Source organism: Muriicola sp. SD30, assembly GCF_041205185.1.
Classification (GTDB): Bacteria; Bacteroidota; Bacteroidia; order Flavobacteriales; family Flavobacteriaceae; genus Muriicola.
In genome coordinates, this window is record NZ_JBGEWB010000004.1 from 121880 (window position 1) to 487732 (window position 365853).

At 42.3% G+C, this 365853-nt stretch carries 353 protein-coding genes and 1 other RNA gene (1 of these 354 running past the window's edge); 150 read left to right on the plus strand and 204 right to left on the minus strand.

Annotated elements, in window-relative coordinates:
• The 6 genes from AB8P51_RS13010 to AB8P51_RS13035 all read right to left on the minus strand — a co-directional run.
• A protein-coding gene (locus tag AB8P51_RS13010; RefSeq protein WP_369749282.1) for an aminotransferase class III-fold pyridoxal phosphate-dependent enzyme crosses the window boundary here: on the minus strand, window positions 1-179 show its start. Its footprint begins 2065 nt before the window's first position; the window shows 179 of its 2244 coding nt (coding positions 1-179); its start codon is at window positions 177-179; the stop codon falls past the left edge of the window.
• A gap of 62 nt (window positions 180-241) precedes the next feature.
• The gene (locus AB8P51_RS13015) at window positions 242-2653 is read right to left on the minus strand and encodes a thiamine pyrophosphate-dependent enzyme (protein WP_369749283.1); all 2412 of its coding nucleotides are present in this window, start codon (window positions 2651-2653) and stop codon (window positions 242-244) included.
• Between the two features lie 156 nt (window positions 2654-2809).
• Window positions 2810-5644 (minus strand): metalloprotease, encoded by a 2835-nt coding sequence (locus AB8P51_RS13020; protein WP_369749284.1) that lies wholly within the window; start codon window positions 5642-5644, stop codon window positions 2810-2812.
• 7 nt (window positions 5645-5651) lie between these two features.
• Window positions 5652-6338, minus strand: coding sequence for a TIGR00730 family Rossman fold protein (locus tag AB8P51_RS13025; protein WP_369749285.1), 687 nt, complete (start codon window positions 6336-6338; stop codon window positions 5652-5654).
• A 52-nt stretch (window positions 6339-6390) separates the two neighbouring features.
• Complete coding sequence (gene uvrA / locus AB8P51_RS13030; protein ID WP_369749286.1) at window positions 6391-9243, minus strand: excinuclease ABC subunit UvrA; 2853 nt, start codon at window positions 9241-9243, stop codon at window positions 6391-6393.
• A 165-nt stretch (window positions 9244-9408) separates the two neighbouring features.
• Window positions 9409-10095, minus strand: a complete 687-nt coding sequence (locus AB8P51_RS13035; RefSeq protein WP_369749287.1) for a DUF4130 domain-containing protein — start codon at window positions 10093-10095, stop codon at window positions 9409-9411.
• Window positions 10096-10262: 167 nt separating this feature from the next.
• Between AB8P51_RS13035 and AB8P51_RS13040 the strand changes: the two genes are divergently transcribed.
• On the plus strand, window positions 10263-11015 hold the full coding sequence (locus tag AB8P51_RS13040) for an XRE family transcriptional regulator (RefSeq protein WP_369749288.1): 753 nt from the start codon (window positions 10263-10265) through the stop codon (window positions 11013-11015).
• Here AB8P51_RS13040 and AB8P51_RS13045 read toward each other — a convergent pair.
• Genes AB8P51_RS13045 through AB8P51_RS13055 form a run of 3 tightly spaced genes read right to left on the minus strand, consistent with a single transcriptional unit; the run spans window position 11012 to window position 14075 of the window.
• Window positions 11012-11719 carry a hypothetical protein gene (locus AB8P51_RS13045; protein ID WP_369749289.1) on the minus strand — a complete coding sequence of 236 codons (708 nt, stop codon included), beginning with the start codon at window positions 11717-11719 and terminating at the stop codon, window positions 11012-11014. The two genes, AB8P51_RS13040 and AB8P51_RS13045, sit on opposite strands and share 4 nt — an antisense overlap.
• 29 nt (window positions 11720-11748) lie before the next feature.
• Window positions 11749-13476 carry a gamma-glutamyltransferase gene (gene ggt / locus AB8P51_RS13050; protein WP_369749290.1) on the minus strand — a complete coding sequence of 576 codons (1728 nt, stop codon included), beginning with the start codon at window positions 13474-13476 and terminating at the stop codon, window positions 11749-11751.
• Between the two features lie 5 nt (window positions 13477-13481).
• A complete protein-coding gene (locus AB8P51_RS13055) occupies window positions 13482-14075 on the minus strand; it encodes an ACP phosphodiesterase (protein ID WP_369749291.1) in 594 nt (197 codons plus the stop codon).
• A gap of 72 nt (window positions 14076-14147) precedes the next feature.
• Between AB8P51_RS13055 and glmM the strand changes: the two genes are divergently transcribed.
• Window positions 14148-15533: a phosphoglucosamine mutase gene (glmM, locus tag AB8P51_RS13060; RefSeq protein ID WP_369749292.1), complete on the plus strand. Its 1386-nt coding sequence runs from the start codon at window positions 14148-14150 to the stop codon at window positions 15531-15533.
• Window positions 15534-15540: 7 nt separating this feature from the next.
• On the opposite strand, the gene AB8P51_RS13065 is transcribed toward glmM, so the two are convergent.
• Window positions 15541-16422 (minus strand): lysophospholipid acyltransferase family protein, encoded by an 882-nt coding sequence (locus AB8P51_RS13065; protein WP_369749293.1) that lies wholly within the window; start codon window positions 16420-16422, stop codon window positions 15541-15543.
• A 59-nt stretch (window positions 16423-16481) separates the two neighbouring features.
• Between AB8P51_RS13065 and AB8P51_RS13070 the strand changes: the two genes are divergently transcribed.
• Window positions 16482-17129, plus strand: a complete 648-nt coding sequence (locus tag AB8P51_RS13070) for a rhomboid family intramembrane serine protease (RefSeq protein ID WP_369749294.1) — start codon at window positions 16482-16484, stop codon at window positions 17127-17129.
• Between the two features lie 143 nt (window positions 17130-17272).
• On the plus strand, window positions 17273-18919 hold the full coding sequence (locus AB8P51_RS13075) for a hypothetical protein (RefSeq protein ID WP_369749295.1): 1647 nt from the start codon (window positions 17273-17275) through the stop codon (window positions 18917-18919).
• Between the two features lie 69 nt (window positions 18920-18988).
• Here AB8P51_RS13075 and AB8P51_RS13080 read toward each other — a convergent pair whose 3' ends face one another.
• Window positions 18989-20098, minus strand: a complete 1110-nt coding sequence (locus tag AB8P51_RS13080) for a redoxin domain-containing protein (RefSeq protein ID WP_369749296.1) — start codon at window positions 20096-20098, stop codon at window positions 18989-18991.
• Window positions 20099-20197: 99 nt separating this feature from the next.
• Complete coding sequence (locus tag AB8P51_RS13085) at window positions 20198-20695, minus strand: hypothetical protein (protein ID WP_369749297.1); 498 nt, start codon at window positions 20693-20695, stop codon at window positions 20198-20200.
• Window positions 20696-20775: 80 nt separating this feature from the next.
• Here AB8P51_RS13085 and AB8P51_RS13090 point away from each other — a divergent pair, with 80 nt between their 5' ends.
• Window positions 20776-23700, plus strand: coding sequence for an FAD-binding and (Fe-S)-binding domain-containing protein (locus tag AB8P51_RS13090; protein WP_369749298.1), 2925 nt, complete (start codon window positions 20776-20778; stop codon window positions 23698-23700).
• Here the strand turns inward: AB8P51_RS13090 and AB8P51_RS13095 are convergent, their stop codons facing one another.
• Complete coding sequence (locus AB8P51_RS13095) at window positions 23701-24555, minus strand: UDP-2,3-diacylglucosamine diphosphatase (RefSeq protein WP_369749299.1); 855 nt, start codon at window positions 24553-24555, stop codon at window positions 23701-23703.
• Window positions 24556-24780: 225 nt separating this feature from the next.
• On the opposite strand from AB8P51_RS13095, the gene aroC reads away from it, so the two are divergent.
• Complete coding sequence (gene aroC, locus AB8P51_RS13100; protein ID WP_369749300.1) at window positions 24781-25845, plus strand: chorismate synthase; 1065 nt, start codon at window positions 24781-24783, stop codon at window positions 25843-25845.
• 59 nt (window positions 25846-25904) lie between these two features.
• Window positions 25905-27245 carry a dicarboxylate/amino acid:cation symporter gene (locus tag AB8P51_RS13105; protein ID WP_369749301.1) on the plus strand — a complete coding sequence of 447 codons (1341 nt, stop codon included), beginning with the start codon at window positions 25905-25907 and terminating at the stop codon, window positions 27243-27245.
• A 10-nt stretch (window positions 27246-27255) separates the two neighbouring features.
• On the opposite strand, the gene AB8P51_RS13110 is transcribed toward AB8P51_RS13105, so the two are convergent.
• Together AB8P51_RS13110 and AB8P51_RS13115 are read right to left on the minus strand one after the other, a co-directional pair.
• Window positions 27256-27684, minus strand: coding sequence for a thiol-disulfide oxidoreductase DCC family protein (locus AB8P51_RS13110; protein ID WP_369749302.1), 429 nt, complete (start codon window positions 27682-27684; stop codon window positions 27256-27258).
• Between the two features lie 6 nt (window positions 27685-27690).
• Window positions 27691-29862 carry a DNA mismatch repair protein MutS gene (locus AB8P51_RS13115; protein ID WP_369749303.1) on the minus strand — a complete coding sequence of 724 codons (2172 nt, stop codon included), beginning with the start codon at window positions 29860-29862 and terminating at the stop codon, window positions 27691-27693.
• Window positions 29863-30072: 210 nt separating this feature from the next.
• On the opposite strand from AB8P51_RS13115, the gene AB8P51_RS13120 reads away from it, so the two are divergent.
• Both AB8P51_RS13120 and AB8P51_RS13125 read left to right on the plus strand, forming a co-directional pair.
• A complete protein-coding gene (locus AB8P51_RS13120) occupies window positions 30073-31137 on the plus strand; it encodes a DUF6340 family protein (RefSeq protein WP_369749304.1) in 1065 nt (354 codons plus the stop codon).
• Between the two features lie 71 nt (window positions 31138-31208).
• Window positions 31209-31874, plus strand: coding sequence for a uracil-DNA glycosylase (locus tag AB8P51_RS13125; RefSeq protein WP_369749305.1), 666 nt, complete (start codon window positions 31209-31211; stop codon window positions 31872-31874).
• Here the strand turns inward: AB8P51_RS13125 and AB8P51_RS13130 are convergent.
• From AB8P51_RS13130 to AB8P51_RS13150, 5 genes are all read right to left on the minus strand, one after another.
• Window positions 31861-32712 (minus strand): substrate-binding domain-containing protein, encoded by an 852-nt coding sequence (locus AB8P51_RS13130; RefSeq protein WP_369749306.1) that lies wholly within the window; start codon window positions 32710-32712, stop codon window positions 31861-31863. The two genes, AB8P51_RS13125 and AB8P51_RS13130, sit on opposite strands and share 14 nt — an antisense overlap.
• A complete protein-coding gene (locus AB8P51_RS13135) occupies window positions 32709-33581 on the minus strand; it encodes a nucleoside phosphorylase (protein ID WP_369749307.1) in 873 nt (290 codons plus the stop codon). The genes AB8P51_RS13130 and AB8P51_RS13135 overlap by 4 nt, the downstream gene beginning before the upstream one ends.
• Before the next feature lie 7 nt (window positions 33582-33588).
• Entirely contained in the window at window positions 33589-34521 is a 933-nt protein-coding gene (locus tag AB8P51_RS13140; RefSeq protein WP_369749308.1) for a DUF1835 domain-containing protein, read from the minus strand.
• A gap of 133 nt (window positions 34522-34654) precedes the next feature.
• A complete protein-coding gene (locus AB8P51_RS13145; protein WP_369749309.1) occupies window positions 34655-34984 on the minus strand; it encodes a translation initiation factor in 330 nt (109 codons plus the stop codon).
• Between the two features lie 29 nt (window positions 34985-35013).
• Window positions 35014-35964 (minus strand): isopenicillin N synthase family dioxygenase, encoded by a 951-nt coding sequence (locus AB8P51_RS13150; RefSeq protein ID WP_369749310.1) that lies wholly within the window; start codon window positions 35962-35964, stop codon window positions 35014-35016.
• A gap of 132 nt (window positions 35965-36096) precedes the next feature.
• Here AB8P51_RS13150 and AB8P51_RS13155 point away from each other — a divergent pair, with 132 nt between their 5' ends.
• From AB8P51_RS13155 to AB8P51_RS13205, 11 genes are all read left to right on the plus strand, one after another.
• Window positions 36097-38073 carry a thiamine pyrophosphate-dependent enzyme gene (locus tag AB8P51_RS13155; protein ID WP_369749311.1) on the plus strand — a complete coding sequence of 659 codons (1977 nt, stop codon included), beginning with the start codon at window positions 36097-36099 and terminating at the stop codon, window positions 38071-38073.
• 117 nt (window positions 38074-38190) lie between these two features.
• On the plus strand, window positions 38191-38673 hold the full coding sequence (locus AB8P51_RS13160) for a lipocalin family protein (protein ID WP_369749312.1): 483 nt from the start codon (window positions 38191-38193) through the stop codon (window positions 38671-38673).
• 3 nt (window positions 38674-38676) lie between these two features.
• Window positions 38677-39369, plus strand: coding sequence for an OmpA family protein (locus tag AB8P51_RS13165; RefSeq protein ID WP_369749313.1), 693 nt, complete (start codon window positions 38677-38679; stop codon window positions 39367-39369).
• A gap of 80 nt (window positions 39370-39449) precedes the next feature.
• Window positions 39450-40565 (plus strand): NAD(P)/FAD-dependent oxidoreductase, encoded by a 1116-nt coding sequence (locus tag AB8P51_RS13170; RefSeq protein ID WP_369749314.1) that lies wholly within the window; start codon window positions 39450-39452, stop codon window positions 40563-40565.
• Window positions 40562-41269 carry a methyltransferase domain-containing protein gene (locus AB8P51_RS13175; protein WP_369749315.1) on the plus strand — a complete coding sequence of 236 codons (708 nt, stop codon included), beginning with the start codon at window positions 40562-40564 and terminating at the stop codon, window positions 41267-41269. Before AB8P51_RS13170 ends, AB8P51_RS13175 begins: the two co-directional genes overlap by 4 nt.
• Window positions 41270-41279: 10 nt before the next feature.
• A complete protein-coding gene (locus AB8P51_RS13180) occupies window positions 41280-42335 on the plus strand; it encodes a type III polyketide synthase (protein ID WP_369749316.1) in 1056 nt (351 codons plus the stop codon).
• 61 nt (window positions 42336-42396) lie between these two features.
• Window positions 42397-43188 (plus strand): SDR family oxidoreductase, encoded by a 792-nt coding sequence (locus AB8P51_RS13185; RefSeq protein ID WP_369749317.1) that lies wholly within the window; start codon window positions 42397-42399, stop codon window positions 43186-43188.
• Entirely contained in the window at window positions 43185-43640 is a 456-nt protein-coding gene (locus AB8P51_RS13190) for a 3-hydroxyacyl-ACP dehydratase FabZ family protein (protein WP_369749318.1), read from the plus strand. Before AB8P51_RS13185 ends, AB8P51_RS13190 begins: the two co-directional genes overlap by 4 nt.
• On the plus strand, window positions 43633-44907 hold the full coding sequence (locus tag AB8P51_RS13195) for a beta-ketoacyl synthase (protein ID WP_369749319.1): 1275 nt from the start codon (window positions 43633-43635) through the stop codon (window positions 44905-44907). The genes AB8P51_RS13190 and AB8P51_RS13195 overlap by 8 nt, the downstream gene beginning before the upstream one ends.
• Window positions 44908-44910: 3 nt before the next feature.
• Window positions 44911-45159 carry an acyl carrier protein gene (locus AB8P51_RS13200; RefSeq protein ID WP_369749320.1) on the plus strand — a complete coding sequence of 83 codons (249 nt, stop codon included), beginning with the start codon at window positions 44911-44913 and terminating at the stop codon, window positions 45157-45159.
• 146 nt (window positions 45160-45305) lie between these two features.
• A complete protein-coding gene (locus tag AB8P51_RS13205; RefSeq protein WP_369749321.1) occupies window positions 45306-45647 on the plus strand; it encodes a hypothetical protein in 342 nt (113 codons plus the stop codon).
• Here AB8P51_RS13205 and AB8P51_RS13210 read toward each other — a convergent pair.
• From AB8P51_RS13210 to AB8P51_RS13220, 3 genes are all read right to left on the minus strand, one after another.
• On the minus strand, window positions 45644-46606 hold the full coding sequence (locus AB8P51_RS13210; RefSeq protein WP_369749322.1) for a TerC family protein: 963 nt from the start codon (window positions 46604-46606) through the stop codon (window positions 45644-45646). The genes AB8P51_RS13205 and AB8P51_RS13210 overlap by 4 nt on opposite strands.
• An 84-nt stretch (window positions 46607-46690) precedes the next feature.
• Entirely contained in the window at window positions 46691-47893 is a 1203-nt protein-coding gene (locus AB8P51_RS13215) for a multidrug effflux MFS transporter (RefSeq protein ID WP_369749323.1), read from the minus strand.
• Window positions 47894-48072: 179 nt separating this feature from the next.
• Complete coding sequence (locus AB8P51_RS13220; RefSeq protein ID WP_369749324.1) at window positions 48073-49044, minus strand: DUF6268 family outer membrane beta-barrel protein; 972 nt, start codon at window positions 49042-49044, stop codon at window positions 48073-48075.
• A 94-nt stretch (window positions 49045-49138) separates the two neighbouring features.
• On the opposite strand from AB8P51_RS13220, the gene AB8P51_RS13225 reads away from it, so the two are divergent.
• The 3 genes from AB8P51_RS13225 to AB8P51_RS13235 all read left to right on the plus strand — a co-directional run bounded on the left by AB8P51_RS13225 (window position 49139) and on the right by AB8P51_RS13235 (window position 53592).
• Window positions 49139-49516 carry a hypothetical protein gene (locus tag AB8P51_RS13225; RefSeq protein ID WP_369749325.1) on the plus strand — a complete coding sequence of 126 codons (378 nt, stop codon included), beginning with the start codon at window positions 49139-49141 and terminating at the stop codon, window positions 49514-49516.
• A gap of 16 nt (window positions 49517-49532) precedes the next feature.
• A complete protein-coding gene (locus tag AB8P51_RS13230; protein WP_369749326.1) occupies window positions 49533-51851 on the plus strand; it encodes an FdhF/YdeP family oxidoreductase in 2319 nt (772 codons plus the stop codon).
• Between the two features lie 61 nt (window positions 51852-51912).
• Window positions 51913-53592: a tetratricopeptide repeat protein gene (locus AB8P51_RS13235; RefSeq protein ID WP_369749327.1), complete on the plus strand. Its 1680-nt coding sequence runs from the start codon at window positions 51913-51915 to the stop codon at window positions 53590-53592.
• Here AB8P51_RS13235 and AB8P51_RS13240 read toward each other — a convergent pair.
• Window positions 53589-54668, minus strand: coding sequence for a DUF6090 family protein (locus AB8P51_RS13240; RefSeq protein ID WP_369749328.1), 1080 nt, complete (start codon window positions 54666-54668; stop codon window positions 53589-53591). The genes AB8P51_RS13235 and AB8P51_RS13240 overlap by 4 nt on opposite strands.
• Window positions 54669-54810: 142 nt before the next feature.
• Here AB8P51_RS13240 and AB8P51_RS13245 point away from each other — a divergent pair, with 142 nt between their 5' ends.
• Complete coding sequence (locus tag AB8P51_RS13245; RefSeq protein ID WP_369749329.1) at window positions 54811-56166, plus strand: transglutaminase family protein; 1356 nt, start codon at window positions 54811-54813, stop codon at window positions 56164-56166.
• A 12-nt stretch (window positions 56167-56178) separates the two neighbouring features.
• Here the strand turns inward: AB8P51_RS13245 and AB8P51_RS13250 are convergent, their stop codons facing one another.
• Complete coding sequence (locus tag AB8P51_RS13250) at window positions 56179-56460, minus strand: hypothetical protein (protein ID WP_369749330.1); 282 nt, start codon at window positions 56458-56460, stop codon at window positions 56179-56181.
• Between the two features lie 209 nt (window positions 56461-56669).
• Window positions 56670-57923, minus strand: a complete 1254-nt coding sequence (locus AB8P51_RS13255; RefSeq protein ID WP_369749331.1) for a S8 family serine peptidase — start codon at window positions 57921-57923, stop codon at window positions 56670-56672.
• A 199-nt stretch (window positions 57924-58122) separates the two neighbouring features.
• On the opposite strand from AB8P51_RS13255, the gene AB8P51_RS13260 reads away from it, so the two are divergent.
• Window positions 58123-58746: a DinB family protein gene (locus AB8P51_RS13260; RefSeq protein ID WP_369749332.1), complete on the plus strand. Its 624-nt coding sequence runs from the start codon at window positions 58123-58125 to the stop codon at window positions 58744-58746.
• 107 nt (window positions 58747-58853) lie between these two features.
• Here AB8P51_RS13260 and AB8P51_RS13265 read toward each other — a convergent pair whose 3' ends face one another.
• The 12 genes from AB8P51_RS13265 to AB8P51_RS13320 all read right to left on the minus strand — a co-directional run bounded on the left by AB8P51_RS13265 (window position 58854) and on the right by AB8P51_RS13320 (window position 68544).
• Window positions 58854-59426: an outer membrane beta-barrel protein gene (locus AB8P51_RS13265; protein ID WP_369749333.1), complete on the minus strand. Its 573-nt coding sequence runs from the start codon at window positions 59424-59426 to the stop codon at window positions 58854-58856.
• Window positions 59427-60046: 620 nt separating this feature from the next.
• Complete coding sequence (locus tag AB8P51_RS13270; RefSeq protein WP_369749334.1) at window positions 60047-60658, minus strand: hypothetical protein; 612 nt, start codon at window positions 60656-60658, stop codon at window positions 60047-60049.
• A gap of 93 nt (window positions 60659-60751) precedes the next feature.
• Complete coding sequence (locus AB8P51_RS13275) at window positions 60752-61360, minus strand: hypothetical protein (protein ID WP_369749335.1); 609 nt, start codon at window positions 61358-61360, stop codon at window positions 60752-60754.
• Window positions 61361-61441: 81 nt separating this feature from the next.
• Window positions 61442-61891, minus strand: coding sequence for a toxin-antitoxin system YwqK family antitoxin (locus AB8P51_RS13280; RefSeq protein WP_369749336.1), 450 nt, complete (start codon window positions 61889-61891; stop codon window positions 61442-61444).
• A 24-nt stretch (window positions 61892-61915) separates the two neighbouring features.
• Entirely contained in the window at window positions 61916-63181 is a 1266-nt protein-coding gene (locus tag AB8P51_RS13285; RefSeq protein ID WP_369749337.1) for a sorbosone dehydrogenase family protein, read from the minus strand.
• Between the two features lie 91 nt (window positions 63182-63272).
• Window positions 63273-64010: a hypothetical protein gene (locus AB8P51_RS13290; RefSeq protein ID WP_369749338.1), complete on the minus strand. Its 738-nt coding sequence runs from the start codon at window positions 64008-64010 to the stop codon at window positions 63273-63275.
• 98 nt (window positions 64011-64108) lie between these two features.
• The gene (gene lpxD, locus AB8P51_RS13295) at window positions 64109-65095 is read right to left on the minus strand and encodes a UDP-3-O-(3-hydroxymyristoyl)glucosamine N-acyltransferase (RefSeq protein ID WP_369749339.1); all 987 of its coding nucleotides are present in this window, start codon (window positions 65093-65095) and stop codon (window positions 64109-64111) included.
• Between the two features lie 84 nt (window positions 65096-65179).
• Complete coding sequence (locus AB8P51_RS13300) at window positions 65180-66097, minus strand: EamA family transporter (protein ID WP_369749340.1); 918 nt, start codon at window positions 66095-66097, stop codon at window positions 65180-65182.
• A gap of 63 nt (window positions 66098-66160) precedes the next feature.
• Window positions 66161-66712 carry a DUF4251 domain-containing protein gene (locus AB8P51_RS13305; protein WP_369749341.1) on the minus strand — a complete coding sequence of 184 codons (552 nt, stop codon included), beginning with the start codon at window positions 66710-66712 and terminating at the stop codon, window positions 66161-66163.
• 19 nt (window positions 66713-66731) lie between these two features.
• Entirely contained in the window at window positions 66732-66929 is a 198-nt protein-coding gene (locus AB8P51_RS13310) for a lipopolysaccharide assembly protein LapA domain-containing protein (protein WP_369749342.1), read from the minus strand.
• 23 nt (window positions 66930-66952) lie between these two features.
• Window positions 66953-67777: a GIN domain-containing protein gene (locus tag AB8P51_RS13315; protein WP_369749343.1), complete on the minus strand. Its 825-nt coding sequence runs from the start codon at window positions 67775-67777 to the stop codon at window positions 66953-66955.
• A gap of 65 nt (window positions 67778-67842) precedes the next feature.
• Entirely contained in the window at window positions 67843-68544 is a 702-nt protein-coding gene (locus tag AB8P51_RS13320; protein ID WP_369749344.1) for a hypothetical protein, read from the minus strand.
• Window positions 68545-68752: 208 nt separating this feature from the next.
• Here AB8P51_RS13320 and AB8P51_RS13325 point away from each other — a divergent pair, with 208 nt between their 5' ends.
• On the plus strand, window positions 68753-70945 hold the full coding sequence (locus AB8P51_RS13325; RefSeq protein WP_369749345.1) for an amino acid permease: 2193 nt from the start codon (window positions 68753-68755) through the stop codon (window positions 70943-70945).
• A 36-nt stretch (window positions 70946-70981) separates the two neighbouring features.
• On the opposite strand, the gene AB8P51_RS13330 is transcribed toward AB8P51_RS13325, so the two are convergent.
• The 11 genes from AB8P51_RS13330 to AB8P51_RS13380 form a co-directional block, all read right to left on the minus strand.
• Window positions 70982-72385, minus strand: coding sequence for an FAD-binding oxidoreductase (locus AB8P51_RS13330; RefSeq protein ID WP_369749346.1), 1404 nt, complete (start codon window positions 72383-72385; stop codon window positions 70982-70984).
• 111 nt (window positions 72386-72496) lie between these two features.
• Complete coding sequence (locus AB8P51_RS13335) at window positions 72497-73597, minus strand: nickel-binding protein (protein WP_369749347.1); 1101 nt, start codon at window positions 73595-73597, stop codon at window positions 72497-72499.
• A gap of 62 nt (window positions 73598-73659) precedes the next feature.
• Window positions 73660-75531, minus strand: a complete 1872-nt coding sequence (locus AB8P51_RS13340; RefSeq protein ID WP_369749348.1) for an adenylate/guanylate cyclase domain-containing protein — start codon at window positions 75529-75531, stop codon at window positions 73660-73662.
• A 19-nt stretch (window positions 75532-75550) separates the two neighbouring features.
• Window positions 75551-75994: a hypothetical protein gene (locus tag AB8P51_RS13345; protein WP_369749349.1), complete on the minus strand. Its 444-nt coding sequence runs from the start codon at window positions 75992-75994 to the stop codon at window positions 75551-75553.
• 77 nt (window positions 75995-76071) lie between these two features.
• On the minus strand, window positions 76072-76545 hold the full coding sequence (locus AB8P51_RS13350; RefSeq protein WP_369749350.1) for a hypothetical protein: 474 nt from the start codon (window positions 76543-76545) through the stop codon (window positions 76072-76074).
• A gap of 263 nt (window positions 76546-76808) precedes the next feature.
• On the minus strand, window positions 76809-77264 hold the full coding sequence (locus AB8P51_RS13355) for a cold-shock protein (protein WP_369749351.1): 456 nt from the start codon (window positions 77262-77264) through the stop codon (window positions 76809-76811).
• Between the two features lie 373 nt (window positions 77265-77637).
• A complete protein-coding gene (locus AB8P51_RS13360) occupies window positions 77638-78393 on the minus strand; it encodes an SDR family NAD(P)-dependent oxidoreductase (protein WP_369749352.1) in 756 nt (251 codons plus the stop codon).
• A gap of 214 nt (window positions 78394-78607) precedes the next feature.
• Window positions 78608-79426 carry a DUF4382 domain-containing protein gene (locus tag AB8P51_RS13365; RefSeq protein ID WP_369749353.1) on the minus strand — a complete coding sequence of 273 codons (819 nt, stop codon included), beginning with the start codon at window positions 79424-79426 and terminating at the stop codon, window positions 78608-78610.
• A 250-nt stretch (window positions 79427-79676) separates the two neighbouring features.
• Window positions 79677-80093 carry an OsmC family protein gene (locus tag AB8P51_RS13370; protein ID WP_369749354.1) on the minus strand — a complete coding sequence of 139 codons (417 nt, stop codon included), beginning with the start codon at window positions 80091-80093 and terminating at the stop codon, window positions 79677-79679.
• 37 nt (window positions 80094-80130) lie between these two features.
• Complete coding sequence (locus AB8P51_RS13375) at window positions 80131-80964, minus strand: dienelactone hydrolase family protein (RefSeq protein WP_369749355.1); 834 nt, start codon at window positions 80962-80964, stop codon at window positions 80131-80133.
• 43 nt (window positions 80965-81007) lie between these two features.
• Window positions 81008-82126 (minus strand): alkene reductase, encoded by a 1119-nt coding sequence (locus tag AB8P51_RS13380; protein ID WP_369749356.1) that lies wholly within the window; start codon window positions 82124-82126, stop codon window positions 81008-81010.
• A gap of 187 nt (window positions 82127-82313) precedes the next feature.
• Between AB8P51_RS13380 and AB8P51_RS13385 the strand changes: the two genes are divergently transcribed.
• The gene (locus tag AB8P51_RS13385; RefSeq protein ID WP_369749357.1) at window positions 82314-82904 is read left to right on the plus strand and encodes a fasciclin domain-containing protein; all 591 of its coding nucleotides are present in this window, start codon (window positions 82314-82316) and stop codon (window positions 82902-82904) included.
• 43 nt (window positions 82905-82947) lie between these two features.
• On the opposite strand, the gene AB8P51_RS13390 is transcribed toward AB8P51_RS13385, so the two are convergent.
• Complete coding sequence (locus AB8P51_RS13390) at window positions 82948-84186, minus strand: NAD(P)/FAD-dependent oxidoreductase (RefSeq protein ID WP_369749358.1); 1239 nt, start codon at window positions 84184-84186, stop codon at window positions 82948-82950.
• Window positions 84187-84316: 130 nt separating this feature from the next.
• Here AB8P51_RS13390 and AB8P51_RS13395 point away from each other — a divergent pair, with 130 nt between their 5' ends.
• Window positions 84317-84664 (plus strand): DoxX family protein, encoded by a 348-nt coding sequence (locus tag AB8P51_RS13395; RefSeq protein WP_369749359.1) that lies wholly within the window; start codon window positions 84317-84319, stop codon window positions 84662-84664.
• 15 nt (window positions 84665-84679) lie between these two features.
• Here the strand turns inward: AB8P51_RS13395 and AB8P51_RS13400 are convergent, their stop codons facing one another.
• The 16 genes from AB8P51_RS13400 to AB8P51_RS13475 form a co-directional block, all read right to left on the minus strand.
• The gene (locus tag AB8P51_RS13400; protein WP_369749360.1) at window positions 84680-85045 is read right to left on the minus strand and encodes a DoxX family protein; all 366 of its coding nucleotides are present in this window, start codon (window positions 85043-85045) and stop codon (window positions 84680-84682) included.
• 88 nt (window positions 85046-85133) lie between these two features.
• Entirely contained in the window at window positions 85134-86585 is a 1452-nt protein-coding gene (locus AB8P51_RS13405) for a membrane dipeptidase (RefSeq protein ID WP_369749361.1), read from the minus strand.
• 76 nt (window positions 86586-86661) lie between these two features.
• Window positions 86662-88773 carry an elongation factor G gene (locus AB8P51_RS13410; RefSeq protein WP_369749362.1) on the minus strand — a complete coding sequence of 704 codons (2112 nt, stop codon included), beginning with the start codon at window positions 88771-88773 and terminating at the stop codon, window positions 86662-86664.
• 265 nt (window positions 88774-89038) lie between these two features.
• A complete protein-coding gene (locus AB8P51_RS13415; protein WP_369749363.1) occupies window positions 89039-89743 on the minus strand; it encodes a protein-L-isoaspartate(D-aspartate) O-methyltransferase in 705 nt (234 codons plus the stop codon).
• A gap of 48 nt (window positions 89744-89791) precedes the next feature.
• The gene (locus AB8P51_RS13420; protein ID WP_369749364.1) at window positions 89792-91672 is read right to left on the minus strand and encodes a CocE/NonD family hydrolase; all 1881 of its coding nucleotides are present in this window, start codon (window positions 91670-91672) and stop codon (window positions 89792-89794) included.
• A 47-nt stretch (window positions 91673-91719) separates the two neighbouring features.
• Entirely contained in the window at window positions 91720-93891 is a 2172-nt protein-coding gene (locus AB8P51_RS13425) for a DUF5916 domain-containing protein (RefSeq protein ID WP_369749365.1), read from the minus strand.
• A 143-nt stretch (window positions 93892-94034) separates the two neighbouring features.
• Window positions 94035-94625, minus strand: a complete 591-nt coding sequence (locus AB8P51_RS13430; protein WP_369749366.1) for a hypothetical protein — start codon at window positions 94623-94625, stop codon at window positions 94035-94037.
• Between the two features lie 10 nt (window positions 94626-94635).
• Window positions 94636-95124, minus strand: coding sequence for an RNA polymerase sigma factor (locus tag AB8P51_RS13435; protein ID WP_369749367.1), 489 nt, complete (start codon window positions 95122-95124; stop codon window positions 94636-94638).
• 153 nt (window positions 95125-95277) lie between these two features.
• Complete coding sequence (locus tag AB8P51_RS13440) at window positions 95278-96375, minus strand: amidohydrolase family protein (protein WP_369749368.1); 1098 nt, start codon at window positions 96373-96375, stop codon at window positions 95278-95280.
• Complete coding sequence (locus tag AB8P51_RS13445) at window positions 96372-96977, minus strand: NTP transferase domain-containing protein (RefSeq protein WP_369749369.1); 606 nt, start codon at window positions 96975-96977, stop codon at window positions 96372-96374. Before AB8P51_RS13445 ends, AB8P51_RS13440 begins: the two co-directional genes overlap by 4 nt.
• On the minus strand, window positions 96974-97993 hold the full coding sequence (locus tag AB8P51_RS13450) for an XdhC family protein (RefSeq protein WP_369749370.1): 1020 nt from the start codon (window positions 97991-97993) through the stop codon (window positions 96974-96976). Before AB8P51_RS13450 ends, AB8P51_RS13445 begins: the two co-directional genes overlap by 4 nt.
• On the minus strand, window positions 97990-99195 hold the full coding sequence (locus AB8P51_RS13455) for a molybdopterin molybdotransferase MoeA (protein ID WP_369749371.1): 1206 nt from the start codon (window positions 99193-99195) through the stop codon (window positions 97990-97992). Before AB8P51_RS13455 ends, AB8P51_RS13450 begins: the two co-directional genes overlap by 4 nt.
• Before the next feature lie 60 nt (window positions 99196-99255).
• On the minus strand, window positions 99256-100362 hold the full coding sequence (locus AB8P51_RS13460; RefSeq protein ID WP_369749372.1) for a ThiF family adenylyltransferase: 1107 nt from the start codon (window positions 100360-100362) through the stop codon (window positions 99256-99258).
• Window positions 100359-100979, minus strand: a complete 621-nt coding sequence (locus AB8P51_RS13465) for an NTP transferase domain-containing protein (protein ID WP_369749373.1) — start codon at window positions 100977-100979, stop codon at window positions 100359-100361. The genes AB8P51_RS13460 and AB8P51_RS13465 overlap by 4 nt, the downstream gene beginning before the upstream one ends.
• 20 nt (window positions 100980-100999) lie before the next feature.
• Window positions 101000-101983 (minus strand): GTP 3',8-cyclase MoaA, encoded by a 984-nt coding sequence (moaA, locus tag AB8P51_RS13470; protein WP_369749374.1) that lies wholly within the window; start codon window positions 101981-101983, stop codon window positions 101000-101002.
• 21 nt (window positions 101984-102004) lie between these two features.
• Window positions 102005-102250, minus strand: coding sequence for a MoaD/ThiS family protein (locus tag AB8P51_RS13475; RefSeq protein WP_369749375.1), 246 nt, complete (start codon window positions 102248-102250; stop codon window positions 102005-102007).
• 197 nt (window positions 102251-102447) lie between these two features.
• Here AB8P51_RS13475 and AB8P51_RS13480 point away from each other — a divergent pair, with 197 nt between their 5' ends.
• Both AB8P51_RS13480 and AB8P51_RS13485 read left to right on the plus strand, forming a co-directional pair.
• Window positions 102448-103539: a VWA domain-containing protein gene (locus AB8P51_RS13480; protein ID WP_369749376.1), complete on the plus strand. Its 1092-nt coding sequence runs from the start codon at window positions 102448-102450 to the stop codon at window positions 103537-103539.
• 180 nt (window positions 103540-103719) lie between these two features.
• Entirely contained in the window at window positions 103720-103887 is a 168-nt protein-coding gene (locus tag AB8P51_RS13485; protein ID WP_369749377.1) for a hypothetical protein, read from the plus strand.
• A gap of 25 nt (window positions 103888-103912) precedes the next feature.
• Here the strand turns inward: AB8P51_RS13485 and AB8P51_RS13490 are convergent, their stop codons facing one another.
• From AB8P51_RS13490 to AB8P51_RS13505, 4 genes are all read right to left on the minus strand, one after another.
• Entirely contained in the window at window positions 103913-105412 is a 1500-nt protein-coding gene (locus AB8P51_RS13490; RefSeq protein ID WP_369749378.1) for a M14 family zinc carboxypeptidase, read from the minus strand.
• Window position 105413: 1 nt separating this feature from the next.
• Window positions 105414-106043 carry a peptidoglycan recognition family protein gene (locus tag AB8P51_RS13495; RefSeq protein WP_369749645.1) on the minus strand — a complete coding sequence of 210 codons (630 nt, stop codon included), beginning with the start codon at window positions 106041-106043 and terminating at the stop codon, window positions 105414-105416.
• Between the two features lie 63 nt (window positions 106044-106106).
• On the minus strand, window positions 106107-106523 hold the full coding sequence (locus AB8P51_RS13500; protein WP_369749379.1) for a 3D domain-containing protein: 417 nt from the start codon (window positions 106521-106523) through the stop codon (window positions 106107-106109).
• A 7-nt stretch (window positions 106524-106530) separates the two neighbouring features.
• Window positions 106531-108051, minus strand: coding sequence for an FG-GAP repeat domain-containing protein (locus tag AB8P51_RS13505; protein ID WP_369749380.1), 1521 nt, complete (start codon window positions 108049-108051; stop codon window positions 106531-106533).
• A gap of 161 nt (window positions 108052-108212) precedes the next feature.
• On the opposite strand from AB8P51_RS13505, the gene AB8P51_RS13510 reads away from it, so the two are divergent.
• On the plus strand, window positions 108213-109544 hold the full coding sequence (locus AB8P51_RS13510; RefSeq protein WP_369749381.1) for a serine hydrolase domain-containing protein: 1332 nt from the start codon (window positions 108213-108215) through the stop codon (window positions 109542-109544).
• Window positions 109545-109749: 205 nt separating this feature from the next.
• On the opposite strand, the gene AB8P51_RS13515 is transcribed toward AB8P51_RS13510, so the two are convergent.
• The 5 genes from AB8P51_RS13515 to AB8P51_RS13535 form a co-directional block, all read right to left on the minus strand.
• Window positions 109750-110595 (minus strand): 1,4-dihydroxy-2-naphthoyl-CoA synthase, encoded by an 846-nt coding sequence (locus AB8P51_RS13515; RefSeq protein WP_369749382.1) that lies wholly within the window; start codon window positions 110593-110595, stop codon window positions 109750-109752.
• Window positions 110596-110648: 53 nt separating this feature from the next.
• Entirely contained in the window at window positions 110649-111926 is a 1278-nt protein-coding gene (locus tag AB8P51_RS13520; RefSeq protein ID WP_369749383.1) for a glycosyltransferase, read from the minus strand.
• A gap of 2 nt (window positions 111927-111928) precedes the next feature.
• Entirely contained in the window at window positions 111929-113440 is a 1512-nt protein-coding gene (locus AB8P51_RS13525; protein WP_369749384.1) for a DEAD/DEAH box helicase, read from the minus strand.
• Window positions 113441-113550: 110 nt separating this feature from the next.
• Window positions 113551-114480: a 2-hydroxyacid dehydrogenase gene (locus AB8P51_RS13530; protein ID WP_369749385.1), complete on the minus strand. Its 930-nt coding sequence runs from the start codon at window positions 114478-114480 to the stop codon at window positions 113551-113553.
• Window positions 114481-114489: 9 nt separating this feature from the next.
• A complete protein-coding gene (locus AB8P51_RS13535) occupies window positions 114490-115014 on the minus strand; it encodes a DUF6155 family protein (protein WP_369749386.1) in 525 nt (174 codons plus the stop codon).
• Between the two features lie 203 nt (window positions 115015-115217).
• On the opposite strand from AB8P51_RS13535, the gene AB8P51_RS13540 reads away from it, so the two are divergent.
• Entirely contained in the window at window positions 115218-116081 is an 864-nt protein-coding gene (locus AB8P51_RS13540) for an RNA polymerase sigma factor RpoD/SigA (protein WP_129603926.1), read from the plus strand.
• 447 nt (window positions 116082-116528) lie between these two features.
• On the opposite strand, the gene AB8P51_RS13545 is transcribed toward AB8P51_RS13540, so the two are convergent.
• From AB8P51_RS13545 to AB8P51_RS13570, 6 genes are read right to left on the minus strand one after another with little or no spacing between them, the layout of a single operon-like run.
• Complete coding sequence (locus AB8P51_RS13545; protein ID WP_369749387.1) at window positions 116529-117770, minus strand: YaiO family outer membrane beta-barrel protein; 1242 nt, start codon at window positions 117768-117770, stop codon at window positions 116529-116531.
• Window positions 117763-120135, minus strand: a complete 2373-nt coding sequence (locus tag AB8P51_RS13550; protein WP_369749388.1) for a sulfatase-like hydrolase/transferase — start codon at window positions 120133-120135, stop codon at window positions 117763-117765. The genes AB8P51_RS13545 and AB8P51_RS13550 overlap by 8 nt, the downstream gene beginning before the upstream one ends.
• Window positions 120136-120137: 2 nt before the next feature.
• The gene (locus AB8P51_RS13555) at window positions 120138-121565 is read right to left on the minus strand and encodes a glycosyltransferase (RefSeq protein WP_369749389.1); all 1428 of its coding nucleotides are present in this window, start codon (window positions 121563-121565) and stop codon (window positions 120138-120140) included.
• Between the two features lie 2 nt (window positions 121566-121567).
• Window positions 121568-123730, minus strand: coding sequence for a HEAT repeat domain-containing protein (locus tag AB8P51_RS13560; protein ID WP_369749390.1), 2163 nt, complete (start codon window positions 123728-123730; stop codon window positions 121568-121570).
• A 3-nt stretch (window positions 123731-123733) separates the two neighbouring features.
• On the minus strand, window positions 123734-124099 hold the full coding sequence (locus AB8P51_RS13565; RefSeq protein ID WP_369749391.1) for a response regulator transcription factor: 366 nt from the start codon (window positions 124097-124099) through the stop codon (window positions 123734-123736).
• A gap of 7 nt (window positions 124100-124106) precedes the next feature.
• A complete protein-coding gene (locus AB8P51_RS13570) occupies window positions 124107-125873 on the minus strand; it encodes an ATP-binding protein (protein ID WP_369749392.1) in 1767 nt (588 codons plus the stop codon).
• Window positions 125874-126000: 127 nt separating this feature from the next.
• On the opposite strand from AB8P51_RS13570, the gene AB8P51_RS13575 reads away from it, so the two are divergent.
• Window positions 126001-127284 carry a dipeptidase gene (locus AB8P51_RS13575; RefSeq protein ID WP_369749393.1) on the plus strand — a complete coding sequence of 428 codons (1284 nt, stop codon included), beginning with the start codon at window positions 126001-126003 and terminating at the stop codon, window positions 127282-127284.
• A gap of 1 nt (window position 127285) precedes the next feature.
• Here the strand turns inward: AB8P51_RS13575 and AB8P51_RS13580 are convergent, their stop codons facing one another.
• Entirely contained in the window at window positions 127286-127687 is a 402-nt protein-coding gene (locus tag AB8P51_RS13580) for an acyl-CoA thioesterase (protein ID WP_369749394.1), read from the minus strand.
• A gap of 214 nt (window positions 127688-127901) precedes the next feature.
• On the opposite strand from AB8P51_RS13580, the gene AB8P51_RS13585 reads away from it, so the two are divergent.
• Window positions 127902-128423: an HAD hydrolase-like protein gene (locus tag AB8P51_RS13585; protein ID WP_369749395.1), complete on the plus strand. Its 522-nt coding sequence runs from the start codon at window positions 127902-127904 to the stop codon at window positions 128421-128423.
• A gap of 94 nt (window positions 128424-128517) precedes the next feature.
• Window positions 128518-128928: a glyoxalase gene (locus tag AB8P51_RS13590; RefSeq protein WP_369749396.1), complete on the plus strand. Its 411-nt coding sequence runs from the start codon at window positions 128518-128520 to the stop codon at window positions 128926-128928.
• Here the strand turns inward: AB8P51_RS13590 and AB8P51_RS13595 are convergent.
• On the minus strand, window positions 128920-129597 hold the full coding sequence (locus AB8P51_RS13595; protein ID WP_369749397.1) for a DUF2461 domain-containing protein: 678 nt from the start codon (window positions 129595-129597) through the stop codon (window positions 128920-128922). The genes AB8P51_RS13590 and AB8P51_RS13595 overlap by 9 nt on opposite strands.
• Window positions 129598-129692: 95 nt before the next feature.
• Here AB8P51_RS13595 and epsC point away from each other — a divergent pair, with 95 nt between their 5' ends.
• Window positions 129693-130487 (plus strand): serine O-acetyltransferase EpsC, encoded by a 795-nt coding sequence (gene epsC, locus AB8P51_RS13600; RefSeq protein ID WP_369749398.1) that lies wholly within the window; start codon window positions 129693-129695, stop codon window positions 130485-130487.
• Window positions 130477-131361: a cysteine synthase CysM gene (gene cysM, locus AB8P51_RS13605; protein ID WP_369749399.1), complete on the plus strand. Its 885-nt coding sequence runs from the start codon at window positions 130477-130479 to the stop codon at window positions 131359-131361. Before epsC ends, cysM begins: the two co-directional genes overlap by 11 nt.
• Before the next feature lie 52 nt (window positions 131362-131413).
• Here the strand turns inward: cysM and AB8P51_RS13610 are convergent, their stop codons facing one another.
• From AB8P51_RS13610 to truA, 8 genes are all read right to left on the minus strand, one after another.
• A complete protein-coding gene (locus AB8P51_RS13610; RefSeq protein ID WP_369749400.1) occupies window positions 131414-131659 on the minus strand; it encodes a hypothetical protein in 246 nt (81 codons plus the stop codon).
• A gap of 43 nt (window positions 131660-131702) precedes the next feature.
• A complete protein-coding gene (locus AB8P51_RS13615) occupies window positions 131703-132251 on the minus strand; it encodes a hypothetical protein (protein WP_369749401.1) in 549 nt (182 codons plus the stop codon).
• Window positions 132252-132295: 44 nt separating this feature from the next.
• Window positions 132296-133198 (minus strand): mechanosensitive ion channel family protein, encoded by a 903-nt coding sequence (locus AB8P51_RS13620; RefSeq protein WP_369749402.1) that lies wholly within the window; start codon window positions 133196-133198, stop codon window positions 132296-132298.
• Window positions 133199-133247: 49 nt separating this feature from the next.
• Window positions 133248-133748 carry a Dps family protein gene (locus tag AB8P51_RS13625; protein ID WP_369749403.1) on the minus strand — a complete coding sequence of 167 codons (501 nt, stop codon included), beginning with the start codon at window positions 133746-133748 and terminating at the stop codon, window positions 133248-133250.
• 268 nt (window positions 133749-134016) lie between these two features.
• Window positions 134017-134826 (minus strand): alpha/beta hydrolase, encoded by an 810-nt coding sequence (locus AB8P51_RS13630; protein ID WP_369749404.1) that lies wholly within the window; start codon window positions 134824-134826, stop codon window positions 134017-134019.
• The gene (locus AB8P51_RS13635) at window positions 134819-135688 is read right to left on the minus strand and encodes an alpha/beta hydrolase (RefSeq protein WP_369749405.1); all 870 of its coding nucleotides are present in this window, start codon (window positions 135686-135688) and stop codon (window positions 134819-134821) included. The genes AB8P51_RS13630 and AB8P51_RS13635 overlap by 8 nt, the downstream gene beginning before the upstream one ends.
• Window positions 135689-135761: 73 nt before the next feature.
• Window positions 135762-136850, minus strand: coding sequence for a magnesium/cobalt transporter CorA (gene corA, locus AB8P51_RS13640; RefSeq protein WP_369749406.1), 1089 nt, complete (start codon window positions 136848-136850; stop codon window positions 135762-135764).
• A 37-nt stretch (window positions 136851-136887) separates the two neighbouring features.
• Entirely contained in the window at window positions 136888-137673 is a 786-nt protein-coding gene (truA, locus tag AB8P51_RS13645) for a tRNA pseudouridine(38-40) synthase TruA (protein WP_369749407.1), read from the minus strand.
• Between the two features lie 129 nt (window positions 137674-137802).
• Between truA and AB8P51_RS13650 the strand changes: the two genes are divergently transcribed.
• From AB8P51_RS13650 to AB8P51_RS13660, 3 genes are all read left to right on the plus strand, one after another.
• Complete coding sequence (locus AB8P51_RS13650) at window positions 137803-138243, plus strand: hypothetical protein (RefSeq protein ID WP_369749408.1); 441 nt, start codon at window positions 137803-137805, stop codon at window positions 138241-138243.
• Between the two features lie 88 nt (window positions 138244-138331).
• Window positions 138332-139552 carry a DUF418 domain-containing protein gene (locus tag AB8P51_RS13655; protein ID WP_369749409.1) on the plus strand — a complete coding sequence of 407 codons (1221 nt, stop codon included), beginning with the start codon at window positions 138332-138334 and terminating at the stop codon, window positions 139550-139552.
• A gap of 150 nt (window positions 139553-139702) precedes the next feature.
• On the plus strand, window positions 139703-140170 hold the full coding sequence (locus AB8P51_RS13660) for a hypothetical protein (protein ID WP_369749410.1): 468 nt from the start codon (window positions 139703-139705) through the stop codon (window positions 140168-140170).
• A 69-nt stretch (window positions 140171-140239) separates the two neighbouring features.
• On the opposite strand, the gene AB8P51_RS13665 is transcribed toward AB8P51_RS13660, so the two are convergent.
• Together AB8P51_RS13665 and AB8P51_RS13670 are read right to left on the minus strand one after the other, a co-directional pair.
• Window positions 140240-141709: a magnesium chelatase gene (locus AB8P51_RS13665; RefSeq protein ID WP_369749411.1), complete on the minus strand. Its 1470-nt coding sequence runs from the start codon at window positions 141707-141709 to the stop codon at window positions 140240-140242.
• Between the two features lie 26 nt (window positions 141710-141735).
• Window positions 141736-142881, minus strand: coding sequence for a VWA domain-containing protein (locus AB8P51_RS13670; RefSeq protein WP_369749412.1), 1146 nt, complete (start codon window positions 142879-142881; stop codon window positions 141736-141738).
• A gap of 78 nt (window positions 142882-142959) precedes the next feature.
• Here AB8P51_RS13670 and AB8P51_RS13675 point away from each other — a divergent pair, with 78 nt between their 5' ends.
• A complete protein-coding gene (locus AB8P51_RS13675) occupies window positions 142960-143775 on the plus strand; it encodes a DUF1853 family protein (protein WP_369749413.1) in 816 nt (271 codons plus the stop codon).
• Between the two features lie 34 nt (window positions 143776-143809).
• Here the strand turns inward: AB8P51_RS13675 and hisIE are convergent, their stop codons facing one another.
• The 19 genes from hisIE to AB8P51_RS13770 all read right to left on the minus strand — a co-directional run bounded on the left by hisIE (window position 143810) and on the right by AB8P51_RS13770 (window position 162337).
• Window positions 143810-144406 carry a bifunctional phosphoribosyl-AMP cyclohydrolase/phosphoribosyl-ATP diphosphatase HisIE gene (gene hisIE, locus AB8P51_RS13680; protein WP_369749414.1) on the minus strand — a complete coding sequence of 199 codons (597 nt, stop codon included), beginning with the start codon at window positions 144404-144406 and terminating at the stop codon, window positions 143810-143812.
• Window positions 144407-144418: 12 nt separating this feature from the next.
• Entirely contained in the window at window positions 144419-145192 is a 774-nt protein-coding gene (gene hisF, locus AB8P51_RS13685; RefSeq protein WP_369749415.1) for an imidazole glycerol phosphate synthase subunit HisF, read from the minus strand.
• Window positions 145193-145714, minus strand: coding sequence for a DinB family protein (locus AB8P51_RS13690; RefSeq protein ID WP_369749416.1), 522 nt, complete (start codon window positions 145712-145714; stop codon window positions 145193-145195).
• Complete coding sequence (locus AB8P51_RS13695; protein ID WP_369749417.1) at window positions 145711-146487, minus strand: HisA/HisF-related TIM barrel protein; 777 nt, start codon at window positions 146485-146487, stop codon at window positions 145711-145713. The genes AB8P51_RS13690 and AB8P51_RS13695 overlap by 4 nt, the downstream gene beginning before the upstream one ends.
• Window positions 146488-147069, minus strand: coding sequence for an imidazole glycerol phosphate synthase subunit HisH (hisH, locus tag AB8P51_RS13700; RefSeq protein WP_369749418.1), 582 nt, complete (start codon window positions 147067-147069; stop codon window positions 146488-146490).
• Between the two features lie 10 nt (window positions 147070-147079).
• Complete coding sequence (gene hisB / locus AB8P51_RS13705) at window positions 147080-148228, minus strand: bifunctional histidinol-phosphatase/imidazoleglycerol-phosphate dehydratase HisB (protein WP_369749419.1); 1149 nt, start codon at window positions 148226-148228, stop codon at window positions 147080-147082.
• Window positions 148225-149289 carry a histidinol-phosphate transaminase gene (gene hisC / locus AB8P51_RS13710; RefSeq protein ID WP_369749420.1) on the minus strand — a complete coding sequence of 355 codons (1065 nt, stop codon included), beginning with the start codon at window positions 149287-149289 and terminating at the stop codon, window positions 148225-148227. The genes hisB and hisC overlap by 4 nt, the downstream gene beginning before the upstream one ends.
• A 1-nt stretch (window position 149290) precedes the next feature.
• The gene (gene hisD / locus AB8P51_RS13715; protein ID WP_369749421.1) at window positions 149291-150595 is read right to left on the minus strand and encodes a histidinol dehydrogenase; all 1305 of its coding nucleotides are present in this window, start codon (window positions 150593-150595) and stop codon (window positions 149291-149293) included.
• A 5-nt stretch (window positions 150596-150600) separates the two neighbouring features.
• The gene (hisG, locus tag AB8P51_RS13720) at window positions 150601-151455 is read right to left on the minus strand and encodes an ATP phosphoribosyltransferase (RefSeq protein ID WP_369749422.1); all 855 of its coding nucleotides are present in this window, start codon (window positions 151453-151455) and stop codon (window positions 150601-150603) included.
• A gap of 190 nt (window positions 151456-151645) precedes the next feature.
• A complete protein-coding gene (locus tag AB8P51_RS13725; RefSeq protein WP_369749423.1) occupies window positions 151646-152461 on the minus strand; it encodes a prohibitin family protein in 816 nt (271 codons plus the stop codon).
• 10 nt (window positions 152462-152471) lie between these two features.
• Window positions 152472-154505 carry a VWA domain-containing protein gene (locus AB8P51_RS13730; protein WP_369749424.1) on the minus strand — a complete coding sequence of 678 codons (2034 nt, stop codon included), beginning with the start codon at window positions 154503-154505 and terminating at the stop codon, window positions 152472-152474.
• A gap of 39 nt (window positions 154506-154544) precedes the next feature.
• The gene (gene fabG / locus AB8P51_RS13735) at window positions 154545-155291 is read right to left on the minus strand and encodes a 3-oxoacyl-[acyl-carrier-protein] reductase (protein WP_369749425.1); all 747 of its coding nucleotides are present in this window, start codon (window positions 155289-155291) and stop codon (window positions 154545-154547) included.
• Between the two features lie 105 nt (window positions 155292-155396).
• Entirely contained in the window at window positions 155397-156269 is an 873-nt protein-coding gene (sucD, locus tag AB8P51_RS13740) for a succinate--CoA ligase subunit alpha (protein WP_369749426.1), read from the minus strand.
• Window positions 156270-156335: 66 nt separating this feature from the next.
• A complete protein-coding gene (locus tag AB8P51_RS13745) occupies window positions 156336-157271 on the minus strand; it encodes a UDP-3-O-(3-hydroxymyristoyl)glucosamine N-acyltransferase (protein WP_369749427.1) in 936 nt (311 codons plus the stop codon).
• Between the two features lie 9 nt (window positions 157272-157280).
• On the minus strand, window positions 157281-157847 hold the full coding sequence (gene efp, locus AB8P51_RS13750) for an elongation factor P (RefSeq protein ID WP_369749428.1): 567 nt from the start codon (window positions 157845-157847) through the stop codon (window positions 157281-157283).
• A gap of 5 nt (window positions 157848-157852) precedes the next feature.
• Entirely contained in the window at window positions 157853-158638 is a 786-nt protein-coding gene (gene lpxA / locus AB8P51_RS13755) for an acyl-ACP--UDP-N-acetylglucosamine O-acyltransferase (protein WP_369749429.1), read from the minus strand.
• Window position 158639: 1 nt separating this feature from the next.
• A complete protein-coding gene (locus AB8P51_RS13760) occupies window positions 158640-160028 on the minus strand; it encodes a bifunctional UDP-3-O-[3-hydroxymyristoyl] N-acetylglucosamine deacetylase/3-hydroxyacyl-ACP dehydratase (RefSeq protein WP_369749430.1) in 1389 nt (462 codons plus the stop codon).
• Window positions 160029-160033: 5 nt separating this feature from the next.
• Window positions 160034-161056 (minus strand): UDP-3-O-(3-hydroxymyristoyl)glucosamine N-acyltransferase, encoded by a 1023-nt coding sequence (lpxD, locus tag AB8P51_RS13765; RefSeq protein WP_369749431.1) that lies wholly within the window; start codon window positions 161054-161056, stop codon window positions 160034-160036.
• Between the two features lie 48 nt (window positions 161057-161104).
• Window positions 161105-162337, minus strand: coding sequence for an HD domain-containing protein (locus AB8P51_RS13770; RefSeq protein ID WP_369749432.1), 1233 nt, complete (start codon window positions 162335-162337; stop codon window positions 161105-161107).
• Window positions 162338-162372: 35 nt separating this feature from the next.
• Here AB8P51_RS13770 and AB8P51_RS13775 point away from each other — a divergent pair, with 35 nt between their 5' ends.
• From AB8P51_RS13775 to AB8P51_RS13810, 8 genes are all read left to right on the plus strand, one after another.
• Window positions 162373-163917, plus strand: a complete 1545-nt coding sequence (locus AB8P51_RS13775; RefSeq protein WP_369749433.1) for a response regulator — start codon at window positions 162373-162375, stop codon at window positions 163915-163917.
• 157 nt (window positions 163918-164074) lie between these two features.
• Window positions 164075-165238 carry a DUF262 domain-containing protein gene (locus AB8P51_RS13780; protein WP_369749434.1) on the plus strand — a complete coding sequence of 388 codons (1164 nt, stop codon included), beginning with the start codon at window positions 164075-164077 and terminating at the stop codon, window positions 165236-165238.
• Between the two features lie 4 nt (window positions 165239-165242).
• The gene (locus AB8P51_RS13785) at window positions 165243-165761 is read left to right on the plus strand and encodes a HEPN domain-containing protein (protein ID WP_369749435.1); all 519 of its coding nucleotides are present in this window, start codon (window positions 165243-165245) and stop codon (window positions 165759-165761) included.
• Between the two features lie 89 nt (window positions 165762-165850).
• Window positions 165851-166279 carry a tRNA (adenosine(37)-N6)-threonylcarbamoyltransferase complex ATPase subunit type 1 TsaE gene (tsaE, locus tag AB8P51_RS13790; protein ID WP_369749436.1) on the plus strand — a complete coding sequence of 143 codons (429 nt, stop codon included), beginning with the start codon at window positions 165851-165853 and terminating at the stop codon, window positions 166277-166279.
• 166 nt (window positions 166280-166445) lie between these two features.
• Complete coding sequence (locus AB8P51_RS13795; RefSeq protein WP_369749437.1) at window positions 166446-166583, plus strand: hypothetical protein; 138 nt, start codon at window positions 166446-166448, stop codon at window positions 166581-166583.
• A gap of 387 nt (window positions 166584-166970) precedes the next feature.
• Window positions 166971-167318: a hypothetical protein gene (locus AB8P51_RS13800; protein ID WP_369749438.1), complete on the plus strand. Its 348-nt coding sequence runs from the start codon at window positions 166971-166973 to the stop codon at window positions 167316-167318.
• A gap of 161 nt (window positions 167319-167479) precedes the next feature.
• On the plus strand, window positions 167480-168679 hold the full coding sequence (locus AB8P51_RS13805; protein ID WP_369749439.1) for an alanine dehydrogenase: 1200 nt from the start codon (window positions 167480-167482) through the stop codon (window positions 168677-168679).
• A 1-nt stretch (window position 168680) separates the two neighbouring features.
• Window positions 168681-169067 carry a DUF4258 domain-containing protein gene (locus AB8P51_RS13810; protein WP_369749440.1) on the plus strand — a complete coding sequence of 129 codons (387 nt, stop codon included), beginning with the start codon at window positions 168681-168683 and terminating at the stop codon, window positions 169065-169067.
• Here the strand turns inward: AB8P51_RS13810 and AB8P51_RS13815 are convergent.
• The 5 genes from AB8P51_RS13815 to AB8P51_RS13835 all read right to left on the minus strand — a co-directional run bounded on the left by AB8P51_RS13815 (window position 169057) and on the right by AB8P51_RS13835 (window position 175318).
• Window positions 169057-169815: a sterol desaturase family protein gene (locus AB8P51_RS13815; protein WP_369749441.1), complete on the minus strand. Its 759-nt coding sequence runs from the start codon at window positions 169813-169815 to the stop codon at window positions 169057-169059. The two genes, AB8P51_RS13810 and AB8P51_RS13815, sit on opposite strands and share 11 nt — an antisense overlap.
• Before the next feature lie 2 nt (window positions 169816-169817).
• Complete coding sequence (locus tag AB8P51_RS13820) at window positions 169818-171062, minus strand: radical SAM/SPASM domain-containing protein (protein WP_369749442.1); 1245 nt, start codon at window positions 171060-171062, stop codon at window positions 169818-169820.
• On the minus strand, window positions 171049-172746 hold the full coding sequence (locus AB8P51_RS13825) for a hypothetical protein (RefSeq protein ID WP_369749443.1): 1698 nt from the start codon (window positions 172744-172746) through the stop codon (window positions 171049-171051). Before AB8P51_RS13825 ends, AB8P51_RS13820 begins: the two co-directional genes overlap by 14 nt.
• Before the next feature lie 116 nt (window positions 172747-172862).
• The gene (locus AB8P51_RS13830) at window positions 172863-174011 is read right to left on the minus strand and encodes a helix-turn-helix domain-containing protein (protein WP_369749444.1); all 1149 of its coding nucleotides are present in this window, start codon (window positions 174009-174011) and stop codon (window positions 172863-172865) included.
• 140 nt (window positions 174012-174151) lie between these two features.
• A complete protein-coding gene (locus AB8P51_RS13835; RefSeq protein ID WP_369749445.1) occupies window positions 174152-175318 on the minus strand; it encodes a proline dehydrogenase family protein in 1167 nt (388 codons plus the stop codon).
• A 108-nt stretch (window positions 175319-175426) separates the two neighbouring features.
• Between AB8P51_RS13835 and aroB the strand changes: the two genes are divergently transcribed.
• Both aroB and AB8P51_RS13845 read left to right on the plus strand, forming a co-directional pair.
• Complete coding sequence (gene aroB, locus AB8P51_RS13840; protein WP_369749446.1) at window positions 175427-176488, plus strand: 3-dehydroquinate synthase; 1062 nt, start codon at window positions 175427-175429, stop codon at window positions 176486-176488.
• A gap of 114 nt (window positions 176489-176602) precedes the next feature.
• On the plus strand, window positions 176603-176920 hold the full coding sequence (locus AB8P51_RS13845; protein WP_369749447.1) for a hypothetical protein: 318 nt from the start codon (window positions 176603-176605) through the stop codon (window positions 176918-176920).
• Here AB8P51_RS13845 and AB8P51_RS13850 read toward each other — a convergent pair.
• From AB8P51_RS13850 to AB8P51_RS13860, 3 genes are all read right to left on the minus strand, one after another.
• A complete protein-coding gene (locus AB8P51_RS13850) occupies window positions 176917-177438 on the minus strand; it encodes a DinB family protein (protein WP_369749449.1) in 522 nt (173 codons plus the stop codon). The two genes, AB8P51_RS13845 and AB8P51_RS13850, sit on opposite strands and share 4 nt — an antisense overlap.
• 41 nt (window positions 177439-177479) lie before the next feature.
• On the minus strand, window positions 177480-177959 hold the full coding sequence (locus AB8P51_RS13855) for an Lrp/AsnC family transcriptional regulator (RefSeq protein WP_369749450.1): 480 nt from the start codon (window positions 177957-177959) through the stop codon (window positions 177480-177482).
• 100 nt (window positions 177960-178059) lie between these two features.
• Window positions 178060-179172: a M14 metallopeptidase family protein gene (locus AB8P51_RS13860; protein ID WP_369749451.1), complete on the minus strand. Its 1113-nt coding sequence runs from the start codon at window positions 179170-179172 to the stop codon at window positions 178060-178062.
• A 273-nt stretch (window positions 179173-179445) separates the two neighbouring features.
• Here AB8P51_RS13860 and AB8P51_RS13865 point away from each other — a divergent pair, with 273 nt between their 5' ends.
• Genes AB8P51_RS13865 through AB8P51_RS13875 form a run of 3 tightly spaced genes read left to right on the plus strand, consistent with a single transcriptional unit; the run spans window position 179446 to window position 181076 of the window.
• The gene (locus tag AB8P51_RS13865) at window positions 179446-179811 is read left to right on the plus strand and encodes a helix-turn-helix domain-containing protein (RefSeq protein ID WP_369749452.1); all 366 of its coding nucleotides are present in this window, start codon (window positions 179446-179448) and stop codon (window positions 179809-179811) included.
• 57 nt (window positions 179812-179868) lie between these two features.
• On the plus strand, window positions 179869-180246 hold the full coding sequence (locus AB8P51_RS13870) for a DNA topoisomerase IV (RefSeq protein ID WP_369749453.1): 378 nt from the start codon (window positions 179869-179871) through the stop codon (window positions 180244-180246).
• 2 nt (window positions 180247-180248) lie between these two features.
• Window positions 180249-181076, plus strand: a complete 828-nt coding sequence (locus AB8P51_RS13875) for a TerC family protein (RefSeq protein WP_369749454.1) — start codon at window positions 180249-180251, stop codon at window positions 181074-181076.
• 48 nt (window positions 181077-181124) lie between these two features.
• Here the strand turns inward: AB8P51_RS13875 and AB8P51_RS13880 are convergent, their stop codons facing one another.
• The 3 genes from AB8P51_RS13880 to ychF all read right to left on the minus strand — a co-directional run bounded on the left by AB8P51_RS13880 (window position 181125) and on the right by ychF (window position 186901).
• Window positions 181125-183776 carry a DNA gyrase/topoisomerase IV subunit A gene (locus AB8P51_RS13880; protein WP_369749455.1) on the minus strand — a complete coding sequence of 884 codons (2652 nt, stop codon included), beginning with the start codon at window positions 183774-183776 and terminating at the stop codon, window positions 181125-181127.
• A 31-nt stretch (window positions 183777-183807) separates the two neighbouring features.
• Window positions 183808-185661, minus strand: a complete 1854-nt coding sequence (locus AB8P51_RS13885) for a DNA topoisomerase IV subunit B (RefSeq protein ID WP_369749456.1) — start codon at window positions 185659-185661, stop codon at window positions 183808-183810.
• 145 nt (window positions 185662-185806) lie between these two features.
• A complete protein-coding gene (gene ychF, locus AB8P51_RS13890; protein ID WP_369749457.1) occupies window positions 185807-186901 on the minus strand; it encodes a redox-regulated ATPase YchF in 1095 nt (364 codons plus the stop codon).
• Window positions 186902-186980: 79 nt separating this feature from the next.
• Here ychF and speB point away from each other — a divergent pair, with 79 nt between their 5' ends.
• Together speB and AB8P51_RS13900 are read left to right on the plus strand one after the other, a co-directional pair.
• On the plus strand, window positions 186981-187769 hold the full coding sequence (speB, locus tag AB8P51_RS13895) for an agmatinase (protein WP_369749458.1): 789 nt from the start codon (window positions 186981-186983) through the stop codon (window positions 187767-187769).
• A 151-nt stretch (window positions 187770-187920) separates the two neighbouring features.
• Window positions 187921-189315 (plus strand): carboxypeptidase-like regulatory domain-containing protein, encoded by a 1395-nt coding sequence (locus AB8P51_RS13900; RefSeq protein ID WP_369749459.1) that lies wholly within the window; start codon window positions 187921-187923, stop codon window positions 189313-189315.
• 5 nt (window positions 189316-189320) lie between these two features.
• On the opposite strand, the gene AB8P51_RS13905 is transcribed toward AB8P51_RS13900, so the two are convergent.
• Window positions 189321-189674 carry a 4Fe-4S dicluster domain-containing protein gene (locus AB8P51_RS13905; RefSeq protein ID WP_369749460.1) on the minus strand — a complete coding sequence of 118 codons (354 nt, stop codon included), beginning with the start codon at window positions 189672-189674 and terminating at the stop codon, window positions 189321-189323.
• 123 nt (window positions 189675-189797) lie between these two features.
• Here AB8P51_RS13905 and AB8P51_RS13910 point away from each other — a divergent pair, with 123 nt between their 5' ends.
• From AB8P51_RS13910 to AB8P51_RS13935, 6 genes are all read left to right on the plus strand, one after another.
• Window positions 189798-190838, plus strand: coding sequence for an acyl-CoA reductase (locus AB8P51_RS13910; RefSeq protein ID WP_369749461.1), 1041 nt, complete (start codon window positions 189798-189800; stop codon window positions 190836-190838).
• 78 nt (window positions 190839-190916) lie between these two features.
• Window positions 190917-191981 (plus strand): 3-phosphoserine/phosphohydroxythreonine transaminase, encoded by a 1065-nt coding sequence (gene serC, locus AB8P51_RS13915; RefSeq protein ID WP_369749462.1) that lies wholly within the window; start codon window positions 190917-190919, stop codon window positions 191979-191981.
• Between the two features lie 36 nt (window positions 191982-192017).
• Window positions 192018-192974 carry a D-2-hydroxyacid dehydrogenase gene (locus tag AB8P51_RS13920; protein ID WP_369749463.1) on the plus strand — a complete coding sequence of 319 codons (957 nt, stop codon included), beginning with the start codon at window positions 192018-192020 and terminating at the stop codon, window positions 192972-192974.
• A 48-nt stretch (window positions 192975-193022) separates the two neighbouring features.
• A complete protein-coding gene (locus AB8P51_RS13925) occupies window positions 193023-193655 on the plus strand; it encodes a DUF937 domain-containing protein (protein ID WP_369749464.1) in 633 nt (210 codons plus the stop codon).
• 73 nt (window positions 193656-193728) lie between these two features.
• On the plus strand, window positions 193729-194202 hold the full coding sequence (locus AB8P51_RS13930) for a DUF6146 family protein (protein ID WP_369749465.1): 474 nt from the start codon (window positions 193729-193731) through the stop codon (window positions 194200-194202).
• A 31-nt stretch (window positions 194203-194233) separates the two neighbouring features.
• Window positions 194234-194554: a DUF6787 family protein gene (locus AB8P51_RS13935; protein ID WP_369749466.1), complete on the plus strand. Its 321-nt coding sequence runs from the start codon at window positions 194234-194236 to the stop codon at window positions 194552-194554.
• Window positions 194555-194593: 39 nt separating this feature from the next.
• On the opposite strand, the gene AB8P51_RS13940 is transcribed toward AB8P51_RS13935, so the two are convergent.
• Window positions 194594-194887, minus strand: coding sequence for a hypothetical protein (locus AB8P51_RS13940; RefSeq protein WP_369749467.1), 294 nt, complete (start codon window positions 194885-194887; stop codon window positions 194594-194596).
• A 78-nt stretch (window positions 194888-194965) separates the two neighbouring features.
• Window positions 194966-195565, minus strand: coding sequence for a GTP cyclohydrolase I FolE (gene folE, locus AB8P51_RS13945; RefSeq protein ID WP_369749468.1), 600 nt, complete (start codon window positions 195563-195565; stop codon window positions 194966-194968).
• 246 nt (window positions 195566-195811) lie between these two features.
• On the opposite strand from folE, the gene AB8P51_RS13950 reads away from it, so the two are divergent.
• From AB8P51_RS13950 to AB8P51_RS13965, 4 genes are all read left to right on the plus strand, one after another.
• Window positions 195812-196477 carry an ABC transporter ATP-binding protein gene (locus AB8P51_RS13950; protein WP_369749469.1) on the plus strand — a complete coding sequence of 222 codons (666 nt, stop codon included), beginning with the start codon at window positions 195812-195814 and terminating at the stop codon, window positions 196475-196477.
• Entirely contained in the window at window positions 196474-197019 is a 546-nt protein-coding gene (locus tag AB8P51_RS13955; protein ID WP_369749470.1) for a lysostaphin resistance A-like protein, read from the plus strand. The genes AB8P51_RS13950 and AB8P51_RS13955 overlap by 4 nt, the downstream gene beginning before the upstream one ends.
• 17 nt (window positions 197020-197036) lie before the next feature.
• Complete coding sequence (locus AB8P51_RS13960) at window positions 197037-197795, plus strand: TIGR02757 family protein (RefSeq protein WP_369749646.1); 759 nt, start codon at window positions 197037-197039, stop codon at window positions 197793-197795.
• A gap of 311 nt (window positions 197796-198106) precedes the next feature.
• Window positions 198107-198472 (plus strand): hypothetical protein, encoded by a 366-nt coding sequence (locus tag AB8P51_RS13965; RefSeq protein WP_369749471.1) that lies wholly within the window; start codon window positions 198107-198109, stop codon window positions 198470-198472.
• Window positions 198473-198484: 12 nt separating this feature from the next.
• Here AB8P51_RS13965 and AB8P51_RS13970 read toward each other — a convergent pair whose 3' ends face one another.
• Entirely contained in the window at window positions 198485-199618 is a 1134-nt protein-coding gene (locus tag AB8P51_RS13970; protein WP_369749473.1) for a Gfo/Idh/MocA family protein, read from the minus strand.
• A gap of 131 nt (window positions 199619-199749) precedes the next feature.
• Between AB8P51_RS13970 and AB8P51_RS13975 the strand changes: the two genes are divergently transcribed.
• The 8 genes from AB8P51_RS13975 (at window position 199750) to AB8P51_RS14010 (ending at window position 208436) form a co-directional block, all read left to right on the plus strand.
• A complete protein-coding gene (locus AB8P51_RS13975) occupies window positions 199750-201237 on the plus strand; it encodes a S10 family peptidase (protein WP_369749474.1) in 1488 nt (495 codons plus the stop codon).
• A 177-nt stretch (window positions 201238-201414) separates the two neighbouring features.
• Window positions 201415-202275 (plus strand): hypothetical protein, encoded by an 861-nt coding sequence (locus tag AB8P51_RS13980; RefSeq protein ID WP_369749475.1) that lies wholly within the window; start codon window positions 201415-201417, stop codon window positions 202273-202275.
• A 109-nt stretch (window positions 202276-202384) separates the two neighbouring features.
• Window positions 202385-203071: an SGNH/GDSL hydrolase family protein gene (locus AB8P51_RS13985; RefSeq protein ID WP_369749476.1), complete on the plus strand. Its 687-nt coding sequence runs from the start codon at window positions 202385-202387 to the stop codon at window positions 203069-203071.
• Between the two features lie 86 nt (window positions 203072-203157).
• On the plus strand, window positions 203158-204168 hold the full coding sequence (locus AB8P51_RS13990) for a glycosyltransferase family 2 protein (protein WP_369749477.1): 1011 nt from the start codon (window positions 203158-203160) through the stop codon (window positions 204166-204168).
• Window positions 204169-204257: 89 nt separating this feature from the next.
• Complete coding sequence (locus AB8P51_RS13995; RefSeq protein WP_369749478.1) at window positions 204258-206177, plus strand: BatA domain-containing protein; 1920 nt, start codon at window positions 204258-204260, stop codon at window positions 206175-206177.
• Window positions 206174-207436 carry a dihydroorotase family protein gene (locus tag AB8P51_RS14000; protein WP_369749479.1) on the plus strand — a complete coding sequence of 421 codons (1263 nt, stop codon included), beginning with the start codon at window positions 206174-206176 and terminating at the stop codon, window positions 207434-207436. The genes AB8P51_RS13995 and AB8P51_RS14000 overlap by 4 nt, the downstream gene beginning before the upstream one ends.
• Window positions 207437-207445: 9 nt before the next feature.
• Window positions 207446-207775 (plus strand): hypothetical protein, encoded by a 330-nt coding sequence (locus AB8P51_RS14005; protein WP_369749480.1) that lies wholly within the window; start codon window positions 207446-207448, stop codon window positions 207773-207775.
• 1 nt (window position 207776) lies between these two features.
• Complete coding sequence (locus AB8P51_RS14010) at window positions 207777-208436, plus strand: alpha/beta hydrolase (RefSeq protein WP_369749481.1); 660 nt, start codon at window positions 207777-207779, stop codon at window positions 208434-208436.
• On the opposite strand, the gene AB8P51_RS14015 is transcribed toward AB8P51_RS14010, so the two are convergent.
• Together AB8P51_RS14015 and AB8P51_RS14020 are read right to left on the minus strand one after the other, a co-directional pair.
• Window positions 208433-208927 carry a hydrolase gene (locus AB8P51_RS14015; protein WP_369749482.1) on the minus strand — a complete coding sequence of 165 codons (495 nt, stop codon included), beginning with the start codon at window positions 208925-208927 and terminating at the stop codon, window positions 208433-208435. The genes AB8P51_RS14010 and AB8P51_RS14015 overlap by 4 nt on opposite strands.
• Window positions 208927-209694, minus strand: a complete 768-nt coding sequence (locus AB8P51_RS14020; RefSeq protein ID WP_369749484.1) for an MBL fold metallo-hydrolase — start codon at window positions 209692-209694, stop codon at window positions 208927-208929. Before AB8P51_RS14020 ends, AB8P51_RS14015 begins: the two co-directional genes overlap by 1 nt.
• 87 nt (window positions 209695-209781) lie before the next feature.
• Between AB8P51_RS14020 and AB8P51_RS14025 the strand changes: the two genes are divergently transcribed.
• A complete protein-coding gene (locus AB8P51_RS14025) occupies window positions 209782-211239 on the plus strand; it encodes a TonB-dependent receptor (protein WP_369749485.1) in 1458 nt (485 codons plus the stop codon).
• Between the two features lie 45 nt (window positions 211240-211284).
• Here the strand turns inward: AB8P51_RS14025 and bcp are convergent, their stop codons facing one another.
• Window positions 211285-211734, minus strand: a complete 450-nt coding sequence (gene bcp / locus AB8P51_RS14030; protein ID WP_369749486.1) for a thioredoxin-dependent thiol peroxidase — start codon at window positions 211732-211734, stop codon at window positions 211285-211287.
• Between the two features lie 35 nt (window positions 211735-211769).
• On the opposite strand from bcp, the gene nth reads away from it, so the two are divergent.
• Window positions 211770-212432, plus strand: a complete 663-nt coding sequence (nth, locus tag AB8P51_RS14035; protein WP_369749487.1) for an endonuclease III — start codon at window positions 211770-211772, stop codon at window positions 212430-212432.
• Window positions 212433-212447: 15 nt separating this feature from the next.
• On the opposite strand, the gene AB8P51_RS14040 is transcribed toward nth, so the two are convergent.
• The 4 genes from AB8P51_RS14040 to AB8P51_RS14055 all read right to left on the minus strand — a co-directional run bounded on the left by AB8P51_RS14040 (window position 212448) and on the right by AB8P51_RS14055 (window position 214364).
• On the minus strand, window positions 212448-212591 hold the full coding sequence (locus AB8P51_RS14040; RefSeq protein ID WP_369749488.1) for a hypothetical protein: 144 nt from the start codon (window positions 212589-212591) through the stop codon (window positions 212448-212450).
• 67 nt (window positions 212592-212658) lie between these two features.
• Complete coding sequence (locus AB8P51_RS14045; RefSeq protein ID WP_369749489.1) at window positions 212659-213243, minus strand: RNA polymerase sigma factor; 585 nt, start codon at window positions 213241-213243, stop codon at window positions 212659-212661.
• Window positions 213244-213569: 326 nt separating this feature from the next.
• Window positions 213570-213713: a hypothetical protein gene (locus tag AB8P51_RS14050; protein WP_369749490.1), complete on the minus strand. Its 144-nt coding sequence runs from the start codon at window positions 213711-213713 to the stop codon at window positions 213570-213572.
• 69 nt (window positions 213714-213782) lie between these two features.
• On the minus strand, window positions 213783-214364 hold the full coding sequence (locus tag AB8P51_RS14055; protein ID WP_369749491.1) for an RNA polymerase sigma factor: 582 nt from the start codon (window positions 214362-214364) through the stop codon (window positions 213783-213785).
• Window positions 214365-214607: 243 nt separating this feature from the next.
• Here AB8P51_RS14055 and uvrA (AB8P51_RS14060) point away from each other — a divergent pair, with 243 nt between their 5' ends.
• Both uvrA (AB8P51_RS14060) and AB8P51_RS14065 read left to right on the plus strand, forming a co-directional pair.
• Complete coding sequence (gene uvrA, locus AB8P51_RS14060) at window positions 214608-217391, plus strand: excinuclease ABC subunit UvrA (RefSeq protein ID WP_369749492.1); 2784 nt, start codon at window positions 214608-214610, stop codon at window positions 217389-217391.
• 204 nt (window positions 217392-217595) lie between these two features.
• Window positions 217596-218843 (plus strand): hypothetical protein, encoded by a 1248-nt coding sequence (locus AB8P51_RS14065; RefSeq protein ID WP_369749493.1) that lies wholly within the window; start codon window positions 217596-217598, stop codon window positions 218841-218843.
• 104 nt (window positions 218844-218947) lie between these two features.
• On the opposite strand, the gene AB8P51_RS14070 is transcribed toward AB8P51_RS14065, so the two are convergent.
• The 4 genes from AB8P51_RS14070 to AB8P51_RS14085 are packed head-to-tail and all read right to left on the minus strand — an operon-like array spanning window position 218948 to window position 224397.
• On the minus strand, window positions 218948-220408 hold the full coding sequence (locus AB8P51_RS14070) for a polysaccharide biosynthesis C-terminal domain-containing protein (RefSeq protein WP_369749494.1): 1461 nt from the start codon (window positions 220406-220408) through the stop codon (window positions 218948-218950).
• A complete protein-coding gene (locus tag AB8P51_RS14075; protein WP_369749495.1) occupies window positions 220408-221679 on the minus strand; it encodes a glycosyltransferase family 4 protein in 1272 nt (423 codons plus the stop codon). The genes AB8P51_RS14070 and AB8P51_RS14075 overlap by 1 nt, the downstream gene beginning before the upstream one ends.
• The gene (locus tag AB8P51_RS14080; RefSeq protein WP_369749497.1) at window positions 221676-224114 is read right to left on the minus strand and encodes a YfhO family protein; all 2439 of its coding nucleotides are present in this window, start codon (window positions 224112-224114) and stop codon (window positions 221676-221678) included. The genes AB8P51_RS14075 and AB8P51_RS14080 overlap by 4 nt, the downstream gene beginning before the upstream one ends.
• A 19-nt stretch (window positions 224115-224133) precedes the next feature.
• Entirely contained in the window at window positions 224134-224397 is a 264-nt protein-coding gene (locus AB8P51_RS14085; protein WP_369749498.1) for a DUF4834 family protein, read from the minus strand.
• Window positions 224398-224484: 87 nt separating this feature from the next.
• Between AB8P51_RS14085 and AB8P51_RS14090 the strand changes: the two genes are divergently transcribed.
• Window positions 224485-225519: a transporter gene (locus tag AB8P51_RS14090; RefSeq protein ID WP_369749499.1), complete on the plus strand. Its 1035-nt coding sequence runs from the start codon at window positions 224485-224487 to the stop codon at window positions 225517-225519.
• A gap of 117 nt (window positions 225520-225636) precedes the next feature.
• Entirely contained in the window at window positions 225637-226755 is a 1119-nt protein-coding gene (locus AB8P51_RS14095; protein ID WP_369749500.1) for a GTP cyclohydrolase, read from the plus strand.
• Between the two features lie 29 nt (window positions 226756-226784).
• Here AB8P51_RS14095 and AB8P51_RS14100 read toward each other — a convergent pair whose 3' ends face one another.
• The 3 genes from AB8P51_RS14100 to AB8P51_RS14110 form a co-directional block, all read right to left on the minus strand.
• Complete coding sequence (locus AB8P51_RS14100; RefSeq protein ID WP_369749501.1) at window positions 226785-228044, minus strand: aminotransferase class I/II-fold pyridoxal phosphate-dependent enzyme; 1260 nt, start codon at window positions 228042-228044, stop codon at window positions 226785-226787.
• A 122-nt stretch (window positions 228045-228166) separates the two neighbouring features.
• Window positions 228167-229207 carry a PLP-dependent cysteine synthase family protein gene (locus AB8P51_RS14105; protein WP_369749502.1) on the minus strand — a complete coding sequence of 347 codons (1041 nt, stop codon included), beginning with the start codon at window positions 229205-229207 and terminating at the stop codon, window positions 228167-228169.
• Between the two features lie 67 nt (window positions 229208-229274).
• The gene (locus AB8P51_RS14110; protein WP_369749503.1) at window positions 229275-231332 is read right to left on the minus strand and encodes a S9 family peptidase; all 2058 of its coding nucleotides are present in this window, start codon (window positions 231330-231332) and stop codon (window positions 229275-229277) included.
• Window positions 231333-231474: 142 nt separating this feature from the next.
• On the opposite strand from AB8P51_RS14110, the gene AB8P51_RS14115 reads away from it, so the two are divergent.
• Window positions 231475-231801, plus strand: coding sequence for a YbaB/EbfC family nucleoid-associated protein (locus AB8P51_RS14115; protein WP_369749504.1), 327 nt, complete (start codon window positions 231475-231477; stop codon window positions 231799-231801).
• 41 nt (window positions 231802-231842) lie between these two features.
• Window positions 231843-232166, plus strand: a complete 324-nt coding sequence (locus AB8P51_RS14120) for a YegP family protein (RefSeq protein ID WP_369749505.1) — start codon at window positions 231843-231845, stop codon at window positions 232164-232166.
• On the opposite strand, the gene AB8P51_RS14125 is transcribed toward AB8P51_RS14120, so the two are convergent.
• Both AB8P51_RS14125 and AB8P51_RS14130 read right to left on the minus strand, forming a co-directional pair.
• Window positions 232152-233183 carry a low specificity L-threonine aldolase gene (locus AB8P51_RS14125; protein WP_369749506.1) on the minus strand — a complete coding sequence of 344 codons (1032 nt, stop codon included), beginning with the start codon at window positions 233181-233183 and terminating at the stop codon, window positions 232152-232154. The two genes, AB8P51_RS14120 and AB8P51_RS14125, sit on opposite strands and share 15 nt — an antisense overlap.
• 15 nt (window positions 233184-233198) lie before the next feature.
• Window positions 233199-235592: a zinc-dependent metalloprotease gene (locus AB8P51_RS14130; protein WP_369749507.1), complete on the minus strand. Its 2394-nt coding sequence runs from the start codon at window positions 235590-235592 to the stop codon at window positions 233199-233201.
• A gap of 196 nt (window positions 235593-235788) precedes the next feature.
• Here AB8P51_RS14130 and AB8P51_RS14135 point away from each other — a divergent pair, with 196 nt between their 5' ends.
• The 7 genes from AB8P51_RS14135 (at window position 235789) to AB8P51_RS14165 (ending at window position 243696) form a co-directional block, all read left to right on the plus strand.
• Window positions 235789-237252 (plus strand): circularly permuted type 2 ATP-grasp protein, encoded by a 1464-nt coding sequence (locus AB8P51_RS14135; RefSeq protein ID WP_369749508.1) that lies wholly within the window; start codon window positions 235789-235791, stop codon window positions 237250-237252.
• A gap of 4 nt (window positions 237253-237256) precedes the next feature.
• Complete coding sequence (locus AB8P51_RS14140; protein ID WP_369749509.1) at window positions 237257-238204, plus strand: alpha-E domain-containing protein; 948 nt, start codon at window positions 237257-237259, stop codon at window positions 238202-238204.
• A 31-nt stretch (window positions 238205-238235) separates the two neighbouring features.
• Window positions 238236-239096, plus strand: coding sequence for a transglutaminase family protein (locus AB8P51_RS14145; RefSeq protein WP_369749510.1), 861 nt, complete (start codon window positions 238236-238238; stop codon window positions 239094-239096).
• 63 nt (window positions 239097-239159) lie between these two features.
• Window positions 239160-240258 (plus strand): peptide chain release factor 2 gene (prfB, locus tag AB8P51_RS14150; RefSeq protein ID WP_369749511.1). Its coding sequence is split into 2 segments (ribosomal slippage): window positions 239160-239222 and window positions 239224-240258, totalling 1098 coding nucleotides; the frame shifts between segments, so codons are not numbered across the junction.
• A gap of 4 nt (window positions 240259-240262) precedes the next feature.
• Entirely contained in the window at window positions 240263-240610 is a 348-nt protein-coding gene (gene arsC, locus AB8P51_RS14155; protein ID WP_369749512.1) for an arsenate reductase (glutaredoxin), read from the plus strand.
• A 128-nt stretch (window positions 240611-240738) separates the two neighbouring features.
• On the plus strand, window positions 240739-241185 hold the full coding sequence (locus AB8P51_RS14160; protein ID WP_369749513.1) for a hypothetical protein: 447 nt from the start codon (window positions 240739-240741) through the stop codon (window positions 241183-241185).
• A complete protein-coding gene (locus AB8P51_RS14165) occupies window positions 241186-243696 on the plus strand; it encodes a TonB-dependent receptor domain-containing protein (protein ID WP_369749514.1) in 2511 nt (836 codons plus the stop codon).
• A gap of 52 nt (window positions 243697-243748) precedes the next feature.
• Here the strand turns inward: AB8P51_RS14165 and AB8P51_RS14170 are convergent, their stop codons facing one another.
• Complete coding sequence (locus tag AB8P51_RS14170; RefSeq protein ID WP_165200566.1) at window positions 243749-243922, minus strand: hypothetical protein; 174 nt, start codon at window positions 243920-243922, stop codon at window positions 243749-243751.
• Between the two features lie 132 nt (window positions 243923-244054).
• On the opposite strand from AB8P51_RS14170, the gene fumC reads away from it, so the two are divergent.
• A complete protein-coding gene (gene fumC, locus AB8P51_RS14175; RefSeq protein ID WP_369749515.1) occupies window positions 244055-245458 on the plus strand; it encodes a class II fumarate hydratase in 1404 nt (467 codons plus the stop codon).
• A gap of 54 nt (window positions 245459-245512) precedes the next feature.
• Here fumC and AB8P51_RS14180 read toward each other — a convergent pair whose 3' ends face one another.
• Window positions 245513-246400 carry a hypothetical protein gene (locus tag AB8P51_RS14180; RefSeq protein WP_369749516.1) on the minus strand — a complete coding sequence of 296 codons (888 nt, stop codon included), beginning with the start codon at window positions 246398-246400 and terminating at the stop codon, window positions 245513-245515.
• A 155-nt stretch (window positions 246401-246555) separates the two neighbouring features.
• On the opposite strand from AB8P51_RS14180, the gene AB8P51_RS14185 reads away from it, so the two are divergent.
• Together AB8P51_RS14185 and AB8P51_RS14190 are read left to right on the plus strand one after the other, a co-directional pair.
• Window positions 246556-247017 (plus strand): GNAT family N-acetyltransferase, encoded by a 462-nt coding sequence (locus AB8P51_RS14185; protein ID WP_369749517.1) that lies wholly within the window; start codon window positions 246556-246558, stop codon window positions 247015-247017.
• A gap of 60 nt (window positions 247018-247077) precedes the next feature.
• Window positions 247078-247881, plus strand: coding sequence for an MBL fold metallo-hydrolase (locus tag AB8P51_RS14190; protein WP_369749518.1), 804 nt, complete (start codon window positions 247078-247080; stop codon window positions 247879-247881).
• A 9-nt stretch (window positions 247882-247890) separates the two neighbouring features.
• On the opposite strand, the gene ettA is transcribed toward AB8P51_RS14190, so the two are convergent.
• The 3 genes from ettA to AB8P51_RS14205 form a co-directional block, all read right to left on the minus strand.
• Entirely contained in the window at window positions 247891-249582 is a 1692-nt protein-coding gene (gene ettA / locus AB8P51_RS14195; protein ID WP_369749519.1) for an energy-dependent translational throttle protein EttA, read from the minus strand.
• A 50-nt stretch (window positions 249583-249632) separates the two neighbouring features.
• Window positions 249633-249815 carry a CAL67264 family membrane protein gene (locus AB8P51_RS14200; RefSeq protein ID WP_369749520.1) on the minus strand — a complete coding sequence of 61 codons (183 nt, stop codon included), beginning with the start codon at window positions 249813-249815 and terminating at the stop codon, window positions 249633-249635.
• Between the two features lie 64 nt (window positions 249816-249879).
• On the minus strand, window positions 249880-250863 hold the full coding sequence (locus tag AB8P51_RS14205) for a Gfo/Idh/MocA family protein (RefSeq protein ID WP_369749521.1): 984 nt from the start codon (window positions 250861-250863) through the stop codon (window positions 249880-249882).
• 77 nt (window positions 250864-250940) lie between these two features.
• Between AB8P51_RS14205 and AB8P51_RS14210 the strand changes: the two genes are divergently transcribed.
• The gene (locus AB8P51_RS14210; protein ID WP_369749522.1) at window positions 250941-252569 is read left to right on the plus strand and encodes an acyl-CoA carboxylase subunit beta; all 1629 of its coding nucleotides are present in this window, start codon (window positions 250941-250943) and stop codon (window positions 252567-252569) included.
• Between the two features lie 12 nt (window positions 252570-252581).
• Here AB8P51_RS14210 and AB8P51_RS14215 read toward each other — a convergent pair whose 3' ends face one another.
• From AB8P51_RS14215 to AB8P51_RS14230, 4 genes are all read right to left on the minus strand, one after another.
• Window positions 252582-253631 (minus strand): carboxypeptidase-like regulatory domain-containing protein, encoded by a 1050-nt coding sequence (locus tag AB8P51_RS14215; RefSeq protein ID WP_369749524.1) that lies wholly within the window; start codon window positions 253629-253631, stop codon window positions 252582-252584.
• A 76-nt stretch (window positions 253632-253707) separates the two neighbouring features.
• Entirely contained in the window at window positions 253708-255462 is a 1755-nt protein-coding gene (locus tag AB8P51_RS14220) for a carboxypeptidase-like regulatory domain-containing protein (protein WP_369749525.1), read from the minus strand.
• A 77-nt stretch (window positions 255463-255539) separates the two neighbouring features.
• Window positions 255540-257753 (minus strand): TonB-dependent receptor plug domain-containing protein, encoded by a 2214-nt coding sequence (locus AB8P51_RS14225; RefSeq protein WP_369749526.1) that lies wholly within the window; start codon window positions 257751-257753, stop codon window positions 255540-255542.
• A 1-nt stretch (window position 257754) separates the two neighbouring features.
• On the minus strand, window positions 257755-259086 hold the full coding sequence (locus AB8P51_RS14230) for a M24 family metallopeptidase (RefSeq protein ID WP_369749647.1): 1332 nt from the start codon (window positions 259084-259086) through the stop codon (window positions 257755-257757).
• Window positions 259087-259212: 126 nt separating this feature from the next.
• On the opposite strand from AB8P51_RS14230, the gene AB8P51_RS14235 reads away from it, so the two are divergent.
• Window positions 259213-259968, plus strand: coding sequence for a DUF4886 domain-containing protein (locus AB8P51_RS14235; RefSeq protein WP_369749527.1), 756 nt, complete (start codon window positions 259213-259215; stop codon window positions 259966-259968).
• On the opposite strand, the gene AB8P51_RS14240 is transcribed toward AB8P51_RS14235, so the two are convergent.
• From AB8P51_RS14240 to AB8P51_RS14250, 3 genes are read right to left on the minus strand one after another with little or no spacing between them, the layout of a single operon-like run.
• Window positions 259965-261056 carry an AMP-binding protein gene (locus AB8P51_RS14240; protein ID WP_369749528.1) on the minus strand — a complete coding sequence of 364 codons (1092 nt, stop codon included), beginning with the start codon at window positions 261054-261056 and terminating at the stop codon, window positions 259965-259967. The genes AB8P51_RS14235 and AB8P51_RS14240 overlap by 4 nt on opposite strands.
• Window positions 261040-261975 carry a lysostaphin resistance A-like protein gene (locus AB8P51_RS14245; RefSeq protein WP_369749529.1) on the minus strand — a complete coding sequence of 312 codons (936 nt, stop codon included), beginning with the start codon at window positions 261973-261975 and terminating at the stop codon, window positions 261040-261042. The genes AB8P51_RS14240 and AB8P51_RS14245 overlap by 17 nt, the downstream gene beginning before the upstream one ends.
• Window positions 261966-263018, minus strand: a complete 1053-nt coding sequence (locus AB8P51_RS14250) for an o-succinylbenzoate synthase (protein WP_369749530.1) — start codon at window positions 263016-263018, stop codon at window positions 261966-261968. Before AB8P51_RS14250 ends, AB8P51_RS14245 begins: the two co-directional genes overlap by 10 nt.
• A 44-nt stretch (window positions 263019-263062) precedes the next feature.
• Here AB8P51_RS14250 and AB8P51_RS14255 point away from each other — a divergent pair, with 44 nt between their 5' ends.
• Window positions 263063-263860, plus strand: a complete 798-nt coding sequence (locus tag AB8P51_RS14255) for an SDR family oxidoreductase (protein ID WP_369749531.1) — start codon at window positions 263063-263065, stop codon at window positions 263858-263860.
• On the opposite strand, the gene AB8P51_RS14260 is transcribed toward AB8P51_RS14255, so the two are convergent.
• The 10 genes from AB8P51_RS14260 to AB8P51_RS14305 all read right to left on the minus strand — a co-directional run bounded on the left by AB8P51_RS14260 (window position 263861) and on the right by AB8P51_RS14305 (window position 274193).
• Window positions 263861-264541, minus strand: a complete 681-nt coding sequence (locus AB8P51_RS14260) for a metal-dependent hydrolase (RefSeq protein ID WP_369749532.1) — start codon at window positions 264539-264541, stop codon at window positions 263861-263863. It lies immediately after the preceding gene.
• A 23-nt stretch (window positions 264542-264564) separates the two neighbouring features.
• Complete coding sequence (locus AB8P51_RS14265; protein WP_369749533.1) at window positions 264565-266526, minus strand: sensor histidine kinase; 1962 nt, start codon at window positions 266524-266526, stop codon at window positions 264565-264567.
• A 670-nt stretch (window positions 266527-267196) separates the two neighbouring features.
• Window positions 267197-267952, minus strand: coding sequence for a LytR/AlgR family response regulator transcription factor (locus tag AB8P51_RS14270; protein ID WP_369749534.1), 756 nt, complete (start codon window positions 267950-267952; stop codon window positions 267197-267199).
• Between the two features lie 36 nt (window positions 267953-267988).
• A complete protein-coding gene (gene menA / locus AB8P51_RS14275; RefSeq protein ID WP_369749535.1) occupies window positions 267989-268891 on the minus strand; it encodes a 1,4-dihydroxy-2-naphthoate octaprenyltransferase in 903 nt (300 codons plus the stop codon).
• 5 nt (window positions 268892-268896) lie between these two features.
• Window positions 268897-269496, minus strand: a complete 600-nt coding sequence (locus tag AB8P51_RS14280; RefSeq protein ID WP_369749536.1) for an SPOR domain-containing protein — start codon at window positions 269494-269496, stop codon at window positions 268897-268899.
• Window positions 269497-269629: 133 nt separating this feature from the next.
• The gene (locus AB8P51_RS14285) at window positions 269630-270472 is read right to left on the minus strand and encodes a S1 RNA-binding domain-containing protein (RefSeq protein WP_369749537.1); all 843 of its coding nucleotides are present in this window, start codon (window positions 270470-270472) and stop codon (window positions 269630-269632) included.
• Between the two features lie 62 nt (window positions 270473-270534).
• Entirely contained in the window at window positions 270535-270879 is a 345-nt protein-coding gene (locus AB8P51_RS14290; protein ID WP_369749538.1) for a DUF2853 family protein, read from the minus strand.
• Window positions 270880-270910: 31 nt separating this feature from the next.
• Window positions 270911-272701 carry a 2-succinyl-5-enolpyruvyl-6-hydroxy-3-cyclohexene-1-carboxylate synthase gene (gene menD / locus AB8P51_RS14295; protein WP_369749540.1) on the minus strand — a complete coding sequence of 597 codons (1791 nt, stop codon included), beginning with the start codon at window positions 272699-272701 and terminating at the stop codon, window positions 270911-270913.
• 21 nt (window positions 272702-272722) lie between these two features.
• Window positions 272723-273754, minus strand: a complete 1032-nt coding sequence (locus AB8P51_RS14300; protein WP_369749542.1) for a chorismate-binding protein — start codon at window positions 273752-273754, stop codon at window positions 272723-272725.
• 16 nt (window positions 273755-273770) lie between these two features.
• Window positions 273771-274193 (minus strand): PaaI family thioesterase, encoded by a 423-nt coding sequence (locus AB8P51_RS14305; protein WP_369749544.1) that lies wholly within the window; start codon window positions 274191-274193, stop codon window positions 273771-273773.
• A gap of 347 nt (window positions 274194-274540) precedes the next feature.
• Between AB8P51_RS14305 and AB8P51_RS14310 the strand changes: the two genes are divergently transcribed.
• The 6 genes from AB8P51_RS14310 to AB8P51_RS14335 all read left to right on the plus strand — a co-directional run bounded on the left by AB8P51_RS14310 (window position 274541) and on the right by AB8P51_RS14335 (window position 278641).
• Window positions 274541-275152 carry a Crp/Fnr family transcriptional regulator gene (locus tag AB8P51_RS14310; RefSeq protein ID WP_369749545.1) on the plus strand — a complete coding sequence of 204 codons (612 nt, stop codon included), beginning with the start codon at window positions 274541-274543 and terminating at the stop codon, window positions 275150-275152.
• A gap of 134 nt (window positions 275153-275286) precedes the next feature.
• Window positions 275287-275790 carry a hypothetical protein gene (locus AB8P51_RS14315; protein ID WP_369749546.1) on the plus strand — a complete coding sequence of 168 codons (504 nt, stop codon included), beginning with the start codon at window positions 275287-275289 and terminating at the stop codon, window positions 275788-275790.
• Between the two features lie 140 nt (window positions 275791-275930).
• Window positions 275931-276452 carry a hypothetical protein gene (locus AB8P51_RS14320; RefSeq protein ID WP_369749547.1) on the plus strand — a complete coding sequence of 174 codons (522 nt, stop codon included), beginning with the start codon at window positions 275931-275933 and terminating at the stop codon, window positions 276450-276452.
• A gap of 132 nt (window positions 276453-276584) precedes the next feature.
• Window positions 276585-277226, plus strand: coding sequence for an alpha/beta hydrolase (locus tag AB8P51_RS14325; protein ID WP_369749548.1), 642 nt, complete (start codon window positions 276585-276587; stop codon window positions 277224-277226).
• The gene (locus AB8P51_RS14330) at window positions 277223-277807 is read left to right on the plus strand and encodes a GNAT family N-acetyltransferase (protein WP_369749549.1); all 585 of its coding nucleotides are present in this window, start codon (window positions 277223-277225) and stop codon (window positions 277805-277807) included. The genes AB8P51_RS14325 and AB8P51_RS14330 overlap by 4 nt, the downstream gene beginning before the upstream one ends.
• A gap of 126 nt (window positions 277808-277933) precedes the next feature.
• Window positions 277934-278641, plus strand: a complete 708-nt coding sequence (locus AB8P51_RS14335) for a hypothetical protein (RefSeq protein WP_369749550.1) — start codon at window positions 277934-277936, stop codon at window positions 278639-278641.
• Window positions 278642-278653: 12 nt separating this feature from the next.
• On the opposite strand, the gene AB8P51_RS14340 is transcribed toward AB8P51_RS14335, so the two are convergent.
• The 3 genes from AB8P51_RS14340 to AB8P51_RS14350 all read right to left on the minus strand — a co-directional run bounded on the left by AB8P51_RS14340 (window position 278654) and on the right by AB8P51_RS14350 (window position 282256).
• On the minus strand, window positions 278654-279604 hold the full coding sequence (locus AB8P51_RS14340) for a hypothetical protein (RefSeq protein WP_369749551.1): 951 nt from the start codon (window positions 279602-279604) through the stop codon (window positions 278654-278656).
• Between the two features lie 100 nt (window positions 279605-279704).
• On the minus strand, window positions 279705-281609 hold the full coding sequence (gene dnaK, locus AB8P51_RS14345) for a molecular chaperone DnaK (protein WP_369749552.1): 1905 nt from the start codon (window positions 281607-281609) through the stop codon (window positions 279705-279707).
• A 188-nt stretch (window positions 281610-281797) separates the two neighbouring features.
• The gene (locus tag AB8P51_RS14350; RefSeq protein ID WP_369749553.1) at window positions 281798-282256 is read right to left on the minus strand and encodes a nuclear transport factor 2 family protein; all 459 of its coding nucleotides are present in this window, start codon (window positions 282254-282256) and stop codon (window positions 281798-281800) included.
• Between the two features lie 116 nt (window positions 282257-282372).
• Between AB8P51_RS14350 and panB the strand changes: the two genes are divergently transcribed.
• A complete protein-coding gene (gene panB / locus AB8P51_RS14355) occupies window positions 282373-283191 on the plus strand; it encodes a 3-methyl-2-oxobutanoate hydroxymethyltransferase (protein ID WP_369749554.1) in 819 nt (272 codons plus the stop codon).
• Window positions 283192-283246: 55 nt separating this feature from the next.
• Complete coding sequence (locus tag AB8P51_RS14360; RefSeq protein WP_369749555.1) at window positions 283247-283948, plus strand: RluA family pseudouridine synthase; 702 nt, start codon at window positions 283247-283249, stop codon at window positions 283946-283948.
• An 11-nt stretch (window positions 283949-283959) separates the two neighbouring features.
• Here AB8P51_RS14360 and AB8P51_RS14365 read toward each other — a convergent pair whose 3' ends face one another.
• Window positions 283960-285504, minus strand: a complete 1545-nt coding sequence (locus tag AB8P51_RS14365; RefSeq protein WP_369749556.1) for a hypothetical protein — start codon at window positions 285502-285504, stop codon at window positions 283960-283962.
• A gap of 146 nt (window positions 285505-285650) precedes the next feature.
• Between AB8P51_RS14365 and AB8P51_RS14370 the strand changes: the two genes are divergently transcribed.
• Entirely contained in the window at window positions 285651-286823 is a 1173-nt protein-coding gene (locus tag AB8P51_RS14370) for a 2-isopropylmalate synthase (protein WP_369749557.1), read from the plus strand.
• 2 nt (window positions 286824-286825) lie between these two features.
• Window positions 286826-287944 (plus strand): 3-isopropylmalate dehydrogenase, encoded by a 1119-nt coding sequence (leuB, locus tag AB8P51_RS14375; protein WP_369749558.1) that lies wholly within the window; start codon window positions 286826-286828, stop codon window positions 287942-287944.
• A gap of 53 nt (window positions 287945-287997) precedes the next feature.
• Here leuB and AB8P51_RS14380 read toward each other — a convergent pair whose 3' ends face one another.
• Window positions 287998-289218: a peroxiredoxin family protein gene (locus AB8P51_RS14380; protein WP_369749560.1), complete on the minus strand. Its 1221-nt coding sequence runs from the start codon at window positions 289216-289218 to the stop codon at window positions 287998-288000.
• A 129-nt stretch (window positions 289219-289347) separates the two neighbouring features.
• On the opposite strand from AB8P51_RS14380, the gene pheT reads away from it, so the two are divergent.
• A complete protein-coding gene (gene pheT, locus AB8P51_RS14385) occupies window positions 289348-291771 on the plus strand; it encodes a phenylalanine--tRNA ligase subunit beta (protein ID WP_369749561.1) in 2424 nt (807 codons plus the stop codon).
• 5 nt (window positions 291772-291776) lie between these two features.
• Here pheT and AB8P51_RS14390 read toward each other — a convergent pair whose 3' ends face one another.
• Window positions 291777-292319, minus strand: coding sequence for a fasciclin domain-containing protein (locus AB8P51_RS14390; RefSeq protein WP_369749562.1), 543 nt, complete (start codon window positions 292317-292319; stop codon window positions 291777-291779).
• A gap of 199 nt (window positions 292320-292518) precedes the next feature.
• Between AB8P51_RS14390 and AB8P51_RS14395 the strand changes: the two genes are divergently transcribed.
• On the plus strand, window positions 292519-293238 hold the full coding sequence (locus tag AB8P51_RS14395) for a hypothetical protein (RefSeq protein WP_369749563.1): 720 nt from the start codon (window positions 292519-292521) through the stop codon (window positions 293236-293238).
• 60 nt (window positions 293239-293298) lie between these two features.
• On the opposite strand, the gene AB8P51_RS14400 is transcribed toward AB8P51_RS14395, so the two are convergent.
• Window positions 293299-294927, minus strand: a complete 1629-nt coding sequence (locus AB8P51_RS14400) for an ABC-F family ATP-binding cassette domain-containing protein (protein ID WP_369749564.1) — start codon at window positions 294925-294927, stop codon at window positions 293299-293301.
• A gap of 166 nt (window positions 294928-295093) precedes the next feature.
• Here AB8P51_RS14400 and AB8P51_RS14405 point away from each other — a divergent pair, with 166 nt between their 5' ends.
• The gene (locus AB8P51_RS14405; protein WP_369749566.1) at window positions 295094-296476 is read left to right on the plus strand and encodes a TlpA family protein disulfide reductase; all 1383 of its coding nucleotides are present in this window, start codon (window positions 295094-295096) and stop codon (window positions 296474-296476) included.
• A gap of 29 nt (window positions 296477-296505) precedes the next feature.
• Here the strand turns inward: AB8P51_RS14405 and fsa are convergent, their stop codons facing one another.
• The 3 genes from fsa to ffs form a co-directional block, all read right to left on the minus strand.
• On the minus strand, window positions 296506-297159 hold the full coding sequence (fsa, locus tag AB8P51_RS14410) for a fructose-6-phosphate aldolase (protein WP_369749567.1): 654 nt from the start codon (window positions 297157-297159) through the stop codon (window positions 296506-296508).
• Window positions 297160-297216: 57 nt separating this feature from the next.
• A complete protein-coding gene (locus AB8P51_RS14415) occupies window positions 297217-298026 on the minus strand; it encodes an SDR family oxidoreductase (RefSeq protein WP_369749568.1) in 810 nt (269 codons plus the stop codon).
• An 88-nt stretch (window positions 298027-298114) separates the two neighbouring features.
• Window positions 298115-298213: signal recognition particle sRNA small type (ffs, locus tag AB8P51_RS14420), an RNA gene on the minus strand.
• Between the two features lie 89 nt (window positions 298214-298302).
• On the opposite strand from ffs, the gene AB8P51_RS14425 reads away from it, so the two are divergent.
• From AB8P51_RS14425 to AB8P51_RS14460, 8 genes are all read left to right on the plus strand, one after another.
• The gene (locus AB8P51_RS14425) at window positions 298303-299352 is read left to right on the plus strand and encodes a glutaminyl-peptide cyclotransferase (protein WP_369749569.1); all 1050 of its coding nucleotides are present in this window, start codon (window positions 298303-298305) and stop codon (window positions 299350-299352) included.
• Complete coding sequence (locus tag AB8P51_RS14430; protein ID WP_369749570.1) at window positions 299353-299754, plus strand: acyl-CoA thioesterase; 402 nt, start codon at window positions 299353-299355, stop codon at window positions 299752-299754.
• Window positions 299755-299763: 9 nt separating this feature from the next.
• Window positions 299764-301296: a hypothetical protein gene (locus tag AB8P51_RS14435; protein ID WP_369749571.1), complete on the plus strand. Its 1533-nt coding sequence runs from the start codon at window positions 299764-299766 to the stop codon at window positions 301294-301296.
• A 158-nt stretch (window positions 301297-301454) separates the two neighbouring features.
• A complete protein-coding gene (locus AB8P51_RS14440; protein WP_369749572.1) occupies window positions 301455-302186 on the plus strand; it encodes a LytR/AlgR family response regulator transcription factor in 732 nt (243 codons plus the stop codon).
• A gap of 131 nt (window positions 302187-302317) precedes the next feature.
• Window positions 302318-302464 carry a hypothetical protein gene (locus AB8P51_RS14445; RefSeq protein ID WP_369749573.1) on the plus strand — a complete coding sequence of 49 codons (147 nt, stop codon included), beginning with the start codon at window positions 302318-302320 and terminating at the stop codon, window positions 302462-302464.
• Window positions 302465-302549: 85 nt separating this feature from the next.
• Window positions 302550-304640: a tetratricopeptide repeat protein gene (locus AB8P51_RS14450; protein WP_369749574.1), complete on the plus strand. Its 2091-nt coding sequence runs from the start codon at window positions 302550-302552 to the stop codon at window positions 304638-304640.
• Window positions 304641-304652: 12 nt separating this feature from the next.
• The gene (locus AB8P51_RS14455; RefSeq protein ID WP_369749575.1) at window positions 304653-305321 is read left to right on the plus strand and encodes a response regulator; all 669 of its coding nucleotides are present in this window, start codon (window positions 304653-304655) and stop codon (window positions 305319-305321) included.
• A gap of 149 nt (window positions 305322-305470) precedes the next feature.
• Window positions 305471-306136 (plus strand): hypothetical protein, encoded by a 666-nt coding sequence (locus AB8P51_RS14460; protein WP_369749576.1) that lies wholly within the window; start codon window positions 305471-305473, stop codon window positions 306134-306136.
• On the opposite strand, the gene glyA is transcribed toward AB8P51_RS14460, so the two are convergent.
• On the minus strand, window positions 306116-307408 hold the full coding sequence (gene glyA / locus AB8P51_RS14465; RefSeq protein WP_369749577.1) for a serine hydroxymethyltransferase: 1293 nt from the start codon (window positions 307406-307408) through the stop codon (window positions 306116-306118). The two genes, AB8P51_RS14460 and glyA, sit on opposite strands and share 21 nt — an antisense overlap.
• A 112-nt stretch (window positions 307409-307520) precedes the next feature.
• Here glyA and fahA point away from each other — a divergent pair, with 112 nt between their 5' ends.
• On the plus strand, window positions 307521-308801 hold the full coding sequence (gene fahA, locus AB8P51_RS14470; protein WP_369749578.1) for a fumarylacetoacetase: 1281 nt from the start codon (window positions 307521-307523) through the stop codon (window positions 308799-308801).
• A gap of 131 nt (window positions 308802-308932) precedes the next feature.
• Window positions 308933-310120 (plus strand): hypothetical protein, encoded by a 1188-nt coding sequence (locus tag AB8P51_RS14475; RefSeq protein ID WP_369749579.1) that lies wholly within the window; start codon window positions 308933-308935, stop codon window positions 310118-310120.
• A 32-nt stretch (window positions 310121-310152) separates the two neighbouring features.
• Here AB8P51_RS14475 and ytxJ read toward each other — a convergent pair whose 3' ends face one another.
• The gene (ytxJ, locus tag AB8P51_RS14480) at window positions 310153-310545 is read right to left on the minus strand and encodes a bacillithiol system redox-active protein YtxJ (RefSeq protein WP_369749580.1); all 393 of its coding nucleotides are present in this window, start codon (window positions 310543-310545) and stop codon (window positions 310153-310155) included.
• A 157-nt stretch (window positions 310546-310702) separates the two neighbouring features.
• On the opposite strand from ytxJ, the gene clpB reads away from it, so the two are divergent.
• The gene (gene clpB, locus AB8P51_RS14485; RefSeq protein WP_369749581.1) at window positions 310703-313303 is read left to right on the plus strand and encodes an ATP-dependent chaperone ClpB; all 2601 of its coding nucleotides are present in this window, start codon (window positions 310703-310705) and stop codon (window positions 313301-313303) included.
• Window positions 313304-313420: 117 nt separating this feature from the next.
• A complete protein-coding gene (locus AB8P51_RS14490) occupies window positions 313421-314017 on the plus strand; it encodes a TetR family transcriptional regulator (RefSeq protein WP_369749582.1) in 597 nt (198 codons plus the stop codon).
• A 2-nt stretch (window positions 314018-314019) separates the two neighbouring features.
• On the opposite strand, the gene AB8P51_RS14495 is transcribed toward AB8P51_RS14490, so the two are convergent.
• Window positions 314020-315513, minus strand: coding sequence for a PorP/SprF family type IX secretion system membrane protein (locus AB8P51_RS14495; RefSeq protein ID WP_369749583.1), 1494 nt, complete (start codon window positions 315511-315513; stop codon window positions 314020-314022).
• A 91-nt stretch (window positions 315514-315604) separates the two neighbouring features.
• Here AB8P51_RS14495 and AB8P51_RS14500 point away from each other — a divergent pair, with 91 nt between their 5' ends.
• Complete coding sequence (locus AB8P51_RS14500; protein WP_369749584.1) at window positions 315605-316150, plus strand: histidine phosphatase family protein; 546 nt, start codon at window positions 315605-315607, stop codon at window positions 316148-316150.
• On the opposite strand, the gene AB8P51_RS14505 is transcribed toward AB8P51_RS14500, so the two are convergent.
• On the minus strand, window positions 316128-316880 hold the full coding sequence (locus AB8P51_RS14505; protein ID WP_369749585.1) for a DUF6503 family protein: 753 nt from the start codon (window positions 316878-316880) through the stop codon (window positions 316128-316130). The genes AB8P51_RS14500 and AB8P51_RS14505 overlap by 23 nt on opposite strands.
• Before the next feature lie 88 nt (window positions 316881-316968).
• Between AB8P51_RS14505 and smpB the strand changes: the two genes are divergently transcribed.
• The gene (gene smpB, locus AB8P51_RS14510) at window positions 316969-317430 is read left to right on the plus strand and encodes an SsrA-binding protein SmpB (RefSeq protein ID WP_369749586.1); all 462 of its coding nucleotides are present in this window, start codon (window positions 316969-316971) and stop codon (window positions 317428-317430) included.
• Window positions 317431-317444: 14 nt separating this feature from the next.
• On the opposite strand, the gene AB8P51_RS14515 is transcribed toward smpB, so the two are convergent.
• Complete coding sequence (locus AB8P51_RS14515; RefSeq protein ID WP_369749587.1) at window positions 317445-318086, minus strand: protein-L-isoaspartate(D-aspartate) O-methyltransferase; 642 nt, start codon at window positions 318084-318086, stop codon at window positions 317445-317447.
• Window positions 318087-318199: 113 nt separating this feature from the next.
• On the opposite strand from AB8P51_RS14515, the gene AB8P51_RS14520 reads away from it, so the two are divergent.
• Genes AB8P51_RS14520 through AB8P51_RS14555 form a run of 8 tightly spaced genes read left to right on the plus strand, consistent with a single transcriptional unit; the run spans window position 318200 to window position 325386 of the window.
• The gene (locus AB8P51_RS14520) at window positions 318200-319159 is read left to right on the plus strand and encodes a Gfo/Idh/MocA family protein (protein ID WP_369749588.1); all 960 of its coding nucleotides are present in this window, start codon (window positions 318200-318202) and stop codon (window positions 319157-319159) included.
• 28 nt (window positions 319160-319187) lie between these two features.
• A complete protein-coding gene (locus AB8P51_RS14525) occupies window positions 319188-320081 on the plus strand; it encodes a 3-hydroxybutyryl-CoA dehydrogenase (protein WP_369749589.1) in 894 nt (297 codons plus the stop codon).
• Window positions 320081-321316 (plus strand): DUF1015 domain-containing protein, encoded by a 1236-nt coding sequence (locus AB8P51_RS14530; RefSeq protein WP_369749590.1) that lies wholly within the window; start codon window positions 320081-320083, stop codon window positions 321314-321316. Before AB8P51_RS14525 ends, AB8P51_RS14530 begins: the two co-directional genes overlap by 1 nt.
• Before the next feature lie 8 nt (window positions 321317-321324).
• Window positions 321325-321978 carry a YggS family pyridoxal phosphate-dependent enzyme gene (locus tag AB8P51_RS14535; protein WP_369749591.1) on the plus strand — a complete coding sequence of 218 codons (654 nt, stop codon included), beginning with the start codon at window positions 321325-321327 and terminating at the stop codon, window positions 321976-321978.
• A gap of 34 nt (window positions 321979-322012) precedes the next feature.
• On the plus strand, window positions 322013-323143 hold the full coding sequence (locus AB8P51_RS14540; RefSeq protein ID WP_369749592.1) for an exonuclease domain-containing protein: 1131 nt from the start codon (window positions 322013-322015) through the stop codon (window positions 323141-323143).
• Complete coding sequence (locus AB8P51_RS14545; RefSeq protein WP_369749593.1) at window positions 323143-323976, plus strand: ion transporter; 834 nt, start codon at window positions 323143-323145, stop codon at window positions 323974-323976. The genes AB8P51_RS14540 and AB8P51_RS14545 overlap by 1 nt, the downstream gene beginning before the upstream one ends.
• Window positions 323976-324902, plus strand: coding sequence for a tRNA (adenosine(37)-N6)-dimethylallyltransferase MiaA (miaA, locus tag AB8P51_RS14550; protein WP_369749594.1), 927 nt, complete (start codon window positions 323976-323978; stop codon window positions 324900-324902). Before AB8P51_RS14545 ends, miaA begins: the two co-directional genes overlap by 1 nt.
• The gene (locus AB8P51_RS14555) at window positions 324883-325386 is read left to right on the plus strand and encodes a gluconokinase (protein ID WP_369749595.1); all 504 of its coding nucleotides are present in this window, start codon (window positions 324883-324885) and stop codon (window positions 325384-325386) included. Before miaA ends, AB8P51_RS14555 begins: the two co-directional genes overlap by 20 nt.
• Before the next feature lie 46 nt (window positions 325387-325432).
• Here the strand turns inward: AB8P51_RS14555 and AB8P51_RS14560 are convergent, their stop codons facing one another.
• The 13 genes from AB8P51_RS14560 to AB8P51_RS14620 form a co-directional block, all read right to left on the minus strand.
• Window positions 325433-326152, minus strand: a complete 720-nt coding sequence (locus AB8P51_RS14560; RefSeq protein ID WP_369749596.1) for a response regulator transcription factor — start codon at window positions 326150-326152, stop codon at window positions 325433-325435.
• 6 nt (window positions 326153-326158) lie between these two features.
• The gene (locus AB8P51_RS14565) at window positions 326159-327736 is read right to left on the minus strand and encodes a sensor histidine kinase (protein WP_369749597.1); all 1578 of its coding nucleotides are present in this window, start codon (window positions 327734-327736) and stop codon (window positions 326159-326161) included.
• 72 nt (window positions 327737-327808) lie between these two features.
• Window positions 327809-328402 (minus strand): dephospho-CoA kinase, encoded by a 594-nt coding sequence (gene coaE, locus AB8P51_RS14570; protein WP_369749598.1) that lies wholly within the window; start codon window positions 328400-328402, stop codon window positions 327809-327811.
• Window positions 328399-329355 carry a YbbR-like domain-containing protein gene (locus AB8P51_RS14575; protein WP_369749599.1) on the minus strand — a complete coding sequence of 319 codons (957 nt, stop codon included), beginning with the start codon at window positions 329353-329355 and terminating at the stop codon, window positions 328399-328401. The genes coaE and AB8P51_RS14575 overlap by 4 nt, the downstream gene beginning before the upstream one ends.
• 2 nt (window positions 329356-329357) lie before the next feature.
• Complete coding sequence (locus tag AB8P51_RS14580; protein WP_369749600.1) at window positions 329358-330362, minus strand: glycosyltransferase family 2 protein; 1005 nt, start codon at window positions 330360-330362, stop codon at window positions 329358-329360.
• Window positions 330363-330427: 65 nt separating this feature from the next.
• Window positions 330428-331246: an enoyl-ACP reductase gene (locus tag AB8P51_RS14585; RefSeq protein WP_369749601.1), complete on the minus strand. Its 819-nt coding sequence runs from the start codon at window positions 331244-331246 to the stop codon at window positions 330428-330430.
• 45 nt (window positions 331247-331291) lie between these two features.
• Complete coding sequence (gene recN / locus AB8P51_RS14590) at window positions 331292-332944, minus strand: DNA repair protein RecN (RefSeq protein ID WP_369749602.1); 1653 nt, start codon at window positions 332942-332944, stop codon at window positions 331292-331294.
• 63 nt (window positions 332945-333007) lie between these two features.
• Entirely contained in the window at window positions 333008-333859 is an 852-nt protein-coding gene (locus AB8P51_RS14595; protein ID WP_369749603.1) for a DUF4835 family protein, read from the minus strand.
• A 34-nt stretch (window positions 333860-333893) separates the two neighbouring features.
• The gene (gene coaBC / locus AB8P51_RS14600) at window positions 333894-335099 is read right to left on the minus strand and encodes a bifunctional phosphopantothenoylcysteine decarboxylase/phosphopantothenate--cysteine ligase CoaBC (protein ID WP_369749604.1); all 1206 of its coding nucleotides are present in this window, start codon (window positions 335097-335099) and stop codon (window positions 333894-333896) included.
• Window positions 335100-335435: a DNA-directed RNA polymerase subunit omega gene (locus tag AB8P51_RS14605; protein ID WP_369749605.1), complete on the minus strand. Its 336-nt coding sequence runs from the start codon at window positions 335433-335435 to the stop codon at window positions 335100-335102.
• The gene (locus AB8P51_RS14610; RefSeq protein WP_369749606.1) at window positions 335432-336274 is read right to left on the minus strand and encodes an outer membrane protein assembly factor BamD; all 843 of its coding nucleotides are present in this window, start codon (window positions 336272-336274) and stop codon (window positions 335432-335434) included. Before AB8P51_RS14610 ends, AB8P51_RS14605 begins: the two co-directional genes overlap by 4 nt.
• 110 nt (window positions 336275-336384) lie before the next feature.
• On the minus strand, window positions 336385-337272 hold the full coding sequence (gene dapA / locus AB8P51_RS14615) for a 4-hydroxy-tetrahydrodipicolinate synthase (RefSeq protein ID WP_369749608.1): 888 nt from the start codon (window positions 337270-337272) through the stop codon (window positions 336385-336387).
• A 2-nt stretch (window positions 337273-337274) separates the two neighbouring features.
• Window positions 337275-337808: a hypothetical protein gene (locus AB8P51_RS14620; RefSeq protein WP_369749609.1), complete on the minus strand. Its 534-nt coding sequence runs from the start codon at window positions 337806-337808 to the stop codon at window positions 337275-337277.
• A gap of 79 nt (window positions 337809-337887) precedes the next feature.
• Between AB8P51_RS14620 and AB8P51_RS14625 the strand changes: the two genes are divergently transcribed.
• Both AB8P51_RS14625 and AB8P51_RS14630 read left to right on the plus strand, forming a co-directional pair.
• Window positions 337888-338646, plus strand: a complete 759-nt coding sequence (locus AB8P51_RS14625) for a 5'-nucleotidase C-terminal domain-containing protein (RefSeq protein ID WP_369749610.1) — start codon at window positions 337888-337890, stop codon at window positions 338644-338646.
• Window positions 338643-339554 (plus strand): bifunctional UDP-sugar hydrolase/5'-nucleotidase, encoded by a 912-nt coding sequence (locus AB8P51_RS14630; protein ID WP_369749611.1) that lies wholly within the window; start codon window positions 338643-338645, stop codon window positions 339552-339554. The genes AB8P51_RS14625 and AB8P51_RS14630 overlap by 4 nt, the downstream gene beginning before the upstream one ends.
• Before the next feature lie 44 nt (window positions 339555-339598).
• Here the strand turns inward: AB8P51_RS14630 and AB8P51_RS14635 are convergent, their stop codons facing one another.
• The 3 genes from AB8P51_RS14635 to prmC form a co-directional block, all read right to left on the minus strand.
• Window positions 339599-339904: a hypothetical protein gene (locus tag AB8P51_RS14635; protein ID WP_369749612.1), complete on the minus strand. Its 306-nt coding sequence runs from the start codon at window positions 339902-339904 to the stop codon at window positions 339599-339601.
• 357 nt (window positions 339905-340261) lie between these two features.
• Window positions 340262-342259 carry an NAD-dependent DNA ligase LigA gene (gene ligA, locus AB8P51_RS14640; RefSeq protein WP_369749613.1) on the minus strand — a complete coding sequence of 666 codons (1998 nt, stop codon included), beginning with the start codon at window positions 342257-342259 and terminating at the stop codon, window positions 340262-340264.
• 12 nt (window positions 342260-342271) lie between these two features.
• On the minus strand, window positions 342272-343129 hold the full coding sequence (gene prmC, locus AB8P51_RS14645; RefSeq protein ID WP_369749614.1) for a peptide chain release factor N(5)-glutamine methyltransferase: 858 nt from the start codon (window positions 343127-343129) through the stop codon (window positions 342272-342274).
• A 130-nt stretch (window positions 343130-343259) separates the two neighbouring features.
• Between prmC and ribD the strand changes: the two genes are divergently transcribed.
• Genes ribD through AB8P51_RS14665 form a run of 4 tightly spaced genes read left to right on the plus strand, consistent with a single transcriptional unit; the run spans window position 343260 to window position 346412 of the window.
• Window positions 343260-344312 carry a bifunctional diaminohydroxyphosphoribosylaminopyrimidine deaminase/5-amino-6-(5-phosphoribosylamino)uracil reductase RibD gene (ribD, locus tag AB8P51_RS14650; RefSeq protein WP_369749615.1) on the plus strand — a complete coding sequence of 351 codons (1053 nt, stop codon included), beginning with the start codon at window positions 343260-343262 and terminating at the stop codon, window positions 344310-344312.
• The gene (locus tag AB8P51_RS14655; RefSeq protein ID WP_369749616.1) at window positions 344305-344907 is read left to right on the plus strand and encodes an HAD family hydrolase; all 603 of its coding nucleotides are present in this window, start codon (window positions 344305-344307) and stop codon (window positions 344905-344907) included. The genes ribD and AB8P51_RS14655 overlap by 8 nt, the downstream gene beginning before the upstream one ends.
• A 1-nt stretch (window position 344908) precedes the next feature.
• Window positions 344909-345772 (plus strand): EamA family transporter, encoded by an 864-nt coding sequence (locus tag AB8P51_RS14660; RefSeq protein ID WP_369749617.1) that lies wholly within the window; start codon window positions 344909-344911, stop codon window positions 345770-345772.
• A 10-nt stretch (window positions 345773-345782) separates the two neighbouring features.
• Window positions 345783-346412, plus strand: a complete 630-nt coding sequence (locus tag AB8P51_RS14665; protein WP_369749618.1) for a YigZ family protein — start codon at window positions 345783-345785, stop codon at window positions 346410-346412.
• Here AB8P51_RS14665 and AB8P51_RS14670 read toward each other — a convergent pair.
• On the minus strand, window positions 346399-346803 hold the full coding sequence (locus tag AB8P51_RS14670; protein ID WP_369749619.1) for an acyl-CoA thioesterase: 405 nt from the start codon (window positions 346801-346803) through the stop codon (window positions 346399-346401). The two genes, AB8P51_RS14665 and AB8P51_RS14670, sit on opposite strands and share 14 nt — an antisense overlap.
• A 202-nt stretch (window positions 346804-347005) precedes the next feature.
• Between AB8P51_RS14670 and dnaA the strand changes: the two genes are divergently transcribed.
• Genes dnaA through AB8P51_RS14685 form a run of 3 tightly spaced genes read left to right on the plus strand, consistent with a single transcriptional unit; the run spans window position 347006 to window position 349618 of the window.
• Window positions 347006-348430, plus strand: a complete 1425-nt coding sequence (dnaA, locus tag AB8P51_RS14675) for a chromosomal replication initiator protein DnaA (protein ID WP_369749620.1) — start codon at window positions 347006-347008, stop codon at window positions 348428-348430.
• 6 nt (window positions 348431-348436) lie between these two features.
• Window positions 348437-348886 (plus strand): low molecular weight protein-tyrosine-phosphatase, encoded by a 450-nt coding sequence (locus tag AB8P51_RS14680; RefSeq protein WP_369749621.1) that lies wholly within the window; start codon window positions 348437-348439, stop codon window positions 348884-348886.
• 9 nt (window positions 348887-348895) lie between these two features.
• Window positions 348896-349618 carry an SAM-dependent methyltransferase gene (locus AB8P51_RS14685; RefSeq protein WP_369749622.1) on the plus strand — a complete coding sequence of 241 codons (723 nt, stop codon included), beginning with the start codon at window positions 348896-348898 and terminating at the stop codon, window positions 349616-349618.
• Window positions 349619-349656: 38 nt separating this feature from the next.
• Here the strand turns inward: AB8P51_RS14685 and AB8P51_RS14690 are convergent, their stop codons facing one another.
• The 4 genes from AB8P51_RS14690 to dapF all read right to left on the minus strand — a co-directional run bounded on the left by AB8P51_RS14690 (window position 349657) and on the right by dapF (window position 352770).
• Complete coding sequence (locus tag AB8P51_RS14690) at window positions 349657-350289, minus strand: hypothetical protein (protein ID WP_369749623.1); 633 nt, start codon at window positions 350287-350289, stop codon at window positions 349657-349659.
• A gap of 149 nt (window positions 350290-350438) precedes the next feature.
• Complete coding sequence (gene mltG, locus AB8P51_RS14695; protein ID WP_369749626.1) at window positions 350439-351476, minus strand: endolytic transglycosylase MltG; 1038 nt, start codon at window positions 351474-351476, stop codon at window positions 350439-350441.
• Window positions 351467-352000: a GNAT family N-acetyltransferase gene (locus AB8P51_RS14700; RefSeq protein ID WP_369749627.1), complete on the minus strand. Its 534-nt coding sequence runs from the start codon at window positions 351998-352000 to the stop codon at window positions 351467-351469. Before AB8P51_RS14700 ends, mltG begins: the two co-directional genes overlap by 10 nt.
• Entirely contained in the window at window positions 351994-352770 is a 777-nt protein-coding gene (dapF, locus tag AB8P51_RS14705) for a diaminopimelate epimerase (RefSeq protein ID WP_369749628.1), read from the minus strand. The genes AB8P51_RS14700 and dapF overlap by 7 nt, the downstream gene beginning before the upstream one ends.
• A 124-nt stretch (window positions 352771-352894) precedes the next feature.
• Between dapF and AB8P51_RS14710 the strand changes: the two genes are divergently transcribed.
• From AB8P51_RS14710 to rplS, 6 genes are all read left to right on the plus strand, one after another.
• The gene (locus tag AB8P51_RS14710) at window positions 352895-354292 is read left to right on the plus strand and encodes a trypsin-like peptidase domain-containing protein (RefSeq protein WP_369749629.1); all 1398 of its coding nucleotides are present in this window, start codon (window positions 352895-352897) and stop codon (window positions 354290-354292) included.
• Window positions 354293-354411: 119 nt separating this feature from the next.
• Window positions 354412-355863 (plus strand): glyceraldehyde-3-phosphate dehydrogenase, encoded by a 1452-nt coding sequence (locus tag AB8P51_RS14715; protein WP_369749630.1) that lies wholly within the window; start codon window positions 354412-354414, stop codon window positions 355861-355863.
• Window positions 355864-356002: 139 nt separating this feature from the next.
• Complete coding sequence (locus AB8P51_RS14720) at window positions 356003-356623, plus strand: tRNA (guanine-N1)-methyltransferase (protein ID WP_369749631.1); 621 nt, start codon at window positions 356003-356005, stop codon at window positions 356621-356623.
• A gap of 35 nt (window positions 356624-356658) precedes the next feature.
• A complete protein-coding gene (locus tag AB8P51_RS14725; protein WP_369749632.1) occupies window positions 356659-357105 on the plus strand; it encodes an N-acetyltransferase family protein in 447 nt (148 codons plus the stop codon).
• Window positions 357106-357134: 29 nt separating this feature from the next.
• Window positions 357135-357809, plus strand: coding sequence for a tRNA (guanosine(37)-N1)-methyltransferase TrmD (trmD, locus tag AB8P51_RS14730; protein ID WP_369749633.1), 675 nt, complete (start codon window positions 357135-357137; stop codon window positions 357807-357809).
• Between the two features lie 139 nt (window positions 357810-357948).
• Window positions 357949-358299, plus strand: coding sequence for a 50S ribosomal protein L19 (gene rplS / locus AB8P51_RS14735; RefSeq protein WP_369749634.1), 351 nt, complete (start codon window positions 357949-357951; stop codon window positions 358297-358299).
• Window positions 358300-358380: 81 nt separating this feature from the next.
• Here the strand turns inward: rplS and rocD are convergent, their stop codons facing one another.
• Window positions 358381-359667 carry an ornithine--oxo-acid transaminase gene (gene rocD, locus AB8P51_RS14740; protein WP_369749635.1) on the minus strand — a complete coding sequence of 429 codons (1287 nt, stop codon included), beginning with the start codon at window positions 359665-359667 and terminating at the stop codon, window positions 358381-358383.
• Between the two features lie 207 nt (window positions 359668-359874).
• Here rocD and rlmD point away from each other — a divergent pair, with 207 nt between their 5' ends.
• Genes rlmD through AB8P51_RS14755 form a run of 3 tightly spaced genes read left to right on the plus strand, consistent with a single transcriptional unit; the run spans window position 359875 to window position 362603 of the window.
• Window positions 359875-361290, plus strand: a complete 1416-nt coding sequence (gene rlmD / locus AB8P51_RS14745; RefSeq protein WP_369749637.1) for a 23S rRNA (uracil(1939)-C(5))-methyltransferase RlmD — start codon at window positions 359875-359877, stop codon at window positions 361288-361290.
• A gap of 1 nt (window position 361291) precedes the next feature.
• Window positions 361292-361840 carry a DUF6452 family protein gene (locus AB8P51_RS14750; RefSeq protein ID WP_369749638.1) on the plus strand — a complete coding sequence of 183 codons (549 nt, stop codon included), beginning with the start codon at window positions 361292-361294 and terminating at the stop codon, window positions 361838-361840.
• Entirely contained in the window at window positions 361821-362603 is a 783-nt protein-coding gene (locus AB8P51_RS14755; RefSeq protein WP_369749639.1) for a DUF6048 family protein, read from the plus strand. Before AB8P51_RS14750 ends, AB8P51_RS14755 begins: the two co-directional genes overlap by 20 nt.
• A 27-nt stretch (window positions 362604-362630) precedes the next feature.
• Here the strand turns inward: AB8P51_RS14755 and AB8P51_RS14760 are convergent, their stop codons facing one another.
• On the minus strand, window positions 362631-363809 hold the full coding sequence (locus tag AB8P51_RS14760) for a class I SAM-dependent RNA methyltransferase (RefSeq protein ID WP_369749640.1): 1179 nt from the start codon (window positions 363807-363809) through the stop codon (window positions 362631-362633).
• A gap of 80 nt (window positions 363810-363889) precedes the next feature.
• Here AB8P51_RS14760 and AB8P51_RS14765 point away from each other — a divergent pair, with 80 nt between their 5' ends.
• Both AB8P51_RS14765 and AB8P51_RS14770 read left to right on the plus strand, forming a co-directional pair.
• Window positions 363890-364561, plus strand: a complete 672-nt coding sequence (locus tag AB8P51_RS14765; protein WP_369749648.1) for a ZIP family metal transporter — start codon at window positions 363890-363892, stop codon at window positions 364559-364561.
• A gap of 1 nt (window position 364562) precedes the next feature.
• Window positions 364563-364991 carry a DUF4268 domain-containing protein gene (locus AB8P51_RS14770; protein WP_369749641.1) on the plus strand — a complete coding sequence of 143 codons (429 nt, stop codon included), beginning with the start codon at window positions 364563-364565 and terminating at the stop codon, window positions 364989-364991.
• Here the strand turns inward: AB8P51_RS14770 and AB8P51_RS14775 are convergent.
• Window positions 364988-365620: a hemolysin III family protein gene (locus AB8P51_RS14775; protein WP_369749642.1), complete on the minus strand. Its 633-nt coding sequence runs from the start codon at window positions 365618-365620 to the stop codon at window positions 364988-364990. The two genes, AB8P51_RS14770 and AB8P51_RS14775, sit on opposite strands and share 4 nt — an antisense overlap.
• Window positions 365621-365853: the final 233 nt, after the last annotated feature.

Consider the following 365853-nt stretch of genomic DNA (forward strand, 5'->3'; position numbering starts at 1 on the left):
AGTACGCGTTCCTCGGCATGTAGTTCCTTTTTTATACGGATGGAATTCTGGTATATTTTCAGAACAAAATCACCTTCTTTGGCCTCAACCTTATAATTCGTGCTTCCATAGCCTTCCAGCCTGGAAACTGAGTTCAGTTGTAGTTTGAAATGTTCTTTCAGGATGTTCTCTATCCCCATAGGAGTGTCTTATGCCCTCTAAACATATAATATTTATCAGAGACATAAAAAGAAACAGCAACTTAACGAAGGCGTGGATAGTCGGTAGGATTTACCTCGTGCATAATTTGGTAAATCTTTTCAAAGATATCTTCGGCATTGGGTTTTGAAAAATAATCCCCATCTGATGCATAGGCCGGGCGGTGTGCGTTGGCACTCAGGGTCTGCGGCGGACTGTCAAGGAATGAAAAAGCTCCCTGTTTCTCAATAATCTCCTGCATGAGATAGGCAGCACATCCTCCGGGTACATCCTCATCAACAATCAATAGTCGATTTGTTTTCTGTACACTCTTAAGGACGTCATTTTCAAGATCAAAAGGCAATAGGGTCTGGGCATCAATAATCTCTGCATCGATACCTACTTCCTTCAGCTCATTGGCTACCTCCATAACTATTCTCAGGGTAGACCCATAAGACAAAACTGTGATATCGCTTCCTTCTTTTACGGTTTCAACACGGCCTATGGGAGTACATAATTCTCCCAGATTAGAGGGTTTGGGTTCTTTTAGACGATATCCGTTAAGGCTTTCGATAACCAGGGCGGGTTCGTCACTTTTTAGAAGGGTGTTGTAAAAACCGGCAGCCTTTGTCATGTTGCGGGGCACAAGCACATACATCCCCCTTAGCAGATGTACAATTCCTCCCATTTGCGAGCCGGAGTGCCATATCCCTTCGAGTCTGTGCCCACGTGTGCGCACAATTAAAGGGGCTTTTTGTTTTCCAACTGTTCTGTAAAGCAGAGTTGCCAGATCATCACTCAGGGTTTGCAGACAATACATCAGATAATCGAGATACTGGATTTCCGCAATTGGCCTCAGCCCTCGGAGTGCCATTCCGATACCCTGTCCTATTATGGTAGTTTCGCGTATTCCGGTATCGGAAACCCTTAATTTTCCGTATTTCTTCTGCAGGCCTTCCAGTCCTTGATTCACATCTCCTATAGCCCCGCTATCTTCTCCAAAAATAAGGACCTCAGGGTATTTGGAAAACAAGGCGTCAAAATTATCCCTGAGGATAATCCGCCCATCAACAGATTCCGGACTATCCTCATATGTGGCTTTAATTTCCGCTATGTTAGTAGCTTTTGAGGGTAGTTCGCTGTACAGATGTGAACTGAAAAGGGGTTGATTTCTTTCGAGGAAATCAGAAATCCATTGCTGAAGCGACCTTTTCTGAACTGTTTCTTCTCCGAGCACATACCTCAATGCCTTTCGGGCATGGGAAGCCAGATCTTTTTTTAGAGGTTCTTCAATTGCAATTAGGTCGTTCTTAACCTTACTGATAAAAGCTTTATTTGGACTGCTTTGCTCTAACGTACTGAGGAGACCAACCAGTTGTTTCTTGTCATCTTTGTGGGGATTGAGAAATTCATTCCAGGCGTCTTTTCTGGCCATTCTGATTTCTGTCTTAATCCTTTTCTCCAGTGTCGCTAACTCTTCCTCTGTTGCTATTTTATTAGAAAGAATCCATTCTTTAAATCGTTTGTTGCAATCATGTTCCTTTTCCCAGGCCAGCCTTTCATCCGACTTGTATCTTTCGTGCGATCCCGACGTACTGTGACCCTGTGGTTGAGTAAGTTCAGTAACATGGATCAGGACGGGGACATGTTCTTCCCTGGCTATATCAGATGCATTTTCATAAGCGTGGATCAATGCCGTGTAATCCCAGCCTTTTACCCTGAGAATTTCATAGCCTGCTTCCTCTTCCGTTCTTTGAAACCCCTTGAGAATCTCAGAAATATTTTCTTTAGTAGTCTGATACTTTGCAGGAACAGATATACCATAGGCATCATCCCAGACACTTATTACCATGGGTACCTGAAGTACACCTGCAGCGTTGAAGGTCTCAAAAAAATGCCCTTCACTTGTACTGGCATTCCCTATGGTTCCCCAGGCGACTTCATTCCCATTATTTGAGAAATTATCCCCCTTAATTGATTTTTCATTGCGGTAGATCTTTGAAGCGAGTGCTAGTCCTAGTAACCGGGGCATTTGGCCGGCGGTCGGACTAATATCGGGGCTGCTGTTCTTTTGAGCAGTAAGGTTTTTCCAGCTTCCATCTTCCTGGAGGCTAAACGTACCAAAATGACCCCCCATTTGCCGACCGGCACTCATGGGCTCTTTCTGTAAATCCGTGGTTGCGTAAAGGCCATGGAAAAACTCTTTAGGAGAGAGCAGCCCAAGTGCCATCATAAAAGTTTGATCCCGGTAATATCCGCTGCGGAAATCACCATCCTTAAAGGACCGTGCCATTGCGAGTTGAGGCAACTCTTTCCCGTCTCCGAATATTCCGAATTTAGCCTTACCGGTAAGGACCTCCCGTCTTCCGAGAAGACTGCATTCCCGACTCATGACTGCGATTTCATAATCGTAGAAGATCTGCTTACGAAATTCATCAAAGGAAATATCCTCGCTGGTTTGAAGATCAGGGTTCATAGTCGGAAAATTTCTACGAAAATATCAAAAAATGAGGATTTTTACAATAGAAAAGAAGGGATATTCATTAACAATTTGTCAATAAAAAGTTATGAATAACCCAATTAATTAAAAGAAGAAAAGTTTTTGGCGAAAAAATTAAGAATAATTCAATATTTAAAACCACTTTCGCGTAAACAAACCAATGAGTGTTCTGGGACTGAGTGTCACTATAAAACGGATCTTTTCATCATAATCTGGTTGGGCAATTTCCCAACCGTTATTCGAATAAAGCGGGAAATAAAGCTCAAAATAATCCGTAACCAGATTTAAACGAACCCCGGAATCGTATACAAACCTTGGATCCATACCCCGGTTTCTTACATACCCAAGATCTCCGTATAATTCTATCCAACGCCAGAGGTTAAAACTGGCATTGGCAGTGGTTATCCAATCATTGGCAAAGGGATTTTCGAGTTGGGATTTAAAACCACCTTCGGCAATAATAATTTGCTGACTGGTGATTCCTGATTCTTCAGATCGTCCCAGGTAATTGTAATCAAACAAATAGTCTGTTGGCCTGTCAAGGGCAAAACTGAAGAAATCAGAATTGGTCTCATTCCTGAGAAACTTCCCAGCGAAAAATCTCAGGTTTAGTTGCCTATTATTATCAAACAGTTTCCTGTATTCAAAATTTAGTGCCACCTTGGCAAAATCGGTTGAATACTGGGCATCCATAAACCAGGAGAAGAAATTGATAATCCCATTGTTATAATGGTTGTATCGCACATTGAATACGCTGTAATCAGGATCGGTCTCTATGGTGAGGGAGGGGTCTATGTCCCGAAGAACATTCACGTATCGGAATACGAGTGACTTTCGTTCGTTGGAAATCAAATCATCAGGACGCCAGCCGAGTCCCACAGCAGGCGTGATCGTACTGTATCGCGAATTGGTCTGGAAGTGAAAACTAGAGGCGTTAAGACTAAAGTTCATTACATACAACCCGCTTTTCTTTAAATATTTGCGGTAATTCAGGCCTGCATTCCCAACAAGGGATCTTTCTTTGAGTGCAAAAGAAGGGGCCGCGGTAAAAATAAAAGGCCTCTCCAACAGTGTTTTATTTGAGAATCTCAGACCGGGCGAAATTCCGTCATAGACATTAAAGCCAGCTACTGGCATATAGAAGATCTGATTGTAGTAGGGATTTTCCGCATCTTTTAAGAACTGCAACTTAAATTTTTTATTACTTGAAAAGAATCCACTAAGGGACTTCCAGTTATCCCGTTGGTTAAATTCAGGTATTTTCTGGTCGTAATTCAAGACAAGTCGGTCTTCCTGTAAATTGGGGATGGATACTGTATCCAGTTCTGTGATATCAGAAAACCAATAATTTGAAACCACCGTATCGTTCCGTAAGCCGAAGAGGGAAATAGGAACATTGGTGCCGCTTTTGTTTTTCAGGAGTACTTCGAGGGTGTCGTCCGACTTATTTACTTTTTTAATTTTAAAATCGATTCGTTTATCGGTATTCACATAGGTATCAAAAAACCAATCCACATCCTTTTCGGTATTGGAAAGGATACTGCTTTTAAAATCTTCAGGGGTAACTGGCTGTAGTTTATGACTATTGTAAAATTCTTTAATGCTTTTGTTTATTTCCTCCCTGCTGGTATATGCTGCGAGATATGCCAATCCCAGTCCGGCCTTGTAATTATTTGCGATTTTCTGATTGAATTTGATCAGGGAATCATTTGGAGTAGTAAGGCGCTGATCGAGGTTTTTCCTGGCAGTGAGCATGTACAGGAAGGGATACTGATCATTAAAAGACATCTTTGCAAGATTGAAGGAACTAATAGGCCAGATTGTTGACAATTTCCCAAGGAGTTTTTGATCGGGATAATAAGTGTCTACAAAATTGATCATCAGATAATTGACAATGGCATCGGAAACCCATTGTTCTTTCCGCGGATTCATAAAAAGGGTCTCCCGCAAATAACTGAGTACAGCCGTCTTTAGAAATTTCATTTCAAATTGAAACTGTTCCTGGTAGGGCCTGATGAAGGAAGGTAGCTGGTTGAGGCCATAGAGCGGATTTTTATTGAAGTCGATTTCACTCACCAGCAGTTGTTCGTAGGGAAATTCCCCCAGATTTTCATGAATAAACCTTGTGATCCGATTTATAGAAATCCCCTGGGAAACTTCGTCGTATTTAGGTGATCTTATATCCGTTACCACAATGAGGTAGGGGGTAACGTGCTTGATAAACTTATTGGAGAAATTCAGAATAATATCACAGCTTTTACGATTTTCCCCCTTTAAACTGGCGACCTGTTTATTGGGGTAGGTGGTGATATTGACCTCATTAAAATTAGTTCCCAAAAAAAGTCCGGCCGGATAAGTGAAATTGATGTTCGTATTGGTAATTCCCGTATAAAGATCTTCGAGATTCTTATTGGAATACAACTGCCAGGAACCGTCGTATACTGCTGGGGTGAGATACCAGTCTTTCAGATAGAAACCGCCCCTGGAATTATAGCCATATGGGGTATAGCGATTAGGGGGGAGTTTTACCGTATATGTAAAATAAATTTTTAAGGATTGGTTAGGGGGAAGTGGACTGTTGAGGGTGATTTCAATCAGATCCTTTTGTTTTGTTCGCTTAAATGAAAGGTTCCTGAATTCGAAATCGGCCATACCTAAAATTTGCGTAGAGCCCCTTTCATCCTCCTTGGCCAGGTGTAAGCTTTTTTTAAAGTCTTCTGCAAATCTTTTTGCCAGTGCCGTATTCTTATCTGAATATGCATGCGCCCAATCATTGAAAAACAGCGTTCTTAGGGTGTCGGGAGAACTATTCAGGTAAGTGAATTCCTGCTGTATTTGTATTGTCTGGGTCTCCTGGTCTAGTTCTGCCTTGATAATATTGGTATGCTGTGCATAAACCAGAGAGGTCCCTGAAACTATGATCAGGCAAAGAATATTGAGTAATACAACATTGAGTTTAACCTCCATAGATTGTTTAAAAATTAGGACTCAGTGTATGTCCTTTGTAGAATGCGTCGATAATTTCGACAACTTCTTCAGGGGTATCGGCAATTTTGATCAGGTCAAGGTCTTCCGGACTAATATTTTTAGCTCCAAGCATTACATTTTTAATCCAGTCCATTAAGCCTGACCAGAAATCGGAGCCAACAAGGATGATAGGGAACCTGCCAATTTTGTTAGTTTGAATTAATGTAATGGCTTCAAATAACTCATCCAGTGTTCCAAATCCACCGGGCATTACAACAAACCCCTGGGAATATTTAACGAACATAACTTTACGGACAAAGAAATAGTCAAAATCCAGGCTTTTGTCCATGTCGATGTAAGGATTATCGTGTTGTTCAAAAGGCAGATCAATATTTAATCCCACTGAGGTTCCACCAGCCAGATGAGCACCTTTATTTCCTGCTTCCATGATGCCGGGGCCTCCTCCGGTTATAATCCCGTAACCTGCTTCGGAGACACTTTTGGCAATAGAAACTGCCATTTCGTAATAAGTATCCCCCGGCTTTGTCCGCGCCGATCCAAAAATAGTGACACAGGGACCTATAACACTCATTTTTTCAAAACCATTGACAAACTCGCCCATGATCTTAAAGATCGCCCACGAATCATTGGTTTTAATCTCATTCCAGCCTTTGTGATGTTGCTCTTTTCTCATAGTCTATTCCTTAAAACGCATAATTACTCAGCACATTATAAATGTCGTAAAACTATTGTGAATGACTTACGGCAAGGTCCAATTCTTTTTTTAAATACTGGGCCGTAAAACTTTTATTGTGGAGTGCCACTTCCTCGGGAGTACCTTCTGCAACAATAGATCCACCACCTCGCCCACCTTCATAACCGATGTCGATAATATGATCTACCATTTTTATAACGTCCATATTGTGTTCGATGATAAGAATGGTGTTCCCCTTGTCTACAAGACGATTGAGCACCTCCATTAAAACACGGATATCTTCAAAATGTAGTCCGGTCGTAGGTTCATCAAGGATATAGAAGGTATTGCCCGTATCGCGCTTGGAAAGCTCTGTTGCCAGTTTTACCCTTTGCGCTTCACCACCGGAAAGGGTGGTTGATTGTTGTCCGAGGGAAATATAGCCTAGTCCAACATCCTGTATTGTCTTTAACTTTCTGTGAATCTTAGGAATATTTTCAAAAAAACTGACCGCTTCGTCAATGGTCATCTCCAGTACATCAGCTATAGATTTCCCCTTGTAGCGAATTTCAAGGGTTTCCCTGTTAAATCGTTTTCCGTTACAGGTTTCACATTCCACATATACATCAGGCAGGAAATTCATTTCGATCACCCTAAGTCCGCCTCCCTGGCAGGTTTCACATCGTCCGCCTTTTACGTTGAAGCTAAATCGTCCTGGTTTATAGCCCCTTATCGCGGCTTCTGGTGTTTTGGTAAACAATGCTCTGATCTCACTAAAAACGCCCGTGTATGTAGCGGGATTCGACCTTGGAGTTCTTCCAATAGGAGACTGATTAATATCGATGACCTTGTCTATATGCTCCAGTCCACTGATCTTTTTATACGGCATCGGTTTTTTCACCCCATTGAAATAATGTGCATTCATGATAGGGTAGAGGGTTTCATTGACAAGGGTTGATTTTCCACTTCCCGATACGCCGGTTACGCCTATCATTTTACCCAGGGGAAACCGGGCGGTAATGTTTTTAAGGTTATTCCCTGTACATCCTTCGAGGATAATATCATTCCCATTTCCTTTCCTACGTTTTTGAGGAATGGGGATCTCCTTCTTCCCGGTGAGATAGTCTGCAGTCAGTGTCTGATGCTGTTTCAATTCTGCCGGGGTTCCTTCTGAGATGATTTCACCTCCGTGTTTTCCGGCCAGGGGGCCGATGTCGATTACGTGGTCTGCACTTTCAATCATATCCTTGTCATGTTCCACCACAATGATCGAATTTCCTATATCTCTTAGTGCTTCCAGAGATTTTATAAGGCGTCCGTTATCGCGCTGATGCAGTCCAATGCTGGGTTCATCAAGTATATACAATACGCCTACCAGTTGAGAGCCTATCTGGGTTGCCAATCTGATCCGCTGAGCTTCACCACCCGAAAGCGATTTAGAACTTCTGTTCAGCGAAAGGTAGTCAAGGCCAACATCGAGCAAGAATTGAACCCGGCTACTGATTTCTTTGATAATTTCTTCGGCAATAATCTTCTGATTTCCCTCCAGGGTTTTCTCTAGGCCTTTAAAAAATATCGCTAATTCAGCAATATCCAGTGCGGCAAGTTCAGCAATGTTTTTATCGCCTATTTTGAAATTGAGAGAAGCTTTTTTTAGTCGGGACCCCTTACATTCTGGACATTGGACTTTATCCATGTACTCTTTTGCCCACCGCTTAATCGATGTGGAATCGGCACTGCTGAACTGATTCCGGATAAAATTGGCGATCCCTTCATAGTCGATACTATATTCTCGTTTTACTCCAAGAGATTTAGAATCTAAGGTAAACCGTTCTTCTCCTCCGCGAAGAATAATTTCCATTGCTTCTTCGGGAATATTTTCGATAGGATCTGTGAGTTCAAAGTTGAAACGCCTGGCTATTGTTTCCAGTTGTTTAAAGGCCCATGATTTCTTGTATTCGCCAAGGGGCGCAATTCCCCCACCGGTAATGGAGAGTTTTCTATTGGGAAATATCTTTTTCTCGTTGATTTCATAGGTGTGTCCAAGGCCATTGCATTCATCACACATTCCCTTCGGGGAATTAAATGAAAAGGTGTTGGGCTCCGGAGTAGGGTAGGAGATTCCGGTTGTGGGGCACATCAGATCTCTACTGAAATATCGGGGTTCAGTTTCCCCCTCAGCCAGGACCATCATGGTGTCATTTCCACTGTACATGGCCGTATTTATCGATTCTGCCAGTCGTTTTTCCAGATCTGCATCTGCACTTATGGCAAGACGATCCACAACAATTTCAATATCATGGGTTTTATATCGATCGACCTTCATGCCTTTTTGCAAATCAAGGAGTTCTCCATCGACCCGTACCTTGATAAAACCCTGTTTGGCAATTTGCTCAAATAATTCCCGATAATGTCCCTTTCTTGATTTAACAACCGGTGCCAGGATGTTGATGCGCTGACCGGCAAAGGACGATAGGATAAGCTCCCTGATTTGCTCATCGGAATAGCTTACCATTTTCTCCCCGGTATTAAAACTATACGCATCAGCTGCTCTGGCGTAAAGCAATCTCAGGAAGTCATAAATCTCAGTAATAGTCCCCACAGTTGATCTTGGGGATTTGGAAGTCGTTTTTTGCTCAATGGCAATCACCGGGGATAAGCCATCTATTTTATCTACATCGGGCCGTTCTAGTCCGCCCAAAAATTGCCTTGCGTAGGCAGAAAAGGTTTCAATATATCGCCTTTGGCCTTCAGCATAAATGGTGTCAAATGCCAAGGAAGATTTACCACTCCCGGACAAGCCTGTTATTACAACAAGCTTTTCCCTGGGAATACGTACATCGATATCCTTGAGATTGTGAACTCGAGCCCCCTTAACTTCTATAAATTCTTCGAAATCGGTCATGCAAATAGGCAAAGTTGCAAAGGTACTCTTTTGAAGATTAAAAACGAAGTGGCCTATATCTCACCTTTGTTAAATCCATTTAATGAAATTTTATAATCTTGCTTATGCCCAAAGTATCTACAACAAGCGTCCAAAAGAATATCAGCAACGTTCAGGCTTTAAAAATCAGGCCAGTACTTCGAGGCTTCTTTTTCTCCTTTTCTTTTTATAAGCAGGGGAGGAGATAAGCGTTTTATCTTCGGTATTATTCTTAAGCTGTTCAGGTTTAATAGCCACAAAAGCGAGGCTCCCGCTTTGATGCTGCAAGCCGTAGTTTCGGTTTATATCACCGATCAGCCAGTCATCATTCCTGAATCTGGTTCTGAAATACCTGGAAATCAATGGAAGTATATTGTATTTCGGTTTAATGATTTTAACATAGGAAGTACCTGGAAAATCCTCCACCACAAGCAATCGTTCCACAGCTCTTTTTTCTTTTTCCACCAAACTTGCAAGTTGATAAATCCTGGCAGAAGCTGTTGCGATATCCGGTATTTGTTCGTCAATTCTCTGTTTTTGCCATGATAAATAGAAATAGTACAACTGCATTTCGATGTTTTCTTCCTCACTTAAAAAAGCAAAATACAAGGTCTTTAAAGCACTGTAATTCTGGGATCTTAATCCATTCCATATTTGTTTTGCATCTTCCAGTCGGGTTGCAACATAATTAGGTTGCGGGAACAGTGCCGCCTGTTGGTCTTTTAATTTCACAATTGCTGTTGGACGAATTCCCGTATATCTCACTTCAAACAAGAGGGTAAGAAAGCCGTTAAAACTTCCGTCGAAATAGTAAGTGCCCGTTTTTTGTTTCATTGCTGTAGCGTATTAAATTAGAACAACTTTGCATATTTGTATATAATCCAAATATATGGATATATTCCATATTATGGAAATATTCCTAAATTTATTTTGGATATATTCCAAATTCTGTATCTTTGAGAACATCAATATATTTTTTCAGCCTGTAAAACAATTGCGAAATGGAAAATGAACTTACAATTAAAAGGTTTACCGATTTAAGACGTGAATTAGGGTATACACAGGCAGAATTTGCCTCTTTACTCGGTGTGTCAAATACAACAGCCGACATTGAAAGGGGTCGCACAAAACTATCGGGAAAGGTAGTGGCAACCCTGTTGAAACAATTTAAAATAAATCCGCTGTGGCTCTACGGAGAGAGTGATCAACAATATATTGAGCCCTCCAATACCAGTGTTATTCCCAAGGTAGTTACCGTAGACAGCGCTGACAAGGAGAACATGGTTCTGGTCAATGCCAAGGCTGCAGCGGGCTACCCACAGAACATACACGACACCAGCTGGTATCGCCAATTACCTGCTTTTGACCTGCCTATTCCCGAGTTTCGAAATGCCACATACCGTGGCTTTCAGGTAGAAGGGGATAGTATGCTCCCCAACCTTAAACCCGGGGAATGGGTACTAGCCAAAGCCGTTGAGGACCTGAGCGACGTGAGCAGCAATAAAATTTATGTTGTTGTACTTCAGGATTCTGTGATGGTAAAAAAGATTGAACGCCCGCCCAATACCAACAAGGTCATCTTAATTTCCCTGAACGAAACCTATCCGCCGTACGAAATTGAACCCTATCAGATTCAGGAATTATGGCAGGTGAGTAGTAAAATCACCTTCGGAGTAGACGCCACCACTGAGAATGGACTCCTCCGTCAGCTTCAGCAATCCATGGAAGATTTAAAGAAGCAACTGAAAGCTTAGTCTCTTCTTCCCTTTACCGTACCCAAATCGAGTGTGATAGGTCCCACCTTGTGATACTGAGGAAGCAAAACACCGCTTTCAGTAATCTGCCAGCCTTCCCATGTGGCTTCCAGCCCCTTTAAGGGTAAAATCTGAACCCACATGCTAAACTTTTCAGGTATATAATCATCGTTGAGCTCCCAGACATAAGTGTCTCCGGGGGTGTCGCCTCCGCTGGTATAGGTCACCCGCAATCCGGTTCGCCCATCCTCCATATCAACAAGGGCGCGCTCGGTTCCCTTGTCAAATATCTTAAATGGGGCCACAAGCCAGAAAGAATCATTGTTGAAAAGTGTTATAGCTTCGCTTACCAAAGTTTGTTTTGTTTCTCCTTCAACAGCTTTCCCCTGGTTTTTGATGATACTGTTTTGTGGGTTCACCAGGTCGATCTTACCCCAATATTCATCCCAGGACATTTCTACTATCCCGTTTTTCTTATCCCAGAGGTATTTGTTGCTTCCTCCTCTGTATGACCATTCCAGGTATCGGGTATCGCGATAGGCTTCGTTATTGAGTGCCTGGAGCATTTTCATCGCGAGTTCATCTGCTTGTTTTGGGGACGACCCCACAGGCACCGCTTCGTTAAAGAAGGCCAAATAGATTCCCGTTAACAGAAGTAGCAATAAAAAAAGAATACCCAAAGTTCGTTTAATCCAGAGGGGCATATTCAATACTTTTATTTATTTAAACTTTATTAATATCCTACTGCAGTATCGTCTCCTCTGGGATCGGCACCTCCTTCCATCCTGCCATCAGGGAGTATCCTTATCGCATCTACTTTCCCGATGACGGGAGTGCGTTCTTCATTGATTTTGTAACCCTTTGATCTCAGGAATTCCTTAGTGCTTTCTGGGAAGCCGTCGGGTTCAAAAATGATATAATCGGGCAGCCACTGATGGTGAAATCTTGGTGCCTCAACAGCTTGTTGCATACTGAGGTTGAACTCATAAGTGTTTATAATAGTCTGCGCCACCGCAGTAATAATAGTTGACCCTCCGGGAGTTCCTACAACCATCCAAAGTGCTCCATCCTTTTCAACAATTGTAGGGGTCATACTACTCAGCATTCTTTTTTCGGCCTCAATGCTATTGGCTTCCGCCCCAATGAGTCCGAACATATTTGGCACTCCGGGCTTGGAACTAAAATCATCCATTTCGTTATTCAGAAAAAAGCCGAGTTCGTCACAATATAATTTAGAACCATAAGCGCCATTGAGCGTTGTGGTTACCGATACCGCGTTTCCCATTTCGTCAACGATGGAATAATGCGTGGTTTCATCACTCTCAAGGATTTCAACCGTCCCGTGTGAGACCGCCTCAGACTTGGTCGCTTTTTTAAAAGTAAAATCATCCATACGTTGTCGCAGATAATCTTCTTTCAATAGAAAGTCTAATGGAATTTCAACAAAGTCGGGATCCCCCAGATAGTAGTTCCGATCGGCATAAGCTCGCCTAAAAGCTTCGGTTAGTAATTGTATGGCTTCTCCTGAATTATGCCCTAAATCTCCGATGTCATAAGGTTCGATCATTTTAAATATCTGATTGATCGTGACGCCCCCGCTGCTGGGCGGACTCATACTGATAATGCGAAGGTCTTTATAATCAAAAATGATGGGTTGTCTCCAGACGGCCTCGTATTTTGCCAAATCCTCTTCGGTAATATACCCACCTCTCTCCTGAATAAATGCAGCGAGTTTTTTTGCAGTTTCCCCCTTATAAAATTCATCTCTGCCATTTGTCATTATCCTCCTCAGCGTATTCGCGAGACTTGGGTATTTCAAGGTGTCTCCAACCCGGCATTTGGTGTAGAAAAATGTTTCTTCTCCACTTATTTCAATAATCTGTTCCCTGTATCTCTCCAGGCGATTTTCCTGGTTTTCGGTTACAACAACTCCCTTTTCCGCCAGGGCTATCACGGGTTCGAGTATCTTTTCTAGAGGCAGACTGCCCATTTTTTCATGAACCTCAAAGACACCAGCTATAGTACCTGGTACTCCTACCGCTGTTGCCCCTTTTGTACTCTTCCCGGGGATCACATTTCCTAGTGAATCGAGGTACATATCCGCTGTAGCAGATAGCGGGGCCTTTTCCCTGTAATCAAGGGCTCCTACATCGCCATTCGACTTTCGATAAACCATAAATCCTCCGCCACCAAGGTTGCCGGCGTAGGGATAAGCCACAGCCAGAGCTAGTTCTGTGGCGACCATGGCGTCAAATGCATTGCCTCCTTCTCTTAATATTGATATTCCGATTTCAGAGGCCTCTTCTCGCGCAGAAACCACCATCGCCTTTTCTGTAACTAAGCCGGTTGGCGATGCCGGAGCTCGCCTGCATTGTACACCCGTGATTAGTAGTAAGAATAAAACAGCAATAAAAAGAGGCCTTCTCAAAAGGTTGTGGCCAGACAATGATGTATTTATCATATAGTTCAAGGATTATTGAGGGAATTAAATTTCTCCCGGGAAAAGATAATTAAATCTTCAAAGAAGAGGGAGAATTCTGCTTCAAAAAGATCATAGTGCAATTGAAGATCGAGAACAGCTTTGTTCATATTGCTCTTTTTCCCCGTCCTTCTGTACAGTCCGTTCAACACCTTGTCAATTCCATCCACTGTAGCATAATTATAAAGCCAGTTATCCCGAATCATGTATGGCATCAAATGTCTTGTAGGTTCAGGTAAAATAGGATATCGACTTTTTAGAAGGCTGTAGAACTCTGCCGCAAAATGTTCTAATTCCACTTCAGAGTACCTGTTCCAGTTTTTAGCGAGAAAATGATCGTAAAACACATCGACAACCACCCTGCTGTAATGACCCTGATTTGGGTGGAGTCGTTTACTGCTCTGTTTGTGGGTGGGGTGTGCATCGGTGAAGGTATCTATGGCCCTGTGCAGAACAATGCCCTGCTGAATACGTTCAGGAAAATGCCCATAGCGATTACCCCTAATACTGTCAGCGATGAAATTCCCAATACTGATCTCTTCATCGTTAAAGGACAAAAATATATGAGCGAGAAAGTTCATCAGTCGAATTTACAAAGAAGGAGGCTGGAAACTAACCTATACCTTTATATTTGCAAAAACTTTTCAAGAATTATGACACTAATCAAATCCATTTCTGGGATTCGCGGAACCATTGGGGGAGAACCCGGCACCAACTTAACACCCATTGATGCCGTAAAGTTTGCCGCGGCCTACGGGGCTTTTTTGAAGAAGCAAAACGACAACAAGCATCTTAAAATTGTTATTGGCCGAGATGCCCGTATTTCGGGTGAAATGATCCAGTCCCTCGTGGTATATACCCTGCTCGGAATGGGGATTGACGTTATTGATCTTGGACTTTCCACCACACCCACTGTTGAGATAGCAGTGCCTCTTGAAAAAGCAGACGGAGGCATCATACTTACAGCCAGCCATAATCCCAAACAATGGAATGCCCTTAAGTTGCTCAATGCGCGTGGAGAATTCCTCAATGCCGCAGAAGGGAAGCTCATTTTAACCCTGGCCGAAGCAGAAGATTTCAATTTTGCTGAAGTAGATAAATTGGGGAAGCTAACCGCTAATGATTCCTATCTGGATATCCATATCGATGAAGTACTCAACTTATCCCTGATAGATAGGGATACCATTGCCAAAGCCGGATTTAAAGTAGTAGTAGATGGGGTGAATTCTTCAGGAGGGATAGTGATGCCCAAATTATTAAAAGAGCTTGGGGTGGAAGTTGTAGAACTTTATTGCGACCCCACAGGTCATTTTCCTCATAATCCGGAGCCTTTGAAAGAACACCTGAAAGATATTTGTGATTTGGTTGTAAAGGAAAAAGCCGATTTCGGCCTTGTTGTCGATCCTGATGTAGACCGTCTGGCTTTTATTTCTGAGGATGGGGAAATGTTCGGTGAAGAATATACGCTGGTGGCTTGTGCAGATTACGTGCTCAGCAAAACACCAGGAAATACCGTTTCCAATCTTTCGTCCACACGTGCTCTCAGGGATATCACCGAAAAGCACGGTGGAAATTATACAGCAGCAGCCGTGGGGGAGGTCAATGTAGTTGCTCAGATGAAGTCGTCAAATGCCATTATTGGAGGAGAAGGAAACGGGGGGATTATCTACCCTGAGAGTCATTACGGTCGCGATGCCCTCGTAGGAACTGCTTTATTCTTAATGCTGATGGCTGAACGAGGGGGGAAGGTAAGTGAGTTAAAAGCGAGTTATCCCTCATATTTTATGAGTAAGAAAAAAATTGAACTCACTCCCGGGATTGATGTGGATAAGATCCTTGAGGTAATGGCAGACAAGTACAAAAAGGAAGACGTAAATACCATCGACGGAGTCAAGATCGATTTTAGTGATTCATGGGTACATCTGCGCAAATCGAATACGGAACCGATCATCAGGGTCTATACAGAGGCACCATCACAGAAAAGTGCAGATTCCCTGGCTAAACGAATCATGGACGAAATTGACTCAATTTCTCGTTAAGCTAGTCTTAAGCTTGCGGGGCTTTGTCTTTGTGCTTCCACCTCCTGTGCGTCCATAAATAATATTCGGGCTGCTCCCTTATCTGTTGTTCTGACAGGCGAAGAAATTTCTCAGTGATTTCATGTTCCCCGGCCGTACTACCCTTGTCATTGATCGGAATGAATTCTGCCTGATAATAGCCTCGTTTTACTTTGGTAACCTTGAGAAATACGGTAGCTAAATCTAATTTTTTTGCAAGGGATTCAGCTCCTACAAAAATAGGCACGGTAATCCCCATAAACGGACTCCAGTACTGAGCCCTGCTCATCATAGGCGACTGGTCATTGACTATACCGTAAACGCCTCTTATCCCTTTGCGCTCATTTTCATACATCCGCTTTACCGTATTTTTCTGTTCGATCGGATCGGTATTCCATTTAGCTCGGATTTTCTTGATCAGTCGGTCGAAATACTTATTCCCAATCTTCTGATAGATGGCAAAACCACTGGAAGTGACAACATTATTGATGCTGGTATTCCATTCCCAGTTAGCATAGTGGGTACACAATACCAGAACACTCCTTTCTTTCTCTAGATTTTGGATGAGCTCGGGATTTAGAATTTGGTATCTCTTAGCCACCTCTTTTTTAGATAGGTCCATTGTCTTTACCATTTCCAGTAGCAAGTCGCATAAATGACGGTAAAACTTCTTTTCAACCTGTCTTCTCTCTTCTGCTGAAAGTTCGGGCAGGGCAAGACGTAAATTTTCCTGAACTACCTTCCTCCGGTACCTGGCAAGATAAAAGATCAAAACAAAGGCAATGTCAGAAAAGCCGTAGAAAAGGGGTTTCGGGAGAATTGATATCAGCCTTAAAACAGGGTAGGCCAGGAGAAATACAACTAATTGCATGCATATAAACTATGTGCAAATATAGCTATATTTGGACCTCTTAAAACAGCCGCTTCTATATGAATCTACATTGGGCAACTTTAGCCATTATCGCAGCAAATGTTGTGGTTTCCCTCAGAGGATTTAAGGATATTAACTTTTTTGAACGTTATAAGTTCGGGATTGGGGCCATTCAGGCCGGGCAGAAAGACAGAATGGTTACATCGGGTTTTTTACATGTTGATCTTTCCCATCTCTTTCTCAATATGTTTACACTCTACTTCTTTGCAGACGTAGTAATTCGATGGTTCAACCCCGCAAAATTCCTGCTGATTTATTTTGTAAGTTTAATAGCCGGCAGCCTCCTTGCCTTATTTTTTCACAAGAAAGAACCCTACTACAGTGCTGTTGGTGCAAGTGGTGCCGTAACAGGCATTCTTTATGCCGCTATCCTGTTACAGCCCGATATGAAGCTTGCCCTTATGTTTATTCCAATTCCTTTGCCGGCTTATGTATTGGGGATACTCTATATGTTGTATTCCATTTATGGAATGAAAAAGAGGCTTGGAAATATAGGTCACACTGCCCATTTCGGAGGAGCTATTGGGGGCTATTTCACCACCCTTCTATTTATGCCTTCGCTTTTTGTAACTGACACCTTAATGGTTATTTTATTGGCCTTGCCCATACTCATGCTATTTGCCCTCGAAAAGTTGGGAAAAATCTGACTTTTCCGGCCTGCTCGAGCCCATGTTTAGTAGGACTTATCGCTAAAAACTGCGGCTTGTCTAATTTTTTAGATTCTACCACACTTTTTTCGTTATTTCGCCGTTAATGTAGTGCCCAAGCTACATACCTAAAATACCTACTTATGAGAAAAGAAATATGTCTGATATTTCTATCGACCGTTCTGGTTATGGTTTCCTGTAGTGATGAAACCACGATTTTTATTGACGAACAACAATCCAGTATCTTAGAGGAAAACGACGCTGTTGCACTGTCAGGAAGTGTCTCATTTGAAAACGCAGGAGTTCTAGATATTACTATTGATGAGAACTATTCTGGAAAACGCACCTCAAAAGCCGTTGAAGATCCGGCGGGTAATTATCCCATGGTTCTAATTGGCCAGGTGAATCCGCCTACTTATGGTTCAATAACCTCCCTTACAGCGGCGCATGTATTTGTTGAGGATGATTTTGCCTATGTGGCCTATAATACGGCAGGTGAAGATTATTCCGGAGCAATCGACATAGTCGATGTTACCGATCCGAACGACCCACAGCTCACATCAAGAGTGGTTTATACGAATGCCGATATCAATTCGCTTCAATTCAAGGATGGATTTATATATGCAGTGGGTGGCCTTGACGCAACTGCATCTTTTACGGCAGCATCTAATTCGTTTATAACTAAAATTCCCGTTTTTGGGGGTGTAATGGATGTCGATGCCGGGATTCTCTACGGATTCCAACCCGGAGACAATGCGACTGATATTGTGATTAATAAAAATGAGGCATTTGTAACCAGCGGTAAAGATGGAAGTGTAACCATATACGACACCAAAGATCTGGAAGTCAAAAAAGAAGAGAGTTATTTAGACCTCCGGTCACTGGCCTTCTTTGATAACAGGATTGCCTTACTTGATGCAAGCATGGGAATCCGCGTGCTGGATGATAATCTTAATTTGAAAGATGAAATAGCAATAGATTCTGATTTTGGTTTGAATACAAAGAGGACTATTGATTTTGTAGGTGACAAGATCATCGTTGCAGAAGGTGCCAGAGGTGCCGGAGTGTATTCCTATGATTCAGGAACACTGCTGCAATATATCCCTATTCTTATCGACCCATTGAATCCACCTACCGGAGATGTAGTCAATAATGCCGTGGCAATCAATAAGGAAATGGTCTTAATGGCTAATGGAGGGGCAGGTCTTTCTGTTTCAAATGATGAAGGAGATTTGACTCAACCTTACGGTGTGATTCAGTTAGATGGCTCCATTAATTTCGTGCAAACCAGTGGTGATTATGCTTTTGCTGCTTCTGGCCAGGAGGGTCTTCAGATTATTAAACTCAACCGTTTGTCTTTAAGTCTTGCAGCTCAGTGTTCATCACTTATAGAATACGAAGGGTCTGCCAAGTTGGTTATCAATGAAGGTGATGACATAGCTTTTAGCGGGACCAAGAGCTTTAATTCTATTAAGGTTGAAGGACAACTTCTGATGTGTGGAACGTGGACTGTAAGTAACGATGTTGATATTAAGGAAGGTGCATTGTTGGAAATGAGTGGTTCCCTTACTGTCGGGAAGAACCGAAGACGAAAGAAAATCCAGGTTGAACCCGGGGCAACGCTCAGGATTGAAGGCAACCTTACCATTTACGGAGATCTGGAACTTAAAGAAGGATCAACAATTGAATTCTTAGGAAATGATTCTGTTGTAAACATCTTTGGAGATGTCGATATTGAAGATGGCGTGACTATAGTCGGAGACTTTGTTGATGTACAGAGTAAATTTTAAATTGAAAATACCTCATAAAAAAACCCTGATGCATTAGAACATCAGGGTTTTTTCTTTTGTTTATTTTCTTTACTGCAGCAATTCTCCAATCTTTTGCCCCAGCGCAGGACCTCTTAAATTTTTAGCTACAATTACCCCATTCTCGTCGAGGATAAAGGATGCAGGTATAGCATCAACATTGTACAATTTAGCGATTTCATCAAAAAATTGCACGTTAGACACATGATGCCAGTCGAGCCCGTCAGCCTCAATAGCCTTTTTCCAGTCCTCGGCATTCCTGTCTAGAGAAACACCAAGAATACTAAGGCCTTTATCCTTATAGGTATTGTATACATTGACGATATTCGGATTTTCTGCTCTACAGGGCTTACACCAAGCCGCCCAAAAATCAACAATGGTTACTTTTCCAAGTACATCATTTAGGGCGAGCTCTTCTCCTTCCGGGGAGGGGGCTGAAAAATTAGGCGCTTTTGCTCCGATGGAGGTATTGGCCTCTTTTTCCAGGGCTTCCTTAATTTTCAGTCCGGCGTTACTTGCCTTTATCTCCGGGGTAAGCGCATCGTATAGCTCCTGAACCTCTGCATTGGTTTTAGCTTTGGTAGAAAGTATCCTGTATATGATCAGGGCTGAAACCACAGCATTTGGATTGTCCTTCACATAATCCAGTTCATATCCTTTCGCCTCGTCCATCAGTTCAAAATACTCTTCCCTTAGGGAATTCATGGTAACCGTATCCCTGTTACCCTGAGCAACTCTCATGTCCTGGTTCATGGAAGAAGCCTTCCTGCTCAGCACCCTTGACCCCTTTAGGAAATCATAGAATAACTCATTTTGCAAAGTCCCACCGATTTTGGCAAAACTAAGACTGTCCCTTTGGGCACTGACTTCAATCTTTCCATTTTCCACGATTACCGGAATGTTTTCCTGTCCACGCCCGAAGAATATACGATGGAGTTCCGGACTTTCAGCAGGACCTCCTTTAAACATAAATGTCCCTTCCTTTACTTCAGCACTATCTACGGTGATTAATTGGTTATTTTCCCCGTACTTTCTCAGCGTAAGCTCCGTTCCTTCTGTATTCTCTCCTTCAATAGAACCCTCAATGACATAACCATCGCTGACTGAATTGCAGGCCACAACAGCCAGGGAGAGACTTAAAAGAATTAATAATTTCTTCATGTTTACTAAATTTTTGGCAAAGGTAGAGATAAGCATTCCAATAAAAAAGCCCTTAACACATGCTTGTGATTAAGGGCTTCTTCAAATATTTAATTCTGCTTAGAACTGATATCTAAGTCCAAGCGCAATATCAAAATCAAAATTATCTGAGAAATCATCATAGCCCACCAACCCAATTTCAGGTCTGAAGTCGAGTGAAATCAACAATGGAATATCAAAATTGTATTCGATACCTATATCTCCGGCGCCGAAAAGGAACAGGCCTCCATCGGGAACCGATCCATTAGATCCTGCAGAAAAATCTACACTTCCCAATCCGCCACCAACACCGTAGTACCAGTTAAAATTTCCATCCAGGGGCTGTACCCATTGGTAAATACCCGTGAGTTTAAAGGCGTCAAAGTTTCTGCTATCACGCCATCCCAGATCAATCTCAACCCGGTTGGCCCTTGCGACCGACTTCTGATACGATATTTCAGCACCGAAACCGTCGCTGTCACCAAGACGGAGTCCAAGCGCATGATCAGAAATAGATTGGGCACTTAAAGCCAAGGTTGCTGTAAAAAATAAGAATAGAGTTAATTTGAAAATTTTCATAGTTAAGAAATTTAATTGTTAAAATTAGGGAATGCAGGCTGTTCTGGTGTTAATAATAACTTAATTTTAGAGCTTTAAACATGACTTCCTTGCCTGATATCCCCTTTCACGAAATAGAACACAAATTAGATGGCTCATTTCACACAGACATACTTACGAGGAGTTTGTATGCAACGGATGCTTCTGTCTATAGAAAAATTCCATCAGCTGTTGCTTTTCCAAAAAGTACAGAAGACATCAGGAAGCTAATCAGATTTGCCTCAAAGCAAAAACTTGGTATTATACCGAGGACAGCCGGTACTTCTCTGGCAGGTCAATGTGTGGGGGATGGTATTGTCATTGACGTTTCACGGCATTTTACAAAAATCCTCAACCTCGACCTTAAAAAAAAGCAGGTTACTGTTCAGCCGGGCGTCATCCGGGATGAACTCAATACATATTTGCAGCCGCACGGATTATTTTTCGGACCTAATACATCTACTTCTAACCGCTGTATGATAGGAGGGATGGTAGGTAATAATTCCAGTGGTACAACTTCTATTCAATACGGGGTAACTCGTGATAAGGTTATTTCCCTTAAAACAATACTCTCAGACAGCAGCGAAGCAGAATTCAGGGGCTTGACTACCGAAGAATACAAAGGTAAGACAAGGCAGAATACACTTGAAGGAAATATTTATAAAGAATTATATAAAACACTATCAGACAATACAGTACAGAAAAATATACAATCTGAATTTCCGAAAGAAAGTATCCATAGACGCAACACCGGATACGCGGTGGATGCATTACTTACCAGTGAGTTGTTTTCAGGGAATCAACCTGAAATCAATCTATGTCAGTTACTCAGTGGAAGTGAGGGTACGCTCGCCTTCTCTACAGAAATCACCCTGCAATTAGATCCGCTGCCTCCTTCAAAATCGGCTATGGTGGTCACGCACTATTCAACCCTGGAGGCCTGTCTTGCCGATGTCGCTCCTGTGATGACCCATCAGTTGCATACCTGCGAAATGATGGATAAAGTGATACTCGACTGTACAAAAAACAATAAGACGCATCAGGCAAATCGTTTTTTTGTAAATGGAGATCCTGCGGCTTTGCTAATGCTTGAAGTCCGGTCTGAAACTGAGGAAGAGCTCAAAAGTTTGCTAGCAGAATTACAGGCAACTATTAGGAGTACGGGGAACAGTTATGCAGATCCGGTTTTATACGGCGATCAGATTAGTAGTGCTCTGGAACTGCGCAAGGCTGGTTTGGGTTTGCTGGGGAACATGGTTGGCGACAGGAAGGCCGTTGCCTGCATTGAAGACACAGCCGTCGCTCTCGAAGATTTAAAAGACTTTATCGGGGAGTTTAGTGAGATCATGCGCCATTATAAGCAGGATGCAGTGTATTACGCCCATGCGGGGGCGGGGGAGTTGCACCTCAGGCCCATTCTAAACCTGAAAAAAAAGGAGGATGTTCAGCTATTTCGAAAAATAACTACAGAAGTAGCGCATCTGACAAAAAAATACAAAGGTTCATTTAGCGGGGAGCACGGGGATGGGATTGTAAGAGCAGAATTTATTCCTTTGATGATCGGTGAGCAGAATTATGAAGTACTGCGAAAAGTAAAGAGCGTTTTTGACCCCGGCAATATCTTTAATCCCGGGAAGATCGTAGATCCCTATCCAATGGATGCGTCGTTGCGTTATGAGGTAGACAGGGAAGAGCCGGATATAAAAACTTTATTCGACTTCAGTGACAGCGAAGGGATTCTGAAGGCTGCCGAGAAGTGCAATGGCAGTGGAGACTGTCGTAAAACGGCCATGGCCAGTGGAGGCATGTGCCCGAGTTATCATGCTACCAGGAAGGAGAAAGACACCACAAGGGGCAGGGCTAATGCACTCAGGGAGTTTCTAACCCACAACGAAAAGAAGAACAAATTTGATGCTGAAGAATTAAAGGAGGTGTTCGACCTGTGTCTGAGTTGTAAAGCTTGCGGGAGTGAATGCCCCAGCAATGTGGATGTAGCCACATTAAAATCTGAATTCCTCTACCAGTATCAGGAAACACACGGCTATTCCCTGCGGAATAGACTATTTGCACATAACACAAGGGCTAATAAGTTGGCTGCAAAATTACCACTCCTCAGTTCATCAGTTTTAAATAGTGATCTCTTTGGCCGACTTATAAAAAAAGTAACGGGAGTTGCAGAAAAGCGAAGTATTCCTACAGCAAAAAAATTCAATTTCACCTCATATCTTCAGGGGAAGGCCCCATCAAACAGGGTGCCTCAGGGAAAACTGGTATTGTATATTGATGAATTCACAAGGTACCTGGATGTTGAAGTTGGGAAAGATGCCATCGACCTCTTACACGCTCTTGGCTATGAAGTGATTTTATATTTTGGAGAAAGCGGCCGCACATATATTTCAAAAGGATTTTTGAGACAGGCCAGGAATCTGGCAAAAAAGAATCTGGAAGCCTTATCTGCATATACCGGGAAAAATATACCTATTGTGGGGCTTGAGCCTTCAGCTATTCTGAGTTTTCGGGATGAATACCATCGATTCCATCTTGATGAAATTGCTGTAAGGGCCTTATCCGATAACAGTATGTTGATCGAGGAGTTTATTTCCCGGGAAATAGAAAAGGGGAAAATTACCCAGGAAGATTTTACTTCCGATTCTCAAACAATCAAAATTCACGGGCATTGTCATCAGAAGTCGCTCTCTAATCAAAAAGTGACCTTTGATATGCTGAATCTTCCCGAAAATTACAAAGTAACCATCATCAACAGTGGCTGTTGTGGAATGGCAGGGTCGTTTGGGTATGAAAAAGAGCATTATGATATCAGTATGCAAATAGGTAGTTTAAAGCTTTTTCCTGCGGTGAAGAAGACCGATGCTGATACCCTTATTGCTGCCAACGGAACCAGCTGCAGGCATCAGATTTTGGATGGCACCAAACGCAGTTCATTCCACCCGGTAACCCTTTTGAACAGGGCACTGATACCCAAATAATCAGGAAGCTGTTCTTGGGTTTTCCGTATTCCCAATCTGGTCCCAGTAATTCTGTGCAACTTGAGATTGACTAAGTGACTTAAGGTCTTCATCCCCATAGAACGCAGTGAGCTTATCGAGTTTAAAGCTGTACAGCTTCCACCTTTTAAAAGAGTACTCCAGGGCAGTGAGGTGCTTTACCCAATCCCCGGAATTTAGATATTTGCATTGCCCTTTCCTGCTTTCGTGAATTGATTTAACAGGCTGGTGATTATGGCCACAGATGACTGTATCAACTCCCTTTTTAATTGCCTTATTCACGGCTTTTAGCTCCATCTGATCCATCAATTCACTGGCATCCTCATATTCTGAGGAAAGCTTATGAATTTGTGATACAACCATCCTGCTGTTGCCCTTCGCCCTTTGTTTTTCTGCAAATACCTTCGGATTCAGCAAATCAGATTTTTTATCCCTGAAAGGGTTAATCCATTTTGCCAGATTTAAGTTTGTATTGAATACGTCACCATGCAGAATCCAGGTTTTCTTCCCGTCGAGATCTAAAACCAATTCTTTGTCAATAGTGAAATCACCGAAGGTCCGGCTATTTGATCTCCTGAAGAGTTTATCCTTGTCCCCTTTGAGGTAGAAGATCTTTGTCCCATCTGAATACATGGACAGCAATTTTTTAATCACCTTTATATGGCTGCAGGGAAATTTTGTTGAAGTATTTTCGGCGTTCCCATAAATATCACCATTAAGAACGAGGATTTTAGGTTTTATACTGCTGAGATATACCAGAAGTTCCTCTGCCCGGCATTCAACGGTTCCTAAATTAATATCAGATATAACGACCACTTCAGGTTTACGTTTTTTCAAACCATATGCATTTACAACGCAAAATTATACCTAATGGAATAATTGAATGCAAAGAAATAGTGAAGCATTGTACCCCAACGGGTTAAATTAGAATTAAGATTGATTCACAAAGGTTAAGTGAAGATTAAGGGCGACTCTGTTTTGGCTACAAAACCGAATACTCCTATCTTTGAGCCCCAAGGGGTGGCTGTAGCCATCGAGTAGCAGGAATTTAAATGTCCTTTCATGGCCGGCAATTCATTTGGAACTCTTTTTAAGCTTACTACTTTCGGTGAATCCCATGGGGAAGCCATAGGCGGAATACTCGAAGGTTGTCCTCCCAATTTGCATCTCGATCTTAGCGCGATCCAATCCGAAATGGAAAGGAGAAAGCCGGGTCAGTCGGCTATTGTTACCCAGCGCAAGGAGGCTGATCAGGTAAAATTCCTTTCAGGTATTTTTGAGGGAAAGACAACGGGTACTCCCATCGGCTTTGTGATCTTTAACAGCAACCAGAAATCAGGAGATTACGATCATATCAAGGATTCGTACCGACCTTCCCATGCAGATTACGTCTACGATAAGAAATATGGCATTCGCGATTATCGCGGAGGAGGCCGAAGTTCTGCAAGGGAAACTGCCTGCCGAGTAGTAGCAGGCGCCATAGCAAAGCAATTTTTAAAAGAACTGAAATTCAATGCATTTGTTTCACAGGTTGGAAGTATTACTTTAAATAAACCTTATCAGGAACTCGATCTGAATCAAACCGATTCCAATCCCGTTCGCTGCCCGGATGCGGCAACTGCGGCTGAGATGGAAGCACATATCAGGGAGGTCCGAAAAGAAGGGGACACCATTGGTGGAATAATCACAGGAGTCATACAAAATGTACCTCTCGGTCTTGGCGAACCCGTCTTCGATAAATTACACGCCCAGCTTGGCAAGGCCATGCTTTCTATTAATGCGGTAAAGGGATTTGAATACGGCAGCGGATTTGAAGGTGTAAAGATGAAAGGGAGCGAACACAATGATGCCTATAAAACCGACGGTAGTACCAAAACAAATTTCAGCGGGGGAGTACAGGGGGGAATAAGTAACGGGATGGACATCTATTTTAATGTGGCCTTTAAACCTGTGGCTACCTTAATTCAGCCCTACGAGACCATCGATAAAAAAGGCGAACTGGTCCAGACTAAAGGCAAAGGCAGGCATGACCCTTGCGTAGTGCCAAGGGCGGTTCCCATTGTTGAGGCTATGGCTGCCCTTGTAATGGCAGATTTTGTATTGCTGAATCGCACGCTTAAAAGTTAGCAGACGAATTGAAGTCGTTTACACTTCAATGCCGTATATTACCCACTTAAACAATGACTATGAGAAAACTGGAATTGCACTGGCAGATCTTAATCGGGATGGTCCTGGGGATTATCTTCGGATTTGTGATGACATATCCTGATTGGGGCAGCAAATTTGTTCAGGACTGGATAAACCCATTTGGAACCATTTTCGTAAAGTTGTTAAAGCTGATTGCGATTCCTCTGATCCTGGCATCTTTAATCAAAGGGATATCAGACCTCAAGGATATTTCTCAGTTTAAAAATATCGGTGTAAGGACGATTATAATTTACATGTGTACTACGGTAGTGGCTATAACCATTGGTTTGGCATTGGTGAACGTATTACAGCCCGGGGACGGTATATCCGATGATACTATTGCCAAACTCACGGAAACCTATGCCTCCAATACAGAAGTGACTTCAAAAATAGAAGAAGCAACCAGGCAGAAAGAAGGGGGACCACTTCAATTTCTGGAAGATATGGTGCCAGACAACGCCTTCGGCGCCCTGAGTGATAACAGCCTGATGTTACAGGTGATTTTCTTTACCATCTTCTTAGGTATCTGTATGTTGCTGGTGGGCGAGGAAAAATCAAAACCTCTGAAGGACTTTTTCGATACGCTGAATGAAGTAGTTCTAAAAATGGTAGACCTTATTATGCTTACGGCCCCTGTCGCCGTTTTTGCTCTTCTGGCAAACGTTGTGGTTACTTCCGGAGACCCAGATCTGCTATTGGCCCTATTAAAATACGCCGGGGTAGTGGTGCTCGGACTTGTATTGATGATTGTATTTTACAGTCTGATAGTCAGTATGTTTACTAAGTACAACCCGCTGACATTTCTCAGTAAGATAAGTCCGGCTCAGCTCCTGGCATTTTCCACCAGTTCCAGTGCTGCAACCCTGCCGGTTACCATGGAGAGGGTAGAGGAACACATTGGGGTGAATAAGGATATTTCCAGTTTTGTACTTCCTGTAGGTGCCACTATCAACATGGATGGTACCAGTTTATATCAGGGGGTGGCAGCTGTTTTTATCTCTCAGGCCCTTGGGTTCGACTTAAGCCTGACAGATCAACTGGTGATCGTACTAACGGCGCTACTCGCTTCTATTGGCTCTGCTGCAGTACCGGGAGCGGGAATGGTAATGCTTGTGATAGTCCTGGAGGCGATTGAGTTTCCTGCCGATAAACTGGCAATTGGCCTTGCCCTGATTTTCGCTGTCGACCGGCCCCTGGATATGCTCAGGACAGTGGTCAATGTTACAGGCGACGCCACAGTTTCCATGATGGTATCCAAATCTCTTGGACGGGAATTGGTGCCCAAGGTAAAGGAATGGGATGACCATTTGGATGAAGTACTTCCGAAAAAGAAAAAATAACAGAACAGGCTTATTTATCGCTTTTGGTAGAAAAGGCAAGGAATTTATCCTTTAGTTCCGGACTTGGGATCATACATTCTTCCCGCTTACCAAACCATTGGTATCTGTTCTTTGCTACCCAGTCATATATGCAGTCGCGAAGACCGGAAGGCAGTCCCAGAAAAACAGACATCACAGGCCATAATCCGGAAAGCGATTTAGATATCCGGAGGGCTGCTTCTGATTTGGTATAATACGCAACCTCTGGTTCGATAAGTATTATGGAGTCGATCCTGGTTGTATCTATCCTTCTTTCCGCCACCAGCTTTTCACCAATCTCACTCTGTAGAGGCGCAAAGCGGAAGATGTCTTTTTTATCTCGTTTTATTATGAATTGAACCGAGTTGTTGCACAGGTTGCAAACCCCGTCAAAAAGAATAATCTTTTTCTCCTTTTCCATATAGATTTATTTCCTTGCTTCCACCAGCTCAAGTTGCTCCACACTTACGTTCGTAGTAAACATCCCATAATTGACCACAGCTTTGTCCTTCTCCAGGCTGTCAATACTACCAACGGCTTTCCCATCGAACAACCGCACCCTGTCACCAATTTTAAATACAGGTCTGGGTTTGGCTTTTTGAATGGCTTTCTCTTTCTTTTCCTTTTGCTTTTTCTTGTTTCTGATGGTTTTTACTTCCTGCTGCACTTCCTGCTTCACCGACTTCTTTTTATCTTCCTGTTGCTGTATCTCCTTTGCCGATTTCTTTTTTCGCTTACTGTTCTCGGTCTCTACAAGGCGAAGCAGCTCTGAGATTAGAGGGCGTTTCTTTTTATCCTGGAAATACTTTTCGGCTACCTTGTTTACTTTTTCTCCGAGATAAATCATCTTTTGATTAAAATCGTATAACTCCTGATAGTTCTCGAGTTTGGTCTTTATTTTGGCATTGAGTTTTTCAAGTTTTTCAGCTTCTTCCCGGGCTTTTATTTCCTCTTCCTGCAATTTGTTCCCCGTTTTTGCCATCTTGTGTCGCTCTTTCTGCAATTTGGCAATTGTGGCATCAAACCGAATTTTACCGCGTTCTACTTTCTTTTTGGCCTTGTTGATCAGGTTAAATGGGATCCCATTCTTCTGGGCCACTTCGAAGGTGAAAGAACTTCCAGGTTGCCCGAGCTCCAACTGGAACGTAGGTTGTAGGGTGCTGCCATCAAAAAGCATATTTGCATTGGTGGCAAAGGGCAGCTCATTAGCCAGAGCTTTCAGGTTGGCGTAATGCGTGGTGATCACTCCAAATGATCCTCTCTCGTAAAAAACCTCCAGAAAAGCTTCGGCCAGAGCCCCTCCTAATTCCGGATCACTTCCAGTCCCGAATTCATCAATGAGAAAAAGGGTGTCTTTGTCACACTTCTTCAGGAATTTCTTCATATTCTTCAGGCGGTAACTATAGGTACTGAGATGATTCTCAATAGACTGGTTATCGCCAATATCAGTAAGAATGGTCTTAAATAAACACACTGAACTTCGCTCGTGAACAGGGATCAGAAGTCCGCTTTGTAGCATAAGCTGTAACAGGCCTATTGTTTTCAGGGTAATACTCTTTCCACCGGCATTCGGACCTGAAATAACTATAATTCGGTTTTCGGGATGAAGTTCAATAGTTTGTGGAAATGTTGGAAGATTATCTCTTTTATTGGAAAGATATAGCAACGGATGATACGCATCGCGTAAAAATAATCTCTTCTCCTGATTGATTTCGGGTTTGATCGCATTGATCTCTGATGCGTATTTCGCTTTGGCGGCAGTGACATCCATATGTGACAGAAAGTCCTGGAATTGTCTTAATTCAGGCCTGTAAGGGCGTATTTCTCGTGTAAGCGTATTGAGAATCTTCTGAATTTCTTCTTTTTCATCGAATTCAAGATTGGTGAATTCCCTGCTATATCTCGAAACGGCATCTGGTTCAATGTAAACAATACTTCCGGTCTTGGAAGTTCCCATCACTGTACCCTTTACTTTCTTGCGATACATCGACTTTACGGCCAGGACTCTTCGGTTATCGACAATAGACTCTCTGATCTCATCTAAGAATTCTGAGGCCTGATAGGTGTTTAATGCGCTGCCGAAACTCTGATTGATCTTTCCCTTAACCACTGTCATCTCCTGTCTGATTCTCCTTAAGTCTGTAGAAGCAGAATCTCTTATGTGACCAAATTTATCGATAACACCATCAATCAAGTCGGGTATTTCACTGATTAGCGGCACTGTATCGGTAAGCTCCTTTAACAGCGGATAGTATTCGACAAACTTTTTGAAAAACTTTTTGTATTCTGATACTGTTACGCACAGGTGTTTGATCCTTCTGAATCCCGACAACTCCAGAGTGGTATTTTCAATTTCCAACAATTCGAGCTCTGGGCCGATGGCGTCAAAGCCATGATTGGGAATGCGGTTGTTATTGGTATAGGATGATAAATACTCGGAAGACTCTCCAAGTAATCTGAGAATTTCCTTTTCATCGGTAAGAGGCTGTAAAGACAAGGCTTGCTTCTTCCCGATCTCGGTATGACAACGAGCGTTTAGTTGTTTTCTTACCGTGGCAAATTCCAGGTCCTGTACACTTTTTTTCAGATAGGTGTCCATATTCAAGCTCAAGCTACAAAGGTAGCCAATAAGCCGCATTTTTAGAAGGTTTCACATGACCGCTTGCAAGCACATATTTAATCGGAAATTGAATTCACATCATAAAATAGTGTTTTCACCACTAGAAGTAATGTCGAAGGCAATAAATATGGGGATTAAGGTGTTCTTGTATGGAGAATTATTCAAATGAGAGTATCATTCCATAAATCTATGCGTTTCATCATTCCAATTGCGGTGGTATTATTACTCCTATCTGCCTGTAAAACAACTCATGCGGTAACGGTATATAACCTGGAACCTGCTCCTGTGACGCTTGCAAAAGATATCAAACGCATCGGAATTGTCAATGAGGTTGGCAAATCGGATGCAAAAGACCAGGTTTCTTCCCTGGAGGCATTGGTTAAAGCTACAGATCAGAAATTGGCTAATGAAGGGACAGAGGCCGCCATTGAAGGCCTGTTGGCTGAACTTCAGGCTGATAAAAGGTTCGATACCGTTATGATTCTTAAAAGTGCCAATTCAATTTGGGATTCCAAAAGAGGCGAACAGCAGGCGATTCCATGGCCTGAACTTGAAAGACTTTGTCTTGAAAACAAACTTGATGCTGTTTTTTCTCTGGCTTCCTATCAAACAGACACTCGAATTACTGAAAGGAAATCCTCCATGGAAGAATTAGACCTGTTGCGGATGGCTGTAGTGGTCCCGGCACGGGAACTCACCCTGGAGACCCTGATTGAAAATGGATGGCGTATCTATGACCCATTTGAGAAAAAAGTCCTGGATGAAATTAAAGTCAATGAAGAGATTGTTCTACAGGCAAAGGCAGAAAGTGCAGTTAGCGCACTGAGGTCTATGACCAACAGGGCAGACTCCCTGGTTTCCGTAAGTCGTGGGAGTGGAAGTTCCTATGGTATGAGGCTGAAGCCGGTTAATAAGGCAATTGAAAGGCAGGTCTATATAAAAGGTTCCGATCGAATCGAAAAGGCAAAAGAGGCAGTTCTGAACGAAGACTGGTTAGAAGCTGCCCGACTCTGGCAACTGGAACTCAATCATCAAAAACCGGCTATCAGGGCCATGGCATGTCATAATATGGCTGTGCTTTACGAGATAAAAAATGACCTGGAGAAGGCCATTGAATGGGCTGTTTTAGCGCAAACTCACGAAGATAATAAAGCGCATACAGGTTATTTGGAAACACTTAAAGAGTGTGCCAAACAAAAGCGTTTGGCAGAACAACAACTCAAAGCCCTAGCTGTTTTGAGCATTAAAAATTGATTTTCTCCTGTTAACCGCCTTGAGAAAGCGATAACTGTTTGTACTTTTATTCGAAAGTAACTACAGTTCGAATGAAGGTAAAAATCCACAGCAGCTGGGAACCACATTTAGAAACAGAATTTAATAAACCCTATTTTTCAGAGCTGGTCAGTTTTGTCAAATCCGAATATAGCAAATACAACTGCTATCCTCCGGGAAACAGGATTTTCTCCGCATTTGACCATAGTACTTTTGATGCTACCAAAGTCGTAATCATAGGACAAGACCCCTACCACGGAGCAGGGCAGGCAAACGGACTCTGTTTTTCGGTTAAGGATGATGTGCGGCATCCCCCATCCCTGATCAATATTTTAAAAGAAGTAGAAAAAGACAGAGGAATTCCGTATCCCAAAAGCGGAAACCTGGAGCGTTGGGCCGATCAGGGCATACTGCTGCTCAATGCGGTTTTAACCGTAAGGGCAGGGGAGGCAGGTAGCCATCAGAAAAAGGGGTGGGAACAGTTCACCGATGCCGTAATACGAGTTTTATCTGAAAAAAAATCAGGCCTTATATTTTTGTTATGGGGTGGCTATGCTAAAAAGAAAATCCCGCTAATCGACAATCAGAAACACTTTATTCTTACTTCAGGGCATCCTTCACCCCTTAGCGCCAACCGCGGCTTATGGTTTGGTAACGGTCATTTTGGGAAAGTGAATGAAATATTGCAAACTCAGGGCATTTCACCTATAGACTGGTAAGGATACGACCGGGTTCTATCTTATTGGATGTTAGGTTTAAATCAAGTAATGTATTCTGTACATTTTCAATAACTTGCGTACTTATATTTTCCTGAGACCATCTTGTCATACCCAGCCACTTTTGTACGTCTCCCAGTTCCAGTTGATACCTGTTGGCAAGGGTACGGTCAATACTGGGAATTCTCTTAAACTCCTCCGTATAAATATTGATAACATCGAGTATATGACGGATCAGGCCACTGTTCTTATCAATCATTTCCTGATGGGCCGTAATCGCAAAACAAGGCCAGGGAGTAGGGCAGTCGGCAAGTCGGCGAAACACCCCCTGAGTCACCAGGGGTTTCGTGGTAAAATGTTCCCACATAAAATAGTCGGCCTTTCCCTCACTTAATGATTCTATTGCACCTTCCAGGGTGTTTACCACCTCAAAGGATAGCTTTTTAGTATCCCAGCCCTCGTTTTTAGCCAGGACATAGGCCATTAAATGACTGCCGCTACCAAACCGACTAATAGCGGCCCGGGTGTTCTCCAGATCGGATAGCTTTTGATATTTGCTTTCTGCAGCGACATGAATTCCCCACTGCAAGGGAGAATCTACATATCCCTGCACTATCCTGAGGGGATTGCCATCAGAAATACTTTTAACAAGTCCATCAGTCAGCACCACTGCCAGGTCGACTTCCCTTTCCTGCATCATTTTGCACATTCTCCCGCTGCCTTCAGGTACATCGATCCATTCCACCTCAATTCCGCGATTTGAGAAAGCTCCTTCCTCAATGGCCATTAGCCATGGAAGATTAAAGTGTTCCGGAACGCCGGCTATTTTAATATGTTTCAATATTCTATCAGTTTATTCAGTGTCCATCTAATAAGGCGGTCGATCGTTCTCCGGGGTTCTTCGGAAAATGTCAGATTGGCCCGGTTAGCAATGATAGCATTAAAAGAGATTGCCTGATGCCCCATTAATGCCGACAAGCCATAAAGAGCTGAAGTTTCCATTTCGAAATTGGTTATCCTATGTCCGTCAAATGAAAATGAATTCAACTTCTCATGTAGCTCAGGATCTCTGGCCGGAAGTCGCAGGTGTCGACCCTGAGGTCCGTAAAAACCGACATTACTGCCGGTAAATCCAAGGATCATCTCCTGCTTGGAAAAGTGCTTGAGTAACTCCTTATTGCATTTTACAATGTAGGGAGCAGACATATAGGATTCCCAATTACTTTGTGCCAGAAATGCTTTTTCTATTTCAGGATATCGTACAGCTTCAGACTGGTAGTATTGCATTACATTATCGAAGCCTATGGCATACTCACTTAGCAGGAAGGAGTCGACAGGAATTTCTGGCTGTAAGGCTCCGGAGGTACCTATCCTTATTAACTTAAGGGTAGTTTTATCTTTCCTGATTTCCCGTTTTTTTAGATCGATGTTTACCAGGGCATCCAGTTCATTAAGGACAATATCAATATTGTCGGTGCCGATTCCTGTTGATAGTACAGTGATTCGTTTGCCCTTGTACATCCCTGTGTGAGTGATAAATTCTCTCTTTTCTTTTTCTATTTCGATGGAATCGAAATGGGAAGAAACCCGGGCTACCCTTTGAGGATCCCCTACCAAAATGATGGTATCGGCAATGTCCTCAGCTAACAGGTTTAAATGATAGATGCTTCCATCCTCGTTGAGGATGAGTTCTGAGGGGCCTAATTGCATATTGAAATTATAATTTTAGAATACGACCTGATTCGTCGTTAAAGAGGAAGTTGTACTTTAAAGCTCCTCCCAAATAGGATTCACTGTCCCTGATCTGGGAATAAAAGCTGGTTTTTCCTTCGTAGATCGCTTTGCCTTTTTTCGATAGCCTTACCGGATTGAACGAGGTAAACAAAGGTTTTATGTTGGTGATGATCCTTTCGAACTGAGTGTCGCCATAACCGTAAAAACCCTGATTGTTTAGTATCGTATTCATAAAGGCTTTTTTGGTCCTGGGTTTGTGTTCCACGCCAAGAGCCAGGATACGGTTCTCCAGTTCGTTGAGTCCGTTTTTGACAGAAGGAAATCGTTTAAGGTGAACTTTGATGGCATCAGAAAGATAATCAAAATGATAGTGTTCGAAATCAGACATATTTTCCAGCCTGATCGGGTTGTCACTACAGTACAATTGCCAGATATAATCGGCAAATTCTATATCATCCTGTGTAAGATGGATGCGTTTATTGTACAAGGTCTGGAGTTTTTCATCATCCACATCGCACAAGCCGTACATTTTTTTGGTACCATCTTCATCTCCGCTACAGACCAGGGAAATATCAGCATCCCGCCGGTGGGTTTTTAACCAGCTTAGCACAGCGATCATATTGATCTGACAGAACAAATCGTATTCAAACCACAGAATAATTTCATCCTGTTGCTTGTGATTACAAAGTGAACGGTATTCTTTTAGTGTTTTTTCTACAAACCAGGATTTACTTACATTGTAGTTTTTATGAAGATATTCAAATCGTGTTTTCCAAAAGGACTCGCTACCCACATTGGTCTCGGTTCTGCCTTCACATAGCATTTCCCTCCAGGTAATAATTGCGCCTTTGAATGGGAGAGATTTCAGGCGTTGAGTAAAACTATCTCCATTGGTAATATGTAGTTGCGTACTCATACTGAAGAAGTTGTTGATTAGGTTTCGGCTATTAAAAGTAACATTTAATCGATAAAGTTGGTAATAATTAACAAATTACTTAATAACAATATCTCGATAAAAGGTCTTAATAACTTCAAAAATTGGGTATGAATTATCCCCCGACTCGCTTTGTCTTAAATCCGTTTTCTTTGAGAAAGTCCATTATTTTATCCCGATAATCCCCCTGAATAATTATAAGGTCGTTTTTAGTTGTTCCTCCCACGCCTAATAAAGTCTTAAGTTCTTTTGCCATTGCCTTCAGGTCGCTGTCAGAACCCTGATATCCCTCAAGTATGGTTATGGGTTTTCCTTTACGCTTTTCATACTTGCAAAGAATAGGTTCATCCTGCAGCCAGAATTTGGGTTTTTCTTCCGGTACGTTTCCATCTTTTTCCGGTTGATGGTCAGGAAATAAATTGCGCAATTGATCTTGAAGGTCCATCTGCTATCTGTATGCTTCTAAAAGCCTGATTATTTTTTGATTAGCCCCAGGTCGACCAGTCTTTCGTGCAGGAATTCGCCTGCAGTAATATCTTCGTATAATTTGGGATGGTCCTCGTCTATACAATTCTCCAGACAATTCAGCGGCATTTCGCTAATGGGATGCATAAAGAACGGGATGGAGTACCGTGAACTTCCCCATAATTCCCTGGGTGGATTTACTACCTGATGAATTGTGGATTTTAATTTATTATTTGAAAGCCGAGACAACATATCCCCAACGTTGATCATTAATTGATCGGTACGCGCAATGGCATCAATCCATTCTCCCTGATGGTTTTTTACCTGTAGCCCTTTGCCATGTGCCCCCATCAGCAAGGTAATAAGGTTGATATCTCCATGGGCAGCTGCCCTGATTGCATTTTTAGGTTCTTGAGTGATAGGGGGGTAATGGATAGGTCGTAAGATAGAGTTCCCATTTTTTATGTATTCATCAAAATAGTTTTCCTCTAGTTTTAAATGTAAAGCAAGAGCCCGGAGGACATACTGGGCCGTCTTCTCAAGCATTTTGTATGTTTCTTTCCCTACTTTATTAAATTCGGGTAACTCAGTTACTATCACATTAGAAGGGTATTCCTTTAAGAGTTTGGGATCATCTTCAACGTACTGCCCGAAATGCCAGAACTCCTTCAGGTCTCCTTCTTTCCTGCCCTTGGCGTGTTCTTTCCCAAATGAAGTATAGCCACGCTGTCCGCCAATCCCTTCTATTTCGTACCTATCCTTAACCTCCTGAGGTAAGGCAAAAAACTTTTTAATTTCCGAGTAAAGAGATTCTATAAGTGACTCCGAGAGAAAATGCCCGCTTAAGGCGACAAAGCCAATTTCCTCAAATGCTCCGCCCAGATCATTTACAAACTGTTCTTTTTTAACTGGGTCGGATGAAAGGTAATCTCTTAGGTCTACACTGGGAATAGTATTCATAATTCTCATGTTTATCAACTACCCAAAGGTACTAAATTCTGACTCGAAATATGAGCTTCATAAGCAAGAGATCTTCAGATCAATTTTGTTACATTTACGCCAGTTAATTTACTTTTGGTAATATCAGATTCTATGCAGTTCCAGCATCATGGCCTTTCAAACGAAGAACTACTCGATCTCTACAAGGCCATGCTCAAGCCCCGTATGATCGAGGAAAAAATGCTCATCCTGCTTCGGCAGGGAAAGATTTCCAAATGGTTTAGTGGTATTGGCCAGGAAGCTATTGCGGCCGGAGTTACCCTCGCCCTGCAACCCGAAGAATATATTTTACCCATGCATAGAAACCTCGGCGTTTTTACCAACAGAAATGTTCCGTTAAACCGACTGTTTTCTCAGTGGCAGGGAAAGAAAAGTGGTTTTACAAAAGGGAGGGACCGCAGTTTTCACTTTGGTACTCAGGAATTCCGAATTGTTGGGATGATTTCACATCTTGGACCGCAATTAGGTGTGGCTGATGGCATTGCACTTGCAGATCGACTCCAGGGAAACAAAAGAGTCACCGCTGTTTTTACAGGAGAAGGCGCCACAAGCGAAGGGGATTTTCACGAAGCCCTGAATATTGCTGCTGTATGGGATTTGCCGGTAATATTCTGTGTAGAGAATAACGGTTACGGCCTTTCCACACCAACCAGTGAGCAGTTTCGCTGCAAACATATTGCGGATAAAGGAAAGGGCTATGGGATGGAATCATACATCATCGATGGAAACAATATCCTTGAAGTCTACTCCCGTTTAAAGGCATTGACCAAAAGTGTAAGACAAAGGCCCAGGCCCTTACTTCTCGAATTTAAGACTTTCAGAATGCGCGGGCATGAAGAGGCAAGCGGAACCAAATATGTCCCCCAGCACCTGCTCGATGAATGGGCTGCCAGAGATCCTATCGAAAACTATGTAGCCTATCTTAAGGAGGAAAAAGTACTTTCGGAAGAAGTAGAGGTTGAAATAAAAAAGGAATTTATCCACGAAATAGATGATAACCTGCAACTTGCCTTCGCAGAAGAGCCAATCCAGTCTACTGAAAGTATAGAATTAAGTGATGTATATAAAGATTTTGTATATCAGAATGTTAAGGAACAAGATGGTAAATCGAATATACGTTTGGTAGATGCCATCTCGGACGGCCTGAAGCAGTCCATGGAAAAACACGATAATCTGATAATTCTCGGGCAGGATATTGCTGATTACGGGGGTGTTTTTAAGGTGACAGAAGGGTTTACCGAAGCCTTTGGGAAAGATAGGGTGCGTAATACACCAATTTGCGAATCGGCTGTGGTATCAGCAGCTATGGGCTTGTCTATTAATGGGATGAAGACTGTTATGGAGATGCAGTTTGCCGACTTTGTCAGTAGTGGTTTTAATCCCATCGTGAATTACCTGGCGAAGGTTCACTATCGCTGGAATGAACCTGCGGATGTAGTCATCAGAATGCCCTGTGGGGCCGGAGTAGGAGCAGGGCCTTTTCATTCTCAGACCAACGAAGCCTGGTTTACTAAAACGCCCGGACTCAAAGTGGTTTATCCGGCTTTTCCCTATGATGCAAAAGGCCTACTGGCTACGGCTATCAATGATCCTAATCCCGTGCTTTTCTTTGAACACAAGGCCCTTTATCGAAGCATTTACCAGGATGTTCCCGATTCCTATTATACTTTACCTTTCGGAAAAGCCAGCCTTCTCAAAGAAGGAGAGGATATCACAGTAGTGACCTACGGCGCAGGAGTACACTGGATGCTTGAAATTCTTGATAACAATACTCATTTTAAGGTTGACCTTATTGACTTAAGGACCCTTCAGCCCTTAGATTGGGAGACGATATTCTCCTCCGTCAAAAAAACAGGAAAATGCCTGATTGTTCAGGAAGACACTTTGTTTGGAAGTATTGCCAGTGACATTTCTGCCACCCTGATGGAAAAATGTTTCGAATTTCTGGATGCTCCGGTAAAACGAATTGGAAGCATGGAGACGCCCGTTCCTTTCGCCAGAACCCTGGAAGATCTCTACCTCCCAAAGGGTCGAATAGTCGAAGCCCTGAGCGATTTACTCAATTACTAGTCTTCTTTTTGAGGTATTTAATTTATCGAATTACTAATTCTTCATAAAAAGAATCCTGCTTCACAACCAAGAAGTCGTTTTGAGCGTATATACTATCGAAATTTAAATCTTATAAATATGTTTAAAAGAAGTTTAATACTATTTGCTACTGCTATCTTTCTGATTTCCTGTGGTGTTTCTAAAGAAATTCGCGACCAGCGGAACCTTCTCAGTGGAACCTGGAATCTGGATGACGTTCGTTATGAAAACAATGAAGGGATGTTCAAAGCGGTTGTTTTTAATGATGCAGACGCAATATGTTTCGAGGGAAGTAATTGGTTTTTCAGAGACAATAACAGCACGGGGCGATATACAATTAAAGAGGGGAGCCTTTGCCAGGGCGGAGATCGATTTATTCGCTGGTCAGTGATTAAAAATCCTGCAGATTACAACTCCCAATTACAATTTAAATTTATCGATGAGAAACGTAAGGATGTTTCAGGCGGACTTGGGTATCGACTTACCATCGCCGAACTTACCGATACGGAAATGACCCTAAAATCTAATGTTACTGTAGATGCCAAACCGGTTACAGTTGTATATGAATTTTCAAAACAATAAAATATGAGAACCATGATAAAAAAGATTAGTGCATTAATATTAATTCTTAGCCTTGGGCTGGGATGCAATGCCGTTAAGAATGCGAATAATACCCAAAAAGGAGCCGTTATCGGGGCTTCAGGTGGAGCTGTTATTGGCGGGGTAATTGGAAATAATGTCGGTAAAGGCAACACAGTGTTGGGAGCGATCATCGGCGGTGTTGTAGGTGGAGCTGCCGGAGGTTATATAGGCAATCGCATGGACAGGCAGGCAGAACGTATTGAGGAAGAGATTCCCGGAGCTGAAGTGACACGGGTAGGAGAAGGGATCAATGTGACTTTTAATGAAGGAGCCGGAGTATATTTCGATACAAACAAGTCGAATATCAAAGGGACTTCTGTGGAAACACTCAATAAACTGGCAGGGATCTTAAAAGAATACCCCAAAACTGTAATACTTGTTGAAGGACATACCGACAGTGCCGGATCTGAGGAATACAATATGGGCCTTTCTAAGTTAAGGGCTGAATCCGTAACAAATTACCTGATCGGTCAAGGAATTGCTTCCGACAGATTCACCACCAAATGGTATGGTGAACTACAACCGGTAGCAGACAACTCAACAGCCGAGGGTAAATCGAAAAACAGAAGAGTGGAACTCGGTATTGTAGCAAGTGAAGAGCTGAAACAAGAGGCTATGGAAAAAACCAAAGGTTAAACTCAAATCACCTTAATTGTTAAACCCGACTCGATAGTCGGGTTTTTTATTGGTGGTTTCTGTATCTTTCCCTTGTTGCTATGTACGATGTTATCTGTATCGGGGGAGGATTAGCCGGTCTCACGGCTGCCATTCATTTAAAAAAGGAAGGGCATAGGGTGTTGGTTCTCGAAAAGGAAAAGTACCCTCATCATAAGGTTTGCGGGGAATACCTCTCAAAAGAGGTGCTGCCTTATCTATCATTTCTCGGGGTACAACTTCCGACAGATATTGAGATTCATACCCTGAGATTCAGCACCAGAAAAGGACGATCCTTGCAGACAGAACTTCCTCTGGGGGCTATAGGAATTAGTCGGTATGCTCTCGACTTCACCCTTTATCAGCACGCCGTTAAACTCGGGGTGGATTTTCATTTCTGTACGGTGACTGCTGTGAATTTCCGGGAGGATCAATTTACTGTTTACTCAAACACGGCCGGCGATTTTCAGGCAACTTATGTCATTGGTTCTTATGGGAAAAGATCTAATATAGATAAAGGTCTCAATCGGGAGTTTATCAAAAAAAAATCTCCCTGGCTGGGCATAAAAGCTCATTATCACTGGCCTGATTTCCCCGATGAACAGGTGGGATTACACAGTTTCAGTGGTGGTTATGCCGGACTTTCAAAAACAGAGACTGGGGCTGTTAATTTTTGCTACCTGGTTAGCTATAATAGTTTTCAGAAATATCAGGACATCGACCTTTTTAATAAAGAGGTTGTTGCTCAAAATCCTATCCTGGCTGAGTTTTTTCAAAGGTCAACGCCAATTTTTGACAAACCGATGAGCATAGCTCAAATCTCTTTTGAATCAAAACCCTCAGTAGATAACCATCTGTTGATGTGCGGGGATACGGCCGGACTAATTCACCCTTTGTGCGGGAACGGAATGGCTATGGCCATCCATAGTGCCAAGCTCGCCTCAGAACTAATTCATAAGGCATTAATTAAGGGCTCTTCAAAAAGAACACAGCTGGAGAAAGAATACAGCGATGTCTGGAAGAAAACCTTTGGAAATAGAATTCGGATGGGGCGTTTTCTGCAGCGATTGTTGTTGTCTGAAGGTGTTACAAATTTGCTCTTCTCCCTTGTTTCCCGTTCTCCACTTCTAGTGAAACGCATGGTGAGGCTAACCCATGGCAAACCCATCTCGCTATGATTATTTTTAAAGAACGTAGTAGGGAAGTGGAACTCATGGATGATCTCACCCTGGATCAAAGTCAGATTAAAGCTGTGTTAGCTGATATCAACAAGGCCAACAAGCTGCTGGGAGGAAACCGGATCACTTTGAAGGCCATTCAACGCCTAACAAAAAAATTTCCACGTACAAAATACCGGATTGTGGATATGGGATGTGGTGATGGATCTATGCTAAGGGAAGTAGCTGCGTTTTGCGACGGTTTGGGAATTAAGGTTGAATTGACAGGTATCGACCTGAATGAGAAATCCCTGCAAATTGCAAGGCATAAAAGCAAATCCTATAGTAACATTTCTTATTTTAAAGGTGATATACTCGACTTAAATGCGCAAGACCTGCACTGTGATATCCTTTTATGCACCCTTACCCTTCACCATTTCCACGAGAAAGAAATAGAAATATTTATCACCAAGTTTACTGAATTGGCGCGAATTGGAGTTATTGTCAATGATCTGGAACGAAACAAAATCGCATACCTATTATTCAAAATATTTGCTGCAGTATTTATGAAAACCGAAATTGCCAAAAAGGACGGACTCACTTCTATTCGAAGTGGGTTCTTAAAAAAAGAGCTGATTGCTTATTCTGAATTATTGCCCAATATGACACATCATATTAGCAGCCGGTGGGCCTTTCGTTACGAATGGTCCTTCTGGCACACCTAAAGTATAGAAAATGAAAGATGTTAAAATAGTAACTGTAACCAAGGAATTGCCGCCGTATCGCAGGGCCACAAAAGAAATATTGCCTTTTGTAGAACTCTGGCTATCTGGCCAGGAAGACCGGTTCAGAAGAAAGGTAATAAAGATTTTTGAGGCTGCAGGGGTTGATTATCGCTATGGGATCATGAATGTTGAAGAAGTATTTACCGCCACTTCTTTTGAACAGAAAAATAAAATTTACAGTCGCGAAGCAAAAAAGCTGGGCGTAGCTGTCCTTGATAAGGCCCTGAAGAAAAGTGGCTGGGACCCGGAAAGTCTGGATTATATCATTACCGTGAGTTGCACAGGAATTATGATCCCATCCCTGGATGCCTATATCATTAATGCTCTTGGCCTTAAGACTGATGTTATGCGATTGCCGGTAACAGAAATGGGATGTGCTGCAGGTGTTTCGGGCATGATCTATGCTGCCAATTTCCTCAAGGCTGCACCGGGGAAAAGAGCAGCTGTGGTGGCAGTTGAGAGTCCGACCGCCACCTTCCAGCTCAACGACTTTAGTATGGCTAATATGGTGAGTGCTGCTATTTTCGGGGATGGAGCCGCCTGTGTCCTGCTTTCTTCCGAGGAGGAGGCTCGCGGTCCGCAAGTGGTAGGTGAGGAAATGTACCACTTTAAAGATACAACCCATCTTATGGGATTTGATGTAGTGAATACCGGATTAAAAATGATACTTGATCCCGATGTACCTACGACTATCTCCGATCACTTTCCTGAGATCATACATCCCTTCCTGAAAAAACACAATAGTAACATTGAAAAGGTCGATCATCTTATTTTTCACCCAGGGGGCCGAAAAATTGTAGAAACTGTTGAATCGCTTTTTGGAAAACTTGGAAAAAATATAGATGATACGCGTGAGACCCTTAAACTGTATGGAAATATGAGTAGTGCAACAGTCCTCTATGTCCTGGAACGATTTATGGAAAAAGATATTCCTGCGGGAGAACAGGGGTTAATCCTGAGTTTTGGCCCTGGTTTTTCTGCCCAGAGGGTGTTACTGGAATGGTAGCATCATGCGATCAGAACAATTTGATGTATTTTTAATATAAATCCCTATCAAATCGAGTACTATGAGTGATTCTTCCGGAAATAAATGGGCCATTATCCTTGGTGGAAGCAGGGGGCTCGGACTTGCTACGGCAATAAAACTGGCAAAGCACGGCTATGCTATTTGTATAGTTCACCGTGACCGGAGAAGCGAAATGGAAGCCATTGAAGAACAGTTTTCGGAAATTAAAAAAGATGCGGTCGACTTCTGTGTATTTAATGCAGATGCAGTTAATAAGGAAAAACGGGCTGAGATTATCTCCCAATTGCGAAATTCCTTCCGTAAAAATGACACCGTCAAATTGTTAATTCACAGCATCGCCAAAGGGAGTTTAAAACCTATGGGGGCAGCCAGGGGCGAGTCGCTCAGCACAGAGGATTTTGAAATTACCTTCCGGGCGATGGCCCTGAGTTTATACGATTGGGTTCAAAGCCTGATTTCGGCAGAACTCACCGATCCCGACATGCGTATTATCTCCTTTACCAGTGAAGGGAATACAAGGGCCATGCCGTGCTATGCCGCAGTATCTGTTGCCAAGGTGGCCCTGGAAGCAATAACGAGGAGTATGGCGGTAGAATTTGCTCCTTTAGGAATTAAGGCGAATTGTATTCAGGCGGGCGTAACTGAAACCAGTTCTTTTGCCATGATTCCTAATAGCGATAAGATCAGAGATAATGCTATAAAACGCAATCCTTCAGGCCGAATCACCAGTCCGGAGGATGTGGCAAATACGGTTTTTATGCTTTCGCTGGATGAGGCAAAATGGATCACTGGCAGTATAATAAAAGCTGATGGAGGAGAAAGTTTAAGATGATTACAACGAAAGAAATTCTAGCTCTGCTTCCGTATTCCGACCCCTTTTTATTTGTGGATGAGATAAAGGAAGTCAATGAGCAGGGTTGTGAAGGAGTTTACCGTTTTCGGGAAAACCTTCCTTTTTACAGGGGACATTTTAAAGAGCAGCCTGTTACTCCGGGAGTCATTCTCACCGAGTGCTGTGCGCAGATAGGCCTTGTTTGCCTGGGAATCTTCCTTCTTTTAAGTGAAGAACAGACGTTTTCCGGTAAATTACAGATAGCGATGAGCAGTGTCGAAATGGAATTTCTAAATGCGACCTATCCCAATGAAGAAGTAAGGGTAGTATCTGAAAAAGTGTATTTCAGGTTCTCTAAATTAAAGTGCAAAGTAAAGATGTACAATTCCAATAACGAAATTGTTTGTAAAGGAACCATTGCCGGTATGATAAAACCAGGACAGCATGCGTAAGCGGGTAGTCATTACAGGAATGGGGGTTTGTGCGCCTAATGGAATCGACCTGCAAGCCTTTGCCGGTGCCTTAGAGTCGGGAAGGAGTGGAATTCAGTTTTATCCGGAACTGGAAAAACTAAATTTTAGATGTCAAGTTGCTGGAAAGCCTACTATTAAAGAAGACTATATAAATAAATACTTTACCTCTCTTGAACAACGCGGACTAATGGCAAGTGGCTTGATTTACGGAGTGATATCCGGGGTAGATGCCTGGAGGGATGCCGGACTGAAGCCTACAAAGGATGAGACAACCGATTGGGAAAGTGGGATTATTTTTGGAACCGGAATTCTCGGAATAGATAAATTGCGGGAGGCGATACACCTTGTTGATGAGGGGAAAGTCAAAAGGCTGGGGAGTACCACGGTAACCCAAACCATGGCCAGCGGAATAAGTGCATATTTAGGGGGAATTATCGGAGCAGGAAACCAGGTGACTACAAATTCATCAGCCTGTACGACTGGAACAGAAGGATTAATCATGGCCTATGAACGCATTTCTTCGGGAAAGGCAACACGAATGCTGGCAGGAAGTTGTAGCGATAGTGGCCCATACGTATGGGGAGGATTTGATGCTATGCGTATCCTCCCAAGGAATTTCAATGACAGACCCGAACAGGCTAGTCGACCCATGAGTGCTTCCGCATCCGGATTTGTGCCGGGTAGTGGGGCAGGAGCATTAGTCCTTGAATCCCTGGATAGTGCGATCTCAAGAAATGCAAAAATCTACGCAGAAGTACTGGGAGGCGCAGTCAATTGCGGAGGACAGCGCAGCGGAGGGAGCATGACAGCACCAAATAAAACAGCAGTACAGAAGTGTATCAGGGAAGCGCTTGTGGATAGTGAAATTGATGCTGAAGAGATTGACAGTATCAATGGTCATCTTACTGCAACAGCAAAAGATCCTGTTGAGATTGAAAACTGGGCTAAAGCCCTAGGAAGGGGCAAGGAAGATTTTCCTTTGATCAATTCCTTTAAGAGCATGGTAGGCCATTGTCTTGCTGCAGCAGGTTCTATTGAATCGGTTGGGGCGGTGCTACAGCTCAGCAACGGACTTGTTTACGGGAATGTAAATTGTGAAGATCCTCATCCTGAGATCCTCAAATGGATACACCCTTCCAGAATTCCGCAAGCCAGTGTGCGAAAAGCTCCGAAAATTGTCGCTAAAGCGAGTTTTGGCTTTGGGGATGTAAATGCATGTGTTATTTTTAAACAATATAATTCCTGATCCATGTCAAAAGAAGATCGATATCAAACGCTAATAGGTATCATCAAACCGTATTTACCAGATGATATTTCAGCGGATTCCATCAACAGGGATAGTCATCTTATCAATGAGTTGAATATTAATTCGGCTAATCTGGTAGATATCGTCCTCGATGTGGAAGATGCCTTCGACATTACCCTGGAGAATGAAGAAATGGATGATATGCAGACGGTTGAGGACGCCCTGAATATTATCGAATCAAAAGTAAATTGAAGAACGACTTTACTTCTTTTCAAATAAATACAGATACTTCGCATCTTATTTAACAGAAAAATCACACAGACTTAATTAAGGGAAAGGACAAAATTTCGTAATTTAAGGGTGGAATTGACTTCTGCGAATAGGTTAAATGTTTCACCATGAATACCCTGGATCCACAGAACAAGTCGAAAAGCAAGCAACCCACTACTCAGCCCTTCCATTTCCTGGAGCGGCAGCAGACATACCTTGTGAATCTTTCCAGGCAATTAAACTCCTACCATTGTGTACCCAAGACGGTTCAACTTCACGAACAAATGGACCGTTTAAAACGGAGTTTGAATACGCTTATGAGTGAAAATAAAGACCTGATCTTAGCCATAAGAAAATCGGGGAAGAGTGAATTACATTACTTTGATGAATGTGAAGCACAATTCTCAAAGATGATGCAGCTAGAACGGGATGTCCTTGCTTATATTGGAAAAGCAAAAATTCAGGGTTAATCCGGTAGAGGTGTTTCCGTTTTTTCTTTTTCAGGTATTAACAGGGAAGTAATGATCCCTGATGCCAGAGATACTGTAATTAGGGTCAGGGAAACCCATTCTGGAACATGGATAAATTCTGCAGTAAGCATTTTCAGTCCCACAAATCCCAGTATCACCACCAGGCTGTAATTGATAAACCTGAATTTTGCAAGCATCCTTGAAATAAGAAAATACATCGATCTCAGGCCTAGTATTGCCATAATATTAGAACTGAATACTATAAATGGATCTGCCGTGATGGCCAGTATGGCCGGGATGCTGTCCAGGGCAAAAAGGATGTCTGTTAACTCGATTACAATTAAAGCAACAAAAAGTGGAGTCGCTGCTTTTATTCCCATTCTCCTGAGAAAAAAATGCCTCCCGTTCATATGTTTTGTAAGCGGATAGATCTTTCTGAGGTATTTAAATACAAGAGAGCGTTTAGGATCGAACTTAATGGAATCTGATTTCAGCATCTTAAATGCCGTATAAAGGAGAAACACTCCGAATACATAGATCGCCCATTCAAACCTGGTGATCAGAGCTACCCCGAAAACAATCATAAGGGCGCGAAAAACAATCGCTCCAAGAATCCCCCAGAATAAGACCCTGTGCTGGTATTTCGGAGGTATGGCAAAGGCCGAGAAGATTACTGCGATAACAAATACGTTATCAATACTGAGTGAAAGTTCAATAAGATAGCCCGTAATATAATTTAATACGGCTGTATCGGGAGTCATCCCGGTAGGGTTTTCTACAAGTCCTTTGGAAAAAAGCCAGTAGATCACCGCACTAAAACTAAAGGCAACAGTTACCCAGAGAGCTGTCCAGAGACTGGCTTCCTTACTTTTTATAACATGATCCCTCTTATTGAATAAGCCCAGATCAAGAGCCAGAAAAACGATAATAAGGGAGATAAAAGAAACCCAGATCAGCATGGGATGAAAAAATTAAAGTTAAATATACACATCCTGTTGTACAATCTCATCAAATGGATTATTCGATTTTCCATATTCCCATTCTTATTGAGTAAACCTTCTGGATAAATAGAAATACGCCAGCAAAAAATAAGCTATAATCCCGCAAGTTAAAAACCCGAGAAAGATGGGAAAAATAGAATCGCGGACAAAACTACCAATAAAGGCACTGATAGGAACAGCCATCAATGTAGCTAGACAACCAGTGATTGCCGAGCCTATCCCTGCGATATGACCAACGGGTTCCATAGCCAGCGCCCGCAGGTTGCCGAAGACAAAACCTACAGCGAAGAATTGCATCCCAAAGAAACCAAGGGCTACCCAATAGGGAGGATTTACCTGCCCGTAAAACAAGATCACATATACCAGTGGAACCAGGATATAAAAAGCCAGGGCAACAGTGACAAGACGAAGCATCCCAAACCGCAGCACCAGGGTCCCGTTGAGCAAGGTGGCAGTACCAATGGTTATGGCCAGGCAGGCGAAGATATATGGAAAAGATTCCTTCATCAGATACTGGTCTTCAAAAACCTGCTGTGCTGTGCTGAGATAAACCAAAAAAGAACCGGTTATAAACCCCCAGATAAAGGTAAAGACCATAGTTTGCTTATAATTCAAAAGTTCTTTGTAGCCGTTGACAAATACATTGAGCCTGAAGGAGTTTCGTTTTTCAGGCACCAGGGTTTCGGGTTGTCTTTTCCAGAACCAAATGGCCACCAGGATTGCAAAAACGACTTGAAAATGAAAGATAGCTTCCCACCCCATAGCGTCGAGAATCCATTTCCCCAGGGTAGGCGCTACAATAGGAACAAGGATAAATACAACCACAACAAATGACAGTATTCTGGCCATCTGATCCCCACTGTACCGATCCCTGATCATAGCCACACTGATGGTTCTGGGTGCTGAAAGGGCTATACCCTGTAAAATCCTCCCGGCAATCATTGTTTCAAATTGAGGGGCGTACACACAGAGCAAGCTGGCCCCGATGAACAAGGCAAATCCAACGTATACCACAGGCTTCCTTCCAACACTGTCGGAAATTGGACCAAACAATAGGGGTCCAACCCCAAGGCCCAGGAAGAAAAGGGTAATCAGGAGTTGATTTTCAGCAAGACTGGTCGTCCCTACATCCTTTCCGATCAGATCGAGGGCAGGAAGAAGGGCATCGAGAGCAAGGGCAGCTATCGACATCAGTGCTGCCATAAGTCCAACAAATTCGAGTTGAGAACGCCGCTGAATTTTCATCCGGCAAAAGTAGGGTATTCTGTAGGATTAACCCTAGAAGACTTTGAAGACGTATCCCAAAAGCCAGTATAAAATTAGAAATACGAATACAGTTCCAATGCAGCCACAACGACCTCCACCTATTTTTTTAGCTCCGTATCCCGCAATAATTGCCCTGATCAGATTTTTCATTTGTACACTTATGGTTTTGGATTATTTTTTATCAGATTAAAACGATATACCATTTCTAATTTAAACTGAAAGCTGTCATTGAGATCCCGATTCAGGATTTCCCGGTCGTTACCAAAAAAGATTCCTACGAGTGACAGATCGATTTTATCCTCATTGTCATACACCTTGAAATTACGAAAAAATGAATACCCGAACTTCCCGCGGACTAAAAGGGAAGGGGTTATTTTATATTGTCCGTAGAGATAGAGTTCATTAGAAGCCCTGGTGACATAATGGTTATTAAATCCGGCTGTTTGTATAGAAAACGAAGATCCCAAACCATCAAAACGAAGCCCTGCAGATACCGTATTACTTAGGCTGTAATTGAGATCTACCCTCACCGGCAAAAAGACATCGGCCTCAAACATATTATTGTCACTCTTGTAGTAAACCCCCAGTATAGGTACCAGCAACAAGCCAAATTCTTCTGTGTTCCCGTAAATCCCGTACAGGTATTTCAGGCGATCTGTCTTTGTCCTTGTAAACAGAACCACAGCCCCGATCTGTTTCCCCCTTCTGAAGCCACTACTAAAATCGGAAGCCACTTTTGGCATTACCAAGAAGGTTCCCGACCAGCGTTCATTGAAAGTGGTATTCCACCCAAGCCTCAGGATAGTAGCGTATAAATCTGTTTCCGGATTGGGAGACGGACTTAAATTTACATTTATGGTATTGGCGCTCAGTCCAAAAATCAAGGCATTCTCTTCATTAATGACCAGGGGAAGATCCAGGTTTAAGTTCCATTCCTGGATCGCTGCTTCAATGTTAGTGTTTTCCAGCGTTCGTTCAAAGGAGGAGGTATAGGAAAAAGAGGCCAGATCAATATGATCCTGCGCAAGAAGGAGATTGATACTGCACAGGTAGATACAGCTAAAAACTGCAAATCGGGGAAGGAGCAATGATCTCATTGCCCCGAAAGATACTTCTTTTAGGAAAGTCATCGCCAAATATTGAAAAAATCCTGTGTTCAAATACATCGAAAATCAAATGAAATAATGAATTAGTTGTAACTTTAGGAAAGAAAGAAATATTGTTATGAAGATCAGAATAAAGGGCAATTCAGTTCGATTCCGCCTCACCAGATCGGAGGTAGAAGAATTGTGTTCAGAGGGTTATATTAAGGAGACCACACATTTCCCGGGAAGTACTTTTAACTATGCTGTAAAAAAAAGCAATAGAGAAGAAATCCATGCCTCTTTTGAAGAAGGAATAATAACCCTGCACGTAGATGCTGATCAACTAAAGGGGTGGGCTAGCAATGAACAGGTGGGATTTGAAGCCCTGCAACAAATCGATCCGGAAACCAGTTTACACCTCTTGCTTGAGAAAGACTTTGTATGTCTCGATGAGCGACTGGAAGACCAAAGTGATAATTATCCAAATCCTAAAATGGATATCGAAAATCAGCTTTAATAATTATCAATCGAGCATGAAAGAAGAACCTATCACCTTTACCCGAAATGTCTCCCATAGGGGTCCTGATGATTTTTCAAATCTCAAAATCAAGGAACCTATGCGGATTGCAGCAGGTACAGAAGGTATTTATCATGCATTAAAGCATAGCTTTAAAGAAATGGGCGTAACCCGTTCTATTCCTGCTCTTTTTAAAATGAATCAAAAAGATGGATTCGACTGTCCATCCTGTGCCTGGCCCGATCCTGAACACCCTTCCCCAATTGCCGAATACTGTGAAAACGGAGCAAAGGCACTGGCAGATGAGGCCACTACCTCCCATATCGGGAAGGAATTTTTTGCAAAGTATTCTGTAGAAGAACTATCGCGTTTGTCTGATTATCAGATCAATGCTTTTGGCCGACTCACCGAACCCCTCATCCTCAAAGCAAATAGTCTTCACTACGAACCCATTAGCTGGGAAGAATCGTATCAACTTATAGCGAAGCATCTTCACAACATGAATAATCCCGATGAGGCCATTTTTTACACCTCAGGACGATCGAGTAATGAGGCCGCTTTTCTATACGGCATGTTCGCAAGAGCATTGGGCACCAACAACCTGCCCGATTGTTCCAACATGTGCCACGAATCGAGCGGAGTAGCCCTCTCTGAAACCCTGGGAATAGGGAAAGGCTCTGTAAAACTGGAAGATTTTTATGAGGCCGAAGTAATTCTGATTGCAGGGCAAAATCCCGGCACCAACCACCCAAGGATGCTCAATGCCCTGGAAAAATGTAAGAAAAACGGTGGCAGGATCGTCAGTATCAATCCTTTGTTAGAAAGTGGCCTGGTCAATTTTAAAAATCCCCAATCTGTAAAGGGAATGCTTGGTGGGGGCACTCAACTGGCCGACATCCACCTTCCGGTAAAAATTAACCAGGATATCGCCCTTATAAAGGTTATCCTTGTAAAACTCAAGGAACTCGACAGGGAAAAAGGGGATGTGTTTGACCACAGTTTTATAAGGGAATTTACAGAGGGATACGATGCATTGATGGCCGATCTGGAACAATACGAGCTTAGTCAACTTATTGAAATGACCGGAGTAGGGGAGCCGGCCATCGACCAGGTGGTGGATTACCTGGCAAATGCAGAAAAAATTATCATTTGCTGGGCCATGGGCCTCACACAGCATAAAAACTCCGTGGCCACCATAAAAGAATACGTCAACCTTCTTCTCCTAAAAGGCGCTATTGGCAAACCCAACAGTGGAACCTGCCCGGTAAGGGGTCATAGCAATGTGCAGGGCGACCGTTCTGTGGGGATTATGCATTACATAAACCCGGCACTTAATCAGCGGATAGAAAAACACCTTGGGTTTAAGGCTCCCGAGCATGAAGGAGTGGATGTGGTAGGTGCCATGAAAGCTATGCATGAAGGAAAGGCAAAGGTATTTATGTGCCTGGGCGGGAATTTCCTGATGGCTGCTTCAGACACGGATTATACAGCCAAAGCGATTCAGAAATGTGATTTGACCGTGCAGGTGAGTACTAAATTAAACCGCACCCACCTGGTGACGGGGAAAACAGCCGTTATTTTGCCTACGCTGGGCAGATCTGAAAAAGACATCCAACATGGAAAAGAACGAGAAGTAACCACCGAAAACAGTATGGGGCGGGTGAGGGCCTCCAAAGGCGTCCTAAAACCGGCATCAGAAGACCTCAAGAGTGAGATTGAGATTGTAAGCGGTATTGCCCATGCCTATTTTAAAGGAGATCACGCGGTTAACTGGAAGGAGATGGGGGAGGACTACGACCTGATACGGGAAAAGATCGACCTGGTAGCTAAGGGATTTAATAAGACCGCTGAACGAGCCAAAGGAGTGGGGTATTACCTCCCGAACAATGCACGGGAGAGGGATTTCAAAAAATTACCCAACGGCAGGGCAAAGATCACCCTGAACCCCTTGCCAGACCACCAATTGGCAAAAGATGAGTTTATACTGATGACCATAAGGTCTCATGACCAGTTTAACACCACAATCTACGGGATGGATGACAGGTACAGGGGTATTTACAACGAACGAAGGGTACTCTTTATGAACATAAAGGACATGAAGGCTTTGCATTTAAACAAAGAAGATATCGTTAACCTAAATAGCACTTACGACGGTATCAAAAGAGAAGCATATAACTTTAAGGTCGTACCCTACGACATCCCACAGGGCAACCTGGCAGCTTATTTTCCCGAAACCAACCCCTTGGTACCTTTTAACCATTTTGCAGATCATAGCAGGACCCCCATCAGTAAATCGGTAAGGGTGCGGATTTCAAGAGCAGAAGGGCAGGCCTGAAAGTGTAACATTCGGGTTGGTACGTAGTCTTATTAATATCATTCAACTCAAAACGATCGTTATGACCTTCTTCCAATCCCTTGTAAAAAATTCGCTTACCATAGTAATGATGTTCTTTTTAAGCTGGGCCCTGTACGCCCAGGACAGCTTTAGTGCGGAGCAGTACCGGGAAGACCTACGATACTTACAGGATAAAGTTCACACCGATTTCCCTTTCCTCTTTAAAAAAACCACGGCAGCGGAATTTGATGCCGAAGTAGAGGAATTCTATACTGCTATTCCGGAAATGGAACCACATGAAGTGTTGGTAGGCTTTACCAAATTAGTTGCCGGATTTGAATACGGGCATACCATTTTTGGATGGTGGGATGGGATAATTCCTTTTCATCAGATCCCTGTATTTCTATATCAGTTTGATGACGGCATCTACCTGCACGGGGTTCACAAGGACTATCCGGACGCCTTGGGAGCCAAACTCCTGGCCATCGGAAATACACCCATTGAAGAGGCCCTGAAAAAAATGAGACCGGTAATCTCAGCTGAAAATGAACAGTTTGTAAAGGCATACGGCCTTCACTTTCTCACCTTCCCAGAATTTTTGCACGCCCAAGGGGTAATAGAAAACCTTAATGGGGAACTCGAATTAACCCTGGAGAAAGATGGTAAAACCTTTAAGAAAAGTATTAAAGCCCTGCCAAACCAGCGGTTTCCCTCCCGGTATGGAATGGTAGAACCGGGGACCGACTGGCTGGATGCGCGCGACCTGAGTGAAACACCCCTCTATTTAAAAAAGCTCGAGAAAATCTATTTTTACGAATACCTCCCTGAACACAAAACGGTTTATATACGCCATAGCCAGATCCAGGACGATTCTATCCAGCCCATCCCGGAATTCTATAAAGAGGTTTTTAATTTTATCGAGGAGAATGATGTAGACAAGTTGATCCTTGACGTCCGCCTGAATGGGGGAGGAAACAATTATAAAAATAAACCCATAGTCACAGGAGTTATTGCCAATAAGAAGATCAACCAAAGCGGAAAATTCTTTGTGATCATTGGGAGACGTACGTTTTCGGCCTGCCAAAACCTGGTGAACGAGCTGCATACCTATACCAATGCTATTTTTGTTGGGGAGCCCACCTCTGAGAATATCAATTTCTATGGGGATAATCACGCCGTAGTTCTTCCAAATACCAAGATGAAGGCCTTGCTGTCCTTTGCCTGGTGGCAAGACAAGCCCCAGTGGGAAAACAAGCCTGCTTTGTATCCACAATTAGCAACCGGACTCACCTTTGAGCAGTATATCACTAATCAGGATCCCGCATTAAAAACGGCCCTGGAATATTCCGACACGGGTTTTATTTCAGACCCCATGAGGTATTTCACAGAATTGTTTACCAGTGGACAGGCCGATAAAATCCAGCCCGAGGCAGAACGTATGCTGGAGGATCCGCATTACGCTTTCTTCGAGTTTGAAGAGGAATTCAATAAGGCAGGGTATAATTTGTTGGGACAACAGTCTTACGAAGAGGCTATTTATGTTTTTCAGATTAATACCTCCCTTTTTCCAGAATCGGCCAATGCCTGGGACAGCCTGGCAGAGGCCTATTGGAAAGCAGGCAATACTTCTAAGGCTAAAGAACTCTATAATAAGGCCATCGAACTGGATCCAGAGGGAGACATCGGAAAACACGCCAGGGAAATGCTCCTTGAAATAGAAAAAGGTGCCTCCAGGGACTAATCGAGCTTTGTAAATTCATAGGTAAATTCGCTTAGATTGAGTACAATATGGTAATTACCTTCTTCTTCTATGACGATGTTATTTCCATCGGGAACTGCCGGGCCTGAGAGATAAATATCCCGTCCAAAATCCAATCCCCAATTGCGAAGCCAGCTGTCATTACACCTGAATTTTACCGTCCCTTCTTTTAAATAGAGTTCGGCCTCCCATATTCCTTCTTCTGCATCAGTACGCAGCATAGGGGTAGATTTTCCCCCAACATCATCGTAACCGTCTAGTGACGTCCCAATAATGCCTACATTTTCATAGATCACCCTTACATCAGGGTTATAGGCCTTTATAAGGTTGAGGACGGATGTACCGTGATTGAATTTGGCCTGTGCTCCTCTTCTGTAGGCGATTTTCTGACTTCTATACGTCTTGAGGGTAGCCTGATATTTCTCCGTCTTTAGGTCCATTTGCAAACGTTTTAACCTTGCCGGACTGTAATAAAGTGAGTCATCTATGTTCCATCCTTCGTTTAAATCTTCACGATTGAGCTCAGGATATGCCAGATGCTCAGATATTAGGAAGTCGGTTAAAATATCCCTGTTGATTTCAAATGGATTTGCTTCCGCGGTGCGGATCAGATTTAAATAGCCGGTGATCTGTTTTATCAATTCATTCCGGGATGCGTTGTCGTAATCGGAGCGCAGGTCATTGGCATAGAAATGAGCATCAGACTGGTACGATTTAAAATTATCAAAAGCGCCATTATACAGAGCGTATGGCATGTACTGCATTGGAATTGAATCAGGATGGTTGAGAATTTGATCCATCAGGCCAATTTGAAAGGTCATATACTCGAGCTGGTTATTGAATTTATCCACATCATAGATGATGGCATTGTACAATTGCTCTAAAATGACATTAAATTCGTTCTCTTCCTTCCGTTGTTCATTCCAGTTCTGGAGCTGGAGGGCCATAAAAATACCAATCATAATCAGGGCTACTTCCCCGAAGGCATAGCGGAAATACCTTTTGAATTGGTTGTCTTCGGCAAGTCGTTTGCGTATTCTCCTGAAAAAGTTAAGCATAACAACAGGGGTTTTGGTTGGTTCCCTTAAAGCTAGGATATTTTTGGTGATTTATCACAATACATGACTCCCTGGAATCAGATTGGGATGGAGAGAACTTGGAAATGTTGTAAATTCACATTTATATATAAAGGCTATGAAAATGAATGAATTTAGGTTTATAGGAATCCTGCTGATGGTGCTGAGCACAAGCTGCCAGACAGTAAAAAAAGAAAAAAATGAGGACAAGGCCCTTGCTATGGATGTCCCAAAAGTAGTTACTGCCGACATTGAGGAAGGCATCAAGGCCAATATCGCCAAAAGGGTAGAAGAGGGGGGAGGCTACTTTAATATGGAGACAGATGAAGGGGAGCTAAAACTGCAATTGGTGAGGGTACATACAGAATACCTTTCTAATCTGGGACCCAGGCGGCATTTTGCCTGTGTAGACCTGGCGGATGTAAGCGGGGATGTCTACGATGTGGACTTTTTCCTTGAAGGAGATCCGGGCAGCATGACGGTAACGGAAACCACGCTACACAAACTCAATGGCAAGCCCTTTTACACCTGGAAACAACGGGAAGACAAGACCTGGTACCGAAGGCCTATAGAGAATGCTTCAAACGACTTATTGGGGATTAAAGAAGGGGAGGACCGCTTTACGTTTCGTTATGAGGTCACCTTGCCCGAGATAACAAAACCCGCTAAAATCTGGATCCCGCTAGCCCAAAGTGACCGGTTTCAGAAGATTGACGTAAAGGAAATGAATACACCTGTGGATCATCAGATTTTAAAAGAAACAAAGTATGGAAATTCTATCCTCTATATGGAACTCGCCCCGGAACAAAGTGGGGAGAAGATTGCGCTGGTCTACGATGTAATAAGGCAGGAAAAAGATCCCTATGAAGATGATTCATTTATAGCCGACTATCTCAATCCCAGCCTGCTGATGCCGGTAGGGGATCGGTTTAAGGTGCTGGCCGACTCCATAATCGCCGTGAAAGGAGGAGATGGGGACCTTATGAAGGCCCGGGCCCTGTACGACTATATTATTGACAATATGAAATACATCAAGGCAGGGACCTACGGTACAGGGGATGCTGTTTATGCCTGTGATGCCCTTACGGGAAACTGCACGGAATTTCATTCCCTCTTTATATCCCTGGCCCGATCGGCCGATATTCCTGCACGTTTTGCGGTAGGGGCTGGGATACCTTCAGACCGGAACGATGGGGGTGTAGACGGATACCACTGCTGGGCCGAGTTTTATGCCGAAGGGAAATGGTGGCCTGTGGATATCAGTGAAGCCAATAAGTATACAGCCCTGGCCACTTATTACTTTGGGCGTCACCCGGCAAACCGGATTGAATTTACCAGGGGCAGGGATCTGGTTTTAGACCCCGGACCTCAGGGCGGACCCATTAACTTCCTGGCCTACCCGGTGATGGAAATAGGCAATACGGCTGCTTTTCCGAAAACCTTCTTTTCATTTCAAAGGCAATCGGAGCAGGGGATTTAAGGAAAGAAAAAATTACTCTCCGCTTACAGAATCTTTTTTGGTAGGATGCTCCTCACCAGCGGGATGTTCGTCACCTTCTTTGCTGGGGTGCTCTTCGCCTTCAGGATGCTCTTCACCTTCTTTGGAAGGATGTTCTTCTCCTTCAGGATGTTCACCTGCCTCAGCAGCAGCTTCGGTTTGTTCAGCATCTTCTTTTTTCTTGGTATCACGACAGGAAGTCAGTGCGCCGGCAGTCAGGAAGGCAAACAATAGTGCCACCAGGCTCAGGGATTTAAATAGCTTTACTCGTTTCATAGTACTATGGGTTTAAGATCAGTAAGTATAGATCGAATTCGATACCTATAAAGATACCAAATTTTAAAGGAAACATTTACAGGTGGTAGAAATACCATTTGGAAGAAACATCACGGAGGTTGCAATATGAATTTTTCTCTAAGCTGTTTAATATATGCCCATTAAAAAAGGGGCCGAAGCCCCTTTTAGTAAGCAATATCGATAAAAACTTAGTTCACTCCTATGGGATCTGCATTCCCGTCAGGATCATTCAAAACAGTACCATCATTGGCAATAATTCCCAGGAGTAGTAACCCGCAGGCATGGGGTGATGCCATGGAAGTCCCGCTGATGGTGTTGTATCCCCCGCCTTTCCAGGTCGATTTAATAGCAACGCCCGGCTCACAGTAGTCTACCGGAGGGTTGCCAAAATTGGAAAAGGAGGCCCAGTTGTCTCCCTGAGACATGGCTGAAATCGTAAAAATATTATTCCCATTGGCTGAAGCAGGAGATTTGGTAGCGGCATCTGTACTTTCATTTCCTGCTGCCAGGGCAAATTTCACTTTAGCAGAGGCAGCGATCACTGCATCGTTTACGGCTTTTGAATACCCTCCGCCTAAACTCATATTGGCCACATCGCCACTAGAGCCGTTGACAGCAACATGATCGATCCCGGCAATAACTCCGGAATACGAACCGCTTCCGCGGCTATCCAAAACCTTTACGGGGATAACCGTAGCGCCTGCAGCAACACCTATAACACCTATACTGTTGTTGATAGCAGCTACTGTCCCGGCTACATGGGTGCCATGTCCGTTTCCATCCTTGGACAGATCAGAATCCTTGCCTTTGGTAAAAGCATTGAAACCGCGGCTTACATCAACATTAAGGTCTTCGTGGCCGGCATCTATACCACTGTCGATAATCCAGGCCACACCGGATCCGGTGTAGGTTACCCCGCCATTAACGCGACTAATACCCCAGGGTACATCCTGTGGGTCGGCACCGCCTCCGCCACCACCGCCACCGGGACCTTTTCCGGGAGGAGGGGCCAGGGTAAACATCTGGTCTTTTTCCACATAGGCCACACGAGCATCTGTGGTAAGCTCAGAAGCCTGTTCGGCAGTTAAACTTGCAGAAACACCAGTAAGTGTCTTGCTATAAACATGATTAATAATTTCTCCTTTCATCTGGTGACTCCCTAATACTTCGGCAGCCAATTCCAGGACGGCATTTTTGGCAGCAGGGTAATCCTTGCCGAATTTTGCCCCCACATCTCCGGTAACTTTACGATTAAAGACCACGATATAGGACCCTTCAATCTCGTAGCTTCCCTGGTTAAAAGTAACCACTTCGGCATCCAGGGGATTAGAATTCTGGAGTTCAAAATTGTTTTCGAAAGTTTGGGTGTCATCGGTACATGCAACCATAGCGACACCAACGCCGGCAATAATCGCCATGCGCTTAAAAAAAGTGTTTCTCATAATGTTTAGGATTTTTATTTGTGGGAAGATAATAATACACTGTTAAAAATATTAACATATAAACCATAAAATTTATAAGTTTTTAAGATTTTTTCGATGAACGGTATAGCTTGGGTAGTTAAGGTTTGTGAAATTATAGATCAGCAAGTATAGGTGAGATTTGATACCTTTAGCAAGCTACAATCTCAATACAAACAAAATGAATCGCAGATCTATACTCGGATTACTGGGCCTTGCGCCCCTGGCGCTGATATCTTCAAAAGTTCCGACCGATAACCTGTTAATAGCCAACCTTATCAGAAGGTGGAAGCGGTCTAAGGAGTATACCCTGGCCGTACTGGAGGCAATGCCTGCAGAATCCCTGGAATATTCGCCTACAGAGCAGCAAATGAGTTTTGCCCAGCATTTTTTACATCTGGGATTTACCAACAATATGTTTTTGGGGATATTGTTAGATAAAAATACCTATCCCGATTTTGAAGCAATGATGAAAGCGGATTTTTTTCTGGATCGACCGGATGCTGTTAACCTTATGCAACCCGATCGTCTGGAGAAAAGGGAGGCCGAAATCAACAAAGCCCTGGTGGCAAAATATGTGGCTGATACTTTTGATTATGTGATCACGGGCATCGGTACATTAACCGATGAAATGCTGGCAGGAGGGGAGCAGCGCGAAAAACCCTGGTTTTTAGAAGGGCACAGTCGTTTAGACCTGATTTTGAGGGGGGAAGGGCACACTACCCACCACAGGGCCCAGGCCATTGTCTATTTGCGGTTAAAGGGGATTCAACCTCCCGGCTATTCGAAGTACAACACCCTGTAATTATCAAAAAAGGGGATGTTATCTACCTGTTTCCAAATTATAGGTGGTCTCTGTTTTATTCCCTGCGCTGTCCTCAATATTCACATCAGAAATACACGTTTAAGAGATTAAAATGTCTTGGCAATACCTATACCGAAGATAAAGTAGTTTACATCTACATTGGAGTTAAGATCGCTGAGTTCTATATCTCTGGAAAGTGAACGATATCCTAGCTGGGGCCTTACATTCCAGTTACTTCCCAAATCGTAATTAATCCCTGCACCTAGTTCCCATCCCAAACCGTGCCCGGAATCTTCAACGACATCCCCGCTGGAATTTTCAATTTCGAGATGGTTGTATATTCCGCCGGCTCTTAGGAGATAGGATACTTTTTCTGAAGTTCCAATGGGGTGTATAAACTGTAATCCGAAGGTATATCCCGTTTCATCGAATTCAAAACTGGAATTCTCGAGGTTAAAGGTATTGTAGCCCCATCCGGCAGTTACTCCCAGGTGTTCCATAAAACGATATCCCAGGACGGCTTCAAAACCGAATCCTGTTTTAATTTCAGCATCTACAAAGTCGGACGTAGGAAAATTTACTCCCGGTCTTATTTCTGCAGACCATTTTTCTTGTGACAAGAGTGTACCGCTTATCAATATCATTGCAAGCGTGAGCATTTTAATGTTTAAATTTTTCATGGCTATACGTTTAATGGTTAAGCAATGACAAAATTATTTTGGATAACTTATTTTATAAATGATATTGATCAGTACCGTTTTTTTTTGCTCTGTTATTATATAAACGGATTTATAGAATTTGTCATTTTACAGAGGGGGCAGAAGGATTACGAGGAGAATGTTTAAGGATTAATTCATTAAAGAGGGTACGGCAGCATAAATAGGAGAATGGGGAAGTACTTAACTTTTCTATTTGACATAATATAAATTATAGAACAAATCACACTATTGTCAAAAACGGCGTATACCGTGTATTTGATATAATTGTAGATATAGCGACACGCCAGTGCTCTATATCCTCAACAATTATGTCAAAGCCGTTTTTACTAAAGGGCTTACCTAGTGAAAAATAAGAAAATATGGGTGTTTATTCTCGACTCCCGTGCCAGAGGCAGCTTTACGTGCCGAAGGAATGCAGGCGCTCGTTCTCGATCTCGACGCCCGTGCCCGAGGCAGGTTTACGTACCGAAGGAATGCAGATGCTCGTTCTCGACTCCAGTACCAGAGGCAGGCAGGCGCTCGAACTGACAAGGGTGAGATGCAGGCGCTCGAGTTCTCGACTCCGCTCGAACTGACAAGAGTTAGTGGATGCCCCGGCAATTCCTGGCCAGGTTCACTTGTATTCTTTCGATTTCCTGTGCGCCGGATGGCAGTTCTTCAGGTTGTAAGCCCACATAATCGTCCTCAGCCTTCCATCTGGCGATGGTCCCGCTAAAAAACTGTGAAGCTGTAGCATCGGTTTCGTATACATACAAATCATAGGCCTCGCCCTGATCCCCGCCAAAACGGGTCACAACTTGCCATTTGCCATTTTCCTTATAAGAAGTATTGGTGTAGTCTGACTGCGGATAGAATTTATTGTCAGATGGCTTTAACAAGACCCAGATATCCTTGTTATGTGTTTCGGGATAGACTCCTATGGTCAGTATTCTGCAGCTCACTGAATCGCCCTCCACAGGAGAAATTACCTGCACCCTGTTAACCGGGTACTCCACCTTTACTTTATTCCCGGTGTCAAAAGTTTCAATCACCGCCAACGGATTCATGGATCCATAGCCGTAACCTCCGTAAAACAGCAAAACGATCCCAATGATCCCAAGAGTGATCCTAAGGCTTGAATTTTTTGAATAGAGGACCGCCAACAACAAACAAAGGGCCCCGGCAATTACCGATATGATGACACTTGTGAACATAACTGACCAAAATTAAGTTCTAGTGACCTTAAGTTAAAAAAATCTTAGCTCAAATAAAAAATCAGCACAGGAAAAACACCTAGTTTATTTTCATTACTTAATTGATTTTACATGTGCATAAACAGAGACCCCATTGATAATGGTTTCAACAGGGTTGTCGAGCATTTTTATTCCCTTTACGTGGTTGAATTCCCCATCAGGAGACATGGCTATAATATTATAAAACGACTGGTCCTCGCCAATAGCCCTCATATGCACAACGTTGCCTGTCTTACTCACCCCTTTGACAGGCAATATTTTCCCTTCCGGCGTAATGGCCTTGATATCAATAAGGTTTCCGTTTGCATCTATGGCCTTCACCGGGTAATAGCGTTCATTATTTTTTATGATCATCTTTATGGGTAGTCTTTCTTCTCCAACAAAAGCTTTTACATCGAGAATACTGACATCTTCTGAGTTCTGTATAGCCTTCACATCATGCATCTTTCCGTTTTTGTCAATAGCCTTAATCTCCAGTAGTTTATTAAAGATTTTATAGGCCTTGACCTCCCAATAGATATCAAATTGTAATTCCGAAGCCTTCTGGTTTAATTCTGCGCTCTGTTTTTCTGAATCCTGGGCGAATCCAGGTGCTATACTCAATAAAATAATAAAGAATCCGATAATGGAATTGTAAGGGCGAAGCATGGTGGACGTTCTCATATGACAGTATTTTAAGCTTTAAAAATACGATGGAGCGCCAAGGCCAACTATGATAAAAATCAGGAGGTTAAAAAATAAATCCTAGTATGTCGCCGATCTAATTAAATCCCCCTCTTTACTGTAGAATTTCCAGAGTCCCACTTTTTTGCGCCAGTGGGCGTAGGTGCCTTCGGCTTTTAAATTCCCGTTTTCGTAGTATTGCTTTACTGGCCCTTCTACCCTATTATCGCGGTAAGTGCCCACTTCTTTAAGGTTGCCATTGCTGTAGTAATTTACCCAGGTTCCATTTCCCACCCCATCCTTGTATTCCTGAATGGAAAGGTATTTGCCATTTTCATATTTACCGTAAAGAACCCCTGTATAAGGTGTGGTATCATTCTTTTTATAATAGACCCCTCCTACCTTATATGGCTTTTGATAAGTATCGCTCATAGAAACCATTTTCTGCCCTACCGTATCTATTTGTGCTGCCAAGCCTCGGGGGAAAAGAAAGAGGACCCCGAGAAGAATACATGTATTAATTAGCTTCATAGTCTTTAATTACATTGATCATCCTTATTCTATAAGTGTACCCATCCCATCATAGGTAACCCTATAAATAGCATCCCCATAATCATCAGAGATCAGCAGGGAACCGTCTTCCAGAAATAACAGGTCGACCGGCCGACCGAAGGCTTCCTGAGTTTCCTTATTGAGCCAGCCTTCAATAAAGCTCGTATAGCTCACCGCCTCATTGTCTTTTAATTCCACCATGGAGATACGGTATCCCGATTTCTCAGACCGGTTCCAGGAGCCGTGTTCTGCGATCAGGGCTACGTTATTGTAATTCTCGGGAAACATAGAGCCCGATTTAAATCTTACAGCCAGGGGTGCTACATGCGCCTTCAGCGGCTGAACCGGAGCTACAAAGTCGGAACAAGGCCTCAGATCCCCAAATTCAGGGTCTTTTACAGTGCCTCCGTGACAGAAGGGATAGCCAAAGTGTTGTCCGGCCTCCGATACCCTGTTCAGCTCACAGGGAGGGATGTCGTCCCCCATCATGTCGCGGCCATTATCCGTAAACCAGAGTTCCCCCGTCTCCGGGTGCCAGGTAAAGCCTACGGTATTACGAACCCCCCGGGCATAGATCTCCCGGTTGCTTCCGTCAGCATCCATCCGGGTGATAGTCGCATAGCGCTGATCAGCACTGGTGGAATCACAGATATTACAGGGTGCCCCTACAGGGACGTATAATTTATCATCCGGACCAAAAGCGATATACTTCCAGCCGTGATGGAACTCCTTGGGATAGTCGTCATAAACGATCACGGGATCCGGCGGATTGCTCAGTCGGGATTCAATACTGTCATAGCGTAAAAGTCGGCCTACTTCCGCGACATACAAGGACCCATTCCTGAAGGCAATCCCATTTGGCACCGACATGGTAGAATCGAGAATAGTCACATGGTCGGCCCGGTAGTCCTTATCGAGATCCTGAATGGCATAGACCGTCTTGTCATTCCGGGTGCCCACAAAGAGGGTTCCCTCCTCTCCCATCGCCATTGAACGCGCCCCGTCAATGCTGTCGGCATAGACTTCAATCTTAAACCCATCAGGCAGTTTTAAGCGTTCAAGAGGCAAATTAGAAGGGGCTTCATCGTATTGTGTCAGGGGTTCGGGGGTAGTTTCCTTCGGTTTCTCTTCCTTGCAGGAAGAAAGGAATACAATGGTAATAGTCAGCAAAAGACAGGAGGTTATCGCTTTCATGGGTAGTGTAATTAGGATTCTTGTTTCTCCTTCAAACTTAACAAAGAATCCCTGAGTTGCCGCCCTCGTTTTCATTTATTTAACCCTCCGCATTGAATGTAAAATAAAAAATGGGATACCGCCTTCTGTAGGCAATATCCCATTTATGTTACTTTCTGAGGCTGTTCTACCTCGAATCCGAGGCCGAATTCATCGCAGCTTCCTCGTTGTAGTCATTTATCATTTTCAGGAAAGAGGCTTCGTATTCCTTATTTACATATCTCCCCATTTTCTGCCTTTCGGTGAACTGGTCTCTCAGTCCGTAATGGTTATTAGTGTAGTTATCTTTTACCCTTGCATTATCCCCTATATAATTCAGTAGGTTGATATGCATCACATTAGTAGGGTTCTTTTTGTCTTTCAGAATGAGTAACTGGAAGTTATTCTGTATATAATCTACCAGATTCTCCCGGTTTTCAAAGATCTGATCGGCCAGTTCCTGGTTGATCTTCCCCGTGGTACGGCTGTACAGCTTGTACATCTTAATGCTGCCATCGGCCACCTGTTCCAGGGTCATTCGCTTTGGAATCATCTTGATGGCTTTTCCGGTAAGGTCTGAATACCAGACCGTTCTGAACTCCCGTCCATCGTCAAGGGAAAAGCCCTCAAAATGTTTGGGTTCCATCTTTTGCTTCATCTTGCCCTTCATTTTTCCGGTACTCTTGTACTTTTCAAAATCTTTGGGCTCCATATAGGTGATTCCCTGCTGGAAACGCTGTGGGAATTCAAAATCTATTTCGATATAGACCTCCTGAGATTTACCTTTTTTAAGGTGAAGTACGCCTTTGTGGTAGTTTCCCTGTGCCTGTATGCTGATGACAAATAAAAACGCAAAAAGGCCAATTAAATAACGGTATTTTTTCATGATGGGGGTTTTTGAACTAAATAACAATTAAGACAAGAACGTAGGCCGTCCTTATTTATTGTTATTCAGGAGCTTAGCTAAGCCCTCTCAAGCTCACCTCAGGACTTCGCCAGTTTGCGAAGCGCCACCCATTGTTTCAGCATATCCCTGGAGTCGCAGGCCGGATACCCCACAACCGTTTTGCCGGCTTCCACATCATTCATTACCCCTGATCCTGCACCTACTGTAGCGCCGGAATGGATAGTTGTATGGTCTTTGATGGAGGCGCTCCCTCCTATTACTACCCCATCGCCTAGGGTTACAGAACCTGCCAGGCCACTGTTTCCGGCCATGATACAAAATCTTCCGAGGACAGAATTATGACCGATCTGTACCAGATTATCGATCTTACAACCATCACCGAGGACGGTAGCGCTGAATTTACCGCGATCTACACAGGAATTCGCCCCGATTTCAACATGGTTCCCGATCACCACATGACCAATATGCGGAATCTTTGTCAATCCCCGTTCACTGGGGCGATAGCCAAAGCCATCGGCACCAATACTTACGTTGGCATGAAAGATACAGTGTGCACCTATAATAGTCCGTTCCCGGATCACCGTCCCTGACCAGACCGTGGTGTGGTCCCCTATGGTAGTATGGTCAAAAACCGAAACGTTGGGATACAGGGTGACACCCTCTCCGAGCGTCACTTCTTTCCCTACATAGGTATTTGCGCCAATACGGCAACCTTTTCCTATTACAGCCGACTCGTCAATGACAGCTGTTGGATGTATTTCGGTTTCAAAATGCGGTGGATCGGGCAAATAGACCTCCAAAACCTGAGCCATAGCCAGATCGGGATTTTTTACCTTGATAAAAGCCTTTCCGGCCCCCGGATCGATTTTTATCCCCTCATATACAATAGCAACACTCGCGTCTGAAGCATCCCATTTCTTGCTGAATTTCATATTCCCAATAAAGGTCAACTCCCCTACTCCGGCCTTATCTATGCGTTCAAGTCCGGTAATAGATCCGCTGTAATCCCCTACCAATTCTCCGTTGACAAGCGTATTGATTTCTATCGCTGTTAGTTCTTTCATGGAATTTCGTTTTTCTAAATGTACTACTATTTTTATTTAGCTGATGCTTGGAAAATCAACCGGTGATAAGGAAAATAATGTAGGTTATTTACGAAACCGGCTGAGCAGAAGCAGTTTTTTCTTTGTGTTGATAAAATAAACGCCTGTTAAGAGGATGAGGGCAGCTATTATCGACTGTGTGGTGATTGGTTCCTGTAGAAAATAAGCTCCCAGGATCATAGCCACAATGGGGTTGACGTAGGTATTGGTAGCTACCTTTTCGGGGGATACATTTTTTAGCAAAAAATTAAAGGAAGTGAAAGCGACAATACTCCCGAAAATCACCAGCAATACCATGGCCCAATGGGTTGAAGGCTGCCAGTTTAAGGGGTTGCTCCACTTTTCTCCAAAAGCCAGGCTCATCAGGCCAAGCATGATGCCTCCTGTAAACATCTGGTACCCGGTATTGACAAAGTAGTTTTTTGGGAAATCAGCCCCTTGTACAAAAAGGCTCCCGTATCCCCAGGCCAGCATCGCCAGGAAAATAAGGCCTATCCCAAGCCAGGCTTTTTCCTGTTCTATCACGATATCCTGATTGATCAGTAAATAGATCCCGATGATTCCCAATACCACGCCCACCAGCGACATCGGCTGTATTTTCTTCCCCTGCAACAACCACATCATCAAAAGAACGAGAAGAGGTTGTGCCGATATCTCCAGGGCTGCAAAGTTACTATCAACGTATTTTAAGGCCCAGACAACTACCCCATTTCCAAAACTAAGGAAAAGGAAGCCGGCCAGGATGGTATTCTTTAATTGCTTTGTGGTAATCCTTAGCGACTTCCCCATCAGGGCCGCGATAAGAAAGATGATGAGTCCGGCCGTTAAAAACCGAATCCCGGCCAGTAAAAAAGGAGGGAGTTCTGATACTGCTATTTTGTTGAGAAGATAGGTAGAGCCCCATATCACGTAGATAGCAAAGAAAGCTGCAATTATTAAAGGGAACTGCTTTTTGGATTCCATAACAAGCGCTTTTTGCGCTTACAATAGTACTATTTTTTTGTTTGCCGGAAATATCATCCCGACTTATTCTTCAGCTAGTGGTTTTGCCGTCCCGCTATAACGAATAGAAGATCTGTGTGTGCTGTTTACGTTGATATCTGCCTTGCCTGAGGGAAAAAGGGTGAGAAAGAATTGGAGGGATTCTATTTCATCCTTTATCCTGAACTCAATACGATATGAATCCTTTTTCTCGTCCTTTTCAACCTGATATTCTTGGGGAATCCTCTCTACTTTTATGCCTACATCGCTGTCTCCATACCTCCCACCAATCTGCCGTTCGCCAAAATAAGGTAGAGAAACAAAGACACTGTCGCCTTCTACCCTGAGGTAATTGGAGTTGCCGATCAGATCGATCCTGTTTGCATTGCTGCCCGGCAATAACAAGCCGGAATTCGCCACACTGGTAATACCGCGTGTCATGAGGGGAAAAGCCCAGGTCGACACTATTTCAAAAGACCTGCCGGCAACCAATTCATCCAGAGCTACTACAGATGCCTCTGAGGCCTTCTTATCTGGAAGCGACCCACATCCAGATATTAAGGCTATCATTAATATAGTAGCGCATATGTATTTCATTACCTGCATCTTACGCAATTTACAAAGAAATCTTTTTAGTAATGGAAACCAGGATGCCTACCAGTATTCCTATCCCAAAACTGCCGAGGACGATTAAAACTCTGGACATGGACAATTTCCAGAAAAGAAAATTAACGTTAGTTACCTCCGAATTCTGAACAGAGAAAATCACAATCAGGGTGACGAATACAATGGCAATTAAAGTCTTAAATCTCATGTTATATTCCTTTTAAAAATCTTTTACCTTTTTATAATCTTCGATTTATCCGTAAACCCTTTGACTTCCACATTGGGATTTCCATAAACATAAACATTACTGCTCCCTTGGGCATATACTTCGATATTTTTGCTGGCATTTACATAAACATCCGCGGAATTTGAGGTATAGAGGTCTGCAGAGCTTACCTTCATTTTTCGGGCGTCGAGTTTTGAAGATTTTTTTAAATTAAATGCGGCATAATCTGCCTCCCCATCCAGCTTCAGATCTGCAGAGTTGTTTACGGTTACCCGCACATTTTCTGTCCGCACATCGGCCTTCATATCGGTGCGATCATTCATTATAATGGTAGTATTCTCCGATATAATATTGAGTTCACCTCCGGCATTTCTGTGTAAAGTGACCGTAACGTCATCAGCCTCAATGCCCAATTCAAATTTGCTCGAATTATATCCCACAAGGTAAAATCGTTCTGCTCTGAGAGGATCTTTAGAAATCACCTTTGCGTCATTCTTAAGCATAAGGTGTTCGAGGTAACTGACACTGAGATAGATATCCAATTTCTTTTTGCTTGTGATATTATGGGTAGTATAAACCCTTAACACACTGTCTATCACATAAAACTGGACGATATCAACGAGGTTGGCGTCAAGGTCCATGATAAAGCCATTTTTTGCCCCCGGATTGAGGTTTACCTCCAATCCGTCATCGATTTCCAGCGCATTGAAAGTGCCCTGTATATCCCGACTTACCTGAATGACTTCCTTATTCCCCTGAATCTTTGGTTTCTTTTGAGCTATCAGGGATGTACTCATAAGGAGTAATAAAATTACTATAGAATTTTTCATGATTATTTTATTGTATTTAGTTTATAAGATACTTCTTTCTTATCGCTTTCTGATCAAAAAGACTTTTAATTTATCTGTCCGTCTGCATAAGCCGCAGACTCAAATTCCTGTACGCCTTTTAAGTCCTCAACCCAGTTCCAGGAAGAGTAGAGGGTAATAGTTACAGAGTTTGTACCCGATTCAAATGCCGAAGCCTCCATTTGCCAGATGATATGTTCTGCCTCAGGGAAGGTATTTCCTTTCAGATTCTCATCGAATAGTCGGTTCATAATGGTAAATTCATCCATGCCATCCTTTAAAATCCTGCAAAGAAAGGAAGGGGTTGGGGTAATCAGATTAATCTTAGAATCGGGATGAGAAGAGGAGATTTTAAGGACCAGCTTTGCAATTTCAGGGGAAGGAAAGTTTCTGGGGAAGGTCCAGAATAACATACATCCCACGTGAAACAACTCCTCATGCAGCGACAGGTCGGAGTACTCCACCCACAATGGGTCTTCCTGCATCTCATTGGCCAGGTTTTTGCGCTGGCCTTTGTTGAGCTTATCACCCAATCGGAATTCCAATACTTTTTCCACAGCTTCTTCCTTTTCAAAATCTGAAAGTGCCATAGAGGCCATGTCCTTTAATTCATCCTCCGGAATTTCCTCAACTCCATCGTATTCCAGATGACGCAGAAGTCCTCGAAATTGTTCTCCATTCCAGGCCCCGGGTATCTCCTGAACAGTTTTTAACTGGAGTAACTCTACAGTGTATTTGTTATTTGGCATAACCTTATTTTGATGTTGTTGCGGCCTGCATGTATTTTGATATTTACCGCTTTAAAATGCAGACAAATGTAATTTGTTTTCCATGTATTTGTGTTGAAAAAAATTGATATAAAATCCGATTTTTTGTTACAAAAATCATTGTGTCCTTCCCTTTGATAAAGGATTATGCCTATATTTCACGTGTTAAGCTGAACGAGACCAACCAAGCATGGAAACCAACGCTACCCGTCTAAAGAAATTTGGCACTTTCGGAGGTGTATTCACCCCTACCCTGCTCACCATTCTCGGGGTGATCATGTACCTGAGGTTGGGATGGGTAATTGGTAATGCCGGCCTCCTTGGCGCATGGCTTATTATAATAATTTCTTTTGCCATCACCCTTTGCACGGCTCTTTCGATGTCTGCAATCACCACAAATATCCGGATCGGGGCCGGAGGGGCTTACGCTATTGTTTCACAGGCGCTCGGACTGGAGGTTGGAGGTAGCCTTGGGATTCCACGATACGTCTCCCAGGGCCTTGCGGTCACCATGTATATTTTTGGTTTTCGAGAAGGTTGGCTGGGGATTTTCCCTAACCATAACCCATTTCTTGTTGATGTACTAGTCTTTGGAATACTATTTGGAATCGCTTATGTAAGTGCCAACCTTGCGATAAAAACCCAGTACATTATTATGGGTGTCATTTTACTTTCCTTTATTTCTGTTATCTGGGCAGCCTATGAGGGATCTATGTTCCAGGCCAACGAAGATGTGCTACGTTTTGGATCCTTTAAAGGCTCGGTGGAGAATAATTTCAGTGGGAGTAATTTTTGGATTGTCTTTGCGGTCTTCTTCCCCGCAGCCACAGGAATCATGGCAGGAGCCAATATGTCTGGGGAACTAAAAGACCCTAAAAAAAGTATCCCTGTGGGTACCCTATGGGCCATCGGGGTGAGTTTTGTTATTTATATGGCATTGGCATACTGGCTCTCCCGAAGTGCCACCGAAGCTGAGCTGATTTCAGATTACTATGTAATTGTTGAAAAAGCAGCCTTTGGCCCTTTGATTATTGCAGGAATTCTGGGGGCGACATTTTCGTCAGCCCTCGCCTCCATTGTGGGATCTTCCCGTATATTATTTGCCATGGGCGAACACAAGGTACTGCCCTACTCCAAATTTATTTCCGGACAAAGCGCCAATGGCCAACCCAGGAATGCCATGATCATTACCGGCATCCTGATATTTACTACCATGTTGCTGCGAAATATCAATGCGATAGCTCCTCTGGTCACCCTATTCTTTTTGATTACCTATGCCATGATCAATATTGTAGTAATTATCGAACAAAATCTGGGTTTGATCAGCTACCGTCCTGTATTTAAGATACACCGCTGGGTTCCGTGGATCGGACTTATCTCTTCGGTTTTTGCCATGTTTATTATCAACCCTACGGTAAGCCTGCTGTCGGTACTGATCGTATTTATTGTCTACTGGTATCTATCCCGACAAAACCTTGAAACGCCGTTTGAGGATGTAAGATCAGGCCTGTTTGTATCCTTCGCCGAATGGGCTGCCAAACACACCTGGGGAATGAAAAAAATGCAACAGCGGGCCTGGAAACCGAATTTAATGGTACCTGTTCGGGACATAAATGGCGCCAAAGGAATCTTCGAGTTTCTCAGGAATATTGCGAAACCCAAAGGCTCTATTAAACTATTGGGAATTGAACCTTATTCGGAGAAAAGTACCCTGGCCAGGCAATTAGGCAATCTTTCTGAATCGTTCCGCACCAAAGGCGTTTTCTCCTCCTGGACTGTCATCCATACAGAAGAGTTCACCAAAGGGATCAACTACGCGAGTCAGGCCCTGCAGGGAGCCTTTTTTAAACCCAATGTGATCTTTCTCAACCTTCAGGAACACGACGATTACGAAAAGGAGGTGCGGCCCATTATCAAGGAATCCATCCGGCTCGAGACCGGGGTCCTGCTCTACGTGAGTCATCCTACGGCCCTGCTGGGAGAGCGGAATATGATCAACGTCTGGATAAGCGACCGTCAGGACAACTGGAACCTGGGTTGGGATATCGGGAATCTGGACCTTTCCCTGCTGATCGCCTATAAATTAAAAACCAACTGGAAGGCCCAGATCAGGTTGATCACCGTCATCAACAATCCAAAGGAAGAGGAGAACGCGAAGAACTTCCTCGACTCCCTGATCAACCTTGCCCGTTTGCCTATGACCAAAACAGAAGTTTTTGTCGGGGAGTTTAAAACGATTGTTGAGAATGCCCCTTCTGCCGACTTAAACATCTTTGGGATGGAGGAAAACCTGAGCTTTCGGTTTGTAAAGGAAATGGTGTACAAAACCAATAGTTCCTGCCTGTTTGTGAAAGACTCAGGTCATGAAAGTATTCTGGCTTAGTTTAGTCAAGTCAGATATTTAAGTAATTGTACATACTCAGGCTGTTGCTGTTTCAGGTGCAATATTCTGATTTACCCTGAACAGGTTTCCGGCATCGTATTTTGATTTAATTCTCTGCAATCGAGCATAATTGTGCCTGTAACTGGCCTTTACCCTTTCCTGCCCTTCGTCATTCATCATAAAATTGGAATAGGCACCTCCTGAGGAATAGGGATGCAATGCTTCCCAATAGTCTTTACACCATTGTGTGATTTTCCCTGCGTTGGCAGGATCCGGGTCAACACCAACAATTACGCCTGAGTACTTTGCATTCCGGTAGGCCCAGGGGGTGTCTTCAGCACCCACTCTGGCTGCAGCCCCTGTTATGGGATACAAGTGCATCTGGGAAAGAGGTGTTGGAATTTCTGAACCAAATTTCAAGTGCTGAGCACTGATGTCTTCATTCAGGTCGTTAAAGAAATCGCCCCGCCAATACCATTGAAAACCGGAAGGCAATAACCCATCGAACATGGTCTGAATTGATGGATAAGGCATTTCCCCCACATGCTGAAACAACGGATCCATTGCCAGTATGGGCTTAAACACTTCTTCTGCTTTTGTCAAATCACCGGTGTAGCACCAGACAATTCCACAAAACTTTTTGAGGTGTAGCGATTCCGGGAAAGGGGGACCTGGAATCACCATGGTAGCAAAAAAACCATTGAGGTCTTCAGGAGCCGCTTCGATAAAGGAATGGTACCAGGCCATAATTTCCTGAGTTTTTTCAACCGGCCATAAGGTGGGACCCCCGAAAACCGTTTTAACAGGATGTGCCTGAAATTTAAAAGAGGTTACCACCCCGAAATTTCCTCCTCCGCCACGAATTGCCCAGAACAGATCCTGGTTCTGATCCGCATTTACAGTGACGAATGATCCGTTGGCCAGTACCATATCCGCTTCAAGAAGGTTATCTATGGTAAGGCCGTATTTGCGGGATAAATGGCCAACACCTCCCCCAAGGGTGAGTCCGCCTACCCCGGTAGATGAAATGATCCCGGCGGGAATAGCCAGGCCAAAAGGGTGTGTAGCATGATCCACTTCCCCCCAGAGGTTGCCCCCGCCAACGCGAACGGTATTATCTGAAGTATCCACGCGGACATATTTAATCCCCGATAGGTCGATCACCATTCCTTCATCACACAAGCCAAGGCCGCCGCCATTGTGGCCCCCACCCCGTATGGCGAGTAAAATATCATTTTCCCTTGCAAAATTTACTGAGGCAATGACGTCTGCAACATCAACACACATAACAAACATACCGGGCGACTTTTTGATCATCCCGTTGTATATCTTGCATGTTTCTGGATAATCAGAATCTGAAGGGAATACCGTCCTTCCCTTTAGTTTAGCCTGGAAATCAGTAATAGTTTCCTTGCTGAGGTCTTTAATTGTTTTGGTCATAACTTTGATGGATTAGTTTTATCCAAAGCTACCTTAACCTAAAATCCAAGGCCTCTAAAATTCATTCAAAGAATGGCACAAATCAATCGTTAGGAAAAATTTGTTTCGAATTCAGACTAATCTGGCATATTTAGAAGGGAGAATACCGTACTTATCATGGAAACACTTGGTAAAATACCCGGCACTGTTAAATCCGGTTTCAAAGGCGATCTCAGCGATATTACCTTTCTGTTGGTGTATTAGTTCCAATGCTTTGTGGAGTCGGTATTCCCGCATAAAAACACTGGGCGCTTTTCCGGTTAGTTTTTTGAGTTTACGATATATCTGGGAAGTACTGTTGCCCAAACTTTTACTCATTTGGGTAAGATTGAAATCCGACGAATTCCAGTTAGATTCGCAGAATTCAACTAGTTGAATTAGAAATTTTTCTTCCCTTGGCTTTAAGATCCTGATCACTTCATCATCAATGATGGCATTTCTGTTTTCATTCTCATACAACGCTTTTATAGAGGCGGTTACAATGATTTCGTCTTTCATCAACTCACACATTTGCGTCGCCAGATAAACGGCTTCTGAAAAAATGCCCTCCTTTTCTGTGACGGGCAAACCGGGACAGAGTCCAATCTTTAGTCTTTTGTGTTCGGAATCAATTTTGGGATAGCTGTATTTAAATCTCGACTGGATCTTTAGTGCACAAATGACCGCATTGGAAACTGATTTAAAAGAAACCAGATAGGATTTGTCATTTTCCCTCACAATATTCCCTTCGTACTTTTCGAATGCTTTAGAAGCGCTTTGATGGAATTTCTGAGTGAAAATTGAAAGTTGTTTCCCTTCGAGCCTGTTGAGGAAATTAGACGCTTCTATCACCATGATCACCCGAAATGCAGGATCATCAATAATATTGAGCTCCTGATCTTCCGCTTTTTCGGGATCCTCTATTCTGCCCAGGAAGGATTCGACGAGATGCGCATCCACCTCAATGATCTGATGAGGAAATGCGCCATGAGCATGGTTATGCATTTTTTGAATGGCCTCCTTGTTCGGAGCCTCAATTAAACAGAAGGCAGTATGTCTCTCACTGTCACACCAATAGGTCATCCCTTTACAGCCATAGAGATGCTGTACTTTGAGGTCTTCCTGATGCATTTTTGCCACGTGTTCCGGTTTTATTTCATCGGGAATATCGTGGCGATCCATATAAATGGGCATGCTGAACTAATTTTTAATAAGATAGGAAATTCTTAGGATCTAAACTTTTAAATCTTCTTATTTTAATCACTATAAGGATCACTTTCAGAACCACTTAAAACTGCCGACTTTGACTTCTTCTGCTTCTCATTCACGAAGTACATTTTCATCCTGCCTTTGTTTCTTACTTCAAATTCTCCTCTTAACTCACATTCAAAGTCGTCTTTGATCAATTTATATGTTGATTCACTGATATTGATCTTTCCCTTTTCAGACATTTGTTCCATTCTTGCAGCGACGTTTACGGTATCGCCCCAGATATCATAGGAAAATTTATCATGGCCCACTACACCGGCTACAACAGGACCTGTATTGATCCCCACCCTCATCTCAAAACTAGGCTCACCATCTTTTCGCTTTGATTTCATTTCCTTAACAAAAGCAAGAAATTCAAAAGCGGCTTTTACCATCTTTACGGCGTGGTCTTCAAGAGGTTCCGGCAGTCCTCCTGCACACATGTAGGAGTCCCCTATGGTCTTGATCTTTTCCAGACCGTAGTTTTCGATAATATCATCAAAGGCACTAAAATAAACACTGATGGAATTGACAAGCAGTTCAGGATCTGTACGTTCTGAATGGGCTGTAAAAGAGATAAAATCGGTAAAGAGTACTGAAACGGACTCAAATTTATTTGCTTTTACTTTCCCGAACTCCTTAAGTTCATTGGCGGTTTTCTCGGGCAGGATATTCAGCAATAACTTTTCTGATCGTTCTTTTTCTTTTTCAATGACCGCATTCGTTTTTTTGATATATATATTTCGCCTGTACAAAGAAATGGCCAGCAGTAAAATAAAAAACAGGGCAATGGCCGTAGCAATCACGATCACTCTTTGGGTTTTACGCCTCTGGTTGAGGAGGTCTACTTCGATCTGCTTTCTTGCCAGTTCGTTATTGGCCATTTCCTGTACTTCACTTATATTTTGTACACTATCCCTGTAAGCAATATGGTTTCTGTAGTATTTAAGAGAGGCTGAATAATATCCGGTTTGTTCAAATAACTCTGAAAGCTTTAGGTAGATCAGACTTATTTCTGCTTTAAGGCCGTAATTCTGTGCCATCTTCAAGGCCCTCAGTGAAGAATTGAAAGCCGAATCCCAATCATTATTTGCGGCGTATATATCAGACATACCGGTAAGGTAGACAGATACAGCCCGGTAATTCCCAACCTCTTCATGGATTTGGATCGCTTCCCCGATAAATGATTCTGCTTTCTTGTACTGCCCCTTTTGAGCATAGGCGAGTCCTTTATTTCCCTTGTTGTAAGCCAGGTAACTCTGCTCTCCTAATTCCTCAAAAATGGGTCCTGAACGGGCAAAAAGAAGGAGTGCAGAATCTGGTTGCTGCCATGTGAGGTAAACATCCCCCAGATTTTCCATTGAGATTGCATAGTAGGTTTGATCTACATTTTTCAGGATATCGATGGCATTGGAATAGTATTCAATAAGATTCTTCCGGTTATCCATACCCGCATAGACTCCTGCAATTGCAATATAGGTTTTCGCAAGTTCTTTCTTATTTCCTATAGTGGTGATTTGGTCTACTGCCTTAAAATAGCTATTGAGTGACTCGCTGAGATCGCCTTTGGTTTCATAGGCATTCCCCTGTTGCAGATACGCCCTATAGATTCCCATTGTAGAATCTAATTCCTGAGATTTTTTAAGCAGAATTTCACTGTAGACAAGGGATTGATCAGGATCCGCACTTTTAGCGGCAATATCACTCAGTATATTAATAAGTTGATCATCTTCGTAGTTACCCGACTCATAAAGCAATACTAAACTATCAGCAATTTTCTGGTTTTGTGCATAACCGAACTGACAGAGAAATAAAACCAGCCAGAGGAAACGGAATATCCGGGCCCTCGAGCAAAAGGAAAGTAATTGTTCTTGCCTCATGGTTGATTGGTTTTATTCTTTAATCCCCTATTCTGATCCTGGAAGTGATCTGATGTACCTTGCTGAGGTTTCCTATTCGGAAATTAAGTTCATAGACATAGTACTCCTTTCCTCCCCTGATGACCGTAGCCTGAGTGCCTTCTGTTCCCTGGATCAGGTTTTTACTGAATATCCTGGGACCCCTGATGTATTCCAAACTTGTAATACTTATCGGGACATCCGGTTCCGTAAGGGACATAATATCCCATTGGATATGATCACCAACCTGGGCGAAGAAGGTAAAGGGACCGAACTCTCCAGAGTCCAATACTCTTGTATTCTCGCTTGTGGACCAGTGTATTGCATTTTCCGGAGAGGCATTTTTAGTATCAATTTGTATTTTAATCTTGTGTACTTCCTGGGCTATGGTCATGCTCACACAGAAAAACATAAGAAATCCAATATGAGCGTTGAAAGATCTCATAAGTTTCGATTCTATAAGGATTCATTACTCCAAATTAACTTCTATAAGTATACTTTAATTCACGCAATGCCTGATATCTATTTGACCCTGATTTTTGGATCGAGGTAGTATTTGCCCTTTTTCTTTACCTTAAATTTAATGCCGTAAATGTAGTCCGGTTTATCAATGGTAGTTTGTCTTACCCTATTTCTAACTTTTCTTCCGAACAAACACCTGCGCAAATTGGATTTGTTAAAAATGTTAGTCCCTGACAGGTAGTGGATTTTTAGGATTTTTACAACATCTCCATCGGTAGTTCGTCCTTTCCATTTTAGTTTTTTTCCATTTTCCACTCCAATAGTAAAATCCTTAGCAGTTAAGTTTTCCAGGACTACAGCGTTGGGTTCGGCCATAAAGGTACAGCCTCCGGGTGCATTGGGATTATCGCCGAGTTGAGAAACATCGACGGTAAGGATAATATCCACAACATCGTCTTTTTGGCTGAATAGAGAAATGCTGATAAAAAGGAAAACAAAACAGAGTAAAGAGGGAAGTCGATTTTGAGTCTTCATGATTATTGGTTTTAGGTTGGCGCGTTTCCCCAGCGAATAGATGCCGGGGGCTATACAAGATAAGGAATTCTCATGATAAACTTATGCAATAAATCACTAATGATATTGTTAATCAACACCTTACAGACTAAGTAGTAGTAGTCTGAAATCAAAAAGATGAAGATATCCCCGCCCCAACATTACCTAATTCAACTATTTGCGCATGGAGGTATGCCCCTGCCATTTAGGCAAAAGCGGTTCTTGTAGCTAGTAAATGAAATAGGTTAGACTTGCTTTACACGCACTGCATTCATGCCTTTCATTCCCTTTTCAAGTTCAAAGGAGACAGTGTCGTTTTCTGCAATCTCATCGATGAGTCCGCTCACATGTGTAAAGTACTTTTCCTGAGTTTCCGAATCGATTATAAATCCAAAGCCTTTGGAGTTGTCGTAGAAAGAGACTTTCCCCTTGCGTACAGGATCGAACGGTTCTTCATCACCTTCTTCCTTTTTGGGGATACCCAGAACAATATCTTCGGCTTCAATCTCCACTTTCTGTGAAGGATCCGGTGGGGTATCCACGAGATTACCATTATGGTCTACATAGGCTAAAGGAATTCCCTGAGGATTTTCTTTAGCGGCCAGTTTTCTGGCTTCTTTTTTCTTTCTTTTCTCCTCTTGTTTTTTAAGGCGTTTTTTTTCTCTTTCCCCCTTACTATAGGTCTGTTGCGATCTTGCCATTCTTGATTTTAAGTGTTTAAAGGTAATAAGTCTCCTTTCAACATACAAGGAAATGTCCTGCTTTCCAAATTCGCAGATAAAAAAAGAGCGCTCTTAGCGCCCTTTTTAATTGGTTTGGTTGGTTATGATCTTCAGTTAGTCCAAAACTCCGATACTGGCTTTTAACTAAAAATCTAACTTCTTTTGAGAAAGCGTTGTACAAAATACAGGACTTTCCGGCTAAAATTCGAAGGCAAAAAAAGGGAATAAGAATATTTCAGATCAGGTCAAACGGACGAGTGTGGTCATATTTTGTCCGAATGCACGAGATTAATTACCGATTGAATGATTTTGAATTTAAGAAAGAACATAGTTTACTTCCCGAAAACTTAATTTAATGGATATAACTCCCGGCATTTATATCGATGGTGGTGCCTGTGGCGTGATCCATAGCTCCGGAACACATAAATCCCACCAGAGGGGCAATATCGGTAACCTCCGTCAGTTGATTTAAAGCAATTTCACCCAGCACCTTTTCCTCCCCGTATTCACGGATAAACTGCTCCGCCATTGCGGTTCTGGTAAAGCCGGGGGCGATGACAAAGGATTTTATATTCGACTTTCCAAAGGATCTGGCAACACTACGTGCCAGGGAGGTCAAGCCTCCTTTTGATGCCGCATATGCCAGATATTCTTCTGTTTCGCCCCTAAAGGCAGCTCTGCTACCTATGTAGATCAATCTGCCTGCTTTTTGTTCTTTGAAGTGGTCAAGAGCGAGTTTTGTCAGTAATCCTGCCGAATCGAGATTTACCGCCAGGGTTTGCTTCCATATTTTAAACCAATCATCCACTTCCATATCGGTTGAATGAGGAGTGAAAACCCCTGCATTTAAAACAATGGAATCCAGGTGTCCAAGAAAGTCTAAAGCCTTTTGGAATAACTGAGGTACGGTACCGTTGTCTGAAAGATCGGCCTGTAGGGCTTTTGCCCTGTCCGCACCGAATTTTGCCACCAGGGCATTGGCTTGTTCTTTTCCTGAATAAAAATGAACTCCTACCCTGGCCCCCTGCCTTAGTAGTTCTTCAGCAATGGCAAATCCGATTCCTTTAGATGCCCCTGTTACCAGAATGTTTTGTCCTTTTAAACTCATATCTGAAATTTTAACTCCGTCAATACAAGGTATCAAAATACCCAATAAAAATGAATCCAGTAGATTTACCTCTCCTGACATGATAGGAATCTCATTGATCAGAAGTCTTAATGATTTTGTGTGGACAATTAATCCGAATTGCAATTATATCTAAGAAATATTAAATAAAAAAAGCGGGGTTGACGCCCCGCTCTATGACTAATTTATTTTCTTTCTATTCCGTTGGTTCCAATTCAAAATCAACTCTTGTCGAATTTCCGGAAATCACAGATACCATCTCTACAGACTGACTTATATACCCTTCCAACTCGGCCATGACTTCATAGTCACCAGCATCAAGTCCAAGAATCATATAGCCTCCCGTTTCATCAGTAAAGGAACTGGTCACTACTTCGCCTTCCCTCAGAACTGAAATCTGAACCCCATTCAGAGGGACAGATTCCGCTTCTACAAGGCTTGTCACCATGCCCTGTATGGTGCCGGCAGTAGTTAGGTTACTCACCTTGATCACTGGCTTAAAGATAAACCCGTTAAAAGATTCGGGTCTTTTGATATTCCCCCGGGCTACAAATGACCTGGAGACATCAAAATCAAATAACAGATCAGCCGACAGCCCTCCCGCAACAACCAGAGGAGGATCGACAAATATTTTGATACCCGACTGCTCACCACTGGGTACTTTCAGATCATATGTGGTCATTTCCTCATCATTGAGAACCACATTTATACCCTTTACGTAAACCCTAAATAGATCGTATTCGCCAGCGGGAATCTCTGTATCTACGAGGTTTTCAGTAACTCCGTTCGTAAGATCCAGAAGATTAACTGTGATTTCCTCATCCATAAGTACGATATATTCGTTTCCGGAATCATCATCCATCATACTATCTTCACCGGTGTCTTCTTCATCTTCATTTTCACCTTTCTGTCTCGCCTCAATTTTAAATACCGTCACATTGGCTTCCGCAATCATATCATGTGGAAAAGGGGCATCCGTTAACTGAATCGTAAGTCGGCCCGTTTCTTCTGTCATTGATTCTGATTCAGAGCAACCTATTAAAACGAATAAGCTGCATACCCAAACCCAAAGATGTCGTGTTTTCATAACTACAATTATTTTTTAATTCAATTAAAACGAATCCTAAAATTACCCCAAACACCTCATTGATCATAGTTACTCAAAGCTTTTTCGATGAAATACAGCAGGTGTTGGGAGGTTTTTAATAAACATGATCAAAAAAAATGGGCATAAAAGCCCATTCCTTTTTTTTTATGTCAAATTGCTAGATCAGTTTAGCATTTAAAATGATATCAGCATTTAGTAGTTTTGAAATCGGGCAAACTTCTTTTGCTTTCTTCGCTACTTCAGCGAACTTGTCCTTATCAATACCGGGCACCTTCCCTTCCAGGTCCAGGGTTACCGCCGTTACGCTCCCATCTTCAAAATGAACATGGGCTTCCACCGACAATTCGTCCGGAGTAAATCCGGCCTCCCCTATTAAAAAACTGAGTTGCATGGCAAAACAGCCCGCATGTGCAGCTCCTACCAATTCTTCCGGGTTGGTACCGTCGCCGTCTTCAAATCGGGTGTGAAAAGAATATTGGGTGTTATTTAAAACTTTGCTGTCTGTGGTTAAGTTTCCTTTTCCGTCTTTCCCGCTACCCAACCATTGGGCTTTTGCATTTCGTGTAAATTTCATGGTATCTGATTTATTAATTAATATCTATCTTTTCTGCTTATTGAAAAGTCTCTTTTAATAGTTCCTGAAGGGCTTTCCAGGAGGCTTTATCGGCTTTTTCCTGATAAGCCAGGGGAAGATTGAATTTCTGCCCCAGAGAATCCGCATCTTTACTTGTAAAGGCATGCTGAGCATCTTCATAGGAAATATAGGTATAATCTGCTCCCGCTTTATCCATAGCCTCCTTAAACGCAACTACAGATTCCTCTGAGACAAAAGGATCTGCTGCTCCGTTACAGACTAATACCTTTGCCTTAATCCCTTCGTTAGGCATGATAGGCAACTGCACTCCGCTGTGGAAGGCCGCTACAGCATCGAGGTCTTCTCCAGCATTTGCCATGGTTAGCACAACACTGCCGCCAAAGCAATATCCGATAGCAGCAATTTGTGACGAATCAACTGAACTTTGATTTTTTAAAAGTTCCATTGCGGCATTGAATCGGGCTTTAGCTTCCTCTATATTGCTCATAACCATCCCAGAAAATTTTCCGGCATCATCAGGATGTGCTGCCTGTTTTCCATCTCCGTACATGTCAACCGCAAGGGCTGTATATCCCAGTTCAGCTAGCATATTGGCCCTTTCGCGGGTATATTCATTATGTCCCCACCATTCGTGAACCACCAGGATACCGGGACGTTTGTCTTTTATAGCCTTGTCATAGGCGAGATATCCTTTCATAGTAGTGGAATCAGTAGCGTAACTTACTTCCTCACCGTGGAGGCTAGTTTCTTCCTGAATCGGCATAGCATCAGAGCCCTGTTTTTTTTCAGTTTTACAGGCAGAAACAAAGACCAACAAGAAAATAATAGATAATAGGAATGTACTTCGCATTTTAACTTGATTTTTAATTCTCACTAATTTACAAATAAGTCTACTATTCTGCCCTGCTCATTTCGGTAGTATTTTTCTCATAATCGAGATATCCCTCCTTGCCCGGGGTATAAAAAGTGCTTTGGTCCCATTCTGCCAGGGGAACATTTTGTTCGAATCGTTCTACGAGATCCGGATTAGAAATATAGGGCTTGCCAAAAGCAACGAGATCCGCATGCCCTGCTTCAAGTATCTCGTTCCCGGAATCCTGATCAAAGCCATTGTTGATCATTAAGACGCCCTTGTAGATAGGTCTGTAATGTTGGGCTATTTCCGTGACAGCGTATGGCAAATCAGAAACATCCGTAAAAGGTTCAGACAAATGCAAATAAGCCAGGTCGTAATTATTAAGCTTTTCTACGATATAGTCAAAGGTGGGAATGGTCTCTTCATCCATGGTCATGCCAAAAGAACCATGCAGAGATGGATTTAGCCTCACCCCTATTCTGTTTTCCGGTAATTTTTCCCTGACAGCGTCCAGAACATCAAAAAGGAATCTTGCCCTGTTTTCAATACTTCCTCCATAATCGTCTGTTCGCTTATTACTCGATTTATTAAAAAACTGATGGAAAAGATACCCATTAGACGCGTGGATTTCTATTCCATCGAAACCAGCCTCTACCGCATTTTCAGCTGCCTGGGCGAAATCCTTGATTGTCTGATGAATTTCATCGATCGTCATAGCCTTTGGTTCAACTGTATCCTTAAACCCCTCGGGAGTATAGGATTGTTCCTCCGGATTGATAGCAGAAGGAGCCAGAGGGAGTTTGCCATTGTGAAAATCAGGATGTGACATTCTGCCCACATGCCATAACTGAATGAAAATACGGCCTCCTTTTTTGTGAACTTTTTCTGTAACTTCCTTCCACCCTTTTATTTGTTCTTCAGAATGTATTCCCGGAGTATTTACATAGCCAACAGCCCGCTCTGAAACCTGGGACCCTTCCGTAATTATGAGTCCGGCCGATGCCCTTTGAGCATAATATTCTCCCTGTAGTTCTGAAGTAGGTTTATTCTCATTATTGTCCGCTCTGCTTCTGGTCATCGGGGCCATAACGACCCGATTTGGCAAGGAAATAGCTCCAAGTGTAATTGGTTTTAATAGTTCTTGTTCATTTTTCATGTAATCTGTTTTCATTAATTCTTAATATTTATTACCCAATAAGAAATCAAAATTTATAGTAAAATGACAATAATTACCATACTTTATGTTATGTTTAACTTTATATTCATTTATTTAAACATTATTTAATACTTCGGCGTCTTTGATCTACTTATCTTCGACCTATAACTAAAATGAATAATAAATTATGAGAATTTTAAGTACAATTATGCTTGCAGGATTAATGATGATATCCTGTGGCGAAGCAAAAAAAGAAAAAGACAATACAGAGGAGGCTGTCGAAATGGCCTCTACCGAAATGGAGACTACAGCTGAAGAGACTATGGTTACGGAAACAATTGTTGGAGTAGCAAGTGGAAATGAAAACTTCAGTACGCTTGTCGCTGCTGTTCAGGCGGCAGACCTGGTAGGAACACTAAGTAGTGACGGACCTTTCACGGTTTTTGCCCCTACAAATGACAGTTTCGCAAAATTACCAGAAGGAACCGTAGAAAGTTTACTACAACCTCAAAATAAGGCCGCTTTAATCAATTTGCTTACCTACCATGTAGTTGCCGGTGAATTTTCAGCAGCGGCCGTTGTGGAAGCAATCAACAATAATGATGGGTCCTTTGTGGCTGAAACCGTGCAGGGAGATAAGATAACGCTGACTCTTGATGGAGAAAACGTTAAACTAATCGATGCGCAGGGCAATGCGAGCATGGTAATCATGGCAGACGTTCCTGCTTCCAATGGGGTAATTCACGCCATCGATGCAGTGGTTATGCCAGCCGAGTAGTACATTTTATGATAAAAACACAAACCGCCTTTTGGCGGTTTTTTTATTTCTGAGCATCTAGTTTGCCGATCATCGCCCGGGCAGCCATTTCTCCACTAATTATGGCTGCATTGGTTGAACCATATAGTAAATGGTCGCCAGCTATATAAATGTTTGCACCCCATCTTCCATTTTTCTCGTTCCATTCTGCCGATAGTGAATCAAGGTCGGGCAATGCTTTTGAAATGTTGTATCGCTTAATAAAGCGGGGATTTTCAATACCGCAAATCGACTCTAATTCTTCTGTTACCCTGCTGATCAATTCCGTTTCTTTGAGCTTGTGTCTTTTAACTACAGTTACAGAGAGTAATTCCCTGGCACCTTTCTTAATACATGAAATACTTGTTGGATAAAAGATATTGTTGATTAGCGAATCGGGCTCAGTAATTAATCCGATAACAGGTTTTTTTATCGATTTGACTTCAGTTTCAAAGTACAAGGTATCGCAACTCTGCCATAACTCAGCTCCTGAATCACCGGGCAGGAGATCACTTGAAGCAGTAGCGACCAAAATAACATCCGCAGGAATAGAACTGCCGTCTGCTAAGGTCAGTTTTCCTTCTTCTAATGCGGCTACAGGAGTATTGTAGTGTATTGTTGTACGCTGAAGTCGTTCCTTTAATTGCCCGGCCAAAGCACCCATACCTCCTTCTGGAATAGTAGCATATCCCCTTCCAAACATTTTAAACACAAACTGGAACATTCGACAGCTGGTTTGTAATTCGGTTTCAAGAAATATTCCCGTAAAAAAGGGCTTAAAGAATTTATCGATTATCCGATTAGAAAATCCCTTATGTCTAAGAAATTTGATTGTTGACATTTCTTCTGAAGAAAAGATATCCTCATCGGTCTGACGTTGCACACTCCTGTGTAGTGACCGCAACAGGTAAATATCACGCAAATTTGCAATACCCGAAACCAATGTGGGCCACAAAAAGGGAAGATGCCGACTGGGATCACCAAGGGTAATTGTCTTACCCCGGTCAAACAGAATGGCTCCTGGTAAGATTTTTTGTAATTTCAATTTGTCGTAATCAAAGTACTCCATGGCTTTTGGATAAGCATCCAAAAGAACCTGGAAACCGTGATCGAGCTGATATCCTTCAATAATATCAGTCTTTATCCTTCCACCTGCTGAGTCGCTTGCTTCATAAATTACCGGACTAAACCCTGCTTTTTCAAGATTTAATGCAGCAATGAGTCCGCTTATTCCGGCTCCAACGATATAAATTTTCTCTTTCATATTTTTTAGAGGCTAAATTTACATTTTTCCTTAATCTTCACCTCTATCTGAGAGGTCAAAGCTCCCTATCATGCTTCTCTCTAAATTGGGTATCTTTGCGGCCTGAACAAATGGCAAGATATTCTTCCCTATGAAAATTGATGAATTTCTGGGATTATTCCTGGCTTTCTCCTTCCTGTTTTTCGGCTTTAGTTGTTTTTTCGCCCCGCGTATGAAAAAGGAGTTTGAAAGATATGGCCTGCCACAGCAGAGGAAGCTAACCGGTATTTTACAACTACTAGGGAGCGCAGGGATATTTCTTGGAATGTTCACCGGACCTACCCTGAGTTTAATTGCTTTAGCAGGGCTTACAATACTGATGTCACTTGGAGTTATTGTCCGGATAAAAATCAAAGATCCCTGGCCCGCAGTCCTGCCGGCACTCACCTACGCCCTATTGTGCGGATATTTATTTTACGCTATACTGCACCAGATGTGACACTCCCACCTCTAATCATCCATAAAAAATGATGATTAAGCACATGGCCAGGAAGAGAGAAGCAGGAAACGACTTGATGATGGGGTCATTTATTCTGAAATGCATCGAAATTGATCCGGCCAGAAGAAGCGCCAGCCCCGATGCCGCTGCCAATTTCAATTCGGGATACCAAATAGCGACTAAAAGCATAATTGCCAGAATTACTTTGAGGGTCCCCACCACATAACAAAACCATGCGGGTAGTCCGTAGACATTGAATTCCTCCAGGATGGTTTTTGCATTCCCCCCACGCCAGCGTGTTGGTTTATTGTATTGAATCAACCATACATTCAGAATGCTCAGACCTACAATTCCTTGCAGTACTTTAATAAAAATTTCCATAGCTCGTTTGATTTTTGAGTAAGTTAAATAAAATCATCAACTTCAACAGATCCTTTCTCTTACTTTATTTTTATGGCGTCTCTCCAGGCTAGTGATAATACCGACTGAGAAATCGGTCTCCGTTTTCACTAAAGATCCTTTGTATAATCTCGTCGGCATCAATTCTGTTCTCAGGAAGCTTCAACGAAACGTTCTCCATGAAATTATAGGCGTGCCTTTCCAGGAAATCGGCCAGAAAGGGCAACTCTTCGGCAGTCCAGAAGCCATTCAGTGAATCGATGATTCCGTCAAAATCGGAACCAATAGCCATACAGTCCCAGGCAAATATCTCCCTCGAATCGAGAACTGTTAGTATATGCCTGATCTGATTCCATAGCAGTTCAGACCTGTAGTGCATGATTTTATGTCGCTTTACAGATTTCTTGGTGTTTTTAAGTGTCTGTTTGTTGGCAATTCTCCGCTCATCAAGCTGCAGGCCTATGATTCCGCCCGACCGGGCTATTCTGACCAATTCCTCGTCAAAAAAATTGATGGTGACAGGATTGAGAACAGCTGCGGTTTCCTGATAAACAGGCGTTGGATCTTCGAATGAATGAAGACCATTACAGGCACCATGGCTAACAATAACCGGAATATCTTTAAAATCATTGCCCCCATTATCCAGCATGTCATAATACTCCTTCCTGGCGTTGATACTCATATGTTTAATATCGGGCAATATCCTTCGGCCATCCGTATTATCCAGCATTCGCATCAGGACTTTCTTTCCAAGGGAAGTGAATCCTTCACCAAGACCCTCCTCCTGATCCGTATACTTTAAAATGATCCCGGTAAGACTGGGAGCATGCCCACAGATATAATTCCAGAAGTGATGAGCCACGGTTACAAAAAAGGGCTTGAATTCCCAGTTCTTTATAGTGTCTATGTTTTGTAAAACTTCAGCTTCTGTCGGGGTCTTTCCCAGGCCTGTATTGAGTACATGCAACCCTTCAATTGAAATAATTACAGCAATAGTTCTGATCTTAGAGGCAGGTTCTTCTTCCCGATACCTCTTGATATCCTCGTAATTTTTGACAAGTTTATAACGGACTTTATTCCCGGAAATCCTGAAGACTTTTCCATCTAATTGCCTGTAATACTCGTATTGAAGAACAAGATCCTCAAAATAATCCTTAATACCCTGTATATGGTCTACCCGTTTAGCTCCAATACCCAGGGCAAAATTTGAGGCAAGGTCGAGAATCAATTCATTTTTCATCCTGTTTCGGATGAACCATTTCTCTAAGGGGTAGAGCGAAACACAGACCGTCGAAACCCCTCCTAGTGTCAGCGCTGTAAAATTCGACTGGGAAAATTTGGTCAGGCCACTGATGTAATTGAGTATTTTGTCAAAAACAGAAGGAGGATCGTAGTACCAGATACTCTTTTTCCTCCTCCTGTCTGCTGTATTCTCACCTACCGGCTGTGCATTAAAACTCTTTCCAAAAGGTTTTAACGAAGGGTGGCAATGAAAGTCTATATAGTTGTTATTGTTTCTCACTTCTTGGCATGCCGAAACTTATCCCAATTCGTTCTGTTCGGAAATTATCTGTACAAAGCTCCCGATTTCTTATTTGTTATTTATCATGTGAACCCACCAGGTCTTGCTGGATATGCTTAGGAACCGCTTTAAAGGAGGAAAAGACCGTACTAAAAGTGGCTTTCCCCTGTGTAAGGGACCTTAGGTCTGTTGAATACCTGAAGAGTTCAGCTTCGGGCACCGCACATTTCAGAATCTGAAAATGATCAATACTATCGATTCCCTGGATAATCGACCGCCTCGATTGCAGATCGGTCATCACACTTCCCACCGTTTCCTCCGGCACCCTAACAGTTACCTCCTGTACAGGTTCAAGCAGCTTTGGATTTGCATTCAAAAATGCTTCTTTAAACGCATGGGCTCCGGCAATCTTAAAGGCTATATCATTAGAGTCTACCGGGTGCATCTTCCCATCATAAACCATGACCCTGACATCCCTTATAAAAGATCCTGTAAGTGGACCTGATTCCATAACTTCAAGAATACCTTTACGAATTGAAGGCAGGAACCTGATATCGATTACCCCACCAACGATACAATTGTAAAACACAAGTTTTCCACCCCATGGGAGGTCGATTTCGTCCTTCCCCCTGATATTAAACCCCTGTGGTTCCGGCATACCTTCTGTCCACGGTTCGATCTTTAAATGGACCTCTGCGAACTGTCCTGCACCACCTGATTGCTTCTTATGTCGGTAGCTGGAAGCTGACGATCTCTGTATGGTCTCCCTGTAAGCAATCTTCGGAGCTTCAAATTCTACTTCAATGCCATAATTATTTTTCAGGCTCCAGTCGATAGTTGCCAAATGCAGTTCTCCCTGGCACCCCAAAATGAGTTGCCTTAGCTCACTGGAGTATTCAATAACTGCGGTTGGGTCCTGACTGTGAATCTTTTTAAGGGCTTCGCTAAGTTTCTCCTCTTCCTGTTTATTTTTTGCGTTCACTGCCATTCGGGTTCTGGAGTCGGGATATTGAATGGGCTTAATGGTTACCGGTGCACCCTGCTCATGGAGGGTGTCATTGGTTTCGGTATGTTTCAGTTTCAGGCTCGCCCCGATGTCACCTACGGTAAGTTTGTTGACAGGCTCCCTGTTTTTTCCATCCATAATGAATAGTTGGTTGAGGATCTCTGTTTCCCCGTTTCGGGAATTCACCAACTTATCATTTACATTTACCTCTCCTGATTTTACCTTAAAAAATGTGATTTGTCCAAGGCTGGGTTGGAAGACCGTCTTAAAGACGAACAAGGCAGTAGATGCTTCCTTGTTTCGTTCGATGGTCTTTCCTTCTACAGATTGCTCCTGTTTGAGATCGGCGGCTGCCGGAGCTACATTATCGATAAAACCCATGAGTCGGCCACTGCCCATATCTTTCAGAGCTGAGACACAAAACACCGGGAATAGTTCATGGTTGAGCATACCGGCCTTTATCCCCATCCTCATTTCATCTTCATTAAGTGTCCCTTTCTCAAAGAACAACTCCATCAGAGCTTCATCATTTTCGGCTGCTTTTTCCACCAATTCGTTATGTAGCATATCAGCACGTTCCTTCTGATCCTCAGGGATAGGCAGTTTTTCTGGTTTTCCTCCTTCGGGACCAAACTTATAGCACTTCATTTTCAGGACGTCAATGATACACTGCGCGCCATCCATTTGAATTGGGTACTGAATAAGTACCGCATTATTACCCACCAGGTTTTTAATACTTCTAAAACTCATGTCGAAGTTGGCGTTGAGGTGGTCCATCTGATTGACCACAAAGACGGTAGGTTTCTGATACTTGTCGATATAGTTCCAGATTATTTCCGTTCCTACTTCTACTCCATTTTGTGCATTGATCACCGTCAGGATTGTATCAGCAACCCTTATGGAAGAAATGATCTCCCCGACAAAATCATCCAGCCCGGGAGTATCGATTATATTGATCTTGTAGTTTCGCCATTCTGTATGCAGGGGAGTTGCAAAAACAGAAGTACCGCGTTCATGTTCAATTTCATGATAGTCAGAAACCGTGTTTTTATTCTCCACGGTTCCCCTTCTGTTGATCAGACCGGCCTCAAAAAGCATGGTTTCAGACAAGGTTGTTTTCCCACTTTGATGCGCTCCTACAAACACCACATTTTTGATGTGTTTATCGTCGTATATTTTCATAATGCTGGAATTTTAAATTGTTTTCATAAAATAGGAATATGACAGATAAAACAGGCGTTTATAATCTCTGTCGGGATGCAATTGAAAATGGGAGAAGAACGGTTCTGCAAGCATTCTTCAAAACCGGAATCAATGCTTACTAATTTACTCTTTTTCCCTTTAAAATCCTCACTTTTGACCCATTTTTCCCCAATTTAATTTGCAATAAAACGTAGCTGGCTTTATCCGCGCCGGATGGCTAAAATGAATCCGAGAAATTGGGACCTTAACGGTTTCTTACAAAAGGAACAAAACGGACATCCATCAGGGATTTTGTTTTTATTTTTCCCTTCTTTTTAGTTAGTTTGATGAGTTGCCTGACACCTCTATGAGGCCCAACCGGAATGATCATTATACCATCCTCAGATAACTGTTCCACCAATACAGGAGGAATTGTTTCTGCCCCTGCCGTAACTATAATGGCATCAAAAGGTGATTTTTCCTCCCATCCAAAATAACCATCCCCGTTACGGATCTGAACATTGTCAATATTGAGGTTTTTTAAATGTCGTGAGGCCCTTTCGGCCAAGGAAGGAATGATTTCAATAGTATAGACCGTATCAACTATCTGTGAGAGTACCGCTGCCTGGTAACCAGAGCCTGTGCCAATCTCTAAAACCCTGTCCGACTTCTTTAAACGGAGGGCCTGGGTCATAAAGGCAACCATAAAAGGCTGGGAAATAGTTTGTCCATCGCCAATAGGCAAAGGTCGGTCGTCGTAAGCATATGGTTTTTGTGATACAGGGACAAAGGCTTCCCTTGGAATCCGACCCATAGCCTTTAGTGTTTCTCTGTCTGAAATTCCCCTTGGTATAAGCTGTTCACTGATCATCTTCTGTCTCTTCTCAGTTGGACTTTCTTGCCCATATACCGGAACATTTAAGAGAAGGTAGAAAAGTAATGTCAGCGAAATTCTCAGTACCAGTTTCATTTCTGCATGCTTTTTATTTCTGTCTGACCTATATATTCCTCTTTAAACCTAATCCGAGATCACAGGCAAACTAATCTGAGAGGGGTATTCCCGCGAATGATGAATGGTATTGGTCGCAACTACCCCTTCTTTTTCATCAAAGTTATTTCCTCCCGTATTTAAATTTCTGGCAAATCGGGGGAAATTACTGCTCGAAACTTCAATTCTGATCCTATGTCCCTTTTCAAAATAATTGCTGGTCGACATGGGCGTAAGATCAACCCGATACACATTTCCGCTTTCCATAAAAACCTCTTTGTCATAGCCCTCCCGGTAGCGAACTCTCTGAATGGTCTCGTCCAGGTTATAGGCCCTTCCATCAGGGTAAACATCGATAAGTTTTATAGTGAGATCCGTATCCTTTACATCACTCGATAAATAAAGGGTCGATTCAATAAAACCACTGACTTCAATCCCTTTATCCAAAATATCGGAGGTGTAGACAAGGATGTCGTTTCTGGTCTCCATCCCTTGTTGATCAAAAGCACCCCCTCTAACTGCATTGCCGGTACAGCAAACATTACCTCCATATGATGGAACAGGATTCATAGGATCGTAAACAAAAGTATCCGATGCTGCATCACCGGGCATATCAGGGCTAAGTTGTCCGTCTCCGTAGAGACTGTTGGCCTTCCCTCCACTGTGGAGGTAATAGGTAGTCATCTGGGCCTTTTCAGGAGGCCAGGTATCTGAGGAATTCCATTTGTTGATTCCCATGGTATAGTACTGAACCTTAGGGATTTCTTCCTTAAAATTATTGGTTTCACCCTTCAGCCAAAGGTCGAACCAGGCATAGATCTGCTCTTCATAGTTTAACCGGGCATCTCCTACCGACCGTTCTCCCACAATCGTATTCTCGGTAGCCCTGGTATAAGCGCAATGCAGAGTAGGTGCAATCACCAGGTATTGGTTATCCCTCACTGAGGCATCCTTAGCTGTTTTTCTGACATGGTTGTAGAGGGCCAGATTGGGACTGATAGATACATCGTACCAGCTCGCAAACCAGAAACCGGGAATATTGATCTCCATATCATCGTGGTAGAGACCACCCTCAAACCAGGCCTTATCATTGGGTTTTCTCCTCACCATTTTGTCGAATATTTCCTTTTTTCCTGCAATGTTTTTGGTGAAATCCTGGATGGGTAAATGCCTTAATGCCTCCGACATGTCTACAGACGGGTTTTCAGGAGCCAGATCGTAAAACCTGGAAATTCTGATCAGGTCTTCCTGAGTTGCGCCGGCGGGGATTCGCGGTTTAAACTTATCGTGTTCCACTCCGTAAAGCCAGGCAAAAAAGAGCATTTGCTCTGCTCCTCCCCTGTACCAGTTTCCCTGTTCGTAAAAGTCTCCGACCCGGCCGACGCCAGCTCCAAATGCCTGTGGTACCATGGCGCCCAGAGAGGGATGGTCAAGGGCTGCAACGGCCATCTGCCATTCTGCAGTAGAAGAACAACCCAGAAGGCCGATCTTTCCGTTAGACCAGTTCTGATCGGTCATCCAGGAAAAAGCATCATACCCATCTGTAAGAGGAACTCCAAGGATGTCCCACTCTCCCTCCGAGAAATACCTTCCCCGCTCATTCTGAACTACATAGGCATAGCCTCGCTTTACAGCCTCCAGCGCTCTGGCTGCCGTTCTGGTTCTCTGTTCCCCATCTCCCCAGGAGTTAAAATTATAAGGGGTTCTTGAAAATATGATCGGGACTTTCTGATTTCCTTTTGGCCTGTAAATATCTGTGGCAAGGCGAACCCCATCTCGCATGGGCATCATAACTTTCTGGTCAATAATGGCTATTTCATTGAGTTCATCCAGAACGGAATCCTGACTATAAGCCATTGACAGACCGAAGAAGAGAAATAAGCAGATGGAAATACGGGAAAATTTATTCATAATGTGGTTTTGATTTGCAGTATTTATAAATATAGAAATAATTTAATTCAGGGATTAAACCAATAAGTAAGTTTAAGGGTGAGGCTCCAGGTACTTCCCGTAAATGGCGCTAATCGTTCATTTTGCGTAAAGACCAGGAAAAGATCCGAAGCCGGTTGATACCGCCATTGTAAACGGGAATTGAGATTAAAATTCCGTGTCTGTTCATTGTACTGAAAAAGAGTAGCCCAGAAAAGTGTATTGCTGAAAGTGATATCTGCCTTTGATCCTATCAACCAGAATTGGGTGGTATTCCAAGGTGCCGGCAAGGTGATATGATTATAGCTAAGAGCCGAGCTAAGACTCACATATGGCTGAAATCGGTACCCCAATTCATTACTGAAGTTGATACGGGTACCCTGTTCGTAATATCCGCCAAAACTGCTGTCAAAAGAATAGGTAAAAAGAGCCTGTGGTTTAGAATTGTAAACCAGGCGAAAGGTGTTCCAGTGGTTTTTCTCTCCTGCTGCCAGGTCGGGCTTCCCGGTTCGTGTAGGATCGAATGGCGCGAGTAATTCCACATATTCATTTATCCACTGAAAACGCAATTCACTTCTGTTCCGATAATTGAGACTGTATCCAAAAGTGTTCTGATAATCTGTATTCTTAAAATTATTATTAAAAAAATGACTCAGGTCCAGGCGGGGTCCATGACTTACCAGGGGACCTTTATCCGGAAAAAAGAGGTAGCCGGCATAGCCGCTCAATCGAATATAGTCCTCGCGAGGTACAAATCCCACTTCTGCCGAATACCCGGTTGATATCACCTCTTCCTGTAGCCCCCAGGACCACTGTCGGTTGTTGTACGACAGGTTTGCAGCTTGTGAAATACCCTTATTTTCGTCATCCGGCGCAAACGACTTGAGCAAAAAGGCCTTGCCACTCCACAGGTTATCGGAAGAAGCCAGGTTGTATTCCATCCCCAGGTTCCGGTTGTATTCAGGAAACAAAGTCCGTAAAGAATCCTGCTCTGTTGGGTAATTAAAAGATTGCTTGTTTACAAAGATGAGACCGATATTCGATCTGCTAAATACCTTCCTTTGCAGGGAGAGTACGCCGAAATTCTGTGCAGGCCTTCCTTCATCTTCAAGAGAAGAAGTCTGTATATCCATAAGTCCCAGGCGCCAATCTTCATTGATGTTTCCACTCACCCGTGCCCCGGCATCAATTGGAACGCCAAGTCCGATTCGTCTTGAAAAAAATGGTCTGATCGTTGAATAACCGAAGTTGGCAAACAGGTCGGCATTTTCCAGGAAAAACTGTCTGCGTTCCGGGAAAAAGAGTTCAAAACGATCCAGGTTGGTGACCTGCCTGTCGACCTCCACCTGAGAAAAATCAGGGTTAACCGTCAGATCAAGGTTTAGGGATGATGTCAGGCTCAGCTTGATATCTCCTCCAATTTTTCCATCGGTAGTTTGGGAACCATCCGGCTGAGAACGTATCTCACCTAGTACATAGGGAATAAGGGACATATTAAATTCAGGGGATGGCGGAGGAGAATCCCACACCAGCGTACCTGCCAGGGCCAGTGAGGAGGTAGGAAACTGCCTCCCGATGGGGGTCCAGCTCGATTTCTCACTGGTTTTCAGATCCAGTCGGCTAAAATTGATTCCCCATTCCTTAACTCCTTTTTCATATCGGATCGATTTAAAGGGCAGGGCCATTTCAAACACCCATTTTTCCTCATCCCGTTTCACTACAGATATCCATTTACTATCCCAGCTGAGATCTACCGCACTGCCACTATACATGGTTCCGTCCCACTGAGCTCCGGCAGCATTGGCACCAAAGGTGAATCCTGTGGTTTGATTGTTGAACGGATCGAGGAATAATAAGAAATTATCATTCTTCCCAAAACTGAAATCCCGCCTCAGCGACTCCACATAATTTGGTCCGAGGGAGTCGTTGAAAAAGGTGGCTAGTAGGTAAATATTCTCATCGTCATAGGTCATTCGAATTTCTGACCGTTGGGTAGCCTTTCCCTTGTCCATAGGCAGGACCATAAAGAAATCTTTTGCTACATCAGTTTCAGTCCAGGCCTGGTCTTCCCCTACTCCATCAATCTCAATGGCATATCGGGTCTTTTTTATTTTTATGGAGTAATCGGCATTCTGTTTTTGGCCTGAACAAATTAATGTAAACAGGAGTAAAAAGACGAGCAGATACCCTGATTTTATCATAGGTGGAGGTTAGTTGATCGACCTGACCTTTCGTAAATCAGTCGGCGACAAGTACCTATAAATATACTTGAATTACCCCAGAGCATAAATTATTAAACAAAAAAAACCTCCCGTAAAGGGAGGTGCTATTTAGTGATTATCTACTATTCAATTTCTTTAAGAATCTCTTCTGCTGAGCTTGTGATACTCTTATAGCATCCATATCCCCAGCGGGCAAAAACAATCAGGAATATTGCCATGATCGGGATATAGATGTACCACAGGCCGGTCTCCTGGAAAAGATCCTTATTCTTTCCCAAGATCTTTGCTGCAACAGGTAACATGGTAATCATTAAAAGAAAGCTAAGGTATATTCCTGCTCTCTGTAGAAATAGGACTCGTTTTTTGGCCCTTTCAAAACTTACAAGTGTTTGTTTCATATCGCTTCCGGCAATATTGATATTTTGTATCCTTTGAAGCGACTGCAATGTCAATACGGGTAAAACGATAAGGAAAAGGGCGGTAAAGGCCCCGCATAATTGCAAATACCATATGTCTAAGAGCCTGAACTGTGCAATGATGTAAATGGCCGCTCCAAAACATATTACGGCGCCAATAGTCTCATATGTAGAAATTTTCCTGAATTTGTTTACGTATTTTGTCTGTGTCATATCCATGATTAAGTTTTTATTTAGTTTTTTTTGCGATTCGAGTTCCTCACTCATCTGAGTCCAAAGCTTTTCCAGTTCTTTCATTTCCATAAGTTTAGCTTTTAGTTAATTCTGATTTTAATTTTGTTTTTATCCTCGACATGCGGGTGCCTACATTGGTAACAGAGAGTCCGGTTATCTCTGCAATCTCTTCGTGTTTCTTTCCTTCCAGAGCTAATAGTATGATACCTTTTTCAAGAATATTCAATTTCTCAATTTCCTGGTGCAAGCGTTTCATTCGCTCTTCCAAAATACCGTCAGTAGTATCCATCCCCGGAAAATCGATGGCTTCAATTGATGAGGTCCTGGGTTGACGTTTTTTTGAAATCAATTGCTTTATCGCCGTATTTAAGGCCACCCTGTACATCCAGGTGCTTATCTTCGACTTTTCGGCAAATGTGTCGAACGATTTCCAGAGCTGATATACAATTTCCTGATACAGGTCTTTTTGATCCTGTTTTCGGTCGGCGTACATGGCTGATACCTTAAATATCAGCGCCTGGTGTTCTCTTATAAGTTCAATGAAAAGATCTTCTCTGGGCATTTGCACGACATCCTTTGGGTTATTAGTACATCAAGGGATTAAAAAATCACAGATTGGAGCAATTTTTTTTTCCGCTCCCTAATTCTTTCGAAAATATGGGATTAAGTAATCCCCCATGCAGATATCGGATGGTCTGATTAATCTACATTCAGGTCAGTCCTTAGGAAACAGGCCGGGATCGAGGGATGGAATTACCTTAATGGCATTTTTGTAATACACCTTTCTAAGCACATCATCGGGCAGGTCTAAGCCATACATGGCCCAGAATGCATGATATTTCTTGTAGTAAGGGAAATACTCATCATCACTTTCAAGAACCCTGAAATAAGTTGGGAACTCTGCGGGTTGCCAACTGTCCTTGCCAAAGAGTATTCTGTCCTGATATTTGATAAAAAAGGCCCTGGCATTCCGGGGTTGCCTCCCCAGTTCGGCTATGATAGCACCAATACCCACGTACATATTGGGCATTTCTTCCAGCAATTCACCTAATTTTCCAAGGTTGTTGGCAAACCAGCCCATATGGGCATTGATAAACGTTGTATTCGGATGCTTTTTAAATACATTGTGTTGTTCTGCAATAATCTGTTCCCATGAAGCAGGGTCGTTTGCTTCTCTTTTTCTTCCTGGCCGTGTTTTTAGCTCCAGCCAGCGTTCATTATTTGCATCCATTGGATCCCAAAACGATTTTGGATCTGCAGAGTGAATCAAAACAGGAATATTCAATTCCCCGCATTTTGCCCAGATGGGGTCCAATCTTGAATCGTCTACAGCAATTCGATTTCCATTTATATCCTTATTTCGCAAGCCCAGGCTCTTGTATATTTTAAGTCCTTTGGCCCCATTGGCTACATCTTCTTCGAGTTGTTTTGCAGCGTTTTCGCCCCATCCCGGGAGTCCGACTTCATCAAAATTGACATTGGCAAAGACTACGAATCGATTGGGATAATTTTCCCTGATGTTTTCCGAAATCTTAATGATATTATCCCCAGAACCCCCGCTGAGGTTTACCATCACGGCCATATTCATCTGATCCATATGCCCTATCAATTCTGAAAGGTCTTGTGTTGCCATCCTGAATTGATGGCTGTGAACATCTACAAAGGGGTATTTCGCCTTGGTAATCTCTTCGCCCGGAACCACCAGCGTTGAAGTTGGATTGTATTCTTCAAATCCCATTTCCTGGGATCCGGTAACTTGAGCACAAGAATAAACTGCGACCAGGCAAAACAAACAGAAAAGGATATTTTTCATAAATCAGATTGAGTATTTATTGATTTTAAAGATATGTAGTCTTCATGAGTATCAAGGTCTATCGTTATTTTTCCAGCCTCCAGACCATAGGAATCATCTATGTGGTTTTTTATAATACCTCCGGCCCCTTCATCTCCACTAAGTCCCTGCAATTTTGTAAAATACTTGCTATCAAAGATAGCAGGGACCCCCAGTTTTTTACTGTAATCAGAGCATATAATACCCCCATCGCCATTCTTAAAGTGATAAATGAGCTTCTTCAGGTAATCAGCATTTACAAAAGGCTGATCTGCGAGCATAATCAGAATACCATCCGGAATTGATGCAGAAGTAATTATATGAGAAACCCCTGTACGAATAGATGAGCCCAACCCCTCTTCCCAGTCCGAATTAACAACAATCTGACAAGGCATAGAGTCCAGGGTAGCTTTAATCGTATTGGCTTTGGCACCCAGGACTACCAGAATTTCTTCCAGTCCGGATTCATGTGCAGTTGATACGGCGTTTCCAAGAAGGGTTGAATTACCCCAGGGCAGTAATTGTTTGGTTCTTCCCATCCGGGATGAAGCTCCAGCTGCCAATATGAGGGCGGTTATTTTCATGCAGACGGACTGTGAATGGCGCCTTTTTTGTCCTTTAATTTCACGGGAGTGCGTTCCCGATGAACCATCAGTACTTCAGAGAGAATAGAAATGGAAATTTCCTGAGGAGTTACTGCCCCGATGTCGATACCCGCAGGACCATGGATAGATTCCATAAAATCATCCTCCACATCCGGAGCATGTTCCAGTAAGGCGTTCAACAGGTCTTCCCTCCGCTTGTAGGGCCCCAGAATTCCTATATAAAATGGTGCAGTTTTTTGCAATCTGATCAGATACTGCAGATCTTTTGAATAGCTGTGATTCATTAGGATTACCGCCGAATTACTGTCTACCCTTTCGGATGGGAAAACTTCAGGGAGTACGGGAAGGAATTCAGCCGCACCCGGGAAATTCGCAAGTGCTTTCTCCTCACTCGGATTCGCTACCACAACAACCTCCATCCCTAATTGGGAAGCAGAGGCCGATAAGGTCACCGCATCGTGTTCAGATCCAATAATAAACAATTGTATGGAAGGATCTAAAGCCTGGGAGAATTTCATGAGCGAAGTGTCTGGTTGCTGGCTGCTGTTTAAAGAATATCGCTGCCCATTGAGCTCGATCATACTTCCAAATTCCTTGTTCACCTCGTCTTTTTGAACAAAAAACGAGTCCATAGAGAACATCACTCTTCTTTTAACGACATTCCCGAACGATTTCAGTACTTCCTCTGAAGGGGTAAAAGGTTCTAGCAGGATATACAGTATTCCTTCACATCCAAGGCGGAATCTTCCGTCATAGGTCATTACCCTCGCTTCTCCTGAGGAAAACACCTCGTCGGCCTGGCGGATTATTTCTTTTTCAACGCATCCGCCACTTACCGCTCCTTCAGTAAGGCCGTTATCCAGGATAAGCATCCTTACTCCCGGTTTCCGATAGGATGAACCTTCCAGGGCAACTACAGTGGCCAAAACTGCCTTTCTATCAGCTTTTTTGGCTGCCTGGTATACTTCAAAGATTTTTTTAAGTTCATGCGTCATATTCCTAAAATATGTTTTGTTGCGATAAAGGGAATTAAACTTCCCTTACTAAAGGACTCCACTTCGGGATCCAGAATTACAAATCCCGAAATCTTTGTGAGATAAACAAGATCTCCTGAGCCGGTATTCTCAACCGCATAGGCATAAAGACATCCATCCTCCATGGATAGCTCTACTCCTTTAAAAATAGTAAGATTAGTGTGATTTTCGAGATTTTCAGCCAATTTTACCATACGAGTCACCTGTTTAATTCCGGCTGAATGATAGAACCAGGGTAAAAAATAGAGATGAAAATTAACAAAGGTGGAAACCGGATTTCCCGGAAAAGAGAAAACGATACAGGATTTCTCCTTCTTTACCCCGAACCAGAACGGTTTACCCGGTCTTTGTGCTACCCTGTGAAAAATTGAATGAACACCTAAGTCCTTGAATACCTGGGGAAGAAAATCAAATTTGCCTTTGGAGACCCCCCCACTCAGAATGAGAATGTCCATTTCATCTATGAGGTAATCGAGTTTTTGCCGAAGCAGATCCATATCATCGGGGATATGCAATCGCAATGGTTTAATCCTTAACTGCTGTAATAAACCGACCAGACTATGCGAATTTGAGCTCCTGATCTGATGTAGCAAGGGCAAATTCTCAACTTCTACCAGTTCATTCCCGGTGGAGATGATTGCCACCTTTGGAAGTTTTCTGACACAAACCTCACTCTTGCCAACCGTTGCTAGGACACCTATTTCTGCAGCTGTTATCACACAGTTTTTGGCTAGAACGATATCGCCCTTTTTATGATCACTGCCTTTTCTATGGATATTTTGTCCCTGATTCGGAATTTTAGTGATCGTGGCTATGTCATCTTCGATCTCGACCTCCTCGTACATCACTACCGTATCTGTTTCATTAGGGACTACCGCTCCTGTCATAATCTCAATACAGGAATCGGGATTTACAAATGGAATGGTAGGTTCGCCTGCCGGCAAGGTGCCTGCGATCTCAAAGGAGAGTCGGCCATTTTCTACCGCCTTATAATCAATTGCAATACCGTCTTTGGTAGATCGGTTAAAGGGTGGGAAATCGCGGTCGGCAAATACATCTTCTGCCAGGATTCGGTGAAGGGAATCGGAGAGTGGTACCGTTTCAGTCCCAAAGTTCCTGTGCTGATCTAAAACGAGTTGACGGGCGTCTTTAAATGAAATCATATTAAAATTGGCAATTGCAAAAGTGTTTGATGTGTACAAACCGTGAAAAAGAAAAACCTTTTACGGCAAGCCTGATTTATTCCTGTTGGCCATATTCTCCAGTCCGCTTTCCATGGCATTTATTCCTCCTTTTACCGAGTAGAGGTTTCGGTTTGGTAGCAGGGGTAATAATTGCCGTACGGCATCCTTGCTCCTTTTCCCCGATTCACAAATAAAAAAAATTGTTTCCTGCTCGGATAATTCATCAACGGAATCTGCCAGTAATTCCATGGGAATGTGCCTTGCTTTATCTATGGGATTCAATCGCAATTCCTCTGTGGTACGTACATCGATAAGCGTAACCTTAGGTGAGTCACTCAAAATCTCCTGAAGCATTCTTTTAAAACTCACCTCAGGGACGGAATCACAAGTGGGCTCTTCATAATTGGTTTCCAGCTGGGTCCGATTCTTATTTTTAGCCACCGCAGGAAACTTAACCTTCCGAATAGATTGGTCGGACCCATTGTATAACATCAATATTCCGCTTAAAACACCCGGCATATCGGTGATCACTTTAACGGTTTCCAGGGCCTGAAAACTTCCAATGATACCAGGAATCACTCCAAGCACCCCATTTGTATTGCAATCGGGTATATTGTCTTTTTCGGGCAGGGATGGAAAAAGGCAGCGATAGGTAGGCCCTTCCTTGTAATTAAATACGCTGACTTGCCCTTCGAAACCATATATGGCTCCGGAAACAAAGGGTTTGTTTAAAATTACACAGGCATCGTTTATAAGGTATCTGGTAGGAAAATTGTCAGAGGCATCAACAACAAGATCATAGGATGCAATAATTTCAAGGGCATTTGTTCGGGTTAAAAAAGTGTCGTGGCGTATCAATTCAGTTTCCGAGTTCATTTCCTGTAACTTTTCTTCTGCAACCTGAATCTTAGGCTTGCCAAGGTCCGATTCGGAGTAGAGAACTTGTCTTTGTAAATTGGACCATTCCACCACATCCTGTTCTACCATTCCCAGGCAGCCTACTCCCATTGCATTGAGATACTGCAGAACAGGTATTCCGAGTCCCCCTACCCCAACAACCAGTACTCTGGCCTCTTTTAGTGCCTGCTGTCTTTCCGGACCAAAATTCTTTAGGCTGGTTTGTCTGATGTAGCGATTTTGTTTCATTTTGAATTGAGGACTTCCTTTATCCTTTTATAATCTTCCATAGAATTGGCATTGGCTAGCACCTGGTCGTTGTCAGGGAATACCAAATGGATATCTGAGTTTAGAAGGAATTTACGCGGGCAGCTTGAGTTGGCTGTTTTTAGATATTCCCTCGCTTTAGCAAGTCCCGAAGGCTCCCAGATAGCTGCCAGGGGTTCTGGAAGTCCACTGGTCTTTGTGGCCAGCGCAGTTGCATCTTTTGCCGGATCTCTTGAATCTGACAACAGTTTAAGCGTATCCAGATCCATCAGGGGAAGATCACACGCCAGGACCAGCCAGGCAACTTCCGGATGCGTGGCAGAAGCACTGAGGATCCCATTAAACGGTCCTGCAAATTCATTTCTGTCGAAGATAGTTTCCATTTCTGAAGAGAGGTCTTTTTGTTGATCGGAGCGTAAACTTATAAAGGCCCGGGGACAGATTTTCAAGGCTAAATCATACATTACTTCCTGCTGAGATTTGCCGTGATAGGATAAAAGGGCCTTATCTGCGCCCATTCTGCTGCTTTTCCCTCCGGTTAGAATCAAGCCGTATACCGCTGTTTTCTCAGATGGACTATATGAAGATAAATTTGTCAAAGTAAGTCAATATTAATGTGCTAGCCTCCAATGGAAGTCATAGAATTTTCAAAAACACCCTGGTGTTCTCTTTGGGCGTCAAAGCCTGTTTTTGCCCGGTTACCTATCACTTCCTCAATAGAAGTACGCAAATGTAATTCGGGATTTTCACCCCGAAGGATCTCCCTGACATTCATTTTGGGTTTTCCATAGAGGCAGGTAATAACATCTCCCGTTGCCGTAATTCGCAATCGGTTACAACTCCCGCAAAAGGTCCTGCTAAAAGAGGGGATAATCCCAAAAGTTCCAGTATGCCCGGGTATTTTGTAATTAATGGAGGTGGAAGTTTTTGGCGATTCCAGTTTTTCCAGGGCGGGATAATGCGATTTTATATAGTCGAGTATCTTTTTATAATTCCATGTGATTGTTTCGAAATTCTTACTTCCCCCATTAAAAGGCATTTCTTCCAAAAAACGCACAGAGACCGGATAATGCTCCTGTAACTTCAAAATAGGAATAATATCCTGTACATTTTGATTATCGAGAACGATGAAATTGATCCTAAGGTTAAACCCTTCTTCTATCATGGTCATAAGATTTCCAAAAACAACATCGTATTGATCCCTTCTGGTGATCTTTTCAAATGTATCCCTGTTAATAGCATCCAGGCTCAGATTGATATTTGTTATACCCAAGTCCTTAAGCTCCTTAATGTGAGGCCCGATCAATGTGGCATTGGTCGTCATTGACAGTTCTTTGATTCCCTTCAGGGAGGAAAGATATCTAAGTAATTCCATAAGGTTCTTCCTTACAAACGGTTCTCCCCCGGTAATCCTGACTTTATCAATCCCCTGATCTACCATTGTATTGGCCAGAAGTTTAAGCTCTTCAATGGTGAGAAGATTTTTATTCTTAGCAAACTTGATCCCTTCAGAGGGCATACAGTAGTGACACCTCAGGTTGCACCGGTCTGTGACGGCTAATCTCAGGTAGTTGATTTTTCTGTTATGATTGTCTATCAGCATATTTTTCTCAAATCTTTTCCATCATCCGCCACTAACTGGAGGGATCAGGGCGATCTCATCCGATTCTCCGATTGGCGTACTGTCTGTGGCGTATTCATTATTTACAGCAACCGCAATTGAAGTTATCTTTTTCAATTCGGGAAATTGCCCGAAAACAAATTGTTTTAGCTTATCAACGGTTGAAATTGAAGTTGCTTTTTCCCTGGGTACCTCTAAGGTAGAATCTCCAACAATATCCCGCGTCAGCCCGAATAATAGAATCGTCATTTTACACTCTGGTTTCTTTAAACAAGGTATCAAAAATTATAGATTCAAGTAAATTCTTTAACACTAATGTTTTCTATTTTTTTTACACAAACATCAGTCTGAAAATTTAAAGATTTGTGAAAATAAAAAAAGCTGAACTTAAAATATACTGAAACGGATAATACTGCGTTTTGGAGGTTGAACCTAAAATTTGAAAAATGAAAACCTATATAAAATTCCTCTCTCTCGCACTCCTGGTCTTCTCGGCCACCTCCTGTGGGAATGCGGATGACGATGTTGCTTTTGATATTAATACTAATGGTGATCTGGGTATAGGAAAACCCGTAGATGACTGCCTGGATCTTGGTAAAAATGATCTGATCCTTTCTATACAGGACAAATTCACCACCCTCCCAGGAAAGGTATCTGTTTTTTTTAAGGTATCCGACTCGTCAGGAAATCCCGTGTCGGGGTTAACAGCAGATCAGTTTACTATTTACGAACAGGGCAGGAATGATGATTGTTTTAATACGATCTCAACTTCAGAATCATTTGCCCGGATTTCACCCAACTCCCAGATCTTTAACAATAATACACTCTTAGTACTCGATTTAAGTAATAGTGTGTTGAGCAACAGCCTGAATGAATTAAAATCGGCTTCGGTGAGTTTTGTTAACAATGTAATGCCCGCAACGACCGAAGACAGTTTTAAGATGGCTATTTACTGGTTCGACGGGGAAGATGAATTGCATTTACTTCAGCCTCTGACTTCCGTAAAAGATGAGTTGACACTGGCTATTGAAGGGATTACTGAGGATATCAGTAACGATCCCTCTACTGATCTTTATGGAGCTGTTATTAAATCTACTGACATTGCGGAAGGACTTCTAGCTGACGCCAGAGCCAATTCAACTATCAGTGCTGCCTCCGTGGTCATATTTACCGATGGTACAGACCAGGCTTCGAGGTATTCAGAAACGGATGCCCTATCGAAAGTTAGGGATGCAGATCTCAATATTTCATTTTTCACCATTGGCTTAGGGGGCGAAATTGATGCCGAGGTATTAGACGAGATCGGACGAACATTTAGTGTATTTGCGGGTAATAAAGAAGAACTTGAAACTACTTTTAATGACATTTCCTTCAGGGTATCTGAAAGGGCCAATAGTTTTTACCTCTTTGAATACTGTACGCCCAAAAGGGATGGCAGCGGGACAAATAACCTCGCCATACAGGTTACAGACGGTTCTAGACAGGGAGCTGTTCAAACCGACTTTAGTGCCAATGGATTTACCGGTGGATGCCAGTAAACATAGGCTTTGATACATATTTAAAGGAGGGTCATTTCGACCCTCCTTTTTCTTTTACCCTGCTATAAAGTAGGGTTTTTGGCATCATCCTTGTTATATACATAGCAACCCAAGTGTATATCGCGATTAACATACATCCTAAAAACTGAATCAAATTGTTTAATGTAAAAAAGAGAAATCATGGATGTTATCAACGAAATTATCAGTCAGAGTGCCTTAGGCAACCTTTCAAAAGGATATAAAAGCCTGGTATTGTCAGTATTCACTTCAATAGTGGTGACCCTCTTCGTGATGTTAATTGCTATAATCGTTAACAGCAGTCAGTTACACTTTAGCTTCGGATATTAATATCCGCAATGCCCAGTAATTGTGTTCAACGGTAAATCATCGCGTTTTTGCGTCCCCATTGTTCTGAATACTCCGGTGCCCCCTCGGTGAGGTTTATTAAAAACCCATTGACAACGGCAAACTTATAATCCCCATCCTTCCGCAAGAGAAAGGTGGGGTTTTTTCCTGCCTCCAGGGCAAATTCGGGAAGTCCGTATTTCTCGCTTAAAATATGGATGGGATAAGGAGAAAACAAAGCATCCTCCGGAATATTCTTTAATCGAATATAGGTGTAGCCTTCTTTCAACAATTCTTTCATGCCCTCCGCATTTTCTTCCAAATCCGACATCTCATTAAAGACTTCAGGATATACTTTTCCTGGAATCAGTTTATAACCATTGGCTTCAAAGGTCGTATACCCGTAATAGGTAGAGAGGTCGCCCTGATCGATGACCCGACTGCTGAACCAGTATTCCCTGTTCCCTTCCAGGTCGACTTCCAGTTGGTTGATTCCAATATCGAGGATATACGGCTTCCCTAACAATTCATAGGTTACCTCCACAATCTTTAAGTCGAATAGCTTACGGTCATTTTGAGGTATTTTCTCATATTCCTCCAGACTGATTTCCTTATAATTTCCTTTAGCAATGGTATAAATAGCTGATAAAATAGAGACGTAATTGAGCTTCCTGATCTCTTGTTTTTCCCTGTCGCTTGCATATCCTCCTGATTCTATGAGGATGGTGCTGGTGCCCCACTTCTGTATGTTGTCACCAAAGGCTCTGGGTTCAAAGTCGTCATTATACCTGCCCACCTGACCCGGGGCATAGGTCTGGATGATGTTGTTCATGAACACGATAATCTTCATTGCATTTCCACGTCCTTCATTAATATCCTTTTCATAGTTGTAGGCCGGGGCCAGGTAGGAGATTGTGGCTGGTTTATCAGTGCGCTCTGCATTGTAATAGGTGCTCTGATCGTGCAGATTAAAGCCAAAATCGGCATCGAGACTGTCCCGAACCCGTTTTAAGGTCTGTCCTTCAGGCGATTGTAGTCTCAGGGCATCCCGATTGATATCAATCCCCAGTTTGTTTTCTCTTTTAAATACTTCTGCCCCATCCGGATTGAGCATCGGCAGGAAATGAAGTGTAAGGCTGTTGAGGATTTCCGACTTTTCCTCAGTAAAATCATCGCTTTTAAAAAAATTGAGGATGTCAAAAATGGCCTGAGTAGCTGTGGGCTCATTCCCGTGCATCTGAGACCAGAGGAAAACATTCGTTGGTCCCTGCCCTATGCTGATGAGATTCAGATCCCTGCCTTCAATAGATTCTCCCACCTTGCTGATAGTGACCCCACTATCGTCCCGGTGTTCAGAGATCAGGGCCTGGATATCCTCGTGTTTTATCCTTCTCTTATCCAGTTGTACTTCCTTGTAATTCTCATAGGAATCATAAAGGGAGGAAGTAATATTTGAAGTAGTTACTGCTTTTTCTTCTTTGCATCCACAAATTATTATTAGGAGAAGAAGTAATTTTAAATATTTCATATTATTGCTTTTGTGGCAGGGGTTTAAAATTCAGTTTTTTTGTCGCATCTCTCACCGCCTTCATAAATTCTTCGCCCGGATCTTCTTTTTCAGTTCTGTACCCGTCGTCTTTCTCCAGCCAGAGTTTATGGCCTTCAAATTTAGTGTATTCATAGTGCCCGATGAGATAATCGATCTCGTATTTGTCATTGAGGTAATTCACAAGCCAGATATTCGACATGAGTTGGGCTTCTGTTAATGGGGTTTCCTGAGTTCCACCTACGTTTTCAATTCCGATGGCACAATGGTTAAGGCCAATCACATGACGTCCCATGACAGTTTCGGGCATTAACCTGTAAATCGTTCCATCCCTGGTAACCAGGAAATGAGATGATACGTTTAATGTACTTGCATTTTCCACTACGCTTCGCCACCCCGGGATTACGGCGCCATTAAAGGCATCAAAGGATCCTTCAAGGGTGGGGATGGCCGTCCAGTGAAGGACAATCATTTTTGGGTTGATGTTGATTGAATCGGATTCAATGCCGTATCGCTTATCCAGGTATTCTTTGGTGAGTTCTATACGTTGGGAGTCAAAGATGATAGGCCTGTCAATGATGCGTGAACTGGCACATGAATACAGCATAATCATACTCCAGACCCCGATGAAGACGCTATAAATATTTCTCCAGTTCTTTGTGATCATAGGCACTAATTATTTCTGATCCTCATTTAGGATTCCATATTGGATAGTAAGCTTTTTACGTCCCCATTCCCGTGCTTTTTCAACATCGAGTCCCATGTAAATATCGATGCGGTTCTCCCACCTTTTATGCATTTTATCCTTTACCAGATAAACTCCCTCAAAACCCTCTATTATCACCGGCGTATTATATGTCAGCCCCTTTTTTAAAAGATCACGTGATACGGCAATGCACTTCATACCCGGTCTCAGGGTGTCTCCCCATGCTGCAACATTGGCTAAGGCATTGGTTTGTGATGCCAGTGAATTATAGGCAGTCGCCGTAACATCCATGCTGTTCCAGCTCCATTTTTCCTTTTCCTCAGCACAACCAGAAAGTGTTAAAGAAATGAGCATTAATACCATACCGATCTGTATAGTACGAATCATGACTCTTTTATTTCAGTTTGTTTTCAAGTATCATCAGGTCTATTGCCTCTTTTTTCCATGCATCAGCTAATTGCTGAGGTGCCGGAATAAAAGGGAGTGAAAAACTACTGAGGATGATATCAGTATCCCCATCGGCATCGACATCCCCTTTATCCATGAGGAACCACTTGGCCTTTAATGAGTCCTCCACGGTAAAGGAATCGAATTGAAACGCTTCACTGTCTGTATTATCCAAAAATACAAAAGTTCGTTTAGCTGCATTCTCATAATCGGGAAAGGTAGAAAGGAGACCGAAGTCCATATCCCCATCCTGATCAAAATCCGAAGCTACCACCCTGGTTGCCCCATTCATGGGATAAAAAAAGACTTCAGTAAAGCTATTCCGGCCATCATTTAGGTGCAGACGCATGCCGTGAAAGGGCTTATGAACATAGGATTTATCTGCGTTATCCCCATGAACCGTCACCAGATCGAGGTCGCCATCCCCCTCATAGTCCATCAGTTCAAACCAGCTACTCCCGTAAACCGGATTAAATCGCAATACTTTTTGAGCTTCAAAGGAAAGATCTTTTTTCTGATAGAGGATAGTGATCGTTTCATCCCCCTGGGAGGTAAGAGCGATCAGATCTCTCAGGCCGTCACCGTCCATATCTTCGCTTACTACCCTGATCGTACCGGGTTGATTCAAAAGTGTTTTTTTGTCGTAATAGCCCGAATCATTTTGTGTAAACAGGGATAGTTCTCCGGTGAGATCTCCAAATTCGCTAATCACCATTTCTTCTTTCCCATCTTTATCGAGATCCTCAACCAGGGAATGTACAGGTCGGTGTAAGGGCTGCTCAAGAATGAGGGTGTCGCTTTCCCCTATCCTATACGCCTTTCCTTTTAATAAAGCACTGGGGTGAATATTTCCAATGGTAGTAATAAAGGTATTCTCAGCTGTCTTCTTATGAGCCACAACCAGACTTTCAAATTTGCCTATTGACACCAGGCTGTCTTCAAAGCCGTATGACATCAACTCCCCCCTCATATCTCCCATAAGAAGTTTCCCCGATTCCTGCTGAAATTCAAGAAAAGCATAAGATCGCCTGGAAGGGCCTTCAAAAGAAATCAATTCAGGGGCAAACTTACTTAGTTCCCGATCCTTATGTTGACTCATTATAGGAGTCAGGGAATCAGGAGCATTTTGGAGGATATACTCCTTTAGAAGTAACCAATCTTCCATACTTAGGGTTGGCGTAAGAGGATATATACCGGTTTTAATTACGGTCTCCATCTCTTCATAGGCTAAGCCTTTAAGAGGATCATATCCGTCTTCGCGAATTCCCATCCTGGCTGCCATATCGGGAAGAATAGCCTCTTCCCAGATCCCCCTGGGCAGATCATCTATCTCAGGAGCGATATGACATCTCGCACAGTGCGATTGGTAAATAGCAAGCTGCCGTTCCTGTTTATTGGAATCACAGGAAACAATTACCATAAAAAAGCCAGGGACTAGAAAAGCAAATTTCTTAAAGAAAGGAGTCATAGATTATTATCAATCTGATTATGTATGCAGGCTAAACATAGCGCTTAATTCCATAATTTTGCTGCCATAATATTGTATCCCGATAAACCTTATATTTTCAAAAATTAATCTGGTTTTGGGCTTATTCGAATATCGGAAAGTTTCAATTAACATGATATGAAATGAAGAAAAATATTAAATGGCTTGTTTTAATTTTATTAGTCCTTACCGGAATTGTCGTGTTTTGGCAATATCCCAAATTAAACCTGATCTCGGGATTTGCTGCAAAAAATACGGCCTCAACCCTTTATATTAGCGGAAGAAGCCTTAATTCCCTCGAAGCTTACGACCATAACGTACCATTGGTAAAACTAGCCAGCTCATCGTATGACCAAAAAGAAAGGTCGGCTCTCGCCAATGTTTTCGGACTCATGGAACGGGAAGCAATATGCCGTGATGGCCTGGGTTGTGTCCTTATCAACGGCGATTTTGATCCCAGGATTTACTCACAAATTCCAGCCAGAGATCAAAAAGAAATTACGCTCCCCTACCCTTTTGGCCATCAATCGCCAAAGGATACTCTTTATGATAATGTGGACTACCCAGCCTTAGAGACTGCACTTGATCATGTGTTTGCGGATACAGTAAAGACCAGAACAGCATTGATTCTTTATAAAGGCAATCTGATTACAGAACGCTATGCAGAAGGATTTAACAAAGATACCCCCATCCTGGGCTGGTCGATGACTAAAAGTGTTTTGGCAACGCTGTTTGGAATTCTGGAATACCAGGGAAAAATTGCAATGGAAGACAAAGTTGATCTTCCTTCCTGGAAAAAGGATGAAAGGAAGGAGATCAGTTTAAATCACCTGCTTCGCATGCAAAGTGGTTTGGCCTGGGATGAGGATTATTCGGGGATATCCGATGTAACCGAGATGTTGTTTATGGAATCGAATATGGCAGCTTCACAGGCAGCAAAAGAGAAGGTTGCTAAACCCACAGAGATCTGGAATTATTCCTCAGGCACCAGCAACTTACTTTCTGGCCTTTTGCGAAATACTTTTACTAACTATCAGAATTACCTCAATTTCCCTTATAAGGCCCTGATTGATAAAATTGGAATGCATTCCATGCTGATTGAGACCGATCTGGCAGGTAATTTTGTAGGCTCTTCTTATGGTTGGGCCAGTACACGCGACTGGGCAAAATTTGGCCAACTATATCTTCAAAAGGGCGAGTGGAATGGTGAGCAGTTATTTCATCCTGAATGGGTCACGTATGTCACTACCCCAACAGTTCAGTCTGACGGGGTTTACGGAGCGCACTTCTGGCTTAATGCCGGAGGTAAATTCCCTGATGTGCCCAGGGATATGTTTTCAGCAAACGGGTATCAGGGGCAGCACGTCTTTATAATCCCATCCAGAGACCTGGTAGTTGTAAGAACAGGCCTGGCCGAGGCTCCGCATTTTGACACCAATGCTTTTCTCAGTGAAATTCTGGCGGCAATTCGTTAATTGTGCCTGCTTAATAACAACAATAAGGACCTTCACCACAAATGAAAGCCACTTGACAACAATATTTATGCGAAGGAATAATTCTCCTGTATGTTTACTGTGTAATTAAAAAGGAGTTAATTTTTTCATTTTCATATAGTGTTCTCGTAAAAAGGCCCCGATCAGAAATGACGGGGCCTTTTTTATTTTAGGAATGCTTCTGCATTTAAGGGATCCAGTTGTTTTTGCCAAAATCGGGTTTTCGCTTTTCCAAAAAGGCATTCCTGCCTTCTTTAGCTTCCTCAGTCATATAGGCCAGGCGCGTTGCCTCTCCTGCAAAGACCTGTTGCCCTACCATTCCGTCGTCTGTAAGATTCATGGCAAATTTGAGCATTTTGATAGAGGTGGGCGACTTAGCAAGGATTTCCATTGCCCATTCATATGCGGTTTCTTCCAGATCTGCATGTGTCACCACTTCATTCACCATCCCCATTTCATAGGCCTGTTCTGCAGAGTATGTTCTTCCCAGGAAAAAAATCTCTCGTGCCTTTTTCTGCCCTACCATTTTTGCCAGATAAGCCGAACCGTATCCCCCGTCAAAACTGGTGACATCAGCATCTGTCTGTTTGAATTTTGCATGCTCTTTGCTGGCGAGGGTGATGTCGCAAACCACGTGTAGGCTGTGACCTCCGCCAACAGCCCATCCGGGGACCACCGCTATAACAACTTTAGGCATAAACCGGATCAGACGCTGTACTTCAAGAATGTTCAGCCTGTGATATCCGTCTTCCCCCACATACCCTTTATGTCCTCTTGCTTTCTGATCTCCTCCACTACAAAAAGAATACACCCCATCTCTGGATGAAGGTCCTTCGGCGGATAATAGGATCACACCTATGGAAGTATCTTCCTGGGCGTCGTAAAAGGCTTCGTATAGTTCTTTGGTGGTTTTAGGTCGGAAGGCATTCCTTACATCCGGCCTGTTAAAGGCAATTCGTGCCACCCCATTCGATTTTTTATAGGTGATATCCTCAAATTCTCCTGCGGTTTCCCATTTAATTGCTGAACTCATTCGCTATTGATTTATTAAGTTAAAGATACGCCATCTCATCGCCCTTTACAATCTTATCCTGTGATGGACTCATCGAGACCTTTTTGATTCATTTGCTGCTTTAAACTGATCCATTTGGAAAGGTATCTGCTACTCCCTAATGTATGGTGTAACAGCATCCTGCCTGTCAGATTTTTATGTCTGTGGCTATCCAGATTCTGATAAAGATCCTGCAGGGTGTTGTGTAATGCGGTGTGGAATCCCTCTTTCCCAAACTCGTCTTTAAGGAGCTTTAATCCACTTTGTTTTGCCTCATCCCATTGCCCTTTCTCATTATAGAGTCTTATAGCTTTTTCTGCTAAATCCTCCGGATTTGTCCCAAGTTGGTTATTTAACTCCGCAAATGGCGTTCCTTCCGCGCCCATTGCAGTCATTACCGAAGGGGTACCCAGGGAGGCCGCCTGAAACAATTTACCTTTGAGTCCGGCCCCAAACCTTAGCGGTAGCAGATTTACTCTGATATTTTGAAGTACCTCCCCTACATTTTTTACCCAACCTTTAATATAAAAACCTTCTTCCGGTTGATGGAGGTCGATTATTTTTTTAGGGAAATACGCCCCATAGATATGGAGATTTGCCTCTGGCAGGACATTTCTTATCCTGGGCCAGATGTCCTCTTTGAGGAAATTGATGGCATCGATATTAGGAGAATGCTTCCCGTTACCTACAAAACAGAAGTCCTTTCGTGATACGTAATCCGGGATATCGTTTTTTTGGGCCGCATCAGGCGAATCAAAAACAAAAGGAAGGTAATATAGCAAAGAGGGGTCAATCGAACTATAAGTCTTCAACCAGTCCATTTCAAATTTAGATATCACCAGGGAGAGGTCACATCGGTATATACTGGCAAGCTCCCTTAAGGTTATCTCCTGCATTTGCCAGAATTCAGGAGAAAATATAGTTCCTTTTTTCAGCGCTTTTTCCCGACTATGGCGAAGGGAATGCAGGTCCTGGGTGTCGAGTATTCTTATGGCAGATGGGATTCTATCTGCCACACGCCAGCCAAAATATTCCTCGGTCAGGAAGCGATCGAAAACCACGATGGCAGGGTTGATTTCCGCGATTAACTTATCAAAGCTGTCGTGGTTGAGTTTGATGGCAATACAATCGATGTCGTATTCCTCCAGTGATGAAGAATGTGGAGTTTTAGCTGCTGCCGAACAAAGGGTAATTTTGTACTTGAGGGACTTAAAGAAATTGAGGAGCTGCAGGGTGCGCACTCCGGCAGCAGTGGCTTCGGGTTCTGGCCAAGTATAACCAATGTAGAGAACCTCGGGCACTTTGTTTTCCATAATTACATTTTGGCCGCAAACATCTGAGAGATTTTAAGGCGTAATTTACGCTCGTAATCTTCCTCCAACCACTCCTTATAGTTCTTGGTATTGTTCATAATGCAATAGGAATATTGCCTTACTCGATACTCGATCTCCTCCTTTAATTGCTTGGCCAGGATTCGTGCGTCGAACACATCTTCACTATTTTCAACGCAGATCTTTGCGTGCTGTTCAATACTTCGTTCGAGCACAATTTTCGACCTTAATCCCTGGGCAAAAATTTCCTTGTAGACAGCCTTTACATCGAAATCGATGTCTTCAGATTTTGAGAACTTCTCCCTTAGCTCGGGGGGCATTTCATAAACAAATTCCCGCTCGATATCCTCATCATTTTTAATGTTTTCTAGGTAGAAATCAGGAAAATGAAAAATCTCCTGCCAGTCGATCGGGGCATCCCACATCCCAAATCTTGCGATGTTATTTCCGAGATCAACTACGGTAAATTCATCCTTATCCGGTAATATCCTGGATCCCCTCCCTATCATTTGAAAATACAAGGTGAGAGATCTTGTTGCCCTGTTGAGAATAATCGTTTCTACAGTTGGTTCATCAAATCCGGTGGTAAGAATACTCACCGAGGTCAGAATTGCATCAGGGGTATTTGAAAACCATTCGAGTATCTCCTTACGTTCTGTAGCCGTATTCTTGTTATCGAGATGCCTGATGGGGTATCCAGCCTTTTTAAAGGTTTCATAGACGTATCGGGAAGTGTTGATCCCATTGTTGAAAATCAGGGTTTTTGTCCCTTTCCCGATTTCTTCATATGCTCCCAGCAATTTGGAGAGCATATTGTAATTCCCGTAAAGCTCATCAGAAGATTTTACGGTATAGTCTCCACTTATTCCCAATTTCAAGGATCTCAGACTTACGTCGTAGCTGTACATATTGGCACGGGCCAGGTAGCTGTTTTTAATAAGTGATTCGATGGACTGCCCAACTATAAGTTTTTTATAGTGGTCTTTCATCGGCAGTTTTATATTGGAGCTAAGTGGGGTGGCCGTAACGCCCAGGATGATAGAGGTGTCAAAATACTTAAAGAGCTTCCTGAAAGAGTTGTAATGGGCTTCATCAATGATCACCAGGCCGATATCCTTCAGTGAAATTGTTCCTTCCTGCAACCGATTGTTGAGCGTCTCTACCATGGCCACGTAACACATATGCGGATCGTCGCTTGGCAGTTCTTTTACTTCGCTGTTGATGATCTTGTTTTTAACACCAAATCCTCTTAGCATTTTTGAGGTTTGCTGACTGAGTTCGATACGGTGGGTAAGTACCACTACCTTCTTCTTGCGATGCTCTATAAACCTTCGTGTAATTTCAGAAAATACAACTGTTTTACCACCTCCTGTGGGGAGCTGGTACAATAGATTGGAATTATCTGAGGCATTATCGAGGTGCTCAAATATGGAGTGGAGATCCTCTAATTGATAATCATATAGAGTCTTCTCAATATTTTCGGTGGAAATCGACAAAAAGTATTCAGATTTAGGTTAAAAATTCTATTTCAGGGCTCTTAAATCGCCAATTTGCAAAACTAGAGGATTTTTTTTCTTAAATGAAATTTATGATCTGAAATCTGATTTTAATATCCCAGATCCGAATCAATTTGATTGAGCAGAGCTTCCCCGTTTTCCAGTCTCTTGTAGTTCTCAACCAATTGTGGAACAACCGATTGGGGATCAGAAACACTGGCGACATGAGGAGTAATTTTAATCCTGGGATGTGCCCAGAAAGGATGATCTGAAGGAAGGGGTTCCTGTTGAAAGACATCGAGACATGCCCCCGACAATTGTCCGGAATTTAAAAGAGGAATAAGCTCATCCTCAGCGAGATGCCCTCCCCTGGCCACATTAATCAGATAAGCTCCCGGGCGAAGTTGATTCAATGTCGATTTATTGAGGATTCCCTTTGTTTCCTCAGTAAGTGGTAAAAGACAAATTAATATGGAGGTCCGACTAAGAAATTCTTTTTTTCCTGATTTCCCGTGATGCACAACGATACCGGGGTGGGATTTGGCATGTCTAGACCATCCTATGACCTGAAAACCGACTTGAGACAAGGCCCTGCCCACATGAGAACCCAATGTACCAAAACCCATAATTCCGACGGTATGATCTGCAATCCTGCTATAGGGTTTGGGTTGCCATTGTGCAGCGAACTGATCCCGGGCATATTGATCCATATTTTTTAAATGCCCAAGGACGGCAGTCAGCACATATTCGGCCATGTCATCAGCAAGGGCGTCGTCAACAACCCTGGTGATGGGGATATCGGCAGGTCTTGATTTATCTTTAAGAATAAAATCTACACCCGCACCAAAAGAAGTAATACATTTTAAATTGGGATACCCTTCAAGGGTGCCTTCAGGATGTTTCCAGACGATCGCCATGGAAATGGATTCCCTTGGATGAGGTTCATTAAAGGAATATACCGGCAAATCCGGGAATTGATCAAGGAAGGCTTTTTTCCAAAGATCGAGTTTTCCGTCCTGCCGTATAAGTACAATTGCCATATCTGAATATTAGGGTAAATCATTCATATAGGCCAGGTCTAGGATCTGATCGAAATCCTCCTGAAATTCCCATTCCTGTTCCTGTAATACCTGCCTGATATCTTGCAATCGTTCTTTAAACTCCGGTAAAATTGCATTGAGAGAGAGATATTGAACGGCCTCTCTGTAGGAGCGCAGCATGCTTTTGTAAAAGGCTTCATTAACCCTGTTCCTGGCTGAGTAGCGCTGAGCGGTTTCTATATTAAAAAGCATCAGATCGGCAAGCAGGTGAGGGTCCATTCCCAATATGCTGTATTGCTTAATAAATTTTTGGGCTACAGAACGCCTTGCCCGGGCACGCTTCCTTTTTAAGGGAAAATATTCGTTAGATATTCTTGCTTTTGCCTCACCTATCAATTTATCTTCTTTAGGGTTGAAGGCAAAATTATAATAGGTCTTTACCTGCGGAAAGCGCTCGTATAAATCCAAAATCTGTAATTCCAGATCCTTTTTTTTTAACTCCCTTAGATATTTCTTTAGTGCCGACTTGCTCATTTCTCGCTATAAACCGCTGATAAAGGTACTTATTACACTTCGGAATGCAAGCAGGAGAGTCGTCAAAACGCCATATTTTACTATAGTTTGAAGAAAATACTAAAGTTCTCATAAAATATGTATAAGATTGGGGGTATGCCTTTGGAAAAGACAGAATAAAAGTGTATAATGAGAGAATGTAATCATTAAACTTTTCAAGATATATGAGGCAACTTAAGATAATCAAGCAGGTCACCAACAGAGAATCAAAATCCTTGGATAAGTACCTGCAGGATATCAGTAAAATAGATTTGATCACTGCCAATGAGGAAGTAGAGTTGGCCCAGAGAATCAGGGCAGGCGATCAGCTGGCACTTGAGAAACTTACAAACGCTAATTTGAGGTTTGTGGTCTCAGTTGCAAAACAATACCAAAATCAGGGCCTTACACTCCCGGATCTTATTAATGAAGGCAATGTTGGTCTTGTTAAGGCCGCAAAGCGATTTGATGAAACCCGCGGATTTAAGTTTATTTCTTATGCCGTTTGGTGGATTCGCCAATCCATTTTACAAGCACTGGCCGAGCAATCAAGGGTAGTTAGGCTGCCTCTGAATAAAATCGGATCGATCAACAAGATCAAAAAAGCATTTTCTTACCTCGAACAGGCACACGAAAGGCCTCCATCGGCAGAAGAAATCGCGCAGGAACTTGAAATGACCGTAAGTGAGGTAAAACAATCTATAAAAAACTCTGGAAGACATGTATCCATGGATGCCCCTCTAAAAGAAGGAGAAGATTCTAACCTTTACGATGTAATGCGTTCTGGGGAATCACCTAAACCAGACAAAGGCTTGATGCAGCAGTCGCTGAATACAGAAATCAACCGGGCTTTGGATACTTTATCCCCCAGAGAGGCAGATGTAGTTAAGTTGTATTACGGAATCGGAGATCAACAATCAATGACACTGGCTGAGATAGGTCAGACCTTTGATCTGACCCGTGAGCGAGTGAGGCAAATCAGAGAAAAAGCCATTCGTAAACTTCGGCATAACACCCGCAGTAAGCTGCTTAAGGCTTACTTAGGATAACAGCCCTAATAAAAAATAAAAAGGAAGCCTCAGGGCTTCCTTTTTTCTTTTAAACAATCTATACACTAAAACAATTAAGAACAGCTCAATCTGCTGATCTCAAAGTCTTTCAGAATCTCATTGAGATCCTCAATAAAGTTTAAATAAGCTGCGTTGTCATAATTTGGATTTGCCATAAGCTTGGGGATTTAAGGTTCACCGATTATCTAGAGATAATCTAGTTCTGCTAATTCATTTACACTCAATATTTCATTCAAATCTTTGAGGAAGTTTAAGTATTCCTCACCGTAGGTATCATACAACATTTTTGTTTGGTTTTTAGTGAGATCTGGGGCTCATTGATTATATAGTAAACATATTTTTTCTTCTCAAAAACAACAACACTTTGTGGTGTATCGGTATATAATTGTTGTATATAACGCATTTTATGAGGTACTTATTGCGATATCAGAAGCGAACCTGGTACCTCAGACCGGCAGAAATTGCCCAAAAATAGTTTCCTGCAGCAAAAACGAATTCCTGTCTGGTTAATCCCAGATGTGCCCGGTACAGCGAAGGATTACTTCCGAATGAAAATTGGTATTCAGCCATTAGCTGTTGTGATTCCACAAATAGCATGGTCTCCGCAACCAATGTGGTGTTCGCAAGAAATTGCCTGAATTCAGGCATAAAACCCATCCCGGCAGTCATTCCTATATAATTATTGGCATCTTTTAAATACTTCCTTGCAGTGAGAACTCCGGAGATCCCCATCGTACTGTTCTTTCTTGGGGTAATATAAGGACGTAGGGAAAAATAATAATTTCCTTTGTAGAATCCTGCCGAACCGGTGAAAATAGAGACATCACTATCGGTAAAGGACAAAAATCGGGCACCCAGGGAGGCTTCTATTCCTTTTGGCAGGTTGACATACACGTCCCCTCCTACCCTGTGTTCTGGATATATTTCCGAATCGCTGTATCCATAATTTAGGTAGGCATAAACCGACTTCGAAAATTGGGGGTAAAGATCTAATTCATACTGTATCCCATCAATTTTAAATCGATTACTGTAGTTGACCCTCGGAATGATCTTCCCATAGGCAGTACCAAATTGAAGTTCGAGACCCGAGTAATACATGGGGTCGAAAACAACATCAAAAATATCCGCTGAACTGAAGATAGTAACCGAGTTAGTAAGTTTTTTAAGCTCCTCCTCCCTGCTCGTAACAGCATCAGAGGATGTAGAAGGATCAATCCAGGCGTCAATGATACTCGCCCTTATAGAATCAATTTCCTTATCTTCAGGAAGGTAAAGAAGTGCCTTATTGGCCAGCCCAAGTGCGGTATTCCTGTTCAAGGCATAAATTTCATTTCGGATCGCGGCCACCCAGACTTCCTTGTTCTTCCTTTCTTCTGAAGTTATCCGGTTAAAATGTTTCCTGGCTTCCTCATAGTCCCCGTCCCAACTGTAAGTTTTTGCAATCAGACTTTTGACATCAGTATAATCGGGGTACTGGTGCAGAATAGTGTTCAATGTATCCCTGGCCTGATCCCTACGACCATCACTGGCAAGTACCATTGCCCGGCGTAAGGAAATATCCGGATCCCCGGTATACGCCAGTTCCTGGGTCATAGCTTCCTTTGGAAACAACCCAAGGAAAACAATTCCAAGACATCCAACTATCGTATGTATGATTCCCCTATTCATATCCATCTTCTTCAAAGTTCAGGTATCCCAGATTCTCACTGCTAAACAGGGTCTGATCCTGCTTCATCTTATCTTCAGCCCTTTTAATCTTATTACTCAACTCCTCATTGCCAATTCTGTGTTTCCTGATTAATTTTTTTAGCTCAGCTACTTTATAGTTAGTGTCTGACCAGAAATACACATCCAGTAATGCCGAATACGCATCAGCATACACCGGGTATTTTTTAATCGCTTTTTCCAGAATCACAGCTGCACGGGAATATTCCTTGTTCCAGGCGTAAATACGACCTTTAAGAACTTCGGTATCGGCATGTCCAGGGACTTCCTTCAGGATATGATCACAAAGGAGAAGAGCACGTTCCCTCTCGCCTGCAATGGCCAGATCTCTGGCCGTTTTATAAGCATTATCGTAGTCATCACTATTAAAAACACTATTGATCCATACCAGGTCGGATTTGTTGTCTTTTAAGGCCGGTTTCCCTTCTAACTCGTTGCCGGGCAGTAATTTATTTTTTTGTGTCACATAGGTGTTGATGGCCTTGAATTCCTGGAAGGATTTTTTAATTGACTCTTTTTCCTGTGACGACTTCGGATCGAATAAGCTAAGATTGACTCCTATCTCATATAATGAGTTTCCGGATATAACCAGATTGCCTTTAATATATTCCTGTATGTTTTTCCGATGCCTGTAAAGCGGAATGGTTTTTTCTTCCTTTATAAATCCTTTGTGAACCAGGCCTTCTCCCAACCAGGCGACCTCCTCAGGTATTTTAATATTGTGGGTGGCATTTAACAGTCCGGCCAACTCTGGTAATATATCGGCATGTGAGACCAATGACCCGATTCGTTCGGGCGATTTTAATATCGGACTATACATCAGCAAAGGAACCCGGTAACGGTCCAGATAATCCAACTGTGGCAGATCCCTTAAATTATGACTTCCGGTAATTATAAATACGGTATTGTAAAATTCGGATTTCCGCTTGTATCCCTCAATAAAATCACCGACAGCTTTATCTGCATACAACAGACTGGCGAAGATCTCCCTGTTCTTTTCTATTAGTCGTCTGTCACGACCCTCAATTTGTTTATAGGCCAGAATTTCCTCTACCCTGTCTTTGTATTTGTCTTCAGCCGTTATATGAAAAGGGCTTCTGGTGCTTTGAGTGAGGAAAATATCTATTCTGGGGCCATCTGTGCTTTGGAAGTCATCGAGCCATTTACCAAATAAATCCGAATCGTGATACCCGAGAGAGATTCCGGCTGCATCCGATTCCTGCTGTTTGTACTGAGGACCAAATGCTTTTCGGTCCGACAGGTAATCTATCTCTTCTTCGTAGAGAAATTTTCCCAGATTGTTTAAAGAAGCATTTCCCCCGAAGTGGAAAGAAGTATGGAATTCGTTGTCATTAAGCAGGTCGATCAACGTATACTGGTTTGTCTTTTCGTCTATATTGGTGAATCCTTCCTCTCCGAAGGGAAGTGATCCGATAATTGATGGAATACTCGCAGTTGATTCTCCCGTATTACTCAGATTATGAGGCCAGTACAATGATTTATTGATTAATCCATTTAAATAAGGCATAAAGGCTTTATACGTCGCTTTTTCCCCTACAAAATCTGATCCGACCCCGTCCATAATTATAAAAACCAGGTTAGGCGGCTGTTCTTTATACTGGAAATAATCGGCGAGCCCAGCTGATGGCTCAAAGGGTTTTAACAAAGGATACTCTTCTTGTCCTTCGTATTTATTGAAATCGAGTGACTCTTCCGCACTATGGTAGATCAGGTGTTGCGTTTTGTTTTCGTTCACCGGGTTTTTTCTTGTAATGAGCGTTGCCAGGAATAGACTAAAAAGAATGATGGTAAAAGGATACATCCTGCTAATCAGGTCATATATATTAGTAGTTGCCCGGTAAAACAAATACATGGCTACCACACCGAAAAAAAGAAATACGGGCAAATAGTAGAATAAAGACAGGCCATTATTTCTCTTTAGTTGTTCTGTATAACCGGCACCTAAAATTTCATAATTATCCACATAATATTTGGTGAGCAATCCCTCAACACCCAGCAGCAATACTAATAACACAACCACTGTCTTAAATCCCAGATTGGCCTTAATCTGTTCGAGAAATTTATACAGGAAGACCAGGAACAAAGCCGAAAGGGAGGTAAAACCCAGATGATGAACCACCAGAAGTAGAAAGCTTTTGTTGATAACCCCATCGAGTACCCCTGCCCAGTACAATCTTGTATTCTGATAAAGAGACATAAGACATAAGCACAGGAAAAATGCCAGGATCAGCCTGATAAAATCACGCAAATTCCGTTTTTTTGTCCCTATGTTTATATCCGTCTGCATCCTTATGCTTTTGCAAATCCTTTTCTAACCTGTGAGCCCCAACCAGATCGTATTTTAAATAATTTCTTGTAATTCCCCCGAACAGAAGACCATACTACCAATGGATGGAAAAACAGCGGCTCCAGAATGGCAACAAGCATCAGGGTAAGTATGTCGCGAGTTTTGGAGTACTGATTATAGGAATAGACTTCCCAAAGGATCGCATAAAAAGAGAACATAATTGAGAAGCTGTATATGGCAACAGTAATGGCAATAAAGAAATCCCAGTTTATAATCCCCAAATAGATAAACAGTACAAATGCCAAAAGACCCACAAACTCGAGAAGAGGTGCCAACCATTCATAAAAAAACCAATAAGGATAGCTCAACATACCCAGTCGGCCATACTTCGGATTGAAAAACATATCCTTATGCGTATTCAGGGTCTCTAAATTACCTCTTGACCAACGGTCGCGCTGATTTACAAATATTTTAAGATCCTCAGGCACTTCTGTCCAGCAAAGGGGATCCGGAATATAGGCTACGTGATAAGGTTCGTTGATATCGTGCATATATCTTCTCATCCTGAAGATAATCTCCATATCCTCCCCTACAGTATTTGTGTCATATCCACCTACAGCCAGGGCAATCTCCCGGTCGAAAAACCCGAAGGCCCCCGAAATAATCAAAAGGCTGTCTATCCTACCCCATGCCATTCTCCCCAGCAAAAATGAACGTGTATATTCGAGAAGCTGAAATTTAGCCAACCAGTTCTTTGGTAATCTGATCTCTTCCAGTGTCCCTCCTGATATTTTACAGGAATTCGCCACTCGAATTACCCCTCCAACGGCGATCACACGCTTTTCTGAATGCTGATAGAACGACTTAACTACGTGCAAAAGAGCCTCAGGTACAATCAAGCAGTCTACATCGATACAGCCCACATACTTATTTTCTGAGAGATAAATACCGGCATTTAAGGCATCCGACTTCCCTCCGTTAGCCTTGTCGACAACTGTTAGTTTGGCAAAAGAGCGCTGTTCTGATTTGTAGATTCCCCTGATGGTTTTCGACTTTATATCGGGGTCGATATCCCTTTCAATTTTTTTGAGATCATAAGCCTCTATAAGTTTCTCCAGGGTATCATCCTTGCTCCCGTCATTGACCACCATGACTTCGTAGTTTACATATTGTAAAGAGAGGAGGGACCTTACATTTTCAACGATCGTCAAACCCTCATTATAGGCAGGTGCGATTATTGTTATTCCCGGCGCAAGTGGAGATCCCAGGGTTTTTGAGATATTTCCAAAACTGTTTTTATGCTTGTAATGGATTGAATTACGTGTAGCCAGATAGGCCATTAAGAGGTACAGCGTAAACAATACCGCTGAAAACACCAGAAAAACGATGTTCAGGTACTCCAAAACCACATTGAAAACGCCGTTATCCATGTTTACTGTTTTGTTTTTTCAGATTGAATTCCTGTATTATCAAGGTCAAATTCTAACAACCCATTTGCCTTATCTACATCCTCCCATTTCACAATGTTCTCTTCTTCCTTTTTATTTGTTCTTTCCTTTGCAAGTCTTTTATTGAGTAATGCCGCCGTTTTCCTAGCTGCTTCCCGCACCTTCCCATTAGGATCTTTCTTAAGCGTCTTTAAAAACATTAGCTCCTTCTGGTCTCCGATATCCAGGATTTCGTTCATCAGGATAAGTTTGGATTCGACATCACAGGTTCTGAAGAGCTCCTCGAAAATGCTGAATCCATATGAGGGTTTTTCATTGACAGAAGGCTCCTGCGTCGATTTTGATTCGACGACCTTCCCTTCAGTTGCTTCTGCCACATCAGCTTGTTTTTCTGCGGGTAGGACATCTTCCCAATCGACCATGGCACAGGCATCAAAGTCCTCCTGCACAGATCCCTGGTCGCTCTGGTCAGCTAGTTCTCCCTCCAACTGTTTTTCCTTCCTGGAAGGGATAACGATCTCCACCCCGTCGACTTCCATTTCATTGATTTGACGAATGATCGAAGGCAGGTCTTGTTCTTCGGTGTCCTTATCTATTACGAAGGGCAGAAAGTTAAAGTTCAGGTACTCTGTCTCCATATTTCCGTCTACATCCGGAACCTCTACCCTGCTCAGGATCTCCTCAAGTTCTTTCCTGAAGTTTTCATCCGGATGAACTTCCTCATAGGAAACTTTTAGCTTCCTGAGCTTTCTTTTTGATTTCTTTTCAGGTCGTTTCTTTTCCATGGGGGTTGGTTTTTCTACTACTACAGGTAAAAAATCGAGCGAAAGGTATTGTACTTCCACTGTATCATCGATCTTCTGATTGTCTAGTATTTCGTTAAGCTCTTCCATAAAACAGTAATCGAAAACATCTAAATCCTCATAAAAGAACTCACTGTTCTCTTCAGTGATCACCACATCATCTTCAATTGTCTCAGAGGGTATTTCATTTATCTGTAGGGATTCGGAGTCTTCTGTAGTTTCTTTTTCTTCATTCTCCAGTTCTACAGGACGTTTTGTAACTATGATCTCGGGATCAAGATTTTCAAGTGGGAGGACTGTTTCCGGGGAAATGGAGTTTATAGCACTCAGTGCCTTACTCTTTACATTGAAATTGGAGATTTTTCTGTGAACTTCAAGTAAAAAAGGAATGTGTTCTTCCTTTCCAATAGTTCCTATTGCGTCAAGAATAAATATGCGTGTATCCCTTTTCGACTTTTTAAAAGCAGCCATTAGGGTAGGAATCGCATCCACGATGCCGAATTCCTTAATACACTCGATGGCCGCCTGCTTTACTTCCTCATTCCTGTGTTTTAATAATTCAGTTACGGAGGCATTGGCGTCGGTCTGATTGTAATGCCTGATGAGCCTGAGCGCAAATAAAACAACATCTTTGTTTTTAGAAGTTAACCAAACCCCGAAGCTAGGTGGGATATAGTCCTTCTTGTTTCGCAGTATTTCAAGAATTTTTATTTGTTGCCATTCTGATATCGGATATCTGGTTGTATCGAGAAATTGCCTTATACCTTCGCTGTTCAAAGAAACCGTAGCAATCTGGGCATGTCTGCGAATGACACTTTTTTTGTGATTTATGAATTTTTTTATCTGTAGATAGGCCTCCTCTACCTGCATTTGTGTAAGTTCAACAATTCCTTTGGTCACAATCTCCCACCGCCAGCTGTTGAGTTTGGCAAAGGCATCAAGGTGCAGGTCAAAATCCTTGTAAAGTGAAAACAACCTGCGTCGGGCATCCCCCGTAAGGTCGCGCTGCAGGTCTAACAGAATTTCTTTAAGGATACTTCGGTTGATGGGATCTTTAATAAACTCCCTGATTTCAACCTTTAGTTCTACGTATTCGCAATTCTCCTCCTTACTCGCGTCTTCGCCATGGAAAAGAAAATTACTGATAATGGGTGTGAGTTGTTTTCGTCTTTCACTGATGTTTTGCGACTTTGCAGAAAGGCGATTCCGGAAGAAAAATATAAAACCAAAATAAATAATACACAGACTTCCAAACAGCACACTTAGATCCCACAAAAGATCCGTATGGATCTTTGGAATACTTAAGAGCGAGAATATGTTATATGTTAGTTCTGTTCTATACAAAAATCAGGGTTTACTCAGTTCTCTCGTCACCCGCACCAATAGTTCTGAGGGGCTTACGGGTTTCGCTATAAAATCATTGGCTCCCAATTCAAATGCCGAGAGTACATTCTCCTCGTTTCCAGCACTCGAGATTATGATGATCGGCACTTTTGATTCAAGGGTATTTCTAACGTAGTCTACTAATTCGAGGCCGGAGAAATAAGGCATCATAATATCGCTTACAATAATATCGGGGATTTCCTTTTCCAGTTGCTCTTTTACTTCCCGACCGTCACAGGACCAATGGACCTTGTAACCGGCTTTATCCAGCCTATAGTTCAGGAGGGAAGCCAGTAATTCATCATCGTCTGCGAGTAAAATCTTTTTCATAAGACACTTATTTGTTTTCCTTTCGTAATCGGGTCATTTCCTTGTCTAAGGCAAATTCTACCATAGGATATTCCTTGATAAATTGTTCGTACAGATACTGCATCTGGTCATGGTTCCTGTCGGTTTTACAATGCTCCTGGATTTGCTGGATCAGAATAAGCAGATTTGCCGCCTGTACCATTGCGAGTCCTGATTTAAGTTTATGGGCCGCAAACTGCAATTGATCATAATCATGATTTTGCAGGTGCATTTTTGCCTTGCCAATAAATTCCAGGGCATTCCCTTTGAACAGCTTCAGTAATTCCTCGAGCATATCAACCTCTCCCATACAATCCTCCAACATCCCTGTTAGGTCTATAGACAAACTCAGCTCTTCCCTTTTTTGAACCGGCTCAGCATCCGCGCTTGTTTCCGTCATTTTTTTATCATCAGAATCCGGCAATCCGTATTGGATGAGTTTATTTAATAGTTCCTCAGGGGTGTAAGGCTTTAATATAAAATCATCGATCCCGTACTCGGTCGCTTTTTCCTTGTCATTTACTGAGAAATCTGCAGTCAATGCAATGACAGGCACATTGGAAATGTTCGGATTTTCTGAAGCTCTTATTCTTTTTGTGATCTCATAGCCATCAACTACGGGCATATGCAGGTCCATAAAGACCAGGTCGATTTTCTCTTTTTCTAGAATCTTTAATCCGGTTTCGCAGTGTTCTGTAACGAAGAAGGTACAGCCCCACCCTTTTAAGCGTTTTTTTATCAGCCACTGATTTAACGGATTGTCTTCGAACACAAGGACATTTAAGGCTTCAACACCCGTAGGTTGTGAATCGGCTTTTTCGGGCACAGGAGCCTTTGCTTCTTTCCCTATCTTATAATCCAGGTTCATAGTGAAGACGGTGCCCTTATCGAGTTCGCTCTGAACATCAATTGAACCCCCCAGCCTGTCTACAATCTGCTTTACAATACTCAGGCCCAGTCCTGCTCCCCCATATTTAGAGAAAGTGTGTTGCCTGGCTTGTTTAAAGGCATCGAAGATATGGAGCAGGTCATCTTGAGGTATTCCGATTCCAGAATCCGAAATCTGAAAATCTATACTCGCTTTACCAGAGATAATGTTTCTTAATTTAGTCGTTAAAACAATTTTACCTTCTTCAGTAAATTTTATCGCATTCCCGAGTAAATTCAACAAAACCTGACTCAGTTTTGAGGGGTCTCCCAGCAGGAGCTCCGGAATCTTAGGGTCGGTTTCGACAATGAAGGCAATTTTCTTATCCACAATGAGGGTTTCACAGAGGTAAGAAACTTCCGTGATCAGGTTATGAAAATTAAAGGAGACATTATTAAACTCTTCTGCCCCAGATTGGAGCTTTGAATACTCAAGCAGTTCATTGATAATATCCATCAGGGAATTAGAGGCTGCCAGAATAGCATTTACCTGCTCTTCCTGTCGCTCGTTGAGTTCTCCTTCTTTCATCAGATCAGCAAACCCCATTATCCCATTGAGGGGGGTTCTGATCTCACGGCTTACTTCGGCAATAAAATGTGATTCGTTTCCTTCAGATTTCCCGGATATATATTCCCTCTTGGGCTTATTTCCTGAATGATCCTCACTCCCGGGGTCATGACCCCAAATTCTTGCTTCAAGTTCGTTTTTAAAAAGGTCGAAAGATTGCTTTAACCGGGCTGCTTCGTCAGTGCTGAGTTCTTCAAATGAAAAATTATTGAGCGCCGATTCAAGATCGGAGATTTGGGTAAGTAGGTTTTTAGATTTCAAGATCGGAGCTTTGAGGGGTAAATACCTGACTAAAATCCCCATAAATACAGGGGGAGCCAATTAAATGTTACCTAGGCTATGGAATGTGTTGTCAAATTGCTTTATTTGTAGGTCTAATCTGAGTAATATGAAGTATTTCATCCCTTTAATTTGCCTTTTGTCGATCCTTTCCTGTGCAGAATCCGAAAAACAGGATATCGAAGCATTGATGGCCCAAGCACAAAAAATTCACGAAAATGTAATTACCATCGATACTCATGATGATATCAATGTCAACAATTTCACGGACAGTGTTAATTACACCCAAAGGCTGAAAACCCAGTTAAATCTGCCAAAAATGGAAGAAGGCGGATTAGACGTCGCCTGGCTCATTGTTTACACAGGACAGGATTCACTAACGCCCACTGCTTATGTTCGAGCAGAAGAAAATGCGATGGCAAAATTTGATGCCATCCATCGATTATGCGAAGAAATAGCGCCTGATAAGATCGGATTGGCACTTAGCTCAGATGATGTGCGAAAACTACACTCTGAAGGTAAAAAAGTAGCCATGATCGGGGTGGAGAACGCCTATCCCATGGGAGAGGATCTGGCTAATTTTGAAAAATACCACGAAATGGGTGCCAGATACGTATCCCTCTCTCATAACGGACACAGCCAGTTCGCCGATTCAAACACGGGAGAAGCAGATAGTGTATGGTTACATAATGGTTTAAGTGAATTAGGCAAAAAGGCTGTATATGAGATGAATAGACTTGGTATTATGATTGATATATCTCATCCTGCCAAGTCATCCATAAAGCAAATGTTCGAGCTGAGTAAAGCTCCGTTGATCGCTTCTCATTCTTCGGCCCGGGCCTTATGTGACCACAGCCGGAACCTTGATGATGAACAACTGCTCTGGTTAAAAGAAAACGGAGGTGTGGTCCAGACGGTTGCCTTTAGTTCCTATTTAAATACTGAAAAGGACAAGAAATATAAAGAGTACATGAAGGGTGTTTATCAGCAGGTAGCTGATTCTCTAGGAGTTAACTGGTACGAAAGATCTCAATTCAGAACCCTGAGTCCTGAGCAGCGAGCTGAATTTATCGAAAATTACCCGAGGGTGATGGCAATTGGAAAAGAATTAGCAGCTACAAAGGCTGACGCGCCCCCTGCTGTTGATGTATCCGATTTTGTGGATCACATCGATTATATGGTTAAGCTGATAGGGATTGACCATGTTGGGATAAGCTCCGATTTCGACGGTGGTGGCGGAATTGAAGGCTGGTCTGACGCCTCAGAAACCTTCAATGTTACTCTGGAACTGGTAAAAAGGGGATATACTGAAGAACAGATCGCAAAGTTGTGGGGTGAGAATTTACTTCGCGTTCTTGATGAAGTTCAGGCCGTAGCTCAGGAGATGCAATAATTTAGTCGTCCTCCTCGTCTGCCAGGCGGTCTTTTACGTATTCAATTTTCGTTTTTCCGTGTGGAAGTGGTTTCCCGTCAGAATCAAGGTTGACCATTATGATATTGTCTACCGTGAGAATGGTTTCCCGGTTCATTTTATTTCGCGCCTCACATTTCAATACCAGGGATGATTTCCCAAATTTAATGACTTCTATCCCGATCTCTACGATATCGCCCTGATGGGCTGTACTCATAAAATTGATTTCGGACATATATTTGGTTACTACCTTTTTGTTTTCCAACTGGATGATGCTATATAGTGCGGCCTCTTCGTCAATCCAGCTTAATAATCTGCCTCCGAAGAGGGTTTGATTGGCGTTGAGGTCTTCGGGTTTTACCCATTTTCTGGTGTGAAATCTCATAGTTGCAAATTTGACGCTAAATTACCAATAATAGGACGGCTCTGGTAAAGTAAACACATGGATTTAACAGAATTGTCAAATTGGTAATTCAAGAGCAGTATAATTATCAACTCCCATTTTAAGCAGCTTAAAAATCGAAGACTTTTGTTAAACTAATCCAAAGCATCCTTACTTTTATTGGGATTTTTAAGAATTTTACTGAAAAGCGCAGCCTATGATCCTTTTCGTCGACATGGATGAAGTAATGGCAGACACCTACACTGCCCATATTGAATATTACAACAAGGAATTTGGCGAAAGCCTTACCAGGGAAGAATGTATGGGCCATGAAGTCTGGCAAAAGGTTCCTGTGTCGAGAAAGGAAAGTATTTGGCAGCACTATTATGCCGAGGGCTTTTTCAGGAGCCTGAAGCCAATGCCTGGCAGCATTGAAGTTCTTAAGGAATTAAATGAAGAATACTCCTTATATGTAGCCTCTGCGGCCATGCAATTTCCCAATTCCTTGCTCGAAAAGCATCAATGGCTAGATGAATACTTTCCTTTTATTCATTGGAAGAATCGAATCCTGTGTGGGGATAAAAAGATTCTCAGGGGCGATATACTCATTGACGACCGCAGTCATAATCTGGAAAATTTTATAGGACGACCCCTGCTCTACACTTCACCACACAACATTCACACCAATCACTTCGAAAGGGTCAATAGCTGGGAAGAAATCGCCAAGGAATTGCTGTAAGCTCAATGTCCATTGTTCATAAAGCCGTTAACAAGTAATTATTTTTTGCGAAATGCCCCCTCGAGGATTTTCTAATTTTATTAAAACTTCAAAGATGAACGATAGATCTACCGAGCTTCTGAGGTTTCGTCCTTTATTGCCAAATGCTCGGATCACCGATGAAATGAGTCGGGATGAACAATTTCAAAACGCCACTTTACGACCGATTATCAAATTTCAGAATACACTTCTGATTGCAGCATTTCGGAATTACGTACAAAAGCACAAGAATTTCTTTCACGGGCTTACCTTGCCTAAAAAGCTCGAATATATTGAGCATGCCATCCAGAAAGACATGAAATTCAGAAATTCGCTCAAGGGAATGGTTATAGGGCAATTCACCGTAGAAGAATATGAAGACTATATTCTGAATTCCTCAGCCCTCAATAAGCGAATGATGAATATGGTGATAGAGCGACTGAAAGATCAGGTTCAGTTATTCGAACTTGCCTCCTTATCACAATAAGGATTCGCCATTGAGATTTGTAGTGAGAATTTCACTCATCAGATCAAAATAAGGTCGGATAGCCTTGAAGGAATCGTCAACCGTGGAAATAAACTCAGGAGACAAGACCTCCTTGTCGGTAAAGTTTCGAACAAAGATGAATTGTTTTTTTCGTATGAGGTCGATATCCGGATGTTCCTTGTCGAATCCCTTAGGGGCTGTCTTAAGTTCTTCCCCTTCCAGATTCCCCCAGACATCTTTAAATTTTTTATTCTGAATGACTTTCCGGAATTCCCCGGCATTTCCCTCCAGCTCTTTGCGTATTCGCAACAGGTCTTCCTTGTTAGGTTCCCAAAATCCAGCAGCGATAAAGGTCTCCCCGGGTTTAATCCTTGCATAATATCCTCCTCTCAAGGCACTTCCGGCCCTGCTAAAAGATCCGGCGAAATGGGTTTTATAGGGTGTTTTGTCCTTGGAAAAACGCACATCCCTGTAAATACGAAACAACTTAAATTTATCAATCTCGTCATGTTGTTTCATCCGTTCCATGAGTGATATAAAAAACTCTTTGACGTTCTTTTCGTGTTCCTTGAATTCTTTTTTGTTATCCTGAAACCAGTCGCGATTGTTGTTGACAGACAATGTTTTTAGGAATTCAAGGGATTCTTTGCCAATTCTGTTAGTCTCCATAAAGCTTAGGTCTTTTGAAGTTTTGTAATAAAGTTATCCTTTTTAAAGAAGGTCCTTTTTAATTATTGGTTAATTTTAGTTTGCAAATAAATACCATGGACAGAAAGGGGATCATCAATAAAATCAGGCAGAATAAGATTCAACCTAACCTCAATTTCAGGCTCAAAAGGGAAACGGAGGCCTTTACCGACCTGTTATTTCTCTCTCTTTTCGACATAGAAACGCCTTTTGAAGAAAACCTTCCGGAACTGGAAAAGCGATTCGACCAGCTGGTAAAACTGGCCTGCTGGGATCCTGATAAATTGTGTTCCTCTATTTGGGAGGAATATTTTCAGTCCCTGCCTAAAATACTTGAGAAACTCAATTTAGACGCTGAGGCCATAGCAGCTTGTGACCCGGCCTCACTTTCCATTGAAGAGGTCTATCTGGCCTATCCGGGGTTTTATGCCATAGCCATATACCGCCTGGCTCATGAATTATACAAAAAGAAATTTCCCCTTGTCCCCAGACTGATGACAGAATATGCCCACAGGCAAACCGGTGTTGACATCAATCCAGGAGCTCGTATTGGGAAATCTTTCTTTATCGATCATGCCACCGGAGTCGTTATCGGAGAAACTGCAGTCATCCATGATCACGTCAAAATCTATCAGGGGGTTACCCTTGGAGCTCTTTACGTCACCAAAAGTCTTAGCAATACAAAAAGACACCCAACTATTGAGGACAATGTCACTATTTATGCCAATGCCACTATCCTGGGTGGAGAAACTGTTATTGGAGCAAATTCAATAATAGGTGGAAATGCGTGGCTCACCGGCTCTGTTCCTCCTAATTCAAAAGTTTATCACACTCCCGAAATTGAAATCAGAACACAGGACAATGTCATTTAATCTTACGGATCTTATAGGAAATACACCTTTGGTAAAGTCTAAAGCCTTAAATGACAATCCAGGGGTTGAATTGTACTTTAAGCTGGAAGGTCAAAATCCGGGTGGCAGCGTGAAGGACAGAGCAGCATTGAATATGATAGCAGCCGGACTCGAAAGAGGGGATTATACGAATAACACGAAACTTATCGAGGCTACCAGCGGTAATACAGGAATAGCCCTTGCTATGATTGCGAGTCTTTTTAAGCTTAAAATAGAGCTTGTGATGCCGGAAAATGCTACAAAAGAACGAGTACAGACCATGCGTGCCTATGGGGCAAAAGTTATCCTAACACCGGCAGACAAGGGAATTGAGGGCGCCAGAGACTATGCCGAATCCAGGGTAAAAGAGGAAGGGTACATGATGGTCAACCAATTTGCAAACGACGATAACTGGAAAGCACATTACAAAAGTACGGGGCCTGAAATATGGCGTGATACAAAGGGAAAAGTTACCCATTTTGTTTCCTCAATGGGCACCACGGGAACGATCATGGGCACCTCTACTTATCTGAAAGAACAAAATAGTAACATTCAAATTGTTGGGGTACAACCTACAGACGAATCGAGTATTCCGGGTATCAGAAAATGGCCAAAGGAATACCTCCCTAAGATTTTTGAGCCAAAAAAGGTCGACCGCATCCTTGAAGTAAGTGAAAAGGAGGCCGTAGCCATGACTAAACGCCTGGCGAAGGAAGAAGGTATTTTCGCAGGTATGAGCAGTGGCGGAGCTACAGCAGCTGCATTAAAGCTAGTTAAAGAACTCGAGGAAGGTGTTATTGTTTCCATCATCTGCGACCGGGGAGATCGTTATTTATCGTCAGATCTATTCAATTAAAGCAAAAAAAGTGCACCCCCTCAGGTACACTTTTTTCTATCTGCAAGACAGATCAGATGGAATCATCTGCAGCATCTTCTACTTCCTCTGCTCCATCTTCAACTGCATCGCCTACTTCTTCGGCTCCGTCTTCAATAGCGTCTTCTACTTCTTCAGCCCCTTCTTCCATGCTATCGCCAACCTCCTCAATGGTATCTTCTACTTTTTCTTCTGTAGATTTTGTTTCCCTGCAACTCAGGGTAAGTAAGCTGAAACTAATCAGCATGGTTAAGGCAAATAATATTCTTCTTATCTTCATAATATTCTGTTTTTTATTATTAATAACTGTTTATGAACTGGTATTACATTATCTGGTATTCCTCAACTTTGAATGAAATTCTGTTTCCCTCGTTATCGGTAAAGACGAATACCTCTTTTCCTTTATTTACAGCATCCCTGGTGAGATCTGTATTTTCTGTGATCATCAGATTTTCACCCTCTCCTACGGCTACATACAGTTCATTTTCATTTAGCAGGAGGACAAAATCTGATTTTACATCGGCATTATAGCTGAAGCGGATCATCTCATCGTATTCCTCGTCCTGGTCCAGATCAATTTTTACAGTCTTATAGATGGTTTTCTTTGGTATTACCCTATCCTGATTGACTCGGCCTTTGTCTTCCCCATCTAATTGTATTTTCTGTGTCTGGGTTGATGTTACCTTTACTGAATTTTTAATCAATTCTCCCTTTTCATAGAGTTTATAGGTCTTTTCCAGGGTCTCCGTGGCTACGGTATCGGTTCTGAAAGTTCTCGCTTCATCTTCTGACATTGGCTCCTGGGAAAACCCGAAAGAAAATGTCAGTATACTTAATGCGGTCAATGTGATTTTTTGATATATATGATTCATATTTTAAATTTTAAGATTAATAATTAATTCGATTTAACTTGTAATTAGTTTGTGGAAAATGCCTCAGCTACCTGCTTTGTATTTACGTTTAAGCCTGTTTTGAATTCAAGGGTCCTGATAGGGAAAGGAATATTAATACCTTCTTTATCGAACGCCTTTTTCAACGCTTTAATGACTGTATTCTTAGCCCTTAGTTTCTCAATTGCACTTTCACTGGTGATATAGAATCTGATAATAAAGTTTATAGAGCTTCCTCCAAATTCCTCAAAATAGAATTCTACGTCATCCACTGTTTCTACCTGATCTATTGCTTCCTTTACGGTATTTTTGGTCAGATTTTCGACAAAATCCAGATCAGATTCATAACCTACTCCACATCCCAGAACCACACGCATTCTGTTGGTCAGGGTGAAATTCTTAAGTGGATTTTCAAGAATGGTCTTATTCGGTATTATGACTTTGTTATTATCTGCTTCTTTAATGATAAAGTTGTTTAGATTAATCTTCACTACTTCACCGGCAAAGCCATTGGTTTCAATCCAATCTCCAATGCGGATATTCTTTCTGAAGGAGAGAACTACCCCGGAGATCGTGTTCGACAATGCACCTTGCAACGCCAGACCCACGACAAGTCCTGCTACTCCTGCTCCCGTCAATAATGACATTAGGGCGTCATTGAGATCCAGGATACTCAAGGCCAGAAATAAGCCAAAGAGTACTACTACAACTGTAGTAAGGTTAGAGATCAGGTTGGTAATCGACTTCTGAGGTACTCTTTTTGATACGAGTTTAGATACTCCTTTACTTGTATACCGGGCTACGAAATACGCTGCCAGTAGTACCGTAATCGCCAATACTATATTGGGCAGGTTTTCTACGAATGCAGATCCCCAGTCGGAAAGTTTATTTAGTAATATATCAAACGATGATTGTAGTTCTTCTTTCATTAAAAAAGGTGATTTAAAGGTTAATAATTCTTTTAGCATTCGAATCGACTTAGATGATTGATGCCGTATTTAATTCGCCTTTTTTGTCCTTGTTCCATGCGTTCAACATCCAACTTGTCTTTTCCAGTTCCCTTACGTAGGCCCCGATTAAGTCGATCGTTCCCTCGTCATTTATGGCATTTGCTTTTTCAATTACCTTTCCCATTTGTTTCAAGAGTATGCTATGGGCTTTTAAGGTATCGGCAATCATTTCACGATCTTCCATTTTCCCGGTACTCTCTTCAATGGTGGCCGTCTTTAGATAGGCACTGAGGTTACTCATGGGATGGTAACGCAACGTCAGGATCCTCTCGGCGATCTCATCGATCTTTACCCTGGCATCGGTATACATCGTTTCAAACTGCGCATGCAGGTCGAAAAAATTTTGTCCCAGTACATTCCAGTGAAAATTTCTCAGCTTCTGGTAGTACAGGTGATATTCTGCAAGTAGTGTATTGAGTTCAATTACTACAGGCAATAGTTTTTCTTCTTTGATATTTAAATAATTCATAGCGTTAAAGTTTTCGTTAAAAAAATGTTTTTTGTTGGAAGTGAAGTCTTTAGAAATGCCAATAGAATTTTGGCTATTGTGAGGCGGATGCCTTTAAAAGAGAATATTTAATCATTCCAACACCCTCAATATAAAGGATATACAAGATTTGTCAAGTGATTTAACACTGTTTAACGGCGATTAAGATATTTTAACAAAAGGATGTGTTAAATCAACTTATGTTTCCCAAATTATTTAGCAGTTCGAAATTTTAAATAAGGAAAGATTACTAGAAAGTATGGGGCGTCAGCAGTTTATTTAGTGCCAGCTGGTAGTCGTCAAATGTTTTTAAATTATTGTGACTGCCCCCTTCAATTTTAACGAAGGTCCGTTGCTTCCCTTCAAGACTTTGAAAGAGTTTTAAAGCCGATGAAATGGGCACTACCCTATCCTGGTCACCCTGTAGGATAACGATAGGGCAATTTGTATCCTGCAGGTAAAGATGCGTCTTAAAGGGATACTTCATCAACATATCTACAGGTAATATTGGAAACCTTTCTTTTGCCACGTCAAGCAAACTGTAAAACGGGGTTTCGAGGATCAGCATAGAAGTCTGATTTCTGGAGGAAAGATATGAGGCCATGGCCGTGCCCAGCGATCTGCCAAAAAGGATAATCTTTTTCTTGTCATTAATCTCAGCAACGTAGTCATAAAAAGCCTGAGCATCTTCTAGCAAAGCGGTCTCACTGAGTTTCCCGCTGCTTTTACCATAGGTACGGTAATCCATTACAACGAGGTCGTAATTGCGCCTTACAAGTCCCAAAACCTCTTCCCCCCAGCGATCCAGATTCCCGGCGTTGCCATGAAAATAGAGTATAATTCCCCGGGGATTATCTCTTTTAAAATGAAGTGCGTTAAGTCGGGCTCCATCCGGTCTTGTAATAAAGAACTCCTCAAAGGGCTCTTCAAAACTATACTGATACTGATTATCTAATTTTGTGGGTAGAAAAATAAGCTTCTCCTGAAGGTAGTACAGCATACTTAAGACGATTAAGATTCCGGCGGTCAAACCTAAGATGACCTTTACAAATTTACGCATAAGGCTGAGTAGTACTTTGATTTGCCTTATTACCAGTAGGTTCAGTTTCGATCTTTTTTGGTTCTTTAGAAATGATGTCGTAAAGCATCCTGTGATACGACTCAAAACTGTTTAAATCCTTGTGTCCGCCTCCAATGATAGTGTACAAAGTGGTTCGTTCCGGGTTTATTTTAGATAGTTTAATGCTCGACTTATAGGGTATTAGCTGATCATCCGTACCATGAATGATATGAATAGGACATTGAACATACTTCAGCCATTTATAGGTGGGCATCGGAAATTTAAGTAGAAGCGATAAAGGCATAAAAGGGATATACTTTTTAGCCACATGCCGGAGGCTGTAATACGGGGCATCGAGTATCAGCATTCTGGGATTGTTCATAGAGGCCAGTTTGGCTGCAAAACCCGAGCCCAGAGATCTGCCGTAAAGAATAATATACCGTTCCTCTACTTTCTCTTTTATTTTATTGTAGATGACCTGCATATCCCGTTTAATGGCTTTTTGAGTTCTCCGGCCTGTACTTTTCCCAAAACCCCGGTAATCCACCATTAGTACATCGTAGCCATGGCGGGTAAAATCTACGGCAAATTTGCCCCAGCCTTTTATGCTTTTTGAGTTTCCCTTCAGGTAAAAGACTATTCCTTTTGGGTTTTTGGCCTTGAATCGCAAACCGTTAATGATGGCTCCATCCCTTGTCTCCACATGATACTCTTCTGTAACCTGATTTTCGTAGTAAAACTGAAAATCAGTAGGAAGTTTTTCCGGTTTGAACATTAGATAATCCTGCAGAAAGTATAACAAAACACTAACCATCAGGTATATTATGACCAGGAATATCAATACATAGGCCCAATTTGGCATACCATGAATTTGGGTTTAAAATACAAAATAATTGAGAAGAGTGGTCCTGGTACATTACCGGAGTTATCTCCTGTCAAATCCAGCGTTTTTTCTTAAAGTAAATCAGCATCAGTATAAGGAGAACAATCATAAGACCCCAAACCATATAGTAACCTTTTTCCCAGTGTAACTCCGGCATATTATCAAAGTTCATCCCATAAATACCAACGATAAAAGTTAGAGGAATAAAGATAGAGGCCATAACAGTCAGTACTTTCATCACCTCATTCATTTTGTTACTCATGTTACTCATGTACATTTCCATCAGGCTCATTACCATTTCGCGATAAATCTGAAGACTCTCATTGATCTCCAGGCAATGATCAAGAATATCCCTGAGAAATAGTTTTGTATCCCTTGTGATCAGTGGATTTTCTGAATCGATTAAACGACTAACCAGTTCTTTAACCGGCGCCACATACCTGCGTATCTTTAAAACTTCTTTTTTCAACCCCTGTATCTTCTGTGCTGTTTGAGGTTTGGGATTTTGATAGACTTCCTCTTCCAGAGTTTCTATACGGTCACTGATGTGCTCAAGGACAGCGAAATAGTTATCAATAATGGCATCCAGAAGGGCAAAAAAGAGATAATCGGCTCCCCTGCTCCGTATTCTGCCGTGCTTCCCAATGATTCGTTGTCTGACAGAATTAAAGACATCTTCCTTTAACTCCTGAAATACCAGCACGTGGTGTTTAAACATGGTCAGCGCTACATGTTCAATGATAATATTCTGCTGATCATCAAGGTAGATCATTTTAAAAACCCCAAAAATATAATCTTCATACTCATCAATTTTTGGGCGCTGTTCCGTGTGGACAGCATCCTCGAGGACCAAAGAGTTTAACTGGAAAGATCTACCAAGGCTACCTATAAATTCCTCATCACTGAGACCCACCAGGTTGATCCATTTTACTTCCTTCTCTTTATGTTCTAACAGGGATTCAATCTGTACAGGACTGTACTCTTCGGCATATTCATCGCTGTATGCTATCACATCCAGGGAACTAATGGCATTTTCCCGATTCCCCATATAGGTAATCGTGCCCGGAGCCTTCCCGATTTTTTTGTGAATTTTGAATTTCTTCTTGTGAATTTTATTCCCCGGTAAATGAATTTTGGCCATGTATTGCTAGTTTCCTTTAAAGATATAAAACAATTCGTCACACCTTGAGATCCAAATCCTTCAGGTACAATCCGGAGGCGGGTGCTATATAAGGTATATTTAACTTTTGGTCCTGTTGAAGGGCTTCTGTAAGAAATTCGGGCTGCAGCTCTCCTTTCCCGACTAGCACCAGGGCTCCCATGATCATCCTGATCTGATACCGCATAAACCCATCTCCTTTTACCTTCAGCATATAACTGTTATTTGGAAAAAAACTGGCCTGAATTTCATTGTTTTCTGAGATTCGGCAATGTGATATCCTTCTGAGGGTTGTGGATCCGGGCTGCAAGCGCGCGGTAAAGTTGTGGAAGTGGTGTTCGCCCTCAAACAAGGATGCACATTGTTTTATAAGCGGTAAATCGAGATCTTCCAGAAAATTTGCCATAAAAGGGGCACAATACGGATGGTTCTTTGCCCCGAATGAGAATAAATAATGGTACTCCTTGTCGGAGGCATTCTTAATGATATTTATTCCCTCCCCAGCCTCTTCCATCCCAAGAATCCTAATATCAGACGGTAAATTTCGGTTCAGATCATTAATAAAATCCTCTTCATCCTCTATAGGTCGGTTTTGTGAGATCAGCTGTAAGGCTGTTTTAAGGGCAGAGACCTTGGCATCCGTTCTGCTTGATCCAAGGATTTTATACTGTTCTTCGGGACGTATAAATTTCAAGGTCTTCCTGATCATGCCTTCCACGGTTTTCTGACCCGGTTGTCTTTGCCAGCCACTATATCTGAAACCTAAATATTGCAACCAGATGATATAAATATGTTTTCCTTTCATTTTTTACAAATACGAATTAAAGATATTACAATTAATGCAGGTCAATTATTCCATTTCAATTGAAACCCTGTATTACAGCCTATATAAAAAATTTGTACTTTGTAGGAACAACTTCCAAAACAAACTAAGATGAACAAACATTCAACAACAAAACCTCCCGTCTGGTACTGGGTGGTCAGCGTACTTGCCCTTTTGTGGAATCTTATGGGCGTAATGAATTATCTGGGAACCGCCTTTATGAAAGAAGCTATTAAAGCTGAGATGACAGCAGCACAGGTGGAACTTATGGAAAACACCCCTGCCTGGGTGACAGCTGCATTTGCCATTGCCGTGTGGTTTGGGGCAGCAGGATGTATTGGACTATTATTGCGCAAGAAATGGGCTAAATCGGCTTTGGGGCTTTCCCTGCTCGGCGTTTTGGTTCAAACTGGATATGGCTTCTTTATGACAAACGCCACGGAAGTCTATGGTAAAACAGAGGCTATAATTATTCCATCTATGGTCATAATCATCGCAATCCTTCTGGTCTTTTTTGCACGCTTAAGTGAAAGAAAAACATGGATCGCATAGTATAAAGTGATTCCCTTTGGTTTTAAACGAATATTAAACTGCAGGTAAATACCATTACTTGAATGGTGATCCCTTTTAAAAATAAGTAATGGCAGAGCCTCAGAAGAAACCACGTATTGAGATTATTGATGCTTTAAGGGGCTTCTCCCTGGCGGGGATAGTGATCGTTCATATGGTGGAAAACTATATCGCCGCACCAGTCCCTGAAGGGGCTATGGATGCGGCGCATCAGGGGACATTTGACTATGTGATTGATGGATTTATTCTCCTTTTTCTAAGAGGCAAATTCTTTGCCCTTTTCTCTTTCCTCTTTGGTCTGAGTTTCTTTATTCAAATGAAGAATGCAGATCTGAAAGGACAAAGCTACCAGTTTCGTTTTCTTTGTCGGTTGGCCCTTCTCCTGTTTATCGGTTATCTCCACAGTCTTTTTTATCGCGGTGATATTCTTACAATTTATGCCCTCCTGGGTGTATTCCTTGTTCCATTTTACAGACTGAAAAAACAATGGATTCTAGTCTCCTCTATGGTTCTTTTCCTGGGTTTAGGAAGGTATCTTGTCTTTTTATTTACCCAGGGTGATAATTTATTCGTTTCAGGTTCTTTTAGCCCGGATAGTCCGGATATCATTCAGTATTTTAATGTCTTGTCTGAAGGATCCATCTGGGAAGTTTTCAAAACCAACGCCTGGGAAGGCCATGTAATGAAAATGGATTTTCAATTGGGAATTTTCTCAAGGGGCTATCTCACATTTGGCTTTTTTCTCCTCGGTCTTTATACCGGAAAAATTGATTTTTTCAGAAACTACCTGGAAAAGAGGCAACTGGTGAAGGACCTGTTATGGGGATCGGTAATTTTGCTGTGCATTGCTATTGTAATTACAGCCGGCTCATTTATGCAACTGGGGCCAGAACCTGAATTTAATAGTTGGATTGCCATGCTGGGGCTGACAGGTTTTGATTTGGTAAACGTTGCCCTCACATTTATCATCCTGTGTCTTTTTGTCATGATATACCGGTCAGAGAAATGGAAGAAACGACTCGATAGCTTCACACCTTACGGCAGGACCGCCCTTACCAACTACGTTTTTCAAAGTATTGCCGGCACATTTGTATTTTACAGCTGGGGGCTGGGTTATATTGGAAAACTGAGCAACACTGTTTCCTTTGGTTTGGCCATACTTCTTATTATAGTGCAGGTTCTGATTAGCAAATGGTGGATGAAACGCTTTTACTATGGTCCTTTCGAGTGGCTGTGGCGCAGTCTTACCTTTTTTACAATCTATCCCTTTCTAAGATCTAAGAGCAACTAGGTGTTTTCTTGCCCGGGTAATTTTTACAGCCATTCACCACAACTTTTTTGAGATACTCAACATTCCTTGCAGTTCAACGATTTTTTTCAAATAAAGCAAACACCCCCCTCGTTCTAAGTAGGAAAAATCAAAAAGCAAGTCGAACTTCCCATGAAGAATGTATTGAGAATTATACCCTGGAATAAATGCTTTTTGCTTTCCTTCAGCCTTCTTCCACTTATTGTTATTACCGGTTTTTATGGCCTGTATACCAACAAGTTTTATTTTCTTAAAATCGACAACTACATTTTCGCTTTTCTGGTTTTGATACATGTGTATTTTCTGAATTCCCTCTTGAGGGCAGACAGAGACAATAGTATCCCTTTAAACTCATTACGGACCATTGAATTTGCCATGTACGCCATCCTTCCGGTGTATCTTTTTAAAATGGCAGAGACCCTGTATGTTCTTCTGACCTATTTTGACTATTCAGAACATGTGTTCCCACCGACATTCCTTCCTGTTGGCATCCTGATACTGCTTATGCAGGCACTTTTGATCCTCCTTACCTTAACCACTTTTCAACACAGAAGAGATCGCCTGGGTCCTTACAGATATGACCGAATTAATGAACTTTAGTCCCTTATGCAATTAGACATAGGACTCGTGCTATGGCAGCACAAAAAACCCCGCTTGAGCGGGGTTTTTTTATAGCTTGCTAATAAAACCTCCGTAGAGATCCTTGAGCTTGTATCCTTTTTTATAACGCTGTTTACTGAGCTTCTTGTGAACCACCAGTCCCCAAAGGAGAAACTCCCTGAGAAAATAGGAATCCTTTTCTGTTGCCTTGGGCTGATGCTTGCGAATGAGGTCCTGCAGGGGAGCAATATCATCCAATAGTTTTCTGTATTCCTCTTCGCTCAGATCATCCGCTAACTCAATTCCATCCCGGTCAAAAAACCATAAGATCAGATCATCATAGGGTCCTTCTGCATTTTTTTGTTCCAGCTTCAGGATTGCCGGAAAATAATTGGGGAACAGGCTTTTTACGGCATCATCAATAAGCATCATGGCCACCGTATCTGCTCCCTCCTGTTCTCCTTCGTAAACAAGTTCTATTTTTCCGGTAATGGCCGGAATCACTCCAATAAAATCTGACAGACGGACGGTAGTTTGCGAAGTCCCCTGTAAAAGCGCTCTGCGTTCAGCTGTACTAAGGAGGTTTTCAAATGCAGTAATACTTGTGCGGGCACTCACACCGCTTTTTGCATCTACATATTCGCTGGATCTGGCTTCAAAACTTATCTGTTCCAGGAGATCTTTGGCCAGTTCAGGCACATGAATCATCCCGGCTTGGTCCTGGTCTAAATTGGCTTCCTGCTCGGTAATTTTTCTGGCAGTCTGTACTTCCTTCGGATAGTGTGTCAGAATCTGTGATCCAATCCTGTCTTTCAGTGGAGTTACAATGCTGCCCCGGTTGGTATAATCCTCAGGATTCGCCGTAAAAACAAACTGGATATCGAGCGGTAAACGCAATTTAAAGCCCCTTATCTGGATGTCCCCTTCCTGCAGAATATTGAATAGAGATACCTGAATTCTGGCTTGCAGATCAGGCAACTCATTGATAACAAAAATACAGCGGTTTGCCCGGGGAATCATTCCAAAATGGATCACTCGGTCATCGGCGTAAGAAAGTTTCAGGTTGGCGGCCTTTATCGGATCGACATCCCCAATAAGGTCGGCCACCGTAACATCTGGTGTCGCGAGCTTTTCGTAAAATCTTTCTTCCCGGGGAAGCCATGAGATTGGCGTTTTGTCTCCCTTTTCTTCTATTAGTTGTTTACTGTATCTGGATATCGGGGCCAGTGGGTCATCATTGATTTCAGATCCCTCCACAACAGGGATATATTCATCGAGGAGATTCACCATGAGTCGAGCCAACCTGGTCTTAGCCTGCCCCCTTAGTCCCAGAAGATTGATATTGTGTCTCGATAGGATGGCTCTCTCCAGTTCAGGAATAACTGAATCTTCATACCCCCAAACACCAGCAAAGGTCTGTTTCCCTTCTTTTATGCGCTCTATGAGATTTTTTCTCAATTCATCCTTTATTCCCTGGGATTTATAGCCCGACTTACGGAGGTCGCCCAGTGTTTTAATATTGTTATAATCTAATTTCATATCCACTTCTCCTTTTCTTTTTTCTTTTATTTCAATCTTTTTTTTCTGTTCTTTTCGTAATCCTCAAATATCATTTCTCCCAATCCCTGCAAACCTGTGAACAGGGCTTTCCCTTTATTTGCCTCCGTAAAGTGCCGCACAAATTGCTTTAAATACGGATCCTGTGCAATCATAAAAGTGGTTATAGGGATGTGTAATTTTCGAGCCTGTCTGGCCATGTTGTAGCATTTCTCCACAATAAAATCATCGAGACCAACGCTGTTTTTATAATAATTGCCATCTGGCAATCGCAGGCAACTGGGCTTCCCATCTGTGATCATAAAGATCTGCTTATTGGTGTTTTTCTTCCTTCGAAGCATATCCATCGCCAACTGGAGTCCGGCCACCGTATTGGTGTGATAAGGTCCTACTTTCAGGTAGGGCAGGTCTTTAATCGGAATTGGCCAGGCGTCGTTGCCAAAGACCAGTATGTCGAGTGTGTCTTTGGGATAGCGGGTAGTTATAAGTTCGGCCAGGGCCATGGCAACTTTTTTTGCCGGAGTGATCCTGTCTTCTCCGTAGAGAATCATGCTATGACTGATGTCGATCATCAGCACAGTGCTCATCTGAGCCTTGTGGTGGGTGTCTTCTACTACAAGATCATCCTCTGTAAGTGAAAATGCATCCAGCCCGTGGTTCACCTGTGCATTTTTCAGGCTTTCAGTCATAGAGATCCTGTCAAGAGAATCACCATAACGATATTCCCTGAAGTCCCCTGTATGTTCATCACCCAGGCCGGATTTTCCTGTACGATGGTTCCCTGAGCCACTTCGCTTTATCTTTCCGAAAATCTGTTCAAGTGCCCGCTGTCTGATGATCCTCTCCATCTTCGCTGTAATCGACAGAGATCCTTCACCCGGTGTCCCTTCACCTTCTCCTCCTTGCCCCTGCTCCAACTCTTCTCTCAGGAATCCTTTAGCCTTCAGGTCTTCAATAAAATCATCGATGGTATAATCCTCATCGGTAAGGTCGTATTCCTTATCGAGTTCCCGAAGCCAATCCAACGCTTCATCCACATCGCCTGAGGTATGGGTAATTAATTCCTGGAATATTTCAAAAAGCTTTTCAAAAGGAGATTGCTCCGGAGCATTGTAGGTAGTAAAACGAAAACCCGTTCTAGATTTCATAGCCATATCATAAAAATACTATATTTCGCAAAATGCGTCAGCCTTTTATACAAACCTTAACGGTTTCGTTTAACTTCGTAATCGATGTCTTCCTTTTCCCGAAAACTTACCGCTGCCTTTTTAAGTACACACCCTTTATGGACCCGTCAGCAATTTGGTATTGAACAATTCATATTTCCTGAAATAGACCTAAAAGAAGTACTAGAATTTACGATCCCTTCAAGGATGCGACTAGGTCACAAAATGGAACTTGTTTTTAAAGCTGCAATGGAAAAACAGAGCAGTTATGAGCTCATTGAACGAAATATCGTAATTCAAAGAGTAAACATAACACTGGGAGAGCTCGATTTTCTTTTGCGTGATACTTCAGATAATAGTCTTATACACCTGGAACTGACCTATAAATTTTATCTTATCGACAATGAGATCAGCGAACCGATCTACAGATTAGTAGGGCCTAACCGAAGGGATATGTTTTATACCAAACTTGATAAGCTGAAAGATAAACAGTTTACATTGCCCTACACAAAAGAAGGAAGGGCAGCGCTGCAGGAAAGAAGATTGGAAGCTGATCAGCTAAAACAACAAACCTGTTTTAAAGCACAACTATTTACTCCGTTTACCGCCGATCAGATAGGAATAAGACCTTTGAATCAGAACTGTATTTCCGGATTCTGGCTTCGCTTCGAACAGTTTAATTCCGGGGAATTTGAGGATTATATGTACTACTTACCTTCCAAGGATGAATGGGTATTAAAGCCTTATGAAGAAGTAAGTTGGATAAATCAGTTTAATCTATTACTTGAAATCAATCTCAGAATGCTCAAGCATAGCTCTCCAATGGTCTGGATGAGAAAAAGTAATGGCGAATACAAGAAATTCTTTGTAGTCTGGTGGTGACTTCAGGTTATTGAGACAAAAACTGCCTGCGTACTTAATGTCTGTCCTGTAAAACACTAACTACAGAGTCCAGATCATATCCCTTGGCACGCAGAAGTATAAGGAAATGGAATAGCAGATCAGCACTTTCGCTAAGGAATAAATTATCGTTGTTGTCCTTGGCCTCAATAACAACTTCTACGGCCTCTTCCCCCACTTTCTGAGCGATTTTATTTATACCATTTTCAAATAATGAAGCTACGTAGCTTTTTTCTCCTGTTGCATTACTCTGCCTGTCTGCGATAATCTTTTCGAGATCTGATAAAAATCCATAGGACATTTTATTTTCAGTTCCCCAGCATGTATCGGTGCCTTTGTGACAGGTGGGGCCTTTCGGAACTACCTTTATCAGCAAAGTATCAAGGTCACAATCGGGTTGAATATTTACGACTTCCAAATAATTACCACTCTCCTCCCCCTTTGTCCAGAGACGCTTTTTTGTCCTGCTATAAAAAGTCACCCTCCCATCTTTCATTGTTTTATCCAGCGCATCCTGATTCATATATCCCAACATCAGAACCTGTTCTGTGTTAACATCCTGTATGATTGCGGGAACCAACCCATCCTTGTTTTTTGCGAAGTCTATTTTCATATTTACCCTATTTTAAGGTTGCACCTGAACTCTTTTACGTACCGGGATATTGTTCTTTGAAAGGTATTCCTTTAAGTCCCATATCCCAATTTCTTTAAAATGAAAAACGCTGGCAGCCAATGCAGCATCGGCCTTTCCCTCTACAAAGGTATCGAGAAAATGCTGTGGCTGTCCTGCTCCTCCTGAAGCAATAATGGGAATATTAACACATTGTGACAATTCGGCAAGAGCCTCGTTGGCAAATCCATTTTTAGTGCCGTCGTGATTCATGGAGGTAAATAGGATTTCCCCTGCCCCCCGTTTTTCAACTTCCCTGGCCCATTCAAATAAATCTAAATCCGTAGGCACCTTCCCTCCTGCCAAATGCACCTTCCATTCTCCCTTTAACAATTTGGCATCTATGGCCACAACGATACATTGTGAGCCAAACTTTGCTACCAACTCGTCAATCAGGGCCGGATTTTTTACGGCTGAGGAATTGACAGAAATTTTATCCGCTCCGTTGTTCAGGAGCATACTAACATCTGAGGCCGAAGAAATACCCCCTCCTACAGTGAAAGGAATATTCACCCTTTCTGCAACACTCTTCACCAGCCTGGCCAGGGTTTTGCGCTCTTCTTCCGTAGCAGAGATATCGAGAAACACGAGCTCGTCTGCTCCTTCTTCCGCATATCGTTCTGCCAGTTCAACCGGATCTCCGGCGTCTCTCAGATCCACAAAATTCACCCCTTTTACGGTACGGCCGTTTTTTATATCAAGACAAGGGATAATTCGTTTTGTCAACATCTAATTCTCATTCTTTGTGTTCAGGTCGATTCCTGAGTAAAACTCAAGGTCCTTTGCTTTTAAGTATTTAACCCAATAGGCAATCTGCCCCGTATGATAGGAAAAATGTTCCACTACGTGCATCAGAATTCCAATACCGCTTAAATTAAAGCCCTGAACTTTATAATATTTTATCAACTGTTCGTCCGTCAGGCTTTCCACCAACTCCTTTACCTGTTCAATTAAACTCTTCAGATCTGCCATCAGTTGCTCTTTGCTGATTCCTCCACTGATATTGAATTCCGCATCGCGTTGGCGCATATCTTTCTTACCTCCTATTCCGGCTAGTACATACTGGGTGATATTTCCACACAAATGCACCATGATATTACCAATACTATTGGAAGCCTGATTTGGCCTGTGCCACACTTCTTCTTCACTTATTTCATCAATACTCTTTTCTACCATTCGCAGGCTTTCATCCATCCTGTAAATGGTATTTTTCTTTATTTCTTTACTCAATTCTGACCCGGTGGTACTCATGCGTTCAGGATATAGGTTTCCAATTCTTTAAGGGCTATCCGATTCTCATATATAGCCTTACCCAGGATGGCCCCCTCGCAGCCCAGGGATTTCAAGGTATGAACATCGTCCATAGTGGTAATACCACCACTTGCTATTAACTTAAGCATGTTAGATTTTTCCTTTGAGGTTTTGGGCACTTCCGCCTCCGAAGTATTACCACTGGCCTCTTTCAGAATTTTTATATAGAGTTCTGTAGAGGGACCCTGCAGCATCCCGTCCTTACTAATATCTGTACATATCACGTAGGTTACCCCTTGCTGCTGATATTCCCTGATAAACGGAATTAATTCGAGGTCAGAACCCTCCTGCCAACCCGATACGGCAATTTTTTCATGCATAGCATCGGCCCCTAAAATTATTTTATCAGCCCCGTATTGTTCCAGCCATGCAAGAAAAGTAGAACGGTTCTTTACAGCTATACTTCCGCCGGTTATCTGTTGGGCACCCGATTCGAAGGCTATTTTCAGATCCTCATCCGATTTGAGTCCGCCCCCAAAATCGATCTGCAATGAGGTTTTAGAAGACAGTTCTTCAAGGATCTTGTAATTTACAATGTGATTCGACTTTGCCCCATCCAGATCTACCAGGTGTAAATATCTGATCCCGTGCGCCTCAAAAGACTTCGCTACCTCAAGCGGGTTTTCATTGTATACCCTTTGTGTACTGTAATCTCCTTTTGAGAGACGGACACATTTTCCTTCGATGATATCTATTGCCGGAATTATCCTCATTTACAGGTTGATAAAATTGTTTAATATCCGCTCCCCGATATCACTGCTTTTCTCAGGATGAAATTGCACTCCCCAGAAATTGTTTTTCCCCATAGCGCTACTGTAGGGTAGTTCATAATCGGTTACTGCGATGGTATCCTTATTTAAGGGAGCGTAATAGCTGTGCACCAGGTAAATGTATTCATTCTCAGGTATTCCCTTGAATAAGGGTGATTTTAATTCCCTGATCTGATTCCAGCCGATCTGCGGTACTTTCACCTTCCTGCTAAACCTCACCACATCCACTTCGTAAATGCCTAGACCTTTGGTATTACCTTCCTCAGAAGATGCGCACATGAGTTGCATCCCGAGACAAATCCCAAGAACGGGCTGTGTTAATTCAGGAATAACCTTATCGAGACCACTTTCTACTAATTTTTTCATCGCACTGCTGGCTTCTCCCACACCGGGAAAGATCACCTTGTCCGCATTTCTGATTTCATTGGGATCATCAGAGAGTACGGCCGAATACCCCAGACGTTCCAGGGCAAACTGAATACTCTGAATATTACCAGCACCGTAGTCGATAATAACGATTTTCATAGTATACTCCTTATAAGGTACCTTTTGTTGAAGGCAATATCATTTTGTCCGTATCGCGTTTTACCGCCATTTTGATGGCCTTGGCAAAGGCCTTAAAAATCGCCTCAATTTTGTGATGCTCGTTTGTCCCCTCTGCCTTGATGTTAAGATTTGCCTTGGCACCATCCGTAAAGGATTTAAAAAAGTGTACAAACATTTCAGTAGGCATATCTCCTATCATTTCCCTCCTGAATTCAGCATCCCAAACCAGCCAGTTGCGGCCGCCAAAATCGATGGCAACTTGAGCCAGACAGTCGTCCATAGGAAGGCAGAACCCATAGCGTTCTATCCCGAGTTTCGACCCCAATGCCTTGTGAAATACTTCTCCCAGTGCGATGGCAGTGTCTTCAATTGTATGGTGTTCATCAATTTCCAGATCCCCCTTAACCCCAATCTCCAGATCCAATTGCCCGTGTCTTGCAATCTGGTCTAACATATGATCAAAAAAAGGAAGGCCTGTTGAAATGTTACTCTTCCCTTTCCCATCAAGGTTTAGGCGGATCGAAATCTGGGTTTCCTTTGTCTTCCTTTCATGATGCGCTACCCGGTCTTCTACCCTTAAAAAATTGTAAATCTCTTTCCATGAATTGGTTTCCAGGGCTATACAGGAAGTAATTTCTTCCATTCCCGCGATCAGTTCATCATTCCCCAACTCTGTATTATTATTGATGAAAATCCCTTTCGCTCCCAGGTTTTTTGCAAGTTCAATATCGGTAAGCCTGTCGCCAATAACATAGGAATTTTCTAAGTCGTAGTCTTCAGAAAAGTATTTTGTCAGCAGTCCGGTTGCCGGTTTTCGGGTATCTGCATTTTGTTCAGGAAAGGTTTTGTCGATAAAGACCTCCTGAAAAACAATTCCTTCTTTTTCCAGGGTTTTCATTATAAATTCCTGAACGGGCCAGAAAGTATCTTCGGGAAAGGCCTCAGTGCCCAAACCGTCCTGATTGGTGACCATGACCAGTTCATAGGACAACTCACGAGCAATCCGCCCCAGGAAGGTGAATACTTCTGGGTAGAAATCTAACTTTTCAAACGCATCGATCTGTTCGTCAGCCGGTTCCCTGATAAGGGTGCCGTCCCTGTCTATAAACAACACTTTTGTCTTGGAGCTGTTTTTCATTTCATTTTATTTAATGCCGTGATCAAACGGTCGTTTTCTGATGGAGTGCCAATAGTAAAGCGAAGGCCATTTGAACAAAGGGGTTGATTTGTCCGGTTCCTTACAATGAATCCCTGATTTAATAATTCCTCGTAGCGCTTGTCTGCGTTATCGACTTTCACAAGGATAAAGTTGGCATCACTGTGATACACTTGTTTCACGAAAGAAAGAGGTGCCATTGCCTTTTTTAACTTTTCTCTTTCAGATCGAAGGATGTTGATTTCTTCCTGAATAAGATCCCAGTTCTTCAGGCGATCCATCGCCTTTCTCTGCGTAAGTTCATTCACATTATACGGTGGTTTTATTCTGTTGAGTACAGTGATGACCTCTTCGGAGGCAAAACACAATCCCAATCTTATTCCCGCCATCCCATACGCCTTGGAAAAGGTCTGAGTGACCACGAGGTTGGGATACTCCTCAAGTGATTCTGTCCAGCTCTTCTGTTCAGAGAAATCGATATAAGCCTCATCTATGACCACCAGACCATTAAAAAAGCCTAAAAGTGCCTCAATTTGCTCTGCAGGTATGCTATTCCCGGTCGGATTGTTGGGGGAACAGATAAATATGAGTTTGGTATTTGCATCCACCGCCTCGTTTATCTTCCTGAGGTCAAGAGTGAAATCAGATTTCATCTCAACTTTTGTATTCCCCACATCATTCAGGGAAGCCAGAACCCCGTACATCCCGTAGGTGGGAGGTACTGTAATCACCTTGTCTTTTGCAGGTTCACAAAAGGCCCGGAAAAGCAGGTCTAATACTTCGTCGCTGCCATTGCCCAGTAAGATCTTACTTTCACTAATTCCTTTTCTGCTTGCTATTTCCGATTTCAGATTTCGTTGCCTGGGGTCGGGATATCGGTTTAAGCCATTCTCAAAGGGATTTTCATTGGCGTCAAGGAATATTTTTTCTGATCCATCAGAGACATACTCATCCCTGGCCGAAGAATAGGGCGTCATTTTCCTGACGTTTTCTCTTACGAGCCGTTGCAGGTTAAACGGGGATGATTTTTTCTCTGTACTCATCCTAGGTATCTGCTTTAATCGAATTTTTAATACTTGCCAGTCTAAGGGTCACCGCATTTTTATGGGCCTGTAGTCCCTCAGCCTCCGCCATAATCTCAATGGTTTCCCCAAGATCTAATATACCCGCTTTTGTGATTTTCTGAAAGGTAATGCTCTTCATAAAACTGTCGAGGTTTACACCGCTATACTGCCTTGCGTATCCATTCGTAGGCAGGGTATGATTAGTCCCTGAAGCATAATCTCCTGCACTTTCAGGGGTATAGTTCCCAATAAAAACTGATCCTGCATTAATGGTATTTTCAAGATAGTATTCTTCATCGGCAACACACAGGATATAGTGCTCAGGTCCGTATTCATTGATCAGGTCTACGGCCGCAGCCGCATCAGGGATATAGATGAGTTTGCTATTAGAGATAGCTGCATTGGCGATTTCCTTTCGAGGGAGATTCCTGAGCTGCAATCTGACTTCCTCTTCAACTTCCTCCAAAAGGGTCTTTGAGGTGGTAACCAGAATTACCTGACTATCCACACCGTGTTCAGCCTGACTCAGCAAGTCGGAAGCGATAAATTCAGGAACTGCGGTGTCATCGGCCATTACAAGCAATTCACTCGGTCCTGCCGGCATATCTATAGAAACGCCATAGCGGGTGGCCAACTGTTTGGCAACTGTAACATACTGGTTACCCGGGCCGAATATCTTAAATACTTTGGGGATAGTCTCCGTTCCAAAAGTGAGGGCAGCTATAGCCTGTATCCCTCCTACTTTATACACCTTTGAAACTCCACAGAGAGCAGCTGTATACAAAACCACAGCAGGAAGGTTTCCGTTTTTGTCGGGCGGACTGCATATGACAATTTCACTGCATCCGGCAATTTTAGCAGGAATCGCCAGCATAAGGATGGTTGAGAATAAGGGGGCTGTTCCACCGGGGATATACAAGCCCACTTTCTGAATTGGTTTTTTCTTTTGCCAGCAGCTAACCCCGGGCGAAGTTTCAACCTTTAAAACTGATGTTTTCTGAGCTTCGTGAAATTTCCAGATATTGGTATATGCCCTTTGTATGGCTTTCTTTAAAGGTTCTCCCAGGGCTTCAGCAGCTGATTGTAGTTCCTGAGGCGTAACTGATGAAGACTCCAGGGTGACCCTGTCATAATTCGCTGTAAATTCAATCACAGCCACATCGCCCCTTTCTTCAACATCTGAGAAAATTGAACGCACCGTGTTCTCGATATCATCAACCGTCTGGGTAGGGCGGGCAAGTAAGGATTCCCATTCTTCGCGTGCCGGATTGAAATACTTTTCCATTGGGATTATATTACCATTTTTTCTATTGGACAAACCAGAATACCTTCTGCACCTGCCTGTCTTAATTCGTCTATTACCTCCCAGAATTTATCTCTGTTGATAACCGTGTGTACTGAGCTCCATCCTTCTTCAGCCAAAGGCAGAACTGTCGGACTACGCATCCCTGGAAGCAAACTGATGATAGTATCAATCTTATCATTGGGCACATTCATCAGTACGTATTTTGACAATCGGGCCGTGAGTACAGAGCGTATCCGGAAAAGCAATTTTGTTAATACTTCCTCCTGTTCGGCTCCAATGTTGGGTGACACGGCAAGAACGGCCTCGCTGGTGAGTATTTTTTCTACTTCCTTAAGGTTGTTTTTAAAAAGTGTACTCCCGCTGGAAACTATATCACAGACGGCATCGGCAAGACCGATATTAGGTGCGATTTCTACAGATCCGCTAATAATATGCAATTCGGCTTCAACCCCTTTTTTCTTTAAATACGAGGTTACGGTATTGGGATAAGAGGTCGCTATTCGTTTTCCCTCCAGGTCCCTGACAGATTCGTATTTGTTCGACTTGGGAACCGCGATGGATACACGGCATTTAGAAAAGCCAAGTTTTTCGGCAACTCTCAGGTCCTCGCCTTTCTCAACCAGTACATTTTCCCCTATGATCGCCACATCTACCACCCCGTCTCGCAAATACTGGGGGATATCCCCATTGCGCAGGTAGAACACTTCCATTGGAAAATTTCTGGCGGATGCCTTTAGCTGATCCTTCCCATTGTCGATGGAGATACCACAGTCCTTTAGAATTTTCAGGGAATCTTCGTTGAGACGACCTGATTTCTGGATAGCGATTTTTAATTTCATGCCTTATCTTTTATTTAATCTTGAAAAACAAAACCCGTTTGATTGCTCAAACGGGTCCGGATATCGTGTAAATACAACAAATCAATCCTAGCCTGCTTGAGGGCAAGTGAGGAAATGATGATGTGTATTGTTTTTTCTCATACTGAGGCAAATGTAGAATTTATTTTAAACCTACAAAAATTTGATCTTACTAATTATTTCCTAAAATCAATGGCAAACCAGAATCTCCTGAGCCCACTACCACTACCTTGGAATTAGGTGATTCAGCTAGTTTCAGCGTGGCTTCAATTCCCTTGTCCTGAAGGATTTTATCCGTTAGGGAAGCACTGAGTATCCTGTTGGCATCAGCCTTACCCTGAGCCTCAATGATCTGCCTTTGGGCCTCTTTATCTGCCGTGATCAGACGAAATTCATATTCCAGGGATTCCTGTTCCTGTTTTAGCTTTCTTTCAATAGCCTCTTTGATAGTTGGGGGCAGTGTAACATCCCTTACGAGAACTTCATTTAGTTGAATATACTGACCATCAACGATCTTTTTAGTTTCCTCAAAAATCTCAGCCTGAATAGCATCCCTTTTACTGGAATACAATTGTTCCGGGGTATAACGTCCTACAACACTACGGGCAGCTGAACGAATTGTGGGTAAAAGTATGCGTTGCACATAGGCCTCGCCTTTCTCCTGATGCAATTTTCCAAGGTCCTCGAACTTAGGCTCAAACCACGCAGAAGCATCCAGTTTGATCTCCAGTCCATTAGATGAAAGTACCTGCATTTTTTCAAATACCTCCTGTTGTCTTACTTCGTAAACAAAAACCTTGTTCCAGGGGGCTACAAGGTGAAATCCTTCTCCCAGAGGTGGTTCATCGGTAACTACACCATCTCCAAAGGTTCGATAAAGAACTCCGGCCTCTCCGGAGCCAATTGTGATAGCTGATTTTGAAATTAAAATCACCAATACAATGATGATAAATACTGCGGGTAAAGCAATTTTTGGAAGTTTGTCCATTCTATTATTTTTATATTAATCCGTTATATTTTCTGATTAACCATTCGGTAGTAAAAGCGAGAATGATTATCGCGAACATTATTTTAAAATCGATCAAAGATACGACATTTTCAACGCTTTTCTGTGTTGGGGCCAGGTCTGGATTTTCTTTAAGCTCATTCAACATACTCTCAATTTGATCAGGGTGATAAAGATGACCTCCACTCCCCTCAGAGAGCTCTCTGAGCTGATCAGCATCACTGGATACGAATAACTGTTCAAGGTTAAACTCTTCGATAGTAAAACGACCTCCTTTTTGCAGGTTTTCACCTTCTACGGAGACTGAGAAGGTGAAATCTCCTTCTTTTAGGTTCCCCAGTCCTGCCTCATAATGATTACCACTAAGCAGCATGGTCTGCTCGCTGCTAAATTCATCGTCTCTGCTATTAATCCTTAATACAAGAGTTGCATCCTTCTTAATTACGTAGGTTTCATCCGTAAATGTGGCCTTAATTTTTTTCTCAGTAACCGCACTGTACAGCTGTTCGTATTCTATCGAAAGGCGATCTCGTTTCCCGTCGGAAGTGAGATATAAAATGATCTTATTTATGAAATTATCGAAATTGTCGAAATTCTCATCATTGCGGTAACTCTGTACCCTCCACTTCCAAATATTCTCGCCAAAGAGATAGGCATGTCTTTCTTTACCATCTGAAATAATTGGTAATAATGGGTCCTGAAGATTTACACCTCTTATTTGCTGATCGATTAAACTCTCGTAAGGCTGAGTGATAAGAATTTCACCCAGGCTACCAATAAGAGGGGGAAAATCTTCCACTGAAAAATCCCCTAGATCAAAAAGGTCGAACGTCTGGTTGAGAACGGGAAGGATTTCTTCGGTCTGATTTGAATTACTAATCTCCAGTCCTTTTTGCATTCTGTTCAGATATCTCCAATTAGTTGCGGGACCTGTTATGGTAAATGTATTCAGACCAGACTCCTTTAAAAAGTCGTATACCGATTGAAATGCCGGTGTAGGCTGATATAAAATTAAAATATCAAACTCGCTCAGGTCCTCCGCCGATGCCTGCGGCCTTAGCAAGGAAACACTACGCTGATCATTACTTTCTATTGCCTTAATTAGTGCTCCAAGATCGGGGTGTAAAACATCAGAGATAAGTCCGACCCTTGTTTTTTCATCAATCACTTCAATTGGAATACGCCTTTTATTGTTCATCGTATTCCGTTCTCCGGGTATGGAATCCACGGAAATGCTAATCATTCGCAATCCAACTTCGGAGGCCTCCAGGGTCGTACTTATTTTTTTTGAATTCTCTTGGGGCGTCAGTCGGATATCTGTAGAGTAAACAATCTTGGCATCCATACGGATCCTGAGGCGGCTATCAACTGCCTCATTGCCTTGCAGCATTACAAACAGTTCAACGGGAAACCGATTTTTAAGAAATGCATATTTGTTGATATTTACCTGATTTATTCTCAGATCCGCATAACGGGTAGTATCTCCTACTACCAAGGAATACACCGGATAACTGAGGTCATTTCCCATATATTCATAGGCCTTTCCTACAGTCTGATTTCCATCGGAAATTAAAATGGCGAGGGTTTTGTCACGGCCAAATATATTGTCGGCTGATGACAGAGCTCCGGAAATATCAGACACTTCTGCTAAAAAGCTAAGGCTATCTGAACTTTGCAGCTCAGAGCCAAAAGCAAATTCCCTGAGTGTAAATCTTTCGGTTAGAGCTTCATCTTCCAGGATTTGCTCACTCAGAGTCATGATCTGTTCTGAGGCGCCTCCGGATTTTATCGATTGGGAGTCATCGATGAGCAGAAGGAGGTTATGTTTTTCTACCTGGTAGCTAACATTAGAAATCTTTGGATTAAGCAAGATTAGCAATACTCCAAAAATTGAGATAAAGCGAAGAAAGGCGAGAATCAAGTTGAGCCTGCCTCTTTTTTTTGCCTTATAAAAATACTGCCAGAGAACAATCAGGAGTGAAAAAAGCGCTGCCAGCAGCACGCCAAGTAAGGTTGCTGTTTGCATCAATCATTTCTTTTAGTCGCTTTCTTCAAAGGGATACTGCTAAGTGAGCATTCCCCCGTCTACATGGAGAACCTGGCCCGTAACATAGGCAGACATGTCGGAAGCCAGAAACAGACATGCATTTGCAACATCTTCGGGAGATCCTCCCCTTTTCAAAGGAATAGCATCCCTCCAGCTCTGCACTGTCTTTTCATCGAGTTTACCAGTCATTTCCGTTTCAATAAATCCCGGTGCGATGGCGTTACATCTGATATTCCTGGAACCAAGTTCGAGGGCAACAGATTTTGTAAAACCAATAATCCCGGCCTTTGAGGCAGCATAATTGGTCTGTCCTGCATTTCCTTTTACGCCAACAACACTACTCATATTGATAATGGATCCGTGGCGTTGTTTTAATAAGGTTCGCTGAACAGCCTTGGTCATATTAAAAACAGATTTCAGGTTGATTTCTATCACGGCATCAAAATCCTCCTCGCTCATTCGCATCAGGAGATTGTCTTTTGTAATTCCCGCATTATTGATCAGCACATCAATGCCGCCAAAATCCTCCAGCACAGCAGTAATAAGAGATTCACACTCTTTAAAAATAGCTGCATTACTCTTGTAGGCTTTGGCTTTTACGCCCATCCCGCTAAGCTCTTTTTCCAACTCAGCAGCCGGACCTTCACTGGAACTATAAGTAAATGCTACGTTTGCGCCATGGGAGGCGAATATTCTTGCAATACCGGTACCAATTCCCCGACTAGCGCCGGTAATTATGACATTTTTTCCGTCTAACAGTTTCATAGGATCGTCTATATTCGTTTGATTTCACTCAAAGATACATTTTGTGTCGCGCAAGGCGAAAAAAAAATCCCGAAGGAATCGGGATTTTTATTCAGATTGGATTTTTTATCCAAGTACTTCCTTTACTCTTATTCCGATCTCAGCTGGTGAATCCACAACGTGGATACCGCATTCTCTCATAATCCTCTTCTTTGCCTGGGCGGTATCGTCACTACCCCCAACAATCGCTCCGGCATGACCCATGGTTCTCCCGGCGGGAGCAGTTTCCCCGGCGATAAAACCAACAATAGGTTTTTTACTTCCACTTTCTTTATACCATTTAGCAGCATCTGCTTCAAGCTGACCGCCTATCTCTCCTATCATTACCACGCAACTGGTTTCGGGATCATTGACCAGTAACTCCACAGCTTCCCTGGTGGTAGTTCCTATAATAGGGTCTCCTCCAATACCTATAGCCGTTGTAATTCCAAGGCCCTGTCTAACCACCTGGTCTGCAGCCTCATAAGTAAGTGTTCCCGATTTTGAAACGATTCCCACTTTCCCTTTTTTAAATACAAAACCGGGCATGATCCCCACTTTTGCTTCTCCCGGGGTAATTACTCCGGGGCAATTTGGGCCTATCAGCGTACAATCTTTATCTTTTATATAATCGTAGGTCTTCACCATGTCTTCTACCGGGATACCTTCTGTAATGGTGATAATCACTTTAATTCCGGCACTGGCTGCTTCCATAATTGCATCCGCTGCAAAAGCAGGGGGGACAAAAATAATCGTCGTATCTGCACCAGCCTTTTCCACGGCTTCTTCCACTGTATTAAAAACAGGTCGATCCAGATGAGTCTGACCACCCTTTCCCGGAGTTACACCTCCTACTACATTGGTGCCGTATTCAATCATTTGTTCTGCATGGAAGGTACCTTCACTCCCGGTAAAGCCCTGAACTATGATTTTGGAATCTTTATTGACTAGTACGCTCATAATCTATTTTTAAATTGGATAAACAAAAATATAGGATTGAAGATGATCTGAAAAGCAATCCTTTCTTTATTGTTGATTTATTTGTTTTAATATTTCAGGTATTCTTTTAACGTTGGCAAGTTGTTTGAGTTTATCACGGGCTTCTTCTGCCGGACTGCCAAAATATGTTTTTCCGCCTGCAAGGGATTTTGCCACTCCGGTCTGCGCCAGTATTACGGCCTTTTTCCCAATCGTTGCCGCACTTGTAACGCCTACCTGCCCCCAGAGGGTGACTTCATCTTCAATGACCACACACCCAGCAATACCTGTCTGAGAAGCAATGAGACATTTTTTTCCTATCACAGTATCATGGCCAACATGAACCTGATTGTCTAGTCTACTTCCTTGCTTTACGGTAGTATCCCCGGTTACACCTTTGTCTAAAGTACATAAGGCACCGATTTCGACATCATCTTCAATAACCACCCTTCCTCCGGAAAGTAATTTGTCAAATCCTTCGGGGCGATTTTTATAATAAAAGGCATCAGAACCCAGAACTGTACCTGCATGGATCTGTACATTATCCCCGATTACACAGTGATCATAAATGGTCACATTTGGATGGATTAGGCAATTTTCTCCGATGGTAACATGGTTGCCAATAAAGACATGGGGCTGAATTACTGTGCTCTTGCCAATCTTAGCAGAGGGTGATATACTGGCCGAAGCACTTGCGAAAGGTCGAAAGTGCCTGGTTAGTTTGTTGAAGTCGTTAAAGGGTTCATCTGAGAGTAATAAGGCTTTCCCTTCAGGACATTCTACTTTTTTGTTTATCAGGATGATGGTCGCTTTTGAATTTAAAGCCTTGTCGTAGTATTTCGGATGGTCTACAAATACAATATCTCCGGGTTCCACGACATGTATTTCATTCATTCCCAGCACCTGGAAATCGTCTGCCCCTACAAATTCTATCCCCAGGAGAGATGCGATTTGTTTTAGTGTCTGAGGTTGTGAAAATTTCATATAGTGGTATTATTCCTTGGCGCGCTCCATATAGTTTCCCTTCTCAGTATCAATCTTGATCTTATCTCCTTCATTGATAAAAAGAGGAACATTTACTGAAGCTCCAGTCTCTACAGTTGCCGGTTTAGTAGCATTCGTCGCTGTATTTCCTTTTACACCGGGTTCTGTATGTGTAACTTCCAGTACAACACTTGCCGGCATATCTACAGAGAGAGGCATACTGTCTTCGGTATTGAACATGATGGTCACTACTTCCCCTTCTTTTAACAAAAGCGGAGCATCGAGGGCGCTTTCCTGCAAAGCGATCTGGTTGTAATCGTCAGTATTCATGAAATGGTAGGTAGATCCATCCGCATAAAGAAATTGGTAACTCCGGGTCTCCACCCTCACATCTTCAATTTTATGCCCGGAAGAAAAGGTATTGTCTAACACCTTGCCCGTAGTGACACTCTTTAATTTAGTTCTGACGAATGCCGGTCCTTTCCCCGGCTTTACATGAAGGAATTCAATGATCTTGTATATGTCATTGTTGTATCTAATGCACAACCCCTTTCTGATATCTGATGTATTTGCCATAAATTTTAATTGGTACTGAAATATCCTTTCATAATTCCTCTTTGAGAGTCCCTGATAAATTGTAAAATTTCATCTCGTTCAGGAGTTGCTTCCATTTCGGCTTCGATGATCTGTACGGCCTGTGAGTTATTGTAATTCTTCTGGTATAATATCCGGTAAATGTTCTGAATCTCACGGATTTTATCTGCCTTAAACCCTCTGCGGCGAAGTCCTACAGAATTAATCCCAACATAGGACATAGGCTCTCTGGCTCCTTTGACAAAAGGAGGAACATCTTTCCGAACCAATGATCCCCCGGTGACGAAGGCGTGTTGACCAATGGATACGAATTGGTGCACAGCCACAAGGCCGGCAAGGACCACATTTTCCCCTATGGTAACATGCCCTGCCAGGGTAGAGTTATTGGAAAAAATGCAATTATTGCCTACAAAGCAATCGTGAGCAATATGACAGTAAGCCATGATAAGACAATTCTTCCCGATGACCGTTTTCATGCGGTCGGAGGTGCCTTTATTTATCGTGGCACATTCTCTGATCGTAGTATTATTTCCAATTTCCACCGTTGTTTCCTCCCCTTTGTACTTAAGGTCCTGAGGAGGAGCGGAAATGACAGCCCCTGGGAAAATATTACAATTTTTTCCGATCCTTGCCCCTTCCATGATAGTGACATTAGACCCGATCCAGGTGCCCTCACCAATGGTGACATTGTTGTGGATAGTTGTAAATGGTTCTACCACCACGTTCTTTGCAATTTTTGCGCCGGGATGGATATAAGCAAGCGGTTGATTCATTTTATTTCTTTTTCGCTATTTGCGCCATCATTTCTGCCTCACAAACCAGTTTATTATTGGCGTAGGCATAAGCCTGCATGTGACAAATTCCTCTTCTGATGGGTGTGATAAGGCTGCAGTGGAAGATCAAGGTATCTCCCGGAAGTACTTTTTGTTTAAATTTTACATTGTCGATCTTCATAAAGAAGGTCAGGTAATTTTCAGGGTCAGGAACCGTACTCAATACGAGGATCCCCCCGGTTTGCGCCATGGCTTCAACTTGCAATACCCCCGGCATTACGGGTGCTCCGGGAAAATGTCCTACGAAAAACGGTTCGTTCATGGAAACATTTTTCATCCCTACAACATGGGTTTCAGACAATTCAAGGATGCGGTCGATCAATAAAAAAGGTGGTCGGTGTGGCAGCATCGCCATGATCTGATGAATGTCCATCAGTGGTGGTGCATTGAGATCGTATTTTGGAACGCTGTTACGCTTTTCCAGTTTGATGATCTTGCTGAGTTTTTTTGCAAACTGCGTATTGACGTAATGACCCGGTTTGTTTGCGATCACTTTACCCCTTATGCGTGTTCCGGTGAGCGCAAGATCGCCTATCACGTCGAGTAGCTTGTGGCGGGCAGCTTCATTGGGTTGATGAAGGGTAAGGTTATCGAGAATGCCGTTAGGCTTTACTGAGAGTTTTTTCTTTTTAAAAGCCTTTTCCAGCTTTTTCATTGTAGATTCGGATATCTCCTTGTCTACATAGACGATAGCATTGTTAAGATCTCCCCCTTTGATGAGTCCGTTTTCAAGAAGCATTTCAAGTTCATGCAGAAAGCTAAAAGTCCTGGCATCTGCGATTTCCTTTTTAAAATCTGATAGCCGTTCCAGGGTTGCATTCTGGGTTCCCAGTACTTTGGTTCCGAAGTCCACCATAGTAGTGACCTGGTATTCCTCTGAAGGGATTACCGTAATTTCACTTCCTGTTGCTTCGTCCTTATAGCTGATCACCTCTTTTACAATGTATTCTTCCCTCTCTGCATCCTGTTCAACAATACCTGCTTTTTCAAGAGCTTCAACAAAATATTTAGAAGATCCATCCATGATGGGAGGCTCTGGGGAATCGAGTTCGATAATTATATTGTCTATCTCAAGGCCCACAAGAGCAGCCAGAACGTGCTCCGAAGTCTGAATTTTCACCCCTCGTTTTTCAAGGTTCGTTCCCCTCTGGGTATTGATAACATAATTGGCATCGGCCTCTATGATTGGTTCCCCTTCAAGGTCGACGCGTTTAAAAGCATAGCCGTGATTGACCGGTGCCGGCAGAAATTTCATTGTGACGTTCTCACCTGTGTGTAATCCTACCCCGGTTAATTCTACTTCTTTAGCAATGGTTCGCTGTTTCACCATATACGTTATTCTCCGTTATTTTTTTCCAGTTCAACAATTCTACCCACCAACTTGGTAAGGTTTTTAAAATGAACATATGATTTATTAAAGTCTCCGTAATTCAAGGCAGGGGATCCCTGCAATACTTCATCGTCTTTTACATTCCGAATAATCCCGGACTGTGCCTGAATCTTTACCCGGTCACCTATTGTGATATGCCCTACAATCCCAACCTGTCCGCCAATCAAACAGTTTTTTCCGATTTTAGTAGAGCCCGCAACTCCCGTCTGGGCTGCGATTACAGTATGCTCTCCAATTTCGACATTATGAGCAATCTGAATCTGATTATCTAATTTAACACCTTTTCTCAAAATAGTGGATCCCAAAGTGGCTCTGTCTATTGTTGTGCCTGCTCCGATCTCAACATTGTCTTCTAGAATGACGTTTCCGGTCTGTGGCACCTTGGAATATTCCCCGTTGTTATCAGGAGTAAACCCAAATCCATCTGCCCCGAGAATTACCGCACTGTGTATCACACATCCATCACCTACCACTGATTCTGAGTAGATTTTAGCTCCGGAATAAATCATGACATTGTCGCCAATCGTTACATTATCCCCAACGTAAACATTAGGAAAAATCTTTACGTTCTTCCCAATCTTTACATTATTGCCGAGATAAGAAAAAGCACCCAGGTAAAAATCCTCTCCGTAAGATGCTGATTCGGAAAGAAATACAGGCTCTTCAATTCCTACCTTGTTATGCTTAACATTGTTGTAAAATTCGAGAAGCTTTGAGAATGACTTATAGGCATCATCTACTTTGATAAGCGTAGTATTCAGTTCCTGTTCAGGCTGAAAATCTTTGTTTACGATGGTGATCGATGCCTCCGTACTGTATATATAGTGTGTATACTTGGGATTTGCCAGAAAAGTAAGTGATCCTTCAACCCCTTCCTCTATTTTCGCAAGCTTGTGGACAGATATTTCAGGGTTACCGTGAACCTCACCTTCTAGGATCCCTGCAATCTGACTGGCTGTGAATTTCAAAAGCTAACTTTTTGGTCTAAGGATTTGATCGCACAAAAGTAAGAAAAATTACGTAACGCTTTTCTTCGGATAGCACATATAATACTTGGTCACCGTTTTGGACAGGGCGTCCAGATTGAGATGGTCCGAGGCCTTTGCCACATCAATGGTCCTGGAATTCGACATCAGTATATTTATGTTCTCTTTCTCCCTGTCATAGGCCCTGTTTTCAATAGCCCCTTTAAAGACAAAGTAACTCACCTCTTTATCGCTGAGTTGATAGATCGATTTACAGTCAGATTTTATTTTCTCGAACTTCTTTTCTGACACCTCCCTGTTCTTCACCTTTATTTTAAGCAATTCACGGTTGAGGATCATCTTGCTTAATTCGGAGAGTACAAAATCAGGATGGTGTTGCCATGCTTTCAGGGCCGAAAGTATATCTACATCATCGAGAGAGGAAAATTTCAATAAGATTTCAGGTGTAAAATTCTCTCGCCTTACCTCATTTGTCAGGAAATACCGCAGAGGTTCACTTGCCGGAAGACTACCGTCATTGGCGTGGACTTCCCTCGCTCTCCGCAATACCCTGATAAGGAGTTGTTCTGCCACAATACCGGTCTTGTGGAGATAGACCTGCCAGTACATAAACCTCCTGGCCATCAGAAATTTTTCAACGGAATAGATGCCCTTCTCTTCCACGACCAGCGATCCGTCAACCACGTTCAGCATGGTGATCAGCCGCTCTGCATTAATGTTCCCTTCAGCCACCCCGGTGTAAAAACTATCCCTTTTTAGATAATCGAGCCTGTCCATATCGAGCTGACTCGAAACCAGCTGATTCAGGAATTTTTTGGGGTGCGTACCCTTGAATATCTCTATCGCAACAGTTAATTCCCCATCTAATTCTTTATTTAGTTGCTCCATAAATAATAAGGAGAGCTCTTCATGTGAAATGCCGTTAACCAGGCTGTGTTCCATGGCGTGGGAGAAAGGGCCGTGTCCTATATCATGCAGGAGGATGGCATACAGAAGTCCGCTAGCTTCATCGTCCGTAATATCAACTTCTTTGTAACGCAACACCTGTATGGCCTGCTGCATAAGGTGCATACTCCCCAGGGCATGGTGAAACCTTGTATGATGTGCCCCCGGAAATACCAGGTAGGACATCCCCATCTGGGAGATTCTCCTGAGGCGTTGAAAGTAGGGATGAGAAATAAGTTTGAACAGCTGGGGGTTAGGAATTCTAATAAATCCGTAAATTGGATCATTAAATAACTTCAGCTTCCTGGTGGTGGCCAATTTTCTGCGCTTTAAGGGGTAAATATAAGGACTAAATGAACACAATTACAATACTGTGGGTAGATGACGAGATTGACATGTTAAAACCCCACATCCTGTTTCTTGAGGAAAAAAATTACAAAGTAGTCACCTGTAAGAGCGGGCAGGATGCCCTGGAGGAACTCGAAAAAAACCAATTCGACATTGTGTTTCTGGATGAGAATATGCCGGGCCTGTCGGGTCTTGACACCCTCAATGAAATAAAAAACATAGAACCCACCCTCCCCGTGGTCATGATCACCCGGAGTGAGGAAGAGTTTATCATGGAAGAGGCAATAGGCTCAAAGATTGCCGACTATCTCATCAAACCTGTAAATCCAAACCAGATCCTGCTTTCGCTAAAAAAAACCCTGGATCACTCCCGCCTGATTTCAGAAAAAACAACCTCCAACTACCAGCAGGAATTTCGCAAGATCTCCATGGACCTCTCCATGGTAAATTCCTATGAAGAATGGGCTGATCTGTACCGGAAGTTAATTTCCTGGGAACTGCGCCTCGAGGAAATAGAAGATTCCGGGATGTTTGAGATTCTGGAGTCCCAAAAAATAGAGGCGAACAACCAGTTTGGAAAGTTTATAGACAAGAATTACACCGACTGGTTTAGTGAGGGTGGCGGACCCGTGATGTCTCACACTTTGTTTAAGGAATGGATAAAACCGGAATTAGAGGGGCAGTCGACCTTATTAGTGGTCATCGACAATTTGAGATACGACCAGTGGATTGCTTTTGAGGATGTGCTATCCCCTTTTTATAAAAAGATACGGGAACAGCCGTATTACAGTATCCTTCCCACGGCCACGCAATATGCCAGAAACGCCCTGTTTTCCGGATTAACGCCTCTGGATATGGAAAAAAAGTATCCGAAATGGTGGAAGAATGATGTGGACGAGGGCGGCAAGAACCTGTTTGAGGATAAGTTTCTGGAATCCCAGTTAAACCGTTTGGGGCTCGATCTGGAATGGGAGTATTTTAAGATCAGCAGTCTAAAGCAGGGAAAGCAACTGGTGCAGAATTTTAATAGCCAGAAAAAGAACGATCTCACGGTGATCGTCTACAATTTTGTGGACATGCTCTCCCATGCCAAAACGGAGATGGATGTAATAAAAGAATTAGCTTCCAATGATAAGGCGTATCGTTCCTTAACCCAGAGCTGGTTTAAAAATTCACCTTTGCTTGAGATCATACAAAAGGCCAGGAGTCTTGGGATGAAGCTGATCATTACTACGGATCACGGCACTATCAATGTAAAACAGCCTTCCAAGGTGATTGGCGACCGGGAAACCAGCCTTAACCTGAGGTATAAGACCGGGCGGAGCCTGTCTTATGATGCCAGGGATGTACTGGAAGCCAAGGATCCTTCCATGATTAATTTGCCCAGTATTACCATGAGCAGTTCTTTTATTTTTGCGAAGAACGACCTGTTTTTTGCCTATCCCAACAATTATAACCACTACGTAAGTTATTTCAGGAATACCTACCAGCATGGGGGTGTTTCTCTGGAGGAAATGATTATCCCCTTTGTGGTGCTACAGCCGAGATAAAGGCAGGTATTGAAGTAAATCAACTTTCCAGGTGGGAACCTCCCAGGATTTCTGTATTTTCAAGTTGAATAATTACTAGTTTTGTGTACGCATAACAGGTTTTCTGAATTTAAAAATTAATCCATAAGTTCTATTGAATAATTTAAAATTAAAATAAATGAGTGGAAATAATAATAGTTGGTATATAGATCAAACGGAGAATGAGGAAATAGATATTTCATTCAGAGAATACGATTTGACATCTGCACCAAACGATTTTAATATTAAAACAATATATGATTTCATAGAATCGGGTGTGTTAAAAATACCTGGCTTTCAACGCAATTATGTTTGGGATATAAAAAGGGCTTCTAAGTTGATAGAATCATTAATAATTGGTTTGCCTGTTCCACAAGTTTTCTTGTTTGAGGAAGGAAGAAATGAATTTATGCTTATAGACGGTCAACAGAGATTAATGACAGTCTATTATTTCATAAAACAACGTTTTCCTCGAAAAGAAAAAAGAACTGAAATAAGGAGGATTTTTGCACAAGAAGGAAGCATTCCTGATGAAATCCTACATGACAAAACATATTTCAGAGATTTTGAGCTAAAGCTCAGTGAAAAACTGCCAGAGTCTCCAAATAAACTTAAAAATTTAAAGTATACAACTTTAGGTGAATATAAGACTTCATTCGATTTGAGGACTATAAGAAATGTCATTATCAAACAGAATTTGCCGCCAAATGATAATTCGGCTATCTATGAAATATTCTATCGCTTAAATTCAGGAGGAGTTGTTCTTAAACCGCAAGAAATAAGATCGAGTGTTTATCATTCGAAATTTTATGAAATGTTATTTAGAGTTAACCTAAATCCAACGTGGAGAATACTAATTAATAGACCGAACCCTGACCTTCATTTAAAAGATGTCGAAATAATCTTGAGGGGCTTCGCTATGCTGATTGAGGCTGATAATTACAAACCCTCAATGACTAAATTTCTAAATAATTTTTCGCACAAGGCAAAGTCATTTACAGAAGTCTCGATTGAATACTTTGAAACCCTATTCAACGCATTTGTTAACGAAGCTCATAATTTTGGGAATGCGGCATTTGTTTCTAGTAAGACTAATAGAATAAATATATCTGCATACGAATCAATTTTTAAAGCAATGACTCAAAATGCTTTTAAAAACGAAAACCTCATTGTTAAGAAGGCTATACCAGAAAATCTGCAAATTTTACTTGCAGATGAAGAATTTATTAAGGCAACGGAATCAGATACAGCAGGTAGTAAAAACGTCGAAAAAAGGATTCAAAAGGCAATTCAAATCCTCTAATGGCATGTCTGCAATAATTGATAACATTTATAATAACAACACCGATCTTATAAAATTCCTGGAAGATCAAAAACAAGTATCTTTTAAGATTGATGCCGAACAAAACTTTAAAAAGGGGCTACTTTTAAGCATTGCCAGCTTGTTTGAAAGCCGACTAATGGATATTATTGAATCTTTCTTTATCAAGAATACTAAAAATAATACAATGGCAATTGAATTTGTGAAATCAAAAGGATTAAAGAGGCAATATCATACTTTTTTTAATTGGAATTCAGCTAATGCAAATACATTTTTTGCACTTTTCGGCAAAAAATTTAAGGACCAAATGGTAGCCAAAGTTAAATCTGATGCAAAATTCGATACGGGAGTTAAATCTTTCATTACACTTGGAGAACTTAGGAATAGATTAGTGCATAAGAATTTTGCAGAATTCAACATCGAAAAAACTGCAAATGAAATTTACAATGAATTTAAGCAAGCTTTATATTTTGTCGATCAAATAGAAAAAGAACTGATGAAATAGTGAAGTCCCAGATCACAAGTGATATTAGAGTAGATATGGTATCGATTCGTTCGCTCCATTTTACGGATCAAATGGATTTACATTTTTTTATGGAGAAAATAATTTATTCTTTCAAAGATATTGAAAACATAGCCCAAAAACTTCTTGATTTGATCCCAGAATATAGTGTGATATGCCTGCATGGTAGGATGGGGACTGGAAAAACCACCTTTATCAAGGCCCTTGTAAAACAACTGGGGGGAGAAGAACAAGCTTACAGCCCAACTTTTGGTATAGTCAATGAATATCGTTATCCGAATGGTGATCTCCTGGGCTATCATTTTGATTTTTACCGAATGAACAATCCGGAAGAAGCACTAGACCTGGGATTGGAGGAATACCTCACCAGGGACGTTTGGGTCTTTATTGAATGGCCTGAAAAAGTGGGGGATTTACTCCCTGACGAATGTATTAATCTGCATTTAAAGATTCTCGATCCTCTAACCCGCGAGCTCACCCTGCCAGCTCTTATTAGCTGAAATTGCACTTTTTTATCTCCCTGCAAACGGCAATCAGAATCGATTAACTGCAGCTTTCTTCGTTAAAAGGTAAAATTTTATCGATAATCTGTATTTTTATTCAAATCCTTTCCCTATATTTGATATGAGAATGAAAATGAATCCTGAATTTTAACACTATTCTACGATGAACACTAAAAAATTACTTTTTGCTTTTGCTGCCATGTTAGTTTTAGTTGCTGCGGCTTGTACCCCTAATACGGCCGAGGACGATCAATTATATGAACAAGGTCTGAAAAAGGGAGATGTTATTCTTAAGAAATAACTAGCAAGGCAAATTTCCAAATTATAGAAATTACAAACGGGGCTCAATAAAAAGCCCCTTTTAGCGTTACATCCATATACGATTTAACACGCAAATAATTTGGAAAAGAATCATAAAAGTATAACGCGACGTAGATTTTACGTAGAATCAATAGGACTAATTCTTATAGTCTTAACTCCATTTTTCTTTAAAATTCATGATTATTTACCTGAAGATCGTGAGGCAACCTTGAACCTCTTTGGATATACTCTAGATCGAAATGGCTTTAACAATGTTAGTACATATGTTTGGTTTTTATTAAATAAAATCATTCCGTTATATTTATTAATCATTTGGTTCTTTACCTGTAAACACTGGTGGTATCATGTCATTCTGATCCCACTATGTATGTATGCTTTTCAACTATTTGAGGTCATCTATTCGGAGGACGATTACATCGAAACCGAGAATATCCTTTGGTTATTACCCGTCTGTATGGTAGTAATAACTTTTGTTTATTTCATCCGAGCTAAATTGTATGATAAATACGTTCATGGGATCGACCTGGAAGCCATGGAAGCTGAATTACAGTCCTTTAAAGAAAAAGAAAATACTGACCATATATCGCAAACTGTAGATTCTGAAAGTCAATCCGATAAAATCGATCTTTCAGAAAAAGTTTCCAAAAGGACCTTATCCAAGATGTTTAAGCAGTTTCAGCATTCCCTGAAAAATCTCTTTAATATTTCGCTCTGATCCCGGTGTCGTTTTGTAAAGACTTCACAATCTATTCCAAAAAATCGTTTGATTGCCCTATAGTTTATTAAGGCTATTCCAATTATCGCATTTAATTCTTTCACGATTTTTATTGTAATTTTGAGTAAAATGGGTTTTGTCTTATCTTGCCCAAAAGCATTATGAACCAACCGTCCTCCCCTTTCAGCAAACAGGAACTCATCCCCCAGGAAGAAACACTGGAAATTCTAAAACAAAAAGGGGAACTCTTTATTGGTATTCCCAAAGAAAATCAGTTTCAGGAAAAAAGGATCTGCCTTACGCCTGATGCTGTCAATGCCCTTACGGCCAACGGACACAGGGTGCTTATTGAATCAGGCGCCGGGGATGCCGCTAATTTTACCGACCTGGATTATACCCAGGCCGGGGCCACCATTACCAAAGACACTAAAAAAGTCTTTTCCTGCCCTCTACTTCTTAAAGTAGAACCCCCTACCCTCTCAGAGATACAATTTATCAGTCCGCAGACAACCATCATTTCTGCCCTGCAAATCAAAACCCAGTCGAAAGCCTATTTTGAAGAATTGGCGAAAAAAAGAATTACCGCCATCGCCTTTGAGTTTATCAGGGATGAAGATGGGAACTACCCGGCTGTAAGATCGCTGAGCGAGATCGCAGGAATTTCGAGCGTGCTTATTGCCGCTGAGATCATGGCAGCCACAAATAAAGGCAGCGGCCTGATGTTTGGCAACATCACAGGCGTACCTCCCCTTGAAGTCGTGATCCTCGGAGCAGGAACCGTGGGGGAATTTGCCGCCAGATCGGCTATAGGGCTCGGAGCCAACGTAAAGATCTTTGACAACTCTATCACCAAATTGAGAAACGTTCAAAGTAATCTTCAGCAGATCGTCTACACCTCTACCCTCCAACCTAAAAACCTGCTTAAATCATTAAAACGATGCGACGTGGCCATCGGCGCCATGCGTGGCAGAGACCGCTCCCCTGTGGTAGTGTCTCAGACCATGGTTGAACATATGAAAAAAGGCTCGGTGATCATTGATGTGAGCATCGATATGGGCGGTTGTTTCGAAACAAGTGAGCTCACCACACACGACAAGCCCATCATTAAAAAATTCGGGGTGCTGCATTACGGCGTACCCAATATCCCTGCCCGATATCCCAAGACATCATCGGTGTCTATCAGCAACATATTTACCCCCTATCTACTTAAAATAGGGGAAGATGGCGGCCTGGAGAATTCACTGCGTTTTGATAAGGGGTTAAGGAACGGACTATACCTTTACCACGGTATTCTGACCAACAAAACCGTCGGGGATTGGTTCGACCTAAAATTCAGTGATATCAACTTCCTAATCTTTTAACATGGCCTTTCTGAAACGCCTGGGGTACTACATGATAGGCCTTACCATCGGAATTATTTTTCTTACATTTTTCCTTAAAAAGAAAACCTCAGAAACCGGGACCGAATTCTGTTATTTCCCCAACTGCCGGGTGCTGAAAGAGCTGAGATCAAAACCCCTCGCCTACTCAGCCAACATGGAGGAGATGATGGACGACAAGAGGATTGATACTCTTACTATTCAATACCTGCTTCGCGAGGGGGATGTAAATTTCTCTGAGAGCGATACCAAAGCTCAACCCTGTAAAGTCTTTCTTGTGGAGGGGCAAATTCAGGAAAGAGAGGCTGCCCTCCTATTTAAAAACTGCGATAGTACTACCATTCTGGAATCAATAGAATTCAATCCTTAACCAGGGCGATTTTATTTCCCATGCTCTTCCTGTGATACTTTTTATAGGTTCCCATAAGCTGATCCCAAAAAGTAAAATACAGCCCATAGTTAACCCTTGCATTTTGGTGGTGATAATTGTGATCTGAGGCTGTGTTCTGCCAGGATCCCAACCTCAATAAAACAGGATCGAATCCCAGATGGATATAAACATCGTAAAGGGTCATAAAACTGATAAAAGCAATGAGAGTATACTGATGCCAGGGCACCAAAAACACAATGATGGGAATCACCCCCATGCTTAAGACTGCTTCAAACGGATGAAATGAAAAAGCAGACCAGGGCGTGGGATTTGTAAACTGGTGATGCACCTTGTGTATAATACGAAACAGGGATTTGTGATGTATGAGTCGGTGTGTCCAATAAAAATAAGTGTCATGCAGGAAAACCATCAGCAAGAAACTCAGAAAGGCATAGGCCAGTCCGTAATCTGAAATGCTTTTGTAGTGCATGGTACTGCCATCCTGAATCCACTCGAGAAAGATCCATATTCCCAAACCATAGATTACCAATGTTAGAAGGGAGTAAAGGATTTCCCTGCGGATTTGAGATCCCGAAGGTCGTTTCTCCTGAATTTTAGTTCTCTGCAGCCTCCTTCCCGGAGTCACATAAAAAACAAGAAATGGAATCCCGGCCAGTATGAGGTAACGCAGTACGAAAAGCAGGGATACCAGTAACCAGAGTTCTATGGATGACAATTTCGCTTCCATAATCAATATGCCGGACAACCTGAAGTTGTCATTTGTTCTAACTTTTCTTCTATATGGGGATCGAGGATATTTCCCGACTTCCGATGACAAAATGTACAGGGATTTATATCACCATCCGTATCTACATACAAACCTTTTTTTCCCCAACTATAACAGCCGTGTCTTCGTTGATAATATCCGTGGTAAGTAATTAGCGGATAATCAAGATATCCATTTGAAAAGTTCATTTTTAAAAATGTGTTTTCCAGTAATTTTATCTGGTAATCATTTAAAGAAACCTCCTTGTCCTTATAGTGCCCTACATTTTTGGGTTCCAGGAATTGTACAAAATGCACTCCTGTATCCCTGGCCAGGTCCATATATTTTCTGATGTTCTCCTCATTGACGAATTCCTTGGTCATACAAATGGAAAAGGCAACCACCAGGCCATTGTTTATTGCATTTTTAGCCCCTTCAGTCGCCCAGTAAAATGCGTCCTTATAATTCCTGAAGCTATTGTGAGCCTCTGCTTCGTAGTGATCGAGGCTAATAAAAACTCCTGTAAGTCCGGCCTCTTTTAACCTCCTTGCATTGGTACTGGTCAATTTCAGGCCTGAGGTATTCATCCAGAAGTTGGTTTCTTTCGATGCTTTTTGCATCAGAGAAATCAGTGTATCTATTTTAAGCATGGGCTCCCCACCGGTAAAATGGATCTGAGCGGTACCAAAGTCCTGTAATTTCTTTACCGTGGCCTGTATTTCTGCCGTAGTCCTTGTTTCCTTTTTATTGAGAGACTCCCATTCATAACAGTGTTCACACCTTAAAGCACACTTCTTTGTTATGGCGAGGAAAACATGATTAAAGCGAAAGGCAGCTGTATTATTCTCCCTAAAATGTTTTAATTCGGAGGCGATAAAGCGTTCATACACCTTGTCATTCCAACCCGGGGTGAACAAGCCCATATAGTATTTCCCATCCACAAAAGCCATTTTTCTCAAAACGTGATCTCCCAGAAATCGCCTTCTCAACTTGATTAGAAAACGCAACCCTCTTATCCAATCCAAGGGATTACGATAATGTCTAATAAGAATTTTCAGCAGACTTAACTTAAGTTTCAGATGCACCAGGGCCTTCTTCTTCCCTGAAATGATGGAACTCCTTCTCAAATTAAGTGGTCTTTCCACCTTGGATTGAATATCCTCTTCAACCGACCAATTTTTGGCACCTGTTAAAGGCAATGTATTTGCATTTCTTTTATCGAATAACATAGCCTTCTTTTTTAGATTGGAATGTGTTTAGGATACGATGGTATTCGTTTTCAGAGAATCTTGTAAAGGCATTCGGGTTCTTAAATTTCCTCAGTTCACTGAAGTCGGGTATCCCCTCGTAATCCCTGACATAGGTATAGTAGCCCCGGTTCTTCAGGAAATAGGAGTAAGAATACTCATTATCGGTCGATGGGGATAAAAAACGAATATCGACCCGGTCACCCACATTTTCCTGAGTGAGATATTGTTCATCTCTTTTCTTCAATAGGTGCGTGACCTCTTCCCCTTTATCAGTAACGGCCTGATGGGGATCAAGGAGAACCGACTCAAAAGGAAGGTCAACCTCATAGCCAATCCCGATATAGTCTACTTCCCAGAACATATAGCCAGTTTCGAGCTTCACCTCTACCTCCTCCTGCTCTATTCCTGCAAGATCAAGTGTAAGCCCCAGGTCCCTGTAAGCCAGGGGCCCCACTGAAGAGATTTGGTCCACAATCTCCCATTGACCGTTCTTTTTAACCGAGACCGTAAGGGGTATGTTTTGTTCCTCCCGCCAGGTTTGGGCTTCTTCCTTTGTTGTATTGAGCTGAGATTCCTGAAATGTGTTGTAAAAACCCCCGAATTTTTCATTGAATCTGCCGAAAACATAATCGAGCCACAGGGAATTTTTTGCGGTTAAATAAAGCTTGGCTTCCCTGCTATCCTGCGGCTTTTTAAAAGTAAATACCACATTTCGTTTGCTGTTCTTTGTCGGTATGGGTGTATCAAATTGATAGGAATGACCGTCCGTCTCCAGTGCAGGTTTACGATCCTGAATCCTTCCATCAACAAACACCTCGTCCGGACTTTGCACCTCGCCATAAAGAATTACTTCTCCCTGTTTATCGAGCAAGGCTTTTGTGTTTTCAGGATGTTTAACCCTCACGAGCTGCACAAGATCGGTATGTTGTATTTCGAGCAGCTCATTTGTGATCTGAATATGCAACTCTCCGTCAGATTCGCGCAGGGATGGTAAAGGAAGGTAATCGGTCTGCTGGGCATTTTTTATAATGTTGCCCGGATAAAGTTCCCCGGAAAATACCAGGCCATTCCCTGTGTCTGCATATACAAAAGGACAAGAGCTCTTCGTCAAAGCCACTATGGCCAGCATTAAAACAAATGCGCCGATAGTCGTCAGGGCGATGTTCAGAACAGTTTTGCCGCGATTATTATTGGTAATAGCAATTGTCTCAATGTCTTCGATAGGTATTGTTGTAGCCCCTAATGCCATAGGCTCCCCATCCTTTAGGTAAATATGGACCTCATTGAGGGGACCGGTATTCTTATATTTGTATCGATATGATTTACCCGGCTTTATTATATCTTCCTTCACATGTTTTTGTGAGAGGAGTGCAGTAGTACCGGTAAATTCCATTGTATCCTCATTTACCTCCGGATTCGCCAAATGTAGCAAAGCCTGATTCTTGTGAAGAATGATGTATTTGTCGGCTTCATTGAATGCTCTGATTTGACTTGCCATCTCCTCATTGTTTTGAGCAGGAACAGATTTTACCCTGTAATACGAGCAACCGGTACTAAGGTTTAGAAAAGCCAGGGTGAGCAATACAGAAAAAGTCGACCTGATCTTACTGTCATTTTTAAAGAAATGCAGCGGACTGAAATTAAAATTGGATGTAGCTTTCATAGTATGGCGTTTTTAGCATCTTATCTCATGATCTGATGAGGAAAAGAGAATTAAGACTACTCCAAACTAAGGAAGCTTTATAAAAGGGAAGTCCGAAATTATGTTTCCAGCATAATTCAGGATAAGTCCATATGCTGTGCCCGGAAATCACTAGGGGTTTGTCCTGTGAATTTTTTAAAAGCCGAGTAGAAGGTCGACTTGGAATTAAAGCCACATTCTAAGCCTATGGCGACGATGGTATAGGGCTTGAACGTAGGGTCTGATAGAAGTTTTTTGGCTTGTTCTATTCGATACTCATTGATATAATCCGAAAAGTTCTGCCCGCTGTATGCATTGATCAGTTTTGATAAATGTCCGGGACTAATCGAAAGCTCGGCTGCAAGTTTTTCCATACTCAAAAGCTGATCTAGGTATTTCTGATGTTCTAAAATATGTTTTTCCAACGCCCTGAAGCTCTTATCGTGTTTCTCATTGACAAAATCTGTCTTCCCTATACTCCTTCTGTCTGATGTGTCTTTTGGAAGTAGTTTATCAGTAAAGGACTTTCGCAACAATATCCTGTCCTGAGTAATGGTATACCTGAACAATCCCTGATACCCAATCCAATACAGTAAAACAGAAGTAGCAAGGCGCAAGGGATAGTAAGCAGATTCGCTTCCCGTGGTATTAAAGACTGCAATCGCAATAATCCAAAGAAGAAAAACAGCACTCCCCAGGATCAGAAACAACTTTATCCATTTAATATCATCATAGTCTAAGATTTCGGAATAAAGAGATGATTTTTTAAATACAAGGAGGATCGCTTTAAAAAAAATAAAGAGGGAAAAAACAGCATTTACTACTTCTTCTGCGGAGGTATAGGTTGCGATGGCTTCCACATCCCCTGAGGAGCTGCCATAATAAACATAGGCAATCAATGCAGACCTGAGAATTAATTCAAAAAGCAATATGGCCAAAGCCGGTTTGATGTAGGTCCTGAGGTGTTCTTCTACATTGAGGTAATACACAAGAAAGGAATAAAAGCAAGGCAAAATAAGCAGGTACCATGGAACCAGCATATGCTTGATGTAAAACAAACCGGAAGAATAACCAGAATCAATAAGCCAGGCCTGCAGGTTATTTAAAGAAATAAAGAGTACAGTAAGGGTTAGGAAGAGAATAACCGGACCTATTTTCTTTTTCAGTAAAAAGGTAACGGCAAAAAAAATGAAACCCTGAATAGCCCCTGCAATGAGTAAAAAATTGATAATGGCTATCCAGTTCATTGGTCAGGAGGTTGATCGCGTATAAATATATAAAAGAATACCTCTTCTTACAGTCATTCCCACGAAAGTCGGTTTATCTCAATCTGCTAGAATATTTCAGGATTGAGTTACGCATTAGACTCTACGAATCTTAGTCGGACTTATATTTTTCTTCTCTTCCTTTCTTTTTTCAGCAATTCCAGTTCCCGGTTGGTTTGTCCTGCCACTGAGGTATTTTCTTCGGCCCTTCGGATAAGATAGGGCATCACGTCTCGCACAGGCCCAAAAGGCAGGTACTTGGCTACATTATAGCCTTCTGCAGCAAGGTTGAAGCTGATATGGTCGCTCATCCCAAATAACTGTCCGAACCACACTCTGGGGTCGTCTTTGGCGATCTTGTTCTCTTCCATCAGCTGCATAAGGAGATAGGAACTCGCTTCATTATGTGTCCCGGCAAAAAGGGAAATAGAATCGAGGTGCTGAACAATAAATGAAATGGTCTTGTTAAAATTTTCGTCTGTTTCCTTTTTGGATGCACATATCGGCGATTTGTAACCCATTTCTTCGGCCCTTTCATTCTCTTTTTCCAGATACGCGCCCCTTACAGCTTTAATTCCCACTTTGAAGCCATCTCTTTCAGCTCTTTCCATAAGCCCCTTCAGATAGTCGAGCCGGTCCCAGCGATATAACTGAATCGTATTGATAACGACAGCCTTTTTCCTATTATATTTTCGCATCATTTCCTCAACCAGTTCATCGGCTGCGTCCTGCATCCAGCTTTCTTCTGAGTCGATAAGAAGGCATACGTCCAGATCAAATGCTTTTTTGCATGTAATATCAAAGCGGTTGACCACCCTTCCCCACTCTTGCTGTTCTGCTTTAGTGAGTTTCTTGCCTGAACTTAATTTCTCATAAAGGTGAAACCGGCCAAAGCCGGTAGGTTTAAAAACCGCAAATGGGATGGCATCCCTTTCCTTTACAAAGTCGAGTATCTTCAGGGTCACCTCCAGGGCGTTGTCAAGAGGATCTTCTGTGTCTTTTCCCTCAACTGAATAGTCGAGTACCGAACATACACCTTTCTCCCATAATTTATCAACGGTGGGCATACAATCCTTCTCATTGACTCCCCCGCAAAAATGGTCAAAGACGGTAGCGCGAATAAGTCCTTCCACTGGCAGATGGGTCTTTATGGCAAAATTGGTGACGGCTGTACCTATTCGCACCAGGGGCTGATTAGCGATAAGTTTAAACAGGAAATATGCCCTTTCCAATTCGGCGTCGGATTTCAGTGCAAAGGCGGTCTTAGTATTTTCAAATAATTCAGGCATTTTATTACATTTAACACAGTTCCAAATATAATCACTCAAATAATATCCGTATGCTAAAAAATTGCCTTTAATTTGTCTGACTGTTCACCTCAATAATCCAATACTATCATGGAATCGATACTGACCGAAACCTATTCCATCTATTTCAACGAATCGGCCTATGAGGCGCTCAACCAACACCTTAAAAGGGAGCGATACTCCAAGATTTTTATCCTTGTAGACGAAAACACTCAAAGGGATTGTCTTCCTTTATTCCTTTCTTCCCTGGAAACAAAGCTGGATCTGGAAATTATAGAAATGGAGGCGGGAGAAATGAATAAAACCATAGAGACATGTGTTCAGATCTGGCATAGTCTATCAGAACTTGGGGGTGACAGGAGGAGCCTGATGATTAATTTAGGCGGAGGCGTGGTAACTGATCTTGGAGGATTTGTGGCTTCTACCTTTAAGCGGGGGGTAGATTTTATCAATGTTCCTACCAGCCTACTGGCCATGGTAGATGCATCAATAGGCGGAAAGACTGGTGTTGATCTGGGTGTATTAAAAAACCAGGTGGGGGTAATCAACCAGCCGCGAATGGTTCTTGTGATGGTCGATTTTCTAAATACTCTTGATAAGCGCCAGCTGAGAAGTGGTTTTGCCGAAATGCTAAAACACGGGCTGATCACAAGCGAGCCTTACTGGAGCAAGCTTAAAGAAACTAGACTGCAGGATTCTCTTGATGAGTTTATTTACCAGTCAATTGAAATTAAAAATGAAATTGTATTACAGGATCCAAGGGAAAATAACCTGAGGAAGATTCTCAATTTTGGTCATACTCTCGGTCATGCCATTGAATCTCATTTCCTGAAAAAGGACGAGAAGACAGCCCTTTTACATGGGGAAGCCATTGCTGTGGGCATGATCCTGGAAGCCTATCTTTCGAGCAAACTAAGCGGATTGGGGCCACATCAGCTTGAAGATATCAAACACACCCTCCTGGAACGTTACAAAAAAGTGAAGTTCACCGAAGAGGATAAAGAGGCAGTACTTTCCCTTTTAATATTCGACAAGAAAAATTCACACGGCCTTGTCAATTTTGTACTTCTGAAATGTATTGGTGATACTGTAATCGATCAGCGGGTTCCCCACAAACTTTTTATGGAGGCATTTGCATACTACGAGGATTAAGCTTTTCATATACTAAAAATCGGCTTTTACAACTCTTTCCCTTTCCCGAGATAAAAATATTCTAGATTAGAATTGATTATCAGGCCTATCAGCTATGCCTAAATAACCAACCTAATGAAACGAATATTAATCGACCACAAGAAATTAGACCAGACCCTGGCTGTCCGACTCGTAGAAACGTATCCGGATGGTTATGGGGATGATGACATCATCGCCTTTAAAAGCCCCAAAGGGGAATTCATAGAAGCGGTGGAACTCAGAACTGAGGATGCACTTTATCTGGTTAAGATCAGTCAGAGTCTAAGTCACTTTATTGCCAACTTTGAGGAAAATGGTGAACTGGATATTGAGGAAAGCTATAAGCCGGTTGCTGAAAAATCGGAGCTGGAGCTGAATATGGAAACCGAGATTGAGGAGGAAGAACTCGACTAGTCCTGCAGGTAGCGCTCTCTGAGGATATTGCGATGATGTCGCTGATGTCCGCAAATGATAAATCCAAGTGCCGCCACACTCATATTTGAATTACTGGCAACTCCTTTTCGTTTCAGGATATCTTCATTAAAAGACTCATACAAGGTGATGGTCGATTGCCTGATTGCTTTATACTCTTCAATTATAGAATCCAGGCTCCTGTTTCCTGCCCCCGATTGCGGGACATACAAATCCTGATCAAATCCGGGAAGAGGTGTCTGATCCTTCCTGGCAAAACGCAATGCCCTGTACTGGAAAACCCTTTCGGAATCAAGGACGTGTAGAAGTACTTCCGCCACGGTCCATTTGCCCTCGGCATACTGGTAGTTGAGTTTGTCTTCAGGAATGCTTGCCAGAAATTGAGGGTAGTTCTTTATCTGCTTGCGAAGAGTTTTCATCAAATCCACTTCCCCAAGTGCCTCGATATATGCCCTGTAGTAAGGGTTATATTCGTGCTCCTTAAGTTCGGATGTTTTCATAAATGGATCAGTGAGTAGACTTAAGTTTCCCTTAACAGGGATTAGAGCTCATTAAAGATAGTATGCATGAGCCTCTTTTTATCATTGATACTCTCTTCAAGAGAAATCATAGTTTCCGTCCTGCTGATACCGTCTATGTCGTCAATTTTAAAGATGATATTCTTGGCATGGTTGGTATCCTTAGCCCGGATCTTGCAAAAGATATTGAATTTTCCGGTGGTGATGTGGGCAACAGTTACGTTTGGAATCTGATTTAAGCGCTCCATCACAAACTTGGTCTGATGTGTTTTTTCAAGAAAAATTCCCACATAGGCGATAAAAGCATAGCCTAGTTTTACGTAATCCAGGGTTAATGATGAGCCCTGAATTATACCGGCTTCTTCCATTTTTTTCACCCTAACATGCACAGTGCCTGCGGAGATCAGTAATTTCTTGGCTATATCAGTAAAGGGAGTCCTGGTATTATCAATCAGCATATCCAGGATTTGGTGATCAATTTCGTCTAATTTTACTTTTCCCATAATAAGAATATTTTCGGCTAAAATAATCAATTATCAAAATATACGTAACGAATCAGCAGGTTTTTTGAAAGATGTGCAATTTCAGCTCATTTTTTAACGCTTATGCGTTCAGGAAAAGTCTAGCGATCTCTTCTTTTTGCCTGAGCTTTTCCAGATCCTCCTTATTTGCACAATCAAATGTCTGGTGTCCGTAATACACCCGGAGTTTTCCCTCTTTTTCGATATAAGGTCTGAAATGAATTCCCTCAGAAGTCAGTTCTTCTTTGAAAAGAATACCTGCAGAATAAGAATTCAAACCCTTTTCGTCAAGAATCTGGGCATTTCGTATAAGAAAATCAAAAAACAGCTTCTTGTTCTCGGGAATATTGAAATAATTGGATTCGCTCTCTGAATGATATGAATCAAATGCAATAGCCTCCAGTGCAGTGTACAAGGCTTTATATACAAACATCCGTGTTTCTTCCCTATCGTAATCCTCAGGATAGTGCCCCGCCTCTACCAATATAGTGGGGGTTCCAGACATTTGAAAGGCATCCCCTACACAGTTAGGGTTAAAAGCATCGTCATATCGTCCTACCTGACCAGGAATCAAATCCTGTAATTCCCTGTTCATACTCGAAATTACTTTCATTGCGCTTAGTCGACTCCCAGTCACCTTACGATCGGGGTCTGCTGCAGGAGACAGAAATGATAGTGTAGCGGGCTTGGGAGAGGTGCCTGCGCTAAAGATCGTCCGCTGGTCGTGCAGGTTAAAGCAAAAATCCGGAGCAAATGTTTCGAATTCCCGTCTCAAAATAACACTTTCAGGCTGTGACAAATCCTGAGCATCCCGGTTGAGATCCACTTTGTTCGCATTTTCGCGTGTGTAGGCGTAGGCACCGTCGGGATTCAGCATCGGAATGATAGTCAGGGTGAGCCTTTTGAGTAATTCATCCGACTTGTCAGAACCCTGATAAAATGTATTGAGCAAGTCGAGTATCGCCTTAGTGGTCGTAGATTCATTTCCATGCATCTGTGACCACATTAAAATTTTAACCGGCCCTTCACCTAAAGTAATTTTATCTATGGATTTATTCTGAATGGATAAACCTGCCTGAGCAACTTCAAATCGGGTTTTAATTTTATTTAGAAAGGGACGAAGGTGATCGTGATGCACATAGCGCCCACTCACAGAGTTCACCTTTATTTCCTGATATGTCTTTTTAAAATCCACCGTTTTCTCTCATGGAGTAGCCACAAAAGTAAGTCCAATTTTATTTACAATTGTCATAAGAATAGTTACATTTGTAAACGTGTATTAACTGATTTTGAGGGACTTTAATATACATTTGTAAACAAATCTTAACAAAAAGAAAGAATATACATACATATTACTCTATATCAGCATATTAATCACAACTACTTAATGTATATATTTATATTTTTTGAATTAAATCATCTTCATTATTATTAAAAATTAACAAGTACAGAATACGCCGAGTATACAATGGTAAACACTGAGGAATTTATAGCTCGACTTGAAAAAGTGCTCGACTTTTACAACCTTTCTGCAGCGGCATTTGCAGATAAGATTGGGGTGCAGCGTTCCAGTATTTCTCATCTCCTGACAGGGAGAAACAAACCAAGTCTGGAGTTTGTGATGAAGGTGGTTCGGTCCTACCCCGAAGTAAATTTATACTGGTTGCTGAACGGCAAAGGACATTTTCCCGCTCAGGCTACAAGTGAAAATCCTGCTAGTTCTGAGAAAAAAGTTCAAACAACAGATCAATCTGTAAAAAAACAGATTAAAAAAATTCTCGTGCTCTATGAAGATGGCAGCTTTGAGGCTTTTGATCAATTACCGAACAACTGATATTATCTGTCGCTTTTCAACTTGGTCTTATTGCTTATAATTCGTTATTTTGCAGGCATGCTCAACACCAGGTATTTTTTGCTCCTCCTCCTGCTTATAGGCACGAGTTGTTACAATCCCCCAAGAGATTGCAAAGCATTTAAAGAGGGCACATTTCGATTTACTGCAATTATTGATGGGAAAGAACAAACTACTACATTTGAGAGGTATAATGATCAGGAAATTGATTACTTTGAGGGAAAAGCAGACACATCTTCCATCCGATGGATTAATGACTGCGAATACATTGTAAAGAAATTAAGGCCACAGGATGCCGCTGAGGAAAAATCAATTCACATGAAAATCCTGACGACAACTGACAGTTCCTATACCTTCGAATACGGGCTGGTGGGCAGTTCTAATAAATCGAAGGGGACAGCTATCAAAGTAAACTGATTATGTTTGATATTCTCACGAGTCCGGATGCATGGGTTGCTCTGCTAACCCTTACATTCCTTGAAATCATCCTCGGTATTGACAATATTGTCTTTATTTCCATCGCAGCGAACAAACTTCCCGAACAAGAGCAGAAAAAAGCTACATTCTGGGGTTTGGTCCTGGCCATGGTACAACGAATTATCCTGCTTTTTGCCGTTTCCCTGCTGATAGGCCTTAAAAATCCCTTTTACTATATCGAAAGTTCATGGTTTACTGCTGGCATTAGTGGTCAGGCCCTTATATTGCTATTAGGCGGACTCTTCTTGTTGTATAAAAGCACATCGGAAATTCACGAAAAGGTGGAGTTACCTGAACACGATGAAGACGAGCTTAAATCTAAAAACATCACCACGCTTCCCAAGGCCTTATTTCAGATCCTGATCATTGATTTCATCTTCTCCATCGATTCTATACTAACTGCAGTTGGAATGACCAGTGGGATCGGAGATCACCCTAATGATGCCCTAATTCTCATGATTATTGCTGTTGTAATCTCTATTATCATTATGATCGTATTTGCCAATGCTATCCGGGTTTTTATCAATAAACACCCCTCTATGCAACTTCTGGCACTTTCGTTCCTTATCCTGATTGGTTTTATGCTAATTGCAGAAGCCGCTCACCTGAGTCACGCCAGTTTCTTTGGCTCAGAGATCGGGTCGATTCCGAAAGGCTATCTTTATTTTGCTATATCCTTCTCCCTTCTTGTTGAGTTTCTGAATATGAAATACAGAAAGAAAGAGGAGATCATTGAAGACAAGGAAGAAGAAGAAGGGGGAGATAAATAGACCTGAAGCGAATACCTCGCTGGCAATCTCCTCAAACGTGGTGTGGCATCAGAAAAGCTTTGTTTGCCCCTCGTCATCCTTGGTCCCTTTTTTGCCCTCGGATTTCTTTTTGGGGGATTTTTCCTGAACTACTTCCACATTTTCCTCATCCACTACCTCAATATCTACGGGGTCGTGTTTCTCGGGTTCTTCATAAGGCAAAGGGTCTTTGGCATTGATTTCCAGGACTTTCTCTTTGGTCAGCTGATTTCCCATGGCGGTAATACCTTTGACATCAATAAAGTCCTCTAAATCGACCTGCATATTGTCTTTACGCTCCTGCCCTCTCCTTTTTGCGAATACCACTTCAGCCACAGGACGGTAATCTGTAAATACTTTTTCGAGATAAGATTTTGGATGGCTGCTAATAATTACCTCCTCTTTATCAGGGTTATCGATCAGAAAACGCTTCACATAAAACAATTCCTTCTCTCCTTCCCAATAAATAGCAGACAATGGTTTTTCGGGAATCCATTTCTCTAATACAATCATGTCGTCGTCAAACCTCATAATCAGGTCGGGGATTGCGGTCTTTACTACCCCTTTCTGACTGATCATCAGTAACCTGTCTTCACTTGTAAATTCGCCCAGCAATTCTCCCCGACCATCGACGTTGAGGCGTTGGATGGTGTCGTCAAACCAGATTTTTCTCGGCTTGAGTGTTGAAAGACCTTTTTCTTTCAGCTCTATCCTTTTGATAGAATATTTGGTTACTATATTTCCTTTAGAGCCTCTCCCTTTGATTAACACATCGGCAAAATCGAGATCCCATTTTAGCTTTTTAATACTCCCTGCCTGCCGTAAATTCACCGTGACTACTTCTGCTTCGCCATTGGGGTTCGCCGTAAAGTAGAGCACCTCAGATTGCGCCTTCCCTGCAGTCAGATCATACATCTTATCCCGGGTAACGGAGGTTACATTAAACCGCTTCACATAGCTGGCTCCGCCTCTGCCGTCCTTATAGATCATATTATAGGTTGTGCGCTTATCCTTTTTCTTAAAGACCGCTACGTGAATAATATTCTTTTCCACAAAAGTCTTACTGTCGACCTTAGTAACCATCATACGGCCACTTTTTGTAAAGACGATAATGTCGTCAATGTCGCTACAATCTGTTACGTATTCTTCCCTTTTCAGGGAAGTGCCGATAAAACCTTCTTCCCTGTTTACATAGAGTTTGGTGTTGCGAATAACCACCTTGGTAGCTTCAATTTCGTCGAAGATTCTGATTTCAGACTTGCGTTCCCGGCCTTTGCCGTATTTGCTCTTCAGCTCTTTAAAATAATTTATGGCGTATTCTACCAGGTTAGCCAGGTAATTCTTTGTCTGAGCAATTTTTTCTTCAAGACTTTCAATCAGTTGCTGGGCCTTATCGATATCAAATTTGGAAATCCTCTTAATCCTGATTTCTGTAAGCCTTACAATATCCTCTTCGGTTACTGCTCTTTTTAAATTCGTTATATGAGGCTTCAGTCCTTTATCGATCGCTTTGATTACACCTTCCCAGGTTTCTTCCTCTTCAATATCGCGATAGATACGATTTTCAATAAAAATCCTTTCCAGGGAAGCAAAATGCCATTGTTCCTCGAGTTCTCCTAATTGGATTTCCAACTCTGCCTTGAGCAATTCAAGCGTATGTTCGGTAGAACGCTCCAACATCTCCTGTACCCCAATAAACAAAGGTTTATTGTCTTCAATGATACATCCCAGTGGCGAGATGGAACTCTCGCAGGCCGTAAAGGCGTACAAGGCATCTATGGTCTTATCAGGGGATATCCCTCCGGGGAGGTGAATTAGTATTTCAACATCTGCAGCGGTATTGTCTTCTATCTTTTTAATCTTGATCTTCCCTTTATCATTCGCTTTTAGTATAGAATCAATAAGGGACGAAGTATTGGTCCCATAAGGGATCTCATTGATGACAAGGGTGTTTTTATCGAGCTGGGAAATCCTTGCCCTCATGCGAATCTTCCCCCCTCGCAAGCCGTCATTGTAATTGGTAATATCAATGATCCCCGCCGTTGGAAAGTCGGGATAAAGTTTAAAACGCTGTCCTTTCAGATGTTTGATGGAAGCGTCGATAAGCTCGTTAAAATTATGGGGCAATATTTTTGTGGAAAGGCCCACCGCAATCCCTTCGGCGCCCTGAGCAAGAAGCAGTGGAAATTTTACAGGCAGATTTACAGGCTCCTTTTTTCTTCCATCATAGGATAACTGCCATTCCGTAATTTTCGGACTAAAAACTACGTCAAGGGCAAATTTGGAAAGACGCGCTTCAATATATCGCGAGGCTGCAGCCCCGTCTCCGGTGAGTATATTTCCCCAGTTTCCCTGGGTGTCTATCAGCAGATCCTTTTGCCCGATTTGCACCATGGCATCGGCAATACTCGCATCCCCGTGAGGGTGATATTGCATGGTATGACCAACAACATTAGCTACTTTATTATAACGCCCGTCATCCAACTCTTTCAATGCATGCATAATTCTGCGCTGCACGGGCTTAAATCCGTCTTCGATGGCGGGAACTGCTCTTTCCAGTATGACGTAAGAAGCGTAATCGAGGAACCAATCCTTGTACATGCCAGTGACCCTGGTAAGCGCCTCTTGTTGTCCTTCCTGGCTCTCCTCTTTCCCTAATTGCCCATCTTCATGTTCCTCCATATAGAAAGACTCCTATTTACTTGATAATTAATTATTCCTGATCTACCAGATCAACTTCTACTTTAAGATTATTTATGATAAATTTCTGTCGATTGGGAGTGTTTTTTCCCATATAAAACTGCAATAATTCCTCTATGGAAAGGGCCTTGTCTAGCATGACCGGTTCAAGGCGTATATCATCCCCGATAAAATGTTTGAATTCATCCGGTGAGATCTCCCCCAGTCCTTTGAAACGAGTTATTTCCGGCTTACCACTCAGCTTTTCAATAGCTTCCCTTTTCTCCTCCTGGCTATAGCAGTATATGGTCTCCTTTTTATTTCGCACCCTGAATAAGGGAGTTTGTAGAATATAGAGATGGTTTTCCTTGATGAGTTCCGGGAAGAATTGCAGAAAGAAGGTAATCAGTAACAGCCTGATGTGCATTCCGTCTACATCAGCATCCGTTGCAATTACGATATTGTTATACCGAAGATCCTCCATAGATTCTTCGATGTTAAGTGCAGCCTGAAGAAGATTGAATTCCTCATTTTCATACACGATCTTTTTAGACATTCCATAGGAATTCAAGGGCTTCCCCCTCAGACTAAAAACGGCCTGTGTGTTTACATCCCTCGATTTAGTGATAGATCCTGATGCAGAATCCCCCTCAGTAATAAACAAGGTACTTTCAAGGCGCCTTTCGCTTTTCATGTCGCCCAGATGAATACGGCAATCACGCAGTTTCTTATTGTGAAGGCTGGCCTTTTTAGCTCTCTCCCTGGCAAGTTTTCTGATCCCCGACAGTTCTTTTCGTTCCTTTTCGGCCATCATGATCTTACGCTGGATCTTTTCTGCCGTCTCAGGATTCTTGTGCAAGTAGTTGTCTAACTGCTTGCCAATAAAGTCGTTGATATAGGTACGCACAGTTGGAAGTTCACCTCCCATATCCGTAGACCCGAGTTTTGTTTTGGTCTGACTCTCAAATACGGGCTCCATTACTTTTATCGATATGGCAGAAATGATACTCTTTCTGATATCAGATGCGTCGTAATTCTTCCCGTAATAGTCGCGTATTGTTTTTACCAGGGCTTCCCGAAAAGCATTTTGGTGTGTTCCTCCCTGGGTTGTATGCTGTCCGTTGACAAAAGAATGGTATTCCTCGCTGTACTGTGTCTTGCTATGGGTAATAGCAACCTCAATATCCTCGCCTTTGAGATGAATGATGGGATACAGAAGGTCTTCTGCACTATTATTGTCTTCCAGCAGGTCTTTCAGTCCGTTTTCCGAGAAGAATTTTTCCCCGTTAAAGACAATGGTAAGGCCAGGATTGAGGTAAACGTAATTCTTGAGCATGCGTTCCACATACTCATTCCGGTATTTATATTTTTTGAAAATACTCTCATCGGGTGTAAAGACTACCTTGGTTCCCCTCCTTCGCGATGTCTCTTCAAGAAAGTCTTCTGTGACAAGATTCCCATATTCAAAGTCGGCAGATTTCGATTTCCCGTCCCTGGTCGATTCTACACGAAAAAAAGAGGAGAGTGCATTCACTGCCTTGGTCCCCACCCCGTTGAGTCCGACAGATTTCTTAAAGGCACGGGTGTCATACTTACCACCGGTATTCATTTTGGAAACCACGTCTACCACTTTCCCAAGAGGGATACCCCTTCCGAAATCACGGACAATGACTTTGTCTCCGGGAATGGAAATCTCAATGGTCTTTCCGGCCCCCATGACAAATTCGTCAATGCAGTTGTCTATGACTTCTTTAAGGAGAATGTAGATACCGTCATCTGCAGAAGATCCGTCGCCTAATTTCCCGATATACATCCCGGGACGCAGGCGGATGTGCTCCTTCCAGTCCAGAGACCTGATGTTCTCTTCAGTATATTGGGTCTGTGCCATCAATTTGGGGTATATGCCTGCTAATATAAAATTTCAGAGCAGAAATCAAAATGCACCAAAAAGAAAGTAATTAACAATGCAGAAGGCTTTTTGTTAATAGCCCTACCTTCCCTGCACTTAGTACTTTTATGATGCCAGGGAGGTGCTAGACATTAAATCGGAAATGCATCACATCTCCGTCCTTAACTATATATTCCTTCCCTTCTACACGCATCTTTCCGGCTTCTTTCACTTTGATTTCACTCCCAAAGGTAATATAATCGTCATAGGAAATGACCTCAGCCCTGATAAATCCTTTCTCGAAATCGGTATGAATTACCCCGGCAGCCTGAGGGGCCGTGGCCCCAACGGGTATCGTCCAGGCCCTGACTTCCTTTTCCCCTGCCGTGAAATAGGTATGCAGGTTCAGGAGATTATACGCGGCTCTTATAAGTTTTGAAGATCCCGGCTCATCGAGACCCAGATCTTCCAGAAAGAGTTGACGCTCTTCATAGGTTTCCAGCTCTGAAATATCGGCCTCTGTTCCAACGGCCAGCACAATTATTTCAGCATTTTCGTCGGCCGTAGCCTTTTTCACCTCGTCTACATATTTATTCCCTGAAACTGCAGACGACTCATCCACATTACATACATAGAGTACCGGTTTGTCTGTAATGAGCTGGAGGGGACTTATAAAATCCTTTCGATCTTCTGCACTGAATTGGATAGCCCTTACTGAAATACCCGCCTCCAGATTTTCCTTGACCTTTAACAAAACAACTTCCTCTTTCAGGGCATCCTTGTTTCCGGTCTTAGCAGCACGCTTTACCTTGTCCAGTTTCTTTTCGATGCTTTCGAGATCCTTAAGCTGAAGCTCCATATCGATGGTTTCCTTATCGCGAATGGGATCAACCGAACCATCAACATGCACCACATTGTCATCATCAAAGCATCGCAAAACGTGAAGAATAGCGTCTGTTTCACGGATATTACCGAGGAATTGATTCCCCAGACCTTCACCCTTACTCGCTCCTTTTACCAGTCCGGCAATATCAACAATATCCACGGTAGCGGGAATTACCCTTTCCGGATTAACGAGTGACTCGAGTTTTTCCAGCCGCTGATCAGGGACATTAACCACTCCAATATTGGGTTCTATCGTACAAAACGGAAAATTGGCGCTCTGAGCTTTTGCATTGGATAAACAATTGAATAAGGTCGATTTTCCTACATTCGGAAGTCCTACTATACCTGCTTTCATTCTTTTGTATCTGTTTTACGGGCTGCAAATATACTTTTTACTAGTATATTTAGAACACTAAAACGTCAAGGATATAAAGATGCCCAGCACAATCACCCTTCAGGGGTTTTTATTCGATGAAAAATCTTCCTTCCTGAGGGGAGCTGCCAAAGCCCCGCCTGAGATCAGAGCCGCCTATCACAGTTCATCTGCCAATTATTTTTCAGAAAATGGGATGGATGTACACCCGGGTATTTTTGAAGACAAAGGCGATTTTAAAATAATTCAATACTTTAATATAGAACATATTACAGCCTCTAACTTAAATGGAAAAAATAAGATCATCAGTTTGGGGGGAGATCATTCGATTAGCTATCCTGTGATCAAGGCATTGTATCAGCAATCAGGGCCAATAGAGATTCTTCACATCGATGCCCATGGTGATCTTTATGACAGTTTTGATGGGGATCCTTATTCTCACGCCTGCCCTTTTGCACGTGTTATGGAAGATAAACTTGCCAGCAGGCTGGTTCAGATCGGTGTTCGGACCTTAAATTCACATCAGCGGGAACAGGCGGATAAATTCGGAGTAGAAATTATTGAAATGAAGGACTTTAAACTAGAGTCCATTCCTTCCTTTACAAAACCTCTTTACCTTTCTGTAGATATCGATAGTTTAGATCCGGCATTTGCCCCGGGCGTCTCGCACCAGGAACCCGGTGGATTTACAACAAGAGAAGTGCTGCATATCATCCAGTCGATCCAGGGCCCAATTATCGGAGCTGATATAGTAGAATACAATCCCGACCGGGATCTGAATAAAATGACTGCAATGGTCTGTGCGAAGATCTTTCGAGAGATTCTTTCCAAAATGACAACCCCTGAATAATTAATCTTTGGCTAAACGAGGTAACATTTTTATAAATAATTCGTCTTAACTCGCAAACTAGATCTACTTGACACGAATACGCATACTTTTTAACTCAATAGTATTTTGCTTAGGCTTCCTAGCCAACGCACAGAGCTTGAGGGGAATAATTATGGATAGTAACACTAAAGAAGCTATTCCCTTTGCTACCGTCCAACTAGGGCCAGACTATGGCACAATTGCCAATGAAGAAGGTGGGTTTGCCATACGTCCTGTCAATCCGGGAACAGACAGCTTGCTGATCTCCTCTATGGGTTACAAACAAAGGCGTTTAGCAGTAAACTCATTTATTCAGGATCAGATCATCTATCTGGAGCCTTCTACAATTGAACTAAGTGAAGTGCTTTTGAGGAACCGCATGCCCACGGCAGAGGAAATTATTAGGGAGGTCAGAAAAGCTTACCCTGAAAACTATGTGAATGATCTGCAAAAATATCAGATGTTCTTCCGGGGTACCACTTACATGAATTTTGACAGGCTGAATGTCGACATCAAAAAAGCTACAGCGATTCCCAGGGAACAGGTAGCACTAGCAGGTGAACAGCTCGATTCCCTTGCAAGGGCTATAAAGGATAGCAGGTTGATCGAGTTTCAGGATTACAGCGGTGCTATTTTTTTAAAGGATAAGGATTCGAGTAAAATTGTGATCGATAAAGCCACCAAGCTAATCGACAGCAGGAAAGACTTCTCCCTTGATGATGTCCAGAAAAAGGCTCAGAATATCATTCTGCAGTATTTGGATACCACATTGACCTATAAATTAAAAACGGGCTTATTTAAAATTGAAGATTCTCTGGCCTTTGATCAGGACGACTTTCTCAATGAGAAAAAAACAACATTTACCAACAGGGAGGTGAAGTCGTCGGTAGTGAGGACCCTACGGACAGCCCAGTGGTTTGAACTTTCTTTTTTGGACAAAATCCTCAGTACTGATTCCTATCGTTTTAGCCTCGATGGAGCCTCCTACTTTCAGGGCAACCCCATTTACGTCGTTTCGTATCGGCCACGAAAGTCGAAATCAAAGTTTAGTGGTAAATTATATATCTCTTCCTATGATTTTGCTGTTCTCAAAGCCGATTATTCCTTCAGTGAAGGGAAAGAAGGGAGAAAATTCAATATGAAGCTCCTGCTGGGGGTTAAATATGTGGAGAACAAGAATGAAGGTATCATCCTTTACAAACAGCAAAATACTGGAAAATATCAGCCCTATTACATCAAAAGGGATCATGGTAATTACGTCTATCTCAGCAGGCCCCTTAAGTTTATTGAGAACAGCAAGGATCGTGAGAAAGTTATTTTCGATTTTATTTTTGAGGGAGAAGGCAGGGAGAAAAAAGAACTACTCATACTTACGGGCAACCCTCTGGAGCCACAAGAATACGAAGGCCTCAGTGAGGCTGAGGAAATTCCATTTACCCTTTTAAAGCAGTATAAAGCATCTATTTGGGAGGATAATCAGATCATTGAACCTCTGGAAGAGATGAAAAACTTTAAAGTGAATAATTAGCTGGCTTATCCTTCTGGGTGCATAAAACTTTGCTTGGAAAGCAGCGTTTCTTCACTCTCTACGTGGTCTTCATCAGGTACACAACAATCAACAGGACAAACTGCTGCACATTGGGGTTCTTCGTGAAAGCCCATACATTCTGTGCACTTATCGGGTGAAATATAGTATATCTCATCACTTATGGGCTCCTGTACTTCGTCAGCATTTACCTTCTTCCCGTCGGGTAAAATCACATCACCTTTTAGTGACGTACCGTCACTATATCGCCATTCTTCAGCCCCTTCATAAATAGCTGTATTGGGGCATTCGGGTTCACAGGCACCGCAATTGATACACTCATCGGTTATAATAATGGCCATAATTCTCTTTTTCTTTTAGCAAGCACTCGAAATTGTAAGATAAAACAGTCTTCATCAATACTTCTCCTGCAGTTTTATACTTTTGCGGCAAAGGTACACTTGAAACCTGTTTTGTACAAATATATGGCGACCCTGGAAGAAAGATTAAAAGCATTTGTTAAACTTGGGGATTTTCTCAGGAGTTATAAGCCTGGGAAAAAGAACCTCGGGAGGGAATATGAGGAACTTAAGGCTGTACTCCTACAGGCAAGGCTGAAAAATGCCTGGTTTACCGACGATAACCTCCTCTATGCCTTGTCGGCGTGGGGTGAACTGCTAAGCCCGGATAATCTCCAGGCCTGGACGTCTTCCTACTCCATACCGGAGAATGGCGGAAGGAAGATTGCGATAATCATGGCAGGGAACATTCCCTTGGTTGGCTTCCACGATCTTCTCTCGGTTCTCGTTAGCGGCCACAGCGCTGTGGTAAAAATGTCATCAAACGATAAAGTACTCCTTCCCTTCTTTATGCGGAAATTGATCGAATATGAACCACAACTTGATGGAAAAGTGGAATTTTCAGAAGGGATCCTGAAAGAATATGACGCCGTTATCGCCACTGGCAGTGACAATACATCCCGCTATTTTGAATACTATTTCGGGCACAAACCCCATATAATTCGAAAAAATCGAAATAGTGTTGCCGTATTGCAGGGGGATGAGACAAAGGAACAACTCCAGGCCCTGGGAGAGGACATCTTCAGGTATTTTGGCCTGGGATGCAGGAGTGTAAGCAAATTATTTGTACCTGAAGAGTATGATTTTAAAGCTTCTTTTGAAGCGATTGAATCTTATTCACATCTAAAAGACCACCATAAGTATCACAATAACTATGATTACAACAAAGCCGTTTATCTGATGAGCGAATTTAAATTCCTCGACAACGGCTTCCTCTTGTTGAAACCAGACGAAGCGTTTGCTTCTCTTATAGGAACATTGTTCTACGAAACCTACTCTTCAAAAAATGCTTTAGTTGAAAAGCTAATAGCTCAGGCCGATAAGATTCAATGTGTGGTTGCCGAGGGATTTACTCCTGGAGAAGTGGCTTTTGGTTACACTCAGAAACCCTCGTTGACCGACTATGCCGATGGAGTGGATACTGTTGAATTCCTGTTAAAAACCTGATGTAATTATTCGGGAAATACGCCCCCTATCTCGTCTTAATTTTCGACCTTTACAGCTGCAAAAAATGCAACACATCTTATGAAAAAACACAATTTTAGCGCCGGACCTTGTATTCTTCCTGCAGAGGTAATGCAAAAGGCCGCCGAAGCTGTTCTTGAACTCGATGGAATAGGCCTTTCCCTGATTGAGATTTCTCACCGTAGCAAGGAATTTGTTGCCGTTATGGAAAAGGCAAGAACGCTGGCACTTGAACTCCTTGGTCTGGAAGGAAAGGGATATCAGGCACTTTATCTACAAGGTGGTGCCAGTATGCAATTTACCATGGTAGCTTATAATCTGCTGGAAAACAAAGCGGGATATATCAATACCGGAACCTGGAGCGCTAAAGCCCTTAAAGAAGCCAACATAATTGGCAGTGCAGTTGAAGTTGCCTCCTCAAAGGACAAGAATTACAACTATATCCCAAAAGGATACGATATTCCTGACGGGCTCGACTACCTGCATCTCACATCTAACAATACCATCTTCGGTACACAGATCAAGGAATTTCCAAAATCGAAGGCACCGCTCGTTTGTGACATGAGCTCTGATATCTTCTCGAGGCAACTCGATTTTTCAAAATTTGATCTGATCTATGCCGGCGCACAAAAAAATATGGGTCCGGCTGGAACCACCCTGGTTATCATCAAAGAAGATCTGCTGGGCAAGGTAAGTCGGAAAATCCCTTCCATGCTCAATTATAAAATACATATTGAAAAGGATAGTATGTTCAATACTCCGGCTGTTTTTCCTGTGTATGTCAGCATGCTAACTCTACAATGGCTTAAAGACCTGGGTGGAATAGCTGCCATTGAAGAGATCAACGAGAAAAAAGCAAATCTCATTTATTCAGAGATTGACCTCAATCCTTTATTTAAAGGTTTTGCTGAAAAAGAGGATCGTTCAAATATGAACGCCACCTTCACCCTTACGGATGAAAAACTCAAGGATACTTTCGATGCTATGTGGAAGGAGGCGGGAATCAACGGCCTGAACGGGCATCGTTCTGTAGGTGGTTACAGGGCATCCATGTATAACGCGCTTTCCCTGGAAAGTGTTGGTGTCCTGGTTGACGTGATGAGTGATCTGGAAAGAAAAGCATAAGGTACTCCTTATAAAATAAAAGAGAATATCCGGAATATGAGTAAAAAAATACTAGCCAATGACGGCATATCAAATAGTGGGATACTGGCCCTGGAGGCGGCAGGTTACGAAGTATTGACAACCAATGTGGCCCAGGAACAACTGGCGAATTTTATCAATGAAGAGCAGATAACAGGCTTGCTGGTTAGAAGTGCAACCCAAGTTAGAAAGGAACTGATCGATGCCTGTCCCAGTCTCAAACTAATTGGACGTGGTGGTGTAGGTATGGACAACATTGATGTGGACTATGCCAGAGAAAAAGGGCTTCACGTTATCAACACCCCGGCTTCTTCTTCGGCTTCCGTAGCAGAACTGGTTTTCGCTCATTTATTCGGGGGTGTAAGGTTTTTATACGACGCAAACAGGAATATGCCTCTTGAAGGGGACAAGAATTTTAAGGCCCTGAAAAAAAATTACGGAAAAGGCACAGAATTACGAGGCAAGACACTAGGGGTTCTGGGATTTGGAAGAATAGGTCAGGCTACCGCCAAAATAGCCCTGGGAATAGGAATGAAGGTCATCTATCACGATCCTTTTCTCGAGGAGGCTCAGATCAACCTGCCTTTTTATGACGGGCAATCAATATCGTTTAACCTTAAAAGCTGCTCAAAAGAAGAACTGCTCAAGTCATCCGATTTCATTACCTTACACGTCCCGGCTCAGAAGGAATACGTGATTGGCAAAGCCGATTTTGAAATAATGAAAAATGGTGTCGGACTTGTCAATGCTGCGAGAGGTGGTGTGATTGATGAAGTAGCCCTGGTAGCGGCCATTGACAGCGGTAAGGTGTCTTTTGCCGGACTTGATGTTTTTGAATCCGAACCCGTTCCTGAAGTCAGGATTCTGATGCATCCGAAGATTTCACTATCGCCCCATATAGGAGCAGCCACTGGTGAAGCACAGGACAGAATTGGAACCGAGCTTGCCGAACAGATCATTCAGCTGCTCGATTAAAATGTAACCAAGAATATACCATAAATTTCAATTTATAAAACAAAGATTATGTCAGGACTTTTGGATTTATTAAGCGGCCCGATGGGCAAAGAACTCATTAGCGGTGTCTCTCAGCAAACAGGACAACCGACAGAAAAAACAGCCGATGTGCTGAGTATGGCCATGCCCCTTTTACTGGGCGCCATGAAGAAAAATGCATCTAATCCTCAAAATGCTGACGGACTCATGAATGCGCTTTCTTCTAAACATACCGGTGGGATTCTGGACAATCTCGGCGGCTTGTTCCAGGGAGGTGTAAACGACTCAGTAATTCAGGACGGTGCCGGAATCTTAGGTCATGTTCTGGGAAATAAGCAACCTGCAGTTGAGAATGCCTTAAGTCAGAAATCTGGCGTAGACGCAGGAAGTGTGGCGCAGATTTTAAAAATTGCTGCTCCTATTGTGATGGGGTATCTCGGAAGGCAAAAAGCTCAGAGTAATGTGAGTGATGCTAACGGACTGAGTTCACTTTTAGGTTCAATGCTTGGAGGTCAACCAAAACAAAATCAGAGTCTTATTACCAGCCTTATTGATGCCGATGGTGACGGAAGTGTCCTGGATGATGTAGCAGATATGGTTTTGGGAAGCAAACAAAAGAAAGGTGGCCTTGGCGGAATGCTGGGCGGACTATTCGGAAAATAGACGAATCGTACTTAATGATTTTTAACAAAACCATCAGGCCTTGCCCGGTGGTTTTTTTGTATCTTAAGTTAGTATGAAAAGAAAATCGAAAAGTATAATTTTTCCCTTCGGGCTGCTTCTGGTTAGCTGTCTTCTTGTATTTGGGATGAGTTGCAACAGTACGAAGATGACCCCGGGGATTTCTGCCCAGGAAAAGACTGCCTTTACCTCTTCACAGCCTGATACAGTGGAAATATCAGATCCTGAATCGAATTACGAGATCATTATCATTGAACCGGGATTTAATGTTTGGCTGCAATCCGTCGCCCGGCCCCCGGGATACTATTCGCAATCCTTCCTGGAGACCAGAAACCGCCTCTATGTAATTGAATGGAATAATCGGGTAATAAATAATCTTCAGTACGATCCAAATTTGTACGAGCTCCAGATCAACTACGATCCCCTCATAGATTATGGTTATGAGGTGAACTACAAACTGTATAACTACTTTGTTTATTTCCAGCGCAAATACAATCAAAGATTAGGTCCTTTTGCCCCGCGTATCTAATTAACTACATTTGCAGCCTTAAAAAATGGCAATGACAAATCGCTTGAAAAAACATTGGGGCATACAGTCTACCTGGCAATTGATAGTCATTTTCTGGGTCTTTGCCATTACAGGCTCTTCATCTGTATATGTGGCAAAACCTTTTCTCGCTTGGATTGGTCTTTCAAGAGACGTATTTCCGGATAGCTGGTGGAGTGGCTGGGTTTACTGGACCTTACGCCTGTTGGTGATATTCCCTTTTTACCAGGTATTACTTGTTATTTATGGATGGCTTTTTGGTCAATTTGCCTTTTTCTGGAATTTTGAGAAAAAAATGCTGCGTCGGATTGGCTTTAAACGACTTTTACGATAATTCAGATTATCATAGGGATTTCACAATGCGATTCTACTATCAGGGCTTCAGGACCTTATTTGAAGCTGTTTTGGCCACGATAAAGGAATAAAGCCACATCAGGGTAAAACTGGGGATAAAATCGAAACCCGGCAACAACTCTTCAATAAATGTAACCACTCCTGCAATTTGTCCGGTTCTACCTTTATACATCCGGGTCATTATCCAGGCGGCGACGGGGGCCCAGATCACATCGGAGAACTCACCGATCCCGGGAATAAAAAATGACAGCATCCCAATACCGTCAAAGAGCAAACCCAGGAAAAGGTATTTAAAGCTAGGGGTATTCTTCATCTGGTCATAAAAATAAAGAAATCCTGTGGCTTGTTCTGCATGAATTAATGCAGAATAACAATTCTGTAAAAAAATGTCCTATGAAAGTCGGGAACTGATGAGTTTTAGAAATTCATTCCGTGTCTCAATTTTCTCAAACTGCCCCCGGAATCCAGAAGTTGTGGTTACAGAATTTTGCTTCTGCACCCCTCTCATCATCATACACATATGTGAAGCCTCAATAACAACTGCGGCTCCCTTGGGCTTTAAAGTCTTATTGATGCATTCAAGGATGTCGTGAGTTAATCGCTCCTGAACCTGCAACCTGCGTGCAAACACATCTACTACCCTAGGAATTTTACTCAAGCCTACGATTTGGCCGTTAGGAATATAAGCTATATGAGCCTTGCCATAAAAGGGTAACATATGATGCTCGCAAAGGGAATAAACTTCAATATCTTTAATAATGACCATTTCGTCATAATCCTCTGCAAACATGGCACTTTTCAGGATTTTAACGGCATCCTGCTTGTAACCCTGCGTAAGAAATAACATGGCTTTGGCTGCTCTTTCAGGAGTCTTGACCAGCCCTTCACGATTGACATCCTCCCCTATTTCATCTATAATTTTTTCGTAACGTTCCTTAACCTCATTGGTAATGTTCAGGTTGTATTCTTCAAGATTCTGATATGGTGCCATATGCAATTAAATATAAGGTTGGTCGACTCAACCCGTAAAATGTTTATTATTTATTAATTAAACTTAAACAAAATTAATGAATTCTCATACCTCTTTTAAACTTTAACGTATAATTAGCATAGCATGGTCTTACTAAGGTAAAGTGAATATAGAAAACAACCTTAATAAATCGCATCTCCAAAACGCTATTCCTGTATTTTGTAGTGAACTGGCTAATGTGTACTTTCGAACTTCAAAATAAACGGGATGATCTCCGCAAAAAATCTTCAGAAATTCTACGGTAAATTACAGGTCTTAAAGGGAGTAGATCTGCACATTAAAAAAGGTGAGGTCGTCTCAATAGTTGGGGCATCCGGGGCCGGAAAAACTACTCTGCTGCAGATACTCGGAACCCTTGATCACCAGTCGAATAAAGCAGACAGCAAGCTTGAGATCAATGGAACCGCGGTAACCCAACTCAACGATAAAGAAATGGCGGTTTTCAGAAATCAGCACATTGGATTTATATTTCAATTCCATCAATTGCTACCCGAGTTCACTGCTCTGGAAAATGTCTGTATCCCTGCCTTTATAAAACGAACGGATCCCCGCCTTGCTGAAGAAAGAGGAAAAGAATTACTTGATTTTCTGGGCCTTAAAGAACGATATCATCACAAACCCAGTGAACTATCCGGGGGAGAGCAACAACGCGTAGCAGTGGCCCGGGCTTTGATCAATAACCCCTCCGTGATACTGGCAGATGAGCCAAGTGGTAATCTCGATTCGGAAAGTGCAGACATTCTTCATCAACTATTCTTCCAGCTTCGAAAGGAATTCGGTCAGACCTTTGTCATCGTCACACATAATGAAGAACTGGCGGATATGGCAGACAGGAAACTGACAATGATTGACGGACTTATAGTTAATCCATGATACTTAAACATCTCTGGCACTTTACTCTCAAACCATCTTACACTCCCTTAAGAAAAGCGCCTTCCTCTTTGCGATTTAAAATCCTGGTTTCCCTAATTTTCTGGAACCTGATCCTTGGGGTTGGTATCGTAATGATAGCGGAAGGATTATTCCAATGGCTTGAAATTGATATGGGGAAACACAAGACAGAGGACTTATTTCTCAAGTATTCATATTTTCAGGTATTTGCTTTGATGGTGCTACTGGCTCCAATTCTGGAAGAAGTAATTTTCCGCGGCCCCCTGGTTTTATTTAAACGATCTTCGTTCTTCCCCCTGGCATTTTACCTTTCATGTTTGATCTTTGGCCTGGTTCATCTGGGAAATTTTGAAGAAGGAGCTTCCTTGCTATGGTGGGCGCCACTTCTTATTGCTCCTCAGGCACTGATGGGATTTTTTCTTGGATATCTCAGGGTGAAACTGGGTTTGCACTATGCTATTTTAATGCATATGAGTCATAATGGCATTTTATTCTTGCTTATAAGTCTGATCGATCAGGTGTGAAAAATGATCAGGTAAATATGGAAAACCTCCGTGATTTCCTGGATCAGAAGGTCCTGGAATACCACAGGCCTGAATTTCTCTCTTCCGACCCCATACAGATTCCTCACAGTTTTATGAAAAAGGAGGATATTGAAATAAGCGGGTTTCTAACAGCCACAATCGCCTGGGGAAACAGAAAAAGTATAATCAATAATGCGCTACTAATGATGGAACTGCTCGACCAGGCTCCGTACCAATTTGTAAAGGATCACACAAAAAACGACCTTAAATCCCTCCAGAATTTTGTTCACAGGACATTTAATGGCACAGACCTTACCTATTTTATAAAAGCCCTGCAACATATCTATGCCCAGCACGGTGGCTTAGAATCTGTTTTTAATATGCATGCCGAAGACGAATCGCTACAGAATTCCATTTCAGAATTTAAGCGATTGTTTTTTGGGCCGGATCACCCCAAAAGAACCGAAAAACATATATCTGATCCCTCCAGAGGATCGGCAGCAAAAAGGATTAACATGTTCCTAAGGTGGATGGTAAGGGATTCAGCTGCCGGAGTCGATTTTGGCCTTTGGAAATCACTTCATCCTTCTCAATTGTCCTGTCCGCTCGATGTCCACTCAGGAAAAGTAGCCCGAAAACTGGGTTTGCTCAGCCGAAAACAAAATGATGCCAGGGCCGTACAGGAACTGGATACGAGCTTGCGATACCTCGATCCTGAAGACCCCGTAAAATATGATTTTGCCTTGTTTGGCCTTGGAGTATTTGAAAAATTCTAACACACTGTTTTCAACTTCTTCACAGTACTCCTTCTAAATCCTAATAAAATATCTGCCTATACTCGTTAATCGTGTCGTTAAGTCGAGGTAAATAAAATTCTCATATTTAAACAAATCGTTAAGGATTCTACTTTAATGCTGATTATTTCTCAGCATAAATTAATTTTCAATAGAAAATAGACAGTGTTCAGGGTCATTTGTTAAATAATTTTTAAGAAATGATCTGTTATTCAATAAATGACGGATATATTTTCTATCTTTAGATAGCAACCTAACTAGTTACTATCACCCAAAGAAAATACACAAGGGGAATGGTAAGTAGTTTTTCAGTAGAGTACAAAAAGGATTACCTGGCGATGATCGTAGAGGGAACTTACGACTACTGGGAATTCATGGAGTACCCCCAACGGATTTTAAAAGCCTGCAAAGAGTATCAGTGTGATAAGATGCTGGTAGACCTCACCCCGCTCAAAGCCCAGGATATCGCCCTTATTGAACTTTTTTTTCTGGGAGAAAAAATCGCTAAAGTCTTGGGCACCAAAGTGATGCTGGCTTTAATCTGGAAAAGTGAATCTTTATCAGACTTCCTGGTTGATGTTGCAACCAACCGTTCTGCCCGCTTAAAAGTATTTGACAATAAGAAAAGAGCAGAATATTGGTTACTTCACAAATATTGACCCATTGTATCACTACACCAATCCCAGCTTTCCGAGGTCGAGGCTGATTTTCCTGTTTCCTTCAGCGATCGACTTATAAATGGCCTCAACGATAATCATATCCCGCTTTCCCATTTCCCCGGGTGCCCTGTTTACAGTTCCATTGAGAATATGACTTGCAAAGTCGTCCATCTGTAACTTTTGCTGGGATTCATTGGGAAATCGAATAGGCCCGCGTGAGGTCTCACCTGCAAGTGGGATATAGGTGCTGGCCGGTTGCAAAGTGAACCATCCATTGGTACAGGAAGCGTATAACCTGTTGGCGCTGGCATTATGAGAAGTAAAAATATTTCCCATAGCACCTCCTGGAAATTCAAATTGTGCAGTTATGGTTTCATCGGTATCCTTAAAATATTCTGGGCGGGTGCTGAACTCCTGAGCTGTTACACTTACGGGATTTTCGCCGGTGCCATAGATAGCACTTTGAATACTGTAGACCCCCATATTCACAAGGGCTCCACCCCCGGACAGTGACTTGTTGAGTCGCCATTGACCGGGATTACCCCTGGAACGATAAGCCGCTTCAGCCATTATGTAGTTTACCTCCCCAAAGGTTTTCTCCTTTACATATTTTTTTATCTCCTGGGTGTAAGGCTCTGAATGCAGGCGATATCCAATACCAAGTTTTACCCCTGCTTTTTTACACGCATCGATAATCTCATCACATTCCCCCACAGAAATTGCCATGGGTTTTTCGCAGATTACGTGTTTCCCCGCTTTGGTAGCCCTTATAGAGAATTCGGCGTGCATACTGTTCGGTAGAACCACATAGACAATGTCAATATTTTCGTTTTCGGCAATCGAATCGAAATTTTCATAATTGTATATGTTTTTCTCTTCGATATTGTGTTTGGAAGCCCAGATCCCTTCTTTTGCTTTGGTGCCCGTTACAATTCCCGCTAAGTGACAGAATTTTGTATCCTGCAGGGCCGGAGCCAACTGATATGTACTGTAACTCCCCAGGCCTACCAGGGCAATTCCCAAAGAACGATCTTCCCTCTCCTTCGCTCCCATCGCACATGCCAGAGGTGAGTGTGCCAGGATAGCAGTCCCCAATAAACCTTCAGAAAGCCTGCGATTAAAACGTCTTCTCGTTATATGTGTCATTAAATCAATGCTTTAATTAGTATTATAAAACATAGCTTTAAGGTACAAAAAACTCCTATTTCTTATTTGACATAGTTGCGTTTAATTGGGTCGACATTATTTCCTATTTTTAACTCTTAAAATCTCTTCTGATGAAAAATTCTATTTTCCTGACCCTGCTTGTTCTTTTTGTAATTCCCGGCGTTTTCTCGCAAAACAGATCAATTCCCGTGGATACCACCGTAGTCACACAACACAGTGTTACAGTAAACGGCACAAGCTTTAATTACACTGCTGAAACAGGCACCCAGCCTGTGTGGGATGAATCGGGTGAACCGATAGCTGCACTGCATTACACCTACTATACCCGTAATGGAGTAAGAGACAGGAAATCAAGGCCCTTACTAATCTCTTTTAACGGAGGACCCGGATCGGGTTCCGTTTGGATGCACCTCGCCTATACCGGACCACGTATACTAAATATTGATGACGAAGGATTTCCCGTTCAACCTTACGGGGTTAGTCAGAATCCCTATTCTGTGCTTGACGTTACCGACATTGTTTATGTTAACCCTGCCAATACCGGATATTCGAGAACCATCCCGGAAACAGGTAAGGAAGTCGACCGCAGCAAATTCTTTGGGATCAATGCAGATATCAAATACCTGGCGGAGTGGCTCAACACTTTTGTAACAAGGCATAATCGATGGAGATCGCCTAAATATATTGTAGGGGAAAGTTACGGGGGCACGAGAGTAATGGGCCTGTCCCTTGCCCTCCAGAATCAACAGTGGATGTACCTCAACGGGGTAATTATGGTGAGTCCGGCCGATTATAAAGTCATCCGGGTAGGCGGACCGGTAAGTGAAGCGCTAAACCTCCCCTATTACACTGCGGCCGCATGGCATCACAAGGCACTGCCTGCAGCTCTTCAAAGTAAAGATCTATTAGATATTTTACCCGAATCAGAAGAATATACCATCAATACGCTGATACCTGCCTTAGCCAAAGGAGGATTCATCAGCGAGGCAGAACGAAATCAGGTGGCAGAACGCGTTGCTTATTATTCGGGGCTTAGTAAGGACGAAATCCTGTCTCGTAACCTTTCAATTCCTACCTCTTACTTCTGGAAAGCGCTATTAAGAGACCGTGGATATACTGTAGGAAGATTAGATAGCCGGTATTTAGGGATTGACCGGCAAATTGCCGGTGAAAGACCTGATTATAATTCGGAAATCACTTCCTGGCTGCACAGCTTTACCCCTGCCATTAATTACTATTTGCAGGAAGAACTCAACTTTAAAACCGATATGAAATATAATATGTTCGGACCTGTGAGGCCATGGGATAATGATAATGATAATACCCGGGAAAATCTCAGACAGGCAATGGCCCAGAACCCTTATTTAAACGTCCTTATTCAAAGTGGTTATTACGATGGTGCCACCACCTATTTCAATGCAAAATACACCATGTGGCAGGTTGATCCCAGTGGAAGAATGAAGGATCGCTTTCAGTTTAAGGGATACCGTAGTGGCCATATGATGTATCTCAGAAGAGAAGACCTCAGGCAGGCGAACGAAGACATCAGGGCATTTATCCTGCAAACCCAGGCCAATGGGAAAAGTGCTAAATATTGATACTTTTCGATCATTTTAGCTCAGGATCTGGATCCTTCCTACAACAACCGTAAAGGTGGCCGGGGAATCCATAAGGTTTTGTGACTAATTAAATTCCTTGGAAAACCTCTTCTGGCGTATACTTTTATCAATATATGAACGTTATAGCGTACGTATAATCTGGATAAAAAATACCCCATGAAAAAATTGAAATTTACAGGATTGATCCTTAGTATGATCGCCCTTATTGCAATGTCTTGTGAAAAATCATCAGACACCCCCGAGCAGTCCCTATCTCCTGATCTTCCGCCGTCTGAATCGATGGCCTTTGATTTTGAAGCATTTGAAGAAGACGGAACCTCAGGCAAATCGGCCAATCTGGTTTACGATAACAAAGCTCCCAATGGAAACTGGGTTTTCTCCCGGGTGGTAGTAGGTGTTTGGAGCACTGCCTTGTATTCTACACTCGCAGTTCCTGTAGCCTCATTTCAGGCTGCTTTTACACAAACTCCCGAAAAAATATCGGAGGATACCTGGCAATGGACTTATAGCGTTGACGGATTCACCAGTGAATATACTGCACGTCTTACCGGGCAACTCACTGCAGATGCTGTATTATGGGAGATGTATATCACCAAAGAAGGAATAGAAGGATTCGATGAATTCTTATGGTTCTCCGGTAGCTCTGCTATCGATGGAAACAGCGGATTCTGGATCCTCAATCAGGGACCGGAACGACCTGATGCTATGTTGCGTATCGACTGGGAAAAGTCGGGCGAAGAAATCGGAAGTATCCGTTACACCTGGGTAAGGGAGCTAGACGACCAGGAAAATGATGATCTGTTTAGAAACAGTTATCTGGAATACGGATTACAGGACGCGTATTACGATGCATACTTTAACGCAAATGTATACGACGCCAATCTTCAGGCATTTGTAGACGTTGACATAGAATGGAACAGAAGCACCTATGAAGGACGCGTACGGGCTCTGGCATATTTCGAAGATGAAATGTGGCATTGTTGGGATGCAAATGGCGACGACGTTGCCTGTGAATAAGAGCCCAATCTAATAAAAGCTGAACCCTGCCGAATAAAGGCAGGGTTTTTTTATGGAGATAGGCCACCTATTTATTATCTTTTGGCTTTGAACCAGACCGCCGCTTCAGATGAACAAAATAGCTTTTTTTCTATTTTTTTTGGTCCTCTTACCTGCCAGTTCAATTGCTCAGGACTGGGCTCAGCTGGATGTATATAGGGAAGCCAATAAAAAATTAGCACAGAAAATGACAATGGAAAACCGTATTGTATTCTTTGGAAATTCGATTACGATTGGATGGTTACATACCCAACCTTCATTCTTTAGGGACAAACCCTATATCAACAGAGGAATAGGCGGGCAAACCACCCCTCAGATGCTTGTCCGTTTCAGACAGGATGTTATCGATCTAAAACCAGGTGTTGTACTCATTCTGGCAGGAACCAACGATATTGCGGGAAATACAGGGCCCATGACACTTGATGAGACGCTCGCGAATCTGAAATCCATGACCGAGCTCGCACAAGCGAACAACATTGCCGTAATTCTCTGTTCGGTCCTTCCGGCCTCCGACTATCCCTGGAGACCTGGGTTACGACCTGATATCAAAATACCTAAGCTTAATGCTATGATCAAAGAATACGCAGATAAACAGGGAGCTATTTATCTCGATTATTTCAGTGCTATGGTAAATGGGGAACAGGGATTGGATCCCGACCTGGCACATGACGGGGTACACCCCACAAAAAAAGGATATGAAATTATGGCTCCCCTTGCAGAAAAGGCCATTAAGAGAGCTTTGGAAGAATCGCCCTGAAAAAATCACCCATCAAATCAATAAATCTCATAATCAGAACAGTTAACCTTTGGTGTAGATGCTACTGCCTGTAAAAGATAGTTCCCATGACTAATGAGAAAGTAAGTATCCTGATGCCTTTCAGGAATACCGAAGCCTATTTACGGGAGTGTCTTGATTCCATACTCGCGCAGGATTATCCTTTTTGGGAACTCATTGCGGTTGATGATCATTCTCAGGACTCTAGTTCCGCCCTGATCTCAGAGTATCAAAAGTCGGATCCCAGAATCAAACTATTAAAAAATAACGGCAGGGGAATCATTATGGCCTTGAGGACCGCTTTTCAGGCTTCAGCAGGCTCCGTGGTTACCAGAATGGATTCGGATGATGTTATGGTCCCCGAAAAACTATCGGTAATGCTTGGGGCATTAAAGGAATCAGGCAGGGGTCATATTTCCCTCGGTCTGGTCAGGTATTTTTCGGCAAAGGGAATCAGCGACGGATATAAAAAGTATGAAAACTGGTTGAATAGGCTTACACGTGAAGGCTCAAACTTTAAAGAACGATACAAGGAATGTGTAATCCCCTCCCCCTGCTGGATGGTTTATAAAGAGGACCTCCACAAATGTGGTGCGTTTGATGAGAACAGATATCCGGAAGACTACGACCTTGCTTTTCGAATGTATGAAGCGGGTTTAAAGTGTCTTCCCTCGGAAAAAGTATTACATCTTTGGAGGGATTATTCTACCCGCACTTCACGTAACAGCCCTAATTATGCTAACAATACCTTTCTGGAAATCAAAATTCACTACTTCCTGAGACATGACCGGGATAAGATGCGGCCCTTACTTCTCTGGGGGGCCGGAAAGAAGGGTAAAACCGTAGCTAAATTGCTTCTAGAAAAGGATACTGAGTTTTACTGGGTTTGTGATAACCCCAAAAAGACCGGGAAGAAAATATATGGCCAGCCCCTGAGACCTTATGAAGATAAGATGAACTGGGCCGAAAAACCACAGAGCATTGTCACAGTCGCCAATGCAAAAGCACAAAAACAGATAAGAAGCTATCTTGACGCCAGATCATTGACAGAGATGACGGACTATTTCTTTTTCTGTTAAGTTCTTTTCGTTTAAAATTCTTAACTAACATAGATACACAACAAGATTGCTGAAAATCTTTGATTATATTTGCTAAATGATTTCAGGACATGCTGTTTAAATACCCGCAACTCCTCTGGTCGCTCTGGCTTCTACTCATCCCTATCCTAATACATCTTTTACAACTTCGCAGGTTTAAGCCCACCCCCTTTACCAATGTTAGATTATTGCAGCGGGTCCAGGCAAAGTCTCAGAAGAGTCAGACCCTTAAAAGATGGCTCCTCTTGCTTACCCGAATGGCGCTCTTCACGGCTTTGATCATTGCGTTTGCTCAGCCTTTTGTCGCAAATCCGACCGCTTTTAAAGAACAGGAAATAACGATTTACCTCGATAATTCTTTCAGTATGCAGGCCAGACAGGACAACAATTCCCTTCTGGAAAATGCTATACAGGAGCTAATTACTGCTATTCCCGAGGATGTTTCCTTTTCTTTGTTTACCAATGATTCCGAATTCAGGGAAGTTACCCTTGGAGAAATACGAAACTCCATGCTACAATTACCCTACGCTTCCAATCAGCTAACTCTCAGGGAAATCATACTAAAAGGGCAGACGTTTTTCAATGGGCGTGAAGACGTTCTAAAAAAGCTTATCCTTATTTCAGATTTTCAAAAATCGATGGAAAGTGATTCCGTGACAGTTTCGGAGGACACGGAATTGGTCTACGTGCCCATCCGGTCTGAAGAACTCCGGAATATTGCAATTGATTCGGCTTATATAAGGACTACCTCAGCTTCAGATAACGAGCTGGTCATAAAAATTTCCGCAAATACCGATTTTGGTTCTACCCCGGTATCACTTTATAATCGTGGCGATCTGATAGCCAAATCGGCCGTGACCTACAGTCCTTCTGAAAGTTCAGAATTGGTGTTCTCTTTGCCAGGCAGACAATTCATTGAGGGGGTAGTAAGTCTATCTGATTCCGGACTGGAATATGACAATGAATTATATTTTACCATCAATACCCGGGAAAAGATCAAGGTGCTGGCCGTGGGGGATTCAGAAGGGGTATTTCTCAACAGATTATTCGGTGATGATCTAACCGAATTCAGAAATATACGATCCCTGGATCAGGGCATAACTTCTCTTAACGAACAGGATCTTATCATTCTCAATCAAGTTCCCAGACTACCTCCGGCGATGAAAGAATCGCTGAGAGAATTTATTAAACAAGGGGGGAGTTTACTTCTAATCCCCTCTGTAAACATGAATATTTCAGAATTCAATCTTCTCTTAAATTCGTATGGAATTTCCTTTGGGAATAAGAACGAAACCCCCGTCGAAATAACTGGAATCAATTACACACATCCCTTGTACTCGGATGTTTTTGAAGAACGGGTAGATAATTTTGATTATCCGAAGGTTCAGGAGCACTACAGGCTTAACGGGCGGTGGAGTGGCATATTGACGTATGCCAATGAGCAACCGTTTTTGGCGAGTAGGGATAATTTGTACGTTTTTACGGCCTCCCTTGATCCGGGCAACTCCAACTTTACCAGTTCTCCTCTAATTGTTCCTACGTTGTACGCCATGGCGGTCCGCAGCAGAAGTCTATCCGAACTTTATTACCTTCTGGGAGAAAACAATTCTGTTGATATTTCTGAAGTCCTGGAAGAAGATCGAATTCTGAGTTTAAAGAAAGAGGAGCTGGAATTTATTCCCCGACAGCAATTGATTGGGGAAAAAACCCGATTATGGTTCGATGAAATTCCAACTGAACCGGGTATCTATTCGTTGGAAAATGCCGAAACAGAAAAGTCTTTCAGCTTTAATCACAAAAGGACCGAAAGCCAGCTAAACTTTCTGAATAATGAATCTTTTCATGCAGCAGCTAAAGTAAATAATTCAATCTCAGGAGTCTTTCAGGATATTGAAAGTATGAGGGCAGTTACAAGCCTTTGGAAATGGTTTGTTATTTTAGCACTGCTTTTCATTCTCGCTGAGGTAATCATTCAAAAAGCACTTAAATGAACATACTCCTTAAATCGGCCAAGATCCTCGATGAACACAACAAAGGACTACACGGGAAAGTAAGGGATATTTGGATTAAAAATGGCATTATAGAAAAAATAGGGGTCTCTGTAAAAACAGATTCAAAAACCAGGATAGTTTCCCTGCCGAACCTCCATGTGTCAAGAGGCTGGCTCGATAGCAGCGTTAGTTTTGGCGAACCGGGATATGAAGAGCGTGAAACCCTTTCCAATGGTGTTAAGGTAGCTGCCCTAAGCGGGTTTACTGATATCCTTTTAAACCCCAATACACATCCGGTTCCGGATACCAGCGGAGATATTATCTTTCTAAAAAAGACAGCCGCGGAAAAGGGTGCCAGGGTATACCCCATTGGCTCTTTAACGCGTGGGGGCGAAGGAATCGATCTGGCTGAATTATACGATATGAGTAAATCGGGTGCCGTGGCTTTTTACGATTTTAAAAGTCCGGTAACCAATTCCAATCTCCTTAAGATTGCGCTACAATACGCCCAGGGTTTCAACGGCCTGGTCTTTTCCTTCCCCCTCGATGTTTCTATCGCCGGGAAAGGCAGCGTAAATGAGGGGAATACCTCCACCAAATTAGGTCTGGGCGGAATCCCGGCACTGGCTGAGGAAATTCAGATTTCGAGAGACCTGTTTATTCTAGAATACACAGGCGGTAAATTGCATATCCCTACCATTTCCACAGCGGGAGCAGTAAACCTGATCGCCAATGCGAAGAAGAAAGGTCTCAATGTGAGCTGCAGTGTTGCGCTTCACAATCTGTTTTTTACAGATGAAGTTCTGGAAGAGTTTGATACCAATTTTAAAGTTATGCCCCCACTGAGGACATCAAAGGACCGGGAAGCACTCAGGAAAGGACTGCGAACGGGGGTAATCGACATGATCACCACAGACCACCTGCCCATTGATATTGAGGAAAAACGCATAGAATTTGACCGGGCTGCATACGGCTCCCTTGGGCTTGAATCTGCTTTTGGGATACTAAATTCCATATTCGGTACGGAACAGACTATTCAATTGCTGACTAAGGGACATGATCGTTTCGATATCCCGGCGGCTGCCCTAAAAGAGGGTGAAGTTGCCAGTCTGAGCCTTTTTAATCCCGAGGGGGATCAACAAATCGAAAAGAAGGAATTGAAATCTACTTCCAAAAACAGCATGTACGTAGGCAAGCGTGGCAAAGGTTGTGTATATGGGACTGTAATTGACGATCAGTTCTTTGTAAATCCCGACTAAGAACATTGTATGACTTCAACAGAAATTAAGGAAGGAAAAACGAGTGCTATTGTAGGGTATCTCACAATGATAGGAGCACTTATTGCAATCACCATGAATTTGGAACCCAGGAATAGCTTTGCCAGATTCCACATCAGGCAGGCATTTGGCTTGCATCTCATTTTTCTTGGATGCGCGATATTTCTGAGCGTCTGGTTTTCGAAATACGCATGGATGGCCCTTTACCTTTTTTATTTTGTGATGTGGATCTACGGCTTTATCGGCGCGTTGACAGGCAAACTCTACCCTGTACCCATTCTAGGGTCTTATTTTCAGAAATGGTTTACTTTTATTCAATAATATGACGCCTCATCACCTAAGTCTGGAACACCTTGTAAGGCCACCTAAACACACTACCGATAAAGCCCCGGCATTGTTTCTGTTTCACGGGTATGGAAGTAACGAGGAAGACCTTTTTTCTTTTGCCCCTGAACTCCCTGAATCCTTATGTGTAGTTTCGGTAAGAGCACCCCACACACTACCCCCTTATGGTTATGCCTGGTATTCTATAGATTTTGATGCAGATTTTGGAAAATGGAGCAATACGGAAGAAGCAAAAGAGTCGGTCCTGAAAATGAAGACCTTTATTGAGGAAGCTATCGTGGCTTATCATCTGGATCCTGAAAAAATTTCCCTGCTTGGTTTTAGCCAGGGTACCGTTCTTAGTTTTGCCCTTGCCCTTTCCTACCCCGAAATGGTTCAAAATATTCTGGGATTAAGCGGACATATAGATGAGAAAACACTTCGGCCCGGTTATGAAACAAAAGACCACAGTCACCTGAAGGCATATGTATCTCATGGGGAATACGACCAGGTAATCCCCTTTTCCTGGGCAGAAAAGACACCGGCTTTTTTAGACCGCCTGGGAATAGAATATATTTTTGAACACTTTCCCACCGGACATGGAGTTTCAAGAGAAAATTTCTACGGAATGCGTAACTGGTTAGAAAAACACCTTTAATTACTTCGGGTATAGAGTAAATGCTCTGCCATTGTAAAATCTACCGAAAGATCATCTTTCAATTCATACCGAATAAATAATTCGCCCCAGTATTTCCCATCTGAGAAGTCGGCTATAATCCATCGATGGTTTAACACTTTGATTTTGTTGATCTTAAAATCACTTTCCATTCCCTCATAGGGAATCAGGGGGTTGTCACCATTCCTCTCATTTGTTTCCAATAGCTTGTCTGCAATATACCGGGCTGGGTCGTCCAATGACAGGTGATCGTAGTATGCAAGCGCATCATCGTTGTTTTCAAGGGCAAAATACTGCAGGTCGAATACCTTTAATTCTGTCGTCCTGAGAGAATCCTGTACACTTTCTAATTTCACTTCCAATTCTTCTGCCTTTTCATTACTGGCAGTGAGTTGTTTTGATCCACTTACATATAGGTACAAGGCGATCATTGCAGTGAATAAAAACAGGTATAAAAAAATTCGACTTCTCATCAATTAATATTTACAATTAAATTATCATAAGCCAGGTGGACATTTGCTGGCAGGGTTTTTTCCACTTCATCATGGAAGCCCATATGATGGCTGATGTGCGTTAAGTAGGCAACATCGGGCTGTACTTTCTCCACAAAGGCCAGGGCTTCTTCAAGGTTAAAATGAGAATGGTGCGCTTCTATTCTCAACGCATTGACACATAATACTTTAATACCTTTTATCTTTTCTATCTCTTTAGGTTCAATAGACTTTACATCGGTAAGGTATGCCACCTCCCCTATGCGATATCCAAAAACCTGAAGGCGATTGTGAAAGGCTTCAATGGGATGTGCCTGTAAATTCCCGAGTTGAAAAGGCTGGTCATTTTTTACAATGTTGACTTTTACTGCCGGAGCACCTGGATACCGATTTTCATCAGAAAAAATATAATCAAACCTTCTGTTTAGATTCTCGATGACCCGCTGATGGCCATAAATTGGAATATCCCCCTGGCGGAAGAAAAATGGTCGGATATCATCTATCCCTGCTGTATGATCGGCATGTTCGTGAGTGAAGAGTATACCATCTAATTTCTTGACTTCATGTTTCAACATTTGCTGCCTGAAATCGGGCCCGCAATCAATCACGTAATTAAAATTATCCCATGAAATCAGAACTGAAACTCTTAGCCTTTTGTCCTTTGAATTTTCACTCAGGCAGACTGGATGAGTGCTCCCAATTACAGGGATTCCCTGCGAGGTACCGGTTCCCAAAAAAGTCAATTTCAACAGCTCATCTATTTTATTCAAATTTATGACTTATTTATTTAAAAGATGTCCCATTCTTATTAACTTTGACGCGTAAACCCCTGAGGAATGTCATCAGTATTAAATCAAGATCCTGCTTTCGAAAATATCCCTTCGATAAAAGCGAAAACTCTTCGTATTAATCTGAATCCTGTTATCTATGGAACCTTTGCAGAAATCGGTGCAGGGCAAGAAACGGCAAGACATTTTTTCAGATCAGGGGGTGCTTCGGGAACTATAGCCAAGGCTATGAGTGCCTACGACAAAAATTTCAGCGATGCCATTTACGGCATTGAGAAAGACGGCAGGTATGTTACCCAGAGCAGATTAAAGAAAATGCTCAACCATGAAATGCAGTTGATGGAAGAGCGTATCAGCAGGGAAGACCATCCTGACAGATTGTTTTTCACTTATGCCAACACCGTGGCGACCATCGACTTCTCGAAACGATATAAAGGTCATGGATGGGTTGGAATTATGTTTCAGCTTGATCCCAACCAGAAAGAGTACGATGAGATCATCCTTCATCTTCGTTTTAAACAAAACGAAGCCCGATTACAGCAGGAAACACTCGGCATTGTAGGAGTTAACCTGATTTACGGCGCTTTCTACAAATACAATAAGCCCAGGAAACTACTCAAATACCTATACGACCATATTGATAAGGACACCGTGGAAATTGACATGGTCAATTTTTCAGGACCAAATTTCAAGAATGTAGACAACAGATTGATTAGTCTGCAGCTGATTAAAAACGACATGACCGATGCGGTGATGTTCGGGCCAGATGGAAACAACCTGCTTCCGGCAGCTGTTCTCTACAAGAAAAATATCCTGGCCCTAAGGGGAAGTTTTCGGCCTGTGACTCTTGTAAATATGGATATGTTCCAGAAATCTTACGACATATTTGTACGCGAACAAACAGTAGAAGAGGAAAATACGGTGGTTATGTTCGAAATTACCCTGGCCAATTTAAAAGCGTCAGGAGAAATCGACGAGCAGGATTTTATGGATCGTGCTGAGCTGTTATGCTCCCTGGGCCATACTGTACTGATCTCGAAATTTCAGGAATATTATAAATTGGTTGAGTACCTAGGTAACTATACCAAGGCGAGGATCGGACTAACCATGGGGGTCAACAATCTTATTGAAATCTTTGACGAAAAGTATTACCGTCACTTGAGTGGTGGTATCCTGGAGGCCTTTGGAAAACTTTTCTTTAAGGACCTGAAGGTATACCTCTATCCCATGAAGAATCCGGAGACCGGACAGATCATGACCAGCAATAACATCAAGGTTCATCCGAGGATGAAAGAACTTTACAAGTTCTTCAAATACAATGGAAAGGTGATGGATATCATCGATTACGATCCTGAGATCATGCATATTTTCTCCAGGGATGTACTGAAAAAGATTATGAACAATGAAGAGGGCTGGGAGGAAATGCTTCCTGAGGGTATTGCCGATGTGATAAAGAAGAAAAAGCTCTTTACCCGCAATGTTGCAGCTTTAAAGGAAAAAGTATAAAAAAAACCCTGACCGAAGTCAGGGTTTTAATTTTTTGCTCATCAATCAGAGAATTTGAGCTGCGTGGTCCTTGGTTTTTACCTTATCTATTACTTTTTCCACGATGCCGTCTCCATTGACAATAAAGGTCATACGGTGAATGCCGTCGTATTCCCTTCCCATAAATTTCTTAGGCCCCCAGACTCCGAAGGCATTGATAACGGTGTGGTCCTCATCGGCCAGTAAGGGAAAGGGGAATTCGTATTTGTCCCTGAAGTTGGCCTGTTTCTTTTGTGAATCCTCGCTTACTCCCAAAAGAGAATATCCCTGAGCCTGCAACTCGGCATAATTATCTCTTAGATTACAGGCTTCTGCAATACATCCTGGTGTATTAGCTCTGGGATAAAAGAAGACGACCAGCTTATTCCCCTTATAATCGGATAGCTTAATTTCGTTTCCGTCTTGGTCTTTTGAAGTAAATTGGGGTACTTTGTCCCCCTCTTTTAGTGTTTTCATAGGTATTTTTTTTTCACCGGTAAAAGTAATGATATATGACCAAATCTGAAAAGGTAGAATTTGTCATCTCCCAACTAAATAAAATTTATCCTGAAATACCCGTTCCTCTGGAACACAAAGACCCCTATACTTTGTTGATAGCTGTATTACTCTCTGCACAAAGTACGGACGTGCGGGTGAATAAGATTACTCCTTTGCTTTTTGCCAGGGCGGATAATCCCTATGACATGGTACAGCTCACGGTTGAAGAAATCAGGGAAATCATTAAACCCGTGGGGCTGTCCCCTATGAAATCAAAAGGGATTCACGGGCTGTCTGAAATCCTTATTAAGAAATATGCCGGGCAAGTGCCGAAGGAGATAGAACTTTTGGAAGAACTACCGGGCGTTGGGCATAAAACTGCCAGTGTAGTTGTGTCACAGGCCTTTGGCATCCCTGCTTTTCCTGTGGATACTCACATTCACCGCTTGATGTATCGCTGGGGATTCTCGTCCGGTAAAAATGTTGTGCAAACCGAAAGAGATGCCAAACGCTTATTCCCCAAAGAACTCTGGAATGATCTTCATCTGCAGATCATCTGGTATGGCAGGGAATACTCCCCTGCTCGTGGATGGAATCTCGACAAAGATGTGATTACAAAGACTATTGGAAGGAAAAAAGTGATAAACGAATATCTAAAAACTAAAAAAGCCCGTTAAAACGGGCTCAGTATTTTAGTTCAGAATCGTATCGAAACTGAATTGGCGGTGTTTTGTTACCCTGAAGGCTTTAGAATATGACAGTAGAAATCGGATGGTTTCCGGTCCTACTTTCGGGGCTTCATAGGCATTTTTCTTTGTTGAGTAAATTTTTTCCATATGATTGCGATGTCGTTATGTTAAGATAACGCAACCTATATGGAAATATTGTAAATAAAGTTATGAACTAAGAATTAGTCAGAACGATATTGTGACGATCTATTATCTTTCTCAGATTAATAAGAGCGTAACGCATTCTGCCTAAAGCCGTATTTATACTCACGCCGGTATTTTCGGAAATCTCCTTAAAACTCATGTCTTTATATATACGCATGAGGAGAACTTCTTTCTGATCGTCCGGTAATTCTTCAATAAGAAGACTGAGATCACTATCTATCTGGTCTTTTATGAGCTGTTTTTCCGCGTTGAGCTTATCATCTCCAATAACAGAAAATATATTAAAGTCGTCACTTCCTTCAAACTTCGGCATCCTCTTGTTCTTCCTGAAATGGTCGATAATCAGATTGTGTGCAATTCGCATTACCCAGGGAAGGAATTTACCTTCTTCGCTGTAGTTTCCTTTTTTCAAGGTTTTGATTACCTTGATAAAGGTATCTTGAAAAATGTCTTCAGTAACATCTCGATCCAGAACTTTGGAGTAGATAAAGCTACTTATTCGTTGGTTGTGCCGGTTGATTAATACTTCCAATGCCTTTTCATCCCCGCTGATGTAATCAGTAACTAGTAGTGAGTCGTCCCTTTTTGGTTCCATAGTTAGATAATCTTTTGGTTACTTGTTAGTTCATCAGCCAGGCTAAGGAACTAAGGTTATTAGATTTATTTGAGTTACTTGTTTTTCAATGACATTCTAAAAGTACCCAAACACCTATCCTCAGTAAAAACTATGTTGTAAAATGCCCAATTCTTGATGTGAACGAACAATTTCCCAGTTCTAACCGTTTTTCTGTCTTCCGTAGAAGCTTCTTATAATCGATCAAACAGACTGGGTTAAAAAGAAAAAGACACTTTCGGTGGAAAGTGTCTTTTGGATATTGCCTTTATGTTATAAGGGAATCCCGGAGAAGGGATTTCGATTGCTTAATTCAGGTTATTTTCTATGACCATCCCCTGTACCTTATGTATTTCGAGGGATTTCGAATAATTCAGCAGGAAGTTCACAGCTTCCTTTCGGGTTGAAATGAGTTTGCAATGTGTTGCGGGGCTTGAGTAAATCTGTTCCATAATATATCTTGTTACTCCTAAATAACGCCAGATATACAGGATCGATGGAATATATCGACCTAAAACAGATTAATTCGTTAAAACAATTTGATTCTTCTCAATAATCTTCCTCAGGTTTATCAGAGCATAGCGCATCCTGCCCAGGGCCGTATTTATACTGACCTCAGTATTTTCCGCTATTTCATTAAAGCTCATGTCCTGGTAAATTCTCATGATTAGTACATCACGCTGGTCCTTGGGAAGTTGTTCTATTAGTACTTCGAGATCCTGATCGATTTGATCCTTGATGAGTTGCTTCTCTGCATTTAACTTATCATCGGTAAGGACAGAGAAAATATTAAACTCTTTATTGCCCTTGTATTTCGGCATGCGCTTATTCCTCCGGAAATGGTCGATGATCAAATTATGTGCAATACGCATCATCCAGGGAAGAAATTTTCCCTCTTCGTTATAAGCTCCCCTTTTTAAAGTGCTGATCACTTTAATAAAGGTATCCTGAAATATGTCCTCGGTAACAGACATGTCCTGTACCTTGGAATATATATAACTACTGAGACGATGATTGTGTTTGTTGATAAGTTCTTCAATGGCCCGCTCATCTCCGCTAATGTATTTGCGAACGAGGGTGGCGTCGTTAAACGTAGAATGCATACAATTACTTTTTTGGTTCAATTTAGGGGTCGCAAGTGTGTTGCAGGTTGCGACTTTTAATACTCTAATTCAAAAAAGTAATGTTGCGGTATAGGCAGTATTTTATTCGATTAACACTTCAAATATAGAAAAAATATAAGTCATCCAAGCCGAGGTTTAATATTTAACATAATTTGAAATGCCCTTTAGAGGGGCTGGTTATTGACTCTTACATATCGTATCTTTGCAGCTTTCCAAACCTATATGGCGACCATTACAGAAGTAGATCCAAAGGAGAATATCATCATCAGAGGGGCTAAACTGCACAATTTGAAGAACATTGATGTGGTCATTCCCAGGAATCAACTTGTGGTTATAACGGGATTATCAGGTTCGGGAAAATCGAGCCTGGCCTTCGACACCCTGTACGCAGAAGGACAAAGGCGATATGTGGAAAGTTTGTCCTCCTACGCCAGGCAGTTCCTCGGTAAATTAGACAAGCCCAAAGTAGATTCCATCAAAGGGATCGCACCTGCCATTGCCATTGAGCAGAAAGTGAACTCAACCAACCCAAGGTCGACGGTAGGTACAAGTACAGAAATTTACGACTATTTAAAACTACTCTTTGCCAGGATTGGACGCACTTACTCCCCTGTTTCAGGGAAGGAAGTTAAAAAGCACACTGTCACAGATGTTGTATCCTTTGTAAAAGGATTCGAAGAAAATACTAAACTACTTTTGCTGGCTCCGATTACCATCCCCGAGAACAGAGATAAGAAGAAAACGCTGCAACTCCTTTCTCTTCAGGGTTATGCCCGAATCAAATACGGAGGGGAAGTGCACCGGATAGATGAGGATCTGCACCAATCTGTTGGCGATCAGTTATATCTAGTTGTTGACAGGATCATCAAGAAGGATGATGAGGATTTTTATAATCGTCTGGCCAATGCCATCGATTCTGCCTTTTTTGAAGGGAAGGGAAATTGTATCATCGAAGACTTATCCAGCGGTAAGCAAACCGCCTTCAGCAATGCCTTCGAATTAGATGATATTACATTCCTGGAACCCAATGTGCATCTGTTCAGTTTCAACAATCCTTACGGAGCCTGCCCTAAATGTGAGGGATACGGAGATATTATCGGTATTGACGAGGACCTTGTGATCCCTAACACTTCTCTATCTGTTTATGAGAATGCGGTGTTCCCCTGGAGGGGGGAAAGCATGGGTTGGTACCGTGATCAACTTGTTAATTCAGCTTATAAATTTGATTTCCCTATTCACAAGCCCTGGTTTGAACTTACCGAGGAACAGAAAAACCTGGTTTGGGAAGGAAATAAGCACTTTATCGGAATTCATAAGTTTTTCCAGCAGCTTGAAGAAAAAAGCTATAAAATTCAAAATCGGGTAATGCTCTCCAGGTACAGGGGAAAAACACGTTGCCCCGAATGTAAAGGGAAACGCTTGCGGAAGGAAGCCAGCTATGTCAGAATCAGTGGCAAATCAATTTCCGACCTGGTGGAACAACCTATTACCTCATTAACGGAATTCTTTGATGAGATAACGCTCTCCGATCACGACCGCCAGATTGCACAACGCCTACTAAAAGAAATAAATACCCGACTCGGGTTTTTGGTAAAAGTAGGACTGGGCTACCTCACCCTTAATCGTAAATCGAATACCCTCTCGGGAGGCGAAAGTCAGCGGATCAACCTTGCCACTTCCCTCGGGAGTAGTCTTGTAGGTTCTATGTACATCCTGGACGAGCCGAGTATTGGTTTGCATCCCAGGGATACTGAAAATTTAATTGATGTGCTTTGTTCGCTGCGTGATCTGGGTAATACAGTGATAGTGGTTGAGCATGATGAAGATATCATGAGGGCGGCGGATCGCATTATTGATATTGGGCCGGAGGCAGGAACTTTTGGAGGAGAAGTTGTGGCAAGCGGCACTTACGAGGAAATCCTCAAATCGGATTCTTTAACGGCCGCCTACCTAAATGGTACGCAAGAAATCACAGTTCCAAAAGAACGCAGGAATAGCCCCAATTACGTGAAAATAACGGGAGCCAGAGAGCACAACTTGAAAAATCTGGAGGTTAGCTTCCCTCTAAATATGCTCACGGTTGTAACCGGGGTCTCAGGAAGTGGTAAAAGCACCCTGGTTAAAAAAATCCTTTATCCTGCCCTTTTAAAAGAATTAGGAGGATACGGTCAAAAAGCCGGACAACATTCAGCTATAGAAGGCAAATACAAAGACATTAAAAGGATAGAATTTGTAGATCAGAATCCCATCGGACGTTCTTCCCGCTCAAACCCAGTTACGTACATCAAGGCTTACGATGATATACGAAGTCTTTTTGCAGGGCAGAAATTAAGTAAATTAAGAGGCTATCAGGCAAAACATTTTTCCTTCAATGTAGACGGCGGACGCTGTGAAAAGTGCAAAGGTGAAGGCGAGATTACCGTAGAAATGCAGTTTATGGCCGATGTGCACTTGGAATGCGATACTTGCAGGGGTAAACGTTTTAAAAAGGAAGTGCTGGAAGTTCAATTTGAAGGAGTCAATATTGATGACGTCCTTAATATGACAATTGATAACGCATTGGATTTCTTTAAAAAACACAGCCAAAATAAGATTATAGCAAAGCTCAAGCCACTTCAGGATGTAGGGCTGGGTTATGTAACCCTTGGGCAGTCCTCCTCTACCCTTTCGGGCGGAGAAGCACAGCGAATTAAATTAGCCACATTCCTTGTAAAAGGGGCCTCTAAGGAAAAAGCCTTGTTTATTTTTGACGAACCTACGACAGGCCTCCACTTTCACGATATACAAAAACTACTTAATTCCTTTGATGCGCTGTTAAAGACAGGTCACTCTGTCCTGGTTATCGAACACAATCTTGAAATGATTAAGTCGGCAGACTATCTCATCGATCTCGGCCCTGAAGGTGGGGATGCCGGAGGCTATCTTGTGGCGGAAGGTACCCCTGAAGAAGTTGTCACTATTGGAAAAGGATACACAGCCCGGTACCTGAAGTCGAAGTTACACTAATACCAGCCCTCCTTTCTAAAGAAATATCCGATAAGGCAATTATCGGTTGATCAAATCTATTCCCAAAACTATAATATTTCATTCTGTATATTTATATATTGCTGTATATCAGACTTTTACATAGTTCTTCCAATTTTTGGCACGCTGTTTGGTTATAACTAGCTGAATGTAAATAGTTGCATTCAGAATTAAAATTTTACAGTCATGAAAAATCTACTACTCATTATCGGAGCCTTTGCACTGAGCAGCTCAGTTGGGGCTACTACACTGGAATCGGATGTTGCGATCAGCAATATGGTTCGATATAATAATTCAGTGATTTTTGTCGAAAACGGAATCACGTTCTCTATCTATCCTGATGGTGAGTTTGATTTTTATATTGACAACCGCGTAAATGTTGGAGCGAATATCAATTTAGGGCGTAGCAATATCACCTTTAATTCCGGATTCGACTACAGCCCATTCGTTCAGTACGATGATTACGGTGCCGTAATCCAGGTGGAGAATGTGCCTGTGTACTACGACTATTACGGACGGGTATCACAAATAGGTGGTATTAACATATGGTATAACAACGGAAGGCTGAGACGTGTAGGCGGACTCTCTGTTTACTACAACAACCGAGGTTTCTTTAACCGCTTCAACGGATATGTCAACATCTATAACAGACATTATGTATACAGGCCGTTTCACAGCTTTTTTGCCCGACCTGCCCTTGGTTTCTGTCTGGTGTATAACAGACCTTACAGAAGGTTTTACAACCCGATACGATATACCTATTACAGGCCTTATCGAAACAACTCAAGGAGGTTTTATGCCAACGTAGGGAAGTCATATCGCTATAACCAAAGAGCTGATAGAGACCGGGTATACCGAAACGACAGACGAGTGGTTGCCAGAAACAATGGTCGCAGAGATAACGGATATAATAGAAATGACGGCAATTTCCGGAATTCCGACAAAGGAGTTCGTTCTAACAGAACCACTGTCAATGGCCGAACCGCCTCGCGAACCGAAAGAGCAAGGACAGCCAGGACTATGGACAAAGCAAGGACTCCGGAGCGAAGAAACAACAGGTCTTCAGATATAAACCGGAAATCTACCTCCTCTGTCAACAAGAGGACCGCATCCAGGTCGGTTGTAAACCGAAATGAAGGAAGGAACGTGTCCAGGTCTGTTGGGAAGCGAAATGAAGGAAAAAGTGTTAGCAGGTCAGTAGGTAAACGGAATGACGTTAGGACTGCTTCCCGCTCAGTGGGAAAGCGAAATGAAATGAGATCAGCACCGCGTACAAAAACTGTTAAGCGCAGTACTTCGGTAACAAAGCGTCCTAAGGCTACAAGCCGGACAACGGTTAGTAGAACGAAAGTAAGTACGCCTCGAGCGAGTAAAAGTGTAAAAAGCAGGTCCACCAAAAGGACCGCTAATACCCGAAGCAGAAGGGTACAGTAAAAATAGTTTTTAGGTTGGTTAGTTGGTTAACCCCGTAGCGGATTCGTCCCTGCGGGGTTTTTCCATATCCTGAAGGCGAGTTTAAATCTTCCTGATCAGGAGGTCTATTTCTTAGGTTTCAGATACTTAGACAATACTCCAAATATATCGTCAGAAATCCGGAATCGATAAAGCACACCAACATACATTATAGTAATCAACAAGCTCTTGAGTGCAATATTCAGTAATGGGTGAAAAGGAAATTGAAGTGCAAAGAAAACCGCACTTACAATTACAAGAAGCAATACAACCTTAAATGTTTCTCTTGTAAAGGGCTGTAAACCTAATTTTGCTTTTACATAGAGAAGCTTAATGAGATTGTAGAAGAAAACTGCAATAAAAGTAGCGAGTGCCGCCCCTGTGATTCCAATTTCGGGAATGAGATATAAATTGAGGAGAATCGTGCCGACCGCCAGGAGTACTCCCATAAATAGTATGGCCTTATAATAGTCAGAATTATACAGTATGGCATTATTGTTCCCCAGCAATGCATCGAATAATTTGGCCAGGCCAATCAGCAAAACAACATAAAACCCTCCGCGGTAGTTTTCAGGGAGAAGAAGGTATAGATCATTGAGATTAAGTATAACCAGAACAAATATTAAACCCGACGTAATAAAAAGTGTGAGAGAGCTTTTTTGATAAAGAACGGCCAGCCCGCTTTTATCACTGGCATTTAGAAGGGCCGCTGTCATGGGGTAGGTAATCTGATGCATGGCCCTGGAAGGTACCGCTATCACCGTTGCAATAAACACAGCCACAGAATAATAAGCCACTTTTTCAATTTCAATGAACTGATTGATCATGAATTTATCCACTTCCAGCAGTATCACTGCTGTTGAACCTCCTAGAATAATTAGAACACTATAGGTTAAGATATCCCTGGTATTGGAGGGGAATATCACCCTTAACGCTGGCATTCGCAATCGGTAGGCATATAGCTTCATAATGATTGTACGCAACAGATAAACACCAACCAGTGCCTGCAAGAAGGTTTCAACCGAAATATAATCGAAATAAACCGCAAAGAGCAGGATCATTACGGCAAGTCGGGCAAAGATTTCCTTCATAAAATTGCCAAAAACAGAACGCATATGGACACGCGACCAGGAATAGAACACCTCAAAATACGCCATAGCCAGGGCGATTAGAAAAATATGCCAGACGTAATTTTCGGCTATCTCATTTCGCTGGCCAATAAATGAGCCTATGACATCATTAGCCAGATAACTAAATACTCCAAACGGAACAATCAGCAAAAGTGGAAGCAATAGCATCATCGTCAGAAATCCGTCCTGAGTATTTTTATCGCTATAGCCGCTAAAGAATTTGATCATGGTATTTGGAACGCCAAAGGCCAGGAGGGGCATAAGAATTGCTGAGGTTGCGAGAATCACACCCACCAACCCAAAATAGGTGTCGGTAAGAAAGCGGGCATAAAGAAAAAGGGTGTTGATCGCCCCGATGGCAAAACCCAGATAGGTTATCACCAGATTGCTAAACGACTGTTTAAATACGATCCCCATCAGATTTGTGCTGCTAGTTTTTTTGTCAATGCTTTTCTGCTGTACTGTTCGATATCCTGAGTGGTCATCGCTAAAGAATTACTTTTATAAGCCTCGTACCATCGCAACAGCGTTTCCTTTAATTCCATTTTCATGTTATAAGTAAACACTTCTCCCGACCGTGATTCTTTTACAAGCTTCCCGGCTTCCCAGTTTTCCGGCCCGATTGCCAGAATGGGTCGTTTTGCCGCCATGTATTCAAAAAGTTTTCCCGGGATAATCCCACGTGTTTGTTCAGAATCGATTTCAACAAGCAACAGCAGCTGGGACCTCCTCTGAGCCAGGATAGCCTCTTTATGAGGAAGATAGTCACTTACATCTAGATAGTCCCTTAAACCGCATTTATCAATTTCATTAACGACTTCATCACTAACCACTCCTGTGAGCTGTATCTTCAGGGCCTCCCTGAAACCTGATACCTCCTCAACCAACTCAGCCAATGCTTTCCATAAGACTGTGGGATTTCTTTCAGACAAAAGAGATCCGATGTGCGAAATAGTAAATTTTTTGTCAAGTCCTGATGTCGCCGGAGAAGTCTCATCGTACCCATTTGTGATGGTGGTAATGGGTCTGCTGGTAATTTCTTCAAATTCCCTTTTTGTGGCGTCGCTTGTTACAAGGATTTCATCGGCCGCATTTAACACTTCCTTCTCCAGAGCTTTGTGTTTCTTTTGGGAATTTTTTGTTAGTCGAAGTGATTTATGGTAACCGATACCCGTCCATGGATCCCTGAAATCGGCTATCCACCTCACTCCTGCCCTCTCTTTCAGTGATTTCCCTATAAGGTGTAGACTGTGAGGCGGTCCGGTGGTAATCACGACGTCTATTTTTTCATTCTTAAGAATCTCTGTCAGAAACTTCACAGAGGGTTTTACCCAATATTTTCTGGCATCTGGGATAAAAAAATTCCCCCGTATCCATAAAAATAAACGATCCAGAAGGGAGGGATTGTTTGCCGGAACGATTCCTGAGCTGATTTTCCTGGTTGTTCTACTTGAGAACAATGAAGCCAAATTATATGGCTCCCAGATGGGCTGCCTGTAAATAGTGAGCTGCTCTTGGACTTCATCGTTTAAACTTGGATCAGTAATTGGATAGTGAGGATTTTCCGGAACATACAACACGGGTTGGATATCATTGTCCGGGAGGTACTTTACAAAATTAAGCCATCGCTGTACTCCGGGTCCACCAGCCGGGGGCCAATAGTAAGTTACGATGAGCACCTTTTTCATTCCTTGAGTTGCTTTTTCCTCGACCTGAAATAGGCGAAAAATCCGCCTCCAACTAAAATGATCCCAAACAAGATTGAACTAATCATGGTAATCATACTCCCCCTGGCAATGACTTCGGGTTCAAATTTAAATTCAATTTTGTGCTCTCCGCTGGGAACCTCCATGGCTCGAAGGCCATAATTTACCCTGAAATGAGGTACTTCTATTCCGTCGAGATAGGCATTCCATCCCTGGGGATAATAAAGCTCAGAGAATACTGCAATCCCATCGTGATCATTCACCGTCAGATATTCCAACTGATTGGGTTTATAGTTCAACAAACTAATGCTAGCTGTAGAATCTACTTCATAACGAAATTGGTTGATCAAAGGAAAATCTGAGCGATTAAAAACGGCTTCTGATGCGAGTTTCATACTGTCGAGTGCCATGATCTCTTCATCGGCGGTCTGTACCGGCAACAACAGTTCAACAAACCAGGCATTGCCATGCGCCTCAGGATTGACCGAAGCCACACGTTGTCCTTCTTCATTCTGCTGAATGACGTATTTTACATTGAGCATATTGAGAACCTGCCGATTATTGCGATAGATGTGATATTCAAAAAGATCCTGAATAACGGCCGGTTTGGCTGCGTGGTACCCCCCTATTGATTTGTGGAAATATGAGGTTCTTGCACCATTAAGCCCCTCCGAGGCATCATAAACCCTGTATACTGTGGTATCAGCCAGTATTTGTTTGTCTGTGTTGGAAATTTGAAATGGCTGATTCATTCTCCTTTTCGATACAAAATCGTCCTGATCTACGTATCGCAATGCCACTCCAACAAGGTCGAAACAGATAAGAACAGCAAGGAAAACCAACATGATTCGCTCTTTGATCTTTTCTTTAATAAAAAACCAAAGCAGTACCGCTGTTAGAAGTACAAAAATGAGCGATCTCAGGGTGTCGTTGATGTACACCGCCTCCCTGTCTCTTTTAATCATTGCCAGAACCTCGTCGCCAAAATATCTTTGATATACTTCATCGTTCAATCCGTCAAAATCGAACATCCCTTTAACCAGCAAGAGTACCACCCCAATGCCTGCACATATAAGAAAAGACAGTTTAAGTGCTTTCAACTTCTCTTCCCTCTTTTGCGTGGTTCCAAGCAATTCGGAAACAGCCAGCACTCCGAGGACAGGAACACAGAGTTCAAGTACTACCTGAATGGAAGACACCGCCCTGAACTTATCGTAGAACGGAAAATAATCGATCATGAAATCGGTGAGCCAGCCAAAATTCTTTCCCCATGATAGTACAAGTGACAATAAGACTCCTCCGAGTAACCACCATTTCGTCCTTCCTTTAACAAGAAACAATCCCATTATAAATAGAAAGACCAGAATGGCCCCTACGTAAGCAGGACCAGCCACAATGGGTTGTGAACCCCAGTAAAGAGGAAGACCACTGGCAAATTCCAGGGCCTGGCTCCTCGGTACGCCCTGTTCTGTCAGGTAGGCATAGGCCTTTGATTTTGTTCCCAGATCTTCGTTATTCGAACCACCAAATAGCCTGGGAACGAATAGATTTAATGATTCTGTGAGGCCATAACTGTATTCAGTTATATAATCCCGGCTCAAACCCTGTGTAGCTTCTTTCGGAGAGCCATCGGGATTAATAGTGAGTTCGGAGCTTCCCCGGGTACTCCAATCTGCGTATTCCTTGGTGGCCATCAATGCAGTAGCATTAACCGCTATCCCCAGAAACACAGCTAATAATAGGACTCCAACCGATTTCAGGTAGGAAAGTAGTGCCTTATTTCTTATGGCATCGATCAGCAGAACCAGGCCAATTACCAGTACCAGCAGCATAAAGTAATAGGTCATCTGATAATGGTTGGCATTGATCTCCAGAGCCATCCCAAGAGCGGCGAGTACAAAACCCCAGAAATACTTTTTTCTGAAACTGAGCATAATCCCCCCGAGAATCATCGGTAAATATGCTATGGCATGTGCTTTGGCATTATGCCCTACCCCAAGGATAATTATGAGATAGGTTGAAAATCCAAATGCCAGCGCCCCAATGACTGCCAGCTTGTAATCAATTTTTAAACAGCAGAGAAGAATATAGAAACCCAGAAAATACAGAAACAGATAGTCGGCTGGTCTGGGAAGAAACCTCAGGGCCCGATCGAGCTTTTTTACGTAATTATGCGGATAGTTGGCCCCTAATTGATAGGTAGGCATCCCACCAAAGGCACCGTTCGTCCAGTAAGGTTCTTTATCGTAATCCTTTCTGAAATCGTTTTGTTCCTTGGCCATGCCAGTATACTGCATAATATCAGACTGGAAAATGACTTTTCCCTGTAATACAGGGTGGAAATATGCCAAAGCGACCACCACAAAAAAGGTAAGGGTGAAAAAATGAGTGAAAAATGATCTGGAGACTCCCTTCATAGAGAATGTAGTACTTATTTTATTCGATTTCCTCAAAATCAATATACTCCCCTACTTGTTCTGAGGGCTTTTTGTATTGTTTTTGGGTTGTTTTTCTATCGATGTCTTTAGCTCGGGTATTGGTTGATTGTTGATTCATATTTGCTCTCTCGAAGGCCTCTTTAAATCGGTCTTCTGTTTTCTTTACTGCATATTGAAATAGTCTTGGGGCCAGTAACCTCCAAATGATTCTCAATAGGAAGTACACCAGCAAAATAATCAGCAGTGTCTTTAAAAATCCCATAATTTATTTCCTAAATATATCAAAAGTACAATTCCAGCGTTGTAATAGCAGTACAATTGTCATAAAACTTTAATAAAACAGCGCCTGATGGATGCATGCCTAAAATCCTGCCGAACACTCTATTTGTTCATTTTCTCCTGCATTTCCGTACCTCTTTTAAGCTCGGGACAATACACAGAAGTAATTAATTCGAACAGGCCCGGCCTGTCGGTTAGCGCTTATGCGGTGGGCAAGGGAATTGTACAGATGGAAGCAGGTTTCCTGTACGAACAAAGAGAACATACCCCGCTCAATCAGGAATCTACTATCATGGGTGGTGATCTGGTTCTGCGTTACGGCTTCTTAAAGGAAATGCTGGAGGTCATTTATGAAGGCACTTATGTGTCTCAGGATATTACCTTTAATTCATTTGATCTCAATGAGTCGAGAACCGACTTTTCGAGAAACAGACTAGGCTTTAAATACCTCTTGTACGACCCCTTTAAAAACCCTGAAAGAACCAAACCCAATTTGTACAGCTGGAGGGCCAACAATAAATTTCAACTCCGTGATCTGGTGCCCGCTATTTCTGTTTATGCTGGAGCAACATTCGTTCTCGGGGACAACCCCTTTTATCCGGAAGATCCGATTGTAGCACCCAGGGCTATGATCGCCACCCAGAGTCATCTGGGTCCCCGACTCGTACTAATATCGAATCTGATCTATGACAGAATCGGCACAGATTTCCCTGAAATGCAATACCTGGTCTCTGTATCCCATGCTTTTAAAAACCCCAAATGGAGTGTTTTTGTTGAAAACCAGGGGATTAAAAGTGATAGGTATGCCGATATCCTGTTAAGGACCGGAATAGCACATTTATTTAGTAAGTCGTTCCAGGCCGACATTAATGTAGGGGCGAGTTTTAAAGATTCCCCAAGAAGGATATTTGGTGCGCTGGGCTTTTCCTATCGCCTCGATTTCCACCAGGATGAAGTCATTTCCATTGATGATCAGAAAGCAGGTGAAAACGGAGATTTTATCAAGAAGAATGCTTTTAAAGACGATTCCGAAAACACCCTTCCGGGAATTTCAAAAAAGAAAATGCGCAAACTTGAGCGCAAAGCGAAGCGGAAGAAGAACTAACCAAAGACCCTCATTCTGCTAATTCCTTTTTAAAAGATTACCTCTGTGATTTAAAACCTCCGGGAAGTTTTAAACTATGCCCATTTATTCCTAATATTGGTTCTATAAACAGGTATTATGGTAAGTGTACAACAGGCGGTTAGTAAATCTGATCTGAAAAAATTCGTAACCTTTCCTTTTTCGTTATACAAAGATTCCCCCTACTGGGTTCCTCCTTTGATAAAGGATGAAATGGAGACTTTTAATTCTGAAAAGAATCCGGTTTTTGAGAATGCGGATGCCTGGTTTTTCCTCGCCTATAAGGATGGTGAAATTGTGGGACGTGTGGTTGCCATGATCAACTGGATTGAAGTCAATCAGCAAAAATTACGCAAAATGCGCTTTGGCTGGTTCGATTTTATAGACGATCAGGAAGTATCGCGTGCACTAATTGCCAAAGTTGAAGAACTCGCAAGACAACATCAGATGGAGTTTATGGAAGGTCCTGTAGGGTTCTCCAATCTCGACAAAGTTGGTGTTCTGGTGGAGGGATTTGATCATATAGGAACCATGATTACATGGTACAACTATCCTTATTACCAGTCGCATTACGAAGGAATGGGCTTTGTAAAGGAAAAGGGGTATGAAGAGAATAAGTTTCCCAATAGCAATGTGGATCCGGCCCTCTTCAAGCGGGTTCAGGTACTGATAAAAAAGCGGTATGGATTAAAGGAAATGAATTTTAGTAAGACGAGCGAAATCATGCCCTGGGTTGATCAGATGTTTGATTTGTTCAATGATTCTTACGCCAAATTGTCTTCTTTCGTCCCTATTACCCCGGTACAAAGAGAGTATTTTAAAAAGAAATACATCAGTTTTATCAATCCGGAATACATAAAATTCATAGTGGATTCTTCGGACAAAGTGATTGCATTTGCCATCGTAATGCCATCTTTCTCTGAAGCCATGCAGAAAGCCAGGGGTAAATTATTCCCCTTTGGCTGGTATCACCTGTTAAAGGCAAAAAAGTACAATAAAGACGTTATTTTTTACCTCATCGGGATACATCCCGAATACCAGAATAAAGGAGTTACTTCCATTATCTTTAATGAGTATTACGAGACCTTTAAGGAAAAACAGGTGCAAACCTGTTACAGAACGCCGGAACTCGAAGAGAATATTGCCATAAAGCAACTCTGGAAGCACTTTGATCCAAAAGTGTACAAAAGGCGTCGTACCTACAAGAAAGTATTGTAATTATAAATCGGAGATTTTCCTGAAATCGTTTATTCCCCCATGGCAGCTGCGACAGCCGCTGACAACCTTTTGTAGGTTCCATTTTCCAACCTGTCGCGAATAGCCGAAAAGGCATCGAGTGTGATGGATATGTCTTCCATGGTATGGGTAGCTGTCGGTATCATCCTAAGCAGTATGAGACCTTTAGGTATTACCGGATATACTACAATGGAACAGAAAATACCGTAGTTTTCCCGCAGATCCTTTACCAGGGCCATTGCCTCTGGGATACTACCATTGAGATACACAGGGGTTACACAGCTGGAGGTGGTACCGATATCAAAGCCTCTCTCTTTGAGACCTTCCTGAAGTGCATTTACGTTTTCCCATAATTTGGCTTTCAGTTCGGGCATATTTCTCAACATGTCGAGACGTTTCAGGGCGCCTTTAACATAAATCATAGGCAGGGATTTCGCAAACATTTGTGACCTGAGATTATACTTCAGATAGTCAATAATTTCCTGATCAGCAGCAAGAAAAGCTCCTATTCCGGCCAGGGATTTAGCGAAAGTGGCAAAGTAAACATCGATGTCGTCCTGAACCCCTTGCTCTTCTCCTGCTCCGGCTCCAGTTTTACCCAAAGTACCAAAACCGTGGGCATCATCTACCAGAAGTCGGAAATTAAATTTCTTCTTCAGGGCAACAATTTCCTTCAGTTTCCCTTGTTCTCCACGCATACCAAAAACCCCTTCCGAGATAACCAAAATCCCACCACCTGTCTGCTCCGCCATCTTTGCTGCTCGCTCCAGGTTTTTCTCCAGGCTTTCAATATCGTTGTGTTTAAAAGTAAATCGTTTTCCCATGTGCAATCGCACACCGTCTATGATACAGGCGTGAGAATCCACATCGTAAACTATGATATCGTCTTTTGAAACAAGGGCATCAATCGCAGACATAATTCCCTGATATCCAAAATTGAGCAGATAAGAAGCTTCTTTACTTACAAAAGCTGCGAGTTCCTTTTCTAGTTGCTCGTGGTATACAGTCTGACCGCTCATCATCCTGGCTCCCATCGGATAAGCCGCACCGTATTCGAGTGCTGCCTCCCCGTCTACTTTTTTAATCTCCGGCAGGTTTGCCAATCCGAGATAATCATTTATACTCCAGGTAATTACTTCCTTCCCCTGAAATTTCATTCTGTTTGAAATAGGACCTTCCAATTTTGGAAAAACGAAGTAACCTTCAGCCTGTGAAGCCCATCGTCCTAAAGGGCCTTTATTCTCGATAATCCTGTCAAATAAATCTCTCATTTACCCCGGTTTGGTTTCTGCAAAACTATGGATTTTTACCCACGAATCATAAAATTATTTCAGACCATAAAAAAAGGCAGTGAGTTTAAACCCACTGCCGGTTATCTAGTGAATACACTTTTTTATTTTACAATCTCAACCTTCTTCTCCTGGCTCGTTTGAACCTCTGATAAGAATCCCTGAGCTTCCATCCACTTATCACTGTAGACTTTACTCATATATCTGGAGCCATGATCCGGAAAAATAACAACCACTTTACTGTCTTTGCTAAACTCTCCAAGTTCATTCAATTGCTTCACTGCCTGGATTGCGGCACCTGAGGTATATCCTGCAAAAATCCCTTCGGTCCTGGCAATCTCCCTTGCAGTATGTGCACTTTCCTTATCTGTTACCTTTATAAAGGTGTCTATGATGTTAAAATCTGTAGCATCCGGAATCAGGTTTTTACCCAACCCTTCAATCCGGTACGGATAAATCTCATTCTTATCCATTTTACCGGTTTCGTGATACTTCTTTAGAACAGAGCCATAAGCATCTACGCCTATAACTTTTATATCGGCATTCATCTCCTTTAAAAATCGTGCTGTACCAGAAATCGTACCCCCGGTCCCACTGCAGGCGATCAGGTGAGTGATCTGCCCCTTTGTCTGTTCCCAGATCTCCGGGCCGGTAGTCCTGTAATGAGCTTCAATATTTAATTCATTAAAATATTGATTGATATAAATAGAATTTTCGGTCTCTTGATGAAGTCGTTTGGCCACCTCATAGTAAGAACGCGGATCGTCAGCGCTTACATGTGCCGGGCATACGTATACCTCCGCCCCCATAGTGCGCAGCATGTCTATCTTATCTTGAGACGATTTAGAACTGACAGCAAGTATACACTTGTAGCCTTTTACGATACTCACCATGGCCAGACTAAAGCCCGTATTTCCAGATGTAGTTTCGATAATCGTACTTCCTTCCTTCAAAATCCCCTTGCGTTCTGCCTCTTCGATAATAAAAGCAGCAATTCTGTCTTTTGCGGAATGCCCTGGATTAAAAGCTTCCATCTTGGCATAGAACTCTCCATCCATAGCACTGGTGACCTGATTTAATTTAATCAGCGGGGTATTACCAATAAGATCGAGGATTGAATTATGGGCGTTAATCGTTTGTTCCATAAAGTTGTTTTGTTGAAACACCCTCTGATAACGGTATTTCAGGGGCAAAATTACTACTTTTTTTTAATTATTGGTCTTTCCCCTCCAAATCGAGCAGAAATGCAAACTCCTTGGCCGTCTCCTTCAGGGCTTCAAAACGGCCTGAAGCTCCCCCATGCCCTGCTTCCATGTTTGTATCGAGGAAGAGGTTGTTCTGATCTGTTTTGTACTCCCTTAGTTTGGCCACCCATTTAGCCGGTTCCCAATACTGCACCTGAGAATCATGGAGTCCGGTAGTAACGTATAAATTGGGATATGCCTGTTTCTGTACATTGTCATAAGGAGAATATGACAACATATAGTCGTAATATTTTTTTTCATTCGGGTTTCCCCATTCATCGTATTCCCCTGTTGTCAAAGGAATCGAATCATCCAGCATGGTAGTAACCACATCCACAAAAGGAACTGCTGCGATTACGCCGTGATAGAGTTCCGGGGCCATATTTACCACTGCACCCATCAGCAAGCCTCCTGCTGAACCTCCCAGGGCATAGAGATGCTCTGGACTGGTAAATTTTTCCTCGATGAGGAATTTGGAGCAGTCGACAAAATCGGTAAATGTATTTTTCTTCCTTAGTAGTTTTCCATCTTCATACCAGGGTCTTCCCAAGTATTCTCCTCCTCTTACATGAGATATGGCGTAGATAAACCCGCGGTCTAACAGACTGAGACGAGTACTTGAAAAGGATGGGTCTATGGTAGCACCGTATGATCCGTAGGCATACTGTAGCAGCGGAGAAGTACCGTCTAGAGGGGTGTCCTTATGATACACCAATGAGATGGGTACCCTGACACCGTCACGAGCTGTGGCCCAGATTCGTTGCGAACGATAATTCTCAGCCTTGAACTTACCGCCAAGGACTTCCTGTTGCTTCAGAATGACTTCCTCCCTTGTCTCCATATCAAAATCGATGATGGCGTAAGGAGAGGTCATTGAATTATAGATATACCTCAGGTATTTGGTGTCATAATCAAGGTTGACATAAGGATATGCCACGTAGGTCTCATTGTCAAATGGGAGATAATACGAATCACTTCCGTCCCATCGACTCACTTTAATTTTGTTCAGGCCATTATCTCTTTCTGATACCACGAGATAATCCTTAAAAATTTCAATGTCCTCCAACAATACATCCTCCCGGTGAGGTAAATACTCCTGCCAGTTTTCTGAAGAAGTAGTCTTTTCGGAGGTCTTCATCAACTTAAAATTTGTAGCCCCGTCCTTGTTGGTGAGAATGTAGAAATCCGATCCGAAATGATAGATCGCATATTCCAGCCCCCTTGTCCTGGGGGAAAAAACCTTAAAAGTTCCATTAGGATCGTCTGCCGCCAGGATGCGGTATTCTGAGGTGAGTGTACTGTTAGATCCAATGATGATATAATCCTGTGATTTGGATTTATAGACATAGGTGTTATAAGTCTCATCGGTTTCGTGATAAACCAGTTCATCTTTTTCCGAAGAAGTTCCCAGTACATGTTTGTAAATCTTGTCTGAACGCAGGGTTACAGGATCTTTTTTAGTGTAAAATAAGGTTTTGTTGTCTTTGGCCCAGACCGAACCCCCGGTAGTGTTTTCGATTTTATCGGGATATATTTCCCCAGTAACCAGGTTTTTGATCTTTATATAATATTGTCGCCTCGAAACAGTATCCCTGCCAAATGCTGCCATAGTGTTATCCGGACTCACAGAGATACCGGTTAAACGAAAAAACTCGTGCCCTTCGGCCAGTTCATTCCCGTCGAACATCACTTCTTCGTCAGCTTCCAGCTCCCCTTTTTTACGGGAATATATCGGGTATTCCTTCCCGGTTTCAAAACGTGTACTATACCAATAGCCATTACGCTTATAAGGGACCGAGCTGTCATCCTCCTTGATTCTCGATCTCATTTCCAGGAAAAGACTATCCTGCAAGGGTTGGGTATGGGCTGTTTTCGCCTGGTAATACTCGTTCTCCTTCTCGAGGAATGCAATGACCTCCGGATCTTCCCGCTCATTCATCCAATAGTAGTTGTCCACCCTGACATCTCCGTGGATTTCGAGATTCCTAGGGACTTTTTTAGCGACTGGAGGGCTTACATCTACCATCTCTTTGTTTTGGTTTTGGCAAGAAACTGCAAAAATAATACTTAATGGGAGAATGAAGTCTTTTTTCGATAGAAGCATATAGAATGGTTTAAAATCCGGGCAAATTAGTAAATTTGAGTATCTAAAACTAAATTAAAATTATATGTTCGGAGATATGATGGGCATGATGGGAAAACTCAAAGAGACCCGTGCCAAAGTAGAGGCAACTAAAAAACGACTGGATACTGTTTCTCTTAATGAAAAATCGGCAGATGGCTCGGTTTCCATTACAATCACGGCTAACCGCGAAATCAAGAGTATCGAAATAGAAGATGCACTGCTTGAAGACAAAGAACAACTGGAAGACTATCTTGTTATTACGTTAAATAAAGCCATTTCCAGGGCCACTGAGGTGCAGGAAGCAGAATTGGCTGCGGTGGCTAAGGAGGGTATGCCTAATATTCCGGGGATGGATTCCCTCTTTAAGTAACACAGGCGTTTACGACTTTAATGCAATTGGACTATTACAGGATGATAGAAGTAAAAAAAGATAAGAATGATCGATACAGCTTTGTAGTCACTGCAAAGGGAGGCAACTCTATCTTACAGAGTGTTCCTTTTCCTTCAAAAAAGGAACTCACAGCCACTCTGAAACAACTTCCTCCTCTGGTTTCAAAACCTTCTGTCTTCGAGAGAAAGACCAGCCACAACGGGAAATTTCATTTTACACTAAAAGATCAAAGCGGAAGTATTATTGGAAACAGTAAGGACTATACCTCGGAGGCCGGTATGGAAAATGGTATTACGAATTTCCGAAACAGGATCTCGGGGTTAGATCAATCACAACTCCCCTAAGGAGGCCAGAATCTGCAGGGTGTGCTCGTGCATTTCTACATTGTAGTCCATATGAGTAACCATCCGCAATTTACCCTGTCCCATTCCAATAATCTGAATGCCCTTTTTTTCTAATTCTTCCAGGAATCTTTCTGTAGAGCACTTGGCTTCATCGAGTTCAAAGATGATGATGTTGGTCTCAATGGGTTCTACCTGCTTTACTATCGGTAATTTCTGCAATTGGGCTCCCAGCTCCTGAGCCCTTAAATGGTCTTCTTTTAGTCGGTCTATATGATGGTCCAGGGCATAGATGCCGGCTGCCGCAAGATATCCTGCCTGACGCATCCCACCGCCCAACACCTTCCGAATTCGCAAGGCTTTGTCCATATATTCTTTTTTCCCTACCAGGACAGAACCAACCGGACAACCTAGTCCTTTACTCAGGCAAATACTGATGGTGTCGAACAGCCTGCCATAAGCATTAGGATCCTCATTTTTGGCTACAAGTGCATTCCAGAGTCGGGCCCCATCAAGGTGATAGCCCAGCTCGTGCTTGTCACAAACTTTCCGTATTGCTTTTAATTCTTCAAAATCCCAGCAAGCACCCCCACCTTTGTTGGTTGTGTTTTCAATACAGACCAGGGAGGTGAGCGGACTGTGATAAAAATCGGGAGGATTAATGGCAGCCTGTACCTGTTCTGCCTTCATCATACCCCGGTGCCCGTCTACAAGTTTACAGGACACTCCACTGTTAAAGCTCACCCCGCCGCCTTCGTAATTATACACATGGGCATATTTATCGCAGATGAGCTGATCTCCGGGATTGGTATGAATCTTTATTGCTGTTTGATTGGCCATGGTCCCGCTGGGAAAAAACAGGGCGGAATCCATACCAAATAATTTCGCTACTTTCTCCTCCAATGCGTTAACCGATGGATCGGCCTTAAAAACATCATCGCCTACCTCTGCCGACATCATGGCATCTAACATCGCAGCAGTCGGTTTAGTTACGGTATCACTTATTAGATTGATCTGCATATAAACTCAGAATGATTATTGTGAACAGGCCATGCCTATAGGTGAACCGTCAGGGATTTCAGGAGAAGAAATTACCTTAAACTCGTCTCTGTTTTCATTAAAAAATGTTATTCTTCTTGCCATTTCCCTGGCGTCAGGATCAGTGGAGTTTTTCAGTCGCATTTGTAGTTCAATCAAACTGGCATTAGCTATCGCATTTACCTGAGGATGAACATCTTTATGCGCTGCCAAATTCATCAAATGCATCAGGACGCGATAATTTATAGATTTTTGTACGGTATTGAGATAACCATCTTTATGCGTTTTATTAATCGTTCCATCAATTATCGACTGGAATAATTCACCCAGACCCAATTGTGAGGATTCAAGTCCTTTTTGCTGAATAAGGCGTGAAGCCCTTTCCGGGTGAAAAAGAAGACTGAGGCTCATGTCTGCAGCTGTTTCAGCAGCAGACAATGCATCAAAGGAAACACCGGTTTTACCGTTAATAGATTCTCTAGTTCTTCCATGTCCTATTGCTCTCGGGGGAAATAAAGCCAGTTTTTCCTCAGGAATGGCAATCACCGATGCATCCAGTGTCTTTAAGGCGCTTTTTACAGCTTCCTTTTGCTCCTTGGACGGAAGGGATTCCACTACTACCTGTCCGTCTCCTTTGACGGCATAATTGTAATTTAATCCGCCAATGCTTTTTACCGCAGCTTCAATTTGATATCTGTGCAGGAAATACAGAGGAACAAATACGTCCTCCAGAACCGAATTCGGCTCTCCTGAACGTATATTATCAATTGAGAAATTATCTATGGCGACCTTGCGCAGCTCAAGCAACCTGTTTAATTCCTCACTGGCACTCCCTCCGTTATCCCAGAGATGACCCAGGATATGTGCACTGCCCAATGGTCGGGCATCGCGATCAGAGATGTACCGAAGTCCCTGCTGATGTGATTTCTGAAGAATTGCAGCAAGTGCTTCCTTTTCATTGGTATTCTCCGGGAAGTCTGAATAAGAATAGGCAACCGTTACTTTATCCCACTCCCCTATTCCTGTATCATAGGCTTCAGAGAAATCTATCATCCCATTTTTCAGGCTGATGTACGGATGTGGATAATCCATTACAGATGCGCGGTTGTTGGTACTGGCAGCAAAATTATGTGCAAAGCCCAGGGTGTGCCCAATTTCATGAGCCGATAACTGCCGTATTCTGGCCAAAGCCATATTTAGCATGGCCTCATCGTTATCATCCCTCTCTGCAAAAGGTTTGTCCATAAGGGCCTGAGCGATCAGAAAATCCTGTCTGATCCGAAGGCTACCGAGGCTAACATGGCCTTTGATGATTTCTCCCGTCCTGGGGTCTGTAATGCTACTGCCATAGCTCCACCCTCTGGTAGAGCGATGTACCCATTGGATTACATTGTAACGCACATCCAGCGGATCGGCATCATCGGGTAGCATTTTGAGCTGAAATGCATCCTTGAACCCTATGGCTTCAAAAGCCTGGTTCCACCAGCGTCCTCCCTCCAGCAGGGCAGAGCGAACGGGCTCGGGAGTGCCATTGTCAAGATAATAAACAATCGGTTCCACAGCCTCGCTCAAAGCTGCACTGGGATCTTTCTTCTCCAGGCGATGGCGTGTTATATATCTTTTGATCAGGGATTCCTCTACAGGAGTAGCATAATCATAGTATGAAAAGGGATAGGAACCAGACCGGGGATCAAATTCCCGCATGTCAAACCCCGTATCGGGAAGGGCGATAAAGGAATGATGTTGGGACACAGTTACCAATTCGGGATTTGGTGTCACCGAACGAATATAATTTCCGGCAGGCGTCCCTTTAAAGGTCAGCATAAGGTCGAATTCTACATTATTGGGAAAAGCCCTGGTTCTTTCAAGGTCAAAGGCACTTTTCGACTTGTCGAGGCTGTAATTACCCTGCTTTGATCGCTTTAAACGTTCACTAACCCCGTGAGCGTCCTGCATAAGAAAATCTGTCAGGTCGATAAAATAAGTGCCGTCTTTTTCTTCTTCAATCTTAAAGCCGAACAAGATGGATTTCGCAAAGGCCTGTTCCACAGATTTCTTTTCTAATTCATTCTCTGTCAAGGCTCTGTACTTGAGATTGGGCTGAACTAACAACAGTTTATTTCCAGCTTTTTTAAAATATACAACTTGCTCATTTCCAAGTTGTCCACGATCCAAACCTATATCATTACTTCCAATTCCACTACTTAGGGAGTACACGTAGAGAAACTCTTTTTCAAGATCCTTTACTTCCATGAATACCTTATCGCTTGCGGGATCATGGTAGAAGGGGAAAAAGCCTTCGTATTTCTGAAAATCCTTTAGTTTTTCTGTGATTTGTCCAAGGGCAGTGAACATACTTAAAAAGACAAATAGATAGAGTGTATTTTTCATCTCGCTGGTTTAGAGCCTAAATTTATACAAATTCGAAGGAAACTAAAGAACACTGTAGGAAAATGATATAGAATAACCACAAATGGTATTATCCTAAATTGTGAATTCGGTAAATATCCCCATTAATATTTATGGAATTAGAGTTTATATTTTATTCCATTTAGGTTATCTTCCATAACTCACCAAAGTAATTGATATGGCGATCCTGGAAAGCACTATTTTCTCTTCTTACGAGCGAGATCATGCCCTGTTTGATGAACTCTATGACAGCAATGGCAAGGTCAAAGATATTTACCAAAAGCTTTTTGCCCTCTATGGAGCGCATAGTATTGATGATTATATGCGATTAAATGAAAAGGCGAAGTCGTCTTTCTTTAATCAGGGTATTACCTTCCAGGTATATGACGACAAAGAGATGCAGGAAAAGATATTTCCCTTTGATCTGTTTCCAAGAATTATAGACGCAAAAGAATGGGAGCTTATTGAAAAAGGAGCTATTCAGCGTAGCAGGGCCCTGAATTTATTTCTGCACGACATCTATCATGACAAGAAAATCCTCAAACAGGGAGTTGTACCGCTCGAGCTAGTCAGTTCGTCTGAAAACTACTTACATCAGATGATGGGTGTGGATCCTCCCGGAGGTATTTACAACCACATTTCCGGCACCGATATTATTAAGCACAGTGATGGGAAGTACTATGTACTTGAAGACAATATAAGATGTCCCTCTGGTGTGAGTTATGTGATTTGCAACCGTACAGCACTAAAACGGGCACTTTTTGGGGTTTTTAATCATTACGAAACCCATACGGTAACTAATTATGCGGAAAACCTTCTGGATCTGCTTGAAACGGTAAAGCCCAAAGGTGTGGATACTCCCAACACCGTCGTGATCACCCCGGGTATGTACAATTCGGCCTTCTACGAACACTCCTACCTGGCAAAGACCATGGGTGTTGAACTGGTTGAAGGGCGCGACCTGTTTGTGGAGAACGACTTTGTATATATGCGCACCATCAAAGGACCCGAAAAAGTTGATATTATCTACCGTCGAATAGACGATCAGTTTCTTGATCCCCTCGAATTCAGGGCTGATTCTTCCCTGGGCGTTCCCGGACTCTTCTCAGCTTATAAAAAGGGAAATGTTACTCTGGCAAACGCGCCAGGCACCGGAGTAGCCGACGACAAAGCAGTGTATACCTATATGCCTGATATCATAAAATACTATCTCGATGAGACCCCCATTCTGAATAATGTTCATACCTACCACTGCAGCAGGCCCGATGAACTTAAATATGTACTGGAGCACATTCATGAACTGGTAATTAAACCCGTAGATGAAGCCGGGGGTTACGGAATCTCAATTGGAAACCGCCTAAGCAAGGAAGAGATTGAGAAGGTTAAAAAACAGATACAGGAAAGTCCGCGCAAATACGTGGCGCAGCCTATTATGTCGCTCTCGGTTCATCCTACCTACATAGACGAAACAAATTCCTTTGAACAGCGGCACGTAGACCTGAGAACTTTTACCATACTGGGAAAAGACAAAGACTTTGTCCTCAAAGGCGGGTTAACGCGGGTGGCGCTAAAAAGAGGTAATCTAGTCGTAAATTCTTCTCAGGGCGGTGGTTCTAAAGATACCTGGGTATTAAAACCTTAACTATATGTTAGCAAGAGTAGCCAATAATCTGTTTTGGATGGGACGTTATATAGAGCGATCTGAGCATATTGCTCGATATATGCACGTCAATTATTTCTCTTCCCTGGATGCCCCCAACGAACTCTCCAGATCGAGGCAGTTTGTACTGAATTCGATGCTGAGAATGATCGGGGATCCCGAATCTCCAAAAGGGACAGAGCTCAATGAAGAAGAAGTGCTTTTCAAACTCGCACTTGACCACGACCACCCCTACTCCATTATTAACAATGTTAAGTATACACGGGAAAATGCCAATAGCGCAAGGGACCTGATCTCAACTGACCTTTACGAATCCATCAATAAGTTTTATCACTTTGTGTTAAAATATCCCGTAGATCACTTCCTTAAAAAAGGGATGTACGACTTCTGTATAAATATCATTGAAATGTCGTCTATCCTGAGAGGGAAAATTCGGAGCACCCTCCTGCACGATGAAGTGTATGCCATTATCTTGATGGGGGTAAACCTGGAGCGGGCCAACCAGCTTATCCGAATTATCAATTCAAAATATAAGGATGCATCCATTTCAAAGGGAGGATATGGTGACACCTTCAAAAATAGTTTTGAATGGACCACTCTTTTGAAAAGTGTGGAATCTTATGATATGATGCGGCGGTTTTATAAAAAGACGCCTACCAGTGCAACAACCCTTGAGTTTTTGATCCTGAATCCCAATTGCCCAAGATCTCTGATGAACAGCCTAAATCAGATTTACAGGCATATCAGGGTACTCGATAATTCCTTTCGTTATAATAAAAATTCGACTGCCTTTCTGGTAGGGAGAGTGAGGTCGGAATATCAATACAAGTATATTGAAGAAATTGAAGGAAATATCGAACAATTTATTGACGGAATGTTAAAGAATTTAGCCGATATTGGCACCAAAATGGAGAATGAGTTTTTTCACTATTGATCCAGGCTTCCCTAATAATCTATAAGCAATAATGTCTCTCGAATACAAGATTGTCTATTGCGCTGAAAACCAGTATGAATTTCCTGTGAAAGAAGCGAGGTGGCAGTTCCTTATTTGTCCGCACCAGGACGAAAACCAGGAATTGCACTCATTTTCTTTCACTAATTCAATGAATTTTCCATATGAAATTTCCACTAATGCCTATGGCTTTAAAACCCTTCGCATCCTTGCGAGGACAAAATTCAAAAGCATAGAATTCAAGGCCAACTTTACCCTCAACAAAAAAATATTAAATCCTTTTAATTTTGAATTAGCGACCGATCCTTTTGAAGAACTCAATCGTTACCACGATCTCCATTTCAGGGTAGATCACGAACCTTTTCTGCGTAAAACTCCCCTTACCACCCTTTTGGATGAGCATAGCAATTTTTTTGAATACAATAAGGGAGAAAACGTCTTTGAGAATTTACAGCTGCTGAACAAATGGGTGTTTGAAAAAATATTCTATACGCCCGGGGTTACGCATGTAAATACAACATTGGATTACATTGTTGAGAATCGTCACGGGGTATGTCAGGATTTTGCGCATTTGTTCTCTGCTATTGCCAGGCAGTATGGGATTCCCTGCCGGTATGTGTCAGGGTATCTCCACCAGGGGAACGGATATTTCGGCGACTCCCAGATGCACGCATGGACTGAGGCCTATCTTATGGACGTGGGTTGGGTTGGATTTGATCCCACAAACAACATCCTGGCGAGTGACAATCACATAAAGGTAGCCCATGGAAAGGACTATGCAGATTGTGCCCCAATCAAAGGTATTATCCTATCAAAGGGTGAAAATACCACTTCACATAGTGTTCAGGTACACGGGCAGCAACAACAACAATAATTTTAATTTTAAAAATTCCTTACTCTTTAAAAACATGGTACTTTTACGTGAAATTTATTCAGAATGGTAACTACAGATCATCAGAAAGATCTTATTGAGCGCCTTGGTGCGTTAAGGAGGTATCTTTGACATCGATGCCAAATTGATCGAAATTGAGAATGAAGAGGAGAAAACCTTAGCCCCTGATTTTTGGGATAACCCCCAGGAAGCGCAGGTAAAAATGCGCCAGCTTCAGGCTAAGAAAAAATGGGTGGAAGAATACAACACGGCGCTGGCGCTTGCCAACGACCTTGAAGTACTACTCGAATTCCAAAAAGAAGGGGAAGTTGCCCCCGCTGAAGTTGAAACCCAACATTCAAGGGCTCTTGATGCCGTAGAAAAGCTCGAATTTAAGAACATGCTCTCCGAAGAAGGAGATGAAATGACCGCCGTGCTTCAGATCACTGCCGGAGCAGGTGGCACTGAGAGCTGTGACTGGGCCTCCATGCTTATGCGAATGTACCTGATGTGGAGCGAGAAAAACGGTTATAAAGTTAAAGAACTCAATTACCAGGAAGGTGATGTAGCGGGCATAAAAACAGTAACACTCGAAATTGAAGGCGATTACGCCTTTGGATGGTTGAAGGGGGAAAACGGAGTTCACCGTTTAGTTAGAATTTCACCCTTCGACAGCAATGCCAAAAGGCATACTTCTTTTGCTTCGGTTTACGTCTACCCGCTGGTTGACGATAGTATTGAGATCGAAGTGAATCCTGCAGACATAGAGATCACTACAGCCCGATCCAGTGGAGCGGGTGGGCAAAATGTAAATAAGGTTGAAACCAAGGTACAATTGGTGCACAAACCCACAGGGATACAAATTTCCTGTTCAGATTCAAGATCGCAGCACGATAATCGGGCGACGGCCCTAAAGATGTTAAAGTCTCAGCTCTACGAAATTGAATTGAGGAAAAAGCAGGAAGCCCGGGATGAAATCGAATCGTCCAAAATGAAGATCGAATGGGGTTCCCAGATCCGAAATTATGTGATGCACCCTTATAAATTGGTTAAAGATGTTCGTACAGGCGAAGAAACAGGAAATGTAGACGCCGTTATGGACGGGGATCTCGATATGTTCCTCAAAGCCTATCTCATGATGATGGGACAAAATCACGAAAGTTAGAATTATGATTAAAATTTACCACAATCCGAGATGTCGCAAATCACGTGAAGGCCTTGCCATCATTGAAGAAAGCGGAAAACCTTTTGAAATTATTAAATACCTGGAAGATAATCTCACCCGAACCGAACTAGAGGAAATTCTGAAAATCCTGGATATCAATGCTTCTGAGCTCGTCAGAAAACAGGAAGCGATCTGGAAATCCAATTTTAAAGGAAAAGATCTCACCGAGAAAATGATCGTAAATGCTTTGCTGGATCATCCCAAACTAATAGAACGACCTGTGGTTATTTACGAGGGAAAAGGAGTCATTGGAAGGCCTCCTGAGAATATATCAGAATTACTGGCTGAATAATTCGTTTTCCCAATTTTCCTAAAACTTCTCTTAAACTTTTCTCAATTGTTAAGGTAACCTTTGCCTTTTAACAAACATTTAACCGCGCACTCATTCACTTCCGTATACATTTGAATGTGAATTCAGAAATGAGAGCGAACCAACACCATATTCTTCTAATTCTATTTTTCTTTGCGGCATCGTTTTATGCTGAAGCGCAGTATGGAACCATGGGCCGCAGGCGAATAGCCCCTCAAACCCAGGATAAGCCCGAACCTGCTGAACCCATGACCGCCGAAGGGCTTGTAGAAGCCGAGATGCCTAAACTTCTGGAGGCGATCGATTTCTCAGAATTTGAACAGGCCATCTTAAAATCAATCCTCACTAAATACGTACAACAACGCATAGAAATTCAAATCCTTAAGTTGGAGCCCGAAAAAATGCGGGAAGCGTATGAACAGATCAATTTAAAACAGGATGAGGAGCTAAAGGCAAGTCTCCCTGCTGACAAATTTGAAGCCCTGAAGGAATACCGTGAAAACGGAGGCAAAAAGTCCAAATCGAAAAAAAGAAAAAAGAAAAAAAATAAATCTTAAATGAAAAATATCATCCTTTTGCCATTGTTCCTAATGGCTTTTTTAATGTCCTTCTCCCAAAGACCTTCTGGTCAGCGTCCGTCTCCAATAACCATTACGGGTACGGTTTATGACAAGGATACAAATCAGCCCCTTGAATATGCTACCCTGGTTTTACAAAGTGTTCGCAGGCCTGAAATGGTGACCGGGGGAATCTCTGATCTTGATGGCAAATTTTCTGTCGAAACAATGCCGGGACAGTACAATGTAAGGGTGGAATATCTTTCTTATAAGACCTTCGAGTTAAAGGCTCAAACATTCAGGAGTTCAACCGACCTGGGGGCTATTCAGCTAGAAGTAGATGCTGAGATGCTGGAAGATGTGGTAGTTGTAGGAGAACGAACCACGGTAGAATTACGCCTTGATAAAAAAGTATACAATGTTGGTCAGGATCTTACCGTACGAGGTGGGTCTGTGACCGATGTTCTGGATAATGTTCCTTCCGTTACAGTTGATGTCGAAGGAAATATTAGCCTGAGAGGAAACGAAAGTGTACGTATCCTGATCAATGGCAAACCCTCTGCCCTGTCGGGCTTGAGTCCGCAAGCTCTTCAACAGCTCCCGGCAGAGTCCATTGAAAGGGTTGAAGTTATCACTAATCCCTCTGCGCGTTATGATGCAGAAGGAACGGCGGGTATACTCAATATTATCTTAAGACAAAGTAAAACAGCCGGCGTAAATGGATCTGTGAATGTGTTCGCGGGTTATCCGGATAACTACGGAACAGCTGTAAGTCTGAACCTGAGACGCGAGAAATTCAACATCTTTACGACCACAACATTCAGGTATCGGGATGCACCCGGTAATGCACTATTTGAACAGGAAAATTTCGATGAAAATGGGAATACAGTAAGTTTCCAGGATGAAATCAGGGAATATCAACGACAGGATAACAGCTTTAACACCAATATTGGATTTGAGTACTTTTTCAGTGAAACCAGCAGCATTACCAATTCATTGGTCATCCGGAAATCTGATGGGGAGAATACCGTGGATATCGACTTTTTTAATTTTGATGAAGTTAGAAATCCCACAATACGAAGAAATCGGTCTACTGTTGAAGCTGAAGAGGATGACAATGTTCAGTATTCAGTAAACTACAAAAAGACTTTTGACAAAGAAGGCCATGAGTTTACCATGGATTATCAATATTCAAGAGGAGATGAAATAGAGAATTCCATCATAGATGAAATAGTTCTCGGAGAATCTGTTGCCTTGCCCACGGAACAAACCATTAATGATGAATCACAAATAAATCAACTGGTGCAATTCGACTATGTGCTTCCTTTTGGAAAGGATAATATGTCTCAATTTGAGATGGGATACCGTGGCACCTTCAATAATTTTAATACGGATTTCGACTTTGGAATACTGGAAGACGGGGTGCTCGACAGGGATCCTGATTTCAGCAACGAATTGAATTACAAGGAATACGTCAATGCAGCGTATATGCAGCTGGGTACCAAGGTTAAAAAATTCAGTGTTTTGGGCGGACTTAGAATGGAAGCATCCGATATTGGCATTGAGCTGGTCGATACCCAGGAAGTTACCGATAAGGATTACGTGAACTGGTTTCCTTCCCTGTTTCTGGGATATGAGTTTTCAGAGACAGAGCAGCTGACTATTAGCTATAGCCGCAGATTACGCCGGCCGCGTTCCAGATTTATCAATCCGTTTCCCTCCAGATCGAGTAATACAAACTTGTTTCAGGGCAATCCGGATCTGGACCCAACTTTCACAAACGCCTTCGATCTGGGTTATTTAAAACGGTGGGATAAGATTACGTTTACCACATCGGGGTATTTCAACAGATCTACAGGAGTTTTCCAATTTATCACTCAGGAAACAGGAGATTTTGTGGAAATTGAAAATCCTGACGACCCTAACAACCCGGTTCTGGTACCTGTTCAGGCTCGAACACCTATCAACCTTGCAACAGACAGCCGATACGGCATGGAGTTCACTACCACCTATACTCCTAAACGCGATTGGAGACTTACCTGGAACCTGAATCTTTTCCAGCAGCAATTAAGGGGAGATTATACATATACGAATTTCCTGAATGAGGAGATTACTCAAAACTTTGATGCTGATAACTTTACCTGGTTTACACGATTCAGTGCAAAAATTCCTCTGCCGGGCGACATCGATTTCCAGTCGAACCTATTTTACCGGGGCCCAAACAAAGACGCACAGAACACAAATAAGGGCATTCTCAGCACAAACCTTGCCTTTAGCAAGGATATCATTGAAGATAAAGCCACCTTATCACTCAACGTAAGCGACTTGTTTAACTCCCGAAAAAGGAGAACGGAAACGATTACAAATACGGTAGCTACTTACAGCGAATTTCAATGGAGAGAAAGACAGATTACACTTTCCTTCCTCTACCGCTTTAATCAGCCACAGAATCAAAGAAACCGAAACGGAAGAGGCGGACAGGATGATGATTTTGAATTTGAGGGAACCTGATCAGGTCTAAAATAGAAGTTAAAACAAAAAAGAAGCCAAATGGCTTCTTTTTTTATGAGTTGCGCTTGGCTCTCCTCGCCTCGCGTTTTTCTTTGAATATTTCCATCAGATTTCCTCCTAACCAATAAGGTACTACAAAAAGCAAGAGGAACATCATCAGCCAGAAGCCTATAGTCACTATGGTTAAAAATGCCAGAAATCCAAGGTATTGATCAAATTCGAACATAAAAATTGCTTTATAAAGCAAAGATACTTGGAAATTCCTAAAAATTGCAAATCCGAAAGCAGAAAATTATCAGCATGTAAAATGGAATTTCTGCTCCAAGCCTTACCTTTGTTGATATAAAAATTCGATACGATGAAATTCAGGATTGAAAAAGACACCATGGGGGAAGTGAAAGTCCCGGCCGATAAATATTGGGGAGCCCAGACCGAAAGGTCCAGGAACAATTTTAAAATAGGTCCGCCAGCCTCTATGCCCTTGGATATCGTATACGGCTTTGCCTACCTTAAGAAAGCTGCAGCCTATGCCAATTGTGAATTAGGTGTCCTGGAAGCTGAAAAACGCGACCTGATCGCCAGAGTATGCGATGAAATCCTGGAAGGTAAACTCGACGATCAGTTTCCCCTGGTCATCTGGCAAACAGGATCGGGTACCCAGAGCAACATGAATGTCAATGAAGTAATTGCCAACCGGGCACATGAATTAGCCGGTCAGAAAATCGGGGAAGGTAAAAAAACCATACAGCCCAACGACGATGTAAATAAGTCGCAATCTTCAAATGATACTTTCCCAACCGGGATGCATATTGCTGCCTATGATAAAATTTTCAAAGTAACCATCCCCGGGGTCACCCAGCTGCGGGATACCCTGCAAAAAAAGGTGGATGAGTTTGAAGACATCGTAAAAATAGGGAGAACCCACCTAATGGATGCTACCCCCCTGACCTTAGGGCAGGAATTTTCAGGGTATGTATCCCAACTAGACCATGGCTTAAAAGCTTTACATAATACCCTTGATCATTTAAGTGAACTCGCTCTTGGGGGAACTGCCGTAGGTACCGGATTGAATACACCTGAGGGTTATGATGTCCTCGTAGCAAAATACATTGCGGAATTTACTGGACTTCCCTTTAAAACGGCAACGAATAAATTTGAGGCTCTCGCTGCCCATGATGCACTTGTTGAGACACACGGGGCGTTAAAGCAATTGGCCGTTTCTCTTAACAAAATCGCCAATGACATACGTATGATGGCATCCGGACCCAGATCGGGAATCGGAGAGATCATTATTCCGGCCAATGAACCGGGAAGCTCCATTATGCCCGGGAAAGTAAATCCTACTCAGTGTGAAGCCCTTACAATGGTATGTGCACAGGTGATGGGTAACGACGTCGCTGTTTCCGTCGGAGGCGCCCAGGGACATTACGAATTAAATGTATTCAAACCTGTAATGGCCGCCAACGTGCTACAATCTGCTGAATTACTGGGCGATGCCTGTGTTAGTTTCGATATTCACTGTGCTGCCGGTATTGAGCCCAACCATAAAGTCATTAAAGAATTGCTTAACAACTCTTTGATGCTGGTTACTGCCCTGAATACAAAGATCGGTTATTATAAAGCTGCCGAAATAGCGAATACAGCTCATGCGAATGGTACTACGCTCAGGGAAGAGGCCATCAACCTGGGATATGTTACTGCTGAGGAATACGATAAATGGGTAAAACCGGAGGACATGACCGGCTCAATAAAAAAGAAATAAGTCAAAAAAAAAGGGCCTTCAGATGAAGGCCCTTAATTTTATAAGAATTATATCTTACTTCAGAGTGAACTTAGAAGTTCCAAGAAGCTTCAGGTTATCGTCATAAACGTTTACCATGTAGTTTCCTGATTGGAAATCACCACCTGGATTGTTGATAAAGTCACAAACATCCAGATCCTGGTTTTCGTAGTAAAAATCAGTTGCTTTTGTATAAGTAACAGAAGCGCCTTCATCTGTAGACTTTGTGCTTCCACCTCCAAGAACATTTCCTTGTGGATCCAATACTTCGATAAGGAATTGTCTGTCTCCGGCTTGCGCAATAACATTATCGGCAATAGTGAAACAAACTTTGAGCTTATCGGTACGGCTGGCCCTAGGTGTAGAAACCAATCTACCGCTGCTTCTTTCCTTAACAGCATCAACATTAAACTGAGAAAGGTTTAAAGCTGATCCTCTTTCAACAGCCTCAGCTAACTGAGTGTTCTGAACAACTAAAGAATCGTTGAATACAGCTTGTTTTTCCAATTCCACGAAAGTACTGTCACGCTGCATCGCTAAAAGCGAGTTAGAACGGGTAAGTGAATCAACCTGAATTAACAATTGTTCTCTTTCTTTTCTAAGAACGGCAACCTGATTTCTGTACCTTCTCAATGAAGAAATATCAGCCTTCATTGTTTGCACAGAGTCGATGTACTTTGCAATCCTGTCTCTTGCTGCAACCAATTCTTCGTTTGTGGCATTGCTTTCGAGAATAGCCTTGTCATACTCAGACTGCAGGCTTCTTAGGTCTTCAACAACCAATTCTTTTTCCTGAGTAAGTTCGGTTTCTCTTTTCTTTTTGTCCTGGTAAAGACTCACAGTGTAAATGATGGTACCTAAAAGTACAACACCCAATAAACCGGCAATTACCTTTAATCCATTATTGCTTTTTGTTTCAGTCATAGTGTAAAAAGTTTAATACGCTTTTCTTTTTGTAACGTGTTTACATGCTATATACGGGGAAAGTCGGTTTTTAGATTTTTTACTTTAAAATATATTGTAATTTCTGCCCGCCAAATAAGTAGAGATCAATCTTTTCAAGAAATAAGTCCTTGACTATGGCACTACAAATTATTCCTTATCGACCTGAACTTGCAGCTGAATTCAGAGATATGAATCTAGCCTGGCTTAAGCAGTACTTCTACGTAGAACCCAAGGACAGGGATTTGTTAAATAATGCCGAGGAAGAAATCATTGACCGGGGTGGAGCGATCTTCTTTGCTCAATACGACAATAGCATTGCTGGATGCTTTTCACTTATCCCTTATAACAATGAAAGCTTTGAACTCGGCAAAATGGCAGTAAAAGAGAAATTTCAGGGAAAGAAAATAGGTCATGATCTCCTGGCCTTTTCCATACAGTACACCAGGGAGCAGGGTAAAGAAAGCCTGGTTTTATATTCAAACACCATATTGACACCAGCCATCCATTTATACAAAAAATTCGGGTTTAAAACGATCGAAATGGAAAATCCACCCCCCTACGCCCGTAGTAATATTAAAATGTTATTAAAGGTATAATGTATCTCCCTGAAGCTGATTATCTTTAATTTTATCCATGAACCTTATTAAATAATAGGAATGAAAACATCTTTTAAGTTATTTGCTGTATTGTTGCTGATTCTGGTTTCCTGTAAAGAAGCTAAAAAAGCCGATGCTTCGGAGGCAGGAAATTCCGACTCCCAACTAAGCGCACAAAATTCAGCTGAGGAAGATCAGCTAATAATCACTCCTGTGGAACATGCCACGGCGGTTGTCCAATGGGGAGACATCACCATATACATTGATCCCGTTGGTGGCTCAGAAGCTTTTGCAAAGCACCCCAAACCAGACCTCATCCTGATCACAGACATCCACGGGGATCATTTCAATGCGGAAACCCTGGAGGGATTAGACACTTCCGAAGCAAAAATAATAGTACCGCAGGCCGTTGCAGATCAGATGCCTGCTCAATTTGCCCCTCAACTGGACATATTGAACAACGGGGATACCAAAGAAAGATTTAACATAGTAGTTGAAGCCATTCCCATGTACAACCTTAGAGAAGAGGCAAAGAATTTCCACGTAAAGGGAAGAGGTAATGGCTATGTACTGAATATAGGCGGGCAAAGACTTTACTACTCGGGGGATACTGAAGATATTCCTGAGATGCGTGCTTTAGAAAATATTGATAAGGCTTTTATCTGTATGAATCTACCTTATACGATGACGGTAGATAGTGCGGCGGATGCGGTTCTGGAATTTAAACCCAAACAGGTGTATCCCTATCATTATCGCGGCCGACCTGATGTAAGCGACGTCAATCAATTTGCGAGTCAGGTCAACAGCGGCGACTCAAATATAGAAGTGGTGCAATTAGACTGGTACCCCGCTGAGGCTTACTAAGCTTTTCGCTTAACGAATTAATTTTTTATACTTGAGGCGCTTGGGAGTAAGATCAGCTCCCAGGCGTTTTTTCTTGTTTTCTTCATACTCAGAAAAGGATCCCTCAAAGAAATAAACCTGCGAATTACCTTCAAATGCGAGTATATGTGTACAAACCCTGTCAAGAAACCAACGATCGTGGGAAATTATAACTGCACATCCTGCAAAGTTCTCAAGACCTTCTTCAAGTGCCCTCAGGGTATTCACATCGAGGTCGTTGGTAGGCTCATCGAGTAACAGTACGTTACCCTCTTCCTTCAGGGTCATTGCAAGGTGCAACCTGTTGCGCTCCCCTCCGGAAAGCATATTCACTTTTTTATTTTGCTCGCTTCCTGAGAAGTTAAATCGACTCAGATAAGCCCTGGAATTCACCTGTCGGCCTCCCATTAGAATTAGTTCCTGTCCGTCGCTGAAATTTTCCCAGATAGTCTTACTGGAATCTATATTAGAATGACTTTGGTCTACATAGGCCAGTTTTGCCGTTTCCCCCACTTTAAATTCACCTTTATCAGGGGTAATCTCCCCCATGATCATTTTAAATATGGTGGTCTTACCTGCTCCGTTGGGCCCTATTATCCCTACAATTCCCGCCTGTGGAAGTTTAAAATTAAGATCGTCGTAAAGCAACTTATCGTCATAAGCCTTACTAACGCCAATAGCCTCTATCACATTGGTACCCAACCTGGGGCCGTTGGGGATATAGATCTCTAATTTCTCATCAAGTTGCTTTTGATCCTGACTCAATAATTTATCGTAATTCTTTAAACGGGCCTTTTGTTTGGTCTGGCGGCCTTTCGCCCCCTGCCTAACCCATTCCAGCTCACGCTCCAGAGTCTTTTGACGTTTGGAAGCCTGCTTGGACTCCTGGGCCAGACGCTTCGATTTCTGATCGAGCCAGCTGCTGTAATTTCCTTTCCACGGAATCCCTTCTCCCCTATCCAGTTCGAGGATCCAACCGGCTACGTTATCAAGAAAGTACCGGTCGTGAGTAACAGCAATTACCGTACCCTTATAGGTGGCCAGGTGATGCTCTAACCAGTGAACCGATTCGGCATCAAGGTGGTTGGTAGGTTCATCCAGCAAGAGAATGTCTGGTTCTTGCAGCAGAAGTCGGCATAAGGCTACGCGTCTCCTTTCACCCCCTGACAACACTTCTATTTTCTTGTCGGGATCTGGTGTCCTGAGGGCATCCATGGCAATCTCGAGCTTGGTGTCGAGCTCCCAGGCGTTTGCCGCATCGATCTGGTCTTGCAGGGCCGCCTGTTTATCCATGAGCTTTTGCATTTTATCAGCGTCCTCATACACTTCAGGTAAACCAAACATATCGTTGATCTTGTTGTATTCATCGAGGATGGCCACAGTCTCTGACACCCCTTCCTTGACAATATCAAGGACGGTTTTGGAATCGTCTAATACAGGTTCCTGTTCCAGATAGCCCACTTTGTAACCCGGGGAAAAAACAACGTCACCCTGGTAATTCTTATCCTCCCCTGCTATGATCCGAAGCAAGGTAGACTTTCCGGATCCATTTAAACCGAGGATTCCTATTTTGGCCCCATAGAAGAAACTGAGGTATATATTTTTAAGTACAGGGGTATTCGCATTCTTGTAGGTCTTGGAAACCCCCGACATGGAGAATATGACCTTTTTATCGTCTGACATTTGTTGTAGAGTTACTTTAAGAAAATCGAGTGAAAAGCAGCCTTCAGTTTCTAGACCCTTCCTTTCAGGGCGTTAAAAACCCATGCTATGGCAAAAAAACCAATCCCAACGGAAGCGAAACCCCAGCCGGCAACATCGTCGTAGCGAAAGGCTCCCAAACCTATTAAACCTAAGCCCACTAAAATCATTATAAAGGTAGCCCAGGCGAGGACAGTATTCTTGTTCATTCCCATAAAAGTTAGTTTAGTAAAATCAAATATCGTAAAATCATGTGAAATTAACCCCTGGTAAAAGATTTTATCCTTCAAAAGGAAAACGGATCCCTGCAATTTCTCTGATTTTATCCAGAAGGGTAATCAAATCCAGGCTATTAGAATGTGACCAGAACGGACTTTCTATTTTGTTTTCTGCAAGGCAGCGTTGGACCTCTTCTATCTCATAAGTATATCCTTTGCCAACAGTTGGGTAATGAAATTCCTCCCTTTGTCCGTCAACATCTAGAGTAAAACGTTCTGCCTCATGCCATCTCGAATGGATGATAAGGGTGCCGTCATTGCCAGATATGGTGGCACTCATCGGACTGGTAGCCGTTAAGCCACTAAATAAATGAGCATGGGCCGACTTGTACGTAAATGTAATGGCGATCTGAACTTCAGTTCCGCTGTCAAGGAATTTCGCATCAGCCTTAATATCATCAGGCATACCAAGAATCAGGTAGGCGAGAAAAACAGGATATATCCCGATATCGAGGAGGGAGCCACCTGCCAGCTTAGGGTTCAAAAGCCTGCCCTGGCTGTCCCTATCCATGGCAAAAAAAGCAAAATCGGCATGGAGATACCCCACGGCTCCGATCTCTCCGGCTTCCACACTCTCCTTGATTTTTCGGATGGACGGGATAAAGCGGCTCCATAGCGCTTCCATAAAAAAGACATTATTCTTTTCGGAGGCTGCGATCATTGCCTCCACCTGTTTACGATCAATTCCTGCCGGTTTCTCACACAATACGTGCTTGCCCTTCTCCATCGCCTTTAAACTCCATTCCAGATGTTCGGTATGTGGCAAGGCGATATAGACTACTTCCACCTCCTCACAATTGAGCAATGCCATATAGTTATCGAATGCATAGGGCACTTTAAATTCTTCTTTGAACTTCTTGGCCTTGACCATTGATCTTGAGGCAACTCCCATTAGAGCTGCATCGTGTACAAGGGCCAAGTCTTTGGCAAATTTCTGAGCGATATTCCCTAATCCTATAATTCCCCAACCCACACTATTTGGCATATTCCATGGTATTTTTGTCAAAGTTAATGAATATTACTCCTTATCTTTAGGCGTTTAAAAGAAACACTTCGGCACATATGGATATCAACTTCAATATCAACGAAGATCACAACAAATTAAAGAGTTCAGAACTTAAAAAACAGCTTGCTAAAACTGCGCTGGGAGGTGGGAAAGCACGGATTGAAAAACATCATTCCCAGGGAAAGATGACTGCACGTGAGCGCATCGACTATCTTTTAGACAAAGACTCAAAGCGGATAGAAATAGGCGCCCTGGCAGGGAAGGACATGTATGAAGAACACGGAGGTTGTCCGTCAGGCGGTGTAGTTGTTGTTATAGGATATGTACAAGGCAGGCAATGTATTGTGGTGGCCAATGATGCCACAGTAAAAGCCGGAGCCTGGTTCCCAATCACCGGAAAAAAGAATCTGAGAGCACAGGAGATTGCCATTGAAAACAAATTGCCAATTATTTATCTGGTAGACAGTGCAGGGGTATACCTGCCTATGCAGGAACAGATTTTTCCGGATAAGGAACATTTTGGAAGAATATTCAGGAATAATGCGGTAATGAGCAGTATGGGAATCCCGCAGATCGCTGCCGTAATGGGAAGTTGTGTTGCAGGAGGTGCTTATCTGCCCATTATGAGTGATGAAGCCCTGATTGTTGAAAAAACCGGAAGTATTTTCCTGGCAGGAAGTTATCTAGTAAAGGCCGCCATCGGAGAGCAGGTAGACAACGAAACACTGGGCGGAGCCACTACCCATTGTGAGATCAGTGGGGTGACCGATTATAAGGCTAAAGATGACAAGGATGCACTTGATACGATCAAAAAGCTTCTTGATAAATTCGGAGCTCCTGATTCTGCCGGTTTTAGTAGAACTAAACCCTCTGCCCCAAAGGAGAAGGAGAATGAAATATTTGGAATCCTGCCAAAGAAGAGGTCAGATCAGTACGATATGCTGGAGATCATCAAACGTCTGGTGGACAATTCCGAATTTGAACAGTACAAAGAAGGATTCGGGAAGACCCTACTTACGGGTTATGCCAGGATAGATGGCTGGGCTGTAGGCATTGTCGCAAACCAGCGAAAGGTGGTAAAGACCAAAAAAGGTGAAATGCGATTTGGGGGAGTGATCTATTCCGATTCGGCTGATAAAGCCACCCGATTTATTGCCAATTGCAATCAGAAAAAGATACCTCTGGTGTTTTTGCAGGATGTCACCGGCTTTATGGTGGGGAGTAAAAGCGAACACGGCGGAATCATAAAAGACGGGGCTAAGATGGTAAATGCCGTAAGTAATTCCGTGGTACCCAAGTTTACAGTGGTTATTGGAAATAGCTATGGTGCAGGAAATTATGCCATGTGTGGGAAGGCCTATGATCCCCGCCTGATAGTTGCGTGGCCCAGTGCAGAGCTGGCAGTTATGAGCGGGAATTCAGCTGCCAAGGTTTTATTGCAAATAGAAACAGCTTCCCTGAAAAAGAAAGGGGAAAAAATCACAGCAGAAAAAGAGAAGGAACTCTACGATAAAATAAAGGAACGCTATGACGATCAGATTTCTCCCTATTACGCTGCAGCGCGATTATGGACTGATGCCATCATAGATCCGCTGGAAACCCGAAAATGGATATCCATGGGGATTGAGGCAGCTAACCATGCCCCCATCGAAAAACCCTTTAATATGGGCGTTTTACAGGTGTAAGCAAGGCTTGTTTCAGGATCTTTCAAGTCTGATATTGATAAACTTCTTTTCAAGGATCTTCACGGTTAAAGTTTTCATCCCCTTCGCCTTGAATTGAAGCAGGTCTCCTGATTTAGCTTCTATCTGATAATTCCCATTTTCATTTGTGTTAACGGAGACTCCATTACTAAAGTTGGTAACCGTTACATTCGGTAAAGCTATATTTCCATGAAATACATAGCCCGTAATAATTGATTTATCTGCCTTCTTTTTACTTCTGGATCTGTCTTTTACTGCCTTTTTGGAAAACAAGGTGGATTCAAGCTCGTAGGCCATGGCAGCATCTCTCAAGATCTTCCAATCGTCCTGACTGGCATATTTCTTATAGGAATCGGTAAAGCGATTATTGGCAGCAGCCAGAACAAGCCCAATTTTGGATGGCCCGTAAACTTTTAGTAATTCAAGGCTCACAATAAAATCATCACGGACAAAAAGGTCAAATTCACGCAGGTCTACTGTTGCTACTTCAGGTGTGGATGGGATGGTATACAATATATTGCTACCGCTTGAATTCAGGTTTGTTCCTGGGAAGCCGTTCGCACCATCAGTATCGTAAAAGTTAATCCTAACTAAAACACTGTCTGAGGTATTTCCCCAGACCTCAAAGGTGAATTCGTTTAATCTGCGAAGGCCCTTTTTTACCTTAATCCTTGTGGCCAATTCTCCACCAAGTGCGATATTATCTTTCCAGTATCCATAAAACTGGTGGCCTCCGTTTTTATATCCTATGCGATCCCCTGATTCGAATAAACCAGCGTCCGTAACAACAACCGGATTTAATTGTTCGGCCATGGGCTCCATATAGATTATAGGATACTCATTGTAGCTAAACACGAGCTCAGAAGCTTTTCTATTAATCGTACTATAACCCAGGGAAGAGAATTGCAGAATTTCCGAAGTCCCTAAAAGTTTAGTATCAATTTCCAAATGAAACAGACCCTCTTCATCGCTTACGGTTCCAATTCCCTTTTTAGGAAAACCGATGTTCACATATGGGATTGGTTCATTTGTATTTTTATCCAAAATAACCCCCTTATAATCTCGTTGTCCGTATCCTAATTGATATACAGCAAGTAAAAATAAGAGAGTAGCAACTGACCTAGTTGGAAACAAGCGATAAAGAATTTTGAACTTTAAATAACTCCTGATTAACATTCTTTAATTGCAACTTGAATACTTTTATTTCCTTGCGTTGAGATTTGGAGCCAAAATTATGATAAATCGTCACTTTGAGATAGGCGGGTGTCAAGCTCTTATTCCCCAGGTATTTCAGATTCACCTTCCATTGGCCCGTAATCGAGCCATCAATTAAATATTCCTTACACGAGTATCCTTTAAGTTTTTCAACACGAATAAGTTCAGGGTCTGCCAGCATGCTGTGTTCCCAATTGTAATACTTGTCATTGGGATTGACAAACTGTAACTGAAACTCTGCCTCGCTGTCATTCCATTCGAATACCAGTCGTGTACCTTCAAAGCCACTATTTAGTGAAGGCCCTTTCTTTGTTTCCGTCGAGGTAAGTTCTTTTCTATGGAGTTCGAGCAGGTTACTGAATTCGCGTTCCATAAGAGGGGTGAATTCTTTGTCTTCAGCCCTAATAAACCCTTCCGCTACCAGATAATCATATCGGGCATAGATAGACGCCGATTTCCTGTAATCGCCTATATCGGTATAACTCAGGGCCAGATCCCTGTAGGATTGCGCGTAATTAGGTCTTAAAATAAAGATTTCCTTGTAGAGCTTATGTGCCTTTTCATTATTTCCCAGGGTTTGGTAGAGGTATGCCAGCGCCTTCATCCCAACGGGATTGTCTTTAAATAAATACCAGTGATCCTCAATAATTTGATCAGCAAAACTGGTATTCTTCCATTTGGCCGCAAAATACCCGAAGACATCCAGGAAGTAGTACATTGAACTAGTGTACCTGGCTGATTGTTCCTTATAAAGTTCTACTGCCTCCCCTTCGGAAGTAGTTGCGTATAATTCCTTCAGGTAAGTAGGCACATTTTTACTGGCCTGCTCTTTTGAGAGCGCATTGCCTTCGTATATATTATTTCTCAGTAAGGCCTGGTCATAAGGGCCCCCTGTCCTTGGATCACGATACGTATTCCCCCCTTTTGTATTGATGACGATTACGCCTCCATTTCCATTTCCTCCGTATTTTGTCACCAATCCCAGGCCACTGAGGATTCCGATTCTTTCAACATTTTCAACCATAATAAAGTCGGGGAATTCATTGAGAATCAGACCGTCAACATCGTAAATTGCAGGGAACAAACCCTGTGATGCCCCACGAAGATAGATAGTGGGTTTGTTAAAGCTCTCGGCAAGTCGCTCCACCCTTACTCCGGGAAATCTGTACTGGATTGCGGATGCCAGGTCGATCGTTCCAAACAACAACTGAGATTTATCAATAATTCGAACTGAAAAATTAGTGATGTCCTTATCCAGAATTCCAAAGGCAGTCTTTAGCAGGTTCTTATTGCTGTTGTACTCCATTCGTAATTGAGCCTGACTCTTAATTTTGGTTTTTTCAAGGACTACTTCATCCAGCACATTTACGGCAGCATTCATTTTGATATTTAGAATGGAACTCACATCTTCAACAACTATTTCCATATCGGAAAGGCCCGGGTAGGAAAAGGTTACCAGGTCGCCTGCAGATGTATTTAATTCGTACTTACCGTTAATGTCGGTTTTTACCGTCTCACCGCTCTTTTCTGAGCTTACCTCTGCATTCACTAAAGGCGTGTCCATATTAGATACCTTACCACGGATAGTAAGTTGTTTGTCCTGCCCCTGCAGGACAAACAGACAGCAAAGCAATACTGAAGTAATTAGATTTCTTTTCATAGCTGTAGTGTTTTTAATCAAGCAATTAAACTGTCAAATATTATAACAATCTCCTTAAAGTTAAGAAATTTTGGCCTTTAATTTACCTGCACCGTTTTTAACAGTTTGGTTTCGCCGGGTGTGTTAAAGCTAAGGACGATTACTTCTGAAGTTTGATCGGGGTATCCAAAGTTCTGATAGAGGGTACATTTTAATACCAGGGGAACCTGATTCGTTATATCGATATGATTGAGATAGGTGGCATTGAGGATCCATTCTCCCTGAACTCCTTCCCCATAGAATTCGAATTCTTCAGAAGAGTACCGATTTAAAATCTCGTCCTTCATTCGATCTGAACCAGAGGTACTGTTGTGCTCCCAATTAAAATAGCGCTTCTGGGGGTTGACAAACTGCAGATTGAATTCGGCTTCAGGGTCATTCCACTCGAAAACCAGGCGAACATTGTATTTTATATTATTCAAGTAGTTCGATGGAACCCCGGTTGTATTTAAATCACCGCTGTGCCTGAAAATCAGATTTTTCAATTCCCTGTTCACTGTTTTACTCACGCTTTTTACACTAAGGGCAGCAGGGGCTGAATTGCCCTGTAAGGCCAGTAGTTGCTGTAACGACTTCTGATATTCCCCAAGATTCCTATGGGCTACAGCCAGATCGAGCCATGCCTGTACATTCTTCTCATCCATTTCTATGATCTCTTTGTTGATCGCTGCTACCTGCTCATTTTTCCCTACTTCCGATAAGAACAAAGAAACTGCCCTGAGCGTTTTAATATCCTTTGGAAAAAGTTCAAGTATGCTGGAAGTAATAGCAGCCGCCCGCTGACTGTCGCTCGATTTAAAATAATCAGCGGCGTCGAAGAAAAACTGCATGTTATCTTCAGCGGAGGGGCGCATCTCCAGATATGTGCGATAAGCTTCCTCTGCAGATTTCGATTGCTCAAGTGATTTCCTGATGGTGGATCGTCTCATTTCTGTCGACTTCTCATCATCATAAATATTATCCGTTAACCTCGCCAGGTCTGTTGGTTCTCCTGTTTTTTTAGAAGCCATGGCAGTCTTGGTTGTTATCAGAATAACACCATTTGCTCCTAAACTACCGTATTTATTGGTGGCTGCATATCCTTTCAGTACGGTAATTGACGCTATGTTGTCTGGATTTACGTAGTCGAAGCTCGTCTGACTATTTTGTCGCTCTGCAAATTGCTGCACTCCATCGCGGGAAGAATCCGATTGTCTTTGCGGCACCCCATCTATCACCACCAATCCATAATTATTGCCTAAAATGGAAGTATTTGATCGCATAGTTGCCCTACTCAAATCTTCGTCATTCCTCAGGGTTACATTAGAAAATTTATTCAACACTGCCTGAGAAACATCCGTCTGAATTGGTGTTATCGATTCATCGCCTATCGATTGTGCCGCATATCCAATTTTCTCTTTATTTTCTTTCCCATAAGCAGTAACCACTTCAGCTTCTACCTCTTCCTGTCTTCTTTCCACCAGTGTTACCTCGTCGAGGGTGAAGACATTGCCTTCAAGAAACACATTCATCTGGTCTGTATTTTCCACGGCCACCACTTTATAGGTATTTCTGCTTCTACTGCTGAGTAGCAGACTATCTCCGGGTTGAGCTTCAATGGAAAAACTACCGTCAACAACCGATCTTGTACCTCCGGGCATGCCCTTCACCGCAACCACTACATCTGGTACAGGAACGTTATCAATATAAACCTTCCCTTTTACCAGCTTTTTATTACTACCCACTGGCTTTTTCAAACTAGCGATATTCTCTGGTAAAATCGCGGCAAAATCCATTAAGCGATACCTGTTGATCAGGGCTGACCTTTTGAGAAATTCCTCATCCCGATTAGGTGAACTATTAATCAGGAAGCTTTTGGCAGGCAGATCAGGGGCGTCCTTCTCAAGTCCCCGATTTCCATCGGTAAACAAGTAAATATTTGGGTGTCTGGCCTGGTCACTGAGTAAGGCATAGTATGTCGCTCCATCGTATTGAACATTCTCCAGATCGCTGCGTAAACTTTCCCAGTTACCTCCTTTAATCTGATACGTTTTTTCTACAATCCCTATATTGAACAGCAGCAGTTGAACTTCCTGATCGGGGCTGCGCTGGAAAACCTTATGGAGTACTTCCAGATCTTTATCAAGATTCCTGTCTTTCATTGAAACAGAAGTGTCCCAGAATATGGTAGTATTAGGGTTTGGAGCTTCTTGTGACTTTAGAATCATACCACTGAGCAGTAGCATAAATATCAAAAAAACTAATTTCCTCATATCACTGACCTTGGTGAGGCACAAGCCTCGGAATTAAAAGTAATTCGGTTTGTCTTCCGTTGACATATCTAAAACCTTCAGGGCCGAAAAATCCGGCTTCCTCCAGCATAATACGTATATCACGATCCCATTCCGGCAGATGAACCGTAGAATTAAGTTCTATGGCGTATACGGTGTTGAGATTAAGCGGATAGTTTTCCCCATCGTCTTTCATTACTCCTCCCTGAGAATCCCACATCCCAATAGTAGTTCCCGCGGAGTGGCCGTATGCTCCCAATGGATGTGTATAAATTGCAGGTCGCAGACCTTCATTCCTTCCTTTATCCAGGGCAGTGCTTAGAATTTCATTGCCTGTGAGTCCTTCCTTCATACTTTCGGTTAAATGGTCCTGAACCCTATTCCCTTTTTTAAGCGCTTCAACTAGGAAGGAAGGAGCCGACGTTTCGCCCGGTTTTAAGACATAAGCCAATTCCTGGCAATCGGTATTCAGCCTGAGATATGTGATGCCAAAATCACAATGCAATAGATCACCGGGTAAAATCACCATATCTTCAGGTCGCCCTGAAAATGAATACAGATGACTAACCAGACCTTCATTAGATCGCTGGATGTCCACGGTGGGATGAAACCAGGTTTCAACTCCCATTTCGGTAACTTTCTGTCGCATCCACCATTCTACGTCTGAAGTAGTAGTGACCCCTGTGGTGATTACCTTTTCTGAAAAGGCTTCAGCAATAATTTCGTGGGTGATGCTCACCAACTGATTGAAAAGAACCATCTCCCTCTCAGTGCGGGTTTCTATCCATCGCACCGCCAGCTGCTCCGCTGAAACTACCCTTTTCTTAAAGCGGGATGGCAGATACTGCATAAATTCATCGTAGTCTGTTTTATCAAGTCCGTCGGCGATGTTGTGATCCCTGGAGTAATTTAGTGCTATTTTTGCAGGATTCTTTTCTTCAATGATCTCCATCAGACGTTTCCATTGATCCGGTTCTTTTTCCTTATCCCAGGCAGATTCAATATTCTCACCTACATTATATCGTGCAACGGCAAGTTTGTCAATAGTGTTCTTGTTTTTATCCCTGTAAAAAACGAGAATTGTCCTGCGTCTCGCATTAAGCCATGTGGCAGGAAGCATCGTTCGTAGAACGGGATCCTCATTGTATTCGCGGGAAATAAGAATCCACATATCGATCTCCGTTTTGTCCATAAGTTCCGGTAAAAGCGAATTAAATCGTTCAGCCAGAATTTCATCTATTACCCGGGCTCGCTCTTTTTCCGGAAGGATATGCTGGGCAAAAGCCGGACTAGCAAACCAAAGCAAACAAATCATAAAACAATGGGTAGGAGATAAAAAGGGAAATCGTTTAAAAGATAGATTCATAGTGAGTTTTGGACTTAGTAATTAGTGGTTTAAAATACGGTTTTTTAAGGAAACTAAAATACCCTATATTTAAGAATGAAATGGTTTTCATTCCTCGTCCTTTTCTTTCTTGTATTGTCCCTGGGATGTTCACAGTCAGCTAAAGACACAACGCTTCCGGATCCTGATACTGAGACCGAATTTCAGGCAAAAAATGTCCTTTTTATCGGCAACAGTCACACCAATTACAATCTCGGCATTGATCATTATTTGAAAGGATTTACCTCCCAGGCCGGATTAGATTTTAGTCCGACAATTGAAAAAATTACAATGGATGGTGCCTCTATGCAGGATCACCTTGAAAATGCAAATACCCTTGCCAAGCTAAACGAAAAGGATTGGGATGTGGTCATATTCCAGGAAAACACAACCGTGGCTTCAGAACAGTCCACTGAAGCAATTACGAGTTTACAGGAAATGAAATTCGCCTTGCCTGGCAACAAAACTAAAATTTACCTGTTTATGACCTGGGCTTATAAGGATGAACCATCCATGCTGACAAATATCAGGGCGACATATGAGCAGGCTGCCCCCCTTGTCTCTGGCACTGTAGTGCCGATAGGTCTGGCATTTAAAGAGATTGCGGATGATCCAACTTCTGAGGTGACGCTTTACAATGCCGATGGAATTCATCCTAGTGTGGAGGGTTCCTATCTGTCTGCCGCTATGTTTTACGCCGCCATCTATGAGAAAGATCCCGTTTTGAATTCCTATTCAGCCGGAATAGAAACTACAAACGCCACTTACCTCAAGGAAAAGGCAAATGAAGTCTGGATGGCTTATCTGAATTAAGTCAGCAGTTGTTCGGCAAGGAATCTGCGATCCAATTTTCCACTCTCTGAGATTTTAAATCGGGGAATAAAATACACTTCCCTGGGTATTTCGTATTTATCCAGGGTATTCAAATCTGAAATGTCGTTGAGGATTTGAGCCGGATCTCCTTTACCTTCAATAGCCAGTACTAGTTTTTCACCCAGTGCCTTATCGGGTTTACCCAAAACAATAAATTTATTTTCAATGTGTGGTTTAAGTTTAGTCTCTATCACCTCGGGAATTAATTTTACCCCTCCTGAGTTTATGATATTATCCCATCGACCCAACCAGGTAAATTCCTTTTCTGAAATTAGGTTGACAAGATCGTTGGTGACCAGGGATTCAACCCCTAAATCCGGAGCATTGATTACCAGACAATTACGGTTATCAGTTGAAACAGTTATTCCGGGTAAGGTCTCAAATGGTTTCGCCAGCTGATCACTTCGCCCTTTAGCCGTTCCGTTGACGGGCCTGACCGCAATGTGCGAACAAGTCTCGGTCATTCCATAGGTTTCAAATATCCTTGCTGGGCTTTTTTGCAGCTTCAGTTTTAATTCGGTGGAGAGTGGTGCCCCTCCCACAAGTAGTGTATGTATTGAGGAAAGATGCTTAATTGATTTCTCCAGTTGCAATGGAACCATGGAGCACAGGTCGTAACTCCTGTTCAGGCCACTTAGGGGTGAAGAGGAAGGGTCTACAGTATCTAATGAAAGTCCGATCACCATGGCGCGGACCAACATCATTTTAGCCGCGATGTGGCTGGCTGAAAGACATAATAATGCTGTCTGCCCGGCTCTGAGTCCAAAATAATCAGCTGACCTTAAAGCAGAGTTAACCATAGCCTGTTTGGTGACGCGAATGGATTTAGCTTTGCCGGTAGAACCTGAAGTTCTCAGGGTGAGTGAATCATGAGGCGAAACCCAGTCCATCAGAAAATCTCCAATCAGACGTTCTTCCTTATCACCTTCTTTGATCAGGCTGTAAGCCACATCGTTCAGCTCGTGAATAGAGAAATGTACACCCTGAAATTTAAATAAGGGATGCGTTTCTTTATACTGATTTTGCATGGGAGTATTTTTCTTCAAATTCTTCTTTTGAGTATACTTTTCCTGCGAGTCTTTCCTTCCAGTTCTTCCATCCGTATTTCTTTGCAAAGAAATAAAGTAGCAAGGGGAAGATCACAAATACAGGCACAAGAATGTCCCACCCCAGAACAGGTTCAGAAATATCCCTGTAAATAGAATTCGTCTGAAATGCAGTCCAGTCTGCCGTAACCAGCAGTGCTCCAAAAAGGTTATTGGCGGCATGGAATCCCAGGGCCAGTTCAAGACCTTCATCCATCAGTGTTATGATGCCCAGGAATAGTCCGGTGCCAATATAGAAAATCATGACCCCCGGGCCTAAGGTATCTACTTCGGGATTCCCCAGGTGCATTAGCCCGAAGAGCAGGGAGGTAAATAACAAGGGAAACCAACGATTTCTCACCAGCAATCCCAAACCTTGCATCATATGTCCTCGGAACATATACTCCTCAAAACTGGTTTGCAAAGGGATGAGTAAAATCGCAATCAGTGCCAGTTTTAAAAATGGGACAAGTTCAAAATTTAATTTAAATTTTTCGGGTGAAAGAACTACATCAATTAGCGTCAGGCCTACGGTGATCCCTCCCCAGAGAAAAAAGGCAAACCATATTCTTTTCCAATCCACTTTTTTTCTAGAGGTTGTAAGGGCTCTTATCGATTGAGATTGCACTAGCTTTACCCATCCAAGGACAAAGAACAGTCCAATTGCCAGGGGAAAAAGAAGTAAAATCAGGACCACATTAGATCCCAGTTTTTCTATCATTTCGGCCATCATCACATCCACACTTACCGGGGAATAAAGCACGGAAATATAATTGAATACCATTAGGACAATAAAGCCCAGGGGAAGGATCCAAAACTTCCAAAGTTTAAATTCTCCTTCATAACCTTGTTCTATGTACATGCTTCCTGAATTAAATTAGTTGACCATGTTTTTTCTTTGCCATACCAGAGTTGGCCCTGATATACTTCCAGCGGACTTTCAATATTATTGGTAAACAAACTACCTGTGCCCAGTCCCTGTGGGAGTGGGTTTTGCAGTGTATAGGTCCATTGGGCTATCGCATTGAGACCTATATTGCTTTCCAGGGCACTGGTCACCCACCAACCTATCCCCATTTCCTCAGCGAAGGTAATCCATTCCCGGCTACCATGAAATCCTCCAACCAGGCTGGGCTTTAAGATAATATAGTCCGGGTTTATTATTTGTAGTAATTCTTTCTTCTTTGTTTCACTCAAAACACCAATTAGTTCTTCATCCAGTGCAATATCGATAATTCCTTCAGCACATAACTCCTTCATCAGCCCTGTCTGTCCGGGCTTTACGGGTTGTTCTATGGAATGAATTTCCAGGGCAGCAAGTTGTTCGAGTTTTTTATGGGCATCTTTTTTACCAAAAGCACCGTTGGCATCCACCCTTATTTCTATTTCTTTGGCTGTATAAAGATTTCGTATTCCTTTAAGGATATCAATTTCGGCATCAAAATCAATAGCCCCTATTTTAAGTTTCAAACATGTAAATCCGGCTTTCAACCGCTCACTAAGCTGTTCCTCCATAAACTTCCTGTCGCCCATCCAGATTAGTCCATTGATCGCAATTGATTTTTTTCCCTCTGTAAAATCTGATGTGAAAAGAGAAAATGGATCTGAAGCCTGTAGTGATCTGAATGCCTGTTCCAGTCCAAATTGTATACTGGGAAACTCACTCAAGGCCTTAATTAACTCATTCTGGCCTATCGCAATATTTGAACAGACCCACTGTAGTTTTTCTTCATATACAGGAACATCGTCATAACTCAGTCCCCTGAACATTGCACATTCTCCTATACCAACCTTTTCACCATCCCGGAGGATGAGAAACCATGTTTCTTTATGTGTCAGGACTCCTCTTGAAGTGCCGCCGGGCTTTTTAAAATTCAGCAGATGTCTTTTGATGGTAGCTTTCATATGAAGATGGTGCAAATTTAGCTATATTTTGACTCTTAAAACAGATGATGAAAAGTATATCCAACAAGGTCATATGGATCACTGGTGCCTCCTCGGGTATCGGAGAGTCACTTGCATACGCCTTAAGTGAAATGGGGAATACGCTTCTGCTCTCGGCCCGGAATGAAAAAAACCTGTTCAGGGTCAGGAATCAGTGTGCCGATCCGACCAACGTATTCCTGCTTCCCCTGGACCTAAAAGAGACGGACCAGATGCAAGAGAAGGTCTCTAAAGCTCTGGAGTTTACAGGTGATATCGATATCCTGATCAACAATGCCGGGATCAGCCAGCGATCTCTGATCGCCGATACTGAGTTTGAGGTTTACAAAAAGCTCATGGAGGTCAACTATCTGGGCACCCTTGCCCTTACCATGGCGCTATTACCACATTTTATCTCCCGTAAGAAAGGTCATTTTGTGACAGTTACCAGTTTAATGGGCCGTTTTGGTTCGCCAATGCGCTCTGGATACTGCGGAGCCAAGCACGCCCTGCATGGTTTTTTTGATGTCCTGAGGATGGAACACGAAAAGGACAGAATTGAGGTTACCTTAGTTTGCCCGGGATTTGTTCGGACTAAGATCGCTTATAATGCACTAACCGCTAAAGGTAATCCGCAGGGTGTCAATGATCATGCGACCTCAAAAGGGATGCCTGCCGAGGTATTCGCTAAAAAAATGATCCATGCCGTGGCAAAAGGCAAATACGAAGTGTATATTGGTGGAAAAGAGGTAGTTGGGATATATTTAAAACGTTTCCTCCCTTCGGTTCTGCATAAAGTTGTATTGCGAAGTGAAGTAGTATGATCAAATGCTGAGCGATTCCCCAATACCGAGCAGATGCAATTCCTTCCCTGCCTTTTTAAAGGTCTCCTTGGCCAGCTTATGATCGATTTCAATGTAGCCAAAAGTGTCGTAGTGATAGCCCATGACATTGTCACATTCGACAAAATCTGATGCCACCACGGCATCGTCGATCCCCATGGTGAAGTTGTCGCCAACGGGCAGGATGGCGAGGTCTAGTGTAAACTGTTTCGGGATGAGTTTCATGTCCATTGTCAGTGCTGTATCACCGGCGATATAAATGTTCTTACCTGCAGCACTTAAAACAAAACCCCCGGGTTGCCCGCCATAGGTACCGTCTGCGAAGGAAGAGGTATGTACTGCCCGGACATATTTCAGCTTTCCAAAAGGAAATGACCAACTGCCTCCGTGGTTCATTGGGTGTACCTCAAATCCTTTCTTCTGGAAGTACATGGCAATTTCATAATTGCTGATGATCTTGCAATTGGTGCCACTTGTAATTTCCTCCACGTCGAGCACATGGTCCTGATGGGCATGCGTTAAGAGTATAAAATCGGGTTTAAGGTCTTTTAAATTAACAGCATCTTTTACCATGGGATTCCCGCTGATAAAAGGGTCGACTAAAAGAGTATGCTTGTCAAGTTTCAATAAAAGGGAGGCATGTCCCAGGAAGGTAATTTCCATAAAGATCAAATTTTGACTCTAATTTATTTAAAATTGAACCAAAATCGAACTCCTTCTGTAGTTTTATCAATGTTTAATGTAGACTGCAACTGATTCACGAGGCGGTTCATGAGGCGTATCCCCATGGAGGAATTGGTACGCTCGTCAGTATCATCGGGAAGGCCAATACCGTTATCAGTATATTCAAAAAAGCCCTGCTCCCCGTTTTTACGTAAATGGATGTAAATCTTCCCGTTGTTTTTATCTTCAGGAAAGGCATATTTAAATGAGTTTGAAACCAATTCGTTCAGGATCAGACCAAATGGGATTGCTCTGTCAATGTCGAGTTCAACACCCTCGGCATCTATTGTAATATTGATGTTGTGTCCGCCCTTTTTAAAAACCGATTGTACACTGTTTACCAGGCTTTCGATATAGCCTTGCATTTCAATCACCGACAGATCGTCGTTCTGATAGAGTTTTTGATGTATAAGCGCCATGGCCTTCACCCTACTCTTCCCTTCTTCAAGGGCCTCAATGGCAGCCTTGCTACGGGTATTTTTTGTCTGAAGGCTCAGGAGGGAGGAAACCATCTGCAGGTTATTTTTTACCCTGTGGTGGATTTCTTTCAACAGGGAATCTTTTTCAACAAGTGCATTCTCTATGATGTGCTTTTGCTCGGCTATAAGGCGTTGGTTCTTAATACTCTTCAGGTAGGCAAATACCAGTCCGGCAAAACCCAGTAGCGTAAAAATAAGGGAGATAAAGACCAGGTTGGTCCTTTCGTCCATTGCGGCCATATCGCTTCTTGTCTGCTCCATTTCGAGCTTCTGGAGGTTGATCATCCTTCTGGAGTCTTCAAGGTTTTCCTCTGCGATAATGGCAGCGATCTGTTGTCTCTTGATAGACGATTCATTTACTTCGAGGGAATCCCTGATCCGTACATTTTTCTTCAGATACAAGGCCTGATTTTCAAAATCACCAATGCGGTCATAGTAAGCAGCAAATAAGCGATTTTTCTTAATGATCTGGCTAGATTTTGTTAATTCCAGGTCAATGTCAAGATAATCCTTAGCGATTTTCAACCGATCCATTCTCAGGTGGCATTCTGCGAGGGCAAGTACATTTTCATTCACTTCTGATGATGTACGTCCTATATTATTCTCTTCAATAGTGGATATACTGGTTTCCAGATAAGGGATAGCTTTATCAAATTGCCCCATCTGCACATAACATTTTCCAATGTTCCCGTCGATAATACCTTTTAGCAGATTTCCATTGATAATCTCGCTCTCGGTCTTTACAGAACTCATGTCATTGAGATACACTTCGATATATCCTTTTGCTTTGGAGAAGTTGGTAAGCGCAGTGGAAGTTGTTTTATCAAGCAGCAGGAAATTCCCAATTGAGTTATGATAATTCGCCAGGCCGTAATAATCGTTCTCCTCAATCGTATTCTTGTTTTCCATGATATAATCTTTCATGGCCTGTCTGTGAAGACCCAGATTGGAGTATATATCGTAGAATGAAATATTGTTCTTTAAACCCAATTCCCGTTTTTGCTTTCTGATTTCCACCTGCTTGTCATATAGTTCCAGGCGGGAGTAGTTGGCATCTAAAAGGTTGAGCAATAACTCTTTGGTAGGCTGGTCTAATTTGTGTTTTTCGCTGTAGATCCTGGTTGCTACAGAGACACTTCTGTCGTAGTCCCCTATATCAAAATAGATCTGGGATTGTATGAGTTTATATTTTTTTATAGCAAGAGAATCACCTCCGGTTTCCGCGTTTTTAATATAGCGTTCTACTGCGTCGAGCCAGTCATAGGCCGAGTGGGTGCTATACCTGTTTACGGTATCAAAGAAATAGCTGAAGCGATCGGAAACAGACTCCGCATTTTGAAATTTGAGCAATGCATCATTCTCTAATGGGTCTAAGTCCTGGGAAAAACCGGAAAAAGACGCAATAGCGAAGTAAAAAGATAAAATGATGCCAAGCTTTTTTGCCATAACACGCTTAGTGCATTGAAGTGATTTTGTTAATAAATGCCTGAGGTATCACCTCTTGAATTTCGACCCTCAAACTTACCATAATTAAACGGGCAGGATTAATTTTTGTTGTAAACCAAGGCCTTTGTGTTGTTATTTCTCCTTCCTGATAAAACTGTGCAATTTTTATCCTTGTAATCCTTATAGAAATTCAGATGGAAGAGTTCACTTTGGCACTCAAATATCTTTGATATAAAAAGACCACACATATTTGCATAGCCCTGGTATAATTTGAGTAAAAAAAAAGGTAAGATTTGGGATGTTCAGAGAACACTTTAAAAATAGGCTGATACTTCCCGAAATTTCACGAATTGTTGTGAACCTTCCTAAATATGTTGTGAAATGGAGATTTTTGTATGTTAACTTCTGATTCTGCCATGTTTTACTTTTTCAATTACGCGCATAATACACACGCTTGTAAAATAAAAAAAGGGCCGGCCATAAATGGCACAACCCTTTTTAACGAGAACACTATATGAAAATGAAAAAAGTTAATATCTAATTCGAAAACTAAGATATCCTCTCTCCAGCGATAATAAAAAGTAATGTTGTCAAAACACGGAAAGTTGTGGTGAATACTCAAATTCACCTAAAACCCAGTAATATGGGAACTATAACAGGAGAATACTGCCTAGGAATTCATGGCGGAAATAATGAATTCCTTAAAATCCTTTGATATGGGTATCAAGGTATTGTTGATCATGATGTCTTTTGAATTGATGGCATCGATATGATCGACATTTACGATATAGGATTTGTGGGCTCTGTAAAACTTGTTTTTGGGTAATTTCTCAAGATAGTCCTTAAGAGGTGACCTTACCAAAAACTTTTTATCTACCGTATTCACTTCGAGGTAGACATTGTCAGCCTTGATAAAACGAATATCTTCAAACTGGATTCGATAATACAGGTGTTGCTTTTTAACGAAGATGGAATCTTTCAGGACAGAATTGGAAACTATTTTTTCACTGGTATCCTGGGTTGGAGAATCTCCTTTAGATTTCTCTGAATAGTCAAAATTAGACAGTGCAATTTCAATGGAAGTATACAGGTCTTGTTGCTCAAAAGGCTTCACAAGGTAGCCGTTTGGTTTAACGGTTTTTGCATTTTCAACAGTAGCCCTGTCAGAATTGGAGGTCACAAAAATGAAGGGGATGTTGTATTTTTCACGGATGTGTTTTCCAAGATCGATACCTGTCTTATCGGAAGCGAGGATGATATCGATAAGTACCAGGTCTACATGATTGTTTTTCAGGACCTCTTCAGCCTGTTCATAAACAATTACGTTATCGACGATTTCGTAGCCTATTTCTTCCAGCATCGACTGCATATCGTCTGCAATGATCACATTATCTTCTACAATAAGGATCTTTATCGGTTGTTCCAAAATGTATGGGGTTTATGAAGGTTATGGTATTCAAATTTACAAAAAAATATTAAACCCAAGATAAAACATCAAGGCCATGAAAAAGGTACTTAACGCTACTTTCTTCAGTTCAGGATCGAAATCTGCAGCTGAGTTGATCCTCTTCACTTTCACGGCATGAAGGCCCAGGGGTATGAATACGATCAGACAAAAATACTGGTAGGCCGCTGCTTCTGCGGCACGCAGATACAATAACATACACAGCAGAGAAATTATTAATAAGAAGAAGTGGTATAGCTTGGCCCTGCTAACGCCCAGTTTTACTACCAGTGTGTTTTTTCCAACTCGGGAATCGGAGGAATAATCTCTTAAATTATTTAAATTGAGAACAGCTGTACTCAATGTTCCTATTGCAATGGCAGGCAGTAGATCTACCCATCCTAATTCTTTGGTAAACAAAAACAGTGACCCGAGCACACTCAGTAATCCAAAAAAACAAAATACAAAGAGATCCCCAAGGCCCTTGTATCCGTATGCTGAGTCACCAACGGTATAGCGTATAGCAGCCCATACGGCCAGGGCCGCAAGTACCGAAAACAAGAGGAAATATTCCGGATAGCCTTTAAAGGCCACATAAAGAAGCATACCGATAAATATTAAGGTGATGATTACAGAAATAAGGATTCCTGTTTTGAGTTCTGCAGCTGATAATGAGCCACTCTGCATGGCCCGTTTTGGTCCGATGCGTTCATCATTGTCTGTGCCTTTAATCCCATCGCCATAGTCATTTGCCAGATTGGAGAGAATCTGTAGTCCCAGGGTGGAGAGAAGCGCCAGAATAAAAATATAATTGTCTAACTGACCATAGATAGAAGCCATTCCGGATCCAACAAGAATACCGGACACTGATAAGGGCAGCGTCCTCAGCCGAACCGCACTTAACCAGGCTTTCGCTTTCAAATACTTTAATTGGCAGGTTCTATCTTAAGTCGCTTACCTTCTTTATACGAAGCGACAAAAGCATCTTCAAAGCCCAGGTTAACCAATTGCTTCCTGAATTTCTGAGCTTCGTCAAGAGTCTCAAAATTACCCAGGGAATAGGAGTAAAAAGGGTTGGTTTTTACAAACAAAGTATTGTTCAGAGATTTTGAAGATAATGTAAGGTTATTGTCGACAAAGGATTTTATCTGTACTGAATAGATGGTCTCCTTTTCAAGGAAATTCTTAGCCAGGTAGAATTCTTTTACCAGACTTAATTCTTCATTTTCCCTTCTGAGATTATCAATCCTGGCCTTAAAACTGTCAAGGCTGTCTAGCGGAACGGAAAAGCTAGTTTCTGCCACTTTGGAACTCGAGGTACTCAAACCTGCCGTAAAAGAAGTAATAGCCAGGGAAGCGATCAGGAATAATACGGTTACACCGGCAAAGATATTCCGCTGTATCTTACTGCGCTTCAACTCCTTATTCTTGAATTTGATCTGATCTAAAAGTCGCTCATTAATGATCTGAGCTTTGTCGATATCTTTGTGCAGTTCAAGCAGGTCGCTTTCCTCTATAAATGGCATATGTACTTAGGTTTTAAAAAGTGGGGCTTAAATATAACCAAAAAGCTCAGAATCAAAAAAATAATGGGCATTATTTAGAGAATTGAATGTAATGGTTCTGAAGTGAATCACAGGAAGGATTCAATATAATTCCTTAGGACGTTTTCACCACCAAATGTATACCGTCGTCTTCCAGGGTGATTTTTTTGTCCTTGTATAAGGTTCCAACGGCTTTTTTAAATGTTTTTTTACTCATCGACAGCAAAGACCTGATTTCTTCCGGACTGGAAGAATCGTTTAGTTTTAGAAATCCTCCCTGCTCCTGTAATGCCTGGAAGATTTGATCGGCTGCCGGTTCTAATGCTTTTAGCCCTATCGGCTTTAAAACGATGTCGAGTTTTTTATCGGGGCGTATCTGTTTTACAAAACCTTGCAGGGCATCGCCAACCTGAATCTTTTGAAATACATCGCTGTGGAAAATGAGTCCCCTGTGCAGGTTGTTAACAACAACGTCCCACCCTAATTCAGACCGGCGGTAAACAAGCAAGGACACTTCTTCATTTACTCTGAAGTCGACCGATTCATTGTTCAGGAATTTTGAAAGTCTGCTCGAGGCTACCAAACGAAAGGATTTTTCATCCAGATAACAATAAACCACTTCCCAGGTCCCGGCAACCATCTTATTTCTTTGTTCCCGATACGGAACCAGCAAATGCTTTTCAAGGCCCCAGTCCATAAAAGCGCCTATCTCATTTACTTCTGCCACCCGGAGGTAAGCAAAACTATTTCTTTTAATAAAAGGTTTGAGGGTGGTGGCTATAGGTCGTTCTTCATGGTCTAAATAACAGAACACTTCGATCTTATCCCCGATCTCAAAATCCTCAGGTTCATATTTCGCTGGTAATAGCAGGTCATCCACATCATCATCTCCCAGAAAGAGTCCGACACTGGTACTTCTCAGGATGGTTAATTCATTGTAATTGCCCAATTCTATCATAATTCCTTTATTTACTGCCTGATTTTCCCTTTTTCACTGCCTTCGTACTCCGGTAGAGGCCTTTAGTCGTAGACGTTTTCCTTTCCGAACTTTGTTGTAAGCAGGTAATAGACTACAGCGCGGTATTTGGTACGCTCCGAAACGCCGTATTCTTCAATTACCTCTGCTATGGCTCTGTCCAGGGCCTCGTTGTCTTCCAGACCTAATTTCCTTATTAAGAAATTATGTTTAACCCTGGCCAGTTCTTTTTCATCTGAACCAGACACATTGGCTGCATCCCGTTTGTAAATAGATGGCCCCAAGCCTATGGTTACCTGCCTGAGCAGGGCCATATCCGGCTGATGATTAAACTTCGTCCTTAGCGTATCCGCGTATTTCTCTATCAATTCTTCCCTTTGGTTAGCCATATATTTTTTTTATCTGTAGTCCTGAAGGCTGTTAAGATATAAAATCGAAATACTCGAGCAAAATCCGATCGTTGAGATTAGCGGGTGTTCTTACCTCCAGCAGTTTCGGTCTGTCTGAGAGGGTGTAGAAATCCTTCAACGCCTCCTGTAAGCCACTCTTGTCCTCTGCCTCAAGAAATTCGAAGTGGAACAACTCACAAAGAGGTGCTGCCTTCAATTCATGGGTGGTCTCAAAAAAGGTCTTGAAATTCTCAGTGTCTTCCTTTCCCGGTAAAATCCTGAAGATACCCCCTCCCCCATTATTGATAAGGATAATTCTGAAATCGGGAGGTATATAGGTGTTCCACAGCCCATTGCTGTCATAGAAAAAACTGAGATCCCCCGTAATAAGTACAGTAGGACCTTCGTTATGAAGAGCTGCTCCCACAGCGGTGGAAGTGCTTCCGTCAATTCCACTAGTACCCCGATTACAGTAAACCGACTGACCTTCGCCCATATCAAAAAGCTGGGCATAACGCACTGTTGAGCTGTTGGCCAGCTGCACCATCAGACCCTTGGGCAGACTTTGGATGATCTTTTCAAATGCCCACATATCCGAAAAGGGAATCTCCCTGAGGTATTCAGTTCTCTTTGCTTTGTAATGATCCCGAACAGTCAGCCATTTCGACTGGTAGTCACTTTGGGTCTTATTAATCCCGGGAATAAATCGTGACAGGAAGTCATTTGCGGATACTTTAAAGTGATGATTTAAGGCATAGTAAGTGTCAAAAGCCTTGTTTTCATTGACATGCCAGTGTTCGTCTGGCTTGTAATCCCTCAGGAAGGCCTTAATTTTTTTGGATACCACCAATCCCCCGAAAGTAAGAAGTATATCGGGTTGTAATTCCCTGAATTTTTTATCCCGGTCTTCTGCTTTTTCAATCGGCGCGACAATACTGTCGATACTGGGAATAATATTTGGGTGATGAAGATTGGAAGTTGTTTCGGTAAAAATCAGAACAGAGGGATCGTCTGCGAGTGTATTGAGCCATTCCGACTCGATTTCCCCGGGAGACATCACCCCAACTAAAATCATTTTCCGGGAAGCTTTGTTCCACCGACTTTGAAAATCAGAAAGATCTTCTGTTTCTGGAATCGACCTCTCTGGTGCCGGATCCAGATTCAAAGGCAAGTAAGGAGAGGATGTTGTCTCATACAAAGGTTCTTCAAACGGTACATTTATATGAACGGGGAGCGAACTTTTAAACAGAAAATCCATCGCCTTGCGAATTTCATCGCTGTTGTATTCCCAAATCTCTTTCTGCAGGCTTTCCACTGAACGCCCTTCACCGAGCATTTTCGGATCAAAATGAGAAATAGTATCAGTGGCATGACTCACGTCGAGTTTTAAATTTGCACTGTAGCCTATATGCCTGTCAAAAACATGGTCCTGTCTAATGGTCTGTCCATCGCCTATATCGATTTTATAAGGTGGTCGGTCTGCAGAGATCACCAGTAATGGATGATCACTGTAAAAGGCTTCCGCCACTGCAGGATAGTAATTGAGTAATGCACTTCCTGAGGTGCAGAGTACTACAACAGGCCTTTTCAATTGCTGACTGATCCCTATAGCAAAAAAAGCAGCAGCCCGTTCATCGACAATGCTGTAACAATCAAAAAAAGAATCCTCGGTAAAGCCAATGATCAGGGGTGCATTTCTGGAGCCCGGAGAGATCACAATCTGAGAAATATCCATGGCCTTACAATATTGAACCAGAAGTTGAGCAGATGGGATACTCGGATGTCGCATAGGCTTGCAAAAATACAATCCTATCGGAAGCATTCCCAATGATATTTTATAATTCTACAGTACCTTCAGTATGGTCCTGCTTTTTGCGACCGTTTCCTGCCATTCCTTTTCTGGATCCGAATCCTGAGTGATCCCACCTCCCACATAGATAATGGCTTTGCCTTCCCGTAATTCCATACACCTCAGGTTGACAAACAATCTGGTGGCCTGTTGAGGTCCCACTTCTATTTCACCCAGATAACCCGTATAAAACTTGCGCTGATAAGTTTCATGTTTTCTAATATATGACCTGGCTTTCTTTAATGGGATACCACAAACCGCTGGTGTCGGGTGAAGGGTTCGTATCATCTTTGCGGTTTGGTTAACTTTTACCACCCCTGTAATTGTCGTTTTTAAATGCCATAGCGTACCGGCATCTGTGGTCTGTACTTCTGAACTCTTTACTTCAATCCCCAAACCTGCCATTGCTTCTTCAATGTATCCGGTTACCAGTTGCTGTTCCGCCTTTTCCTTTTCTGTCCAGTTGGGTTTTTTGTCGCCCGATTTCTCAATAGTACCTGCAAGGGCCACGGTAGTAAACCGATTCCCCTCTACTTCAAGTAAAATTTCCGGTGTTGCGCCCATCCAGCATCCAACCCGGGGGTGGTACCAGCAATAGCAGAAGGCAGAGGGATATTCAAGTATCAATTCATTAAAAATATCAATAGCCGATTTCTCTGTGGCTACCTCCATGGACCTTGAGAGCACCACCTTGTTCAGGTTCTTATTCTGAATTGCTTTTACGGCTTCGGTTACCATTTTTTTATATCGAACTGCTTCCGTATCATCCAGGGGGTAGTCCGTAGTACTATTATCATTTAGAAAAATCCCTGTGTCGAGTTTAGCCGTGATGGTCTTATCAGGTCGCGTGAGTATAGTTTCCTGTGTATCATCAAAAGGACTAAAAACAAACCCCGAATGATTAAAATCAGCGGTGTAATTGAGTTCGGTATCCGATTGCAAGATTGCTTTAAGCTCCTTTTTGTGGGGGTATTTAAAAATAACAAAGGGCAAGCTACTTTGATGGTGAGCTTTTACTTCAGACATCAACTCTTTATGTGACTTATTTTCTCGGGAGGGCAATGGTAGTGAGTTTACATTGGGAAATTAAACGATCCTCTTCATCAGTCACTCTGATCTCCCACAGTTGGGTAGTTCGGCCTTTATGGATAATACTCGCCTTGGCGTAGACCCAACCTTCTTTAATACTGCGAACGTGGTTGGCTGCAATCTCTATCCCCCTCACATAAAAGGACTGTCCATCCAGGAAAACGTAAGAGGCCGCAGAACCAACGCTTTCTGCTAAAGCAACCGTGGCTCCTCCGTGAAGTACTCCATCAGGCTGGTGAACCTTAGGACTAACCGGCATTCGGGCAATAAGAAAATTTTCCCCCACATCAATGTATTCAATCTCCAGGGTTTCCATCAGGGTGTTTTTCCTGATATCATTACAGACCTGCAGGATTTTTGCTTTATGATCGCTCATTTCAAATTTTTGCTAAAATTAAGCATATTTAGATCAATCGGTCTACTGATAATAATTCTTACAAGCTTCATGAAGATTTACTTCCAATTGGTGTAACATAATTACTTTTTTGTCGTCTTTTAAGCAATTACCTAACTGATTATCCGAATAATGTGCACCTCCGTTATTGGATTGGCAAGCCGTTGATTCAATAGCTGAACATAGCCTACAAAGATTAATTCATATTCGATGGTAATCACAATGAAATTATTGTGAATGTTGAATTAGAACGGTACAGGTATTATTTTGAAACTTTCTTGAATAACCCTTTATTTAAAGGTGTATCCGCTGATTCAATTAATGAACTTTTGCATTTAACTAAAAGTCGGGTTTGTACAAACAGAACCTGCGTTATCGACACCAGCGACACTTCTCATCATTTCTTTTTTGTTATTACCGGAAAACTAAAGGTCTATGTCTACGACACAAAGAATGATCGACAACTCACTCTTACCCTTTTAGTCCCTCAGGATGTTTTTAGTGTGATGTCCCTTTTCGGAGGTTTAAAACGAAAAGTCTATTACGAGACCCTGGAGAGAACCGAATTATTATATGTTCCGCTTCCGGAGATGAAAAACTGGTTGAAGAAGAATCACGATTTCAGTTTATCCCTGATGAAATATATGGCCCTGAAAATCCAGACGCTGGAAAATTCGGTCACCAATATTGTAATGGAGGACATCCCTACCAGGCTGGCAAAATTGCTGTATCAGAATATGGATAAAAATACAGGGGTCATCCAGCACATCAACGATCTTTCTCACGATGAAATCGGTGCATTAATAGGCACTACGAGATCCGTGGTAAACAGGCACATCAATTTTTTTAAAGATCAGGGCATACTGGAGGTGAAAAGAAAATATATGAGGATTACTTCAATCGATGCCCTTAAACGGGAATTTGATCACAGTCGCGTCTAATTTCACACCCCTTTTCCTAAAATAGTCTTAAAGTGTTACCTAGGGCACACCCGGCTAGGGCAAACGCTTAGTACCTTAACACTAATCAAAGGTTATAATATTCATCATCATGTCAATCAAAAAACTAATCCACCATGAAAACACTATGTATCAGCATTGTTGCTGCATTTTTGTGCTGCAACGCATTTTCCCAGGAACTGTATAGAGCTCCAAGTACAGTAGATCTAAAATTAATCACGGTAAGACCTTTAAATATTTCATATGTCAATTCCGTAGTTGACGAAAGAATGCCTGAAGCTGTCACCAAACTCGAGAATAAAGCTGCCAGGTATAATATTTTAGAAAACCCTGTTTATGATGGCAATTTTGAAGCCTACGAGGTCATCTTCTCACAAAACAACGGTACCATCATTGCCACTTATGATCAACACGGAAAGATCATACAAACTTCTGAACGATTTAAAGACATAACCCTGCCTGAATTCATCAGAAACAGGATTCATTCAGAAAATCCGGGGTGGACCATTCATTCAGATCTTTATATGGTCTCCTACTATGGCAATAAAGAGGTGAAAAAGGTATGCAAAATACAACTCAGAAAGGACGGGCAGCGGAAAAACCTGAGAATCGAGATCTAGGGTAAAGAGAATACAATCAGAAACTTTTTACTCCCACCATGCAGCACATCAGCATAAGTTCATGGATTAATTTACATCATCATGTCAATCTCCGTTGATTGACTTCACTGTCAAATAATAATCATTTAAAATCATTCATCATGAAAAAAACAGTTTTAAGTTTAATGTTATTGAGCATTGTTAGTATAGGCTTCGCTCAGGAAGAAAAAGAAGCCATTGAATTGAAAGGGGTAACGGTTAGTCCGTTAAACCTGGAATATGAAAACACTGTAGTGGATGCAAATATGCCACCATCAGTTCAGAATCTGGAACGAAAAGCGGCCCGATTCGATATAACAGAATTGGATATTTACAACGGTCAATTTGAAGCTTACGAAGTATTTTTTGAGCAAAACAACGGCTCAATTATCGCCACATATGATTCGGAAGGCAAAATTCTGCAATCATATGAACGCTTCAAGGATATCACATTGCCCGTTGCGGTGAGGGAGCATATCTACAAAAGTCATCCGGGATGGAAAATCCATAAAGATATTTACATAGTCTCGTATTATGACGACAAAGATGTTTCGAAAGTGGCTAAGGTACAGTTAGTTAAAGACGGGCTTAAGAGAAATCTAAAACTAGATGTCAATGAAGTGTATCAGTTGGCACAGAATTAAAAGTCAATCCACACAGTGAGGTGATGAACTGTTAGCAGTTAAAAAGCGTAAGATGTGAATCCTGCGCTTTTTTATTACCTAATATGAAATAAAATATAAGCTGAAGGAAGTGTAGTTTTTGTAATTTTAGATATGGATCTGAGTCAGAAAGAAATCAAATTTATTTCTCGTAAAACGTATGCAACCTTAAATCACCTTCGTCCTGAAACTACCTATGTGTGGGTAGTATTTCATGGAATGGGGTACCTCAGCAGGTTTTTCCTTAAGTATTTTCAGGATCTCGATCCTGGAAAGCACTACCTCATTGCCCCGCAGGCACCTTCCAAATATTATATGAATGGCCAATTCAAACACGTAGGGGCAAGCTGGCTTACCAAAGAGGACACCGAAATGGAAATTGACAATCTCATGGCCTATATCGATTCGGTGATACAGCATGAATCGCTACCCGAAGATGTCAGGCTAGTCATATTCGGGTATTCCCAGGGAGTATCTATTGCCATGCGATGGGTTGCAAAAAGAAAGATAAAATGCGACCATTTGATTCTCTATTCGGGGGGAATACCAAATGAACTGGAAACCGAAGATATAAACCATCTTTTAGAAGAGACAAAAATTAAATTTATCGTAGGCAGAGAAGATGAGTACATTACCCCTGAACGTTGGGAAATAGAAAAAAAGAAAATTGAAAATCTCTTTAATGGAAAGGCCGTCATTGAGATTTTCGATGGCGGGCATGTAGTGAAAAAAGAAATCATCAACCGTTTACCGTGAAACTCGAAATGATCAGCCTCGAAGATAGTCGGGTAAAACTCATCCCCTTATCCCCCAGCCATTGTAAGCAGTTACTGCATATTGCGATGGAACCCGGACTCACAAAGTATTCCCCTTCAGAAATCAACTCAGAATCTGCATTGACGGCTTATATAGGTCATGCCCTGGACCAAAGGGATAAAAAACTAGCCATCCCCTTCCTGGTCTACGACAAAAATACCGGCACCACTGCCGGTTGTACGCGGTATATGCACATCGAATGGAAAAATAAGGTCCTTCATATCGGGGCAACCTGGTTGGGGCGAGAATATCATGGGAGCGGACTTAACACCCATATGAAACAACTAATGATCGATTATGCCTTTCAGACTTTACAATTTGAAAAGGTCGAATTCCGGATTGATGAAAGAAACACCCGCTCCAGGAAGGCTGTGGAAAAGCTAGGCGCTGTACTGGAAGGAATACTGCGTAAAAATGTATATCTGACCGATGGATTCAAAAGAGATACCTGCTGTTATGGCTTGTTTCCAGAGGCCTGGGAAAATACAAAAACAGATTTGTTGAGCTCCTCAGGTTTTTGATCCTCAAAACCTTTTTTCTCTGATAGGATTAACCCCCCGTCTAAGACAATAAAGCCCCCTTCAGGGCGTTCTATCAATCCAGTTGCTGAGTACCCCAATTATGTCTTTAACAGCAGAAACCTACCTATGAAATTCATCCTCGCCTTTGTGCTGACCTTCTTTGCATTTAACAGTGGTTCAGCTAATTGCAACAATACCTATGCTTCGGCAGGTTACAGCCTATCTCATGCTAAGAAATCGATGGGAGCCAACAACTTTGAACATCAGCAATATTATGCTGAAAGGGCCTTGTCTGCCTTCGAAAAGGCTAGAACGCAAAATGAAAATTGTGGTTGTCAAAAGGCAATTAATCCTATTCTTGACGGGATTGAAAATTTAGAGACTGCATTAAACCAGGAAAAATGGGATATGGGACGGTTTTATACTAAAAAGGCCCTTGAAAACGCTGAACAACTACTCAACAATCTGGATATTTGCACTGTAGGGGGCACTTATCAGGAAACCCCTGGAGAAACCTCTGCCGAATATTCCCCTGAGGAGATCATAGCTCCTGCTTCTGAGGCAGCAGAATCAAACGATTGGGATGTTAAATTGAATTATAAGCAGCAGGCTGAAGCCGAGCTGGCTGAACTCGAAAGAACGATTCGCGAACTTGGCAACCTCTTCCAATGTGAAAAGGTAAAGCAACTTTTGATCTCACATAAGGTAAAAACGGAAAACGAACTTCAGGCAGAAAGTCTGGAAACGATAAGGGCATTTTATATGTCACAGGCTGTTGCCATGCACAACAAGGCACTTTTTGCCATGATCGAGTGTTCCAAAAAACTGGAATAACCCACAACTTTTTTAATTTTCCTCTTCCGCAGATTTGGAAGAATCCTCCTCGTAATAGGTGATCCTGCGCGTTGTATATCGATTATCAGGGGTGATGATCATCTTGATCCAGTTTGGTGGAGTTTGTCCATCAAACTGATATATGAATTCCTGCCTGCTTTCCTGCTTGTCTGACTTCTGGATTTTAGCTTTAAGGAATCCCTGTTCGTCGTATTCGTAGTTGATCTCCTCGGTCTTAACGAAACTCGACTTCCCATTATCGTAGTCGAATTTAAATTCCCTGATCTTTCTCCCCAGGGTGTCTGTAAACGATTCAGTGGCTTTATAGGGCTCTCCCTTCAGATAGATTTTTTCGAGTTCTATGCGAAGTAATTGTCCTTTTTCATTCTTTTCCCCCGTACGAACAGATCTTTCAGTTATCTCATTTACATCAATGGTTTTGGTGACTTCACCTCTGAGGGTGTCATAACTGATCTGGGTGTCATCAATCCCTTCATTGGTGGTTCTTATAATAGCCATCAGATTGCCGGCCCCATCATATTTATACTCGAACTGATCGAGGAATTCCCTTTGATAGGAATAGACGCTTTCCTTAACCACCTTATTTAGCAAGGTGTCGATACGATAAATATGTGCGAGGGAGGTTTGCCTGTCCAGACTGTCTTCCCTGTAGTTTTCTAAACGTTTTTCCTTTAGTAAGCCTTCGGAATACCTGTAATAAGTCACATCGTAATCAGTATCACTATACAGGGTCGTGACTTTGGTCAATACCCCTTCGGGATCAAATTCAAAAGATTCTTTTCCGTAATCGGTAATCACAAGACACCTCTTCACCTTTCCCAATAACTGGAAATCTGAGGTGTTAAATACGCGGGGTTCCTGCCCGTTTAAAGACATGACCACCAAGATCATCACGAACAGCTGGAACCTTGAGAAATAATCCCTGAAGTAGTTTTTTACCATCAATTCAAAATTACGGCTTCTTTCCGCAATGAAAACAAAATATATGCCGAAAAAAAAGAGGTAGCGCAAACTACCTCTTTTATCAACTTAGAACAGTGTTCTATTTTACTTCCTCAAAATCAACGTCTTCCACGTTATCTCCTTCTTTGGCACTGTCTGCAGCTGTGGGTTCACCATCAGCTGATGGTCCACCTTCCTGTGCTGCCTGTGCTTTGTACATTTCTTCTGAAGCTACTTTCCAGGCTTCATTGATCTTCTCAAGCGCAGGAGTCACCTGGGCAACATCCTTAGTTTCGTAGGCTTTTTTAAGCTCCTCAAGAGCAGCTTCGATCGGTTTTTTCTTGTCATCAGACAATTTATCACCGAATTCACCCAATTGTTTTTCCGTCTGGAAGATCATCGCATCCGCTTCATTCAGCTTTTCAGCTGTTTCTTTCGCTTTCTTATCGGCCTCAGCATTGGCTTCAGCTTCAGATTTCATCTTTTCGATTTCCTCTTCTGTAAGACCTGAAGATGCTTCAATCCGGATATCCTGAGTCTTGTTCGTTGCCTTATCTGTGGCAGAAACCTTGATAATACCATTCGCATCTATATCAAAGGTAACTTCAATCTGAGGCGTACCTCTGGGTGCAGGGGGAATTCCGTCTAAATGGAACCTACCGATAGTTTTGTTATCTGCAGCCATGGGCCTTTCTCCCTGAAGTACATGGATCTCAACCGAAGGCTGATTGTCCGCTGCTGTTGAAAATACCTGCGACTTCTTTGTAGGAATAGTGGTATTAGCTTCAATTAATTTGGTCATCACCCCTCCCATGGTCTCAATTCCAAGGGATAGCGGAGTTACGTCGAGGAGAAGAACATCCTTCACATCACCGGTCAATACTCCCCCCTGAATAGCAGCACCTACTGCTACAACCTCATCGGGATTCACCCCTTTAGAAGGTTTCTTGCCAAAGAATTTCTCTACGGCTTCCTGTACAGCTGGAATCCTTGTAGATCCACCCACAAGAATGATCTCATCGATATCGCTTTTTGACAACCCGGCAGCTTTCAATGCGGTTTCACAAGGTTCGATAGTCCTTTTTACCAGATCAGCGATTAATTGCTCAAATTTTGCCCTTGCAAGCGTTCGCACCAGGTGTTTTGGTCCTGAAGCGGTAGCCGTAACGTAAGGCAGGTTAATTTCTGTCTGAGTAGAACTTGATAATTCGATCTTTGCCTTTTCTGCAGCTTCCCTCAATCTCTGAAGGGCCATAGGGTCTTTCCTCAGATCTATTCCTTCTTCTTTATTAAACTCATCCGCCAGCCAGTCGATCACTTTCTGATCTACATCGTCACCCCCTAAATGGGTATCTCCATCAGTTGATAACACTTCAAAAACGCCATCCCCTAATTCGAGAATAGATACATCGTGGGTTCCTCCACCAAAGTCGAATACCACAATTTTCTGATCTTTATGTTTCTTATCTAAACCATAGGCCAGTGAAGCAGCGGTAGGTTCGTTGATGATCCTCTCTACCTTTAAACCTGCGATCTCTCCTGCTTCTTTGGTAGCTTGTCGCTGTGCATCATTAAAATAGGCAGGTACAGTTATCACCGCCCGGCTTACCGACTGCCCCAGATAGTCCTCAGCAGTCTTTTTCATTTTCTGAAGAATCATGGCAGACAATTCCTGAGGAGTGTATAAACGCCCATCGATATCCACACGTGGTGTATCGTTATCTCCTTTTAATACTTTATACGGAACTCTTTCAGCTTCTTTTTTTGATTCGGAGTATTTATTTCCCATAAACCTCTTGATGGAGTAAATGGTCTTGTGGGGATTTGTCACTGCCTGTCTTTTGGCAGGATCACCCACTTTGATCTCTCCGCCTTCTACAAAGGCAATTACAGATGGTGTGGTCCGCTTCCCTTCGGCATTCGGAATCACAACTGGCTCATTTCCCTCCATCACGGAAACACAGGAGTTGGTTGTACCCAAATCTATCCCAATAATTTTGCTCATCTTATCTTTTTTAATATTAATAGTTTCAATTCAATTTGCTATGTCAAATGTCAAACATAGTGCCAACCCCTTGAAACTGACAGGTTGTCACTTACTTCAAAAGAATAATAACTAAATACGGGAGGGAAATTAGATACTAAAGACTTATAACCAAAGTAAATCTTTAAGCCTCAAAAGGCTCAACATACTTATTCGATGCAACCTTCCTTTCTACGGGTATCGATAATGTAGAGTACTTTCCATACTCCTTGTTCTTTGATCAGTTGGAAGGAATTGACACCACAATGGCTTAGGTTGCCATTGATCCAGAACTCATAAGGTGTCCAGGCCTGTGCCAGGCTGCCATCTACTCTTACCGAAATGGACAACAACCGTTCTTGAAATTGTACTGAATCCGGAATACTGACTATTGATTTTACAAATCTTTCATAAGGCACATTCACCACACTGTCATGTCCCTCAGACGATTTCCCTATAGTTTGCATTCTGATGTCGGACGAAGCCTTATCCCTTAGCTTGGTGGCATCCTGATCGTGAAATGCCTGAAAAAAATCTTTTATGGCTGTTTCGACATTTTTTTCGGGATTATCCTGTCCCAATCCAATAGTTGCCGTAAAAAGGGCGAATAGAGTTATATACACTTTCATTTAGATTCTGTGTTTCGGATCATTTTCAACTAATGTACACAATAATGGGAAACCCATTGACGGGCTGATTACTAATTGCTCATTTCTCCTTACATTTATCGCGCAAACGAACTACTATGTCAGTCGCTAAGAAAGAGTATAAAAGAGTTACTGTTAAGTCCCTGGTGGATATGAAAAAGCAGGGGGAGAAAATTTCCATGCTTACCGCTTATGATTATTCCATGGCCAAAATTGTCGATGCTGCCAAGGTAGATGTCATTCTCGTTGGGGATTCGGCCAGCAATGTGATGGCAGGGCACGAGACGACCCTACCTATAACTTTAGACCAGATGATCTACCATGCCTCCTCGGTGATCAGGGCGGTTCACAGAGCTCTGGTTGTTGTAGACCTACCCTTCGGAAGTTATCAGAGTGATCCTAAGGAGGCCCTGCGCTCGGCCATCAGAATTATGAAGGAAAGCGGGGCACATGCAGTTAAATTAGAGGGAGGTATTGAAATCAAAGAATCAGTGAAACGAATCCTCAATGCAGGGATTCCCGTGATGGGCCATCTCGGTTTAACACCACAGTCGATTTATAAATTTGGCACTTATACCGTTAGGGCTAAAGAAAAAGATGAGGCCGCCAAGTTAATAGAGGATGCCAAACTGCTCGAAAAAATGGGATGTTTTGCTATTGTCCTTGAAAAGATCCCGGCAGCCCTTACCAAGAAAGTATCTGAAAGTATTTCCATTCCCACAATAGGGATTGGCGGGGGGAGACATGCAGACGGACAGGTGCTGGTCATTCATGACCTATTGGGGATGACACACGAATTTAATCCCAGGTTTTTAAGAAGGTATATGAATCTTTACGATGAAATGAGCGAGGCTATTTCCAATTATGTGAAAGATGTTAAAACCCTTGATTTTCCCAGTGAGGAAGAGCAATATTAAAGTCCCTTTCGAAAGCCGCGTTTTACTACCAGAAACCTCGTAAAGTCGATACAATTTGTCTGCAGATAAAATCACCTCCAATGCTGCCAACCTCCAGGTCATCTACGAGGACAATCACCTTATTGCCGTAAACAAACGGGTTGGAGATATTGTACAGGGAGACAAAACGGGAGATCGTCCTCTCAGTGAACACGTAAAGGAATATATCAAAAGAAAATACAACAAGCCGGGAGAAGTCTTCCTGGGAGTGATCCACAGGCTCGACCGGCCTACAAGCGGGGTTGTGGTTTTCGCAAGGACCTCAAAAGCCCTGTCGAGAATGAACAAGCTTTTTGCAGATAAGGAAACCGAAAAGATCTATTGGGCGATAGTTAAAAACCAACCAAAAAATAAGAAGGGTACTCTCGTAAACTGGTTAAAGAGGAACCACAAACAAAATAAATCCTATGCCTACCCTTCTGAAATCCCGGATAGTAAAAGGGCTGAACTCGATTATCTTGTCTTAAAAGAACTAGACAGGTATACGCTACTTGAAATAAATCTGAAAACCGGTCGGCACCACCAGATTAGGGCACAGCTTGCAGCCATTGGCTGTCCGATAAAGGGAGATCTTAAGTACGGGTTTGACCGCAGCAATCCCGATGGTGGCATACACCTTCATGCCCGAAAACTGAGTTTTAATCATCCCGTAAAAAAAGAACCGTTGAGCCTGATAGCGGCACCTCCTACAGACCCGCTCTGGAATGCATGTCTTTAAAAGAATTATTGTTATCGAAGTGCTTTGAGAGCCTTCTCACGGATGACCTCTGCCACCGGTTTATTCTGCAAATGGCTCTCGAGCCAGGAAAGGATATCCAGATAAAGAAAGGCCCGTTTTTCGTAAGGGTGATTTTCAAGGGGTTTAAGTCGGTCGTATAACTTCTGAAACTCGGCCCTGAGTTCGTTGGGATAGATCGATCCCAGACTACGTAAAAATTTGATCATCTCTTTTTGCACTTCGTGCAGGTCGTTCATCTTCAAGAGGAACTTATAGGTACTTTTTAGCTGTATCTCGAGGTGGTAATCCATTCCGGCTTCATAATGTGCAACCAGACTCAGCACCCGCGCAAAACACATGAGATCTTCCCTCATCTTCAGGTTCTTGTTACTGATGATTTTCTTTAAGTAGACGATACAGTTTTTGTTATCCCCCACCCCGAAATACAGGCAGGCGATCTTGTAATAAAACACCATAATGTGGTGTTCGTCAATCCGATCCCTGTGTTTATTGATGCCGTACTCAATGATCCTTACAAGGTAAAGCCCTTTCTCAAAAGTTCCTTTAAGAAAATGGAGGTTTAGTTTATTGGCATTGATATACAGAAAGCTCAGGGAAGCAATATTATCATTTGCCGGAAAGTCCTTCTTGGCTACCGTTTTTTCCAAATTTGCCAGAACTTTCTCAAACTGAGAGGCGTATTTCACATAAAAGAGCGATTCTAACAAATAGTGATTCCCTTTGAGAAAAAATACGGGGTTTAAGGCAATCATTTCCTTGTGGTCATAAAAGAGGTCGACCCACTTACTGGCGTACTTATAACAGGATAAAAAATCCTGAATCAGGAAACTATACCAAAGATGTGCCTTGTACAACCAAAGTTTCTCACGAAATCCCAGATCATCGAGATTGTATTCAGGCAGGTGCGCATCGAAGTACTCCTTTACCCGCCTAAGATCTTCCTCATTCCTTACATAACCTACCTTCAGCATCATCCCATAGAGTTGAAGGGAAAGATTAGACAACTTGCTGGTCATCACATTCTGCTCAGAAAGCATTTTTGCCTGTATGGCCAGCTCATCGGCTCTGTCTGGGATACTCCTGGTAATGTATTGTGTCTCAATAATCTTCTCCAGTTCTACGATTTCATAAGCGATATTCTTTTCTTCATTATCGATGGCTGTCGATTTAACCTTGTCTAATATCTTAAGGCTTTGCTTGTAAAGGCCCTTCTGATACAAGATGGTTGCAAAATCGAGCTGCTCCCTGATTTGCACCCTGATATTCTGGTTAACCGGGTTTAGGCGAAGACTTACCAGTATTTGTCTGTAAAGGTGTGCCTTGAGATTAGACAACTGTGCTTTTTTGACGATACCACTGCCCAGGATAACACTTTCATCATAGTTTTTCATCTTGTCCATCAGATTGAACAAGGCCAGGAATTTGGCATCGGTATTGACCCCGAGTCGCCCCACATACAATTTAAATTGCCGCTTCTCAGATTTGGAAAGTGATTTAACTAAAACGAATAAGGCGTCCTTATTGACATTTGTCATCGTAAAATGATATGCTTATCTCCTTGATTATCAATATGTTAAATACTTTAAAAAGTATATTAACGTTGTAAATGCCTCACAACCACGCAATTGGTCTGGGTCGGTTGTAATACATTCGTTATGGTGAGTAAAATTAAGTAATTATAATGAGCAAAGATAAAGTATACATTTTTGACACTACACTTCGTGATGGAGAGCAGGTCCCCGGCTGTAAGCTGGATACAAAACAAAAACTGGTCATCGCCGAAAGGCTCGATACCCTGGGGGTGGATGTGATTGAAGCCGGCTTCCCTATTTCCAGTCCGGGCGACTTCACCTCGGTCAATGAGATTGCCAAGCTTGTCAGGAATGCAACGGTATGCGGACTTACCCGATCCGTAAAAAAGGATATAGAAGTGGCTGCTGAAGCATTAAAGCATGCCAAAAAACCCAGAATCCATACGGGAATTGGCACTTCAGATTCGCATATCAAATACAAATTCAACTCCACCAGAGAAAAAATCCTAGAAAGGGCCGTTGATGCAGTAAGATACGCCAAGAGTTTTGTTGAGGATGTTGAGTTTTATGCTGAGGATGCTGGAAGGACCGATAACGAATTTCTGGCCAGGGTTTGCGAAGAAGTGATCAAGGCCGGAGCAACGGTGCTAAATATTCCGGATACAACCGGGTACTGTCTTCCTGAGGAATACGGCGCCAAAATGAAATATCTCCATGAAAATGTCGAAGGGATTGACAAGGCTATACTTTCATGTCATTGTCACAACGACCTGGGTCTGGCTACTGCCAATTCTATTTCCGGCGTGATTAACGGAGCCCGGCAGATTGAGTGTACTATCAACGGAATTGGGGAACGAGCGGGTAACACTTCCCTGGAAGAGGTGGTCATGATTCTGAGGCAACATCCCTATCTCAATCTGGATACGGGTATAAACAGTAAGCTCCTTTATGATACCAGCCTTATGGTCTCTGAAAAAATGGGAATGCCTGTACAACCTAACAAGGCCATTGTAGGTTCAAATGCCTTTGCGCACAGCTCCGGTATCCATCAGGATGGGGTGATCAAAAAGAGGGAAACTTATGAAATCATGGATCCTACGGATGTAGGGGTAGATCATTCGTCTATTGTTTTAACCGCCAGAAGCGGTAGAGCAGCTCTTGCCTACAGGGCTAAGAACATTGGGTATGAACTCACTAAAGTCCAACTCGATGTCATTTATGAACACTTCTTGAAGTTTGCGGACAGGAAAAAGGAAATTATCGATGAGGATATCCACCAGATCATCGATAAGGCCAATATCAACATTGAAAGTATCGCCTGACTATGAAACTTAAAATCGCCCTGCTTCCCGGGGACGGCATCGGCCCCGAGGTAACTGCCCAGGCCGTAAAATGCCTGCAGGCCGTTGAGGAGACCTTCGGCCATGAATTTGAGTACACGGAGGCGCTTGTAGGTGCAGCCGCAATGGACAAATCGGGTGACCCTCTGCCTGAGAAAACACTTGCCCTCTGCAAAAAATCAGATGCCGTACTCTTCGGGGCCATCGGTGATCCCAAATACGATAATGACCCCACAGCGAAAGTCAGACCCGAACAGGGACTACTGAGGCTAAGAAAAGAACTGGGGCTATTTTGCAATATCAGGCCTATTAAGGTTTTTCCGACGCTTACAGACAAATCCCCCCTGAAGAAAAAGGTGATAACCGGAACAGATTTTGTGATTTACCGGGAACTTACCAGTGGAATCTACTTCGGGGATAAATCGCTTAGCGAAGATGGCACCATCGCTACTGACAGCTGTACTTATACTGAAAGCGAAGTGAGCCGTATTGCCCACCTGGCATTTAAAGCTGCCAAAAGCAGAAGAAAAAAAATAACACTCGTAGACAAGGCAAACGTCCTGGAGTCTAGTCGACTTTGGAGGCGTGTGGTTACAAAAATCGGGGAGAGTTATCCTGAGGTGAAACTCGATTGTATGTTTATAGACAACGCAGCGATGCAACTGGTCTTAAAACCGTCACAATTTGATGTGATCTTAACCGAAAACATGTTTGGCGACATACTTTCTGATGAGGGAAGCGCTGTGGGAGGCTCCATTGGTTTATTACCTTCTGCCTCCATCGGGGAAAGTACAGCTCTGTTTGAGCCCGTACATGGATCGTATCCACAGGCTAAAGGGAAAGATATTGCCAATCCTGTGGCCTCAATCCTGTCAGCTGCAATGTTACTCGACCATTTTAAGTTGGATGAAGAATCAAGAGCTATAGTTATAGCGGTCCTTACATCAATTAAAAAAGGAATTGTCTCACCAGACCTTAATACGTCGAGTAAATATGGAACAAATCACATTGGAGATTTTATCTCGGAAAATATCAGAGATTCCGAAGATTATCTTATCCTGAATAAAGAAAATATCTGGTTGGGAAAATCAACCATTATTTAATTACTTTTTTTTACAGCCACCATGGGGCTCTTCTTAACCGAAGGGCCCTTTTTTTATTCTAGTAGTAACTGCTGTACGAATTCGTCAAACTCATTCTTAAAAGTAACATACTTCTCTCCTGTTGCCGGTCCGTTGAACCCTGTATGGATCTTCCTGACCTTTCCCTTTTTATCTATAATAACAGTAGTTGGGTAAGACAGGACATGATTTAACATAGGCAGCTTTTGATTGGCAGTTGATTTGTCCGAACTTCCGTATTGAGCCAGAACCACAGGGTAGGGAATATTAAGGCGTTCTTTTAATCGCTCAATGCCCCGGAAGGCCCTTTCCTCGGTTTTTGCATATTCAAAGGCGAGGGCAATTACCTCTAGGTTTTCATCAGGATTATTCTTCAGATATTCAATTAGAAACTTGGTTTCATCAAGGCAATTCGGACACCAGGTGCCCATGATCTGAAGTATGACCACTTTCCCCTGGAACTCAGGATCTTCAGGAGATATGAAGTTACCTTCCGTGTCGGGAAAGGAAAAGGACACTTTTTCATACCCTTCATTTAAGTAGGTAAGCGAATCCTCATCCGGCAATTCAAAGGATTGGTTGCGGAAGGCTTCAAAAGGTTCCTGAAAATGATTTCCGGAATAAAAGACACCATTCATTGCACTGTCCGTGACTTTTGCTAGGAAGAGGAATACATGTGCCCCGTCAAAAGTGGACAATTTGAGAGAATCTCCCTGAATAGTACCTTCCAGATATCTGTAATCGCCGGTAGTTGTCCTGAAAGTACCTTTGACTTTGCCATTCTCCTGCTGAAAAATTCCTTTGGCCATATAGGCATCATCGGATTCCTTGCTGAATTCTGCCTCCCATATTCCCTGTATATTGGCAGAAGGTGACTTGTTACCCTTAAAGCGCAGGCTGTCTCCATAGATTGCTTTAAATGGAACCCTGCGGTCCAGGTCTTCCTTGACAAATTCACCGACCATCGTATCCGATGTATAGGTTGCCGTAAAAAAGCCGTCGAAAACAGGCATGTTTACCCTGATGGAATCTCCTTTTAATTCAATATCATCGATTAATAAAACTTCTTCAGCATTGTAAACCTCCATTATATAACTTCCTTCCTCCCTGCTCAGGGAAAAGTTAAAAGGAAGTTGATGTTGATCCATTACCTCCATCTCCCCTCTCCAGATACCTACACTTAATTCAACTTCTTTTTTCTCTTTGCAGCCTAAGGCTGTAAGAATACAGAGGAATACCAGAATCTTCTTTTGCATGATTTTCAGTTAAGTTGCAAATATCGAAATAATGGAGAAAACAAATTTTGCAAAAATCGTGATGAAAGAGTCGTTCTGCTTTGAATGTGAACCCCCATTGTTTTATCTTTGAACGCTTAAGGAACGTCCATGCAAATTTCTTATAACTGGTTAAAACAATTCCTTCAGCTCGATTGGGAGCCGACCAGGGTTGCAGAACTTCTTACAGATTTGGGATTAGAAGTAGAAGGCATAGCCGATTTTGAATCGATTCCCGGCGGCCTTAAAGGCGTGGTTGTAGGTCATGTGACCGACTGTATTAAACATCCTAACGCCGATAAGCTTAAACTCACTACCGTTGACATCGGCAACAATACCCCCCTAAAGATTGTATGCGGAGCGCCTAATGTGGCAAAAGGACAAAAGGTCCCGGTTGCAACTATAGGGACCACGCTGCATATGAACAACGGGGAATCCCTAAAGATTAAAAAAGGGAAAATCCGCGGGGAAGTGAGTGAAGGAATGATATGTGCAGAAGATGAACTGGGTCTTGGGGAGGATCACGAAGGAATAATGATCCTGGAAGACTCCATAGAACCGGGGACGGCCTTATCAGAATTGTTTGAAATTGAGAATGACCAAGTCTTTGAAATTGGTCTGACACCTAACAGGGCTGATGCTATGAGTCATTTCGGTGTTGCCAGGGATCTGAAAGCCGGCCTACAGCAGCAGGGAATTAAAAAAGAAATGCTTACTCCCTCCCTGAGTAATTTCAGTGTAGCCAACAGGTCCTTGAAAATTGCGGTATCCGTGAAGGATCCCAGTCTCGCTCCCCGATATGCCGGAGTCACCATAAGTAATCTAATTGTACAACCTTCTCCCAACTGGCTTAAAAATCGCCTCAGGGCAATCGGACTCAAGCCGATAAACAATGTGGTGGACGCAACTAACTATGTCTTGCATGAGCTTGGACAGCCACTCCATGCATTTGACGCCAACCGTATTTTTGGGAAAGAGATTATAGTCCAGACCGTCAAAACCGGCACAAGATTTATGACCCTCGACGGGGAAGAGCGAATCCTGCATGAAGATGACCTGATGATTTGTGATGGGGAAAAGCCCATGTGTATAGCAGGTATATTCGGAGGCATCAATACAGGCGTAACCGAGAGCACAAAAGCTATTTTCCTTGAAAGTGCATATTTTGATCCGGTATCCATCCGGAAAACCGCCAAACGTCACGGATTAAATACAGATGCCTCTTTCAGGTTTGAAAGGGGTATAGATATCAATAATGTTGAATACGCTCTGCAAAGGGCTGCTTTGTTGATCTGCGAACTCACCGGAGGTGAGATCACTTCAGATGTGGTCGACCTGTATCCCAAAAAGAAGGAAGACAATCAGGTTTTCCTCACCTTTGAAAAGATCAACAAACTGATCGGCCAGGAAATCCCGAAGGATGTGATTAAATCAATCCTGACTTCCCTCGATATCAAAATAAAAAATATAACCGAATCGGGATTAGGGCTGGTCATTCCTTTTTATAGAATAGACGTTACCCGGGAAGTGGATGTCATTGAAGAAATTCTCAGGGTTTTTGGATATAACAATATCAACTTCGACCCCAAGCTCCATGCCTCTGTTGCTACCTCCTCACGATTTGAGGACTATATCCTGCAAAATCATGCAGGAGATCTGCTTGCTGCACAAGGATTTTATGAAATCCTCTCTAACAGCCTAACCAATCCCGAATACTCGGAATCGCTGAACGGCGATAATTCGCCTGGAGTTAAAATATTAAATCCGCTAAGTTCGGATTTGTCTGTCTTGAGACCGTCCATGCTCTTTTCGGCTCTGGAAGCTGCCTCCTATAATATCAATAGGAAGCGTCAGCATCTGAAGCTTTTCGAATTTGGTAAAACATATCATAGAGGATCTGACGGATATGAGGAAGACCGTCACCTTTCGCTATTGATAACCGGAGACAGGATGGCAGAAAGCTGGACAAGTCCGTCGAAGCCTACCGACTTCTATTATCTTAAATCCGTAGTAGAACTCATCCTCAATAAAATGGGTATTGATAAATGCCGATCTACCTCAACACCTGATCCATTATTCAGTGAGGGCTTAGAATTAATAAAGGATAAAACCTCTTTAGTACATCTTGGACTTGTCAGTAAAAAACTATTGAAGCGCTTTGACATCAGCCAACAAATATTATTTGCCGATTTCAATTGGGAAGCCATTTGTACCCTCGCAGCTAAACAAAAGATTGTTTACAACCCCATTCCTAAATACCCTTCTGTAAGACGAGATTTTGCGCTTTTACTCGATGAAGCGATCCCCTTTAGTGAACTTGAAGAAATTGCATTTAAGACTGAAAAAAAGTTGTTAAAGGACCTCTCGCTTTTCGACGTATACACCGGGGACAAACTACCTCAGGGAAAAAAGTCCTACGCCGTTAGTTTTACACTTCAGGACAATACAAAGACGCTGACAGATAAACAGATTGACAAGATCATGAACAAGATGAAGTCGGCCTATGAACAAGAATTGGGGGCCGAATTACGGTAAATAAATTACAAGGCCTTAGGTAGGATTATGCTATCAATGGTATGTATAATCCCATTACACTGATCGGAGTCGGCTATCGTAATCCTGGCTTTATTACCCAAGCCGTCTGAGAGGACAATATCTACTCCCTCAATCGAAGCTTTTATCTTTTTCCCCTGAACGGTAGTAAAAGTTGCATTTCCATTTCCCTTCACCATGGCATTAAGGATTTTAGAGGCCGAAAGTGATCCTGCCACCATAAAATAGGTAAGTATTTCCTTAAGTTGCTTGTTGTTTTCAGGGCGCATGAGATGCGCAATTTTATCGGATGAGAGTTTTTTAAAAGCCCGGTCGGAGGGTGCAAAGATGGTAAATGGTGCATCTCCATCAAGAAGGATATCCAAATCGGCGGCTTTTAAGGCTGAAGTAAGGGTAATATAATCCCCCGATTCTACAGCAGTGGTGTAGATCGTTTTCTTGAAATCGGAATAATCGTCTGTGGCCTGAGCAATTCCCAATGCCGGAAGCACAAAGAAAACCCAAAGCCCAATTGTTAATAAAGGCTTCATTCTCATAGTTGGTTCTTATCACCGAATCGACGAACGGTAACAAAAGATCGACAATATACATTTTTAGTTTAGCAAATACGTGACCGGGTATTGACCTTAATCGAAATTAACATAATATTAACATAGGTCGATTGGGGAAAGAGGGTTGCCTGAAGTAGTCTTAATATGTACTTTTGTGAAAATTGCTAAAAGGAAAAGAATGTTATTACCAAGAACGAATATCGAGGAAAAACTTACCCTCGAGACGCGCAGGGTTGGGATTCAGGAGGATCTCATCGAAGCCGTCAATCAATTTCTCAAAGAAGACACCGCCAAAGAAGAGCAAATTCAAAAGCGTTTGGAAGGATCGCGGAAAGGCGTGGAAAATCGCTTTTGCTTTGACCTTCTCGAAACGGACAAAATCTATCATCTGGATCAGATAAAGAAGATCTGCATAGATTACCGGCTGCGTTTTCTCGATTCAAAATACTTCAAAGGTGAAATTCCTCAGGAGGGGATATCAAAAATAAAGGCACTTGAAAAAGATCATATGATTTCCATTGAGGGCTTTAAAATAGTAGCGCCATCAAAACTATTCCGCTTAGAAGACAAAGACGACCCCTTATTATTTGCCCCTATCGGCAACGGTTATTACTATTTAATTCATCGTTGGGGAAATGACCTGCATCCACTGAGAAAACTAATGGCCTGGCCGTTTAAAAATATAGTAAACCTCAGCATGCTGGTTTTGCTGATTTCTTTTTTTGCCACTCAGCTGGTGCCTGAAGGACTCTTTTCAAAAAGCAGTACTCAGGCTGAATTCTGGATTATCTTTTTCTTCATGTTTAAGTCGATTGCATCCGTGGTAATATTCTACGGCTTTGCTCTGGGGAAAAATTTTAATCCTGCGATCTGGAACAGTAAGTATTTTAACGCTTAAGATGTTTATTGATTAAAAAAAAGTATTCTTTCGAATGCTTTTTTTATGCCCGGAAATTATCTAGGCCGGGACGCTGTACATTTTTTCCCGCAACTCCTTGATGCTCTTATCCGACATATAATCATCAAAGCTCAGATAACGATCAATAGTTTGCTTGGGAGTAAGTTCCACTATCCTGTTAGCTACTGTTTGGGCAAATTGGTGATCGTGGGTAGTAAAAAGTACCGTCCCTTTAAAGTTCTTAAGCGAATTGTTAAATGCTGTAATACTCTCCAGGTCCAAATGGTTGGTTGGTTCGTCCAGCATCAATACATTGGCTCTGAGTAACATCATCCTGCTCAACATGCACCTTACCTTCTCTCCCCCTGATAATACCGTGCATTTTTTCAGAGCTTCTTCTCCACTGAACAACATTTTACCGAGAAACCCCCGGAGGTATACTTCTTCTTTTTCCTCTTCGGTTTTAGCCCATTGCCTCAGCCAATCAACCAGGTTAATATTTTGCTCAAAAAATGAGGAGTTATCGGCAGGCAGGTACGATTGTGTAGTCGTTACCCCCCATTGATATTTCCCCGATTCTGGCTTTCTGTTCCCATTGATGATTTCATAAAATGCCGTGGTTGCCCTTGAATCTCTTGAGATGACGGCAACTTTGTCTCCTTTTGCAAGGTTTAAATTGAGTTTGTCAAATAGCAATGCTCCATCCTCGCTCCTGGCCGACATCCCATCTATGTTAAGGATTTGATCCCCGGCTTCCCGCTCACGGTCAAAAATAATGGCAGGATATCTTCTTGAAGAAGGCTTGATGTCCTCAATTTTTAGTTTTTCGAGCATCTTTTTCCGGGAGGTTGCCTGCTTACTCTTCGCTACATTGGCACTAAAGCGCATGATAAACTCCTGTAATTCCTTGGCTTTCTCTTCTGCCTTCTTATTTTGTTGGGCCCTTTGGCGTGCTGCAAGCTGACTGCTTTCGTACCAGAATGTATAGTTACCGGAGTAGAGATTGAGTTTTCCAAAATCGATATCCACAACATGCGTACAAACCGCATCCAGGAAGTGACGGTCATGCGATACTACAATCACGGTATTCTCATAATTGGCAAGGAAGTTTTCGAGCCATTCAATGGTTTCATAATCGAGATCATTGGTAGGTTCATCCATTACCAGTACATCAGGAGAACCAAAAAGTGCCTGCGCAAGTAAAACCCTCACCTTCAATTTGGCATCGAGATCCGACATTTCCGTATAGTGAAATTCCTCGCGTATACCCAGATTCGATAAAAGGGCCGCAGCATCACTATCTGCATTCCAGCCGTTCATTTCTTCAAAAGTCACCTGCAACTCCCCTATCCGCTCGGCATTTTCATCAGAATAATCGGCATACAAAGCATCTATCTCCTTTTTGATCTCAAATAATGGTTTGTTTCCCATAACCACCGTCTCCAGAACCGTATTACCGTCGTAGGCATTGTGATCCTGTTCCAGTACAGACATTCGCTTTCCGTGCTCGAGGTGAACATGTCCCGAAGTAGGATCGACCGTACCGGACAGGATTTTCAGGAAAGTGGATTTGCCGGCACCGTTAGCGCCGATAACCCCATAACAATTTCCCTGAGTAAAGCTTACATTGACTTCATCAAATAAAATTCGTTTACCGAATTGTACAGATAAGTTAGAAACAGATAGCATAGCGATTCTTTAAAATTTTTGCAAAAGTAGTTAAAATATGACCGATGGAACAAGAGAAAGGCTTTATCTGCACCGGACTAAATAGATTTAAGAATTTTTAACGCCCCCTTAACAAGGCTCGCGTTCGGCATTTCTTAGCTTTGTTACGGTTATTTAGTGGCCGTATATGAATAGACTTTTACTTCTTTCGACCCTCGTATTTCTTACATGGAGTTGCCAGCAGAATAAAGGCAACGCCAACCGGGTCATTTTTGCAGGGGAGATTGTTAATCCAACCAGTGACCAGGTGGTCCTCTTTAAAGGAGAACAGGCGCTTGATACAGCTGTCCTAGATGAAGATAACCGATTCTCATTTTCCCTCGACTCTGTAGTTGAAGGCCTTCATCACTTTGTTCACCGCCCCGAATCACAGTATATTTATCTTGAAAAAGGCGATAGCCTCCAAATTAGGTTAAATACTTCAGATTTTGACGAATCCCTTGTTTTCTCAGGCCAAGGTGAAGAAATTAACAACTTTATACTGGAAATGTTCCTGAGCAGGGAAGAAGAGGAAGAAATGGTTCAATCCTTCTACCAACTTGAACCCTCCGATTTCCAGGTGAAGATTGATTCACTTCGCGATTCCAAGCTTGATTTATTTGAGCAAATTCAGACCGAGTTCAATTTATCTCCAAAAGCTTCTGATCTGGCCAAAGCTTTCATTGTGTACAGTTCGAATATCTCCATGGAAGCCTATCCATTTTATCACAGAAGAAGAAGTGGAGAAGGTATTATGCACGAACTGCCAAAAACTTTTTATGACTATCGGAAAAATGTCAATTACAATAATGGCGACTACATCTATCTGAGGCCCTATTACAACTTTATGAAGTATCATATGGGGAATCTGGCTTTCAATCATTGTAAGCAGCACTGCCCGGATGATTTGGACAAGGCGAGCAGGCAATTGCATTTCAATCAGCATAAATTACACCTTATTGACAGCCTGATCACTCAGAAGGAACTGCGCGATAATCTCTTCAGAAGCGTGGCAATTGATTATCTGTTGAAGCATGAGAACGAAGAGAATACTGTAAAATTTATCGAGAGCTTCAAGAAGTTCTCTGAAAACAACGCTCACAACGAAGAAATTTACACTTTATACCAGGGAATTCTCAAGATGCAGCCTTCAAAGGCATTGCCCTCATTCAAGGTTTACTCTTTTGAGGACAAAGAACTCGAGCTTTCAGAAATTAAATCAGGTCAAACAGTAGTGTTTTACTTTTGGTCAGGTTCAGAACCAGGACATTTCCGGAATATCATGAAACGAGTTTCTGAGCTGAAAACCGAGTATCCCAATCACCGCTTTGTAGGTCTCAACATGAAAACTGATAAGGCCAACTGGAAAAATATGGTTAAAACAAGTGGTCTGGATCCTTCAGAACAATTCTGGACAGAAGATTATGACGAAACGGTCCACACCCTAATTGTTTATAATCCCAATAAAGCGATTATTGCAAAAGATGGCAAGATTGTAGATGCTTTCGCCCATATCTTCCGATCTTTTTGATTGAGTACTGCAGAGAATCTCCGTTCCCTTTAATTCCCTTTTTTGTAGTCGGCAAGAAATTTCTCCAACCCGATATCCGTCAAAGGATGTTTTAAAAGTCCCTCTATAGAAGACAAAGGACCGGTCATGACGTCTGCTCCCAGTTTTGCACAATCAATTACATGCATTGTGTGCCTTATCGATGCCGCAAGGATCTGAGTTGGAAAGGCGTAATTGTCATATATCAGTCTGATTTCCGCAATCAGGTTGAGTCCGTCTGTGGAAATATCATCTAATCGTCCTAAAAAAGGCGATACGTAGGTAGCGCCTGCCTTTGCGGCCAATAAAGCTTGTCCCGGAGAGAAAACCAAGGTGCAATTGGTTCTTATTCCTTTATCTGCAAAATACTTGAGGGCTTTAACACCATCTCTGATCATTGGTACCTTCACCACGATCTGTTCGTGCAGATCAGCCAGCTCCTCCCCTTCTTTTACCATTCCCTTAAAATCCGTTGCGATCACCTCAGCCGAAACATCACCACTTACAATATTGCAAATATCGACATAGTGCTTCAGGATGTTGTTTCTCCCGGTAATCCCCTCTTTGGCCATGAGTGAGGGATTGGTGGTAACCCCATCTAAAACGCCCAATTCCTGAGCATCTCTGATCTGGTCTAAATTCGCTGTATCGATAAAGAATTTCATAAGTTCTGATTTTGATTAAATGTATGAATATCTGCATTCATAGGATGCCCTGCAAAACTACAATTTATAATGATTTCGCAACAGCTTCTCATAAACTTTCCCGGGAAGTATCCTTTTTAAAATTACGGAAAATCGCTGCATGGGGCTCCCGACTTTATAATGAATCTTAGGAGAGGTTTTCCTGATGATCTTATAAACTTTTTCGGCAACCTCCATCGGATTCCCTGCCTGGTCTACGTCTTCATTGATCATTCGCAGAGTAGCACCGTATGCTTCGTAATAGGGAGATTGTTTTTGAAGGGGGGCGTGATACCTGCCTGCGGCGATATTTGTTTTAAAATCTCCGGGAGCAAGGGTACATATCCGGATTCCAAATTCTCTGGTCTCCAAACGAAGTGCTTCCGTGGCGATGTCGAGGGCTCCTTTACTAGCCGAATAAATTCCCCGGTAAGGAAGTCCCATTTTTCCTGCTATGGATGTAATATTAATAACTGTTCCTCCCTGTTGTTTTCTCATTACAGGCAGAACAGCTTTGGTCATATTCAAGGGGCCAATAAAGTTGGTTTCAAAGGCATGGAGAATAGCATCATTGGGCGTTTCTTCAATGGCGCCTGTGATCCCTACGCCAGCATTGTTGATAAGAATGTCCAGAGCACCTTCTTTTTGCAACAGGAGGTCAAGGGCATTTTGGATGGTATCGGGCTTTGTGACATCGAGTTCCAGCAATTCAAAATCCTCAAAATTCTGCTGTTTACTTAAATTACGGGTAGTGCCGAATACGCTGAATCCTTTTCCTTTCAGGTAATTTCCTATGGCCCTCCCAATGCCGGAAGAACCACCAGTTACCAAAACCACTTTGTTATTCATAGGTGTTGCAAAGAAACAAATAATAAGCAGCCAGCCCAAAAACAGCCAGATCTTAGTTGGTCCGACATTGTTCACTACAGGGTACAAAAAAAGGCAAGCTACCTACATCGCACCGCTACGACCGTATACCCTTGCTGCGTTCCCACCCTGGGGGATTCTACAGGAGCTGGTCGTGTAGGACTTGCCTCATGCAAATATACAACCTTTTAAATTTGAGACAATCGTTTTAGAATCTTAAATTAATGGGGTAACTTGCTTTAAAATCTACTCTTGGCTATGAATTTCATTAAGTTCTTCATCCTTAATGGGTTGTTGTTATTTTTTATGAGTTGCGGGGGTGAAAAGGATCCCGCTAAAATGTTTTCCCTCCAACTGAAAAAGAACGGGAAATCCTATATCGCAACGGACACTATCAGACCATTTGTTAAAAACAAAAAAGAGTTAGCTGTAGAGGATCTTACATTTACACTAGCCGGACAAGAATTACAATCGGTTGACGAGGGTTGGGTCCTGAATGCAGAGAAATTAGGGGTTCAAAAACTCACAGCTCATTTTCTATCAGACGGCAAGCCTCTGGAAGTTAGCAGAGATATAAAAATCCTGGCTCCGGCAAGCCCTCAGCTTTATACCTATACTATTATAAATGAATTTCCGCACGATATTACCTCCTTTACCCAGGGACTTGAGTTCTATCGTGATACCCTATACGAAAGTACAGGATCCGGAGGTGGGGCAAAATCATATGTTCGAAAGATCAATTACAAGACCGGGGAGGTTCTTCAACAGGTAAACCTTGAACCTCAATACTTCGGAGAAGGAATTACACTTTTAAACGATAGACTATATCAACTGACCTGGCAGCATAATGTCGGTTTTATCTATGATGCGTCCTCTCTTGAACGCCTTGATAAATTTCAATACGGCAAAAGTAGGGAAGGATGGGGTATGTGTAACGATGGGAAGCATCTCTATAAAAGCGATGGCACCGAACGGATCTGGCTGCTCAACCCTGAAACCTTGACAGAGGAAGATCATATTCAGATCGTGACAAATAAATCAATATTTAACAAAGCCAACGAACTCGAATACGTCAATGGCAAAATCTACGCTAACGTCTGGCAGAAAGAGAGTATGATGATCATTGATGCCAAAAGCGGAGCAATTGAAGGAGTGGTCAATTTAGGAGGACTCCGGGAAAAGGTGGCTCAGCATCCCAAACTGGATGTACTGAACGGAATTGCGTATCATCCTGAACGCAAGACTTTCTTTATCACCGGAAAGAATTGGGATAAACTTTTTGAGATCACCCTCCAAAAAAAAGAATAGATGATCTTTGAAATGACCAGAAAAGTTGGGGAGGAAGATCTGGATGATCTAGACCACGTTAACAATGTGCGTTATGTACAGTGGATCCAGGATATCTCAAAAGCACATTGGGAATCCAGGGCTCCTGAATCCATGAGGAATAATGTGATCTGGGTGGTAAAGCAGCACATGATCCAATATAAGAATTCGGCCAAATTAGGAGATACTGTGGTGATGCAGACCTATATTGATCATTCAGCCGGGGCTATTTCCACCAGGGTAGTCGAGATGTTTGATAAAGCTACTGAGCTTCCCTTATTGAAATCCGAAACCCAATGGTGTTTGATAAATAGTAAAACACTTAAACCCATGCGAATTCCTGATGAAATCCGTTCAGTGTTTATTCAAAAAGCTAATTCCTGAATCGTGTCGATGCGTTTTTTACTCGTTTCCCTGGTCCTGGTTGGTTGCCTGTCTTGGCTGAGTTCCTGCAGGAAGGACTTCGATTATGCCCCAAGTAGTGGACAGCTGCAATTCTCTAAAGACACGGTTTTCCTGGATACTATCTTCAGTAATATTGGGAGCAGTACCTACAGCCTGAAGGTTTACAACCGGTCTAAAGAAGACATTGAAATCCCCAGTATTCGCCTGGCGGAGGGCGCCAGTAGCCAGTATCGCCTCAATGTAGACGGGCAGGCAGGCCAGAGTTTTCAGAACATACCTCTTTTTGCTCGGGACAGCCTGTATATCTTTATAGAAACTACCTATGATATCCCCCCTTCCTCTCCCGATGAATTCCTTTATGTAGACCATATTCTTTTTGATGCGGGTGTAAATGAACAAAGCATTCCTTTGGTGACCTTAGTTAAGGAGGCTGTTTTTCTCTATCCCTCTACCTTCTCAGATGGAAGCAAAGAGACCTTGTTGCTGGGACTTGATGAGGAGGGCAATGAATTGAGGATTGAAGGCTTTGTCCTGGAGGATGATGAACTCGATTTTACTGCAGACCTGCCCTATGTGATTTATGGTTATGCCGCCGTGGGAGCTAATAAAGTACTCACAATGGATGCGGGAACAAGGGTGTTTTTTCATGAAAATTCCGGGATTCTCGTGGGAACCGGAGGTAGTATCCAAATCAATGGAACGCTAAGTGAAGATCCTGAACTTCTCGAAAATGAAGTGATCTTTGAAGGAGACCGATTGGAACCTGAGTTTGCAGAAGTGCCCGGGCAATGGGGCACACTGTGGCTGGCACCAGGAAGCATGGATAATCAAATATCCTATCTCACTGTGAGAAATGCAACCGTCGGGATTCTTGTAGAAGGAAATCCTCAGGCGTCACCATCCACCCTGGACATAAGCAATACCCAGATCTACAATTCTTCAGTCGTAAATCTTTGGGGAAGGAATACATCAATCAACGGGGAAAACCTTGTCTTAGGCAATGCCGGGACACACAGCCTGTTCTGCCAGAAGGGCGGGACCTACAATTTCCTCCACTCCACTATTGCCAATTACTGGAGCAATGGATTCCGGACAGGACCGGCCCTTAAGATTACTAGTTTTGAAACGGATGAAGTCGGCAATCAGACCGGGGCAAATCTGAACCAGGCCAATTTCCTCAATTGTATTGTAGACGGCAATACTGCCAGGGAACTTAGTTTAGATGCCTTGGCGGGGTTCGACTTTAATTTCTTTTTCTCTCATACCCTATTGAAATTCTCAGACAGTGGAGGTCAGTTTACAAATGACCCGCTTTACGATTTTACAAATACATCCCTGTACGACAATCTATTTTTAAATTCTGACACAGAATTTACCGATCCCTTCAGGAATAATTTCACCCTTCAACCGACCTCAACAGCACTTGGAAAGGGAGACGTCAATACGGCGCTTTTAGTGCCCCTGGATCTTCTCGGAAAAGACAGAACAGGAGATCCTGCACTGGGGGCCTATCAACAGTAAAACTAATCTGAATTTCAGTCATTTATCATAATTTGTAGGAATATTCTTTCTTTTGAATTGATTTTCAGTATATTAGCTACTAAAACCATAATTATTCTACGGGAAATCTATAGACCTATCTCACAGAGGTTTACTAATTTTCCCACAATCAAATGTCTATGGAGTATCGATACACCATAATTGATGCAGACGCCACTTCCAATTTGCAATTACAGCACTATCTGGAAGACCATGGTGACTTTATCTGTTTGGATCGGTCCAGGGACAGCCGGGAAGGAATTAATTCTATCCTGAAAAATCTTCCGGATCTGGTATTTATCAATCTGAATGACCTGGCCATGGACTACTTCCTCATGGTCTCTGAATTACACCAGTATATGAATGAGCTACCCCTGATTATCGGGATAGCAAAAAGCAAAGAATATGCTTACCATGCCATTAAAAATGGTTTTTACGATTACTGGTTGATGCCCTATAATGAACTGGATATCCGCAAAACGCTGCTTCGATTGAAAAAACAGCATCCTAAAGAAGTGAGTTCGCACACTATTTGCCTGAAGTCATATAAGGATTTTCATTATCTCGACACAGATGAGATCCTCTATTTGCAGGCTGATAATAATGCAACCGACTTTATTATGAAGGACGGGAGTGTTATCAGTGCGTTTAAAACACTCAAGACTTTTGAGCGTTCCTTACCCAAAAACTTTATCCGTATTCATCAGAGTTATATCCTGAACATGGACTATGTTTCAAGGATCAACTATGGGAAAAATATCTGTTCATTAAAATCTGGGAAAAAGCAATTGCCCTTCTCCAAGACGTATAAGGAGAATATAGACGGATTAAAAAAGGTATTGTCAAAAAACGCCATTTCCACCCTTAAATAATAAAATTCTTACAAAAACCACTCATTTCCTCACAGACCCCGGGGGTATACTAAAACTTTTGTTTTAAGGCAATAGACTATTCCGCTGGCGAATAGTTTAGTTGAAAATTAAACCTCTAAAACGAAACTCCGATGAAAAAATTAGCATGTATTTTTGCCATAGCCCTTTTTAGCGTATCTATGATTTCCTGCACTAACGACACCGCCGAAGACCAAAGCCTGTACGAAACTCAGGCAACTGACGGGAATACTGATAACGATACCGGTAGAGACGGATAGAACTATAACACTTACAATTTATGGAGTCTTACAACTTGTAAGACTCCTTTTTTTTATCTTGCCATGAAATTGTTCCTGCTTCAATATGCGACTTTTCTTAAAATCAACTCTTATTCTCCTGTCATTAGGTCTCCTTTCCTGCAATCAGGAGAATAACAAGTCGGGAAAGAATGATAATACTGTAACTGAAGATCGGATAACGGATTTGATCGAAGAGGCTAAATCCACGACAATCCCAAAAAGCCTTCGTGATTCCATATTAAAGGCAGTTTATGATGACGTTCAGAATATGCCTGAAGATACCGTTAAGGGGAAATATCTTTCAAAACTTTCATTAGCCTATTACAAGTTAAAAGATTCTATCAATTTTAAAAAAATGAACTCTATTGCGATTAGTTATGCAAAAGAGACAAAGGATTCCCTGCGATTAGCTGAAGGCTATTGGGACAGGGGAGCTTACTATAACTGGCCTTCAGTAGCCAAACGCGATAGCGCTTTTTACTATTTTAATGCTACTTTGAAAATTTATAGAGATCTAGAGGAAGATGTAAATGCTGCCCAGATATTAAGATCTATTGCCACTGTTCAAACCTCAGTACACGATAATACAGGCGCTATAGCTACACTAGTGGAAGCCATTGAACTGCTGAAACCAACGAATAATAATAAAAGGCTATATCAGGCTTATAATACTTTAGGGATTGCCGAAGGGGCCCTGAACAAATACGAAGATGCCATTAAACACTATACCTTAGCGGCAGAATACCTTTCAAAAACAGATTTAGATCCAATAAACAAATCTTCCCTAAATAATAATCTAGGTTTAGTTTATTTCGACTCAGGTGATTTTGAAAAAGCCAAAAGGGCCTTTCAGAATGCCCTGAACACAGATAGCCTTATGATTAAAAGGCCGGAATCATATGCCCGAACCCTGGGGAATCTTGCCCGGACAAACTTGGAATTGGGTGAAACCGCTACTGTGGAAAACGACCTGTACAGGGCACTTCATATCCGTGATAGTATAGGCGACCTGGAAGGGCTCTCCCTCAACTATTATCATTTAGCCCAATACTTTCAGCGAGTGGGAATCCTTCCTGATGCCTATGTCTATGCCACTAACGCCAGAGACCTCGCCAGGGAAATCAATAACAATCTCAGATACCTGGAAACTCTTCTGCTACTGGCTGAGCTCGATCCTGAAAATGCTGCAGCATACCAGGGGGAATACATTGCATTACGCGACAGTATGCAGATCGAGGAACGCAATATTCGCGACAAATTTGGGCTTATCAGATATGAAACTGCAGAGACTGAAGCAGAAAACATACAACTCTCCAGACAACGGCTCATATGGATTGGGATTGCAGTAGGAGTTGGACTCCTAGCCATCGCCCTTTTTATCATCGTGGATCAGCGTGTTAAAAACCAGCGCCTCCGGTTTCAGCAACAACAACAGGAAGCCAACCAGGAGATCTTTAACCTCATGCTGGCACAGAAGCAAAAGCTGGAAGAAGGAAAGCAAACCGAACAAAAGCGTATCTCAGAAGAACTGCACGACGGTATTCTCGGGGAAATGAATGGGGTGCGGATGATCCTCCTCGGGCTAAACAAAAAAGGAGATGAGGCAGCCGTTGCCCTCAGGGAACAGGCCATCGAAAAACTCAAGGAAGTACAGGAAGAGATCAGGGCTATCTCCCATGAACTCAACGATGCCTCCTATCAGAAATTCAACAATTTTATCAGCTCCATCGAAGACCTTCTAAAGAGCAGTTGCCAACCTGCAGGGATCGATTATCATTTTACCTATGATCAGGATCTCGACTGGGATAGTCTGCAGGGAATCACAAAAATTAATATTTATCGGATATTACAGGAAAGCCTTCAAAACTGCATAAAGCATGCCGATGCCTCCACAGTATATGTATCTTTCGAGATCAATGATTCTGATTTGGTAATTACCATCCAGGATAACGGGCGTGGATTTGATGCAGCAAAAGGTAAAAAAGGGATTGGGCACAAGAATATTAAATCGCGTGTAAACAAGATTAATGGCGAATGGCATCTGAAAAGTGCATTGGGCATAGGAACTACTGTTTTGGTGGAAATCCCACTGGAGCACATTTCGCCGGAAGCAAAAAAAGAAATATCTTTACCCAAGGACCTGCAGGAAGCATAAAATGAAGGGTTTATGAAAAAGGTTAGAATCTTAGCAGTTGACGATCATGAAATGACCACTCTGGGATATAAGTTTATTCTGGAAGACTCAGATTTTGAAGGATTCAAAGTCCAGATGGATACAGCTAAATCCTATGAAGAAGCCACAAAGAGAATAGAAGAAGCTGCCAAAGGGATTCCGTATGACATACTCCTTTTAGATATCCAACTCTCCAACCCTACAGATGGCCCGGCCAAGACGGGTGAAGACCTGGGAGTATTTGCCCGCGAGGTTTCTCCCGACTCGAAGATTGTCTTTATGTCTTCCTTCAGCGACAACTATCGAATTAACAGTATCATGCAGGCTGTTGATCCCGAAGGGTATATGGTGAAAACAGAGATAGATCAGAAATCCCTTCAGGCCATGGTAAATACCGTCCTGAATTCGCCCCCCTACTACACCCAGAAAGCCCTGGTAGCCATTCGTAAAAAGATGGCTCAGGACATATCCCTGGATGAAAACGATAAAAAAATCCTCTACCACCTATCCATAGGAACCAAAACCAAGGATATGGTAAAATTTATTTCACTCTCCTTACCCGGCATAGAAAACCGAAAAAGACAACTCAAGTCGCTCTTCGGTGTTGAAAAGCAGAATGATCAGGCACTAATTACCGCTTCCAGAAACAGAGGCTTTATCTAAATACTCTTGATCTTCAATGTTTTATTTAGAATAATTCGCATATAAACTACTCATTTATATAAAAACCATATAAATTCTATGGTTTTTATATAGTACACTACTAGGATTTAACATTAATTTTACATTAGGGTTTAAAAAAAGTAGTTGCTATGCCCCACAGACAAAGAAATACAAAGGTGTATTTCTCTTCTTGTAAGGAAGGGAAAAAGGAGGCACTTGGCCTGACTTCTCTTAAAAATCGACTCGAAAAAGACTATTTTTCCAATATTGAAATCAGTAACTCTACTGTTTGTTGCGAAGAAAACAACCTGGTCATAGAATTGTTCTGCCCTTTAAATCTGCATGAAGTTTTATACCATATCCAGCAAGGCACCTGGGGTTCTCACGGACCTCATTGGGTAAATAATGGCCTCACTCTGTTGAATCATCATATGCAAGAAATCAGGGCACTAAACGGAACTTTTATCGATGTGGAAGAACTTACATTCCAATTAAAAGATTGTACTATAGTGATTAAAAAGATCGCGCCCGAAAGTGTTGAACACCAGTTAGATACAATTCTTAGTGTATTGGCTGAGAACTATGTCTACCTTACCCGACATATGTCGATGACTCCAGTGGAAATATTTATCCCTGTTTACGAGGAAGTTGAATCGGAAAATGCCATGCTGCGTTATGTAGGACCCAATCAGATCGACGAAAAGGGGTATTACAATTACTGGGGACTCTACTTTGAATCTGATGAAGAAGCCCTTATCTACGATCTGAAAAGCAAAAATATTATTCGGGGCGACCTAAACCTGCTCAATCAGTAAAGAGCTGAACAAAGGCCTTTTTCTCATCATCGCATTTACATTTTCCTTCACCCTGGAGATAACATCTTCATTTTCCGGATTGCTGAGAACTTCGTCGATAAAGGAAACAATAATACCCATATCGTCTTCCTTAAGACCCCTGGTGGTTATTGCAGCAGTACCAAATCTGATCCCGGAAGTGACAAAAGGCGATTTGTCATCGAATGGGACCATATTTTTATTTGCCGTGATATCGGCCTGAACCAGTACTTTTTCCGCTTCCTTTCCTGTAATCCCTTTATTTCGAAGATCGATGAGCATTACGTGATTGTCTGTACCTCCGGAAATAATCTTGTAATCCCTGGCGACAAAAGCAGCTGCCATAGCGGCGGCATTCTTTTTCACCTGAATCATATAATGAAGGAATTCTTCAGTCAGGGCTTCTCCAAAAGCGATGGCCTTTGCTGCTATAATATGCTCCAAAGGTCCACCCTGGTTTCCGGGAAATACTGCCAGATCAATCAGGGAAGACATTTTTCTCAGGTTCCCATTTTTTAATCTTATGCCAAAAGGATTATCAAAATCCTGTCCCATTAGGATGAGTCCGCCCCTCGGACCCCGTAAAGTTTTATGAGTAGTGGTGGTCACAAAATGACAATGAGGAATCGGGTCATTGAGGATTCCCTTGGCAATTAAACCAGCCGGATGGGCAATATCTGCCAGTAAAAGGGCATCTACACTATCTGCTATTTCCCTAAATCTCTTAAAATCCATATCCCTGGAATAGGCCGAAGCCCCGGCTATAATGAGCTTTGGCTTTTCTTTGTCAGCGATTTCCTGGATTTTATCGTAATTGAGCATCCCGGTTGCTTCCTCCACTCCATAAAAAGTTGCCCGATACAATTTTCCTGAAAAATTAACCGGTGAACCATGAGTAAGATGACCTCCATGAGAGAGATCAAAACCCAGGATGGTATCCCCGGGCTGAAGACATGCCTGGAATACCGCAGCATTGGCCTGTGATCCCGAATGTGGTTGCACGTTGGCATAAACGGCACCAAACAGCTCCTTGGCCCTTTCTATGGCAATAGTCTCTACCTGGTCAACGATCTCACAGCCTCCGTAATATCGCTTCCCCGGGTAGCCCTCAGCATATTTATTGGTCAACACCGAACCGGCTGCCTCCATTACCTGTGGACTTGTAAAATTCTCTGATGCTATAAGCTCAATTCCATTGATCTGCCGCTCTTTTTCTGCAGCAATCAGTTCAAAAATTTGTGTATCCCTTTTCATTCCGGCTATTTTCTTTCTATTGAGGCGTAAAAGTACAAATTGCAGGACTTTAATGTCTAGAAAATAATATATTTGATCAGGATTTTATCAAACAGCAATTAACAATTTCGACATGCCTCTAAAAGCTAATAACCCATCCCTTTCGTCCTGGTTGCCGGTACCCGCCAATTCAGACTTCCCAATTCAGAATATTCCTTTTGGCGTATTCCTTACCAGGGATGATGTCATTACTATTGGTACGCGTATCGGAGACCACGCCATCGACCTGGGAGCCCTGCACCAACTTGGTTATTTTAAAGATATTCCCTTAACCGATGACATCTTTCTGCAGGACACCCTGAATGATTTTATATCAGATGGAAAAAAAACCTGGCGTTTGGTGCGAAACCGGATAAGCGAACTCTTTGAAAGTACAAATCAGGAGCTGCAGAAAAATAAAGATCATCAGAAGATTGTCCTTTTTACTATGGATGAAATAGAGATGCAATTACCTGTTCATATCGGGGATTACACTGATTTCTATTCCAGTAAGGAACACGCTACCAATGTAGGGAAAATGTTCAGGGATCCCGAGAATGCATTATTGCCCAATTGGCTGCATCTCCCTGTAGGTTATCACGGGAGAAGCTCAACCATTATCCCAAGCGGAACACCTATTCGCAGGCCCAATGGGCAAACCCTGCCTAAAGGGGCCGAAAAACCTGTATTTGGTCCCTCGCGATTGCTCGACTTCGAATTGGAGATGGCGTTTATCACTACCGATGCCAATGCTATGGGAGAGCCCATTTCGGTTGAGGAAGCTGAAGAATATATCTTTGGCCTGGTCTTATTTAACGATTGGAGTGCACGAGATCTGCAAAAATGGGAGTACGTACCCCTCGGGCCTTTCCTGGGGAAGAATTTTGCCTCTTCCATTTCGCCCTGGATTGTAACCCTCGACGCATTGGAGCCCTTTAGAGTAACCAGTCCTGAGCAGGATCCACAACCCCTGCCCTACCTCCGTCAAAAAGGCGATAAAAGTTTTGATATCAAACTGGAAGTGGAACTCAAAACCGAGGATGGATCTGTCACTACCCTTTGTAAGACAAATTTCAAGTATATGTACTGGACCATGGCCCAGCAGCTGGCACATCATACGGTTAATGGCTGTAAGGTCAATAGCGGGGATATGATGGGAAGTGGAACAATTTCAGGGCCTACGCCCGATTCTTTTGGGTCCATGCTGGAACTTTCCTGGCAGGGAACCAGGGAAATTAAACTTAATGACGGTAGTACCCGAAAATTCCTGAAAGACCACGACAGCGTTATCATGAAGGGGTATTGCTCCAGGGACGGAGTCCGAATTGGATTTGGAGAAGTTTCCACAAAAATAGTTCCTGCTCTCGACCTGTAAACTGCATAATTTATTAATTCTATTTAGGTATTTCATCGAAACTATACGATAAATCGACCTTTTTCGTTATGCTTTTGGAATATTTTGGCATGGCTCTTGGATATGCCAGTAAAACCAGAAAACGTAACGTCATGAAAAAAGCACTACTTTTTATTTCAACATTCGTGTTTTTATTGGCCTGTGGAGGTGTAAAAAAAACACAGGAAGCCATTAATACAGGGAATTATCAGCAAGCCATGAATAGGGCTATGAGCAATCTGGCTGATAACAAAGACAAAAAAGGGAATCAGCCTTATATAATAATCCTCGAAGAAGCCTTCGCGAAGAACATGGAGCGAGAACTCCAGAACATCGCATTCCTGGAAAAGGATGGAAATCCGGCAAATCTCGAGGCAATTTATAAAAGCTATTCCCAGTTAAGGGATATCCAAAATAGGATCACTCCCCTACTCCCGCTCTATGTGCGTGATGAGAATAGAAATGCGCAATTCGATTTTCAGAATTTCGATGAGGATATCATTGATTCAAAAGAGAGGCTTTCAGAATATTTATATGAGAATGCCGTCTCGCTCTTCAATACCGCCTCTAACAAAACAGATTACAGGCGAGCTTATGATGATTTCAGGTATCTGGATGAGATCAATCCCGGATTTGCCGATACCAAAGATCAGATGGAAATGGCCTATCAAAAAGGGCTCGATTTCGTTAAAGTAAAAATGATCAACGATACCCAGGTAGTTATTCCAACTCGATTAGAAGAAGAATTATTGAATTTCAATACCTATGGTCTGGATGATCTATGGACGCAATATCACAATAATCCGCTGGAAAATATTAAGTATGATTATGAAATGCAGGTTGCCTTCAGGGAAATTAATATTTCACCTGAACAGGTAAATGAAAAGCAATTTATAAAGGAAAAGCAGGTTGTTGACGGCTATAAGTATCTAGAGGATGAGAATGGCAACCTCGTAAAGGATAGCCTTGGGAATGAGATAAAGGTAGACAACTACCGAACCGTTACCTGTAACTATTATCAATTTACGCAGCAAAAAATGGCTCAGGTTACTGGCCTTGTAAGTTTTGTGGACCTTCATACCAAGCAACAGCTGAATACTTATCCGTTGTCAAGTGAATTCCTGTTCCAGCATGTATACGCGAATTACAATGGAGATAAAAGAGCTCTCGACAATGAATTAGTGGCGCTCTTGAATCTGGGGGCAGTTCCCTTCCCCTCCAATGAACAGATGGTCTACGATGCAGGTGAAGACCTTAAAGCACGACTCAAAGAGATCGTCGTAAGACATCGCTTCAATTAAATAATAGCCCGGAGATAACACTCCGGGTTTTTTTATACATATTCCGAAACAGAAATTCCGTTAATACCTCCATGGGAAGCATGCCCGATGACTTCGCCATTTTTAATCAATAGCAGTTGGGGCGATTCGTGCCGTACTCCAAATTGCTGAGCAATGGCTGAAGATAGTTCCCTGTTGTACTGTACATGTAAAAGATGAAGTTCGGCCTGTGAGTTTTCCAGGGGATAGCTGGACTCAAATGAACGCTTTACCATCCCACTGATTCCACAACTCGTGGAGTTCTTAAAAATGATCTGTAGTCGCTCCTCTGATTGGGCAATAAGCTCCTCAAGCTGAGACTCGGTTTCAAGGAGATTCCATTTGGCTTTATTTAACTGCCCTGCCTCAGCCTCATCCCCTCCTTTGAACCAATTAAATACACCCATAAGCTATTAAATATTAGGCCCCAACTTTCTTTTAATCTGACTTATTGTCTTGTAAACGTGGGGGTTATAAGACATTTTGTCTGGTCTTATACAATGGTAAGATTGTTGACCTATTGATGACAAAAGTAGACATAAGAACTAAAATCACATAACGAGAATGAATATTAACAATTTCACTATAAAGTCGCAGGAAGTCATTCAACTGGCCCAGCAAATGGCCCAGGAGATGCAGCATCCTCAGATTCAGAACGAACACCTGTTTAAGGCATTGTCCGAGACAGATGAGAACGTCCTGCCTTTTATTTTAAAGAAACTCAATGTAAACCTGCCGCTGGTGCAACAGGTTGTAACCAAAGAACTGGAGAGTATTCCCAAAGTAACTGGAGGAGAATTACAATTTTCAAAGGAAGCAGGTAAAACCCTGACCGAGGCTAATATCGTTGCCAAAAACATGAAAGATGATTTCGTGTCGCTGGAACACATACTGCTAGCCATATTTAAATCGAAAAGCAAAATAGCCCGCATCCTCAAGGATCAGGGGGTTGCAGAAAAAGACCTGCTCGCCGCCATCAATGAATTGCGAAAAGGAGCAAAAGTGACCTCTCAGAGTGCAGAGGACACCTATAATGCCCTTAATAAATATTCAAGGAATCTCAACGAACTTGCAGACAGCGGTAAGCTCGATCCGGTTATAGGAAGGGATGAAGAAATAAGGAGGGTGCTTCAGATCCTCTCCAGGCGCACCAAGAACAATCCTATGCTGGTTGGAGAACCCGGAACGGGAAAAACAGCAATTGCCGAGGGGCTTGCCCACAGGATTATTCAGGGCGATGTACCCGAGAATCTCCGCGAAAAGATAATTTTTTCTCTGGATATGGGAGCTCTTATTGCCGGGGCTAAATACAAGGGAGAATTTGAGGAACGCCTTAAATCGGTAATTAAAGAAGTCACTCAGAGCGATGGCGATATTGTTTTGTTTATCGATGAGATCCACACCCTGGTTGGAGCCGGTGGCGGACAGGGCGCGATGGATGCGGCCAACATTCTGAAACCTGCCCTGGCAAGAGGGGAATTAAGAGCCATAGGAGCCACTACCCTTGATGAATATCAAAAATATTTTGAAAAGGATAAGGCGCTGGAGCGAAGGTTTCAGAAAGTAGTAGTTAACGAACCTGATACGGAGAGTGCTATCTCAATTCTCCGGGGAATCAAGGAGAAATACGAAGCACATCACAAAGTGAGGATCAAAGATGAGGCAGTGATCGCCGCAGTAGAGCTTTCTCAGCGCTATATCACGGATCGTTTTCTTCCGGATAAGGCCATCGACCTGATGGATGAAGCGGCTTCTAAACTGAGAATGGAAATCAACAGTAAACCCGAGGATCTCGATGTACTCGACAGAAAGATCATGCAATTGGAGATCGAGATTGAAGCGATCAAACGGGAAGAAGATCATGCAAAACTCAAAGCCCTCAACGTAGATCTCGCCAATATAAAAGAAGAACGCAATGAGATTTTTGCAAAATGGGAAAGTGAAAAATCGGTTATCGATGCCATTCAGAAAACCAAAGTAGCTATTGAGGAATACAAATTGGAAGCCGAACGCGCTGAACGAAACGGAGATTACGGTCTTGTCGCCGAGTTGCGTTATGGTAAAATAAAAGAAGCCCAGGTAAAACTCGAAAAACTTCAGCAAGATCTGGAAAAGGCCCAGAAAGGCGGAACTTTGATTAAAGAAGAGGTGACCAACGAAGATATTGCGGAAGTGGTTGCTAAATGGACAGGCATACCTGTTACCAAAATGCTACAGAGTGAGCGGGAGAAACTCCTGAAACTTGAAAAAGTCCTGCACAAGCGCGTTGTGGGGCAGGAAGAAGCTATTGAAGCGGTTTCAGATGCCATCCGAAGGAGTCGGGCTGGTTTGCAGGACGCAAAAAAGCCAATCGGATCTTTCCTCTTCCTCGGAACCACCGGGGTAGGGAAAACTGAACTCGCGAAGACGCTTGCAGATTACCTGTTTGACGATGAGAATGCGATGACACGGATCGATATGAGTGAATATCAGGAAAGGCATTCGGTGAGCAGATTAGTAGGTGCTCCTCCCGGATATGTAGGATATGACGAAGGAGGACAACTCACGGAGGCCGTAAGAAGGCGCCCCTATTCGGTTGTTTTGCTTGATGAAATTGAAAAAGCGCACCCCGACACCTTTAATATCCTTCTCCAGGTACTTGATGAAGGCCGACTTACAGATAACAAAGGACGGGTAGCTGATTTCAAAAATACCATCATCATCATGACCAGTAACATGGGCGGACATATCATTCAGGACACCTTTGAGAACCTCAAGGACCTGCACAGTGCAACAGAAGCAGCCAAAATTGAAGTAATGGCCCTTTTAAAGCAGAATATCAGACCTGAATTCCTGAATCGGATCGATGACATCATCATGTTTACTCCTCTGACTAAAGAGAATATTGTAGATATTGTGCGCCTTCAAATTGAGCATCTCAGAAAAATGGTCGCGAAGCAACACATTACAATCGATGCCACAGAAGAAGCCATAGCGTACCTTGCGGAAAAAGGGTATAACCCACAATACGGGGCACGACCTATAAAACGAACTATTCAAAAGGAAGTGCTGAATAATTTATCAAAAGAACTTTTGAGCGGTAATATCACTGCAGAAAGTATTATCCTGATAGATTCATTCGATGATGGGCTGGTATTCAGAAACCAATCCGAATTGGTAGAATAACTTTAAGCATCTAGAAATTAAGTATAGCCGGGGACTCTGATTCTCCGGCTTTTTTTTTCACAGGATTGTACTCTCCACAGGACTTAGTTTTTTATATTCGTAAAAAATTGATCTTTAATGACCTCCAAAGCCGAACGCACCACCGCCTTTATCATTGAAAAAGTGGCCCCCGTTTTTAACAGGCAAGGGTATATCGGCACAAGTATGAGTGACCTTACTGAGGTTACCGGACTTACGAAAGGTGCGTTATACGGGAATTTTGAGAACAAGGAGACGCTTGCGCTTGCAGCTTTTGAGCACCTTAGCACAAAATTGCTTGCAGCCATCGATGATCGATTACTGGGAGGAGGGCATACGCTTGATATCCTTTTCCGACTTACCGATTTTTACAGGCATTACGATGAATTTACCACACCAATGGGAGGGTGTCCGGTTCTCAATGTTGGGGTTGATGCCCAATACAACAATCGTCATTTACTGGGCGCAGCACGAGAAACATTAAGGACCATTGAGGGGAAAATTGCCCTGGTACTGGAAAACGGCGTGAATAATAGAGAGATTAAACTACCTGTTCCCCCTTTGCAGTTTGCCAAACAGATGTTTACAATGATTCAGGGGGCAATTGCAATGGCAACCATTTCCGGAGACCGAAAATACCTTCTCAATACCATTGCCTACCTGGAAGTCCTGATCAAAAGAGAAATGAATATCTGATCCTACTTCCCTTTTACTCTAAAAATCCAGATCGTATCTGTGTATTTTCCATCAAACTTACTGTCTCTGGATTTTCTTGCCTCCCCCATCGTATCGTATCGCTGCAGATAAACATAGTTGAGTTTTCTCTGTGTCCTGTAAAATGATTTAGGATTTAATCCCATTTTCTTCAAGGTCTCCATAAACCTGTTGTAATAACGCTGGGTCCCAAAAACATTGACAATTAAATAATAACCGGGCCGGATATCCTCGGTAAGCACTGCTTCTTCAAAGCGTTCTCCCTTCGCAGGTTGAACTTCTTCCTTTTGCCGGACAGCATCCCTTTCAGCAACTGCCGCAAGAGAATCTTTCTTCTTTTGAATCTCAGCCTGGATTCTCATTCGCTCTTTTTCTTCAGCCACACGCCTGGCCACAACAAGAGAATCCTGCTTTCTGACTGCCACCAGGGAATCCTGTTCCCGTTTCACCTCAGCCACAGCCAGGGCCTTGCGTTCCTTTCGACTGAGTTTCTTTTCCTTTGGTGACTCCGGTATCTCTTCCACGAGATCCTCCTCTTCTACTTCAAACCCTACAATCTTTTTTCTGGGGTCGGGAAGGGCAAACTGATAGGAACTTACAATTTCGAATGTAGGGTCTTTTCCATCTAGCTCGGTGCTGTTTCCTATTTCCACCAAAGCTCCTATGGAGAACTTTTTAAAGAAAGTACCTCCGATTCCCCCGGAGAATCCATAAAAATTATGATATCCTCCCTGTACCCATATTCTGTCTGTAGCAAAAAGTGTGTTTAATCCGTATTGGGTATCCATCGCAGGCATAGACTTAACAAAGAGCATAGGTCGGAGAGAGGCGTTTTCAAGAATCCCAATGCCATCAATAGGAAAAGAGTAACTGGCTGATCCAAGAAATATGTTGTCAGCATTACCTTTATTATTCTCACCTTCCGATATATTGTATTCAAACACATTTTCAGCCATAAACCCAAGACTTAGATTTTTGTAGGCCAGGCGTATCCCCGGAGCGGCCTGGAGAACGAAATTCGGGTCACTATTCAGAAAAGGAAAGCCCATTCCCTGACTCTGTTGAAAACGGTCGTCTGCCAGCTCCTGCTGATAACCCAAAAGGTTAATACCCACAGCAAGGAAAACATCAGATGCAACTTCAAAGTCGTATGCATAGTTCATAATAGCTCCCGTCTGAAGGAAAAGCCCTGTATTCTGTTGAATAAATCCTATTCCGCCTGCAGAACTGGGATTAAATTTATGCGTGTAATTAGCAAAAAGGGTGGTAGGATCCGCATCGGGTTGCTGCCATTGCCATCGACTCCATATAGAGAATGACTGTGGATTATTGCGGTCCAGTGAAAATACGGGATTAAAAAGACTGCTGTTGTATTGGTTTAAATTGTGCTGTCTGAAATCGCCGGGAAGTTCAACTTCCTGGGACTTTACCTGGGTTACCAGCAGCAGACAAAGGAAAATATAAAGTGGTTTTGGCATATATAGGTCGATTCAAGGGAATTTCATACTATTTTTACAAAAGTAAAGTTACATAATAGTAGCCAACCCAAAAGATAAAATTCTATCGCATATGAAAACCAGACTCATCGCCCTCTGTTTGATAATCCTTGGAACCTTTATTAGCTGTAAAGAGGATTCCCAGCCTATCAACACTGAAATTGGACCTGAAGTAACCACCTACTACTTTATCAGGCACGCAGAAAAGGACAGAACTGATCCCGAAAACAAGGATCCGGAACTCAATCAGAAAGGCCTCGGAAGGGCGATGCACTGGGCGGAGATCCTGGATGATGCCAATATCAATGCAATCTATACCACCGATTATCGCAGAACTACCATGACGGCTGCGCCGGCGGAAGTAAAATACGACCTGATCCGTCAATATTACGACCCTTCAATGATTGATGTCGCTGCCTTTAAGAAAGATAATCTTGGAAAAAATGTATTAGTCGTCGGCCATAGCAATACCACACCGGATTTTGTCAATAAAATGATTGGGGAAGAAAAATATCCCCCTATGGACGACTCAGACAACGGCAGCCTCTTTATCGTTCAACAGATAGGAGATATAACCACCGATGTCCGACTTAACTTTAATTGTAATTGTCCCGACTAACCCGGACGTCTTCGAGTTTGATATCTGACAGCAGCTCAAGCTGATCTTTTGCAAAGAGATCATCCAGTTCCATGATATCCGCGTTCCCTTTGGGTTTGTAGTTTCGATAATCCACAAAGCGAATAGCGTTCACGTAGCGTTCGTTATAAGCTTCCCGGAAGCGAAGTCCGCCTCCATCCACATGGAACTCATAGGCGAGATAATCAGGAGTAAAAGTTTCTTTGTCAATCCAGTACAAATAAACATCGTCAAAGTCTTCTCCACCGCCTTTTTGATCGAACGTCACCCTGATTTTGTGGTACATCTTATCCCCTATTTGTTTTTCACCTATCCATTCCTTGTTAACTGCGGGATCATTCAAGCCGTATGGCAAATAGGCGAAATAATGAACTGAGTTTATGGAATTACTATACACATTGGCCATGCTATCAGAAACGCTGATGGTTTTCCCATCTAATAACCTGCTGAAATCATTCCCTGTTCTTATGTCGGTAAGTAAGCCTGAATCGGTTTGCCTGATTCGCTTCATCACCTTCTTTCCTGTTTTCCTTTCAAGCACATATTCCACGTCACGAAATCTGAATGTGAATTCGCTTTGCTCATAAAGTTCACCCCCGGCAACCTGAATAGCCTTGTCTATAATCTCCTGAGCAGTGGCTGACTTATCGGTATTCTTGCAGCTGCTGTATAGTAATACGATAAACATTCCCAAGAGAGCTGATCTGATCAAATTATAACTTTTCATTATACAAAGAAACACGGATTATTCTATTAAACGAACCCTGCACTGAAGTAATTGTTCTTATTTTTGTCCTGCCATGCAGAAGAAAATCAATATTAAGAATAAAAAGGCGAGTTTCGAGTATGAACTACTCGAGACACATATCGCCGGTATCGTCCTGGCCGGTACTGAAATCAAATCCCTTCGACTGGGCAAAGCTTCAATTACAGAGAGCTTTTGTGAATTCAATGAAGCCGGAGAATTATTCGTGATCAATATGCAGATTGATGAATATTCACATGCCACTCATTTCAATCATCAGCCCAAGGCTTCCCGAAAACTTTTGCTCAATAAAAATGAGCTAAAGAAATTACACAAAGAGGTGAAAGCAACCGGACTTACCATTATTCCACTATCCCTTTTTATCAACGACAGAGGCCTGGCAAAAATGAAGATCGCCCTGGCCAGAGGAAAAAAACTGTACGACAAAAGAGAGTCGATTAAAGACAGGGAGTCTAAAGTCCGTCTGGACAGAATCAAAAAGAGTTTTAATAATTAAGCAAAAGCATTTTGTTAGTTTTTATCTTCCAGTAAAGGGACAAACCGGAAGTTTCCAAACGCCTCTCGCTCAAATTCCGTCTCCGATTTACGGGTGATGCGCATCATTACCTGGTCGTCCTCCCCCACCGGTATCACCATTTTACCCCCGATTTTGAGTTGTGATAACAATTTTCTGGGCACTTCAGGGGCCCCGGCTGTAACGATAACGCGGTCGAATGGAGCGTGATCGGGAAGCCCCTTGTAACCGTCTCCAAACACAACTTTTTTAGGGCGATATCCCATTTTTTTAAAGAAAATATTGGTCTTTTTAAAAAGTTCACGCTGTCTTTCGATAGTGTACACCTTAGTTTTCAAATGCAGCAATACAGCGGTCTGATACCCACTTCCCGTGCCAATCTCCAGCACTTTTTGACCGGGAAGCACCTCTAATAGTTCCGTTTGAAAAGCCACCGTATAAGGTTGGGAAATGGTCTGGTCTGCTGCAATTGGAAAGGGCTTATCCTGATAGGCATGGTCTTCAAAACTACTGTCCATAAACAGATGTCTCGGAATACTGCGAATAGCATCAATGACTTTTTTATCCTTAATGCCCTTGGCTGCAACTGAATCTGCCAATTTATTCCGCATGCCTCGATGTTTAAAGGTATCTTTCAATAAGTTAAGATTTAGTGGATGTGCTTCTGATCTGTGTAAAGTTACCACATTTCAGGTTTTTAGTCTGAGTTGGATTAAGATTAATCTCCGTATTTTTGACAAAATTTTGAACTATGCTGAAAGTTGGTGTTTTAGGTGCCGGACATCTGGGCAAGATCCATCTTAGATTGTTAAATGAATCTTCAGAATACGAGTTAATCGGGTTTTACGATGCTGATCCTATTAATGGTAAAAATGTTGAAGCCGAATTCGGATATACTTATTTCGACAATATCAACACCCTGATAGAAGCTGTAGAAGTAGTTGATATAGTTACTCCCACTCTTTCCCATTACGATTGTGCTAAAAAAGCCATGGAAAAAGGCAAACACGTTTTCCTGGAAAAGCCCATAACCAAGACTCTTGAAGAGGCTGAGAGCCTTATCGAGCTGGAAAAGCAGTACGGAGTAAAAGGTCAGGTTGGCCACGTAGAGCGCTTTAATCCTGCTTTTACAGCAGTAAAAGACCTCATTCACAACCCAATGTTTATTGAAACTCACCGACTTGCCGAATTCAACCCCAGAGGAACAGATGTTCCCGTGGTCCTCGATTTAATGATTCATGATATCGATGCCATTTTAAGTGTGGTCCCTTCGGAAGTAAAAGATATATACGCCAGTGGGGTATCCGTGATCAGCAACTCTCCTGATATTGCCAATGCGCGGATCGAATTCGAAAACGGATGCGTTGCCAACCTGACAGCCAGCCGTATTTCCCTGAAAAATATGAGGAAATCCCGATTTTTTCAGCGCGATGCCTATATCTCTGTCGACTTCCTGGAGAAAAAAGTAGAAGTTGTTAAGATGAAAGATGCCCCTGAAAGTCCAGGAGAATTTGATATGATCCTCCAGAACGCAGAGGGACTAAAGAAGCAGATTTATTTCGAGAATCCGGAGATCAGGAGTAATAATGCGATTCTTGATGAGCTGGAAACCTTCGCAAATGCCATCAATCAGGACACAAAGCCGGAAGTGACCTTAAGTGACGGGACCAAGGCCCTGAAGGTAGCCCTGCAGGTTATAGCATCATTCTGATTTTCGAACATACTATAATTAAATACTAATGAAGAACATTACTGTAATTGGAGCAGGAACAATGGGAAACGGAATTGCCCATGTTTTTGCTCAGAATAATTTTAAGGTCACCCTAGTCGATATTTCGGAAAAGGCCATCGAGAAAGGGATGAGTACAATACGTAAAAACCTGGATCGCATGGTCCAAAAGGAAATCCTCAGCGAGGAACAACTTAACTCAGCCCTGCAAAATATCAATACAACTACGGATCTGGCGGATGCTGTTACCGATGCCGACCTGGTCGTGGAAGCTGCCAGTGAAAATCTGGATGTAAAACTCAGGATCTTTAAGGACCTCGACTCTTTATGTCCTCACGATACGATACTGGCTTCAAATACCTCTTCGATTTCCATCACTCAGATAGGAGCTGTAACCCAAAGACCCGACAAGGTCATAGGGATGCATTTTATGAACCCGGTTCCCATCATGAAACTTGTGGAAATCATCAGAGGCTATTCTACGTCTGATGTCACAGCTAAAACGATCATGGCGTTATCTCAAAAGCTGGATAAGATCCCCACAGAGGTTAATGACTACCCCGGGTTTGTGTCTAACAGGATTTTAATGCCAATGATAAACGAAGCTATAGAAACCCTTTATAACGGAGTAGCCGGCGTGGAAGAAATCGATACCGTGATGAAACTAGGAATGGCACATCCTATGGGACCCCTGCAACTAGCTGATTTTATCGGCCTGGATGTCTGTCTTTCTATTCTCCAGGTACTTTATGACGGTTTTAAAAACCCAAAATACGCACCCTGCCCTCTCCTTACCAATATGGTAATGGCGGGGAAACTAGGAGTTAAATCCGGGGAAGGATTTTACGATTATACCGAATCGAGAAAAGCAGAGAAAGTTGCTGCGCAATTCAAAAAAGCGTAATGGCAATTGTTAAACCCTTTAAAGCCATTCGGCCGGCTGCTGACAAAGTTGCACACGTAACCTCCCGCTCTTACGAGGCCTATTCTAAAGAGGAGTTAAAGGCTATTTTAAAGTTCAATCCTTTTTCATTCCTGCACATTATCAATCCGGGCTTTAAATTTCACAAAAAAGTATCGGGAGCAGAACGTTTCAAGCTCGTCCATAACCGATATATGGAGTTTCTCGAAGAAAAGGTATATGTGAAAGATAATGAAGCTAGTTTTTATCTCTACCAGATTAAAAAGAACAGTTTTAGCTGTTGCGGGATTTTTTGTGCTACCAGTGTGGCAGATTACAGGAACAACATCATTAAAAAACACGAGAATACAATCGAAAGCAGGGAACGACTGTTTGCTCAGTACCTTGATACGGTAAAATTCAATGCAGAACCTGTATTGATGACCTATCCTGATCATCCTACACTGGCCGGAATTATAAATAACACTAAAAAGGAAACTCCGGTATACCATTTTACAACACCAGACAGAACCACGCATTTCCTTTGGAAAATATCATCCCCTGAGGCTGTAAATGCCATTGTAAAGGCATTTTCCCAGATAGACAGCCTATATATCGCCGACGGGCATCACCGAAGTGCATCTTCTGAATTACTAGCCCAATGGCATGAGGCTAAAAATCCCAAACACAACGGGAAAGAAGCCTATAACTATTTTATGAGCTACCTCATCCCTGAAAGCGAAATCAGGATATTTGAATTTAACAGGCTGGTAAAAGATCTGAACGGCCATTCCAAAGAATCCTTTCTGGTAAAACTCGATGAATTGTACCGCATCAAAAAGATAGATCTGGAATTGTACAAACCAACTAAAAAACATCATTTCAGTATGTATTTAGACGGGGATTTCTATTCCCTCTATCTGCGGAAAAATGTCCTTCCACTAGATGATCCACTGAGTAAACTGGATACTCATATCCTTTACAAAACTATCCTTGAACCCATTCTTGGAATCAAAGACCTGCGCAACGATAAACGTATTCGGTATGGGTATGGAAAACACAACGTCCTGCGGATGAAAACAGAAATTGACAAAGGAAATTTTGAAGTTGGCTTTAACCTGGTTCCTATCACCATGGCCGAAATCAAGGCCATTGCTGATGAGCAATTGGTGATGCCACCAAAGAGCACCTATATAGAACCAAAATTGAAAAGCGGACTTACCATCTACGAATTATAAGTCAAAAAATGTCGATTGCAGAGAATTTAAAAAAGATTAAAAATGAGCTCCCTGAGAAGGTGACGCTGGTTGCCGTTTCCAAGACGAAGTCGGAGAAAAAAATCCTACAGGCCTATGAAACAGGGCATCGAATTTTTGGGGAGAACAAGGTTCAGGAGATGACCGAAAAATGGTCATCCTTACCCAAGGATATTGAATGGCATATGATAGGTCACGTCCAGCGAAACAAGGTTAAATACATGGCGCCCTATGTCTCACTGATACATGGCGTAGACAGTTTAAAGCTCCTAAGGGAAGTAAATAAACAAGGGAGAAAGCACAATCGGGTGATTCCCTGTCTGCTACAAATCTTTATCGCTGAGGAGGAAACAAAATTCGGCTTTGATGAACAGGAACTGCAAGAATTGCTCGCGAGTAATGAGCTAGAAGAACTTTCCCATGTAAGAATAAAAGGATTGATGGGTATGGCGACTTTTACGGATAATAAAGAACAAATCCGGAAAGAATTTCATTCCCTAAAAACGATGTTTGAGGTCCTGAAAACCGTACTACCTGACATCTCAATCCTTTCTATGGGGATGAGCGGGGATTATAAAATTGCCATAGAAGAAGGCAGTACCATGGTAAGAATAGGAAGTAGTATCTTTGGAGCAAGATCTTAAATCACAGCAAGAAGGAGCAAATTCAGCCCACCCTATGTACTCAATTTTAGACATAGAAACTACAGGAGGAAAGTACAACGAAGAAGGAATTACGGAAATCGCCATCCATAAATTTGATGGCCATAAAGTAATTGATCAGTTTATCTCCCTGGTTAACCCTGAACGTGAGATACAGCCCTTTGTAGTCAATCTGACAGGCATCAACAGTAAAATGCTCCAAACAGCTCCGAAGTTCCATGAAGTAGCCAAACGCATTGTTGAAATAACCCAGGATACTACCATTGTTGCCCATAATGCCCAATTTGATTACCGGATACTCCGAACAGAGTTCAGACGACTTGGATATAATTTTGAACGTAAGACCCTGTGTACCGTAGATCTTGCAAAAAAACTAATTCCGGAAGCAGAATCGCATAGTCTGGGAAAGTTGGTGAGATCCTTGGGCATTCCAGTTAGTGACCGCCACCGGGCAAATGGCGATGCCCTGGCCACTCTTAAACTATTCAAAATATTACTTACAAAAGATCTCAACAAAGAGATCATCAGCGAAGTCACACGAGAAGAAACCCATGGAGAATTAACACACCGGCAATTAAAAATTGTAGATCAGATGCCATCGGAAACCGGGGTGTATTACATGTACAATAAGGATAGAAAGATAATATACAGCGGAAAGAGTACGAATATCAAGAAAAGGGTAAATGAACATTTTACTTCAGACACCTCCCTTTGCAGAACCATACAGAAAGAAACTCGTAAAGTTACCTTCGAACTTACCGGAAATGAGCTTGTCGCCTACCTTAAGCTTACTGAAGTGATCAAGAGAAATCCCCCAAAATATCCTTTAAGAGGGGAAGATATCAGAATAGATCTAAATCTCAACAGCCAGGAAATTGACGATACTGACGTGTATTCTATTGCCGGGAAAGACTTAATGGTTGTAGATAAAGGCAGAGAGACAGGGGAACGAAGTGCAATTCTGATTAAAAACGGACATTTGAAAGGTATAGGCTTCTACGAATTAAATCACCAAATCAATAATATTCATATCTTGGAATCTTTATTGACACCTATGCAGGGAAGCAGGGATATATCAAGGCAAATTTCCTTCTATTTAACTCATAGACAAGTCCTGAACATTATAGATCTGAATTCTAAAAATTAATGCAGAACCGACCCCACAAAGACTGGAAGGCCAAACTACACGAGATTATCTACGGCACACATACCCCGGCCGGAAAGCTGTTCGATATTGTACTTCTGGTGGTGATCCTTTACAGTGTGATCATAGTAATGTTGGAGAGCGATTCACGTTTTGACGTGAAATATCACGGATTTTTAAATATCTCGGAATGGATCGTCACTATTTTGTTTACCATAGAATACATTCTGAGGATTATTTGTATTAAAACGCCACGGAAGTATATTTTCAGTTTTTTTGGAATCATCGATTTACTATCTACCATTCCTAAATATTTATCCTTCTTCATTATCGGGTCCCAATACGTTGCAGCTTTCAGGGCTTTGCGACTCTTACGGATTTTCAGGATTTTGAAATTGGTGAGGTTTGTTGGAGAATCTAATAATCTGATCAGGGCCCTCAAAGCCAGCAGAGCTAAAATCTTTGTCTTTGTATTTTTTATCCTTGTTTTATCGGTTTTACTAGGCACCATCATGTACCTTGTGGAAGGTCCTGAGCACGGTTTTAACAGCATCCCTCATAGTGTTTACTGGACTATTGTTACGCTTACCACTGTGGGATACGGCGATATCTCCCCACAAACCGGATTGGGACAGATGATTGCAACCATAATTATGATTGTAGGTTATGGGGTAATTGCTGTACCCACAGGAATTGTAAGTGCAGAATATGCTTCTTCCAGGCGGGAGGAAAAAGGGAAAAAGCAGGATAAAGCCTGTGCAGAATGTGGAACAGTCATCCTGAGGAAAGATGCCCATTACTGCCGGGTTTGCGGGTTCAGGTTAATTGAAGACTAATGGCACTAAAAACCCTTTTGGTGATTGTCGGGCCAACTGGGATCGGCAAAACTTCCCTGGCAATACAACTAGCCTCTCACTTTAAATCCGAAATACTTTCAGCTGATTCCAGACAGTTTTATAAGGAAATGAGTATCGGTACTGCAGTGCCCACCAAAAAAGAACTCGAAAGTGTTCCCCATCATTTTATACATCATATCAGTATCAAAAACAGCTACTCTGTAGGAGATTTTGAAAAGGATGCCCTGGAAAAACTGAATGAACTTTTTAAAATTCACGACATTGTCTTACTGGTTGGTGGGAGCGGACTTTACGTCGATGCCGTTGTGTACGGAATTGATTCTTTTCCGAAGATAAGACCGGGACTGCGCACAGAACTACAGAGTGAATTGGAAGAGAGGGGGTTGAAAACACTGCAGGAGGAATTGAAGAATAAAGACCCAGAGTACTATGAGAAAGTTGATTTAAAGAATCCACATCGCGTTCTCAGGGCCCTTGAAGTGATAAGGACTACGGGAAACCCATTCTCCAAATATCTGGGAAAGGGCAAAGCAAAAAGACCTTTCCAATCCCTGATTCTGGGCCTGGAAGCCCCAAGAGAAGTTGTCTATGACAGAATAAATACGCGTGTGGATAAAATGATGGTTTCAGGCCTTTTAGATGAGGTAAAGACGCTGAAGGATTTTGAACACCTCAATGCCCTGCAAACTGTTGGATACCGGGAACTTTTTAGTTATCTAAAAGGGGAAACAGGTTTGGATGAAGCAATCGATGAAATAAAAAAGAATACGCGCAGATTTGCCAAACGTCAGGGAACCTGGTTCAGGAAGAATAAGGAGATAAAGTGGATTCGGTATGATATGCCCCTGGCTGAGGTTATTAATTTGATAACAGAAAATATAAAGGATGAAGAAAGAGGTGAATAGGAATAGGATATTCTATATAATGGGGGTTTCGGGCTGCGGAAAATCTACCATAGGCCGGAAACTGGCCAGTTCACTTTCACTCCCCTTTTTTGATGGAGATGACTATCACCCTGAAGAAAATATCGCCAAAATGTCTGAAGGCCTGCCCCTGAATGACCAGGACAGGAAAGCCTGGCTGGAGGCACTGAATTCACTGGCGCATAAACATCAGCAAAATGGAGCGGTAATCGCATGTTCAGCGCTTAAAATAACATACAGAGATATATTGAATGAGAACATCCTCCCGCCACCGGTATGGGTATACCTGGAAGGAAGCTACGAAACAATTTTAAACCGGCTGCAGCAAAGGAAAGGTCATTTTATGCCCACAGCCCTCCTAAAATCCCAATTTGACACCCTGGAAGCTCCTGAAGAAGCCATAAAGGTTGCTATTACGCTAACACCGGAAGAAATTGTTGGGGAGATACAGAAACAACTGAAATAAAAAAGGCAGCTGTTCGCTGCCTTTTTTATGTTGTGAAGATAAATCATTAATCCTCTTTCTTGTCGTTCTTTACTACCAATCTGAAGCCTTCTCCATGTATGTTCAGGATTTCAACAACATCGTCCCGCTTGAGATATTTCCTCAATTTCGCGATATAAACATCCATACTGCGAGAGGTAAAATAGTTATCGTCTCTCCATATTTTGGTAAGTGCCAGTTCCCGTGGCATTAAATCGTTTTCATGCAGAGCAAGAAGACGAAGAAGTTCATTTTCTTTTGGTGAAAGTTTAATCGGTTCTTCATCCTTGTATTTAAGGAATCTCAATTTGGAATTAAGGTGGAAATTTCCGATTTTAAACTCAAATTGCTTACTGTCTGCCAGAGTACTGGAGGCTTTTCTCTGAAGAATAGCTTTAAGTTTCATAAGTAGCACTTCAGAGTCGAATGGCTTATTCAGGTAGTCATCTGCCCCGGCCTTATAGCCCTTAAGAACGTCTTCTTTCATGGTTTTAGCCGTTAAGAATACGATAGGCACATTTTCGTTTTTATCCCTTATTTCCTTGGCGAGGGTGAACCCATCCTTATAGGGCATCATCACATCCAGAATACAAATATCAAAATTATCTTTTTTAAATTTTTCGAAGCCTTCCATGCCGTTTTTGGCAAGAGTGACATCAAAATCGTTCATAGATAGATAATCTTTTAGTACAATTCCGAAGTTCGGATCGTCCTCAACCAACAATATTTTCTTATTTACTGTTTCCATAGTATTTTATATTAAAGGCATTTTAATGTAGAAAGTGCTTCCTTTTCCTTTTTCACTTTCCGCATAAACCTCGCCCTGATGGTCTTCCACTATTTTTTTTACATAGGCTAATCCCAGCCCGTGTCCTTTAACGTTGTGTATGTCACCGGTATGTTCCCGGTAAAATTTTTCAAATACCTTTTTAAGCACTGCCTTACTCATTCCCGCACCCTGGTCCTGAATTTTTATGATCATATAATTATTTGCAAGCTCGGTATAGATATCAATTTTAGGTGCTTCCGGAGAATATTTGATGGCATTGTCCAGAATATTGACCAGTACATTCCCAAAATGCATGTCATTAGCCAGTATCTCATCTCTTTCAGCATCCAGATGCGTATTAATATACCCTCCCCTGTCAAGAACGATAAGCTCTACATGAGAAATGGCCTTATGGATGAGATCGTGTACCTTAACCCGGTCTTTAGAAATATCCAATTGATTTCTTTCAAGCTTTGATATTCTCAATACATTTTCAACCTGAGCGTGCATTCTTTTGTTCTCATCGCGAATCATCTGCAAATACCTCATCACCTTTTCCTGGTCCCCAATGATCTTCGGATTTCTAATCGCTTCTACTGCAAGATTTATAGTTGCAATTGGCGTCTTGAATTCATGGGTCATATTATTGATAAAATCCGATTTGATCTCAGAAATCTGTTTTTGCCGGATCAGCTGATAAATCGCGCTTGAATAAGCAATAACTATTACCAAAGTGAATAATAATGACAGAAAAGCCATTCCCATCACCGATTGCAAGAGAAATTTCTTCTTTTTAGGGAAAGTAAGCAGTAATGCAAAATCACTACTACCCTCGCTATTCTTAAAAATAGGTGCCTTGTACACCGTAGATTCCCCAAATCTGAATCGCCTGGATTTCACCTTGGTAGGTAGTCCCTTACTGTAAATACCATACTGAAAATCAGTATCGATGGCCATGTTAATCAACTCCTGATTTAATAGAAGTTCAATCTCCTGTTTCGATACTCTTTTGTGTACGGGCTCACGTTCTGCATATTCCCTGAAAATATCATTAAATACCGCCTTGTCAACACTTGACAATCCTCCAATTTTTTCAAGTTTCTGGATTGGGTTAAGCTTATAATCCTTTCCATCCAGACTATACTCTTCTTTAAATATGGTTTGGGTACGCTTACTGGTAACATTTTTCAGCTGGGTACTATCGCCCGTAGCATTGTCAAAGAACGTCGAAGCTATATTGTAGTCCTCTTCTAAGATACCATGTGAGTAGAAGAGGATTTCATTCGAATTAATATCCCTGTCAATAAAAAATATATTGCTGAGATGCGAACTCTTGACCTCCCCTAAACTATCCTTCAGGCTGAGGAACCTATAGGAGTAATCCCTCATCTCCCTCTCTTCAATCTTGTCAGTAACCCGATTGAGGACCTCTGCTATCGCATTTGAGAACTGTTCTTCTTTGTCATCTACCGACCGCTTAATCCAGTACAACTGTACTGAGATGATCCCTACAAGAGACAAGCTCATCAGGATAACAAGAAAAACAAATAATCGCTTATTCATTTTGCCGTAAAATTAAAAATTTAACATTTAGGGGATTGGCTGTTTAACCTAACCTTAACAAAAATGTTAAAATTATTGCTTAACCCTGGTCTTAATTAATTCTTCGTGGATTTTCCTGACCTTCTTGTTAGTACCCATTAGGTCCGAATTGTGGATCACAAAGTCGGCCAAAGCCTTTTTCCTTTTTTCCGACCATTGATGCTTCATGCGCTCGAGAATGTCTTTTTCCGAAAGCTGATCCCTTTGTTTAATTCGGATTATCCTGGTTTTTTTTGGAGCCGTTACCAGAATCATATGATCAAAAAGTTCATGTCCTCCGCTTTCAAAAAGGATAGCTGCCTCCTGTATCACATAAGGTGCCGATTGACGGGCTGCCCAATCTCTGAAGTCTTTTCTTACTGCCGGATGAACAACCTTATTTAATTCTTCTAATAAAGCACTATTTCCAAAAACCTTGTTGGCAATAAATGCTCGGTTGAGTTGATCATTCTCATAGGCATTATCTCCAAAAAGAGCCTTTACTGCCTTCCTGACTTCAGTATTTTCATTCATGATTCTGCGAGCTTCCAAATCCGAATTGTATACCGGGATACCGAGCTCTTTAAACATCTTAGCAACCGTAGTTTTGCCACTCCCCATTCCCCCTGTGAGTCCAACCTTTTTCATTCTCGCTTTAAGATAAATTCTACACGGTCCTGTAACAGTTGTGAACTTGGAATCCCCTCCGGTTGCTCCACCAGATGTACAGGCAGGAAAGCAGAATTTTCCTGTACATCCTCAAGGTCTGCTATCGCCCTGAAATCAGCTGCTGTTAAATCCTTTAGTACCTCCAGCCGTGCTTTGCAAAGCACCTCCACACTATTGGGAAACGTCCTTATCTGGGTACCCTCCGGCAGGTTAATTACTTCTACAGTTACTTCAAATATCTTTTCAGAAAATCTGAATACTTCTGCGGACAGCTGAATTTCCTGAACATCAAACCGCGTATTTGTAAGAGATTCCGGTTGTACCAATTTCAGTGTTCTTGTAAAGCTATCGTCAATTTCTGTCAGTTCTGTTTGTTCTGTATATATCCTTTCAAGGGTATCCAGTTCTTGTTCGGGACCGGTCAATACTACAGAATCGGGTACTAATTTTAAAGGGCCGTCGAGGAGGTAATTTTGCGCCAGTTGTATTCCCACATTGGGATGTACCGGGATTTTTTTACTCACAAGTCGGGAGAAATTGAGAAAAAGGGTGTCATCCCCCATTTGGACAACAGTCATATTCTCGGGCAATGCAGCCGCTATCTGATCCCTATAGTCCTGATTTGGGAGAAAGTATCCCTGCCCCCCGTAGGACACTTTGCTGAGATCAATCGGCAATTTTCCTGAGGTAAAACGCGAACTGAGGAATTGCCATCCACTCCCGCGTACACTCAGGGTAATTTCCTTTTCAGAAGCGTTCATCAACAAAAGTGAATCCGGTGCATTTATAAAGCTTAGTTCAAAAGTGATCCTTTCGGTATAGGTTTCGGACAGCTGACTGATAAGCCAGGCGCCAAAAGAACAGATTAACAGGATTACAAAAACCTTTACTTTGCGTTTAGTAGCTCCTTTCAAGGCTTTTTTTGCGGTCATGATTATTCTTTAAAAAATAAGGCGGGAAATAGTTCCTGAGGTTTCTTTCTACTAAAAGTAAGTAAGAATGTCGATTTAAAAAAACCCAGTCCATATGCAAGAAACTGAATACATACTGCAAACATGGAAAGTAAGGCAATAGAGACAGATCTGTTTCTATACCAGGAATCTATCAGAACCACTGCAAAGTAAAACAGGTATAAATAGAGAAACCAGTAATATCCAAGTGCAGCCAGCACCAGGGCAACCAGCATACCAATAGAGAAAAATGTTGGCAGCCAATAGGTAAGTCGTGCCGTACCCCGGTGCCACGAATTGAGAATTGGCCTTACCATTCCAAATTTCTTTACCTGAATGTAGAATTTATTAAAATCGATCCTTCTTTTATGATAGACTTTTGCCTCCGGAATCAGTTTTGATTGAAATCCGAGTTTCCAGAGCCTGATTGTGAGATCCGGATCTTCTCCGGGATGTATTTTGCCAAAGCCTCCCGACTTTTCAAAAGCTTCTCTTGAAATACCCATATTAAAACTCCTTGGCTGGAATTTTCCGGTAGCTTTTTTATTCCCTCTAATGCCGCCTGTTGTCAATATGGAAGTCATGGCATAGTTAATAGCTTTCTGGGTGGGCGTAAAATCAGGATGTGCTGTATCCGGCCCTCCAAAGAAATCGACATAATTTTCTTTAAGGGAAGTGTGTACCACCCTAAGATATTCGGGCGGAAGCAGACAGTCTGAGTCGAGAATAATATAATAATTCCCTTTCGCCTTCTTCATGCCGAAGTTCCTGGAATCCCCCGGACCGCTGTTCTCCTTGAAGTAATATTGAATATTTAATTTTCCCTGGAAAGAATCTGCAATTTCTTCCGAGCGTTTCTGAGAACCATCTTCCACAATCACAATTTCGTACTTCTGGTCGTAGGTCTGCGTATCGAGACTCTGCAGAAGTTCTTTTATTTCTTCGGGTCTGTTATAAACCGGAATGATCAATGAGAAAAAGGGTTCCATCGGAAATTTTTAAAAGAAAGGCCATCCTGTTCCGGGATGGCCCTGTTTAGCTGTAGCCTGTATTATCAATCCTGATCAGTGAATTTTTCAATTACCTCCTGACTCACACCCGTCATCGAAAATCCGCCGTCATGAAAGAGATTTTGCATGGTTACCTTCCTGGTTAGATCAGAAAACAGGGAAATCGTATAATTGGCACAATCAAGGGCCGAAGCATTCCCCAATGGAGACATTTTCTCGGCATAAGCGATAAATCCGTCAAATCCTTTTACCCCCTGCCCTGCTGTTGTTGGGGTAGGAGATTGAGAAATGGTATTTACCCTTACCTTCTTTTCCTTGCCAAAGAAATAGCCAAAACTACGTGCCACGGATTCCAGATAGGCTTTATTATCAGCCATATCATTGTAATCCGGGAAGGTGCGTTGTGCAGCCATATATGTAAGAGCTACAATACTACCCCATTCATTCATAGCATCAGCCTGGTATAAGCTTTGCATCACCTTGTGAAAAGACAAAGCGGATACGTCCCAGCCCTTTGTAGTGAAGTCATATTTTTCATCCGTGTATTGTCGGCCTTTTCGAACATTTACTGACATACCTATTGAATGTAGGACAAAATCGAGTTTCCCACCTAAAATCTCTGTTGATTTTGCTACCAGATTAGCCAGATCCTCTTCATTAGTTGCATCGGCAGGTATGATCTCAGAATTTGTCTTTTTTGCCAGTTCATTGATTTGTCCCATTCTCATGGCAATCGGGGCATTGGTCAGTACAAAACTGCCGCCTTCCTCATGCACTCGTTCCGCTGTTTTCCAGGCGATGGAATTCTCATCCAGTGCTCCAAAAATGATCCCTTTTTTTCCCTTGAGTAAGTTGTATCCCATAGTAGTTATCTTAGGTTTATTCTTCTAAATATATTTAATTTATTCTTAATTAAGAAGTTGTTTAGCATGGGCCATCGCCGAGTCTGACAATGCCTTGCCCCCCAGCATCTCAGCCAACTCTACAACCCGATCCTCGGCATCCAGCTTCACCATTCTCGTACTTGTCTGTCTCCCGTCATCTTCTTTAAATACCTTGTAATGGTGATCCCCCTTGGAAGCTACCTGAGGTAAATGTGTGATGGAAAAAACCTGCATATTCGCAGACATTTTTTGCATGATTGCCCCCATTTTGTTGGATATCTCACCCGATACGCCGGTATCTATCTCATCAAACATTATTGTTGGTAATTGTTCGTATTGAGCCAGAATGGATTTGATGATAAGCATGATCCTCGAAAGTTCCCCTCCCGAAGCATTCTTTTTCAGGGAACCATAATCCCCTCCCCTGTTGGCAGAGAATTCAAAAATAAGCTTGTCTCTCCCCGTATTTGTAAAATCGCTACCCTCCTCCAGTTCTATTTTGAAACTGGCATTGGGCATACCCAAATCCTTCAGGGCGGTTTCCAGTTTTTCCTTTAATTGAGGGATAATCGAATTCCGTCTTTTGTTAAGTTGCTTCGAAAGGCCTTCCAATTCTCTTTCTGTCTGCTCCAATAGTTTCTGCTGACCTGCTATATCCGCTTCCAGGTTTTCCGTCTGCATAATCCTGGCTTCCAGTTCTTCCTTTATTTTTAAAAGTTCTTCAACAGTAGAGACACTGTGTTTCTTTTGTAATGAATACAGCAACTGAAGTTTTTCATTCACCTCCTCAAGTAAACCGGGATTGGGGACTACTTTATCCTGGAGGGATTCTATTTCTGCAACTATATCGTCTATTTCCAGGAATACAGACTGTATTCTTTTTGAAAGTTCGGAGTAAGCTGCGCCATAGCTTTCCAGTTTCCCTATACTACCCCTGAGGCTGGTTAAGGATGTCTGAACACCCATTTCCTCGTGAGTTAAAATCTGATGGCTACCAGACAACTGCTCAAGAATACTTTCAACATTACTGAGTTCTTCATAGGTCGATTCCAATTCTTCAAGTATTCCGTTTTGCAATGGAGCATTAGCCAACTCATTAAAAAGGAAATTGTTGTAATCCTGCTCCTTTTCCGCCTCAGCCTGCATTTGTACTAAGGCTTCAAGCTTTCTTTTTGCTGAATGATATGTTGATAAACCGGCCCTGTACTCTGCAAGTAGCTCTTTATTATCCGCTAAGGCATCGATCACCTTTAACTGAAATTCATTTTCTGTCAGTTCAAGAGTTTGGTGCTGTGAATGAATATCGATAAGGCGCTGCCCAAGGGCTGAAAGGATGTCAAGGGTAACCGGAGAATCATTGATAAAAGCCCTTGATTTACCGCTTGGCTGGATCTCCCGTCTCAGAATAGTTAATGGGTCGTATTCAAGGTCGTGTTGTTGAAAAAGGGATTTTAAATTGTATTGTTCGATTTGAAACTCAGCTTCAATTGTACACTTTTTCTCTTTGTTCCTCAGTGTACTGAGGTCGGCCCTTTTTCCCAGTACCAATGATAATCCTCCTAAAAAAATAGATTTTCCCGCCCCTGTTTCGCCCGTAATAGTACTAAAACCGCGATCAAAGTCAACCGACAGATCATCGATAAGAGCGTAATTTTTTATAGTGAGATGGGTCAGCAATGTCTTCGGTATTAAATCTACGGTAAAGATAACCGAATATGTGCTATGAAAAAATGAGGGTTCTCAATATTTTATTTGATTCCAGGTAGAGGAATAGAAGGGTGCGACTTTATTAAGGCTGGTTTTGAGGGCCACAATATCTACCTTGGGTCCATCGGAAAAAACATTGAGGATCTCTTCCGACTTTGCATCGAAAAAAGTCTGAATCAGAAAAGCATTAGGTCTTCGCTGAATCAGCGTTTCAAACAACCGCATCGAACCGGAAATGACCTGCTTCCCCGTACTGTTATTATCTCCAAGAATATCGAGCCCCTTGCGGTGATAATTATACATGGCGATACGATACTCCCTGAACGTATTTGACAGGAGATTGTCGACCAGGACAAAGCGTGTGCGGTTATCGGTGGCCGACTGGTTCCAGCCTCCAAAATTACTTCCCTGAGCCTGTGTTACAATTTTTTGAGCTTCCTTAAAATATTCTGTGCCTCCTTCGAGGGCATAGGTGTCAGCATCGAGCCCCAGGACAATATAAACGTAATAAGCAATCACTCCTACAAGGTTCGAATTGAATACATTGGGATTGTAGATCAGGGGCTGAAATTCGATATACTCAAAATTGAACTGGTTGTCTTTATAGTTAAACACCGGGCTTTCGTAAGTAGTATTAAACACTGGTCTCGAAGACTGAATCTGAATGTTGGCTTCAAACCTGTTTGATTCGAATTTCGTTACAGTGATAAACATCCTGGCATTTACCCTCTCATTTTCTTTGTAAACCCTGTTGGTCCATTTATTCCTGTTGACAAAATCATTCAGGGAGCGTTCCAGAGTACGAAATATCTGCTGGTTGGTTTGCCCCACCTGATCTGAATTTACAGTAACTACACAGTTGAGTTCCTGAGCTGCTAAATTCATGGAGCTTAAAAACAATACAACAAGTATAACAATACTACGCATGAAGGCGATCAATAATTTCTTTCCAGATATCCGCAGCAACTTCCGCTTTGGTCTTTACATCAAACGATTTTATTGAGGAATTCTTGTCTATAAAGGTGACTTTGTTAGTCACTCCTCCAAAACCAGCTCCTTTATCCTTCAAAGAGTTTAGTACAATAGCATCCAGATTCTTTTTCTTAAGCTTTGTAAGTGCATTTGACAATTCATTTTCTGTTTCCAGGGCAAAGCCCACCAGAAACTGACTTTTCTTAGACTTTCCAAGAGTTTGAAGGATATCCTGATTCTTTACCAGTTCGAGGGTAAGCACATCCGATTTTTTCTTGATCTTCTCCGGGGCAGTCGTCTTTGGCTTGTAATCGGCTACAGCGGCGGCAGCAATGACGACATCAGACGTTTCGTAAACCCCGATTGCTGCCTTATACATCTCGTCGGCGCTGGTTACTCTATGCAGGGTAATAAATGGACTATTTATCACCAGAGAGGAAGGGCCCAGAACGAGATTCACCTCAGCTCCCAGAGCAGCCGCCTTCCTTGCGAGTTCCACACCCATCAGTCCAGTAGAATAGTTGCCTATGTAACGAACGGGATCAATGGCTTCATAAGTGGGCCCCGCTGTGATCAGGACGTTTTTGCCTTCCAGAGGCAGGCCTTTGCGCATATGTTTTTGAACAAGCTCGACGATTTTCTCAGGTTCTTCCATTCGGCCTTCGCCTTCCAGACCACTGGCCAATTCCCCACTTGCCACGGGGATTAAAATATTTCCGAAGGATTCCAATTTTTCAATACTCGTTTTGGTGGTAGGATGCCGGTACATATCCAAATCCATGGCTGGCGCAAAGTAAACAGGGCATTTTGCGGAGAGGTAAGTCGCCATTAAGAGGTTGTCACAAACTCCGTTGGCCATTTTAGAAAGAGTGTTTGCTGTCGCAGGAGCAATAAGCATCAGGTCGGCCCATAATCCCAGTTCTACATGGTTGTCCCAGTTAACCGTTCCTTCATCTTCTTTAATAAAATCGAGATGAACCGGGTTTTTCGACAAGGTGGCCAGAGTGAGGGGAGTAACAAAAGAAGCGGCGCTTTCAGTTAAAATGACTTTAACTTCAGCGCCGGCTTTAATAAGTAATCTGACAAGAAATGCAGTTTTGTAGGCGGCAATACCTCCGGTAATTCCCAAAAGGACCTTTTTGCCTTCTAACATCTACTGATCGTCTTTCTCCGTATTTCTGTGGTAAATTTTGTCTTCCAACCATTCCGTGATGGCCATGGCGTGTGGTTTAGGTAATTTTTCATAGAACTTGGAAACTTCTATTTGTTCCTTGTTTTCGAAAACCTCCTCTAAACTATCACTATAGGTAGCAAACTCCTCTAACTTTTCGAGTAATTCTTTTTTGATCTCTGAATTAATCTGAATAGCTCGTTTTGCCGTGATGGAAATCGCTTCGTAAATGTTATCGGTTTTTTCATCAAATTCATTTCTGTTGATCGTAACCGTAGAAACAGGAGCTTTGGTGTTTTTTAAGTCATTCATATTCATTTCGATGTAATTTCTTGAGCTTTATATTCTGATAGTTGTTCATTAATTTTCTCGTACAAATCATCCGCCTTTTTGAGAAAACTGGTCTGTGGATAATACTTCAGTAAATTATTGTAAGCGGTTTCTGCTGTTTCCAGCCGTTCTTGTTTTCTATTCTCAGTACTGTTCAAGGCAAGATTTGCCGTGGCCACTAATTTAAGGTAAAATGCTTCTTCCCTGAAAATTGTACCAGGGTAATCTGAAACAAAATTATCGAGAGCTGCAACCGCTGAGATGCTGTAATCAAGTATATAGGAGTTTCCAAGCTTTGTAAATTGCTTGGCTATCTCAAATGCTTTCTTTTCCTTTTTGGTAGTAAGTTCCCGGGCCATGGTATTCGCTTCAGGCATAAACTCTGACTCAGGATAAGAGTTGATAAAATTCTGCAGTTTCACCAGGGCTTTATCTGTATCTGTCTGGTCCAAAGAGTATCGGGGAGACAGCATATAGTAGCTTTTCGCTCCCAGAAATGAAGCTTCAGCCGCTTTGTCACTTTTGGGATACGACTTCAAAAATCTTTCAAACTGATAGCCGGCAAAATTGTAATTCTCAATCTGAAAGTAGGTATCAGCAAGAAAGAACAACACTCGTTCTCCCTGTGGTTTCCCAACGTATTTAGGGGCTATCTGTTCAAACAGGCGATTGGCCCGCTTGTAATCTTTTTCCTCGTAATACTTTTCGGCAAGGTCATACTTGGCCTTTACATCTTCATTCTTGAGTACTTTCTGATACTCATTACAGGAGATGGCCAGCATAGCTATCATGGCAAGGGGTAAAATACTACGGAGCTTAAAAAACATTTTGCAAAATTACGGATTCCAGTTGGAATATAAAACTAATTCTTCATCACAAACATAAACCGAATCCCGGTCTAAATAGCAGGTTTTGAGGAACTTTTAACGAATTTGATTTAAATTGGAATAGCAAATGATTGGACAAAAGCAGCGATTTTGGATTTAAGTTCGGGTGAAGCTTCAACCAGGGGAAGTCGCACTGAGGCTGTTGAAATCCCAAGACTTTCAAAAATCGCTTTAATACCTGCCGGGTTCCCTTCTTCAAAAATAAGACCCATCCCCGGTGACAATGCGTTATGCAATTGATATGCATTGTCATACTCGCCGTTTAGGCCGTATCTGATCATTTTGGACATCTCCGATGGCATTCCCTGTCCGAGCACGGAGATCACCCCTATACCACCTTCAATTACAGTGGGAAGGGCTGTAATATCGTCTCCGGAGATGACGTAAAACCCGTCCGGCACCTCCCTGATCAATTTCTTAATCTGCTCAATATCCCCACAGGCCTCTTTTATTCCGATAACATTGGGGCAGGATTCTGCAATCCTCACAACTGTTGAGGGCAATATATTACTCCCTGTTCTCCCGGGTACATTGTACAGGATTATGGGTTTGGAAGAAGCCGAAGACAGAACTTTGTAGTGTTGAAAGATCCCTTCCTGTGTAGGTTTGTTGTAATAAGGCGATACTGACAAAACGGCGTCAAAGGGGGAGAGATCTGTAGACTTTAGTTCTTCTGCAACTGCGCTTGTATTATTTCCTCCGATGCCGACCACCAACGGGAGTCGGCCATTGTTTTCTAGAATTACAGTTTCAACAACTTTCTTTTTCTCCTCTTTTGTCAGGGTGACAGATTCCCCGGTAGTACCCAGCACCACCAAATAATCAACTCCGCCTTCAATAGAGTGTCGCACCACTCTTTTGAGTGCGTCCAGATCAAGTGATCCGTCCTTCTTAAAAGGAGTAACCAGGGCCACACCAGTTCCGTAAAGTTGTTCCATTTTCACAATTCGCGCATTACCTTTAAATATTTCTTTAATTCCGTTTTATAAGTTTCAAAATCCTTCATGGGTGACTGGATAATCAAATCATTGAGATTGGAATCCAGCTCTGCAAAACCCACTTTGATCCTAGCTCTTGTTTTTACCGTCATCAATTTTAAAATCAAGGTGTCCTGAGTGTAATAATTCAACAGCAGGTCGTACTCTTTGCTCAGGAATTCCAAAGCGTAACTATTTTCAACAGCCCCGCCCCAGCCCAGATCTTTATCTGAAAATACCGGAGTTGAATAAGGAGAATTCTTGTCATAATATGCCCTGTATCCCATTATCTTAACTGCGTTAGGCCTTAATTGCAAATGATCTATTAGTTGATAGAAAAGATCTGAGTTAGGAAAATTATCAAGGTCTACAATTACACCTACTCTATGAAGACCTTTATCTGTTTTCGTCGATTCAGGAACTGACAGAAGCTCGTTTTTCAGGTATTTTTCCCCGGATTTGTGCTTAAATTTCTCCTTAAGTGCCTGTAAAAACATCTATCTTTGGCTTTTCACAAAGGTAATTATTCTCCCTGCAATAACCGGGGTAAAGTTAGTAGCTTTAGCTTGTTTAAATATGAAACATTTTGTTTTATTTGTAACAATTTCCTTTTTATTTTCCTGTGTCGATAAGCCTTCTCATCTTCAATCGATTTCCGGAAAACAACTTCATATAGATAGCGTCTTAGTGGCTGATGATTCTGTTGAAGCTTTTATAGAACCCTATCGGCAACGCATCAATACGGTACTCGACAGTGTTTTGGCTTTCGCACCTGAAGACATTGACAAAAGAGATGGTGAATTGAATTCTTCACAAGGGAATCTAATGGCAGACATCATTCTTAAGCAGGCATCACCCATCTTTAAAATGCGTACAGGGAAAGAGGTGGATATGGCTCTGATGAATTACGGGGGCATTCGAAATGTAATTTCCGCCGGCAATGTCACCGCAAGAACTGCCTTCGAGGTGATGCCCTTTGAAAATTATATAGTGGTCATTGAAATTTCGGGCCGCGTAGTGAGGGAAATGGTAAATTATTTAATGGCATCAAACAATCCACAACCTATAAGTGGTATCAAAATCGTACTTAACCATGAAGGTCGACTTCATGAAGTGACAATTCAGGGGGAACCGTTAGATGAAGAAAAGACCTATTATCTGGCCACTATCAATTATCTCCTGGAAGGTGGAGGGAATGCCGAATTCCTGAAGCAGAATAGTGAGGTAAACGACCTGAATTACCTGCTCAGAAACGCTATGATCGACTACTTCAAGTCGGTTGACACCCTACGTGCAGAGGTAGATGATCGTTTCATTCAATTAAAAAACCTATGAAACGCAGATCTTTTGTTCTCAATTCCATAGCCGGTGCCGGATACATGAGTGTGGGTGGATCTGTTTTAAGCAGTTGTTCGCTTTCCACAGAAAAAACGATCACCATTCTGCACACCAATGATGTACATAGCCATCTGGATCCCTTCCCAGCCGATCATGCGACTTTTCCCGATATGGGTGGGATTGCCCGGAGAGCGTCTCTGATATCATCTATCAGGAAGGAAAATCCAAATACATTACTGCTCGATGCAGGCGATATCTTCCAGGGGACCCCTTATTTTAATTTTTATGGAGGTGAACTGGAATTCAGGTTGATGAGTCGATTAAAATACGATGCCGCAACCTTGGGGAATCATGATTTTGACAATGGGATAGACGGACTATTAGCTCAGCTTCCTTATGCTAAATTCGATTTTCTATCTGCCAATTACGACTTCACTAATACCGCATTAAATGGAATGACCTCTCCCTATAAAGTTTTTGAGGTGGATGGGATCAAAGTAGGGGTTTTCGGTCTGGGGATCAATCTGGATGGTCTTGTAACAAAGAAACTCTACAAAGAAACCAAATACCTGGATCCGGTTGAGATTAGTATTGATACGGTCAGGATTCTGAAAGAGGAGAAAAATTGTGATCTGGTCATTTGCTTATCTCATCTGGGCTATGAATACAGAAATCCTGAATTGGCGAGTGATGTTTTGCTTGCTTCAAAAACTCAGGATATCGACCTGATCATCGGTGGTCATACGCATACATTCCTAGATAAACCGGTGGTCCGTAAAAATCGAAAAGACCTTCCGGTACTTATAAATCAGGTGGGGTGTTACGGAATTAACCTGGGGCGAATCGATTTTCATTTTGACGGGTCTGAGCTAAAAACAGGGGAAGGGATTTCTATTTCAGTCTAGGTTAGCAGTGAGAAGGGTCTGACTCAAATTTCTCCTGATCAATATCAACCCTCTAAAAGAATATAATCTAAAATTTCTGCAAATTCTTCCTCCAGGGATTTTAAGGACTTTGGTCTCCCTGCACGGTTATACCAATAACCGGCATTCCATATATCCCCTTCTTTCCTGTGTAAATACGCGTGAATCCAGGTAGCGTCAGGGGTATTCAGCTGGTCAACAATGTCGTGTGCTCTCTCCCAGTCCCCTTTCGCATCCCACCAAAGAGATTGCAAGGTCTCAGGCCAATTTAAGGGTGGTTGATCGGCGTCCAGACTAATTTCAAATTCTTTTTTGTCTTTAAGGTATTTCAAGGTATTGAACAGGTAATTATTTAACAGGCTTCAGGTATAAATTTAATGGATTCGTATCTAAATAGGCAAGGGCAATAAAAGAATGTACTTTCTTACTACTTCAACCTGAACTTAAAAAAACCAAATGATGAAAAGAACCCTTATTACCTTACCGTCCGAACTCGGTTTTTTCTTTGGCAGTTTAACATTTTTACAGGCACAAGAAGCATAAAAGAACCTTTTGGGGAATCCATAATGCTGGTCCCCGGTAATACCAAACTAAAAACACTTGGAAAGAAAATGCACAAACACAATATGAAATAACATCAGGAAAGTGATGCCCTTCTAACCTACAAATTCCTTAAACCCAAAGGAGGTTTATTTTATTAAACTGAGAAATTCTGATTCCGATATGATAGGCACCCCCAGGGTTTCTGCCTTGCTTCTTTTGCTCGGGCCCATATTATTCCCAGCAACCAGATAGGAAGTTTTAGAAGAAATAGAAGAACTCACCTTCCCCCCATTGTCCTCTATCAGTTTTTTTAACTCGGTTCGTTCCAGGTTTTCGAAAACACCGGAAACTACCAGGGTCTTACCTTTCAGCAAGTCGGTTTGATTCTCAAGCTGAGCTTCTGAAAGAGAGAAATTCAACCCGTGTTTCCTGAGTTCTTCCACAATCTCTCTATTTTTTTCTTCTCTGAAAAATGAAACCACACTATCCGCTATACGCTCCCCGATTTCATTCACCTGTGTGAGGGATTCGGGAGTGGCATTCATAAGAGCATCAATATTTTTAAATGCCCTGGCAAGGACTTTGGCAACCGTTTCTCCCACATAGCGAATCCCAAGGGCAAAAAGTACGCGTTCAAAAGGAATATTTACCGAATCTGCTATCCCCTGAATAAGGTTTTCGGCCGACTTTTCAGCCATGCGCTCCAGGGGGATTACCTGCTCCTTGGTAAGCGTATATAGATCGGCATAGTTCTCAATGAGCCCTTCTTTGAAGAGCAACTCAACCGTTTCAGCCCCCAGACCATCAATGTCCATAGCCTTTCTTGAGATAAAGTGCTGAATCCTGCCAGTAATTTGAGGCGGACACCCTGTGGAATTTGGACAGAAATGCTGCGCTTCCCCCTCTTGTCGCCTGAGGAGTGTATGGCATTCCGGGCAATGGGTGATGTATGTGGTGGGTTTTGAATTTTCAGGACGTTTAGACAGATCAACTCCAACTATCTTTGGTATGATCTCGCCTCCCTTTTCCACAAATACAGTATCACCTTCCCGAATATCGAGTTTAGCGATCTGGTCTGCATTGTGGAGCGAAGCTCGTTTTACAGTGGTGCCCGCCAAAAGCACAGGTTCCAGATTGGCTACCGGGGTAATGGCCCCAGTCCTTCCCACCTGGTATGTAATTTTCTCAAGAACAGAAATCGCCTGTTCGGTTTGAAATTTATAAGCTATAGCCCAGCGGGGAGATTTTGCCGTATATCCCAGTTCCTCCTGTTGTTGCAGATTATTTATCTTAATCACAACACCATCGGTTTCGTAGGGCAGGTCATGCCGGTGGGAATCCCAATAGTCGAGAAAAGTCAAAACATCGTCCATAGTCTTGCAGAGCTTTGCCTCCTGTGGAATTTTAAAGCCCCATTCCCTTGCTTTTTCCAGGAGTTTGAAATGTGTTTCAGCCGGCAGATCCCTTCCTACCAGGGCATACAAAAGGCAGTCGAGTGGTCTTTCTGCTACCGCAGCGCTGTCCTGAAGTTTCAGACTGCCCGAAGCCGTATTCCTTGGATTCATATAAGGATCATCACCATTCTTAATACGCTCTTCATTCATTTTCTTAAATCCCTCAAGGGGCAGGATGATCTCACCCCGGATATCAAATTTTGAAGGATAATCCCCTCTCAATTTCAGGGGAACCGATTTTATTGTTTTTACATTGGCAGTTACATCGTCTCCCTGAAAACCATCTCCTCTCGTTAGCGCCTGGGTCAAATGACCATCTTCATAGGTTAAACTGATGGAAGCCCCGTCGTATTTTAATTCACAGGTAAATTCTACTTCTGTGCCCCCCAGTATCCTATGCACACGTTTTTCCCAATCCATCAATTCCTCCCTGGAATAGGAGTTGTCCAAAGAATACATCCTTTGTTCATGGGTAACTGTAGTGAAGTTTTTGGTAATGGCACCCCCTACTCTCATAGTAGGAGAACTGGGATCCTTAAACTGGGGATGTGCATCCTCAAGAGCTTGTAATTCCTTGAGTTTAACATCAAATTCGTAATCGGATATCACAGGTGCATCGAGTACGTAATAGCGATAATTATGATCGTGAAGTTCTTTTCTCAACGCATTAATTCGCTCTTCCGGGGTCATATAGTATTTATTTTATTTATCAGTTTTTATGGCTTTCAGAAATCTGTCTTTCCCGTGCAGATCTTTGCTGAGCTCAATCTGCTTAAAAGAATGATCCTTTAGCAATTTACTGGTTTCAGCTCCAAAACGCTGATTAATTTCAAGGTAGAGTATACCGCCTTCAACCAATGCCTTCGAGGCTTCAGGAATTATAAATTCATAAAATAGTAGCGGTTTTTCATCAGGAACAAAGAGTGCCATTGAAGGTTCAGCATCCTTCACGTGTTCTTCCATCGCCAATTTCTCCTTCTCCAGCACATAAGGAGGATTGGAAACAATAATGTCATAATGGTTACTTTCCAAATCCATAGACATGATATCCGATTCCAAAAACAACACATCAACTTCATTGATCCGTGCATTTTCCCCAGCTATTTTTAATGCCTCAGCAGACAGGTCTGTTCCTGTTATCTTCGCATTTGGAAGATGTTTCGCCAGTGAAATAGCAATACAACCACTGCCTGTTCCAATATCCAGAATTTTCAACAGCCTGGAAGAAGTCTTAAAATCCTCGATTATTTTACGGACCAGTTCTTCGGTTTCAGGTCTGGGTATCAACACCTTATTATTTACCTTAATCGGAAGATCAGTAAAGGTGGTAACCCCCAGAATGTATTGCAGGGGTTGTCCGAGTTTAAGGGCTGATAAACCTCTGAAGAAAACACCTTCTTCTTCTTTTGATATAATCCAGTCAGGATGAAGCGCTAAATGAAATTTGGGTTGACCCAGATAGTGTTCAACGAAGTGGTAGAAAAAATGATTTACCTCATCTTTCCCATATCGTTGATCCAGCTCCTTATGGAAGATATGTTTTATTTCTTTTAGTAACAAATCACAAATAACTGAAGGTCAATCTAATATAAACCTATATTTAGCTTTGTATACAAGGTCTAAATACTCTGAAAAAACTTCACGATTTTCCAGCACCTTTCAATCCTTTTTAATATCCTATTTTTGCGAAGTGAAGATACACGAAAAATATATTCTGAGGTGTATAGAACTGGGTAAAAACGGGCTTGGGACAACAGCTCCGAACCCCATGGTGGGATGTGTTATTCTGTATGATGATAAGATCATAGGAGAAGGGTTTACAAGTCCCTTTGGGGGGGCTCATGCAGAGGTAAACGCCATTAACTCGGTTAAAAACAAGAATTTACTAAAAAAGGCCATTTTGTATGTGAGCCTGGAACCTTGTTCGCATTATGGAAAGACCCCTCCTTGCACAGATTTAATATTGAAATGCGGCATCCCCAGAATTGTCATTGGTATTCAGGATCCTCATAGCAAAGTGGCCGGAAAAGGTATAAACGCACTTGAGGAAAAGGGACGGGAAGTGATCGTCCCGGTTCTGAAAGAGCAATGCAGGGAGCATCATAAAAGATTTCTCACCTTTCACGAAAAGAAAAGGCCCTATATTATCCTGAAATGGGCAGAAAGTTCGGATGGTTATATTGCTCCAAAAAAATCAGAGCGCGCAAAAACCCCTGAGCCCTTCTGGATCTCAAATCGCTATTCAAGGCAATTAGTTCACCAATGGAGGACAGAGGAACAGGCTATTTTAGTAGGAACCAACACGGTACTGGAAGACAACCCGAAATTAAACCCCAGGACATGGCAGGGCAAAAGCCCATTGAGGGTAGTAATCGACAGGCATTTAAAAATTCCTGAGAACTATAATATCTACGACCAAACAGCAAATACCCTGATCTTCACTCAGGCAAAAACTGATCTCCCAAAACGAAAGGGTCTTGAGTTTCAGGAAATTGATTTTTCAGAGAATGTCATAACTCAGATATGTGATCAGTTACATCAACGGAACGTACAAAGTATTATCATTGAAGGCGGAGCTGAAACCCTTAAGTCTTTTATAGAGCATGATGTCTGGGATGAGGCGCGCATCTTTACCGGGACTTCTGAACTAGGCAACGGAATCAAAGCCCCCGAGATTGGGGGAGTAGAAATAGAGAGGACAACCCTCGAGAATGATCTGTTGAGAATCCTTAAAAATGATTAAGAATATACTTTTCGATTTTGGAGATGTATTTATAAATCTGGACAAAGATGCCACAGTCCGCGAACTGGCAAATGCTGGTTATCATGAGATTGAAGAAGAATTGTATCCCATGATCTTCAGCTTTGAGAAAGGCTTGCTGACTAGCTCGGAATTTGTGAAAATGGCGCAGAATTATTTCCCGGGAATAGAAGAGAAGAAATTAATTACGGCCTGGAATGCTATAATTCTCGATTTCCCGGAACCCCGTCTCGACTTCATAAAAGACTTGGCTGCCAAAGGAAAATTCAGGCTGTTTTTATTAAGCAATACAAATGTACTTCACATTGAAAGGGTAAAGGAAGAAATGGGAAAAGAGACCTACGAGATATTTAGAGACTGCTTTGAAGGTTTTTATCTCTCACATGAAATGAAAATGCGCAAACCTGATGCCGAGGTTTTCAGAACCATACTTGCGACTCATTCCTTACGGCCACAAGAAACCCTTTTTGTAGACGATACACTGGAACACATCCTAAGTGCCCGAAATTTAGGCCTGCAGACCTGGCACCTGCAAGTTGGAAAGGAAGAAGTAACTGACATCAAAAAGCATTTATGATATGCTGTATCTAGCCCTGAGTATTCTTTGTTCCAGTCTGATCTTTGTAATCTTTAAGCTATACGCCCGATTTAAAGTGCAAACCCTGTACGCCATTATAATAAACTACTTTACTGCTTGTTTAGTGGGTTTCACCATGATGGATAATAAGGTTAGTCCACTGGAAATTCCCGGTAAAAGCTGGTTTATCGGCACGCTTGCCCTGGGAGTCCTCTTTATTATCATTTTCAATCTTATGGCAAAAACATCTCAGGTTTTAGGTGTATCGGTTGCCTCAGTAGCTACGAAGATGTCCTTGAGTATCCCTGTTGTACTTGGGGTCTTTTTATATGGTGAGGAATTGGGGCTTTTAAAAGCAATTGGTGTTCTCCTTGCCTTATGTGCGGTCTATTTTAGTTCGATGCGAAAGGCGCACCTTCCTTTCGACAGGAGATCATTATTTCTGCCGCTAATGGTTTTTCTGGGCTCAGGGGTAATCGATGCCAGTATACAGTACGCCGAGCAGTACTTAGTGCCATCTGAAGAATTTCCCGTTTTTTCTTCTACGGTTTTTGCCAGTGCCGGGTGTTGTGGTTTAGTTTTTATTCTTTTCAAGTCCTTTACGGGAAATATCCGGATGGCTCCCCAAAGTATTTTGGGCGGAATAGCCCTTGGAGTTCCCAATTTCTTTTCGATTTATTTTCTCCTCCGCGCGCTGCAAAACGAAGTATTAAACAGCGCATCCGTATTTACCATTAACAATGTGGCCATTGTAATGTTTTCGACCTTATTGGGTATACTGCTCTTCAGGGAAGTACTCAGTTTCAGGAACTGGATAGGAATTGGCCTTGCCATTCTGAGCATTCTGCTGGTTGCGGCCTTTTAAATGAAGAAATATGTCTACTGATCAGTATAAAACAATAGCCACTCCTGCTGAAGGTATTCTATACAAGGAACGCAACAGTAAATTCATGGGTTTCGCATATCCTGTCAAAAATGAAGAAGAAATCAAGACTATCCTGGAAAATATCAGGCAGGAACACAGGGGTGCCAACCATGTCTGCTATGCCTGGCAACTGGGCATGGATGCAGTGAGCTGGCGGGCGAATGATAACGGGGAACCTAATAATTCTGCAGGATTACCGATTTACGGTCAGATACAGGCCTTTGAGCTGACACAGGTTCTGGTGGCGGTAGTCAGGTATTTCGGAGGGACCAAACTTGGTGTTGGCGGACTCATTTCTGCCTATAAAAAAACAGCTCAACTTACTCTTGAGGAGGTGAAGATCATTAAAAAAACCATCTTCCATACCCTTACGGTAGAACTTGATTACAGCTCGATCAATCCTGTAATGCGCCTTATTAAAAAATATCAGCTCCAGCTACTCGATCAAGCGTCAGGTACCAAGGTAAAGTACAGGCTTAATATTCCGAGAAATAAGGTAAATGAAATAAGGAAAAAATTAGAAGCTATGAAAGGTGTTGATGTGATATTAAAAAGTGATCCAGCTTCTAGTCCGAATTGAGAAGAAGCAATATGGAATCGGGGCATTTTATGGGGCGCCCAGTTTTCATATCCATAAAAGCTAATACCGTTCTGGCAGTAACCAACAATTCGTCTTTTTCGTTGCGAATTTCATATTCAAATTCAATTTTAACAAGGGGAGGTTTTGAAAGTCGGGTAACGACCGTGATCAGGTCGTCATAGGTTGCCGATTTCTTGAAATCCATCTGTAAGGAAATTACGGGCAACATGATTCCGTCTTTTTCCATCTGCTTGTAAGAAAATCCCAGGGACCTCAACCACTCTACCCTGCCCATCTCCAGGTATTGGGCATAATTCCCGTGGTAGACCACCCCCATCTGGTCTGTTTCCCCATATCGAACTCGAAAAGAAAATTTGTTTTGATGCTCCATTTTTCAGTTAAAAAGTATATATTTAGAAAGGAGGAATTATGAGCCGGAACATGCGAAAAAAAAAGGATAAATTCAACCTCAAATGATTTTTTTTTTAGCTTTTTTGTTCACATATTTGTCTCACTCTAAAAGAAAGTTTCACGACACTTTCTCAAACCAACTGGCTTAAATCACTAACCAACAAAAATAGAGCGTTTTTAAAATGAGTGTTACTGCTAATTCCGTATGGAACAATTGTTTGGCATTTATCAAAGATAACATCCAACCGCAGGCATTCAAAACGTGGTTTGAACCTATCAAACCTGTTAAACTTTCCGAAAAAGCACTTAGTATTCAGGTCCCCAGTAAATTTTTCTATGAATGGCTGGAAGAACACTATGTGAAATTATTAAAAGTTGCACTTACTAAGGAACTCGGAGAGCAAGCCAAATTGGTTTACATTATTAAAATGGAGAACACTTACGGTAACAAAGAACCTTTTACGGAACGTATACCCAGTACAAACCGTGGTAATGTCAGTACACAAGAGATGGATGTGCCTGTAAAATCAAAAAATCCGGAACTCAAGAATCCTTTTGTAATTCCTGGGATTCGAAATATCAAAATAGAATCACAACTCAATCCCAATTATAACTTTGAAAACTTCCTGGAAGGAGATTCCAACCGACTGGCCAGATCGGCAGGAATGGCTGTGGCCAACAAGCCAGGAGGCACTTCTTTTAATCCATTATTGATTTTCGGAGGAGTAGGGTTGGGAAAAACACATCTCGCCCATGCTATAGGCGTCGATATCAAAGACAAATATCCAGAACGTACCGTTCTTTATATATCTGCAGAGAAATTTACCCAGCAATATATCGAGTCGGTTAAAAAGAACACCAGAAACGATTTTATTCATTTCTATCAGCTGATCGACGTTCTGATCATTGATGATGTACAATTCTTATCCGGAAAATCTGGAACTCAGGATGTATTCTTCCATATTTTTAACCATTTGCATCAAAATGGCAAACAGGTAATCCTCACATCAGATAAAGCTCCCGTAGATATGCAGGATATAGAACAGCGATTGTTGTCCAGATTTAAATGGGGCTTATCTGCTGAGCTACAAAATCCGGATTACGAAACAAGGATTTCTATCCTCAAAAATAAATTGTACAGAGACGGTGTAGAAATGCCCGATGACATCATCGAATACGTTGCGAAACACATAAAGACCAACATTCGGGAGCTGGAGGGGGCGATAATTTCTTTAATTGCCCAATCTTCCTTTAATAAACGTGAAGTAACCCTTGAATTGGCGCAACAGGTCGTTGAAAAATTTGTAAAAAATACCAAGCGGGAAGTTTCAATTGATTACATCCAGAAAGTAGTTTCAGATTACTTTGAAATGGATGTAGCAACCCTTCAATCCAAGACCAGAAAACGCCACATCGTTCAGGCCAGACAATTGGCCATGTTTTTTGCCAAGAAATTTACAAAAGCGTCACTGGCCAGCATTGGATCCCAGATTGGAAAAAGAGACCACGCTACCGTCCTGCACGCTTGTAAGACCGTGGATAACCTCGCGGAAACCGACAAACAATTCAGAAAGTACATAGAAGATCTGACCAAGAAGTTTTCTTAAACAGGTATGAAAAAGAAAGTGCTCATGGTGTGTCTGGGTAATATTTGCAGATCCCCATTAGCCGAAGGCATACTCAGATCAAAAGTCGACCCTAACAAGATTGAAGTTGATTCTGCCGGAACGGCGGGATATCATGTCGGGAATGCACCTGATCCCAGATCGATTGACACAGCGAAAAAATACAACATCGATATCAGTCAGCAACGCTGTCGTAAATTTATTAAGGAGGATTACTTTAAGTTCGATTATATATTTGTAATGGACAGGGCTAATTACACCGATGTCTTGGCCCTTGCTCCGGATGATTCTTGTCGGGCTAAAGTAAGGCTGATCCTGGAGGGGATTGAATCTTCACCTGCCGAAGTACCCGACCCGTATTACGGGGGGCACGATGGGTTTGAACTGGTCTTTCAGCTACTCGATCAGGCTTGTGAAAAACTGGCAAACGAACTTTAGAACAAGTTTATGAGCAAATCGGATAAGACTCCCGGAAAATTATTCCTGATCCCCACTACCCTTGGGGGTACGGCACCCCTGGAAGTCCTTCCGATCTCCATCAAACAGGCTATTGAGGCAATAGATTACTATATCGTGGAAAACGAAAAAACCGCACGGCGGTTTATAAAAAATATTGCCCCCAGAAAATCACAACCCTCCCTGCATATTGAACAGCTAAACAAATTCACAGAACCCGATACCATCCCTGCCTTTCTCGATCCTTGTTTAAAAGGAAATCACGTTGGAGTTCTATCAGAAGCCGGGAGTCCGGCTGTAGCAGATCCAGGAGCGGAAGTCGTCAGGATTGCCCATGAAAAGAATATTCAGGTGGTACCCCTGGTAGGCCCTTCATCACTTATCCTGGCCTTGATGGCCAGCGGTTTAAACGGGCAGAATTTTTGCTTCCATGGTTACCTTCCCATAGATACAACTGAGCGAAAAAAGAGCCTGAAAACTTTAGAACGAGATTCGAGGGAAAAAAAGCAAACCCAGTTATTTATTGAAACCCCTTACAGGAATGACAAATTATTTCAGGACCTAGTCAAGGTACTCTCCCCCTCTACCCTGCTATGTATTGCAGCAGATATAACATTACCCGGGGAATACATTCGTACTAAGTCGATTGAAGAATGGAGACATGAATCTCCCGACCTGCACAAAAGGCCTGCGATCTTTTTACTTCTAGCCTGAAGACCTTATCTACGGAATCTCATTAGGCCTCTTAAGTCCTAGATCTGGGGATTCCTTTGTGGAATAATTAGGGATACATCGTATCCTGAGAATTGCTTAAGGTAATTCGATATGCTAGTGCCGTAAGCGTCCTCTACATCCCACTGCCCATATGATCTGAGAAACTTCTTAACGTTGCCGGGCCCTGCCAGGTGAGCGGCAGCCAGGATACCAGATTCCGAGATTTCAATTCCCTTCACCTTTTTCCCTACAAACCTGTGGATATCTCTCCGGAGTATCCATTTATTCCGGGCCAGATTAGTCCTGAACACGCGTTCCTGTAAAGTGGGATCGTTAAGGAATTGAGTGGCATTGTAAACACCCATAAGCTGAAGGGTACCAATACCGAACTGATATTTGCCCAGATAACCTAATGTGTTAATTATAAAATAGTCTCCCTGTGATTCTTTAAAAGCCAAAGCTTCTTTAAAGCCCACAAAGGAACTACCCACAAAGGGCGGTATCACCATTGAGGAAGGCATATTGGTTTTGTCTTTGGGATACAAAACCGGAGTAGGTTCTCTAACGATCAGCGCCTCAGGTACTGTTACTGTAATCTTTGGGGAAGTACCAAAGCTCGCTAATATTAAAATCATGATAAGAGGACAGAGTAAACTTATCCACTTTCTCATATACGTGTTTTCTTAAGACTTATGATCCAATAAGGACTTGCTTAAATTTCACCATACAAAGATAAAGCAGCTTTTTTCTTACATCCTCATTGAAGAGGGAGTTTTATGATACTTTTGGGACAAATGGATAATTTTAACCGATAAAGTTCCTACCTGTTAATATTTTGGCTATTTATCCACCGGATGTATTGCTCTTTATTTCGGTTGTGCTGTACCAGGCTTTCAGCAAATTTGTGATATCCGAAATTTTCTACGTCTGCCACAAAGTAATAGTAATTATGTTCCTCAGCGTTTAAAACGGCATCAATCGCTGAAATATCAGGCATGGCGATAGGACCCGGAGGTAAGCCTGCATAGCGATACGTATTATAAGGTGAATCGATGGTGAGATCCCGGTAGAGTACCCGGCGAATAATTGTGTCCCAGTTGTTGAGTTTTCGCTTAAGAGCAAAAATGACAGTGGGATCGGCCTGAAGGGCCATACCCCGTCGCAGACGATTCAGGTAAACCCCAGCCACTCTGGGCCTTTCGTCTACTTTGGCACTTTCCTTCTGAACTATTGATGCCAGCGTAATAACTTCTTCCCGGTCCATTCCTAAATCTTTGGCTCTCGCCATCCTTTCTTTATTCCAGAATTTGTCGTATTCCTTTTCCATTCTGTTCCTGAAATCGAGAGCCGATGTATTCCAGAAGAATTCATATGTATTAGGAATATAAAGGCCCAAACTGGTCTCAGGAGTAAGATTTCGTTCTTTTAGAAACTGGCTGTCTCTAAAAACCTCCAGCAAGGAAATACTATCCGCTTCAATTTGTGATGAAATTCTACCTGCCAGGGCCTGCAGAGATTCCTGATTATTAAATGAGACCATTACCGGGGTATTAGCGCTGCGAAGGGTATTTACCATATCATTATTACTCATATCCTTCCTGAGAATATACTTACCCCCTTTAATGCGATATTGCTTTCTTTCTGCCACAGACTGAAAGGCGCCAAAATCCTTTAATAAAGGCTCCAACTGCTCCTTGAGATCTGCCATATCTGCCCCGGAAGGAATGTAAACAAAGGCTTCCTTATTTTCAAATGCCGTATTTGGAGAGAAAAATGCGGAATACACATAATAAACAAAAATTCCTCCCCCCAGAACTCCCAGGAGTAATACGGTAATCACGATTCTTTTTAAGTACATAGCGGGTTAAATTTTTGAAAGAGATACTGATCTTTGTAGGATCCCTGCCATCTGATCCAATCCTTTTTAACAGCCGTCCTCGTAAAGCCCAGTTTTTCAAATAACTTGATACTCGGATGATTGTCTTCCATCACATTGGCGTATACCTGCCTGACATTCAGGGAGGTAAAAGCAAATTTTGTTACCAGGTCTGCGGCTTCCATGCCCATACCTTTTTTTCGATCTTCCTGCCTGAGAATTACCAGTCCAAGACCTACGCGTTCATGTTTGGGGTCAAATTCAAAGAGATCTATCAAACCTACCAGGGAACCATCCATGTCGCAGATTGCCAGGCGCAACTGTTTTACTTCATAAATATCCCTGTGGGCATTGTCTAGATACTGTTTTAAAACATGCCGGGAATAAGGCTGCTGTGTTCCGCTTATTTCCCATAATCGGGTGTCATTTTCCAACAGGTATAAAAAATCAAGATCCTCTGTTTCCAGAGCTCTGAGAATCACCTTCTTTCCTTTTAGTTCTACCACTCGATCAGGCCTTTAAATACAAACGTTGCGGGTCCTTCAAGTACTACATCTTCGTAACCCTTTTTTACTGCTTTGAAAGTGACACTAAGGTCACCACCTTTTGTTTTGATATGTATCTTATCCGCCTCCGTCTTGGAAACAAAATGCATCGCAAGAGCCACGGCCGTTACCCCGGTTCCACAGGAATAGGTCTCATCTTCCACTCCGCGTTCATAAGTCCGCACCCAAAAGGTATCTGGTGCAAGTTGTTCTACAAAATTGACATTACTTCCTTTCTCTCCATAAATACCATATCGTATCCTCCTTCCTTCCCTGACAACATCCAGGGAGTTTAGGTCTTTCACAATCTGAACATGGTGAGGAGAGCCGGTATCCAGGAAATACGCGTTGCGTTTTTTACTTATCCTTCCCACATCAGACATCTTCAATGCTACCATTTCCCCTGAAATATAAGCGTGGTGGAGTCCGTCACTGGCCTGAAAAGTGGTTTCTTTCTCGATCACCCCCATATCCCGGGCAAAGGCAACTAAACACCGGCCGCCGTTGCCACACATCGATCCAAGATTACCGTCGGCATTGAAGTAAATCATCTTAAAATCTGCCGACTTGTCATTTTCAAGTAACAAAAGACCATCAGCTCCAATGCCAAAACGTCTGTCGCATAATTGTGCTACAAGATTGGTATTGTTTTTGGGGAATTTTTCCTGTCGATTATCAAAGATGATAAAGTCGTTACCTGTGCCCTGATATTTGTGAAATTGAAATTCCATTGCATAAATCAAGGTACAAAGATAGGACATTATTTAAGGTATTTTTAGCAGTTAAAAAGGCGTTAAAGAACGAAGTGATCATTACAAAACCTTTAATTTTAAGTTGAATAAAATCAAAAGACGTATGAAAAGATTTACAAGTTTACTTATGGTGGCCATCTTTGGTGGTGCAATCACCCTGGGAGGCTATAAATTATTTATTGAAAAGGATAAATCAGCTTTTGCTTTCACCGAAAGCGAAATGCCTGTATTTAAAACAAGTAATACCCCTGTTTCTTCAGCTGGAGCCGGCATTGACGCTGTCGATTTTACCACGGCTGCCGAAAATACCGTAAATGCAGTAGTGCATGTAAAAAACCTGACCCTCAACAAAGCACCTAGTTTTTTAGATTTCTTTTACGGCTCCGAGCCACGTCAGGTTCCACAGATAGGAACGGGATCCGGGGTAATTATTTCCCCTGACGGATATATCGTTACCAATAACCATGTTATTGCTAAGTCGACCGAGCTAAAGGTTACGTTGAACAACAACAAGTCGTACGACGCAGAATTAATAGGCACAGATCCCAACACGGATATTGCACTTATTAAGATCGATGCTGACCGGTCCCTCCCTTACCTGGCATTTGGTGATTCTGATAATACCAAAGTGGGCGAATGGGTACTTGCGGTGGGAAACCCTTTTAATCTTACTTCAACAGTTACAGCAGGAATTGTCAGTGCCAAAGCACGAGCCCTGGGAAATTCAGAGCAATCATTTATACAGACAGATGCAGCCGTAAATCCAGGAAATAGCGGGGGTGCCCTTGTGAATACAAATGGTGACCTGATCGGAATCAATACCGCTATTACTTCTCAGACTGGCTCTTACGTGGGTTATTCCTTTGCTGTGCCCAGCAATATTGCAAAGAAGGTGGTTGAAGATATTCTGGAGTACGGAAACGTTCAAAAAGGTATGCTTGGTATTTCTGCTCCGAGGATTAATACTCCTTATGCCATTGAAAATGGCATTAATGAAATTGAAGGAGTATACGTCGGAACAGTTGAAGAAGAATCGGGAGCCGATGACGCCGGACTTAAAACGGGAGATATCATCAAGCAGATCGATGATATTAAAATTCAGAGGTTTGCAGACCTCACCGGATATATAAGCACAAAAAGACCGGGAGATAAGGTAGAGGTCACTGTGGAGAGAGATGGTGAAACTATGATTTTCCCTGTTACCTTAAAAGAAAGGCAGTCACTTATTGTACCGGTGATGGGCCTCGTTGTAAAGAATCTCACCGAAAAGGACAAAAAACTCTTTAAGATTAAAGAGGGAGTTAAAATTACCGGTATTCCTGAAACGTATAGGAGAGATGGGCTCGAACTTGAAGGAAGTATCATTCTGGAAATTGACGGGGAACCCATCAATAATATTCAGGACGCAAGGATTGAGTTTGGAAAGATAACCCGATACGGAAAAACCGTAATCACTTTACTGAATAAAGACGGAGAAAGAGAAAGGGTTATTTTCCAGTAATTACAATTATAAAAGAAGTTGAAAAGCGCATCGTTTACGATGCGCTTTTTTTAATTGTATATCCTTGGGCGAAAACGTTTGAAATCTATAATTTTGCAAAAAATTAAACAACTGCCTCAATGAACAAATTTTCATCCTATGAAAAGGAGTTGGCCTTTCAGGCCGATCGAAGGAAAGCAACTACAGAATTTATTAAGATCATTAGTGACCTCTGGTATGACAGGGCCATAGAAGTGGTGCTTTTCAAAAACCAGATCATCGATAAACCCGTAAGTGATATCATTAACCTTCACGAATATGCCGGGCAATTTGTACAAAAACCTATCTCCATATTCGATTCAGTAGAGATTCTAAGAGCGATAAATGATTTGAAATTGCCCCCTTCTAAGCTCGATATTGGAAAACTCACCTATGAGTATCATTCTGAAGATGAAGCCCAGTACAGTAATGTCAAAGCCTTTGTCGTTGACAAACTCAAGGACGCAAAAAAAAGCAAGGAAATTGAGCCTAAAGACGTGGTCCTATACGGATTTGGACGTATTGGCAGACTGCTGGCAAGAGAACTAATGGCCAAAACGGGAAAAGGCAACCAGCTTAGACTCAGGGCTGTTGTGACCCGGGGCGAACTTAACCAGGAGATTCTGGAAAAACGAGCAACACTATTGAGGACCGACTCGGTTCACGGGCAATTTAGTGGCACCGTTGAGGCTGATATCGAGAATAAGGCACTGGTCATCAATGGCACAACAGTTCATATGATCTCTGCCAGTGTTCCTGAGGAAGTGGATTATACGAGTTATGGCATTCAAAATGCACTTGTTATTGATAATTCAGGAGCCTACCGGGATGAAAAATCCCTTTCAAGACATTTGAAGGCAGCAGGTGTAGAAAAAGTCCTATTAACTGCACCGGGCAAGGACATTCCCAATATTGTTCACGGGGTGAATCAACGTGAATTTAATCCCGATACCACAAAAATTTACTCCGCTGCATCCTGTACCACAAACGCAATTACCCCAGTATTAAAAGTGGTAGAGGATTCCCTGGGGATTGTAAAAGGCCATTTGGAAACTATACATGCCTATACAAACGATCAGAACCTGGTAGATAATATGCACGGGAAATACAGACGTGGCAGGGCAGCTGCACTGAACATGGTCATTACAGAAACCGGAGCAGGAAAGGCAGTAGCCAAGGCCCTGCCATCCCTTGATGGCAAACTTACTTCAAACGCTATCAGGGTCCCTGTACCTAATGGATCCCTGGCCATACTTAACCTGGAAGTAAAAAACAAAACATCGAAGGACGGAATTAATACAATTATTAAGAAGTATGCCCTGGAAGGTGATCTGGTAGAACAGATCAAATTTTCACTCAGCAATGAACTGGTATCCTCTGATATAATAGGAACGTCTGCCCCTGCTATATATGATAGTAAAGCAACTATTGTAGATTCAAAAGGGAAGAATGTGGTCCTGTATGTTTGGTATGACAATGAATATGGGTATGCACATCAGGTAATCCGATTGGCAAAGTACATAGCCAAGGTAAGGAGGTTTACATATTATTAGTGGGCAATTGTAGTCGATTTTAACCAAACTTCTTTTTCCTCATTCCAAAAGATCTTAATTCACTTTTTTTTCGTAAATACTAATATTAAAAGTACTTTAGCCTTACCTAAATCAAAGTTAAACAAGAGAACCATCTAAAATGAGATATTTTAGTAAGCTATTTATTGCTTTCACACTGCTCGCAGGAATCCAAGTATTTTCCCAAACCGGCGAAGGTGCCCCGGAACCTTCACTCGATGGAGGAACTATCAATTCGCAATTCGAATATATATACCAGAAATCCGGTAATTACCGTGCCGATGGCAAGCGTTATGAGGTTGTTCGCACGCTCAACCTGGATAAGCTGAGGCAAAACGTAAATGATACGATAAATGCCGCCAATCAAAAGGCTAGTCAGTTACAGCAAGTGATCACTTCTCAGGAGAATACCATTGCTTCTTTAAATTCCAAATTGGAAGAGACCACAAAAAATCTAACCGCAGTTACGGAAGAAAAAGACAGCATGTCTTTGCTTGGGGCTCAGGTATCAAAAGCCACTTATAATGTAACGCTCTGGACCTTAATTCTGGGTCTGTTCCTCCTGTTATTGCTGTTTATTTTTAAATTCAGGCAGAGTAACGTCCTTACCCAGGAAGCGAAAAGCAATCTCGCTGATCTGGAGACTGAATATGAAGACCATCGAAGAAGAGCCCTTGAAAGAGAGCAGCGTATTAGCAGGCAACTTCAGGATGAGATCAACAAGTACCGTAAATCAAAATAAATGAAAGCTCCGAAAGGAGCTTTTTTTATCGCTTTATGTCTTTTTCAATTATCAAAGCAACCCAAGAACACATCCCGGTAATTGTTCCTTTACTCGATGCCTACAGAGTGTTTTACAAACAAACTTCCGATGAATCTGCTGCAGAGCAATTCCTCAAAGCCCGGTTTGAGCATAACGATTCTGATATATTTCTGGCAATGAGCAATCAGAAAGCTGCAGGATTTGTACAACTATACAGCAGTTTTTCAACGGTTTCTCTCCAGCCTGTATATATTCTAAATGACCTCTACGTCTCCCCCGATTTTCGAAATAAAGGAGTTGGGGCTGATTTACTAAAACACGCACAGCAATTCTGTGAGATACAGGGGTATAAAGGCCTGGCCCTTGAAACAGGGGTTGATAATCCGGCTCAGGCTCTTTATGAGCGACTGGGATGGGAAAAGGATGTTCATTGTTTTCATTACTTTTGGACAGCCCGTTAAAGTAGGTCATAACCCATACACAAACTACAATGCGCATTGATATCATCACCGTTGTTCCCGATATCCTCCGGAGTCCGTTTGAGGCTTCTATTCTGAAAAGGGCTATTGACAAAGGTCTGGTAGAGGTTCATATTCACAATCTCAGGGATTATTCCATCGGCAATTATAAACAGGTAGATGATTATCAGTTCGGAGGTGGTGCAGGGATGGTATTAATGATAGAGCCCATTGATAAATGTATTCGGAAGTTAAAATCGGAGAGAGAATACGATGAAGTAATCTACCTCACCCCAGACGGAGAGACATTAAATCAGAAAATTTCGAATTCCCTGTCACTTTTAGGGAACATCATCATCCTCTGCGGTCATTATAAGGGGGTGGATCAGAGGGTAAGAGACACCCTGATCACCAAGGAAATATCCATTGGAGATTATGTGTTATCAGGAGGGGAACTAGGAGCAGCAGTACTATGTGATGCTGTAATAAGGCTACTCCCGGGGGTACTCAATGATGAAACTTCGGCCCTGACCGATACTTTTCAGGACAATTTGCTGGCTCCCCCGGTTTATACAAGACCCAGGGAATACAAAGGTCTGGAGGTCCCTGAAGTATTACTGGGAGGTAATTTTAAAGCCATAGAAGAATGGCGGGAGGAACAGGCATATCTCAGAACAAAGGAGCTTCGGCCGGATCTGTTGGAGTAATCCTTCGTCGGAATCAGGATAAAATTTCGATTAAAATCCTTGTTCGTAATGATTTATCGACTATTTTTGCAGTCGTTAAAATCAACCTCTGACGATCTCCGTGAACGTTGCTTTTAAAAAATAAAAAATATAGATTTAAATGGAACCGTTAATAAAATTTGTTCAGGACGAATTTATTCCAAAAAAAGATTTTCCCGCATTTTCTGCAGGTGACACGATTACAGTCTACTACGAGATCAAGGAAGGGGAAAAAACCAGAACTCAGTTTTTCCGGGGAGTAGTTATCCAAAGAAGAGGTTCAGGAGCTTCAGAAACGTTCACCATCAGAAAAATGTCTGGAACAGTGGGTGTGGAAAGAATTTTCCCAATCAATATGCCTGCCCTGCAAAAAATTGAGATCAATAAGAAAGGAAAAGTACGAAGAGCGAGAATCTTCTACTTCAGAGGACTGACCGGCAAAAAAGCCAGAATTAAGGAAATCAGGTCGTAAGCTCTTCATACAGATAACAAAAAGACCCTATCGAAATGATAGGGTCTTTTTATTTCCAGGATATACATAGTACTCCTGAAACTAATCCATCTTCGCTTCAAATTCGAGAATGGTTTTTCTGATGATCTGAACACAATCCATCAATTGTTCTTCCGTCATTACCAGAGGTGGGGCAAAACGAATAATATTTCCATGTGTTGGTTTTGCCAGCAAACCGTTATTCTTTAAAGCGATACAAATCTCCCAGGCGGTGGAGCTGTCTTCAGAATCATTGATGACTATGGCATTCAGCAATCCTTTTCCCCTTACAAGTCGAACCAAAGGAGAATCTTTTACTAACTGCTCCATTTCTTTCCTGAAGATATTCCCTAGTTTATCGGCATTTTCAGCTAAATCCTCATCCCTGACCACTTTCAGAGCTGCCATGGCCACCGCACATGCAAGCGGATTACCTCCAAATGTAGACCCGTGATTTCCAGGACGGATCACTTCCATGATGTGAGTATCTGCCAATACCGCTGAAACAGGAAATACACCGCCCGATATTGCCTTACCCAGTATTAGAATGTCTGGTTTAACTTCAGGGCTGCCACTGCAATTCTTTTCGGGACAGGAGCAATTTCCACAACTCGCTAATAACCGACCTGTTCTGGCTATCCCCGTTTGAACTTCATCAGCAATAAGTAATACATTTTTCGATTTACAGAGCTCATATGCAGCTTTCAGATAAGTTTCATCGGGCACATATACGCCAGCTTCTCCCTGTATTGGTTCCACAAGGAAAGCTGCAACGTTGGGGTCTTCAAGCGCTTCCCTCAAAGCTTCAATGTCGTTGTATCTGATAGAAGTAATCCCTGGTGTAAACGGGCCGAAATTTTCTGTGGCAACAGGATCATTTGAGGCGGAAATAATCGAAATAGTTCGTCCGTGGAAGTTGTTCTGGCAAACAATGATACGCGCCTTATTATTGGGAATGCCTTTTTTCTCATATCCCCATTTCCTGGCTAGTTTAATAGCGGTTTCCACAGCTTCGGCTCCCGTATTCATAGGAAGGACTTTCTCAAAGCCAAAGTAAGAAGTAATATACTGCTCATAAACGCCTAGCATATCGTTGTAAAAAGCGCGGGATGTCAGGGTGAGCTTTTCGGCCTGGGATTTTAATGCCCCAATGATTTCAGGATGGCAATGCCCCTGATTCACTGCTGAATAAGCTGATAAGAAATCGTAGTATTTATTCCCTTCAACGTCCCAGACAAAAACCCCTTCTCCCCTGCTCAGGACAACAGGTAGTGGATGGTAATTCTGGGCACCAAATTTTTCTTCCAGAGCAATGGCATCTTTAGAGCTCAATTTTTCTAAGACAGACATAATGTAATGAATTAAGTAAAACTAAAACCATTCCTTCTTTGGGAGAGAAATCATCCTATGTAAGACCTCAAAATTACGAAATATAAAAGGGTTCAAAAAACATTCGTATATGATAAAGATACCATTGTTTATGGGGATTCTATCTCAACTTTGATTTTTTCATTGTTTCCCTTTCGTCCGATCCCTAAAAAGATTTTACCTTTGGCCATGCGCAAAAAAAACACGAGGCAAATTTTCGAAAATATTGAGGTTATTGATGCAGGATCCAAGGGAAAAGCTATAGCCAAAGCACCCGATGGCAGGGTAATCTTTTTGCCAAATGCAGTTCCCGGAGATGTTGTTACCGTTCAAACCACGAAAAAAAGAAAGGCGTATTATGAAGGGTTGGCAACGGATTTTCACATTTTATCCGATCGTCGTACAACCCCTAAATGCAAACATTTTGAAAGTTGTGGAGGGTGTAAATGGCAACATATGAAATACGAGAGTCAGTTGTATTTCAAGCAGCGTGAAGTAGAAAATAATCTGAAACGCATCGGTCATCTTACCCTTCCAAAAATTCAACCCATTCTCGGTGCTCCATCCGAATACTATTACCGCAACAAAATGGAGTTTTCATTTTCCGATTCCCGGTGGTTATATCCCGAAGAGTTAAAACAGGAAGGTCGTATCGAGGATAGAAATGCCCTGGGCCTGCACATGCCCGGAATGTGGGATAAGGTACTCGACCTGGATGAGTGTCACCTTCAACCCCATCCATCGGATGCCATCCGATTAGAGATAAAACATTTTGCTACAAAGCACAAGCTAGCTTTTTTTAATCCAAGAAGTCAGACCGGACTTCTAAGAACCCTGATGATCAGGACCAGTTCTACAGGTGAATTAATGGTTTTGATTCAATTTGCAAAAGATGAACCCGAGCAAAGAAAACTACTACTGGATCATGTTATAAATAAGTTTCCAGAGGTCACTTCTCTGTTGTATGTCATCAATGAGAAGAAAAACGATACGATATATGATCAGGAGGTGCATTGCTATCACGGCAGGGAGTACATCCTGGAATCCATGGAGGGACTTAGCTTCCGGATCAATGCCAAATCATTTTACCAGACAAACTCTGAGCAGGCAAATTCCTTATATAAAGTGGTAAGGGAGTTTGCCGGACTGACCGGAAAGGAACTCGTATATGACCTGTATACCGGGACGGGGACCATAGCATTGTTTCTTGCAAAAAATACACGAACAATGGTGGGTATTGAAATCGTACCGGACGCCATCTCCGCGGCAAAAGTCAATGCAAAGGAAAATAAGATCTCCAATGCTGAATTTATTGTGGGGGATATGAGATCGGCATTAAGCGACGAAATAGTGAAGGAGTTCGGAATTCCGGATGTATTAATAACAGATCCGCCAAGAGAAGGTATGCACAAAGATGTCGTTGCTCAAATTCTTAAAATGTCCCCGCACAGGATCGTTTATGTAAGTTGCAATAGTGCAACCCAGGCACGTGATCTGGAAATGATGAAGGAGGATTATGAGATTCTCAGAGTGCAGCCGGTTGATATGTTTCCGCAAACTCATCACGTAGAAAATGTTGTACTTTTGGAAAAACGAAAAGTATAGAATGAGCTTCATTCCCCGAATTTTCAGATGCTTTATTCGCATAGTAAGACCTATTCATCTCGGGCTGCTGGCCTTCATTTTCTTTATAGGTGCCGTTTCTTGTGAAAAAGATGATATCTGTGTGGATGGTGATACTCCCCTTCTTATACTTAGGTTTTATGACGCCACAGATACCAGTAATGTAAAATCCGTTACAAATCTCAGGATCATAGGAATTGGAAATGGAGACCCAGTTGACACCTTCACAGATCGCTCCACAACCGATTCAGTTGCCATTCCATTGCGAGTTAATTATGGCGACACCCAATTCCAGTTGATACTCAATTCGGCGGAAGATGAGGAGGAAAATGAAACCGGCAATATCGATACCCTGCAATTCAATTATAGTACTCGGGAAGTATTTATCTCCCGTGCCTGTGGATTTGTTGCCAATTTCAGTGAGATGGAGGACAACCTGACCACCGATTCTGATAATTGGATACAAAATATTGAAATAGCAGACACCTTAGTAACCTCACAACTCAATGCGCATGTTAAAATATTTCATTAGTGGGGTGTTATGCTGTTGCTGGTTTTTTGTCCATGCACAGTCTGAACCAATTAACCTGCAGCAAAAAGATACTACCTCAAACAAACAGCCTTATGGTTTGAGGGCGGGAGTTGATTTGAGTCGACTAGCATTATCTTTCTTAAACGATGATTATACAGGATTGGAACTGGTTGCCGATTACCGCCTCACACAACGCCTGTACCTTGCCGGGGAACTGGGAAATGAAAAAAGAACAAGTCAGGAAGAACTGACCAATATTGATATTGCAAGTTCTACAGCCTTGTATAATTTTACGACCTCGGGTAGTTATCTGAAGCTTGGGGTTGATCTCAATACCTATGAAAATTGGTATGGCATGAACAATCTGATTTATATCGGTGGTCGTTACGCTTTCAGTACATTTAGTCAGACCGTCAATTCTTCCTTTATCTACGACAGTAATAGGTATTGGGAACCTAATGCATTTGCTGAGGGGATTCAGAATAATGGTGAATACGGCGGACTCAACGCAAGCTGGCTGGAAGTACTTATGGGAATTAAGGCCGAGCTTTTTGCTAATTTTTACCTTGGGGCCAGTGTACGGATGGGATTTCTGATTAGTAACAAGGAGGCTGAAAATTTTCCTAATCTTTGGATCCCCGGATTTAACAAGGTAACGGATGGGAGTAATTTTGGGGTGGGTTACAATTATAGTATTACTTATTTTCTCCCTCTGTACCGAAAGAGTAAAAAACCAAATAAAACGCAGGCCAGCGGAAACTAAAATCTTTGTTGAAAATTTCGGGAGGTGTCAGGAATTCTGAGTCCGGTGGTTTTCATTAAACTTCGCCTTTTTACTTCCTTCGTAAATTGCGTATTTCACTAATTTCGATTCGAGATGACTATTGTAGAGTTTGATTTTTCTCGAAGGCCTGAGTCCAACATGTTTCAGAGCCTCCAGATTTGAGGTAATAAACCAGGCATCTGTTCCGGGATATTGACGTTTGAGCGTATTGCCAATATTTGCATAAAAATCTTCCATTTCAATATTGAGTCGTTCCCCATAGGGAGGATTAAAAACCATATGCAAATGCTTTTCTGTATACTTTTCACTGAGGAAGAAATTTTGCCTTTCAATTTTAATATACTCTGATAAGTTTGCGTTGGCCACATTGTCCTGGGCCTTCTGAACAGCTGAAGGAGCTTTGTCATAGCCCATTATTTTAAAGTGAAACTCCCGTGTTTTATTCAGACTGCTACTGATTATTTTTTCGTAAAGCGACTCGTCAAAATCGGGCCATTTTTCAAAGGCAAATCCTTTTCGGTTGATATTAGCAGGGATATTGCAGGCGATCATAGCGGCTTCAATCAGGATGGTACCGCTACCACACATTGGATCGAGAAAATCACATTGTCCGTCCCATCCGCTGAGCAGCAGCAAGCCGGCGGCCAGCACCTCGTTGATAGGCGCAATATTTGTGGCTGTTTTATAGCCTCTATGGTGAAGCGAAGCTCCTGAACTATCGAGAGACACATTGCATTGATCTTTTTGAATATGGATATTGATACGTAAATCAGGAGATTTAAGGTCAACATCGGGCCTTTCCCCTGATTCATCTCGGATTTTGTCTACTATGGCATCCTTGGTTTTCTGAGCAACATATAAGGCATGGGTAAACTTTTCCGAGTGTACCGTGGCATCCACGGCAAGAGTGGCATCAGCAGAGAGATAGGCCTTCCAGTCCATGGCATATATCTCTTTATATAGTTCATTTTCATCTCTTATTCTAAAGCTGGCAATGGGCTTGATGATCTTTATTGCAGTCCTCAGGCAAAGATTTGCCTTGTACATAAACCCAGTGTCACCTTCAAACGAAACGCTCCTTACCCCGGGAACAACGTTCACCGCCCCTAAATTTCTCAACTCCTTAGCCAGTATCTCCTCAAATCCGTAGAGAGTTTTGGCGACCATTTTAAAATTATTACTCATTTCCATCCGTATCTAGCCGTAAAAATACGCTAAATTTGGGCCTTGTGGACAAATGGTTCCCGGCAATTGGATTCCGTAATATGAGTTATCTTCTTTTAATCCTGACAGTAGTCCTGAGTTTTGGATTTGTGGCCATTACCAAACCTAAAAAAATGCTGGGGCTCCGACTGTTACTGGCTTTTTCAGGGGCATTTCTCCTTGCTCTTACCATTTTTGACCTTTTACCCGAGGTTTACGACTCATCAGATCCCAGGGCGATGGGTGTTTATATTATGGCCGGCATCCTGATTCAGATCTTCCTGGAATTCTTTTCAAAAGGTGCCGAACACGGTCACATGCACTGGGATGAGCAAAAGGAAGTTTTCCCTTGGGTCCTCTTTATCAGTTTAAGTATACATGCCTTTATGGAGGGATTACCCCTTACCGATGCGAATCCCATTTTATACGGAATACTGGTTCACAAAATCCCTATTGCCTTGATTTTAAGTACATTTCTGCTCAACTCCCAAAAGAATAAAATAACGGCTTTTGTTTTCATTCTGCTATTTTCCCTCATGACACCTTTTGGCAGCCTACTGGCCACACACCTTGAGTTTCTGATTCTTTATAAAGCTCAGATCACAGCTGTGGTTATTGGAATATTACTCCACATATCCACAGTCATCCTCTTTGAAAGTTCTCAGGGACATACATTTAATCTGAGAAAATTGATTGTGATCTTTCTGGGAATCGTTATGGCTTATTTTATTTAGAATGTTTTCCAAAAAGGAATCTAAACTGCTCCGAGAACAATTCTGGATCTCTTTTGGAAAGTCTTTTCCTAGAAAATGGAGGCTTTATCAAACCGGTATCAAAGGGTTAGTTCTCAAATTCCATTTTGATTTACACATAGCGATGGTTTCATTAGACCTGGAGGACCTGGCAGAGGAAAAAAGAGAAGCCCTGTGGGATAAGCTTGTTTCCCTGAAATCAATACTCATTGACGATTATCTGCCTGGAGCAACATACGATTCGGCCTTTGTCCTCGAGAACAACAAAAGGATTGCCAGGATCTATGTACAGAAAGACGGTGTTTGCATTCACGATAAAGATACCTGGGAAGAAGTCATGGTATTTCTCAGGGAGAAAATGGAATTAATGGAATCTTTTTTTGATAACTATAGGGAGTACCTGCTGCCCTAAAGGACATCTATGTAGATGAGAAGCCAATGGCTTACCGCTCCTCCGAGTACAAACAAGTGCCAGATAAAATGGTTATACGGAATCTGGCGAATGGCATAGAATACAGTTCCGAGGGTATAAAAAGCACCGCCGAGGAATAGCAGTAAAACCCCGTCTGAGCTGAGTTGTGACCACAGGAAGCTGAAATCAAAGACGATTAGCCAACCCATGACGAGATAGAGCATTAGTGAGAGCCATTCTAACTTTCCGGTATAGAATATTTTAAACAGCGTTCCGGCGATAGCCACTCCCCAGACCACAAAAAATAATGGAATTCCTTGTGAATCGCTTAAAGTGATCAGGGCTACAGGGGTATAGGTTCCTGCGATCAGAAAATAGATGCTGATATGATCAAGTACTCTTAATTTACGTTTTACTCTGGGGTCCTGAACTGCATGGTATGCTGTGGATGCAGAAAATAATAGTATTACGGAAATACTGTAAATCACAAGGCTTGTAGTAGCCCATGAGATGTCGGACTTATGGTGCTCCCATAAAATGAAAAATCCAAGAATCCCTAGAAGGACGCCCAGTCCGTGGGAAAGCGCATTGAGCAATTCTTCTCTGTGATATTGTGTTTTGGGCTGCAAGTTTAAAAAATGTATTACTCGATTAGTTTATTTTGCTTTGTAACGAGATCTACGTTATTAATGTTGCAAATTTACGTGAGTAATTGTCAAGGAGCAACCTACATTAATTACTATTCCGCTATTATTTTTCATTCTCACAGTGTATTTTGAACACAAGGGGGTAAAGGGACGAATGTCCCCCGGGGGGAATATAAATCTGACTTGTCATAAAGGGGCTTTTGCTTCTGTTTCTT

Bases quoted from the DNA above. Each gene is read 5' to 3' on its own strand.
- AB8P51_RS13015 (WP_369749283.1), bottom strand. From the start codon at position 2,653: ATGAACCCTGATCTTCAAACCAGCGAGGATATTTCCTTTGATGAATTT.
- AB8P51_RS13020 (WP_369749284.1), bottom strand. From the start codon at position 5,644: ATGGAGGTTAAACTCAATGTTGTATTACTCAATATTCTTTGCCTGATC.
- AB8P51_RS13025 (WP_369749285.1), bottom strand. From the start codon at position 6,338: ATGAGAAAAGAGCAACATCACAAAGGCTGGAATGAGATTAAAACCAAT.
- uvrA (WP_369749286.1), bottom strand. From the start codon at position 9,243: ATGACCGATTTCGAAGAATTTATAGAAGTTAAGGGGGCTCGAGTTCAC.
- AB8P51_RS13035 (WP_369749287.1), bottom strand. From the start codon at position 10,095: ATGAAACAAAAAACGGGCACTTACTATTTCGACGGAAGTTTTAACGGC.
- AB8P51_RS13040 (WP_369749288.1), top strand. From the start codon at position 10,263: ATGGAAAATGAACTTACAATTAAAAGGTTTACCGATTTAAGACGTGAA.
- AB8P51_RS13045 (WP_369749289.1), bottom strand. From the start codon at position 11,719: ATGCCCCTCTGGATTAAACGAACTTTGGGTATTCTTTTTTTATTGCTA.
- ggt (WP_369749290.1), bottom strand. From the start codon at position 13,476: ATGATAAATACATCATTGTCTGGCCACAACCTTTTGAGAAGGCCTCTT.
- AB8P51_RS13055 (WP_369749291.1), bottom strand. From the start codon at position 14,075: ATGAACTTTCTCGCTCATATATTTTTGTCCTTTAACGATGAAGAGATC.
- glmM (WP_369749292.1), top strand. From the start codon at position 14,148: ATGACACTAATCAAATCCATTTCTGGGATTCGCGGAACCATTGGGGGA.
- AB8P51_RS13065 (WP_369749293.1), bottom strand. From the start codon at position 16,422: ATGCAATTAGTTGTATTTCTCCTGGCCTACCCTGTTTTAAGGCTGATA.
- AB8P51_RS13070 (WP_369749294.1), top strand. From the start codon at position 16,482: ATGAATCTACATTGGGCAACTTTAGCCATTATCGCAGCAAATGTTGTG.
- AB8P51_RS13075 (WP_369749295.1), top strand. From the start codon at position 17,273: ATGAGAAAAGAAATATGTCTGATATTTCTATCGACCGTTCTGGTTATG.
- AB8P51_RS13080 (WP_369749296.1), bottom strand. From the start codon at position 20,098: ATGAAGAAATTATTAATTCTTTTAAGTCTCTCCCTGGCTGTTGTGGCC.
- AB8P51_RS13085 (WP_369749297.1), bottom strand. From the start codon at position 20,695: ATGAAAATTTTCAAATTAACTCTATTCTTATTTTTTACAGCAACCTTG.
- AB8P51_RS13090 (WP_369749298.1), top strand. From the start codon at position 20,776: ATGACTTCCTTGCCTGATATCCCCTTTCACGAAATAGAACACAAATTA.
- aroC (WP_369749300.1), top strand. From the start codon at position 24,781: ATGGCCGGCAATTCATTTGGAACTCTTTTTAAGCTTACTACTTTCGGT.
- AB8P51_RS13105 (WP_369749301.1), top strand. From the start codon at position 25,905: ATGAGAAAACTGGAATTGCACTGGCAGATCTTAATCGGGATGGTCCTG.
- AB8P51_RS13110 (WP_369749302.1), bottom strand. From the start codon at position 27,684: ATGGAAAAGGAGAAAAAGATTATTCTTTTTGACGGGGTTTGCAACCTG.
- AB8P51_RS13115 (WP_369749303.1), bottom strand. From the start codon at position 29,862: ATGGACACCTATCTGAAAAAAAGTGTACAGGACCTGGAATTTGCCACG.
- AB8P51_RS13120 (WP_369749304.1), top strand. From the start codon at position 30,073: ATGCGTTTCATCATTCCAATTGCGGTGGTATTATTACTCCTATCTGCC.
- AB8P51_RS13125 (WP_369749305.1), top strand. From the start codon at position 31,209: ATGAAGGTAAAAATCCACAGCAGCTGGGAACCACATTTAGAAACAGAA.
- AB8P51_RS13135 (WP_369749307.1), bottom strand. From the start codon at position 33,581: ATGCAATTAGGCCCCTCAGAACTCATCCTCAACGAGGATGGAAGCATC.
- AB8P51_RS13140 (WP_369749308.1), bottom strand. From the start codon at position 34,521: ATGAGTACGCAACTACATATTACCAATGGAGATAGTTTTACTCAACGC.
- AB8P51_RS13145 (WP_369749309.1), bottom strand. From the start codon at position 34,984: ATGGACCTTCAAGATCAATTGCGCAATTTATTTCCTGACCATCAACCG.
- AB8P51_RS13150 (WP_369749310.1), bottom strand. From the start codon at position 35,964: ATGAATACTATTCCCAGTGTAGACCTAAGAGATTACCTTTCATCCGAC.
- AB8P51_RS13155 (WP_369749311.1), top strand. From the start codon at position 36,097: ATGCAGTTCCAGCATCATGGCCTTTCAAACGAAGAACTACTCGATCTC.
- AB8P51_RS13160 (WP_369749312.1), top strand. From the start codon at position 38,191: ATGTTTAAAAGAAGTTTAATACTATTTGCTACTGCTATCTTTCTGATT.
- AB8P51_RS13165 (WP_369749313.1), top strand. From the start codon at position 38,677: ATGAGAACCATGATAAAAAAGATTAGTGCATTAATATTAATTCTTAGC.
- AB8P51_RS13170 (WP_369749314.1), top strand. From the start codon at position 39,450: ATGTACGATGTTATCTGTATCGGGGGAGGATTAGCCGGTCTCACGGCT.
- AB8P51_RS13175 (WP_369749315.1), top strand. From the start codon at position 40,562: ATGATTATTTTTAAAGAACGTAGTAGGGAAGTGGAACTCATGGATGAT.
- AB8P51_RS13180 (WP_369749316.1), top strand. From the start codon at position 41,280: ATGAAAGATGTTAAAATAGTAACTGTAACCAAGGAATTGCCGCCGTAT.
- AB8P51_RS13185 (WP_369749317.1), top strand. From the start codon at position 42,397: ATGAGTGATTCTTCCGGAAATAAATGGGCCATTATCCTTGGTGGAAGC.
- AB8P51_RS13190 (WP_369749318.1), top strand. From the start codon at position 43,185: ATGATTACAACGAAAGAAATTCTAGCTCTGCTTCCGTATTCCGACCCC.
- AB8P51_RS13195 (WP_369749319.1), top strand. From the start codon at position 43,633: ATGCGTAAGCGGGTAGTCATTACAGGAATGGGGGTTTGTGCGCCTAAT.
- AB8P51_RS13200 (WP_369749320.1), top strand. From the start codon at position 44,911: ATGTCAAAAGAAGATCGATATCAAACGCTAATAGGTATCATCAAACCG.
- AB8P51_RS13205 (WP_369749321.1), top strand. From the start codon at position 45,306: ATGAATACCCTGGATCCACAGAACAAGTCGAAAAGCAAGCAACCCACT.
- AB8P51_RS13210 (WP_369749322.1), bottom strand. From the start codon at position 46,606: ATGCTGATCTGGGTTTCTTTTATCTCCCTTATTATCGTTTTTCTGGCT.
- AB8P51_RS13215 (WP_369749323.1), bottom strand. From the start codon at position 47,893: ATGAAAATTCAGCGGCGTTCTCAACTCGAATTTGTTGGACTTATGGCA.
- AB8P51_RS13220 (WP_369749324.1), bottom strand. From the start codon at position 49,044: ATGACTTTCCTAAAAGAAGTATCTTTCGGGGCAATGAGATCATTGCTC.
- AB8P51_RS13225 (WP_369749325.1), top strand. From the start codon at position 49,139: ATGAAGATCAGAATAAAGGGCAATTCAGTTCGATTCCGCCTCACCAGA.
- AB8P51_RS13230 (WP_369749326.1), top strand. From the start codon at position 49,533: ATGAAAGAAGAACCTATCACCTTTACCCGAAATGTCTCCCATAGGGGT.
- AB8P51_RS13235 (WP_369749327.1), top strand. From the start codon at position 51,913: ATGACCTTCTTCCAATCCCTTGTAAAAAATTCGCTTACCATAGTAATG.
- AB8P51_RS13240 (WP_369749328.1), bottom strand. From the start codon at position 54,668: ATGCTTAACTTTTTCAGGAGAATACGCAAACGACTTGCCGAAGACAAC.
- AB8P51_RS13245 (WP_369749329.1), top strand. From the start codon at position 54,811: ATGAATGAATTTAGGTTTATAGGAATCCTGCTGATGGTGCTGAGCACA.
- AB8P51_RS13250 (WP_369749330.1), bottom strand. From the start codon at position 56,460: ATGAAACGAGTAAAGCTATTTAAATCCCTGAGCCTGGTGGCACTATTG.
- AB8P51_RS13255 (WP_369749331.1), bottom strand. From the start codon at position 57,923: ATGAGAAACACTTTTTTTAAGCGCATGGCGATTATTGCCGGCGTTGGT.
- AB8P51_RS13260 (WP_369749332.1), top strand. From the start codon at position 58,123: ATGAATCGCAGATCTATACTCGGATTACTGGGCCTTGCGCCCCTGGCG.
- AB8P51_RS13265 (WP_369749333.1), bottom strand. From the start codon at position 59,426: ATGAAAAATTTAAACATTAAAATGCTCACGCTTGCAATGATATTGATA.
- AB8P51_RS13270 (WP_369749334.1), bottom strand. From the start codon at position 60,658: ATGTTCACAAGTGTCATCATATCGGTAATTGCCGGGGCCCTTTGTTTG.
- AB8P51_RS13275 (WP_369749335.1), bottom strand. From the start codon at position 61,360: ATGAGAACGTCCACCATGCTTCGCCCTTACAATTCCATTATCGGATTC.
- AB8P51_RS13280 (WP_369749336.1), bottom strand. From the start codon at position 61,891: ATGAAGCTAATTAATACATGTATTCTTCTCGGGGTCCTCTTTCTTTTC.
- AB8P51_RS13285 (WP_369749337.1), bottom strand. From the start codon at position 63,181: ATGAAAACGAGGGCGGCAACTCAGGGATTCTTTGTTAAGTTTGAAGGA.
- AB8P51_RS13290 (WP_369749338.1), bottom strand. From the start codon at position 64,010: ATGAAAAAATACCGTTATTTAATTGGCCTTTTTGCGTTTTTATTTGTC.
- lpxD (WP_369749339.1), bottom strand. From the start codon at position 65,095: ATGAAAGAACTAACAGCGATAGAAATCAATACGCTTGTCAACGGAGAA.
- AB8P51_RS13300 (WP_369749340.1), bottom strand. From the start codon at position 66,097: ATGGAATCCAAAAAGCAGTTCCCTTTAATAATTGCAGCTTTCTTTGCT.
- AB8P51_RS13305 (WP_369749341.1), bottom strand. From the start codon at position 66,712: ATGAAATACATATGCGCTACTATATTAATGATAGCCTTAATATCTGGA.
- AB8P51_RS13310 (WP_369749342.1), bottom strand. From the start codon at position 66,929: ATGAGATTTAAGACTTTAATTGCCATTGTATTCGTCACCCTGATTGTG.
- AB8P51_RS13315 (WP_369749343.1), bottom strand. From the start codon at position 67,777: ATGAAAAATTCTATAGTAATTTTATTACTCCTTATGAGTACATCCCTG.
- AB8P51_RS13320 (WP_369749344.1), bottom strand. From the start codon at position 68,544: ATGCCAAATAACAAATACACTGTAGAGTTACTCCAGTTAAAAACTGTT.
- AB8P51_RS13325 (WP_369749345.1), top strand. From the start codon at position 68,753: ATGGAAACCAACGCTACCCGTCTAAAGAAATTTGGCACTTTCGGAGGT.
- AB8P51_RS13330 (WP_369749346.1), bottom strand. From the start codon at position 72,385: ATGACCAAAACAATTAAAGACCTCAGCAAGGAAACTATTACTGATTTC.
- AB8P51_RS13335 (WP_369749347.1), bottom strand. From the start codon at position 73,597: ATGCCCATTTATATGGATCGCCACGATATTCCCGATGAAATAAAACCG.
- AB8P51_RS13340 (WP_369749348.1), bottom strand. From the start codon at position 75,531: ATGAGGCAAGAACAATTACTTTCCTTTTGCTCGAGGGCCCGGATATTC.
- AB8P51_RS13345 (WP_369749349.1), bottom strand. From the start codon at position 75,994: ATGAGATCTTTCAACGCTCATATTGGATTTCTTATGTTTTTCTGTGTG.
- AB8P51_RS13350 (WP_369749350.1), bottom strand. From the start codon at position 76,545: ATGAAGACTCAAAATCGACTTCCCTCTTTACTCTGTTTTGTTTTCCTT.
- AB8P51_RS13355 (WP_369749351.1), bottom strand. From the start codon at position 77,264: ATGGCAAGATCGCAACAGACCTATAGTAAGGGGGAAAGAGAAAAAAAA.
- AB8P51_RS13360 (WP_369749352.1), bottom strand. From the start codon at position 78,393: ATGAGTTTAAAAGGACAAAACATTCTGGTAACAGGGGCATCTAAAGGA.
- AB8P51_RS13365 (WP_369749353.1), bottom strand. From the start codon at position 79,426: ATGACAGAAGAAACGGGCCGACTTACGATTCAGTTAACGGATGCCCCT.
- AB8P51_RS13370 (WP_369749354.1), bottom strand. From the start codon at position 80,093: ATGAAATTTACACGAAATGCAAAAGCCCAATGGTTGGGTAGCGGGAAA.
- AB8P51_RS13375 (WP_369749355.1), bottom strand. From the start codon at position 80,964: ATGCGAAGTACATTCCTATTATCTATTATTTTCTTGTTGGTCTTTGTT.
- AB8P51_RS13380 (WP_369749356.1), bottom strand. From the start codon at position 82,126: ATGAAAAATGAACAAGAACTATTAAAACCAATTACACTTGGAGCTATT.
- AB8P51_RS13385 (WP_369749357.1), top strand. From the start codon at position 82,314: ATGAGAATTTTAAGTACAATTATGCTTGCAGGATTAATGATGATATCC.
- AB8P51_RS13390 (WP_369749358.1), bottom strand. From the start codon at position 84,186: ATGAAAGAGAAAATTTATATCGTTGGAGCCGGAATAAGCGGACTCATT.
- AB8P51_RS13395 (WP_369749359.1), top strand. From the start codon at position 84,317: ATGAAAATTGATGAATTTCTGGGATTATTCCTGGCTTTCTCCTTCCTG.
- AB8P51_RS13400 (WP_369749360.1), bottom strand. From the start codon at position 85,045: ATGGAAATTTTTATTAAAGTACTGCAAGGAATTGTAGGTCTGAGCATT.
- AB8P51_RS13410 (WP_369749362.1), bottom strand. From the start codon at position 88,773: ATGAAAATATACGACGATAAACACATCAAAAATGTGGTGTTTGTAGGA.
- AB8P51_RS13415 (WP_369749363.1), bottom strand. From the start codon at position 89,743: ATGAAACTGGTACTGAGAATTTCGCTGACATTACTTTTCTACCTTCTC.
- AB8P51_RS13420 (WP_369749364.1), bottom strand. From the start codon at position 91,672: ATGAATAAATTTTCCCGTATTTCCATCTGCTTATTTCTCTTCTTCGGT.
- AB8P51_RS13425 (WP_369749365.1), bottom strand. From the start codon at position 93,891: ATGATAAAATCAGGGTATCTGCTCGTCTTTTTACTCCTGTTTACATTA.
- AB8P51_RS13430 (WP_369749366.1), bottom strand. From the start codon at position 94,625: ATGAAAGAACTGGAAAAGCTTTGGACTCAGATGAGTGAGGAACTCGAA.
- AB8P51_RS13435 (WP_369749367.1), bottom strand. From the start codon at position 95,124: ATGCCCAGAGAAGATCTTTTCATTGAACTTATAAGAGAACACCAGGCG.
- AB8P51_RS13440 (WP_369749368.1), bottom strand. From the start codon at position 96,375: ATGAAAAATATCCTTTTCTGTTTGTTTTGCCTGGTCGCAGTTTATTCT.
- AB8P51_RS13445 (WP_369749369.1), bottom strand. From the start codon at position 96,977: ATGAAAATAACCGCCCTCATATTGGCAGCTGGAGCTTCATCCCGGATG.
- AB8P51_RS13450 (WP_369749370.1), bottom strand. From the start codon at position 97,993: ATGACGCATGAACTTAAAAAAATCTTTGAAGTATACCAGGCAGCCAAA.
- AB8P51_RS13455 (WP_369749371.1), bottom strand. From the start codon at position 99,195: ATGATTTCATTTAAAGACGCCCGTCAACTCGTTTTAGATCAGCACAGG.
- AB8P51_RS13460 (WP_369749372.1), bottom strand. From the start codon at position 100,362: ATGAAACAAAATCGCTACATCAGACAAACCAGCCTAAAGAATTTTGGT.
- moaA (WP_369749374.1), bottom strand. From the start codon at position 101,983: ATGCTGATAGACAATCATAACAGAAAAATCAACTACCTGAGATTAGCC.
- AB8P51_RS13475 (WP_369749375.1), bottom strand. From the start codon at position 102,250: ATGACGATTCTATTATTCGGGCTGACGCGGGATATTGTTGGAGATTCT.
- AB8P51_RS13480 (WP_369749376.1), top strand. From the start codon at position 102,448: ATGAAAACCTATATAAAATTCCTCTCTCTCGCACTCCTGGTCTTCTCG.
- AB8P51_RS13485 (WP_369749377.1), top strand. From the start codon at position 103,720: ATGGATGTTATCAACGAAATTATCAGTCAGAGTGCCTTAGGCAACCTT.
- AB8P51_RS13490 (WP_369749378.1), bottom strand. From the start codon at position 105,412: ATGAAATATTTAAAATTACTTCTTCTCCTAATAATAATTTGTGGATGC.
- AB8P51_RS13495 (WP_369749645.1), bottom strand. From the start codon at position 106,043: ATGATTATGCTGTATTCATGTGCCAGTTCACGCATCATTGACAGGCCT.
- AB8P51_RS13500 (WP_369749379.1), bottom strand. From the start codon at position 106,523: ATGATTCGTACTATACAGATCGGTATGGTATTAATGCTCATTTCTTTA.
- AB8P51_RS13505 (WP_369749380.1), bottom strand. From the start codon at position 108,051: ATGACTCCTTTCTTTAAGAAATTTGCTTTTCTAGTCCCTGGCTTTTTT.
- AB8P51_RS13510 (WP_369749381.1), top strand. From the start codon at position 108,213: ATGAAGAAAAATATTAAATGGCTTGTTTTAATTTTATTAGTCCTTACC.
- AB8P51_RS13515 (WP_369749382.1), bottom strand. From the start codon at position 110,595: ATGAGTTCAGCAATTAAATGGGAAACCGCAGGAGAATTTGAGGATATC.
- AB8P51_RS13520 (WP_369749383.1), bottom strand. From the start codon at position 111,926: ATGGAAAACAAAGTGCCCGAGGTTCTCTACATTGGTTATACTTGGCCA.
- AB8P51_RS13530 (WP_369749385.1), bottom strand. From the start codon at position 114,480: ATGGCAATTGTACTTATACGGCAGGACGGAAAACTCGATCTTTGGAAA.
- AB8P51_RS13535 (WP_369749386.1), bottom strand. From the start codon at position 115,014: ATGAGCAAGTCGGCACTAAAGAAATATCTAAGGGAGTTAAAAAAAAAG.
- AB8P51_RS13540 (WP_129603926.1), top strand. From the start codon at position 115,218: ATGAGGCAACTTAAGATAATCAAGCAGGTCACCAACAGAGAATCAAAA.
- AB8P51_RS13545 (WP_369749387.1), bottom strand. From the start codon at position 117,770: ATGAATAGGGGAATCATACATACGATAGTTGGATGTCTTGGAATTGTT.
- AB8P51_RS13550 (WP_369749388.1), bottom strand. From the start codon at position 120,135: ATGCAGACGGATATAAACATAGGGACAAAAAAACGGAATTTGCGTGAT.
- AB8P51_RS13555 (WP_369749389.1), bottom strand. From the start codon at position 121,565: ATGGATAACGGCGTTTTCAATGTGGTTTTGGAGTACCTGAACATCGTT.
- AB8P51_RS13565 (WP_369749391.1), bottom strand. From the start codon at position 124,099: ATGAAAAAGATTTTACTCGCAGACGATGATGAATTACTGGCTTCCCTC.
- AB8P51_RS13575 (WP_369749393.1), top strand. From the start codon at position 126,001: ATGAAGTATTTCATCCCTTTAATTTGCCTTTTGTCGATCCTTTCCTGT.
- AB8P51_RS13580 (WP_369749394.1), bottom strand. From the start codon at position 127,687: ATGAGATTTCACACCAGAAAATGGGTAAAACCCGAAGACCTCAACGCC.
- AB8P51_RS13585 (WP_369749395.1), top strand. From the start codon at position 127,902: ATGATCCTTTTCGTCGACATGGATGAAGTAATGGCAGACACCTACACT.
- AB8P51_RS13590 (WP_369749396.1), top strand. From the start codon at position 128,518: ATGAACGATAGATCTACCGAGCTTCTGAGGTTTCGTCCTTTATTGCCA.
- AB8P51_RS13595 (WP_369749397.1), bottom strand. From the start codon at position 129,597: ATGGAGACTAACAGAATTGGCAAAGAATCCCTTGAATTCCTAAAAACA.
- epsC (WP_369749398.1), top strand. From the start codon at position 129,693: ATGGACAGAAAGGGGATCATCAATAAAATCAGGCAGAATAAGATTCAA.
- cysM (WP_369749399.1), top strand. From the start codon at position 130,477: ATGTCATTTAATCTTACGGATCTTATAGGAAATACACCTTTGGTAAAG.
- AB8P51_RS13610 (WP_369749400.1), bottom strand. From the start codon at position 131,659: ATGAAGATAAGAAGAATATTATTTGCCTTAACCATGCTGATTAGTTTC.
- AB8P51_RS13615 (WP_369749401.1), bottom strand. From the start codon at position 132,251: ATGAATCATATATATCAAAAAATCACATTGACCGCATTAAGTATACTG.
- AB8P51_RS13620 (WP_369749402.1), bottom strand. From the start codon at position 133,198: ATGAAAGAAGAACTACAATCATCGTTTGATATATTACTAAATAAACTT.
- AB8P51_RS13625 (WP_369749403.1), bottom strand. From the start codon at position 133,748: ATGAATTATTTAAATATCAAAGAAGAAAAACTATTGCCTGTAGTAATT.
- AB8P51_RS13630 (WP_369749404.1), bottom strand. From the start codon at position 134,826: ATGCGTAAATTTGTAAAGGTCATCTTAGGTTTGACCGCCGGAATCTTA.
- AB8P51_RS13635 (WP_369749405.1), bottom strand. From the start codon at position 135,688: ATGCCAAATTGGGCCTATGTATTGATATTCCTGGTCATAATATACCTG.
- corA (WP_369749406.1), bottom strand. From the start codon at position 136,850: ATGGCCAAAATTCATTTACCGGGGAATAAAATTCACAAGAAGAAATTC.
- truA (WP_369749407.1), bottom strand. From the start codon at position 137,673: ATGAAAGGAAAACATATTTATATCATCTGGTTGCAATATTTAGGTTTC.
- AB8P51_RS13650 (WP_369749408.1), top strand. From the start codon at position 137,803: ATGAACAAACATTCAACAACAAAACCTCCCGTCTGGTACTGGGTGGTC.
- AB8P51_RS13655 (WP_369749409.1), top strand. From the start codon at position 138,332: ATGGCAGAGCCTCAGAAGAAACCACGTATTGAGATTATTGATGCTTTA.
- AB8P51_RS13660 (WP_369749410.1), top strand. From the start codon at position 139,703: ATGAAGAATGTATTGAGAATTATACCCTGGAATAAATGCTTTTTGCTT.
- AB8P51_RS13665 (WP_369749411.1), bottom strand. From the start codon at position 141,709: ATGAAATTAGATTATAACAATATTAAAACACTGGGCGACCTCCGTAAG.
- AB8P51_RS13670 (WP_369749412.1), bottom strand. From the start codon at position 142,881: ATGGCTATGAAATCTAGAACGGGTTTTCGTTTTACTACCTACAATGCT.
- AB8P51_RS13675 (WP_369749413.1), top strand. From the start codon at position 142,960: ATGTCTTCCTTTTCCCGAAAACTTACCGCTGCCTTTTTAAGTACACAC.
- hisIE (WP_369749414.1), bottom strand. From the start codon at position 144,406: ATGAAAATAGACTTCGCAAAAAACAAGGATGGGTTGGTTCCCGCAATC.
- hisF (WP_369749415.1), bottom strand. From the start codon at position 145,192: ATGTTGACAAAACGAATTATCCCTTGTCTTGATATAAAAAACGGCCGT.
- AB8P51_RS13690 (WP_369749416.1), bottom strand. From the start codon at position 145,714: ATGAGTACCACCGGGTCAGAATTGAGTAAAGAAATAAAGAAAAATACC.
- AB8P51_RS13695 (WP_369749417.1), bottom strand. From the start codon at position 146,487: ATGAGGATAATTCCGGCAATAGATATCATCGAAGGAAAATGTGTCCGT.
- hisH (WP_369749418.1), bottom strand. From the start codon at position 147,069: ATGAAAATCGTTATTATCGACTACGGTGCTGGTAATATTCAGAGTATT.
- hisB (WP_369749419.1), bottom strand. From the start codon at position 148,228: ATGAAAAACAGCTCCAAGACAAAAGTGTTGTTTATAGACAGGGACGGC.
- hisC (WP_369749420.1), bottom strand. From the start codon at position 149,289: ATGAGTACAGAGAAAAAATCATCCCCGTTTAACCTGCAACGGCTCGTA.
- hisD (WP_369749421.1), bottom strand. From the start codon at position 150,595: ATGGAAAAGTATTTCAATCCGGCACGCGAAGAATGGGAATCCTTACTT.
- hisG (WP_369749422.1), bottom strand. From the start codon at position 151,455: ATGAAATTAAAAATCGCTATCCAGAAATCAGGTCGTCTCAACGAAGAT.
- AB8P51_RS13725 (WP_369749423.1), bottom strand. From the start codon at position 152,461: ATGGACAAACTTCCAAAAATTGCTTTACCCGCAGTATTTATCATCATT.
- AB8P51_RS13730 (WP_369749424.1), bottom strand. From the start codon at position 154,505: ATGCAAACAGCAACCTTACTTGGCGTGCTGCTGGCAGCGCTTTTTTCA.
- fabG (WP_369749425.1), bottom strand. From the start codon at position 155,291: ATGAAACTGTTAGACGGAAAAAATGTCATAATTACCGGCGCTAGTCGG.
- sucD (WP_369749426.1), bottom strand. From the start codon at position 156,269: ATGAGCGTACTAGTCAATAAAGATTCCAAAATCATAGTTCAGGGCTTT.
- AB8P51_RS13745 (WP_369749427.1), bottom strand. From the start codon at position 157,271: ATGAAATTTTCACAACCTCAGACACTAAAACAAATCGCATCTCTCCTG.
- efp (WP_369749428.1), bottom strand. From the start codon at position 157,847: ATGGCAAATACATCAGATATCAGAAAGGGGTTGTGCATTAGATACAAC.
- lpxA (WP_369749429.1), bottom strand. From the start codon at position 158,638: ATGAATCAACCGCTTGCTTATATCCATCCCGGCGCAAAAATTGCAAAG.
- AB8P51_RS13760 (WP_369749430.1), bottom strand. From the start codon at position 160,028: ATGGTGAAACAGCGAACCATTGCTAAAGAAGTAGAATTAACCGGGGTA.
- AB8P51_RS13775 (WP_369749433.1), top strand. From the start codon at position 162,373: ATGAACACAATTACAATACTGTGGGTAGATGACGAGATTGACATGTTA.
- AB8P51_RS13780 (WP_369749434.1), top strand. From the start codon at position 164,075: ATGAGTGGAAATAATAATAGTTGGTATATAGATCAAACGGAGAATGAG.
- AB8P51_RS13785 (WP_369749435.1), top strand. From the start codon at position 165,243: ATGTCTGCAATAATTGATAACATTTATAATAACAACACCGATCTTATA.
- tsaE (WP_369749436.1), top strand. From the start codon at position 165,851: ATGGAGAAAATAATTTATTCTTTCAAAGATATTGAAAACATAGCCCAA.
- AB8P51_RS13795 (WP_369749437.1), top strand. From the start codon at position 166,446: ATGAACACTAAAAAATTACTTTTTGCTTTTGCTGCCATGTTAGTTTTA.
- AB8P51_RS13800 (WP_369749438.1), top strand. From the start codon at position 166,971: ATGTATGCTTTTCAACTATTTGAGGTCATCTATTCGGAGGACGATTAC.
- AB8P51_RS13805 (WP_369749439.1), top strand. From the start codon at position 167,480: ATGAACCAACCGTCCTCCCCTTTCAGCAAACAGGAACTCATCCCCCAG.
- AB8P51_RS13810 (WP_369749440.1), top strand. From the start codon at position 168,681: ATGGCCTTTCTGAAACGCCTGGGGTACTACATGATAGGCCTTACCATC.
- AB8P51_RS13815 (WP_369749441.1), bottom strand. From the start codon at position 169,815: ATGGAAGCGAAATTGTCATCCATAGAACTCTGGTTACTGGTATCCCTG.
- AB8P51_RS13820 (WP_369749442.1), bottom strand. From the start codon at position 171,062: ATGTTATTCGATAAAAGAAATGCAAATACATTGCCTTTAACAGGTGCC.
- AB8P51_RS13825 (WP_369749443.1), bottom strand. From the start codon at position 172,746: ATGAAAGCTACATCCAATTTTAATTTCAGTCCGCTGCATTTCTTTAAA.
- AB8P51_RS13830 (WP_369749444.1), bottom strand. From the start codon at position 174,011: ATGAACTGGATAGCCATTATCAATTTTTTACTCATTGCAGGGGCTATT.
- AB8P51_RS13835 (WP_369749445.1), bottom strand. From the start codon at position 175,318: ATGCCTGAATTATTTGAAAATACTAAGACCGCCTTTGCACTGAAATCC.
- aroB (WP_369749446.1), top strand. From the start codon at position 175,427: ATGGAATCGATACTGACCGAAACCTATTCCATCTATTTCAACGAATCG.
- AB8P51_RS13845 (WP_369749447.1), top strand. From the start codon at position 176,603: ATGAAACGAATATTAATCGACCACAAGAAATTAGACCAGACCCTGGCT.
- AB8P51_RS13850 (WP_369749449.1), bottom strand. From the start codon at position 177,438: ATGAAAACATCCGAACTTAAGGAGCACGAATATAACCCTTACTACAGG.
- AB8P51_RS13855 (WP_369749450.1), bottom strand. From the start codon at position 177,959: ATGGGAAAAGTAAAATTAGACGAAATTGATCACCAAATCCTGGATATG.
- AB8P51_RS13865 (WP_369749452.1), top strand. From the start codon at position 179,446: ATGGTAAACACTGAGGAATTTATAGCTCGACTTGAAAAAGTGCTCGAC.
- AB8P51_RS13870 (WP_369749453.1), top strand. From the start codon at position 179,869: ATGCTCAACACCAGGTATTTTTTGCTCCTCCTCCTGCTTATAGGCACG.
- AB8P51_RS13875 (WP_369749454.1), top strand. From the start codon at position 180,249: ATGTTTGATATTCTCACGAGTCCGGATGCATGGGTTGCTCTGCTAACC.
- AB8P51_RS13880 (WP_369749455.1), bottom strand. From the start codon at position 183,776: ATGGAGGAACATGAAGATGGGCAATTAGGGAAAGAGGAGAGCCAGGAA.
- AB8P51_RS13885 (WP_369749456.1), bottom strand. From the start codon at position 185,661: ATGGCACAGACCCAATATACTGAAGAGAACATCAGGTCTCTGGACTGG.
- ychF (WP_369749457.1), bottom strand. From the start codon at position 186,901: ATGAAAGCAGGTATAGTAGGACTTCCGAATGTAGGAAAATCGACCTTA.
- speB (WP_369749458.1), top strand. From the start codon at position 186,981: ATGCCCAGCACAATCACCCTTCAGGGGTTTTTATTCGATGAAAAATCT.
- AB8P51_RS13900 (WP_369749459.1), top strand. From the start codon at position 187,921: ATGGATAGTAACACTAAAGAAGCTATTCCCTTTGCTACCGTCCAACTA.
- AB8P51_RS13905 (WP_369749460.1), bottom strand. From the start codon at position 189,674: ATGGCCATTATTATAACCGATGAGTGTATCAATTGCGGTGCCTGTGAA.
- AB8P51_RS13910 (WP_369749461.1), top strand. From the start codon at position 189,798: ATGGCGACCCTGGAAGAAAGATTAAAAGCATTTGTTAAACTTGGGGAT.
- serC (WP_369749462.1), top strand. From the start codon at position 190,917: ATGAAAAAACACAATTTTAGCGCCGGACCTTGTATTCTTCCTGCAGAG.
- AB8P51_RS13920 (WP_369749463.1), top strand. From the start codon at position 192,018: ATGAGTAAAAAAATACTAGCCAATGACGGCATATCAAATAGTGGGATA.
- AB8P51_RS13925 (WP_369749464.1), top strand. From the start codon at position 193,023: ATGTCAGGACTTTTGGATTTATTAAGCGGCCCGATGGGCAAAGAACTC.
- AB8P51_RS13930 (WP_369749465.1), top strand. From the start codon at position 193,729: ATGAAAAGAAAATCGAAAAGTATAATTTTTCCCTTCGGGCTGCTTCTG.
- AB8P51_RS13935 (WP_369749466.1), top strand. From the start codon at position 194,234: ATGACAAATCGCTTGAAAAAACATTGGGGCATACAGTCTACCTGGCAA.
- AB8P51_RS13940 (WP_369749467.1), bottom strand. From the start codon at position 194,887: ATGAAGAATACCCCTAGCTTTAAATACCTTTTCCTGGGTTTGCTCTTT.
- folE (WP_369749468.1), bottom strand. From the start codon at position 195,565: ATGGCACCATATCAGAATCTTGAAGAATACAACCTGAACATTACCAAT.
- AB8P51_RS13950 (WP_369749469.1), top strand. From the start codon at position 195,812: ATGATCTCCGCAAAAAATCTTCAGAAATTCTACGGTAAATTACAGGTC.
- AB8P51_RS13955 (WP_369749470.1), top strand. From the start codon at position 196,474: ATGATACTTAAACATCTCTGGCACTTTACTCTCAAACCATCTTACACT.
- AB8P51_RS13960 (WP_369749646.1), top strand. From the start codon at position 197,037: ATGGAAAACCTCCGTGATTTCCTGGATCAGAAGGTCCTGGAATACCAC.
- AB8P51_RS13965 (WP_369749471.1), top strand. From the start codon at position 198,107: ATGGTAAGTAGTTTTTCAGTAGAGTACAAAAAGGATTACCTGGCGATG.
- AB8P51_RS13970 (WP_369749473.1), bottom strand. From the start codon at position 199,618: ATGACACATATAACGAGAAGACGTTTTAATCGCAGGCTTTCTGAAGGT.
- AB8P51_RS13975 (WP_369749474.1), top strand. From the start codon at position 199,750: ATGAAAAATTCTATTTTCCTGACCCTGCTTGTTCTTTTTGTAATTCCC.
- AB8P51_RS13980 (WP_369749475.1), top strand. From the start codon at position 201,415: ATGAAAAAATTGAAATTTACAGGATTGATCCTTAGTATGATCGCCCTT.
- AB8P51_RS13985 (WP_369749476.1), top strand. From the start codon at position 202,385: ATGAACAAAATAGCTTTTTTTCTATTTTTTTTGGTCCTCTTACCTGCC.
- AB8P51_RS13990 (WP_369749477.1), top strand. From the start codon at position 203,158: ATGACTAATGAGAAAGTAAGTATCCTGATGCCTTTCAGGAATACCGAA.
- AB8P51_RS13995 (WP_369749478.1), top strand. From the start codon at position 204,258: ATGCTGTTTAAATACCCGCAACTCCTCTGGTCGCTCTGGCTTCTACTC.
- AB8P51_RS14000 (WP_369749479.1), top strand. From the start codon at position 206,174: ATGAACATACTCCTTAAATCGGCCAAGATCCTCGATGAACACAACAAA.
- AB8P51_RS14005 (WP_369749480.1), top strand. From the start codon at position 207,446: ATGACTTCAACAGAAATTAAGGAAGGAAAAACGAGTGCTATTGTAGGG.
- AB8P51_RS14010 (WP_369749481.1), top strand. From the start codon at position 207,777: ATGACGCCTCATCACCTAAGTCTGGAACACCTTGTAAGGCCACCTAAA.
- AB8P51_RS14015 (WP_369749482.1), bottom strand. From the start codon at position 208,927: ATGAGAAGTCGAATTTTTTTATACCTGTTTTTATTCACTGCAATGATC.
- AB8P51_RS14025 (WP_369749485.1), top strand. From the start codon at position 209,782: ATGTCATCAGTATTAAATCAAGATCCTGCTTTCGAAAATATCCCTTCG.
- bcp (WP_369749486.1), bottom strand. From the start codon at position 211,734: ATGAAAACACTAAAAGAGGGGGACAAAGTACCCCAATTTACTTCAAAA.
- nth (WP_369749487.1), top strand. From the start codon at position 211,770: ATGACCAAATCTGAAAAGGTAGAATTTGTCATCTCCCAACTAAATAAA.
- AB8P51_RS14040 (WP_369749488.1), bottom strand. From the start codon at position 212,591: ATGGAAAAAATTTACTCAACAAAGAAAAATGCCTATGAAGCCCCGAAA.
- AB8P51_RS14045 (WP_369749489.1), bottom strand. From the start codon at position 213,243: ATGGAACCAAAAAGGGACGACTCACTACTAGTTACTGATTACATCAGC.
- AB8P51_RS14050 (WP_369749490.1), bottom strand. From the start codon at position 213,713: ATGGAACAGATTTACTCAAGCCCCGCAACACATTGCAAACTCATTTCA.
- AB8P51_RS14055 (WP_369749491.1), bottom strand. From the start codon at position 214,364: ATGCATTCTACGTTTAACGACGCCACCCTCGTTCGCAAATACATTAGC.
- uvrA (WP_369749492.1), top strand. From the start codon at position 214,608: ATGGCGACCATTACAGAAGTAGATCCAAAGGAGAATATCATCATCAGA.
- AB8P51_RS14065 (WP_369749493.1), top strand. From the start codon at position 217,596: ATGAAAAATCTACTACTCATTATCGGAGCCTTTGCACTGAGCAGCTCA.
- AB8P51_RS14070 (WP_369749494.1), bottom strand. From the start codon at position 220,408: ATGGGGATCGTATTTAAACAGTCGTTTAGCAATCTGGTGATAACCTAT.
- AB8P51_RS14075 (WP_369749495.1), bottom strand. From the start codon at position 221,679: ATGAAAAAGGTGCTCATCGTAACTTACTATTGGCCCCCGGCTGGTGGA.
- AB8P51_RS14080 (WP_369749497.1), bottom strand. From the start codon at position 224,114: ATGAAGGGAGTCTCCAGATCATTTTTCACTCATTTTTTCACCCTTACC.
- AB8P51_RS14085 (WP_369749498.1), bottom strand. From the start codon at position 224,397: ATGGGATTTTTAAAGACACTGCTGATTATTTTGCTGGTGTACTTCCTA.
- AB8P51_RS14090 (WP_369749499.1), top strand. From the start codon at position 224,485: ATGGATGCATGCCTAAAATCCTGCCGAACACTCTATTTGTTCATTTTC.
- AB8P51_RS14095 (WP_369749500.1), top strand. From the start codon at position 225,637: ATGGTAAGTGTACAACAGGCGGTTAGTAAATCTGATCTGAAAAAATTC.
- AB8P51_RS14100 (WP_369749501.1), bottom strand. From the start codon at position 228,044: ATGAGAGATTTATTTGACAGGATTATCGAGAATAAAGGCCCTTTAGGA.
- AB8P51_RS14105 (WP_369749502.1), bottom strand. From the start codon at position 229,207: ATGGAACAAACGATTAACGCCCATAATTCAATCCTCGATCTTATTGGT.
- AB8P51_RS14110 (WP_369749503.1), bottom strand. From the start codon at position 231,332: ATGGTAGATGTAAGCCCTCCAGTCGCTAAAAAAGTCCCTAGGAATCTC.
- AB8P51_RS14115 (WP_369749504.1), top strand. From the start codon at position 231,475: ATGTTCGGAGATATGATGGGCATGATGGGAAAACTCAAAGAGACCCGT.
- AB8P51_RS14120 (WP_369749505.1), top strand. From the start codon at position 231,843: ATGATAGAAGTAAAAAAAGATAAGAATGATCGATACAGCTTTGTAGTC.
- AB8P51_RS14125 (WP_369749506.1), bottom strand. From the start codon at position 233,183: ATGCAGATCAATCTAATAAGTGATACCGTAACTAAACCGACTGCTGCG.
- AB8P51_RS14130 (WP_369749507.1), bottom strand. From the start codon at position 235,592: ATGAAAAATACACTCTATCTATTTGTCTTTTTAAGTATGTTCACTGCC.
- AB8P51_RS14135 (WP_369749508.1), top strand. From the start codon at position 235,789: ATGGCGATCCTGGAAAGCACTATTTTCTCTTCTTACGAGCGAGATCAT.
- AB8P51_RS14140 (WP_369749509.1), top strand. From the start codon at position 237,257: ATGTTAGCAAGAGTAGCCAATAATCTGTTTTGGATGGGACGTTATATA.
- AB8P51_RS14145 (WP_369749510.1), top strand. From the start codon at position 238,236: ATGTCTCTCGAATACAAGATTGTCTATTGCGCTGAAAACCAGTATGAA.
- arsC (WP_369749512.1), top strand. From the start codon at position 240,263: ATGATTAAAATTTACCACAATCCGAGATGTCGCAAATCACGTGAAGGC.
- AB8P51_RS14160 (WP_369749513.1), top strand. From the start codon at position 240,739: ATGAGAGCGAACCAACACCATATTCTTCTAATTCTATTTTTCTTTGCG.
- AB8P51_RS14165 (WP_369749514.1), top strand. From the start codon at position 241,186: ATGAAAAATATCATCCTTTTGCCATTGTTCCTAATGGCTTTTTTAATG.
- AB8P51_RS14170 (WP_165200566.1), bottom strand. From the start codon at position 243,922: ATGTTCGAATTTGATCAATACCTTGGATTTCTGGCATTTTTAACCATA.
- fumC (WP_369749515.1), top strand. From the start codon at position 244,055: ATGAAATTCAGGATTGAAAAAGACACCATGGGGGAAGTGAAAGTCCCG.
- AB8P51_RS14180 (WP_369749516.1), bottom strand. From the start codon at position 246,400: ATGACTGAAACAAAAAGCAATAATGGATTAAAGGTAATTGCCGGTTTA.
- AB8P51_RS14185 (WP_369749517.1), top strand. From the start codon at position 246,556: ATGGCACTACAAATTATTCCTTATCGACCTGAACTTGCAGCTGAATTC.
- AB8P51_RS14190 (WP_369749518.1), top strand. From the start codon at position 247,078: ATGAAAACATCTTTTAAGTTATTTGCTGTATTGTTGCTGATTCTGGTT.
- ettA (WP_369749519.1), bottom strand. From the start codon at position 249,582: ATGTCAGACGATAAAAAGGTCATATTCTCCATGTCGGGGGTTTCCAAG.
- AB8P51_RS14200 (WP_369749520.1), bottom strand. From the start codon at position 249,815: ATGGGAATGAACAAGAATACTGTCCTCGCCTGGGCTACCTTTATAATG.
- AB8P51_RS14205 (WP_369749521.1), bottom strand. From the start codon at position 250,863: ATGCCAAATAGTGTGGGTTGGGGAATTATAGGATTAGGGAATATCGCT.
- AB8P51_RS14210 (WP_369749522.1), top strand. From the start codon at position 250,941: ATGGATATCAACTTCAATATCAACGAAGATCACAACAAATTAAAGAGT.
- AB8P51_RS14220 (WP_369749525.1), bottom strand. From the start codon at position 255,462: ATGAAAAGAAATCTAATTACTTCAGTATTGCTTTGCTGTCTGTTTGTC.
- AB8P51_RS14225 (WP_369749526.1), bottom strand. From the start codon at position 257,753: ATGAGGAAATTAGTTTTTTTGATATTTATGCTACTGCTCAGTGGTATG.
- AB8P51_RS14230 (WP_369749647.1), bottom strand. From the start codon at position 259,086: ATGATTTGTTTGCTTTGGTTTGCTAGTCCGGCTTTTGCCCAGCATATC.
- AB8P51_RS14235 (WP_369749527.1), top strand. From the start codon at position 259,213: ATGAAATGGTTTTCATTCCTCGTCCTTTTCTTTCTTGTATTGTCCCTG.
- AB8P51_RS14240 (WP_369749528.1), bottom strand. From the start codon at position 261,056: ATGCAAAATCAGTATAAAGAAACGCATCCCTTATTTAAATTTCAGGGT.
- AB8P51_RS14245 (WP_369749529.1), bottom strand. From the start codon at position 261,975: ATGTACATAGAACAAGGTTATGAAGGAGAATTTAAACTTTGGAAGTTT.
- AB8P51_RS14250 (WP_369749530.1), bottom strand. From the start codon at position 263,018: ATGAAAGCTACCATCAAAAGACATCTGCTGAATTTTAAAAAGCCCGGC.
- AB8P51_RS14255 (WP_369749531.1), top strand. From the start codon at position 263,063: ATGATGAAAAGTATATCCAACAAGGTCATATGGATCACTGGTGCCTCC.
- AB8P51_RS14260 (WP_369749532.1), bottom strand. From the start codon at position 264,541: ATGGAAATTACCTTCCTGGGACATGCCTCCCTTTTATTGAAACTTGAC.
- AB8P51_RS14265 (WP_369749533.1), bottom strand. From the start codon at position 266,526: ATGGCAAAAAAGCTTGGCATCATTTTATCTTTTTACTTCGCTATTGCG.
- AB8P51_RS14280 (WP_369749536.1), bottom strand. From the start codon at position 269,496: ATGCCATTTATAGAGGAAAGCGACCTGCTTGAACTGCACAAAGATATC.
- AB8P51_RS14285 (WP_369749537.1), bottom strand. From the start codon at position 270,472: ATGATAGAATTGGGCAATTACAATGAATTAACCATCCTGAGAAGTACC.
- AB8P51_RS14290 (WP_369749538.1), bottom strand. From the start codon at position 270,879: ATGGCTAACCAAAGGGAAGAATTGATAGAGAAATACGCGGATACGCTA.
- menD (WP_369749540.1), bottom strand. From the start codon at position 272,701: ATGCTTCCGATAGGATTGTATTTTTGCAAGCCTATGCGACATCCGAGT.
- AB8P51_RS14300 (WP_369749542.1), bottom strand. From the start codon at position 273,754: ATGTCTGAAGTAAAAGCTCACCATCAAAGTAGCTTGCCCTTTGTTATT.
- AB8P51_RS14305 (WP_369749544.1), bottom strand. From the start codon at position 274,193: ATGAGCGATCATAAAGCAAAAATCCTGCAGGTCTGTAATGATATCAGG.
- AB8P51_RS14315 (WP_369749546.1), top strand. From the start codon at position 275,287: ATGAAAACACTATGTATCAGCATTGTTGCTGCATTTTTGTGCTGCAAC.
- AB8P51_RS14320 (WP_369749547.1), top strand. From the start codon at position 275,931: ATGAAAAAAACAGTTTTAAGTTTAATGTTATTGAGCATTGTTAGTATA.
- AB8P51_RS14325 (WP_369749548.1), top strand. From the start codon at position 276,585: ATGGATCTGAGTCAGAAAGAAATCAAATTTATTTCTCGTAAAACGTAT.
- AB8P51_RS14335 (WP_369749550.1), top strand. From the start codon at position 277,934: ATGAAATTCATCCTCGCCTTTGTGCTGACCTTCTTTGCATTTAACAGT.
- AB8P51_RS14340 (WP_369749551.1), bottom strand. From the start codon at position 279,604: ATGGTAAAAAACTACTTCAGGGATTATTTCTCAAGGTTCCAGCTGTTC.
- dnaK (WP_369749552.1), bottom strand. From the start codon at position 281,609: ATGAGCAAAATTATTGGGATAGATTTGGGTACAACCAACTCCTGTGTT.
- AB8P51_RS14350 (WP_369749553.1), bottom strand. From the start codon at position 282,256: ATGAAAGTGTATATAACTCTATTCGCCCTTTTTACGGCAACTATTGGA.
- panB (WP_369749554.1), top strand. From the start codon at position 282,373: ATGTCAGTCGCTAAGAAAGAGTATAAAAGAGTTACTGTTAAGTCCCTG.
- AB8P51_RS14365 (WP_369749556.1), bottom strand. From the start codon at position 285,504: ATGACAAATGTCAATAAGGACGCCTTATTCGTTTTAGTTAAATCACTT.
- AB8P51_RS14370 (WP_369749557.1), top strand. From the start codon at position 285,651: ATGAGCAAAGATAAAGTATACATTTTTGACACTACACTTCGTGATGGA.
- leuB (WP_369749558.1), top strand. From the start codon at position 286,826: ATGAAACTTAAAATCGCCCTGCTTCCCGGGGACGGCATCGGCCCCGAG.
- AB8P51_RS14380 (WP_369749560.1), bottom strand. From the start codon at position 289,218: ATGCAAAAGAAGATTCTGGTATTCCTCTGTATTCTTACAGCCTTAGGC.
- pheT (WP_369749561.1), top strand. From the start codon at position 289,348: ATGCAAATTTCTTATAACTGGTTAAAACAATTCCTTCAGCTCGATTGG.
- AB8P51_RS14390 (WP_369749562.1), bottom strand. From the start codon at position 292,319: ATGAAGCCTTTATTAACAATTGGGCTTTGGGTTTTCTTTGTGCTTCCG.
- AB8P51_RS14395 (WP_369749563.1), top strand. From the start codon at position 292,519: ATGTTATTACCAAGAACGAATATCGAGGAAAAACTTACCCTCGAGACG.
- AB8P51_RS14400 (WP_369749564.1), bottom strand. From the start codon at position 294,927: ATGCTATCTGTTTCTAACTTATCTGTACAATTCGGTAAACGAATTTTA.
- AB8P51_RS14405 (WP_369749566.1), top strand. From the start codon at position 295,094: ATGAATAGACTTTTACTTCTTTCGACCCTCGTATTTCTTACATGGAGT.
- fsa (WP_369749567.1), bottom strand. From the start codon at position 297,159: ATGAAATTCTTTATCGATACAGCGAATTTAGACCAGATCAGAGATGCT.
- AB8P51_RS14415 (WP_369749568.1), bottom strand. From the start codon at position 298,026: ATGAATAACAAAGTGGTTTTGGTAACTGGTGGTTCTTCCGGCATTGGG.
- AB8P51_RS14425 (WP_369749569.1), top strand. From the start codon at position 298,303: ATGAATTTCATTAAGTTCTTCATCCTTAATGGGTTGTTGTTATTTTTT.
- AB8P51_RS14430 (WP_369749570.1), top strand. From the start codon at position 299,353: ATGATCTTTGAAATGACCAGAAAAGTTGGGGAGGAAGATCTGGATGAT.
- AB8P51_RS14435 (WP_369749571.1), top strand. From the start codon at position 299,764: ATGCGTTTTTTACTCGTTTCCCTGGTCCTGGTTGGTTGCCTGTCTTGG.
- AB8P51_RS14440 (WP_369749572.1), top strand. From the start codon at position 301,455: ATGGAGTATCGATACACCATAATTGATGCAGACGCCACTTCCAATTTG.
- AB8P51_RS14445 (WP_369749573.1), top strand. From the start codon at position 302,318: ATGAAAAAATTAGCATGTATTTTTGCCATAGCCCTTTTTAGCGTATCT.
- AB8P51_RS14450 (WP_369749574.1), top strand. From the start codon at position 302,550: ATGCGACTTTTCTTAAAATCAACTCTTATTCTCCTGTCATTAGGTCTC.
- AB8P51_RS14455 (WP_369749575.1), top strand. From the start codon at position 304,653: ATGAAAAAGGTTAGAATCTTAGCAGTTGACGATCATGAAATGACCACT.
- AB8P51_RS14460 (WP_369749576.1), top strand. From the start codon at position 305,471: ATGCCCCACAGACAAAGAAATACAAAGGTGTATTTCTCTTCTTGTAAG.
- glyA (WP_369749577.1), bottom strand. From the start codon at position 307,408: ATGAAAAGGGATACACAAATTTTTGAACTGATTGCTGCAGAAAAAGAG.
- fahA (WP_369749578.1), top strand. From the start codon at position 307,521: ATGCCTCTAAAAGCTAATAACCCATCCCTTTCGTCCTGGTTGCCGGTA.
- AB8P51_RS14475 (WP_369749579.1), top strand. From the start codon at position 308,933: ATGAAAAAAGCACTACTTTTTATTTCAACATTCGTGTTTTTATTGGCC.
- ytxJ (WP_369749580.1), bottom strand. From the start codon at position 310,545: ATGGGTGTATTTAATTGGTTCAAAGGAGGGGATGAGGCTGAGGCAGGG.
- clpB (WP_369749581.1), top strand. From the start codon at position 310,703: ATGAATATTAACAATTTCACTATAAAGTCGCAGGAAGTCATTCAACTG.
- AB8P51_RS14490 (WP_369749582.1), top strand. From the start codon at position 313,421: ATGACCTCCAAAGCCGAACGCACCACCGCCTTTATCATTGAAAAAGTG.
- AB8P51_RS14495 (WP_369749583.1), bottom strand. From the start codon at position 315,513: ATGCCAAAACCACTTTATATTTTCCTTTGTCTGCTGCTGGTAACCCAG.
- AB8P51_RS14500 (WP_369749584.1), top strand. From the start codon at position 315,605: ATGAAAACCAGACTCATCGCCCTCTGTTTGATAATCCTTGGAACCTTT.
- smpB (WP_369749586.1), top strand. From the start codon at position 316,969: ATGCAGAAGAAAATCAATATTAAGAATAAAAAGGCGAGTTTCGAGTAT.
- AB8P51_RS14520 (WP_369749588.1), top strand. From the start codon at position 318,200: ATGCTGAAAGTTGGTGTTTTAGGTGCCGGACATCTGGGCAAGATCCAT.
- AB8P51_RS14525 (WP_369749589.1), top strand. From the start codon at position 319,188: ATGAAGAACATTACTGTAATTGGAGCAGGAACAATGGGAAACGGAATT.
- AB8P51_RS14530 (WP_369749590.1), top strand. From the start codon at position 320,081: ATGGCAATTGTTAAACCCTTTAAAGCCATTCGGCCGGCTGCTGACAAA.
- AB8P51_RS14535 (WP_369749591.1), top strand. From the start codon at position 321,325: ATGTCGATTGCAGAGAATTTAAAAAAGATTAAAAATGAGCTCCCTGAG.
- AB8P51_RS14540 (WP_369749592.1), top strand. From the start codon at position 322,013: ATGTACTCAATTTTAGACATAGAAACTACAGGAGGAAAGTACAACGAA.
- AB8P51_RS14545 (WP_369749593.1), top strand. From the start codon at position 323,143: ATGCAGAACCGACCCCACAAAGACTGGAAGGCCAAACTACACGAGATT.
- miaA (WP_369749594.1), top strand. From the start codon at position 323,976: ATGGCACTAAAAACCCTTTTGGTGATTGTCGGGCCAACTGGGATCGGC.
- AB8P51_RS14555 (WP_369749595.1), top strand. From the start codon at position 324,883: ATGAAGAAAGAGGTGAATAGGAATAGGATATTCTATATAATGGGGGTT.
- AB8P51_RS14560 (WP_369749596.1), bottom strand. From the start codon at position 326,152: ATGGAAACAGTAAATAAGAAAATATTGTTGGTTGAGGACGATCCGAAC.
- AB8P51_RS14565 (WP_369749597.1), bottom strand. From the start codon at position 327,736: ATGAATAAGCGATTATTTGTTTTTCTTGTTATCCTGATGAGCTTGTCT.
- coaE (WP_369749598.1), bottom strand. From the start codon at position 328,402: ATGAAAAAGGTTGGACTCACAGGGGGAATGGGGAGTGGCAAAACTACG.
- AB8P51_RS14575 (WP_369749599.1), bottom strand. From the start codon at position 329,355: ATGACCGCAAAAAAAGCCTTGAAAGGAGCTACTAAACGCAAAGTAAAG.
- AB8P51_RS14580 (WP_369749600.1), bottom strand. From the start codon at position 330,362: ATGGAACCCTTTTTCTCATTGATCATTCCGGTTTATAACAGACCCGAA.
- AB8P51_RS14585 (WP_369749601.1), bottom strand. From the start codon at position 331,246: ATGGGATACAACTTACTCAAGGGAAAAAAAGGGATCATTTTTGGAGCA.
- AB8P51_RS14595 (WP_369749603.1), bottom strand. From the start codon at position 333,859: ATGAATTTAGCAGCTCAGGAACTCAACTGTGTAGTTACTGTAAATTCA.
- coaBC (WP_369749604.1), bottom strand. From the start codon at position 335,099: ATGTTAGAAGGCAAAAAGGTCCTTTTGGGAATTACCGGAGGTATTGCC.
- AB8P51_RS14605 (WP_369749605.1), bottom strand. From the start codon at position 335,435: ATGAATATGAATGACTTAAAAAACACCAAAGCTCCTGTTTCTACGGTT.
- AB8P51_RS14610 (WP_369749606.1), bottom strand. From the start codon at position 336,274: ATGTTTTTTAAGCTCCGTAGTATTTTACCCCTTGCCATGATAGCTATG.
- dapA (WP_369749608.1), bottom strand. From the start codon at position 337,272: ATGGAACAACTTTACGGAACTGGTGTGGCCCTGGTTACTCCTTTTAAG.
- AB8P51_RS14620 (WP_369749609.1), bottom strand. From the start codon at position 337,808: ATGTTTTTACAGGCACTTAAGGAGAAATTTAAGCACAAATCCGGGGAA.
- AB8P51_RS14625 (WP_369749610.1), top strand. From the start codon at position 337,888: ATGAAACATTTTGTTTTATTTGTAACAATTTCCTTTTTATTTTCCTGT.
- AB8P51_RS14630 (WP_369749611.1), top strand. From the start codon at position 338,643: ATGAAACGCAGATCTTTTGTTCTCAATTCCATAGCCGGTGCCGGATAC.
- ligA (WP_369749613.1), bottom strand. From the start codon at position 342,259: ATGACCCCGGAAGAGCGAATTAATGCGTTGAGAAAAGAACTTCACGAT.
- AB8P51_RS14655 (WP_369749616.1), top strand. From the start codon at position 344,305: ATGATTAAGAATATACTTTTCGATTTTGGAGATGTATTTATAAATCTG.
- AB8P51_RS14660 (WP_369749617.1), top strand. From the start codon at position 344,909: ATGCTGTATCTAGCCCTGAGTATTCTTTGTTCCAGTCTGATCTTTGTA.
- AB8P51_RS14665 (WP_369749618.1), top strand. From the start codon at position 345,783: ATGTCTACTGATCAGTATAAAACAATAGCCACTCCTGCTGAAGGTATT.
- AB8P51_RS14670 (WP_369749619.1), bottom strand. From the start codon at position 346,803: ATGGAGCATCAAAACAAATTTTCTTTTCGAGTTCGATATGGGGAAACA.
- dnaA (WP_369749620.1), top strand. From the start codon at position 347,006: ATGAGTGTTACTGCTAATTCCGTATGGAACAATTGTTTGGCATTTATC.
- AB8P51_RS14680 (WP_369749621.1), top strand. From the start codon at position 348,437: ATGAAAAAGAAAGTGCTCATGGTGTGTCTGGGTAATATTTGCAGATCC.
- AB8P51_RS14685 (WP_369749622.1), top strand. From the start codon at position 348,896: ATGAGCAAATCGGATAAGACTCCCGGAAAATTATTCCTGATCCCCACT.
- AB8P51_RS14690 (WP_369749623.1), bottom strand. From the start codon at position 350,289: ATGAGAAAGTGGATAAGTTTACTCTGTCCTCTTATCATGATTTTAATA.
- mltG (WP_369749626.1), bottom strand. From the start codon at position 351,476: ATGTACTTAAAAAGAATCGTGATTACCGTATTACTCCTGGGAGTTCTG.
- dapF (WP_369749628.1), bottom strand. From the start codon at position 352,770: ATGGAATTTCAATTTCACAAATATCAGGGCACAGGTAACGACTTTATC.
- AB8P51_RS14710 (WP_369749629.1), top strand. From the start codon at position 352,895: ATGAAAAGATTTACAAGTTTACTTATGGTGGCCATCTTTGGTGGTGCA.
- AB8P51_RS14715 (WP_369749630.1), top strand. From the start codon at position 354,412: ATGAACAAATTTTCATCCTATGAAAAGGAGTTGGCCTTTCAGGCCGAT.
- AB8P51_RS14720 (WP_369749631.1), top strand. From the start codon at position 356,003: ATGAGATATTTTAGTAAGCTATTTATTGCTTTCACACTGCTCGCAGGA.
- AB8P51_RS14725 (WP_369749632.1), top strand. From the start codon at position 356,659: ATGTCTTTTTCAATTATCAAAGCAACCCAAGAACACATCCCGGTAATT.
- trmD (WP_369749633.1), top strand. From the start codon at position 357,135: ATGCGCATTGATATCATCACCGTTGTTCCCGATATCCTCCGGAGTCCG.
- rplS (WP_369749634.1), top strand. From the start codon at position 357,949: ATGGAACCGTTAATAAAATTTGTTCAGGACGAATTTATTCCAAAAAAA.
- rocD (WP_369749635.1), bottom strand. From the start codon at position 359,667: ATGTCTGTCTTAGAAAAATTGAGCTCTAAAGATGCCATTGCTCTGGAA.
- rlmD (WP_369749637.1), top strand. From the start codon at position 359,875: ATGCGCAAAAAAAACACGAGGCAAATTTTCGAAAATATTGAGGTTATT.
- AB8P51_RS14750 (WP_369749638.1), top strand. From the start codon at position 361,292: ATGAGCTTCATTCCCCGAATTTTCAGATGCTTTATTCGCATAGTAAGA.
- AB8P51_RS14755 (WP_369749639.1), top strand. From the start codon at position 361,821: ATGTTAAAATATTTCATTAGTGGGGTGTTATGCTGTTGCTGGTTTTTT.
- AB8P51_RS14760 (WP_369749640.1), bottom strand. From the start codon at position 363,809: ATGAGTAATAATTTTAAAATGGTCGCCAAAACTCTCTACGGATTTGAG.
- AB8P51_RS14765 (WP_369749648.1), top strand. From the start codon at position 363,890: ATGAGTTATCTTCTTTTAATCCTGACAGTAGTCCTGAGTTTTGGATTT.
- AB8P51_RS14770 (WP_369749641.1), top strand. From the start codon at position 364,563: ATGTTTTCCAAAAAGGAATCTAAACTGCTCCGAGAACAATTCTGGATC.